Raw genomic sequence first — 461373 nt, 5'->3', positions numbered from 1 at the left:
CCGCGGCACGATCGACGGCGCGGCGGTCTACCCGCGGGAAGTGGTCAAGGCCGCGCTGGCACACAATGCCGCGGCGGTGATCCTGGCGCACAACCATCCATCGGGTGTCGCCGAGCCGAGCCCGGCGGATCGGGACATCACCCGACGCCTGGCCGACGCGCTGGGACTGGTCGATATCCGTGTGCTGGACCACGTCATCCTCGCCCGCGAAGCGACGACCAGCCTCGCCGAGCGAGGAATGATGTAAAATACACAAAACGCTATCGTAATGATTGTTTAATTTTTTATTGACAATTTAGCCGCGGCTTCATAATGTCTCCGGCGATCGGATCCCCCTATCTGATTGTTAAGTTTGGAGAAAGAAATGAAAAAAGCCGCATTTATCCTGGGCGCCACGATGCTCCCCGCCGCCTCTGCCATGGCGGCGCCGAGTTTTCTGACGTCCACGACACAAACCGATGGCCCGGGTTACACATATCTTCAGGGTGATTACATCCCGACCGGCCACCTCGCCGGCGCCGGGCACGACTTCAATGGCTTCGGCTTCCGGGGCTCCTACCAGCTGCCGTCCCACATAATCGTCCAGGGCGGCTACGACCGTCTGGACGTCGATCACAGCGGCGAGGACGTGAACCGCGCGTTCTTCGGCGTGGGTGCCCAGGGCTTCTACGACTACGGCAGCCGCAAGGGCACGGGTATTGGCTACTACGGCACCGTGAACTACGAGCGCCTGGGTCTTTACAACACCGTCGGCACCCGGGACGTCACCGGCACGGGCTTCGGCCTCACGGCCGGGCTGCGCTGGATGGTCGCCCCGCAGGTCGAGATCAATCCGCACGCCACTTATGTCGACTACGGCGAACTGTCCGTTGACGGCGTGGACTACGGCAAGCCGGACGGCTTCAAGTATGGCGTGCAACTGGTCGGTTACCTCGACCCGGATCAGCATTACGCCCTGACCGCGGGTTACGATCGTTCGGACCTGAACATCGGCTCGAACAACCAGGACTTCCACAACGAAGTCAATGTTGGCGTGCGCTACACCTTCTAGGTTGTAGACTGCACGCTCGGCCGCCGCATCCGCCTGCGACGGTCCGGAACACCCCGCCTCGCGGGGTGTTTCCGTTGCCCGGAAAAAAACTGCGCGGCGGCGGTTGTACGCCGATGCGTTAAATGCTTAAATACGCGGCTCGCCGACGCCGACTTGCGCGCGACCAGGAGATCAAGCATGTCCCAGATTTGTCAGGTAACCGGCAAAAAGCCGATTACCGGTTACAACGTTTCGCACGCCCACAACAAGACCAAGCGGCGCTTTGTGCCCAATCTGCACTGGCACCGTTTCTGGGTTGAGGCCGAACAACGCTATGTGCGTCTTCGGGTTTCATCCAAGGGCATGCGTATCATCGACCGTCAAGGCATCGAAAGCGTGCTTGCCGATCTGCGTAAGCGCGGGGAGAAGGTTTAGGAACCTCTGATTCATTCGTACGCGGTCGCGCCGGCTTTGCGCGCGCGTCTGGCGAGGAATGAGGAGAGAGGTTTACTTTACAGTAAATGAACGACGAATGACGCTGCTCAGACGCGCGCGCAAAGCCGGCCCGAAGGGTCTGGCCCGAGCCGCCCGCCTGCAGCGTTGCCCGTCTCGACCGTGGGTCCTGCCACGGCGCTTCGCCGGGCGCCTCACAGACGAACGGCTCGAGACTCAGACGCGATCCGTGTACGAATAAATCAGAGGTTCCATAATGCGCGAAAAAATTCGCATGGTCTCGACCGCGGACACCGGGTTCTTCTACACCACGTACAAGAACAAGCGGAACAGTCCCGACAAGCTCGAGATGAAGAAGTACGACCCGAAGGCGCGCAAGCACGTGGTCTTCAAGGAAGCCAAGATCAAGTAACCGCATCGCGATTGCTTGCAGGAAAAGCCGGCCTCGCGCCGGCTTTTTCGTGTCCGGCCCCAGCCTTTTCCGTGACGTAACAGCCCGCCGGCCCGGCCTTTGGTTAGACTGGCGATCTTTGAGCCATGGCCTGTGGGTGTGCCGGCTCGCTGCTTGGCGAGGAGACATGGAAAGCGATTGGCTGTTGTCGGCGCAGGGGTTGGCGCGCGATTACGGCGGCCGGCGCGTGGTCGCCGATATTGAACTGAGGCTCGCCGCGGGCGACGTGCTGGGTGTACTCGGGCCCAACGGCGCCGGCAAGACCACGATCCTGCGCATGCTTGCGGGCACGCTCGCACCCAGCGCGGGCCGCGTGGCGATTGCCGGCGCGGACCTGGCGGACAACCCGCGCGCGGCCAAGCGACATCTCGGCTATCTGCCCGAACGGCCGCCCGTCTACCCCGAGCTTACGGTCGACGAATATCTGCGCTTTGCGGCCCGGCTGCATGGCCTCCCGCGCGCGCGGCGCGCGGCAGCGATCGAGGCCGCCAAGATCGATTGCGGCCTGACCGATGTCGGCCGCCGGCTCATCGGCGCACTGTCGAAGGGCTATGCCCAGCGCGTAGGCCTGGCCCAGGCGATCGTGCATCGCCCGGATGTGCTCATCCTCGATGAGCCGACCGCCGGGCTGGACCCGTCTCAGCTGATCGGCGTGCGCGCGTTGATCGGCCGCTTGAGCCGCGAACACAGCGTCATCATTTCCAGCCATATCCTGGGCGAGATCCAGGCCGTGGCGTCGCACATCGTGATCGTCGACCGCGGCCGGCTGGCATTGTCGGCCAGCCGCGCAGAGCTGGCCGCCGATGCGAGCTGGCTGGAAATCGGCCTCGCGCACGGCCCGGACGCCGCCACCCTGGCCGCCCTTCCGGATGTGGCCGACGTGCGCGAAGCCGGCAATGGCCGCTGGCTGATCCGCCCAACCGACGGCCACGATATCCGCGTCGCCCTGGCCGAACACGCGGTGGCCCACGGTTGGGGCCTGCAGATGCTGGCCGCCCGGCCGACCAGCCTGGAGGAACGCTTCATGCGCGTGATCAGTGCCGGCGACGACACCGGCAGGGCCGCGTCATGAGCGGCGCGCTCGCGATCGCGCGGCTGGAGGCGACGCGGCTGTTCGCCTCGCCGCTGGCCTGGGCGTTGCTCGGCTTCACCCAGTTGCTGGCCGGCGTGTTGTTCGTGATGTCGCTGACCGATATCTCGCTCAACCCGCAACATCTCGATGCCTACGACGGCGTCTCCGAAATGGTCGGTGCCGGCCTGTTTCGCTTTACCACCCTCATTATGTTGCTGGTGGTGCCGCTGCTGACGATGCGGGCGTTCGCCGAGGAACGAAAGAACGGCACGCTGGAACTGCTGCTGGCCGCGCCGGCCTCCGCCACCGAGCTGGTGCTGGGCAAGTTCGCCGGCATGATGGGCTATCTCACGCTGAGCGCGCTCCTGGTCGGCACGCTGCCCGCCACATTGATCCTGTTCACGCCGCTGGACTGGGGCGTGATCGCCGCCGGCCTGCTCGGCCTCTGGCTGGTGATGGGCGCGTTCGCCGCGCTCGGTCTGTTCACCTCGGCGCTGACTCGCGAACCCACATTGGCCGCCGTGATCAGCCTGGCGGCCCTCATGCTGCTGTGGCTGATTTATGCCGTGGCCAGTATCGATTGGCATCCGAGCGTGTTCGGCGCCACGCTCGATATCGGCAGACTCGCTGGCGGTATTTCGCCCATCGGCCACGACGACACCTTGTTGCACGGCCTCGTTTCCTCGGCCGACGTGCTGTACTTCGCGATCTTCATCGTCGCCTTCCTGGCCTTGACCATCGTGCGTCTCGACGCCGAACGACGCTGAGACGCCGGGCATGCGCGCAAGCACCTACCTGACCATGCTTCTGATCGCGCTGGTGGCTGTGGCCGCGGGCTGGCTGGCCCAGCGCTATGCCGTCACCACCGACTGGACCGCCGGCAATCGCAACAGCCTGACCTCGGCCAGCCAGCGCGTGATCGGCGCGCTCGACGACGGCCCGATCGATTTCAGCGCGTATATCTACCCCGGACCACAACGCCACGATGTGCGCCAGCAACTGGCCCGCTATACCCGGGCGTCGCCCCGCATCCACCTGCACTTCGCCGACCCGGCCCGGCATCCGACGACCGTGCGCAGGCTCGGCATCGGCCAGGACGGCGCCGTGGTCGTGCGGTACCACGGCCGGCAACAGACACTCACCGATTATTCGGAAGCCAGCGTGACCCATGCGTTGCAGCGGCTGTCGCCGGGCGGCACGAAGTGGATCGTGTTCCTGACCGGCCACGGCGAGCGCGACCCGGACGCGAAAACCACCGCCGGCTATTCCAAACTGGCCGCCGCGCTCGACAACCAGGGCCTCAAGGTCCGGCAGGTGAATCTGGTCAAGGCCGGCGCCATTCCGGACAACACCGCGGTACTGGTGATCGCCTCGCCGCAACACGACCTGCTACCGGGCGAGATCAACATGATCCGCGCCTACGTCAAGCGGGGCGGCAACCTGCTTTGGGCGGACGACCCGGGGCCACGCTACGGTCTGACGCCGCTGGCCCAGGATCTCGGCATCCACTGGCTCGACGGCACACTCGTCTATCCGGACTTCCGCAAGCTCGGCACCGGCAGCCCGGCGATGGCGCTGGTCGCCAACTACCCGGACACGCCGATCACCGCGAACCTGAAGCAGATCACCGTTTTCGCCTTCGCTGGCGCGCTGTCGCCGCTGGCGAACTCGTCCTGGCACTCGCAGGCATTTCTGCGCTCGCCGGCCCGAAGCTGGCTCGAGACCGGCTCACTCGACCGCGGCAGCATCAGTTTCCAGCCCGATCATGGCGATCGCGCGGGACCACTGACCTTCGGCCTGGCACTGAGCCGGCCGCAACCCGGCGCGCCGAACCAGCCCGCGCGCGACCCGGATCAACAACGCGCAGTCGTCGTCGCCGACAGCGATTTCATGGACAACGGGCACTTGCCTGACCTGGGTAATCGCACGCTGGCACTCGCCATCTTCCAATGGCTGGCCGGCCGTGACGCCCAGATCGCCGTCGACGTGCCCAAGGCGCCGGGCGCGCATCTGCAGATGGCGCCGGCGCGGCTTTCCACGTTCTGGTGGGTGTTCGTGGTCGGCCTGCCGGGTACGTTGTTCGGGTTCGGTGTGGCGCGCTGGTGGTGGCGGCGACGCCGATGAGGAGACGCCTCGCCCTGATCGCGATTCTGCTGCTGGTGCTGGCGGGCCTCGCCGCCACGTTGTGGTGGTCCTACCGGGCGCCGCCCGGCCCGCGCACGACCCAGCCCCCGCGCATCAGCACACTCGCGCCGACCCGGGTCGCCCGCATCCGCGTCCGCCACGGCAGCGACCTGATCATGCTCCAGCGCGATGGCCCGCAGGCCCCCTGGCATCTCACCGCGCCGGTCGACGCCCCGGTCGACCGGCTGCATCTACAGGCCGTGCTGTCATTGCTCGGCCGGCATGCCCGGCATCGCTATGCGCCCGATGCCATCGACCCGGCAACCACCGGCCTGAAGAACCCGGCGCTGGTGGTGCAGTTCAACCGGCAGACACCGATCGATATCGGCGGACGCGGCCCGAGCCCGGGCAGCCGCTATGTCCGCACGCCGCACGATCTGCTGATCGCCGCCCTGCCGGATCTGTCCGGTCTGCAATGGGGCTGGACGCACTGGATCTCGCCGGCGTTGGTGCCGCCACATCGACAACTCAAGAAACTGGTGTTGCCGCATTTCACGCTGGATCGCGACACGCATGGCGACTGGCACGCCCAACCGGCCGGTCAGCGCAGCGCGGCGGCCGTCGCGGCGACGCGGCAGGCCTGGCAGCGCGCCCGGGCGCTGACCGTCGTGCCGGCCAACCAAAGCCGCCAGCGCCTGGCGCGCGTCACGCTCGTGTTCGAACACAGCCCGCCGCGCCATCTCGACATCATCGAACGCGCCCCCAACCTGATCCTGCGCGATCCGGCACTCGGCGTGGACTATCACCTGGCCGGCAATCGCATCGGCCCGCTGCTCGAGATCCGGCATCCCGGACTTTGACGTCTCGGCGGCATTGATCGACGACGATTTTTATCCGCAGCCTCAAAGGAACCGTTCGCCTACCCGATCAACCACGCCCGTCGTCTCGAACCGAACCGCACTTGTACTGCGCGCATCGACGGGTCGACAAGCAGGCAATCGCCTGCTCTTGCGCGCGGCTCATGCCAGAATATCGGCATGCCCGAACTCCCCGAAGTCGAAACCACCCGCGCGGGCGTGGAACCGCATGTGGCCGGCCAACGTGTGCGCACGGTGATCGTCCGCCAGCCGCAGTTGCGCTGGCCGGTGTCGGCGGCGCTGGCGTGCGACCTGCCCGGCCAGATGATTCACGGCGTTCGTCGCCGCGCCAAATACCTGTTGTTCGCCGCCGATACCGGGCATGTCTGCCTGCATCTCGGCATGTCCGGCCGACTGCGGGTGGTGCCGGCCGATACGCCGGTGCAAACGCACGATCATGTCGATATCGTGCTCGAAAACGATACGACACTGCGCTTCAACGATGCCCGCCGCTTCGGCTCCCTGTTCTGGCTCACGGGCGATCCGCAGGCGTTCCCGCTGCTGGCACGGCTCGGCCCCGAGCCGTTGTCGGACGATTTCGACGGCGCCTGGCTGAAGACGCGCTCGTCCGGCCGGCGGACCGCGGTCAAGGCTTTCATCATGGATGCCACGGTGGTGGTCGGCGTCGGCAATATCTATGCCTCGGAAGCGCTGCACGCGGCCGGCATTCATCCACGCCGCGCGGCCGGACGCATCAGCGCATCGCGCTACGAGGCACTCGCCGTCGCCATCAAACGCGTGCTCGGCGAGGCGATCGCGGTGGGCGGCACGACGCTGCGCGATTACATCGGCGTGGATGGCGATACCGGCTATTTTCAGCTGTCACTGGCCGCTTACGGCCGCGAAGGCCGGCCCTGTCCGCGCGGCTGCGGGCCCATCCGGCGCGAGGTGATCGGCCAGCGCAGCACCTTCTTCTGTCCTATCTGCCAGACCTGAGTCGCATCCTCTCGATTCCAGGTCGCGAAGGCAGGTGACAGGTCAGCGAGACACGGACTAGTCTAGTTGATCGATAATCGACGTATCACCGCTCGCTAATGCGCTATACAGGACTGGTTGCGGCCTTCGTGGCGACCGGCGTTTTCGCCGGCCTGACCTTCGTGGCACCGCGCTATTTCGCGTGGTTCTTCATCGTATCGGGCCTGCTTCTCGCCATCGGCCTGCACGATCTCCTGCAGGCCCAACACACACTGCTGCGCAACTATCCGCTGCTCGCGCATTTTCGCTGGTTCTTCGAATCGATCCGGCCCGAGATCCGTCAGTATCTGATCGAATCCGACACCGAGGCCACCCCGTTTTCCCGCGAGGCACGCAGCCAGGTCTATGCCCGAGCCAAAGGCGCCAACGACGCCGATCCGTTCGGTACCGAACTCGACGTCTACGCCGAAGGTCACGAGTGGCTGGCACATTCCATAGCGGCGCGTGCGCCGGCCGAGACGCCGCCGCGCGTGCATATCGGCGGCCCGGACTGCAGCCGTCCCTACGCCGCCTCGACGCTCAATATTTCCGCGATGAGCTTTGGCTCGCTTTCAGCCAACGCCATTCGCGCGCTCAACAAGGGCGCAGCGCTCGGCGGCTTCGCCCACGACACCGGGGAAGGCTCGATCTCGCGCCATCACAAGGAATTCGGCGGCGATCTGATCTGGGAACTGGGCAGCGGTTATTTCGGCTGCCGAGCCCGTGATGGCGCCTTCGATCGCGCTCAGTTCGTCGATCGCGCCAGCGACGACCAGGTCAAGATGGTCGAGATCAAGCTGTCGCAGGGCGCCAAGCCCGGCCACGGCGGCGTGCTGCCGGGCCGCAAAGTCACCCAGGAGATCGCCGAGGCACGTGGCGTACCGGTCGGTCAGACCTGCAACTCGCCGCCCTATCACACGGCGTTCTCCACCCCGATCGAGATGATGGAATTCATCGCCGATCTGCGCGAGGGCTGCGGCGGTAAACCGGTCGGCTTCAAGCTGTGCATCGGCCACGGCTGGCAGTTCATGAGTCTGGCCAAGGCCATGCTCAAGACCGGTATCACGCCGGATTTCATCGTCGTCGACGGCGCCGAGGGCGGCACCGGCGCGGCGCCACTGGAACTGGTCGACAGCGTCGGCACGCCGCTGCGCGAGGGCCTGGTCTGGGCGCATAACACGCTGGTGGGCGCCGGCCTGCGCGAGCGCATCAAGATCGGGGCCTCCGGCAAGATCACGTCGGGCTTTCGCATGGCGTCCAACATGGCGCTGGGCGCGGACTGGTGCAATTCGGCGCGCGGCTTCATGTTCGCGGTCGGCTGCGTGCAATCCGAGTCCTGTCATACCGACCGCTGTCCGACCGGCGTGGCCACGCAGAACCCCTGGCGCCAACGCGCGGTGGTCGTGCCGGAGAAAGCCGAGCGCGTCTATCATTTTCACAAGGCCACAGTGGCGGCGATGCAGGAAGTGGTGGCCACGGTCGGGCTCGATCATCCGGCCCAACTTGCGCCGGAGCATCTGTGCCGGCGCACGCGCGATTCCGAGATTCAGAGCGCCGATCAGGTGTATCGTTTCCTCAAGACGGGTGAACTGCTCGTGGCGCCGGCCACTCGCGGGCGCTATGAAACCGCCTGGGCGCGGGCCCAGGCCGAGAGCTTCCTGCCCCGTAGCCACGCCGCCTGATCGCCGCCACCGGCGAAGGAGTTGTATCAATGGCCTGGTTCCGATCGCACCGCCGCGACGATCCGCAAACCGGCGCGCCCGATACGCCCGACGCGCTGCGCGCCTACGCCGGCCAGTATTCCGAGACGCGCTTCTGGACCAAGATGTCGCGGGTATTCAAACGCGCCGGCTACGAGCTGCTGGAAAAAGCGCTCTGGCTGCACTATGCCGCCCAACGACCGGATACACCGGGCTGGGCCAGGGCGACGGCCTACGGCGCGCTCGCTTATTTCATCCTGCCGTTCGACGCCATTCCCGACTGGCTGGTCGGCTATGGCTTCACCGACGATCTCGGGGCGCTCACGCTCGCCGTGGCCACCATCTCGCAATATATCGACGCCGGCGTGCGGCGCCGGGCCACGGCCAAGCTCGACGACTGGTTCGGGCGACCGAGCCATCGCCGCTCCATGCACACGGTGGAATGAGCGCCGCCCACGATTTGCGCGGCCGGCGGGCGCTGGTCACCGGCGCGTCCTCGGGCGTCGGCGAAGCCGTGGCGAGACAACTCGCGGCGGCCGGCGCGCGCGTGGTGGTCGCCGCACGCCGTGCCGATCGCCTGCAGCACGTTGCCGATGAGATTGGCGCCATCGCCTGCCCCGCGGATGTGGCCACGCCGGGCGCTTGCGTCGAGTTGGTTGAAAGCGCGGTTGCCGCGCTCGGCGGGCTGGATGTCCTGATCAACAATGCCGGCGCCCATCATCGCGGCGATTTCGCCGACCAGAGCGCGGCTCATCTGGCCACGATGGTGGATGTGAATCTGCGCGCGCCGGTGGTGCTGTCGCGCGCTGCCCTGCCCCATCTGCGCGCCGCCGCGCGCGGCGCGATCGTCAACGTCGGCTCGGTAGCCGGGCGCATGCCGGTGCCCGGCAGTGCCACCTATTCGGCGACCAAGGCCGGCCTGCGAACGCTGACCTATGCGCTGGCCGAGGAATGCCGCGGCACGCGCGTGTGCGTGTCGGTGGTCTCGCCCGGGCCGATCGCGACCGATTTCATTCTCGCCGACATTGACGCCGTCACCGACCTGACGTTCTCACAACCCATGAGCACGCCCGAACAGATCGCCGACCTGGTGCTCGACTGCATCGCCGACGGACGCGTGGAACGCACCCGCCCCACCTCGACCCGCATCATGACCACCCTCGGCAGCCTGTTTCCAGCCCTGCCGCGCGCGCTGCGCCCGGTGCTGGCGGCCAAGGGCCGACGCGCCAAGGCACGCTACCGACGCGGCGGCTGATCGCGGCTTGCGCCCGTATCGCTCCGGGCCCAAAGTGGCCAGGCCACTCGAACCGTTGCCAAGGAAACCGCAGCCATGGGCATTATTGCCTGGATCATATTCGGCCTGATCGCCGGCGCCATCGCGAAACTGATCATGCCCGGCGACGACCCCGGCGGCATCATCGTCACCATCGTCATCGGTATCGTCGGCGCGGTGATCGGCGGCTTCATCGGCGGCATACTCGGCTTCGGCGGCGTGACCGGATTCAATATCGGCAGTTTCATCATCGCCATTCTCGGGGCGGTCATTCTGCTACTCCTGTATCGGCTGGTCGCCCGGCGTTAGTCGCGGATACAGGGCGTCGGCCGTGCATGCGAAAGGCTGCCTTGTTCGGCGCCACACTCGCGCATCAGGCGCTTGTCATGGCTGAACGAGATACCACCCGACCCGGCCAATCCGCCGACCCGACCGATATCGCCCCCGTCCTGCTTTTCGCCCGGTACGGCCCGCTCAAGTCGCGCGCCGTACCGCCGATGTATTACGTGGCATCGAACATATTGCATCGGCAAGGCGAAGGGGAGATGAATGGCTACAACCCAATGGGATCTCGCGATCAACCCAGTCTCTGACGAGGCTGACCGCGGCACACCACACACCGAGGGCGAACCCACGGTCGCCCGCGGTTGGCCGCTCAAGTACAAGATTGGCATTGCGCTGATTTTTCTGCTCTTGCTGGCCATCGGCATCGTGGCAATATTCGGCCACAACGTGCGCTCGGAAATCTATTCCTCCCGAAAGGCGGGTTTGCGTAACACCGTGACCATGGCCGAAACCATGATCGCCGGTTTCGAAAAACGCGCCGCCAATGGCGAAATGAGCGAAAAGCAGGCCAAGCAGCGGGCGATCCAGGCCCTGTCGAACATGCGCTTTGGCGCCAACCACAAAGACTATGTTTTCGTCTTCGACTCCGACGACAACATCATCTGGCACCCGCGCCACAAGGCTGGCCAGAACATGGGCGACTATAAGGACGTCAACGGCGTTCACGTCTACCGCCAGCTCAGCGACGCCGCCAGCAAGAACGGCGCAGGCTACGTCTACTATTCATCGCAACGCAGCAAAACCGGGCCGGAATTGCCGAAGCTGAGCTATGTCACGCAATTCAAGCCCTGGGGCTGGGATATCGCGGCCGGGGTCTACATCGATGATCTGCACGCGACATTCGTGAGCGAATTGATCCGTTACAGCGCCACGCTCGGCGGCTTCACCCTGATTATCATGCTGATTTTCATCGTCATCGCCCGCAACATTTATCGCGAACTGGGCGGTGAGACCTACGAGGCACGCCGCCAGCTCGATCGCATGGCGACCGGCGACCTCAGTCAATCCACCGAGATCGCCAAGCGCCACGCCAACAGCCTCATGGCCAGCATGGAAGCCATGCGCCGCGACCTGGCCGCCATGATCGCGCGCATTCGCCAGGGCAGCGAATCTATAGACAGTGCGGCCGGCGAGATCGCCGATGGCAACGCCGACCTGTCGACGCGGACCCAGCAGCAAGCCGCGTCGCTGGAGGAAACCGCGGCGAGCATGGAAGAGCTCACCTCTACCGTATCCAACAACGCCGATCACGCCAGCAACGCCAGCGAGCTCGCCACCAAGAGCAGCCATGCACTGGAAGACAGCCGGCGCCTGATCGGCGAAGTGGTCAACACAATGAGCGAGATCCGGCAGGGCGCCGACGAAATCTCGCAGATCACCACACTGATCGACGACATCGCCTTCCAGACCAACCTACTGGCGCTCAACGCCTCGGTCGAGGCGGCACGTGCCGGCGAGCACGGTCGCGGCTTCGCCGTCGTGGCCAGCGAAGTTCGCAAGCTGGCCCACCGCTCCGCCGATGCCGCCAAGAACATCTCCGGCCTGGTCGAGCGCTCGGTATCCTGCGCTCATACGGGGGCCGAGCGTGTCGATCAGGCGAGCTCCTCCATGGATACGCTGGGCGAACACGTCGAGCAGACGCGCACGCTCATGTCCGAGATCTCGACCGCATCGACCGAGCAATCGCGCGGCATCGAGCAGGTCAATCAGGCCGTCACCCAGATGGACGAGGTGACCCAGCAGAACGCGGCCCTCGTGGAACAGGCCTCGGCCGCCTCGCAGTCGCTCAAGGATCAGGCCGGCGAACTGCGACAGACGGTGGATCGATTCCGCGTCGCGGACGCGGCATTCACGACCGCGTAAGCGCAGGCGCGGCCGGCCACATTGTCTGCCGGCCGCGCCCTCGCGCGGTTGCGCCCCTACCCGGCCCAGGCCACGACACGAAAGCGCCGCCGCTCCGGCACCGCAGCCGGAGCGGCGTGCCGGGCAAGTACAGCCCGGTCTGCGCGGCACAGGTCTGCTAGACTCGCCGGGCTCGCTCAGAGCGCCGTTTTTACCGCGATTAGGGCCATGAAACACGAAACCGACAACCTGCGTATCAAAGGCATTCAGGAATTGATCTCGCCCGAGGCCTTGCTGGCCGAGCTGCCTGTCTCGGAGGCTGCTTCCAACACGGTCTTCGAGGCCCGATCCGGGGTTCAGAAGATCCTCGCCGGCGAGGACGACCGCCTGGTGGTCGTGGTCGGCCCCTGCTCGATTCATGATGTGGACGCCGCCCTCGAATACGCCGAGAAACTCAAACAAGCCCGCTCGAAGTACGCGGGCGAGCTGCTGATCGTCATGCGCGTCTATTTCGAGAAACCGCGCACGACCGTCGGCTGGAAGGGTCTGATCAACGACCCGGATCTGGATGATTCGTTCAAGATCAACAAGGGCGTGCGTCTGGCCCGTAACCTGCTCTCGCAGCTGGCCGACCAGGGCATACCCGCCGGCGTGGAATTTCTCGACCTGATTACGCCGCAATATCTGGCGGATCTGGTGTCCTGGGGCGCAATCGGCGCACGGACCACCGAATCGCAGGGGCACCGCGAGCTGGCCTCGGGGCTGTCCTGCCCGGTCGGCTTCAAGAACGGCACCGGCGGCTCGATCAAGATTGCGGTCGACGCCGTGGGCGCGGCCGGTCACCCGCATCACTTCCTGTCACTGACCAAGGAAGGCCGGTCGGCGATCTTTGCCACCGCTGGCAACGCCGACAGTCACCTGATTCTGCGTGGCGGCAATAACGGGCCGAACTACGATGCGGACTCGGTGGCCGGCGCCGTGGCCCAGCTCGGCCAGGCCGACCTGCCCGCCCGCGTGATGATCGATTTTTCGCACGCAAACAGTCGCAAACAGCACAAAAAGCAGCTTGAGGTCGGCGACGACGTATCGGGCCAGATTGCCGCCGGCAGCCGGGCGATCTTCGGCGTAATGATCGAATCGCATCTGCGGGAAGGCAACCAGAAACTGGTGCCGGGCGTGAAACCGGACTACGGCGTATCGATCACCGATGCCTGTCTCGGCTGGGAAGATACGCAGACGCTGCTCGAGGAACTGGCACACGCAGTGGCCGAGCGGCGCGGCCTGCGCAACGGCGACGACGACTACTGAGCGGCCGCTATGCGCACCAATAAAAAACCGCCGAAAGGCGGTTTTTTTTTACCAGTAGGGGCCGGGCAGAATGGCGGCCAGCAACCGCGCGCGAATGTCGGGCTTTTCCGGTTGGGCGTTGCGCCCGGCGTAACCGCGCGAAGCCCGGGACGACGGGAACATGTGAAAGGCCTTGTGCAGCACAAAGTCGTTGAGCTTCGGCCACACGGCATAGCTGACCTGGGCGGTGGTACCCAGCGGCGAGGCGATGCTCTTGGGCCGATCGATGACGGCGGCCACGATCATGTTGGCGGCCTGTTCGGGCGTGAGCGCCGGGACATAGTCGTAAAGCTTGGTCGGCGCAATCATGGGGGTGCGCACCAGCGGCATGTAGATCGTGGTCAGGTCGATGTTGCGCGAGGCCACCTCGGGCGATAGACAGCGCGAGAAGGCATCCAGGGCGGCCTTGGAGGCCACATAAGCCGAGAACCGCGGCGCGTTCGTCAGCACGCCAATCGACGAGATATTGATGATATGCCCCGCCCGGCGCTTGGCCATCGAGGGCAGCAGATTGAAGATCATCCGGATCGCGCCGAAATAGTTGAGCTGCATGGTGCGTTCGTAATCGTGGAAGCGTCCCAACGACTCGAACACCGCACGCCGGATCGAGTGGCCGGCGTTGTTGATGAGAATATCCACGTGCCGATGATCGCGCAGGATCGTGGCCGTGCATTCGTCGATCGCCTCCAGACGCGACAGATCGCAGGAATAGGCGAAGGCCCGCCCACCCATGCGCTCGACAATGGCCCGGGTCTCTTCGAGCTTGTCCGGATTACGCGCGATCATGCACACGGTTGCACCGGCCCGCGCCATCTTCTTCGCAGTCATGAAGCCGATGCCGCTGGACGCCCCGGTGATCACCACCACTCGGCCCGAAACACGCCGCACCAGCGTGGCCGGCACCTCGACGTCGCAGTCGATATGCATCTCCCAGTAGCGCCAGAGCGTCTCGGCGTAATCCGGCAGTTTCGGACATCGGATCCCGCTGCCGGCCAGCGCCGCGCGCGTATTGGCATCATCGAAAATCGCGCGGTTGTTGATGTAGCCCAGGATCGACAACGGCACGCCCAGGGTCTTTGAAAGACGCTTTTCGAGCCAGCCGGCCAAGGGCAGACGCCCGGCGAGTTGCTTGACCTGGCGTTCGGTGGCCGCCGACCACTGCTGGCTGGGCAGGTTGTGGATGACATCGGGGCCGTGTGCGGCGCGCACGAAAGTCTTCAGCATCGCACCGGCCGTCGGCGGATCGGGCTGGATCAGGAAATAGGCCTTGCCATGGCCCGAGCGCTTGTGGGCGATGTGCGCCATGGCCTCGGCCACGTAATCCACCGGGACCACCGGCATCAGGCCGCCCTCGATGCCCAGCAGCGGCAGCCATTTCGGCAAGCGGTCGCGCAGCGCCTTGATCGCCGGGAAAAAATAGTATGGCCCGTCGACCTTGTCGATCTGACCGGTCCTGGAATCGCCGACCACCATGCCCGGCCGATACACCTTCCACGGCACCTGCGCGTGCTCGCGCACGATCGCCTCGGACTGGAACTTGGTACGGTAGTAAGGGTGCTCCAGCTGCTGGCCGACATCGAACATGTCGTCGCTGAACACGCCTTCATAGTCGGCACCGGCGATCGCCACCGAAGACATGTGATGGAACACCGGCTTGCGGCGGCTCTCGTTGGCCAAAGCATGGGCCAGCGCCACCATGTTGGCCGTACCGCCGCTATTGACGCGATCGGCCTGGGCATCGCTCATGTTCATGTCGTACACCGCGGCCAGATGAAAAACATGATCGATGGTGCCGGCCAGCTCGGCGCGCGCGGCCGCATTGACCACGCCCTCCCGCGTGATGTCGCCCCAGACCGGAATCAGGCGCTCCGAATCGGCGCCCAGCGCCTCGCGCAGGGCCTCCATTTTCCCCGCGCTGGCCCGACGCATGAGCACGTAGACGGTCGCCGAGCGACGCGCCAACAGGCGCGCCACCAGAAACCGTCCGATAAAGCCGGTCGCACCGGTGACCAGATATTTCATCAATTATCGCTCTCTGTTTGGAACCGGTGCCCTGCTCATCTGGCACACTACGTTAGGCTAAGCGAGCGGCCACGCCAATACCTGCCGACACCCGCCCCCATCTGACAGAATAGTTCCCCCCATGCCCGAATCGGTGACACTATGAGCGAGACTATCTTCGGCAAGATCATCAACCGCGAGATCGAAGCCGACATCGTGTTCGAGGACGATCAGTGTCTGGCCTTTCGCGACGTTAACCCCCAGGCGCCGCTCCACGTACTCGTGATCCCCAAAAAGCCGATCGCGATGCTGGCTCATGCCGAGGCGGAAGACGGCGAACTGCTCGGCCACCTGATGCTTGTGGCGCGCCGCGTGGCACGCGACGAAGGCTACGGGGACGCCTTCAGGCTGGTGATGAATAACGGCGAAGCAGCGGGCCAGACCGTGTTCCACATGCATCTGCACGTACTGGGCGGACGCGGCTTCCAGTGGCCGCCGGGCTGATCGCCCGCCCCACAGCAGACTTGTTTTTTTTCTGTTTAGCTTTATTGTCATATTGGTAACTTCGTCGCGGGCGTCCCGCCCGGAGACGACGCCGGGATCCCGCTCACGAGCCCCGTCCCGGCAGCCTCTCTTTCCCCGAGCACGAACAGTCAATGAGCACGACCGCAAAATCTGCTACTCATGCCGATGCGCTCGGCCCGCGCGGCCACGGCCGCGCCGCGGCCGAGGATATCGAAGACGTCCAGGGCCGGGCCGACCCCCGCAACCTGGCCATCAACAAAGTGGGTATCTGCGATATCCGGCATCCGGTGTCGATCGCCCAGCGTGTTGGCGGCCATCAGTCCACGGTTGCCACATTCGGCATGTACGTGAATCTGCCCCATGAGTTCAAGGGCACGCACATGTCGCGCTTCGTGGAGATCCTCAACGCCCACGAACACCAGATCACGCTCGAATCGTTCAAGACCATGCTCGGCGAGATGACCGAGCGGCTTGAGTCCGACAACGGCCACATCGAGATGACCTTCCCGTACTTCGTCGACAAGTACGCACCGATCACGGGCGAAAAGGGGGTCATGGACTACGAAGTCACCTTCATCGGCGATCGGGTCGACGGGCACACCGACATGCATGTCGAGGTCAAGGTGCCGGTCACCACGCTTTGTCCCTGCTCGAAGGATATCTCCGACTATGGCGCCCACAACCAGCGATCGCTGGTGACGATCCGCGTCAAGGCGAATGCCTTTTTCTGGGCCGAGGAGCTGATCGACATCGCGGAATCCGAAGGCTCCTGTGAATTGTTCGGCATCCTGAAGCGCATCGACGAGAAGGCGGTAACTGAGCGGGCCTACGAAAATCCGAAGTTCGTCGAGGATGTGGTTCGCGATATCGCCACGCGGCTGAACGACGACGATCGTTTCCGCAGTTATCGGGTGGAGTCGGAGAACTTCGAATCCATCCACAACCACTCGGCTTACGCGATGATCGAACGCGACAAGGACCTGCCCGCAAGCTGACTGCCTCCGGTCGATTCGAAGTCCGGTTGACATCGGCAAACGCATCCCGCGCACTCGCCGCGGGAGCCCTGCTCAAGTGGCCGAGACAACCGACTTCTCATGCAGCCACAACCATTCGGCTTACGCGATGATCGAACGCGACAAGGACCTGCCCGCAAGCTGACTGCCTCCGATCGATTCGAAGTCCGGTTGACATCGGCAAACGCATCCCGCGGCACTCGCCGCGGGAGCCCTGCTCTGACGTCGCTGAGTCGGCCGACTTCTCGTCCAGCCACAACCATTCCGCCTATGCGATGATCGAGCGGGATATGGACCAGCGCGCAAGCTGAGCGCCTGCGTTGGATTCGAAGCCCGGTTGACATCGGCAAGCGCATGCGACCGCGGCCTGTGCCGGGATCGGGCGCTGCAGCACGCGCCGCGAGCAACCGGCGGGTCCGTTTCACGAGCCCGCCGGCCGTTCACGGAACGGTGCCGTTGCCGGCTCAGGTCGCGGTCGGCGGCGACGTGGGCTTGCGGGTCGTACGCCGGGACTTGGCCGCTCCGGCATCCGCCTCGGCGGAACGCTTCGCCGGGCGCTTGCGTGCGGCCCCGGGAGACCGTTTGCCCTGCTCGCTCGACGGCTCCGCCGAGCCGGCCAATTGCGCGGTGATCTGCTGATAGCCGCCGCTGGCGACCTCGGTCAGTTCCGAACGGGTTCGGTCAAGAAGCTTCAGCGTGGCGCGATAGGCCGCGACCATCTGCTTGCGCCCGGCCGGCACATAGCGCCCGGGTCTTTGCGCGACCTTGCGCAGGCCGTCCCGCCGGGCGCGCCGAAACGCCGCCTGGGCGGAGGTATAGATATTCTTGGCCGCGCCGATTTCAGTATTGGCGACCGAGCGGCTGTTGTGCGTGACGACGGCCATGGCCTCGCGCTGAGTATCGCGCCAGGCCCGGCGGACGCCGCGATAAGCCTGGCCGGCCCATTCAACACGCTGATGCAAATTCGATGCGATGTCCTGGATGATCATGATCGGCCCTCCGGCGATCTGTGGGCGTACAGCCCGATTGAGTCGTTCCACGCATGTTGCAGCGCAACATCAATGAATCTAGGGGCCGGTCCTGGCGCAGTCAATGGAGGGGGACGCTTTACGCACACCTTGTTGCTGGATATATTTACAGCATGACAAAGCTCACACCCAAGCAGCAACGTGTGTTCGATTTCATTCGAGCCACCCTCAAGCGTACCGGCGCCCCGCCCACACGGGCGGAGATTGCCGACGCGCTCGGCTTCGCGTCGGCCAATGCCGCGCAGGCGCATCTGCAGACACTGGCGCGCAAGGGGGTGATCGAACTCGGCTCACGGCGCAGTCGCGGGATTCGCCTGGTGGAGGCGGCCAACGACAACGCCGACGATGAACCGTCCGAGAGCAGCGATACCCTGGCGGTTATTGGCCGGGTAGCTGCGGGGGCGCCCGTGCTCGCCGTGGAAAACGTGGAGCGCCGCGTGAGTATCTCGCCCGGCCTGTTCTCGGCGCCGGCGGATTACCTGTTGACCGTGCGCGGCGACAGCATGATTGGCGCCGGTATTCTCGACGGCGATCTGCTCGGGGTGAAAACCGGCGGCGAGATCCGCAACGGTCAGATCGGCGTATTCCGGATCGACGACGAAGTTACGGTGAAGCGCTTCCAGCGCGACGGTAACCATGTACGCCTGCAGGCGGAGAACCCGGCGTACGCCGATATCCAGGTCGACCCCGAGCGCGATGGCTTCGCCCTGGAAGGGCTTGCCGTCGGCATCGTGCGCTCGGTCTGATCGCCGCTCCCCGGACCGCGCGTCGCCGTCGACACATAGCGGCCGCAGCGGTAGGCCTGATCGCAACGCCGGCCGCCGGCAGGTCGACAGCCATGTGAACAGAGGCGACGCCTTCGCCGCCTCTGCCGCTGCGTCGCCGCGATCAGCTGCCCTTGTGCTTGAGCGGCACCATCACGGCCTCGGCACGCTCGTTCTTCTGGCGGCCCGAGGCCGTGTCGTTCGACGCCACTGGATGGGTCGCCCCCATGCCCCGTGCCCCGATCCGATGCGGGTCGACACCCGCCTGGACCAGCAGCTGGGCAACATCACGCGCACGGGCATCGGACAGGCCTTGATGATAAGCCTGAACCTTCTGCTTATGGCTCGGATGCTGTTGCTTCAGCTTCGGATTGGAATTGACGAACGCCTGCAGCCGATTGGCGGGCGGCTCGCTGTTGTCAGTAAAGCCGAAGATCGCCACACCGAGCTTCGGATGTGCCTTGGCGAGCTTGGCAAGCCGGCCGATGACCGGATGCGACGCCTCGGTCAGACGGGCGGTACCGCTCTGGAAATGCAGGCTGCCCAGCATGTCGGGAACCACGCGCTTGCCGGCGAGATCCTGTGTGCTGACGCTACCTGAAGACGCTGTCGCCTGCTGCTGCTGCCGTTGCTGCGCCTGCAACTGATGGAGCTGCTTCAGCCCGACCTCGCGCTGCGCCGTATATTGCGCGATCTGGGCCAGACGCTGCGCCCGGTGCGCTTCATTGGCCACCTTGGCCAGGGCATCATCGCTACGCTTTTTCTTGTTCGCGATCGCCTGCCAATCGTTCTTTGCCTGCGTCAACGACTTTTGCGCCTGGGTCAGCGACTGGCTATCGAAATGTTTGACCTGCTGCTGGGCCTCGGCACTCTGGACGGCACTTTCGGCGTCGGACAGGGGCCCGAAGGTCGGCGTTCCGGCGTGGGGGCTGCGATGAATGGCATCATGCCAGGCGGCATTCTGAGCCTTGACCCCGGTCAGTGAGGGCGACGGGGGCACCGGACTGGATTCGAACACCGCACAACCGGCGAACAGCGGCAAAACCGCAGTCAGCCCACCCATTACGATCAGACGCTTCATCGCATTCCCCCTAGCATACCGTGGCCCGGCATAGCGCCCTGGCCGAGCGGCGCGCCCGGGCGTGCAGGCTGCTGGCCGCCCTTCGTGCTGTTGCCGCCGATGCGGCCGGGGCCCGGCGCCCCAATGCTGCCGTTGCGGTTGTAGCCGTTGTTTTCGCTGCCGTTGCCGTTGCCGTTGCCGTTGCCGCTGCCGTTGCTGCTGCTGTTGCCCTGCAACTGACTGATCTGGTTCTGGACCGCGCCGGCCTGGGTCTTGACCAGCGCCGCGCGCGCGTCGAGGCGCGCCTGCTGGACCAGGGTCTGGACACGATCGTGCTCGGCCGGTGTCAGCGAACGATCTTTCTTGGCCGCCTTGAACAGGATGTCGCGGGCAACCGTAATGCGCCGCCGCGCACTGTCCACAATGCGCGGCGCGAATTGATCGGCATGCACGGATACCGCCTTGTTCAAAGCCTGCGTGGCCGGGTCCAGCAGGCTCTGGTCGGGCATATGGATGTGGGGGTGCGCGGCACGCTGGCTCGCGCAGCCGGCGCCCGCGGCCGATGCCGCAATTGCAGCACCCGCAATCAGGTGGCGGAACCACCGATGATGACTGGCCGACATTCGGGATCTCCCTGTTCGCTTCGGCGCGTGGCCTTGAGCCACGGACATTCAAGGGCGGGATTCTAGCAGCGTGGCCGCCAGATACTAAAAACGCGCCGGCATGCACCGCGCTCAGGCGGCACTCAAGCCCTGTCGCGCGGCGGCCAGCGCCCTCGGCCGGCCGACATCGATCCAGCGCCCGCGGTGATGCTCACCGCCGGCACGATCGGCCTCGATCGCTTCGCGAAGCACGGTCGATAGCGGAAAACACGTCTCGCTGCGCCGGCCGAACCAGTGGGGCGCAAAGACGCCGACCCCGGCGTAGGTCAGTCGCGGCGCCGCATCGACTACATGCTCGCCGCGCAGGCCGAAATCGCCACGGGCATGGTGTGCCGGATTATCAACCAGCACCAGATGCGCTTCGGCGCCTGCGCGTTGCGACGCCAACGCGCCGTAGTCGATGTCGCTGAATACATCCGAGCTGATCACGAGGAACGGGGCCGGTCCGAGCAGCGGCAGTGCATTGGCGATACCGCCGCCGGTATCCAGCGCCCCGGGCTGTTCGAGGCTGTAGGTGATGCGCAAGCCATAGCGGCGCCCGTCACCCAGCGCATGCTGGATCTGTGCGGCGCGATACGCGACGTTAATCACGACCTCGCCGAGCCCCGCCGCGGCAAGCGCGCGCAGATGATGCCCGATCAAGGGCTGGCCGCCCACGTCGATCAGCGGCTTGGGCACGCGATCGGTCAACGGTCGGAGCCGTTCACCGCGGCCGGCGGCCAGAATCATGGCTTTCATCGCACTCTCGCTTCAATGAACGGGCCCAGCGGCGCCAGCTCGTCGAAGCCGGCGACCACGGGACGCAGATAATCGCGGAACCGGTCCAGGTCATCAGCATAGCGTGGCTTGCCATCACGCCGCGCAATACGCACGAACAGGCCAAGGATCTTGAGATGGCGCTGGGCGCCGGTCAGGGCAATGTCTTCACGAAAGCTCGCCCAGTCCGCGGCCACCGGCAGGCCGCGCCCGATCGCGCCGTCCCAGTAGTGCCGGATCCAGCCGTCCACACGCGCGGCCGGCCAACTGACGAACGCATCGCGGAACAGGCTGGCGACGTCATAGGCGGCGGGGCCGTAGCGCGCATCCTGAAAATCGATCACGCCGGGCAGAGGCTGGCAGGCCATCAGGTTGCGCGGCATGTAGTCGCGATGGACGTAGACCGGGGGTTGGGTCGCCAGTCGATCGAGAATGAAATCAAAGGCGCCGTCGATTGCCCGGTCGTCACGGGCGCTCAGCTCGTGGCCCAGTTCGCCGGCGATGTACCACTGCTTGAACAGCGCCATCTCGCGCGCGAATGTGGCCCGGTCGTAGTCCGGCAGCACACCCGGCCGGCTGGCCCCCTGCCAGTCGAGCAACGCACCGACGGCGGCGCCGAACAGGGCATCGGCATTGTCGTCGTCGAGCACCGACAGATAGGTCCGATCGCCGAGGTCGCTCAGGCACATGAACCCGAGCGCTGCGTCATGATGAAGAACCTGCGGCGCGTTGAGTCCCGCCTCGTGCAGCAGGCGGGCCACGGCCACAAACGCGGCCACGTTCTCGTATTCCGGTGGCGCATCCACCGCGATCCAGCTCCGGCCACCCCGCCGGGCGCGGAAATAACGCCGACGGCTGGCATCGGCCGATACGGTTTCCCATGCCAACGGGCCGCCGATGCGTGCGACGAGCCATGCCACGAGCTGATCGTAGCGTCGATCCACGGCCGAATTCATGCGCGCGCTGTCCCGGCTTGCGTTGCGAGGGCGCGCCGCGGTGCGCATAATCGCAGACCGAAGGGGCATTGCTTGCGAATACAATGATTTCGGCCGGCCCGCGGGGCGCTTGATGGCGTCGCGGCATGAGCCGGTGCTAATTGGTGTGACATCCCGCCGTGATTCATTTCAAATTGCATTGCGCGACACGCGCCGGGGTGCTGGGCTGGGCGCTGTCCGGCGCGTTGATCTATACCCCGGCGGTACTGGCGGCCGCCGGCACGAATACGCAGAGCTGCCCGATCGCCCCGCCGCCGCTGAGTCTACCGGCTGCGGGGAATGCGTCCACACTCGTGGCCGATCAGGCCAACATGGCCCATGACATCGCAACCGCCCAGGGCCACGTGCATCTTGAACGCAACAGGCAGACGCTGGAAGCCCCCTACATCCGCTACAACCGCAAGACGTCGGAAGCAACCGCGCATGGGGGCCTGAAATATCTGCGCGACGGGCTGTACTTAACCGCCAACAAGGGCAACATCAACATCGACCGGCGTACCGGCGAATTCGACGGCACGCATTATTCGGTGCTCGATTCGGGCGCACGCGGCAAAGCCGCCCGCGTCAACTCGCTCGGCGATAACCGTTACCGGCTACACGACGCCGACTACAGTACCTGCCCCGGCCCGACCAAGGCCTGGCTGCTGTCGGCCCGCCGTATCGATATCGATCGTCAGAGCGGACGCGGGGTGGCCCATAACGCCATCATGAAGATCTACGGCGTGCCGGTGTTGTACACGCCGTATCTGAATTTCCCGATCGACAATCAACGCCATACGGGCTTCCTGGCGCCGACGTTCGGCACCGCCAGCCGTACCGGCTTCGAGCTGGCCACGCCGTACTACATTAATCTGGCACCCAACTACGACGCGACGTTGACGCCACGCGTGATGAGCAAACGCGGCTTTCAGCTCGGCGCCCAGTTCCGCTATCTGAAGCCACACCAGAAAGGCGAATTCGATGGCCAGGTGCTGCCGTACGACAGCAAGTACGGCGCGGAACGGGATCTCGAACACTTCGAGCATACCGGTCAGATCACCCCACATATCGGCATCCAGGCCAAGTACAACCGGGTTTCCGATCGCTACTATTTCCGGGATCTGTCGAACACCCTCGAGGATACGTCCACGTATCAGCTCGATCGCAGCTTCGAGCTCACGGCGGTCCAGCCCGGGATGAAATTCTCCTTGCTGGCACAGGATTTTCAGACCCTGCGCAATCATTTCAATGGCCTCGGCGGGCGCTTCGACCCGCGTCCGTACCGGCGCATGCCCCAGGCCACGCTCAATCTGCTGACGCCCACGGCGCCGTTTCAGGCCGGTCTCGACGCCCAGTTCACCGATTTCCGCCGCGACCAAAGCATCGACGCCTACCGTACCGACCTGCGCCCACGCCTAGTCTGGGGCGTGGATCATGGCGGCTGGTTCGCCAACAGCGAAGCCGCCTATCGGCTTACGCACTACGACCTGAGCAATTTGCAGTACGCGGCCAGTGACCGCTACGTCCAACCCACCCAAAACACCATCAACCGCGAAATTCCCAGCTTCAAGGCCGACGCCGGCCTGCGCTTTTCGCGCACGCTCGACAACGGCTGGATCCAGACCCTCAAGCCGCGCATGCAGTATCTGCTGGTCGGCTATGAGAACCAGTCGAATATCCCGATCTTCGACTCGAGCAGCGCCACGCTCAACTACGACCAGTTGTTCGCGGACAATCGCTACACTGGCATCGACCGCATCGGCGATGCCAACCAGGTCACCGTCGGGGTGAGCTCGCATCTGGTGTCCCCGAATACGGGGCGCACCGTGGCGCGGTTCGATCTCGGCCGGGTCACCAGTTTTCGCAACCTGCGAGTGGGACTGCCCAACAGCGGGACCACCGGCTATAACAAGCACGGCTCCGATTATGTCGCCGGCGGCCTGTTCTCGCCGTCCGACATGTTCACCACGCGGGCCACCCTCAGCTACGACGCGCATGCGGCGGAAATCGATCGCGCCATCGCGACCGCCACGATCGGCCATCGCGACAGTTATCAACTCGACCTCGGCTATCGCTACTATCGCAACTACCGCCCGGCGCGCACCGTCACGCGCCTGCCCTATGACCGTCACGGCAGCCGCGTGTATGCGACCACGCTCATTCCCGGGCAGTTCGAGACCCTGTCGCAGGCGGCCATCGGCATTCGCGCGCCGCTGGGCTCACGGCTCGATGTGATCGGCCGATGGAACTATTCGTTTAAGCGCCATCAAAACATCGAGACCCTCGCAGGACTGGAGTATCGCCCGTCCTGCTGTTACGCGGTGCGGTTGGCGTGGCGCCACTATGTGGACTACAACAGCCACCAGAACAGCACCATCATGTTCCAGTTCGTGCTGCGCGGCCTGGGCCGCTTCGGCAAAAGCGTGTCGTCGTTCGTGCAGCACGACATGTTCAGCGCCACGCCGCAAACGCGCTCGACCGGCACCTTTGATACGATCCGTTCGCCATGAAATATCCCTCCCTACTACGCCCGGTCATCGGGTGTCTCATCTTCGTCCTCGCGCTACCGCTCGCCAGCGCCCAGCAACTGGGGGCAGGCGGCGGGCTCGACAGCTTCTCGCTCGGCGGGATGTCGAGCCAGAACCAGAAGCCGCAGTCGCTGGACAAGATCGTCGCCGTGGTCAACAACGACGTCATCCTCAAGAGCGAGCTGGATGCCGCGGTCGCCCAGGTCAAGCAGCAGAACGCCGCCCAGATCGGCCAGATGCCGCGCAACGTGCTGCGCTCCCAGGTGCTTGATCAACTCATCATGCGCCAGCTGCAGATCCAGAAAGCCAATCAGGATGGCATCAAGGTCTCCAAGGCCGAGCTGCAACAGGGGCTGTCGCGAATCGCCCAGCGCAACAACATGAATCTGCAGCAGTTCACCCAGGCGGTCCAACAGAGCGGCATGAGCATGTCCGATGTGCGCCAGCACGTGCGCGAAGAGATCAAGATCTCCAAGGTTCGCCAGAAGGAGGTCATGGGCAAGGTGTCGGTATCCGATCAGGACGTCGACCGTTATCTGCAGAACCAGTCCCTGCGCTTTTCGCGCAACCACCAGTACCATCTGCGCCAGATCAAACTGGACGTGACCACCGGTTCGGATTCCACCTCCGCGGGCGTGGTTCGCGACCGGCTGACCACCCTGCGCAAGCAGATCACGTCGGGCAAGACGAGCTTCGCCGACGCCGCGCGTTCGGTCTCTCAGGGTCCGAATGCAGCCAATGGCGGCGATATGGGCTGGGTCTCGGGCGCCAAGCTGCCGGACAGTTTCGACAGCGCGCTGGCCGGCCTGAAACCCGGCCAGGTCAGCCCGGTATTCCGCGGACCGGACGGGCTGTATCTACTCAAGCTCGAAAACGAGCGTGGCGGCAAGAACAACTCGTCCGACAACCATCAGAAAAAGGTCATGGTGACCGAGGCGCATATCCGCCACATCATCCTGAAACCCAACGAGATCCGCAGCGATGCGCGGACCCGCAAGCTGGCCCAGCAAATTCGCCAACGTCTGCTTGCCGGCGCCGACTTCGCCGCGCTCGCCCGCAAGTATTCGGACGACTCGAGCACCGCTCGCCAGGGCGGCGATGTGGGCTGGATCCCGCTCAACCGCCTGTCTCCGGATACGCGGCGACACATCGAGAACCTCCACAAGGGCGAGATCAGCCATATCTTCCAGACCCACGACGGCTACGAAATCATCAAGCTGATCGCCCGTCGTCAGCGCGACGAAACGCAGGAAGCCAAGCGCAACAAGGCACGCGAGGCGCTCGGGCGCAAGCGCGCCCGGGAAAAGGGCAAGTTGTGGCTGCGCAAGCTGCGCGACGAGGCTTACGTCGATATCCGGATGCCGAACTACCAGCCCACCCCCGGCACGCCCGGCTCGTAACCGCTGGTGGCGCGCCTGTCTCGTGTTTTGCTGACGCCCGGCGAACCCGCCGGCATTGGCCCCGATCTGGCGGTACGCATCGCCCAGCGTGCCCACGCCGCCGAAATCGTGGCGGTCGCCGACCCTGAACTGCTGCGTCAGCGCGCCGATCAGCTGGGCCTGGCGTTGCAAATCAAGCGAGTCGACTATGCAGCGGCGCCATCGCCGCAGCGGGCCGGCGAACTGACCGTGGACCCGCTTGATCTGGCACGCCCGGCCGAGGCCGGGCGGCTCGATCCGGACAACGCGCCCTACGTGCTCGCCACACTCGACCGCGCGGTGGCGCGGTGTCGCGACGGCGCAGCGGACGCGCTGGTCACCGGCCCGGTGCACAAGGCGGTGATCAATCAGGCCGGCTTCGCTTTCACGGGGCATACCGGCTATCTCGCCGCGCGTTGCCACAGCGCGGCGCCGGTGATGATGCTGACCACCGACGACGGCAGCCTGCGCGTCGCCCTGGCCACGGTACACATCCCGCTTTCGGCCGTACCCGGCGCCATCAACGGCGCCGATCTCGCGCATACCCTGGACACGCTTCACGCCGGGCTGGGCCAACGTTTCGGCATGGCCCGGCCGCGCATAAGGGTCGCCGGACTCAACCCGCATGCCGGCGAGAACGGCTATCTCGGCCGCGAGGAAATCGACATCATCGCGCCGGCGATCGAGGCCGCTCGCAGCCGGGGCATCGACGCCGTGGGCCCGCTTCCCGCGGATACACTGTTCACCCGGGACCAGCTGGCCCAGGCCGATGTCGTATTGGCCATGTACCACGACCAGGGCCTGCCGGTGATCAAGCATCTCGGTTTCTCGCGCACCGTCAATGTGAGCCTGGGCCTGCCGATCGTGCGCACCTCGGTCGACCACGGCACGGCACTGGAACTCGCCGGCACCGACCGCGTGGACACCGGCAGCCTCGAGGCGGCGCTGAAGATCGCGGCGCAGATGGTGGCGAGCGATCATGGCGCGTAAACGCTTCGGCCAGCATTTCCTGCATGAACGCGGGGTGATCGATCGCATTCTCGCCGCCGTCAACGCCAATGCCGACGACCGCATGGTCGAGATCGGCCCCGGCGAAGGCGCGCTGACCGAACCGTTGCTGGATCGGCTGGATCAGCTCTCGGTGATCGAGATCGATCGCGACCTGATCGCCCGTTGGGCGGACCGCGCGGCCCAGCGCAAAGGGCTGGAAGTGATCGCCGGCGACGCGCTCGGAATCGACTACGGTGCGCTCGCCGAGCGCCGCGCGGGACCGTTGCGGCTGGTCGGCAACCTGCCCTACAACATCTCCTCGCCCCTGCTGTTCGCCCTACTGACAAGCACCGCCAAGATCACCGACATGCACTTCATGCTGCAAAAGGAAGTCGTGGATCGCATGGTGGCGGCGCCGGGAAGCCGCGATTATGGGCGTCTTTCGGTGGCCATCGCGGCACGCGCCGAGGCAAGCCTGCTGTTCGACGTCGGCCCGGGCGCGTTTCGTCCGCCGCCCCGGGTGATGTCCTCGGTGGTTCGCCTGGTCCCGCGACCGCCGGACTTCGTCATCGACGATACCCGCATGTTCGATCGCATCGTGACCGCGGCATTCGGACAACGCCGCAAGACGCTGCGCAATGGGCTCAAGCGGTTTCTCGACGCCGAGACCATCGCCGCCTGCGATGTCGATCCCAGCGAGCGCGCGGAACAGTTGGCGGCGGCCGACTTCGCCCGCCTGGCCAACGCCGCCGCCCGGGCGACCGACGTCGGCTGAGGCCGAGCCCGCCCCCGCGCGGCGGGCCGGGGCCGAACACCTAGAGCGGGGCCAACTCCGAACGGCTCATCAGGCGCCCGAAAGCGCGCGGCGGCAGCGGTTGATGCACGCTGTCCATCGCGCCGTCGTCGGGCAGGACAAAGCGCGTCCCGTCGGCAACCGCGTCCGCCGACGATTCATCGTGTCCGCCGGACATCAGGCGATACCAGAGCTGGCCGTCACGCGTGCGCTGCTCGGCGACCGCCCAGCGCACGGGCAGCATCGTCTCGCCCGCCCCGGGCATGCGCTCGACACAGAACACCAGGTCGCCCGCGGCCGGCTCGTATCGCGATAGCGTCTCGGCCCAGATCTGCTCGGCGCCCTCGAACCCGAGCAGTGTCTCCGGAAGCAGAAGCACCACCGGCACATGCGGCAATTCGAGGGTGCGCCAGTTCGCCTGCAGGGTGACCAGCCGCCGCATCAACCACTGTACGAATGTCCGGCACGCCTCGGGTTCGTCCGGGCCCTCGACCATCACCTCATCGAGCGTGCGCGGCCGGGCATCGGCGTTGTCGGCGGGCACGAGTCGCACCGCCGCCCCGGCGAGCAGGCCATCCATGGCGCCGCGCCAGACCGGTTGAAAACGAAGCAGGTACGGGCCGAATGCCGACGATGCGCGGGGCGCCGACGGCGTACGCTCGGCCGACGCCGCGCCGGCCGGGGCCGCGGGCGCCACAACCTGCGCCGGATCGTCAACGGCCGCGGGCGTCGACTCCGGCGCGGGCTTGTCGTCATTCCGGGACGGCGCCGGCTTGGGGGCCGGGGCCTGCGTCGGCGTCCGCCCCCGAGAACCGATCGGCTCAAACCCGGGCGCCGGGCTCGCCCCGGTCGCTGGCCGCGGCGGCTCGCCGCGCCGCGCGGGTAGCGCGCGACGCAGCCGTTCGCGCCAAGCCGATGCCTGCGCCGACTTCGGCCGCGAGCGGCGCCCGGATGCCGCTCCCTTGGCGGCGAGGCGGGGCGGCGCCTGCCTGTGGGCACGGCGCTCGCGCTCGAACAGCACCAGGCCCAGGGCCGACAGCAGCAACGTCGCCCAGAATGGCGGCCCGGCGATGATCGCCACACGCCACCACGGCACACCCGCGTGCAGTTGTGCGCCGTCGAGTACCGATCGATACGTATCCGCGCACAGCGTGCGATACATCCAGGCACGCCAGGCCCGCACCGTTGCACTTGAAGCCCAGCCGGCGAACCAGTGCGACCACGCGCCATCGGAGGCGACGAGCCGGTGCGCGCGGTCGCGTACCGTGAGAAAAGCCATGTCCGAGGCGTCGGTGGTGACCAGACGGTGAACGACGGCCTGGGGGCTGCCGTTCGCCCGGGCACCCAGAGTCGGCGCGAGTTCGGTCGTGGCCTGCCGGATGGCGCCGTCGAGTGCCGCGTTGCGCGCGCCGATACCGAGATAGATCGCACCGATCACACCGAGCACCGCCACGATCAACCCGCCCCACCGACGGTTGTTCGTATTCCGGGCCGTGTTCATCTAAACGCAGACCCTCCGATATATGGCAAACAGCGGCGAGCGGATATGGCAAACTGACGACTTTTCGATCGCGGTGTCGTTTCGCCCTGTCCCGGGCCGCCTAAGGGCGTAGGCGCGGACGCACGCCGGCCGAGTGCTACGGAGTCTGCCTTCATGTCGCTTATCGATCCCTTGCGACGCGGCGCGATCCGCGTTCGACCGGCGCTCGACGCGCCGGCGGTCGCGCGTTTCGGCAATCGATCTCGCCACGTTGTGCCCCCTGAGAATAATAGTCGCAGTCGCAGGCGGTTACGGCAACCGTGAGACCCGCGATCCGGCGCCTCGCCCCAGCGCTCGCCACCGCTGTTCCGGGCACCGTCGTGTTCGTCATCGCTGTCTGGCTGTTCGCGCGCCACATGCAGCTCGGCGCGATCACGGCCGACTGGGGCTGGCTTTTTCGTGCCGGACAGGCGATCTGGGCGAACGGCCTGCCGCATCACGATCTGTTTTCCTGGACTTTCCCGGATCGCCACTGGGTGCTCTATCAATGGCTGTTCGAGGCCATCGCCGCCCCCATGTACAGCGTATTGGGGATAACCGGCAGCGTGTTCGCCGTCGGCCTGCTGGGCCTGGCGACCTATGCGCTCATCCCGGCCTGCGCGCTGCGCCGCCATGGTCTCCATCCATTCTGGCCAATGCTGATCGGTGCACTGGTCCTGCTGCCGGTCAGTACGAATCTGGGGCTGCGACCGATGCTCGCCAGCAACCTTGCTCTGCTGGCGCAATATCTCGTGATCCAGCGCCTGCGCGCCGGCGACGCGCACAGACTGGCGACGTCGGCGTGGATCGCGGCGATCTATGCGCTGTGGTCGAATATGCATCTGGGATTCACCCTCGGCCTGCTCTCGATCACTTTGTTCGCCGCCGGTGATCTATGGACCCGGGCCCGCGACCCGATTGCGGCCACGGCCTCGCCGCCGAGCTACGCCCTGCTGTTTATCGTGGCCGTCCTGGCCAGCGGACTGAATCCCTACGGCTGGACGCTGTACGGCTATATCGTGAATCTGTCGCTCGAAACCCGGATGAACGCACACATCCACGAACTCATGCCGCCACGCCTGGACAATGTCTACATGCAGGCGGGCGCAGCGCTCGTACTGGCGTTCGCGGCTCTCACACTCGTGTTTCGCCGTGTGCTGAGTGCGGCCGAGGTCATGCACGTGGCCGTATTCACCGCACTCGCATGCACCGCAATGCGTTTCGTGGTCTGGGCCGGCCTGTTCTATGTCCTGATTGCGCCGCGACTGTTCGCCCACGCCGGGGCCCGGCTGTCGCCGAGCCGGCTGCGTGCGGCGCTGGCGCCGCTGGGTACACCGCTCGCACGACGCGCGACGGTGGCCGGACTGCCGCTTCTGGGCGCGGCGGTGATCACCCTTGGTGCGCCCGCCACTGCGGGCCCGGCTCATCTGGCCGGTTGCGCGCCACTGCAAGCCTCCCTGCGTTATCTGGATCAGCACTACCCGGCGAACACCCACTGGTTCTCGAGCGAAATCGCCGGCAGCTGCGCGCGCTTCTATACCCCCGGCCGCCGCGTTTTCATCGATACGCGTTTCGACATGTATCCGGAGGCATTCGTGCTGCATTGGTTCCGCGCCTATCAATACCGCGAACACTGGCGCGCGCTGTTCCGTCACTGGGGCATTCGCGTGGTCCTGCTCCCCCGCGGCGCTCCGCTCGTCGATACGCTGCGCCATGACAAGCGCTGGCAGGTCGTGCACGCAGACCCCGGCGCGCTGATTTTCGCCGCCCGCGGTGGCACAGCGCCCGCGCGATCGGCAGACTGAGCCGACCATTTCGCGACCCCGGACCTCGTGAGCATCTACGCCATTGGCGATATTCATGGCGCCGCGGACCTTCTCGACAAGCTGCTGGACCGACTGGCCGCGCGCGGCCCGATCGAGCGCCTGTGGTTCGTCGGCGACCTGGTTAACCGCGGCCCCGATTCGGCCGGCGTGATCCGGCGCGTCAAAGCGCTTGGCGATACCGCCATCACGGTACTCGGAAACCACGATCTCAGCCTGTTGAGCCTGGCCGTGCGCGCGGACGCCGCGCAGCGTGCGCCGGACAGCCTGAAACCGCTGCTTGCGGCTGCCGACCGCCAACCGCTGCTCGACTGGCTCCGCCACCGCCCGCTGATGCACCACGATGCCGATCTCGGCTGGACCATGGTGCATGCCGGGCTGCCGCCGGGCTGGCCCGTTGCCGAGGGACTGGCACGCGCGCGCGAGTTGGAGGCCGCTTTGCGCGCGCCCGACCATGCGGCGTTTCTCGGCCAGCTTTTCGGCAATACGCCGGAGCGCTGGCATTCCGGCCTGCGCGGCGTACCACGGCTGCGCTTCATCGCCAACGCGCTCACGCGTCTACGCTTCGTGGGGCCGAACCGGCGCCTCGACATGGACTACAAGAAGACCCTGGCCGGCGCGCCGCCGGAACTGACACCGTGGTTCGCAGTCCCCGGGCGAGTCAGCGCGGGCCAGCGCATCGTGTTTGGTCACTGGTCTGCCCTTGAGCGCGTCGCATGGCCGGAATACAACGTCTGGGGCATCGATACCGGCGCGGCCTGGGGCGGCACGCTGAGCGCGCTCGACCTGACACGCCCGACCCCGGAATTGATTCAGGTCGCCGCCCGGGACTGAAACCGTTCGCCCCACGATCGGCCATGGGCGGGCCCGCGCTCGCCCACGGCCGGTCGGGCCGTGGGCGGTCCGCCGCCTTTTCCGGACAAGGTCACATCGAGACAGGCCGGCAGTGACGGGCACCCGGGCCGTTCCATACGGCCGGTCACGACTCGAGAAGATAGGTATAACCGGCCAGCCCCGCCTCCAGCAGCGCCTCGCATTCGGCGCGCTGGCGCGGCGCCAGCCCGGCCGCCGTCAGCTTGCGGCGATAGGCCCGGCGCAACGCCTCGGGCTCGAAGTGCACGTAGGTCAACAATTCGTCGGTGCGATCGCCGTGCTGGGCGTCGCCCAGTTGCCAGTTCCCGTCGTGGATCTCCACATCGACGACGTCAGTGTCGCCGAACAGATTGTGCATGTCGCCCAGGTTCTCCTGGTAGGCCCCGACCATGAAGATACCGATCCGATAGACCTCGTCGTCGCGCAGCGCATGCAGCGGCAGCGTGGTGTCGAGCCCGTTGTCGTCGACATAGCGGTCGAGCCGGCCGTCCGAGTCGCAGGTCAGATCGCACAGCCGCGCGTTCTGGTCCGGCGCTTCGTCGAGCCGGGCCAGCGGCATTACGGGGAAAATCTGATCCAGTGCCCAGACATCGGGCACCGACTGGAACACCGAGAAATTCACGAAATACTTGGTCGCGAGTTTTTCGCGCGCCGCGGTGACCGCCGCGCGATCGTCGGCGTCTTCGGGGACCCGCGCGGCGAGCGCACGATACACCGCCGCCGCCTCGCGCTCGGCCTCGGCGCGCTCGGCCAGCCCGAGTTCACCGGCGACAAAGCGCGCCTGCACGTCGGCCAGATGCGCCGCCACCCGATCGAGCTGGGCCGAGGCCGACAGGGTGTCGTCGAGCGCCGCCGGCGCCACGTTCACGCTGGTTTCGCTGTCGATGACCTGGGTCAGCAGTACCGCATGATGGGCGGTGAGCGCGCGGCCCGATTCGCTGATGATGTTCGGCGCCGGCAGGTCGAATCGCTCGGCCACACGGGCCAACGCGCCGACCACGACTTCGGCGTAGTCGGGCACGCCGTAGTTCATCGAACAGAACGAACGCGCCCCGCGGCCTTCGTAGTCCACCGCCAGCCCGCCGCCGACGTCGACCGTATCGACCGGCGCGCCCAGGGCGCGCAGGCTGCGGTACAGATGCGCGGTCTCGTCCATGGCCCGGGCGAGCGCGGCATGATCGGCGACCTGCGAACCGACATGCACATGCAGCATGGATACACAGTCGAGAATGCCCAGTTCGCGCATCCGGGCCACGGCCGCGACCACCTGATCGGCGGTCAGGCCGAACTTGGATTTCTCGCCGCCGGTGTTCTGCCAGTGGCCCGCCGCGACGCTGGCCAGGCGAACCCGCAGGCCCAGCCGCGGCCGCAGGCCGAGCGCATCGGCCAGCTCGGCGATCGGCGCCAGTTCCGAGGGTTTCTCGACCACGATGTAAACGCGGTGGCCCAGCTGCTGCCCGGCCAGCGCCAGGCGCAGGAAGGAACGATCCTTGTAGCCATTGCATACGATGGTCGAACCGGGGCGGGCCAGCGCGAGCACGGCCATCAACTCGGGCTTGCTGCCGGCTTCGAGCCCGGCGCGGTCGCCGCCGGCCGTCACCAGATGCTCGACCACCGACCGCTGCTGGTTGACCTTGACCGGATACACCACGGTATACCGCCCGGCATAGTCATGCGCCGCGCGAGCGGCGTCGAAGGCATCGGCCAACCGGTTGAGCCGGTCGCCCAGGATATCGGTAAAGCGCACCAGCACCGGCAGGCGCAGGCCGGCGTCCCGGATCTCGTCCGCCAGGGCATCGAGATCGACCCCGGGCATGTCGGCGGCCGGCCGGACTTCGGCATGCCCGGCCTCGTTGATGCCGAAATAACCATCGCCCCAGGTGGCGACACGATACAGGCGGCGCGCATCGTCGAGCGTCCAGTCACGGGCTTCGGCGGCGGCTTCTCGGGCGGATACGGACATCATCTATACTGCGAACTCATCCAGTGGAATCGAGCCGCCGACGGCGGCGAAGGAGCATACCGCGCCATGGTAGCGGACGAATCGTGGTTCACCGAGGCCAGCGACGAACTCGGCGTCGGGTTTTCGTTGAAAATTCGAAACAAACTGCATGAAGAAACCTCGGACTACCAGACCATCGCGGTCTACGAGACGGAGACCTTCGGCCGGCTGCTGACGATCGACGGTCTGGTGATGCTCACCGACCGCGACAATTTCGTCTATCACGAAATGATCACGCACCCGGCGATCTTCGCCCACGGCAATGCCCGGCGCGTGGTGATCATCGGCGGCGGCGACTGCGGCACGTTGCGCGAAGTGCTCAAGCACGACAGCGTCGAATCGGTCACGCAGATCGATATCGACGAGCGGGTCACCCGCGTGGCCGAGCAGTACTTCCCCGCACTGGTCGAATCGAACGACGACCCGAGAGCGACGCTCGCCTTCGAGGACGGCGTGGCCTGGATGGCAGCCGCCGGCGATGCATCGGTGGATCTGATCATCATCGACAGTACCGACCCCATCGGCCCGGCCGAGGGCCTGTTCAACCAGGCCTTCTACCAGCAATGCCATCGCGTGCTCGCCCCGCACGGCCTGCTGGTTCAGCAGAGCGAGTCGCCGCTGGCGCACGCCGAGTTGATCCGCGACATGCACGGCGGCCTGCGCCGCGCCGGCTTCGCGGCCACACACCTGCTGAGTTTTCCGCAGCCGAGCTACCCCACCGGCTGGTGGTCGGCCACGCTCGCCGCCCGCGACGACCTGGCACTGGCCGCGCCCACGGCCGAGCCGGCCTTTGACACGGCGTACTACACGCTGGCGATGCACCACGCCGCCTTCGCCCAGCCCGCCTTCATACAGCGGGTGCTGGCCGGCGACGATTGATCCGGATCAGTCGTCGCCGCGCATGACGGCGGCGAAGGCGTCCGAGTCATAGAAATCGGCGAGCTGGGCGCGCACCCAGGTCTCGAGCAGACCGGTTTCAGCCAGACCGTCGATGATATCCGGTGCCAGTGCGGCCACCTCGCCGGCCAGCACCTCGCGCTCGAGACCGACATGACGCATCAGCTCGGCGAGCGTGTCGTCACCGTGGCGTGCGAAAAACATCTGCACGCCCTGGTCGATCATCACGCCGAGGTATTCGGTCTCGCGCAGCGAGCGCCAGACCTGCAGGCCGTAGTCGACCAGCCGTTGCAGTTCGTCCGAATCGATGGCGTCGGCGATCGACAATGGCTTGTCGGCCGCCGCCCGCCATATTTCATCGGCCAGCGCCCGCAGACGATCGCCATCCAGCGATTCCAGCAGGTAGGTCTCGGTACGTGCGAGCGTGCGCGCGGTATTGGCCTCGATATAGGCCTTCACCCGGCTTTCGACCTGTGCCTCCAGTCCCGGCATGCGCCGGCTGACCGCGCTCGAAGAGCCCTTGACCAGCCGTGATACGCCCGGAATCGAACGGATCGCCCCGGAATCGGAAAAAATATAGTCCTTGATGCCCTGATACAGAATGTCGGACGCCAGCGCAGTGTATACCGGGCTTTTCAACAGCCGCTGTACGAGCCGCGCCCGCAGGGTTTCGAGCTCCACCGCCAGGGTCACGCCCTCGTCAAACAGCGATTGATCGATCACATCGCGCACACGCGTGTCGCGATTGACGTCCAGTCGTACCAGGTCATCGGCAATACCCCCGATGACGCCCCCCAGCTGATCCGGCAGGTCGAGATCCAGTACCAGGCGCTCGGCGGCACCGCCCATGGTGTCGCAATCGACCAGTTCGGTGAGCGTGGTGCGCTCGGCCCAGTCCCAGAACGTGTCGACCAGACCGGCCAGGCGCTGCCGACCGCGCTCCCCGCGCCAGGCCGATAGTTCATGGGCGACGTGGGCCTGGAAAAGCCGGTCGGCGAGATCGGAACGGGCGTGTTCGGCCATGGCATGGGCATTGGAAGGCGAAGTCCCGAGCTTAAAGATTATGCCCGGCGACCGCGAATGCTTGCGCCCGCCGGAGCGCGCCTGGGTAATTGCCCGGATGGTGTGGTCAACGCGCGCTGTTAGCGTGTTTCATGCGTTTTGCAACCAAGAGTTCGTCATGAACGATGATCAGTTCGAAGGCCAGTGGGATCGCATCAAGGGTGCCGTACGCGAGCACTGGGGCCGCTTGACCGATGACGATATAGAACAGGTTCGCGGCAAGCGCGAGAACCTGCTCGGCAAGATCCAGGAGAAGTACGGCGATACCAAGCAGGCCGCCGAGGAAAAACTCAGGGAATTCGAACGCAAGTTCTAAAAGGTCGGTTGCCACCGACAAAGCGAGGTTTCATGGCCAAGCAATGGATTCTGGTCGCCGATGCAGCCGCCGCACGGTTGTTTTCGCGTCAAGGAATCGGCGCCCTGTCCCGCGTGGACGCGTTCTATCACGACGAGAGTCGCAAACACGAAGGCGATCTGCGCACCGGCGGCAAGGGCGAAATCGAGGATTCGGCGGCGCACGGGCGCCACCAGGCCGATCCGCAAACCCGAACCAGCGAAAAGCACGAAGACATGTTTGCCAAGGAAGTCGTGGCCCGACTCAAGTCGGGATTCAACGACAACGCTTTCGATGAACTCGTGCTGGTCGCCGCGCCCCACTTCCTGGGCCGGCTGCGCGAGCATCTGGACAGCCCGCTGTCGCAATGCGTGGCGGCCAGCATCGACAAGGACTGGACCCGCCAGAACGATGCCGAGATCGAGAAACATCTGGATTCGCAACTCGGTTGAACGCCGTCTCAAAAAAGACGAAATTCTCACCACGCGGTTCATGTTTCATACATGATGGCACGCGATACTCAGGACTATGCGGAAGCGTCGGCGAGAATGCGCGAACATCGAATCGAGTACTTTCGCTCGACCGGCTTGACGCAGCGCGACAACAAGGAGTTGAGTCATGCTCGGATGGGCTGTCGTATTTTTCATCATCGCCATCATCGCGGCGGTTTTCGGTTTCGGCGGGATTGCCGCGGGTGCGGCGTCGATCGCCAAGATCCTGTTCTTCATCTTTATCGTGCTGTTCGTGCTCGCCCTCATATCCAATGCGGTGCGAGGCCGCGGGCCGCGATTGTAGCGCCGTGAAAAAAAGCCGCTGATTGTTGATCAGCGGCTTTTCTTGTTCGCATTCGAGGTTCGGATACAACCGGTCGAGCCCGGACGGCTCATGGCTCGGACGCGGTTTCCTGCAGCGCGGCTGCGGCCAGCCAGATGCGCACCAGATGCGCCAGCGAATCCGCCTGCAACTTCTGCATGATGTGGACGCGATGCGTTTCCACCGTGCGCGCGCTGATGCCGAGATCGGCCGCTACCTGCTTGTTTGCCTGGCCGTCGACAATACCGCTGAGCACCTGCTTTTCGCGCGGTGTCAGGGTATCGATCAGCGCCGCCCGCTGCCGCGCTTCGCGCTGGAGACGTTCATTCGTGTCGCTCGCGCGCGAAAGCTCGTACAGTTGCTTGAGCAGGTAATCGGGGTCGAAGGGCTTTTCAAGGAAATCGACCGCGCCGAGGCGCATCGCTTCGACGGCATGTTCGATATCCCCATAAGCGCTCATCATGACGATATCGAGCGGGCTTTGCCGCGCGATCAATTCCTTCTGCAGCGCGATGCCGTCCATATCCTGCAGGCGCAGGTCAATCAGCGCACACCCCGTCACCGAATCGCAGCGCTCCAGAAAAGCCGAAGCGCTGGGATAGCAAAACGCCGGATATTCGGCGCCCCGCACCAGCGTTTTCATTGACTCCCGAACGCCGGGGTCATCGTCTACGATATGAACAGCAAAATCATTACGCATAGCGTCTCCTGGCTACCCGGCCTCTATCTCGCGCGCGCCGCCAAGGCGACCATACGCAACGCCCATATATTATGGTCGCGGGGGGTGTTTCGCCACCGCTAACCGATCGGTCCCATGTCACGTACTCGACACGCCAGCGCCCGGCCCAGGGACCTTGCCACGGCGCATCCACAGATCGCGTCACCGTGCTCGGGTCTGGCGCGACGCGACACGCCCCGCTTGCGCGAACTCGCCGAGCATAGCCGGGAAGTATTCTGGATGACCAATCCGCCCGGCGACGAACCGATTTATACGCGTATGAGCACATCTGGGGACAACCGTGTGCCGGTCTCCACGAAGACCCGGGAAAACGACTGGTCCGGGTTCATGCAAGCGATCGCGAACGGGTACGCAAGACGTTCAAGCGCGACGCGGCACACGGGCCATACCATGAGAGCTTCCGTATCGATCGACCGGACGGCGAAATCCGCTGAATTCGTGATCGTGCTTTTCCGGCACGCGGTAGCGCCGGCGCAGCCTGGCGGCTGGCCGGGTTCGCCACCGATCTGACCGAAGCGGTCGACACCCGGGATCGGATGAACGCGCTGCAGAGCCGGATCGCGATGCGCGAACGCAGCCGCGTGTTCACCACCACCAAGTGCAGCGGCCCCGGCCCGGGATTGAGCGTCCGCCGCTGACTGACGCGCAGTCACGGCGGCGATCCCTGTCTCGTCAGTCATGGCCGCGATGACGGCGAGCCGACCTGTTTCGTGCTGCGACGGCCGCGGCGGCCCGCTCAACGCGGCGGATGCAACAGTCGCATGATCACGGCGAAGCCCAGGCCGTAGGCCGCATTGGCCGCCAGCACCACGCCGATCGCGTTCATCGCATAACCGGTCAGGGACACGCCGAACAGCGCGCCGCCCAGCCAGGGCGTGATCGCTGCGGCGCCGCCGGTCAGCAGCACGCCACCCAGAATGATCGCGCCCACGTAATAGCCCGCCGCCTCGGCACGGCGTACGAGCGACCAGACCACCAGACCCCACAGCGCGCCCCAGAGCGCCAGCCATGCCACGACCGGTATGCCGGTCCCCAGCAGATCCTGCGGGCTCCAGCTCGTGGTGTTCGCAATCGACAGGCGATCGAACAGCCAGAGCAACCCCTGATTGAAACCGAGCATGGCAATAAGCCCGGCAACAAACGCCTTGATGAACGCAAACATGACCTTTCTCCTGACGATCGATGAGCCCCGGGGGCTGACGAAGGCCGGAATTGTACTGGTCGCGCTCAGTCGCGCGAAGATGTCCGCGCCGTATCCGCGGTCTGCTCGAACAGTCGCCGCCGTGCCGCCTCGCTTTTCGGCTGGCCGCCCCGCCACTGCTTGCCGAGATCCACACCGCGCTGGACCGCGGGGCGTTGCTTGATGCGCTGGCGCCAGGCCGCGACCCGCGGAAATTCGTCCAGCGGCTGCCCCATGGCCCTGGCGATCAACACCCACGGCCAGTTGATGATATCGGCGATGGTGTAAGTCTCGCCGACCAGGTAATCGCGATCGGCCAACCGCCGCTCCAGCACGCCGAGACAGCGATGATACTCATTGCGATAGCGTGTCTCGGAATACGCATGTTCGCCGGGTGCGTAGTTGACATAATGGCTCATCTGCCCGCCCATGGGACCGAGATTGCCGACCTGCCAGAACAGCCATTCGTCGATCTGGGTGCGAAGGCGCGCATCCGGCGGGTACAACGCGCCGGCCTTTTTCGCCAGATAGCGCGCGATCGCGCCCGATTCGAACACCGACACCGCGGCCTCGCCGTAGTCGGGCGGCGGGGCGTGATCGACGATGGCCGGCATGCGGTTATTCGGCGATATCGCCAGAAACTCGGGGTCAAACTGATCCCCCGCATTGATATCTACCGCCATGCTCCGGTACGCGAGGCCCAGTTCCTCGAGCAGGATCGATATCTTCCAGCCGTTGGGCGTGGGCCAGTAATAGAAATCGATCATCCGGCGTTGCCTTGCGTATCGGCGACAGCCACCGCCCCACTGTCGATCAGGGCCGCGATCGCGGCGGCGTCGTAACCGGCATCCGCAAGCACCGATCGGGTATCGGCGGCCAGCCGTGGGGCGCCGCGCATGGGCATCTCACCGGCTGCGGAAAAACGCGCCGCCGGCCGGGCCTGACGCAGGCGCCCGGCGATTGCGTGATCGGTTTCCAGTACGCTGCCGTTGGCCCGGATCTGTGGATGATCGACCAGATCCGAACGCGTGAGCACCGGCGCACAGGGCACGCCGTATTCCGTCAGCCGCTCGAGCCAGTGTTCCGCACTGGCTTGACGCAGTCGCTCCTGGGTCAGCGCCAGCCGGGCATCGATGTTGTCCTGACGATCCGCTGGCGTCGCGAAACGCGGATCGTCGCGCCAATGCGGGGTTTCCAGGGCCTCGGTGAGCGCCTGCCACTGGGCGTCGGTCTGCACCGCGACACTGATGTAACCCGTGGTGGTCTGGTAAATCAGATCGATGAAACTGGCGGCCTGCGACTGGTCTATGTCGGCGCCGACGAACGTCTGGCTGTTCATGTCGGAATGCCAGAGAAAATCGATCACGGCGTCGAGCATCGACAACTGTATGTGCTGCCCGCCACCGCCGTTGGCCCGCGCGAGCAAGGCAGCCGTGATCGCCTGGGCGGCGACATAACCGGTGAGCTTGTCGGGCAGGATCGTGCGTACCAGGCGCGGCCGCGCCACGTCCGAGCCGCCCTGAATGCTGGCCAGCCCCGACAGCGCCTGCACCAGCGGATCATAGACCGGCTTGGCCGCATACGGCCCGTCCGCGCCGAAACCGCTGATCGATACGTAGATGATATCCGGCGCCACCTCGCGGATAGCCGCTTCACCGATGCCGATGCGCTCGGCCACGCCCGGCCGGAAATTCTGCACGAACACATCGGATGTCGCGGCAATACGTTTGAGCACGGCCAGACCCTCGGAATGCTTCAGATCCAGCGCGAGCGAACGCTTGTTGCGATTGTTGTTCAAAAAGCTGGCCGACATGCCCGCCCGACGATTCGAGGCCAGGCGGGTGTAATCGCCCACCCCGGGGCGCTCGACCTTGATCACGTCGGCCCCCTGGTCGGCCAGTTGCATGGTGGCCAGCGGGCCGGAAATCATGGCCGTCATATCGCAGACGCGATATCCGTTCAAAGGCTGTTTCATGGGTCGCAGTCTAGAGCCTATTGCATTTTCACGCGACGCCGGAGGGCGCGCCTGGGCTATCCACACGGTGGTCAGCCGACGAGCCGGCCGAAAACCAGCGGCGCTGTCGGCGGTTTTGTTCGGCGCCAACGCGGCGCACTATCGGCAGTGAAATCCAAGCCATTTTTCCGGCATGACCGCTTCCGACAAAATCTGTCTGATCACGGGCGCGGCCCAGGGCATCGGCCGTGCGATCGCACGACGCCTGATAACCGACGGCCATATCGTGTGGTGTCTGGACCGCGATCCAGCGGCGCTCGACGACCTGCGCGCCGCCCTGGGAAACCAGGCGCACGCGAATAATGTATTCACGACCGTCACGGATGTCGCCTGCGAAGCCGATATACAAGCCACCACGGCCGCAATCCGGGACCGGCACGGCCGGCTCGATCTGGTGGTCAACAATGCCGGCATCGCAGCGCCGTTCAACGGCCCGGTGGAACAGCTGGCGCTGGCCGACTGGCAGCGCGTCATCGACGTCAACCTGACCGGCGTCTTCCTGGTGACCAAGCATACCGTCCCGCTGCTGCGCGGGCAGCCGAACGCCGCCATCGTCAACATGGCCTCCAGCCGCGCCTATCAGTCGGAACCGCAGACCGAGGCCTATGCCGCCGCCAAGGGCGGCATCGAAGCCCTGACCCACGCGCTGGCGATGAGCCTGGGCCCGGCGATCCGGGTCAACGCCGTCGCGCCCGGCTGGATCGATGTGCGCGGCGAACAGGCCGGCGCCGATGTCCCGCCCGCATTGCGCGCGGTGGATCACGCCCAACATCCGACCGGCCGTGTCGGTATCGGCGCGGACATCGCCGGCGTGGTGGCGTTTCTGGCCGGCCCCGACGCCGCCTTCATCACCGGCCAGACGCTGATCGCCGACGGTGGCATGACGCGAAAGATGATCTACGCACATTGACCCGGCAGCTGTATGCCGACGGCGATGCACGCCGAAAAAAAAGCCGCCGCTGGCTTCCAGCGGCGGCTCATGGCGCGTGGCAACCGGATCAGGCCGCCGGCGCTGGCTGCTTCTGCGGGCCACCGCCGCCGGTCCCGCTGCCGCGGGCATACTGGGCCTTCGAACCCGGTAATGGCCGGGCGGCGGTCTCCGGGATGAGGAGTATGGGAATGAGCGCGATGGCGGCCGCGGTCATCAGATAGAACGCCGGCACCGACTTGTCGCCGGTGACACCGATCAACCACTGGATGACATACGGCGCCGTGCCGCCGAACAACGCGGTCGAAATGTTGTAGGCGATCGCGAACCCGCCGTAGCGCACGTTGGTGGGGAAGATCGCCGGCAACGTGGCCGGCATGGTCCCGGCCAATGAGACCGTCAGCAGCCCGAGAATCACCAGACCGGCGACGATGCCCCACACCTCGGTCGTCTGCAGCATGGCGAACGCCGGATACGACAACAGAATGAAGCCGGTGCAAGCACCGACCAGTACCGGCTTGCGCCCGACCCGGTCCGACAGCGCGCCGAACAGGTAGATCACACACATCATGCCCACCATGGTGGCCACCAGCAGCAGGGTGGACTCGATCGAACCGATATCGAGCTCCGATGTGAGATAGGAAGGCAGATAGGTCAGAATCGCGTAGTAGGCGACGTTGAGAATCAGCACGAGCCCCATGCAGAGCATGAGCTGACGCAGATGGTTGGAAACCACTTCGCCCAGCGAGCCCTTGGCTTCGCCCTTCTCCTTGACCGCCTCGAACGCGGGACTGTCCTCGAGCTTGAGCCGCAGATACAAGCCGAACAGGCCCAGCGGGGCGGCGAACAGGAACGGGATGCGCCAGCCCCAGCTGTGGAAGGCGGCGTCGCCCATGATCATATGCGTGCCCAGCACCAGCAGCGCCCCGAAGATATAGCCACCCAGGGTGCCGAATTCCAGGAAACTCGCCAGGAAGCCGCGATTCCTATCGGGCGAATACTCACAGATGAACGTCGCGGCCCCGCCGTATTCGCCACCGGTGGAAAACCCCTGCACCAGGCGGGCGAGAACGAGGAAGATGGGCGCCCAGATGCCGATGGCCTGGAAACTCGGCAGCACGCCGATGGCGAAGGTGCCGATCGACATCAGGATGATAGTCGTCGCCAGGACAGCGGAGCGCCCTATCTTGTCGCCCAGCGGGCCGAAGAACAGGCCGCCCAGCGGGCGAACCATGAACGCCACGGCAAACCCCGCGAACGCAGCGAGCAAAGCCGCCGAGTCGCTATGCGAAGGAAAGAAAACGCTGCCGATGGTGGCCGCCATATAGGAATAGACACTGAAATCGAACCATTCCAGCGCGTTGCCCATGGCGGCCGCCACAACCGCCCGTTGTACGTCGTCACTGTCGACAGAAAAACTGTCGTCGCTCGTGTCGCTCATTGTTGTCGGGAAAGCCCGTGTTATCGAGTCGTCTTTCGAAACTAGCAGTATCCCGGAAGCTCGACAAATACGGAATTCGGCGAATTGCAGCGCGTTGCCGGCCTGTTCCGCCGCCCGCGGAGCGACCACGATCTTGTCTTATGATGGTGTGCCCCTTAGATTCATTGGTCACGTCGAAACCGCAAAGGAGAAATCAATGCCCGTACGCAAGGCCAATGCCCAGTGGCAGGGTGATCTGAAGTCCGGCAAAGGCAATATGGCGCTGGGAAGCGGTGCCTTTGAAGGGCAATTCTCATACACGACCCGCTTCGAGGACGGCACCGGCACCAATCCGGAGGAGTTACTGGGAGCGGCCCATGCGGGCTGTTTTTCGATGCAGTTTTCCGCCATGCTCGCCGCCGACGGGCATACGCCCGATTCGATCCGGACCGAGGCCAAGGTGCACTTCTCGCTCGACGACACGCCCACGATTACGCAGATCGATCTGATCTGCCACGGCAAGGTCCCGGGCCTCGACGAAGAGACGTTCCGCCAGACTGCCAACAAAGCCAAGGATGCCTGTCCGGTGTCGCGCCTGTTCAAGGGCGCCGAGATCACGCTCACGGCCGCTCTGGACGGCTGATCGCGTCAGTCGAAAGCATGACCACGAGCCGGGCTTCAGGCCCGGCTTTTTCACGGACCACGGGCCATCCATCGAGCGTCGGACAATCAATTGCGCTGCCGGCATTGTATTTTTGTCGATCGTCGCAACGTTCGAAGGCTCATAAACAAAGCACGCAATTACCAAGAGGCCAACATGCAAGCGCAGCGCGACAACGTCGTCAGTATCCATTACGTCCTGCGCGATACCGAGGGCGAAATCATTGATCAGTCGGGCGAAGGGCAGCCGCTCGCCTATCTGCACGGTCACGAGAACATCGTGCCGGGCCTGGAGAAGGCCATCGAAGGCTGCGCCGAGGGCGAGGAAGTGCGTGCCACGGTCGAGCCCGAGGAAGGCTATGGCCCCTATCGCGACGAGCTGGTTCAGAAAGTGAACCGCGAAGCGTTTCAGGGCGTGGACGAACTCGCCCCGGGCATGAGTTTCCGCGCCGAGTCGGATGCCGGCCCGATGATCGTCACGATCAAGGATGTGGACGGCGACGAGGTCACGGTTGACGGCAACCACGTACTCGCCGGCCAGACGCTGGATTTCACGGTCAACGTCGCCGAGATCCGCCCGGCGACCGACACCGAGCTCGAACACGGGCACGTGCACGACGAAAACCACGCCCACGAATAACCGGCGTGCGGTGGCATCCACACGGATTCGAATCAGGAGGCAGTCATGCGTGACGCGGTTCTGCTGATCACGGGCGGGTCCACCGGCATCGGGGCGGCAACCGCTCGCGCGGCCGTGGCGGAAGGCTGGCGCGTGGCACTCGCCGCGCGTACCGCCGCCACGCTGGACAGCCTGGTCGACGAACTGGGCGGGCAAGCCATCGCCATCACCTGCGACGTCACCGACAAGGCTTCGCAGCAAGCGATGGTGAACACGACACTCGATCGTTTCGGGCGCATCGACGCCGTGTTTGCCAACGCCGGCATTGGCGGCAAACCGGGCGGTTTCACCGGCGCCGACAGCGACGTCTGGAAGGACATGATCCTGACCAACGTCTACGGCGTCGGCCTGACCATCCAGTGTACCGCGCAAGCCCTCAAGGCCAGCCGCGGGCATCTGCTGATCACGGGCTCGGCGGCCGGCCGGGTGACCATCCCCGGGTCAATGTACAGCGCGACCAAATGGGCGGTCTCTGCGATCGGCTATGGCGTTCGCGAGGAGTTGCGAGGCACTGGGGTGCGTACCACGCTGATCGAACCGGGCATGGTCGATACCCCGTTCTTCGATGATCGCCCCGAACACGCCCTGAGCGATCGCGACATCGCCGCCTCGGTGATGTACGCGCTCTCGCAGCCGGCCCACGTGGATGTCAACGAAATCCTGGTTCGCCCGACGCCGCCAATCGACGACGACTGACGCGCGCACCGGACGCAGGCCGCTATGCAAAGCCGTCTTTTTCCAAGACGGCTTTTTTTATGGGCGCGATAACGCTACGGCATCACGAGCAGATAACCCGCGACCCAGCCCTTCATACCGCCGGCCGTGCGCACGTAACGCCAACCGTTGTGCTCCTCCACCAGTTTCACGCGGTCGCCGCGATGCAACTGACCGATCACGCGGCTGCCGCGTCTTGCCTTGGCGCGCACGTTGATCGCGTCCACGCCCACCGTGGCATGGGTTGCCGTTGATGCCGCGGCCGGAGACGGTTTCGTGGCCGCCGCCGGCTCGGTTGCCTTTGTCTTCGGTGCCGGTTGGGACGCCGACTCCGGTTTCGGTTTCGGTTTAGACACCGGTTTCGGCTCGGGTTTCGGTTTCGCGATTTTCGCGATCAGCGAACCGGACGAGTCGGACTTCGCCGCGGGCGGCGTCGCGGGCGGCGTCGCGGCCGCCGAGCCGCCGGCCTCGGGTTTCGCACGACCGCCGCCGGTGCCGGTGCCCGCCGTTTTCGGCAGTGCCTGATCCACCGGTGCGTGTTGGTGTTGCGTCGCGACCTCCGGTGTTGGCGGAACCGATGGCTTCCGGTCCGGCGCGGTCTTCGGCGCGACCTCTTTGCCAGCCGTCGACCGCGCCGGCTGCTGGCGGTGGTCGACGACGAGGCTTTCGCCGCTGGCGGCAAGCCGGGGCGGCTTCGCCTCGGGCCGGGTGGATCCCGCAGGCGCTTTGTTCGCGGCCGTTTCGCCGGCCTGGCCCGCCGCGCTCGCTACGCGATCGGACGCGGCGGTATCCGATGCGGCCGGCGTTGTGGTGTGGGTCGTGGCGTCGACCGCGCCGCCTGCATTGGCGGTGTCCGGCGCGGGGGCCGCGTTACCGGCGATCGCTCCCTGGCTGCCCGACAGCAGGAAATTGGCGACCCAGCCCAGCGTGTCGTCGTCGGGCAGCAGAATCTGCGTCCAGTCGTTGCGGCGTGAGAGCACGACGGCGACCGTACCGCGGTCGGCATGCCCCACGACCGACGAGTTGCGATCGGGTTGATCGCGCACATTCACATGATCGGCATTGACGTGGACATGCGGCAGACCGGCGATGATTCGCGGCAGATTATCGATCGCCGCCCGGTTGCCGCCGGCGGCCGCACGCGCCGCCCATAACGCAGCCTTGCCCGTATTCTGCGGCAGACCCTGCCCCTTCATGTAGAGCACGGCCAGATTGTTCTGGGATGCGGCCTGGCCGTCATCGGCGCCGCGCCGGAACCAGTGCGCTGCCTTGGCCGGGTCACGCGGCACGCCCTTGCCCGCCTCATACATGATGCCGAGATTGTGTTCGGCGCGAGCATAATGCTGGGCGGCGGCCTTTTCGTACCAGTGCCGCGCCTTGGCATAGTCGCGCTTGACGCCGTAGCCGCGGTCGTAGAGCACGCCCATGTTGTACTGCGCACTGGCATCGCCGTTTTGGGCCAACGGCCGGTTCTGATCCAGAATCTGCTGCGCGCGATCCGCGCTCGGCACATCACGCCCGGCCGCCCAGACCACGCCGGGGACCGCCGCGAGCGTCGCAGCAATGACAATAGCAAACCGGGTATCGGCCCTCACGCGCATGCAGGGATCCTCGGAACAGCAGCAACAGGCCCGGCTACACTACCCGCGCCGCGCCGCAAACGCGACCCCGCCGCCGGCTTCGGGGCCGGCCGTCAGCGTGCCGAAGAACGAGCGCCGTAGCGCGCGATAAAGGTGGCCACGGCTTCGTCGATCGCGGGATCGCGTTCCGCGCGGGGCGGCGGATGCCCGAGCAATATCCGGAGATGGAGATCGCCGCGCAGCAGACTCAGGAACTGCTCGGCCGCACGCCGCGTATCGCAGTCGATCAGCAGGCCCTCGCGTCGTGCCCGTTCGAGATAACAGGTCACGCTGGTCAACGTCTGGCCCGGCGCGCTGTCGTAGTAGATCTGACCGAGTTCGGGAAACCGGGTCGACTCGGCAATCACCATGCGCAACAGGCCGACGATCTCGGGGGACATCAACGCGTCCAGAAATGCCCGCCCGATGTGGGTGAGCGCCGTATCCAGCGCACGGTGCTCGACAAGATCCTCGCCAATGGCCATGCGCACCACCAACCGTCGGCATTCACGCCGCGCCGTGGCGGCGAACAACGCTTCCTTGCTGTCGTAATGGGCATAGATCGTGGCCTTGGACACGCCGGCAGCGGCCGCGAGCGCATCCATGTTGGTCGCGCCGAAGCCGCGTTCGACGAAGAGTCGGCGCGCAGCGTCGAGCACCTGTTCGGCTTTCTTGGATGGGTTCTTGCAAGCAGACACGGCGTCCACGGACAGTCGATTGGAACGAGCGGCACAGGGCGGTATGTGTATTTGACACCCATACCGCCAGCGACTAAATTAACGCACCTGAACTGAACCGTACAGTTCAATCTGAACTCCCACCGGATCGGGTCCCATGCGAACCGCATTTTCCACACGCCCCCGGGCGCAGCAGCCTGCGCTGGCGGCCGCGTTCATGTTGCTCACGCTGGTCGCCGGCTGCACCGTCGGCCCGGATTACCAGCCGCCGGCCAAGCCCGCGGACAACGCCTACAACATCAACAGCGCGACCCGCGGCGACAGCACGGCCAAGGCGTCCCACGCACGCGAGCCGATCCCGAAGCAGGCATTCGAGCGGGCCCGCAAGGTCCGGTCCGACTGGTACAAGGTATTCGGCTCGGACAAGCTCGATGCGCTGATCGGCCGCGCGATCAAGCACAGCCCGACCCTGGCCGCCGGCCGAGCCCGCATCCGGGCCGCCCGCGAAGTGGTCAAGGAAAACCGGGGGGCGTTGTATCCCCAGATCGGTGTCAACGGCGGCTATTCACGCAATCGCGTGACCGGCGCCCAGTTCGGCATCACGCAATCGTCGTTCACCAATGTGTTCAACCTGTATCAGGCGCAGGCGACGGCGAGCTACGACCTCGACCTGTTCGGCAAGACCCGGCGCATGATCGAAGCCAGCAACGCCCAGCTGAACGAACAGCAGTATCGGGTGATCGATACCTACGTCACGCTGATCAACAACGTCGTGGCGACCGCGATTACCGAGGCCGGTCTCAATGCCGCGATCCAGACCACCCGCGATATCGCGAAAAGCCAGGCAAACGCACTGGCTATCGTGCGCAAGCAGATCAAGTACGGCGCGGCCATCGATGCCGACGCGACCCAGATCAAGACCCAGCTCGCCCGCACACGTGCCTCGCTCGAACCCCTGCGCAAGCAGAAGACGTTGGCGGTCAACCGGCTGGCCGTTCTGGTCGGCAGCAATCCCGGCGACTTCAGCGATCCCGGCTTCACGCTCGACCAGCTGCGCCTGCCGCGCAAGCTGCCGGTGAGCGTGCCGGGACAACTGGTCGATCAACGACCCGACATCCTGGCCGCGGCTGCCGCGGTACACGCGGCCAGCGCGCAGATCGGCGTGGCCACGGCGAATCTGCTGCCCGACATCCGCATCAGCGGTTCCTACAGCCGCTCGGCGCTGACGCCGTCGGATCTGGGCGACCCCGCCTTCGCCCTGTACTCGCTGGGCGCTTCACTGAGCGCGCCGCTGTTCGAGGGCGGCCGGCTGCACGCCGCCAAGCGCCAGGCACAGGATCTATTCGTGGCCGCGCTTTCCGACTACCGCGCGACCACGCTGTCGGCTTTCGGCGAAGTGGCCAACAGCCTGCGTTCGATCGAAGCGGATGCGCGCACCCTGGAAGCACAACGCAGCGCGCTCAAGGCGGCCCGGAACAACCTGAAGACCGTACGCGCGCAACTCGACAACGGGGCTGCGGATTACGTGAATCTGTATACCGCCCAGGCGCAGTATCAGAGTGCGAAACTCGACTACACCAAAGCGCGTGTGACCCGTTACCGTGACACCGCCGACCTGTTCCGGGCGCTGGGCGGTGGCTGGTCGCAGCACGGCGATTCGCCGATGGCGGCCGGCGCCGGTACCGGCGCCGGCCAAACCGCTGCCAACGCCCACGTGGACTCGTGATGGCCGAAGACAACAGCAACGCCTCGCCGGAGACCGAAACCTCGGGCAGGTCTTACCGCCGCAAATGGTATCTGCTGGGCCTGGCCGCGATCTTTGTGATCGCGGCCGTGGCCTATGCCATTTACTACTTCACGGTCGCCCAGTTCTACGCCGAGACCGACGACGCCTACGTACACGGCAATCGGGTGCAGCTGACGCCCCAGGTCCGCGGCACGGTCACGTCGATCACCGCCGACGACACCGATCTCGTGAAAGCCGGTCAGACGCTGGTCCGGCTCGATCCCACCGATGCCCGCAACGCGCTCGACCAGGCCGAAGCCCGGCTCGCCAATACTGTGCGTTCGGTGCACCAGCTCTATGCCCGGGTCGCCGAACAGCAGTCGATCATCGCGCAACGCCGGAGCACGCTCACCCAGGCCAAGCGTGACTACCAGCGCGACCGCAAGCTGGTCCACGCCCACGGCGTGACCCGCCAGGCCTTCGAGCGCTCACGCGCGACCTATCACGAGGATCGCGCCGCCCTGGCCGCGGCCCGGCACAAGTTGTCCGAACTCAAGGCGCAGACGGACGGCACCACGGTCCGCGACCATCCGCGCGTGAAGCAGGCCGAAAGCGCACTGCGCAGTGCTTATCTCAACCTGCAACGCACCAAGATCCCGGCGCCGGTCACCGGCCATGTCGCCCAGCGCCAGGTCCAGGTCGGCCAGCGTGTCGATCCGTCCAAACCCATGCTGTCGATCGTGCCCAACGACCAGATCTGGGTCGATGCCAACTTCAAGGAAACCGAGCTCGCCTCGATGCGCATCGGCCAGCCGGCCGCGGTGGTGTCCGATTTCTATGGCAGCAACGTGACCTATCACGGGCATGTCGCCGGCATCAGCGCCGGCACGGGCTCGGCGTTCGAACTGCTGCCGCCGCAGAATGCCACCGGCAACTGGATCAAGATCGTACGCCGCGTGCCGGTACGCATCGTACTCGACAATAACCATCACCAGCTCGACAAGCACCCGCTGCGCCTTGGCCTGTCGATGAATGTAACGGTCGATCTGCACGACACCAGCGGGCCACGGCTGGCGAAAAAAGCGCCAAGCCAACCGCGTTACCACACCGATGTCTACCAGCAGCGGCTCGCCGGTGCCAACCGGCTGATCCAGCGTATCGTGGCGGCCAATGACGGCGCAGGGTCGGGCCACAACGCCGGCACGAGCGACGCCAGCGGCTCATGAGCGAGAGCGCCGGGGCGGCTCGTGCCGTCGACGCGCCGCTGCCGACCGGCGCACTGGTGATGGTCACCCTGAGCCTCGCGCTCGCGGTGTTCATGAACGTGCTGGATGTGTCGATCGCCAATGTGTCGATCCCGACCATCGCCGGCAATCTGGCGGTATCGTCGAGCCAGGGCACGTGGGTGATCACGTCGTTCGCCGTGGCCAACGCGATTGCCGTGCCGGTATCCGGCTGGCTCGCCAAACGCGTCGGCGAGGTCAAGTTGTTCGTGATTTGCACGGCGCTGTTCACGGCCACCTCCCTGGCCTGCGGTATGGCGCCGAGTTTCTATTTCCTGCTCGCCATGCGGGCCGCCCAGGGCCTGGTCGCCGGCCCGATGATCCCGTTGTCGCAGAGTCTGCTGCTATCCAATTATCCGCCGGAAAAGCGCGGGTTCGCCAACGGCATCTGGGGTATGACCGCCGTGGTCGGGCCGGTCGCCGGCCCCATCCTCGGCGGCTGGATCACCGATAACATCAGCTGGTCGTGGATCTTCTACATCAACGTGCCGGTGGGCATTTTCTCTGCGCTGGTCACCTGGGTCGTGCTGCGTGAGCGCGAGACGGCCACCGCCCGTCTGCCGCTGGACATGATCGGGCTGGTGCTGCTGACCATCGGCGTCGGCGCGCTCCAGATCATGCTCGACAAGGGCAACGAGGACGCCTGGTTCCAATCGACGTTCATCACCACCCTGGCGATCGTGGCGGTCGTGTTCCTGTCGTTCTGGATCGTCTGGGAACTGACCGACGACAATCCCGTGGTCGACCTGCGACTGTTCGCGCGGCGCAACTTTACCGTAGCGACACTCGGCGTCACGTTCGGGTTCATGACGTATTTCGCGGGCGTGGTCCTGCTGCCGCTGTGGCTGCAGAACGTCCAGGGCTACACCCCCACCTGGGCCGGTATCACCACGGCCTCGCTCGGACTGCTCGGCGCCGTGTTTTCGCCGATCGTGGGCCGGCTGACCGACAAGATCGATCTCCGGCTGATCGTGACCTTCGGCATGCTGCTGTTCGCGCTGCTGTCGTTCGTCAAGGCCGACGCGAACACCGACATCAGCTTCGAACGCCTGTTTCTGACCCGCCTGCCCTGGGGCATCGGCCTGGCCTGCTTTTTCATTCCCTTGATCACCCTGTCGCTGACCGGCCTGCCGCGCGACAAGATTGCCAGCGCCTCCGGGCTGTTCAATTTCATGCGCCTGATCGCGCTGGCCATCGGCACATCGTTGTCGCAAACGATCTGGGACTGGCGCGAGGCATTTCACGATCACGTGCTGTCGGCCCATACCGCGGTCGCCGACCCGGCCACCGAGCACTGGCTGGCCCAGGCCCGCGCGGCCGGTCTCACGCAGGAGCAGGCCTACAGTGCAATGGCGGGCGTGATCAAGCAGCAATCGTTCATGATCGGTCTCAACGAGATGTACACCCTGGCGGGCTGGGTATTCCTCGGCCTCACCGTGCTGATCTGGTTCTCCCGTCCCTACGCAAAATAGCGCCGGCGCGGAATCCGTCGAATCCATCCGGTATGTTATTTTATAACAATCGCTGAAACCGGTTTTCATCGCGCGGTGCGTGATTCGTCGCTTTTGACCCCGTCATCCGAGCCCGGCCTGCGCGCCATGTCGGCGCTGTGCCTGTGCGCGGCGGCGGGCTGGCTCGCGCTGGTGGTTGCCGGCAGCCGGGACGGCTTGTGGGTCCTGGTGACACTCACCCTGTTCAGCGCTGTCGCGTTTCTTGCCGGCGCTGTCATCAGCGCAATCCCGCATGATCCGCGCTTGATCTCGCGCATCGATGCCGCCGCCGCGGGGGCCATGCTCGCCTCCGCACTCGTGCTGCTGATCCCGCATGCACTGAGTGACCATGCCGCCACCGGCAGCGCCGGTCTGGCGATCGGTCTGGCCGTAGGCATGGCGCTCCATGTCACCAGCGGCGGCCGCGACGGTCGCGCCATGCTCGGGGCTCTCACCCTGCATTCGGTCTGCGGCGGCATCGTTCTGGGGGCACTTTATACGCTCATGCCGGCACACGGCTGGGGGGTCGGACTGGCCATTCTCGCCCACAAGGCGCCGGCTGGCTACGTGCTCGCGCGGCGCCTGGCTGCCCGGCCGGGGCACCGGATATTAGTCGTACTCCCCGCCTTGGGGACTGGACTCGGCGCGCTTTGTGTTGCAATCATGCCTGTTGGGGTGGCGCTGCCGGCCGGTTTGATATTCGGCGCGGCGGCCGGGTTGTTCCTGTTTGTCGCGCTGGCGTTTTTTGTATCGAGCGCAAAAATCGGCGCGCTCGACGCCGGGGACTGGCGCGCATTCGTCATGGGTGGCATGTCTATTGCCTTCGCGGCGTGGGTGGCGTCACACGGCATCTAGACCGTTTGCGCGATCAAAAGGCGGGAAGGACGGCAGGAAACTTTTCCGGCGCGGGCCGGTCTCAGGATTTTGTTTTTTTGAAATTACAAGCAGCGGGATCGGCCAGCCAGCGTGTCGAGTTCGGTGCAGAGGGTTGGGAATGAAACACAAGCGCGTGTTACGTACCGGCGCGGCCGGTGCGCTCGGTGTCACTTTATGTGTTTGCGGCGCTGCCCAGGCGGCACCCGGCAAACCGGAAGCCACCGTGATTCGCGCTTCGAACAAGCAGAGCAGCGACCTCCGGATCCAGCCCCTGGCCGCGGATCAGATGCAGGCCGCCAAGGCGCTGGGACTGACCACGACCCCGCAGATCACGCCCTGGCAGCAGATTAAGGTCCGCTCCGGAGACACGTTGTCGGGCGTATTCGCACGGGCCGGGCTCGGCGCATCGCAGTGGCGACAATTGCTCGATCTGGGGCCATCGACTGACGCGTTGCGTCACATCCACCCCGGGGACACGCTGGAAATCCGCAAGACGCCCACCGGCAAGCTCGGCGAACTGCGTTACCGACTCAATTCGATCAAGACGCTGCATGTGAATCGCGCGGGTGCCGCGTTGCAGGCCAGGATCGAAAAACGCGCGACACAGACGCGCGAGATCACCGCGACCGGCACGGTCGGCAAGTCATTGTCACATTCGATGGCCGCGGATGGCGTGCCGGCCCGTGTGGCGAACCAGATGGCCCGCATCTACCGCTACCGCCACAACCTGCGTCATTTGCACCCGGGCGATAAGTTCTCGGTGGTCTACCGCGCCACCTACAGCGGGGGCCGTCAGATTGCTACCGGCCCGGTGCTGGCCGCGAGCATCACGACCCATCAACACAACTACAAAGCCTTTCGCGCCAAGGATGGAAACGGCAGCGTCGGCTACTTCGACACCGCCGGTGTTTCCTACAAGCCGGCCTTCACGCGCAAGCCGGTCGCCTACACGCGTATCAGCAGTCCGTTCAACCTCCACCGATTGAATCCGGTCACGCACAAGGTCCGCCCGCACAAGGGCGTGGACATGGCGGCGCCGATCGGTACGCCGATTCATGCGGCCGCCGAAGGCAGGGTGAAATACGCCGGCTGGATGCATGGCTATGGCCGTATCGTCGAACTCACCAACTTCGACGGCTACAGCACGCGCTATGCGCACATGCACAAGATTCGGTCGAAATTGCACGTGGGCGAGCACGTGACCAAGGGCGAAGTGATCGGTTACGTCGGCGAATCCGGCGAAGCTACCGGCCCGCATCTGCATTTCGAGATCCGAAAGAACGGCGTGGCGTACAACCCGATGACCATCAAACTGCCCACGGGACACTCGTTGCCGCAGAGCAAACTGGCGGCCTATACCCGCAAGATCCAGCCGCTCATCGCCAAGCTCTCGCCGGCCCCGACCACCCTGCTGGCCAAGACCGCCTCGACCCCGGACCACGGCAACAGCTGTAACCGGGCCGTGTCGCTCAACGCCACGCTGGCGCTCGATCCAGTGGGTGCCGCGCGGCGACACAGTCTCAGCAACATCTTCTGCGTGGTGCACCACCACCACCATCAGCCGACCAACGCCTGACGCGTTGCGGCGCGGCGGGCGCCGTACGCCGGCATAAGGTTCGCCGTCGTGCCTTGCCGGGCACGAACCGGCGTTACGGGGCACGCAGCCGGATGCCTTGGCGGCGCATGACCGGGACAACATCATCCAGCGCCCGGCATGATCAAACGGCGCCATCCGCCCCGGATTTCCCGCCAACGGCGATCAATGCCCGGGTATGAGCCGCCGTTGCACGCCCACACCACGGCTCGCATCAGCCCGGCCGGCCATCCAGTCCCGCCTTGTGCGCGGCACTCCCGACACGACAAAGGCCGCACGACGGATCGGGCGGCCTTCATCTATCGGCAGCATCCGCGGGCGCATGCCGTGTTTCGATCAATGGCGCCAGTCGCGGTCGTCCCAGCCACGGTGACGACCGTGGTCATGGTCATCATAGTCATGGCGGCGATCGTGACCGTAGTAGCCGCGCCGATCGTAATGAACATCGCGGCGGCGACCCCAGTCGCGGCCACGATAATGATCATCGGCGTGGCCGTCGTGTTGGCCCGCCAGGATGGCCCCGCCGGCGCCGCCCAGCCCGCCGCCGATCACGGCCCCGGTCTGACCGCCCATGGCGCCGCCCACTGCGGCCCCGATCGCGCCGCCGAGGCCGCCGCCCAACACCTCATTGAAAGTGTTGTTGTCGGCCAGGGCCGCCGAGCTGCCGCCGGCCATCGCGAGAGCGACGACCCAAGGAATAATCTTCGTGCTGCGCATGCTGGTCACCGGTCGTTGTGAGACTTGAGCAGAGCATAAGTCGACCCGTTTAACCAAGCCTGAACGGACTGAACACACTGACTCGGAATCCGTTCAGCCCCGGTTGCCGCCAGAGATTCCAGACTCATCGGCCGATTCTCACAAGCTTTCGACCGAAGACCCCATGGACCTCATTCGTATTCTGTTATCGATTCTGCTGCCACCGGTTGGCGTGTTCCTGCAGGTCGGCATCGGCCTTCAGTTCTGGATCAACATCGTGCTGACACTCCTCGGCTATATCCCGGGCGTGGTACACGCGGTCTATATCATTGCCACGCGCGACTGACAGGGACGACCTTCGGCGCCATGTTACCGAGGGCCCTATGAAACCGACGAGCTCACCCCCATCGTGTTCGGCATACGCTCACGAATCCACAGCTTGTCATGTCCATCGATCTTTCCGTGCTCGATCTGGTTCCCGTGCCGAGCGGTACGGCGGCGTCCGCGGCCGTCCGCGACAGCATCAACCTGGCGCGATTGGCCGAGGCCCGTGGCTACAAGCGCTACTGGATCTCCGAACATCACAGCATGCCGACGATAGCGAGCTCCTCACCGGAGGTGCTGCTATCACGCATTGGCGCGCTCACCGAACACATTCGCATCGGCTCGGGGGGCATCATGCTGCCCAACCATGCCCCCATGCGGGTCGCCGAGCATTTCCGCACCCTGGAAGCACTTTATCCCGGGCGAGTCGATCTCGGCCTGGGGCGCGCGCCCGGCTCGGATATGCGCGCCAACCGCGCCTTGCACGCCGGCTCCGGGGAGCACTTTGCCGACATGCTCGATGAAATGCTCTCGCTGGCCCATGATCGCTATGCCGCGAATCACCCTTATGCCGGCGTCAGGATCGTGCCCGAGGATGCGCCCATGCCGCCGATCTGGATTCTGGGCTCGTCGGGCGCGAGCGCGGAATTGGCTGGGGCCGGCGGCTACGGCTACAGCTTCGCCAGCCATTTCAGCCCGGCTCCGGCGGAACCGGCACTCGAACGATATCGCTATGCATTCGAACCGTCGTCGCAATTTCCATCGCCCCACACCATTCTCGGGGTGTCGGTGATTTGCGCCGCCACCGACGAAGAGGCCGAGGCGCTGGCGGCCACTGTCGATCTGATGTGGCTGCGTCTGCGCAAGGGACAGTTCCTGCCGCTGCCCTCGCCCGAAGAGGCGCGTGCCTATTCCTACAGCGACATCGAGCGCAACGCGGTCAAGGAAAACCGCGCGCGCCACATCATCGGTTCGCCCGAAACGGTGGCCCGACAATTGCAGGATCTCAGTCAACGCACGGGCGCGAGCGAGTTGATGATCGTGTCCAACATCCACGATGCCGGTGCGCGGCTACGCTCCTACGAACTGGTTGCCGAGGCCATGTCGACTGGTGCGAGCAACTGAGATTTGCCGGGCGGCGACAGAGAAAGATGACGCCGCCCGGTTGGACAGCGCACAATACCGGCGCATGTACATTGAGGATGAGTTCGCCATGACCGCCCAATCCGCGCCCGCAGACGCCGAATTCCCGGCGCTCGACGAACAGTTATGCTTTGCGTTGTATACCGCGACGCATCGAATAACACGAGCCTACCGCCCCCTGCTTGAGCCGCTGGGGCTCACCTACGTCCAGTATCTGGTGATGCTGGTGCTCTGGGAATCCGCGCCGCGCTCGGTCGGGGAGCTGGGTCATTCGTTGTATCTGGACAGCGGCACGCTCACTCCCCTGCTCAAGCGGATGGAAAAATCCGGACTGGTCACGCGCCAGCGCGACAACAACGATGAGCGGCGCGTGCTCATTTATCTGACCGACCAGGGGCTGGAGCTGAAGTCGCAGGCGCACCATATCCAGGCGGATATGCTCTGCCGCATGGAACTTACGCGCGCGGAGTCGCGCCAACTCCAGGCCCAGGTGATGGAACTCATCGATAACCTGGAAAAGAATTAATCGGTTCGAGGGCCTGTTGCCGTTTGCGCGGCGCCGGCGGCCGAAACGATTCAGGCTTTGGCAACACAACGCGCGCCGTGGCGGCAGAGGCCGTGCCCGGGACCACATGGTTTGCATCGCAATCCATGTGGTCTAGACATAGCGGGCCATCGCAAGCCGCGGGTAGCCGACAGCCTCAAGCGTTTCCGCCGCGGCAAGCCACGGCGTGTGGCGATACTTGTGCGGCAGTGTCTCGAGTTCCGGCACCCACCGCCCCACATACTCGGCTTCGCTATCGTACTGCAGGGCCTGTGCCAGCACATCGAACCCCTTGTCGCGCTTGTCGGTGCCCACGCCGGCGATATTCGCCCAGTTGCCCCAGTTGCTGGCGACGTCATAGTCGATCAGCTGGGCCTCGAACCAGGCCGCGCCCCAGCGCCAGTCCTGACCCAGGTCGCGCGCCAGGTAGCTGGCCGCATTCTGACGACCGCGATTGGACATGTACCCGGTCGCCGCCAGTTCGCGCATATTGGCGTCCACGAACGGCATGCCGGTGTACCCGGCCTTCCAGGCTTCCAGCACGGGGGCATCCACGGCCGCCGGGCGATCGTGCCGGTCTAGCAGACCGCTGCGCGCGAACAGCCGCGCGCCGTGGCGTGCGAGCACCCAGTGGAAAAACTCGCGCCAACGCAGTTCGAGCAACAGCCAGTACGTCGATTCGTTGGCGACCACATCGGATTCGAAGCGTGACAGCTCGTCGGCGACTCGCCGCACCGATAGACAGCCGCTGGCCAGCCAGGGCGACAGTTTGGACGAGAAATCCGCCCCCATGAGCTGGTTGCGGGTGTGCTTGTAGTGCGTGACCGCTCGCGATTGCCAGAGGTAGTGCGACAGCTGTGCGCGTCCGGCCGTCTCCCCGCCGACAAAGCGTGTTGCAAGGCCGGACCAGGTGGCCGGATCGAACCGTTCGATACCCGATAGGTCCACGGCCTCGATTCCGACCCCATCGCTCGGCGGCTCGATCGGGCGGGCCGGCCGCGCACCACGCTCGATACGGCGCCGGAAACGCGTGAACACGCGGGGCATGTCATCGAGATCGAACGGAAGATCGCCGCGCGCATGCAGTGTATTGGGCCGGGTTTCGTGCAGGGCCACACTGCACCGTGCCAGCGCACAGCGCACCCGGCGCACCTGGCCGGCCTCCTCGGGCGCACTCTCGGCGGCGGTCCAGACCGATGCCACGCCGTTGGCTTGCGCCAGCCGCACGATCACCGTCTCCGGCTCGCCCGCCAGCACCAGCAGCTCCACGCCACGGGGCTCGAGGCCGGCGCGCAGCGAGGCTAGCGCCTGGGCGATGAAGCTGCGGCGATGCGCGCCAACCCTGGGCGCGCCGTATTTGCTCGCGGCTGCAAGACGGGCATCGACGCAATAGACCGCGACGACCGCGCCGGCCTGTACCGCCGCCGTAAGCGCGGGATTGTCGTCCACCCGAAGATCGTTCTTGAACCAGCAGATCGCGCGGCTCATCCGGCCACCCCACGACTTACCGTCGGCCCGGGATGGGCCGAACGGCACGCCTTGCTGCAGTATTTCACTCGCGGCCAGTCCCGTGCCCATTTTTTGCGCCAGGCGAAAGCCCGACCACAGTGGGCGCACCGCTTCGCGGGCAAATCAGCCTTCTTGCGCATCCGTGGCATGAATACGGGATCCGAACCACACTTAGACTAGATCTCTACGCAGGAGGCTCCGGGTCGGATGCAGGGTATGGCGCGCGCCGCATGATGTCCTCGCCGTGGCTACGGCGCCCGGTCTCGACGAAATCGAGACGGGCATACAACCGGCGCGCAGCTTCGTTGTCAGGCCGAAGGCTGATGAGCACGGTGGCATCCGCATGTTCGGCCCCGATTTCAGCGAGCAGCCGCTCCAGTCCGGCCCGGCCGTACCCGTAGCCCTGCCAGTCGGCATCAATCATGAAACGCGGAATATTGAACGCGTTCTCGGCGGCGACGTATTCATACATGGCAAACCCGACCACTGTTTGCCCGGCGATGATCGCGCGCGGACGGCAGGTGGGTTCTACGTAGGCCTCGGCCAATGAATACAGATTGGACGCAAGATAGTCGGCCTGTTCCGCCTCGACGCGCAGCGCGATCACCGCCTGCCAATTGGCCCGCGTGACCGGCGCTAGCGTGACGCTCAGCCGGGTCGGAGGCGTTTCGTCCGCATGGGCACTCATTTCATGTCCGCGAAGGCCGTACGATGGAACTCGGCGATCTCAGCGACCTCGGCCACGCCCGGTTCGCGCAGCGGCGATGGTGACGCGCCCGCCATCACCTCGAGCGTGGTGCGCGTACAGCGGGCCAGGGTTTCCGGGTTGTAGCCGCCTTCCAGCGCCATCACCAACCGGCCGTCACAGTAGGTATCGGCCAGCGACTGAACGATGCCGGTCAACGCGCTGAACCCATCGAAGGTCATGGTCAGGCACATTTCATTGATATGCGCATCCATGCCAGCCGAGACCATCACCAGATCCGGCTTGAACCACTCGGCCGCCGGCACGAGGATGTCTTCGAATGCGCGGATCATGGCGAGGTCGCCCGCGTCGCCGGGCAACGGCACGTTGACCGTCGTGCCCTCGCCAAGCCCCTCGCCCACGTTGTCCATAGGCCCGGTACCGGGATAGAACGGGGCCGCGCGATGCGTGTCGAAGAACAACACGTTCGGATCGGCAGCAAAGATATCCTGGGTCCCGTTGCCGTGGTGGGCGTCCCAATCGATGATCAGGACACGCTCGGCTTCCCAGTGCGCCTGCGCATGGGCGGCGCCGACCGCGATGTTGTTGAACAGACAAAAACCGCGCGCCCGTACCGCATTGGCATGATGCCCGGGCGGGCGCGATACCACGAACGCCGAACCGGTGCGCTTTTCGAACACCGCATCGACCGCCGCCACCACCGAACCCGCCGCGACTTCCGCCGCCTCCAGGCTGCCGGCGGAAACCGCCGTGGTATCGACATCGAGCCACGCCTGCTTGCCCCGGAGCTCATGCAGGCTTTCCACGTACGACGTGGTATGCACGCGCTGGAGTTGCTCCATCGTGGCCACCCGACCCGTCTCGAACCGGACCCCGGGCACCGGCTCGGCGTGCAGCAGATCGTTGATCGCCGTCACGCGTCCCGGATGCTCGGGATAGCTCCACTTGGCCTCCATGCCCAGGCCTTCGAGGATATGGCGTACCCGGCTGTTCATCCGCCCCGGCAGGAACGGCTCTTGGGCCTCCGGGCGGTGCAGCAGCACACGTTCGTCGTAGAACACGGTTACGTCTCGGTCACCGATCACGCTTGTCCCTCCAGTGCGGACCGACACGCAGCATAGCGCCGTGACGCGGCCGACGCGATACCGGGGTCGGCACGCAGACCAATCTCATCCGCGCGCGGCGGCCTCGCGCTCGCGCATGGCGATCAGGGTCCGCAGCGTATGCAGGCGCGGCACCGCCACGCCGAGCGCCTCGGCCCGGGCCACGACATTACCGAGAATGGCATCGACCTCCAGCGCCCGCCCGGCCCGATAATCCAGCGCCATGCTGTTGCGATAGGCCGGCATCCGCCGTGTGGCCTCGATATTGCGATCAACCGCGTCTGCCGGTAGCGGATGGCCGTCGGCGGCGGCCACGGCCATCACCTCGGTCATCGCAGCCCGGGCCAGCGTCTCGCCGCCGGGCGTTTCCAGCAGCGTCACCGTATCAGCGCCGTCCGCCAGCACGGAAATCGGGTTGAACGGTGTGTTCCACAAACTCTTGGCCCAGCGCTCGCGCACGATCGAGGCGCTGCACTTCACATCGATGCCACCGGCCTCGAACCAGGCAGCCAGATCGCGTGCTTCGGCGCTCACGCCGCTCGGCCAGGCGCCGAGGGTGAGCCGGCCATACGCTTGGTGCTCGATCTCGCCCGGCGCGCGGCGGCTGACCGCGACGAAGGCCAGCGCGCTGACCAGCGGATGACCGGGCAACGCCGCCGCCACCGGCGGTTCGATATCCAGCCCATTCTCGATCAGGGCGATGGCCGATTGCGGGCCGAGCCAGGGCGCGATCAGCGCGGCCCGGTCGACCTCCGGCAATACTTTGACGCAACAGATCACGACATCGGCACCCGGGGTGGCGGCGTCGGCGATGTGATGGACCGCGGCCGGCCGGTATGACAAGTCGCCCATCGGACTGTCGATGCTGAAGCCGCGCGCGCGCACGATATCGACATGCGAACGCAGCACCACTTCCACGCGCGCCCCGGCGCGCTGCAGTATCGCGCCGTAGAACGCACCGATGGCGCCCGCGCCGACGATCACGATGCGCGGCACCGGCGGGCTCATCCGGCCCCCCGAGCCGCCGGCGCCGGGCGCGCTCGCAGCGTCCACTCGCGGCCGACGCCCACGGCCGCCAGACGCGCCTCGTCGCAACGCTCCCGCTTGAGCGGCATGGCCGAGACATAATCCGCGCGCAGGGCCGCGGCATCGGAATGCGCGTGATCGACCGATTCGAGCCCGCGCTCGAACGCCATCCAGCGATAGGACTGGCCGCGTGAATCGCGCTGCTCGACGAGCCGCGGCGCGGCCATGCTGCCGCCGACCTGACGCGTGAAACGCAGCCCGTTCACTGCGTCCGGATCGCACATCGGGAAATTGATGTTCCAGGCACAGCCATGTTCCTGCCGCGCCGCCCAGAGCGCGGCGACGACCGCCCGGCCCCAGGTTTCGGTCACGCTGAAGTCAAAGGCCGCCCGATCGGTGAAAGCCTGACTGAGCGCGATCGCCGGCAAGTCGAAATGCGCGGCGGCCACGGCCGCCCCCACGGTGCCGGAATACATCACCGAATCGGACAGGTTGTGGCCCCAGTTCACGCCCGAGAGCACCAGATCCGGGCGTTGACCGCCCATCAACTCGGTACCGAGCGCGACCATCACGCAATCGGCCGGCGTGCCGGTCACCGAGTGCCGACGGGGCCCATGATCGCGAACCCGCAGCGGATGGTGCATGGACAGCGCCTGCGCCATGCCGCTCTGATCGGTGGCCGGCGCGAACACCCAGACTTCATCGGCCAGCGTCGCCGCCAGCCGCTCGGCGACCGCCAGGCCGGGGGCGTCGATGCCGTCGTCGTTGGTCACTACGATGCGTTCGAGTTTCATCGAAGCCTGTCTCCACCTCGCAAAGGGCGACCAGCTTAGCGCACCCGCATTGCAACGCGGGTGCCAACCGGTCGAACACCGCGCCACAGCGACCCTCACCGACTTGCCGAATGCCGCCCCGGCGGTGTACATACGGCACAGTATCTTCATCGTTTTGGCGAAAGTCCCATGACCCGACCCGATCTGCAGAGCGGCCATGTCCGTGCCAGCGTCGACGACCACGTGCTGCGCGTCACCCTCGATCGCGCCGACAAGCGCAATGCGCTGACGCGCGCCATGTATGCCGATCTGGGCACCGCCATCGCGGCCGCAGTGGACGACCCCGAAGTACACGTCATCGTGCTCGCCGGCGAAGGCCCGATGTTCTGTGCCGGCAACGATATCGCCGACTTCGCCAACGCGGATCCAGCGTCCGGCGATGCCGGCACCGACGGACCGGCGCTGCGCTTCATCCGCCGCATGGCCGAATGCGACAAGCCGATCGTAGTCGCCGTCCAGGGCCAGGCCACCGGCATCGGCACCACGCTGTTGCTGCATGCCGATCTGGTCATCGCCGCGGACGATGCGCGTTTCTACACGGCCTTCATCGATCTCGGCCTGGTGCCGGAGGCCGGCTCGAGCCGATTGCTGCCGGCACTGGTCGGGCGCCAGAACGCTGCTCGCTTGCTGCTCGCCGGCGACACGCTCAGCGCCGAGGAAGCGCAGCACATGGGCCTGATCGCGTATCGCGTGCCGGCCGCCCAGCTGGCCGACCGTACCCACGAACTGGCCGCACGTCTGGCCGCGAAACCGCCCGGGGCGATGAGCGCTAGCAAGCGCCTGCTGCGCGAAGGCATGAATACGGCCGACACCGTGGCCCAGATCGAGCGCGAGGCCGAAATTTTCGGACAGCGACTCGCCAGCAGCGAAGTCCGCGAGATCATGAACGCATTCCTGAACCGCAAGAAGCGCTGAAACGAGGCCGCCCGGACTCGTTGACGGCGTCACGCGCCCTTTACCTTGCGGCCAGCCTGAACGCTGCCCGCAGTCATTCAGTCTGAGCCCATGAAAACGCCGCCACCTCACGGTGGCGGCGGCTCAGGGCCAATCCTTCTACCTATCAGAAGTCATAGCTCAGCCTACCGTAGACGGTACGGCCGAGACCGCTGGCATAACGGGCGTCATACCCGGAATTGCCCGCATAGGTCTGCACCGAGAACGGCGGGTTCTTGTCGAACACGTTATCCGAGCCCAGCGTGATCTGGACACCGTCGTGGAACGAGTAGGAGCCATAGGTATCCCAGGTAATAAAGGGATGCACCTGCCGATCCCCGCCTGAATCCCGGTAGCCACTCTCGTAGTGGTTGACGACCGCCAGCGCCCAAGGGCCCTTGCTCCAGCCCAGCGTAATGTTGTGCTTCCAGCGGAACTCGACCTGGTCGTTGGCATAACGTCCCACGTTCGATATGAATTTCCCGCCCGGCACCACCTGCTGCTCGAAGTAATTCGTATACGTGCCGGTCAAGGCCAGCGTGTAATCGCCGGTGTCGGTCGGAAGATTGAACTTCAGATCGACGTCCTCACCACTGGTGGTGATCGCGCCCAGATTCTGGTTGAGGTCGCTTATGTAGTTGATCGGCCCGCCAGACCCGTTCCGGTGGAACTCATTCGCGTACTTGCTGTAGTGGCTGAAGATGTAGTCGTCTGGCGGCACGGAAATCAGGTTCGTGATCCGGATATGCCAGAAGTCTGCGGACAGGGACACATATTTGATCGGCTGCAGAACGAAGCCGGCACCCCAGCTTTGCGATGTCTCCGGCTGGAGATTCTTGTTGCCGCCGATCTGCTCGTTGAACTGCTGATTACAGCTGACCGAAGCGTTGGCGCCTGCAATGGGCGTGCCGCCCGGACAACGCAACGGATCGTTGAGCCCGCCTGAGGAATTAGTGACGGACGGCGGCTGATAGAGATCATACAGCGTGGGCGCATGAAACCCCTCGGCATAGTGCGCGCGCAGCACCAGCATCTTGAACGGCTGGTAACGAAGCGAGACCTTGGGGTTGGTCGTTGTACCGACATCGCTGTAGTTGTCGAAGCGCGCCTGGGCGTCGAGCGACAGATTTTTCAGCAGCGGAATGTTCAATTCACCGAACACGCTTTCCACGTCTCGTTTCTTATTGATCTGCGTGGCCTCGATACCCTCGCTGGTCGCCCGCTCTGCCACGGACCCGTTGACGTACTCGCTCAACGTCTCGTGCCGATACTGGGCGCCCAGCGCGAGCGCGGCCTGGCCGGCGCCGAACCAGTTACCCAACTCATGATCGACCTTGCCATCCCAGATATAGGCACGGGTACGATACTGGTCGAGCTCCCCGGTCGTTTCCAGACTTCGAAGTTTTGCCAACTGGGCAGGCGTCGGATTGCTGGTGAACGGATTGAAGGAGCCGTCGTTGACCGCGGTCTGAAAGGAATTGGCGCCATAGGCCTGATTGAAGAACCCGCTGACGAGATTCTGCGTGGTGGTGCTCTGGTCGAAATTAAGCGCCGTGTCGTAATGGAAGCCACCCAGGAAACGGCCCGTGAAGGCCATGACCGCGCGCTGACTCTGGTTGACGTTGCGGGCGATACGCGGACCCAGCGGAACAGCGCGATAGCGCAGTTGCGCCGGCTGCGTGGGATCGAAGCTGCCGGCACCTTCAGCCGCGGTCGTCGGCAGCGGCACCACGCCGTTGCCCGGGTAATACGGGCTCGAGGGACTGATCGCGACCGAGGAGCCGAAGTTGCCGACGGTGGGCGACGGCGCCGACAGGGTGTAATTGGTATTGCGCGTCCACAGATAGCTCAACGAAACCTTGTTGTTGTCGTTGATCTTGTACGCGCCGCGCAGATAGGCCGAGGGCTCGTTCGACCGGTCTACAACGTTCGCCCCGAGCGCGGTGTAGTTCTCGCGGCAGGACACGCTATCGCCGATGCTGACTTCGCCATGCACGTTACAACCCGGTGCCGTCGGATTGTAGTTGGGGTTGGCGACATATTGACCGGGGTAGGTGAACGACGAGACGGCATCGATGCGCGGATCGAGTGGGGTCACAAAACTGCGATCATTGGCATTGACGGCCTGCTGACGCCGGTATTCCAGCGTACCCATGATGTTCCAGCCGTCCTTATCGAGATCGCCCTTGCCAAAGGTCGCGCTCAGCGTTGTTCCATTCCCGCCACCGCTACGAGTCGGCAGCGTTTCCTGCAGGCTGACGTCGCCGCCCTGAAGATTCTTCTTGGTGATGAAGTTGATCACGCCGCCGACCGCGTCGGTGCCGTACAAGGCCGACGCGCCACTGCGCAGCACTTCCACACGGTCGATGGCCGCAAACGGAATGCTGTTGAGATCCGTCCCGGAACCGTTGCCGAACAAACCGTTGACCGCCAGACGACGCCCGTTCAGCAGGATCAGGGTCTTGTTCGGACCCAGGCCGCGCAAATCGGCGAAAGACGCGCCGCCCGTGTTCTGTGCGCCGGTACCAAAACCCGGGCCGGAAGAACTATCATTACCCGCCAACTGCTGTAACAGCTGGGGCGTGGATGTAATACCCTGCTTGCGCAGATCAGACGCCTTGTAAACCGTGACCGGGAGAGAAGTCGCGGCGTCGGTACGCGCGATCGCGGTACCGGTTACCGCCACATTGCCCAGATTGGTAGTCGGCGCAGAAACCGCCGCCGAGCTTGAGGACGCAGAAGCCGACGCTGCTGCGGGGGCCGCTGCTGCAGGCGCCGCCGGCGCCACCCCACTGGCGCTGGCGCCAGCATCACCGCTCGCTGCAGCAGGCGCAACATAGCCATTGTCGCCACTACTCGAAGATGAGCCAGTCGTCTGCGCAAGGGCGGCACCGACCGGCGACAACGCAAGCAGACAGGCACAAATCGATGCTTTGGACGTATTTTTCCAGTTCGTTACGCCTGATACATATTCATCAGTACGCACCCAAGGCTTTTCAGCCTCAGAAGCTGACGCTTCGGTCATGATCGATCCCCAATAACGGTCGGACATTTACAATTTTCGAAAAGAGCGAAGCCCTCTTCCTCCCTTCCAGCCACGGCCCCGCTCCCTTTTTCGATCAACGGCCTACAAAAAACCAAAATCAATAGCCGAGGCCGGAACGGATGCGCCCGGCATCCGCGTAAAACGCGATAGCGCAAGCTGGGACACGTTCAATGCAAGATCAGGGCCATCATCTACGCGATGGCCAGATTGCGAATGGCAATCGCGTAAAAAACCTTTCCTGATAAAGTTTCGCCGTGTCTGCAAAGTACGGCGCAGGCGAGCAGGTCCATTGAAATGCCGGCACCCACGAGCACACGGCTGCACGGCCGAAGGGCAACGTGCCGGTTGTGATGCACGGCGCGCAGACATCGGATATATCGCATCGGTCGCCCATGACCGGGCGACGCGAATCAGCAGTAGATTGCGCCGCTACCCGAGCTGCCAATTCACGCGAGTTGAATAGCGGCGGGGGGCGCAATGCCGCGGATCGCCCGCTCTTCGTCCGGCTGATCACCACAATCGCCCGGCGTCCATCTCGCACGAGTGCTGCAGGCAGCCGCGCAAGTGGTGAGTGCGCCGCGTTCACCCCGGGTCTTCCGGACCCGCGGGTCACAAGCTGCGGATCAGATGTCGTCGCTTCGGAGCCTGACTAAAAACAGGCCGGCATCACCGCATTGACTGACAAGCGTGCGATAACGCACGCGTCGCAGGGGTTACGGGTTTGCTGGAACCAACGCTTACGCAGACCCACGGTTTGAATACCGAGCGCGCGCGGCATCGGCGATGCGACCATCAGGCGTCGTTCTGCGTCCGGCCAGCCGGGCCTGTACCCTACGAGCCCGCCCGAACGCGCTGAACGTAGTCGTCCAGCGCCTTGGTCACCCGGCGGCGCCAGACCAGCGCTTGCTGGGCGCCCAGCGGGTCGGCCATGTCGTAGCTGTCGGCGGGCACGGTATGACGGACCGCGGCAATCTGCGCGGCGCGATATTTCCGGTACGACGGATTACACTGCGCCTGTGCCCGCAGCGCGGCTTCGTGAGAGGTCAGATCACGCTGGTCGATGAAGGGCCGGACCGCGTTGCTCGCGCATGTCCAGTAATCGTTGTAGGCATCCTGAATCGGCGAAGACGGCTGCGAAGCGCAGCCGGCGAGCCCGGTCAGCATCGACGCTACCACCAGCGTTCGGCGCCACATGGCCTTCTCCGTTAAAGCAAAAACCGGATCGACGTCACTATACCGCGCGCCCGGCGCCGCGGCGGCGCCGAGTTGGTCACATGCCGCGCAGCTCGGCTTCATCATAGGATCGCGAGTCCCTGGCGCCTGTCTATTGCGTCTGTCGTCGCCTGGCCGAATCGAGCCTCTGCCTGCAAGCCATGCTGACTGCAGCAGGCTGTGCGCACCATCCTGCATCGGCGATCTGCCGAGCGCATTATCAAGGCACGCTGCCCTGCGCAGCGCTTCATTCACGCGCCCTTGGCCGCAGCCCAGGCCCGTTGCCGCGCGACACGATGCCGCGTTGCGGTCGCGATGCGTCGACAACCCTATCCAGCAACGCAATGCCGGATAGCGTAAATCCAGTCCGGCGGGCCGGGCGGACCGCTACGGCCCGCCGGCTCACGCGGCCTTCGATCGCCGCCCCGAAGGCGGCATCCGACAATCACTCAGAACGTGGCCCAGTCCGACTCCGATTCTGCCCCGGCCGCTGCTGCAACGGGCGCGGGCGCGGCGGATGCCGTCGTCGGCGAGGCGCGCCGTGCGGGCGCTCTTTCGACCGCCGACTCCTTCGCGGCGGCAGCCTCGGCGCCCCTATCGGCGGCCGGGCGACGCTCGGCCGCGGGCGCGGCGGGCTGCTTCGCGCTAGCCGTCTGCGCTGACCCGCCGGCGAGCCGGAAGAAACCCACCTCGGCGATCAACTCGCGCGCCCGCTCGCTCAGGGACCGGCTTGCCGCCGCCGATTCCTCAACCAGTGCCGCATTCTGTTGCGTCATGCCGTCCATCTGGGTGACCGCCTGGTTGACCTGCTCGATACCGCCCGTCTGTTCCTTGCTCGCGGCCGCGATCTCGGCGACGACGTCGCTGACCTGATTGATACTGCCCGTGATCTGGTTCAGCGTTTCACCGGAAAGCCCGACGTCGCGCGAGCCATCCGCCACTTTCGCCACGCTTTCGGCAACCAGCGCATTGATCTCCTTGGCCGCCGTGGCGCTGCGCGTCGCCAGATTGCGCACTTCCGAGGCCACCACCGCAAAACCGCGCCCCTGCTCGCCCGCGCGCGCCGCCTCCACCGAGGCATTGAGCGCCAGCAGATTGGTCTGGAAGGCAATATCGTCGATCAAGCTGATGTTCTCGGCGATTCGGCGGCTGACCGCATCGATCGCCTGCATCGACTCGACCGCCCGGCCGACCACGTCGGTGCCGGAATGTGCCTGGTCACGCACCGTCCGCGCCAGCTGATCGGCCTGGGCCGCATTGTCGGCATTCTGGCGCACGGTCGCGGTCATTTGTTCCATGGACGCCGCGGTTTCCTCGAGACTGGCGGACTGCTGCTGGGTTCGCGTGCTGAGCTCCTCATTGCCCGACGCGATTTCGCCGACCCCGCCCGAAACCGACTCGGCATGACCGCGCACGCGCTGCACCACGCGGGCCAGACGCTCACGCATCGCTTCGATGGCACCGATCATCGCGCCGAACTCGTCGCGGTAGGGGTTGTGAATGGCCACGCCGAGATCGCCGTCGGCGATCGCTTCGACGAAACCTCGGGCGGCATTGAGCGGGCGCATGATCATGCGCGCCAGCCAGATCATGGCAATCAGCGTGACCAACAATACCGCGCCACCGAAGCCCGCCATGCCCAGCCGGGCCAGATGCGCCACACGTTGTTCCTGCACGAAAGCCGCCGCAGCCGTCTTGTTCTCGAAGCCGGACAAGGTATCGAGTTGGTCATTGATCTGCGCGAGCGGTTGCCGCAACGATGTGCCATAGAACATGGCCGCGCCGAGTATGCCCTGGTCCTGGATGGTCCCGGCAAAACGCCCCAACGCGTCATCGATGCCGGCCAGCGTGGTCTGGGCTTTCTTTGCAGCCTTCGCCTCGTCGCCGCTGCCGGCCAGTGTTGGATAATATTGTCCCCAGGCGGTCTTCACCTGTTTGCGTACCCGGGCGATCTCGTCCGGCAGATTGTGCACATTGGCCGACTGCGCCGAGGAATTGAGCGCGACCTTGATGTCGCTTTTGAGGTCCGACAGCAGGGCCTGGGTACGGGCAATGGCCGTACTGGCGACCATATTGCTACGATAGATTTCGGTAGTGGCTTTATCCACCGTGGTAATCGACCACAGGGACACCGCGACCAGCACGGCGACCAGGACGAAGGTCAGCCCCAGACCCAGTCCGATCTTGGCTCGTACGCTCTTTCGGACATTCAGCATGCTGTGTTCCCCCCGCCTCGCTGCCGCTCGCCGATACCGGCGCTCGTTCTGCGCTTTCTATCGGCCGCGCGGGCTGAAACTTGAGCGCGCCGGCCTGGCCACGCGCCCGAGCACGCAGTTGCCCGCGACGGCCAAACCTGCTCTCATGCATGGCGCGAGGGACAATGCGGGCGGTTTCGACGCCGGGGCCGGTTCGATCGAATCATGTCCACGAGGTCCGACCTGATGCCCTATCGTTATGGCGTTTCGCGCGCTGTCCCCCTACTGGCGCTGTTGTTTGCCAGCGGTTGTGTCCCGGTGGCGCATCCGTCCCGCGTCACCGTATCCTCACTGGTGGGCCTGCAGACCGCAATCGACAATGCCCCGGCGGGCGAAACCATCATTCTCGCGCCCGGCGTTTATCGCCAGGCCCGGGCGATCCGGATTCGGGGCAAGCACCACCTCACCATCAGCGGCGCCACCCGCGACTATGCCGACACGGTCATCCGCGGGCCGGGCATCGACGATCCGAGCCTGCAGTCGAACGTCCGGCTGAACAACGCCGACGACATCACGCTGGAAAACCTGACGCTGCGCGACAGCTACGACCACGGCGTACAGATCAACAACGATTCCGATCGCTTCACCGCGGACAACCTGCGCACGCTCGACAACGGCGAATCCGGTTTCAAGATCACCAGCCCCACCCATGCCAGCGGCCCGGCCGCCTATTCCGATAACGGCACGATCGAGAATTGCTGGATCGGCTTCACCACGACCGGGCGTCGCAGCGTGGTCGAAGGCGTGGATATCGTGGCCGGCAATGGCTGGCATCTGCTCGGCAACCATTTCGTCAACATTCGTCGCGCCGACGGCGGCCCGGCGTACGCCGCGTTTGCCAAGGGCAACGCACACAAGACGGTATTCGCGGACAACGAGGTCGAGCACAGTTTCATCGGCCTGTCCTTCGGTGGCGGTGGCACCGACGACGCGTATTTCCGCAATGCCGACACGCGATACGAGACCCGGGGCGGTGTGATCCGGGACAACGTCATTCACGATACCGACGACGCCGGCATCTATCTCAACAAGGCCCACCATTTCCTGGTTCAGGGCAATACAGTGCTGCGCAACGGCCCCGGCACCGGCGCCATCGAATCCCGCTTTCCCGGAAGTAGCGGCGTCATCCGCGACAACCGGGTGAGCGGCCCGATCAAGACACGCGATGGCGGCACCGCCAGAACGGAACACAACCGGCAGGTGCCCGCCGATACCGCCGCACCGCATCCCAACGGGGTTTCCGACGAATAGCCGGCCGCGCGCTCGGTGGCCATCTTGAGTCCGCCGGGTGAATCGACCGCCTGGCGCACGGTACCGCGTTCGGCCCTGGTCGTGGCGACCAGGGCTGGAGCACAGGACGCGCCTATGCCATCGATCCAGGCGCGCCCGCCATCCCGTGGGCCGGCGGAACGAGTGCGCCGACGATCGGGCAAGCCATGTGCCGGCGCACGCGTGGCGGCAGACTCAGCCAGAATGTCCGGGTTACCGCCATGGCGTGACGGCCGTCATTGCCGACGCCGGGCGCGCCCATGCGCAGCACCAGTGCCGGCCGGGCCCGGTGGTCCGAATGATTTTGCGTTGCGCGATGAATAGCGAGCGGCGAACGCGCTGAAATATCGCCCGCCCGCGGGCACGGTCGCACGGCCAGTCGCGCGTAGCGGGCGTACTCGGAGCGCGCCGGAAACATTTCGTGCTCGAAGTCGGCACCGGATTCCCATTGGCTGCCCGGCACCACCTCGAACGCCCCCGTATCGGGCGCGCTATCCACGCAAGCGACGTCAAACGCCAATGACGTCAGGCGACGTTCGCGCCGCGTCGCGCGCGGGCTCGGACAATCGCGGTGCCAGGGCTGATCCGCGCTGCCCGACGAACGGTGATCGAGCCCCACGGCCATGATCCGGTAATCCGGACCCAACACCGCCGCCGACACCGCGCGCACCCACGGATGGTCGACCAGCGCCACGAACCCGCGCAGCACCTCCGGATGGATTTCTGCATAACCGCGCTGCGCGCCGCCGACACCGCCGTGCGCGCAGGCGTATGGCGCCGCGGCACCGGCGGCATCGATATCGGCCGCGAGTTCGGCCGCCCAAACACGTCCCAGCGCCTGCTTGTGTTCAAGCACGCCATCGCGATATAGCGCAGCGGCGACGGCATCCACCGCCGACATCGGGGCGCCGCGCCTATTCGAAAATGCTGTATCGACCATGTTTTCCAATGCTTTGTTTTATATTCTTTCCAATTTTTGCAACGTTGCAAATTCATCTTGCAATAGTATGCCCTAAAATTATCGATCATCGTGTTTGGGAGAAACGATTGAGCCGAATCACTTTGCGGGACGTGGCCGCCCAGGCCAACGTCTCGGTTCGCACCGTGTCCAATGTGGTCAACGACTTTCCCCACGTCGCAGCCGCCACGCGCCAGCGCGTGCAGGCCACGATCGCCGAGCTCGGCTACCGGCCGAACATTGCGGCACGCCAGCTCAGGCAGGGGCAGCGCCTGGTGATCAGCCTGGTGCTTCCGGAAATCGACTCCCCTTACTTTGCTGAAATCGCCGCGTATTTTGTGCGCTCGGCCGAACAACGCGACTGGACCGTGCACATCGAGCAGAGCGACGGCGAACTGGCCCGCGAGCGCGCGATGCTGGCCGGGACGCACGGACCCGGCGCCGACGGCATCGTATTCAGTCCATGGGCGATGAGCGCGGATGAAATCGAGCGCGGCCCTTCCGCGCCACCGGTCGTCATGCTCGGCGAGCGCCCCGGATTCGGGCTGCTCGATCGCGTCGTGGTGGACAATGTGGCCGCGGCGCGCGAGGCCACGGCCCATCTGCTGGCCGGCGGCCGGCGCCGCGTGGCAGCGATCGGCATCCAGCCGCACCTGGCGAACCAGACCGGGCGTCTACGTGCCGAGGGCTATCGCCAGGCGCTGACGGCAGCCGGCCTGACCCCGGATCCCGCGCTCGAGATGTCGGTCGAGCGACTCCATCATCCGGACGGCGCCCGGGCCATGCAGCAACTGCTTGCCAACGCCCCGGATGTGGATGCCGTGTTCTGCTTCACCGACCAGCTCGCGCTCGGTGCGATGCATACCCTGGCCGCCAGCGGGCGCTCGGTGCCAGGGGATGTCGCGGTGGTCGGCTTCGACAACATCGAGGCCGGGCGCTACAGCGTGCCGGCACTGTCGACCATCGCACCGGACAAGCCGCGCCTGGTGGCACTGGTGCTGGACTGCCTGGGCGATCGACTGGCCGATCATACGCTGCCCGCCCGCGAGCGTCGGGTGCCGCATCATCTGGAAATCCGGCAAAGCTCGGCCGCTTGAACGGCGCGACCGGGAGGCCGCGCGTCACGGCCGGGCCGCCCAGGCCCGTTCAAATCGATCGCCTACGCTTGCGCCTGGGTTACGGCGGCGACCACGCGGTCCCGGCCGGCGCGCTTGGCCTCGTAGACCGCGCGATCGGCGTCGGCGATGAGCCGGTCGAGATCAGCCGGCTGTTCCGCGCGATGAGTCGCGATACCGATGCTCACGGTGGACGTAATATGCTGGCCGCATGCGTTCATGCCACAGGGCGCCGCTCGGACCGCCTGCCGCATGCGTTCGGCCACCGCCACCGCCCGATCTGTATCGGTGTCCGAAAGCAGCACCACGAACTCCTCGCCGCCATAGCGCGCGATCAAGTCAACATCGCGCAGCACCTGGCGCAGCCGCACCACGACGTGGGTGAGCACCTGGTCGCCGAGTGCATGGCCATAGGCGTCGTTGATGGCCTTGAAGCGATCGATATCGATGAACAACAGGCTGGCCGTCCCGCCGCGTTCGTTCTGGCGGCTCAGTCGCACAGTCGCCTCGGCCATGAAGTGACGCCGGTTCGCCACCCGCGTCAGGCCATCGGTCACCGCCTGGACCTCGACCTGTTCGCGATAGCGAAACACCGTCCAGTACAGATACTCGAACATCAACAAAATGAGCATTACCGGCCCGATCACCAGGCCGACGTACGCCGCGTACACCCACCAATCAAGATCGGCCGAAACGCCGCAAGCACCGAGAACCGGCGGGAAGACCGCGATCAGCACTAGAACGGCCACGGAAAACGCCAGCGGCTGCACGAGGGTCAGAAACGGCATGAAAATAAAGAAGTAGAGGAAGCCGCCCATGCCGAAGGACGCGCCCTGATGGAGGACGCCGAGAATATGAACGAATGTCGCCTCGACGCCCAGCGGGCCCAGCATGGCGAGCACCCGTGCCATGGGCGCATGCACATTGCGCCAGCTTGCCAGCGCCCACAGCAGAACCAGGGCCGATTCCAGACACCGCAGCCAGATTACGCGCGGCGCATTCACCGGGTCGATCGCGAAGTCCCAGGCGATGGTCGTGATCATAAACAGCGCCGTGACGAGCAGCGTGCCGCGGGTGAATTCGGTAAAGTCGGCACGCTTGGCCGCCAGGTAGGTCGCGCCATGCGTCGTCGTCGCAAAAATGCGTGCGCTCTGAATCAGCTCGCCCCAACGCACGTCGTGTAAGGCCACGTCTACCCCCGTGTTCATCACTATGGCCCGTGCGTATCCGGGGCACCGGACCCTTAGCCCGAGTATACGCACGCACGGTTACAACGATAACCGCCGCGGGACGCGCGGCACGGGACAAGCGCGGCGTCTCAAGGTAGGCTTGGCCGCTTCGTTTCCAGGTTCTGCATCCCGATGGCCCATCCGAGCACCGCGCACCCCGCCTTCGATGCCCTGCTGTTCGACATGGACGGCACCGTTCTAACCTCGATCGCCGCCGCCGAGCGTGTCTGGACCCAATGGGCCAACCGCCACGGACTGGATGTCGCCGCCTTTTTGCCCACCATTCACGGCAAGCGGGCGATCGACAGCGTACGCGACAGCGGCCTGACGGATATCGACCCACAGGCCGAGGCCGAAGCCATACTCGAGGCCGAAATCGCGGATGTGGCGGGGATCGAGCCCATCACCGGCGCGGCCGACTTCCTGGGCGGGCTGCCGCGCGACCGCTGGGCGATCGTCACCTCGGCGTCGCGCCGCCTGGCCGAGCGCCGTATCGAGGCCGCCGGCCTGCCGCAACCCGATACCCTGGTCGCCGGCGACGACGTGACCCGCGGCAAGCCGGCCCCGGACGCCTTCCGACTTGGCGCCGAGCGTCTGGGCGTGAGCGCTGACCGTTGCCTGATCTTCGAGGACGCCATCGCCGGCGTGCAGGCCGCCGAAGCCGTCGGCGCCGCGGTAGTGGTGATTACGGCACTGCATTCGGCAGCGCGGGATACCGGGCATCCGAGCATCCTTGATTACCGCGGCGTGTCGTCGCAGGTGCAGAGCGACGGCCGGCTGCGCATCCATCTACCGTAGGCGCCGCACATGCCGGTACGTTGGATATTTGAAGGAGCCACTCGACTATGACGAAATTTAGAGCGCATCTGTTGTCGGATAAGGATAAATCCGAATGGCGCCCGTTGTTCGATGGCTACGCAGCCTTCTATAAGACGGATATGACTGATGCTATCGCTGACAGTGTTTGGGGATGGCTGCGCGATCCAGAGCACGTCCTGGAAGGTCTGCTGGTTCGGAACTCGGATGAGCGCGCGGTCGGGCTACTCCATTTCCGTTCTTGCCCGCGCCCTCTAAGTGGCCGCGACATGGGGTTTGCCGATGATATGTTTGTTTTACCCGAGGCAAGAGGCAGCGGTGCGGCAGACGCATTATTCGACCGACTCGGGTCGATAGCGGCCGAGCGTGATTGGCCTGTCGTACGTTGGGTTACACAGTATTACAACGAACGCGGGCGAGGGCTTTATGACCGCTATACGTCCGGTCCCAGCGACTTCATCATGTACCAGTGGGATCTGCGACCGAGGGGATAAGGAATCTATAGATTCGCTGCAGTTGACCGCCCGGCCTGGCCAGCTATCTGCGCATCGACCCAGCCAACGGCGTGATCGAGGTCGGGCATCTGCATTTCACCCACCGGCTGCGGCGCACGCCGGCCGCGACCAACGCCATCATGATGCGGCGAGCATTCGAACGCGGTTATTGCCGTTACGAACGGGAATACGGTGCCTGCATGCCCGTCAAGGCGCACTGACGAGCCGGCGGGATTCCAGTTCGAAGGCGTGTTACGCCGAGCGGTCGTCTACAACGGTCGCAGCCGCAATACCGCCTGGTTCTCGATCATCGATGGCGAATGGCCGGCGATCGCGGACCAAGAGTCCGTCCACGACCCACATTTTGCGGCCCGTGGTCTGATTCACTGGTTCCACCGAACGCGTCATTATTGAATCTTACGCCGGGACCAGTCGTCGTACAGACTGGCTGCGTCAATCCCATCGCTTGATGTCATGTCCGCCACTATCAATCGCCACGGCCAACCGATCGGCCCCGCCCTGCCCGACTGGCAGCCGCCAGCGGCGCCGTCGCGCGAGGCCATGATCGGGCGTTTTTGTCGTCTCGAAGCCCTGTCGCTGGCGCAGCACGCCGACGCCCTCTACGCCCGGATTGCCGAGGACGACGACCCCGCCGGCTGGACCTATCTGGGCTATGGGCCGTTCACCTGCATCGCCGACTATCGCGACTGGGTGGCTCGGATGGCTGCCGGCAACGACCCTTTATTCTTCGCGATCATCGATATCCAAAGCGAACGACCGGTCGGCGTCGCGAGCTATTTGCGCATCGACCCGGCCAACGGCATGATCGAGGTCGGGCATCTGCATTTCACCCACCGGCTGCGACGCACCCCGGCCGCCACCGAGGCGATGGCGTTGATGATGCGGCGGGCCTTCGAGCTCGGCTACCGCCGCTACGAATGGAAGTGCGATGCCCTGAACGCGCCGTCCCGGCGTGCGGCCGAGCGGCTCGGATTTCAGTTCGAGGGTGTCTTCCGGCAAGCCGTGGTTTACAACGGCCGCAGCCGCGATACCGCCTGGTTTTCGATCATCGATCGCGAATGGCCGGCCATCGACGCCGCACTCACGGCCTGGCTGGCACCCGATAACTTCGATGGCCGAGGGCGTCAGCACCAACCGTTGTCGATATTCATGCCGGCGCCCGCCGGCAAAGCGGCCACCTGAATATTCCGGCCCGCGCCGGTTCATGCGGCGTGCAGACAGGCGCGCTCAACATCACGAGACATCCCCCGATGCGGAGTAGCGATGTTGGCGCGTCGTTTTATCCTTGCCACGCTTGTCGCGCTGCTCGCGGGCTGCGCTCGTGGGCCCAGCCACAATGCCCTGCAGGCCGCGATCCAGAGCAACGCCCGTGCCGATCTGTCGCAGATGGATTCGCTTGCCAGTGCGCTTGGCGGTGACGCCGCCGTCCACCTGCTGCGCGCCCTCGGTTCACCCGATCCGAAGCAGGTACAGGTGAAACATGTCACCGTGCTGAAACAGCAGCGGCTGGACGACGGCGACTACGACATGCGCGTGCGCTACGACCTAGTTGTGATCTTTCAGTAGGTTGTTCATCCGAGCCGACCGCCCTGAAACTGATGGGTGTCGAATCCTTCAAGCTTCAGGAGTGACCCGGATGAACACCCACAAGAATGCGCGTTTGACCGTTCATGGTCGAGACCTGTTGGTCCGTCGAATCCTTCAACATGGTCAGCGCCCGGTCGAAGCGGCGCAGGCCATGGGCGTGAGCGCGCGGACCGCTTACAAGTGGCTGGCCCGATATCGCGAGCACGGTCAGTCCGGCTTGTATGAACGCAGTTCGCGACCGGCTCGTTGCCCCCATCGGCTATCCGAGGCAACCCGGCAGCGGATCGTGGCCTTGCGGCGTGAGCGGCGTATCTATCGCGCGATCAGTCGCGAACTGGGCGTGCCCGTGACCACGATCGCACGCGTGCTTCAGCGAGCCGGCCTGAACCGACTGTCCGCGCTGGATCCCGCGCCGCCGGTCAAGCGCTATACCCGCGAGGCACCCGGCGATCTGCTGCATCTCGATATCAAGAAGCTCGGCCGCTTCGAGCGCCCCGGTCACCGCGTGACCGGCAATCGACAAGCCGGACGTTCACGCGGCGCAGGCTGGGACCATGTCCACGTGGCCATCGACGATCACAGCCGCGTCAGTCACGCGACAATCTGGCCGGATGAAACGGGACCGAGTGCCGTTCGCGCCCTGATAGCCGCTTTGCGCTATTACCGGCACCTGGGCGTACGATTCGACCGCGTGCTGACCGATAACGGCGGCTGTTACAAGTCGGCTGTCTTCGCCAAGGCCTGTCGGCGACTCGGGCTCAAACACAAGAGGACACGGCCCTACCGGCCGCGCACCAACGGCAAAGCCGAGCGGCTGATCCAGACCGCGCTGCACGAATGGGCCTATGCTCGCGCCTATGACAATGCCGATCAGCGTGCCGCCCATCTGCCCCACTGGCTGCATGACTATAACTGGCATCGCCCCCATGCCAGTCTCGACTATCACACACCCATCAGCACCCTCGGCCTGAACAACCTGGTGGCTTTACACACCTAGTCACACCCAACGGCAGTGATACCGTCACCCGCGATCTGCTGCTCGAGCACAGCGACGACGGCCACTGGCGCGCCATCCCGCACGATCGCGACGACGCCTGACCGGGCACGACGACGGCCCGGGCGGCGCGCCTTCGAGGTCCGGCATGTCCGGAGCGTACCGGCCCCGGGCGGACGTTCGGCTTCAGTCGTGAGCGTCGAGCGTCAGCCGCCCCGGACGCGCATCGAGCGCGCCCAACCGGCCGCGCAGCAAGTCGGGGAAACGTTTGTACCAGGTCGCATTCAACGGTGAGGGGTGCGGCAGCGGATGGATGGTGAAGGTCTGGGAGGCGCCTGTTGCCGTCGCCAAATCCACGTCGATGGACGACTCGAAACGATCCTCGCGCTGCCAGAAGGCCTCGATACGCCGGCGCTGGTCCTTCGGCTGACCGATGCCGAACCAGAGAAAGGCCTCGCGCCCGAGCGTGATCAGCGAACGCCCCTGCCACTGCTCGATCAGCAACGTGTTCATCAGCGGCTGGAAGCGGCGCTTGACCTTCATCGACCAGGCCTTGTTGCCCACCGGCTTGTACGGCACCGTGTTGATCCAGAAAAACAACCGCCCCAGTTCCCGTGACGCCTCGAAATCCGGCATGTCTTTGGCGTACAGATGCCGGTAGATCGTCTTGCGCACGAGTTGGCCGCCGGCGCCGATGAAGGGCTCGCCGTGCTTGATCTCGTCTCGCCCCGGGTCGCGGCCGAAAAAACCGATCCGGGCATCGGCCCGGCCAAGCCCGATGATGGGCTCCAGCGGGTCCTTGTCGAACCGGGCGTAGGCCTCGGTATCGATACCTTGAGTGTCGGCGGCGAGTTCGCGAAACGCCTGGCGCTGTGACTGTTTCATCGCACTATTTCGGTACATTGACGCGCCGCAGGGCACACAAGGCGCGCACTATATCAGGCCACGGTTTCTGCGGCCTTCGTCGTCCCTGGCCCGGTCTGCGGCGTGCGGCCCGGCCGCACACGAACACTCGATGAATCACGCATCGCGGCGGGTACGAGGCGGATATTCAGCAGGCCGTCCGCCCGTCCCAATCGGTGATCGCCGGCGCCGCACCGGCCCGCGTCACCCGGTCGCGCCCTGCCGACTTGCTGGCATACAACGCCTGGTCCGCCCGGGCGATTGCGTCGTCCAGTGTTTCCCCGGGCGCCAGCGTGGTAACACCGAGCGAGACGGTACAGGCCACGTCCGTGTGCTCCGATGTCAACGGCTGGCCGACCACAGCCCGGCGTACGCGTTCGGCGAAGTGGAACGCCGCGTCGGCGTCGGTGTTCGGCAACAGAAAGAGAAATTCCTCGCCGCCCCAGCGGGCCACGGTGTCCGAGGCGCGGCAACACGCCAGAAACAGCGCGCTGACGTGAACCAGCATCTGGTCGCCGACGTCGTGCCCGAGCCCGTCGTTGATCTGCTTGAAATGATCGATGTCGACGAGCGCCAGTGACAACGGCGTGTCGTCGCGCCGGGCGCGGGCCATCTCGCCATCGGCGAGTGCGATCAGCTGGCGTCGGTTGAACAAACCGGTCAGCGCGTCGCACATGGCATGCTCGCGCAGACGCCCTTCGGTGCGACGCACCAGCAGATAATAGAAACGCGCGGTGTAACTCGCCATCGTGAAGAAGATGAATATATTAAAGACATTCACCAGCACCAGCGCCGTGTTATCGATCGGCGCGAGCGGGCCGAGCTCGCTGGAGGCCGCATGCAACCCGAGATAGGTCAGAAACAGGGTGCCCAGGGGCACGCCGACCCGGGGCCAGTCGCCGCTGACCATGATCGCCGGGATGAACATCAACAGGTAGTAATTGAAGCCGGCCTCCCAGCCGACCCACAGGGTGCCGATCACGGCATGGCCGACCACCTCCAGCCAGATCAGTGCCAGCGCCACACGATTCCGGCGCCAGACCAGCAGGCGATTGGCCGCGGCATAGAGACCGACGCTCAGCACGTTCAGCCACGCCAGTAACGGCGAGCCGGCCCACAGAAAGAAGCCGAAGAACACGATATCGACGCCGGCCGCCAGAATCGTGACCCGCCGCGTCATCATCCAGAACGCCGCATGCGCCGTGGTCCGACGCGCGTCCGTTGCCAGGCTCATCCCCGTTTTCCCCCCGTCAGCCAGCCACAGGTCCGATTGCCACACCGTGCAAGGCTGCAGGCCGTGGCGACGACGTGTTACGCCCAGCTTACAACAGCGCCCGGCGAATCCCTATCCGGCGGGCGGGCGGCTCAGACGGCCGGCCGCAGCCCCGCCGCCGGGCCCGGCATTTCGCCGGCGATGAAACGCGGCTCCAGCGGTCGCTGCACCGAGCGCACGGTATGAATCCGGTCGATCTGCGCCCGCAGCGTTTCCGGCGAGCGGTCGCCGGAAACCGTCAAATCCACATGCAAGCCCTCGGCATCGTGTTCGGCATGCAGGTACTCGACCACGAACCCGCGGCGACGCACAACCTGCAGCAGGCGCTCCAGGCCGGCCGGCTCGAAATCCAGACGGCAGGTGAAGCGATGAAACTCGGCACTATGGGTACAGCACATGGCTCAGGCCTCGGCGATCGACCGCCTGGCAGCGGTCAGCGGTTGGGGTGACAACGATGCGGCGTGCAGCATCTCGCGGTTGGAGCGGCCGGGCGCGACGGTCGGCCACACGTTGTCCGCGCGGTCGATCGCGACGTGCAACAAGGCCGCACCGGGGGTGGCGAACAGGGTCCGCAGGCCGGATTCGATCTCGCCCCAGCAGGTCACCCGATGCGTCGGGATATCGAAGGCGGCCACGAGCGCGGCGAAGTCGGGATTGTCGTCCAGATCGATCTGGCTTTCGCGGTTGGCATAGAACAGCTCCTGCTGCTGGCGCACCAGACCCAGGCAGGCATTGTCGGCGAGCACAATCTTCACCGGCAGACGATGCCGGCGGATCGTGGCCAACTCCTGGACGTTCATCATGAACGAGCCATCGCCGGCGACGTTGATGACCGTGCGCGCTGGATGCGCGAACTGGGCGCCGATCGCCGCCGGCAGGCCATAGCCCATCGTGCCCAGGCCGCCGCTGCTCAGATGATTGCGCGGCGCATCGAAGACGAAATGCTGGGCCACCCACATCTGATGCTGACCCACATCACAGGCGACGATGGCGTCGGCGGGGGCGGCAGCCGACAGCGCCCGCACGAACGCCGGGCCCGCGACCGGCGCCGCCGGATCGACGGGCCTCGTGGCCTTGAAACCATCTCGTGCGCGCCAATCCCGGCACTGGCGCCGCCAGGCCGCGATCGCCAGCGGGCGCTCGGCCAACACCGCGGCCAGATCCGACAGCGTGGGGGTGAGTTCGCCGCGCAGGGCAAACTCGGCGCCGCGCCGCTTGTTCAGTTCGGCGGCGTCGATATCGAGATGGATCAGCCGTGCATTCGGCGCAAAACCGTCCAGGCGCCCGGTGGCCCGGTCGTCGAGCCGCGCGCCCACCACCAACAGCAGATCGCAGGCATCGACCGCCTGATTGGCCGCCTTCGAACCATGCATGCCGAGCATGCCCAGATCCTCGGCGGACGCGCGTCCGGCGTTGCCGATGCCGTTGAGGCTGTGCACATGCGGCAGGCCCGAGGCCGCCACAAAATCCCGGAATGCCGCCTCGGCGCCGCCGCGGCTCACGCCGCCACCGCTGTAGAGCAACGGCCGCCGCGCCCGGCGCAACAGATCGAGGATGGCCGCGAGTTCCGCGTGCGCCGGGCCACGGGCCGGCGCACGCCGGGGCTCGGCCGCTGCAATGCGCGCCGCGACTGTCACCTCACCCTGTAGCACATCCTTCGGGATATCGATCCAGACCGGCCCCGGCCGGCCGCTCGCCGCCAGCCGCAGCGCCTGGTCGATGGCCGGGCCGACGTCTTCGGGCCGGGTCACGAGCGCACTGTGCTTGACGATATCCAGCGTCATGCCGAGCACGTCGACTTCCTGGAAGGCATCCGTGCCGATCAGGGTCGAGGGCGTTTGCCCGGTGATCACCACCATCGGCACCGAATCGCGGTGCGCGTTGGCGACGCCGGTGATCAGGTTGGTCGCGCCCGGGCCCGAGGTGGCAATGGCCACGCCGACCCGGCCGCTGGATCGGGCATAGCCATCGGCGGCGAGCGCGCAACCCTGTTCGTGCCGGCACAGCACGTGGGTGACCCCGGCGCTATCCACCAGCGCGTCGTACAGCGGCATGATGCAACCGCCGGGGTAACCGAACACGGTATCGATGCCGTGCGCCTCGAAGATTTCCAGGATTTGTTGTGCTGCGTTCATCGCCTGTCTTCCATTGATCGTCTTGCCGGTCGACCGGCCAAAAAAAACCCCCGGAACCTTGCGGTGCCGGGGGCTTCGGAGTGCTGGGTGATCGGATGTCGGTCTATGTCATCGCCTCACGCACGCCAAAACCCCCGGTGGATACGAGTACCACCAGGGCGCCTACGATGCGTACGTTGATGAGATTGAACAGCATGGCTGTGCGGTCGAGCCAACATCCGGTAACAACGGAGTTAGAAGCTACGGCGCCGCCACTCGGCTGTCAACGCCGCTGCGGCGTGTTGCCGTTTCACCGCGGCTCGCGCCGGCGCCCATCTTGTCGCAGCCCCCAGCAGGCGCCGCCGTTTCGGGCCGTTGCGGCCTTTCAGCCCCGGCGCCAGGGGGCAAACCACGCCAGCCCGGCTTCCGTGTCATCGCGCGGGGTATATTCACAGCCGATCCAGCCGGCATAACCTGCCGCGTCGAGCCGCTCGAACAACCACGGGTAGTTGAGTTCGCCGTCGTCGGGTTCGTGCCGCTCGGGCACGCCCGCGATCTGGATATGGCCGATGCGATCCCGGCCGGCCCGGAACGTGTCCCAGACATCGCCGTCCATGATCTGGGCATGATAGAAATCCATCTGCACCGCCACGTTCGTCGCCCCGAGCTCATGCACGATCGCATGCGCGGCCGCCTGCCGGCTCAGGAAGTACGCCGGCATGTCGCGCGTGTTGATCGGCTCGATGAGCGCGGTGATGCCGTACTCGGCAAACCGGCGCGCCGCATGCGCGAGATTGTCGAGAAACGTCTCGTGCATGGCATCGAAATCCGCCGGCGCGGCCATGTTGCCGGCCATGACGTGCACCCGCGGGCAGTGCAGCCGCTCGGCATGAATCAGAGCGTCTTCGATCCCCGCTCGAAACTCGGCCTGGCGCCCGGGCAATGCAGCAAGGCCGCGCTCCCCGGCCTGCCAATCCCCCGGCGGGGCATTGAACAGCACCAGATCGAGATCGTGCGCAGCGAGCTGGCGGGCGATCTCGTCGGCGTCGTGGGCATAGGGAAACAGAAACTCCACAGCCGCGAAACCCGCTCGCGCGGCGCGCTGAAAGCGCGCAATGAAGTCGACTTCGTTGAACATGAGGCTGAGATTGGCAGCGAAACGCGGCATATCGAACGCCCTTTCAGGATGACGGCCCGGCACGCGCAGCAACGCGCTCGCCGACACGCCGACCGTTGTCCAGACAATCGCCCACGGCGATGCCGTCGCGCCAGTTGCCAGCGAGCGATAGCCCGGGGTGACGGGCCAGAGCGGCGTCGACGGCAGCCAGGCGGTCGAGGTGGCCGATCTCATACTGTGGAATCGCCTGCGGCCAACGCACGACGCGCTGCCAGACGGGCGCACCGCGGATCCCCAGCAGATCGCTCAGATCGGCGATGGCCTGGCCAATATGCGTGGCATCGTCCTCGTCCGTGATCCCGGGCGAACGGCGCCCGCCCAGAAACACGCTGAGCAGATGGTGCCCTGCGGGCGCACGGTTCGGGAACAACGACGATGGGAACAACACGCCCAGCGTCTGGCGTTGTTCGACATGCGGGATCAACAGCCCGAAACCGTCGAGCGGATGCGCGATATCGGCGCGCCGAAATCCGAGCGATACGATATTCACCGGCGGATAGACGATAGCCGCCAACGGCCCGGCCAGCGCCGGGTCCAGCGGCGCCAGCAGACGCGCGGCGACATACGCGGGAACCGCCAACACGAGCTCGGGCGCCCGCCAGCGGCGGCCGGCATCATCCTCGGCCACCCAGTATGCCCCTTCGCGCGCGACGCGCTGGATCCGGCAATTGCAGGCCAGAGTGGCATTGGGACGCGTGGCGATAACCTCGGCCAATCGATCGGCGAGCCGTTGCAGCCCCTGCGGGAAACTCAGCAACTTGCCGCGCCATTCACGCGGCATCGACGCCGGCTCGCGGTTCGAGGTCAACAGCCGTGACAACCCGCCGCGAATCAACGAGCCGTGCGCGCGCTCGAGTTCGACCAGCCGCGGCATGGCGGCCGCGGCCGACAAGCGTTGCGGGTCGCCCGCGTAGACGCCCGACACGAACGGATCGACCAGACGCTCGAGCACCTGGGTTCCCAGCCGGCGGGTCACGAACGTCGCCAGGCTTTCGTCATCCGAGGGGCCGCGCCCGACGAACGGCTCACGCAGCAGACTGCCCCAGCCGCGCCAGCCGATCAGTGGGTTGCCCGGCGCGTTCCAGATCCGCGTCGGCAGCGCCACCGGCTGTCCGTCGAGTGCGACGAAGCGCTTGCGACTATTCGGGTTCGCGGGCTGGGCCTCGCCCAGCAGCGACAGCTCGCGGACCAGGGCATACAGCGGCGGCTTCATGATCACGGTGTTCGGACCGTGCTCGATCTGCCATTCGCCCATGCGCTCGCTGCGCAGGGCACCGCCGACCCGGTCCGAGGCTTCCAGCAGCGCGACCTGTCGACCGGCCTTGGCCAACGACCACGCCGCTGCCAGTCCGGTGGCGCCACCGCCGACCACCAGCACGTCTCGGTCAAAGGCCTCGGGCATAACGCCTCACGTTCGGAAAATCAGGCTTTAGTATAAGCATCCGAGCGGCAGGTGTTACGGCAGATGACCGGGACATTCCAGCCATCCAGCCCGGCGCTCCCATCCGTTGCCGGGTTGACCCACATCAAGCCCGCGGCATCCGCGCGCGGCGAAACTGGAACCCCGGACCGTTGGAACCGTCGCTATGCAACAGACCCTGCTCGTACCGCTCGATCTCAATCAGGCGTCCACTTTCAAGAGCATCTTCGCTGCCGTGGAACGCATCGCGGACTCGAAGCCGGCTCACGTCATCCTACTGACCGTCATTCCCGAAATCACGGCCGGCGTGCTGCCGTTCGTCGGCCTCGACGAACTGAACGATATCGGCAGTCTCGCCTACGACCAGCTCGAGCACGTGGCCCGGAAATGGCTCGGTGAGGCCGTGACACCGGAAATCGAGGTCCGCATCGGCCCCATCGCGCGTACGATCGTGCAGCGCGCCGACCATTTCAATGCCGACATGATCATCATGGCCTCACACAACCCCGTCCATTGGGACGTGCTGCTCGGCAGCACGGCGGCCCAGGTGGTCCGGCACAGTGATCGTTCGGTCCTGGTCGTCCGGCAACACACGGCAACCGAGCCGGACGCGGTCGACCCGGTCAGCCGCGATGCGCTTTGCCTCTGAGCCGTCGCAGGGTTACCGCCCGGGAACCGGTCGCGATCGCGTTTCCAAGCATCGCGCCAGGATCGCCGCGCCCCGACGCGACACGGCACCTACGGCCAGGTCAGCCCTGTTATTTTTTCGACGGCAATGGGCGCATCGCCTGTGACCAGGGCGGGCGCTGCCATTCCGGATGCTGTTTCCATTCCACCTTCAACGCACGAAACCAGCGTCTGACCGCCGCGACCGACGGCAGCAGCGGCGTGTGGCACAGCTCGAAATGTATGCCGCTGATGGGGTCGTCGAAAAAAACCGCATAGTAACCGGGCGTGTAGGCCGAATACTCGGCGGGCGGATCGGTAACCTCGACGCGGTTGTGCAACAGGAAATCCTCGTGGAAAGCGTCCACTTCGCGCCGGTTTCTCGCCCAGAGGGCGACGTGATGAATCCCCGGCGAGTGATTCCTTGAGCTCAACGGGGCCCCGCCCGAGGCTGGCTGGATCCCGATATAGCTGTGGAAGAACGGAAAACGGGCCATGTAATACGTGGACCGATAACCGATATCCAGCGTCCAGAAGCTGCGATAGCCGAGCCAGCCGAACATTCGGTCGAAGAATGCAATCGATTCCTCATAGCGAAGAACCGAGAACTCGACGTGATGTACACCCTTCCATCTCATGACAAGCCCCATCTGGATCGAACCGCGCCGGCCCACACGCTCGTGCGGCGCATCCTGAGGCTGCTACAGCCAACGCGAGCACGGCCCCTGCGGCCCTGCCGGCAATCCCGATCTAACGCGCGGGGCGCGCGGAGCCGGCAAGGCCCATCATGTCGAGCCTTGCCGGCCCCGACGCCGTACCGATCGATCAGATAAAACGCTTCTGTTCGGTCTTCGCCGCCTTGGCGGCGCGTTTCTCCTTCAGGGTCCGCGTCGGTTTCTTCTTGTCCAGCTTCTTTCGATCCATTCCCTTGCTCATGACACACGCTCCTGCCTGTTCATTCTGGTAATGGCAAATGCCTTGTCGTCGATGCTGCCCGGGTGCACCCGGCGCCTCCAAGGCCCGCCGGGCCGTCTTCTCGAACGCGGCCCGTGGCCGTCGGATGCGCAACTCGCAATCGTGGGCGCCACCGCCTGCAGCTCGTGTTGAGTGTATGCCAATTCGCGAGCGGGCGAACGAAATAGTTGCGGCTTGCAGTCGCCACCGTCACACGACACCGCGAGGCCCGCCCACGCAAAAAAGCGCGGCAACCCAAGGCCTGCATCCGATGCACATCGTATGGCGCGGTTATTTCATCTTTTTAGCGACGACCTCGACCCGTCTACTGCCGCATCGGCGCAACGATTTCACGGCCGGTCGCATCCGAAACAGTTGCGTGTGTCGATCTAACATCTGAGCGGCTGTTTGGCCGCCGTATGCTCAGGAGAGCGATTGATGAACACAATAGCCAGAAGAATCGGCACTGCGGTTGTTTCCACCCTGCTCGGTTGCAGCATCTTCGCCTTCGGTGCGGGCGTTGCAACGGCCAGTGGCATGCAAAACCAGGCGCCCATGGTGGGCGGCGCGCCGATGTATGCATCGAAGACCATCGTACAAAACGCATCACAGGCTGCGACTCTGACCACCCTCGTTGCCGCGGTCAAGGCCGCCGGCCTGGCCGGCACGCTGTCGGGGCCGGGCCCGTTCACCGTATTCGCGCCCACCAACTCAGCCTTCGACGCCTTGCCCGACGGCACTGTTGCGACCCTGCTCAAACCTGCCAACAAGGCCCAGCTGCAAAAAATACTCACGTACCACGTGATCAGCGGTGACTATGATTCGACGTCGCTGATGCACATGATCGCCGCCAACGGCGACCAGGCGATGCTGGAAATGAAAACCGTGGAAGGCGAGCCGCTCACCTTCAGCATGCAAAACGGCAACCTCACGGTGACCGACGCCCAGGGCAATACGGCGACCGTCACCCAGGCCGATGTGACCCAGTCGAACGGCGTGGTTCACGTCATCAACAAGGTGCTGATGCCGTAGCGCCCAATCCCATTAGGGCGACACAAAACACAGGTCACGGGGCTCAGAGCCGACGTGGCCTGTGCCGTTTTCGCCGCCCGGGCGGCCACCGTCCAACACCGGCACCACGGATTTGACGACCGCATGCATAGCCAACCTTTACATTCTCCACTGATTGCTTTCTACGGACAGCCGGCGTAATTTCGAACCACGCTCGACCGGGAGACGTTTCATGCGTCGCGACTCAGCCGCCAGCGAGATCGATCCCCCGCCCGCCGCTTATGTGTTGCCGGACGGCCCGAAGGCCCCTTTCCTGCTGCGAATGCTGCGGGCTCGGTTCGATCGCAGCCAGTCGATGTCGCTCGATCAGCGCCGCGCCCAGTACGGGCCGGATTTCACGCTCAAGCTGCCGTTGTTCGGCCAATGTCTAGTCATCAGCGAACCGGGCGAAGTGCGCCAGATCTTCAAGGCCGATCCAGCCGATCTCGGCAATATGGAACCCAATCTCGGTCGCGTCATGGGCTCGGGCTCGCTATTCGCCCGCTCCGGCGAATCGCATCGCGCGCAGCGCAAGCTGCTCACCCCGGCCTTCCACGGCAGTCGTCTGGCCGAATATCGCGTCTTGATGGCCGAGGAAGCGCGCGCCGGCATGGCCGCCTGGCCGGCCGGCCAACCCATGGCCAGCCTGCCGGCCATGAACGCGATCACGCTCAACATCATCCTGCGCACGGTCTTCGGGGCCGAAGGCGAGGATCTGAACACCTTGCGGGGCCTGCTGCCGCGCATGGTCAAGCTCGGCTCTGTCCTGGCGGCCACACCGATTCCCGAATGGGACCTGTTCGGCCTCGCCCCCTGGGGCCGCTTCAACCGCATGCGTGCCGAGTACGACGCCATCGTCGGCCGGCTGATCGAGCGTGCGCGAGCCGATCCGGACATCGCGGCGCGCCACGATATTCTCGCCATGCTCATCGGGGCACGCTACGACGACGGCACGCCGATGAGCAACGGCGAGATTGCCGACGAACTCATTACCCTGCTCACCGCTGGCCACGAGACCACCGCCACAACGCTCGCCTGGGCTGTCGAACGACTGCGTCGTCATCCCGCGTTCATGGCGAAACTGGTCACGGCCGTCGACGACGGCGACGACGCGCTTTTGAACGCCTTCATCAACGAAGTGCAGCGCACGCGTCCGGTGATCGCGATGACCTTCCGCAAGGTGCTCGCCGACGGCTACGCCATCGGTCGCTGGCGCGTGCCGCGCGGCATGCACATCATGATCGGCATTTCACTGGTCCAGACCGACCCGCGCCTGTTCGACGCGCCGCACCGCTTCCGCCCCGAGCGCTTTATCGACCAACGCCCCGATCCCTACGAACTGATCCCGTTCGGCGGTGGGGCGCGCCGGTGCATCGGCGCCGCATTCGCACACATGGAACTGCGGATCGTGCTTCGTACCCTGTTGACCGAGCACATCATCAGCCCAACCGACCAACGCAGATCGTACGCTATCCGCGCCGCCCCGCATGAAACGGCCGAAGCCCGACAAGCCGGGCGCGCGCACGCCCCGGCGCCCCGACTCGAACACCACCGCGCCACGCGCGCCGTGCGATCATGTCGCATGAACGACTTCACCGAACTCGCCCTGCGCCAGGAGCTGATCGACAGCGCCTCGGCCCGCGGATTTGCCCGCCCGACCCCGATCCAGGCCCAGACATTGCCCGCCATCCTCGATGGCGCCGACGTGCTGGGACAGGCCGACACCGGAAGCGGCAAGACCGCCGCGTTCGGATTCGGACTGCTCAACAAGCTGGTTGTCGACCTGGCTCGAACCCAGGCGCTCGTGCTGTGCCCGACGCGCGAACTGGCGGACCAGGTCAGCCAGGCATTGCGTCAATTCGCGGCCGCCATACCGAACGTCAAACTGATGACGCTATGCGGCGGCGCCCCCATGCGCGCCCAGGTCAATTCGCTCGGCCAGCCGCCGCATATCGTCGTCGGCACGCCCGGGCGCGTGCTGGCGCACCTGCGGCGCGAGAGCCTGGACACGAGTGCCTTGCAGACCCTGGTGCTCGATGAAGCCGATCGCATGCTCGACATGGGCTTCATCGCGGATATCGAGGCCATCGTCGGCTACTTGCCCGGCCAGCGGCAGACCCTGCTCTTCTCGGCGACCTGGCCCGAGGCCATACGCGACATCTCGAGCCGACTGCAGCGCAACCCGAAGCAGATCACCGCGACCCGCGGCGAGAGCCCGCCGCTACGCATCGCCCAGGTCTTCCATCTTGTCGATGATGCCGACAAGCTGACCGCCCTGGAACGGGTTCTGGCCGATTCCAAGCGGCGCCAGAAGACATTCTCTCAGGCCCTGGTGTTCTGCAACCGGCGCGCCGATGTCGATCGCGTCTGTGCGCATCTGAACAAGCGCGGGGTTTCGGCGCTGGCGTTGCACGGCGACCGCGAACAGCGCGAGCGCGACGAAGTGCTGCTGCGTTTCGCCAATCAGAGTTGTGCCGTGCTGGTCGCGACCGATGTGGCCGCACGCGGCCTGGATATTGCATCGCTGCCATTGGTGGTGAGTGTGGACCTGGCCCGCGATATCGATACCCACACGCATCGTATCGGCCGCACCGGCCGGGCCGGCGAATCGGGGCGGGCGGTGTCGTTCTGCACGCCGCGCGAACGCGAGCGCGCCGAGCGCATCGCCGTCGCCGCCGGCATTCGGCTGAACTGGTCGCGCTGGCCCGACAACGACGGCTCGGCCCGTGCCGAGCCGCCGATGACCACATTGGTCATCCAGGGCGGCCGGCGCGACAAACTGCGCCCGGGCGATATTCTCGGCGCGCTGACCGGCGAAGGCGGGTTGAACGGCGACGAAGTCGGCAAGATCGAGATCACGCCCATGCGCGCCTACGTCGCCGTCGCACGATCCCGAGCCAAGCCCGCGCGTGACCGGCTGCGGCAATCCGGAATCAAGGGCCGCCGCTTTCGCGTGGGCGTGCTGGGCGATTGACCGGCGCGATCACAAACTTGGCAGCTCTCCTCCGGATCGGACCTGCGGCAGTCATTCTGCTGCGGGAGACCGTGCCTTATCGGGCATACGGCGGCAACTACCAGACGCCCGGAGCACCCGCTCGGTTACTTTCCGCCAGAGAGTAACGCGGCCGCGTCGGGATCGATGCGCCCCGGTTCGTGCTCAGTTCAACCCGAGGATTTCCCGGTTGCGTTCGTCGCTCGCCTGGTCGTCGCCGGCGAAATCGTCGAATGTGGTGGTGGCCGGGCTGATCATGTGGTCGCGTATGAAACGCGCACCTTCGGCGGCGCCCTGTTCCGAGTCCTTTATGCAGCACTCCCATTCCAACACCGCCCAGCCGTCGAAGCCGTACTGGGTCAATTTGCTGAAAATGCTTCGAAAGTCGACTTGTCCGTCACCCAGCGAACGGAACCGGCCGGGGCGGTCTACCCAGCGCTGATAGCCGCCGTAGACGCCGCTGCGCGGACTCGGACGAAATTCGGCGTCCTTGACGTGGAACATGCCGATACGCTCGTGATAGCAGTCGATGAAGCCCGTGTAATCCATTTGCTGCAGCAGGAAATGACTGGGGTCGTAAAGTATCTGCGCCCGGGGATGACCATCGACCTTGTCGAGAAAACGCTCGAACGTTACGCCGTCGTGCAGATCCTCGGTCGGATGGATTTCGAAACATAAGTCCACCCCCTCGGCATCACACACGTCCAGTATCGGGCGCCAGCGCCGCGCGAGCTCGGTGAAGGCCTCGTCGACGAGTGCTTCGGGTTGTTGCGGAAAGGGATAAAAGAACGGCCACAGCAAGCCGCCGGAGAAGGTCGCCAGTTTGCTCAGGCCGAGACGGCGGCTGGCTTTGGCCGTCAACTCGAGCTGCCTCGTGGCCCAACGCGTTCGGGCCTCGGCATCGCCATGCACATGGGCGGGCGCGATGCTGTCGAACAGCGCATCGCCCCCTGCCGGCACGGCGACAAGCTGGCCCTGGAGGTGCGTGGACAGCTCGGTGATGGTCACCCCCGCGGCTTCGCACTGGCCCTTCAGTTCGTCGCAATAAGTCTGGCTGGTGGCCGCCTTTTCCAGATCGATACAGCGCTCGTCGCCGCTGGGGACCTGGATTCCTTCATAGCCGTGGGACGCCGCCCAACGGGCGATGCGGCCCAGCGCATCGAACGGCGACCGGGCCGCGAGGAACTGAGCGAGAAAAATGCCGGGCCCTTTCATTCCCGAATAGTTTTCATGTGCCATGATCGTCGGTCCTCCGACTGGATGTTTTTAGACGTGGCGGAGCGCGGTCCACTGGCTGCCCTGGCTGTGGCTGGTCAAGGCCGCCTCGATAAAGGCCATGCCCCGCCGGCCCTCGACGCCGCCAAGCAAACCTGGCACTTCACGCCGGCCTGCCCTGATCGCAGAGGCAAAGTCCGCGTAGAGGTTGGCCATGGCCTCGAGATAACCTTCCGGATGGCCGCCGGGCAGACGGATTCTCTCGCGTGCGGCCGGGTACAGGCCGGGCTGGTCGAGCCCCGAGCGATAAAAAAGCGCCGGCTCGCCACGGCGCCGGTACAGCAGTGTCGATGGCGCCATTTGCCGCCATTCGAGCGCCCCTAGATCGCCATAAACTCTTATTTTCAGTGCATTCTCTTCACCGGTGCAGATTTGGCTCGCAATCAGCGTCCCGGTCGCTCCCTGTTCGGTGCGCAGGAGTATGTCGCCGTCGTCATCGAGCGAGCGCTGCGCCCCATACGTACCGAGTGCTGCGCATACTTCGGCAATGCGATGACCGGTGATGAATTCGGCCAGGCTGAACGCATGGGTGCCGATATCGGCCAGGCAGCCACTTTTGCCGGCGGTCGAGGGTTGGGTCCGCCAGACCGCCTGCTTGACCCCCCGGGCTTCGGGCTCATCGGCCAGCCAGCCTTGTGGATATTCAACATGTATCTTGCGTACCGCGCCGATCCGGCCATCGGCGACCAGCGCCCGGGCCTGATGCACCATCGGATAGCCGTTGTAGGTATAGGTCAGCGCATAGACCCGGTCGCTGGTCTCAAGCAGCCTGCCCAGCGCCATGGTTTCGTCCAGACTGACCCCGGCCGGCTTTTCGCACATCACATGAAATCCCATTTGGATGGCGGCACTTGCAATCGGCACGTGCAGGTTGTTCGGGGTCGCGATCACGATGGCAGCGGCACGCTGGTCGGCGGGCAACTCCGCCTCCCGCCCCAGCATCGTCTGCCAGGTGTCGTACACACGCGAGGCCGGCAGGCCCAGCGCCGCGCCGGAACGGCGATTGTTGTCGGGGTCCCGACTCAGGGCGCCGCAGCAAAGCGTGAAATGATGGTCGAGCATGGCCGCGCGACAATGGGCCTTTCCAATGAAGGCGCCCTCACCGCCGCCGACCATGCCGAAGTGGATGGGTGTGTCGGATTCGGTCTCCATAGATCACTCCTTTGGCGGGGTCTGACAGACAAACCGTTCTTTATCTTTTCTTCGCGACTTCGCCCGGGTCCGGCCGAGACACTGACAGCCGCTTTTCGGAAGTCGCGTCGAACAGGCGAACATCCTCGCGTGCGACATAAAGCATGACGTCCTCGCCGCGCTCCACGGTCGGGCGGCCCGCCTGCGCGATGACGAGCGTTTCCGGTCCGGCGGTGGCGTTGACATAGGTCATGCTGCCGGTCGACTCCACGGTGTCGACCGTTGCCGGCAAGCCAATGCAGTTCGGCCGTTCCACGAACGAGATTTGCTCGGGCCGCAGCCCCACGAGCACATCGCGACCGGCCTCCACATCGGCCGCCACCGGCAATGTCTGCCGGCGATCCAGGCGCACGCTCAGGCCACCGGGACCGCTGACCGCGGCAATGAAGTTCATCGCCGGCGAGCCAATGAAGCTGCCGACGAAGCGGTTGACCGGCCGGTCGTAAAGCTCCAGCGGCCGGCCCTGTTGCTCGATGCAGCCGCTGCGTAGCACCACGATATGATCGGCCATAGTCATCGCCTCGACCTGGTCGTGCGTCACATAGATCGAGGTCGCACCGAGCCGCTCATGCAGTTTCCGGATCTCGCCACGCATACGGACGCGGAGCGCGGCATCGAGATTGGACAACGGTTCATCGAACAGAAATACCTTGGGATCGCGCACGATCGCCCTGCCCATGGCGACGCGCTGGCGCTGGCCGCCGGAAAGCGCCCGGGGCATGCGGCCAAGAAGAGCTTCGAGGCCCAGTGTACCGGCCGCCTCGCGCGTCGCCGCCTCGATTCGGCTCTTTTCCATCCGTTTGATGCGCATGGAAAAATTCATATTCTTTTCGACTGTCATGTGCGGATAAAGGGCATAGGACTGAAACACCATCGCCACGTCGCGCTGTCGCGGCGGGCTATGGGTGACGTCGTCGCCGGCAATGCGAACCGCGCCAGACGATGCCTTCTCCAGACCCGCGATGGTGCGCAGCAGGGTCGACTTGCCGCATCCGGAGGGCCCCACCAGCGCCACGAAGGCACCCTTCGGCACCGCGAGCTCGATGTCATGGAGCGCATGAAAATCGCCGAAATGCTTGTTGAGCTTGTCGATTTCGATCTGTTGCATGACCGGACTCACTTCAGCGCGCCAGCGGTCAAGCCGCTGACGATGCGCCGCTGCAGAAGAATGAAGATGATGAGAATGGGCGTTACATAGATGGCCGCGTAGGTCATGATGTCGGACCAGTCGCTGCCGTTGGGGCCCATGAAACTCATCAGCCCGACCGTCGCCGTCTCGTACTGGTCCTTCGAAATCAGCGAGCGGGCGTAGACGTATTCGCCGAAGGACTGCAAAAACACCAGAACCGAGGTCACCAGAATGCCGTTGCGCGCCAGCGGTAGATTGATCCGGACAAAGGCGCCGACACGCGAGGTGCCATCGACCAGTGAGGCATCCTCGAGCGCGCGCGGCACCTGCAGGAAGGTGGCGCGGCAGAGCACGATGTAGAGCGGCAGCATCTTGGCGGACTGGGCGAGGATTACCGACAGCCGCGGCCACTCGAGCAAGCCAGCCAGATTGAAGGCCACGAACAGGGGTGTGACCATCAGCGACGACGGCAGCACTTGCATCATCAGAATCGAGAATAGCGCGATGTCGATCCAGATATTGCGATAGCGTGCCAGCACATAGGCGCAACCCGTGCCGAGCAGCGCCACCAGTGCCGTCACCCCGCCCCCGACGAGCAACGAGTTGAGAAGATAATGCCCCATCCGGGTTTGTTCCCAGACCGATACAACGTGGAGATGCGGCACCTTGGGCCAGAAGTCCGGCGGGTTCTTGAAGATTTCCGCGCCGCTCTTCAGCGCCGTGACATACATCCAGTAAAGCGGAAAGAGATAGATCGCGGCAAAGGCGAGACCGACGACGAGCAGGACATAGCGCTTCATACGTTCGCCCTCACGCAACGTGCTCATGACGCGTCGAGCGCGTGTAAATCAAGGCCACACCGATGACGACCAAAATCATCAGCACGGATACCACGCTGCCCTGCGACAAATTGTAGGTCTGGAATGAAAGCTGCCAGGACCAGTACTGCGCGACGTTCGAGGCATTCGACGGCCCGCCCTGCGTCAGGGCCGCGATCAGGTCGAACTGTTGCAGGGTAAAGATAATGCCAAGCGCTGTGACGGCACCGATCTGCGCGCGCATCAGCGGCAGGGTGATCGAGCAAAACCGCCGCAAGGCGCCGGCGCCATCAAGTTTGGCGGCCTCGTAGATATCGTCCGGAATCGCCGCAAGCCCCACCGACAGAAGAATAATGTTGAAGGGAATGCCGAGCCAGATATTGGCAATGACGATGGAATAAAGGGCGTAGTTGGGGTTGGATAGCCAGTAAATGGGGTCGTCGATCAAGCCGAGCGACGTCATGAGGTAGTTCAGAACGCCGAAATCCCCAGCGAGAATCCATTTCCAGACCGCGCCGACGACGAGCGCCGGCATGATCCAGCCGGCCAGGAACAGCCCCCGCAGATATTGCGCCCCGGGAAAGTCCTGCCGAAAGTACAGTGCCAGCCCGAAACCGATCGAAAGCTGGAAAACGATCGATAGCACTACGAATTTGACCGTGTTCCAGAAAATCGGCAAGGCCAGCGGGTCACTCAGTACGGCTTCATAGTTCTTGAGGCCGACAAACGGCCGGTCGAGCGAGGCGAGGTTAAACAGATCCACAGACTGCAACGACATGATTACGTTGTAGACGATCGGAAACGCCGAAAAGACGAACAGATAGGCCACCGCGAATCCGACCAGCAGCGCGTCGAAGCCGCGCCCATCTCGTATTGATCCGAATAGGCTTTGCATCAGCACGCCCCCCGGGTCGCAGACGCATCGGCGCCGCAGAGCAGAGAAGGCGCGGGCCGACCTCCCCATTTCGCGCTCCGGCTATTATTTCCCGGTGACACTGTCAATCCTCTTCTGCGCCGCGGCGAGCGCCGCCTTGGCACTTTTCTGATGGGTCAGCGTCTGCTGCACGGCCGAGTAGATCGCCTGGGATATCCTGGACCATTCGGGGCTCGGACCGCGTACCCGAGCGTACTTCATGCTTTTCTTGAAAACGCGGAAACTCTTCGGCCATTTCGGGTTCTTCACCGCAACCCTGGAGGCCGGCAGGTAACCAAAGCGGTTCCATACCGTCGGCATCTGTTTGTAGGCGAATTCCAGGAACTTGAAGGCCGCCTCCGGGTGCTTGGTATTGGCGAGAATGACATTGTCGCCGCCACCGAGCGCCGAGGCGTGCTGGCCGTTTTTGGCCGGGATCGGCAGCATCGCGGCTCGGAAGTCGAAATGCGCGTTCTTCTGCATTCGCGGCAACTCCCACGGGCCGGAAATCGCCATCGCCGCGTTGCCGGCGACGAATGTCGCGGTGCTTTCCCACTGACTGTGAACCAGAGTGTCGGGCGAGGCGATCTTTTGGTCGATGAACTTCTTCCACAGATTGAGCGCACGCGCCGCACCGGGCGTGTCGATGCGATTCCAGTTGCCACCGGTCATCTGCACCCAGGGAAGGAACTGGAAGGTGCCTTCGCCATTCGCCTTGGCGCAGAACGTCAGTCCGTAGACGTTCTTCTTCGGATCGGTCAGTTTCCTGGCATCCTGATAGAGCGCTTTCCAAGTCTTCGGTGGCTTGTTCGGATTAAGCCCGTGTGCCTTGAACATATCGGCGTTGTAGTAAAGCACCAACGTGTTGGCGCCGCGTGGGATGCCGTAGATCGGCTCTTCTGCACTGACATGCGCTAGAGAGGGATGACTGCCGCCGACAAATCCGTTTCAATACAAGCTCCTACACAAATACAGAAGGGGTTTGTAGATGGCGGCAACCATCCCAAGTTGGATTGTTGGTCTGCGCGGGCAGTGCGTCAAGGGCGTGGCGTGGGACGAAGCTCGTGGCACGCTGGTGTTTCACTGCGACCGCGATCGCCGCTTCGTGCCGGTGGATCACCGGAGCGGCGCACGAGGCACCGTCAATCGACGGCTGCGTCGCGAGGTTCAGGATCTGCCGATCTGGGGCCGCTCAGTGACGCTCTCGATCGCGTACTGTCAGCTCAAGATCGGGGCGACGGATCGCCGTATGGAACGGCTGTCGTTCGTCGAGCCCGGCCATGGCTTCACACGCCGCTATGCGCGGTTTGTCAGCCAACTGGCTCGGCATATCAGCATCGCCGCCGTCGCGGCTTACACCGGCCTGGCGTGGCGTACGGTCAAGGCTATGGACGAACGGGCGTTGACGCGTGATCTGCCGGCTCTGGATCCTGGCGCACTGACCGGCCTGCGGCATCTGGGCGTCGACGAGGTCGCCCGCGCCAAGGGCCATGATTATCTGACCATCGTCTACGACCTCGAGTCCGGCGATCTGGTATGGGTCACCGAGGGCCGTCGCAAGGCCGGCCTGACGGCGTTTTTCGATCAGCTCGATGAGCCCGTTGCCCAGGGCATCGAGGCCGTAGCCATGGATATGTGGAAGCCCTTTGAACAGGCGGTGGCCGAGGCGTTGCCGAACGCCGCCATCGTCTTCGATCGCTTCCATGTCATGCAGCAGTATTCGAAGGTGATCGATACCGTCCGCCGAACCGAGTTCAAGCGGGCAACCCACGCCGACAAGCAGGTCTTGGTTGGCAGCCGTTATCTGCTGCTCAAAAACGCCGAACGCTTGAGCGATAGCCAGGCCGCGCGACTCGATCGGTTGCTCGCCGTCAATGGCCCGCTCAACGCAGTCTATGCCTTGAAAGAACAGCTCCAGCAACTGTGGCACGCCCCAGCGAGCTTCACCGTCATGGGCCAGCGCCTGGATGCCTGGTGTGCCTTGGCCGAGGCCACCGGGCTGGCCCCCATGAAACGCTTCGTGGCGATGCTACAGCGGCATCGCACCGGGATCTGCAACTACGCGGCCCACCCCATCACCACCGCCCGACTCGAAGGCGGCCACGTCGCGATCGGGTTGATCCGTAAACGCGCTCGCGGACTGCTCGATACCGAATACTTCAAACTCAAAATCCGGCAAAGCGCAACGCCCGAACCACCCCTTGGCCTGTACGCTCTGACCGGATGATTGGCTCAAACCATGTCACAAGAGCCCGTAGATCTTGCTTTTCCAGGTCACCGCCTTGAGCGGCCCCGGATAAATGTCACGGGTATCGATGACATTCGACTTCTTCACGTAGGGGGTGAGATTGAGAAGCAGGTGGCGCGAAGCGAACAGGGCCACGTCCGGATTGTCGACATAGGTGATATCGGGCCCCCCACCGGTCGCCATCGCGCGGGCGAGCTGGTGGACCATGTCGCTGAAATCGACCGTCTTGACGTGGATCTTGATGTTCGGATTCTGTTTTTCGAACGCCTTGGCGAGCACATAGTCGTATTGCCCGGGATGATCGATCGTCCAAACGGTTAACGTGATGGGGGACGCCTGCGCGGCGATCGACCAGACCAGTAGTGCCGAGCCGGCGATCAATAGGGAAAATCGTTTCGTTGTCATCTCCTCCTCCTTAATTTTCGACGCCCGGGCGCTCTCGCGGCGTTGCCCCGGGCGCCGTCCCGTCAGCCGGGATTTTCCAGGTAGTCGCCACCACGGCAGGACTTCAGGTAGTTCAGGCCGGCGACCTGGCCGGTCATTTCCAGGGCATCGCGATACACGGGGTCATGCCAGCCCTCGATGTCGATCGATCCGGTCCAGCCGGCCAGCCGCAACTCTGAAATGACGTCCGTCCAGTTCGTATCACCGAAGCCGGGGGTCCGCATGAACACGCACGGCTCCTTGCCCAAGACACCGTGCTCGCGAATCACATCCCAGCGGATCGTGGCGTCCTTGCCATGCACGTGGAAGAATTTCGACGCCCATTTGCGAATCTGCGGCAGTGGGTCGATGAGATAGACCATCTGGTGGCAGGGCTCCCATTCGAGCCCGATGTTGTCGGCCGGTAGCAGGTCGAACATCAGCTCCCAGGCATCGGGGTTGTGGGCGATGTTCCAGTCGCCACGGACCCAGTTGCCGTCCATCGCACAGTTCTCGAAGGCGATCCGCACGCCGTTGTCGGCCGCCCGCTTGGCCAGGTCCGACCACACCGCCTTGTAGCGCGGCAGGCTGGCCTCGATCGGCTGGTCGCGCAGGCGCCCGGTAAAGCCGGCGATGGTGGTGGCGCCGAAGTGATGCGCGTTGTCGATCAGCGCCTGCCAGCCCTTGAGCGTCTCGGTATCGATTTCGGTCCGCTCGAGCGGGTTGCCGAACATGCCCAGCGTCGACATGGTCACGTCGGCGTCGCCGATCGCCTCCTGCAGCTCGCCCGCCAGACGCGGCAGATCCTTGTTCATCACCTGCCAGAAAAACGGCTCGATACTCTCGAAGCCGTACGGCAAGATGTCGCGGACATAGCCGGCGGGGTCCTCGGCGTTCGCCTTGATCATGGTTCCGATGCGGATATCCTTGGCCGGGTCGCTCACAGCTGGGCTCCTTGTTTCAGGTCGTGATGTCGATGCGTTGCCCGGTCTCAGCGCTCTCCATCGCGGAAAGCACCATGGCCAGGCTTTTGATGTTCTCGTGGGCAACGGTTTCCGGCGCGGGCCCGCCGTTGACCGCGTCGATGAAGTCCCGAAGGACGCCGAGGTGGCCGTCGACCCGTCCGCCGCGCTCGGCCAAGGGGGCCAGCGGCGGCACGTCGACCGCCGTGACGGACGAGAACAAGCCGGGCCCGGCCCCGTTTTCCAGAACCTCGGCGCAAAGCGAGTCCGCACCGTCCCAGACCACGGAGCCGCGCGTGCCAACGATGCGCCAGCCCCCTTCCCAACTCGTTGCCAGCCCGTTGGCACACCAGCTGCCCCGATAGGTGAAGACCGCGCCCGCGGCGAGACGGAAGATCGCCGCCGCCGAGGCGCCGCTGGCATACCAGGAATTGCTCGGCTCCCACTCCTCGGCATAGACGGCGACCGCGTCGTCGCCGGCGAGGTAGCGGCCGGCATCCAGAGTATGGATGGCCATGTCGAGCAGCAGAACGTGGGGCATTTCCTCGCGAAAGCCGCCGAAGTGCGGGCCCAGAAAGAAATCGGCGTGCAGACTCGTCACCTCGCCGATCGCCCCCCTTTCGATAAAGGCCCGCAGACGACGGACCGGCTCGATGTAACGGCGGTTCTGGACGACGGCGTGCAAACGCTGGGCCGCGTCGGCCCGGGTCAGAAGGTCGCGCGCCTCGGCAAGCGTCGGCGCCAACGGCTTTTCGGAAAGCACATCGCAGCCGGCGGCCAGCGCCTTGCTGACGACCTGATGACGCGCCGACGGCACCACCACATCGAAAACAAGATCGGGCCCGGTCTGGGCGAGAACGGCATCGAGATCGTCCCCGACGACCACCGCATCGAGCCCGAATTCCCCGGCCCGCCGGCGGGCCTGCCGCTGATCGATATCGACCAGACCGACGATGGCAAGGCCGTCGATTTCGGCGGCGGCCTGCAGCCAGGCCCGGCTCATCGAGCCACAGCCCACGAGGACGGCTCGCATCATGCTCTCCTCCCGTTTACGGCCGGAAACCATTGGAAGTGTCGTCTGTTTATTTGGCTCGTAAACGTTTACGATAAAAATATAACAAGATTATTCCTGTCAACACTTTTTTCTGGATAATCTGGATGGAGACCGCGAACGTACCGTCAGAAAGAAGACAACAGACCGCAGACTTACCGAGAAAAAAAAGGATATAAATATTGAATATCAAGATGTTGGCAAAAGAACTCGGCATCTCAATCGGCACCGTTTCGCGGGCCCTCAATGGCCGGCCCGACGTCAATGCCGAAACGCGCGAACGGGTGCTGAAAGCCGCCGATCGGCTCGGCTACGCGCCAAACCAGTCGGGGCGTAGCCTCAGACAGGGCACCACCAACGCCATCGGTTTCATGATCCAGACCGGCCGCGAGGCCATGGGGGAAAGCGACAGCTTCTTCATGCCGCTGTTCAACAGCGTGCAGACCGTTCTCGAAGAGCAAGGCATGGACCTGATCGTGCTCACCTGCAGCACGCATCAGGACCCGGAGGCCTATTTGCGACGGGTGGTTTCGCGACATATCGTCGACGGACTCATCCTGTCGGCCACGCTGCGCGTGGACCCTCGCATCACGCTGCTTGAGAAGCGCAATATCCCCTTTGTCACGCTCGGCCGCAGCGAGAGCGGTCGCGACCATCCCTGGATCGACCTCGATTTCGAACACTTCGCCCGGTCCAGCGTCGCGCGGCTGGCCGAGCTGGGGCACCGGCGCATTGCCATCGCGGCACCGGCGAGCGACCTCAATCTGGGCTTCGTTTTCGTCGACACCTATCGACAGGCGCTTGCCGAGCATGGCCTGGCGTTCGACCCCCGTCTGGTGCTCCGCGGCATTCCGACCGAGGAAGGCGGCCTTGAAATCGGCAAGGCTTTTCTGGCCCTCGAGGCGCGGCCCGACGCGATCATCCTAGTCAACGAAGTGCTCGCCCTCGGTTTCTACCGCGTCCTTCAGGACGCCGGGCTCATGCCCGGTCGCGATGTCGCCGTCATTGGTTTCAAGGAAAGCCCGCAGACTCGCTTCCTGACCCCCTCGCTGACCGCTTTCCGGATGTCTCTTCACGAGCTCGGCACCGAACTGGCGCGGACGCTGCTCGCGACCATGCCGGCATACATGAACGCCTTCCCCGACCAGCCCCGGCAGCGGCTCTGGCCAATGCAGATGGTTCACGGTGAAAGCGAGGGCAAGGCACGGCGATGAGTCGTATCAGGGAATACCGCGAATGGCATGGAAAAGCGCCGAAATAGTAAGATAAACTTGTGTCACAGAACACTGATATGTGATTACATCGCAAACATCTGTGCCAAAAGACTGTTTTGGCGCTGGCTTTGGCCGATTCCAGGGGCATCATGAATTTCGATGCCATCCATATGGTCCGAAATACAACGGCCCGAATATGACGCGCGATGACAGCGAAGCCGAGTACAGTCGCTGAATAGCCATATAACGCCAGTTTGGCTCGCGCTGCAGATGGCGAAACTATCGGATGAGTCAGCACTTACGAAACCGGCTCTACGAAACCCCGTGGCAATCAGGTTTCAGCTTTCTGGATGCCAGCTTCAAGGGACACCCCTTCGGAAAGCACACTCATAACGCATTCGCTATCGGTGTCATGACCGCGGGGGTCGGCGGCTACAGCAGCAAGGGCGCATCCTTTGTATTCCCGTCCCATACGCTGTCATTGATGAACCCGGAGCAGTCCCATGATGGGTATGCGCTCCAGGGCCGGCTTGAGTACAAGATGCTCTATATCACGGAGCAGGCCCTGGGGCGCCTGCTGCCAAGACGACCACGAAAAGGCTTCGATACAACGGATCCGCGCGACGATGATCAACGCGTCGAACGCGCGTTCACGTCACTCGCGAAGCGGCTGGAACACCCGGCTCATCACGGATGGGAGCTGGCATTCGATGGCGAGCTGATCGATACGCTCGACTGGCTATTTGTGCGTTACGGCCGTGAGCGGCCAGTCCGTGCCGGCCAGGAACCCGAGGCCGTGCGCCGGGTCCGCGAGTACCTGGACGCCATGTCGGTACTGGATGCCGATGATCGAATGACCGGCCTGGATCGAGTCGTCACACTCGAATCTCTCGGGGCCATGGTTAACCTGCACCCGCACTATCTTCTCAACGCATTTCGACGTGTCATGGGTGTTCCGCCCTACCAATATTTTGTGCAGCGCCGCGTTGAAAGGGGTCGCGAACTCCTTCGGCGCGGCTATACCTCGACGGAGGTCGCGTTTCGGCTCGGCTTTTATGACCAGGCGCACTGGATCAGAAGTTTCAAACGGATTCTGGGCGTGACGCCGCGTCGCGTGATATTCCAACGGTAGTCCATAGGCGACCCAACGGCGCGCCCGGCGCTTTTGCATCAAGATCGTACAATTTCCGATGTCGAAGCCAGTGTAGTTTCATCTCGATCACTGCCCACATGACGGCGCATTTCGAGATATGGCCACCGACCCCGGTACGATTAACAACACTAGGATAGGGCGAACACCGCATGCCGCCGCTAGATCGGGTTCGCCAGCGGTCATCAGCGCGGTCCGGAAAGGGGCCGGCGTGAGACTGAACGCCTCGCCTCGGTTTCGAGTCGCGCGTATCAGCAGCATCAGCCGCTACAGCAACAATACGGGGCATGAATTCGAGGCCGGAATGCGGCCTGAGAGCTATTCCGCAGCCGGCGCCCGCCGGGAGCTCTTCGTTGCGTACAGCGGCGACATACGGGACTGCGAACTGTGAGTGTCGCGATAGCTCAGCCCAGTGCCGCCGTGACGACGCTATCGATGGCGGGCTTTGCCTTGGCAACATCGGCGTCGCCGGGCCCGGTCAACGTCATCTGCGCGATGTCCGGCGCGCGCTACGGCCCCGTCAGAAGCCTGCGTTACGTGTTCGGCGCAACATTTGGATTCGTAGCGCAGTTGATCCTCGCGGGAGTGGGGCTTGCCGGCATCGTGGGCAACAACCCGCTCATTTCGAAAACACTCACTGCGGTCGGTAGTGTCTACATGCTGTATCTGGCTTACCAGATTGCCCGATCGGCCGGCGAAATCGAAAGCAAACGGATTGAGCGAGTTCCAGGCCTCGCCGCTGGCGCGCTCGCGCAATGGGCGAACCCTAAGGCGTGGATTGTGTCCGTTTCCGGGATATCGATTTATGTTGCGACCAAGCAAGCCTACATACCTTGGCTTCTGGTGTTTTCGGCACTTTTCCTATGTATCTGCGCTGTGTCGCTCTGGACCTGGACCATGCTGGGAAATGCGCTGTCCCGGCGTACCGGCAACGTCCGAATTCTGAACCGTGCGATGGCAGTCTTGCTGGGCATATCGGTGATTATGCTCGTTCAGGAAACCTTCGGCTTGCAATAGAATAACGCCGACGTGTTGAATACAGCGTAGTGTGGGGCTGTTGTATGTCAACGCATTTCGGAAGACGCATAGGATCGCGATCATTGACGGCATCCGCCGTGGCGGCGATGCCGATGATCGCCGTGTCGGCGCATCGTGTGGGCACCCAGCCGAGCCTGCGTAGTCTGGCAGCTTCTGAGCTGTCCGAGGATAGCGATTGGAAGCCAACAGCCCTTCGATCTGACGTGAGCGTAGAACTTTTCGCCGTATTTTTCATAGCCGCTCTGGCATTAGCATTCAGCCCGGGGCCTGGAATGCTGTATGTGCTTTCACGTGCGATCGAGGGAGGAACCGCCCCTGGGGTTGCATCAACACTGGGCACAGCGCTAGGCGGGTTGATTCATGTCGTTGCTGCCGCAATGGGGCTTTCAGCACTGCTTGCGGTATTTCCATTGTCGTTTGTTCTAATTAAATACGTCGGCGCCGTATTTCTCGCTTACCTCGGCGTTCGAATGCTGATTTCCGCCAACCGAACGGGGCGGGGCGTGGATGGAACGGACGAAAAGCCCAGGGTAGTCAAAGTCCGCACGGCATTCAGACAGGGGATCATCACTGAAATACTCAACCCTAAAGTTGCGCTATTCTTCTTAACCTTTATTCCACAGTTTATTAGCCGAAATTCCGAAAACGTTATCCCGCAATTCCTGCTTCTCGGAACTTTGGTTGTTTTTTTAAACACTATTCCGGACTTCATTATCTCTTTTTATGCGGCGCGGATAGCGAATCGATGGAACTCCGGTCGTCGATACCGAGTAGGACAACGACTCGTTTCCGGTCTTATTCTCGTGCTTCTGGCCTGTTTCCTGGCAATGCCCACTTACCACGGCTAGGTGGCGAACCTTTTAAAAAACCGGTGACACGATCAGGAGGGGAACATGGGCCGGGCTCAACGGCGAGGCCATTGAACCGAGCCGCCATAACCATACCCGCCCTGTCGCCACGCATCGAGGCATCTTCCCCTCATGCAAAAATCACCAAGATAAAGATCGCTGCAACCATCACTTGTTGTTTCGTTCCATCTCGAAGCCCCCTCGGAATCAGAGCATGCCTCATCGGATGTGCCATAGCGGCGCGCCCGGCCGTGGCCGATTCCGGATCACCGCCGTGAGTTGATTTCGGTCAAGTGCCCGGCGTCATCGACGGGCCAATATCGTTGCCATGCCGTCATCAGGCGTCCGGTTCGGCCGGATGCCAACCGCATGCCGTATTCGATAGTCGCGTGATCAAGAGGACCGAGTCATGAAATTTCAGAAGGCCATTCAAACAGCCCCCTGGCTCAGCGGATTGGTACTGGCCGCCGCACTGTCTTCGGCCGCCCTGGCCCAGAACGGGATGATGGGGCGCAACGGCACCGCGCCGCAGGCTTCAAGCGAGACGCAAACGCCGGCACAGGCGCCGCCGTATGGTTATGGCCCGGGCATGATGTACGGCTATGGTCCGGGTGCGAGCTCTGGCTACGGGCCGATGATGATGTGGAACGGTGCCGGGCCGGACGGGATGCGCGGGCCCGGCATGATGCCGGGCTACGGCTACGGGATGATGTATGGCCACGGTCCCGGCATGATGTCCGGTGACGGCTATGGCCCCGGCATGATGTATGACTACGGCGGGATGCCGGGCTCGACACTGAATCTCAGTGCCCAGCAGCGTCAGTCACTGGGCAAGCTCTGGCGCACCGAGGCGAGCCAGCAAGGCCAGATCCGGGGGCAGCTTTTCCAATACATGGAACAGATGCGCAACCTGATGGCAAACTCGAACCCCGATCCGAAAGCGGTCGGTCAGGTCTACGACCATATCGCCACCACCCGGCGCCAGTTGCTGGTCAACAGCCTTCAGATGCGCAAGAAATTCGAAAATATACTGACGCCGGAACAGCGCAAACGCTGGCGCCAGGATCGGCCCTGGTGTGCCGGTGGCTGGCAACACAATGGCGACGACTGACGGCGCATTAGCGCAAGGGCAAGGGCCGGCTACCACACGCGATGGCTCGGGGCGGCAGCGGCCGGACCAACCGGCCAGCCGCGGGCCGGCGACAACTGAGCGGCCACTCGCGTGAATGCCGGGGTCGCCGGCCCGCTTACGGCGAGCGCGCCCGGGGAACCCCGGCTGTCATGGCCCGGCTATCGCGTCCAGTCCCGGGCGCAGCATGCGGCTTCTGGACTCATGCACAAAGTTCAGTCAGGGGCTTGACGACGCGATAGCTCGCGCACTTGAAGCCAGCGGTGCCTTGATTGTGCTTCTTGTTTGCACTCGTTCGCGTGCATTGGCGGACCCATTGCCCTAGTGTCCTGTCTCGCAAGTAACCTTACACTGCGCGCGGCCGTCACCGCGTCTGGCGGCGTTGCGAAACCAAGCCGTATGATCCGATACGACTGGGTTTCGCGCCTTGCCAGCCACGCCGACGGCTCACGCTCGTTTGATAAGAAACTTACGAGACAGGACACTAGCTTATTCAGCCCGCTGGGTGTGGTGCGGAATCAAGTGCGGCTTTGCCTGGGTGTCATTGGCGCGGCAGACAGGCTCAGTCGCGAATCAGCTCATCCGGTGTGCGTGCCAGCAGTTGTGCGATCAGTGGATTCTGGAAATACCGCTTCACACTGATGGCATAGAAGTTTTCGTGCACGTTGGGTAGCTGCCCGTATTCCACCAACGTGCCGTCTGCGATCTCGTCGCGCACGACCACGGGCGGCATGATCGATACGGCCGCCGAATCGCGTGCCATCAGACGCAGCATGGCCATGTCGTCCACTTCGGCGAGAATATGCGGGCGCAACCCCCAGTGTTCGCAGTACATATCCACCGCGGTGCGTATCTCGCTGTGCTCGCCGGGCAGCAGGATCCGGGCGTCGGCCAGGTCATCCGGCAAACGAAACGGGGTATCGCGCGGCCGCCCGAGTACGCTCACCGCCTGTCGGGCGATACGCCGGCTGCGCCAGGGCGTTTCCGCAGTGCTGGGAAGCGTCGTGTTGGATAGCACCAGGTCCAGCCGATGCGTGCTGAGCTGCCCGAGCAGATCATCGAGCCGGCCGGACTGCAGGACCAGCGAGATATCGTTTCGGCCCATCAACGGCGCAATGAAGCCCTCCTGGAAGTTTCGCGATAACGTGGCCATGGCCCCGATACGCACGACCTGCCGTGCGGCACCACGCCCCTCGCGCAGGGTGGCCAGCAGTTCCTCGCCGCGGTTGAAGATCGGTTCGGCGTAATCCAGCGCCACCCGGCCCGACTCGGTGAGTTCCAGCCGCCGGCCGACACGCTTGAACAGAGGCTGCCCCAGCGACGCTTCAAGCTTCTTGATCTGGGTGGACAGCGCCGACTGCGACAGATGCAGGCGGGCCGCCGTCTCCGTGAGGTTGCCCTGCTTGGCCACACGCCAGAAATAATACAGGTGATGGTAGTTCAACTGCGCCATCGTTCTATAATACAGAACGAAACATATATAAATAAGTATTTTTATTGAACGTAGAGCCGCTCTAACCTAGCCGGGTTCCCGACCGGACCTGCCGATATGTACGCCATCGACACCACCGCGACTGCTCTTTTCGCCCTCAGCGTGCCCGTGACCTATCTCTGGGCCGCCATTGCATCGGGAGACCGGCGCGGCCCGGTTTTCGCCCGCTGGCCGGCCACGCTGGTCTATGCGCGCTGCGCGATCGGTTTCACCATCGCGCTCGCATTGCTATACCTCGTCACGGCAAAGTCGCCGACGTTGAGCGCACGCCTGCCCTGGCCGCACCCCACAAGCTTCGCGCCGAGCGTGCGCGTCGACCCGGTCACGCTGGCCATGCTGGCGCTGATCAGCTTCATCGGCCTGGTCATTCTCACCTTCTCCCGCCAATATCTGGCTGGCGACCCCAACGCGGACGATCCGGAACAGCATGTTTACCGGCGCTGGTTCTGCGCCACGCTGGCGAGCATCTCGACCCTGGTGGTGGCCAATCAGTTGCTCCTGCTCGGCGTGGCCTGGGTCGCCACCAGTCTTTGCCTGCATCAGCTTCTGATCTATTACCATCAGCGCCCCCAGGCGCTGCTGGCCGCCCACAAGAAGTTTCTCATCAGCCGGGTCGCGGATGCGTTCATTCTTGTGGGGCTGATTCTGGTGGGCATGCACTACGGCAGCTTCCAGATGGACCGGGTGTTCGCCCGGGTCGAGCCGACCGCTTTTACACCGACATTGACCCTCGCCACCGCCCTGATCGCCTGTGCGGCGATCCTCAAGTGCGCCCAGCTGCCCTTTCACGGCTGGTTGATTCAGGTGATGGAGGCGCCCACGCCTGTATCGGCGCTGTTGCATGCCGGCATCGTCAACATGGGCGGATTTCTGATGATCCGTCTCGCGCCGCTGATGGCACATGCGGGCCTGGCCCAGGCGTTGCTGGTGATCGCAGGCACCACCACCGCCGTGGTCACCGCCCTGATCATGACGACCCGTGTGAGCGTCAAGGTCATGCTGGCCTGGTCCACCTGCGCCCAGATGGGTTTCATGCTCATGGAGTGCGGGCTCGGGCTGTATAACCTGGCCATGCTGCATCTGCTGGCGCATTCGTTCTACAAGGCGCATTGCTTTCTCACGGCCGGCGAGATGGTGGCGACATCGACCCGCCGCTCGTGCACGCCGGCCAGCGCCAAACCATCTGGCGCCCGCTGGCTTTTCATCGCCGGCATTGCGGGGGGCGTGATCTTCGGACTGTTTGCGATCCCGAGCCTCGGGCGCGGCCATCCGGCCGTTTTCGCGGTGCTCGTGCTGGCGATTGCCTCGTTGATCGGCGAAGGCGCCAACTCGCGCGAAATGGCCTGGCGCACGGGCGCCGGTGCGCTGGCCGTGACCGGTCTGTATCTGCTGTGGTCTTTCTTGTCCACATTCTGGGCGCCGCCGACGACCACGGCGCCTTCGATGGCCAGCGAAGTCGGCATCACCCTGGCGTTCGGCGCGCTGTTCATCCTGCGCGCGATGCTGACCACAGCCGGCGGCGCGCGCCGCCTTGCCTGGCTGCAGCCCCATGTATACGGCGGTTTCTATCTGGATCAATTATTCACACGGCTGACGCTCGTGATCTGGCCGCCGCGGCTTCCCGCGCGCGCACCGCTTGCCACGACGCCCCCATCCCCGACTCGGAGCACGGCGCATGAGTAACGTTTCAACCCCGGAGCCCACCGCAACGCGCCACCTATCGACCGCGCCTTCAGCCGAGGTCGTCGACGAGGCCATCGCCGGTGCCTGCGCCCGGATCGCCCCGACCTGGCCGCTCGATCAGTCGGTCGCCGTCAACCCCTGGTGGGGATTGCGCGGGCTGCCGATCCAGCAGGCCGCGGCCCAGGTCGCGGCACGCGGTGGTGCCCGGGCTCTGCCGGGGCGGGCCTACTTACGCGATCAATGGATGAGCGGCCGCATCGCTCGTGCCGATTTGGAAGCCGCTTGTCGCGAAGCCGATTCGGCGCTCACGGCGGAAACGCTGGTCGCTCATCTCGAGCAGCCCACCTGTACCGCCCGCATCGCGCTGGTGGCCGATCAACTGGACCAGACCCGTGATCTCGCCCACCGCACCGCCTGGAACGAAGAGATCGTGCACCAGATCAGTCAATTGTGCGCGTCGGCATTCGATCGCGGTCAGGGCGACTGGCCGGGTAGGCCAACCGGCGGGCTCTATGCCGCCTGGCATCACAACGTCATGCACGACCGCGGCATGGCGATTCTGATGGGCGAGCCCGGTCTTCAAAAACGCTTTAAAGACCTGCCGGACAGCCCGGACGCCCTGATCCATGCCGCGCTCACCGCCATGTCGGTCCCGCTCGATCACGCCGAAACTTATCTGCACGCACTGCTGCTGAGCGTGAACGGCTGGGCGTCCTGGTGTGCCTATCTGTGCTGGCAGGCCAACCTGGCCGGGCGCGAAGACACGACACTGCGGGATCTGCTCGCGATGCGCCTGGCCTGGGACTGGGTGCTGTATCAATGGGTCGCCGACGACGCCGCGCGCGGCGCCTGGCGGCAGGCGCTGACCCAGGCGGAACGGATCGAAGCCGAACACATCAGCGACCAGCAACTCGACTGGATCTGGCTCCGTGCCCTCGAACTGGGTTATCAAAGGCCGCTGATCGGCGACCTGACCGGCGGGCCCACCCCGACCTCAGTACCGTCAACACCGGTGGTGCAGGCCGCGTTTTGTATCGATGTGCGATCGGAAGTCTTTCGCCGCGCACTGGAAGCCGTCAGCCCCGAGGTCGACACGCTCGGCTTTGCCGGTTTTTTCGGCCTCCCGATCGCCTACCAGCCCCCCGGATCGGCCGTATCGCAAGCGCAACTCCCCGGGCTGCTCGCCCCCAGCCTGACGGTGACGCTGGAAAGCCGGAACGGCCACGACGACACCTGCCGGCGCGACGCAGACGCGAGCACGCGGCTGCGCGCCAGCGAGACCAGCCGTCGCTTTCGCTGGGGCAGCACGTCGACGTTTTCGTATGTCGAGTCCACCGGGCTGCTCTACGCTTTGAAATTGCTCAAGGACGGGCTTTTGCACAAGTCGCCCGGACATGCAGCAGACGCGGCGCAGGCCGCGGGCGCGGCCCCGCTCAAGCCCCGGCTGACCGACCACGGCAACGCCTTGTCCGTCGCCCGTAAAATCGAGCTGGCCGCCGGGATTCTGCGCGGCATGTCGTTGACGCAAGGCTTCGCCCCGATCGTGATGCTGGTCGGGCACGCCAGCCAGACCCGCAACAATCCACAGCAATCCGCCCTCGACTGCGGGGCGTGCGGCGGTCATTCGGGCGAGATCAACGCACGCGTCGTCGCCGGACTCCTGAACGAGCCGGACGTACGGCGGGGCCTGCGCGATCACGGCATCGACGTGCCGGCCGCGACACGCTTCGTCGCCGCACTGCACAACACGACCACCGATGAGGTCACCCTGTTCGATCTTGAGGACCTGAGCCGGGAGCAGGCCGACCACGTAGCTCGGCTGCGGACCTGGCTGGACGACGCCCGCACTCGCGCAAACGCCGAGCGGGCGCCCTGGCTGGAGTCCGGCCCATCGGCCCCGGGCGCCCAGCGCGAGCGTCTGGGCCAGCGCGCCCATGATTGGTCGCAGGTCCGCCCGGAATGGGGGCTGGCCCGCAACGCCAGCCTGATCGTGGCGCCGCGCCAGCGCACGCGGGGGCTGAATCTCGCCGGTCGCGCCTTTTTGCACGAATACGACGCCGCGCAGGACGCGAACCACGAGATTCTCGAGTCGATCATGACCGCGCCGATGATCGTCGCGCACTGGATCAATTTCCAGTACTACGCCTCAACCGTGGACAACCGCGTTTACGGCAGCGGCAACAAGGCGCTGCACAATGTCGCCGGCGGTCACATCGGTTTATTCGAAGGCAACGGGGGCGACCTGCGTATCGGCCTGTCGCTGCAGTCGCTGTGGGACGGAACGCGTTGGGTGCACGAGCCGCTGCGGCTCAGCGTGTTCATCCAGGCATCCGCCGACGCCATTGCCGACATCATCGCCAAACACGAAAGCATTCGACAGCTGGTCCACCACGAGTGGCTGTTCGTCTATCAAATCGGCCCGGGCAGCGAAGCCGTGCAGCGCTATCGAGCCGACGGCTGGACACCCATCGATGGCGACACCCATCGAGCCCGGGCGAGCTGAGCCGATCGCCCGGCCGGCTCGCGCGTCAAGGACGAGATAGTTTTCGTTTCAATTGGTCATATCCGCAACGCGTGTCGCTGGCCTAAACTCGAAGCCCTCGGCCACCGGCTTATAGCACAAGCGACAACGCCGGGCGCCGCGATTCACGAAACCGAGGGAGCCTTCGCATGAAACCCGAAACCATCGCCCTGCACGGCGGCTACACGCCGGACGAACAGCATGCCGTGGCCGTGCCGCTGCATCAGACCACATCCTATGCGTTCGACGATGCCCAGCACGCCGCCGATCTGTTCGATCTGAAAGTGCCCGGCAACATCTACAGCCGCATCATGAACCCGACCTGCGGCGTGCTCGAGCAGCGCATCGCCGCCCTGGAAGGCGGTGTCGGCGCGCTGGCCATGGCCTCCGGAATGGCCGCGATCACGGCGGCGATCCAGACCATTGCCGAAGCCGGCGACAACATCGTCTCGATCAGCGAACTCTACGGCGGCACCTACAATCTGTTCGCGCACACGCTGCCGCGCCAGGGCATGAGCGTGCGCTTCGCCGACAAGGACGATCTCGACGCCATGGCCGCGCTCATCGACGACCGCACCAAGGCCATCTACTGCGAGTCGATCGGCAACCCCTCCGGCAACATCGCCGATGTCGCTCGCCTGGCCGAAATCGCCCACGCCCACGGCGTGCCGCTGATCGTCGACAACACGGTCCCCTCGCCCACGCTGCTGCGCCCCATCGAACACGGCGCGGATATCGTCGTGCATTCGGCCACCAAGTACATCGGCGGCCACGGCACCACCATCGGCGGGCTCATCGTCGACTCCGGACGCTTCCCCTGGCTGGAACACGCCGAGCGTTTCCCGCTGCTCACCACGCCGGACCCGTCCTATCATGGCATCAACTACGCCAGGGATGCCGGCGAGGCCGCGTTCATCACCCGCGCGCGGGTGGTGCCGCTGCGCAACATGGGCGGCGCGATGAGCCCGTTCAACGCCTGGATGTTCCTGCAGGGGCTCGAAACGCTCGCCCTGCGCATGGAACGGGTCTGCGAGAACACCCAGCGCATTGCCGAATACCTCGCAGCCCACGACCGCATCACCTGGGTCAACTACGCCGGCCTGCCCGGCCACCGCGACTACCCCCTCGCGCAGCGCTACATGAACGGCCGGGCCTCGGGCATTCTCTCCTTCGGTATCGAGGGCGGGCTGGATGCCGGCGTACGGTTCTACAACGCGCTCGAGTTATTCATCCGGCTGGTGAATATCGGCGATGCCAAGAGCTGTGCGGCCATGCCCGCGGCCACCACCCACAGCCAGCTCAACGAAGCCGAACTGGAAAGCGCGGGCGTCACCCCCGACATGGTGCGGCTGTCCGTCGGCATCGAACACATCGACGATCTGATCGCCGATCTGGCGCAGGCGCTCGCGGTCACCGCCTGACGAGCGCCGCGGGCGCAGACCCGACCACCACCGGCCCCGCCTCACGGCGGGGCTGTCGATATCGGGGCCGCCGCTGAGCGCGCGTGTGGTTCTGGCCCCAGTTGCCATTTTCCCCGTAATCGATCAGATGATCGGCGCCGATCCCGCAGGCGCTCCAGCTTGTCGTTGCGCGAGGAGGCGGCGATCACGGTCGCGCCGCAGCGCTTGGCGAACTGAAGCGCAAAGACGAAGACCCCGCCGGGGCCCTCCTGGACGAGTACGGTCTCGCCCGACTGCAGGCACAAGCCTGCGCCGAAACGGCCCGTTTGATCCATATCAAAAGACAAGGCGGGCCCCACGCTTATGCTATCTGCGGAGTTGCCACGACTTGCCCGGGGCCAGCGGCACGGTCACACGCTAGGCACCGACCGGGCCAGTCACCGATGATCGCGAGGACTGTTGGCGCGTCATGGAACCCAATTACGCCGAGAGCACTGCGTCAACGCCCACCGGCCCAGCACCGGTCGAACGCGGTAAATCGTACTCCCGACCCTATTTCGGCCACCGCCATACGCCGAAAACCATCATCGGCGGCACGATCGGCAACATCATGGAGTGGTACGACTTCGCGCTCTATGGTTTTTTCGCGCCCGTGCTCTCGGGGCTGTTCTTTCCGTCCGACAGCCACCTGGGCTCGCTCATCGCCACCTTCGGCGTGTTCGCCGTCGGTTTTTTCATGCGCCCACTCGGCGGCGTGGTGTTCGGCTATATTGGCGACCGCTACGGCCGCGCCAAGGTGTTGCGGCTCTCGATCATCACCATGGGGCTCGCCACTTTTCTGCTGGGAGCGTTGCCCACGACCCATCAGATTGGATTCTGGGCGGCAGTACTGCTGATCGCGGTCCGTCTGCTCCAGGGGTTATCCGTGGGTGGCGAGTTCAGCGGATCGGTGACCTATATGGTGGAGACATCACCGTTGCATAAGCGCGGCCTGTCCGGGAGCTGGGCCAACTTCGGCAGTCTCGTGGGGACGTTGGTCGGCTCCGGGCTGGCCGCCGGAGTCAGCACCCTTTTGCCGTCGGATCTGCTGCATGCCTGGGGCTGGCGCATACCGTTCCTGCTCGGCGGCGTGTTCGGCGGCGCGGCGTATCTGTATGTGCGCAAGCTCGGCGGTACGCCGCACATGGCGCATCATGAAAAACAGCATGCCGACGATTCCCCGCTGCACGAGGCCCTCACCCAGAACCGGCGCGAGACAATCCTGGCCATCATCTTCGCGTCGGGCTACGGGGTCGCCTTCTATATTCCGCTGGTCTATCTGCCCACGTTCGCCAGCGAGATCGGCTCGGTGAGCGACGGCACCGCGCTGACCATCAACTCGATCGGCATTGCGCTGGCCATGCCGATCATCCCGCTGTGCGGCTGGCTATCCGACCATGTGATTCGCCGTCGCTCGCTGCTAATCCTCGCCTTTCTGGCCATGGCCGCCGCGGGTGGGGTCCTGGTTGGGTTCGCCGCGGGCGGCTGGGTCAATCTCATCATCTGCCAGTTTCTGCTGGCACTGCTCATCGCCATACCGCTCGGCTCGGCACCGGCCATGCTGGTAGAACTGTTCCCGGTACGGGACCGTCTCACCGGCTATTCGCTGGCCTATAATCTGGGCCTCGGCGTGGCTGGCGGCACAGCCCCCATGATCGCCACCTGGCTGATTTCGTTCACCGGTTTCGACGCCGCGCCCGGGGCGTATCTGGCCCTTGCCGCGCTGGTATCGGCCGGCGCCTTGTGGTTCATGCAAGACCGCAGCCGCGAGCCGTTGCGCTGATCGGCGACTTTTTTGCCCCGGGACGCCGGACACGCCGTAATGGCAGGGCCATGACCGCCCCTGAATCATGTGCCGAATGCAACTATGCATAACGAGGATTCCCGGATCCATTCGAACCGACCCGCGCAGCAATCCATGGCCAGCCCGCACCGACGGCTGCACGGCGACCGGGCAGGCCGCCAGCAAGCCGCTGGACTCTGCCTGTCGCCCGGCCGAACCCTTCACATCCGCGCCAACGCCTCGAAGCCGCCCGAGGCGACACATTCAGATGTCGAGGCAGATCTTGCCAATGTGCTGGTTGGTTTCCTGATAGCGGAACGCATCCGCCAGTTCATTCAGCGGGAACCGCTGGTCGATGACCGGATGAATATCGTTGGCCTCGATCGCCCGGACCATGTCCTGCTGTTGACGCCGGTTGCCGACCAGCACGCCCTGAAGACGGATCTGCTTGGCCAGCATCGGCATGAGCGAGACTTCGCCGGTCACGCCGGTTAGCACGCCGATGACGGCAATATGGCCGCCGACGCGAACGGCGTTCATCGATTGCTCCAGCGTATCCGGCCCGCCGACTTCGATCACATGATCGACCCCGCGGCCGCCGCTGAGCGCGCGTGCGGTCTGGCCCCAGTTACTGTCTTCCTTGTAATTGATCAGATGATCGGCGCCCAGGTCCCGCAGACGTTCCAGCTTGTCGTTGCGCGAAGAGGTCGCGATCACGGTGGCGCCGCAGCGCTTCGCGAACTGGAGCGCAAAGATCGAAACCCCGCCGGTACCCTGGATGAGTACGGTCTCGCCCGGCTGCAGCGCCCCGTCTTCCATCAACGCCCGCCAGGCGGTCAGGCCGGCCGTGGTCAAGGTCGAGGCTTCGGCTGCCGTGTAGTTGGCCGGGGCATGCGTGAATGCGTTGGCCGACCGGGTCACGCGCTCGCGGGCGTAACCGTCGATACCGTCTCCGGGCACCTGATCGAAGCCTTCGACCTCGGCCTCGCCATCCAGCCACGTCGGGAAAAAAGTGCTGACCACAGAGTCGCCCACGGCGAACTCGGTCACGCCGGCCCCAACGGCTTCCACGTCGCCGGCGCCATCGGCCATGGGAATCCGGTCTTCCGGCACGCCGCCCCACAGACCAGTCACCACGGCATAGTCATGGAAATTCAGTGAGTTCGCCTTCAGCCGAACGGTGATCTCACCGGGCCCCGGGTCCGGCGCATCGCGCTGCTCACGACGCACCCGGTCGTAACCACTGCCCGCACCGACGACAATCGCTTGATTCGACATATCCGACTCCTTTTCGATTCGTTATTTCGCGAATTAACGAAATATTGGAGCGCAAAGATATCAGACGACGCGGGTCATGTCGTCCAGCAGCGTTGTGATCGCGGCCTCATTCCGGCGGTAATAAGTCCATTTGCCGATACGCGTGGCGCACACGAGTTCAGCACGCTGCAGAATCGCCAGATGGGTCGAGGCCGTGGAGGGCGACAGCCCTGCCTTTTGCTGAATATGGCTGACGCAGACGCCAATGCCGACCGGGTCGCCATGAGCCTGAGCCGGGAAATGCGCTTCCGGCGCCCGGAGCCAGGCCATGATCTGCAGCCTCGTCTCGCTGGCCAATGCCTTCAGTTGATGCACCATCATCAGGCCAACGATAACGTTTTGCGGCCAGGCTGTCGCCGCAGCCAACACCCGTCCCGCGCCCTGCGGCGTTGCGGGCATTCGCCGTATTCCCGGATACGGCCCATCACCGCGCCTCGCCCGGCCGGAATAATCGTTACAAATCCACGACCTGAACCGACGTGGCCGGACACCGGCGTCACGGACACTGCCTGCCGGTGCGCGCTGCATCGTGGCCGACCTCTTCATCGCGATGGCCGGTCGCGGCGCCGCAGCGGCCGGTCGCAAGAGCCCGGCCGCTGCGATCGATGCCGGCCGCGCCCGCGGGCCCGGGCAGAGCGCGTTTTCGAGTCCGGAGCCGGGCACGCTATGGCAGCGCGTCGAGATTCGTGTGTAGAATACACCTATGAGCAGCAGAGCATGTTGCAACGCGTCAAGACCACGCTGGCAGCGGTCTGTTGCCAGTGCGCACCGTCGCATGCGCCGCACGCTGCGCTGGCTGTTGTTCGGGCTGCCACCGCTTCTCGGCCTGAGCCCGCTGGCATTGGCCCAACGCCCGCACGGCCCGGTCACCTGGACCTTCTCTTTCCAGGACGACAAACTATTTCTTTCCGATAATCAGTACACGGGCGGCGGCGGCGTGAGCATGCATTCGGCCATCGCGAGCCGGCTGAGCCAGACCCATGGCACCCCGGCCTTTGGCAAGTCGCTGGCGCGATGGGTGCTGCCGACAGGCCCGCAGCTGGGCTATCGCGAGAGCTGGACGCTCGGGCAGGTCCAGGACACCCCTACCCATCTCGGCACGCACCGGCTGATCACCAACGACTTCCCGTACATGGGCCTGCTCGGCTGGGGCAACACCTTCATCGCATTCAACGATCGCAATCTGTACGGGGCGGAGCTGATGCTCGGGCTGGTCGGGCCATTGGCTGGGGGCAAGCAGGTGCAAACCGCCATCCACAGCATCATGAGCACGCCGCCGCATGGCTGGAACAACCAGCTCGACAACGAGCCGGTGATCAATCTGTACTACACGTTCCAGCACAAGATCTGGCGTGCGCCGCATTTCGATATCGCATCGAGCCTGGATGCCGCGCTCGGCAATTATTTCACCTACGGCCAGACCGGGCTGATCGCCCGCATCGGGCAATTGCCGCCCGGTTTCGCCACCCTGCCCGACCCGCTCGGGCGCGGTGTCAACTACGATGCCACCCAGACACCGACGGATCGCGGCTATTTTTATGCCACCGTCGCCGTGCGCGGTACCGGCGTGGGACGTTCGATGGAACGCCAGGGCAATCTCATTCGCAACGACAATCCCTGGACCCAACGGAACACGCTGCACATGAGGCCGTTCGTGGCCCAGTTGATCGCGGGCGTCAACTATGTGCGCCCGCGCTGGGGCGTGCATTTCGACATGTGGATGACGACCAATACAGTGGATACGGACAACCTGCCGCCGGCCAGCGATGCCCACAACAACTTCGGCGCCGTCTGGTTCGATTACCGTTTCAACTGATGTGGCGCGATGCCGGTTCATCTCGCGCCATGACCAAACGAGGGCGATCAATGCACGTGTATCGACTCGATTCAATACGCCGCCGCGGCGGCAACGCGGGGCCGGCATGAAACCACAGCAGCCCCTCGGTCACCGCCTGCGCCGGCTCGCGCTGATAACCGCGCTGACCGTCAGCCTGGCGGGTTGCATGTTCGCCAGCCGGGTGCCGCCGGCGTTCGGCAGCTCGCAGGCGCATACGCGACTGCCGCAGGGGACACTGCCGCGACCGGCTCATGTCGTAATCGTCATCGAAGAAAACAAGGCCTATTCCCAGATTCTGGGCAATCCCCAGGCGCCGTTTCTGAATCGGCTTGCCGCCTCCGGCGCCACGCTCACCCATGCCTACGGCGTCACCCATCCGAGCGAGCCCAATTACCTCGCACTGTTCTCTGGCACCACCCAGGACGTGCTGCTGGATAGCTGTCCGCACCGGTTCACCAGCCGCAACCTGGCCACCACACTGCGTGATGCCGGGTTGAGCTTCGCCACCTATGCCCAGTCCATGCCGAAGACGGGGTACACCGGCTGCCGCCACGGGCTTTATGCACGCAAACACAACCCGGCCGTCAACTGGCAGGGAGTTAACGTACACGCCGCCCAGAACCGCCCGTTTCGGGATTTTCCGTCTGACTTCAACAAGCTGCCCACGGTGTCGTTCGTCATCCCCGACCTCGACCACGACATGCACAGCGCCAGCATCGCCCAGGGCGACCGCTGGCTGAAGCGGCATCTGGGCGGCTACGTCCAGTGGGCACGGCATCACAACAGCCTGCTGATCGTGACTTGGGACGAGGACAACTATCTTCATCACAACCATATTCCGGTGATCATCGCCGGCGCGCATGTGCGCAAGGGACAAGTCAAGCGTCCGGTCAACCACTACAGCATGCTGCGTACACTGGAAGCGATGTATGGCCTCCCGCTATTGGGGCGGAGTGCGCAGGCCGTACCGATCATCAGCCCCTGGCAATCGTCCGGCGGCAGCGCATCGTCATGACCGCGCATGACGGCCAGGCCGCTGATTCGAGCCCTGTCCGTGTCCTGTGATGTCAGTTCACGTCACGGATTTCCAGCGATTGTGCGTGCCGGGCCAGGCACGGTGAATGGCCGCCACAGGGCACCCGGGGCACGGAGCGGCCCGGCTTCAGGCCCCCGACCGATGCCATCCGCAGCCGCATCCGTCGTTTTTTTAAGTGCGCCGCCGGCTGACATAGGCCCAACGGGCCAGACCCTCCCGAGCAGTTGGCCGAACCTCGACAGCGCGCCCCGCCACCTGACCCCGTACATCCGGCCCGGTACGTCGAACACCGCGTTTTCGCAGATAATTAATAGTTGTGCGCTATCGGGTTATCCCATATCGTCGTCCGACGTTTTTGATTCATTAAACGCGGGACTGTGACTGTGGCTGGCCCGCCAACGACTCGGCATCGTGCAGCGGGATCTGACGAGCCACGAACCCGGCGTTCCTTAAACTCGTGGTTCCCGCATTCTGATTTCATGGAGGCGCGTACATGCGCGACACCAAGCCGACATTCGAAACCGTCCGGCTGATCGATCTCGAAAACATGGCGCCGGAGGACCGCGACACGCTCGATTTCGGCGTGATCGGTCTTCGCCCGGATACCTGCGCCGATGTCTACAATGCCACCGAGGCTCGCATGTCCGGTGTCGACCCCGCTCATGTGCTGGGTGTGCCGTTTTTTTCCACCATCGGCCAATGCATGAACAATTTCCTGGTCGCCCAGCGTTTCGAGGACGAGGCCGACCTCGACGAGATCGTACCGTTCGTGCTGACCCTGCGCATGCGCCCCACCCGCGTGCGACTGCGACTGCTGCAGGCCCACGATGTAGTGCGACGCTATATTCTTGTCGAGCGCTGATCGGAGGCCGGTGGCCATGGCGGATGAAGATGATCTTCTAAGCTTCATGTATGCATGCCCCTTCGGGCTGATCGAGCTCGATGAACGGGGCGACATCGGGTTGATCAATCCGCATGCGATGATGCATCTGCTGCCACTGGCCGGAGCGCAGGGCGTCGAGAACTTCTTCGCCGCAATGGAAAAATTCGCGCCGGAACTGCGCAACTTTGCCGACGGTTTCGCCGAGCCCCACGGCACGATCTGCGACGGACACCGGGTCGTCGTGGATCTGGGCCAGAAAAGCCGGGACGGGCGCCCCACGGTTCTGGCCTGCTCGCTGGTCAAGCGCGGGCCGAACCAGTTGATCGCGACCTTGAGCGACATCAGCGAACAGGTGACCCAGGAACAACGGATGCGTCAGGCCGATACCTGGTTCTCTGCCTTGATCGACGAGGTCAACGATCATGCGCTGCTGACGGTCGCGGGCGACGGCACGGTGCTTTCAGCCAACCCCTCCTTCGTCCGGCAGACTGGCTATGCCGCCGAACAAGTCGTCGGCCAATGCGTGGATACGTTTCTGTCCGAAACCGACGACGAAGCGCAGATTCCGTTCTCCATAGCCGACCAACTTGCGCTTGCCAGTCGCGATGGCTGGCATCTGTTCGAAGGGTGGGAAAAACGGGCCAATGGCGAACGCTACTGGTGCCAGCGCCTGCTGGTGGCGCGGGCCGAACAAGACGACGACGACGCCCCCACCTTCTCGATGGTGCTGCGGGACGTGCCCGAACCGGCAAAAAAAACCAACGACCTGATCGAACTTCTGACACGGGATTATCTGACCGGTGCGGTCAACCGGATGCAGTTCCAGAAGGTGTTGAAGCTCGAACACACGCGATGCCTGACACGCCGACGGCCGTTATCGCTGATTATCCTCGACCTGGACGATTTCAAGTCGCTGAACGACATGCACGGCCATCCGGCCGGGGACACCGCGCTTAAACAGGTGGCGCAAATCGGTGCCGACTGCACGCCGGCGAGGGCAGTCTTCGCGCGCCTGAGCGGAGAAGAATTCGCCCTGCTGGCGCCCGAATACCCGTTGAGTGCAGCAATCGAGCTGGCCGAAACACTGCGTCGCAAAATCGCCGAACGCCAGATCGCGGTGCCCCGTGGCCAGGTCAACGTCACCGCCAGTCTGGGCTGCTCGGAAATGCGCGAAACCGACGGCTCCACCGACGATCTGATCGCAATCGCCGATCGCCGTCTGTACGAGGCGAAAAACGCCGGGCGCAATCGTGTCGCCCCCGCGCCGGCGTGACCCGGAGCGACTTGCCACGGGCAGCCATCCGTCGGATCACCGCCGCCGTGATCGCCGGCGAACTCCAGCGCCTGCGCGGCGAAGACATCGGCCAGCGCACGACCAACGCCTATGCCCCGCATGAAACGGCCACCCCGCTGGCCCTGGACTCTCTGGAAAGAATGGGCGTAGCCGCCGCGCTCAGCGAAGTTTTCACGCTGGACGATGTGGCGTTCGCCCCGGAGACGACGGCCACGGTGGCCGAATGGGCCGACCGCATCGCGGCCCAGCGGATCCAACGGCTGACGGTTCATACCTCCGGCTCGACCGGCGTGCCGCAGAGCCATTCGCATGCCACAGCCGACCTGCTCGAAGAAGCCCACGAGTTCGCCCACCGGTTTGCCGAAACGCAGCGGGTCATCGCGCTGGTTCCGGCGACCCATCTCTACGGGCTCGTGTGGACCGCCCTGCTGCCGGCGGTGCTCGATGTGCCGGTTGTCGATGGCACCGTGCCCGGCATGCCGGCGCCGAGAGCGGGCGATCTGGTGGTGGGCGTTCCCGATCACTGGGCCGCGCTGGCACGCCTGCGCCAACAGTGGCCCGATCATGTCACCGGGATCAGTTCCGGCGGGCCGCTTGCCAACGCGCTGGGCGAAGCCGTGCTCGCCACCGGGCTGGCGCGCCTGGTCGATGTCTATGGCAGTTCGGAAACCAGCGCGATCGGCCTGCGCGAGATCCCCGGTATCGAATACACCCTGCTACCGCGCTGGCGGCTCGCGCCCCATGCGCCATCGACGCTCATCGATCGCGCCGGCCGGACCACGCGTCTGCCCGACCAAATCCGGCCCAGCGGCGCACGTCAAATCGAGCTCATGGGCCGCCGGGACCATGCGGTGCAGGTCGGCGGAGTAAACGTCTATCCCGACCGTATCGCCGCCGTGCTCACCGAATGCGACGGCGTGGCCGAGGCAGCGGTGCGGCTGGGCGACAACGGCCGCCTGAAGGCGTTCATTGTCCCGGTCGACGACCAAGACCAAGCCGACCTCGAACACCGACTGCGCCCGTTCGTGGCCAGCCGCCTGCCGCCCGCCGAACGCCCCACGCGCTTTCGCTTCGGCCCTACCCTGCCGCAAAACCCGATGGGAAAGCCCGCGGACTGGGATTGACAGCCTGTTGGGATAGCCTCCAAGGCCCCTCAAGGCGTCAACTCGCTCACCTTCAACCGCGCCGATAAGTCCGCTGCATCCAGCTTGTATAGCGCGTCGATCAACAAGGGCTTGAGCGTGCCCGGGCCGCCGGCGTGGGCGGCCGCCATCTCGCCGGCCACCGCGAAATGCGCCAGGCCCGCCAGCGCGGCCTCGAACGGATCATCCGCCACGGCCAGGAAACAGGCCAGCACCGACGACAGCATGCAGCCCGACCCGATCATCCGGCCCATCATGGGATCGCCGTTGTGCAGACGAACGACCCGGGCGCCGTCGGTGATCAGATCGCGCTCGCCGGTCACGGCCACCACGCAGCCGTACTGCCGTGCGATCCGCCGCGCCGCGTCGATTGCGTCATCCACGGCATGCCGGCTGTCCCCGGCGCGCCCGCTCGTACCGGTGCGCGCCAGCGCCAGCGTTTCGCTGGCGTTGGACTTGATCACGGTCGGGCCGAGGGTCAGCAGCTTGTGGATGGCCTCAGTCCGGTAGTCGGAAAGCCCGACGGCCACCGGGTCGAGCACCCACGGCCGGCCGCGCCGCGTGACCGTGCGCACGGCGGTATCGGCGGCTTCGAGCCATGCCGGGTCCGGCGTGCCGACGTTGACGGTCAGCGCGTCCGCCACGGCGGCGATCTCGGCCACCTCGGCCGGCGCATGCAATGTCATCTGCACCCCGCCAACGGCGGCGATGGCATCGGCCGCGTCGTTCTGCACCACCAGGTTCGTGATATTGTGCACAAGCGGCGCGGCCTGCTTTAGCGCGGCTGCAACACGGGCATACCGGGCAGCAATATCGTTCGCGTTCGTGGGATTCATCGGCGTGTTCGCGTCGGTGTGTCGTGTCGCATCGGGTCTTGCGTGAGGAGGCACGCATGCCGTATCCAGTCAATGCCAAGTGGATCGATGACCTGGTCGGCTGGAACGGTGCCAGCGAGCGCATCCGCGCCCGCCTGTTGGAGGTATTTTGTTCCGGCATCCGCATGCGCAGCCTGGTGGGCAACCTCGCCACCCTGCTGGTCATCGGCACCTTCATCATAACGAAAACACCGACGCCGGCCCATGTCGCCTGGCTGGCAATGACCGCGGCCGGCGGCTTCCTCCCGCGCGCCTACGCCGCCCGGCTGCGCGCCAAAGACCAATTCGACGAGGCCCCCGAACGCAAAGCGCTCTGCTTTATGGCAATCAGCTTCGTCTACGGGCTGGTCTGGGGCGCCGGCCCCCTGTTGTTGCTTCCCCATCTGCCCGGCGAGGCCGCCGGCGTACTGCTGGTGATGGTCGTGCTCGGCACGATCATGGGGCCATATGCCGCGATCCCCGGCATTCTGTATGCCCGCCTGGTGGCCACGGCGTCGCTCACGCTCGTGGCCCTGGCCTGGAACCTGGGCCTTGCCGTCGCGCTGATCGGCGGCGTCATCACCTTCTGGCTCGGCCTGCGTACGGATGTCTGGCGCGGTTACCATCGCGCATTGCGCGACCAGCTCGAATCGCACGCGATGCTCGCGTCACGCCAGGCACGGCTGGAACAGGCGAATCAGGAAAAAGACGCCATCAACCGCTCCCTGACGCGGATGGCCGAAACCGACCCACTCACCGGCACCGGCAATCGACGCCGCTTTCTCGCCTGGCTGAAAGCCGCGCATGCACCGCTGGCGCTCATTGTGTTCGATGTCGATCGCTTCAAGGAGATCAACGACAGCCTCGGCCACCACGGCGGCGACCTGCTACTGCAAGCGCTGGTGCGTATCGTGGACGAGAGCCTGGGCAACACCGGCCGGCTGGCCCGCATGGGCGGCGACGAATTCGCCATCCTGCTGCCCGGCGCCGACTCGAACGCCGCCATCGCGACCGCCGAATACATCCGTGAACGCATCGCCTGGCGGCCACTCGATCTCGACGGCACCACCGTCCGTATCACGATCTCGCTCGGCGTGGCGGTCGTCGATACGCCGGATGCTCCGATCGATATCGCCCCGCTGCTAGCCGAAGCCGACACCGCGCTCTACGCTGCCAAGCGACAAGGCCGAAACCGCACCGCCCATACCGGGACCGCAGGCGCCAAACCGCGGGACGAACAAAGCCTCGGCGTGTAAAGCCAGGTATACGCCCTGAAAATCGAGGTACGACAATGACCCTTCCCGACAAACCGGTTGCCCTGATCACTGGCGCGGGCAGTGCCGACGGCATTGGCTTCGCCATCGCCCGCGAACTGGGGCAGGCCGGGATGCCCGTACTCATCTGCGCTACAAGCAAACGCATTTTCGACCGCGTGGAAGAACTACGCCAATCGGGAATCTCGGCGCATGGGTTTGTGGCTGACCTCACGGTAGAGGCCGAGGTCCATCGACTCTACGCCGAAGCCGAGGCCCAGCATGGTCGGATTGACGTTCTTGTGAACAATGCCGGGATGTCCCAATTGGGAAGTCCGGAGCCCTTCTCGGAAATCGTCAACACAACGCTCAACGACTGGATGTTGTCTCTCAACAGGAATCTGACAACGGCCTTTCTGATGACGCGCGACGTTCTGCCCGGGATGACGAAACGTGGATATGGGCGAATCATCAACATCTCTTCCACCACCGGCACGACAGGGGCCAACGCGGGCGAAGCGCCCTACGCCGCAGCCAAAGCCGGCATGACAGGCATGACCCAAAGCCTTGCGCTCGAGGCCGCCAGATCCGGCGTCACCGCCAATTGCGTGGCGCCCGGATGGATTGAAACCGCTTCCAGCACAGAGGAAGAAATATTGGCGGGCGACCGCTCACCCGTCGGACGCGCAGGCCGTCCCGCGGAAGTTGCGGCCGCCGTCGCCTTTCTCGCGTCGGCAAGCGCCAGCTACATCACGGGCACCACCATCATTGTCGATGGCGGCAATGCGATTGTTGAAAACCTGCATACACCCCTCAAGCCTTGACGGGCTCGAGCACAAAACTCCCCCCTGCCCACGAACCTGGCCCCATTTTCTCCTGATCCCGTGGCGCGCGACTCAGAGCGCGTACGTCTGGCTTTGTCCGAGTTCGAGCCAAATAGCATGATAAGTATGGCGTCTTGTGCCGTGCACGACACAGTAGCTCGAGACTCCATTTGATCCCCGTTTGCAATGGGGTTAATCGGATGATCTTGCTGATCTTGCGGAGCGCGATCTGGCCCCACGCGTTCCACAACTCGCACATCACGACACCTGACCTGGCACCCGACTCCTTCATGCCTCTGTTCATGCGCGGCTGATTTGTGCGATTTGACAATGAAATGAATCCCTGTTCAATTTTTCATTCCAGCATTGAACTGGAATTCAATTCTTCACTTTGTCGCTAGCCAGGAAAGAATAAAATGATGGTGAACGAGCAATTCGAAATGGGCCGAAAGGCACTCAGGGCGCAGGCATTCAGTCAACTCGTCGGCGCCGAACTCATCGCTTTTGATTCCGGCCACGTCACGCTTGAAATCCCGATTCGAGACGCTCTGCTTCAGCAGAACGGATTCGTGCATGGTGGCGTGCTCAGCTATGCTGCCGATAACGCCCTGACTTTCGTCGGCGGCTCAGTGCTCGGCCCTAACGTGCTCACCTCCGAGTACAAGATCAATTACCTCAAGCCGGGTATCGGTGATCGGCTGGTTGCGTACGGCAGCGTCGTCTACGCCGGGAAGCGACAAGCGGTTTGCCGCTGCGATGTCTATGTCATCGCTGAAGACAAGGCGGACGCGCTGTGTGCGACCGCGCAAGGCACGATTGTCACGTTCGAGTCTGGCGGCGCCGATACGCAAGCCCACTAGCGGTGTGTTTAGGCGTACAACGCGAAACTCGACCGCCGCCCCGGCATGCCAAGGCTGAGTCGGGCGCTCGCAACGCCAGCACCTTCGGCGGTCGGCTACCGCGCTACGTTGGGTTCCCGCCGTGTCGAAAGCCTGTGTCGGTTTTACTTGGTAGTGGCGTGGCCATCATGGTCAGCGCCGCGCCCCCGACAGCAGCCGGATAAGCTTGATCAGAAAGGCTTCTATTGTATTTGACTGCGGGGCTCGTTCTCTTGGAGGTCAAATCTCGTCGTCGGTATTTCGGGCCCGAGCGACTGGCCTGACGGCCCGCGGCCGTGCTCAGTAGCCAGCAGGCGTTCAAGCGAAAGGCGCAATGCCGGATCGCATAGGAACCGGTTGCGGACCCGGGGCGGGTCCTGTGTGAAGTCAGTCATGATCCGACCCCATCCCGAGGGTATGCTGGCGCGCGTTTGGCTCGGGCATCGGACCGAGCGCGTTCGTGCAGTAGCTGATGATCGTGTGTATCAACCGATCCGCGTCGCCGACCTCGGGTGGCGCACTCAGCGGCCCGATCAGGGCCTCCACGACGCCCCCGACCATGGCGGCCGCGACAACATCCTCGTCTTGGTCGATGATCTCACCGTTATCGATCCCCTCTCGTATGAGGGCCGCAAAGATGCGCCGATATGGCGCCCGAAAGCGCAGGCGGTCCTGTTCGATTTCGGTCTCCACAGGCTCGGCGAGCAACGCCCAGGCCAATTGGCGTGCAGCCAGCGCGCGATACGCGAACGTTTCAATAACATAGCCGATGCGCTCGCGCGCACTACCCGGTTGGCGGGCCGCGGCTTCGCAGGCTTCGATTTCTTGTTCGGTCGCGCTGCGGAAGACTTCATCGAACAACACGGCCTTGGAGTCGAAGTAGTTATAGATCAGGCCGGTCGATACACCAGCGCGTTTCGCGACCGCAGGCACACTGACAGCCCTGTAGCCCGCTTCGGCTACGAGGCTGCGTGCGGCAACGAGAATCTGCGCACGGCGCTCAGCGAGTCGCGATTCCATCTTTTTCGTTCGACGATATGGCATGCCGAAATAGTGAATCATCGTTCAAATCTTATTGCAATGGACGCTCGACGCGCTCTAACCTGTACTCGAAACACGGGCGTCGAGATATTCACGGTCACAGACCGAGCCTTGCAACGGGCCGATCATCAAATCCCGGCGATGGCCCGACCGGCTCCATGCCGAGAACACCACTTCAAACCGCTGTCGATACCCATGCCACAACCTGATCCAGCAAGCGTATTCAGAAGAGTCGGGGATCGCATTGAGCCCACCGGGCTGGCGCGCGGCCCTTGGCACCCGAACGCCCAGCATGGCGGGGCCCCGGCCGGGCTGCTCGCACAGATCGCGACCGAGGCGGTCAACGATGACACCTTTGTGCTACAGCGTTTGACGCTCGACATCCGCAAGCCAGTCCCGATCGAGCCTTTGACGGTTACGTGCGCGCGTGACAGGGGCCGCTCGACACAACGTGTTCGGCTCGAACTGATTCATGACGGGCAGCCGCTTTGCGTGGCCCATGTTCTTTTCGGCCGGTCGGATGCGATAGGCGATTGGCAAGCGGATGCGCCGACGGTGCGGCTCACGCCGGTAGCGGATTCAACCCCTGACGACGTACACATCCCCGGCACCGACCCCGGTGCCGAGACGTTTCATTATCGTGCGCTGGAATCACGCCTGGCGGCCGGTAGCGTTGAGGACCAAGGGCCGGCAGCGGCCTGGTTTCGGTTTCGCTATCCGCTGATTGGAGATAATGAGCCCGCGATGTCCGCACAAGCGGTGGCCATCGCGGATCTCGGCAACGGTATCAGCTGGTCCGTCCCTCTCGAGGATTATTCCTTCGCAAGCACCGACCTCACCGTCAACCTCTGGCGTCGACCCGCGACGGCGTGGATCGGCGTCGATAGCGGTACGCATATCTCGGCACTTGGCCACGGTTGCACGTTAAGTGACCTCTATGACGAAGACGGCCGAATTGGCGTGGCCTCACAGACGCTCCTGATACGTAAACGCTGACATGGCGCGGACCACACAAGGGCGCCTGTAGCCCTACCCGATCTATACTCATCGCTTGGTCTAGCGCAAAGCTGAAAGTAAATTAGCGGGCTCTTCTGCACTGATATGCGCTAGAAAAGGATGACCACCGCCGACGAATCCTTTTCAATACAAGGCCCTACACAAATACAGAAAGGGTTTGCAGATGGCGACAACCATCCCAAGCTGGCTTGTTGGTCTGCGCAGACAGTGCGTCAAGGGAGTGGCGTGGGACGAAGCGCGTGACACGCTGGTGTTTCACTGCGACCGAGATCGCCGATTCGTGCCGGTGGAGCGGCGCGCGGGGCACCGTCAACCGACGGCTGCGTCGCGAGGTTCAGGATCTGCCGATCTGGGGCCGCATCGGCGCGACGGATTGCCGTATGGAACGGCTGTTATTCGTCGAGCCCGGCCATGGCGTCACACGCCGCTATGCGCGATTCATCAGCCAGCTGGCCCAGCAATGAGCATCGCCGCACTCGCACGCTACACCGGCCTGGCGCACGGTCAAGGCCATGGATGAGCGGGCGTTGCAACGTGACCTGCCCGCGCTGGATCCGGGCGCGCTGACAGCCTGCGGCACCTGGGCGTCTACGAGGTCGCCCGCGCCAAGGGCCACGATTATCTGACGATCGTCTACGACCTGGATTCCGGCGGTCTGGTGTGGGTCACCGAAGGTCGGTCGAAGGCCGGCCTGATGGCGTGCTTCGATGCGCTGGATGAGCCCGTGGCCCACGGCATCGAGGCCGTCGCCATGGACATGTGGGCACCGTTCGAAGCCGCCGTACAGAAGGCGCTGCCGCACGCCGCCGTCGTCGTCGTCGTCGTCTTCGACCGCTTCCACGTAGTGCAGCAGTATTCGGCAGCTGTGGCACACGCCAGCGAACATCACCGTCATGGGCCAACGCCTGGATCAATGGTGCGAACTGGCCAACGCCACGGGCCTGGCGCCCATGAAACGCTTCGTCGCCATGCTGCAGCGGCATCGCACCGGCCTCTGCAACTACGCGGCGCACCCCATCACCACCGCGCGTCTGGAGGGCGGTCACGTCGCCATCGGCCTGATCCGAAAACGCGCTCGCGGATTGCTCGATACTGAGTACTTCAAACTCAAAATCCGGCAGAGCGCCGTGCTCAAGCCTCCCCTTGGCCTGTACGTACGCTCTGGCTGGATGATTGACGCAAACGATGTCACAAGGGCCAATCAGCGTCCGCGCCGACACCGATACCACCATGCGCCTGAAGGCAGAAGAAGTTAGGACGGGGTGAGGTCTTGTTTTATGCGCAAGACCTGCGCGTCGCCAGCATGCGAACACTCGCGCACCTGATCCACACCAGCGCGAAGCCAGGGGAGCCACTCGATCCGAAAATGCCGATTGCCGGACTCGAAATTCAATAGGGTATCTTCGCCTTTTGTCTGGGCCGCCAAGCGGATAAAGAAGCAACCCGTAATCACGTTGACACTATATTTTGTAGATTGTATAAAATATACATGCGAACCAAGGCCCGAACCTGCCATGGGGCAAGAGAGCGTTCATGAACGAGATACATGTGATTGACTCCCACACCGGCGGAGAACCAACCCGCTTGGTGATGGACGGCTTTCCGGCCCTATCCGCCCCCACGATGGCGGAACGCGTCGACGAACTGCGAACCAAGTTCGACGCTTGGCGCCAAGCCTGCTTACTCGAACCACGTGGCCACGATGTTCTCGTCGGTGCGCTCTACTGCGAGCCGGTTTCGCCCGACGCCACGTGCGGCGTGATCTTTTTCAATAACACGGGCTATCTCGGCATGTGCGGCCACGGCACGATCGGTTTGGTGGCATCGCTTCACCATTTGGGTCGTATCGTGCCCGGGATGCATTCGATCGACACGCCCGTCGGCCCCGTAAAAGCCCTATTGCACGACGATGGCGCCGTTACCGTCCGCAACGTGCCCGCGTATCGATATCGTCAAGATGTCGAGCTCGATGTCCCCGGCCACGGCCGCCTACGTGGCGATATCGCGTGGGGCGGAAACTGGTTTTTCCTTGTCGAGGAACACGGCCAGGAACTGTGTTTCGAGCGCGTCGATGCGCTCACGGATTTTACCTGGGCCATTCGACAGGCGCTCGATGCGCAGTCCATCACGGGCAAGAACGGCGCACTCATCGACCACATCGAGCTCTTTGCCGCGGATGACGAGGCCGACAGTCGTAACTTCGTGCTCTGTCCGGGCAAGGCCTACGACCGCTCGCCCTGCGGTACAGGAACGAGTGCCAAGCTCGCATGCTTGGCCGCCGACGGCAAGCTCGCCCCCGATACGCCCTGGATACAGGCTGGTATCACGGGCAGTCAGTTCGAAGGTTATTACCAACGCGAAGCGGACCGGGTCAGACCATGGATCAAGGGTCGGGCCTACCTAACGGCCGATGCCACACTGCTCATAGACGACACCGACCCATTCGCCTGGGGAATTGTGGCGCGCTAACCGAGCCAGCTCGGATCGAGCCATCCGAGGCCAACCCATTCACAGAACGCCAAGAGCCTACACCTATGAAAGATAATATCTTCACCGGCTGCATCCCTGCCCTGATGACGCCTTGCCAGCCCGATCGAACGCCCAATTACGAGGCACTCATGGGCAAGGGTCGAGAGCTGATCGATCTAGGCATGAGTGCCGTCGTCTATTGCGGGTCCATGGGGGACTGGCCTTTGCTCAGCGAAGCCCAGCGCCAGGAAGGGGTCGCCCGACTCGTTCAGGCGGGCGTGCCCACGATCGTGGGCACCGGTGCTGTCAACTCCGCCGAAGCCGTGTCGCATGCCCGGCATGCCGCTCAAATCGGCGCAAGCGGCTTAATGGTGATTCCCCGTGTGCTGTCCCGGGGCAATTCGCCAACGGCACAAAAAGCGCATTTTTCTGCAATCCTGAACGCGGCCCCCAACTTGCCGGCCGTTATCTACAACAGCCCTTACTACGGCTTTGCCACGCGTGCGGATCTATTCTTCGAGCTGCGCCGCGAACACGCCAACCTGATCGGCTTCAAGGAGTTCGGTGGCGGCGCCGACTTAAGATATGCGGCCGAGCACATTACCTCCGCCGATGACGACATCACACTGATGGTCGGCGTCGACACGCAGGTTTTTCACGGCTTCGTCAATTGCCAGGCGACGGGCGCAATCACCGGTATCGGCAATGCCCTGCCCCGCGAGATACTTCAGCTCGTCGCGTTGAGCAAAAAAGCAGCCCAAGGCGACCCCGAGGCACGTATCAGGGCCCAGGAACTGGAATCCGCGCTCGCGGTGTTGTCCTCGTTCGATGAGGGGGCCGACCTGGTTCTTTACTACAAGCATCTGATGGTACTCAACGGCGAATCCGCCTACACCCTGCATTTCAACGAAACGGATGCCTTGAACACGGCGCAGCGCCGCTATATCGAGGCTCAGTACGCACTCTTCCAGCAATGGTATGCCGAGTGGCCCGGCAATCCTGCAAACGCCTGATATCCAAAATTTTCAGAAGCCCCAAACCCGAACACCTGTTCGGAAATGCTCTTCTCAAATATCGGGAGATGAAATTCATGCGTTTGACTGGCGAAATGCTCATTGGACAAAAGCGTGTGAAAGGCAGCGGCCCGGCTATTCAGGCAATCGACCCGAAGCACAATCAACCGCTCGATACGCTTTGGCACGCCAGCAGCGCCGAAGACCTCGACAGGGCTTGCGCCCTTGCGCAGGCGGCCGCCGACGATTTCCGGGACACGGCGCCGGCCGATCGGGCCACTTTCCTGGAAGTCATCGCCGATGAAATCGAAGGCCTTGGCAATCAACTGGTGACTCGCGCCACGGCCGAATCGGGCTTACCAGAGGCTCGTATCCGCGGCGAATGCGACCGCACCTGTGGCCAGCTACGCATGTTCGCTCGCGTAGTGCGCAAGGGCGAGTGGCTCGATGTTCGGGTTGATCCGGCGCTACCCGAGCGAGAACCGATGCCGCGCGCGGACTTGCGCCAACGCAAGATCGCGCTGGGCCCGGTGGCCGTGTTCGGCGCCAGTAACTTCCCTCTCGCCTTTTCGGTCGCCGGGGGCGATACCGCATCGGCCCTGGCGGCCGGCTGCCCGGTCATTGTCAAGGTACACAACGCGCACCCCGGAACCAGCGAACTCGTAGGTCGGGCCATCCAGACCGCCGTCGATCACTGCAACCTGCCCGAGGGCGTGTTTTCGCTGCTCTACGATAGCGACACGGCAATCGGCCATGCATTGGTGATGGATCCGCGTATCGCCGCCGTCGGCTTCACCGGATCGCGGCGAGGTGGATTGGCGCTGTGGCAGGCCGCACAGTCACGTCCGGTGCCGATCCCTGTCTATGCGGAGATGAGCTCGATCAATCCGGTGTTCGCACTGCCGTCCGCTGTGGAAACCCGCGGCGCCGATTTGGGCGAGACGTTTGTTGCGTCGCTCAGTATGGGCGCCGGTCAGTTCTGTACCAACCCGGGGCTTGTCATCGCCCTGGAAGGCCCCGGACTCGATGCCTTTATCGGCGCAGCGCAAGCAGCAATCGGGCGCAGCGATGCACAGACCATGCTCACGCCCGGAATTTCCGACGCGTATCGTCAAAGCGTCAGCGCGCTTGCCAATCACGAGCGCGTGACAGAGATTGCCCGAGGCCAGACCGGCATCGGGCCAAACGACTGTCAGAGCGGCCTGTTTACCACCACCGCCGGCGACTTTCTCGCCGACGAGACACTTCAGAACGAAATTTTCGGGGCATCATCACTGATCGTCGCGTGCGCCGATATCGACGAAATGCATCGTGTGGCAAGACGGCTGGAAGGCCAGCTGACCGTGACGCTCCAATTGGAAGATCGGGACATCCCGTTGGCGCAGTCCCTCATGCCGATACTCGAAGACAAGGCCGGGCGCATCCTGGCCAACGGCTGGCCCACCGGGGTCGAAGTGTGCGATGCCATGGTGCACGGCGGCCCGTTTCCGGCGACCACTGACGCTCGCACCACATCGGTTGGCACGGCGGCGATCGTTCGATTTCTACGACCGGTCTGTTACCAGAATCTCCCGAACGAGCTGCTGCCTCGTGCCTTACGGCACGACAACCCGGAAGCACATCCACGCCTGGTCGACGGCCAGTACCAAGCCTGACGCGCCTGTCGAGCCCGGCCGATATCCCGGTCGGGTTCCAAGCGGTGCAACGCACGCATGGCGTCTGGATTTTTTATTGCATAAAATATCCAAAATAACCTTAGAAGAGATTGCCGCTTGAGCCGCTTCAAGACCCGTGCCCAACATGTCGCCGATGATTTGCGCGAACGGATTCTCGGCGGCGAATTCAAGGGCGGCACGCAATTGCGCCAGGATGCGCTGGCTCGGGATTACGAAGTCAGTCGCATCCCGGTACGAGAAGCGCTGCTGACTCTGGAAGCCGAGGGGCTGGTCGCCTTCCACCCCCATCGCGGCGCCTTCACGACCGAGCTTTCCACAACCACGATTCGTGAACTCTTTGATCTTCGAGTCATGCTGGAATGCTATGTCTTCAAGCATTCGATCCCGCGCATGGCCGCCGAGGATTTTGCTCGCGCCGAGCAAATCCTCGATGAGTATGACGCCGCTCTGGACTCCGGTAGTCGTATCGGTACTTGGAGTGAATACAACTGGGCCTTTCATCGCACGCTGTATCAGTCCGCGGATCTACCGGAATCGATGACGATCATCTCGCAGCTGAACACCAAGGCAGATCGCTATATCCGTATGCAGCTGCTATACACCAAAGAAATCGATAAGGCCGAAAGAGAACATCGCGGCCTGATCGAGCTGGCACGTCAGGGCAGAATCGACGAATCGGCTACCGCCTTGGAGGCCCATATCCGCGAGGCCTGCGAAAGCATTGTCGCCGTACTAGACAACTCCGTCCTGACCGCCTAGTGCAGCAACGTCTTCGCAAGCGCTGGCTCCCCGCGTTACCGCGGTGCGCCTTTAGGGGGACGACTGCACCGGCATGAATCGCCCGGGCCGCCGCTCTCGGCTTGCAAACGTAGACACACGCCGCCCTTCAACCTCCGAAGTCGCGCCGTCTTTCACCAATTAACTGGCTCCACCTCCGACTTAAGTCGATGTCGACAACTTAGCACAGCTTTCGCATTATATATTTTATACAATCTACGATTTGCAGCAGATGGCGAGCACAAACCAATCAGCGAGAGACGCGAACAAGCCCGCGCCTGCTTTCGATCTGACCGTCGTTGGCGCCGGTATTATCGGTGTTACCTGCGCGCTGGACCTGCAACGCGCCGGCTATCGCGTGCTGGTGCTGGATTCCCAAGCCCCCGGCCATGGCGCTTCATATGGTAACGCCGGCCACATGGCGACCGAGCAAGTCTTTCCGGTCGCTGACGCCTCAATCCTTGTGCAGCTCCCCAAGTTGCTGATGGATGCCACCGGGCCGTTGCGTGTGGATTGGCGTTATCTACCCAAGGCAATGCCATGGTTTCTCAAAGCGCTCTTGAATCTGCGCGCTGCCCCTTTTGAAAACAGCGTCAACGGCCTGCGCGCTCTGAATCAGAATAGCCTGCCCGCCTGGCATCGCCTGCTGGCATCAACCGGCGATAGCGCGCTTCTGCGCGACAACGGCTCCGTTCTCGTATTCGAAAAAGAACACTCGCGCGCCGCCATCCAGGCGCTGCAGGCTCGAATGCAGGCAAACGATGTGCCGGTGGATTTTTGGGAGCCCGACACATTGGCACGTCAGGCACCCGCGCTGTCGGACCAACTTCGTGGTGCGCTGTTTTTTCCTGCCACCGGGCACTGTGTCAATCCCATGCAACTGGTCGATGCCCTCGTGACCGCCGCACGACGTGAAGGCGTTGAATTCGTCCGCGAAAACGTGCGATCAGGACACGTTACCGCTTCCGGCGTGGCACTCCACACCGATCAGCGGACTCTCACGGCCCGAAAGGCACTTGTGGCCTGTGGCGCGCACTCCGCGCCACTGGTCAAGGCGCTAACGGGCGTACGGGTGCCGTTGGATACCGAGCGCGGTTATCACCTGATGCTGCCTCATGAAACGGGTCGACTGCCCTTCTCCGTTACTTCTTTCGAACGTCGTTTCATCATGACCCCGATGAACGAGGGCCTTCGTCTGGCCGGGACTGTCGAATTCGCCGGCCTGACCCGACCGCCGAACATGGCCAGGGCCTGGCAACTGGAAACCCTCAGCCACCGGCTATTCCGACAACCGCTCGACGCCACAGACGCGACACCCTGGATGGGCTTTCGGCCGTCGCTGCCGGACTCGTTGCCGATCATCGATCACGCCATGGATGGGCGGGTACTGCTGGCTTTCGGCCATCATCACCTGGGGCTGACCCAAGCGGCCTTGACGGCGGAAATGATCACCTCGTTGGCCGCCAGCAATCGATCGTCAACGCCGGGGGCCGGAGGCGGCGCTCTACCCGACTTCGCGCCTTATCGTCTGGCGCGTTTCGCGTAAGCCATCTTTCTACCATCTGTCGCCAACACGCGACTCAGGAGGAATCCAATGACGGCATCCGCCCAAGGACAATTCAAAAGACAAATTTCCGCGATCGATCTGATTCTGGTCGGGGTTGGCTCGATCATCGGCTCCGGTTGGCTGTTCGCCGCCGGCAAGGTGGCGGCGGTCGCCGGGCCAGCCGGGTCACTGTCATGGGTGATTGGCGGCTTCGCCTTGCTACTGCTCGGACTGGTTTATGCGGAACTGGGGGCAGCGCTGCCGCAAGCCGGTGGCCTGGTACGTTACCCCTATTACACGCACGGTCCGCTTGTCAGCGGCATGGTGTCGTTCATTACTGTGATCGCATTCTCCAGCCTCATTGCCATCGAGGTCCTGGCCGTTCGCCAATACGCATCGGGGTGGTGGCCCGCCTTGACTCAAGCCGGCAGCGATTCACCCACCGTACTCGGCTGGTTCATTCAGCTCCTGTTATTCGTCGTCTTCTTCCTGCTGAATTACTGGAGTATCGGCGTTTTCGCAAAATCCAACACGATCATCACCTGGTTTAAATTCATCGTGCCGACGCTGGTGATCGTGTGCCTGCTAAGCCAACTCAAAGGCGCCAATTTCGATGTACGCGGCTTCGCGCCCAACGGAGTAAGCGGTATAACCTCAGCAGTGGCGACCGGCGGCGTCATGTTCGCTTATCTCGGCTTGACGCCGCTCATGGCATTGGCCGGCGAAGTCCGCCGGCCGCAGCGTAACCTGCCACTGGCACTGATCGGCACAACAGTGGCTTCGACGATAATCTATATTTTGCTTCAGTTTGCTTTCGTGGGCGGTGTCCCCACCCACATCGTTGCCAACGATGGGTGGTCCAAAGTCGGCCAAGTTTTTAATCTTCCGTACTACGACATCGCCATATCGCTCGGTTTCGTTTGGCTGGCCGTATTGGTAACCGTGGATGCCGTCATCTCGCCCGGCGGTACCGGTAATATCTACATGTCAACCACGCCACGGGTGATCTACGGCTGGTCGAGTACCGGGACGTTCTTCCAGTTTTTCGGCAAAGTGGATAAACGCACGGGCATCCCTCGACCGGCGCTATGGCTGACATTCTTCTTGTCGATCTTTTGGACACTGCCTTTCCCATCGTGGGATGCGCTGATCAGCGTGGTCTCTTCAGCGCTGATCTTCAGCTACGCCCTGGCCCCGATTTCAGCTCACGCTCTACGCCTGAGCAATCCTGACATGCACCGCCCGTTCTTCCTGAAAGGGCTCGGCGTCGTCAGCCCATTGGCATTCGTCATCGCTTCGCTGATTCTGTATTGGGCGGGCTGGCAGACCATTTCATGGCTACTGGGCGTCCAGGTTTTGGTCTTTATCGTTTATCTGGTCTTCGGCAAGCATCTTGCCGCAACACGTACCGGTTTCGCCGAACAGCTGCGGTCATCGCTCTGGTTGGTCTTCTATTACGTTCTCATAATGGTCATTTCGGCATTGGGCAGTTTTGGCGGCTCACACACGCTGGCCAGCCCGTGGGATCAAGTCGCGATCGCCATAGTGGCGCTTATCACCTACTACTGGGCCGTTTACTGGGCCCGCCTGCCACATGCTTCACTGCCCGAATATTCGGCACAAGAAATGACATGACATGTCGCGAAGCAATCGCCTCGGAACGATACCGGGGCGTTGCTCCGATAGCTGCCACTCGTCCACGCATTGCGTGAGCCGCACTGAACACGCCGAGGCCTTTCAACGGCCTCGGCGAATTCGCCTGTCAGAACTTATGCCGGCGCGGGTATGATCGTAAAACGCTTCGCCATGAATGTGGTTAACCGCCCAGGCATTACGGATTCGCCAACAAGCGAAATGGAGCGACACCGGGCCGCCACCAAACTGCTTACGACATTCGCGCAGCGGGCTGATCTCGAGCTCTTGGCATCGTCCGGCCCGGCCGTTCGAAAACACGCGCTCGCCGATTGACCAAAGCGATCGATCGGGACCGAGATGCACTGCAACCTATTGTATTAAATTTTTTTTATTTCACCCCGCACCCCGCGCCCGTTACGCGCAAGACACCACCAATCCAAATTCGGGGATTGCGTTCGGCCGGCGGGCGTACACACAGGCGGCTACTGGCACGCCGGCCGGACCACTGGCACGCTCTGAAGGTCACCCACTTCGAGCCCTGCCGGAACGAACCATGGAAGACATATTGATTGATGCCGGAACATTGGCCGGCTGGCTGGCTGAGGGTCGCGATATCGTCGTGCTCGATGCGCGGGCACGCCTGCAGGATGCCGAGGCCGGGAGAGCGCTCTGGCAGGAAGGCCACGTGCCGGGCGCACGTCATGCCGACATGGACCGCGAATTGTCCGCGCCACCCTCCACGCAAGGCGGCCGCCATCCACTGCCGAGCCACGCGCGGTTTGCCGAGCAACTGCGGGCCTGGGGCATTACGCCGCAGTGCCACGTCGTGGCCTACGACGACATGGGCGGTGCGCTCGCGGCGGCACGCGCCTGGTGGATGCTGGTCTGGGCCGGGCACCCGTCGGTGCATGTACTCGATGGTGGCTGGCCCGCATGGTGCGACGGTGGCTACCCCGTCGAAAGCGCATGGCCCGAACCGAACCCCAGCGACTGGCAGCCGGCTTTCGACGACGACCTGATCGCCACGGCCGAGGACGTCGCGCGCGGCGACGCCCTGCTGCTGGACGCCCGGCCCGGCGAGCGCTTTCGCGGCGAGCACGAGCCGATCGACCCCGCCGCCGGCCATATCCCCGGCGCCCGGAATATACCGGCCGGATCGCTGGTGGACGCCCACGCCCGCTTCCTCTCGTCGGCCGAACTGGCGCAGGCACTGCCGCAAGGCGAGGCCGTCATCAGCTACTGCGGCTCGGGCATCAGCGCCTGCCAGATTATCCTGGCCTGTGCGGTGCTGGGCCGGCCATTGCCGCGTCTATACCCGGGCTCGTGGAGCGCCTGGAGCAGCGACCCGTCACGGCCGGTGGCTACGGGCGCATAAATAAACCGTGGTTTTCGGCACTGGGCGCCACGGCATCGGGTCTTGCCCCATGCGCGATGTGGCGTTTCAAGTACTGACCGCAACGTGCATTGCCGACGGGCCCAGCACCGATGCCGACCCCGTCCGGGCATCGCCGCGGGGCCGGCGTTCAGGGCCGGCCGGAATGCTCTGGCGGCGCGATCGCCGACCCTGCCCGGCGTCGGCGGCTGCTTTGACGGGTCAGCTTGATTGCGCCAGCAAAAACCCCTTGCGCGATGCGTTCACGGCCATCTGCGCCAACTGATGCAGCTTCGGATAGTTCTTCGGGGTGACGATAAACCGGGTCAGTTGCAGCCGACGCGTGACATCCAACGTACCGTTGGCGTAGTGATAGCTCACATGGTAGCGGCCGAACGGCGCCTTGAAGGTTTCGTTCTCGGGAAGACCGACCGGATGCATCCCCGCGGGCAGGTGCAAGTGCACCACGTCTACTATCGTCCCGGGCTTGAGAACGCTCGGATAATGGCGCGTCTTCTGGCCGATGAAAGACGACATTTCGCGGGCTATCCGGCCGGGGTTCGGCAAGACCAGCGCCATGCGTTGTCCCGGCATGACGGCATCGTTATTGCGCCAATGCATCCGCAGGCTCAGCGGTCGATTCAGGTTGTATCGATGCGAGATATCCGTGATCTTGATGGTTCCGGTGTGCCCGCTACCGTAGTAACTGGTTTGCACAGCATTCTGCAGATGGGCGCCGCTCTTGTCGCCGAGCAAATTCTTGCGCAAGGCGATGCCGCCCCAGCCCGAAGCGGTGACCCGGCTGTCACTGCGGATCACGCCCGCCGTGTTTAACGTCATGTTCTGCACTTCGCGGTATTCCACGTCACCGCGCGCGGGTGCCGGGGTGTGCGTCAAGGTGTCGGCGGGGCCGGCGAGCAGCACCGGCCGCCCGGCGTCCTTCAGCGGCAGTGCCTTGATCCCCGCATAGCGCTCGCTGGTATCGAGATACAGATGATATTTCGGGACGTACACCAACACATGGTTAAAGGCAAACGCATCGGCGCCGGGATACGTGACGAAGCGATGCGCGGTCGAAATCAGGGCCGGCTCGGCCTTGATACCCTCGGCCTGCAGCAGGCTGCATAACAGATTGGCGCTGGCATTACTGTCGCCCATACCGCGCGCCAGCGTACTGGCCGCCGACGGTGGTTGGTAGCCGGCTTCGTGGTAATCGACGTTCACGACCTGGACGTGTTTTTGCAGCCAGCGGTAGATATGTGACACGGCCTGTTTGCCGTGCGCGCCGTTCGCCGCCCGGGTCGCGGTCTGGCGAATGGCCGGCGTCAACTGCCGCGATTTCGCGGTCAAACGGTCGTAGGCCTGGGCCACGTCCTTCCAATCGGCCGCCGTGCCGATCACAACCATGGGCGCATACTGGGTCAGCGCGGCGGTGTCCTCCGGCGGAAAATCGACATGCGACCAGCTCGACGCGGCACTCAACGTAGTCGTCCCGTTGTCGTGGCGCCTGTGCTTGGACCATGTCCCCCGGGCGTGAATATGAAGCGCCATCGACTTCGGTGCGGTCACGCTCACGCTGGCCGACTTGACCGGCACGTTGGGGGCGAGTTTGGCCGCCACCGCATAAACGCCCGGAAGATAGGCGTGCTTGAAATGCTCCACATATTTCAAATGAATGGTCGCCCCGGGCGCGACACTCGGAAACACGACGTTCTTGATCGTGCCGTCGCTGAGAAAAGGGGCATGCAGGGCGCTGGGCGTGGATTGGGTGAAAATCGCCGAGGAAGCAACGTTGATGTGCTTGCCGCCGGCGGTCTGGGTATAGGCCTTGAGGATTTTCACCGCAGCGAAATTGGCCGGATAGCTGATCTGCATCTGCGAGACATGCTCGACGCCCGACAGAGTCAAGGGCTGTATGACTCGCGAGACGGTCTTCGTGTAGCTGCCGTCCTTGGCAATCTTCAACGCCACGTGCTGCTTGATGATCTTGTAGTTGACCTGCGGCGACGTCGCGTTGCCGGACGGAGGCTGGGGCTGGGGCTGCGCCTGAACCCGGGCCTGGGCCGCCAGCGGCGCCAGGCCCGCCAGGGCAATCGCGGCGACGAATGCAATCTTGCGCGTATTCATGACGAACCCTTGCTGTGACTGAAGACCAGGGGCGTGTTCAGGTCACGCAGGTCGCTACGTAACAGGGAACGCAACTTGGCATACTGTGCCGGCTCGTACAGGACGTGGGCGAGACGCAGCTTGTAGTTGGCCTGCACTTTGTTGCCCTTGGCGTGCACGGTAAAACTGAAATTACCCGCCGCATTGTGGATGTGCGCGGCCGACGGCAGATACGTGGCCGTGTAGCCCGCAGGCAGGGTCAGCGTCGTATGCCAATCGATTTCGCCGATGTAGGTGCTCACGCTGTGCGTTCTTTTATTCGGCCCGGCCACGGCAGCCAGGGCGCTGACCGGATCGTTGGTCCCACCCATGTCCGGCACCAGATAAGGCCCGGCCTGCAGCGACACCGTCAGGGTCTTGCCGGGAGTCGCATAGGCCGGCGTCTTCCAGTGGGCGCTGACATGGAACGGCTTGTCGAGAACATGCGGATTGCTGTGCTGGAAACTTCCTTTCCCGCCGCCGCCGTTTTTCAACAGGGCATTCATCAAGCGGCCATAGGCCCCTGGCGGTATTTCCGAGAAAATCATGCGGTTGTACCAGGCCCACCAGCCGTAGGTGGTCATGTGTGCCTTACCGCTGAGCGTGCCATCGGGGCCGAGCTGCAACTGGGCGTTGTAGACCAGCTTGTTGTGGTCGGGCTGCCCGCCTGGGGTATGCATCACTCGCGGATGCGGCCCGGCGACCACCACCGTCTTGTCGCGCTCACCGATGGCCAGCTGGCCGGGCGTCTCGGTTTCCCCGGTCGCATCCAGAAACAAGTGATACTTGGGCAGGTAATCGATGGCGTGGTTGAAATCCGGGCCGGGTAGCGGGGTCAGGTTGAAAGTATTGTTCCAGTTGATCATCACCGGATAGGCGGTAATACCGCGCGCGGCCAGCAGGGCTTCGAGCAGCGTGGAGTGCGCCTTGCAGTCGCCATAGCCGGTCTTCAGCGTCTTGTTGGCCGAAATCGGGACATACCCGCCCACGCCCAGCTCCAGGCCAACGTAGCGGATATGGGCCGAATCCCAAGCGTAGAGCGCTTTCACGGCTGCCCAGCCGTGCAACTTGCCCGCGACCTTGTCGGCGACCTTCTTGACCCGCGGCGTCACCTTGGCTTTCGACTTGGCCCGTGCCCAATAGGCTTGGCCCACCGACGCCCAGCTTGGAAAGCTGGTCACCTCGAACAACGGACTGTAGTCGTGCGCGCTGACGGTAGCCGGCGCCGGAAAGTGCGCATGATGCGTCGCCAGCGTCGCCTTGAAGGTCTCCGTGCCGCCCTGGGTGTGATGCGACATGCGCCAACCGCCGCGCTGGGCCGCTTTCAGATGCATGGAGGCCGGCGCATGCACGACAATCTTCTGGTTGCGGACCGACCGCCGCTCGTCGACGCCCCACTCGCCGAAGTACTGCTTGGGGAAATACGGCTTGGTCTGCGTCTGCAGTGTCTCGATATGCAGCTTGTCGCCCTTGCCGAAATTCGGCAGCACCACGTTCAGCACCTTGGCGTGGCTGAACATCGGTGCGCCCTGGGCCGCCTGCACCGGCCGCACGAAGATATCCGACTTCGGAACCGAGACGTGCTTGCCCTGCGCGGTCTCGATCCAGGCCGACACGACCTTCAGCTTCGACAGCTTGCTGGAGAACTTCTGCTGATACGGGTTGACCGAGCGCGCGCCGCTGCGTGTCAGGGCCTCGATCACCTGGCTATCCCGCTCGGTGAACTGGCCGTTAGCCTTCACATGCACATTGGCCGTAAAACTGAGTTGCCGGATGGCCGCCCCGCTCTGGGATTCGGCCGCACGCGCCACACCGCCTCCAAGCGTCAGCAAGAGAACGAAAATGCAGGCCGACAGCGCCTGCAGCGGTTTTCCATCATCGGCGATCATGGGCATTCAGATCGGATCCCTGTTTTAAACTCGGCAGCGGGCAAAGCAGGCCACCGCAAACCACGTTCGGCGCGCATCGTCCCTGATGTCGCTATGACCGTTCTACCAGACCGACGTTCATTCCAGGTTACGACCGGTTACGGCCGGCCGCACCCGCCCAGGGCCAGCGAGGCGTTTTACACGGCGTTCGAACCGGCCATCTGACCTGCATGATGTGTGACCTATCGCCTGAACACGACGCTGGGATAGCGTGCCGTCTTCAGGGGTCGCGTCGCCGACAGACACAATGCGGCTGTCCGGCCGCGCGACCAGCATCGCTGGGGACCCAATTCACCGCGACTCGGGTGGGATTATTCTTGCGGCGTGACCGCCTCACCGGCGTTGGCCAGGGCTGATTCGATAGTCTTGTTGAGTTCCTGATAACTCGGAGCACCGACAAACTCGGTGCGGTTGACCATCACCGTCGGCGTGGCTTGAATCTTCACGGCCTGGCCGGCCTGACGCTCGGCCTTGAGCGCGGGCAGCGTCTTGTTCGCCTTCATGCAGGCCTTAAGCTTCTGCCTGTTCAGGCCGATTTTGGCGCCGATATCAACAAACTGCGAGGTCGGGTCGGCCGCCTGCGCCCACTGCGACTGGGTTTGGTAGAGCCGATCGTGATACCGCCAGAACTCGTGCTGTTGCGCGGCGCAGCGCGCGGCGCCTGCCGCCGCCTGAGTGTGAGAATGCATGGACAGCGGGGAATCAAAGAAGATGAAACGGACATTGCCGGTCTTGATATATCGCTTACGGATACGTTCTGCGATCGGCTCGAAGTGGCCGCAGGCCGGGCATTGATAGCCGGCGAATTCACGTACGGTCACCGCCGCTTTCGGGTTACCGACCGATTCGCCGTAGACGTCGTACGCGTTGCGCAGCTGCTTCATCGTCTGCGGACTGATCTCGCTGATACCGGCGCGCGCTGGATACGCGGCACGCGAATTACCGCGGTAGCTCAGAAGCAGCATGACGGCGATAATCAGAACGAAAAGGGCTATGACGGGGAAAAAGAAGACGCCGTAAAGGCTGCTCTGCTTCGTTTCATCTTGCTGACTCATCCGCTTTTTCCTCACGCGGTCCGGGCCGAAACAATCCATTCAGGGTAGCTCGAACCCCAAGGCGATTCGTAACCAACGCCTGTTGCCGTTTCCTGCGAGCGCCGCGTTGGAGACCGCAAATCGTGTCCGGAAAGACTCGCAACGCCGCCGGCGCGAGGCGCGCCATCCCTACAAGCCCTCGGACCATCAAGCCCGTGTCATGGGGTGACTTTGGCCGGCCGGGCGGCTACCGTCGGCGCGCGAATCGGGCTGTCGATCACGGTGCTGTCCACGCGCCATGGGACGCGCCCTTGCGTACCCTCGACACAGGTCGCGCCGAGCAGTGGGCATTGATTGCTCGCACGTCGGATCGCAGCGATATTGGCCTGCAAGGCCGCTTTGAGCACGCACAGCACAACGCCTGCCCCTGGCTATGGCGCAATGCGTCAAATAAAGACCTCAACCGTTTACGCTATCGAGCAGTCGGATGTCTCCGCTGGAAGAAATATCACACCGCGCAGGATACCGCGCCGAACAACTTGGCTTAGCGGCATTCGGGTCGGTTTGTGCTATTCGGGTCAGGGATTGCGGGCACCGGTGTCTGTCTGGTTCTCTGTGTCGGCCGCAGGGCTTTCAGCCTCTTCGTCGAACGATCTCAGTGGCTCGCCATCCGCGTCCTGAAGCTGGTAATCGTACGCGGCCTGGAGACCCGTCTCATCCTCCACCTGTTCTTCGGGCTCATGGTCGATGTAGCGCGGGTAAAGTGGCGACAACATCGCCACCAGAATGCCCAGTGCCGAGAATACGGCGAACGTATGGGCATAACCGATTTTATTCACCAGCGTGCCGACAACGGGCGAGCCCGTCGCCTGTCCCAGCGAGACGGCCATGAATGGGAGTACCGGCCCCATGGACAGTCGGCCGGGCAACAGGCGGATGCCCGTCATGAGATAGAGCCCCGTGAGACTCATATAGGCCAGGCCGAAGACCAGCGCGGAAAACACCGTGATGTCCAGCTGACCGGGGCTGGCGGCGAGCAATGCCAGGCTCGCCGCCAGCATCATCAACATCAGCGCCTGTGTGATCGGCGGGTTGTTGCGATCGGCGAGATCGGCCACCACGGCACCGCCGAGGCCGGCGATACCCACCGCGAGCCATAGCCAGCCGGTGGCATCCGAGGCCAGTCCGCCAAGCGTGACCACCAGATCGGGCGCAAAGATCCAGTATGCGGAAGACACCACCCCCATCGCGAATGCAAACAGTGATAGCCGCGCGAGACGTCGCCATTGCAAGCCGCTGATCGGCGGCGGCGGTGCGGCGTTCGAAGGCATGACCCGCGACACCGAGGGGATGAACAACCACGCCGCAATCACCCCGATGCCGGCCAGAACGGCAAAGGAGATGTACGCCGCACGCCACGCACTGGCCAGGAACAGAACGGTCGGCACGGCAAGGATCACGCCAATACTGGTGCCTGCATTCATGACCGAGCTCACGCGCCCGTGCAACGAGCGGTCCACCAATACCTGCATGGCGGCGGTGAGCGCCGGCATCATCAGCCCCGTACAGATGCCGCAAGAAAACACACCGACGCCGAGCGGCAGGGCCGCGCTGGCCTGACTAATCAACCCCAGACCACCCAGACCGAAAAGACCGGACAGTACCGCGATGTTGCGGGCACCCAAGCGATCGGTGGCCACCGGCGCAACCAGCGTCGCCAGTACGAAACTGACGAGGGGCAACGCACCGATGATGCCGATCACCGAAGGGGTCAGCCCCAGATCGGCGCGGATTGGCGGCACGAACAGCCCGAAGGCAAAGCGCGCCAGCCCATAGCTGATGGCGATCAGCGAGGCCCCCAGCAGCGCAAACCCTGTGCCCGAACGAGAGTTCATATCGCCTCCGTCGCATACGCCGTGAATAATCGAGGACCATTGCGGCGTCAGACTGAATCCCCACCCCGCGACGACCTCAAATTTATCCGTTGGCCTCGCGACATCCGACCTCTGCTGGCCGCACTGTCATTAGATGGTGAGCCCACCCAGCGCTACCGAGCAACCGGAACGGGCCCCGCGTTACCGCATATCGGCCTCCAATCACGCTGCAACCGCCTAAATTGTCAACGGCTTAACATCCGGATACTTGCTCGAAGCTCAACGCCAATACATGCCTGTCCATCGACTTCAATCAGCGTTTTTTCACCCAAGCCGCGGGATTCGACGCTGTCGCCGAACACAGTTCGACATCCAGCTTGTGTCGGTATCGAAGAAATGCGGCATGGAAATCGCGGTCTTTCGCTGTGAGTGCGTGCGCCATCAAACGCAGGACGCAAGATCTGCCCCGTACGCTCATGGCCTTAATTAATCAGCGCTGATACGGCATCGCTTAATCCGTCCAGACACCGCGCTGGCCACCCGCTCAGCCGCCACGGCTTCACGACCTGTCGTGGACAAGCCATTCATCACGCCTTTCGCCATCCACGGCCAATGCATGCCGGCCAAAGAATAGCGTCCGGCCTGTCGCCTGGCCGACGCAGGCCCCATTTGACAGAAGGAATGGTGCAGACCGTTTCCGCTCCTGCCTCGCAACGAACTTGCAATTCCGGTACAGCCAGAGCCTGAAGCTGCAGCCCACTGACCCGCCACTTGGCGGCAACGCCACGCCTGTTCACCGCGGATAACCATGCTAAAGGTCAGCGTCCGCCCGAATCCCGCCACGATCGACAAATAAAGTGGTTATGCCGCGCCAATTCAGGGCGAGTCGAACGACCAGGCGTTCGGCATGGCCAGCGTATTCTAAATTACCAGATGAGTTTGCCGACGGAGCTGCGGGGCAAAACACCCCAAATCGCGCGCGACTAAAGCATAAGCCGCCGGTGACCGCGATTACACCCGCGCTTTGCTATCGTCGTTGTAAGAAATGGGTAATCTGCGGACATCCGGTTTTGTTCCCCGGCTCGTGCGCCTTCGAGCTGGCCGGCAGCACGTAACGTCGGCTAGCGCACTCGCCTGAGTCGATCACCGTGCTCGACAGCCAGGCCACTTGCCGGGTTCGGCGGTTCCTTCACGTTCGAGGCCCACTTCGGCGGCGAACGGGGTGCCGCCCATGCATACACGGCAATGGGAACAGCTTTGAATCCGATACTCACATAAATAACACCGGTGCGAGAGGAGCAGACATGTCAGACGATTTCGATTTTGTTGTCGTGGGCGGTGGATCCGCCGGCGCGATCATAGCCGCACGTTTATCCGAGGACCCCACCTGTCGGGTCGCGCTACTGGAAGCCGGTGAGCGGCCGCCGGCCGAAGAGCTGGTACCAGCGGCCTGTGCGGCGCTGCAACTGAACCCGGAAACCGACTGGATGTACACGGCGGACGCCGGCCAGTGCGGTCTCGGCCTGAAGGACGGCCGCATGATGATGCCGCGAGGCAAGATGCTCGGGGGCTCATCGGGCATCAATTACATGGCCTATGTTCGCGGCCATCCCGGGGATTTCGACGCGTGGGCACAAGGCGGTGCCAATGGCTGGAGCTACGACGAGGTATTGCCCTATTTCAAGAAGACGGAAGGGCTCGCGCCGAGCGACGAAATACCGATCGACAAGGCGGCACACAACACTGAAGGGCCCCTCGGGGTATCCGTGCGCTCGCCCGTGATCCCGGGGGCACGTGAATTCGTCGACGCCTGCGACGCCGCGGGTATCCCCTGGGGCGACTACAACGGACGGGATCGCGGCGGCCCGGCGGGTGTCGCCTCACTGTTCCAGACCACAACGCACAGCGGCAAACGCTCCAGCACGTTCCATGCCTTTCTCGAGGGCAAGCCCGAACAGCGGGATAACCTTACGATCATCACGGGTGCACACGTCACACGGGTACTTCTGGATCGCGCCGCGGGACAATCCGTCGCAACAGGTGTCGAGTACCGCACAGCCAGCGGCGACATCCGGACGGTCTCGGCGGCACGGGAAGTGGTACTGAGCGGCGGTGCCATCGGATCGCCGCATCTACTGCTTTTGTCCGGCATCGGGCCGCGAGCAGAGCTGGAAGCCGTCGGCGTCGAATGCCATGTCGATTCACCGCATGTGGGCAAGCATCTCAAGGACCACGTCCACGTCGGCCTGTTCTTCCCCGCGCCCGGCGTCGGGGTGCCCATGAGCGAGGTCGGGATGTCCCTGGGCCCCGATGCACTGCGCGCGCCTGCAGGGCCGCTGCCGGCGGATCCCGCGGACGACGCGCATATGCCGGAGGAACTCAAGGCGCTGAAACAGGAGGCGGAGCGGCGTTTTAACCAATGGGCCAGCCAGGGGGAGAGCCTGATTTCTTCGTCCCTCTACGATGCGGGCGCGTGGTTTTCGACCCAACTGGGCGATCAAAACACCCACGATGTACAGATCGGGTTTCTGGCCTGCGGCTACAACCACGATCTGTGGCGTGGCTGTTTTCGGGTGGATCCGGACCAGTACTTCGACGACCCGTCCAAACGACTGGCGGCCGATGCCGAAAGCATCATCGTGCTCGCGAATCCGGTTCAGCCGCACAGCGAGGGCGAGATCGTGCTCCAGAGCACCCGCGCTACCGATCATCCCGCCATCCGCATGAACTACTTCGACGACCCGCACGACATGAAGGTCATGGTCGCCGTCATGCGCAAGGCCCTGGATGTGGTCGCCCACTGGCCCGGGGATCGGCGCATAGGCCCTGTGCTCATCCCGCCCTTCCTGGCCGACAAGCATGGCCATGCCGAAGGCGACGAGCCGAGCGATGAACTGCTGGAAGACCTTGCACGCCACTACGCATTCACGGTCTACCATCCCACCACAACCTGCCGGATCGGCAGCGTTGTCGATCCACAGCTACGCGTGATGGGCGTTCAGAACCTGCGCGTGGCCGACGCCAGCGTCATGCCGAACGTGGTAAGCGGCAATACAAACGCGGCCACGATGATGATTGGCGAAAAGGCTGCAGAAATGATCGCCGCCGCGCACGGCGTGAAGATCGCCGAGTTCGTCGGTGAACCCGCCCAGGCCCCTCGTGACGAGGGTGTAGCCCAAGCGGACGCTTGAACGACAGGGGACCTTGCGGCCCGGCAGCGACCCTGCCTCGCCGCAAGGTTCGGGCGTGCAAGTCGTTCCGCCACACGACTTGGCTTCTGCGGCTCATGCAGTCGATGCCGCGGCGCGCTTTTCCCGCAGAGCCTCCGTGCGCTCATTCAGGCGCCAGTCTTGTAACCGCCACGACCTGTCCCGCACGCACGGGATGGACAACCCAGCCCTGCCGGTTCGTAAAAGGACGGTCAGCCCGCCCGGTGCATCGATATTCTTGCCGCGCTGATGCCGATTGCCGCCAAGCCGATGCCAACACCTATCCATAGCGCCAGATGCACCGGCGCGATCGTCATGGCAACCGCTCGCGGTGCCAGCTGCTCGGCGGCACGTGCCAGCACAATCGCGACAAACGCCGCGCCGAGGGACTGACCGAAGGTCCGCGCGCTGGCCAGAATACCCGAGGCGCTGCCGCTACGTTCGCGGGGGACGCTGCCGAGCAGCTCGTGATTGTTCGGTGCCTGGAAGAAGCCGTAGCCCAGGCCGCAGAGCGCGGTGCGCCAGACAATATCCGCGACGCTCGCCGTCGGGCCCAGCAATGCCAGCGACACCATCCCCAGCGTGAACACCACCAGACCGGCGGTCGAGATCGGCGTCGGATTGAAACGATCCGACAAGCGTCCGGCTATCGGCCCGGCAGCAATCACGATCATCGGCCAGGGCGAGAACAACAGGGCCGACATCAAAGGGCTATAACCCTGGATGCTCTGGAACAAAAACGGCAGCGCAATAAAAGTGATGCCCTGGGCCGTGAACGCGGTAAAAGACGTCATGGCCGCCATGGAGAAACGGCGGGACCGGAAGATATCCAGGGGCAATAACGGATGCGCTACCCGGCGTTGCCAGACAATGAACAACACCCCCGCAACCACACTCAGTGTGAACAGGGGCGCCGCCCAGGCGCTGGCGCCCTGGCCGGAGAGCCCATCCACCGCGAGCACTAGCGCGCCGAGGGATATCGACGAGAGCACGGCGCCGGCGATATCGAAACGGCCGCCCCGGCCGCCTTCTCTCGGCAGCGCGTGGCGCGCGATCAGATAACTGATCACCCCTAGCGGGACGTTAATCGCGAACAGCCAGGGCCAGCCCAGCACGGCCAGAATACCGCCGCCGATCGAGGGTCCGGCAGCCATTCCCGAGGCAACAACCAGCGCGCTCAAGCCGATCGCGGAGCCCAGCAACCGCTTGGGAAAAATAGTGCGATACAGCGCCGGGCCGACGCTCAAGGTCGCGGCCGCGCCGAACCCCTGCAGGCCGCGCAGGGCGATCAGCGGCACCATGGCATCGCACAATGCACAGCCGAGCGACGCCAGGGTGAACACCACCAGGCCGAACAGATACACGCCTCGATAGCCGATGACATCACCCAGCGCGGCAAAGCTGATCAAGCCCATGGCGCTGATCAGGCGAAAAGCGTTGGCGACCCAGATCGTGGTCGAAGCCGACGCATGCAGCTCGTCGGCAATGGTCGGCAGAGCGATATTGACGATGGAACCGTCGAGAACGGCCATCAGCGTGCCGATGATCAGCACCAGAACAGCCAGCCGGCGCTCGGCACCCGGCAGCCCGTCGTCGCCGGGTTGGTCGGAAAAAAGACGGCTCACGGAAAGATAGCTTCCGGCATAGGCTTCAATCCAGGCAGAGGGTCAGGCGCTTTATGGCGGCCTATGGTACAAGCTAATTCGCTCACGACTGGGCCTTCCCGCGATCAGATCACGGGCCGCCACGAATCCGGGAGATATTGGGCGCCAGGTGGCGCCGGCACGGACACCGGGCAGGCGGCTATCCGATCAGCCGTCGGCCACCCCGGCGAACCGCTTGCCTTTGCAAGCAGGATAACGTGAGCAGCCCCGAAAGCGGCGCCCGGACTGACGAGCTGGCGTTAGGTCTCGTGTAGTGCGTCAATCAATTGGTTTAACTTCAAAATGCGATAAGTTATATTTTCTGTTTTTTGTGAGACGTAGCAAGGTGTGAGCCTAATCGGGCTCTGATTGCCTATGCCGTGCGCCCCGAGCAAGATGGCAAAGTCACTCGCATCATCTCAGCGCGATGTGCCATGAACGAAAGCAATACCAACAAACCCGACCTTAGCGACCGGGGACTAAGGCGGTTGGCTGCAATGTCTGACGACGATATCGATACCTCGGATATCGCCGAGACGAAAGATTGGAGCCATGCTGAGCGCGGTAAGTTTTATCGTCCAGAGTCGGCGAATCATGTGCCTCTGTATTTAGATGGAGAAGTAACGGCGTTTCTTAAGGAACGTGCGGCCGCACTTGGTATCTCGCCCAGCGATCTGGCAAACGAGATGCTCAAGAGGAATATTGAGTTGATTCGGTCTGTTGCGTTGGATTGACTCGTATTTTATGGACGTCACAAGACCTGCCCCCTCCCGGACGCAATCCGGCCTTCCGCATGCATGAGCCGTTCGTGGCATTCTGCAATGGTTCACAAGACCAACCCCTCAGGCTGATGCCCACGCGCCGCGCATGGTCCAGAACCGAACTGCTCGCCGCAGGGTGGCTGTACTGCCGCCTGCCCTTCGGCCGGTTTCATCATCGTAACCCTGAGGTGATTCGGTTGGCCGAGGCGATCGGCCGCACGCCATCGGCGGTTGCCATGAAGCTATGCAATCTCGCCAGCCTGGATCCGGCCATCACCAGCGCCGGACGATCCGGACTACAAGGCGCTTCCGCTGCTGACCGCGCGATTTGGCAGGAGATGCATTCCGACTGGCCCGCGTTTGCGCTGGCGGCAAAAGAAGCCGCCCAGGCTTTGAGTTACGAAGCGGAAAACGACGAGCAAGAGCCCGAGGCCGCCAGTGACTACACGGGCCACGAACGCTCGGTCACGCGGGCTCAGCGAGTGGGCCAGAGCCTGTTCCGAGACGCGGTACTCACCGCCTACAACGCGCGTTGCTGTATTACCGGCCTCGCAATACCTAAGCTGTTGGTGGCCAGCCATATCGTGCCCTGGCGCGAGGCGCCCGGCCAACGACTCAACCCAGCCAACGGACTTTGCCTATCGTCGCTGCACGACCGTGCATTCGATATCGGCCTGATCACGATTCGCGCGGATTGGACCATCGCGGTATCGCCGACGGTCGAGCACGCAGCCGGCGATTTCTGGTATCAGGCCGTGGCCGCATATGAAGGCCGCGAAATTTCGCGGCCCGAGAGATTCTCGCCGAGCCTCGATTTCCTCGCGCGTCACCGAGCGGAAGTTTTTTTGCAATAGCGCCGAGTCCGGCAACACTGGGTTCGCCGCCCGTATACGCCTTATTGCCTGGCCGCCCACATCGCCAGCCGATGTTGGATCGCTTTCTGCGACACCTGCTCTTCCGGCAAAGGCTGAATAACGCCGTCGTGCACCAGCAATCGGTAGATGTATTCCAACTTATCGGTCGCAGAATCGGTGGGCTCGAATTCAACGACGCCGCGCTCCTCGCCGTACGCCACGCCTAACGCGAGTGCTTTCTTGACGAGTTCCTTTTCGTTCTTGAGCTTTCTCATACCTTGCTCTTTGCGTTGATGTATCGACGATACGCCACGTACGTCGCTGTGTGGCACCGCCGTATTTAATAGACCGACTTGTTGTCGTGGTGGTCGCCGAATTCCCGCTGCCGATTTCGGCCTACCACCGCCGCACCGCCTGCTCCACCCATGCTGAGTACCGATCGTCTAGGGCGCGGGTTCCGGCATGTCGGCACTGGCATTATGCCCATCAATGCCTAGCTCTCGAACCGCTTGATAATACGGCTGATCCGCGAATAATGCAGCCCGAAATGCTGGCCGATCTCCTGCATGGTGTAGCCACCCGAGGCATAGGCAGCGGCGATCGCGGCATCACGCGAGCCGGCCTCCTTTTCATAGTCGCCAATCGGGCGCGCCCGACCGGCACGCTGGGCCCTCGGCACCTCGTCCAGTCGCCGATTCGAATCCTGGATGCGGGCGCGCATGGCGTCAACGAACGACTCGTCCCCCAAAAACACCTGATTCGCCAATGCATCCCAAGGCGGCGGCACGCCACGCCCTTCACTGATAAAGCGGCGATACGCCAGCTGCGCCTCGCGCACCTGCGTGCCGAATGCCGACAGAACCCATTCCGTGGTCAGCCATTCCGGGATGGGCTCGCGGCCGGCAGTCGCTCGGTAACTGCTCCAGGGCCAGTCGCCGGCGCTTCGCACCATGTCGGCGCGGACGGGATTCAAGACGATATAGCGCGCCACTTCCAGAAGATACGACTCCTTCTGCACCAATATCGCCTTATAGCGGCCTTGGAACAGATGCCCGACCCGACGATGGCGACGATTGCTGTACTGGGTATATACCCCGTTGAGCTGGCGCATGCCCTGGGCGAGATTGCCGTCCGGCGTTTCGATCAGCAGATGATAGTGATTGCTCATCAAGCAATAAGCGTGAACCAGCCAGTTGAAGCGCCGCGCTACGCTCGCCAGCACGTTCAAGAAGGCGACGCGATCCTCGTCGTCCTCGTAAATAGCTTCCCGGCGATCACCACGCGAGGTGACGTGATAGAGCGCGCCGGCGAACTCGAGTCTTAAGGGTCTGGCCATGGGGTACTAACCACTCGCTCGGCAAAGGGGAAGACCTGTCTGTACAAGCCGCCCCCTTATCAGTGCTCGACCTGTCTATGCTCAAGGTCTTTCCTGCATCTCTGATCAAGTTGATACGCGATTCGCTTCACGCCCGCGCGATCGAGCGGCTGCGATGTAGGATTTCGCACCAAGCTTTTCGCTTCGCGCGGATTAAATACACGGATCGGCTGCTTATTTGACCCCTTCAATCTGTTGACCTGCCAACCAGGGATCGCGATGGCAGGAGTCGCTACCGTCGGTTCACCCGTTGCTTTGGTCAGCCAATCGCTTAACCACTTGGCCTGTCGCTTTGCCTGATCGAGGCACCGACGATCTCGCCACCCCGCGAAGTCAAGAGCTTTGCCATCGAAGGTCGCGGTGTAATCGTTTTGCGCGTCTTCGGAACGTTTTTGCTTAGAGCGCGTTTTAGTCTCGACGGCAAACACACCTGTAGGCCCCACAATTACGTGATCAATGTTGAATCGTTCGCAGGGAAGATCGTGAAAAACTTCGAAACCGTCTGTCATGAGCTTATTGAGTTCTTCAGCGGTCGCGACTTCGCCTTCCCAACCAAGCCTCAAGGCCTGCAACTCATTAAACAAGCCACGTAATCTAATGCCCGCCCATACCGACGTGCCAATGGTCGCGACAACGGCTAGGGCAACTAAGAAGCTTGAAACCGACTTACCGCTAAAATATGGCATACCAAATGCAGAAGCGAAGGCAATAAACCCGACCGTCGGGCCAAGTGCCATGGAGTACACGGCATCCATTGCTAAATATCGGCGCTTTTCTGAAAGGGCGTGACCGGGCGGGCGAAGCATACCCCGCGTCACCGGATGGCGGCGGCCGGTTCGCCTCGAACGAAACTCATCCCATCGAATCTGCGCCGCCAAAATAATAAACGGTGGCGATATGATAGCGAGTGCAAAAAACACCACACCAAGTTGGATGAGCATTTATCCCCCGACCCTGATCCCCTCTAATCGAATTAAACCCCGAGCTGAACGCAAAAAGCAAGACCTGACCCCATCGGTTCGCATCAGTTCCGGGTATCTGACCCCGAAGCTGAGACCTGACCCCGAAGCTGTGCACGCTCATTTTCACCGTCCCTTATCATCCTAAACTCAATATAATGAATTTAATTACATACGCCCCGGTTAGGAAACGCTCCGTTATTGCGGAACAAATAAAACGAAACACTTTCGGAATATTAGAGCTCTTGGCTTACTGGACCCCACCTCTTCCCATTCTTGCAGCCTTACCTTACTTATTTGGAAAAAACATAGGCACATTGGCCTTTTGCGTTTTTTCTATTTTCTTTGCTTATGGACTGACGCTGAATATGTTAGCGAAGCGTTTAGAAGGAGAAGCAAAACACGGGGCACTGATTTGGGTACTACTTCTTATTTTTACCGGGCTGGTTACCATACTTTGCTTTTTTCTACAGCAAAAATTTTCCGTACTTATATGCTCGAACCAGAACCTAGGGTTTTACGAATCTCGGGCTCGAGCGACATTATTACAGATTTTAGGAGCGTCGCTAGATAACTGCAAAATAGAAAACCGGCTCGGCTCATGGGTCGATATAGCAAATCGCTGCTTAGGATGGTCCCAAGCCGCAGTTGTTAATGGCCATCTAAACTGACCCAGTGCTGGCCAACGCTTTTGACCCACCCTTCGGGGTGGCAGCGATGCCACCGTCCACCTACCGTTCGGGCAAACGAGACGCCGGAGCGGACTGATCAAGGACTGGGTTATGATTCATAAAATCAAGGCGCTATACGACGGCGGGCAAGGGCTGTCGATCCGGGCCATCGGCCAGGAGCTGGGCGTGTCGCGCAACACCGTGCGCAAATATCTCCGCGCCGACGAGGCCACGATCGAGGCGGCACAGTCGGACCGAGGCCGTCACAAGAAGCTCGATGCGCACCGGCCCTACATCGCCTGGCTGTTGCGGACCTATCCGCGGCTGAGCAGCGTCAAGATCGCCCGCAAGCTACGAGACAAGGTGGGCGAGCTGGACGTCTCCGATCGCAGTCTGCGGCGCTATGTCGGGCAGATGAAGACGACCCTCAACACCGTGCAGACGCGCTACTACGCGCCGGTGCTGGACACGGTGCCCGGCGTGCAGTGCCAGGTCGATCCCGGCGAGCTGCGCCAGGTGATGATCGGCGGCCAGCCGCGGCCTGTGTACTTCGTCGTGTTCGTGCTGTCCTACTCCCGCCTGGCTTACGTCGGCGTGCGCTTCCAGCCGCTGGACACGGCCGACTTCATCGCCTTGCACGACGAAGCGTTCCGTTATTTCGGCGGTTGCCCGGCAGAATGCGTGTACGACCAGACCAAGCTGGTCGTACTCCACGAGCAGTTCCGGGAACTCGACGTGAACCCGGCGTTTCACGCCTATGCCACGACGGCGGGTTTTCGCATCGAGGCCTGTCGGGGCTATGACCCGGAAAGCAAGGGCAAGGTCGAGGCCGGAGTGAAGTACGTCAAGCAGGATGCCCTGTATGGCGATACCTTCGCCGACGAAGCCGACCTGCGCGGCCATCTGCAACAGTGGCTCGATACCGTCGCCAACGTGCGCCTTCATGGCACCACGGGCCAGCCGCCCCGGGCCCGGTTCGAAGCCGAGGAGCAGGCGCACTTGCGCCCCTATCTGACGCCGGCTTGCGTCGGGCGCGATGCTGCAGGGCCGGCCCACCGCCAGGTCGACAAGACGGGCCTGATCTCGTGGTGCGCCAACAAGTACTCGGTGCCCATGGCCTACCAACGCGGGCGGGTCGGCGTGACCGAAGCCGGCGCCGACCTGCAGATCGTCGATCTCGACAGCGGCGACGTCGTGGCCACCCATGCCGTGTGCCACGGCAAGGGCCGCGTCCAGCGCAACACCGATCATTACCGCGATCACGCCGCGCAGACCGCCGATCTCGAGGCCCGGATCCGCGCGCGCCTCGGCGCCGACCTGGGTCAACGCCTGTGTGACCGCCTGCGGGCGACCATGCCGCGGCACACCCGGGATCAACTGGCCGGCGCGGCGCGCCTGCTCGAGGCCGCGCCCGATCTGGATCTCAGTCAACTCGAGACGTGGGTCGAACGCGACGGCTTGACCGCCGGCCGGCTCAAGCAACGCCTGGACGCCGCGCGTTGCGCCGAACAACGCGGCCGAGATCCCGGGGCGAACGCGCCGGCCGCCGTTCACGCCGCGCCCCTGGATCTGACCGCCTACGCCCGACTGGGCCACCCCAGCGGCCAGCCGGAGGTGACCCATGGGAACGCTTGAGCTCACCACCGGGCGTTACCGCAGCCTGCGTCTGGGCGCCATCGCCGACGATCTGACCGACTTGCTCCGCCAGGCCGAGGCCAACGAGGTCTCGTACCTTATGTTCGCCGACATGCTGGCCGAGCACGAGCGTGCAAGCCGCGAGGCCCGGCGCATCGAGCTTAACCGACGCCAGGCGCGGTTCCCGGCCGATAAACGGCTGGAGGCGTTCGATTACCGCCATCAGACCACGATCACCAAGCGCCAGGTCAAGGCCTTGCTCGACTTCGCCTTCCTCGATAACCGCGAGAATCTGGTGTTCATCGGCCCGCCGGGCGTGGGCAAGACGCACCTGGCCATCGGCATCGGCCAGCACGCGGTCGAGGCGGGCTACAAGGTGCGCTTCAAGAACGCGTTGGATCTGGTCGAGGAACTGGAGCTGGCCGAGATGAAAGGCGAACTGAAGAAAAAGCTGACGCAACTGGCCAAGGTCGATGCCCTGGTGATCGACGAGCTCGGCTATCTGCCCATGAGCAGGGCGGCGCGCTATGCGCTGTTTCAGCTGATCAACCGGTTCTACGAGTACCGCTCGCTGATCGTGACCACCAACAAGGACTTCACCCAATGGGGCGAGTTCTTCCACGACGACAATGTGGCGGTGCCGATCATCGACCGGATCATCCATCACTCGCATCTCTACATGCTCGGAGGCGAGAGCTATCGGCTGAAGCAGAAAACGCTCAGCTGACCTTCACGGGTGGGTCATTTTTGTTGGCCAAAAGTGGGTCAGTTCTGTTGGCCATTGACAGCAGTCTTCGTGGCCCTAGTATTCGCTCGAATAAGTAACTTCAACGCCGCAAATAAGGCGGAGAAAAAGCATACTAATAATTAAACCAATCCATCCTAGTTTTAATGAATATCACCTAGCATGGTTAATAGTATTTAGGAGATACTCTATGGTCCTAGAATAAGGCGACTCAAGACGGTTCAAGCTGCCGGCAGCGGCGCAAATCAAACAATCTGACATGACAAGCTGCCGAGAGCCGCGACAACCTTCGCCCACTCACTCACAGCCTGGACGCAGAATTGCGGCTGCTTCGAGTAAGAATAATTCGTTAAGAGCCAAAAACTCAGCGGCATCCTCCGGACTCGGGCCATCAATCGTGGACTGGGAACAGTGCATTCTAGGATTTCGGTATGTCCCAAACACCGCTTCGAACAACTTAGCTCGAGCGACATGCTCCGCATCCGGCAATTCGTCGCTCCAATAAAGGGTCGAACGATCGCCTTGAAATGCTGTAGAGAAAAGTTTCGCGCCTGTTTTTTCTTTCTCGCCTATCCGAGCTTTGACACATTGCTCCAACCGCCGATAGCCCTCAATTAAGGCTCCATCCGGATCGTCACTGAATCGGAGTGCTAAATCTCGGATTCGCTCATCTACACCTGCTAGCGAAAAATATGCGGGAAATAGCCTAGAGAACTCGATGGGAAATTCTTCGTAATCGCCTTGGATCGATAATATATAGTCGTAAATCCGGGCCGGTCTAACAGGATGGGCACTTTCAATCCAAGAAACATCCTCGTACTTTAACGCGCAATGCTCAAAACGCATCATTATTTCGCTTGATACTTCGACCTCTTCAATATCGATGCCAAAGAACTCGAAGAGCCTAAATGCGGAAACCAAACCACGAGGCCCCTCGCCTGAATACCCGGAACGAAAACCTACGGCTATGGCAATTTGCTCGGATTCGTTGACGTTTAATAGGAAACCGTGGTGGTCCGCCTGAGTAATTAAATAAGCGAACCGGACTTTATTACTATAGTGAAACAATCGAGCAAGCGCCTTCAAACACGATTGCGTTGAGCCGGAGCTTCCGTGATATTCGATGCTCGCAAGCTCCTCTACATTTACTCTCAAAGCAGCCAATCCCTTTATATCTTTACAAAACGAACGGATTCACCTGCTTTATGCACAGCGGAATACCAAACCTGAAAGCAGATACGTATTATTCACAAATGGATAATTGCGCCGACTATTATGGAGATAAGCGCAACCAAACAGGCGAGCGAGAAGGACAGCGGCACCTTATCGCGCCAAAAAGTGAATTGCTTTTGCTCATCGATCCATTCGATCTGGTGCTGCCAGAAGAATTTATAGTGGGCATACCAGTCGCTGAATAAGATTTGCTTCGACTGGTTCGAGCTAGTCACCTCATCTCGGAGGTCATCCAAGCGCTGGCGGTAGGCTGCGAGATCTTCGTTATCAACCGTTGCCTGCACGTCCCGGTAGAGGTCTCTCAACTGATAAAACAAAACTGTGAGCCGCTCTCCCTCTTCACCGTAGGCGACCTTGTCGTGATCGTACTGCGTGACATAGAGGCTCGCGATGCCAAGCAGCACGAGGGCCGCGGCCACCCACTTGCTGTTTAGCGGGTCATAGATGAGCGCGAAGACTCCGACAGCGAGCGATATGAAACCGATAAGGCCGGGAGCTTTTTGCACAATGTCGTGCGTAGCGAAATTTTTCTTCGCGCCGATCCCAACGTTGTAGCCCGTCTCGGCGATGCTGCGGAGAAGACCCTCCTTAGTCATCGTAGTCTTCTTGATTTGCGCTGATGGGCACGTGAATGCGATCGGTCGCGACAACCACGCCATCAACAAGGGCGTAGCACTCAACCACGTGGTCGCCCTTGAACTTCGTATGCTCGACCGTCGACTTGTACCCATCGTCAGCGACGATTTGCCCACGAATGCAATTCCGATCGATTGCCTCCTGCCCCCGGTTGAGCACCTTCCAGAACAGACCGTAGGGACCGATGATATCCGTTTCGACCACTGAGAAGGTAAGTTTCTTGCGGGGCATCAAAAGGGCACGGTTGCTCAACATCTCCCTGAGTGACGCGGGTCGAAAACCGCTCTGCTCCACCTGGCAGTCGATGCGGATGTTGTTCCGTATGTCGATGGTGGCGAACACGTCGCCGGGGAACTCCTCCGTCATGCGAACGCCGTGGCCCGCGCGATCCGCGAGCGCTGCCTTCTGCACCTTCTCGGCGGCGGGGAACAGCCGACCATATACGGCGCGCCACTTGTCATTCCGGTTGTTGTTGCCCTCTGCCTCAATGGCCTTGAGGCAGAGCTCGTGCGCCTTCTTCGCCTTGCGCTGGAAATTCTTCTTTACTTTCACACGCTGGCCACTGCCCAGCGCTGCGAAGTAGTCCTGTTTAGGCAATTCCTTGAGGTAAGCGAAAAAATCGCGGCTCATGTAGTCGTAGTAGAGATAGCTCCTTTCGTCATAGTCGCCGCTCGATTTAAGAAAGTTGTGAACCAGTGTGTCGATCAAGAGCCCACCGATCCCGACGCCGTGCTTGTTTTTCCAAGCGCGTGCCATCTTACAAAGCCTTCGAAGATTCTTGTTCTTCTGAGTGTCGAACTCAGAGATCGCCCGAATTTCTTCCCGCGGCTTGGTAATTTTCCAAGCGCCGCCGTTGTACGTATCGGGGTACTTGAAGCTGCCGTCTTCCTGTTCAAATACGGGCTGTGCCTCTACCCGGAAATTTGAATAGAGCGCCTGTACAACTAGCCTATCTATCTTGACAGTGGTGCTGGGATATCGAGCACGAATGGCGGCGGCGGCATCGGAAAGCAATTTGGATTGGCCACCGTCCTTATATTGACCCCATTTGCACTTCGGCATGATATAGAGCATGTCGAGATCCGAGATGCCCTTGATGGCGGTATAACGCCCATATGAGCCGACTTGCAGCGTATTCGCGGTTTTGGATTCAGTGTCACGAAATGTTTTGTTGAGCGCGCTGGTAATCTCCCCATACCGATCCGAAATCGTTTGAGCGTTGTCGACTGCAAGATTGCCGAGAAACTGCTTGAACGTGTCCGCGATACTCAAGGCCTCACCCCGCTCGCTCTTTCCAAAAATACAGGGATATCAGTTCGACCATCCAAAGAAAGTTTGTTTATCTCGGATCGCTTACTCAGAAAACTAAGCCCCAAAATATAAAGCGGGCCGAAGCCCGCTTTTAAATCACAAAATCAATCCCAGCTAAGCGCCCCACCCGTCTGATACTCAATAACCCGGGTCTCAAAGAAGTTCTTCTCCTTATTCAGATCCATCATCTCGCTCATCCACGGGAACGGATTTTCCGCGCCGGGATACAGCTCGGCCAGGCCGATCTGGGAGCAACGCCGATTGGCGATGAACTTCATGTACTCGTCGAACATACTGGCGTTCAAGCCGAGCACACCACGCGGCATGGTGTCGTGGGCGGATTCGATTTCGAGGTGCATGGCCTCGTCGATCATGGTGCGGGCTTCTTCCTGGAAGGCCTCGGACCAGAGGTGCGGGTTTTCGATCTTGATCTGGTTGATGACGTCGATGCCGAAGTTCAGGTGCATGGACTCGTCGCGCATGATGTATTGCACCTGCTCGGCGGTGCCCGTCATCTTGTTGCGGCGACCGAAGGACAGGAACTGCACGAAGCCGGCATAGAACCAGATGCCTTCGAACACGCAGTAGAAGGCGATGAGGTCGCGCAGGAACTTCTGGTCGTTCTCGGGGGTGCCGGTCTTGAAGTTCGGATCGGACAGGCTTTGGGTGTACTGCAGGGCCCAGGCGGCCTTGTTGTGCACGCTGGGCAGTTCGCGGTACATGTTGAAGATCTCGCCCTCGTCGAGGTTGAGGCTTTCCACGATGTACTGGAAGCAGTGGCCGTGCACGGCTTCCTCGAACGCCTGGCGCAGCAGGTACTGGCGGCACTCGGGGTTGGTGAGATGCCGGAAGATGCCCAGCACGATGTTGTTGGCCACCAGCGACTCGGAAGACGAGAAGAAGCCGAAGCCGCGCTTGAGGATCAGGCGTTCGTCGTCGGTCAGGCCGTTCGGGTCGTTCCAGGTGGCGATGTCCGCCGCCATGTTCACTTCCTGCGGCATCCAGTGGTTGGCGCAGGCGTTGAGGTATTTGTCCCAGGCCCAGGTGTATTTGAAGGGCACGAGCTGGTTGACGTCGGCGCGGCAGTTGATGATCTGCTTTTCGTCGACGGACACGCGGTTGCCGCCGAGCTCGACCTGTTCCAGGCCGGTCACGCCGTCGGCATGGCCCGGCTGCGGGGCTTTGGTTTCACGCTCAAGCGCGAACGGATCCGGGCTGGCGCCGGCCGGGTTCGGGTTGGACGTGGAACCGGCCTTGTGCGCGTCGCGGTTCGGAATACCCTGGCGCGGGGTGTCTTCGAAGTCGAGCATGGTGTGTTCCTGGTTGCTTTGCTTCGTTAAAAAACGTTGTTCTGTTTCAGGCGATCAGCGCGGGCGAGAAAAACGTCCGCAAATGAACGCGAAGCACGCAAATAACAAGAACGGCTTGTCGCTTTGTCTTTCATCTGCGTGAATCTGCGTTGATCTGCGGACGCATGTCTTTGCCTTTGCCCTGGCTTTACTGGCAGGCCTCGCAATCCGGGTCGTCGATGGCACAGGCCATGGGCGCGGTGGGTGCAGCGGCCGGGGCTGGCGCGGTACTCGTCGCCGAGGCGCGCGCACTCCCGTTGCCATGGGCCGAAATCCCGCCGCCGTTGGCTGCCGAGCCACCGTTCGCGGCACCGGAGCCACCATGGCCGCCACCGGAACCCTTGCCCGCGTTGGCCACCGCGTTCAGCCGGTGATCGCTGATGGTGGATTTCTCGGTGTGCGTGGCACCCATGGTGCGCAGGTAGTAGGTGGTCTTCAGACCCTTCTTCCACGCCAGCTTGTACAGCTCGTCGAGCTTGCGGCCCGACGGCTCGGCCATGTAGAGGTTCAGGCTCTGGGCCTGATCCAGCCACTTCTGGCGACGCGAGCCGGATTCGACCAGCCAGCGCGGGTCGATCTCGAAGGCGCATTTGTAGAGCACCTTGAGCTCGTCCGGGATACGGTCGATCGCCTGCACGGAGCCATCGTAGTACTTCAGGTCGTTGGCCATCACCGCGTCCCACAGGCCGAGGCTCTTGAGGTCTTCGACCAGGTACGGGTTGGCCACGGTGAACTCGCCCGACAGGTTCGATTTGACGTACAGGTTCTGGTACGTCGGCTCGATCGACTGGGAGACCCCCGTGATGTTGGCGATGGTCGCCGTCGGGGCGATGGCCATGCAGTTGGAGTTGCGCATGCCGACCTGCTGGATGCGGGTGCGCAGGGTTTCCCAATCCAGCGTCTGGCTCTCGTCCTGGTCCAGATACTCTTCACCGCGGTTCTCGCGCAGCAGCTGGATGGAATCGATCGGCAGGATGCCCTGATCCCACAGGCTGCCCTTGAACGAGCTGTAGGCGCCGCGCTCTTCGGCCAGGTTGGTGGAAGCCTGGATGGCGTAGTAGCTGATCTGCTCCATGGAGCGATCGGCGAACTCGACGGCCTCTTCCGACTCGTACGGCAGCTTGAGCTTGTACAGCGCGTCCTGGAAGCCCATCAGGCCCATGCCGACCGGGCGATGCCGCAGGTTGGAATCGCGCGCGGTCTTGACGCTGTAGTAGTTGTACTCGATGACGTTGTCGAGCATGCGCATCGCAGTGTTGATGGTGCGCTCGAGCTTCTCGGTGTTCAGCTGACCGTTTTCGATATGCTGCGGCAGGTTCACCGAACCCAGGTTGCAGACCGCGATCTCCTTGCCCGGCGAGGTGTTGAGCGTGATCTCGGTGCACAGGTTGGAGCTGTGTACCACGCCCTTGTGCTGCTGCGGGGATCTAAGGTTGCACGGGTCCTTGAAGGTGAACCACGGGTGGCCCGTTTCGAACAGCATGGACAGCATCTTGCGCCACAGGGTGACGGCCGGAAGCGTCTTGGTGTTGGTGATCTCGCCGGCCTCGGCCTTGGCTTCATAGCCGGCGTAGGCCTGCTCGAACGCCTTGCCGGTCAGATCGTGCAGCTCGGGCACGTCGTCGGGCGAGAACAGCGTCCAGTTCTCGTCGTTCAGCACACGCTTGACGAACAGGTCCGGGATCCAGTTCGCGGTGTTCATGTCGTGGCAGCGGCGGCGATCGTCGCCGGTGTTCTTGCGCAGGTCGAGGAATTCCTCGATGTCCTTGTGCCAGGTTTCCAGATAGGCACAGACCGCACCCTTCCGTTTTCCGCCCTGATTCACTGCTACGGCCGTGTCGTTGACCACCTTCAGGAACGGCACCACGCCCTGGCTCTTGCCGTTGGTGCCCTTGATGTGGGCGCCCATGGCGCGGACGTTGGTCCAGTCGTTGCCCAGGCCGCCGGCGAATTTGGACAGCAGCGCGTTGTCCTGCACCGCTTCGTAGATGCCGTGCAGATCGTCGTCGACCGACGTCAGGTAGCAGGAGGACAGCTGCGGGCGCAGCGTGCCGGAGTTGAACAGCGTCGGCGTGGACGACATGAAGTCGAAGCTCGACAGCAGCTTGTAGAACTCGATCGCTTTTTCTTCGCGCTCGATCTCGTTGATCGCCAGGCCCATGGCCACGCGCATGAAAAACGCCTGCGGCAGCTCGAAGCGCTTGGAATCGTAATGGATGAAGTAGCGGTCGTAGAGCGTCTGCAGGCCGAGATAGGTGAACTCGAGATCGCGATCGGCAATCAGCGCGTTGCCGAGCATGTCCAGGTCGTACTCGCCCAGACGCGGGTCGAGCAGTTCGTGATGCACGCCGCGGGCAATGAAATCCTTGAAATAGGCGGTATAGCCTTCGCGCATCTCGGCGTGGGTGGCATACACCACCTCGCCTTCGGCCAGGAAGGTCAGCGCTTCGTGGCGCAGCTTGTCCATCAGCAGGCGCGCGGCCACCGAGCCGTAGTTGGGCTCGGCTTCCAGGCGCTGACGCGCGGACAAAATCAGCGCGGTGGACAGCTCGTCTTCGGTGATGCCGTCGTAGGCGTTTTTCAGCGTATCGGCCAGCACGGTGTCGGCGGTGACGCCGTCGATGCCTTCGCAGGCCTCAGTGATCACGCGCGTCAGGCGGTCGCGATCGAGTTCGGCGGTGGCCCCGTTGTTGAAGGTGACCTGGATCTCGCGGTCAGCGGCCGGGGCGTCGGTCGCGCCCGTTTCGGCCTGCTTGGCCGCACGCTCGCGGGCGCGCTCCTCGCGATAGAGCACGTAGGAACGCGCCACCTTGTGCTCGCCGAAGCGCATCAGCGCCAGCTCGACGTAGTCCTGGATGTCCTCGATGTGCACCGCGCCGCCGCCAGGCAGGCTGCGGGTCACCCCCTGGACCACCTGTTCGGTGATGTCCTTGACGGTCTGGCGGATGCGCGAGGAGGCCGCGCCCTGCTGGCCTTCCACGTCGATGAACGCCTTGGTCACGGCGAGCTCGATCTTGGAGGCATCGAACGGCGTAACCTTGCCGTTGCGCCGAATCACTTTGTAAGCGCCGGGCTTGGTGGCCTCGATGGCCGCGCCGTAGCTCTGCCCGCCCGCGGTCTCGCCGTGCTGCTGGCGCGCTTCGCCGCGCTCGGAAATCTCTGCCTGTGCCATGTCGTCTCCGCGCTGGTTGGCTGCGTTGCGCCGCAACGCGCCGTGAAAGAGTCTTGCCCTCGACGCGGTGGACAGCCGGAAACCGCGTCGTTGGACAAACAAGATACCCCACTAGATACTGTGGTCAAGAACCCGTTTTGGGGCCTCAAATCACTACATGTTGTGTGACCGCGGTGAACAAGCCGTGCACAACGCTGTGGATAAATCGTGGGATAAATGCCGCGATGCGCCGGTAGACAAGGCTTTGCCGCGCTGGTTAACGATTCGCCGACACGCCCCGCCCTCGGCGCGGCCTTGTGTCTTCACGGCCCGGCGAACGCCCGGCCCGCGCCAAGCACTGAAAGCCGTCATGCCAAGGGATACCTTCACCGCCAAGCGCTTGCGACTGTCGGAAAAGATGACGATTGTTTTTGTTGTGATCGCAGCCGTTTTCGATAGCTTCGGCCAAATTCCGCGCGGCCTTGCGCCGCCCGTAATGACGACGACACCGAGACAGGCGACAATACCGGCATGGACGTGATTGTTATTCGCCACGGCATTGCCTTGGATCGCGACGAAGCCCACAGCATGGGATTGTCCGACGATGAGCGCCCGCTCACCGCGCACGGCGAGCGGCGCACGCGCGCAGCCGCCGCCGGCCTGCGCGCGGCGCTGGCCGACATGCCCATCGACGACATCCTGACCAGCCCGTTGCTGCGCGCGCGCCAGACCGCCGAGATCCTGGCCGGCTATCTGGACGACCCGCCGGTGGACGAGGCCGAGGTGCTCGCCCCGCCGGTGGATATGGAAGCGCTGGACGACTGGCTGCACACCCATTTCGGCGAGCACCGCGTGATGCTGGTGGGCCACGAGCCGGATCTGGCGACCTGGGTATCCTGGAGCCTGACGCGCCGGCGCGACCGGCTGCTGGCCTTCAAGAAAGCCGGCGCAGCCTTGCTGGAATTCCCCGGCGCGCCCGACGGCGGCACCGGCACCCTGCGCTGGTTGTTGACGGCGAAACAGCTGCGCGCCCTAGGCTAACAAGCCGATTCAACACCCTATCCCGGCGCTTTTTCGCGCCATGCGGGGTCGCGCCGATTGGGGTTGCCGCCCTACACGGCCACCCCGAACAGCAGACCCGCGACCGAGGTCACGCCCATCGCGATCGCGCCCCAGAGCGTCACCCGCGCCACCGACTTGAGCATGGGCGCGCCGCCGGCCCGGGCCGACAATGCGCCCAGCACCATCAAGGCCAGCAGCACGCTGATCGAGACGGCCGGCAGAACCGCCGCGCGGCTGACAACAAGCACCACGATCAATGGCACCGCGGCGCCCACGACAAACGACGCCGCCGATGCCAGCGCCGCCTGCAGCGGGCGCGCCGCGGTATTGTCCGACAGACCCAGTTCGTCGCGAGCATGCGCGCCCAGCGCATCATGGGCCATCAGCGCGCTGGCGACCTGCGCGGCCAGTGGCTCGTCGAGACCGCGTTCGATGTAGATGCCCTTGAGCTCGGCGTGCTCGGCCTCCGGATGCGCTTCGATCTCGCGCTGCTCCATCTCCAGGTCGGCGCGCTCGGTGTCGGACTGCGAACTGACCGAGACATATTCGCCGGCCGCCATCGACAACGCGCCGGCCACCAGCCCGGCGATGCCGGCCAGCATTACGCTCTTGGCATCCGCCTGGCCGGCGGCCACGCCGAGCACCAGACTGGACACCGACACGATGCCGTCGTTCGCGCCGAGTACCGAGGCGCGCAGCCACCCCAGCCGATGACTGTTGTGATGTTCATGGTGCCGCTGGTAGCGATGACTCATCATGTTCCCTCTCGTGCGCCGGGTTCCAAACAGCAAGCCGGGGTGCGGCTCGCCCAACAGGCCGGCGTTTTAACACAGCTTTTTTACCGGTGTTTGAGCCGTTCTGATTCTCGTTAACAGTCCGCCCCGGGCGCCTGCAAAACCGCAAAGCCGGACCGGCGCTCGCTGGTGCGCCGAAGCGAGCACACGCAATCGCTTGGGGCCAGCATCTCGGTTTTGTTCGCGGCCGAATGATAGGATCACGGCCATTGCAAGGCCGGTCGAACCGGACATATGACCACGACCGTACAAGGCCACCCGCGCGCCCCGACCGATTACGACTGGCTCGTCATCGGCGGCGGCCCGCACGGCCGCTTCATCGCCGCCTCGATCGCCCAGGCCGCGCCCGCGGCCCGGCTCGCCGTGGTCGATCCGATGCCGGCGATGGCCGCCTGGCGGGCCCGGGCCGCGGCCTGTGGTATGCGCTACCTGCGCTCTTCCAACGCGCATCATCTCGGCGCGCGGGCCGACAGCCTGCGGCGTTTCGCCGCCGCGCGTGGCTACGACGAAGCCCACGCACTCGGCTACTACCGCCGCCCGTTACTGGCCCTGTTCGACGCCCACGCCCGGGCCGAACTGGGCACACCGCGGCATATACCGCGCCGCGCGCGGCGCCTGAGCCGAGAACACGGGACCTGGCGTGTCGAACTCGACGACGACGCCCCGACGGCCCGACGCGTCGTGCTGGCGACCGGCCCGAACCGCCCTTATCGTCCGGCCGGGCTCGAAGCGGCCGAACATGTCTTCGATTGGCATTTCGCGCTCGGCGCCCCCGGCCGCGCCACGGTAATCGTGGGCGGCGGTATCACCGGCGCCCAGCTCGCCCTGCGGGCCATCGGCGCCGGGCATCGCGTGTGCTGGCTCACGCGCCAGCCGCCGGTGCGCGCGGATTTCGATTCCGACCCGTGCTATGCCGGCCCGCGCTGCCTGGCACCGTTCGCCGACGCCTCGTGGGCCGAGCGCACGGCACTGCTCGCCCAGGCACGGCAACCCGGCACGCTGCCGCCGGATATTTACAGCGCCATCACATCGGCGCTGGCCAGCGGCGCGCTCGCCTGGCGACGGGGCGAACCGGCACGGCTGTGCGCAGCCGGCGTGGTGCTGGCCGACGGCCGTCGCATCGACGCCGAGCGCGTGATCCTGGCCACCGGCTTTGGCAATCGGCCCGATGCCGACAGCGTACTGGGCCGGGCGATCGCGGATTTCGATCTGGCCACCGACGCTGCCGGCCATCTGCATCTGGATCGCGAGCTGGCAGCCGCGCCCGGCCTGCACGTCGCCGGGCGCCCGGCCAGCCTGCAGCTCGGGCCGATGGCCGGCAATATCAAGGGCGCGCGCCTGGCCGGGCGCGTTCTGGCCACGCTGGCAGGGCGCACGACGAGCCCCGCCCCGATGGCGGCAGCCGCCGTTTCCTGAGCGCTTATCCCGGAGAATATTTGTGTCTGATGCCCTGACCGCCTTCGTCCAACACTACGGTCTGCTGGCCGTCTTCGTGTTGAGCGCGCTGGAATCCGCCTGTATCCCGATCCCGAGCGAACTCGTGGTGCCGGCGGCGGGATTTCTCGCATTTCAGGGCGCGCTGTCGCTGTGGGGCGTGGTCGCGGCGGCCACCCTCGGCAACGTGGCCGGCAGCTGGATCGCCTATGTCGTGGGCCGTCGGGGCGGCCGGCCGCTGATCCGGCGCTACGGCCGCTATATATGGCTCAACGAACGACATTTGGAGCGCGCTGAAGCGTGGTTCGCGCACTACGGTGAGGTCACGGTGTTCGTGACCCGCCTGCTGCCGGCCTTCCGGACCTTCATCTCGCTGCCGGCCGGTATCGGCGAGATGCCGCTGGGCCGCTTCCTGCTGTATTCCCTGCTCGGCTCATTGCCGTGGAATCTGGCGCTGGCCGTGGCCGGCTACGAATTCGGCGCGCACTGGGGCGCGATCGAGCATTATCTCAAGCCGTTGTCTTATCTGTGCGCGGCCGCCTTCCTGATCGTCGTTGTCTGGTTCTGGCTTGGGGCGCGGCGCGCCCGGCGGTAGATCAAACCCCGGGCGGCAGGCGCCGCTTCGAGCCGGCACTGGCGGGCGCGCCATCCACCCGATCACGGTGCACCCGGCACGGCGGCGCGGCGATCAGTCCAGCAGCGCCGGGGCTTCCTTGATGTAATCGCGGCGCTTTTGCGTAGCCTCGCCGGTGAGCACGAAACCCTGCAGCCGACCGTCGCCGTCGACAAAGCGCCCTTCCACCGCCGTGCCGTCGCGCTCGATCTGCCACTCGCCGTGCGGGTTGACCGGCGGGTAGACGATCACCGGGCAGACGTGGGTCTTGATGATGATCGGCAGCGTCGGGTACTTGACCTGGCCGGGCTCGTCATCCGCGCCCGCGGCCAACGTCTTGCCCAGCGTGCGCGCGCATTGCATGAGCGGGGCCACGTAAGGCCGCCAGTGGCCGTCGACCTCGGCACAGTCGCCGAGCGCGTAGATATCGGGATCCGAGGTCACCAGCGTACGATCCACCACGATGCCGCGGTCGACCTCAAGTCCGGCCGCCTCGGCCAGCGCGGTGCCGGCCCTGAGGCCGACCGCCGAGAGCACGACATCGGCATTGATCTGCGAGTCGTTGTCGAGCACGACATGGTAGCGATCGTCGTCCCCCTGATGCACGCCGGTGGCCGCGTGCCCCAGATGCCAATCGACCCCGGCGTGGGCCAGTGCGCTCTTGACCGCCTCGCCCGCGGCTTCCGGCACGAGCTGGGCGAGCGGCCAGCCGGCCGGATCGGCCACCGAGACCTTGTAACCGTACTGGATCAGGTCGTTGGCAAACTCGCAGCCAATCAACCCGGCGCCGAGAATCACCACGTGCGAACCCGCCTCGAGATTATCGCGAAACGCGCGATAATCCATCAGGTTGTTGACCTTGTGGACACGGTCCGCGGCATCGCCGGCCAGGTTCAGCACGATCGGATCGGCGCCCCAGGCCAGCACCAGCCTGGAATAACCCAACGTGTCGCTGGCCAGTTGCACCTGATGCGCCTCGCGGTCGATGGCCTCGACCTGTTCGTGCGTGCGCACGGTGGCATCGAGCATCGCGGCCATTTCCTCGGCCGTCTTCTGCACCAGTTCGTCGGCCCCCTTGTCCTTGGCATGGGCCTCGGAGATATCGGGCTTGTAGTAGCTCGCGCCATCGTCGCGGGTGATGAGAATCACCGGCGTGGCGGTGTCGTGCTTGCGGAATTCCCGGGCCACGCTGTAGCCGGCCAGTCCGGTGCCGATGATGATGATCGGGTCCATGCGCTCGTGCCTCTTTGACGTTCAGGGCCGGCGCGCCCCGCCAGGCGCCGGGCGCCCGGTGGGGCCAACGGCCCGTGGAATCGCGAGTGTCGTCGGTGCCGCGGGCCGGCGCGCAACGCTCACGCGACGCATCGCGCGATGCGTTAGTCGACTTCCATCATTTCGAAGTCGTCCTTGGGCGCACCGCAATCGGGGCAGGTCCAGTCGTCGGGGATGTCTTCCCACTTGGTGCCGGGCGCGATTCCCTCGTCCGGAATCCCCTCGGCTTCGTCGTATTCGAACCCGCAGACGATGCATTGCCACTTCTTCATTGCTCGCTCTCGCTAGACCATGTTGATCAAAAAACGGGCGCTGCCGGGAGGCAGCGCCCTTTGAAACTACGCTCAAGGCTACCAAAACACCGCCGCGGCGGCGATGAAGGCCGTCGTCACGGCGACGTCAGCGGCGGCGGATACCGCGCCAGGAGCCGGTCGCGATGGCGCGGATCGAGATTGGCCCGCCGAATGTCGCCACCATAATGATTGGCCACGCGCGGATCCATGACGCGATACCAGAGCCACGGCACATAGGCGAGCACGATCATGCCGGCATACCCCGTGGGCAGCTCCGGGGCCTCGTCGAAATGCCGCAGCGACTGATAGCGCCGGGTCGGATGGGCGTGATGATCGGAATGCCGTTGCAAATGGAACAGGAAGATGTTGGTCACGATGTGGTCGTTGTTCCAGGAATGCTCCGGCCGGCAGCGCTGGTAGCGCCCGTTGGCGTCTTTCTGACGCAGCAGGCCGTAGTGCTCGCAGTAGTTGACGGCCTCCAGCAGCGAGGCGCCGAGCACGGCCTGCACGATCAGAAACGGCAACAGCTGAATGCCGAATGCCGCCACCATCCCGATCCAGAGCACGGCCGTCATGCCCCAGGACTGCAGCACTTCGTTGCGCGGCGACCACGTCGAAAGCCCCTTGCGCGCCAGCCGGCGCTTCTCGATATGCCAGGCCGAACGCGCACTACCGAGCACGGTGCGCGGCAGGAAGCGCCAGAACGATTCGCCCATGCGTGCGCTGGCCGGGTCCTCCGGTGTGGCTACGCGGCTGTGGTGGCCGAAGTTGTGCTCGACATAAAAATGGCCATAGGCCACCGGCGCGAGTGCAATCTTGGCCAGCCAGCTCTCGATCACCGTGTTTTTGTGTCCGAGTTCATGGGCCGTGTTGATGGAAATGCCCGACAGCATGCCGATGGTCGAGACGAACCCCAGCCACTGCCCGATGGTGAGCGGTTGCGTACCCACGATGGCGCACACACCGACGAACAGCACCAGCTGCACCAGCACGTAGATATAGGTCGAGTAACGATAGAACGGATCGTCTTCGAGCGCGGCCAGCACGCGCTCGGGCGGATTGCTACTGTCCTTGCCGATGGTGAAATCGAGCAACGGCACGATGCCGTACACCGTGATGGGTCCGGCAAACATCAGTACCGTCAAACCACTCAGCCAACCCGCCAGCGTGGCCGCGGCCACCAGCATGACGATGCCGAACCCCATCGGCCACAGCCAGCGTTTTTTGTCGTAGGCCCGAGCTTCGGCAAGACTGATCGGTGCATCGCTCATGACGCGCCTCCTGGGGCCTTTTGTACGGCGCACGATGCCGGCACGCCCCGTCGTATCAGACAAAGCGCCGGCTCGACAGCCATGCCGGCGAACCGAACGCCACTCATCGCTGTATTATTTACATTATACGATGTAATTTATGACGCCGAGGTCACCGGGTCAACTCGCCGCACCCCGCGGCCGACCCCATCGACGAGCGCGGCCATGTTCGACAGTTGTCGAGCAGACGGGTACAAAAACATGAAAGCGGCGCCATCGCGCCGGGAGGAGCCTATGAACAGCGCGGCGCAGCCAAACCCGACTGCCGATACCGTAGACGACAGCATGGCCGATACCGATGCCGGACGTATCCATCGGCTGTTCGAAGCACAACAAGCCAAGGCGCTGGTGCTGCGGACATCCAACGCGGCCGAGCGTATCGCTAAGCTCGCGCGCCTGCGCGCGTTGATGTTCGCAAGGCGCGAGGCGATCCACGCTGCCTGCCATGCGGATTTCGCCAAGCCGGCCGCCGAGGTGGAAGTCACCGAGATCCTGCCGGTGGTGGCCGAAGCGCATCACGCGATGCAAAAGCTCAAGTCCTGGATGCGGCCGAAGCGCAAGCGCCCCACCCTGCTCATGTTCGGCACCCGGGCCGAAGTGCGCACCGAGCCGCGCGGCGTATGCCTGATCATCTCGCCCTGGAACTACCCGATCAATCTGTCGCTCGGCCCGCTGGTCTCGGCGATCGCCGCCGGCAATACGGTCATCCTCAAGCCCTCCGAAATGACACCGCACTGCGCGGCTTTTCTGGCCGAGTTCCTGGCCGAACTGTTCGACGAAGATGAAGTCGCGGTCGTGCAGGGCGCGGTCGAGACGTCGCAGCGGCTGCTGGAACTGCCGTTCGACCATATCTTTTTCACCGGCTCGCCAGCGGTCGGCCGCATCGTGATGGGCGCGGCGGCCAAGCATCTGACCTCGGTCACGCTCGAGCTGGGCGGCAAGTCGCCGGTCATCGTCGACCGCTCGGCCAAGCTCAAGACCGCCGCCACGACGCTGGTCTGGGGCAAGTTCGCCAACAATGGCCAAACCTGCATCGCGCCGGACTATGTTTACGTGCACGAGGCCATCCGCAACGATTTCATCGCCGCCTGCCGCGACGCACTGGATTCGCTCTACGGCGCGCGTGAAAAGCTGGCCGACAACGGCGACTATTGCCGCATCGTCAACGACAAACACTACGAGCGCGTGCGCGGCCTGCTCGACGACGCCATCGAACGCGGCGCCGAGCTGCCGGTGGGCACGGTGCCGGCCAACGACGATCGTTTCCTGGCCCCCACCCTGCTCACACAGGTGGACGAAAATGCCCGCATCATGCAGGAAGAGATCTTCGGCCCGCTGCTGCCGATTCTCACCTACACCGATATCGAACAGCCCATCGCGGCCATCAACGCGCGGCCGAAGCCATTGGCGCTGTATATCTACGCCACCGACAACTACGTCATCGAAACAGTGCTGTCGCGCACCAGTGCCGGCGGCTCCTGCGTGAACCAGGCGATGATGCATTTCCTGCACGGCCAACTGCCCTTCGGCGGCGTGAACAACTCCGGCATCGGCAACAGCCACGGCCACTACGGCTACCGGGCTTTTTCGCACGAACGCAGCGTGCTGCGCGACCGCTTCTCGCTGGCGTTTCTGTTCCGGCCGCCCTACAACGCCTTCACCCGCTGGTTCATTCGGTTTGCGGTGCGGTGGTTGACCTAAGGTGTCGGCCAGAAGCCACGCTCTGGGCACGCGCTGACTGAATTAGCGGAGCATAATCGGACGGGCGCGCGTGGCCGTGTCGGCTTACGGCCTGCGGCCCAAGCCGACCTACAACGACGGCCGGGCGGGGACCCAATACGGCCCGGGCCCGCCAAGCCGAGCGGGGATTGCCTGTATTCCTGCCCGTCTGAGGCGACGGAGACGCGCAGCGGCGACGGGTGTCCGGCGCATTGCGCCGGTGCGGCAAGCTGTTTGAGGGCCGCCAAAGCGGCCCGAGTTTTTGCCGCATACCGTCGCCGCGAGCATCGGAGTGGACCGGCAAAGCCGGCGCCGATGCGGGTGTCGTTTTCTTTGGTTACTTTCGTTTGGACAAGCAAACGAAAGTGACTCGCACATCAGTGCGAAACCGGGAATCAACCAACCCCAATATCCAAACTCAGCCCCGAGATCCAGACTTACAACCGCGAATCGCAAGGCCGCTACTCGGACGCAAATTGATGCGTCGCACATCAGCGCGAAACCAGCCTCTAACAAGCCTCGCAGATCAAATCCATACACCACAACGGGCGCGTGCGCGCCGCCGTCTCGCACCGCGCCCCCATCTGTAAATGACAACGAAATGCCCCTCAGCCGGCCACAACGCACGACCCCTGCGTTAAGCTGACCGGCGACATCCCCCACTGACATCGTCGCCATGACCGCACCGCAACGCTTTGCCGCCGCACTCGAAAAGGAACAGCCGCTGCAGATCGTGGGCGCGATCAATGCCTACGCGGCCATGCTCGCCGCGCATTCCGGCTTCAACGCGGTCTATCTATCCGGGGGCGGCGTGGCCAACTGGTCGTACGGCCTGCCGGATCTGGGCATGACCACGATGAACGACGTGCTCGAGGATGTGCGCCGGATCACCTATGCGACCGACACGCCGCTGCTGGTCGACGTCGATACCGGCTGGGGCAGCGCGTTCAACATCGCGCGCTCGATCAAGCTCATGGAAGGTGCCGGTGCGGCGGCCGTGCATATCGAGGACCAGGTCGCCGCCAAGCGCTGCGGCCACCGGCCGGGTAAGGAAATCGTCTCGCAGGACGAAATGGTCGATCGCGTCAAGGCCGCGGTGGACGCCCGCGACGAGATGAAGATCATGGCGCGTACCGATGCGCTCGCCGTGGAAGGCCTGGATGCCGCGGTCGAACGCGCCGCGGCCTGCGTGGAGGCCGGCGCCGACTATATCTTCGCCGAGGCGATGACGGATCTGGCGATGTATGCGCGCTTTACCGCGCTGGGCGTGCCGGTACTGGCCAACATCACCGAATTCGGCGCCACCGAACTCTACACCACCGATCAACTGGCGACTCAGGGCGTGGCGATGGTCCTGTACCCGCTCTCGGCCTCGCGCGCGATGGCCAATGCCGCCCTCGATGTATATCGCACGATTCGCGAACACGGCACCCAGAAGCCGGCGCTGCACACCATGCAGACCCGTGACGAGCTCTACGAACATCTCGGCTACCACGCTTTCGAGGACAAGCTCGACGCACTGTTCGGTCAGTCGCACGATTCCCAGTAACAAGGAGATCCTGGTGAAAAAAGGCGGTATCGCGGCGATCGTCGTCATCGCGATCATCGGTGCGGCGATTTACGGCACGGGCGCGTTGCGACATGCCCCGGCGCCAAACCAGCCCTCGCCCGGCCAGGCCCCGGCGTCATCGACGTCCTCGCCGGCCGGAAACGCGTCAGGCAACGGCGCAGCGAACAAGCCGACACCGAATGAAAAAGCCGCGGCCGCGACGCAAAAGCCGGCCGAATCGCCCGCCGAGCGCTACTGCGCCAGCGACCACGACAAGGCCGACATCCAGGCGATCAAACAGGCAGGCGGCCTGGTCCAGATCTTTCAGCACGAGGGCGCGCTGGCCGATGCCTATGGTTGCGCCAAGGCCTATCTCAAGCATGGCGGCAAGGTGAATGCGGTCGATCCGCGCGCCGATTCGAAGCATCTCACGCCGTTGCTGTTCGCCATCAAACGCAACGATCCCAAGATGGTTCATTTCATGCTCAACCACGGCGCCAATCCGCATCAGCGCGGCGGGCCGCATCACATCAAACCGTACGGCTATGCCGTGTTCGAGGCGTTGCATAATCAAAGCACCAACTACAACGCCGTGATCAATATTCTGGATTCGGCGCTGGGCAACCAGCCGGCATCGTCCAGCGGTTCCTGATCGGCAAGTGCGGCGTGCGATGAAGCGAGCCCCGGCGTAATACGGATGCGAGCCGTGCCCGTTCTGCGCTAGTTTTGTCGGCGTGTTTCGAGCCGCCACTGTCCTCATCATGCCTCTGGTCCCCATTGTGTTCGCCGTTGCGCCGGATCCGCGTACGGGCTGCCCCGCGCGATGAGCGGTAGCGCGCGGCCCAATGGCCAATCAACGCCCGACCTGCACATCGAGGACGACGAGGATCGCCGCTGCGCGCGCTTGACCGGGTCCTGGCGGCTGTTCACCGCCAGCGACCACCGGCAGCGGCTGGTCGAGACGCTCAATGCCCTGGATTCGCCCCAGGACATGGCCTGGGATCTGAGCGAGATCAGCGCGCTGGACAGCGCCGGCGCCTGGCTGCTCTGGCAGGCCTGGGGCAAGCGCGAACCGGCCGAACTCACATGCCGCGAGCCGCACCGGCAGCGCTTCGAGCGGCTGGCCGACGAGCCCGAGATGCCGCCGCGCGAAAGTCGTCTGTCGCTGCTCGATCTGCTCGATCGTCTCGGCGGCGATCTGATCGCCATCGGCCGGCATGTGGGCGGCATGATTGCCCTGCTGTTCGGCGTAATGGCCGATATCGCCACCATTTCCGTGCGCTGGCGCCTGATCCCGGCGCGCGAGATTAGCGCGGCGATCTACCGTTCCGGGGTGTCGTCCGTCGTGCTGCTGGGGGTGACCGGCTATGTGATCGGCGTGGTGATGAGCCTGCAGATCGGCGTCACGCTGTCGAGCTTCGGCGCCAACGAGCGCATCATCGGGCTGATGGGCCTGGCCGTGCTGCGCGAGCTCGGTCCGGTCATTGCCGCCATCATCCAGGCCGGCCGTGCCGGTTCGTCGATCACCGCCGGTATCGCCGGCATGCATCTGACCGAAGAACTCGACGCGCTCAAGACGTTCGGCAGCTCCCCGCGGCTGCGCCTGGTCACCTCGCGCGTGATCGCCATGATGATCACCATGCCGCTGCTCGTCGTCTGGACCGACGGCGCCGAGATCATGGGCGGCGCCACCACGGCGCAGTTCGATCTGGGCGTGCCGTTTGCACTGTTCATCGCCCGTCTGCCGGAGTCGGTACAGATGTACAACTTCTGGCTCGGGCTTGGCAAAGGCGCGCTGTTCGGGCTGATCATCGCCCTCGTCGGCAGCTATTTCGGGCTCACCGCTAGCGCCAATACGGATAGTCTGAGCTCCCAGACCACCCGCTCGGTGGTGGTCGGCCTGGCGCTGATTTTGATCATCGACGCCCTGAGCGGCGCCATTCTTGCCAAGCTGGGCCTGATATGACGGCCGATCGGCAGGCACAGTCACAGCCCGCGGTCGAGGTGAACGGCCTGGGGGCGAAGATCGGTAAGCGCTGGATTCTGCGCGGGCTGGATCTCCGCGTGGAGCAGGGCGAGACGCTGGCCGTGATCGGGGGCAGCGGCAGCGGCAAGTCGCTGACGCTGCGACATCTGATCGGCCTCAACGAGCCCGACGAAGGCCGGGTCGACGTGCTGGGCGTCCCCCTCTGGCACCTGAATCAGTCACGCATGCGCCAGCTTTCCCGCCACTGGGGCGTGCTGTTCCAGCAGGGGGCGCTGTTCAGCTCGTTGCCGGTGTTCGCCAACATCGCGTTCCCGATGCGGGAGCTGCGCCGCGACGGACTGCACATGCCCGAGTCGATGATCACCGACCTGGTCAGCCTCAAGCTGGCGGCCGTGGGCCTCGATCCCGACGTCGGCAACCAGATGCCCGACGCCCTCTCCGGCGGCATGATCAAACGTGTGGCCCTGGCCCGGGCGCTCGCACTCGACCCCGAGCTGTTGTTCCTCGATGAGCCCACCGCCGGCCTGGACCCGGCCTCGTCGACCGATTTCCATCAGCTGTACAAACATCTGCACAAGGATATGGGCCTGTCCGGGCTGATCGTCACCCACGATCGGTCGACGCTGGCCTCCGTAGCCGACCGGGTGGCGATTCTGGACGAGGGCCGTATCCTGACCGTGGGCACGCTGGACGAGGTGCGTCGCGTTTCGCATCCGTTCATCGAACGTTTTTTTGCCGACGACAATGCCGTCGGGGCAGCCGAGAGCTGATATGGAATACCGTTCGCATATCGTCGCCGCCGTCATTTTCATCCTGGTTTTCGGGGGCGGCGCGGTGGGCTTCTTCTTATGGCTGTCCACCGGTGGCAATGCACACCGCACGATCGTGATCGAGACCACCCAGTCGGCGGGCGGCGTCAGCGCCCAATCGCCGGTCAAGTTCAAAGGGCTCAAGGTCGGGCACATCGAAAGCGTGGGTTTCGATCCACACGACGCCAACAAGGTCCGCATCGTGTTCAAGGTGCGCGACTCGGTGCCGCTGACGCAGTCCAGCTACGGTCAACTCGCCACCCAGGGCCTCACCGGGATGTCCACGCTGACGTTGCACACACCCAACCCCTCGGCGCCGGCGTTGTCCGGCAATCCGCCCCATATGCCGTTGCACAAGGGGCTGCTGGGCCGGCTCAAGAGCCGGGGTCAGGCCGATCTGAAGAAGGTCACCCAAATCCTCGACCAGGTCCAGAATCTGACCGGCGGCAAGAACGCCAAACACATCAGCCAGACCCTGGCCCAGCTCAATCAGGCGACACGCCAGCTCACCGAGGCCGAAAAGAGTCTCCAGCCGACGCTGGCCCAGTTGCCGAAACTGACCCAGCAACTGCGGCATACGGTCGACAGCGTCGACCAACTGACCCACAAGGCGATCCCGGCGATCCAGAAAGCGGGCAAGGCGGCGAAATCGGCCCGGAACGTCGGCCAGTCGAGCCAGGACGTGATGCGTAACCTGAACAATCAGGTGCTGCCGCACATCGATGCGCTCACACGCCAGATGCAGGACACGGCGCGCCAGATCCAGAAGCTCGGCGCCGAACTGTCGTCCAAGCCCCAGAGCGTACTCACCGGCCCACCGGCACGTCGCCCCGGGCCGGGCGAACCCGGTTTCCATGCCGCCGGCGGCCAATGAGGAACTTCGACATGACGCCATGCCCCCGTTTTTTCCAACGCCTGGCCATGCTCGCGCTCGTCGTGATGGCTGCCAGCGCCATGTTCGGCCTGACCGGCTGCAGCGTACTCAGTGGCGGCGACCACTATCCGACGCGCTATACCCTGGACGCCGGCTCGTCGGAACCGACAAGCGCCAGCACGCCATCGACCGGGTATACGCTGGACCTGCGCCCGGTCAGCGCACCGGACTGGCTGAATTCCAAACGCATGCTGTACCGGCTGGACTACGCCAACAACGCCAAGCTTGCCGCCTATACCCGCTCCGCGTGGGCCGACACACCGGCCCGGCTGGTGGGTGACAATCTGAGGGATGCGCTATCGGCGTCCGGGCTGTTCCCGGCCGTGCTCGCCAACGCTTCCGGCCAGGCCGATCTCGCGCTGCAACTCGAACTGACGGATTTCTCGCAGCACTTCTCGTCGCGCACGGCCAGCCAGGGCCGGATCAGCGCTACCGCCACGCTGCTGCGTGCCGACAACGGCGCAGTGATCGCGCAGAAGCGCTTCCAGACCACCGCACCGGCGTCGAATGCGAACGCCGTCGGCGGCGTAGCTGCGTTGGCGAAAGCCGATACACAGCTGGATCGCGATATTCGCCAGTGGCTCGCGCATACGCTGGCCCACTGCGGCAAAACCTGCCCGCCGCCGGGCCAACACTGACCCGGCCAACTCAGGCCGCGCGCGCCACGCCGAGTTCATCATGGCGATGCATCCGGTGCCGCCGCATACCCAGGTTCAGCGGCCGATCAGGCGGTCGCGCGCTTCGGCGTACTTGGCCGCCGTATTGGCGATCACGTCGGCCGGCAGACGCGGCCCCGGCGCCGTCTTGTCCCAGTCCAGCGTTTCCAGATAGTCGCGCACGTACTGTTTGTCGAAACTGGGCGGGCTCATGCCGGTGGCGTATTGGTCGGCCGGCCAGAAGCGCGAGGAATCGGGGGTGAGCACTTCGTCGATGAGCACGAGCTGATCATTCTGATCGACGCCGAATTCGAACTTGGTGTCGGCAATGATGATGCCGCGCTCGGCCGCGTAGTCGGCCGCCGAGCGATAGAGGCCGGTCGCGACATCGCGCACCTCGGCCGCGCGCTCGGGGCCAATGATCTCGGCGGTACGCTCGAAGGAGATGGTTTCGTCGTGATCGCCGGCCGCGGCCTTGGTCGCCGGGGTGAATATGGGCTCGGCCAGTTTCTCGGCCTGAGCCAGGCCCTCGGGCAGCGCGATGCCGGAGATCGCGCCGGTGGCCTGGTAATCCTTCCAGCCCGAGCCGATCACGTAACCGCGGACGACCGCTTCGATCGGCAGCGCGTCGAGCCGCCGCACGAGCATCGCCCGGCCTGCGACCTGCGCGATTTCGGCGTCGTCGAGAATCCGCTCGAGCGGCATGTCGACACGCTGGTCGGCCACCGTGCCGGCGAAGCGATCGAACCAGAAATGGGTCAGCTCGGTGAGCACCGCGCCCTTGCCCGGAATCGGATCGGGCAACACCACATCGAAGGCCGACAACCGGTCGGTGGCCACGATCAACAGATAATCGACACCGACTGCGTAGACATCGCGCACCTTGCCGCGCATGAGCAGCGGCAGGCTGTGCAGTTCGGATTCAAAAAGCGTTTCGGGCATGACGATCGATGGCTGGGCTGCACGGACGCGTAGTTTAACAGCCGCGTCGCGCGCCCGAGGCGCCCGCTACAGCAACCCGTAGCTGCCGCCGGTGGCGATCGCGATGATCAGCAGCCCGAGCCACAGACTGGCGGTGGCGAACAGGCGCAACTGATTCATGGCCCGGCCGGCATCGGCCAGCGCGCCGGCCGCCAGCGCCGCCCGCACCCGTTTCCAGGGCGCGAAGAACATATGCGCATACAGCGCGATCATGATCCAGGCCAGCGCCTGCATTACGTTAATATAGGCCGGCACCACGGCGATGCCGCCGAGCAGCCCCGTCATCGCATAGCCGGTGACCAACAGCGTGAAGATCGCGATCCAGACCCACAGAAAGAAACGGCCGAGCGCGATCGACAACAATGGCAACCGCTCGCCCAGCGGCACCGACGAGGCCGCCGGCCGCAGCACACCAACCAGAAAGAACAACCCGCCCACCCAGATGGTGGCGGCCAGCGAATGCAACGCGATGAGATAGGCCATTCGGATTCCTTGTTCGGCATGCGCCCGGCACGCGCGCCATGGGCGGCATCATACGGAGCGCAGGGGATAGGAAGGCGCCGCGGTCTTGACGCGGGAGCCGCCATAACAGAGCGTACCGAAGCCAGCAGGTGCAATCCACGGTTATCAAGCGGGCCTATTGTCATGAGTCGATCCCCTTTCACCCCCCTGATCGCGCCGTCGATCCTGTCCGCCGACATGGCCGCACTCGGTGACGAATGCGAAGCCGTCATCGCCGCCGGCGCCGACTGGATCCACTTCGACGTGATGGACAACCATTACGTGCCAAATCTGACCTTCGGCCCGCCGGTGTGTGCGGCGCTGGCCAAGCGCCTGGCGCGCTCGCATCCGGATGTGCCGATCGACGTGCACCTGATGTGCGAGCCGGTGGACGACCTGATCCGGGGTTTCGCCGACGCCGGGGCCGCCTCGATCACTTTCCACCCCGAGGCCACGCGCCACGTCGATCGCAGCCTCGCACTCGCGCGCGATCTCGGCTGCAAGACCGGGCTGGTGTTCAACCCGGCCACCTCACTGGAATGGCTGAAATACGTACTCGACAAGATCGACATCATCCAGATCATGTCAGTGAACCCCGGTTTCGGCGGCCAATCGTTCATTCATGAGTCGCTGGGCAAGATCGCCGAGGCGCGCGATATCATCGACACGGTGGTCGCCGGCACCGATCGCGAGATCCGCATCGAGGTCGATGGCGGCGTGAAGGTGGATAACATCGCCAACATCGCCGAGGCCGGCGCCGATACCTTCGTCGCCGGCTCGGCCATCTTCGGTCAGGACGATTACGCCCGCGTCATCGGCCAGATGAAGCAGGCGATCGGCCAAGGACAGTAAGCGAGGCAACCGCCTGGCTTTCGATCTGGGCGTAGAGGCCGTTTGCCTGCAAGCCGCGAGACGAGGACACACGCTTTGAAAGACAACAAAGGCCGCGCCCGCACTTCGATCGGTCGACGCCGGTCTGGCGCCATGAGCCGTGAAGATCAACGCATCCGCGTCGCTTGGTTCTACTACATCGAAGGGTTGACCCAGAACGAAGTGGCCAAGCGGGTCGGGTTGAGCCGGCCGCTGGTCAACCAGATTCTGGCAACCTGCCGGGCCGAGGGCCTGATCCAGATCCGGCTGGACTCGGATATCAGCAACTGCACACGGCTTGCCGGGCAGCTGATCTCCAAATTCGGCCTCCTGGACGCGGTGGTCACGCCCGCGCCTGCCCACCCCGAAAATCTCGCCCGCACGATCGGTCTGCAAGCGGGTTTCTATCTGAGCGATCAGCTCAATCACGACCTGCAGATCGCGATTGGCTGGGGCGAGACGTTATGGCACAGCCTCAAGGGCGTTGAGCGTCAAAACCTTCGTAATTCATCGATTGCCTCGATGCTGGGCGGACTCACGCGCTACGCCGAAATCAGCGCCTACGAAACCGCGACACGCCTGGCGGATATGCTGTCCGCCCATTGTTATTACATGGCGGCGCCGGTTTATACCGATGACGCCAAGACGCGCGATCTGTTCGTGAATCAGCTCGTGCTGCAGGAAGTGTTCTCACGCGTGCGGTCCGCCGATATTGCGCTCTGCAGCGTCGGTCAGATGGATATGCAAGCCACGCTGCATCGCCTGGAATTGGTCAGCGAAGACGATCTGGCCGATCTGAAGGCCCATCGCGCGGTGGGTGATCTGCTCGGGCACTATCTCGATGCCGATGGCAACGTCGTCGATTGTGACCTGAATTCGCGCGTGGTGGCCGCCCACCCCGCCGATCTGCGCGATATCGAACGTGTGGTGCTGGCGTCGGGAGGCAAAGCCAAGACCGAAATCATCAGCGCGGTGTTGCGGGCACAATATGCGAACGTATTGGTCACCGATGAGGCGACCGCCGAGCTGCTGTGCCAGGCGTGAAAGGCATCGAATCACAGTCTTCGCCGGCACCCATCGGCCGCGTTGCGCACCCGACCGATGCCACATGGTTTTCACTGCATGTACTCGCGCCGGAATTATCGCCATATTGACACGCCCTAAGAAACTTCATTTACTATTGATAAACAAAATAACAAAAGAATAACCCAGGCATCGTTTCACGCGGGCGCAAGTGACGCGCCCAGGCCCGAGGTGCCGACTGAGGAGTAACGCCATCATGCGATATGACCTGACCTCGATGGGGTTTATCACCTTCGATTGCCTGGGTCGGCCGGTATCGGCGTTGCCGCCCGGCGGCGGCACCTACTTTATCGACGAGATCACCCTGGCCGTATCGGGCGCGGCCGGAAGCGCGGTCATCGCAGCCAGCCGCTACGGCTTGAAGACGCTGGCCGTGGGTGGGGTCGGCAACGATCTGATGGGCGACTGGGTACTTCAGCGACTGGCGCATTTCGGCGTCGATACCGCCACCATGCAGCGCTGCCCCGACGTCTGCACCTCCTCTTCGATCGTCACTACGCGTCCCAACGGCGAGCGCCCGGCGCTGCACATGAAAGGGGCCACCGCCCATTTCGAAGTCACCGCGGCCATGCGCGACCAGGTCCTGGATTGCCGGGTGCTGCTGCTCGGCGGGGTCGGCCTCATGGATCGCATGGACGGTGCGCCGAATGTCGCCCTGCTCAAGGAAGCCAAACGTCGCGGCTGCATCACCCTGCTGGACGTATTTGCGAGCCGGCCCGAGGATCTGGATCTGATCGAGGGGCTGATGCCCTACACGGATTATTTTCTGCCATCGATCGAGGAAGCGGCCGCCCTGTCGGGCAAGCAACAGCACAAAGAGATCGCTGCGTTTTTCCTGGATCGCGGCGTCGGCTGCGTGACGCTGACGATGGGCGCGGAAGGCGCCTATTATCACCATGCCGACGGCACGAGCTTCCATCAGCCGCCATTCGGAGTCGAGGTGGTGTGCACCTGTGGTTGCGGCGATGTATTCAACGCCGGTTTTGCTACCGGCCTCTGCCACGGTCTCGACCCCCAGGACACGGTCCGTTTTGCGCAGGCGACGTCGGCCCTCAACGCCACCGGCCTGGGCTCTCAGGCCGGCGTCCGATCGTACGAGCACACGCTCAAGATCATGAGCAACTGGCCGCTGCAGAAGCCGCATGGCAACGCCGCCTCGGCGCTGGAGACATAACCCGCGCCAACCGTCGCCCGAGCGTTAGGGGCCGTTGCCGATGACAGCGAGGGCTACCGCCGCACTTACAACAGCAACGACCAATGCCGACTGCGCTCGGCCAGATCGGCCAGAAAACGCGCGCCGTCGACACCGTCCGCGACCCGATGATCGACCGACAACGTGGCCGAAACCACCATCTTAGGCTTCCATTCGCCATTCGCCCACTCCGGCACGGTACGACGCCGGCCCAAGGCGATGATCGCGGACTGCGGCGCGTTGATAATGGCGTTGAAACGGTCGATGCCGAACATGCCGAGATTGGATACGGTGAACGTGCCGCCGGTCATCTCGTCGCCAGCCAACTCACGAGCCACGGCCCGCCGGGTTAGCCCGCGATAGCGTTCAGCGAATGTCTTGAACGCTATCCGGCCAGCATCGCGAATCACAGGAACGAGCAACCCATCCTTGCCGGCAACCGCCACGCCCAGGTGAACCTGATGCTGGAGTTCGAGCCGATCGGCGCCGATCAGTCGGCCGTTGAGCCGGGGGTGGTCGGCCAGCGTGCGCGCGATGGCAAAACAGAGCAGGCAACCGAGGCTCGGCTTGTGCTCGATTCTCGCCGCCAGCTCGGTGCGCAAGTCGAGCAGCGCATCGATCTCCAGCTCCCGCTCGAGATAGAAATGCGGGATATCGCGGAAGCTGCGCTGGGTGCGGTCGCCGGTCAGCTGCTGGACGCGGCTTAGCGCCACGATTTCGCCCGCGGCGGAGGCCTCCGATGCGCGCTCGCGAACCGACGTATCGGCGGGCCGGCCCGCGAGGGCGCGAACATCCGCCTGGTACACCACGCCGTTCGGGCCACTGCCCGCCACATCGCGGATATCCAGGCCCTGAGCGGCCGCCTCGCGTCGTGCAGCCGGCGAGGCCAGACCACGTGCTGCGCCGCCATTCTTCGGTGCGGACTCGGGCGCCGGCTCGCGGTCGGCGGCGTCCGAATCGCCCATCGGCTCGACGCGCGAGTCTGCATCTACAGACACCGGCGCCTCGACCGATACGGGCAGCTCGGCCTTATCGGCCGCCACATCCGGCAACGCCGGTGCCGGCTCGTCTTCCGACACGATCCAGGCCAGCGGCTCGCCCACGGCAATCACATCGCCCGCTTTGCCGCGCAAGTGGCGGATGATGCCGGCGACCTCGGCCTCCAGATCGTGGTTGGTCTTGTCGGTTTCGATCGTCAGGATCGGATCGCCCTTAGCGACATGGTCGCCCTCGGCCACCAGCCATTCGACCACGGTAACCTCGGCCAGATCCATGCCGATATGCGGCACTTCGACCAGCACGGCCATCAGACGTACCGTCCCGGGTCGTTGGCCAGAACCTGGGTCACGGCCTCGACGATGCGCTCCGGCGATGGCCGGATCGAGGCTTCGAGACGCTTGTTGTAGGGGATAGGCGTATCCGCGCAGGCCACGCGCGCGGGCGCCCGGTCCAGGGCGTAGAACGCCGGGCCCTCGGTGACTCGCGTGACCAGTTCGCCGCCCCAACCGCCGGTGCGGACATCTTCCTCGACCACCACCAGACGGCCGGTCTTGCGCACCGATTCGCAGACTCGATCACTGTCCATAGGCGCCAGGCTCAGCAGATTGATCACCTCGGCGTCGATGTTCTGCCCGGCGAGCGTTTCGGCCGCCTCGAGGGCGTAGTTGTGCATCAGGCCCGCGGCGACCAGGGTTACGTCGCCGCCTTCGCGGGTACAGCGTGCCCGACCGATTTCATAGGTTTCCGGCTGATCCGGCAGGCTGCCCTTGGTGTTGTAGAGCAGTTTGTGTTCATAGAACAGTACCGGATTGGGATCGGCCATGGCGGCGCGGAACAGCCCCTGCGCATCCGCCGGGGTGGACGGCATCACCACCCTCAGACCGGGCACGTGCACGAACCAGGCTTCCAGCGATTGGCTGTGCTGGGCCGCCGCGCCGGTGCCCGCCCCGCCCGGCGTACGCAATACCAGCGGTACCGACGCCGCCCCGCCGAACATGTAGCGCAGTTTCGCGGCCTGATTCACCAACTGGTCCATGCAGTGGGTGATGAAATCCGAGAACTGGATCTCGACGATCGGCCGCATGCCCATGACCGCCGCGCCTATGGCCAGACCGGTAAAGCCGGCTTCGGACAATGGCGTGTCGAGCACGCGCTCGGGGCCGAACTCCTCGACCAGCCCGCGGCTCACACCGAAGGCCCCGCCGTAGACGCCGACATCCTCACCGAGCAGAAACGCTTCATCGTCGGCGGCGAGCGTTTCCCGCAGCACCGTCGTCATCGCTTCGCGGAACGTGACATCATCAGGCATAGACATCCTCCAGCGCGCTCGACAACTCGGGCTCGGGATCGCGCTCGGCGCGGCCGAACGCCTGCTCGACCTGGTCCGCGGCGGCCTCCACCAGGGCCTGGCTGCGCTCGTCGTCCAGCAGACCGCGCTCGGTCAGCGTTCGGATATAGCGTTCGATAGGATCGTTGGCGCGCCACTCGGCGATTTCCTCGCGCGTGCGATAGCGATTGGCATCGCTTTTGGAATGGCCGAGATAGCGATAGGTGATGGTCTCGATCAGGGCCGGCCCGGCGCCGCGACAGCCGTTCATCAAGCGCGCGCCCGCCGTGTACACCGCTTCCAGGTCCATGCCGTCCACGGCTTCGGCCGGCATGCCGTAGCTGGCCGCACGGTTCGCGATACTGCCGCCGGCGGTGGCCTTTTCAGCCGAAAGCGACATGGCGTAGTGATTGTTCTCGCACACGAACAGCACCGGCAGTTGCCACACCGAAGCCAGATTCAGTGTTTCGTTGAAAATGCCTTCCTGGACCGCGCCGTCGCCGAAAAAACAGACCGCAACATGATCCTGGGCCCGCTGTTTGAAGGCGAACGCCGCCCCGCAGGCGATGCCCATGCTGCCGCCCACGATGCCATTGGCCCCGAGCATGCCGGCCTGGACGTCGGCGATATGCATGCTGCCGCCCTTGCCGCCGCAGTAGCCGGTGGCCTTGCCCAACAGCTCCGCCGCCATCCGATACGGATCCAGACCGAATGCGATGGCATGACCGTGCCCTCGGTGCGTGCCGGTGATCACGTCGCCATCGTGGCGATGACATAGCGTGCCCACGGCACAGGCTTCCTGCCCGACACAGAAATGCGCCGTCCCGTGCATGGCCCCCTTGGCATACAGCTTGTCCACTTTCTCGTCGAAGGCACGAATCAGCTGCATCTGCTCCAGCAGCGCGAGCTGACGCTCGGCGGACAAATCCGACAGCGTGGATGCGGCCGTCGATGCAGACGTTTTATTCCGGGTCGCCATGGTCAAAAATCCTGCCGTCAGTTCGCGATGGGTTCGAGCAGTTCGTCCTGCTCGTGCCGGAGACGCACGATCGGCTGATCGGCGTCGGGCGTGCAGTTGGCATAGGTCAGATATTCGTCGGCCTTGATCGACTGCGTCACCCGGGCGCCTTCACATAGGCCCAGCGGAATCGCGCGGTGCTCCCGGGCATCCGCGGCCGACAGAATCGTACCGAAGTAGGCGTAGCCACCAATCGCATCCAGCGTCTCGCCCGGCTGCAGATCGCGCTTGGCCACCGCGGTGGCTTCGGCGTAGCGCCGGGGCAGCGGTTGCATGGCCGCTTTGCGGTAGAGCACGGCTTCGGCCGCCGACAGCGGCACTTCGAGGCTGGTGAGGTGATAGGGCCGATGGAACAGGTGATACCAGCCCTTGCCCACATGCAGATCCTCCAGGCGCTCACGAATCCGGGGATGGCGTGTTTCGACGATCACGAACACGCCGGGCGCCACGCCGCGGCCGACCGAGAAATCCACCACGCCCCGGCGCGACAGCAGACCGCCGTCCTCGCGCGGGCACAGCAGGCCGGGCAACTCGGCCAGCCCGGCATCGACACCGTGCATGCCGGGCACGTCTGGCACGAGTCCGGTGGCATTGGCCAGCGCGGCCATCTCGATCATGGTCTTGGAGCCGTCGACGAATTCGACGAGCATGCGCGGATTCATGTTGCGGCGCGCCGCCTCTTCTTCGTAATCCCGAGGTACAGCGTATCGATCGAACTTGTTGTTCTTCCCCTTGCCCGCCGCGACGATCGGATAGCCCAGGGTCTGTACGAAGCGCACCAGCTCCATCGTGGCACTGGGTTCATCGCCGGCGCCGAGTGTATAGACCACCCCGGCTTCATCGGCTCGGCGCCGCAACAGCGGGCCGATGGTGACGTCGGTTTCCACGTTCATGAGAACCAGATGCTTACCGTGATCGAACGCGTCGATGGCAAGGCGCGCCCCGAATGACGGCGATCCCGTGGCATCGATGAGCACATCGATCGCTTCGCAATCGCATACGTCGAGATGATTCGAAGTCAGCGCAATGCCACCGGCGGCAATGATTTTCGGCACCGTGGCCGTATCGTCGGCTTCGCGCCCGACGCCGTCGGCCAATCCCGCGACCGCGATCGCCTTGCGTGCCGCGGCCAGCTCCAATTCGACGATCGCGCCGATACGAACGCCGGGCATCAGACTCACCTGGGTAACGATATCCGTACCCATTTCGCCGGTGCCGACCAAGCCGATGGTGACGGGCTTGCCTTCACGCTCCCGACGCTCCAGGTCAGCCAGAAGACTATGGCTGTCACTCATTGAGGTGCTCCAGTAGACCCACCGGTCATATACCGGTCGGAACCGATGATGCCGCTCGCACTATGGCGCCGTGATCGTTCGGTCTCGATCGGCGACCGCGATGATTCTTTCAGCCAATTCGTTTTATCTTTTGATATATGAATTATCATAAGTATCTTCGCCGTATTTTCCCCTGTCAACTTCTTTTCAGCAATCGCCTCGCGTTTTCTTGTTGATCATGTGAAGGACAGAAACCTGAAATACGGGACGTTGCCGGCATGGACGGCGGCACGGTGGCGGTCGGTACGGCGCTTAATTTTTCAATGCGCCCATGGTCAGCCCCCGGGACAGGTGGCGCTGGATGAGCAGCGTCAGAATGAACATCGGCACAAACGTGACCAGCGCAACGACGGCAATATCGTTGTAGATGATCCCTTTCGACCCACCGGTGAACATGGCCAGGCCCACCGATAACGTCTGCGCGCGATCTGTATACGAAATCAGCAGCGTGAACAGGAATTCGTTGACGGCGAATATGAGCGCCAGAATGGAGGCGGTGACCACACCGGAGATCGACAATGGCAGCGTGACCCGCATCAGAATGCCGATCGAACGGGCTCCGTCGACGCGCGCCGCCTCTTCGATCTCGCGCGGCACCTCGATCATGTAGCTGCGAATGACCCAGGTCACGATGGATAGATTGATCGCGGCGTAGATCAGCATCAGCGCCGCGGGATTGTCCAGCAGATGCAAATTCTTGAATAGAATGTATATGGGCAGAGCCACGGCTGCCGGGACGATCATGCGCGTACTCAGGATATAGAACCCGATCTGATCGCGGCCTCGATACTGGAAGCGCGCGAGGCTGTAAGCCGCCGGGATCGCCAGCAGGAGATCGATCAATACACTGCCGATAGCGGCAATGAATGTGTTGCGCAGATACGCCCACATCGGCCAGTTGTCGAAAGTGTCCCGCCAGGCATCGAGTGTGAAATGCGGCCAGTAGATCGGCGGGTTGACCATGGTTTCCGTGCGCCCACGCAGGCTGATCGTCACCAGCCAGACAATCGGCAGCAAGCAGAAAAACGCCCAGCACGCCAGCAGCAGATAGCGGCCGATACGGCTCGAATGCTGTGCCATACGACGAGATGAAGCCATCGCCTACTCCATTGCCGGTCGGAAGTAACGACTCACGGCATACTGCGCGACGCCGATCGTGACAATCAGCACCAACACCGACGCGGCGGCGGCGGTGCCGGCATCAAACTGGTTGAAGCCGACCCGATAGATGAAATAACTCACAGTTTCGGTATTGCCGGCCGGTGCCCCCTGTGTCATCACATAGACCTTGGTGAACATCGTCACGGCGTCGATGCCGCGCAGCACGAGCGCGATCGCGATGATCGGCCGAAGCAACGGCAGACTGACCTGCCAGAACACCTGCCAGCTGCGCGCGCCGTCCACTTTCGCGGCCTCTTCCAGATCGCTGTTTTGTGCCTGGAGCGCGCCGACGAAGATTAGAAACAGAAACGGCGTCCATTCCCATACGTCCGCCACGACCAACGACAGCCGTGCCAGAGCGGGGTTGCCCACCCAGTTCAATGCATCGGGCAATACCCCCGTATGCCCCATCAGATCGTTGACCACGCTGGCCCCGGGCACGAACAGAAGCTTCCACATAAACGACACGGCCGACGGCATGAACAGCATCGGGGCGAGGAATATCATCCGCCATCCCTTGACCCATGGGTCGCGGTAAACCAATGCCGCGAGCCCGAGTGCGAGAACGAACTCGGCCAGCACCGACGAACCCGAAATGATGACCGTATTGACGACACTGGCGAGAAAATCGCCGTCCCTGAACAGGGACGCATAGTTGCCGAGGCCGACGAACGTATCCATGCCCGGCATAGTGAAAGACGATTGATAGAAACTCTTGTAGAGCGCGTAGATGAACGGGTAGAGCGTAATGCCGAGCAGATACGCCACGGCCGGAGCGACCAGCGCATAAGGCAGCCAGCGTGGATCGTGCCCGCGCCGCCGAGCAGCGGCGCGGGCCGACTTGACCGAAGCCGTCGATGCCGGTACGGAAGACATCCCTAGACCGGCGCTTGCTTGCCGCGGCCCAACCACATCCGATCGTGTATCACGCTGTAATCGACCGGCGGCTTGGCGCCATGGAATCCCTTGCGCCGCAGAATTTCCTCCCAACGTTTGGACGCCGTCTGCAAGGCCTCCTTCGGCTTGGCGTCGCCGGCAATGGCTTTGTTCAACTCCAGACCCAGCGCGGTTTCAAGCTGATACATGCCCGGGATACGGGGCTCGGCCCAGGCGTAGGGCAGCGACTCGCCCCAGATCTTGGCCGGCGGCATGATCTTCTGGAAATTCTCGTTATTGATCACCGACATGAAACCGGGCGCCACACCGTTCGCGGCAGCGCCGTTCATGGCCTGCAGCGATGCCGTGGTAAAGAATGCAAGCATCACGAACGCGGCCTCCGGATTGCGGGCGTTGGCCGCGATGGAGGCGGTGGACCCGGCCAGATTCGGCGGCGCAAACCGCGCATCGGCACCGGTTCCGCGCGGCTCGTACAAGGCGACAGGCTCGTCGCCGGCAATCCGCGATTGGTCGGGGCGCGTGGCCTGGTTGGCCTGATCCTGCCACGCCATGTTCATGGCCAACTGGCCGCCGAGCCAGGCCGCGCGATCGTCCGCCCAGCCCCAGTTCTCTATGCCCTGCGGCGCATATTTCTTCAGTTCGATAAGGATCTCGACCGCCTTGACTCCGGCATCGCTGACAATCTGCGGCTTCCAGTCGGAATCCAGTAGATCGAGGCCATACTGGGCCGCGATGTGCTCCCAAGTGTAGGTACTCCAGAACCCGCGGCCGCCCATGTAGCCGATGCCATTCATGTGGGCGCCGGGTTTGTTGAGGGTCTTGGCAAAATGCACCACGTCGTCCCAGGTCTTGACCGTATCCTTGGGCGACGCCGAATGACCGACGTATTGCTTGAACTGCTTGTTCCGCACCATGAACATCTTGAAGTCGCAATCGTACGGAATGCCGAACACCCCCTTGTCGGAATACAGCGCGTAGTTCTGCCAGTATGTATCGGCGAAATCCTCGTACGGCAGTTTGTATTTGTCGACGTAGTCGTCCAGTGCATGCAGGAACCCCGGCGCGCTGAAGTCACCCAGCCAGGGAGAGAAATACTCCAGCGCATCGAACCGGGCCGAACCGGAAACGAAAGCGGATACCGCCTTGGTATAGAACGACGCGTCCGGAATCGAGATAACCTCGACGTTGATGCCGGACAATTGCTGGAAAGGTTTCAACGTCGACTGGACCGAGTCCGCGTCCGCGGCGCCTACGGCGAAACGCACACTCTGACCGGCAAACTGCGAACGAATCGATTCCCAGTCGGCCGTCCGGATCCAGTCTTTTTTCGGGTCCCAAAGCACTGCATCGGGAGCCAGCCCGAACTGATCAAGGTATTTTTTCGGCACGTAATTGCCGGGTTTGATGGTGTCCAGGATCTTGTCCGGATCGGGCATCGTGTCGGCAAACGCGTATTTCGGGAGCACCAACGGCGCCAGCGCCACCGCCCCCATGCCCGCAAGGCCGCCCTGTACAAAACGACGCCGGGTCCACATGCCCGCTTTTCTTACGCTTTTCATCGCTTTCTCCTTCTCTTAGAGGGTCTACTCAGGCCTGGCCTGAACGCAGATGTGACGTGAGCAGCCGTTGCATCAGTCGGGTCGGAAGCGCATGTCGGTTCCGACCGAGGCCAGCTCGCCGTTTGGCTGCATTGAGCGGATCGAGTCGGCTTGGTTTCGTGATACGGCGGCATTGGCATTGAGACGCTTGCCGGACTCTTTATCGAATACATGCAGCCGCCCTTCCAGCAGACTGAGCTCAATGGATTCCTTGACCCTAAGCGTTTGATCACGCGGCAATTCCGCAATCAGCGGATAGCCGTCGACCACGAATCGGATATCGGTGGTCGAGCCCATCTGCTCGACCAGTTCGATCGTGCCCTGCACCGTGCCCATGACGGACTGCGCATCGACTGGCGACGGCTTTAGGTGTTCGGGCCGGAATCCGATCGTCACTTCGCGACTGTCGAGCGACGCCAGCCGTTGCTGCAAAGAAGGCTCGATCTGGAAATCGAATCCGGGCCCATGAATCCGCGTCGCGTCGTCGCCGACTTCGGCCGACAGGAAGTTCATGGGCGGGTTACCGATGAATCCGGCGACATAGCTGTTCACCGGTTCGTCGTAGAGCGCCAGGGGCGTGGCGACCTGCTGGATCACACCACCGTTCATGACCACGATGCGATCGCCCATGGTCATCGCCTCGACCTGGTCGTGGGTTACATAGAAGGTGGTCACACCGATGCGTCGGTGCAGCTTGGCGATCTCCGCGCGCATGCTCACCCGCAGCTTGGCATCCAGATTGGACAACGGCTCGTCCATGAGGAAAACCTCGGGCTCGCGGACGATGGCCCGGCCCAGCGCAACGCGCTGGCGCTGTCCGCCGGACAGCTCCCGTGGTTTGCGCGCCAACAAGGGTTCGATGTCCAGCGTCTGCGCGGCGGCCCGGACTCGCCGCTCGATTTCCGTCTTCGGAAAACGCCGCAATTTGAGGGCGAATGCGAGGTTGTCGAATACATTGCGATGGGGATAGAGCGCATAGCTCTGGAAAACCATGGCAATTTCGCGATCCTGAACCGGGACGTCCTGCATTGGGCGACCGTCGAAACTCAGCGTCCCGCTGTCCATATCCTCGAGACCGGCGATCATGCGCAGCGTGGTGGACTTGCCGCAGCCGGACGGGCCGACCAATACCACGAACTCCCCCTCGCACGATTCGAGATTGAAGTCCTGCACGGCTGGCGTGCTGCCGAAGTACTTGCAGACATTTTCGAGCTTGACCACTGCCATGAACGAACCTCGAACAGCTATCGATCCGGTCTCTGCGCGGCTTACGCTCAAGCCACTCGGCGGCTTTTGAATTCAATCGATCCGATGTCGATCACACTCGAACGCAAGAGTCTTTTTCCGTCTCCCGGTTGCAGACTGCGCTTGGCCGGCTGTAACGGCATGCGCCCCCTGCATCCGTGTTCTGTATCTCAATCACTCCCATCAGGCCAGGGCTCGGTACGGATCCAGGCTATACCTCGGCTTTGCCGATGTTTACAGGGCGATCAAAACATTGATTAGGGCCCCACCATTGAGCCGCTTTTTTCATTTGATATTCCATCTGACTTTAGTATTACCCGTGTCGATGCAAGGATCGCCGGAGCGCGGCTCCCCGACACCGGACCTCCGTTGAGAGCCAACCCGGCATACCCACGACACGCGGATGATTCGTTACCAGGACCCCGCACGCCGCTGTTCCGCCATCGGGATTTGGCAAGCCGGGAAATTTCAGTCAGCATTAGGGCCTGTTGCCGTTTCGTGCGAGCGCCTCGTCTTGCCGCAAAACAGCGCTTGGCGCGGACTCGCACGAAACGGCAACAGGCCCTAGCAAATAACGACGGCTATGGCGTCGGTACCCGAGATGACCGCGAAGATGACTTCAAATCGATCGAAACAAGCCGTAAACCGCGCCTTCGACGCGGCCTGGCGATGGCGGGTGCAGCGCTGGCGGGGTTGATGCCCCAAGCCCCTCGCGGTGTGCGTTGTCGCGCCGCCTGTTTGTCAATATCCGATCGATTGATGCGCCATGTCCGATTCCGTCTCCTACGAGGCTTCGCTACTCGCCCGGCGTGAACCGCTGGTGGTCGAGGCGCTGGCCGATCTCGACACGCCGCTGTCGACTTACCTGAAAGTCGCCGATGCGCCCTATTCCTTCCTGCTGGAATCCGTGCAGGGCGGCGAGCGCTGGGGCCGTTATTCCATCATCGGCCTGCCGGCCACCGAGCGTATTCGCGTGCGCGGCAAAACGCTCGTGCACGAAACCGACGACGGCGTCATCGAGACACTCGAGACCGCCGATCCGCTGGCCTGGATCCAGGCGTTCAACGATGCCCGCCCGCTGCCGCGGTTGCCCGAACTGCCGCGCCTGACCGGCGGTCTGGTCGGCTATTTCGGCTACGACACGATCCGCTATATCGAGCCGCGCCTGGCCGGCGGCGGGCAGGGCAAGGACGATCCGCTGGATCTGCCCGATATTCTGTTGCTGGTGGCCGAGGAGTTGGTCATCTTCGACAACCTCTCGGGCAAGCTCTATGTCGTGGCTCACTATCTGGAAGGCGATGCCGGGGACCGGGCCCGGGTCGAGGCCCGGATCGAGGCCATTCTGGACGCGCTGGATGCGCCCCTGCCGCAGGCGGCGGCACGTACCGGCACCGACCACCCGGCGATCGATCCCGGGATCGACCCGGCAATTGATAATGGCCGTTTCGTTTCCGGCCTGACCCAGGCCGGCTACGAGGACGCGGTGCGCCGGATTCGCGAATACACCCGGGCGGGCGACGTGATGCAGGTGGTGCCCAGCCAGCGCCTGTCGGCGCCCTTCAACGCCGAACCGATGTCGCTGTATCGGGCGCTGCGCAGCCTGAATCCGTCGCCGTACATGTTCTATTTCAACTTCGACGACCACCACGTCGTGGGCGCGTCGCCGGAAATTCTGGTGCGCGCGATGGACGGCGAGGTCACGGTCCGCCCGATCGCCGGCACCCGCAAACGCGGCTTGACGCCGGCCGAGGACGAAGCGCTGGCCGAGGAATTGCTGGAAGATCCGAAAGAGATCGCCGAGCACTTGATGCTGATCGATCTGGGCCGCAACGATGTCGGCCGGGTGGCGACGCCGGGCACCGTCAAGCTGACCGAGCGCATGGCGATCGAGCGTTATTCGCATGTCATGCATATCGTGTCGAACGTCACCGGCAAGCTCAGAGACGATCTGACGCCGATGGATGCGCTGCGGGCGGCGTTCCCGGCCGGCACCCTGTCCGGCGCCCCCAAGATCCGGGCGATGGAGATCATCGACGAGATCGAGCCGGTCAAACGCGGCGTCTACGGCGGCGCGGTCGGCTATCTGGCGGGCAATGGCAGCATGGATCTGGCGATCGCGATCCGCACCGCGGTGATCAAGAACGGCGAGATCCATGTCCAGGCCGGCGGGGGCATCGTCGCCGACTCGCAGCCCACCACGGAGTGGGAAGAGACGATGAACAAGGCCCGCGCCGTCATGAAGGCCGCGGCCCTCGCCGAGCAGGGGCTGGGTGCGCGGCGCCGTGTTGGCCACAAGGGGGAGCACTCGTCATGATCCTGATGCTCGACAACTACGATTCGTTCACCTACAACCTCGTGCAGTATCTCGGCGAACTCGACGCCGAAGTGCATGTGGTGCGCAACGACGAAATCACGGTCGAGGAGATCGAGCGCATGGCGCCGGCCGGCGTGGTGGTCTCGCCCGGCCCCTGCGGGCCGGAAGAGGCGGGCGTGTCGATCGAACTGATCCAGCGCATGGCCCATCGCCTGCCGATCTTCGGCGTATGTCTCGGTCATCAGGCGCTGGGCCGGGCGTTCGGCGCGACGGTCACGCGTGCCCGCGAGGTCATGCACGGCAAGACCTCCATCATCCGCCACACCGGGCGTGGCGTGTTCGAGAATCTGGCGGATCGGTTGACCGCGACCCGCTATCACTCGTTGATCGTGGCCCGCGACGGCCTGCCGGCCGATTTCGAGATCACCGCCTGGACCGAAACCGCCGACGGCGAGATGGACGAAATCATGGGGCTCATTCATACCCCCACCGGCGCCGAGGGCGTGCAGTTTCATCCCGAATCCATCCTCTCGGATCACGGCCACGCGATGCTGCACACCTTCCTCAAGCGCTGCGGCGAGTTGAAGGCCGACCCGGCATGATCGACGCGCCCCTGCTCGACGATATCGCACGCGGCCGGGATCTGGCGCCCGAGCGCATGGCCGCGGCCATGCGCTCGATCATGACCGGCGGCGCCACCCCGGCCCAGATCGGCGCGTTCCTCATGGGCCTGCGCATGAAAGGCGAATCCATCGATGAGATCGCCGCCGCCGCGGCCGTCATGCGTGAACTGGCCACCGATGTACCGGTCGAGCCCGACATCGCCGAAACGCTGGTCGACACCTGCGGCACCGGCGGCGACGGCTCGGGATTGTTCAATGTCTCCACCGCGGCGGCGTTCGTGGCCGCCGCCGCCGGCGGCCATATCGCCAAGCACGGCAACCGCTCGGTTTCCAGCAAGTCCGGCAGCGCCGATCTGCTGGAAGCCGCCGGCCTGAACCTGGAGACCACGGCCGACGAAGTCGCCGCCTGCATTCGTGAACTCGGCGTCGGCTTCATGTTCGCCCCAGCCCATCACGGCGCGATGAAACACGCCGTGGGCGTACGCCGCGAACTCGGTATCCGCACGCTGTTCAATCTGCTCGGGCCGCTGACCAACCCCGCCGGCGCGCGCAACCAGATCATGGGCGTGTTCAACGGCCATCTGTGCGAGCCGCTGGCCCAGGTGCTCGGCAAGCTCGGCAGCCGGCATGTGATGATCGTGCATGGCGAGGACGGCCTCGACGAACTGTCGATCAACGCGCCGACCAAGGTCGCCGAGCTGCGCGACGGCGACGTCGTCAGCTACAAGATCGCACCGGAGGATGTCGGCCTGGAGCGCGGCTCGCTCGATACGCTGCGCGTGACCGGCGCGGCCGAATCCCTGGCGGTGATCGAAAAAGCGTTCGCCGGCCAGTTCGACCTGGCGGCCGATATCATTGCCTTCAATGCCGGCGCGGCGCTTTACGTCGGCGACCAATCGCCGAATCTGGCGGCCGGCGTGGCATTGGCGCGCGAGACCATCGCCAGCGGGGCCGCAGCACGACGTATGGCGGAAGTCGCCGCCTGGACCCGGGCACGCGCGGCGAGCGCCTGATCGCGGCCCGATCGCGTTAGGCTATGCCCGGGCCGGCGCCGAGCCGCCGCCCCCTCGTTTTCTTACCAACCTGCGGCGCGGCCATGAGCATTCAGACCACCGACACCATCCTCGACCGTATCCTGGCGCGAAAGCGCGAAGAAATCGCCGCGTACGTCGCCGCCACGGACCCGGCCGCCCTGGCGGACGCCGTGGCCGCCGCCGAGGCGCCGCGCGGCTTCGCCGCGGCACTGGAGGGCAAACGCCCGCGTTCGGTGATCGCCGAGATCAAGAAAGCCTCGCCCAGCAAGGGGCTGATTCGCGAGGATTTCGATGTCGCCTGGCTGGCACAGCGATACGCGGCGGGCGGCGCGGCCTGTCTTTCGGTGCTCACCGACCGCGATTATTTCCAGGGCGACGACGCCTTCCTGCGCATCGCGCGCGACGCCTGCGATCTGCCGGTACTGCGCAAGGACTTCATGATCGATCCGGTGCAGATCGACCAGTCCCGCGCGCTCGGCGCCGACTGCATCCTGCTGATCGCCGCTGCGTTGTCCACCGACCTGATGGCCGAGCTGGCCGCACGGGCCTTCGAACTGGGCATGGACGTGCTCGCCGAAGTCCACGATGCCGAGGAACTCGACCGCGTCCTGACCCTGCCCGGGCACACCATCCTCGGCATCAACAATCGCGACCTGCATACCTTCGACACCAGCCTCGACGTTAGCCTGGCGCTGCGTGAGCGTATCGTCGGCGACCGCCTCCTCGTCAGCGAAAGCGGCATCTTCACGCCCGAAGACCGCATGCGGCTGGCCGATGCCGGCTTCGATGCACTGCTGGTCGGCGAGTCCTTCATGCGCCAGCCCGACCCCGGCGCCGCGGTTGCCCGCTTGATCGCCTGATCGCCCGACCCGGCAGGCGCCGCAGCCGCGGGATCGCTTCGCCGACCTGCCGAAAAAGGTCGGACCCACGCGCCTCTTTTATTTTTGCGCGGACGCCTTACATCATGAAGCAGGCACGACGACAAGCGCGACTCGATGAAAGCGACCCTGAACTGGAAAGACGGCCTGGAATTCGACGGCCGGGCCGATAGCGACCACCACGTCACGATCGACGGCCCGCCCGACCTCGGCGGCAAGAACGCCGGTTTCCGGCCGATGGAGATGATGCTGCTGTCGGTGGGCGGCTGCAGCGCGATGGACGTGATGCATATCCTGAAGAAATCGCGCCAGGACGTGACCGATTGCCGGATCGAGGTCGACGGCACGCGGGCCGAAACCGAGCCCAAGGTGTTCACCGACATCCACGTCCAGTTCATCGTCAGCGGCCGCAACCTGAGCGACAAGCACGTGGCCCGGGCGGTCGAGCTGTCCGCCGAGAAATACTGCTCGGCCTCGATCATGCTGGCCCAGGCCGTCAACATGACCCACGGCTACACCATCCACGAAGCCGAGTGAGCGCGCCCGCCGCACGCTTGACGCGGCCTGCATACGCCGGATACTGCGCCTCCGACCATCGCTTTTGCGAACGCCATGGATAAACTTCGCCTGCACGGCTTCAACAATCTGACGAAGTCGCTTTCGTTCAATATCTACGATATCTGCTATGCCCGCACACGCGAGCAGAAGCAGGCCTATATCGCTTATATCGACGAGGTGTTCAACGCCGATCGGCTGACCCAGATCCTCACCGAGGTGTCGAACATCATCGGCGCGCAGATCCTGAATGTCGCCCGCCAGGACTACGAGCCCGAAGGCGCGAGCGTGACCATCCTGATCGCCGAGGAGTATGCCTACGAGGGCCCGATGTCGGAGGCCGTGGTAGGCCATCTCGACAAGAGCCACATCACCGTGCATACCTATCCGGAGTTCCATCCGGACGACGGCATCTCGACCTTTCGCGCCGACATCGATGTATCCACCTGCGGGCTGATCTCGCCGCTCAAGGCGCTGGATCATCTGATTCGCAGCTTCGAATCGGACGTGGTCACGCTCGATTACCGGGTCCGCGGCTTCACGCGCGACGTCGACGGCGCCAAGCATTTCATCGATCACACGATTCATTCGATCCAGGACTACATCGCGCCCGACATCCGCGAGCGTTACCAGATGGTCGACGTCAACGTCCTGTCCGAGCGCATCTTTCATACCAAGATGCGGCTGACCGAGTTCGATCTCGACAACTATCTGTTTGCCGAGAACGCCGCCGATCTACCCGCCGAGGAAGCCGAGGATCTCGGCCAGCGCATCGCCGGCGAGATCACCGATATCTTCTATGGCCGCAATCTCGGCTGATGGACATTCGCGCCGAGGAGTTCGCGACTGAATTCGCTCGCCACCCGCTGGCCCGTGCCTATGGACTGGCCGGCAGCGAGCCGTTGCAGGTGGTCGAGGCGGCCGACGCGGTGCGCCGGCGTGCCCGCGACGAAGGTTTCGACGAGCGCGATGTCCTGCACGCCGAGCCCGGCTTCGATTGGGCGCAGCTGGCCACGGCCGGGGCCAATCAATCGCTGTTCGCCGCCCGGCGCATCGTCGAACTGCATCTGACCGACAAGGGCCCCGGCAAACCCGGCTCGGCCGCAATCGCGGATTTCCTCAAGCAGGATGCGCCCGATACGCTGCTGCTGATCGTCGCCCCCGGCCTGGCGGCGTCGGCCCGCAAGAGCGCCTGGTACAAGGCGGTGGCCAAGGCCGGCGTGGTCAGCTATGCATGGCCATTGCCGGCGTCTCGCATGGTCGCGTGGATCGAGCGCCGGGCCGGTACGCACGATCTCGCCCTCACGCGCGAAGCTGCCCAGCTTCTGGCGACCCAGAATGAAGGCAACCTGCTGGCCGCGGCGCAGGAGATCGATCGGCTGGCGCTGTTGTACCCCGACACCACGGTCGATCACGCCGAGGTCGCCGCGGCGGCCAGCGATCACGCCCGCTTCGATATCTTCGACCTGCCGGCCAAGGCGCTCGACGGCGATGCGGCCGGCGCGGTCAAGAGCCTGTACCGGCTGCGCGCCGAGGGCGTGGATGCCGTGCCGATCACCTGGGCGCTGGTCAACGATCTGCGCACCCTGTACCAGGCGGCACTGGCGGCCCGGGCCAACCGGCTCGACGCTTTCATGAACAAGATCTTCATGCCGGTGCCCCGCAAGCGCCAGATTTCCAGGGCCGCGCGGGCCGCCGATCCGGCCCATCTGGCGCGTTTGCTGCGCCAGGCCGCCCGGGCCGATGCCATCAACAAGGGGGCGGCGCCGGGCCGGGCCTGGGATGAACTGATAACATTGACTATTGCACTCTCGGGTCGAACCCCGGGCGCGCAGACTTCACAACCTTCATTTGACACGACACGATCGCCATGAGCGCGAACCTACGCGAACCCGGCGGCGAGGCCTCCTCCCGCGTGACCCGTCAGATCCGCAGCCTGGGCGAATCCGCCCGGCGCGCCGCCCGGCGCATGGCCGCGGCCGAGCCGGGCGAGAAAAACGCCGCCCTGTTCGCCATTGCCGAAGCCCTGACGGCACAGCAGGACGCGATTCTCGCGGCCAACGCCCGCGATATCCGCGACGCCCGCGGCAAACTCGACGACGCAGCGATCGAACGCCTGCAGCTCAGCCCCGCGCGCATCGAGCGCATGGCCGAGGGCGTGCATCAGGTGGCGGCGCTGGCGGATCCGATCGGCAGCCTGACCGACCTCAACTTCCGACCGTCCGGCATCCAGGTCGGGCGCATGCGCGTGCCGCTGGGCGTGATCGGCATCATCTACGAATCGCGCCCGAACGTGACCGCGGATGCGGCCGCCCTGTGCCTGAAATCGGGTAACGCGGCCATCCTGCGGGGCGGCTCGGAGTCGGCGCATTCCAATCAGGCCATCGCCGCGGCGGTGGCGCGCGGGTTGAGCGACGCCGGCCTGCCGCGCGAGGCCGTCCAGGTGGTCGAGACCACCGATCGCGAGGCGGTCGCCGCCATGCTCGCCATGCCGGAGTTCATCGATGTCATCGTGCCCCGGGGCGGCAAGGGCCTGATCGAGTTCGTGGCCAATCACGCGAAGATGCCGGTAATCAAGCATCTGGACGGTGTCTGCCACGTCTATATCGACGATTCGGCGGATCGCGACAAGGCGATCGCCATCGCGGTTAATGCCAAGACCCAGCGCTACGGCACCTGCAACACGATGGAAACGCTGCTGGTGGCCGAGTCCGTGGCGCGCTCGATTCTGGAACCGCTGGCCCACGACCTGCGCCAGGCCGGCGTGATGCTGCGCGGCTGCGAGGCCACGCGCAAGCTCCTCGGCCCCGACATCCAGCCCGCCACCGACGACGACTGGGCCGCCGAGTATCTGGCGCCCACGCTGGCCGTGCGCATCGTGCCCGACATGGACGCCGCGATTGATCATATCGAGCGCTGGGGCTCGCACCACACCGACGCCATCGTGACCGAGAACCTCACCCGCGCACGGGCGTTCATTCGCGCGGTGGATTCGGCATCGGTCATGGTTAACGCCTCGACCCGCTTCGCCGACGGCTTCGAATACGGTCTGGGTGCGGAGATCGGCATTTCCACCGACAAGCTGCATGCGCGCGGCCCGGTCGGACTGGAGGGCCTGACGTCCCAGAAATACGTGGTCTTCGGCGACGGCCATGTCCGCTAGACAGGTTGCGATGGACAACATCCAGGGCCCGATCGGTATTCTCGGCGGCACCTTCGATCCCGTACATAATGGCCATCTGCGCCTGGCCATGGAACTGGCCACGGATCTCAAGCTGGCCCAGGTGCGCCTGATCCCGAACGGCCGGCCGCCGCATCGCGAGCAGCCCGGGGCGACGCCGGGCCAGCGCGCCAAATGGATCCGCGTGGCCACCGCCAACGAGCCGCGGCTGACGCTGGACGACCGCGAACTGATGCGCAAGGGCGCGTCCTATACGGTCGATACCCTGGCCTCGCTGCGCGCGGATTTTCCGCACAACCCGCTGTGCCTGATCATGGGCCGCGACGTGTTCGCCAAACTGCCGAGCTGGCATGAATGGCGCAAGCTGTTCGACTACGCCCATATCGTGCTGATCGAGCGCCCCGGGCTGTCGGCCGAATACGCGCCGGAGGCCACGGCGGAACTCGAGGCCCGCTCGAGCGACAATGTCGAAGACCTGCACAACAGCCTCGCCGGCGTGATCTACAACTACGCGCCGCCGCCGCTGGCGATCTCCGCCAGCCGCATCCGCGCGCTGATCGCCTCGGGCGCCAGCCCGCGCTACCTCTTGCCGGCGGCGATTCTCGACGACATTATGGAATCTCGTATCTATCACTCGTCCACGGGCGAGGCCAAGGAATAATGGCAGCAAACAACACGCCGACCGAAGCACTCCACGCCGCCGCCACCGCGGCGCCTACTGACAATACCCTGCGCCTGGCGCTCGATGCCGTCGAGGAGCTCAAGGGCGAATCGGTCAAGGTACTGGATATCGCCGCGCTGACCACGATGGCGGAGCATATGGTGATCTGCACCGGCCGCTCCGGCCGCCACGTCAAGCGCATCGGCGAGACCGTGATTGCCCACGCCAAAAAGGCCGGGCTTGCGCCGCGCGTGGAAGGACTCGAACAGTCCGAATGGGTGCTGATCGATCTCAACGGCGTGCTGGTACACATCATGCAGCCCGTGACCCGTGCCTACTATCAGATCGAAAAACTCTGGGACGTGGATATCGCTGACCCGGACGCGACCAGCGCCACGCACTGATCGCCGGCGTGCCCGGGTTGCCTCCGAGCACCGCCCGTTGGCACGGCGACGGCCGGACCGAGTACGCGCCGTGTCCCGACGCTCGCATGCCGAGCTAAGGCCGTCATGCGCATTCGGCTGATCGCCGTGGGCCGGCGCATGCCCAAATGGGTGGCCATGGCGTACGAGGATTACGCCCGGCGGCTGCCGCGCGAATGCCGCCTGGAACTGGTGGAGATCCCGCTGTCCAAACGCCACGAGGGCGGCGATACCGCGCGCGCGATCGCCGCCGAGGACCAGCGCATGGCGAAGGCGATCGGCCGCGATACCGAAGTCGTTGCGCTCACTGTCGACGGCAAGCCGTGGTCGACCGAGGGCCTGGCCTCGGACCTCAAAACCTGGATGGGCGACGGCCGCGACCGCGCGCTGCTGGTCGGCGGCCCCGACGGGCTGGGCCCGGCCTCGCTGGCCGCGGCCGACAGCCGGCGCTCGTTATCCGACCTGACCCTGCCACACCCGCTGGTTCGCGTGATCGTGGCGGAACAGTTGTTTCGGGCCCACAGCATTCTGGTCGGCCACCCCTACCACCGCGCCTGATTGCGGGCCGGTTGCCGGCGCATCCGGCGCAGCGGCTACGATCATTGTTGAGTTGCGGGGTTACGAGCATCGTGACGACAATCGAGCCATGAAACGTTCGATATCTATCACGCAATACGTCGGCGACGCGCGCCGCGGTCGGGCCTCATGAGCAGCCCCGAGCCGCTGGCCGAAGCCGATACCCTGCGCGTCGAGATCCTGGTCAACGCCGGCCCGGGCGAGACACGCGCTGCGCAGATCGAGCGCGGCGTACTGCAGGACATCCACATCCAGCGCGATGCCACCGCGAGCGCGGTCAGCAATATCTACCTCGGCGTGGTCCAGCGCGTACTGGCCGGGATGCAGGCGGCGTTCGTCGATATCGGTCTGGAGCGCGCCGCCTTCCTGCAGATCTCGGACATGGTGCGCCATGACGCCGGCCAGGGCGACGACGCACCGCGCATCGAACAGCGTCTTCACGCCGGTGATCGCATCCTGGTCCAGGTCAGCCGCGATGCCATGGGCACCAAGGGCGCACGCCTGACCACCGATCTGGCGATTCCGTCGCGGTTCCTGGTCTATATGCCGCACACGCCGCGCGTCGGCGTATCGGCCCGAATCGAGAGCGAAACCGAACGCACGCGCCTGTTCGATGCCGTGACCGATCTCAAGCGCGAACTCGAACTGCCCGGCGGCTTCATCGTGCGCACCGTGGCCGATGGCGCACCGATCGCCGCACTCGCTGCCGATATGCGGTTCCTGGCCACGGTATGGGCCGACATTCAAGAGCAGGCGCGGCATGTGCCCGGCGAGACCCTGGTCTACGGCGACCTGCCGCTGGCGATCCGCATGCTGCGCGACCTGCTCACGCCCGATGTCTCGGCCGTGATTATCGACGATGCCCGGGCCTGGCAGGAGATGATCGCGTTCACCCGGCGCTTCGCGCCCGAATTCACCGACCGCGTGCTGCTGTACGAGGATGACACCCCGCTATTCGCCCAGTACGGCATCGAAGAGGCCATCCAGCGCGCGCTGCAGCCCAAGGTGCCGCTCAAGTCGGGCGGTTTCCTGATCATCGAGCAGACCGAGGCCATGGTCACGGTGGATGTGAACACCGGCGGCTTCGTGGGCACCCGCAGTCTCGAGCAGACCGTGCTGCGCACGAACCTGGAAGCCGCCCAGACCACCGCGCGTCAGCTGCGCCTGCGCAATCTCGGCGGCATCATCGTGATCGACTTCATCGACATGGTCGATCCGGATCACAAGCAGCAGGTGCTCACCCAGTTGGCCGATGCGCTGGCGGCCGATCCGGCCAAGACCTCCGTTGGCCAGATTTCCAATCTCGGGCTGGTGGAAGTTACCCGCAAACGCACCCGCGAATCGCTCGAGCATCTGTTGTGCGCGCCCTGCGAGGCCTGTGGCGGCCGCGGTTATGTCAAGACGGCTGAGACCATCACCTTCGAGCTGTTCCGCGAAATCGCGCGCCGGGCGCGGCGACGGCCGCATGCGGATGCCGAATTGCTGATCCTGGCGCCGCCGGACACGATCGATCAATTGCTCGACAGCCAGGCGGCGGCCTTCCGCCAGGTCTGCGCCGATGGCGGCGTGACGGTCCGCCTGCAGGCCGAATCGCTCTATGGGCCGGAACAATTCGATGTAGTCGTAATGTAAGCTGAGTCGATGACCGCCTGCGACGCGCCGCAAACCGTTCGGCGTGCCGGCATGACACGGCTCGCCGAGCTGTCCATGACCGGCCCTGACCACGACCCATCCGCACATGACGTCGGCCCCGACGAATCGCCGGTGCCATGGCGTCGATGAGCCGCGCGCCACGCCCGAAACGCCGCCGCGGCTGGATCAAGCGCAGCCTGATCATCCTTTTGGCGAGCACCGTCGTAATGGCGGGCCTTCTGGTCGGCGGCGTGCGGTTGCTCGATCATTTCGCACCGCAGTATCGCCAGGCGCTTGCCGAGCGCATCGGGCAACGCATCCATGCCGATATCTCGGTCTCCGGACTCGAAATCGGCTGGGGCTGGCATGGCCCGATCCTCTATCTCGACGATCCACGCGTCACCCGGCCCGGCGCGGAGCAACCCGCGCTCACGGCCGATCGACTCGGACTGGAATTCTCGCTGGCCGACCTGATCGCGGGGTCGCGCCTGCCGGATGGCCTGATCGTCGATGCCCCGCACGCCACGCTGGTGCGCAACGGCACGGGGTTTACGCTCGCGCACTGGGGCCCGTCCGGCGGCACCGGCATCGACTGGTCGAAGCTGGCCGCGGTCCGCCGCCAGATTGCGCATGTGCACATCCGGGGCGGCCGGCTGACGGTTGTTTCGGACCGCCTGCCCGGCGGGCGCATGCAATGGTCGAATGTCCGCATTGCGCTCGACGATCATCGCGATCACAGGCTCAAGGTCTCGGCCTCGGCCGACGGGCCGGCCTGGTGGCCGTCACTCAATGCCAGCGCCACGATCGAGGGGCCGCTGCAGCGTCCCGACCGCGCCGGGTTTTCGCTCTACAGCGACAACATCCGCCCCCTGGCCCTCGCCCGTGCCGGCCGGACGAAGATCATCTCCCACCTGCGCGGCGGCCGCTTGTCATTCGACGTGCACGGCCATTGGCGAAACGATCGTCTGGCCGATACCCGGATCACGCTGGCCAGTGAGGCGCTGGCGCGCGCCGGCGACGATCATCCATTGGTCCCCGCTTTCAATGCCATATTCAAGGCCACGAGCGATCCCGGCGCACATCGCATCGACCTCAAGCTGGCGCAGCTGACCGGCGGGCCGAAGCAATCCGGCGATCTCGACGCCAGCGCCCATTTCAATACCCGCAGTCATGCCGTGAGCGTCAACGCGCGCCATCTGCCCGAAGCCCTGGCGTTGCGCATGGCCCGCCTGGCCGAACCGCGCCTGCGCGATGCCGCCGTCGACGGCGCGATCGATACGCTCGCGCTTCATTGGCAACCCGGGCAGCCGCTGGCGGCGCAAGTCGGTTTCCACGGCCTGACGGTCGACGATCCGAAAATCGCCTTCGGGCCGATCGCCGGCCGCTATCGTCAGCAGGGGGATCAGCACACGCTGATCTTCGACGGCGCCGGCGGGACGCTGTCGGCCGCGCGCTACATCAAGGGCAACGTCGACATCACCGGGCTCGGTGGCCGGCTGCGATGGCAGCCATCCGATCGGGGCGGCTGGTCGATCGATCTCGACAAGCTGCGTCTGGCCAGCCGCCAGGCCCATGTCGTGACCTCGGGGCACGTCCATCTGCCGAAGCAGGGGGCGCCGGTGGCGGATATCACCGCCGACGTGGTCGCCCCCCACATTGCCCGCCTGCTGGCGCATATACCGCAGGGCAAGAATCTGCCCAACCCGCGTCTGCGTGACTGGCTGCCCAAAGCCATTCTCGCCGGCTCGCTCGATCACGGTCATGTCGCGGTCAAGGGGCCCATGGATCGTTTTCCGTTCGCCCAGGGGAAAAACGGCAACGGCTTCCACATGACCCTGGTCGGTCAGGGTGCGACGGTGCGCTACAAGCCGGAATGGCCGAAGGTCACGGATGCCGGCGGCAAGCTCTCCCTGGACGGCGACCAGCTCACGCTCAAGCTCGCGGGTGCGAAGATGCTGGGCATGTCCATCGATGGGGCCCAGGCCCACGTCGACAACGTACGCGAGCCGGTAATGCACCTCACCGGCAAGGCCCAAGGCGCGCCCGCCACGAAACTGATGTCGTTTATATCGGCCTCGCCGCTGCACCGGAAGTTCGGCAAGCTGGTGAAAGCCATCGAAGTCAGCGGACCGACGGATGTCGGCGTCAAGCTGCGCATCCCGCTCAAGCCGGGCCTGGGCCATATCAAGGTCGATGGCACCATCGACGCCAGGGGCGATACGCTACGACAGCACACACTGCCGGGCCCGATCACCGGCATTCAGGGCCAACTGGCCTTCAGCGGCCACGGCGTGAAAGCGTCCGGATTGACCGGGCAGATGATGGGCGTACCGATCTCGGCGGACATCGCCGGCGGCACCGACGGCGGCGAGCGGATCACCGCCCGCGCCCAGCCGAGCCTGCCGGCGGATCGCAAGGCATTGGCGCATTATCTGCCCGAAGCCTGGTTGATCTACGGCAAAGGCCAGACCCCCATGACGGTGGCCTTCACGGTCCATCACGATGGCCGGATCAGCCCGATCCGGGTCAACAGCGATCTCACCGGCATGGCGATCCGGCTGCCCGCGCCGTTGCACAAGCCGGCCGCGAGCGCGGCACCGCTGGCGGTCACGATCGATCCCGACAGCGGCCACATCGATGCCCATTACGACCATCGCCTGCACCTCGCCGTCGACCTGAACGCCCATGGCCGGCCAGAGCGCATCCAGGCCCTGATAGGCCACACCGATATCAAGCCGCCGGATGCCAACGGCCTGTGGATCGGCGGTCATGCGGCGCAGGTCGATGCCCTGGGCTGGTTCTATGTCGTACGCCACGTGCTCTACGGTGCGCCGGCCGATATTCCGGGCGCGCCGGCCGCCCATGCGGCCGCACACAACCCCAAACCGAAGACCGGCCCCCCGGCATCGACCCTGGCGTTCCTCGGCGGCGATCTGACCATCGGCCGGCTGAGTTTCGGCGATCGCTACATCGCCAAGCCCCATGTCCGTGCCCAGCCGATGAAGGACACGACCGGCTGGCGCGTGGATTTCGAAGGCGATGACAGCCAGGGCCAGATCACCTGGATGTCGCCGTCCGGCCAGGCCGCGCGTATCGCCGGCAATCTCAAGCGCGTGGCGCTGCATACCCAAAAGGCCCAGCCGAGCTCGTCGGGTAATGCCGGCAACAGCGATTCGCCCGTGCTCTGGCCCGGCCTGGCGCCCACCGATCTACCGGCCATGAAGCTGTTCATACAGAACTTCGTGGTCGACGGCACATCCTTCGGTCAAGCCCATGTGGATGCCGCCGGCACCGCCGACGGCTGGCGCCTGGATCGTTTCCAGCTCGCGAACGGCGCCCTCACCGGCCAGGCCAACGCTCACTGGCAGCAGGACAGCGGCGTCAGTCAGGCCAGCGCGCATGCGGATTTCGACGGCCACGGCCTGTCGCGGCTGCTACGCACCTTCGGCTATGTCTCGCCCATTCGCGCCAAGCGCGCGCGCATCAAGAGCGATCTGGCGATCAAGCCCAATCCGAACGGGCTCGATCTGCGGTATCTGAAAGGCAACGTCCACCTGGCGCTGGATCACGGCACACTGCTGACCGTGGATCCCGGACCGGGGCGCCTGCTCGGCCTGTTGAATCTCTATGTGCTGCCCCGACGCCTGCGGCTGGATTTCCGCGACGTGGTCGACAAAGGCATGGCCTTCGACAAGGTGCGCGCCGATTTCAATATCCACCAGGGCCAGGCCTACAGCAAGAACGCGCGCATCCTCACGCCGTCGGTCAAGATCGGTATCACCGGCCGCGTTGGCCTGGCCACACGCGATTACGACGAGTACGTCACCATCACCCCGAAGGTGGGCAGCGGGGTGGCGATCGCGAGCGCGGTGCTGGGCGGCCCTATCGTCGGCGCGGCCGTGTTCGCGGTGCAGCAACTGCTCAAGAAGCCGATCCAGCATTTCTCGTCGGTGGGCTACCACCTCAAGGGCAGCTGGGAGAATCCCCAGATCGTCAACCCGCAGGCCAACGACAACAAGGCCCATACCCCATCCGACGCGGCCAAGCCCGGCGCCTCCCCAACGCCGGGGAAGTAGTGATCCAATCGTGGCTTCGGCGTATCCTCGGCCCACGAACATGGAATCAAGGACAACCCCGGCATGAGCGACACCCGAGCTGCGCTTGAGACCGTGCGCGTGGCCGCCATCCAGATGAACTCGCGCGGCGAGGTCGACCCCAACCTCGCGCGCGCCGGCGACCTGCTGCGCGATGCGGCGCGGCGCGGCGCCCGGCTGGCCGTGCTGCCCGAAAACTTCGCCTTGATGGGCGCGCACGAAACCGACAAGCTGCGCGAGGCCGAGCCCGATGGCGACGGCCCGATCCAGGATTTTCTGGCCCGGACCGCGGCCGAGACCGGCCTCTGGATCGCCGCCGGCACCCTGCCGATCGCCAGCCCCGAGCCCGACCGCGTCTACCCGGCGCTGTGTGTCTACGACGATACCGGCACGCGCGTGGCGCGCTACGACAAGATCCATCTGTTCGATGTCGGCATGCCCGATTCGGCCGAGGCGTATCGCGAATCGGCGACCTTCATGGCGGGCGCGAATGCGCCGATGGTGATCGACTCGCCGTTCGGCCGCATCGGGCTGTCGATCTGCTACGACCTGCGCTTTCCCGAACTCTACCGGGCGCTGGCCGCCGACGGCGCCGAAATCATCGTCGCCCCGTCGGCGTTCACGCATACCACCGGCACCGCGCACTGGCACCTGCTCACCCGCGCTCGGGCGGTGGAAAATCTCGCCACCATGATTGCGCCCAACCAGGCCGGGCATCACGCCAGCGGTCGGCGCACCTACGGCCACAGCCTGATCTGCGACCCGTGGGGCCAGGTCCAGGCCGAAGCGCGATCCGAGGCCAACGAAGTGGTCATCGCGGATATCGATCGCAGCCGCGCCGCGCGCCTGCGCGAGGGCTTTCCCTGCCTGTCGCATCGCCGGCTGGCGTAGGCTCGGTTGCGGTTTGGCAAACGCAGGCGACGGGGCCCGGCCTCGACTCGCCTGTACCACGCTTGTAATGCAAGGAGTTCTCATGGCTCGACAGATTCAATTCAAGCAAACCGGCGGCCCCGAGGTACTCGAGCTGGTGGAAACCGAGATTCGCGCGCCCGGCCCCGGCGAGGTTCGGGTGAAAAACCATGCCATCGGCGTGAACTTCATCGATATCTATTTCCGCACCGGGCTGTACCCGGGCGAACTGCCGAGCGCGATGGGCACCGAGGGCGCCGGCGTGATCGAGGCGGTCGGCGAGGGCGCCGAGGACTTCTTCGCCGAAGGTGACCGCGTCGCCTACGTGCTCGGCCCCAAGGGCGCCTATGCGGATGCGATCACGTTGTCGACCGATCACGTCGTCACGTTGCCCGATACGATCGATTTCGAGACGGCGGCCGCCTCGCTGCTCAAGGGCCTGACCGTGCAGTATCTGCTGCGCCAGACCTACGCCGTGGCCGAGGACGACACCCTCCTGTTCCACGCCGCGGCAGGCGGCGTCGGCCTGATCGCCTGCCAGTGGGCGAAGGCACTCGGCGCGCACGTAATCGGGACCGTCTCCTCCGACGAGAAATCCGATATGGCCCGCGACCACGGCGCCTGGATGACCATCGACTACACCCGCGAATCGGTGCCCGAACGCGTGCTGGAGCTCACCGACGGCGCCGGCGTGCCGGTGGTCTACGACTCGGTCGGCCGCGACACCTGGCACGATTCGCTCAAATGCCTGAAAAAACGCGGTCTGATGGTCTCGTTCGGCAACGCCTCGGGCCCGGTCGAGGGAGTGGACCTGGTCGAACTCAACCGCGGCGGCTCGCTGTTCGTCACCCGGCCCAGCCTGGGCGATTATGCCGACACGCCGGAACGCTTCGAGATGATGTGCGCCGACCTGTTCGAGGTCCTCGAATCGGGCGACGTGACGGTGCATATCGGCCAGCGCTACAGCCTGGAAGAAGCCGGCGCCGCCCAGCAGGCGATCGCCGAGCGCAAGACCACCGGCTCGACGATCCTGTTGCCGTGATCGTTGGCATAAGGCCTCGGCGGGCGTCGCGGAACACCTCGTCGCTCGCCGGGGTCGCGCCTGGCGCGAAAAAACGCCACACCCACCGTATAAATCGAGCGGCCTGCTGTTAACCTGAGCGCATGCAAAACACTCTCGATCTCGCCAGCGACGCCCTGCTCGGGCGCGCCAATATCAACGCGCATCAACTCGAAACCACCTTGTCCGGGCTGATGGTGCCGGGTGTGGACTATGCCGATCTGTATTTCCAGATTCTGAAAAGCGAGAACTGGATGCTGGAGGACAGCGTGGTCCGCAGCGCCGGCGCTTCGACCGCCCAGGGTGTGGGCGTACGGGCACTGGCCGGTGAGCAGACCGGTTTCGCCTATGCCGACGAACTGGCTTTTCCGGCACTCGCCCAGGCGTCGCAGGCCGCGGCCGCGATTGCCCGCGACGGCAAGACGGCACGCATGAATGCGCTGACGCGACGCGACACCGGCCCGGCCGTGCGCTACCGGCCGATCGACCCGGCGGCCACGCTGGATGCCGAGGCCAAGGTCGCGCTGCTGCATCATGCCGACAAGGTCGCGCGCGATGCCGATGCCCGCGTGGTCCGCGTGACGGTGTCGCTGGCGGGCTCATCGGACACCATGCTGGTGGCCGCCTCCGACGGCACGCTGGCCGGCGATGTGCGGCCGATGGTGCGGCTGAACATCTCGGTGCAGGTCGAGGAGAACGGCGTGCGCGAATCGGCGGCCGCCGGCGGCGGCGGGCGTCTGGGATACGACATCTACACCGGCCCCGACGATCTCGTGGCCGAATACGCCCGCGAGGCGGTACGCCGTGCCCTGGTCCGGCTCAAGGCAGAAGCCGCGCCCGCCGGCGCCATGCCGGTGGTGATGAGCGCGGGCTGGTCCGGCGTGCTGTTGCACGAAGCGGTCGGCCACGGACTGGAGGGCGATTTCAATCGCCGCGGAGCCTCCAACTATTCGGGCAAGATCGGGCAGAAGGTCGCCTCCGAGCTGTGCACGGTGGTCGACGACGGCACGCTCGACGGCCGGCGCGGCAGCCTGACAATCGACGACGAAGGCACGCCGGCGGCCGCCAACACGCTGATCGAGAACGGCGTTCTGGTCGGCTACATGCAGGACAAACACAACGCGCGCCTGATGGACACGCCCGCCACCGGCAACGCCCGGCGCGAGTCGTATGCCCATACCGTCATGCCGCGCATGACCAATACCTACCTGCGCGGTGGCGACACCGATCCGGCCGACATCATCGCCTCGGTCGAGTCCGGCATCTATGCGGCGCATTTCTCCGGCGGCTCGGTCGACATTACTTCCGGCAACTTCGTGTTCTCCTGCGACGAGGCCTACCGGATCGACAACGGCAAACTCGGCGCACCGCTCAAGGGCGCCACGCTGATCGGCAACGGCCCGGAGGTGCTGGGCCGCATCTCGATGCTGGGCAACGACTGGGCGCTGGATACCGGGGTCGGCGTATGCGGCAAGAACGGCCAGAGCGTACCGGTCGGCGTCGGCCAGCCCACGCTCAAGGTCGATTCCATCACCGTCGGCGGCACCGAAGGCGCCGCCTGATTACGGCAGAACGCCCATGACCGGCAAACGCCCCCGCCGGCGGCGCGACCGCCCGGCCCGCGCCGAACGCGATGCCCACCTTCGGGTGATCGGCGGCACCTGGCGCAGCCGTGTGCTGCCGGTCGCGGACCGGCCCGGCCTGCGCCCCACGCCAAACCGGGTCCGCGAAACGCTGTTCAATTGGCTGGCGCCGATGCTCGCCGGGGCGCGCTGCATCGATCTGTTCGCCGGCACCGGCGCGCTCGGCATCGAGGCCCTGTCGCGCGGCGCGGCGCGCGCGGTGTTCGTCGACAACGACCGACAGGCCGCCACGGCGATCGAGGCCGCGCTGGAAATGCTGGGCGCAACCGATCGCGGGCGCGTGCTCGTCGCCGACGGCACGCACGCCGTGGATCGTCTGGCCGGCGAGCGCGCGGATATCGTGTTCGTCGATCCACCGTTCGAGGCCGAACTGCACGCCGCAGCACTGGCCGGCCTGTCCGGCCTGATCGACCACCGCGCACGGGTTTATGTCGAATATCCGGCCCACGACGAGGCAGCCATCAGCGAACGGCTGGCCGCGGACTACGAAATCCTGCGCCAGTCGCGTTCGGCCGGCGTGGGCTATTGTCTTGCGCGCCTTCGCCCGGCGGGCGAACATGGCTCGCCATGAGCCAGGCCAAATATGTGCGTGCCGCCTATACCGGCACATTCGATCCCATCACCAACGGCCATGCCGACGTGATCCGGCGCGCGGCCGGCATGTTCAGCGAGCTGATCGTGGCGGTGGCGAGCAATTCATCCAAGAAATCGATCTTCGACCACGCCGAACGGGTCGAGCTCGCGCAGCTGGTTCTGGCCGACGTGGACAACGTGACCGTGTTGTCGGCCAGCGGCCTGATCGTCGATTTCGCCCGCAAGCACGGTGTCGATGTGCTGGTGCGCGGCGTCCGCGGCGTGGGCGATTACGAATACGAAAAACAGATGGCGGTGATGAACCGGCATCTGGCGCCCGAAATCGACACCGTGCTGCTCGCGCCCTCGCCCGAATACGCGCACATCTCGTCGACACTGGTACGCGAGATCGCCTTTCTGGACGGGCGTATCACCGGGCTGGTGCCGAGTGTCGTGGCCGATCGCCTGCACGCCAAGACCAACGGCGGGCCGACCTGAAAAAGCCGCCCACCCGCGCCGGGGTCGACGGCCGTCAGCACGCTGAACGATAGCGCTACGGCGACATCGTCTGGTCGTCCGGCGGCGGGTTGCCCGACAGCGCGTACTGCTCGGTGATGTCCACCGTCGCCAGTTCGGAGGTATCGGCCGGCTGGAACACGAGCACCTGGATCACGCGATCCGGATAGCTGAAGTAAACCCGCGTCGTACTGGCATCGCCCGAAATGCTGGTATCAGTGTGCACGGCCGGGTGCCGGCCCTGGTTGGGCGCGTCGGAGAAGGCCTGGATCATGTGCTGGACCGCAGCCTTGCCATCGGCACTCCGAAACGAGCCGAGGTTGCGCGTTACACGCACCAGCCGCCCGTGGGCGAAGGTGATCGAACCCACCGCCTTGGGCTGTTGCGCTTGGCCATTCTTGCCCAGTGGCACCGCCTTGGGATACAGGAAGTAATGCCCGTTCTGGCTGGCCGGCGAGACGTTGAACTGCGAGCGCGCCTCGCCCATGGCCCGGGTCTTGTCGGCACCGAGCCGGAGCGTCGTGCCGCCGATGTCCACGCTCTGCGCGTGCGACGCGGCAAACGCGGCCGGCGTCGCGATCGCGATCATCAAGGCCAGCGCCCAGGGTGCGGTCTTTTTCAGTCGATCCGGATTCATTTTGGCTTCTCCTTGTCCCTGAAAACCAACAATAAAGACCGTCTTGATTATGTACGACACTCAGTTGGCTGACTAAGCAAGCGCATTTTGTCCGCAAATGCACGCGAATGAGCGCAAATAAGAAGGAAAATTAAGGCGCTGTCGCTTCAGGTTCGCGAGCAATCGCACTGTCAAGACTTTGGCTGAACTTTGTACGAAATCAAGAAGACTGTCGCAATGTCGTCTCCAACGATATGACTTTAAAAGGGGGCGAAAATGTCGAAAAATTTATGGTAGTCCGTTGCGAAAATTTTTCCGTACGGCCCCTGCAGTTCGCCCAGGGGCTGTTGCCGTTACTGCATATTGATGCGCAATTTATATGCGCATATAGTGTAAGCATCTCTCCGCGAGAGGTCCGATGCCGTGCGAGCTGCTGAAACTGCCAAATCCACCCGAAGGCCTACGAATCTATCGCTTGATAGTGCACTCCTGAAGGAAGCGAAAGCCTTGGGAATCAACGTTTCACGGTCCGCAGAGGCCGGGATCTCGGAAGCGGTGAAGAAACATAAGCAACAGCAGTGGCTGAAAGAAAATACCGCTGCACTGGCAAGCTCTAACGCTTATGTCGAAGCCAATGGCCTACCTCTAATCCGGCACCGTCAGTTCTGATGGCCCGTTTCGACATCTTCCAGAACGAAGGCGGTTCTGGCTATTTGCTGGATGTTCAGTCGGATCTGCTCAGTAGCTTGAACACCCGCATTGTTGTGCCCCTGTTGCCCAAGTCTGCGGCGCCATCTCCTGCCGAACGACTGAACCCCATATTTAAGGTTGGGGGCCAGGAGGTGCTCATGGCAACTCAGTTCATGGCCGCCGTGCCAGAAAACGAGTTGCGTGTCGGCATTGGCAGCCTTGCTGAACAGCAGAATGATATCTCAGCAGCGTTGGACATGCTGTTCTTGGGCTTTTGATGCAAAGCGCCATGCTTTTCAGCGGTATAACGCAGTCGCCCAACGAAAAAGATAGGTCGCGCCGCCGGTAATCATGTGGAGCGACGGGTGTATAGCGGTCGCTGATATGGCACGGCACCGGAAAGGTTGCAGCTCTTATTAATCCGGCATCAAAACCGCTGACTTCATCAGCTGTTTTCAACGCCTTGAAAAATAAAAGCCGGCGCCTGTCAGTCTTTTATTTTCAAAGGCTTCGCGGCCAATGGCCGCAGCAAGCATGCGGCCGCATACTCGCGCTATTAACCCGAAAAATCATCTGTTTTTGTGCCGGGTTAATAACGCGCATTGTTGTACCGACACGAAGACCCGCAACTCACTGATCCGACTATAGATAAATCTGGACAGGCTTTGTTGTTGGTTTTCATCCTGGCGCCGGGCGGTCATGGGCCGGTGCCGGCACCGGCCCATGAAATCGACGCTATGCCGCGCCCTTGGACACGGCCAGCAGCATCTGGTTCATCCGGCGCACGAAGGAGGCCGGATCGTCCAGCTCGCCGCCCTCGGCCAGCACGGCCTGCTCGAACAGCATCTGGGAGAAGGAATTGAATTCGTCCTCGCCCTGCTCCTCGGCCAGCTTGTCGACCAGCGGATGGGTCGGGTTGATCTCCAGATGCGGCGCCGAGCTGGGCATGCTCTGGCCGGCTTCCTTGAGAATGCGCTCCAAATGCGCCGACATGCCGTGCTCGTCGGCTACCAGACAGGCCGGTGAATCGGTCAGCCGATGGGTGACGCGGACTTCGTTGACCCGATCGCCGAGCGCTTCCTTGATGCGCTCGACCAGATCCTTGGATTCTTCCTCGAGCTTCTTCTGCTGCTCTTTTTCTTCCTCGGATTCGGCTTCGCCGAGATCGAGCGCGCCCTTGGCGACCGAGGAGAATTCCTTGCCCTCGTACTCGGTCAGGTGTGCCATGACCCACTCGTCGACGCGGTCGGTGAGCAGCAGCACCTCGATATCCTTCTTCTTGAAGATCTCGAGATGCGGGCTGTGCTTGGCCTCGGCCAGCGTATCCGCGGTGATGTAGTAGATCTTCTCCTGGCCCGGCTGCATGCGCGCGATATATTCATCCAGCGATACACCGGGATCGGCCGTCTCGTCCTTCGTGGTCTTGAAACGCAGCAGCTTGGCGATCCGAGCTTGGTTCTCGTAGTCCTCGACGACGCCTTCCTTGAACACCGTGCCGAACTCGTTGCAGAAGGTCTTGAATTTTTCCGGATCGTCCTCGTCGCGGGCCATGGACTCGATCAGGCCCAGCACCTTCTTCACCGAGCCGGCGCGGATCTTGTCCAGCAGCCGGTTGGACTGCAGGATCTCGCGCGAGACGTTCAGCGGCAGATCGTTGGAATCGATCACGCCCTTCACGAAGCGCAGATAGCGCGGCATGAGCTTGTCGGCGTCGTCCATGATGAACACGCGCTGCACATAGAGCTTCACGCCGTGCGCCTTGCCGTTCGGGTCGAACAGGTCGAACGGGGCGCGCTTCGGGATGAACAGCAGGTTGGTATATTCTTGGCTGCCTTCGACCTTGTTGTGGGTCCAGGTCAGCGGCTCCTCGAAGTCGTTGCTGGTGTGCTTGTAGAACTCGACGTAGTCCTCGTCGGACAGGTTCGCCTTGGGCTCCGCCCACAGCGGCGCACCGCGATTGACCTGCTCCCAGCCGGCTTCCTTGCCTTCCTTCTCGTCCTCTTCCGAAAGCTGCTCGCGCATCTTGATGGGGAAGGCGATATGGTCGGAATAAGTCTTGACCAGATGGCGCATGCGGTACGGCTCGAGGAATTCCTCCTCGTCCTCGCGCAGATGCAGCGTGACGGTGGTGCCGCGCTGGTTTTTTTCGATTTCTTCCAGCGTGTACTCGCCGCCGCCATCGGAAATCCAGCGCACGCCGGTGGACTCGCCGCCGCGCCGGGTGTCGACCACGACCTGGTCGGCCACGATGAAGGCCGAATAGAAACCCACGCCGAACTGGCCGATGAGCTTGGCATCCTTCTTCTCGTCGCCGGAGAGCGAGTCGAGAAACGCGCGGGTGCCGGACTTGGCGATCGTGCCGATGCGTTCCATGACCTGGTCGCGCGTCATGCCGATGCCGTTGTCCGAGATCGAGACCGTGCGGGCGTCCTTGTCCTGCTCGATCCAGATCTGCAGGTCGGAATCGCCTTCGAACAGCGAGTCGTCCTTCAGGCCCTCGAAGCGCAGCGTATCCAGTGCATCCGAGGCATTGGAAATCAACTCGCGGGCGAAGACTTCCTTGTTCGAATACATCGAATGGATCATCAGCTTGAGCAGCTGCTTCACCTCGGCCTGAAAGCCGTGCTTCTCGGCGTTGGCCCCGGCCTGCGCGGCCCCCTGTGTGTTCGTGTTGTCGTCGCTCATGGCGTGTTCAATCAGTGGTTGATGCCAAATGGGTGCGGCAGCGCCGCCTGCATGCCTTGAATGTGGCCCGCGGGGCGGGTTTTCAAGCGTGGCTCGTGCCCGCTGTGGCGAACGGGGCTTTCATGGCATCCTTGGCAGCCAGCACGCCAATGCCGGATGGAAGGGAGAGGCCGATGGGCCGAACGCGAGTAGCCGTGATCTGCGGGGGCGCCTCGGCCGAGCACGAGGTGTCGCTGCAATCGGCGCGCAATATCGTCGCGGCGCTCGATCGCGAGCGCTTCGAGGTGTTCGTCATCGGCATCGACAAGGCCGGCGTCTGGCATGCCGCCGATCCGGCCGATTTCGTGTACCACCCGGACGATCCGAAGCGTATCGCGCTCAAGGCCGACGCCGCGGCACTCGCCATCGTGCCCGGCCGCGAATCCGGCCAGATCGTGAACGCCGACAGCGGCGAGATCGCGCTGGAAATCGACGTGGCCTTTCCCATCGTGCACGGGCCGACCGGCGAGGACGGTACCCTGCAGGGCCTGCTGCGGGCCGCCAACATCGCCTGTGTCGGCGCCGGCGTGCTCGGCTCGGCCGCGGCCATGGACAAGGACATCGCCAAGCGGCTGCTGCGCGACGCCGGGCTGGCGATCGCGCCGTTCGAGGTGGTGACCGCCGCGGACCGGCCGCTGGATCATGCCGCGCTGACCGCGCGTCTGGGCAGCCCGCTGTTCGTGAAACCGGCCAATCTGGGCTCATCGGTCGGCGTGAGCCGGGCCACCAATGCCGGGGAGTTGGCCGCGGCGATCGATCTCGCGCTGCGCTTCGATCACAAGGTGCTGATCGAGTCGGCGGTGACCGGGCGCGAGATCGAGTGCGCCGTACTCGGCAATAGCGAGCCCCAGGCGAGCACGGTCGGCGAGGTGGTAGTCGCCGACGGCGGTTTCTATGCCTACGACACCAAGTACGTGAACGACACCGCGCAGGTCGTGATCCCGGCCGAACTCGATGCCGACAGCATCGAGGCCGTGCGCCGCGTGGCCCTGGCCGCCTACCGCGCGCTGGACTGCCGCGGGCTGGCGCGGGTGGATGTGTTCGTCACTCCCGAGGGCCATGTGGTGGTCAATGAAATCAACACGCTGCCCGGCTTCACCCGAATTTCCATGTATCCGAAACTCTGGGCCGAATCCGGCATCGCCTATCCCGCGCTGGTCGCGCGGCTGGTAGATCTGGCGCGGGAACAACACGCGGCAGACCGGGCTCTGGCGACCTCGATGTAGCGGGGCTTGCACCGTGCGCATCAGCTCCGGATGATGCGCGATCCATTCACCAGCCGATGCGCCCATGGCCTACTCCGACGACACGCCGATGAACACGCTGCTGGCCGGCATGGCGTCGGTCGATGCCGAGGCCTGCCATGAATTCGCGCGGCGCCAGCATGTGGCCGGTCACGGCGCCGACCTGGCCACCGCGGCCGCGCTCGTGCACGAACTGGCCTTCGCCGCCCAGCTCGAACGGCCGGCCGAACTGATGGCCTGGAAATACCCGGAAACCTTCGCCCCGGTGAACGAGACCCTGCTGGCCGATCTGCTACAGGCGGCTTCCGAAGACGACCGTGACACCGCCCGGCAGCTGATCGCGGACCAGTCATTCGCCGATATCACCGCGTTGTCGAGCATCGCGAGCTATCTCGGCCAATCCGTCGAACAGCTGCGGCGCTTCGGCACAACGCGTACGAACCCGCAGCAATCGCTGTTCTGAAAACGCGGCCTGGGCGACGCGGCCTTTAAGCCGCGCCCGAAGGCAGCACACCGGCCTGCTGCGGCAAACAGGCCTGGCCCACCAGCATTAACGTGGCTATTACAGCTAGGTGGTTAGACTCGCGTTCCAACACGTGGTTCCCGTGCCGGTGACGGCGCGCCTTGCTCTGATGATCCAGCCTTGCGTCAAAGGCCCGGGCCGCCCCGGGGCTCGCCCAATCCGCCTTGCTCTGGCGATCGTGCCGGTGATTCTGGTGTCGGCCTGCGCGACTTACCACGCCAAGCCATTACCCGATAGCCCCGATCTGGCGGACGCGCCGCCCGCGCTGCAGGTCCCGGCCAAGCAACTCACGGTGCCCGGGCTGCAGCCGCATGCGGTCAACCCGGCCAAGGGTCTGGACATGACCGACGTGGTCCTCCTGGCGGTGCTCGACAATCCCAATCTCAAGGCCAAGCGGGCGCAAGCCGGGGTGGCGCAGGCACAGCTGTTAAAGGCCGGGCTGCTGCCCAACCCGCAGCTGAGCGCGAACTTCATCCATCCGACGGGCGGGCCGCCGCCGCTTTACAACGGCTACAGCCTCGGGCTGATGGCGGACCTGACCAGCCTGATCACCCGGCACGCGTCGCGCGCTGCCGCGCGCTCGAATCGGGCCAAGGTCAACCTGAACATCCTCTGGCAGGAATGGCAGGTCGCGCAGAAAGCACGCCAGCTGTTCATCCAGGCGCGCGCGCAGGCGCGGCTTGCCGATCTGCTGGAAACCCAGCACCGGCTCAACAAGCAGCACTATCAACGCGACCGCAAGGCCCTGAAACAGGGCAATGCCACGCTGTCGACCACGTCCGCCGATCTGGTCACCCTGGTCAACGCCAACGGCCAGTTGCGCCAACTCGAGCGCCAGCGCAACCAGACCTGGCACGCGCTGGATGCCCTGCTCGGCGTCAAGCCGGGCGTCGAGCCGCGGTTGACCGGCGCCATCAATATCCATCCCTTATCCAGGGCCGACTTTCAGTCCGCGCTGGCGAAGCTGCCCGAGCGCCGGCCGGATCTGCTCGCGCTGCGCGCCGGCTATCACAGCCAGGAAGCCAAGGTGCGCAAGGCCATTCTCAAGCAGTTTCCGGCGCTGTCGATCGGGCCGACCAACGGCAGCGATACCAGTCAGGTCAAGACCGTGGGCGCGGGCATCAACCTGACGCTGCCGCTGTTCAACCACAACCAGGGCCAGATCGCGATCGCCCGCGCAACACGCGCGTCACTGCGCCAGAGCTACCAGGCGCGCCTGGATCAGGCCGCCAACCAGGCGCACAAACTGTGGCGCGAGGTGCGGATTCGCAGCCGGCAACTGCATCAGCTGCAAGCCCATCTGCCGCTGCTCAAACAAACCACCACCGCCGCCCAACGCAGCTTCGCCGAGGGCAACATGAGCGCGGGCACCTATATCAATCTGCGCACGAGTCTGCTTTCGAAGCAGATCGAGGCGATCCGGCTCAAGAGTTCCCTGCAGCAGGCCCAGGCCAATCTGGAAACGCTGCTCGGCATGCCGCTGGACACGCCCGCCGCCAACCAAGCTGCTGGAAAAAGTTAAACGATGCGACTAACGATCGGAATTGCGCTTTTGTGCGTGTCGACGGCGCTGTTCGCCGCCACGCAGCCCAGCGTCAAAGTGCAGACAGCCCGGCTCAAGACCCATGCCATGGACCACACCATCACCGCGTTTGGCGTGGTGCGGCCCGATCCCGAAGCGCAGACCACGCGCGATGCCACCTATACCGCGTTCGTACGCAAGCTCGATGTCAACCTCGGCCAACCGGTTAAAAAAGGCGATCCGCTGCTGACGCTGCGCACGGCCCCCTCGGCGCGCTCGAATTACCTGACGGCCAAAGCCAATGTCCGCTTTGCGCGCCAGGCCCTGGCCCGCCAGAAAAAACTGCTCAAGCAACATCTGGCGACCCACGCCAACGTCGATTCGGCCGGGCAGAAACTGGCCCAGGCGAAGGCTGCTTTCGCGGCACAGAAAGCGCTGGGCACGGGGCAGCAGACGCGTGTCGTGACCGCGCCCTTCAGCGGCATCGTCAGCAAGCTGCCCATCAACCCGGGCAATCAGGTCAAGTCCGGCACCCTGTTGTTCCAGCTCGCGCGCCGCGATCGGCTGCGGGTGGCCCTGGGTATCGAGCCGGACGAAGTCAAGCAAATCAAACCCGGGATGTCGGTCCAGGTGATTCCTTTGTTCGGCAATGGCAAGGGCGTCGCCAGCCAGATCAGCGTAGTCAATGCCGTGGTCGACCCCAACACGCGCCTGGTCAACGCCATCGCGCCGTTGCGCGGCGCACAGGCGCAGCCGTTTCTGCCCGGGATGCGGGTCAAGGGCCGGCTCAAGTTATCCACGCATCATCCGCTGGCCGTGCCGCGCTCGGCGGTATTGCACGACAAGCAGGGCGATTATGTGTTCGTCGTGCACCATGGCAAGGCGAAGCGGATCAATGTCCACAAGGGGCTCGAGCAGGATGGGCTGGTCGCGATCAAACCCACGAACAGCCAACTGAAGGTCGGCATGCCCATCGTGGTTCAGGGTAACTACGAATTATCGGACGGCATGGCGGTCCGTCAGGGCTCATGAGTTTCGCGAGCTGGGTACAGAATCACACGCGCTCGATTCTGTTCCTGCTGGTACTGCTCGCCCTGGGCGGCGCCTTTAGCTACGGCAAACTCGCCGTCGGCCTGTTCCCCCAGGTTTCGTTCCCACGGGTACGCGTATCCCTGAACGCTGGCGTGCGCCCGGCACATGAAATGATGCTGCAGGTCACGCGGCCGGTTGAGCAGGCCGTGCGCTCGGTACCCGGCGTGCGTTCGGTTCGCTCGACGACCAGTCGCGGCTCGACCGATATCGAGATCAATTTCGACTGGGGCCACGACATGAAGAATGCCGTGCTCCAGGTGGATTCGGTCATCGGCCAGATGATGTCCAGCCTGCCACAGGGCACAACCTATACCGCCCACCGGCGCTACCCGGCGAACTACGGGCCAGTGGTGGCCTACAGCCTGACCTCCAAGAAACTCAGCCAGGTCCAACTGCGTGACCTGGCCAGATACAAGCTCGTGCCCTACCTGTCCAGCGTGACCGGGGTCGCCAAGGTCACGGTGCAGGGCGGGGCAAAGGCCGAATACCGGGTAAGCGTCAACCCCGCACGGCTCAAGGCCGTGGGATTATCGATGGCCGCCGTGACCAAGGCGGTCTCGGCCTCCAATGTGCTGACCGCCGTCGGCCGAATCCAGGATCATTACAAGCTGTATCTGGAAGTCTCCGACACGCGCTTTAAAAGCCTCCAGGAGATTCGCCACACCATTCTCAAAAGCGGTGATAACGGACAGGTCCAACTCGAGGACGTGGCCAATGTCAAGCTGGCCACCGCGCCCAAGTACACACGGGTCACGGCCAACGGCCAGCAAGCGGTGCTGCTCAACGTCTATCAGCAGCCGTCCGCCAGCGTCATCAATCTATCCAACAACCTGAAAAGCCGGCTGGCTGAATTCCAGCCGCAGATGCCCAAGGGCGTGCAGCTGAATCAGTGGTATAACCAATCGGTTCTGGTGCAGCTATCCAAGTCGAGCGTGGTAAGCGCCATTTTCATCGGCGTCGGGCTGGCCGCGCTGGTCCTGCTGGTGTTCCTGCGCAGCTGGAAGATCACGCTGGTCGCGGTCGTCGCGGTCCCTGCCGTCCTGGCGGTGAGCATGCTGTTGCTCTATGTCTTTGGCATGACGCTGAACATGATGACGCTCGGCGGCATGGCGGCGGCCGTCGGCCTCATCATCGACGATATCATCGTGATGGTCGAGCAGATCGTGCGCCGGGTCCAGGACACCGGCGAACACGGCATCGAAAGAGTGCTGGCGGCCGCACGCGAGTTCACGCCGCCGCAAGTGGGCTCGTCAGCCTCAACTATCATCATCTTCCTGCCGCTGACCTTTCTCAGCGGGGTCACGGGGGCCTTTTTCAAGGCGCTGTCGCTGACCATGGCGAGCGCACTGTTCATCTCGTTTCTCGTGGCCTGGCTGGTGGTACCGCTACTGGCCAACTTCATGCTGGGGCCCAAGGATACCGAACGCGAGAAAGTCGGCCGTATTACCCGCTACGTCAATCGTGGCTACACCAAGCTGATGGTCCGGGTGCTACGGCGCCCGGCGTGGCTACTGGTGGGTCTCGTGCCATTGCTGATCGTGGCCTATGTGGCATTCGGCAGCGTGGGATCGGGCTTTATCCCGCAAATGGACCAGGGCGGCTTTGTCCTCGACTATCGTTCGCCACCGGGTACCTCGTTACAGGAAACCAATCGGTTGCTGAAACAGGTGGCCGGGATCCTGAAAAACAACCCCTATGTCAGCAACTGGTCGCGGCGCACGGGCTACCAGCTGGGCGGCGGCATCACCGCGCCCGACACCGGCGACTTCTTCGTGCGCTTGAAGCCGTTGCCGCGCCCGTCGACATCGGCGGTCATGAACCATATCCGTCAGCAGGTTCAGAACAAGGTGCCCAGCCTGGACATCGATGTCTCGCAGCTCATCGAGGATGAAATCGGCGATCTGACCTCGGTGCCGCAGCCCATTGCCATCCGCCTGTTCGGCGACAACGTCCAGGATCTGCGGCATGTGGCCAAAAAGGTCGCCCATGCGATCAGCGGCGTGAACGGTATCGTCAGTGTGAAGAACGGCGTGGTGATCGCCGGCGACAGCCTCGATATTCACGTAAAGCGCGTGAAGGCCGCGATTCAGGGCCTGTCGCCGCAAGCCATCACCCAGCAGTTACAGGCCTATCTGGGCGGCGTGGTCACCACGCAAGTGCGCAAGGGCGTGAAATTTATCGGCGTGCGCGTCTGGGTACCGAAAAAATTGCGCAACAATATCGATGCCGTGCGCAATATGCGGCTACAGGCGCCCGACGGGCATCTGGTGCCGCTGTCGCGGGTAGCGGATGTCAAGATCGTATCCGGCCAGCCCGAGCTGACACGCTATAACCTGCAGTCGGATGTGATGGTGACCGCCCGCATCAGCGGTCGCTCGCTGGGCGCGGCGGCGGCCAGCGTCAAGCAAGTCCTGCAGAAACCAGGGCTGATTCCCAAAAACGATTATTACCAGCTCAGTGGCCTGTACAAGCAGCAGCAGCAATCGTTCGCCGGCCTGATTCGGGTGTTCATTGCCGCGGTCGCGCTGGTGTTTTTCCTGCTGCTGTTTCTCTACGAACGGTTCCGGGCCGCGCTGGCCATTCTCGTGCAGCCATTGCTCGCGGCCAGTGCCGTGTTCATCGGTTTGTGGATGACGGGCGTGCAGCTCAATATCACCGCCATGATGGGCATGACGATGATCATCGGCATCGTCACCGAGATCGCGATCTTCTATTTCTCCGAACTGCGGCTGATCGAGGCCGTGGGCGGCTCTAAACAACCACTGGCGCAAAACCTGATTCGCGCCGGGCGTAACCGGATACGGCCCATCGTGATGAGCGCACTGGCGTTCGCGCTCGCGCTCTTGCCCCTGGCGCTCGGCATTGGCCGCGGCTCGGCCATGCTGCAACCACTGGCGATCGCCATCATCACCGGGCTGATGATCCAGATGCCGCTGGTGCTGGTCTTGATGCCCGTGATCTACAAGCTGATGAGACCCCGCACGCGATGACGCCTGCACACGCCGGGGCGTGACCTTGGGCATCGCCATGCGCACCGTTATCGCGCTGTATCGGCGAAACCAAAACGGCCCGTCTCCCGCTTAACGCAGAAGACGGGCCGTAGCGACCGCATCGCGGCCGCGGGGCATCGGCTCGTCGGGCAGTCAGGTCACCCGCCCATGGCGGCCCGCGTCATTCCATCGTGAGCACGACCCGAAAGCGGGCGTCGTTGTTGATCATGCGCTGGTAGGCCGCATTCACGTCCGACAACGGATAGGTCTCGATGCGCGTCTTGATGTCGCGCAGGGCGGAGAAGCTCAGCGTGTCTTCCGAGTCGTGCGGGGCGCCGCTCGGGTGGCCGGCTACGCTGCGGCGCGCCATCAACAACTGAAACGGCGAGACTTCGATCGGCTCGGGCGACGCGCCGAGCACCAGCAGCTGACCGTCGACGCCCAGGCCGTCGATCACCGAACTCATCAGTTTCGGATTGGGCGCGGTGGCCACGATTACACGGGCGCCGCCGAGATTCTGCAGCGCCTCGACCGCATCCTCGGCCTCGGTATCGACATAGGTGTCGGCGCCGAGTTCCAGTGCCAGATCCTTCTTGTCGCTGCCGCGCGACAGCGCCACGGTATGAAAGCCCATGGCATGGGCATACTGCAGCGCCAGATGGCCGAGCCCGCCGATGCCCTGGATGGCCACCACGTCGCCCGGCTTTGCGCCGGTGTGGCGCATGCCGTTGTAGGTGGTCACGCCGGCGCACAACAACGGCGCCGCCTCCACCGACGACAGGGCCTCGGGAATGGCGACCAGCGCCTCCGCCGGCGCGATCATGTATTCGGCATAGCCGCCGTCGTAGGAAATGCCACAGATCTGCTGGTTCGCGCAGGTCACGAAATCGCCCGACCGACAGGAGTCGCAGGCGAAACAATGGCCGCCGTGCCAGCCGACACCCACGCGCTGGCCGGCCTGCCAATGGTCGATATCCTCGCCCAGCGCATCGATGGTGCCGATGACTTCATGGCCGGGCACGCGCGGGTATTGCAGCCCGGGAAATCCGCCGTCGACGACGAAGGCATCGGAATGACAGATACCACAGGCGGCGATCTTGATGCGTACCTGCGACGGGCCGGGTTCGGCGACCGAACGGGTCACCAGTTCGAACTCGCCGCCCGCGCGGCTGATCTGGGCAACTTGCATTTGGGACATGGGAATTAGCCTGGTCAACGAAAATCAGACCCCGAATCTAACACCTCCCCGGCGCTGGTTGCCGCATTACCGGACGCCGGATCACGCCCGAGACGGTATCGGCCGACACCCCGACGCGAGGCCGTACGAGACGACTAAGTTCGAGCTAAGTCTCGCTCCCCACAATCGAGGCCACGCAATACGGCGGCGGTGCCGTCAATGGGAATGCCTGCCGCGTGCCGGGCGACATGGCCATCGCAGGGCCGCAGACGAGCGGCGGCGCCGAAGACAGCGAACGCAACGATTGAACCCCAACCCAGGTGAGCCACACCATGACTTACGCCGCACAAAAATCGACGACTTACTGGAACAAGGTGCCGCAGGTCACCCTGGTTTTCTGGCTGATCAAGATGATGTCGACCACCGTAGGCGAAACGGCCGCGGATTTCGTCAACGTGCGGTTGCACCTCGGGCTGTCCGGCACATCGGTGGTTACCGGCCTGCTGCTGGCGGGACTGCTGGCGCTGCAGATGCGCAGTCGGCGCTATGTTCCGGCACGCTACTGGTCGACGGTGGTCGTGATCAGCGTGTTCGGCACCCTGGTCACCGACAATCTGACCGACCGCCTGGGCGTGCCGCTGTATGCCTCATCGCTGCTGTTTGCGTTCGCGCTCGCCGCGACCTTTGCGCTGTGGTATGCCTGCGAGAGGACATTGTCCATACACTGCATCAATACCCGGCGTCGCGAAAGCTTCTACTGGACGGCGATCCTCATGACGTTTGCCCTGGGCACGGCCGTGGGCGACTGGGTCGCCGAGGGGCTGGGCCTGGGTTTCGCCAGCACCGGCCTGCTCTTCGGTGGCCTGATCGGGGTGTCCGCCCTGGCCTACTACGGCGCCGCCGCCAATGGCATCGTCTGCTTCTGGGTCGCCTACATCCTCACCCGACCGCTGGGCGCGGCCTGTGGCGACGGCCTGTCGCAGCCGCTGGCCAACGGCGGCCTCGGGCTGGGTACGACCCTGACGAGCGGGGTGTTTCTGACCATGATATGCGCGCTGGTGACCTATCTTTCGGTCACCGGACACGACCGGATCGATTCCGCCGGACAGGCGCCCGAGCGCGCCTGAACCCCACCCGGGGCCGGCGGACATCGGCCCCGGGATGAGGCGCGCGCCGGCGACCGAGGCGGCACGGCGAGCCATCGCCAAGCGCAGAAACGGACAGCCCGGCTCGATACCGTCGTGGCAGCGGCACAAGCAGGCTCCGCACGACTACTGATGTAGCCACATCGTGCAAATTGGTAGCGTGATACATCTGGACCTTCAGATCACGAGCGCGATTTAATGTCCGACTATCAGGCACTCATGCACGAAGCCGCCTACATCGGCGGTGAATGGCGTCAGGCCGGGCCCGACGAGAAAAATCCCGTCCGCGACCCGGCCAACGGCGAACTGCTCGGCCACGTGCCGGCGCTGGACGCCGAACAGATGGACTCGGCGATCGATGCCGCGGCAACCGCCTTCGAGGCGTGGCGCCACACCGCCCCACTGACCCGCGCCGATCGTCTTCATGCCTGGTACCAGGGCATGCAGGACAACCGTGAGGCGCTGGCGCGGCTGATGACCCTCGAACAGGGCAAACCGATTAACGAGGCCCGCGGCGAAGTCGATTATGCCGCGAGTTTCTTCCGCTGGTTCGCCGAAGAAGCCCGCCGCATCCGCGGCAAGACCATCCCCGCCGAGGACCCGACCAAGGCGATCGGAACGGTCGAGGAGCCGGTCGGCGTGGCCGCCGTCATCACGCCGTGGAACTTCCCGCTGGCGATGATCACGCGCAAGGTCGGCGCTGCGCTCGCCGCCGGCTGCACTACGCTGGTCAACCCCGCCACCGAGACCGCCTTCTGCGCGCTCGCGTTGGCCGATCTGGCCGAAAAGGCCGGGCTCAGCAACGGCGAATTCAATGTCGTGCCCGGCTCGGGCAAACAATTCGGCGAGCGCGTCTGCGCGGATGATCGCGTTCGTGCGTTGTCGTTCACCGGTTCGACCGCGGTCGGCCGCAAGCTGATCGAGCAGAGCGCGGCCACGGTCAAGAAGAACGCCATGGAACTCGGCGGCAACGCGCCCTTCATCGTCTGCGAGGACGCCGATCTCGAGACCGCCGTCGAGGGCGCCATCGCCGCCAAGTTCCAGACCACCGGCCAGGATTGCGTGGCCGCCAACCGCATCTTCGTGCATCGCTCGATGTATGACGACTTCGTTGATCGCTTCGTTGCGAAGATGAACGCCATGCCGGTCGGCCACGGTCTCGACGAGAACACCGAGATCGGCCCGCTCATCCACGCCGATGCCGTCGAAAAAGCCCAATCGCTGGTCGACGACGCCCGCGAGCGCGGCGCCCGCATTATCGGGCGCGATCAGTCCGACGCCCCGGGCGAGAATTTCTTCATGCCCACCGTGGTCGCCGATTTCACCTCGGCCATGCGCGTGGCCGCCGAGGAGCAATTCGCCCCGGTGGCACCGATCGCACCGTTCGACACCGACGACGAGGCCCTGGCCGCCGCCAACGACACCATCTATGGCCTGGCCTCGTACGTGTTCACGCCCAGCGACGCCCGCATCCGCAAGTATCTGCGCGGGCTGGAGTACGGCATGGTCGGCATCAACACCATGGACATCACCGGGCCGCACGTGCCGTTCGGCGGCGTCAAGCAATCCGGCCTCGGCCGCGAAGGTGGCCATGTCGGCATCAACGAGTATCTCGAGACGAAATACTACTGCCTGGGCAACCTGCCCGAAGTCTGAAAGAGGCAACGATCGCCATGAGCATGGACATCATCAATCGCCTGGAATCGGAAGTCCGCGGCTACGTGCGCTCGTTTCCGACCGAGTTCAAAACCGCCCGCGGCAACCGTATGACCGACGTCGACGGCCGCGAATACCTGGATTTCTTCTCCGGCGCCGGCGCGCTGAACTACGGCCACAACGATCCCGATATGGAAGCCGCCCTGCTCGACTACATCAAGTCCGGCGGCATCAACCACGGGCTGGACATGGCCACCGCGGCCAAGACCCGGTTCATGGAGACCTTCGAGGACATCATTCTCAAACCACGCAAGCTGGACTACAAACTGCAATTCCCCGGCCCGACCGGCACCAACGCGGTGGAAGCCGCGCTCAAGCTGGCGCGTAAATACACCGGCCGCTCGGGCATGATCCATTTCACCCACAGCTTCCACGGCATGACCCTGGGCTCGACCTCGGTGACCAGCAACGCCGCCATCCGCAATAGCGCCGGCGTGGGCCTGTCGGATACCACCACCGCGGCCTTCGACGGTTATTATCGCGACGGTCGCGACACGATCGCCGATCTGGAAGCACTGCTGTCGGATTCGTTCTCCGGCGTCGACAAGCCGGCGGCGGTGATCGTGGAAACCGTGCAGGGCGAGGGCGGCATCTATGCGGCCGGCTTCGACTGGCTGCGCGAGGTGGCCCGGGTCTGTCGCGAGCACGATTTATTATTCATCGTCGACGACATCCAGGCCGGCTACGGCCGTACCGGCCCGTTCTTTTCGTTCGAACCGGCCGAGATCCAGCCCGATATCGTGACCCTCGCGAAATCGATTTCGGGCATGGGCTCGCCGATGTCGCTGGTGCTCATGCGCCCGGAAATCGATGTCTGGGACCCGGGCGAGCACACCGGCACCTTCCGCGGCAACAACCATGCATTCGTCACCGGCGCCGCCGCGCTCGAGAAGTTCTGGCGCGACGACCAACTCACCCGGCACGTTACCGAGCAGGGCGAACGCATCCGTGCTCGGCTGCAGGAAATCATCGACAAGCACGACGGTTTCGATGGTGAAGTCCGCGGCCGCGGTTTCTTCATCGGCCTGGACTGCGCGGTGCCGGACCACGGCAACGCCGTAACCAAGCAATGCTTCGAGCGCGGGCTGATCATGGAAACCACCGGCCCGGGCGATCGCGTGATCAAGGTCATGCCGCCGCTCATCAGCACCGCCGAGGATATCGACGAAGGCCTGGCCATCATCGACGACGCCATCGGGGCGGCCCTGGCGGCCTGACGGTCACAGGCGACCGACCCTACGCCGTCGGGCCCGTCATCGCATCCGCTAAACTGATGCGATGACGGGCCCGAACTGTATCGGCATCGACGGCTGCCCTGCCGGATGGGTCGCCGCCACCCCGGACGGCGTGTTTCTCCGGCCGCGGCTATACGATCTGCTGCAAACGCTGGGCGTCGTCGCCGAGCGCGATATCGTGGCCATCGACATGCCGATCGGCCTGGCCGCCGCCGGCAAGCGAGCATGCGACATCGAAGCCCGCCGTCTTCTGGGCGCCGCTCGCGGCAACAGCGTGTTCCCGACCGCCACCCGGGGCGCGGTTTACGCAACGACCGCCGGGCTCGCTTTGCGCGACGCGCATGCCAGGGCCAGCCGTATCAACATCGACAACGACGCGGGTGGCGTATCGGCCCAGGCGTTCAACCTGTTCGGCAAGATTCGCGAAGTGGATGCGTTGCTTGCCGATCAGCCGGCGTTGCGCACGAGCGTCCACGAAGTGCATCCCGAACTCGCCTTTGCCTGCTGGAACGCCGATACGGGCGGCCCGCTGCGGCCCATGCCCCACCCGAAGAAATCCGGCCTCGGCGCCTACGATCGTTTGCAACGCGTGTTCACACGCTACAGCCGTGCGCACTTCGAACACTTCAGACAGAAACACCGTGTCGGCCACGCCGCCGATGACGACATCGCCGACGCCTATGCCGCGCTGTTCTCGGCCGAACGCATCGCCGCCGGCATCCACCGGAGCGTGCCCGAACATCCGCCCACGGACGAACACGGCCTGCCGATGCGGATTTGCTATTAGGGGACGATTACCGTTTGCGACGAAACCGAGTGCAGCGCACTTACCGGCGCCGACGGCGGCGATCATCACGCGATGACTGCCGATACGCTCGCAAGTATGGTCGAATAGGTCCGCTCAACCTCGCCAACTGAATTTCATGACAGCATTCGAAATCCGCCGCTCCGCGATCCACTCGTCGTCCCCAGTCGCCGGAGACCGCCCATGATCGTGGTCGCCGGCAGTGCCAACATCGATCTGGTCGCCCGTGTCGCGCATCATCCCGAGCCGGGCGAGACGCTGATCGCCTCCGGCTATGCCGTGCATCAGGGCGGCAAGGGCGCGAATCAGGCCGTGGCCGCCGCGCGGCTGGGCGCGCCGGTGCGTTTTCTTGGTGCGGCCGGCGATGACGATTTCGGCGATCGGATCGTGGCCGATCTGGCCGCCGAGGGCATTGACGCCGACGGCGTGCAGCGCTTTCCCGGCAGCAGCGGTATGGCTCTGATCACCGTCAACGAGGCCGGCGAGAACCGGATCGTGGTGGTGCCCGGGGCCAACGGCGAACTCGACGGCTCGCGCGACATGGCCGGCGCCATGGGCGGCGCGAACGTGCTCCTTGTGCAACTCGAAACGCCGACCGCGTTCGTTAATGCGGCGCTGAGCGCCGGTCGGGCGGCCGGCGCCGAAGTGATCCTGAATGCCGCGCCCGCCGCTCCGCTCAAGGCTTTCGAGATGACCGCCGTGGACTGGCTGATGGTCAACGCCGGGGAGGCCGCTTTTCTGCTTGGCGAGCGCGAAGGCGCGAGCCGCGACCAGACCGTCGATCAGGCCGCGCGCCTTGCCCGGCAGTACGATATCGGCGTGATCGCCACCCTCGGCGCGGACGGCGCACTCTGGATCGGCCGCGATGGCAGCCGTGGCCATGTCCCCGGCCGGCCGTGCACGGTGGTCGATACCACCGGCGCCGGCGACACCTTCGCCGGGGCGTTCGCCGCCGCGCGGCTGGAAGGCCAGTCGGTCGAGGATGCAATCCGCATGGCGGGCGTCGCCGCCTCGCTGTCGGTGACGGCCGCCGGCGCACGGGCCGGCATGCCGGATCGCGCCGCCGTGCGCGCTGCCATGGGCGACTAAAAGCGTTCTCCAGAGGCATTTTGTCCGCAGATCGACGCAGATTCACGCAGATGGAAGACGGAGCCTGTTTGCGCTGGTTTTATACTGTACTCGGGCAGGTTATTAACCCGGCACAAAAATAGATGATTTTTCGGGTTAATAGCGCGAGTATGCGACCGCATGCTCGCCGCGGCCATCGGCCGCGAAGCCTTTGAAAATAAAAGACGGACAGGCGCCGGCTTTTATTTTTGAAGGCGTTGAAAACAGCTGATGAAGTCAGCTGTTCTGATGCCGGATTAATAATAACCGGACGGCTCTGTATTGCATCCCGTTACGCAGCGACGGAGAGGCGCAATGGCGACGGGTGTCCGGCGCACGGCGCCGGGGCGGCCAGCCTGTCTGAGCGTCGCCAAAGCCACGTGAGTTCTGGCCGCATCCCGTCGGCATTGTGCGTCGGAGTGAACCGGCGTAGCCGGCGCTGTGTCGGGTGCCCTTCTTTCGGTTACCTTTCTTGGGCAAGCAAGAAAGGTGACTCGCGCATCAGCGCGAAACCCCGGCCAGTCAAAGGCTTCCAGAGCAACAACGCACTGAACGATCTCGCATTTCATTGCCTGCTGAGATTTGAATCACGGCTCACGAAAAGATGCTCTAGCCGCTCAGATCTGCGGCCTCGTCGAGAATAGCTTCGAAAGCCGCCGTATCGTGGGCGAAGCGGCCGAGGAACAGCCCGTCGACCGCCGTGCCAAGTTCGGTCAGCGTGCCCGGTGCGGCACTGCCGCCATAGACCACCGGCACATCGCTCTGGCCGGTCCGCTCGAACAGGCCGGCCTTGATGCCGCGGGTGACTTCGGCCACGTGCGCGGCGCTGGCCGCTTCGGTTTGCCCGATCGCCCACACCGGCTCGTAGGCGATGACCATCGGCGTCGGCCGAGTCAACTCGGCCAGCGCGGCGGCTAGCTGGTTGGTGCAGCAGTCGATCGCCTGATCGACCGGCCTGGCCTCGGACTCACCGATACACAGCCACGGCGTGAGGCCATTGCGTACCGCCGCGACCACCTTCTTCGCCACGATGGCGTCTGTCTCGCCGAACACACGACGGCGTTCGGCATGCCCGATCTCGGCGTAGGTACAGCCCATATCGGCCAGATCTGCGCCGCTGACCGCGCCCGTGTAGGCGCCGCGGTCCGCCCAGAACAGATCCTGGGCGCCAAAGGCTACGGGCGAGCCGGCGCAGGCCGTCATGGAGCGTTCCATGGCCGGAAGGGAGGGAAAGACGATCAGTTCGACCGCGCTCGAGCGGACCGCCGGATGCCGGTTGGCAATCGCGGCGGCGGCCGCGCACCACTCACGTGTACGCGACCGGTCGAGATACATCTTGAAGCTGACGCCGATATGCATTGCAGTTCAATGGTTGTGCAAACCGGCGCTCATTGTCGCCTACTCGACGGGGCTGGCGTCGCCGGTTTCCTCGTATTGCTTGATCACGGCCACTTTCTTCGCCGACGAGGAGTTCTCGTCGAAACGATAGGTCAGCCATTCGCGGGCCAGCTTACGGGCCAGCTCCAGCCCGATCACGCGCTCGCCGAAGCACAGCACCTGGGCGTTGTTGGACAGCACGCCGCGCTCGACCGAGTAGCCATCGTGCGCGGTGACCGCGCGGATGCCGGGCACCTTGTTGGCCGAAATCGCCACGCCGAGCCCGGTACCGCAGATCAGCAACGCCCGGTCGGCCTCGCCCGCGGCGATCTTCTGGGCCGCGGCGATGGCGATGGTCGGGTACGGCGTCTTGGCCGCCTCGGCAACGCCCATGTCCTCGACCGAGGACACGGTGTCGCTGGCCTGCATGTCAGCCTTGATCGCTTCCTTGTAGCGATAGCCGGCCTCGTCGGAACCGATGATGATTCGGAGTTTGTCGCTCATGCTGCGTCCTCATGCAGGGATTCGAGGGTGTCGGCGACGGCGGCGACGATCATCGCGAACGAAATCGCACCCGGATCGGGGTGGCCCACGCTCTTGTCGCTATGGTTTTTGGCCCGGCCCTTCTTCGGCGCCAGGTCGGCGGTCGCTTCGGCGGCGTGCTGCGAGGTCTCGGCGGCACCGCGCCAGGCTTCGCGCAGATGGGTGCCGGAGCGCACTTGTTCGGCCAGCGTGTCGGCGAACGGCTTCATCGAGTCGAGCATGGTCTTGTCGCCCATCTCGGCGCCGCCGAGCCGCATGATCGCGTCGGTGGCGTCAACCACGCCGGCGGCCACCGCGGGCGCGGCCACGCGGTCGTCATCGCCGATGCGCGCGCCCACACTGCGCAGGCCGAGGCCCCACAGCGCGCCGGAGGTGCCCCCGGCCTCGTTGGCCCAGGCATCGCCGGCCCGCATCAGGACAGTGCCGGCGCCGCAACCTTTTTCAACCGCGCGCCGCGCGGCGGCCAGCGCGGCGCGGGCGCCGGTATCCATGCCGATGCCGTGATCGCCGTCGCCGGAAATGGCATCGAGCTGGCCCAGGCCCTCGGCCTCGGCCTCGATCCGGGCCTGGATGGCCTCGATCACGGCCAGCATGCCGGCCGCATCCGATTTGGAATCGGCGCTGGCCGGCGGGGTTTCCTCTTCATGGGCGGCGGCCAGGTCGGCCTCGTCGCGCAGCTCGCCTTCCAGCGCTACGCCACCGCGGCAGTACGCCGGCGTGGTGGCCGGTGCCGTCCAGGCTTTCTCCAGCGCCTCGTCGAGCCAGAACAGCGTGAGCGACACGCCGGCCATCTCGAAACTGGTGACCAGCTCGCCGACTTCGGGCTGCACGAGTGTCAGGCCGGCATCCTCCAGCCGCTCCGAAACACGTTTGTACAGCACGAACAGTTCTTCGTACTTGACCGAGCCCAGGCCGTTGAGCATTACGCCCACACGCGGCGAGCCAGCCCGGGCGACGCCGCCCGGGCGCTCGTCGAGCAGGCGGTCGACCAGCATGTCGGCCAGGTCCGACGCGCTCGGCATATCGACTTCCTCGATGCCCTGCTCGCCGTGGATGCCCATGCCCACGCCCATGCGCCCTTCGGGCACCGTGAACAGGGGCTGTTTGGCACCGGGCAATGTGCACCCGGAAAACGCCACCCCGAACGACCGGGTACGATCGTTGGCATGGCTTGCGAATTGGTAGACCTCGTCCAGCGACTTGCCCTCGGCGGCAGCCAGTGCGGCGGCGCGGAACACGGTCAGATCACCGGCAATGCCGCGACGTTCGCTGGCCTTGTCGGCGGGGCCGCTGCAGATGTCGTCGGTGACGGCGAAGCAGCGACAGGCAATACCTTCCGCCTTCAGGCGTTCCTCGGCGATGCCGAAGTTGAGCACGTCGCCGGCATAATTGCCGAACGACAGCAGCACGCCCGAATCGGAGGCCGCGGCCTTGGCCACGGAATAAATCTGTTGCGCCGACGGCGAGGCAAAGACGTTGCCCATGGCCGCGCCGTGCGCCAGCCCCTGGCCCACCAGCCCGGCGAATGCCGGATAGTGGCCGGAGCCGCCGCCGATGACCACGGCGACCTGCCCGGGCGGGGTTCGCGTGGCACGCACCACACCGCCGGGCACGCGGCGCACCAGGGCTCGGTTGGCGGCCACGAAACCGTCGATGCTTTCGTCGACGAAGTCGGCGGGCTGATTCACCAGATAAGTCATCAGTGTCTCCTTATCGAAAACGCGCGAGCCATTACGGCCCGCGCGTTCATTGCAGCCGTTACCCCCAAGGGGTTGATTACTGCATGCTCTTCAGGGTAAACGGCGCCACATAGTTGCCGATGTTCTTCTTGGTGATCAGGATGCAGTCGAACAACTGCTTCTCATGATCCACGCCGGTGCTGCCGGTCTTGATGTAGTGATTGGCTTCGTCGACCGCCTTTTTGGAAAACACGGCCACCGGCTGTAGCACGGTGTAAGCCATTTCACCCTTCTTGATGGCGTCGATGGCCGCGGGCGAACCATCGAAGCCGCCGACCGTGACCTGGCTGAGCTTGCCGGCCTGCTTGAGCGCAGCGATCGCGCCCAGTGCCATTTCATCGTTACCACTGATCAGGCCGGTGATGTTGGGATGCGACTGCAGCATGCCCTGCATCTTGTCGTGGCCCTGGGTACGGTCCCAGTTGGCGACCTGCGAGGCCACTTCCTTCAGGCCCGGATACTGGGAGAGCACAGTGCGATAGCCATTGGACCGCGTCGCCGCGTTATTGTCCGACGGCGCACCCTTGAGTTCGACGTACTTGGCGTGCGTACCGACGGCCTTGACCCATTGCTGGGCACCCAGGGCGGCACCCTGTGCATTGTTCGATACCAGCTGTGCCTTGGCCAGACCCTTCTGGTCGATCTCGGCATTCACAAGGAACACCGGAATATGCGCTTGAACCGCTTTCTTGACCGAACCGATCGAGCCCTTGGCGTTGGCCGGATCGAGAATGATGGCTGCCGAGTGGTTGGTGATCGCGGTGTCCACCTCGTTACGTTCGGTATTGGTGTCACCGTGATGGGCCACCACATTCGCCTTGTAGCCCAGCTTGCGGGCTTCCTTCGCCGCCACCTGACCTTCCGTCTGCCAGTAAGGATTCGATGGATCGTTGACGATGATCGTCATCAGCTTGCCGTTGCCATTACCCGAGTCTGCGGCCGAAGCCGTGGATATCCCGGCACAGGTGGCGAATGCGAATAGAACACTCGCCGCCAGCATTGTCATTTTCATGCGTTGCATGCTTATCTCCTTGTGTAGTGATTATTCCCGCCGTTCAACCAGCGGTTTTGTCAGGGACGTTCTGTGCCTACGATTCGCCCGTCGACGTCCCCAACGACGAGGCCGGATTCACCGGGTTGTGTTGACTCGCGGCCGCCGCCGGCGTGCCGCCGCCATCGGCGGATGCGGAGGTGCGGGGTTTGCGCCGGGCCTTGTATTCGATCGAATTCAGGAGCACCGCAAACACGATCACCACCCCGGTAAAGACCATCTGCCAGTAATTGGACACGCCCACGATGACCAGGCCATCCGACAGGAACCCGATCACGAAAGCGCCCAGGAGCGTGCCGCGGATATTGCCGACACCGCCGGCCAGCGCAGCACCGCCGATCACCACCGTGGCGATCGCGGTCAGTTCATACGTGGTACCTGCGGTCGGGCCGGCCGAGGTCAGCTCCGATGTCAGTACGAGACCGGCGATGGCCGCACAGATCCCCGACATGACGAACACCAACACCGTAACCCGGTTGGTGGGCACGCCCGACAGGCGCGCCGCGCGTGCATTCCCGCCTGTCGCATAAAGCCAGCGACCGAAGGCCGTTCGATTGAGCACCACGATGAGTACAATCGCCACGGCGATCATGATCAATATGCCGACCGGCACCTGCAGTATTGTGTTGAACCCGAGCCAGTCGAGGCCGGTATTGCCCAGCGACGCCTTGCCGCCGAGATTGTTGTAGGTCAGGCCGCCGGTCATCAGGAGCGCCACCCCGCGTACCGCATAGAGCGATCCCAGCGTGGCCACAAATGACGGCACCCTGAAATAGGCCACCAGTACGCCGTTGATCAGGCCGACCAGTGCGCCGACCGCACACACCAGGACCACCACGACCCAGATCGCGGGATATAGCGTGACCCCGCCGATATCGACGCCGTGGATGAAGAAACCGGCCATCACGCCGCACAGGCCCAGCGTCGAGCCGACCGACAGGTCGATGCCGCCGGTGAGAATCACCAGCAACATGCCCATGCCCAGCAGACCGAAGATGGCCACATGGGAGGTCATGGTCAGCAGGTTGTTGAAGGTGAAGTAGTTCGGCGAAAGGTAGGAAAAGACCGCGATGATCGCGATCAGACCGAAAAAAGCACGTCCTTCAAGGAGCAAGCCGATGGGATCGAAGCCGCCCGCAAACAGCCCGCCCTTGTCCTTCGTCATGGTTTGACCGCGTTTATCGCTCATGATTCTGAATTCCTGATCCGTGGTGCTCAGGCGGCGACGGATTCGCCGGAGGCCGCCATGATTTGTTCCTTGGAGACGTCTGGACCGAACTCAGCCACGATACGGCCGCGCGCCATGACGAGAATGCGATGGGCGATGGACAGACACTCGTTGACTTCGGACGTCGAAAACACGATCGCCGCGCCCTGTTGTGCCCGCTCGGACAGCAGCCGAAAGACCTCGGCTTTGGCGCCGACGTCGATGCCGCGACTCGGCTCATCCAGCAGGATGACGCTGGGTTGCGTGATCAGCATCTTGCCGATCACCACTTTCTGCTGATTGCCGCCGGACAAGGAGCCGATCATGGCCTCCGGCCCGTCGGTCTTGACCGTGACATCGTGAATCGCCGCATCGACCAGGCGTTTTTCGGTGCGCGGCGACAGCAGCATATTGCGCACGAAGGCACCAATACTGGCCAACGACAGATTCCGCCCGACCGTCATGGTCTGCACCAGACCGTCGCGCTGACGGTCCTCGGGCACCAGACAGAGCCCGGCACCGATACGCTGCGCGATCGACAAACCGGAAACATCACGGCCACCGAGCAAGACGCGACCGTCGCTGATCGGGCTGCCACCGGCGAGGGCTTCCAGCAATTCGGTGCGACCGGCGCCCATCAGGCCATAAATACAAACGATCTCGCCGGCGCGTACGTCCAGCGAAAGATGATCGACCGCCAGACGGCCACTCGCCGTGGCATCCGAGACCGAAACGTCTTCGATTGACAGGGCGACATCGCCGAAACCGTAGCCGGTCGGCGGAGACCCCAGGTCGAAGTTTTCGCCCACCATCTTGCGCACGATCCAGGGCAGATCGATGTCCGCGCGTTGGGCGTGGGCCGTCATCGAGCCGTCGCGCAGCACCACCGCATAGTCGGTGATCTCCAGCGCCTCTTCGAGATGGTGCGAGATGTAGACCAGCGCCACCCCCTTGGCCGTCAAATCCCGAATGACCTTGAACAGCACCTCGACCTCGGTGGCCGACAGCGCCGAGGTGGGTTCGTCCATGATCAGTATGCGCGAATTCACGGACAACGCGCGCGCAATCTCGACGATCTGCTGCTGACCGACGCGCAGCTCACCGACCAACGTCAGTGGATCGATGTCCTCCTCGAGCTCAGCCATCAGCGCCGCCGCCTGGCGCGCCTCTTCGGCGTAGTCGACGCCGCGGTTACCGCGCAGCTCGCGGCCCATGAAGATGTTGTCGCGCACCGACATATTGGGCGCGAGCGACAGTTCCTGGTGGATGATGGAAATACCGCGGTCGCGCGCATCCACGGTCGAAGCGAATGTGACCGGCTCGCCGTCGAGAATGATGCGGCCTTCGCTCGGCTGCTCGACGCCTGACAGGATCTTCATCAGCGTCGACTTGCCTGCGCCGTTCTCACCGAACAGCGTCGTCACCGTACCGGGATAGATATCGAAATCGACCCCCTTGAGGGCACGCACACCGCCGTAGCGCTTGTGCACGTCGCGTGCCGACAGAATGGCCTTGCCGTGCTTCTGCGAGATGGCTTGATCGCTCATGACCCGACCTTGAGTTTGACTGGCGTGACCAGCCAGTTGTGCGGATTGATCAACTGAAACGCGCCGACCACGTGGACCGTCTTGCCCGTCAGATGATCGCGATCAAGCCCGGACAACACCTGCTTCTTCATGGCGTTATTGATGCCGGCCGCCGCGTTCTGATACTGGATCTGGTTTTCGAAGTCGCCGAATCTGATCCCGCCGGCGCCGTCACGCAGGGTCGTTCCAATGATGGCCGGCCCGGTCTGCAGACGAATGGTCAGATCCTGCGGCAGCCCCGGGACCTTGATATTGAACACACCCTCGTCGCCCTTGCCGACCACGCCGGAAAACTTCACCGACATGATGGGCCCGATATCGTTGGGTACGCCGTACTTCTTGACCGCGGCGCTCTTGTCTTGGGCCAACGCCGCTGCCAGCTGCGTTGCCGGTGCCGCGCGCTCGCTGATCTTGGTGCGTACCTTGGGAAACTCCTTTTTGCCGTAGGCCGCCTGCGAGAACTGCTTCGGCCCGGCGGGGCCCTCGCCCTGTCGCACGACCTTGGTATCCAGCCCCATGGCAATCAGCACGCCCAGGCCCACAACAATCAGGACAATCTTGCGCCCGCTCCAAACCTTTCGGGACGCTAGACCGCTCGTGGCTGTACTCATGCAGAATCTCCATAATCAATGCGTTGTGCACTGCCGGACGCGCACTTGCTGGGCGCAGACCGCCACGCGACCGACGCCCTGCCGCCGCCCATGACCCGCAGGCCGGACTCGGCGGTATAACGGCTATCAGAGCGTGTGCGGGGGTGCGTTTTCACGTTGGTCTTGGGGGGTGCCGCGGTCTGAATCGGCATCCCGCACGGCCGTTTGCTGGTTGCGCACGCCTGTCTGCGGCCAGCAAGCAGAACAAGCCAGCGCTGCCGACATCCGCCGGCGCTGTCGCGCCCGGCGGACGTGTGAATTCGCGCCCGGCCATAAACACCTGATCGAACCCGCTTGCGCCTAGTGATGTGGGTCCAGCGCCACCTTCATCGATTTCTCGCCGCGCTCCATCACTTCCAGTGCCTCGTGGAACTTCGACATCGGATAGGTGTGGGTGACCACGCCGCGCATGTCGAGCTTGCGGGTGGCGATGAAGTCGATCGCACGCGGATAGGTATACGGGCCGAGATGCGAGCCGAGCACGTCCAGTTCCTTGCGGTCGCTGATGATCGACCAGTCGAGGGTGACCTCGGAGCCGAACACCGAGAATTCCACGAAGCGGCCCAGCTTGCGCAGCATGTGGATGCCCTGGTTCACCGCCTTGTGATAACCGGTGGCCTCGATGTAGATATCGCAACCGTAGCCGTCGGTGATCGACTTGATCTTCTCGATCACGTCTTCCTCGGCCGGGTTCCATACTTCATGCGCACCCAGTTGCTTGGCGAACGCGGCACGCTCGGGCTTGAGATCCAGCACGATGAGTTTCTTCGGGTTGGACAGCGCGACCTGGCCGATGATGCCCAGCCCCAGCGTCCCCGCGCCGGCGACCACCACGACGTCGTCAGCGGTCACCTGGGCGCGGTCGGCGGCATGCAGCGAGCAGGCCAGCGGCTCGACCAGCACGGCCTCCTCGGCCGGCACATGATCGGGTACCTGGTGCACGATGCCTTCCTTGGTGAAGATCATGTACTGGGCAAAAGCGCCCTGCACGTTGTTCTGGAAGCCGTACAGATCGTGCTTTTCGCACATCCAGTACTGGCCCCGGTTGCAGTAGCGGCAGTCCCAGCAGGGCACGATCTGCTCGGAGATCACGCGATCGCCGATCTTGACGTTCTTGGCCTCGCCCGCGCCCTCGCCGAGGGCGACCACGCGGCAGACGAACTCGTGCCCCGGAATCATCGGCGGCTTGACGTAGCGTGGCTGGGTGTCATCGCCCCAGAACGAGGGCGCGCCGTGATAGACCTTCACATCCGACATGCAGATGCCGACCAGTTCCACCCGGCACAGAATCTCGCCCGGGCCGGGGGTGGGCACCTCGACTTCCTCGAGCCGGTAGTCCCCCGGCGCGTAACAGACGACAGCCTGCATGGTCTTGGGAATGTCGCCCGCCTGGGCGGCGTCTTCGGGACGATCGATAACATCAGACATGACGGCTGACTCCTCAATATGACTTTCGCGCCGCGGGGCACGCCATCGCCGGTTTTCATCCGCTGCGCCGGGACGCCATCGGCGCCCGCCGCGGCCCACTTGCCTGTCGCAAGTGCCCGGGTTCCGGCTTTCGTGAATGAACATATGATCATTCACAGTTCATTTGTTTATCCGTGATCGATCATATTGCGCCCATATCGGCCGGTCAACGCGAAAACCCTGTTTATGACCCTAGACTTTGGTCGATAAGACCTAGGTCTTAAATCTCTGTATAAACTTAAATATAGCGGCGTCATACCCCGTCATGCTATTGGACAAACCGGCGTGCCGCCGTAGGATGAATGTCTAGTGCATATGTACACTGATCGAACATATGATCGCATTGGCTTCGACACAGATCGTTCGAACGTACGAGCCGAGGCAGACGAGGTGAAAGACAAAATCCATGTCCCCCGATGAACTGACCGAGCTGGCCAAGCTCTACCACATCGACGGCTGGACCCAGGAAGAGCTGGCCAGCCGATTCGAGATCTCCCGCGTGAAGGTGGGGCGTCTGCTCAAGCGTGCGGTCGCCGAGGGCATCGTGGAGATCCGCGTGCGTCTGCAGCATCCGCCGAACACCACCGCGGCGCTGGAAAAAGCGCTGAAGGAACGCTTCGACATCCGGCGAGCGATCATCTCCGTCGATCACAAGGATCCGGAGCGCCAGCGCGAGCTGCTGGCCGGCCTGGTCGCGCGCTATCTCGATCAGTCCCTGACCGAAACCAGCGTGGTCGCGGTCGGCATGGGACGCAACGTGAGCGCGGTACCGGAGCAGGTGGTCTCGAACCAGCGCCGGCACTGCAGTTTTGTCTGCGCTATCGGCGGCTCCTACCGCGGTGGCGAAGCCATGAATTCGGACCAGATCTGTCGGCACATGGCGATGCGCTTCGGCGGCGAGAGCGTCACCCTCTATGCCCCGGCCATCGTCGCCGACCCCCAGATCCGGGATGCGCTACTGGCCAATGACACGGTGCGCCAGTCGCTTAACAAGGCTCAGCATGCGGACGTGGCGGTGGTCGGCGTCGGCGATATTCTCGAAGACAGCAACATGGTCCGCATGGGCTGGTTCACCAACGAGGAGATCTCCACACTGCGCCAGCTCGGCGTGGTCGGCGACATCATGGGCTACGACTTCATCGACATCGACGGCAATCTGGCCGAAACGCCACTGATCGGCCGCGTGATCGGGCTCACCATCGAACACCTGCACGATATTCCGGACGTGATCGCCATGGCCAGCGAGCCAACCAAGGTGACCGGCATCCTCGGCGCGCTGCGCACCGGCGCGATCGACACCCTGGCCACCACGCAATCGATCGCCCAGACCGTGCTCAATCTCGCCCAGGCGACCGACAGTGTGGCCGCCCGGAGCAGCGCGACCTCCTGAGCACGCCGCGCCGCACGCCGGTGTTCAGGCGCCGATGAGCTGATCGACGATCCGAAAACCGGCAATCCAGGTACCGGCGGCCGAACCGATGGTCGACAACAAGAACACGAGCAACACGCGGGAAACACGGTTGCGCCACCAGCCGCGCACCGTAGTGACGTCCGATTTCAGCGTCGAGAAATCGCCGACCCGCGGTTTGCGTATCCATAGCTCCACCGCAGCGGTCACCATGCCGGCGCCGATGGTGGGATTGAGCGAGGTCAGCGGCGATGCCACGAATCCCGCCACGACGGTCAACGGATGCGCCAGCGCCAGCGCGGCACCCACGGCGCACAGCACGCCGTGGATCAGAAACCATTCCGCGACCAGATGCCAGCCCAGATTCGGGCTATGGGCGAAGCCGAGCCCGAAACCGGCCAGCACCAGCGCCACAATCACCCAGGGAATCCATTTCACCCAGCGCGCGCCGGCCGGCACGGTATCGAGCGTGGCCACGCGCTCGGCCGGCGCCGCCATGCCGCGTTCGAGATAGTTGGCCAGACCCTTCAGGTGGCCGGCGCCGACCACCACCAGCGTGGTGCCGGGGGTATCGGCCTGCATCAACAGCCGGGCGGCCATGTACTGATCGCGCTCGTCGATCAGCGCGGCGTGCATGTGTTCGGACTGCTCCGCGAACTCGTTGAAGGTCGCTTCGAGCATGTCGCCTTCCTTGAGCTGCTCGATGTCCTCCTCCTTGATCTTGTTCGACGAGACCAGGCTTGCCGCCAACCCCATGAGCACCGACGCGCGCTGCCACCAGGGGATGCCGCGATAGACCCGCTTGAGCGTGATGCCGATATTGCGGTCGACCAGCGTCAGCGGGGTATCCGCCGCTTCGGCGGCGGTGATCGCAGCCCGCATCTCCGCACCGGGCTCGATGCCGAACTGGTCGGCCAGCCGCTGCTGGTAGGCGCCAAGCGCCAGATTGGCCGCCACCATGCCGGCCTGGCCGCTCTTGATTACCGCGAACAGATCCATATCCGCCATTTCGGACTGGCGGGTCAGCGCGGCATGGCGCGCGTCGCAGAGTTCGATCGCCACCCGGTCGTAGTCGCCGCTCTCGATCTCGGCGCGCACCTCGTCCGCACTCGCTTTCGACACATGGGCGGTGCCCAGCAGCACGAAACGGCGCTCGCCACGGGTGACGATGCGGCGGGGCCCGGCCTCGGTTGCGGGCGATGTCGGACTCGACGACTCGGACATAAACGCGATCCAGCAGCAAAAACAGGCGGGCGCCCCGCATCAGGCGCCCGATTGTCGCCGCTGCGGCGCTCAGCGTCCACGCTCGACGGCCACCGGGGCCCCGGACAACGGTTCGACCCGATTCGCACAGGCGTCGCGGGCCCGGGGGAGCGGGCCAGACTCATTCAATCGTCGTCGCTGGTAATGAGCTTGTAGGCAACCCAGCCGAGGAAACCGAAGAACGGCACCATGGCCGCCGCAAAGATGAAGATCCCGATCATGATTCACCCTCCCGAATCCGGGCGCGGTTCGACGCGCCACTGAAACATTGTCGCCGGCGTCGTCATTCAGCGACCGGCTTCTTGGCCAGCTTGCGCTGTAGCGTGCGCCGGTGCATGCCCAGCGCCCGTGCGGTGGCCGAGACGTTGCCGTCGTGTTCGGCCAGTACATGCTGAATATGCTCCCATTCGAGCCGGCGTAGCGAGGTCGGAGTGCCCGGCGGATCGACCGGATCGTCGGTGACGCCGTCCTGCGCCAGCGCCGCGAGGATCTGGCGCGCGGTGGCGGGCTTCGGCAGGTAGTTGAACGCGCCGCGCTTGATCGCCTCGATCGCGGTGGCGATGCTGGCATAGCCGGTGAGCATGAGGATGCGCAGGTTGGCATCGGCGGCCAGCAAGGGCTCGATCAAGGCCAGCCCGCTGCGCTCGCCGAGCCGCAGATCCACGATGGCGGCATCGAAATGGCCCGGCGTGACCGCCGACAGCGCCGCAGCCGGCGTATCGGCAGCGGTGGCGACGTGCCCGAGCCGCTCCAGCGCACGGGCGAGCGTGCGCGTGAACACAACATCGTCATCCACGATCAGCAACCTCATGCCGCGTCTCCTGTCGCGTCGTCCGGCGTCAGCGGCTCGAGCGGCAGCCGCACCCGTGTACGCGTGCCGCCGTACGACGAGGCCGAAAAATCCAGCGTGGCATCCAGACGGGCCAGACTCGCGCGCGCCAGCGTCAGCCCCAGGCCCATACCACGCGACGGGCGCGCGTTCTTGTCGGCAACGGTTTCAAGACCGGCGCCCGGGTCGTCGATGATCAACTCGAGCAGCCGCTGCTCGCAACGCCATGTCAGCCACAGGCGCTGATCCCCCGCCGCAATCGCCGCATCGGCGGCATTGTCGAGCAGATTCGCGAGCGCCTGGGTCAGTGCCGGATCGTTGCGGATGGGCACCGCCGTCAGCGCAGTGCGCCCGGTCTCGGCCAGATCGATCTCCGGCCGGCGCATTTGCCAGTCCGCGACCAGATGCTCGGCATAGGTGGATAGCGGCGTAACCGACTGCGCTCGCGGATCCCGGGCCACGATCAAGCGCCGCAGTTCGGCCGCGCACAGCGCGGTCTGGCTGCGGATGATGGCGATATCCTCATGCACGTCGGGCGGCAGATCCGGATGCTCGGAGACCGATTCGGCCGCGACCGCGATCGTCGACAGCGGCGTATTCAATGCATGGGCCGCGCCGGCCGCCACGGTGGCCACGGAGACAACGGCGTCGTCGCGCATCAGCCGCTCGCGTTGCCCCGCCAGCTCGCGTTCGCGCGCCCGCAGCACCGCCGCCAGCACCAACAGGAAACCGCAAAGCAACGCCGCGGCCAGCAGAAAATTGATCCACATGCCGATGACGTGGCGCTCGAAGCCGACCATGGCTTCCGGGTCGTGGATTCGTGCCAGATAACGCAACAGCAGCGCCGTATAGGCCGCCACCGCGAGCAGCGTCACCGCGATCGCATCGCGAATCGACAGAATCGTCGCGGCCAGCGCCACCGGCACCAGAAACAGCGAAACAAACGGATTGGTCGCCCCGCCGAGCCCCCAGAACAGCGTGAACAGGGCCAGCGTGTCGATCACCAGATGGGCGACCAATTCGAGCGCGGACGGGGACGGGGACGGGGACGCGGCGTAGCGCAGGCGCCAGACCACGACGAGATTGAACGCCAGCAGCAGCACGGGCAAGGCCCACAGTGCCGGCGGCAATGTACGCCCGGCCACCGCCATGAGCAGCAATGCCAGGCCGACCAGCGCCACCGCCAGATAGCGCAGCCCGGCCAGCACCCGCATCACCGTAGCGGGCTCGAGCGAAAACACATGGGCAGGCAGCGTAGGTTTCATGGCCCCTCCAGCCCGGGAATGCGCACTACCCTACCGCTTGCACGCCAGCGCGCGCGAGGCGGATCTCGCGCGCCCGTTCCAGCGCCATTCAGAACGCCACATGCACCGTCGCGTGCGCATTGCGCCCGGCCCCGGGCAGACGCGCGCCCAACGGCACCGCGCTGTCGGCCACGCGATTGAAGCCGCCCATGAAATCGCGATAGCCCCGGTTGAACAGATTATCCACGCCGACTTCCACCCACAGAAGCGGGCTGGCCTGATAGCGGGCGGTGATGTCGGTCACTGCATAGCCGCCGGTTTCGGGATCGCCCAGCCGGGCGTCGCGATGCGAATCGGCGATGTGATGCGGGGCGAAGACATAGCGCTCGGACAGGGACAAGCGCCAGTCGGCGCGCTGGTAGGCCAGCCGTGCACGCATGTTGGCCGGCGCGATGCGATACAGATTGTCGCCCGTGTCGGTGCGCCGGCCCCGGGTGTAGCCGGCCCCGCCGGACAGCGTCCAGGCATTATCCAGCTTGTAGGCGGCGGCAAGATCGGCGCCGTAGATCTCGGCCCCGACGTTGGCGTACTGCAACGGCGTCGGATCGCCGTTGACGGTCGACACCATGACCACGTCCCTATTGCCCCCGGCATACGGCACGCCGGTGATGTAATCGTGGATGCGGTGGTAATAGACCTCGGGCGAGAACGTCAGCCGGCTACCGATGAAACTCAGGCCGAGATCGGCCATGTAGGCGACCTCGGGCGAAAGACGGGTATTGCCGATGGTATTGTTGCCGTCCGCCGAGCCCGCCGTGGCTTCCAGCGGGATATAGGCATAGCGCTCGGTGTAATACGGCGAGCGTGTCTTGCGTGCCAGGCCGAGCCGGGCCTGCCAGCGCTGGCCGATATCGCGCGACAGCTTGGCCACCACATCCACGTTGTTGTCGGTGTGATCGCGATCGCTGGCGGCGAAATCGGCCGCCAGGCGCTGCGCCGGCATCGGCAGCGAGGGCGCCACGCCGCCCGGCCCGGCCGCGGTATGCACGATCGTGTCGCGCACGCCGAGCTCGCCGTGCCACGGCCCGCGGATCGGCCCCGCCCATTGTCCGAACAGGCTGTAGGTGTCGCGGCGGATGTCGTCGAAGGCATTCACGCCGAACGCAGCCATTTTCGGATTGCCGACAAAAGCATCGTACTGGACCCAACTGCCGTCGAAGCCGGTCTTGAAGCTGCCACCGGCCAAGGGATGGGCGGCGTGCAGCTTGGCCGCATAGCGCTGACTGCGGGCTCGGATGTAGCGCGGATCGGGCGCATCGCCGTTGAGCGGCGAGAAGTCCGGCGCCGGGCGCAGGATGTAATTGTCCATCTCGTGCTCGACGTGGTTGAAGTCGAGCTGGGCGGTGACCTGCGTCCGCCCGATATCCGCGGTCTGCTTCAATTCGGCCAGCGTGCTACGGAAGTAATGAATATCCATCGGCAGATCCGGATTGCCGGTGTCGCCGGTGCGCTGCGCGCGCACGAAGCCGGATGTTTCGCCCCAGGCCTCGCGATGGCCGAAGTCGAGCCCGTACTGCTTGCGATCGTAGGACGAGGCCCGGAGTCTGCCCTGGGGCGTACGCAGCTTGGCGCCCTGGTCGGTCACCGCAGTCAGGCCGATACGGTTGCTGTCGTTGGCCAGGCTGGCCTGGCCGGACAGGCTGTAGCCGTCGTCGACCGATTGCGCGGTCGCTTCGCCCCAGCCGTGCAGTTCGTAGCTATCGCCGCCGGCGTAGCGACTTTGGCGGGTTCTGGCATCGACCGATGTGCCGATCGTATCGATGCTGTCCGCCACCGAGGGAATCCCGCGTGTCACCGACAGCGACTCGACCAGCGCGGCCGGCGCATAGTGCAACGGCGGATCCATCCAGTTCGGCCCGCCCGAGGCCACGCTCATGCCGTCGATACGGGTCTGATTACGATAACCCGTCAAACCGCGGAACTGGACCTGGCCCGAGATGCCGCCGTTGTCCACCAGCGCGCCACCGGGCACCTCGTTCATCGCCGCCGCGGTATCGACGGTCGACGGCGCCAGCGGTGGCTGCACGTGATCGGCCCGGCTGATCAGGCCACGCACCGCAAGCGGCGCCAGCTTCGTGGTCGGCGCACTCGCCGCCGGGGCGGCAACGATGTCCGGCTCGGGGGCCGCAGTCTGTGCCGACACAGGCGCCGCCGCGCCCAGAAAAACACCGCCCCATACCGTCACCGAATAACGTCGCATGCCATGCCCCCGACTACTTGCGGAATCGGCGGCAAAACTAGCCGGGCACACGGCACGCGCCCATGCGACATATCGTCGCGGCGCCCGATCTCTTGACGGTTGGCTGTGGCGTTCTTACAACCTTCGGATGCAGATCGGCATCATCGGCGACATCCACGGCGCTTGGGACGACATCGACACCGCGTTCTTCAACGCCGCCGGATACGACGCCCTTCTATTCGTGGGCGATTTCGCCCGCGTGGTGAACGGCCGGGCCGTGGCGCGTCAGCTGGCGCGGCTGACGGTGCCAGCATGGGCCATCCCGGGCAACCACGACGCGACCACTCTGGCGCAGTTGCTCGCCGAGATCCGGGGCCGCCCCTGGGCCACACGCTGGACCGCACTCGGTATGCGCCGCCGTGTCGCCCGGCTCGCCCGCGAGCTGGGCCCGGTCACGCTTGGCGGTTACAGCCTGCATTCGCTGGCGCCCGATCTCGGCCTGTTGATCGCGCGCCCTCATGCCATGGGCGGCAACCGATTGTATTTCCGGCCTTACCTGAAAAGCGCATTCGGCGTGTCCCGCTTCGCCGACAGCCGCGACCGACTGTGCGCGCTCATCGACGCCGCACCGCGCGATCTGGTCGTGCTGGCCCACAACGGCCCGGCCGGGCTCGGGGCAGATCCTACCGACCCATTCGGCTGCGATTTCGATCCCGGATTGGGCGATTTCGGCGATCCCGATCTGCGCGATGCGCTCGTGCATGCCCGTGCCACCGGTCATCGCGTGCATGCCGTCGTCGCCGGCCACATGCACCATCGCAGCAAGCACAGCGGGGCCTGGCGCCGCACCTGGGCGCACCACCACGACACGCTCTACCTCAATGCCGCACGCGTGCCTCGCATCGAGGACAACGGCCGCCGGCGCCATCATGTCCAGCTGACCCTCGATGCCTGCGGAGTCCGGGCCGCAACGGTCTGGGTCGACGACACGGCCCGGGTCATCGAGCACCTGCCCCTGGTCATCACGAACTGACAAGCAATGGCCCGGGCCCGTGAGGCTCAGACCGCGAACTGCTCGATGCCCGCGGCCTCGTGGGTTGTTTGCGCCGCGCGCCCAGCCGGTGCGGCTTCGCCGCGCGCCTCGCCTTCACTCAGGCGAAAGGACGCCAACAGCGCATTGAGTTGCGCGGCCTGGTCACGCATCTGCTCGGCCGCGGCGCTGGTCTGCTCCACCATGGCCGCATTCTGCTGGGTGGCATTGTCGAGCTCGGTCACCGCGGTGTTCACCTGACCCAGGCCCTGGTTCTGTTCGCGGGCACTGTCACTGATCTGGCCGATGACTTCGGTCACCCGCTCAACGCTGGCCACGATCTCGTTCATCGTCGAGCCTGTGGTCTGCACGATTTCCGCGCCGGATTGGCTACGGCTCACGGCCGTCTCGATCTGCTTGCGGATATCCCCAGCGGCATTGCTGGCGCGGCTGGCCAGCGCGCGCACTTCCTGCGCCACCACGGCAAATCCGCGCCCGTGCTCGCCTGCCCGGGCTGCCTCGACCGACGCATTGAGCGCCAGGAGATTGGTCTGAAAGGCGATATCGTCGATCAGCGTGGTGATCGCCGAGATCTCGGAGGCCGAGCCGCCGATCTCTGCCATGGTCTTTTCCATGTCACGCATGGCGTCGGCGCCGCGGCGGGCGATCTCCATGGTCGACTTGGCGAGCGTATTACCCTGATCCGCCGCCTCCGACGTGTTGCCGACCGTTGCGGTGATCTGCTCCATGGCGGCCGACGTTTCCTGCAGATTGGCCGCCGATTGCTCGGTGCGGGAGGCCAGCGCATGGCTGCCCTGGGCGATCTCGCCCGACGTGGTATGCACGCTGCGCGTGCTTTCCCGGACCGAGCCGAGGGTGCGGTCGATACGTGCGATGAAGCGGTTGAAATGCCCCGCCAGATCGCCGATTTCATCCGACCGCGTGACGGCGATACGGGCCGTCAGGTCGCCGTCGCCGTCGGTGATTTCCTTGATACGGGCAGTCACACGACGAATCGCCCGCGACATCATCAACGGCCCGATAATCGCGATCAGCGTCGCTACGCCCGCCACAAGCAACGAAAATATGCCGGCCAGCAGTTGTTCGCGCCCCACCTGGGCGAATGTCTGGGCCTGGAGCGTCTTGATCTTGGCCTGGATCGCTTCACCGCCCGCGTTGTAGAGCGAGCGCAGATCCTGGAACGCCTGGTCTGAAACGCCGTTGAGCTGCGTTATCGCCGCCGCACGATCGCCTTTATCGTAGAGGTCGAAGATCTTCTGCGACGTCGACTTCCAGTGATCGTAGCGCTGCTGAAAGCCATCGACCGACGCCAGAACGCCGGGGTGCCCGGCCATCGTCTTCATGAATTTTTCCATGCGATCGTAGGCCTGTTGCGCGTTTTCGCGGTAATCCGACAGCGCGCCTTGGGCGTCCTTGGAATCCGGCGCGAGATTCAGATAACTCAATTCGGCTACCCGCGCCTGATACAGATCGCGATCGGCATTCAGCACGAGGCTCGTGGCTTGGCTGAATGGCCCGCTGAACTGGGCGATACGCACCTTGAGCGAATGCGCCAACGCGACGCTGATCGCGTATACGACCAACAGCGACAAGGCGACGCCTACAAAGATGACGGCATACTTGATGCTGATCCTGTTGAGACTGTTCTTCATGAAGATTTCCCGGCCCGGCGGGCCACCGTGATGGATGCGCTTCTCGGGCGCGCCGCAAAGAAAATCGCGCGACAACGGAGCTGGAAAAGCTATCGGCCAAGCGCGATGACTTCTTTAAATTGCCTGCGCTCTACAGCGGTTTTCCCGGGCTTATTCCGGCAGCGACAGTCGACAAAAACACGCTGCGCATCGGGCGACGAGCCTGCACCAGACATTAAAATCACCAATAAAAATGAAAATACCCATTTTTTATTGGATTTCAGCATCTTTTAATCAGCGCATATCATCACGAGCGCGGCTGTCCGCGGCGGCATGTTTCACGGCCAGCCCGGCTCGGCCGAACTGTCTTATGGGGCGGGCCGCGGCGCCGGATAGCGCAAGGGCCAAGCGCGCGCCGAAATCGAGCGCGCAATGCGGCCCGCACCGCTGCGGGCGGCGGCCACGGCTCAGTCGTTGCGCCGCTGCTCGTCGACCGCCAGATGGCGCAGCGGCAGCGTCATCACCACAATCAGCACGCCGACCGCGACATAGCTCGGCCCGTAGCCGACCCAGCGGCCGCACATGAGCCCCAGAATCGGGCCGAGCGCACCGCCCAGATCGGACGACCACTGATACACCGACAGCGCCCGGCCGTGGATGCGCGCCGGCGCGACATCGCCCAGCAGCGTGAGCATGGGAATGGTCAGACCGCCCGCGCCGGCGCCGATAAGCAACAGACCGATGATCGCCAGCGTCAGATTCGTGGCCAGGCCCAGAATAACGAAACCGCTCGCCACGCCCGCCATGGCCGGCAGCAATAACCGGGTCCGTGAGGTCGAGCGATCGAGATAGCGCCCGCAGGCCAGCGACGATGACGCCCGCGCGCCCATCAGCACCGCCATCAACAACCCGGCACTGCCCTGGGCACCCAGACCAAACAGCAGCAAATGCCGGGCATCGACGGCCAGGGCCACGGTGGCCAGCAACACACCGGACACGGCGAAGAACAACAACGCGTTGGCGGCGAAGATGATGCGCAGCGTGCCCAGCGACAGCACCTCGCTCCAGGCCGCCCAGCGCGATGCGCCGGTCGCGCGGGCCGAGCGCCGACGCTCGGCCTGATCCGGCATGACGCAGGCCGCGCCGGCGGCCGCGGCCAGGCTGAGGCCAGTGGCGACCAGAAACGCGGCATTATCCGACACCAAATCGGCCACCAGCCCGCCGATGACGAGCCCGCCGGGAAACCCCAGGCTGATCGCCGTACGCACGCGCGCGGTCATGCCACCGCGGGAGGCGTCTTCGCTGATCGACATGATCGCCGCCAGCACGCCTACCAGCAGCAGCGACGAGCCCAGCCCCCAGATGATGCGGCCGAGCAGAAACCACAGCGCCGGACGGTCAGCCGACAGCGCAATCGCGTAGGCACCGCTGCCGATGGTCTCCAGTAACAGACCGGCAGCCACCGGCCAACGGGCGCCAAAGCGATCCAGCAACGAGCCGGTGGCCGGATTGAACAGCAGCCGTGCAATCCGGTTGGCCGACAGAATCAGGCCGATCATCGCCCCGCTGATGCGGAGCTGTACGCCCACCATCGGCAGGATCGGAAACACCACGCCGCCGCCCACACCGCCAGTGAAGGCGATCGCCGCGATCGCCCAGCTGCGCTGCGTGCGCGTCATCCGCGAACCGGCTGGGCCTCGGGCGCGTATCGGGCCGCTCGCCGCGCGATGGCGGCGCAGGCAATGAGCTGGATCTGATGAAAGATCATCAGTGGCAGCACAATCGCCCCGAGCGCGCCGGACGCGAACAGCACCTTGGCGATCGGGATGCCGCTGGCCAGCGATTTCTTGGAGCCACAGAACAACAGCACCAGGGCGTCTTCACGCGTGAAAAACGCCCGCCCGACACCCCAGGTGACCGCCAGCACGATCGCCAGCAGCGCGGCGTCGGCCAGAAACAGCCAGGCCAGCGCGATCGGCGGGATCTGGTGCCACAGCCCCTGCACCACCGAAGCCGAGAACGCGCCGTACACCACCAGCACGATCGAGCCCTGGTCGACGAACTTAACCACCTTCGGGTGCGCCTTCACCCAGCCGCCGATCCAGCGGCGCGCGAACTGGCCCGCCGCGAACGGCACCACAATCTCGCCCACGATATGCACGACCGCCGACAACGAACCGCCGGCATGGCCGGCCTGGGACAGAAACACCCCGGCCAGCGCCGGGGTCAGGAACACACCCAGAAGATTGGATGCGCTCGCGCTGCAGACCGCGGCCGATACGTTGCCGCCGGCGATCGAAGTAAAGGCGATCGACGACTGCACGGTCGAGGGCAGCAGACAGACGAACAGCACGCCGGCGGCCAGCCCGGGCGTGAGCAGATCGGATAACAGGGGATGGGCCGCCAGACCGATAACCGGGAACAGCACGAAGGTGGCGGCCAGCACACACAGGTGCAGGCGCCAGTTGGAGGCCCCGGCGACAACGGCCTCACGCGAGAGCTTGGCGCCGTGCAGAAAGAACAACAGCGCGATCGCCAATGTGGTGGCGTGCTCGTAAATGGCCGCCGCCCCGCCGCGGATCGGCAGGAACGTGGCGAGCAGAATCGCCCCGATCAACGCGAGGATGAAGTTGTCGGGCAGGAAGCGCGGTCGTGTCATCGCGCTATTCTAGGGCCTGTTGCCGTTTCGTACGAGTCCGCGCCAAGCGCTGTTTTGTGGCAAGACGAGGCGTAGTGCGCGCCGTGCAGTCACTCTGCACAAGCGGGCTACAACGCTGGATTGCCGTCGTGTCGTCAATCGTTGGGCGCTTGTCCCGAAGAGTTGGGCCGCCCATAAAAAATTTACTAGGGGCGCCCGGCGGCGTTGCGAGTCTGGGTCGTGGCACGCCACGATCGGCGACTCGCGCCTTGCCGGACACGATTTGCGGTCTCCAACGCGGCGCTCGTACGAAACGGCAACAGACCCTTGTGTCTTGCCGAAGCTGACTGATTAGCTACCAGTCAGCGGTGCTTGGTCGGGTGAGCATCCACAGACCCTGAAGCTTATAGCTTGCGCGTTAGATCATGCCCCCGACCGATTTTTCATCTCGCAAACGTGAATGGGTTCCAAGTCCCCGCGGGCGCGGTGAGACTGCACGAACAAGGAGAAGGCACGAGATGGCCGTCTACATCGGCATTGACGTCAGTAAACGCAAATTCGACTGTGCTTGGCTGCGGGATCCTGATCGGGTCAAGGTCAAGACCAAGGTCTTTGGCAACGACACCGCGGGGCACGCGGCTGTATTGGACTGGCTGGCGCAGCAGACCGGCACGCCGGCCGATCAAATCCACATCATCATGGAAGCGACCGGGATTTATCACGAAGCCTTGGCTCAGGCGCTTTATGAGGCCGGTCTGGGCGTGTCCGTGATGAACCCCGCGCAGGTCCGGGAGTTTGCCAAAAGCCTGGGAGTGCGCGGCAAGAACGACCGGAAAGACAGCGTCGTTCTGGCCCGCTATGGGGCGGCTCGTCGCCCGCGGCTGTGGCAACCCGAACCTGCGGCGGTGCGTGGACTCAAAGCGCGTCTCGCCCGTCTTGAGGCGCTCGATAAGGATATTCAACGCGAGCGCAATCGCCGGGAAAAGGCCGAGGTCGTTCAGGCCGAAGAGATCATCGCGTCGATCGATACGGTGCTCGACGCGCTACGGGCCGAACGCGATCGGTTGACGCGCGATATTGACGATCATATCGATCGCCATCCCGCGCTGAAAAAAGATCGCGCTTTATTAGAGTCGGTGCCCGGCATTGGCCCCACCGTATCGCGGCGCCTGCTGGCCACACTGCGAAGCCGCGACTTCACCAGTGCCCGCCAAGCCGCGGCCTTCATCGGCGTCATCCCGGTGCCGTGGGATTCGGGGAGTTCGGTCCATGGGCCGCCGCGTCTATCCAAGGCCGGTAATCCTAAACTGCGACAACTGCTCTATATGGCCGCCATCGTCAGCACCAAACACAACCCGGATATCGCGGCCCAGTATCAACGCTTAACAGCACGCGGTAAAAGCGATATGAGCGCCCTCGGCGGCGCCATGCGCAAGCTCGTCCATCTCGCGTATGGCGTGCTTAAGCACCAGACGCCCTATCAACCCCAAGGCGCTACATGAGCCCCTTGGTGCGGAGGCGGCAAGATGGTATCTAACCCCGGCGCGCGGGCTGTGCCGAGAAAAGCCCCGCTCGACTGCATGCGAACGGGGCCGGAGCCACTCGGCGCGATCGACCGACGCTACTTGAAGGCGCGCGCGTACTGCACCGGCGGCACCAGATTATCGTCGCCGTGCAGCTCGGTCGCCGCGCGCAGCGGGAAGTACGGATCGCGCAGCATTTCGCGCGCCAGCAGCACGCAGTCGGCCTGGCCGGAATGCACAATGTGTTCGGCCTGCACCGGGTCGGTGATCATGCCGACCGCGCCGGTCGCCAGGCCGGTCTCGCGTCGCACGCGGGCCGCGAATTCGGTCTGGTAGCCGGGGCCGACCGGAATATTGGCGGCCGGCGTATTGCCGCCGCCGGAGCAATCGAGCACGTCCACGCCCTCGGCCTTGAGCCATGCGGCCAACTGCATGGTCTGCTCGATGTCCCAGCCGCCGTCTTCCCAGTCGCTGGCCGACACCCGATAGAACAGCGGTTTGTCGGCGGGCCAGACGGCGCGTACAGCGCGCACTACTGCCAGCGGGAAACGGCAGCGATTCTCCAGACTGCCGCCATAGTCGTCGGGGCGCTCGTTGGATAGCGGCGAAACGAACTCGTGCAATAGATAACCGTGCGCGCCGTGGATTTCGATCATGTCCATGCCGGCGGCGTCGGCGCGTTTGGCCGCGGCCACGAATGCATCGATCAGTGCGGTCATTTCATCGCTGCTCAGGGCATGCGGCGTCGGCGCATTATCGGAGAACGGAACCGCGCTCGGCGCCACTGTCTGCCACGCCCCTTCCGCGGCGGTCAGCGCCCGGCCACCGTCGATCCACGGCGCGGTGCAGGACGCCTTGCGCCCGGCGTGGGCGAGCTGCACGCCGGCCGCCGCCCCCTGCGCACGGATGAAATCGGCGTTGCGCTTGAACTCGCCGATATGCGCGTCGCTCCAGATCCCGAGATCGCCCGGCGTAATCCGGCCTTCCGGTGTCACCGCCGTGGCTTCCATCATCACCAGCCCGGCACCGCCGACCGCGCGACTGCCGAGATGCACGAAATGCCAGTCGTTCGGATAGCCATCCTCGGCCGAGTACTGGCACATCGGCGACACGAAGATCCGGTTGCGGAAAGTCACGTCGCCAATGGTCCAGGGCTTGAATAGATCGGGCATGCGGCACTCCTGTGGGCGCGACGTATTGCGCGCGTGAATATAGATACCCGCTAGATCGGTGCATCATGCACAGCTTCAAGAGACCGGGCGTGCAATTCTGACTATCGCGACGATTTTTGCCGGGCCGGTGCGGCGTCGGCGGCCGGAATTCGAGCCGTTTCGCACTGACCGCGCAGCTGCGACGCTGTCCGGAATCGCAACCGGCAAAACAAGCGTCGGCGCTTGTGGCCCGCCGCCGCATGCGGCCCCGGCGCTACCCCCGAGACCCCTCCGCGCGGGGCACGGCCCCTGGCAACAGACCCCGATAACGCGCGCCCCTGCGTACTGCTTCGGATAGCGTCCGGGCACCGGGGCTGCTATAAGCGAAAGCGAGCTTACGCCAAACCACGCCATGACTCGTCGACTGAACACAGCGCTGCTCGGCGCGCCACTGCTGATGCTGGTTGTGCCCGGGGCGGCCGCGGCAGCGTGCAAGACGGCCGGCCTCGATCTGCCGCCGCATTTCTGCGCCACGGTTTTCGCAAAGAACGCGCGCCAGCCGCGCCATATCGCGGTGGCGGCCAACGGCACGGTCTACGCCAACGTCAATCACGGTGACGGCAAACACGACCTCCTCGCGCTCATCGATAGCAACAGCGACGGCGTGGCCGACAAACGCCAACTGTTCGGCCGCGGCGGCGCTACCGGGCTGACCCTCCATGATGGCTGGCTGTATGCCGCCTCGGCGACGGGCGTGCGTCGCTATCGACTGGGCCGGGGCGCGATTCCCGACGGCGAGGGCCAGCGCATCGTTACCGGCCTGCCCGATCAGAAGGCCCACAGTGCACGCGGGCTCGCCGTGGACGATACCAACCATCTGTATGTGGCCATCGGCGCGCCATCGAATGCCTGCCAGAAAGACGATCGTCAGCCAGGCTCACCCGGCCAGGACCCCTGCCCGCTGCTCGAAAAACAAGGCGGCATCTGGCGTTTCGCCGCCGACAAGCCCAAGCAAAAATTCAGCGCCAAGGCACGCTATGCCACCGGTATCCGCAATCTGTTCGCGCTGACCTGGGATCGGGCGCGGCACCGCCTGGTCGGCGCCCAGATGGGCCGCGATCAGCTCTCGGCCCTATGGCCGAAGAAATTCTCGACCGAGCAGAACGTGCGGCTCCCGGCGGAGGTTCTGCTCGACATCAAGCAGGGCGATAACTTCGGCTGGCCGTACTGCTATTACGATGGTAAAGCGCATGCGCGCCGCCTGAACCCGGAATACGGCGGCGATGGACACAAGATCGGCCGTTGTGCCGACTATACCGACCCGATCGCGGCCTACCCGGCGCATTGGGCCCCGATGGATGTGGTCTTCTATCAGGCCAAGGCCTTCCCCAAGGCTTATCGCGGCGGCGCGTTCATCGCCTTTCACGGCTCCTGGGATCGCTCACCCGAGCCGCAACAGGGCTTTCGGGTGATCTACCAGCCGTTCGACGGCGACAAGCCGGGCAAACCCTATCGCACCTTCGCCGGCCCGACCGGCTTTACCGGCGAAAAGATCGTGCGCTCGCCGGGCAACGCCGCCCATCGCCCGGCCGGGCTCGCGGTCGGGCCGAAGGGCGCACTCTATGTCAGTGACGATCAGGGCAGCACGATCTACCGGATCACTTACAACGTGCACGACTAGCGATTCGGCCGCTCAGGCCGCGGCGCGGCCCGCGCCTTCGCCCGCCCGCCACATCGGCGCGGACTCGTATTCACCGGGCCGGAACAGCCACAGACGCATGCGGTATTCCCAGTTGAAGCCGGGATACAGCGTTGTGTTCTTTCCGGAATCGGTGAGATACCAGCTGTTGCATCCGGAGGTCCATGAGGTGTGCTGCATGCGCTTCTGGATACCGCGATTGAAGCGGTCCTGCACCGATTTCTTCACCATCAGCCATTTCAGATCGTGGCGCGCCATATGCCCGATCGCCTTGGCGATGTATTCCATCTGCATTTCGGTGAAGGCGAGCACCGAGGTATGGCTCGGCCCGGTGTTCGGGCCCATCAGGAAGAACAGATTGGGGAAACCGGACACGGTGACGCCCTTGTAGGCTTCGGCACCGTCGGCCCAGGCCGCGTTCAGGTCGAGCCCGCCCAGCCCCTTGACCGGGAATGGCGCCGCCCGCGACGGCACCTTGAAGCCGGTCGCGCAGACGATGGCGTCGACCGCGATCTCGCGCCCGTCCTTCGTAATGAGGCTGTTTTCGGTGATCCGGGCCGGGCCGTCGGGAATCAGTTCGGCATTGTCGGCCTGGATCGCCGGATACCAGTCATTGGAAATCAGAATACGCTTGCAGCCGATCGCATAGTCCGGGGTGACGGTCTGGCGCAGGGCCTTGTCGGCCACTTGCTTGCGGATATGGCTCTTGGCCATCTGCTCCGCCTTTTTCTTGAAGAACTTGCGATCGGAAATGATGAACGGCGCGAACAGTTCGCTCATCCAGTAGATGCGATAACGGCGCTTGGCCAGCTTGTAGAACGAATCGCGGTATTCGGCCTGTTCCTTTTCCGGAATCGGCCGGTCGGGCTTGGGCATGATCCAGCTCGGCGTGCGCTGGAATACGGTCATGTGGCCGGCGGTTTTCTGGATCTCCGGCACCACCTGGATGGCCGAGGCGCCCGAACCGATCACGGCCACGCGCTTGCCGGCCAGATCGTAGTCGTCGTCCCACTGGGCGGTGTGCATGAGCTTGCCCTGGAACCGTTCCAGCCCCTCGATCTTGGGATAGGCCGGGTCGGACAGCGCGCCCACCGCCGAGATCACGACGCGTGCCGTCAGTTCCTCGCCCGAGTCGGTGATCGCATGCCAGATGCCGGCGTCTTCATCGAAGCGGGCCTCGCGGATCGCCGTGTTGAAGCGGACGTGGCGATACAAGTCGTATTTCGCGGCCACCCGCTTGATGTAATCGAAGATCTCCGGCTGCTGGCCGAAGGCGCGCGACCAGTTCGGATTCTGCTCGAACGAGAACGAATACAGATGCGAGGCGACATCGCACGCCGCGCCCGGATAATGGTTGTCGCGCCAGGTACCGCCGACCTCGTCCGCGCGCTCGAGGAGGGTGAAGTTCTCGATCCCGGCTTCCTTGAGCTGGATCGCCATGCCCAGGCCCGAGAAGCCGGCGCCGACGATGGCGATATCCATGTCGGTATCGATCCGGCGCGAAGCCAGCGGATTGAGTCGGGCAAGCAGGCGGGTCGCGGCCATGGCGGCCTCCATCGGACGAGTGGCATGAGTGCGGCGCGGCGCGCGCGCGTTCTGACGGGAACATAGCAACGCCCGCCAATTCTGACAAGACGACATGTCAGAATTGGCGGCTCGATGACCAGTGTTGGCGGGAGCGATCACGCCGCCTGGCACGCTTTCCTCGACGAACCGGACACGTTATCGTATCGATAACCATTCGCATTTACGCGGCAGCATCGCAGGCGGCATGTACGCGCGTTTCTTTCCCCACCGGCTCGAATTCGCAGCGAATACGCTCTGTCGCGATGCCGTGCCCGCGGGCGGGCCGGTCATCGCGGGTCGGGCCCTGGTTTGCGGCGCAGCGCTGGATACGGTGCTGCGCCCGTTTGCCGAAGCGCGCGCGATGACCGATCGGCGGGCCGCGGCCAGCGAGTGGTCGAAGTTCTTCTTTGCACGACTGATCATCCCCGTGGTGGTGGTTCAGTGCGCCACCGGCCGCCGGCTCGATCTCGACCCGGCCCGCTGGCGCGTGTCTTGTCGCGAAGACGGCACGATCGCGCACTTCATCTTCGATCACGACCCACTCGGCGCGCCCGCGCCGGGCGACATGAGCGCCCTGATCGACGCCGTCATGACGCCGCTGGCGTCGGCGCTGGCCGCCGATTGCCGGCTGTCGCCCCGCGTGTTCAGCGCCAATGGCGCGGTGTACTACGCGTGGGTGCTCGACCAGCTCACCGAACAACATCGGACCGAACCCGGCGGGCTGGCACCGGCACGCACACTGCTGGATTCGCCCGCGCGGCCCGACGGCGGCCCCAACCCGTTTCATGCCGCATTCAAACCGCTGGCAGCGGGTGCCCACGACGGCGAGGGTGCACCGACCCGCGAATGTCGGCGGCTGTGCTGTGTGCGCGACCTGGATCCATCGCTGCCCCTGTGCGCCAACTGCCCTCGCGCCATCAGTTATCCAGAGGCCGGCGAAGCGAAAGCCGCGCGTACTCTGAAGCAGCCGGGCCGAGCGCCCGGCCACGCCTGAGCCCCGCCCATGGACCTGATTCGCCTGATTGTTCGGGATTACCGCCTGCCCTTTGCCGGCGTACTGCTCGCCAGCCTGGCCCACGCCGCCCTCGGCGTCGGCGTGCTCGCCTACATCAACCAGCGTTTGATCGCGCATCAGGCCGCGACTCTGTCGGCCCTGCCGCAATTCTTCGGCTTGATTGCCGCCCTGCTCGTGATGGCGCTCGTCGCCCAGCTCGGCCTGACCACGCTCGGCCATCATTTCGTCTTCGATCTGCGCTCGCGCCTGGTCAAACGCATTCTCGATACCGATATCGCGCGCCAGGAGGCGATCGGCAGTGCGGCGCTCATCGCCAGCCTGTCGGCGGATATCCGCAACGTCACCATTGCCTTCGTGCGCCTGCCCGAGCTGGTCCAGGGGCTGGTGCTGACCGCGGCGTGCACAGCCTATCTCGGCTGGTTGTCGCTACCGCTGCTGGTCGTCACCGTAATCTGGATCACGGTGACGATGGCCATCGGCAACGGGCTGATCCGGCGCGTCTATGCGCACCTGGCCGAAGTCCGCGAAGCCGAGGACGCGCTGTATCGCGACTACGAGACGGTCATCCACGGCCGCAAGGAACTGGCCCTCAACCGCTCGCGGGCGCGCGATCTGTACAGCCACCGCTATACGCCCGATGCCCGGCGCTACCGACGCCACATCATTCGTGCCGACACCTTTCATCTATCGGCCAGCAACGGGGCCAACATCATGATGCTGGGCGCGATCGGCCTGGTGTTCTTCCTGGCCAATGCGCTCGACTGGGCCAATCCCGCCACCGCCGCGACCTACGCGCTCACCCTGTTGTTCCTGCGTACGCCCATGATCGGCGCGGTGGGCGCATTGCCGACCCTGCTCAATGCCCAGGTCGCGTTCAACAAACTGGCTGCGCTGGATCTCGCCGAGCATCGGCCCGAATTCGAAAGCCGCCGGCCGGACACCGCGTGGCAGCGTATCCGGGTCGAGCACGCCATCTTCGTCCATGCCAACGGCTTCACGATCGGCCCGATCGATTTCACGCTCGAACGCGGGGAACTGGTTTTCATCATCGGCGGCAACGGCTCCGGCAAGACCACCTTCGCCCGGCTGTTGTCCGGGCTGTATACGCCGGCCGGCGGCCGGATCGCCATCGACGACCATCCCGTCGACGCCGACCGGACACGCCTGCGTTCGTTGTTCTCGGCGGTGTTCACTGATTTCCATCTGTTCGAGCGGCTGCTCGGCGCCGATGGCGATGACGCCGACGAGGCTTTCATTCGCCACTGGTGCCAACGCCTGCAGCTCGACGGCAAGCTCTCCCGCGACGGTGCCCGGCTGCTCGATACCCAATTGTCGCAGGGCCAGCGCAAGCGCCTGGCCCTGCTCACCGCCCTGGCCGAACAGCGCGACATCCTGCTGCTGGATGAATGGGCCGCCGATCAGGACCCGGTGTTCCGGCGCGTGTTCTACCACGAGCTGCTGCCGGCCTTGCGCGAGATCGGCCACACGATCGTGGCAATCAGCCACGACGACAGCTATTTCGGCGCCGCGGACCGACTGCTCGAGATGCGCGACGGCCGGCTGATCGAGTTGACCGGCGGCGAGCGCGATGCCGCCAGCCGCGATGCCGTGGCCCGACTCGGCCGCCAGGCACGGCGCGCATGAGCGACAACCCGTTCGCCCGGCCCGGGGCCGCCGCGCGCTATGCCGCCGGGCGGCCGGATTTCCATGCCACCGTGATCGAACGCGCGCGTCGGCACGTGGCGCCGACGGGCCGGCTGGCGCGGGCGCTTGATATCGCCTGCGGCACCGGCCAGTCGACCCGGGCACTGCGCGCGATCGCCGACACCGCGATCAGGCTCGATGCGTCCACGGCCATGCTGCGTGAAGCCGACGATACCGCCGGCGCGCATTATGTCGCGGCCGCGGCCGAAGCCCTGCCCTTCGCGGCCGACAGCTTCGATCTCGTTAGCGTGGCGCTTGCCCTGCACTGGTTCGACCGCCGGCGTTTCCTCGCCGCAGTCGGGCGCGTCCTGCGGCCGGGCGGCTGGCTGATCGTCTACGATTGCGGCTTTCGCGGCGAAATGATCGGCCAGCGCCGTTTTCGCGACTGGGCACAGGCTTATTACGCCCGCTATCCAGGTCCGCCCCGCGCCGGTGGCGGCATTAGCGTCAAACAGGCCGCCCGCGCCGGGCTGGTCGTGCACCATGACGAAACCCATGCCACCGATATCGTCATGACCCGCGATGCCTTCGTGGCCTATCTGACGAGCCAGAGCAACGCCATCGCCGCGGCCGATCGCGCCGGCGGCGCGTTCGCGGCGATCGAACAATGGATCCGTGATTCGGTCGATCATTTCTTCGCCGATGGCCCGCAGACCCTGCGTTTCGGCGGCACAATCGAGTATTTGCGCAAGCGCGACTGAAACCCGTCATCAGATCCGCCGTAGCCGCCACATGAAATAGCTGCCACCGATCAGCGTGGCCACCAGCCCGGCCGGAATCTCCACCGGGAACAGGATCTCCCGGCCCACCCAGTCGGCCGCGATCATCAACAGGGCGCCGAAGACCATCGCCCCCGCCATATGCGTTCGCGCTCGGGCCAGGCCTGCCATGCGGGCCAGATGCGGCGCCAGCAGGCCAACGAACGACAGCGGGCCGACCACCAGCGTGGCCGCGGCGGTCAGCACCGCCACCAGCCCCAGCAGCACCAGCCGGCTGACGGTGACGTTGATCCCCAGCGCGCGCGCGACCGACGCGCCGAGCGGCAGCAGATCGAGCCAGCGCGCCAGCGGCCAGGCCAGCGCGACGAGCACCAGGCCGACCGCCGAAATCAGTCCCGCCGTGCCCATGTCGACGTAATAGGTCGAGCCGGAGATCCAGGCCAGCATCGACTGGCTGCGCGGATCGTTGCCGGCGAGCACGATGCGCTGGATCGCATCGAAGGCGAACATTACCGCAATGCCGGTCAGCAAAAGCTGTTCCGGCTCGAAGCCCGCGCGGGCGTTGATCGCGATCAGCAGGGCCAGCGTCGCCAGCGCGCCGAGCGTGCCGGCCCCGAGCAGGGCCAGCGTGCCCGCAGCCGGCGCGAACCAGATCAATGCCAGCAGGCCCATGCCGGTGCCGGCGCTCACGCCGAGCACCTCGGGACTCGCCATGGGATTGCCCGACACGCGCTGGATGATCGTACCCGCCAGAGCCAGCAGCATGCCGGCCATGCCGGCCGCGAGCACGCGCGGCGCGCGCCAGGCGCCGGTTTCCGACCAGGGCAGCGCGAATGGCGCATTCCAACCATGCAGGCCGCGCCCGGCCAGCAGCGCGATGACTGCCATCGCGGCCAGGGCGATCGCGCGCAGCCCGATCAAGCGCCACGGCGCCGCTCGCCGCGGGGCCGGGGGCGCGACGCTCGGGCGGGGCGCGCTGCGGCCGGCCGACAGGCGCGGCACCAGCCATAGCAGCAGGGGCGCACCCAGCGCCGCGGTGGTGGCCCCGGTGGGGATCAGCGATGCGTTGCTGCCGGCAATGAGCTGCAGCAACAGATCGGTGGCGGCCAACAGCAGCGCGCCGAAGACCGGTGCCCAGAACAGGCGTGCCCCCAGCGTCCGCGCCCCGACCAGGCGCACGATCGCCGGCGCGGCCAGCCCCACGAAACCGATCACGCCCAGCGCCGATACAATGCTGGCGGTGATGAACACGGCGAGCCCGAGGCTGGCCAGACGCAGCCATGGCAACGAAACGCCGAGATTGCGGGCATTCACCTCGTCGAGATCGAGCACCGCGAGCGCCCGCACGAGCACACCGGCGCCCGCCGCCGCCAGCGCCAGCCGCGGCGCGAGATGCAACGCATCCTGCCAGTTGTTCTGGGCCAGCGAGCCCGCCCCCCAGATCATCAGCCCATGCAGTTTGTCCTGGTTGAACAAAATGAGCGCGAGGGAAACCGCGCCGAGATACAGGTTGACCACCAGCCCGGCCAGTACCAGCACCGCGGGCGCGAGCCCGCGCCGCCAGGCCAGCGCGAACACCAGCGCCACCGCCAGCGCGCCCCCCACGAACGCGATCGCAGCGCGGCCGTAGGTCAGCAACCCCGGCGCGAACAGCGTCGCCACCAGCAGCAGTACCTGGGCCCCGCTGGCCACGCCCAGCGTGGTCGGCGCCGCCAGCGGATTGCGCAGCGTCTGCTGCATGAGCACGCCGGCCAGCGCCAGCCCTGCGCCACCGATCAGCGCCACCGTCAATCGCGGCAGCCAGCTGTCGTGCACCAGAATCTGGGTAATGTCGTCGGGATTCGGATGCACGAATCCGCCCGCCCAGTCGCTGCCGGCCACCGCGTGCAGCGCGGCCATGGCCGGGCCGGCCACGATCAGGGCCGCGCCCCCGCACAGACGAGCCGGGGTCATCGTCAGCACTTTCATGACGCCGCGTCTTGCGCTTGCGGCCAGCCCGGCCCCGTCGCCGATGCCGCGCGCAACGCGGCGGACACCCGCCGTGCGAAGCGGCTCGCCGACGGCAGCCCACCGAAACTCCAGACGCCCGGGATATACACCACAGGCGCATTGCGCACCACGGGCAGACGCTGCCAGAGCCGGCTGGCGGCGATCTTGTCGGCCACCCCGACCGGAACCGGGCCCACCACCACGACCCGGCCGGTCTGGATGGCGGCCAGACGCGACAACGGCACCTCGGCCACGCCCCAGCGGGTGGTTGCGCCCCGCCAGGCGTTGGCCAGCCCCATGCGCTGCATCGTCGCCTGGATCAGGCTGCGCTGGCCGAACACCCGCACGTGCCGGGCATCCGAGAACTGGACCACCAGCAGCGGCGCGGTAGCGGCGGGCAGGCGTGCGGCCGCCTGGTGGATGTGCTGCTCGGTGCGCCGGATCAGGGCCCGTGCGGCATCCGGCCGATGCGCGATTCGCCCCAGTTTTTTCACCGCGGCCAGCGTGTTGTGCCACACGTCGCCGGGCCGGAAGTACACATCCACGGTGCTCACCGGCGCCACCTGTTCGAGCTTCGATTCGATCGCGGCATACAACTTCGTGATGAGAACCCGGTCCGGGTCGAGCTGCGCCAACAGTTCGAGATTGGGCTGCCCGCGCAGGCCCAGGTTGCGCGTGGCCGGGGGCAGGGCCGGGGCGCCCACCCAGGTGGCGTACCCGGCGGTCTGGCCCACCGCGATCGGCGGCACGCCCATGGCGGTCAGATTCTGGGCGATGCCCCAGTCGAGGGTCGCCAGTCGCGGCGCGGCGCTCGCGTCAGCCGCGGTGGCGGTCGTCGCCATGCCGATGGCGAACAGGCCAGCGAGCGCAAGGCGCGCGCCCACCGCCGCCATCCGCCGGACGCCGGACAGCCCGGACCTCACTGAACGACGGCGATCGGGTGGTGGTCGGTCGGATGGGGCATCACGCGCATGCGGATGCCGTAGATGGCCTCGAGCGTGGCGTCGTTCATGAGCTCGGCCGGCGCGCCCTGGGCCAGCAGGCGGCCGTCGCGCAGGGCCACCAGCTGATCGCAATAGCGCGAGACCATGTTCACGTCATGCAGCACGATGATCACGCCGACGCCCAGATCGCGGCAGAGTCTGCGGATCAGCGACAGCGTGTCGACCTGATGCGCGATATCCAGCGCCGACAGCGGCTCGTCCAGCAACAGGAAACGACTGCCCTGGGCCAGCAGCATGGCCAGCCACACCCGCTGGCGCTCGCCGCCCGACAGGGTATCGACCATGCGATCGGCGAATTCGGCGGTATCGGTCATGGCCATGGCGCGCTCGATCTGGGCCTGGTCGTTCGGCGACAGGCGGCCCAGCAAGCCGTGCCACGGATAGCGTCCGAAGGCGACCAGCTCGCGCACCGTGAGGCTCGCCGCGCTCGGCAGCTGCTGCGGCAGATAAGCCACGTTGCGGGCGAATTCGCGCTGGCCCCAGCTATCGACGGCGCGGCCGTTAAGGCATATCTCGCCGCAGCTGGCGCACTGCTGGCGCGCCAGCAGCTTGAGCAGCGTCGACTTGCCGGAGCCATTGTGCCCGATCAGTCCATAGACCCGGCCCTCGTCGAAGCGCAGGCCCGATGCCTCCAACAGGCAGCGCCCTCCGACCTCGAACCGGCAGGAATTGACTTCGAACATCGGCTTCTCCGACTACGCGCTTGGCCCGCGTCGTGATTGGACGGCCGGAGAATAATCTAAATACGAATGATTATCAATGACGCGTATTGCATCGTAACGGTCACCGCGCGCACGATATCGCTTATACTGTAAATGGTTCTCAGTTAAACTACGTCCGTGCAGCTCACCGAACTCGCCAAGAATCGCCCGGCGCGCGTGGCCGCCATTCGCGACGCGCGCGGCGATGACCCGATCGCACAACGCTTGCGCGATCTGGGTTTCATCCCCGGCGAGCCGGTGCTGATCGTGGCGCGCGCGCCTTTTGGTGGCGACCCCCTGCTGGTGCGCATCGGCGGTACCCGCTTTGCACTACGCCGCATCGAGGCCGCCCGTATCACCGTCGAGCCCGACTCTCCATGACTACCGCCGTCGCCCGCATCGCCATGGTCGGCAACCCCAACTGTGGCAAAACCGCCCTGTTCAACCGTCTGACCGGTAGCCGGCAGAAGGTGGCCAACTACGCCGGCGTCACGGTGGAGCGCAAGAGCGGACGCATGACCACCGAAGCCGGCCGCGAATTCGATGTGCTGGATCTGCCCGGCGCCTACAGCCTCGCGGCGGCCAGCCCCGACGAGGCGATCACGGCGTCGATCTGCGCCGGCACGCATGCCAGCGAGGCCGCACCCGATGTGATCGTGTGCGTGGCCGACGCGACCAACCTGCGGCTGCATCTGCGTTTCGTGCTGGAAGTCGCGCGCCTCGGCCGGCCCATGATCGTGGCCTTGAACATGATGGACGCGGCCCGCCGGCGCGGCATCGAGATCGATACCGAGCGCCTGGCCGCCGAACTGGGAGTGCCGGTGATCGAGACCGTGGCCGTGCATCGCGAGGGCGCGGCCGCCCTGATCGCGCATCTGGACGGCGCACCGCCCGCCCCGCCGGCGCCGCGCATCGAGCATGCCGATATCCACACCGCCGCGCGCGTGTTGATGGATGCCACGGTTCGGCTGGCCCGGAGCGGGCCCACGATCGAGGACCGGATCGATGCCTGGACGCTGCATCCGGTGGCCGGCCCCGCCATCCTCGGGATATTGATGTTCCTGATCTTCCAGGCCGTGTTCTCGTGGGCCACCCCCCTCATGGATGCGATCGATGCGGGCGTGACCGGCATCGGCGGCGCTGTGGCGAGCCTGTTACCGGCCCATTCGGCTCTGCACAGCCTGGTCGCCGACGGCATCGTGGCCGGCGTCGGCGGTGTCCTGGTGTTCCTGCCGCAGATCCTGATCCTGTTTCTGTTCATCCTCATGCTCGAGGAATCCGGCTATCTGCCGCGGGCCGCTTTTCTGCTGGACCGGCTGATGTTCAAGGTGGGGCTGACCGGCCGCGCCTTCATCCCGCTGCTGTCGAGCTTTGCCTGTGCCATCCCCGGCATCATGGCCACACGCAGCATGGCCGACTCGCGCGACCGGCTGGCCACGATTCTGGTCGCGCCGTTGATGACCTGTTCGGCCCGCCTGCCGGTCTACACGCTGCTGATCGCGGCCTTCATCCCGCATCGCAGCGTGCTCGGCCTGTTCAACCTGCAGGGCATCGTGCTGTTCGGCCTGTACGTGTTCGGCATCGTCGGCGCGATGGTCGTGGCGTTTGTGATGAAGCATGTCCGGCGCGACAGCTCGGACCATGCGCTGCTGATGGAACTGCCTGCCTACCGAATGCCCAACCCGCGGGATGTCGCGCTCGGCCTGTGGCAGCGCGCGCGGATCTTTCTCAAGCGGGTCGGCGGCATCATCTTCACGGTGACCGTGCTGCTGTGGTTCCTGGCCAGTTTCCCGCAGCCGCCGGCCGGCGCGACCGGCCCGGCAATCGAATACAGTGTGGTCGGGTTCATCGGCCATTACCTGCACTACCTGCTCGCGCCGCTCGGCTTCAACTGGCAGATCTGTGTGGCGCTGGTGCCCGGCATGGCCGCCCGTGAGGTCGCGGTCTCGGCGCTGGGCACGGTGTATTCGATGTCGGGCAACACCGCCGGCATCAGCCATCAGCTCGGCGCGCTGATCGGCCAGCAGTGGTCGCTGGCCACGGCGTTATCGCTTCTGGCGTGGTATGTGTTCGCCCCGCAATGCATTTCGACGCTGGCCGTGATGCGGCGCGAAACCAATTCCTGGCGTGTGGTGTTCATTGCCCTGGGCTATCTGTTCGGCCTTGCGTATCTGGCGTCGCTGGCGACCTATCAGATCGCGGTGGCCCTGGGCGGTGGCCTATGAGTGCGTTCGCGATCATTCAGGCGCTGCTGCTGGCGCTGGTGGGCGGCTTCTGTTTGCTGCAGGTCGCCCACCGGTTCGCGCCCCGGGCCACCCATCGGCTGCGCATGATCGCGGCCTACCATGTGGCGCCAAAGCCGGACGCCGCCGGCTGGCGGCAGGCGATCGCCCGCCGCCTGACGCCGGGCCTCCGGGCGCAAAGCAGTGGCTGCGACACCGGCGGCTGCACTGCCTGCAGTGGCTGTGATCTCAAGGCCCGCCTGACACGCTCGGAACGCTAATCAACCCCAGGCGACCGGTATGGCACCGTGGGGGTAGACTGGACCTCCGGATGCTGCGCCGGGCCGCGAGGCCTGGGCGGACCTTGATTCCGGCCCCTCACGACACCAATTATGCGCAATCGGAACCAATTGGAGATTGCGACATGATCGATCATCACGAAGCGCGTGCGGCACAGCAGGACGGCGCCGCCCTCATCGATGTGCGCGAGCGGGACGAATGGGAGTCCGGTCATGTCGCCGGGGCGCTGTTTTATCCGGTCACGCGGATATCGAGCGACCCCGACGTGGATGTGGACCCGGATACGCCGATTGTGACCTACTGCAAGGCCGGCGCCCGCGCCGAACGGGCTGCCGACGTGCTTCGTGCGGCCGGCTACACTGATGTGCGCGCGATGCGGGGCGGTTTCGCCGACTGGGCTGCCGCAGGATACCCGACGGAATAGGCTCGCCCGGCCCAGGCGTTGACGTCGCACGCGTTCACCCGGATATTGTGCGACTCTAACGGGTCGAACCTACTGCGCTCGGGCGGCCCGATTCTCGCCGGCGGCCGATCGTGTGACCGACCGCTCCACCCGTTCATGCGCAAAGCGAGGTCCGATGCCTGCTGTCATTGACGCCATCGAATACATGCTGCCGGCGCGCACGGAATCGATCGAGGAGATCGCCGCGCGCTTCCCTAACTGGCCGCTGGAACGTATCGCCGAAAAAACCGGGATTCGTGCCCGGCACGTGGCCAGCGAGGACGAGTGTGCCTCGGATTTCGGCGTGGTGGCCGCCGAGCGCCTGTTCGACAAGACCGGGATCGACCGCGCCGAGGTCGACTACCTGATTTTCACCACCCAGACGCCGGACTATCTGGCGCCGACCACAGCCTGTCTGGTCCAGCAACGTCTGGGGCTCAGTCAACACATCGGAGCACTCGACATCAACCTGGGCTGTTCGGGTTATATCTATGCGCTGGGCGTGGCCAAGGCGTTGATCGAGTCGGGACAGGCGAAACGGCTGTTGCTGATCACCGCCGATACCTACAGCAAGTTCGTGCATCCGGGCGACAAGAGCGTGCGCGCACTGTTCGGCGACGCGGCGGCCGCCACCCTGCTCTCCGACCGTGCGGCCGAGGGCAATCCCAAGATCGGGCCCTTCGTCTATGGCACCGATGGCTCGGGCGCCAACGATCTGATCGTGCCGACCAGCGCCATGCGCCGCCGCGCCGCGCATAATCCGGCCGAGGAATACACCGACCGCCACGGCAACGTGCGCTCCGACCACAACATCTTCATGAACGGCCGTGCGGTGGTCGAATTCACACTGCGCGAAGTGCCCAGGGCCGTCCACGAGACCTGCGAGAAAGCGGGGATTACGCTGGATGACGTCGATGCGGTCGTACCGCATCAGGCCAGCGCCATGGTGCTCGACGGCATCCGCTCACGGCTTAAGCTGCCGAAAGAGAAATTCGTGGTCTGCATGGAGGACATCGGCAACACGGTCTCCTGCAGCGTGCCGATCGCCTTGAAACGCGCGGTGCTGTCCGGCCAGATTGGCTCGGGTGCGCTGGTCCTGCTGGTCGGCTTCGGTGTCGGGCTGTCCTGGGGCGCCACACTCGTGCGGCTGCCATCGGATTTTCTGCTGAGCGAACAGGACTGAGCGCCGGGCGTTTTTCCATCGGCCCAGGCCGGCCTCGCTGCCGGCTTGGGGATGCGTCAGTCGAAATGGAAGGTCGCCGATAGCTTGAAGGTGCGCGGGTCGCCCTGAGTGAGATAGTTCGTGCTCGCGATACGACGCACCGAGGACCAATAATCGCTATTGGCGACATTCTTGACGTTCGCTCGCCAGACAACCTGCCGCCCCTCGTCGCCCCATGGCATGTTGTAGCGCAGACCGAGATCCACGCGCGTCCACGCATCGACCTTGAGATCGTTGGCCTGATCGGCATACTGCGACCCGGTTCGGATCACGCGGGCATTGGCGTGCCAGTGCGGCGCGCTCGGCAATTGCCATTCGCCGGACAGCGCCAGGCGATAATTCGGCACACCGACCGCATCGTTACCGTTGAACCGATCGCCCGGGGTCTGCGTGAGTTCCGGGTCCACATAGGTCGCGCTGGCCAATAGCTTGAGGCGCCGGGTCGGCTGGCCGTGAATATTGAGTTCGAGCCCACGATTCCGCTGCTCGCCGAAGTAACCGTACTGCCGGGTGTTCGGATCGAGATAAGCGTTGGGCTTTTTGATCTCGTAGGCCGCCAGACTGCCGCCGATCCGCCCGAAATCCAGCTTGGCGCCGACTTCGTTCTGCCTGGCATGCACAATACCCAGCGTCTGACCCGGGTTCTGGGCCGTGGCCGGGGCGGTATCGCCCGGCTGCAGGGCCTCGATATGGTTGGCATACAACGACAGCCAGGCGGTCGGCTTGTAAACCACCCCGTAGACCGGCGAGACGCGATGCCCCGTGATCGGCTCACCGCTGACCTGACCGGCGTCGTTGTAGTCGTAGTTCCGGATCGACAGGCTTTGGTAACGCGCGCCGACGGTGACCCGCACCCGATCATCGAAAAAACCGGCCGTATCGGACAGGGCCCAGCCATTGGCATGCGTGCGACTGATAACGTTCGGATCGCTTAGGTCGCCCGCACTGCCGGTGGTCGGCAAACTGTCGATAGTGGCTGGCTGGTAGAGATTAGTATCGACACTGCCCGAGTAGCTGTAGGCGCTGTCGGCACGCTGGTAATAGCCCGAATACCCCAAATTCACGTCGTGGCGGATCGGGCCGGTATCGAAATGGCCACGAACGTCGGCCTGGCCGGTATAGGCCTGCGACTCGCGTACGACCGTCAGGCGCGACACGGTCGCGTCGCCGACCCGGTAGCCCGTGCTGTCGGGGCGGCTGAGGATCGGCTGGCCGTAGTCTCCGGACTCGTCGCTGTGGTTGCCGCCGAAGGCCGCGTAGGCTGTCCAGTGATCGCTGATATCGAACGCACCGCTGAGCATGCCGAACTCGGACTTCAACGCCGTGTTGGCGAATTCGGGCCAATAGTTCGTCTCGGCATCCGGCGCGGCGGGAATCGACGTGGCGTCGCCGACCCGCACGGTCGAACGGCCATGGTTAATGTGCTGGCGCTGATAGCCGAAATCGAGTGCGACATGACCGCGGTCACCCCGGTAATCCAGTGCGACCGCGGCGGAGGTATCGTGGGCGTTCTCGTCGTTGATGGCGGTATCGCCGCTCTCGTGCTGGACGTTCAGCCGCGCGCCGTACTGGTCTTTGCGGCCGTACCGGCGCCCGACGTCCGGCGACTGCTCGAACTGCTGATCGGAGGCATAACCCAACCGCAGACGCGTGACCGGCTGATCGGTCGCCCGTTTGGGCTCGAGATTGACCGCGCCGCCGACACCCGAGCCCCGGGGCCGACACCGTTGGCGAAGGCATTGGCCCCCTTGAAGAGTTCGACCCGATTGACGTAGTTCGTCTGCACGATCTGGCGTGGCAGCACGCCGTACAGGCCGCCGAACGAGACATCGTCACCATCGAAGTTGAAACCGCGAATCTGGAAGGTCTGGGCGAAGTTGCCGAAGCCGTTCGAACTCTGCACCGCGGCATCATTCTCCAGTACGCCGGCAAGCGTACCGTCCTGCTGATTATCGATCAGTTGCGAGGTGAAGCTGACGACCGAGAACGGCACATTGGCCGCCTCCTTTTCCCCCAACACCCCGATACGGCCGCCCGTGGCGATCTGGCCGCCGGCATAGGCCGGCGGGACACGATCGCCGCCGGCAACCTGACCTTGCACATGGACCGTGCCGAGCTGCGTCGTCGGACCGCTCGCTACGGTGCTCGCCGCGGCACTTGCCGGCGCGCCGGGTTCAACCGGTGCGGGCGGGGCAGGCGTGTTCGCGCGATTGTTGGGGTCCGCGTTCGACAGCGCGGCCCAGGCAGGCAGCCAAGCCACTCCCAAACAGACGCCGAAAATCGTCCCTATCCGTCGAAAACGCCCGACGGATGTGCCGACGCTGCCCCGTGCCTCGCTCATTCCCTGTCCTCGTCATGTCGGCTGGAAACACCGGCCGATCGGCATACCCGGGCCTGGGGCCGGTGCCAGTCAAACTCGAGGCGGAACTGTAATGATAATCGTTCTCATTTGCAAAAAGCGTGCGAAGCACATGCCCTGCCCGGGGCCGAAAAAAGCGCCGGCCGTTGTGCACGGGCCGGCGCCGGTCATGCGTGGCGGCGCTGGCGGCTTACTTCAGGGCTTCGAGCGCCGCGCGTGCGCCGTGCTCATGTAGCCGTGCCAGGGTTTGCGTATAGGCCGCAACGAAGCGTTCGTCGTCGATCAGATCGCCGAACAATTCGCGGTTTTCGATGAACGCGGTCGGGTTGTCGCGATTGTGCTGCGCGATGGCCTTGAGTTCATCGGCCAGGCGATCGACGATCTCGATCGGCTCGCCGGCCTCGTCGATGCCCTCGGCATAACGCGCCCAGCTCGCCACGACAGCGGCGGAACGCTTGATCTCACCGCCTGCAGCGAGCTGTTCGCGAATCACCGGCAGCAGCCATTTCGGGATGCGATCCGACGACTCGGCGCACAGCCGGGCCAGCGTGTCGCGAATCTCGGGGTTGGAAAAGCGCTCGATGAGCGTGCGCTTGTAGTCTTCGAGATCCACGCCCGGCACCGGCGAGAGCGTCGGCTGACCCTCGCGGGTCATGTAGTCCATCAGGAAATCGGCGAACAGCGGGTCCTGGCAGACCTCATGCGCATAACGATAGCCGGCCAGATAGCCGAAATAGGTCAGCGCCTGGTGGCTGGCGTTGAGCAGGCGCAGCTTCATCAGCTCATAGGGCATGACGTCGTCGACGATCTGCACCCCCACGTCTTCATAGGGCGGGCGCCCCAGGTTGAAGTGGTCTTCCAGCACCCACTGCGTGAACGGCTCGCAGACCACGGGCCAGCCGTCCTCGATGCCGAATCGCTCGCGCACCTCGGCCCGGTCGGCATCGGTGGTAACCGGGGTGATACGATCGACCATCGAGTTCGGGAAATGCACGTGGCGGGCGATCCAGGCGCCGAGTTCGGCGTCCTTGGCCTCAGCATAAGCGGTGAACATCTTCTTGGCGACGTCGCCATTGCCCTGGATGTTGTCGCAGGACATCAGCGTGAACGGCGTGATGCCGCGCTCGCGCCGGCGGCGCAGGGCTTCGGTGACGAGGCCGAAGGTGGTCTTTGGCGTGGCGCCGTCCGTCAGATCGTGCTTGACATCCGGATTGTCGAAATTGAATTCGCCGGTCACGTGATGGAAGTTGTAGCCGCCTTCAGTGACGGTCAGCGAGACAATGCGCGTGGTCTCGGCGGCCATGGTCTCGATCACGGCCTCGGGATCGTCGGGCGCGAACTTGTAATCCACGATCGAACCGATGATACGCGGCTCGTAGGTACCGTCGGCATGCTTCAGGACCAATGTGTACAGCCCGTCCTGGGCGGCCATGACATCGGCCATCTTCTTGTCGCCGGCCAGTACGCCGACGCCGCAGATGCCCCAGTCCAGCGCCTTGCCCTCGTTCATCAGCGCATCGAGATACATCGCCTGATGCGCGCGGTGGAAACCACCGACGCCAAAATGCACGATGCCGGTGGCGACCTGGCTGCGGTCATAGTGCGGCTTGGGTATGGAGGCGTCGATCGCGGCGAGCGTGGCGTTGTTCAATACAGACATGACAGTCTCCCGGTGCGGCGCACCCTCCCCCGCTGGCGCGCCGGCTCCGTAGTCGTTTGGATTAATGGCCTTCGGCAACACCGGAATCGATGCCGATCAACGCGGCCTCGGATTCCGGATCGAACAGGTACAACTTGTCGGCCGCGCAGGTGAGCGTGACCTCGTCGCCCATGGCCACCTGCTGGTGCGGTTCGATCTGGGCAGTGAGCGTGCTCTCGCCCACCTTCACCTGGATCATGGTGAGCGAACCCAGTGGCTCGACTACTTCGACGCTGCCGGACAACCGGCATTGCGACGTATCGGCGGTGGCGAGATGCAGATGTTCCGGTCGGATGCCAACGCGCACGCGGGAGCGATCGCCAGCGGCGTCGCCACGAGCGTCGTCGAGTGTGAACTCGAAGCCGTTGCCGGTAGCCCGGTTCTCAGCAATCTCGGCATCGAGGAAATTCATCGACGGCGTGCCGATGAAACCGGCCACGAACTCGTTCGACGGGCGCTGGTAGAGATTGTTGGGGCTGTCGATCTGCTGGACGATGCCGTCCTTCATCACTGCGATGCGCTGGCCCATGGTCATGGCTTCGACCTGGTCATGGGTGACGTAGAAGGTGGTGACCCCCAGCTTACGGTGCAGTTTGACGATCTCGGCGCGCATGTCGACGCGCAGCTTGGCGTCGAGGTTGGACAACGGCTCGTCCATCAAAAACACCTGCGGCTGGCGCACGATGGCCCGCCCCAGCGCCACACGCTGGCGCTGGCCGCCGGACAGTGCTCGGGGTTTGCGATCCAGCAGGGGCTCGATGCCGAGCACGGCGGCGGCTTCATCCACCCGTTTCTTGATGTCGGCCTTGTCGTATTTCTTGAGCTTGAGGGAGAAGGCCATGTTGTCGCGCACGGTCATGTGCGGATACAGGGCATAGCTCTGGAACACCATGGCGATGTCGCGATCCTTGGGCGCCACGCCGGTGACATCGCGATCGCCGATCTTGATTTCGCCTTCGGTGTGCTCCTCCAGCCCGGCGATCATGCGCATGGTCGTGGTCTTGCCACAGCCCGATGGGCCGACCAGCACCACGAATTCGCCGTCTTCGGTGACGAGGTTGAAGTCCTTCACCGCCAGGTCGTCCGAGCCCGGATAGCGCTTGCCGACGTTGTTGAGTTCTACGACTGCCATTGCCTTATTCCTTGATCCAATGCATCAAACGCCGGGCGGTCCACACGGCTGCAACGTCCGAGCGCGCACTGCTGAGCGCTTCGCGGCCCTGGCATTTCCACCCAGCATTCTGGCTCGCCAGAGCTGTGCGCCGTTCCGACCGGCGTTGCACCCAGCTATTTCACCGCCCCGAATGTCAAACCTCGCACCAATTGCCGCTGCGTGAACCAACCGGCGATCAGGATCGGCAGGACCGACAAGGTCGATGCCGCCGCCATGTTGGCCCAGAACTGGCCGCGCGCGCTCTTGAACCCGGCCACAAACACGGCCAGCGTCGCGCCGTGCACATTGGTGAGATTGATTGCCCAGAACGCCTCATTCCATGCCAGCACGATGGCCAGCAGCGCGGTGGACGTGATACCCGGCATCGTCAGCGGGACTACGATTCGAACAATCTTGCCCAAAAGAGAGGCTCCGTCGATCTCCGCGGCCTCCAGGATCTCACCCGGCACATCCCTGAAATAGGTGTACAGCAGCCAGACCACGATCGGCAGATTCATCGCAGCGTAGATGAACAACAGGCCCAGGGCGCTGTCGAGCAGATGGAGATTCTTGTAGACGAGATAGATCGGCACCAGAACGCCAACCGCTGGCAACATCTTGGTGGACAGCATCCATAGCAGCGTGAAATCGGTGCGCTTGGAACGCCGGAACGCCATCGAATAAGCGGCAGGCACACCCAGTACAATGCAGAGCAACGTGGAGCCCACAGCCGCGTAGACTGAATTCAGCGCGTAGTGCAGATAGTTACTATCGACCACCGCGTTGACATAGCCCGCCAGCGTGGGCGAAAAGATGAACGCAGGATGCCGCGATCCGGCCAGCGAGTTCGTCTTGAACGAGGTCAGGATCAACCAGAATATTGGAAAGAACATCAGGATACTGACCAGATACGCCAGCACGTTCACACCAATGCGCCCGGGCCATGACATCCGATTCATATCATGCCTCCTCTTGTATGTTCGCGTTGATCATCCGCACAAGGAAGATCGCCACGATATTGGCGAGAATCACCGCAAAGATGGCCCCCGCCGAAGCGGCGCCAATGTCATAGGACGAAAACGCCTGCAGATAGATGTAATAGGGCAGATTGGTCGTGGCGGTACCCGGCCCGCCCGAGGTTGTTACATAGATCTGGCCGAAGATGACCAGAAAGAAAATGCTTTCCAGCATCACGACCGCGTAAAGGGGGCGTCCCAGCAGCGGCAGAACGATATACCGGAACGTCTTCCAGGCGCCCGCACCGTCAAGGCTCGCGGCCTCCTTGAGATCCTCGGGAACTCCGGACAGGCTCGCCAGCAGCACCAGCATGGCAAACGGCGTCCACTCCCAGGTCACGATACCGACCACCGACGCCATCGGAAACTTGGCCAGAAAATCAACCGGAACCAGTCCCAGGCCCCGCCAAAGGGCCGCCAACAGACCGAAGGAGGGATTCATCATCAGGTCCTTCCAGATCAGGCCGGTCACCACCGGCATGATGAAGAACGGCGAGGCCGCAAAGGTCCGGATGATGTTTCTGCCGACCACGTTTTCGTTGTTGTAGAGAACGGCAAAAATCAGCCCGAGCACCACGGTCAGAATAAGCGCGGCCGCCACCAGAATCAGTGTGTTGATAAACGCCGCCAGAAAATCAGGGTCCGCGACAACGTGCGCGTAATTGGATAAACCGGCAAAGCCCCTGAGGTACGGCTGAATCAGGTTGTACTTGCGGAACGAATAATAGATGGTCATCCCCAACGGGACGATCATCCAGACAAACAGGTAGACAACCGCCGGCCCGATCAGCAAAAAGGGCGTCAGGCCGGACCTGGATGGCTTGAACCACCGTTTCACGATATGCCCTCCATCGTCGTTTCCTTCGATTCAGTGTTCAAGTCGCAAGCCGCCGCGCCCAACCGCAGCTCACACCAGCCACCGCCGCAGCGATCGGCAGGTGCCGCCCCCGTCCCGGCGCTGGACCGCAAACTCGTCAGATCAACCCGGCTTTCGGTCTGAATCGGTAATGGCAGCGAGCCGACCCGCGACCCGCTGCCATCATTATTGTTAAACGTGATCAACGCTGATCACGCGCCGACCTCTACTGATTTTTGTAGTAGCCGGCCTGCTGCATGACACCGTGCACATACTTCTGCGACTTTTGCAGCGCCTGGTCGACCGACATCTGACCCGCCAGCACGGCCGCCACATTCTGACCCACCTGGTGCCCCAGAGCCTGGAACTGGGGGATCGCGACGAACTGAACCCCGGTATAAGGCACGGGTTTCAGCGTCGGATGGTTCGGATCGGCCTGGTTGATCGCCTTCTTCGTCAACTGTGCATAGGCGCTGGCCGCCTTCTGGTAGTGCGGGTTTTTATAGGTGGAATAGCGTGTGCCCGGCGGAATGTTCACCCAACCGGCTTTGTGGCCCACGAGCTGGATATACGCCTTGGACGTGGCCCATTCCACGAATTTGCGTGCCGCTTTGCCATGCTGGGTGTCTTTGGGAATCGCCAGTGCCCAACTCCACAGCCAATGCGAACCATGCTTGGTCTTGGCGACCGGCGCCCAGGCAAAGCCCACCTTGTTGGCCACCTTGGAGTTGTCCGGATCGGAGATATAGCCGGCGCCCGAGGTAGCGTCCACCCACATGGCACAGTGGCCGTTGGCAAACAGGTTCTCCACCTCGACGAAGCCGTTGGACGTCGAGCCGCTCGGCCCGTAGTTGTTTAACAGATTGACGTAGGTGCTCAGGGCGTTGTGCCAGCCACTGGATGTCAGTTCCGGCTGCCACTTGTTGTTGAACCAGCGGCCACCAAAGGTGTTCACCATGGTGTCGAACAACGCCATGTTCTCGCCCCAGCCGGGCATGCCGCGCAGGCAGATGCCATTGACGCCGTTGGCCGGATCGTTGAGCTTCTTGGCGAACGACCCTATCTGTTTCCAGGTCGGATGCTCGGGCATCGAGAGACCGGCCTTCTTGAACAGATCCTTGCGGTAATACGTGAACGACGACTCCGCATAGAATGGCAAGGCATAAAGATGGCCGTTGTAGGACAGCGCCTTGCGCACCGGCTTGATCAGATCGGACTCGTGGTACGACTTCGGCAGGTTGTTGAACGGCTCGATCCAACCGTTTTTGGCCCAGATCGGCGTGTTGAGGGCGCCGAGGGTCACGATGTCGTACGAACCGGCCTGGGTCGAGATGTCTACGGTCACCTTTCGCCGCAGCTCGTTCTCCGGCATGACATCCCAATTGACCTTGATATTGGGATATTTCTTCTCGAACTCTGGTGTGAGCTTCTGCATCTCCACCATTTGTGGATTGTTCACGGTTGCGATTGTGATCTGAGTCGCGGCCTGCGCCGCAGTCATGCCACCGACGCCGAGCATAAGTCCGGCGACTAGAAACTTGCTTTTCATGATGGAGCATCTCCTCGTTGTCGTGCCATCACGGGCAGGCACGCGGATCCTTAGTTGCAGCGGCCGACCATCGGCCGCTGCAATTCTTTTCTCATAATGAAAAAAAACTCGCCAAGCGCGCAATTCGCCTTTGATCGAATATGCCGAATGACTATGGCCGGTTGTTAGCGATGAAGGCGTGACGCGCTTCGGGGTCGACTTCTCTCGAGCACGCAGCGCGGGCGCGGTCCGGGATATCTGTCGGACCCGCGCCGGCCGGCGGCCGGGGAAGGGCCCGGCAAATCACCAACCTGTGCCAGCCTGCGATAACGCCCGTCTGCGGATCGCAGCGCTCCAGAGGCCCTTGCTCGCCGCCTGGCTGCTCATTACCCGCCAAATATGAATGCAACAGGGGCGTGACCAACAAGCTCAGAGCGCACAGTAGCTACAAGGCCATTAGCGATCAAAAGTCGAGTCAGCTGCTTCGACGTCGCGCAGTAGACAGTTCGATGGGTGTTCGCCTTTGCATCCCCTCGGCTTCGAAGCTGGGTGCGATAGCCGACACATGATCAAGGCGAGATGATGCGGTCATCTTGCCCGGTTGACAGTTTCCAGACCAGAGTCACCAGCAGGTATAACCGGCATCCACGTCGACGATCGATCCGGTCATCAGACTCGACGCGTCCGAGGCAAGGAACAGGATCGCACTGGCGACCTCCTCGGGTCGGCCCATACGCCCCATCGGCGTGTTGGCAAGCCATAGCGGAATGCGTTCTCGGTTGGCCTCCACCGCCAGCACCATGGGCGTTTCGATGTAACTCGGCGCGACCGCGTTGACGCGCACGCCATGCTGTGCCCATTCGGCTGCCATCGAACGCGTAATATGGTGAACGGCTGCCTTCGATACGTTATAGGGCGTCTGCGGCTGGGGGCGGTTGCAGATCGTACCCGACATGGATCCGAGATTGACGATCGCACCGCGTCCGGCCCGAATCATGTGGCGGCCGAACGCGCGCGAGCACCAGAACAACCCGTTGACGTTGACGTTCATCACCTGCAGCCACTCTTCATCGGTCACGTCTTCCGAGGCCACGCCGCTGTGCCCGATGGCTGCATTATTGACCAGAATCGTGGCGGGATCACCGGCAGCGGCCAGTTCGGCCGCGATCGCCTCCATCCGAGCCGAGTCAGCGATGTCACCTGGGCGCCAGTCGATATCGTGGCCCTGCGCGCGCAAAGCCAGGGCGTCTGACGCATCGGCTTCGGAACGTTCGATGACAATCACGCGTGCTCCGGCTTCAGCCAGCGCCTGGCTACAGGCCTGCCCGATCGCTCCCCCGCCGCCGGTGACGACGGCGCGTGCGCCATGAAGCTTGAAACGTTGTGCGTAGGTCATTAGATGTCGAAGTTCGTTGGCAGGATCACCACGTCTCTAACGGTGACATTACGGGGGCGGGTGAGCATGAACATCAGGGCCTCCGCGATCTCGGCCGGCTCCATGATACTGCCGGATTCCACGGCCTTGCGTAGATTCTCCTCGGGCCAGTCGGCAAGCAGCGCACTGTTCACCGGGCCCGGCGAGACCGATCCGACACGCACACCGTGCTTGTTCGCCTGGCGTCTCACGGTCTGAACAAAGCTGGTTATAGCCCACTTCGACGCGGAATAAACAGACTCCCAGGGCACGGGATAGTGCCCGGCAACCGAACTGGTGACCAGAATATCGCCCGCCCCCTGCTCGATCATGTGCGGGAGCACGTCATGCACATTCTTCATAACAGTGGAGACATTCAGACTGATCATCCGATCGATGGCGGCGTTATCCGCGTCAACCAGGTCGCCGCCAATATAGGAGCCCGCGTTAGCGTGGAAGATATCGAGCCCACCCGCAGCCTCGAGGATCTTCGGCAGCAGCGTCGCGCAATCCTGCGGATCGAGCAGGTCAATGGTCAGTGGGATCGCATTCTCACCGTACTGCTCACGTATCGCGTTCGTTGCGGCTTCATCGCGATCGACGAGTACCACACGCGCCCCTGCGGCAAGCATGGCTTGTGCACTGGCCCGCCCAATCCCCGAGCCGGCCCCGGTGACCGCCGCCACTTTGCCCGCCAGTTCCTCCGCCATGTTGGTTCCCCGTGATTTGTTGAAAATCTCGCGATGCGAGAATTAGTTCTTTTTCGATCGGGACGCACCGTGCCACATCAATCAGCGTGGCACGCTCGCCAATACGGCGCCATTGTCCGCTCGATGTAGGACACCATGACCGCCATCGGGTCGAGCGGCTCACCTGCGAATTCGATCGCGCCCGGCAGATGTTGCGAAAACAGCGGCCTCGGCACGGCACGGCCCGACAGGGCGTCGATCAGCCGATCGACCGCAGCGCGAGCCTCGGGCATCGCCCAGTAATAGCGAATACGGTCCGAAAGCGAATAATGACGAAGCATCCGCTGCTCGGCGGCACTGCCATCGTAGTGACGAGTCCAGTCGCCGGGTTTGTCCTGCATCAAACGCTCGAGCGCGGTATACAGCGGGCGCTCGCCGTAATCGGGGAGCAGGTCGCTGGCGATCAGATCCAGACCGTAGAGCGCTTCACGCAACACGAAAGTCAACTCCGGCCCTACCTTGAGAATCGCAAAACCGTCCGCGACCAGTTCGGCCAGCCGCGGGCCGCCCTGGTAGTCGGTGGAATGCGCCTCGAAGACCAGGCCCGGCTCCTGATCGAGTACACGAATCAGATTAACTGCCTGGTGCCGGTCATAGAGAACGACATTGCGATTGCCGAACTCCACACCCGGCTGAACAACCAGACCGATCACCCGTTCAAACGCAGCTGCCAGACCCTTCGACTCGAATGCCCGCCGATGCACTTCGATTGTGCGGCGCGCCGCATCGGGCGCCGTAGGCTCGACGGAGGCCAACGCATGATCAGCGCCGCCCGGCGGCGGCACTTCGGTGCCGATGATATAGACCGGCGCCTGCCCCCCGGCGTCACGCGCCGTGGCCTCGGCCACGATCGCCAGGCGGGTGGCGCGCTCTACCGTGGTTTCATCATCCAGGGCGCTCGGCTCGCCCGCGCAGCCCATCGATGCATCCAGATGAATCTTGCGGAAACCGGCGGCGACGTAGGCCGCAATCATCGATTCCGCTTCGGCCATTGCCTCGGCAGCGGGCTGATCGCGCCATGGGTTCGGCCCGAGATGATCACCGCCGAGTACTACCTGCTCGCTGGGACACCCCTCTTCGCGGGCGATCTTCGTGACCAGCTCTGCGAAATCCGCGGGCTTCATGCCGGTGTAGCCGCCCCGATGATTGACCTGATTGCAGGTGGCTTCGATAAGTACCGTGCTGTCATTGCGGCGCCCGTGCCGCAGCGCGGCGCGCAGCACAATCGGATGGGCCGAACAGATCGAGGTTATGCCGCGGGATAGGCCATCGCGGCGATATCGCGCCAGTTGATTGAGTTGGACATGCATCAGTCAGACCTCGTCGGCGTATTCCGAATGAATTCGTCAAGCTCCGCTCGCGTGGCTGCTCCCTCCATCGGCCCGCGGAAGGTCACGTTTCGGGCACCCGCAGCATTGGCGTAGCGCAAGGCGTCGGCGGCGCTCATCCCCAGACGTCGGCAAGCCACATACGCGCCGCCGAAACAATCACCCGCCCCTGTTGGGTCCAGTTCCTCGACCATGAACGCCGGCGCATCGACCCGCGCGCCATCGCTCGCGAAAAAACTCGCGCCTCCGGCGCCGCGCTTAAGCACCACTTCGCCGACACCGCCTTCGAAAAGCGTGTTCATGGCCTCGTCTTCGCCCTCAACACCGGCCGCCCGCTCAAGCTCATCGCCCGAGGGCAACAGCAGGTCCGATATTGCGATCAGGCGATCGAAGCGCGCCGCCGTCTCACCATCGACCGCCAGCTCCTTGCGCAGGTTGGGATCCAGCGAAATGCTGCCGCCGCGTTCGACGATAAGGGCAGCGGCGCGCTCGATAATCTCCCAGGCCCCCGGCATTGCCAGCACCGTGCCCATGACATGCAGATGGCCGGCACGCGCCACCAACGCCTCCACCGCTTTTGTCCAGCCAATTCGCGCAGCCGCCGAGTGGGCGATGTTGTAGACGAAATCACGGGAGCCATCCATTCGATAACGCACGAACGCGGTGCCGGTCGGGTATTCAGCGTCCACGGAAATCGCCGACACATCGGCCCCGTCGCGCTGCAGGCGAGCAGTGTTGAGTCGTCCGAAATCGTCATCGCCCACCGCTCCGATCATACCGGCGGCCCCACCGATTCGAGCGCACTGCGCGATGAAGATAGCCGGTGCGCCGCTGGCAAACGGCCCAATCATATCCAGACGCTCGAGAAATCCTTGCCCCGGCGTTTTCGCCATGATCTCCACGAGAATTTCGCCGATCGACACGGTGGGCCCCAGCGCGTCGGGCGCCAATATGGACTTATCCGTCCTAGCGATCTGATTCATTAGCGACTGCCAGACTCCAGACCAACGATGTCGCGGCATTTGAGGATTCGCCGCCGGGTGACAGCGCCCCGTTTTCTGATCTTCTCGAACCGGCACCCACTTCCGGTAGGCATTCGAGAACGCGCCCTCACTCAGGCACGATCCGCAATAAAGCGATCGAGTTCGGCTCGAGTGGAGGTGCCTTCCATAGCGCCCTGCCGGGACACCGCACTCGCCCCCGCGGCATTGGCATAGACCAGCGCATCGGCCGCCGCCATGCCCTGGCTGCGCAGTGTGCAGAACGTCGCGCCGAAGGAATCGCCGGCGCCGGTGGGGTCGACTTCCTCGACCTTGAAGCCAGGGAGTTCGCGCATACCGCTGTCGTCGTAATAACGACAGCCCTCGCCGCCGCGCTTGAGCACGACCTCGCCGACACCGAGCTCGAAGGCACGCGCCACGGCGTCATCCTCGGCCGCGCGTTCCACGAGCACGTTCAACTCGCTGTCGCTGGGCAGCAGAATGTCGGTCGACGACAGCAGGCCGGTCAGCGCCTCGCGCACACCGGGCCTGTCGAGCATTTCCTTGCGCACGTTGGGATCGAACGAAATCCGGCCGCCGCCAGCCTTGACCTGATCGATCGCGGTCCGGGCGAGCGCGATCATGTGTTCGGAGAACAACGCCGTACCGGCGACATGAAACAGCTTGCAGCCCTTGAGCACCGGACTGAACTGGGATTCGGCGATCTTCGCACAGGCGCCGTTGGCGATATTGAAGATGAAATCCCGCGAGCCGTCGTCGTAATAAGTCACGAAGGCACTCGCCGTGGTCTCGTCCGCCAGCGTGGCGATCGACGACGTATCCACGCCGTCGGCCTTCAGGCGTTCGACGAGCATGCGCCCGAAGGCGTCATCCCCCACCGCACTGACCAGGGCCGCGGTCGAGCCCAGCTTGGCCGCCTGGTCAATGAAGATGGCCGGCGCGCCGCCGGGATAAGGGCCGGCGAATTGCCCGGCCTCGCCGAGGCTCTGATTCATCCGGGTGGCCATGAATTCGGCGAGCACCTCGCCGAAGGTCACGATATCGGTCATGGGCAAATGCGGTCCGTGGCTGGGGAGGCGCTCAGGCTAGCGATGGGCTGCGTTCCGCGCGACAGCGCGCGCGGAACGCCGAGGTTCTTTACAGAATCGACTGCCCCGTCGCCTTCCAGTCGGAGACGAACTTCTCGAGACCGTTGTCGGTCAGCGGATGCTTGAACATCTGGTGCAGCACAGCCGGCGGCACGGTGACCACGTCGGCGCCGGCCAGCGCGGCCTGCACCACGTGCTGGGCGCCGCGCACCGAGGCGGCCAGGACCTGGGTATTGATGTGGTCGTAGCTGCTGTAGATCGCGTTGATGTCACGAATCAGCTGCATGCCTTCCTGACCGATGTCGTCCAGACGGCCGATGAACGGCGATACATAAGTCGCGCCGATCTTGGCGGCCAACAAGGCCTGGGCGGCAGAGAAACACAACGTGACATTGATTTCCTGACCGCTATCGACCAGGTGCTTGCCGACCTTGAGGCCGGCCGGGGTCAGCGGCACTTTCACACAGACGTTGTCCGCGATGGTGGCGAGCTTCTCGCCCTCCTTCATCATCGTCTCGTAGTCGGTGGCGGCCACTTCCGCACTCACCGGACCGTCGATGATCTTGCAGATTTCGGTGATGGTCTCGATGAAGTCCTTGCCCGCCTTGTTGATCAGGCTGGGGTTGGTGGTCACGCCATCGAGCATGCCCATGTCGGCAAGTTCGCGGATTTCGTCCACGTTGGCGGTATCGACGAAGAATTTCATGGTGGATCCTTTGCTGATTTATCGAGCCGAGGGGCGCACGGAGCATGTGCGCCTAGTGTATGGTTTCGGCCAGAATAACCGGTTTGGGCCTGGGCCTTCAGCATAACGCCATCATCGCCCGTGCCAAATATGGCAAGTTAACGCAAACCCGTGCACGAGGAGAATGCCCCAATGGTCGGCGACGCGCGCAAACTTTTCATTGGTCTCGATATTGGCACCAGCAGTGCAAAGGGCGTGCTGGTCGACGAGGCCGGCCGGGTCATCGCCCGTGCCTCGGGCGACTATCCCCTGCTCGTGCCACGGCCGGGCTGGACCGAGCAGGATCCGCAATCGTGGTGGGCCGCGGCCGAAACCGTGCTGCAGCGACTGGTTGCCGACGCCGATAAGCCGATTGCAGCGATCGGGCTGACCGGCCAGATGCACGGCGCGGTCTTTCTGGACGCCGCAGGCGAGGTCATCCGCCCGGCCATTCTGTGGAACGATCAACGCACGGGGGCGGCCTGCGAGACGATCGAGCGCGACGTCGGCAGCGAGAAGTTGCGGCGCATCACCGGCAATCCGGCGCTGACCGGCTTTCAGGCGCCCAAGATCCTGTGGCTGCGCGATAACGAGCCCGAACATTACGCGCGGCTGGCCCATGTGCTCCTGCCCAAGGACTATATCCGCTATCGGCTGTCCGGCGCGTTCGCGACCGATGTCTCCGACGCCGCCGGCACCCTGCTGCTGGATCTGCAGGCGCGCGATTGGTCCGATGAGGTGCTGACCGCGCTCGACATCCCACGCGCGTGGTTGCCGCAAGTCTTTGAAAGCCCCGAGGTGACAGCCGAGGTTTCAGCGACTGGCGCGAATACGACCGGACTGGCCGCCGGCACGCCGATCGTCGCCGGGGCCGGCGACAACGCGGCGGCGGCGGTGGGCGGTGGCATCGTCAAGACCGGGGTGGCCTTCGTATCGGTCGGCACCTCGGGCGTGGTCTTCGCGCATAGCGAATCGGCGACACCGGACACCAGCGGCGAGCTGCATTGCTTCTGTCACGCGGTGCCGGGCGCCTATCACCTGATGGGCGTCTCGCTGGCCTCGGGCGGCAGCCTGCAGTGGTTCGCCGACCGTATCGCCAGCGACGAAGCCGCGGTCGCCCAGCGCCTGGGGCGCAATCTGCATGAGTTGCTCGCAGCCGAAGCCGATACCGCCCCCCCGGGCGCGGACGACCTGTATTTCCTGCCCTATCTCGCCGGTGAGCGCACACCGCACATGGACCCGAACGCGCGCGGCGCCTGGATCGGCCTGACGCTGTCGCACGACCGGCGGCACATGGTGCGCGCCATCCTGGAAGGCGTGGCGTTCTCCCTGCGCGACTCCCTGGTTCGCATCGAGGCCCAGGGCGTGATGCCCGACAAGCTCATTCTCGGCGGCGGCGGCGCGCATAGCGACGTCTGGCGCCGTATTCTCGCCGCCGTGCTGAACAAGCCCGTCGCGGTCCAGCAGGACCAGGAAGGCCCGGCCTACGGCGCCACCGTACTGGCGGCCGTTGGCGCGGGCGTACACGCGAATGTGGATGCAGCGGTCGCCGCCATGGTTTCGGCGCCCGAGCACTTCGAAGCGCCCGATGCCGAACTGGTCGCGGAATACGCGCCGCGCTACGCGCGCTTTACCCGCCTGTATCCGGCGCTACGCGATATCGACTGAGGCCGAAGGTCGCACACGATCGGCCTATCGGACGAACGGGCTGGAAAACGTCCTGGATTCGCAAAATATTCAGCGCGCCGACGAACACGGCGCGTCAACAGGGCCCGCTTGCCGACGGCGGCGTATCGCGCGGCCCAAGCAAGCGAGCCCGAGCTGTTCTGGCCGTCCACCTTGCGTCAATGCCTCATCGCTTTGACACCGGGCGCTCGTAGCGCGCGGCAAGCCTGCGCGAGCCACCCGCATTGCAGGCCGATGACCGCCATATCGAACGTACCTGTACGTATGTCAGCCACGTCGCAGGCGGCGCGCCCGGCATACTGACTGGCGCGCGAGACAACGGCCGGCCACTCGAAGGCCGACCATATCGCGGATCAGCCGCCGCCCATCATCGTACGCATTTCGAGGCTGTACATCAGCCAGAGTGTGCCGCCGACCAGAATCGCCAAAATCACGATACAGAACGCGCCCGATCCGGCGTTCCAGGCATGCTCCTCGGAGAAATCCAGGTGCAGGAAGAAATACATATGCACCAGGATCTGGACCACGGCCGCGGCCGCAATGAGAATCAGCGTGGCACCCGCTGACAGCCAACCGAAAGCCACCGCGCCGAAGGGAATGGCCGTGAGGATCAACGCAAGGACGAAACCGGTCAGATAGGTCTTGAGATTCAGACCGCCGAGTCGAATGTCATGGCTGGACGTGCTCATTGCATGAACCCCGAAAGATAGACCGTCGAGAACACCGCGATCCACACGATGTCCAGGAAATGCCAGAAAAGCGCCAGACGCAACAAGCGCGAAGCCACCGGCGCCGTTACCCCCTTGATTGCCACCTGCCCGATCATGACCGCGATCCAGATCAGGCCGAAGGTCACGTGCGTACCGTGCGTACCGACCAGCGTGAAGAACGCCGACAGGAAGGCGCTGCTCCATGGGCCGGCCCCTTCCGCGACCAGTCCCAGGAACTCGCGCACTTCGAGCCCCACGAACAGGGCGCCGAATACGAAGGTAATCAGCAACCACAGCAATACCTGCGACTTGCGCCGGGCGTGCACGGACAGCAGCGCCATACCAAAGGTGATGCTGGAAAACAGCAGCGCCATCGTCTCGAAGAAGACATCGCGCAACTCGAACAGATCGCGACCCGAGGGACCGCCGTTGTAGTGATCGGATACGGTCACGAACATCGTGAACAGCATCGAGAAGATGATCACGTCGCTCATGAGATACACCCAGAACCCGAAGTTCACCAAGGTGTTCGGGCTGGATGCCGCTTGAACGTCGTTGGCGCCGGCGGCATGACTCGTCATAGTTGTTCCAAATCGCTCACGAAAATCTGAAAAGACAGGGCTGCGGCGCGGCCCTAGGCGACGCCGGCTTCCTGCAACTTGCGATAGCGCTCATTCTCGACGCGCTCCACCTCGGCGGCCGGGATGATGAAGCCGACGTCATCCTGGCAACCGCGAATAATCACGGTCGCCAGCATGCCCAGCGCCGAGGCGATGCCCATCCACCAGATATGCCAGATCAGCCCGAAGCCGAGGAAGAACGACAACGCACCGATAAGGAAGCCGGCCACGGTGTTCTTGGGCATGTGGATATCGTTGTACTGCGCCGGCCGCTTGTAGGCCTGACCGGCCTCCTTCATGGCGGTGAACGCATCACGCCCTTCCACGCGGGGAATCACCGCGAAGTTGTATTCCGGCGGCGGCGAGGACAGCGACCATTCCAGCGTCCGCCCGTTCCAGGGGTCGCCAGTCACGTCACGCAGCTGTTCGCGATTAAGCACACTCACGATCAACTGAATGACCATGCTGACCACACCGAACAGCACGACCAGGGCCCCGATGGCGGCCACGATGAGAAATGGCTGCCAGGCCGGGTCGTCGTAGGTGACCATTCGGCGCGGCATACCCATCAGGCCCAGCACATACAACGGCATGAAGGCGAGATAGAAGCCGATGGTCCAGCCCCAGAAGGAACGCCGGCCCCATTTTTCGTCCAGCCGGAAGCCGAAGGCCTTCGGGAACCAGTAGTGGTAACCGGCGAACAGACCGAACAGCATTCCCGGGATCAGCACGTTATGAAAGTGCGCCACCAGGAACAGGCTGTTATGCATCTTGAAGTCGATACCGGGGATGGCCAGCATCACACCCGTCATGCCGCCGATAGTGAAGGTGATGATGAAACTCAACGTCCACAGGATCGGCAGGTTGAACGAGATCCGCCCGCGGAACATCGTGAACAGCCAGTTGTAGATCTTCACCCCGGTGGGCACGCCGATGACCATGGTCGCGATCGCGAAGATGGAGTTGCGCGTAGCGTCCTGGCCCATGGTGAAGAAGTGATGCACCCAGACGGTGAACGACAGCAGCGCGATCACGATGGTCGCCCCGACCAGCGATTTGTAGCCGAACACACGTTTGTTGGAGTAGGTCGCGACTACTTCCGAGAACACCCCGAAGGCCGGCAGAACCAGAATGTAAACCTCCGGATGACCCCACACCCAGAACATATTCACGTACATCATCTGGTTGCCGCCGCCGCCCGACGTGAAGAAATGCGTGCCGACGTAGCGATCCAGCGTGAGTAGCGCCAGCACCACGGTCAGTGCCGGGAAGGCCAGCACCATCAGGATATTGGTGCAGAGCGTGGTCCAGGTGAAGATCGGCATGCGCATGAACGTCATGCCCGGCGCACGCTCCTTGATGATAGTGACGAAAAAATTGATGCCGGTCAGAGTGGTACCGATACCCGAGATCTGCAATGCCCAGATCCAGTAGTCCACGCCGACGCTCGGGCTGGCCGACAACTCCGAATATGGCGCGTACCCGGTCCAGCCCGCCTCAGAAAACTGACCGATCGCCAGCGATGCCATCACCAGCAGGCCAGCAGAGGCAGTGAGCCACAGGCTGATCGAATTGACATACGGAAAGGCCACATCGCGCGCACCAATCTGCGTCGGTACCGCGATATTCATCAGGCCGATCAGGAACGGCATGCCCACGAAGAAGATCATCATGGTGCCGTGGCCGGTGAACAGCTCCGCGAAGTGCCCGGCTGGCAGATAACCGGACATGCCGGGGCCGGCGAAGGCCTGCTGGGCGCGCATCATCAACGCGTCGACGAAGCCGCGGAGCAAGAAGACGAAGGCGATGATGATGTACATCACGCCGATCTTCTTGTGGTCGACCGAAGTCAGCCACTCCTTGTAGAGATACTTCCACTGACCGAAATAGGTGATGCCGGCGATGACCGACAGCCCGACCACCGCCATGAGGATGTCGGCACTGAAGATGATCGCGTTGTCGTAGGGGATCGCGTGGATCGTGAGCTTGCCAAAAATATCCATGGTGTTATCTCGCGGGTATCGCCAGGCCGGCGCGCACTACTCGTGTGCCGCCGTCGGCTTGAGCTCAGCCTTCATGTCCGGCTTCATCCCCGGGCTCTTCGCCGGGTGGAACTGGCCGATGACATCGGCGAACAGCCCGGACGAAACCGGCGCAAAGTAGATCGGATCCTTGACCACGCTGGGCTGCGCGAACTGCTTGAACGTGCTCATATCCAGCGGTTTTCCCTGGGAACGGACCTTAGCCAGCCATTGCTTGTAGTTCTGTTCGGTCATGGCCCGGGCGACGAAGCGGTTCTTGGCGAAACCGTGGCCGTTGTACTGGTAGTTGCCGCCGGCGAAGTCGCCGGTCTTGTGCGACATCAGATGCAGCTGGGTCTTCATGCCCGACATGGCGAAGATTTGCGTGCCCATGCGCTGGATCATGAACGCATTCATCACCGAGTTGGATGTCAGCCGGATGTTGAGCGGCACATCCTTCGGGAATGCGAACTCGTTGACCGCGGCCACATGCTGGTCGGGATAGATGAACAACCACTTCCAGTCCGTAGCCACGGCCTCGATCGTGATCGGCTTGGCGTCCGACTGGATGGCCTTGTACGGATCGAGATTGTGGGTGGAGATCCAGGTCATCACCGACAGAATGATGAGGATCACCACCGGGCCGCCCCAGACGAAGACCTCGATCAACCAGGAATGGTCCCAGTCGGGCGAATATCTGGAATCGGTATTGGATTTGCGATAACGCCAGGCGATGCCGAACGTGAGCGCCACGATCGGAATCAGCACGAACATCATCAGCACGAGCGTGAAGAGCGTGATGTCGCGTTCGGTCTGGCCAACCGGGCCAACCGGCATCATGGTGCTCAGGCTTGTACCACAACCGCTGATCAGCAAAAGCAGAGCGGCGGCGGATACCCCCGAGGAAAAGCGAAAAATCTTACCTAGCATTGCGTTATATGCCTTGGAGTCGAACCGGATCGGGCACTCACGGGCCAGGCCCGCAGCCAAATCACGTATAGACGGCTTGGCCGGAACCCCATACCGACCATGACTCTGGCGCGGGCTGGTCAATGCAGCCCACGTTTAGGCGAAAAATACATCCACCCGCCCACGCGGTCAATCTTAAACTAAAGTATTATTCAGAACGGGTTGCGTCACTTTAAACCGCAAACGACGCGAAACATAAACCTTTAGAAACATATGCTTTTCGAATCGGGCCGGCGGATCCGACGACCGCAAAGTCGACCCATCGCCCCAAAAAAAATTTATCGCGCAATCGAGGTACGCTGGGGCCGGCGGCAGCATTTCATCGACCTTGTCCGGCGTATCCGTGTCGGCATAGCCGGCCGCCTGTGCCCTTTCGTTTTCATCCGAGTCCTTTTGATGCCGTTCGACGTGTCGCCGATCCGATTCCTGTTGTTGTCGCTGCTGGTGGCGCTCGCCTGCGTGGCGACGCCGGCCGCCGCCCAGGGCCTGGGCCGGCTCGGACTCGGGCACGAGCCCCAGACCCAATCCCAGGACAAGCCCGACGCCAAGCAGCTGAACGCCTCGCTCGACAACATCATCAGCACGCTGGAAAACGACAATAAGCGGGCCGCGCTGGTCAAGCAGCTCAAGCAGCTGCGCGCCTCGACCCGGGCTGCGGCAAAGCACGAGAACCCGATCGCCGGTGTCCATGGCGGCCTGCTCGGCGCCCTTTCGGATTCCATCAGCAATCTCAGCAAACAGGCCCGGGGCGAGTCGCCCCTGGATATCTGGCGACGCAACGCACGCAAGGCCGCGACGAACGCCCGTGAGCTGTTCGTCGGCGTACGCCGACGGGCCCTGGTCAGCAACATCGCCGAAATTGTATTCGGCCTGTCCATGCTCACGAGCGCCCTGGTGGTCATGACCCTCGCCGGACGCAGCCTGTTCGTGCGCCGCGGCTGGCCGATCAAGCTGCCGCCGGAGCCGCGGCCCTGGATGCTGCTGGCCCACTTCTGTCGCCGGGTAACGCCCTGGGTCGTCACGTTCGCGGCACTGTTGGCGGTCATCCGTTTGGTCCAGCCCGCGGCGCCGGCCAGCGCCACGTTACTTGTCATAGCCTACGTCGGCCTGTGCGGGCGCTTGCTTTCGACCGTCTTCGATGTCGTCATCGCCCTGTTCACCCGCGGCCATCGTCGCGTGGCCGTGTCGATCCTGCACGACAAGGCCCTGGGCCCGCTGTTTTTCATCGGCGCCCTGGTGGCCTTCGGCGATGCGGTCAACAGTGCCCGCCTTTCGGACCTGCTGGGCGCCAGCCTCGCGGACTGGCTATCCGTGGTGGCCAACATGCTCGCGGGGTTGTTCAGCGGCGCCCTGATCCTGCGCATCCGCCGCCCGGTGGAACACCTGATTCGCAACCGATCGCTGGCCAACCGACGTGATCGCGGCGGTTTGCGGGAGCTGGTGTCGATCAGCGCCCAGCTCTGGCACGTACCCGCCCTGCTGCTGATCACCGCATCGCTTGCCGCTATTTTTCTCACCGGCGGGCAGGCACACGCGGCTTTTGCGCGCGCCATGATCTGCACGGTTCTACTGGTGCTGACCCTGGTAACCACCGGCATCATCCGACGCCAGCACGAGCGGGCCGCGCGGCGACCGCGCAAGCCTCCCTATGCCGGGCGGTTCCGCAATTTCGGCTTCACGCTGGCACATGGCATTGCCTGGCTGGTCTTCGCCGAATTGTCGGTCCGGGTGTGGGGTTTCTCGTTGTTCGGCATCGGCGAACACGGGGCGGTTAGCGGCAAGATCGGTCGGGCCCTGCTGGGGGTAGGACTGACGATCGTGCTCGCCTGGCTGATCTGGATCGTGGTCGACACCGCGATCCATCGTGCGCTGCATGGCCGTGGTGCGCACGGCCGCCGACGTAATACCAATCGTGCGCAAACCATCACACCGATGATCCGCAACCTGGCGTTGTTCGTGATCATCATCGTGGCCGGCATCATCGGGCTGGCCAACCTGGGCGTGAATGTCACACCGCTACTCGCCGGTGCCGGTGTAATCGGCATCGCGCTCGGCTTCGGCGCCCAGAGCCTGGTGGCCGATCTGATCACCGGTATCTTCATCCTGATCGAGGATTCACTGGCGGTCGGCGATTTCGTCGAAATCAACGGGTTCATGGGCACGGTGGAGGGGCTGAATCTACGCGCCGTACGCCTGCGCGATCTCGATGGCGTCGTGCACATCACGACGTTCTCCCACATCGACGCGATTCACAACATGTCGCGCCAGTTCGGCATCGCTCTGATCAAAATCCGCATTCCGCACGACCTGCGCATCGACGACGCCATCGAGTTGATGCGGCGCACGGCGTCCGACCTGCATCGCGACCCGTTCATGCGTGGGCTGATCCGTTCGCATCTGGAGATGCAGGGCATCCACGAGTTCGATAACGGCTGCCCGATCCTGCGCATGCGCCTGCGCACGGCGCCGGAGTATCAGTGGGACGTCTCGCGTGCCTTCAACCTCGCGTTGAAACGCCGGATGGAGAGCGAATACATCAACCTTGGCGCGCCGCGCATGAGCGTTTCCATGGAAGCCGGCGGCGGCGCACGCTATGACAAGCGCGCCAAGACCAGCGCAGACGACTCTACCGCCACCGTGGACTGGCCGATGGACAACCAGGCCTCGCCATCGCCCGACCCGGGTTGACACCTCGGTTGCGGGCCGCGGCGCGCCCAACGGGCCAAAAGACAGGGCCCGAAGGCCCCGTCCCTGACCGCGGCGGTCGAAGTCACCGCGGGTCCCAACACCCGGTCCAGACCGGGGCTTGTTGCCGCCTCATGCGAGACGGCAACAGGCCCTAGCCAAACTGGTTCATGGTGTTGTGCGCCCCTCCCGCCTTGAGCGCGTTCTCGCGGGAGAAGAACTCCTTGTGATCGTCGCCGATGTTGGAACCAGCCATATCCTGATGCCTGACGGTCGCAATGCCATCGCGGATCTCGACCCGCTGCACATCGCGCACGTAAGCCAACATGCCGTCGTCGCCGAAATAATGACGGGCCAGCTGATCGGTGGACAAAGCCGTCGTGTGATAGGTCGGCAGCGTGATCAGGTGATGGAACACACCGGCGTGCCGCGCGGCATCGCGCTGGAAGTTCCGGGTCCACTCGTCGGCCACCCGGGCCAGCTCGGTGCCATCGTACTCGGCGGCCATCAACTGGGCGCGATCGTAGGCCGACACATCCCTGCCTTCATCGGCCCATGCGTCATAGACCTGCTGACGGAAGTTCAGCGTCCAGTTGAACGACGGGCTGTTGTTGTAGACCAGCTTGGCGTCGGGCACTTCTTCGCGAATACGATTCACCATGCCGCCGATGTGGTCCACATTCGGCGTGGAGGTCTCGATCCAGAGCAGGTCGGCACCGTTTTTCAGGCTGGTGATGCAATCCAGCACCACGCGGTCCTCGCCGCTGCCCTTCTTGAACTCGAACAGACCCGAAGCCAGACGCTTGAGGCGCACCAGCTTGCCGTTCTGCTTGATCACCACATCGGATGCGTTGATCTCGGACGGGTCGGTGATCTCCTCGCCGGCGAGATAACTGTTGTACTGATCGCCCAGATCGCCCGGCGCCTGCGACACCGCGATCTGCTGGGTCAGGCCCGCACCCAGCGAGTCCGTGCGCGCGACGATCACGCCGTCGTCCACACCGAGCTCCAGGAACGCGTAGCGCACGGCGTTGATCTTGGCCAGGAACGCCGCATGCGGCACCGTCACCTTGCCGTCCTGATGACCACACTGCTTGACGTCCGAGACCTGATTCTCGATCTGGATCGCACAGGCCCCGGCCTCGATCATCTTCTTGGCCAGCAGATAGGTCGCCTCCTCGTTGCCGAAACCGGCGTCGATGTCGGCGATGATCGGGATGACATGGGTTTCGAAGTTGTCGATCCGGCTCTGGGCCTTCTTCGCCGCCACCTCATCGCCGGCCTCGCGGGCGGCTTCGAGTTCGCGGAAATAATGGTTGAGCTCCCAGGCATCCGCCTGCTTCAGGAAGGTATACAGCTCCTCGATCAGCGCCGGCACCGCGGTTTTTTCGTGCATCGACTGGTCCGGCAGCGGGCCGAATTCACTGCGCAGCGCGGCCACCATCCAGCCGGACAGGTACAGATACTTGCCCTTCAGACTGCCGAAATGCTTCTTGATCGAGATCGCTTTCTGTTGGCCGACGAATCCATGCCAGCAGCCGAGCGACTGCGTGTAGCAGGCCGGGTCGGCATCATAGGCAGCCATGTCCTCGCGCATGATTTTCGCCGTGTAGCGCGCGATATCGAGCCCGGTATGAAAGCGGTTCTGCGCACGCAGACGCGCAGCATGCTCGGGATTGATGGCACGCCATGGCTCGCCGAAGCGCTCCCGCAGCGACGAGATATCGCTGATGTCGTTTCTATAGTCGGACATGATCAGACTTCCTCTTGAAAACCAGCATCGAAAAACGGCCGATATTCCGGAAATAATTCTTTTCCCGTAGCCGATGAAGCTCAGTCTAGAGGGCCGCTCTTAATATGAATAGAAAATGAAATCTATTCCCAACATTCACGACATGAATAGTAACTCGCCGCTCAGGTACCCGATATCCGGCCACCATGCCTCACGGCCGGCTCGATCCCCCGTTCGGACTGGGGCCCGTGGGCCGCTTCCTGCGACGCAGCGTCGCGGCCGCAACCGGGTCCGATACGCGTCTGCTGCATTGACTGCGGGCGGGCGCGGCGGCTATTTCCTGCCATCCCGCGTTGCCCGCGCCTGCGGCGCCGGCGTTATAACGCCCGGCGCGCCGGGCCCGGAAAACGATTGAGCGGTGGCGGGCAACCCGCGGGGCGGCGGCGCATGCAACGGACAACAAAGCCGATGCGCTACAACCCCAGCGCGGCCTCGGGGCTTACGTAGTCGTAGCCGTGGCGCTCGGCCACCGGGGCACACGTCACCTGCCCGGCGTGCACGTTCAGCCCGCGCCGCAGATGCTCGTCGTCGGCCATTGCGTTGTTCAGGCCCTGATCCGCGAGCGCGACGACATGGCTCAGGGTGGCGTGATTGAGCGCGAATGCCGACGTACGCGGCACCGCGCCCGGCATGTTGGCCACGCAGTAGTGCACCACGCCGTCGACAATATACGTGGGCTCGGCGTGGGTGGTCGGCCTGGAGGTCTCGAAGCAACCGCCCTGATCGATGGCGACATCCACCAGCACCGCCCCCGGCTGCATACGCGACACCCATTCAGCACTGACCAGCTTGGGGGTTTCCGCGCCCGCCACCAGGACCGCACCGATCACGGCATCCGCCGCGAGCACCTCGGTCTCGGTGCCGGCCGCCGTCGCATATACGGTGCGCAACGACGGCCCGAACCGGGCAGCCAGACGCCGCAACACGTTGACGTCGCGATCGAGCACGACCACATCGGCGCCCAGCCCCAGCGCCATCGTGATCGCGTTCTCACCGACCACGCCACCGCCGATCACCACCACGCGCGCCGGCGACACCCCCGGCACGCCCCCCATCAGCACCCCGCGCCCGCCGCTGATCTTCTCCAGGCCTTGGGCTGCAGCCTGCGCGGCCAACCGGCCGGCCACCTCCGACATCGGCGCCAGCAACGGCAAACCGCCGTGGTCGTCGGTGATCGTCTCGTACGCCACGCAACTCGCGCCGGAGGCGACCAGATCGGCGGTTTGCGCGGCGTCGGGCGCGAGATGCAGATAGGTGAATAGCAGTTGGCCCGGGCGCAGGCGCTTGCGCTCCTCGGGTTGCGGCTCCTTGACCTTGACGATCATGTCGGCCGCCTTGAACACCGCCACCGCATCGTCGGCGATACGCGCCCCGGCCTGTGCGTACTCGCTGTCCTCACAACCGATACCCAGCCCGGCCGTCGTTTCCACGAGCACGTCGTGGCCGCGCTTGACCAGTTCACGCACGCTGTCCGGCGTCAGGCCGACGCGATATTCGTGATCCTTGATTTCCCTGGGTACGCCGATGTGCATGGCTCGCTCCTGTGTGGTTGGGTGCCAATGCGCGTGCCCTTATGATAACCGGCCCTGTCGCCGTGGGCCGGCCGCCACCGGCACGAACGATGCCAGCGGCCACGTTGACCGGCTCTCATTTTGTGATCACAATTCACCCGCCGTCATTTTCCCGGATCGCTCATGTCTTCACTCCGCCCCCGGATCGGCGTGCCCGTCGACTGCAAACTCATCGGCACCGACCCCAGCCACGTCGTGGGCGAGAAGTATCTCGCCGCGGTCGCCCATGCGGCCAATGCCATCCCGCTGGTGCTGCCCGCGCGGGCGGCCGGCGCCGAACAGGCGTCGCTCGAGACCCAAATCAGCGCCGATGACCAGCTCGTCGATCTCGACGGTCTGTTCCTGACCGGCAGCCCGTCGAATATGGAACCCTGGCGCTATGGCAGCGACGCCCCGGGCGTGGGCCCGTTCGATCCCCAACGCGACGCCAATAACCTGGCGCTGCTCGGCGCGGCGATGGCGCGTGACATGCCGGTATTCGCCGTCTGCCGCGGCTTCCAGGAACTCAACGTGGCCTGCGGCGGCACGCTCTACACCGCCGTGCAGGACGTGCCGGGGCTGTCGGATCACCGCGACGATCACGAGGCGCCGCGCGAGCGCCGCTATGCGCCGGCACATTCGGTGGAACTGGTCAGCGATGGCTGGATGTCCGGGCTGCTCGACACGCAGGAGATCTCGGTCAACTCCCTGCACAGCCAAGGCATAGACGGTCTCGGCACCGCGCTGCGCGCCGAGGGGCGCGCGCCCGACGGCCTGGTGGAAGCGGTGCGCCATCGCGACCTGCGTTTCATCGTCGGCGTGCAATGGCATCCGGAATGGCGTTACGGCGACAACCCGGTATCGATGGCGCTGTTCCATGCCTTCGGCGAAGCCTGCCGCGTCTTTCGCCAGCAGCGGCTAACCGGCGACTGACTACGGCCGGCGCGGCAACATCGGCGAGCCACCGCAGGGCCGCGCGGAGGCTTTGTCCCGTCTATTACGCCTGCGGCTAATCACGACCTACAGGGCTGCGATCACGCGTCGTTGTTTGTCTGGGCGGTCGGCTCGGGACCGGCTTTGGGGCCGGTATCAACGAGACAGATGGGGTCTGCGTTCCCGCCGGATTACGCCTACGGCTAATCCGACCTACAGGGCTTGCGGTTACGCGTCGTTGCTTGCTTGGGCGAGGGCTCGCGGGGCAGCGCGCAGCGGCCCGGCTCGTTCGGCGCGGGCACGCCTGCCACGGGCACGGTCCGACCCATTTCGGAGATACGCCGGGAATCGACGCGCGGCATGTCAGCCGGCGGCTTCCAGATTGCGCCAATCCGCCTCGGTCAGCGAGCCGAGACCTTCGCGCACATCGGCCTCGATGGCGAAGCGCAGGGCCTGCGCGTCGCGGGCGGCCACGGCACGCAGCGCCTCGACGTGTCGGTCCACGATGTAATCGCTGCCGATGTGATGAATCGCCAGACGCAGGAAGGGCGAGAATTGCAGCCATACCGATTCGATCAATGGCATGACCGCCGAGGCATCGCCCGCGTCGTAGAGCGAGAAGTGGAACGCGCGGTGGCGTTGCAGATAAGCGCGAATATCGCCAGCATTGATCGCGGCATCCACCTCGGCATCGAGCTCCCAGAGTCGTTCCAGATGCGCGGCGTCGATCAGCGGCATGGCGCGCTCGGCGGCAAAAGCCTCCAGATTCGCGCGCACCGCGCATAAATCCTGCAATTTCGCCGGGGTCATGCGCGGCACGCTGATGCGCCGATTGCCATGCGCCTCCAGCGCGCGCTCGGCCACCAATCGGCGCAGCGCCTCGCGCACCGGCGTGGGACTGGTGCCGAGCATCTGCGCGACCCCCCGCAGCGTGACACTGCGCCCGGGCACGAATTGCCCCGTCAACACAGCTTCCTTGAGCTGGAGGTAAACCCACTCCTGACGCGTGATGCCGCCGTCGGCGAGCGCCACCGGTGCGATTTGCGTGTCGTCGACGGATGCCTGGGAGGATGCCAAACGGATACCCAATTGACGCGATCAATGACTGAACTCTAGCAGAGCGATGAACAGACCGTTGCAGCCGCGCCCGCCGGTTGCTAATTTGTGATCACATTTTCAACGCAGCTACGCCCATGCCGCATACCGACTTGCCGGCCGACGCCCGCGCCGTGATCGACGCGATGCCAGAGCTGGAATTCATCGAAGCCTATATCGTCGATATCAACGGCATCGCGCGCGGCAAGCGACTACCCGCCGCGAGCCTTGCGCGCGTGTACAGCAAGGGACTCAACCTGCCGGTATCGACACCGCTGCTCGATATCTGGGGTCATGAGGTCGAGGACACCGGCCTGGCGATCGCCTCGGGCGACGCCGATCGGCCTTGCCTGCCGGTCGAGGGCAGCCTGCGGCCCATGCCCTGGAGCACCCGGGGCGCGGCGCAGATGTTGCTGATGATGCACGAGCCCGACGGCAGCCGCTTTGCCGGCGATCCGCGTGCGATTCTCGCCACCGTGGTCGACCGTCTGGCCGCCCGCGGCCTGACGCCCGTGGTGGCGACCGAACTCGAATTCCGTCTGTTCGAGGCCGAACCGGACGCCACCGGCCGGCCGGTGCCGGCGCAGCTGTCGACCCGGCCGGGCCGGCGCTCGCAGCTCTACGGCATCGAGGAACTGGACAATCTCGACGACTTGTTCGGCGACATCGAAGCCGCCTGCGTGGCCCAGGGTCTGCCCATGGACACGCTGATCTCGGAACAGGGCGAGGCCCAGTACGAAATCAACCTCGAGCATGTCGGCGACGCCCTGCTGGCCGCCGACCAGACCATTCTGCTCAAGCGTACGATCAAGGCCTGCGCACGCCGCCACGGACTGGCCGCGAGCTTCATGGCGAAGCCGTTCGGCGATTCCTCCGGCAATGGCATGCACGCACACATCAGCCTGCTGGATCGCAACGGCGACAATATTTTCGCCGACAATCACAGTGACAACGGGGCGCTGATGCAATGCGTGGCCGGCCTGCTCGAGACCATGGCCGAATCCACGGCCATTTTCGCCCCGCACGACAATTCCTTTCGCCGGTTCCAGGCGGCCAGCCATGCGCCACTCGCGCCAGCCTGGGGCGTGGACAATCGCACCACCGCCATCCGCCTGCCGCTGGCCGAGCCGGCGGCCGCACGCATCGAACATCGCGTGGCCGGCGCGGATGCCAATCCGTATCTCGTGCTGGCGACCGTGCTGGGCGGCATGGAACACGGCATGGCCCGGCAGCTCGTGCCACCGCCGGAGACCGTGGGCGACGCCTACAGCCAGCACGAGGCGTCGCTGCCCGATGCCTGGGGCACTGCCATCGAAGCGTTCGAGGAATCGAGCTTCATTGCCGAATACCTCGGCGCCGATTACCAGCGCTGGTACGCCGCGGCCAAGCGCCAGGAACGCGAGTGCCTGCGCGCCATCGTGCCGGCCGCCGAGTACGACGCCTACCTGCGTACCGTCTAGCTTTTCGCCCCTACGCGATTCGAGACCGATCCCATGAGCCGAAACCCCAACAAGCAGCGTTTTCCGGCGCCCCATGCGCCCTCGTACTACGTCGCCACCGCGAATGCGGCACCGGAACGCCCGCCCTTGGCGGGCGCCGTGGATACGCAGGTGTGCGTCGTCGGCGCCGGTTTCTCCGGGCTGGCCACGGCGGTGTCGCTGGCCGAACGTGGCTACGACGTGGTGGTGCTGGAAGCCAATCATGTGGGCTGGGGGGCATCCGGTCGCAACGGCGGCCAGATGGTCAATGGCTATTCGCGCGATCTCGACGTGGTCGAGAGTCGCTACGGTGCCGACGCGGCCAAAGCGCTCGGCGCCATGGCCTTCGAGGGCGCCGCCATCATCCGCGAACGCGTGGCGCGCTACGCTATCGACTGTGATCTGCGCGATGGCGGCGTGTTCGCCGCACTCAACAACAAGCAGCTCGACGAACTCAAGACCCGGGTGGCGAGCTGGCAATCCCACGGCCACGACGAATTGCAGATGCTCGACGAACGCAGCATTCGCGAGCACAGCAACACCGATCTCTACATCGGCGGCCTGCTCGACAAGCGCGGCGGCCACCTGCATCCGCTGAATCTCGCCCTCGGCGAAGCCGCCGCGCTGGAATCCCTCGGCGGCGTCATCTACGAACGCTCGCCGGTCACCCGGGTGCAGTCCGGCACGAAACCGACGGTACACACCCCCGGCGGCCAGGTGCGCGCCGACACGGTGGTCGTTTGCGGCAATGCCTATCTGGGCAAGGCCGTGCCGCGACTGCGCGACCGGGTGATGCCGGTGGCCACGCAGGTCATGGCCACGGAGCCCCTGGGCGCCGAAACCGCCCATCGCCTGATGCCGGCCGGGAGTTGCGTCGAAGACTGCAACTACATGCTCGACTACTACCGCATGAGCGCCGACCACCGGCTCCTGTTCGGCGGCGGCACGGTCTATGGCGGCACCACCCCGGCGGACATCGAGGCCAAGCTGCGCCCGCATCTCGCGCGGACCTTCCCCGAGTTGTCCGACGTGCGCATCGACTATGCGTGGTCCGGCAATTTTGCGCTCACGCTCACGCGCATCCCGCACATGGGTGAACTGGAAGACAACGTCTACTTCAGCCACGGCTATTCCGGCCACGGCGTGACCACCACCCATCTGGCCGGCCGACTGCTGGCCGAAGCGATCGCCGGCGAACGCGAGCGCTTCGATGCCTTTGCCGCACTGCGCAATTATCCGTTCCCCGGCGGGCGCCTGTTCCGTGTTCCGCTGTCGGTTCTCGGCTCCTGGTATTACCAGACACGGGAAAAAATGGGCCTGTAGGCCAACGCAGCCCGAATCAGACCCACCCGCGACGGCAGGCGCGGCCTCGATCGGCATGGCGCCTGTCGGCTTACGGCCCCGAAGCCGATAGCGCCCCCTGCCCCTGTAGGTGGATTAGCCGAAGGCGTAATCCGACAGACCGGGCCCCAACCCACGACGGGAAAGCCCCGGCTTCAGGCGACGTACCGCCGGACTGTCGGCTTACGGCCTGCGGCCTAAGCCGACCTACGAAAGCTGAAGCTAGCAGCTCCCCCTGCCCCTGTAGGTCGGATTAGCCGAAGGCGTAATCCGACAGACCGGCCCAACCCACGACGGGAAAGCTCCGGCTTCAGGCGACGTACCACCGGACTGTCGGCTTACGGCCTGCGGCCCCATTGGGTCGGATTAGCTGCAGGCGTCGTCCGACGGATCCGGCCCGTACACCACGCGCATTGCGGCACCGTCAGCTGCTCGGCAGCACCTCGGTCTGCGTACGGGGAGCCACCCCGGGGTCGAGCAGGATCTCGATCCGCGTGCCCACGCCCAGCTCGCTGGCGGCATGAATCGACCAGCCCTGGCGGTCGCAGATCCGTGATACCAGATAAAGCCCGATGCCCAAGCCGGGGCTGTCGGCCGTGCGGTACTGGCGCTCGAAGATATGGGTGAGCGCGCCCGCGGGCAGGCCGCAGCCGGTATCGGTAACGCAGATACGCTCGGGCGTGACTTCGACCGTCAGCCACCCGTCCTCGGTATGCCGCACGGCATTGTCGATCAGATTGTGCAACACGCTGTAGATTACGCCCTCGGGCAACGAAAGCGGGGTCGAACGCGCCACCACCGACAGTTCGATGCGATTGGCGGCCATGGCGTCGCGTTGATAGACCAGGACATCGTCCAGCACCACCGCGGCATCGCTGAGCGTTTCGTTCTCGCGTGGCTGATCGCGGGCGAGAAACAGTAGCGCGGTGACCAGTCGCTGCATGCGCTCGCAGGCATGCCGCACCCGCTCGACCCGATTGCGCGCGCGCTGGTCGAGTTCGGGCATGTCGCCCAGCAGCTCGCTGGCATTGAGCGCGACCGCCAGCGGTGTGCGCAGTTCGTGACTGGCATCCTCGGTGAACGCTTTCTCACGCGCGATCGCTGCATCGAAACGCCCGATCAGCTCGTCGAAACTTTCGGCGATGTCGCGCATGTCGCGATCGCCGTAGTCGGCCGCGATCGGAGGGTTCGACGACCCCGGCTGATAGGTCGACAAGCGCTCGGCGAGTCGGCGCACGGGGCGCAGGATCAGATAAGAAAAGCCGATACCGATCAGCAGGGCGAGCACGATGACCACACTGAGCGTGGCCCAGCCCAGCGTCGCCAGCCGCTCCTCGAACTCCTTCACATCCTGCACCTTGACCATCATATAGATGGACGTATCGCCGACGTCACGGCGCGCCGTGTAGTACTGGCGATCGTGATAACTCACCACGGCATACTGGTTATTGCCCATGTGCCGAAGCACCGGTGGCAAGGTCGGGTCGTGTGCCGGCGCGTGGCTGACATAAACCCAGCCGGTCTGGCCGCGCCGGCCGCTGATGGGCACGCCGTGCTTGTAGTCCAGGACGAGGCTGGCCAGTTCCCGGTCGAGAGTATCGAACTGCAGTTCGTCCTGGAGAATGCCGACAAAGGCGTAGATCGCGAGCGCAAAGCCGATACAGGCGGTGAACGCGATCGACAGCATGCCGATCAGTACCCGCGTGCGAAGCCCGAGCGCCGCGGACAGGGTCCGGCGCCAACGGCGAATCACGTGGTTTCGAGAAGACGGTAGCCGACGCCATGCACGGTGTGGATCACCGGCTGTTCCGCAGTGGCTTCCAGCAACTCGCGCAACCGATGCACATGGCCGCGCAGGGCGGCATCCGACTCGGGCGGCTCGCCGTTCCAGATCTCGGCTTCGAAATCGGCGCGCGAAACCAGTCCGGGCGAGGCGCGCATGAGCATCTCCAGCATGGCGAAACCAATGGGCGTGAGATCGATCGGCTGATCGCGATAGCGCACCACATGGCTGTTCGCGTCCAGGCTGAGCGCCCCTACCGCCAGCGGCCCGGCGCCGACCGGCCGGTGACGCCGCACGATCGCGCACAGCCGCAGGTACATCTCGCGCAGCGAGAATGGCTTGACCAGGTAATCATCGGTCCCGGCCTCGAAACCCTCGATGCGGTCCTCGACCGTGTCGCGCGCGGTGAGCATCAGAATGGGCGTCGTGATGCCCTGCTCCTCGCGCAGCCGCCGGCACAGGGAAATGCCGTCCAGGCGCGGCAAACGCAGATCGAGAATCAAGGCGTCATACGCTTCGGTCGTACACAGCTGCAAGCCGATCCGCCCATCGCTGGCGTAATCCGGCTCATCGCCCTGTTCTTCGAGATACTCGCCCAGATTGGCGGCGAGCGTGGGGTCGTCTTCGACGATCAATACGCGCATCCGTGTCTCACATCCTCCATCGGGTGCCGTCGTGCGTCGACGCTACAACGGGATCAGGGGCCCGCGGTATCAGTCCCGGCCCGGAGCGTCTTTGACCACGACCAGCGACTCAAAGTTTTACGACCTGAAGAATGAATCCACGCCGGTCAATCCGTAATGGTGCCGCAACGCGTGATTCTCGTCACTACGATACGACACCTGCACCCGATCCAGCGCCGCGCGCCTGTTGCGCGTACATGGGCGTCGGAACAGTCGTGTCTGTGCTTGCAGTCGTCGTGGCACTCAATGTGCAGCCGACCCCAAAACGAATCGCTGGCGAGGATTTTCCCGGCAAGAAACAGCAGGCCACCCGGCTGGCGCACAGCGGCGATCCGGCGCACGGGCGCCCACCGAGTTCACCCTGAACGCGCTCGATGCGACCGGATGGATCACGCTCGGCGATCGTCTGTCGCACCCGGTCGCGCATGTCCGGGTCATTGTCGATGGCCACGAAACGCACGCCGGGCGGGTAGGCCGAATGGCCAACCGACGCCCGGGTGGTCGCCGCCGAACAGCGGAGATCATAGACCCGACAGTCACCGGCCGACAGCAGCGAGTCCGCCCGTTCGGTCTGTATGCGCTGGATTTCGTCGCAGAACGGCCCAGGGCGCGCGCCCCGTCGTTGAATACGCCGGCCATTTACGCATGGAACGCGAAATCGGATGACCGCCGTTCCTGATCGAAAACCTGATCGGTCGCATCCATCAGATCAGTCCCGATTCGGCCTGGGCCAGGACGATAGCGGTCAACTTGCCGACCGAACCGCCGTTATGACGTCATCAGTCGCCCACGGCATTGCCCGGCGACCTCACCGGATATCGGACGCCCGTGACACGACTCAAAGCTCTCGATTCAACACTTTACGCAAGACAGCTCATCTTTGACCGTGAACTCGACCCGGTCGGCGAAGAACTGCTCTATCGCGAGCGCCCCGCCCCCAATCGCGCGCCGTCGCACTTCGATCCGGATCGCGCCACCAGCCGGGTACTCGTGAACGCTTTCATGTGTGATCCGCGCCCCACGTTCAGCACAGCCCAACCGGCGTTCGTGAATTTCTCGGCGACGACCCTGGCACGCGAATTACCGTTCCCGACCGATCGACTCGTGGTGGAAGTACTCGAATCCGTCAAACCGGACCCCACGGTTCGGCGGCGGCTCGAGCGCTTGAAACAACAAGGCTTCCGGATCGCTCTCGACGATTATGTTCGACACGATGCAGGGCATCCGCTGCTCGACCATGCCGATATCGTCAAACTTGAATATCCGGCATTCAAAGCGGTCGATATCCGGCCGGTCGTCGCCCGGCTCAGGGAGCGTAATCCCACCCTGATCGTACTGGTCGAAAAGCTCGAGACCCGCCGCGACCTGGAACGGGCCCGGGCCGCGGGCAGCGACCTGTTCCAGGGCTATATCCTGCACCGCCCCGAACTCGTGTACGCGCCCAAGGCGCAAGTCACGCCGGCGGACCTGCGCCGCCTGCGCGCCGCGATCGCAGCCGGCGACCACGCTAGGCTCGCCGCGCAACTGGACCACCATCCGGCGCTGGCCTGCTATCTGGGCCGTCTGGTCGCACATCACCGACACGCGCCGGCCCGGCGCCCGATCGACGCGCGCCAGATCGTCGAAATCATCCAACCGGCGGGGCTCGAAGCCATGCTGGACATCATAGAGGCCGCCCGGCCACGGCAGTGGCTCGGATGCGCCGCCGAGGCTATGCACATCGGGCGCGAAGCACTCGACGCCCAGCCCGCCGCGTCGCGGCCAGAGGCCGGCGCGCTTGCCGCGCCGTAATCGCCGGCTTTGGCGCCCCGAACCGCCGGCCGTGCTGCGGCGCTGGGCTGCATCAACGATAGGTGGGCAAGGCCTTGCGCAAGCGCGCTACGGCCTGACTATGCAGCTGGCACACCCGCGATTCCGTCACGCCAAGCACGGCACCAATCTCCTTGAGATTGAGATCCTCCTGGTAATACAAGCCCAGCAGCATCCGCTCGCGCTCGGGCAGATCGTCGATGGCGGCCATCAGATCCTCGCGCCGGGCGTCGGCAAACGTGGCCAGAAACGGATCGCCGCCGGTCTCGACCGACTCCGCCAGCCGGCTGGGTTCCGACTCATCGGTACCTTGCTCCTGATAACTGAGGATCAGGCCGTTGTTCACGTCGTTGAGCAATGCGTGATAGTCGTCGAGGGAGATATCCAGCTCCTCGGCGATCTCGCGCTCGCGCGGCGGGCGCCCGTGCCGATGCTCAAGGCGTTCGATCGCCGCGGAAAGTTCACGCGCCCCGCGGCGCACACTGCGGGGCAACCAGTCGCGGCTGCGCAGTTCGTCGATCATGGCGCCCCGCACGCGCTGCGAGGCATAGGTCGCGAAGCTCGCGCCCTGACCGGTCTGGTAGCGATCGAGAGCATCCAGCAACCCCACCATCCCGGCCTGAATCAGGTCGTCGAGCTCGACGCTCGGCGGCAGACGCACCTGCAGCGCCAGTGCTTGCCGGCGGATCAACGGCAGGTAGCTTTCCACGGTCTGCGAGCGGTCGAGTTGGCCGGAGGCGGTATACATAAGGCGTGCGTCGACGAGCGCGGGCGGGTTCGCCCGAACATTAACAAGAGTCCCCAATACCGAGTCTGCGCCAGCCACGACGCCGCGGATGGGCTGAATAAACCGCGTTTTCGTCGACTAATCGTGGGATCGGAACGCGGGCCGTGCCCCACCCCGCACCTCGCCCCCACGGCCCGGGCCGGCCCGGGCCTAAAGTTCCGGCGCAAGCCGACGATAAAACATCAGCGGCGGGCAACAACGGCCGCAACAACGGGTCAAGACCCCGTCACTACCACCACGCATTGAGAGGAATCTCGACATGACATTCACCGTCAACACCAACGTTCTGTCCCTCACCGCGCAGAACAATCTGCGGCAGTCGCAGGACAAGCTCAACACCGCGATCGAGCGTCTGTCCTCGGGCAGCAAGATCAACTCGGCCAAGGACGACGCCGCCGGCCAGGCCATCGCCAACCGCATGACCAGCCAGATCAACGGCCTGAACCAGGCGTCCTCGAACGCCAACGACGGCATCTCGCTGGCGCAGACCACCGAAGGCGCCCTTAATCAGGTCAACGATAACCTGCAGCGCATCCGCTCGCTGACCGTCCAGGCCCAGAACGGCACGAACTCCAAGTCTGACCTGAGCTCGATCCAGGACGAAATCAACCAGCGCATGGACGAGATCAACCGTATCTCCAAACAGACCTCGTTCAACGGCACTAACGTCCTGGATGGCACCAAGAAGAGTATATCGATTCAGGTCGGCGCGAACGACAACCAGTCGATTTCTATCAATCTGCAGCAGACCGATACGGCTTCTTTGGGGCTTGGCGGCTTTAATGTCAATGGCAGTGGCGGCATTCAGGTTACTGCTAATACAAGCGCATTGAACACCTCGACTCCGACTCAGTCATTGGTTTCTTACAGTGACGCGAGTGGCGCCAAGCAATATGCCATTAAAAATGTTAACAGCGGCACCACAACTTACCTCGCAGCGAAGATTGATTCCACGAATGGCGACGTCACTGCCGGCAGCACCGATATCACGTCAGCTGTAAAAAATGGTTCGAATATTGCTGCTGTCGCCAATAACGCTCAGGTCGAGAGCAACCAAACAACACTGAATACGGCTGCCATTACCAGCAACGGCGGCACATTGCAGTCTTATCAGGATAGCAACGGCAGCACGCAATATGTCGTCAAGACCTCCGCCGGCGGCTACCTGAATGCAAACATCGATGCCAAGACCGGTGTCGTTAGTGCCGGCACCAACGATGTATCGACTCAGGTACAGAGCGTTATTGCCAATAATGGCAGCAGCGCCGTATCTAACGTTACCGCCACCGCTATCAGTGCTAAATCGGCGACCAGTGATCCTTTGGCTCAGCTCGATAACGCCCTCAATAAAATCGACAGCTTCCGTAGTGGCCTCGGCGCCGTACAAAACCGTCTGGATTCGGCCATCAACAACATCAGTTCGACCTCGACGAATCTGAGTTCGGCACGTTCCCGCATTGAAGACACGAACTACGCCAGCGAAGTGTCGTCGATGTCCAAGGCCCAGATCCTTCAGCAGGCGGGCACCTCGGTGTTGGCCCAGGCCAACAAGTCCAGCCAAGGCGTGCTGTCCCTGCTGCAGTAACCCTTCGAAGCTATCCAAGCAGGAAGGAAGGAAGGAAGGGCACCGCATAGCGGTGCCCTTTTATTTGCAGCCGACCATCAACATGCCGTCAGCCGCCAGGTGTCCAGCCCCGCCAATAACGCTACAAATAGCTGCATTTCCGGTCGGTTTTCTCGGCACTGACTGTAACGCCGCTCACGCATACTCGGCTTGGCAATGCAGATTTCACAAGTCAACGCGCCTCCAAACCGGTGTTGCGACAGACCGCACCATCGTGTCAGCGAAACTAAGGCATGTTGACCGCCCGAGAGACATCTATGGCCGCAGGAAAATCCACACGCTCGCCCAAAAACAGCTCGGCGCCACTTAGCGTCGCCCAGGCAAAAAAAAACACACGACGCCGCCCAGGTGACGACGGCGCGTGGCACACCTTGGGCCTGGCTTTGCTACGACGACAACGTCTTGACGATGCTCGCGCAGCCTTTGAGCGCGCTCTGGAGCTAAGGCCACGATGCTCGGATCATCACGCACGGCTCGGGCACATTTTATATCTTAAGCAAGAGAACGATGCAGCCTTGACGCATCTCGACCTCGCCCAGCAACACGACCCGGATTGCGTGTTGGCGCTGACCATACGGACACGCATCCACCTGGATCGAAACCAAGCGCCACAAGCTCTGGAGTGCATTCAGTGCGCAACCGACTCCGCTTCGAACAATACGGAGGTACAAGCGCTACTGGCGCAAGCTTTACACCAAAATGACAAATATGGTGAGGCGATCGAAAACCTTAAACGTCTGATCGAGCGCGAGCCGAGTAATTATCACCACTGGAACAATATCGGCAACGCGTATCGCGACCTTGCGCTTATCGATGACGCAAACCGCTGCTATCAACAGGCGGCCGAACTCAATCCTGCGGACCCCGCGCCATTTTCCAACTGGATCACTGGCCTGCACTATGATCCTCGGGCTAATCGCGATGAAATCAGTCGGATTGCGCTGGATTGGCAACACCGCTTTGCGCCGGCCCACCCGCCAGCGCGCCCCACTCCCGCCGACCGAAGGCCCGACAGGCAACTTCGCATCGGCATGATCTCGGATGGCTTTCGACAACATCCCGTCGGCAAGATGATCATTCGGTGTCTGGAGCATCTGAAGGTCGTAGAATTCGAGTTTTTTGCATACACCTCGAACGACACGCGCGACCCACTGACGGCGCGGATCGAGGGCATGTCTGCTCAGTGGCTGCCGATACAACACCTGCCAGACGATGCTCTGGCGCAGCGCATCCGCGACGACAACATCGATATCCTTTTCGATCTATCCGGCCACAACAGCGGCTCGCGTATGCAAGCCATCGCTTTAGAGCCGGCGCCGTTGATCGTCAAGTGGGTCGGCGGCTTGATCAACACCACTGGCGTGACCGCGATCGATTATCTTCTCAGCGACACGATTCAGACGCCAGCTGGAGAGGATGCTTTCTATTCAGAAAAGCTCATCCGAATGCCAAATGACTATATTGTATTCGACCCCCCAGCTTACACCCCAAAAATCAGAGATTTGCCGGCCTCGGTCAACGGTTACGTCACCTTCGGCTGCTTCAACAACCCAACCAAGCTCAACGAAGTCACGCTTGGCGAATGGGCGAAAATACTGCAAGCGAAGTCCGACTCTAAACTCATGCTCAAGGGTCGAGCTTATGTCCATCCAGAATTCCGCGACCAAGTTTATGCCTCGTTCGAAGCAAACGGTATCGGACGCGAGCGACTCATACTCGAAGGGCCGGGTGACAACGGCGAGATGCTCGAAGCCTATAACCGCGTGGATATCGCACTCGACCCGTGGCCTTATTCCGGCGGCCTCACGACGTGCGAAAGCTTCCTGATGGGCGTGCCGGTCGTCACCCTCCCCGGGCCGACCTTCGCTGGCCGGCACAGCGCCACCCATTTGATCAACGCCGGCATGCCGGAACTGGTGGTAACCAGCTGGGACGACTACCGGGCACGCGTGATCGAACTCGCCGAAGATCTGGACAATCTCGCCACCATCCGGCGCCTGTTGCGCGATGTCCTGCTGCGATCGCCGGTCTGTGATGGCGAGCAGTTCGCACGGCATTTTACAACGGCGATGCGTGCGATCTGGCAGCGTTACTGTCGCGAGCAAGCTCCAGCGCCTCTGACGATCGATCTAGAGGGTAAGGCATGGTTTGCAGACCAAGCTGATGCCGAGATACTTCAGCACCCAACATCAGAAACAGACGACAGCTTCGAATGGCAATTCGACGGCAAGATAATTGCCGTCGACAGCGGCGCCCGAAGCATCAATGTACAAGCAACGCTCGACATGCTGGCCCAGGGGGCACTTGAGTTAGTCCTATTCGACCCTGCAAGCAAAGCTCGCAACAAACCCGCAATCCAGCGGGAGTCGGTTCACTATTATCCGAACATCGGGTTGGGCGATGGTCGCACCGGTAATCTCCATGCTTGTATTGACCCCGAGCTCACTTCGTCACTCCAGCCGCTGATCAGAGAAGATGCAAATGAAAACGACGCTCAGGTAATTGCCAAGCTACCACTGAATACGATCGCCCTCGACGATATCGACGGCCTTCCTCGCGTGGACTGGCTAACACTAGACGAACTCAACGACAGCAAGGCTATTCTAGATCACGGCAGACATGCTCTGGCGAGCACATTGATAATCCAAGTGCGTGTGACATTCCAACCAACCCACGCAAACCAGCCAAATTTTGGCGATCTACAGAGCTGGGCCACTCGAAACGGATTCCGCTTCTTTCGCTTCGTCGACCCGCTGCATCGCAGCTATCTCCCCGAGCCTTTCGCAGAAGCGAGGCAGCATCACACTTCGGAACTGGTATCAGCCAACGCCCTGCTGTTGCCGACACAACCGAGATTGAAAACGCTGAGCGACAACCAGCGCGTAAAGCTTGCTTTCCTCCTCCACCACGTCTACGAAATATATGACCTCGCGTACTGGCTGTTATCGGAAACTGGGGCCGCCTTGGCGGATCACTACTGGCAAGACCTGCACAAAAACGCTTCCGAAATTACCCGTTTTGAAGGACAGTCATGTCATTCCGCCCACTCCAACGGCATTGGCGATGAGTCTATATCCCGAGAAATTGACCAGCTATTGAACTAGAGGCTGTATACGATGCTTCCAATACAAAACATGAAGCCCATGGAGAAAGGCGACCGTCGTGTAGGACAGCGTGCCGGCGAAAGCGAGTTTCTCGCAATTCTTAGAACGGCCAAGAAAAAAGAATTGAACGCGTTGGCCAAGCTCTTGATGCCTATCATGGCGGACTTGGAACTCAGGCAACCACGAATATGGGGTGACCGCAGCCGCCTGCACATGGAGGCTGCTACGGTTCCAATTAACGATTTGCTCGTAAACACGCGGTCGGGACACGTCACGATCAAACAGGACTGCTTCTTCGGCCATCGCTGCATGCTCCTGACGGGTACTCATGATTATAAAAAGACGGGCATGAACCGGCTGAACGCAGTACCGGATAGCGGACGAGATATCGTCCTGGAACGAGGCGTTTGGCTCGGCTCAGGAGTCACGGTGCTCGGCCCGGCACACATTGGAGAAAACGCCGTCGTCGCAGCAGGCAGCCTAGTCACTAAAGATGTCGCGGCCAATACGATTGTTGCGGGACGCCCAGCCAAGCCTATTCAAAAAACTGACGGCACAAAACTGTGATCTCTACAAAAAAAAATCTGATATTTACAGTGACGCACGGCCGCACCGGTACGACAATGCTGGCCGAGGTATTAAAACTATTCGATCACATCCATAGTGAGCACGAACCAGAACCGAACTACGCCAGCATCTTTCCAGATATAAAACAGGACCCACGCTTTGCGATCGATTTTCTAAAAAAAAAGATTAAAAAAATAAACGAGAGCAAAGCAAAGCACTACGCTGAGACCAGCAACGTCTTCGGGAAAGGGTTCCTAATCCCGTTGGCTCGCATGGGAATCTGCCCGAATCTAATCTTCCTGAATAGGAATTTTAGAGACACGGCAAAAAGTCTTTATGTTCGGGGCAGTTATCCGGCACGAACGCCGATGGGACAGCATTATTCCTCGGACCCTTCTGCCCCGGGGTCGCTACCGATCTTTGACGTTGATAGCCTGACGAACTATCAGCTTTGCTACTGGGGCGTTCTAGATTCTTATCACCGGCAATTGTACGCGCAGAAAATATGCACGGATCTCGGCAAACAGTATGTCTGGACCTCACCTGGAGAGCTTCAGGATTTTGACACCACGATGGCCATAGGCAAGCATCTTGGGTTGACGATCTCGGAGCCTGAAAGAGCGAGAGAACAACACAAACGGGTTACAGCGCTTCACCATAATCCGAACAGAGGCGGAAATAACGAGGAACCCGAAATCGACTACGGCCTCGAAGAAACGGAAGTTATCGACCGCGTTGCTTTTTTCGACCCCTTGTTTATCGATATGGTTAGGGGGTGCGTATTTTTCGACAGCCGGCTATCGGGGAAGGTGAGCTAAACCCGGCGCCAAGCTAATAGACTACTCATGCATGGCAGAGGAAAAGGAGAGAGAGAGGGCAAGTCTACTCACGAGTTACGGAGGCGAGGAAGGGTGCGAAGCCGTCGGCTGCCAGGCGCGACAGCCTATACATCGTGTTTCTGCTTCACCCGCGCTGCCATGTCATTACGGGATTCAACGCTTTCACCACTGTGCGCGCTTGCGTCTATTGCCTCTCTCAGCGCCGACAACTGATTCTCTTGACGCTCGCGCAATCGAAGCGCTGACCGCATGACCTAGCTTTTCGAACGATAACAACCGACGCGATCAGGCGTCCGACGAATTCGTCCCACTGCGGACCATCGTCACGCGCGTTGTTCGGGCCATGAACCATCCCCAACTGCGTGATTGATTCACACAGAGCGGCGAATTTCAGGCACTGCGAAAAAGCTTACGAAGCCTGGGTCAAGCTGACGCGCACACTCTGCGCCGAACTGCGAGCGAGGCGGGTCGCATACAAATCGCGTCGTCCACGGCCGCGGCGGTCTAGTCACGCGGCATTACAAAAGACCCGGCGGCGAGCAGGTGGGCGCGCGGCGCACCCATTCGTGCCCGGGCACTGACGAATGGATATGCCCCTGTTTGCTACCGTCTGGGCGTCAGTTGCATCACACCTGCATATTCATGATGTCCTTGTAGGCGTTCACCACGCGATTACGCACCTGGATGCCCATATTGGTGGCCACGTCCGCCTTGGCCATGTCGACCATGACGTTGTTCAGGCCCACGCCGGGCGCGCCGCTTTCATAGGCCTTGCCGGCGTTCATGGCGTCGGTCTTGAGCGCATCGATCCGGTCGATCGAATGGGTCAGCGCCTCGGCGAAGCTCGGCGTCGGGGCCGCACTCGCCTTGTTGTCGGCGCCCGAGCCCGCCTGTTGGGCTGCCGCCTGCATTTGCTGTAACAGCGGCCCCATGCCGCCTGCGTTGATCGTCATACGTCCCCCTTGCATGCCATTTCGCGAGGCCGGACACATAGATCGCCAGCCTCTCAACGCGCGAGGCTAGCGCAGCACTGCCGTTCGCCATTGGATCAAATAGCGCACGAATCGCGGGCTATTCAACGCTTAGAAATCTGACGTCTGCGGAATAATCGGGCCCCGGCGCTGCTGCGACACCGTTCGCTTGCCGCCACTGCAATGTGGCACTACGGCGCCACGAGGGAATTCAAGCGGTCGCACCTGCCAGGCAGGTCCGCGCCACGGGGGGACATGGATGAGCAGCGCCGAAGCCCAAGCTTCGACGAACGGCGGTCTGGCCGATATTATGGCCCGTCTGCGCGCGTCACCGCGTCTTGCGCTGATCCTCGGCGTGGCGGCTGCGGTCGCGGTCCTCGTGGCGTTGCTGCTGTGGACGCGTTCGCCCGACTATGCCGTGCTGTATTCCGGCCTGGCCAACCGCGACGGCGGCCAGATCGTCGCGCGGCTCGATCAGATGCAGGTGCCCTACAAGCTCACCGGCGGCGGCAGCACGATCATGGTGCCGCGCTCGCAGGTTGACCGCATACGGCTGAAGATGGCCAGCGACGGGCTGCCCAAGGGCAGCGGCGCCGGCTTCGAGCTGATGGATAACGAGCCGTTCGGCATCAGCGAGTTCGCGGAAAAAGTGAACTACCAGCGCGCGCTGGCCGGCGAGCTGGAACGCTCGATCGAGACCATCAACGAAGTCTCGAGCGCCCGCGTCCAGCTGGCCATGCCCAAATCCAGCGTATTCGTGCGCGAGCAGAAAAAGCCGAAGGCCTCGGTGGTACTGGATCTGTATTCCGGGCGCGCGCTGGCCAAGGGCCAGGTTAATGCCATCCAGAATCTGGTGGCGAGTGCGGTCCCCGGCCTGCCGGTGGATGCGGTGACCGTCGTCGATGGTCGCGGCCACCTGTTATCGAAAAGCGATAACGCAGACGGCGTCGACGGCACCCGGCTGGCCTATACGTCACGGGTCGAAAAGACGTATCAGCAGCGCATCCAGAACCTGCTGGCGCCGATCGTCGGAGCCGACAACGTGCGCACTCAGGTGGTGGCCGATCTCGATTTCGCCAAGCGCGAGCACACCAGCGAGAACTACGGCCCCAACAACGGCAACAAGCCGGCCGCAATTCGCAGCCGCGAGACCAGCCAGAAGGTCGACAAGAACGCAAAGCAGGGCGGCGTGCCGGGCGCGCTGAGCAATCAGCCGACACCGAACCCGCCCTCGCCCATCAACAACCCGAAAAAGTCGGGCGGCAGGAAGGGCGCCGGCAATCGGACGAATGCGAACAGTGGCAACGGCAATAACAGTTCGTCGCTGCAGAGCAACGGTGCGCTGGGTCTCGACAACTCTGGGCGTATTTCGACCGCCAAGAGCGATACCACCAACTACGAGCTCAACCACACCATCGCCCATGTCACCGACCCGATTGGGCAGGTGCAGCGCGTGTCGGTGGCAGTCGTGATCAATCAGAACGCGGTGGGCAGCACCGCGGGCAGCGGCAAGAAGCCACCCAAGGGCCTGTCGAAGCAACAGATGGACCAGATTCGCAGCCTGGTCCGCGGCGCGGTCGGCTATTCGGCGAATCGCGGCGACTCGGTGGAAGTCCTGCAGATGCCGTTCTCGGCCGCGCCCGCCAAACCGGTCGCGACCGCGCCGGCATGGTGGCAAAACCCCACCCTGCAGGCCATGGCGATCAAGGCTCTGAAGTATCTGGTTCTGGCCATCGTCGCCTGGCTGCTGTGGCGCCGCCTGGTCCGCCCGCTGGCCGAGCGCAGCGGGTTGTTCGGCGAAGTCGCCGCGCCGCGCCGCGGTAATGCCGGCGCGCCGGCGGCCGCCACAGGTGAGTCCGAAGCGGATGACGACGGAGCCGAGCAGGCGCTGCGCACCCAGCGGCGCCGTCGTCACCACGACGCCATCCGCAATGCCCAGGAAGCCGCGCGCGAAGACCCACGCATGGTGGCCATGATCGTCAAGGACTGGATGAAAGAAGATGGCTAGCGCGAGTACCAGCAAAAGCGGACTCGACCGTAGCGCCATCCTGATGATGGCGCTGGACGACGATACCGCGGCCGAAGTCTTCAAGCACCTGTCCAGCCGCGACGCGCAACAGCTCGGCATGCGCATGGCCGCGCTGAGCAATGTCTCGTCGGAGAAGATCGAGGAGGTCCTGAGCGAGTTCAACGACGAGCTGGACCAGTACGGCGCCATCAACATCAACTCCAGCGACCACATCCGCTCGGTGCTGGTGAAGGCGATGGGCGAGGAGCGCGCGGCCAGCCTGCTCGAGGACATCTTCGAGAGCAACGAAGGCTCGGGGATCGATGCGCTCAACCTGATGGAGGCCAACGTGGTGGCCGAGATGATCCGCGACGAGCATCCGCAGATCATCGCGACCATCATCGTGCACCTGGAACGCAACCAGGCCGCCGACGTCCTGCTGTGCTTCGAGGACCGGCTGCGCAACGACGTCATCCTGCGCGTGGCGACATTCTCCGGCGTGCAGCCGGCCGCGCTGGCCGAGCTGACCGAGGTTCTCGGCAGTCTGCTGGACGGCCAGAACCTCAAACGCAGCAAGATGGGGGGCGTGTCCACCGCCGCCGAGATCCTCAACCTGCTCAACTCCGCACATGAGGAAGCGGCGCTGGCGAGTGTGCGCGAGCATGACGAGAATCTGGCCCAGCGCATCATCGACGAAATGTTCGTGTTCGAGGATCTGGTCAAGGCGGAAAACCGCACCATGCAGCGTATTCTCACCGAGGTCGACAACGACACCCTGGCGATTGCGCTCAAGGGCACCGACGAAGCCCTGTTCTCCCGCTTCACCTCCAACATGGCAACGCGGGCCGCGGATCTGCTGCGCGAGGATATGGAAATGCGCGGCCCCGTGCGGTTGTCGCAAGTGGAGGCCGAACGCAAGCGCATTCTGGATATCGTGCGCCGCCTGGCCGATTCCGGCGAAATCACCCTGACCGGCGACGACGATGAATATGTCTAGTGCCTCGCGCGGCCGCCATTGGCAGCCCTGGCGAATGACGCCGCTGGAGCGCCGCGTCGCGCCACGCGAGCACGACCGCACGCAGTCCGAGGCGACGCAGGGCGAGGGCTCGACGGAGACGCCGCCCCGGCGTCGCCGCGAAGATCAGATCAGCATGACGCTGTTCGAACTGGCCAAGGAAGAAGCCGAGAACAAGGGCTACGAGGCCGGGCACGCCAAGGGCTATGCCGCGGGCTATGCCGAGGGAGAAGCCAAGATTCGCGCCGAACTCCAGGCCCGGGTGGATGCCGAGATTGCCGAGCGTCTGGCGCCGATCGAACGACTGATCACGCAATTCGGCCAGGCCACGGCCGCACTCGACGAACGCATCGGCCACCAGCTCGTCGAGCTGGCGATCGAGACCGGGCGACAACTGGCCGGGCGCGCGCTCGAGATCCAGCCCGAGCACATTCTCGACGACATCCAGGAACTGCTGGAGAACCACCCCGGGCTGACCGGATCGCCGACGCTGTATGTGGCCGCCGACGATCTGGCCCGCATCGAACATCATCTGGGCCAGAGCCTGGCCGGCGCCGGCTGGCGGCTGCGCGCCGATGTGTCGCTGGCGCCCGGTGATTGCCGCATCGAGGACGACGAGCGCGAAATCGACAGTACACACGCCGACCGCTGGGCGCGCCTGCTCCAGGCGGTTGGCCACGAGCAGCACTGATGGACGTCTCGGCCGACGATCGGCTGGCCGGCTGGAATGAACGCCTGGCCACCATGCGCCAACGCGTGGCCGCCACCCCGCGGGTACGCGAACGCGGCAAGCTCGTGCGCGCCAGCGGACTGGTGCTGGAAGTTGTCGGACTGCGCCTGCCGCTGGGCGCGCACTGCTGGATCGAACAGATCAGCGGGCGCGAACACGCCGAGGCCGAGGTGGTGGGTTTCTCCGGCCGGTCCCTGCTGCTCATGCCGTTCGTGGAAACCACCGGACTGATTGCCGGCGCCCGCGTCTGGCCAGTGCTCGGCCCGCCCGGCGCGGCGCCGGGGGCGGCGAAATCCGTGCCAGTGGGCCCGGCCCTGCTCGGGCGGGTGCTCGACGCACGCGGCCGGCCGCTGGACGGCGCCCCGATCCCCGCAGAGGCCGACCATGCCGGCCTGATCGCGCCGTCCATCAACCCGCTCAAACGCGCCCCGATCAGCCAGGTACTGGATACCGGCATCCGGGCGATCAACGCCCTGCTCACGGTCGGTCGCGGCCAGCGTCTCGGCCTGTTTGCGGGCTCCGGCGTCGGCAAGAGCGTGCTGCTGGGCATGATGGCGCGCTTTACGGCGGCCGACGTGATCGTGGTGGGCCTGATCGGCGAACGAGGCCGCGAGGTCAAGGACTTCATCGACAATATCCTGGGCGATGCCGGACTGGCCCGCGCGGTGGTCGTCGCGGCCCCGGCCGATACCTCACCGCTATTGCGCCTGCAGGGCGCGGACTACGCCACCCGGATCGCCGAGGATTTCCGCGATCGCGGGTTCAACGTTCTGCTGATCATGGACTCGCTTACGCGCTACGCCATGGCCCAGCGCGAAATCGCACTGGCCATCGGCGAACCGCCGGCCACCAAGGGGTATCCGCCGTCGGTTTTCGCTCGCCTGCCGACGCTGGTCGAGCGCGCCGGTAACGCCGCGGCCGGCGGCGGCTCGATCACCGCCTTCTATACGGTACTGACCGAAGGCGACGACCAGCAGGACCCGATCGCCGACGCCGCACGCGCCATTCTGGACGGGCATTTCGTGCTCTCGCGTCACCTGGCCGAAGCCGGCCACTACCCGGCGATCGATATCGAAGCGTCAATAAGCCGCGCAATGACGGCGCTTATCGACGAAACGCAGCTTGCGCGCGTGCAGTATTTTAAACGCATGTTCTCGCGCTATGAGCGCAGCCGGGATCTGATCGCCGTGGGGGCCTACCAGGCCGGCAGCGATCCGACCCTGGATACGGCCATCGCGTTGCATCCGCGCATGGAAGAGTTTCTGCAGCAGGGCATGGGCGAACGCAGCAACCACGGCGACGCCACAGCCTGGCTGGCCGATCTCGTTACCGGCACCGACGCGTCGTCATGAATCAATCCTCGCTCAACGCTCTGATCGAACTGGCCACCGAAAAACGCGACGCTGCGGCGGCCGAACTGGGCGCGCTGCATGGCGAGCGGGCGCAGAGCCAGGCGCAGCTCGAAGCGCTGATCGCCTACCGTGCCGAATACGGCGAACGGCTGGCGCGCGCGATGGCCAACGGGCTGTCGATGCACCGCCTGGACAACGACCAGCGATTTCTGGCCGCGCTCGACGAGGCCATCGGGCAGCAGGAACGCATCGTGGCCCATAGCGAACATCGGCTCGCGGATGGCAAGAGCCAGTGGCAGGACCGCCAGCGTCGGTTGAAATCCTTCGACGCGCTGGAAGAACGCCGCCGTGCCGAAGCGGCACGGCGTGACGCGCGGCGCGAGCAACAAGACAATGACGAAGCCGCCGGGCGCGCAGCGCGCCGGGCGAACGGCTGATCGAATCCAGCGGGGGGAACCATGGCAATCGATCCGGGGACAGTGACTGCGGCCACGCATAGCGCCGCGCCGAAGGCCGCGACAACGGCCAAAGCATCCGGCGGTGGCGATAGCGATTTCTCGCGCACGCTGGCGACGTCGCGTGCGGCACGCGATCACAACCAACAGACACAACACAGCGGCCACGCCGCGCCGCATGACGATGCCGCGCACCCGAGCGACGCGCGCGCAAACGGGCCGCAGCACGATGCAAAGCAGGCTGCCGGCACGACGACCGCCGCCGGCGACAAGGCAAAAGGGCGCGACGCGGCAACACACGACACCGGACCGACCTCGGCCGACAAGCACGAACACATTACCCGCCAGCGCCTGAGCGCCAGCTCTTTGCTGGCAGCCCAAACAAGCGCTCCGAAAAAGGCGGCAGACAAGACACAGCCCCCGGTCGCTTCGGCGGGTGGCCGGCCGGCCAGCACTCGGCCGGAGACCACGGCGGCGCAGGCGCAGACCGCCGCCGCGACACGCGCTGAGACGAAAACCGCCGCGCTCGACAACCACAAGCGCCGGTCATCGGGCCCAGGGAATGCGGCGAGCGACCACAAAACCCATGGCAAAACCCATGACAAGGCCCATCATCAGTCGAAGAAAACCGACTCGCCCGGCCCGATCGCGGCCCTGATCCAGGCGCCATTGATCACCACACAGACGATCAAGCCCGGCCGGGCGGCCCAGGGATCGGTTGGCGATGCGGCGAGCGGCCGGCCCTCGGTCGCGGCTTCGTTGCACGCCTCCTGGCAGCAGCTGTACGCCCGTCTCGAGGGCCATGGCGCGTCGCACGGGCAATCGAACAATCCGTCCGGAAGCCAGGCCGGCGGCGACAGCCCGGCCCAGTTACTGGCCGCGCTGACCGCGAACGACCAGACCGGCGCCTCGGCGACCGGCAGTCCCGACGGCGGCCCGCGTCCGGGCCTTCTGCATGCCGCCGGCAGCAACGCAAGCCAGGGCGCGAACGGCATCGCGCTGGCGGGTGTCGCCGGGCAGGGTCTGCAGTCCGCGGCAGCCCCGCAGACGGCCGCCGCCCATACCGGCACCGCGGCCACCACGGCCAGCCTCAACGCGCCGATCGCCAGCGATGACTGGAACCAGGCCCTCGGCCAGCACACCCTGCGCCTGGCGGGCGCCGGTGGCCAGCAGCAGGCCCAGATCCAGCTGCACCCGCGCGAGTTGGGCCAGATCAATATCTCGGTCACGGTCAACAGCCATAATCAGGCGCAGTTGCATTTCGCGGCGGCGCACGCGCATGTCCGCGAAGCGGTCGAGGCCGCGCTCCCGCAGCTGCGCCAAGCGCTGACGGCCGGCGGCCTGTCGCTCGGTCAGGCCTCGGTCGGCGATCAGAACAGCCAGGCGGCATTCGCCGGCGGCGACGGCCGATCCGACTCGCGCGGCGGCAAGCCCGGCCAGCAGACCGCGGCCATCGGCGACATTTCCGCCGACACCGCGCTCGACGCCGGCGCACAGAGCATTCCGTTACGCGATTTGCACCGTCCCGGTGGCATCGACATCTTTGCTTGAGCGCCCATCGGCCGATATAGCGATATGGCCCTTAACGTTGCTTGATACATGACGCACATCCGTTCCTTTCCCTCTCCCCAACGCCAGCATGGCGCGGCCCGGAGCCTTTTGCTGGTGGGCATTGCGGTGCTGGTCGCCCTGCTTGCGGCCGGCGGCGGCGCCGCGTTCTATTTCATGCACGGTCACGCCGGCAGCGCCGAGGCCGCCGAGCCGGCGCCGCCGCCCAAGCCCACTTTCGTCAAGGTCGACCCGATGACGGTGAATCTGGCCGGCGACTCGCGCGTGCTCTATATCGGTTTGTCGCTCAACGTCGCCAGCCAGGACACGGCGGATACGCTGACCGCGCACATGCCCGAGGTGCGCAACCGCATGCTGATCACACTCAGCGATCAGTCGGCCGACAAGCTCACCACTGCCGAGGGCAAGCGCGCCATTGCCAAGACGCTGCGTGACACGCTGCGCAAGCCCTATACCAAGGGCGGCAAGCCGGTGGCCATCAATGACGTCCTGTTCACCGATTTCATCGTTCAGTAGCCATGGCCGACGACGACATGCTCTCGCAGGCCGAGATCGACTCGCTGCTCAAGGGAGTGAGCGGCGAGGACGAGTCGGCCGGCGACGAAAAAACCGCCACGGGCAAGCGTATTCGCGCGTTCGACCCGGCCACCCAGCAACGGGTGGTCCGCGGTCGTCTGCATACGCTCGATATCATCAACGAACGCTTCGCGCGCGATTTCCGCATGTCGCTGTTCAACCTGATCCGGCGCAGCGCCGACATCACGGTGGACTCGGTCAAGATCCAGGCCTACAGCGAATTCACCCGCAACCTGCCGGTGCCCGCCAACATCAATCTCTTCGCCATGAAGCCGTTGCGCGGCAACGCGCTGATGGTGTTCCCGCCGAACATGGTGTTTCTGGTCGTCGACAGTCTGTTCGGCGGCGACGGCCGGTTTCTCACCCGGTCCGAAGGGCGGGAATTCACCCATACCGAGCAACGCATCATCGGCCGTCTGCTCAAGCTCGCCATGGAGAGCTACGACCAGGGCTGGCGCAATGTCTATCCGCTGGACATGGAATTCCAGCGCGCGGAAATGCAGGTGCGTTTCGCCAACATCACGACCTCGCCGAACGAACTGGTGGTCAATACGACATTCCATCTTGAGGTCGGCGCCTTCGGGGCGGACTTCAACATCTGTATTCCCTACGCGATGATCGAACCGATCCGCGAGATCCTCACCAATGCGGCCATGCAGAAAGCCGATCCGGAGGAGCAGCGCGCCCGGGCCCAGCGCATGGCCGGTGAGATCAAGCACAGTCACGTGCCGCTGACCGCGGATTTCACCACGATCCAATCCACCATCGGCCGGTTGAGCCGGCTCGCTGTGGGTGACGTGTTGCCGATCGATCTGCCCGACGAAATCACCGCCCGCGTCGACGACGTGCCGGTATTCGCTGCTGCCTATGGCCGCCTCAACGACCGCAAGGCGCTGCGTGTGACGCGCATGATCGACCACGCTTCGACGGATACGTCCCAGGACATCTAGCCATGACCGACTCCCCCAAAGATCACGACACCGACGCGGACCAGACCGGGACCGACGACGCCTGGGCCGAGGCTCTCGCCGAGCAGGCCGCGGCCGAACAAGACGCCGGGACCGAACCCGCGCAATCGGCCGATGACAGCGCGAGCGCCGCCTGGGCTGAGGCGATGGCCGAACAGCAACAGGAGACGCAGGAAAAGGAGCAGCACGAACGGGCCGAGACGGAAAAATCCGCGTCCCGGGCGCAGGCCAGCCGTGCGAGCGATAGCGCGCGTAACGCCGATGAGGCCGTGTTCAAGCCGCTGGCCGACGAATCCAGCCCGGCCTCGCCGCGCGATCTCGATATGATCATGGAGATCCCGGTGACACTGTCGGTCGAGCTCGGCTCGACCCGGTTGTCGATCCGCGAGCTGCTGGATCTGGCCCAGGGTTCCATCGTCGAACTCGATGGCCTGGCCGGCGAGCCGATGGACATTCTCATCAACGGGTATCTGGTCGCCCAGGGTGAGGTGGTGGTGGTCGAGGACAAGTACGGCATCCGCATCACTGAGATCGTCGACCGCGCCGAGCGCATCGGCAAACTGAATCGATGAGCGATACGGGTCGCCATACCCAGCCGGGCGCGCATCCGGCGGGCGGCATCACGCCGTCATGGTTTGATCAGCCGGGGGCCGCCGGCAAGGCAAGCGGCCCGGCGACGACCCACACCACCACCGATGCGAGCGCAGCGCCCGCCGGCAGCGGCAACCTGCCGGCGAACCTGATCGGGCGAACCTCGATCGCCCTGATCGGCGTGATCGCTGTGATCCTGGTCTGCGCCTGGGTACTCAAGCGGCTCGGCTTCCAGCGCGACCGCGCCAGCCAGTCATTGCCGATCGTCGCCTCGCGCAGTCTCGGCCAGCGCGAGCGCGTTGTGGTGGTGGAAGTCGAGGGCGAGTGGCTCGTCCTGGGCGTGACTCCGCACCACATCACGGCGCTGCACCGCCGCCCGGCGCCAGCGGAACCGGCCACCGCGGCGACAGCCGATGAGCCGGGATCGCGCGCCCGCCCGACCTTCGGCCAGGCCCTGGCGGAAAACCTGGCCCGTGTCACCGGCCGGAGCCGCCGGTGAGGCGAAACCCGGCCCTGCGCCTGCTTGTTCTCGTCGCCGGCCTGTTGCTGACCGGGGTCGCGGCCGCCCAGACCGGCGGCGGTGCCGGCCTGCCCGGCGTAATCAGCCATCCCTTGAGCAGCGGCGGCACCGAATGGAACGTGTCGGTCCAGACGCTGGTGCTGTTCACCGCGCTGGCGTTCCTGCCGGCCGTGCTGCTGCTGATGACCGGCTTCACCCGGATCATCATTGTGCTCAGCCTGCTGCGCAGCGCGCTCGGCACGCCCACGGCGCCGCCCAATCAGGTGTTGCTCGGCCTGGCGCTGTTTCTGACCTTTTTCGTGATGTCGCCGGTCTTTCACCAAGTCTACAACGTGGCCTACCAGCCGTTGGCGAATAACAACATCACATTCCAACAGGCACTCAAACGCGGCGCCGGCCCCATGCGCGACTTCATGCTGCGCCAGACACGCGAGCCGGATATCGCCATGTTTGCCAAACTGGGCAAGGTCGGCCCGATTCAGACGCCCCAGGACACGCCCATGCGGGTGTTGTTGCCGGCCTTCGTGACCAGCGAACTCAAGACCGCCTTCCAGATCGGCTTCACTATATTCATTCCGTTTCTGGTGATTGATCTGGTGGTGGCCAGTGTGCTGATGTCGCTGGGCATGATGATGGTGCCGCCGGCAACGATCTCGCTGCCGTTCAAGCTGATGCTGTTCGTTCTGGTCGACGGCTGGACGCTGTTGATCGGCTCGCTGGCCCGAAGCTTCCATTGAGCGCGACCGGGAAGACGACATGACGCCGCAAACCGTAATGAATCTGGCCTACCACGGCATGAAGCTGACGCTGATGCTCGCCGCCCCGATGCTCGGCACCGCCCTGCTCGTCGGCCTGCTGATCAGCCTGTTTCAGGCCGCCACCCAGATCAACGAGATGACCCTGTCGTTCATCCCCAAGATCCTGGCGGTATTCGTGGTCGTGATCATCGCCGGGCCGTGGCTGATCGGCGAGATCACCGATTTCACCCGGCATCTGTTCCTCAACATCCCGAATCTGGTCCAGTAACCGGATCAGCCGGCGATGATCGATTTCACCAGCGGTCAGCTCACCGGTTGGGTCATGCTCGTGTTCTGGCCGTTCGTGCGTCTGCTCGCCTTCGTCGCCACAGCGCCGGTGTTCGGCGAGAACATGGTGCCGCGCCGGGTGAAAATCGCGCTGGCCGGCCTGCTCGCGTTCGTCATCGCGCCCACGCTCGGCCCGCCGCCGGACGTGCCGCCGGTGTCAGTCGCCGGCGCCTGGCTGATCATCGAGCAGGTGATGATCGGTGCCGCCCTGGGTCTGGTGATGCGGCTCGCCTTCGGCGTGGTCCAGTCCACGGGCGAATTCATCGGCATGCAGATGGGACTGGGCTTCGCCTCCTTCTACTCGGCCGCAATCGGCGCCAACACGATGGTGCTCGGCCAGCTCCTCAATACGTTTGCGATGCTGCTTTTCCTGGCCTTGAACGGCCATCTCGTACTGATCGACATTCTGACCCGCAGCTTCACCCTGCTGCCGATCGGCGCGGGCGAAATAGACGGCAACGGCTGGATGCTGGCGGCCCGCACCGGCGCGATCATATTCACCGCGGGCATCAGCCTCGCGCTGCCGCTGATCGCGACGCTGCTGACCATCAACATGGCCATGGGCATCCTCAATCGGGCGTCGCCGCAGCTGTCCATCTTCTCCATCGGCTTTCCGATGACGCTGATGACCGGGCTAATCGTGCTGACCTTCCTCATGCCCGACCTGGGCGGCTTGTTGCATCGCCTGTTCGATACGCTGTTCGAGCGCATGCTCGCCGTCACCGCCGCGCTGGCCGGCACACCGACCGGCTAGGGCCTCTTCGCACCGTGGCGGGATCCCATCAACGATGTCCGTGCCCGTGCCCGTGCGCGGCCAAGCGCGCCCGGGGCTGTCTATGGCAGGATCTTTGCCCGGACGGACCGGCGGCTATTCGCTCGTGAGCCGCGCCCCTTGTTGTCGGGGCTAAAGATCCACCCCTCAAACTACAAAAGGAGACTTCTATTATGTACAAAGTTCAGTCAAAGGCTTTGAACGACGCCATCGCTTGTGTAGCTGAAGCCGCACTGCCTTGATGGCACGCCTCATTTGCGCTCATTCGCGTGCATTGGCGGACAAAAATCCAGCTGCGTGTCGTACATAAATGTTGAAGTTGATGTAGCCCGGCTGCCATCGGGAGCGCAAGGAACCGCAGGTTCCGTCAAGCCGCTTTGAGCGGCTCACAAATCCAAAGCTCCCGGCTTTGCCGGGAGATGATTACTTGAACAAAGACATCTTCTGCACGCTGGAGAATGTCTGCTGGGCCGCCTGTAGCGCCACCTTGGCCAGCGAGAAATCGGAGATCGCGGACACCATATTCACATCCCTGAGCTTCGAGATGTCTTGCTTGTCGGTCACGCTCTGGGTATCGCCCATGTTGTCGAGATGATCGAGCGCATTGAGCTTCGTGCCCAGATTCGAACGCACGGACAATACGTTGTCGAGCGAATTGTCGACCTGCCGATTGGCCCGGTTGATGGTGTTGGTCAGCTTGGCCTGGGCCGACGCGCTGTCCACCGGCTGACGCAGGGTTGTGACCGTGTTGGCAAGCGCATTCAGAATGTTGTTGTCCAAGCTGGCGCCCTTGGCGAAGATGTAGCTGTCGCCGTTGGCGGGATCGCCCTTGATCTTGGTCTGCAGCGCGCTGCCCAGCGCGATCGTCTGGCCGGACGTGTAGGTCGCGTTCGATACCACGTTATTGCCCGTGGTCTGGTCGAAGACGCTGTAGGTCGCGCTGCTGCCGCTGCCGGAAAAACTCAGTTTAAACGTGTCGCCGTAGTCACCGGCATTGGGCGCGACCACGTCCAGCGACTGATAGGTCGTACTGCCGGCATTGTTGTTGCCGGCTGTCGCCACGTATTTCGCATTGGCCGTGGTGGCGTCAAAGACCGCCGAGCCCGGATCGTTGACCGTCATGCTGCGCGAACCATCAACCTGTAGTTTGCGTTGGCCGGCATCGCCGGTATAGGCCAGATTGCCGCTGCTCAGGGTAAAGGGCGTGGCGTTGGAACTGAAGCCCGCGAAGATGTAGTTGCCGTTGCCGTCCTTGCTATTGGCCGCAGACAGCATCTGCTGGTAGACACCGTCCAGCCGGTTGGCCAGGGAATCGCGGTCCGCATTGCTCAGGGTCCCGTTGGCCGCCTGCACCAGCGCCTGCTTGGCCGAATCCAGTGCATGGGTGACCTGGTTGAGCTGATTCTCCTCAGTGGAAAGCTGCGTCTCGGCCGTCGACCGGGTACTGGCGTACTGATCTTTGATCTGGCTGGCCTGCTGCATGTCAAGCAGCCGGGCGGCGCCCCGCGGGTCGTCCGACGGCTTGTTGATGCGCTTGCCCGTGGACAGCTGTTCGCCAATGTTCGACACACGCGTCTGTTGATCGAGGATCGACTGCGTGCCCTGGGCATAAATCGTGTTGGTACTCAAACGCATATCGATACTCCGGTGCTAGTTACCGAGCCCCAGCACCGTGTTGAACACGGTGGAGGCGGTCTTGATGACACGGGCGTTAGCCTGATACATCTGCTGGTAATACATGAGGTTGACGCTCTCTTCGTCGAGGTTCACGCCGGATACCGATTGCTGCGCCTGACTGAGTTCGTTAGTCAGCGCACTTTCGGAATCGGAATTGACCTGTAACGACTGCGCCTTGTTGCCGATATCGCCGACCAGCTGTGAGTAGTTGTCGGAAAAGCTGCGGTTGCCTTCAACCGTCTTGGCCTGTTGCAGCGCGGCCAGCGCGTTGGCGTTGGTGTTGTCACCCGGGCCACCGGCACCGGCACCGGAACCCGAGGCGCCGGCGGCGGCCAGCTTGGCCGGATCGGAGATCGCGACCGATAATGCCGAGGCCGCATTGTCGAGCGGGCGCACGGTGAACGCGTCGCCGTTGTTCGGCGTGCCCGACACCGCGACATCCAACCCGCCGAAGGACAGCGTATTCGAGCCGCTGTTGAAGCTGGCACTCAGCGCGGAACCGTCGCTGGCTCGGGTCACCTGGTAAGCCCCGCCCACATAGGCCACATGATAGTTGTCGGCGGTTACCGCGTCAGTCTGGTCTGCGGCGAAGGTCGCCGATGATACCGTGGCGTTGCCGGTGTTGTTCGCGTCCGCGTACACCTTCGGCTGGCTGGGGCTGGTGGTGAACAGCGCCTTGCCGGCGTTACCGTTGAGATCCGTACCCTTTTTGTGTTGCGCGTTGACGGCCGCGGCCAGATCGTGCGCGGTCTGATTGAGCTTGTCCTGGGCCGGCGCGAGCGAATCGGAGGCAAACGACAGTAAGCCGCCGATCTCGCCGCCGGGCACGCGCTGGTTCGGAATCTCCCGCGTGCTGCCATCGGCACTCACTGAGCCCAGGCGCTGCTGCGTCGGGTCGGCCGCCGAGGCGACCGTGGTCAGCTTGTGGCTGCCGGTGGCATCGACCAGCGACTGGCCGCCGACGGTCAGGTTATAGCTGCCGTTGTCGTTCTTGGTGACAGCGACGTTGATCAGCTTGGACGTCTTCGCCACCAACTCGTCGCGCTGGTCTAGCAGTTTGTTCGGCGGCTGGCCGGTGCGGGCCTGGGTGACCGTAATCTGTTTATTCAGTGCCGCGATCTGTGAGGCGTTGTTGTTCACCTCCTTGACCGCGCTCGAGACCTGCTTTTTAACCGCATCGCCCATATTCGACAACGTCGAGGCGAACGAACGAAACTGGCTCGCCATATCCTTGGCACTGCCGAGCACGGCATTGCGGGCCGACGAGTCCTGCGGCGAGCCGGCAAGCGTCGATAGGCTGTCAAAGAAACCCTGTATGCGCGGCGCCAGCCCCGCAGTGCTGTCCGACAAAAGATTGTCGATCTGCGAAATCTGGTCGAGATGACTGGACGTGGCCGATGCCGTCGACTGGGCCGAATTGAGCTGCGTGGTGAGGAACTGCGCGTATTGACGCTGCACCCCGGTGACGGTCACGCCGCCGCCGTGATTCGAGCCCGCCACCTCCGCCAGCTGGGTCTTGCGCCGGGTATAACCCGGCGTATTGACGTTGCTGATGTTGTTGCTGGTGGCGTTCAGGCCCGCCTGGGCCGCACCCAGGCCGGACAGGCCGATTCCGAACAGATTGGACATGACGGCGGTTTCCCCGTTGTCGGCTCGCGATCGATAACCGTTATATGACGTTCAACGGCCGGCGGCAGCGAAACTTGAGCCCTGCCAGCCCTATTTATGCGGCCCCGCGGGGCCGCCCTGCAGCTATACCAGCGGCCCGCGATCCGACGACATGTCAACCACGGCGCCGCCGTTACCGGCGAACAGCCCGCCGCGGGGACTTTCCGGAATCGACTTCATCACAGAGACCAGCTTGGCGGCATAATGCGGGTCGGTCGCATAGCCGCCATTCTGCAATGCCTGGGCTGCCGCCTCCGGCGTCGTGGCCTGGCGCGCGGCGGCGTAGCGTGGCGACGAATCGATCAGTCGCGCGTAGTCCGAGAACGCCTGGTGATACGAGTTGTAGACACGAAAGCCCGCTTGCGTCGCCTGACGGGTGCCACGGGCGTATTCATGGGTCGCCGCGTCCGTGGACGCCCCGTTCCAGCCCTCGGACTTGATATTGAAAACGTTGAAGCTCCGGGCGCCGCCGTCGGTCGTGATCTCGTGTCGCCCCCAACCGGTCTCGAGCGCCGCCTGGGCCAGAATCAATCGCGGCGGCAACCCGGTACGATGCGCGGCCATCGCGGCCGGCGCGGCAAACCGAGCGAGAAAATCGCGCACGTGGGCCGACGTGGCACCGTCGGTCGCCGCCGGCGCGTTGCCGAACGACAATAACGGCGCACCAGTCGCGGCGGCAGTGTCAGCCACCGGCCCGGTAGCATCGGGTGCCGACGGACCTGCCGCCTGGGCGCTGGCCTGGGTGCTGGCTTGGGCCGCGGCGCGGCGCTGGGCCTCGATCGAGGCCAACGACTCCGATGGCGCCAGCGCCCGGGGCGTGGCCTTGGTTATATGCGGCGCTGCGGCCGCCGCCTGGCTCGTGACCGTCGAATGCGCGCCGGCCGTGTGTCCGATGAGTTGCTTGTCCAGCATCTTGGCCAGGCCCATGCCGCGCTGCGCCAGGGTCTGCGACCACTGGGCGTCCATCATGTCCTGATACTGTTTGTCGGCGGGCGAATCACCCAACAGATGCGACTTCGGGATCGCCTTGCGCATACTCGAGAGCATCTGCTTGATGAACAGAGCCTCGAATTGCTTCGCCGCCGCGTGCACGCCGCCGTCCGACTTCTTCGAGGCGGTGTACTTGAGCTTGTTGATCGCGGAAACGTCGTAGGCGAACGCACCGCTGGTGGCATCGGCAGTCATCAGATGACCTCCAGGTCGGCGTTGAGCGCACCGGCCGCCTTCAGGGCTTCCAGAATGGCCATCAGATCGACCGGGGTGGCGCCGAGCCGGTTCAGAGCGTCGATGACCTGCTGCAGCGATGTGCTCCGCGGCACGTAGTTGAGCGACCCGTCGCCCTGCTGGATATTGATGTTTGCATTGGGCACCACCGCGGTCTTGCCTCCCGACAACGGGTTCGGCTGCGACACGATCGGCTTGGACTGGATAGTCACCGAAAGACTGCCATGGGCGACCGCCGCCGGGTCCAGTGTGACCTGCCCGTTCATCACCACCGAGCCGGTGCGGGAATTGATGATTACACGCGGCTCCGGCGTGCCGGGCTGAACCTGGATGTTCTGAATCGCCGCCATGAAGGCGACGGTCGAGCCAATGTTCGAGGGTACCGCGATCGATATCAGGCGCGGATTCTTGGCGGTGGCGATCGAGCGTCCGAAGCGGTTGTTGACGGCCTGCATCGCGCGGGTGGCGGTGGCGAAATCGGCGTGCTTCAACTCCAGGTCGATGGTGCCGTGCGTGGTCAGCTTGGAATCGACGGCACGCTCGACCACCGCGCCCTCGGGGATGCGGCCAGCCGCGGTCTGGTTGACCTGTACGCTGGAACCGGCCGCCTTGACGCTCAAGCCCGGAGCCAGCACGCTGCCCTGAGCCAGCGCATAGATCTTGCCATTGGCGCCCTTGAGCGGCGTCATCAACAGGGTGCCGCCGGTCAGTGAATTCGCGTTACCCAACGAGGACACGGTCACATCGATATTCTGCCCGGTGGCGGCAAATGCCGGCAGATCCGCGGTGACCATGACGGCAGCCACGTTCTTCAATTGCATGTTGGTACCACTGGCCACGGTGACGCCGAGCTGGGTGAGCATGTTGCGTACGGCCTGGCCGGTGAACGGCGTCTGCGTGGTCTGGTCGCCCGTGTTGTTCAAGCCGACGACCAGCCCATAGCCCACCAGCGGATTCGAGCGAACGCCGTCGAAGGTGGCGATGTCGCCCAGGCGCTGTGCGCTCGCCGGAAGACTGGCACCGAGCACCGTCAGTATCGTGGCCAGCGCAAACAGGCCGCCACGGATGAAGCCCCCTTTCATCACAATCCCCACGCCTAAAGTGGCGAAATATTGAGCAAAACGCGCTGCAGCCAGCCCATATGCTCGGCCTCGTTGATGTAACCATCGCCGTAGTATTCCAGGCGCGCATCGGCGACCTGGGTCGAGGTGATCGTGCTGTTGGCATCGAGCATGCGCGGGTTGACTACGCCCGAGAACAGGACGTACTCCGTGCCCTGGTTGATCCCGATACGCTTCTCGCCAGCCACCTTGAGATTGCCGTTGGGCAACACCTTCATCACGGTCACCGTGATCTTGCCGGTGAACGTGTTCGATGCATTGGCGTTCCCCGACCCCTGGAAATCATTGGAGCCCGACAGCTTGGTTTTCTGCTTGGTCAGCCAAGCCCCCAGGGCTGCGGGAACCGACGTCGGGTCGAACCCGATCGACCCCTTGCGACTGGCCTTGGCGGCCGAGGATTTCGTGGCCGACAGATTCTCGTTGAGCACAACGGTGAGAATGTCGCCGACCTGGCGCGGACGTCGATCCTCGAACAATGGCTTGTTGTAGGACGATTCAAAGATCGAGCCGTTGCTCGCCTGTTCTGGCGGCGGCTGCGGCTGGGCCGTGGTCGGCCCGGTGACGATGTTGTGCCGCGGCAGCTGCGCGCACCCGCCCAGCACCACGATCAGCAAAGCCCCCAGAGCCGCGCGACCCATGACCGCGCGACCCGGACTCCATTTTTGCAGCCGGCTGCCCACGCTGGATCAGAGCTGCGACAGACGCTGCAGCATCTGGTCCGAGGTCTGGACGGCCTTGGAATTGATCTCGTAGGCCCGCTGCGTGGCGATCATATTCACCATTTCCTCGACCACGTTGACGTTCGAGTTTTCGACGTATTTCTGGCGCAACAGGCCGGCGCCGTTCACGCCCGGCGGATTATCGTTGCGCGGACCGGAGGACGTGGTTTCCTTGTAGAGGTTGTTGCCAATGCTCTGCAGGCCGGCCGGGTTGATGAAAGTCGACAACTGCATCTGACCGATCTGGTTGGATCCCGTGCCGCCCGGCTGTGTCACCGATACGGTGCCGTCCTGGGCGATCGTGATCGACAGCGCATTTTGCGGGATGGTGATCCCCGGCTGCACCGTAAAGCCGGAAGCCGTCACCAGCTGGCCGTTCTGATCGAGCTGAAAACTGCCGTCTCGCGTGTATGCAGTGCTGCCATCGGGCATCTGTACGGCGAAAAAGCCCTTGCCCTCAATCGCCACATCCTTCGAGTTACCGGTTTGTTCCAGGCTGCCCTGGGTATGCAGGCGTTCGTTGGCAACGGCCTGTACACCGGAGCCGATCTGTAGCCCGGAGGGCAGATTGGTCTGTACCGAGGACGACGCGCCGGGCTGACGCACATCCTGATAAAGCAGATCCTGGAACACCGGCCGCGACCGCTTGAAGCCGTTCGTCGACACGTTGGCCAGATTATTGGAGATCGTGTCGAGCTTGGTCTGCTGACTTTCCAGACCGGTCTTCGCGATCCAGAGTGATCGGATCATGAGTTTTCCCCTCGTTGACGGTCGCCGCTCATGCGGCGCGACCGCGATTCGTTGCCTGGTATCGAATCACCAATACCGCGGCGCATTCGGCGAAGCGGCGCCCGGCTCGAAAGCGACACCTAAAAACGCGATGAATGGGGCTGACGCGCCGCGCACTAGCTCACATCCAACAACTTGTTGGCGGACTGCGCATCCCGGTCGGCCGAGGACAGCATCTTCATCTGCATGTCGAACTGGCGCGCGTCGCTGATCATGCCGACCATCGACTCGGTGGCCGAGACATTGCTGCCTTCCAGCGAACCCGACTCCACGCGCACCGTCCTGTCCGGCTGCAGCGGGCCGGCCGTGCCGCCGTTGGGCGATGCGGCCCGGAACAGCCCGTCGCCGCCGCGCTTCATGCCGTTATCCGGCGCCCCGACCAGCTTGAGCTGGCCGACCTGCGAGATCGTATTCGGTTGCTGCCCACCGCCCAGGGCGGAGATGGTGCCATCGTCGGCGATGGTGACCGTGGCATTGAGCGGCAACACGATCGGCTGGCCGTTTTTCGACAACACCGGGTGCCCGCCGCTGCGTAGGAGGCCGGTTGAATCGAGCTGCAGATTGCCGTCCCGGGTATAGGCCTCGCTGCCATCGCCGGCCTGTACCGCCAACCAGCCCGGCCCATTGACCGCCACGTCCAGGTTCCGGCCAGTATGCTCGATCGGGCCCTGCGACAGGTCCGCCCCGGGCGTGGTCTCTGCGGTAATCGCACGCGTGGGCAGCCCCGCGCCATTAACCGGGACCGCCCGATAGGCCGATATGGCCGCCTTGAACCCGGTGGTCGAGGCGTTTGCCAGATTATTGGCCACCACCGACTGGCGATCCAGAATCTGGCTTGCGCCGGACAATGCCGTATAGATCAATCGATCCATGGTGACGTCCTATACCGAGCCGCCGATCAGCCCAGCTGGACCGCAGTCTGCAGAATCTGGCTCTGCGCCTTGATGGTCTGCGCGTTGGCTTGGTAATCGCGCTGCGAAACAATCATGTTGACCAGCTGCTTCGACAGATCGACGTTGGAAGCCTCCAGCGTGCCGCCGCGCAGCGTGCCGAACTGGCCAGTGCCAGCCGTGCCCAGCGCGGGCTGGCCCGAACTTGCGGTCTCGGTCCAGGCGTTACCGGAGACCGGTTGCAGCCCGTTCTCGTTGCGGAAACTGGCCAAGGCAATCTGGGCCAGATTCATCGACTGGCCGTTGTCGTAGCTGCCGGTGACCATGCCATTGTTCTGGATCTTGATGCCCGTCAGCGCGCCCGAGGCATAGCCGTCCTGGGACGGGTTGCCGGCGGCGAACGACTGCGCCGTCTGCGTCGAACCCGCAAAATCGAACGTGAAGCTCATCGGCGACGAGCCATTCTGGGAATCGAGCGAATACGCCACTTGCGAATTACTGAGGCTGCTGGCCTTGGTGCCGCTGGTCGGCGTCGCACTGGCGAGATTGCCGGAGGAGTCGAAACTCAGCTGGGTCGCCGGCACACTCTGGGTATACGACACGGTACCGCCGGTGTAGGCGCCGCTGCTGCCGGTCGCGCCGGTCACATGCGCCGTGTAGTTATTCCCGGACGAGTCCGTATACGTGTACGTGCCGTTGCCATCCTGCGTCGGCGTATTGCCGGCGGCATTGGTAAAGCTCGACAGATTCATCGCAAAGCTGCTGCCCCCCGGCGGCGTCTGGCCGACCGAAGTCGCCACGTTGGCCGCCTGCCCGAGCGGCATCTGGCCGTTGACCTGCCACTGATTCGAGCCGGTCTTGGTGAAGTACATATTCACGCTGTGCGCGTTGCCGAGCGAGTCATAAACCGTGTTCGGCGTCGACCAGTCGTAGGTATTGGCGTTGGTGGGGTCGAAGGCGGCGCCCGACTTCACGGGGGAACTGGCGTCGAGCGCGGCCGACAGCGAGGCCTGCGTGGTCGCACGCGCGTTCAGCCCCTGCGTGGGCAGCTGGATCACCTGCGGATTGCCGCCGGCGTTGACCGAAGACGCTGTGTTCGGGTTATTGAAATTGGAGACGTTGTAACCGGTCAGCAACGCGCCGCTGCTGTTCGCCAGGTTGCCGTTCTTGGTCTGCTGGAACTGACCGTCGCGTGAATATTCGGTGGTGCCGTTGTGCGCCAGACGGAAGAAGCCGCCGCCGTCGATCGCCACGTCGAGATTGCGGCCGGTGTTCGTCAGCGAGCCGGCGGAGAAATCCTGCGCCGTACCGGCGACCGACACACCCAGACCGGTACGCGCGTTGGCGTAGATATCCGCGAACTGCGTGCTGGAAGACTTGTAGCCTGTGGTCTGTGAATTGGCGATGTTATTGCCAATGTTGCTCAGATCAGCCGATGCGGCCTGAAGACCGCTGACACCCTGCGTGAATCCCATTTCTCCACCCCTCGTAGTTTGGCTCGGACCGCTTCAGTATCGAGCGCGCCCGCGGTTTTCAATGACGCGAATAACGATCGTTTCGGACCGCTTTTCGCGCCGGATTCATAAAATCTGATAGACGTTGCTGAGGCCGACCAGGCCGCCCGGACCGAGATCGAGCTGCGGCCCGGACGCGCCCGAGACCACGCCGTCGACGTAGCCGGTGTCCAGCGCCCGCGCCTTGACGGCGCTGCCGTCGCTGCCGGTGGCCGATATGTTGACCGTGTATTTGCCCGGATCGACCTTGGCGCCGCTGGCATTCTTGCCGTCCCATTTAAACGACTGCACGCCCGCCGCCTGGTTGGCGTATTCGGATTTGTGCACGACGTTGCCGGCCGCGTCGGTGATGGTGATGCTCATCTTCTTGGCGTCGGAGGGCAGGTCCACGCCGAAGGCGGTCGCCGTGCCGTCGGCACCCACCTTCACCTCGTTGCCTGGCACCAGGACGTTGTGGCCGATCAGGGAACTCGCCTGCAGTTGCTGCGAGGTGTCGATCTGGCCGGTGATCTTGCCGAGCGTGTCATTGAGGTTGTTGATCCCGGTGACCGTGTTGATCTGGGCGATCTGTGACGTCACCTGCGAGTTGTCGGTCGGATTCATCGGATCCTGGTTCTTCATCTGCGCCACCAGAAGCGTCAGGAACCGATTGCTCAAATCCTGGCTGCCGGTCGACGCGGACGATCCGCCCGACGCAGTCGCAGTCGAGCCGGCGCTCGCCGCTGCCGCTGCCGCCTTCGAGCTCGCGTTGGCATACATGGATGTCAGGGGACTGGTTGCCATGGTCTCGACCTCTTATTGACCCAGCTTGAGTGTGCTGAGCGCCAGATTCTTGCCCGTGTTGAGCACGTTGACGTTGGCTTCATAGGAACGCGACGCCGAGATCATGTTGACCATCTCGTCGGTCGGGTTGACGTTGGGCATCTTGACGTAGCCCTTGTCGTCGGCCAGCGGACTATCCGGGCGATACTCCTTGCGGAACGGCGCCGGGTTGTCGGTCACGCCGGATACGGCCACACCGCCGATCTCCGATCCCGGGGCGGCCGCGACCTGAAACTGCACTTCCTTGCCGCGATAAGGCTGGCCGTCCGGCCCGGCCACGCTGTCAGCGTTGGCCATGTTGCTGGCGGCGACGTTCATGCGCTCGGACTGCGCGGTCAGCGCCGATCCGGCAATGCCGAAAATACTGTTGACTGCCATGTGCTCCCCCTACGATTGGCTGATGCGATCAGCTCGGCGCCATCGCCGACTTCAGACCCTTGATCTGACCGCCGAGAATCTGCAGATCGGCCCGGTAATGCAGCGAGTTGTCCATGAACTGGACGCGCTCGGCGTTCATGTCGACCGTGTTGCCATCCAGGCTCGGCTGGGTCGGGTTGCGATACGCCAGATCGACACCGCCGACGGTCGAAGTCGACGGCCCCTGCCCGGCGATATGCCCGGGCTCGGTGGTCGCCAGCGCCAACCCGCCCTGGCTCTGCGCCTGCATCTGCTGGCCGTCGACCGCATCATGCAGCGCCGCGGCGAAATCGAAATCGCGTGCCTTGTAGCCCGGCGTGTCGCTGTTGGCGATATTCGAGGCCAGAACCTTCTGACGCTCGGCGCGCAGATTCAGCGCCTGACTATAGAAATTCAGCGACTCGGTGAGTCGGTCGATCATCGCGTGCCCCTCATGCCTACGACGGGAGCCACTTTAAGCGCTCGCGCTGCTCGCCAATTGCGCGAAAAGCCCCCCGCTTTGTGCGCTAATCCGGCAATAGCCCCCCGGGCGCGACACCCTAGACTCGTCGCATGTCAATGAATCCAGTAATGGCTCGCGCGCGCGTCATCGCCCTTTCGCTGGCGGTGATCGTGCTGGGCGGGCCACTCGCCGCACAGGCGGGCGACGATCCGCTCGCCGCGCAGGTCCGCAATTTTCTACGCGCGGAGAACGCGGGCGTCGGCGATCACATCAGCGTGACAGTGAACACGCCCACCGCGCGCATGCCGGCCTGCCATGATCCGCAGCCGTTCCTGCCCGGTCAGGCATCGCGCACGACCGGCCGGATCACCGTAGGTGTGCGCTGCCCCGGCGATTCACCCGCGACACGCTACCTGCAGGCCGATGTGCGTGTGTACGGCCACTATTTCGTCGCCAGCCACGACATCGATTCCGGCGAGACCCTGACCGCGGGCGACCTGACGTCGCGCGAAGGCGACATCACGCGCGATCGCGACCGGCTGCCCGACAGCGAACAGGCGATCATCGGCCAGCAGGCGCGGCGCCGCATCGCCGAGTCCCAGACCATCGTGTCGAACATGCTCGAGGCCCCCGATGTCATCTCTCGCGGCGACAGTGTTAAAGTCGTTTCCAAAGGGCCGGGTTTCTCGATCAGCACGCACGGCAAGGCACTCGGCAATGCCGCCGCGGGTGGCAATGTTCGCGTGCGCACAGCCAACGGCACGATCGTATCCGGCACGCCGGACGGGCCGGGCGTGGTGATCGTGTCGCCGTAGGGGCCAGCGCGTCGCACTTCTAAAGTCGTGTTGCGAGCAGCCGTTATAATCCACAGCCACACGCCGACTGGCCTTGCCACCGAGGAAAATGCCGTGCCCATAGACCCGACACGTCAAAAGAGCATCAATCGCGTCAACACCGGCCAGAGTGCCGAATCCACCTCGGGCGCCCGACGCCCGGAGGGCGCACGCAGCGATGCGTCGGCCGCAAGCGCCGGATCGACCCACCTGAGCAAGCTCGATACGAGCAACCCCAGCCACGACATCAGCACCGCGCGCGTCGCCGAGATCCGCCAGGGCATCGCCGACGGTACGCTGACCTTCGACACCGGGCGCATCGCCGACGGCATTATCGCCAGTGCGCGCGAGCTCACGGGCCACAACTAGATCGCCAAGGACACGCCATGAGCCTTGCCGCCGAGTACGCCGCGCATCTCGCCCGCCAGGACGAAGCCGTACAGGCCTTTGTGGACCTGCTTCAGCGTGAACGCGACGCGCTGGCCGCGCAACCGGTTGCCTATCCCGCGCTCGCGCAGCTCACCGAAGCCAAGAGCCAGCAGGCCGAGGCGCTGGAATCGCTCGAGCGCGCGCGACGCGAGCTCGCCGATGCCGCGCGCGCCGACTCGGGCGTCACGGATGCCGAACTGGCCGCCCAACTCGGTTGCGGCGAGCTTTGGGCACGCATGAGCGCGCGCGTCGCCCAGGCGCGCAACCAGAACGCCATCAACGGCGTGGCCATCAACACCCGCCTCGATCATACCGAGGCCCGGCTGGACTTCCTCCGGCGCCATGCCTCCGGCTCACTGTATGCGGCCAACGGCCGTCGCAGTCCGTCGACCGGCGGCGGTCGCCTGCGCGGCGACGCCTGACAGGCGCCGCCGGGCGCCCATTGTCCCATCGCCGGGCCGGGCGCTATTCGAAATCCACCACCAGTTGGACGCGCCCCGCACGCATGACCGGGATCACAGGGCCGGTGCCCGGGGTTTCCAGAATGAGATGAAACGGCGTCGCCACGGGCAGGCCCGCGAACGCGTCGGACTGACCGCGCGCACTCGAGGCATCCACGCACCGTCCGGCCGCGCAAAGCCGGCCCTGCATGCGCGGATCGCCCAGCCGATCATAGCCATAACGCCAATGAACACGCCGTATCCCGCGCCCCGCCGTCGGCGTGGTCGCGCGCGGCGCCAGCGTCGGCGATACATAACGCTGTCCGCAATGGACGATGGCGGGCAGGTTCGCCTGTGCGACCCAGGACCCCGCAGCGATGACCGGCCACGCCGGGGCGAGCAGCGCGGCGCCGACGGCCAGCACGCAGGCCGTTCGATTCATCCGCCCTGCCCGATCACCTGCGATACCCGCAGCTGGCGGTCGTCGGGAATTTCGCTTTGCGACAAAACCACCAGGGAATCGATGCTGCGACGCAGGAAGCGCGCGAGCAGCGGACGCAACTCGTGCTTGACCACCAGCACCGGCGCAAGCCCGCGATCGGCCTGCCCGCGCGCGGCCTGGTCGGCCTGGTCGATCAACGTCTGGGCGAGCCCCGGCTCCATGCCGCCGCCATTGGCCAACGCCTGGGTCAGCATCTGTTCGAGCCGGCCGTCGAGCGCGATCACGTCGATCTGCCTGTCTGAGCCGAACCAGGATTCGACGATGGCTGCGCCGAGCGCCACGCGTACCGCGGCGGTCAGCTCGTCGCTGTCGGTGGTGTGTGCGCCGTGCACGGCCAGCGTGTCGAGAATCCGGCGCATGTCCCGGATCGAGACCTGTTCGGACAACAGATTACCCAGGATCGCAGTGAGCGTGGCCAGGCTGATCGGCTTGGGCACGACTTCGTCGACCAGATCCGGATAGTCCTTCTTCACACGCTCGAGCAACTGGCTCACCTCGGAGCGACCGAGCATGTCGGCGGCGTGGGTACTCAACAGATGATTGATATGCGTGGCGATCACGGTCGCGGCGTCGACCACCGTGTAGCCCTGCGCTTCGGCCTGATCGCGCTTGTTCGCCTCGATCCAGGTGGCCGGCAGGCCGAACGCCGGATCGCGCCCGGCCCGGCCTTCCAGTTCGCCGACCGCGCCGCCGGGGTCGATCGCAAGGAACTGGCCGACGAACGCCTCGCCGCGCCCGATTTCGACGTCGTTCAGCGTCACCCGGTAATCATGCGGGGCGAATTCGAGATTGTCGCGAATATGCACCACCGGCGGCAGGAAACCCACCTCGCCGGCGAACTTCTTGCGCACGCCCTTGATTCGACGCAACAGCTCACCGTCCTGTGCGGCATCCACCAGGCCGATCAGCCGATAGCCAACCTCGAGGCCGAGCGGATCGACCAACTGAACGTCATCCCAGCTGGCTTCCTGGGCCTCGGAACTGACCGCCGCCACCGGCGCCGTGCTCGCCGCTTCCGCCGCGCGCGCGTTTTCCTCGCGATGCAGCCACCAGCCCAGCCCGCCGAGCATGCTGGTAAACAACAGAAACACCATGTTCGGCATGCCGGGCACCAGTCCCAGCAAACCCAGCACGCCCGCCGCCAGGAATAGCACCTTGGGATTGTTGAACAACTGACCGATCAGCTGCTGGCCGACATCCTGCTCGCTGGCGACGCGCGACACGGTCACGCCGGCCGCGGTGGAGATGACCAGTGCCGGCACCTGGGCGACCAGGCCGTCACCGATGGTCAGGATGGTATAGGTCTTGGCCGCACCGGACACACTCATGCCGTGCTGGGCGATACCGACGATCAGCCCGCCGATCAGATTGATGCCCATGATCATGATGCCGGCGACGGCGTCGCCACGCACGAACTTGCTGGCGCCGTCCATCGAGCCATAGAAATCCGCCTCCATGGCGGTTTCCTCACGGCGGGCCTTGGCCGTTTCCTCGTTGATCAGACCGGCATTGAGATCGGCGTCGATCGCCATCTGCTTGCCGGGCAAGGCGTCGAGCGTAAAACGTGCGCCAACCTCGGCGATACGACCGGCGCCCTTGGTGATCACCATGAAGTTGATCACGATCAGAATCAGGAACACGATCAGGCCGACCGCGAGATTGCCGCCCACGAGGAATTCGCCGAACGACTCGATCACCTGTCCGGCCGCGCCCGGGCCTTCATGGCCGTTCATCAGCACCACACGCGTGGAGGCCACATTGAGCGAAAGCCGCAGCAATGTGGCGAACAGCAGCACCGCCGGGAAGGCGGCGAAATCCAGCGGCTTGGTGGTGAACATGGACACCAGCAGCACCATCACCGACAGCGCGATGTTGAACGTGAACAGCACGTCCAGCACGAATGGCGGCAGCGGCAGGATCATCATGGCCATGATCATGATGATCAGCAGCGGCCCGGCCAGCATCTTGTAATAGCCGGGCTGATCGAGGCCAGTGCGGCCGAGCCAGGCAGTGAGCGTGTTCATGATGTCGAGTCCTGTCCCGCGGGCACCGCCAACTCGGGCGGCACGTCGATATCGCGCGGCGTTTCGGGTGCCGGAGCGCCGTCGCGGCGCGCCCGGTCGAGCTGATAGACCCAGGCAAGCACTTCGGCGACCGCCGTGTACAACGCCGCCGGTATTTCGGTGTTCAGGTCGGCGTGGCGATACAGCGCCCGCGCCAGCGGCGGCGCGGCCAGCCGCGGAATACGGTGTTCGGCCGCCAGGTCACGAATACGGGCGGCGACTTCGTCGGCCCCCTTGGCCACCACCCGCGGCGCGCCCATCTGCTCGCCGTCGTAGGCCAGCGCGACGGCGTAATGGCTGGGGTTGGTCACGACCACATCGGCCTCGGGCACGGCGGCCATCATGCGGCTGCGCGCCATGCGTTGCTGCTGCTCGCGCACGCGGGCCTTGATCTGCGGATCGCCCTCGTTCTCCTTGTGCTCGTCCTTGATTTCCTTGAGGCTCATGCGAAGCTTCTTGTGGTGGCTCCAGATCTGGAACGGCACGTCGATCGCCACCACCACCACGAACACCAGCACCATCAGCGCACAGCAGAAAATTACCAGGCGCAGGGCGTGCATGATGGCGGTCCCCGGATCCTGACCCGCCAGACCGATCAGTTCGCCGAGGTGGGCATAGATGAAGCCGGCAGCGACCGAGCCGATCAGCACCGACTTGGCGATCGCCTTGCCCAGTTCCGCGGCGGCATTGGACGAGAACACCCGCCCCAGCCCCTTGACCGGATTGAGCCGGTTGACATCGACCTTGATCGACTTGGCCGAAATCATCCAGCCGCCGAGCAGATTCGGAGCCACCAGGGCCATCACCAGCAGCACCCCGAGCAGTGGCGCGATCCCGCGGGCAATCGTGAACAGCTGCCCGACGACTTGCGACATCATGCGCGCCTGCTCGTGGGCGACACCGGGGCCGAAAGTAAACCCGGTCCGCCCGACCGTAAGCACCGCCTGGACGAACCAGCCGGACGTCAGCCACAAACCGGCGATGCCGGTGGCCAGCAACAGGAACGTGGTGAGCTCGCGCGAACGCGCAACCTGACCTTCCTCGCGCGCCTTGTCCAGGCGTTGCGGGGTCGGGTCTTCTGTTTTTTCCTCGTCGCTGTCTTCGGCCATCGCCCGGCGCCCCCAACACCCGCGCGTGCGGCGTTTCGTTCGAGCGTTTCAAACGAATCGGCCCCACAACCACGCGGCGATTATGCGGGGCTAACCGCAGTGGCCAGGCGGCGAAATGCGCGCGCTAATGCGCGCTTATCGGCCGATACGGCCGCGCTCGAGCCGGACGGCTCTTGCAAGGCACCGCCCGCCGGCCCGGGTTCAGAACCCGAGTTCTTCGAGCAGATCGTCGACTTGCGCCTGATCGGTGACCACATCGGCTTTACCGTCGGCCTTGATCTGTGGCCCGTTGAGCAGGCCGTCATCGGCCTCGGATTCGCGACGGCCGCGGTATTCGGCGGCCTCGGGCATGTGCTCGACCAGCACCTCGACCAGCTGGCTTTCGATGCGTCGAATTACCCCGATCAGCTTGCCGACCACCTGACCGGTCAGGTCCTGGAAATCCTGCGCCATCATGATTTCGTGCAGCTGGGCGTTGGTAACTCGCGTCTGCTCGGGCAGCTCGCGCAGGTAGCCGCGCGTGTCGGCGACCAGCTCGCGGGCGTCGGCCAGGTCGATCGGGGCATCGAACCAGGTGTCCCAGCGCGCCGACAGCGCGTTCGCGTTCTCGGCCAGCTGCTCCTGGACCGGCTGCGCGACCTCGATCGCCGACAGCGCGCGCTCGGCAGCGGCTTCGGTCGTCTCGGCGATGTAGCTCAACCGGTCGCGGGCATCCGGGATCGCCTCGGCGGCTTTCTCGACCTCCTTGTCCAGACCCAGCTCGCGCATGCTGTCGTGCAGCGCACGCGTGAGATGGCCGATGCGGTCGATGAGTTCGCCGTTTTGATCCCCGGCAGCGGCCGGATTCGGACTTTGCTTGTGACTCATGGCTCCCCCCTTGGCGCCGTCAGCGTATCGTGCGCAGATGTTACAGGCCGTGCTTTTCGAAGATCTTGTTCATCTTCTCTTCCAGCGTGGCCGCCGTGAACGGCTTGACCACATAGCCGCTGGCGCCGGCCTGGGCCGCCGCAACGATGTTCTCTTTCTTCGCTTCCGCGGTAACCATCAGCACGGGCAGGTCCTTGAGCCCATCATCGGCGCGAATCTTCTTGAGCATATCCAGACCGTTGAGATTGGGCATGTTCCAGTCCGAGATCACGAACTGGATGTGTCCGCCCGCGAGCTTGCCGAGCGCCTCGTTGCCGTCCTCGGCCTCTTCGATGTTGTGGTAGCCCAGTTCCTTGAGCAGATTGCGCACGATGCGGCGCATGGTCGAGAAATCGTCGACCACCAGAAATTGCAGATCGGCAGCAGCCATGAATGTATCTCCTTCTAATAAGCGGTTGTTCGAGCGCGACGGCTTTAGATACGGACGGCGCCGCCGGCTTCGGCGACCCGCGCCAGGGCCTTCGCGCCGATTTCGTCGAGCGGTAATTCGTAGGTGGCACCGCCCCGGGCCACGGCCTCGGCCGGCATGCCGTAAACCACCGATGTGGCCTGATCCTGGGCGATAGTGGTGGCCCCGGCTTCGCGCATGGCCACCATGCCATCGGCGCCATCCGCGCCCATGCCGGTCAGCAGCACACCCACGGCATTGGCTCCGGCGTACCGCGCCACCGAGTGGAACAGCACATCCACCGAAGGGCGATGACGGTTGACCGGCCCACTCGGGTCGAGCTCGATCGTGTAGTTGGCGCCACTGCGGGCCAGTTTCATGTGCGTCTCGCCGCCGGGGGCGATATACACATGCCCGGGCAACACACGCTGACCGTGGCTGGCTTCCGCCACGGCCAGGGCGCACAGCGAATCCAGTCGGTGCGCGAACGACGCCGTGAACCCGGCCGGCATGTGCTGGGTGACCAGAATGGCCGGCGCATTCGCCGGCATCGGCTCCAGCAGCCGGCGCAGCGCCTCCGTGCCGCCGGTCGAGGCACCCACGGCGATCAGCTTTTCACTGGATATGGCGGGCGTCGTCAATCGCGCGGGAGGCGCCGCAGTGGTCGAACGCGCGGCCGGCCGCGATCGGGCCGCCGCGCGCAGCTTGTACACCAGGTCCGCGGCCGCGCTGGCCAGGCCGTCGCGAATGTTGACCTTCGGCTTGGCGACGAAATCGACTGCGCCCAGCTCGAGTGCCTGCAGCGTGATCTGCGATCCCCGTTCGGTGAGCGACGACACCATCACCACCGGCATCGGCCGCAGCCGCATGAGTTTTTCCAGGAAATCCAGCCCGTCCATGCGCGGCATCTCGACATCGAGCGTGAGCACATCGGGATTATGGCGTTTGATCAACTCGCGCGCGGCATAGGGATCGGGCGCGGTCGCAACCATCTCCATGCCGGGGGCTTCGTCGACGATGGCGGTGAGCAGCTGGCGCATCAGCGCCGAATCGTCGACCGCCAGGACCTTGATCGGTGCATTCATGCGGAGCTCCCGGCCACGACCGGAGCGGCGGCCTCGGCGACGCGGCGCTCACGCTCGGCCAGCGCCGACTCGACCACCCGCAGGCGGCGCACACGCGCCCGGCCGGTGCCGGCCGCATACTGGACCTGGCGCGGCCAGCCGCCGCCGAGATCCTCCGCGAGGATGGGAATACGGGCACGAGCCAGGTAGTCGCGCACGAAATCGGCATTGGCATCGCCGATGCGGGCCGTGCGCATGTCGGCCAGCACGTTGGCACCACCAAAGACCTTGGCCTCGAGTCTTTCGCGCCGCGCCCCATGGGCCAGCAAAGCGTCGATCAGCCGGTTCATGGCATAGCCGCCGTAAACCATGCTGCGAATTCGGGCACTCTCGGCGCCGTCCAGATCCGGCAGCATGAAGTGGTTCATGCCCGCCACGCCCGCGGCTGCATCGCGCAGGCAGGCGGCCACGCAAGAACCCAGCACAGTCGTGAGCACGAACGGTTGGTCCGTGACGTAGAACTCCTTCGGCAACAACTTGATATGTACTTCGCCATGCACGTCGACATAGCGACGGCTGGCGAATGCCGGATCCGCACGGCACGCTTCGGCGCCCGCACTCATCGCCGGCCCCCGCGAAGCTGGTAGACCGTCTGACTGCGCAGTACGAACGGATTGTCGAAGTAGCTGAAGTTCTCGGAATGGCCGGCGAACAGGAGCCCGTCTGGCTTGATCAGCTCGGCGAAGTGCTGCAGCACTCGCTGCTGCGTGGGTTTGTCGAAATAGATCATGAGATTACGGCAGAAGATGGCGTCGAACGGCCCTTCGACCGGCCACTGCGCGGCAGCCAGATTGAGCGGCGCGAAGCGCACGCGGGAGCGCAGTCGCGGCGCAACGCGCGCCAGCCCGGCGCGCACACCCGTACCGCGCAGGAAGAACCGTTTACGTCGTTCCTCGCTGAGTTTTTCCACCGTGGCCAACGGATAGATCCCGGCACGGGCATCGGCCAGCGCGCGCGTGTCGATATCGGTCGCGAGGATCTCGGCCCGCTCGGCTGCCGGGCCGAGCGCTTCGTCGAGGGTGATCGCAATCGACCAGGGTTCTTCACCGGTAGAGGCGGCACAGCACCAGACCGAGATCGGCCCCGAACGGCGCGCGACGTGCTCGGCCAGCAACGGGAAATGATGCGCCTCGCGGAAAAACGATGTCAGGTTGGTGGTCAGCGCATTGGTGAAGTGTTCCCACTCCGGGTGCGCCGGATCGGCCTCCAGCGGATCGAGATAGGCGGAGAAATGCCGCACCCCGGCCAGGCGCACGCGCTTGGCAAGCCGACTGTAAGCCATCTCGCGCTTGCGGTCGGATAGCGCGATGCCCGCCCGCTCGCCGATCATGCGCCGAAGGCGTGTGAAATCGGCCTCGGTGAAGATCAGGTCGCGCATGGGCGCTTCCGGGGCCGCGGGTTCGCGGGGTTGTTCGATGACGTCGGACACTCTCGGGGGGATCTCCCAATGGCGGCGGCCGGGGCCGCCTATGCGGTCGCCGCGTCGAGCGTGTCGACCAGCGCCATCTCGCGGCTGGTCATCATCGCCTCGACATCGATCAGGATCAGCATGCGTTCCTCGATGCTGGCCAGTCCCTGCAGGTAGGCCGTGTTCATCTGACCGCCGAATTCCGGCGCCGGCTTGATCTGTTCGGCCGACAGGCCGATCACATCGGAGACGGAATCGACGACGATGCCGACCACGCGCTCGCCGATATTGAGCACGATCACCACCGTATGTTCGGTGTAGTCGGCTTCCCCGAGCGCGAATTTGATACGCAGGTCCACAATCGGCACGATCTCGCCACGCAGGTTGGTCACCCCCTTGATGAAGTCGGGGACGTTGGCGATGCGGGTCACATTGGAATAACCGCGGATTTCCTGCACCTTGAGGATATCGACGGCGTATTCCTCACCGCCCAGGGTGAAAACCAGCACTTCGCGCTGATCGGTTTCGGTCACGGCAATCGTTTCACTCATGGCTGACGCTCTCTGCGGGCACGTTGTTGTCGGCGGGCGACTGCGACGACGAACGGGCCGGACGCGGCGCGCCGGCCATTCGCGACAGGGCCGTGGCATCAAGAATCAGCGCCACGCTGCCATCGCCCAGGATAGTGGCCGCCGAGATGCCGGCGACCTTGCGGAAATGGGTTTCGAGGTTCTTCACCACGACCTGCTGCTCGCCGATCAGCTCGTCCACGAACAGACCGAAACGTCGGGATTCGCTGGACACCACGACGACGATGCCGCGATCGAGCCGGGTCTGCGCGCCTTCGACGTCGAACGCCCGATGCAGCGCCACCAGGGGGAGATATTCGCCGCGAACCTCGATCACATGATGACCTGCGGTGACCGTGCGCACGGCGGATTCGTCGATGCGCATGGATTCGAGAATGGCACCGAGCGCGAGGATGAACACCTCGTCGCCCACGCGGACGGCCATGCCGTCCATGATCGCCAGTGTCAGCGGCAGGATCACCCGCACCGTGGTGCCCACGCCCTGCTGCGAACGCAGATCGACGTGCCCGCCGAGCTGGGCGATGTTGCGCTTGACGACATCCATGCCAACGCCGCGGCCGGAGACATCGCTGACTTGCTCGGCGGTCGAGAAACCGGCCGCGAAGATCAGCTGCCACACCTCTTCGTCGGGCATGTCGTCGCTCACGGCCAGGCCGTTGCTGCGCGCCTTGGCCAGGATACGCTCGCGCGACAGCCCGGCACCGTCGTCACCGATTTCGATGACGACGTTGCCGCCCTGATGACGGGCCGACAGGGTCAACTGCCCGGCCGCGGGCTTGCCCGCGGCCTCGCGGGTCGCCGCATCCTCGATGCCATGATCGAGGCTGTTGCGCACCAGATGCGTCATCGGGTCCATGATCCGTTCGATCAGGCCCTTGTCGAGTTCGGTCGCGCCACCGCGTGTTTCCAGATTCACGTCCTTGCCGAGCTTGGCGCTCAGGTCGCGGACCAGACGTGGGAAGCGATTGAAGGCGAAGTCCATCGGCACCATGCGCACCGACATCACCGATTCCTGAAGGTCGCGCGCATTGCGTGCGAGCTGCCCCATGCCTTCCGACAGCCCCTCGCCGTGCTCGCGGTCGAGTTCGCCGACCGCGCGTTCGAGCATGGACTGGGTGATCACCAGCTCACCGACCAGGTTGATGATCTGATCGATCTTGTCCGTGGGCACGCGGACCGACGTCGACTCCGACCCGGATCGCTCGCGCGGCCGCTCACCGGACGCGGCCTGTGCTGCGGGCGCAGGCTTCGACGGCGTGGGTTTCGACGGCGACACACCGGCCGCTGTCTGGTCTGTCTTGTCGGTTGACGGGCCTTCACCCGGGCTCGCCTCAGGCTTCGACTCGGCCGCCGCGGGCGCATCGGCGGTCAACGATTCGACGTGAATCTGATTGGCATCGAGCTGGAACGCCAGCACCGCGGCGATATCCTCGGCCGGCTGGTCGCTGACCAGATCGAGGCTCAGCCTTTCGCCGTCCGCATGTTGCGCGACGATTTCCCCGAACAGGCCGACTTCCTCGACCAGGCCGGGCCGATCTTCCGGCGTCACGCCGTCCAGGATAACGCGCAGCCGCGCGCCGTCGCCGGCCGCCTGCGCTGGCCCGGCCGGCTCGATCCGAATCTGATCCTCGTCCACGATGAAGCAGAGTACGGCCGAAATATCGGCGGTGGCAGCCGATGTGGTCAGCTCAAGCGTGAGCGCCTCGGCCTCATCGCGACGATCGGTCACGGCGCCGAACAACGCCAATTCCTCGGCCAGGGCGTCCGCATCGCCGGCACCGATGCCGGTGACGCGGATGCTCAGGCAGCGCTCGCCCGTATCGACCTGCGCAGAATCCGCCGGGGCGCCGGTTCCCGGCTCGGCCGAGATCGGAGACGGGGACGCGCCCTCCGCCAGTTGCTGCAGCACACGGCAAATGCGATCGGCGGCCTCGGCATCCGGGGATTGACCTTCACGATAAGACTCGACCTGACCTTTGAGCACGTCACCTGCCTCCAACAGAATATCCACCGCCGCCCGATCCAGCGTGAGTTCGCCGTTGCGGGCCCGGTCGAGCAGGTTTTCCATGCGATGCGTGGTGTCCTGCAATGCCTCGAAGCCGAACGTGCCGGCCCCGCCCTTGATCGAATGCGCCGCGCGGAAGATGGCATCCAGATGATCGCGGTCCGGCGCGTCGGTATCCAGCTCGATGAGCAGACGCTCCATGTCCTCGAGCAGCTCGCCCGCCTCTTCGAAGAAGGTGTCGTAGAAATCGCTGACGTCCATACGGTTTATTCTTTGGTCGCGCTGTGCGGGGTCCGGCAATTGCGTCCGGCTACCCTGAAATATCGTTCGGAACGCGCGGAACTTTAGGCGTGACCCAGCCCAATATGACTCCCAGCTGCATATCCGCCGGCGCCACCTTGCCCGCGCTGCCCTGTGGCGGGCGAATCGGCACGGTACGGGTTTCGACGCTGCGGCCGGACGCCTCGATGCGGCGCTGGGCCCGATCGTTGAGCAGCAGAATGCTGATCCGCCGGTTGAGGGGGGAACCCGGCTTGTTGCCCTCGACATCGTCGGTATCGGCCGCACCGATCACACGCAGCAACTTGGTCGGCGCCATGCCGCCGGCTACCAGCGCTCGGCGGGCGGCGTTGGCCCGATCCGCCGACAGTTCCCAGTTGCTGTAAGCGCTCGGCCCGCTCGCATAGGCCAGATCGTCGGTATGCCCGGTCAGCGTGATTTTGTTGTCGACTGTCGACAGGGTCGGCGCGATACGCTCGAGTAGCTGCTTGATGTCGGGCTCGAGCCGGGCACTGCCCAGCTTGAACATCGGCCGGCGCTTGGAATCGAAGATCTGGATCCGCAGGCCGTCCGGCACCATCTCAATCTTGAGTTGAGAGGACATGCGATTGAGCTTGGGGTCCTGCTCGATCTGGGCCTGGAGCCGCGCCCGCAGGCGGTCTAGCCGTCGATTATCGGCATGATAGTTGGTCGCGCGTGGCGTGGTGCGCGCCACCTCGCCATCGGAATGCACCGGATTGTCGCCGCCACCGGGAATCGCGCTGTTGCTGGCCGAGGCTTTATCACCACCCACCAGCGCCACCTTGAGCGGCGTGCGAAAATATTTACTCACGCTCTTCATCTGTGGTGAGCTCAGCCCCGACAGCAGCCACATGACCAGGAAAAACGCCATCAGCGCGGTCATGAAATCAGCGTAGGCGATCTTCCAGGTGCCGTGCGGCACATGGCGCTGATGGCGCTTGCGCCGAATGACAATCGGTCGACGGGCGCTATCGTCACTCACGGGTTCTGCCGCGCGCCCTCGGCACGGACTTCACGCACATGATTCTCCAGCTCGGAGAATGCCGGCCGCTCGGCCGAGAACAGTGCCTTGCGACCGAACTCGATGGCGAGCGGCGGCGGGTAACCGTTGAGGTGCGCCAGCAGCGTGACCTTGACCGTCTGCAGCACCTTCACCACGTCATCGATCTGGGTTCGCACGCGCGCCGCCAGCGGCGAGACGAAACCGTAGGCGAGCAGAATACCGAGAAAAGTCCCCACCATGGCGTGCGCGATCAACGGGCCGATGCCGGATGGCGACAACGATGCCGCGCCCAACGCATGCACTACGCCCATCACCGCAGCCACAATGCCGAAAGCCGGTAACGAATCGCCCATCGCCGACAAACCATGGGCCGGCACCTCGGCTTCCTGCTGGAAGGTCTCGATCTCGTGATCCATGAGGGCCTCGATCTCGAAGGCATCCATGTTGCCGCTAATCATCAGCCGCATGTAATCGGCGATGAAGTTGATGATCAACGGATCGGCCAACAGGGTTGGATAGTTGGCGAACAATTCACTGCTCGCCGGATCCTCGATATCGGCCTCGAGCGCCATCATGCCCTGCTGGCGCGCCTTGGCCATAAGCAGATACAACAGGGTCATCAGATCGAGACAGACGGCTTTGCTGTAGCGATGCCCGCGCAACAGCTTGGGAAAAACGCGGATCATGGCGGACACCCCCTTGCCATTGGTCGACGCCAGGAACGCCCCAATGCCGGCGCCGAAAATGATCATGAACTCGGCCGGCTGAAACAGGACACCCATATAGCCGCCGCCCAGGAGATACCCGCCCAGCACAGAGACAATGACAACGATATAGCCGGCTACGACAAGCACTTGGCGACCCCTCGCGATCGGGCATGATCACGTTTGACGACTGTTTAGGCGTAGAGCCCTTAACGGCGGCCCGGGCGAGAACTTGAACGCGGCAAGCCTGCCACGAAACCGCCAGTAGGCGATGCGGACAAAGACCGACGCCGGCCTCGCGAGAAGCTCACAAGCGAGGGCGGCCTCGCGCGGCGCCAGCCAAGGGCCGTGGCTCGCCGCGGCGGCAACCTCATGGACGATTCCACCCGCCGCCGCAATGCGCCCCGGTAGCCGGGACCGCGACGCTGCCTGCATCCTCGGCCTCGCCCCGAAACAAGCCGGCGGGTTTACCCAGCTAGTGCATCAGTCGGGCCGCCGCTTTACTGCGCGCCTTCTTGCGTGTCTTGCCGGCCCGGGACGGCGGCTGGCAGATCCCGCAGACAAAATCCTGATCGAGACTGAGCGCATGATTGACGAAACTACCGTGGCAACGCTGGCAGGTCGACAACCTCATCATGTCGCTTTCGAAGAAACGCACCAGCATCCAGGCCCGGGTCAGGCCGAGCACCGGCTTGCCGTCGTCGCCAAGCGGCACCTGATCCAGATACAGCCGATATGCGCTTACGACGGACTGCATCCGGTCGCGGTCGGGATGGCCCGACAGCGACAAATAGATGTTGTAGAACAGCGACGAATGAATGTTCGGCAACCAGGTCACGTACCAGTCGGTCGAGAACGGCAGCATGCCCTTGGGCGGCGATTCGCCGTGAATCTCCTTGTACAGATTGATCAACCGGCGCCGGCTGATATCGGTTTCGGTCTGCAGCACCTGCAGCCGCGCACCCAGTTTGATCATCTCGATCGCGAGACTGATCTGGCGTCCCTCGTCGATGACGCTTTTTTCGGTCATGTGGTCCCCCCCCGGGACTTGCACCAAACACGGACGGGCCCGACCACGGGCCGGCCCGATCAACCCTGGCCGTCGGCCTTCCGCGTTTCCTGTGACGTCTCGCCGTCGTCGTTGCGATCCGCGGCGCGCCGCGGAGCCTGGCGACGCCCCCCGGCTTCGGCACGGCGCTCGTCCTGGCGCCGCTCGACGCCGCCCGGCGGCCCTTGATCGTGACTACGCCGCTCGCCCTGGCGCCGCTCGCCCTGTCGCCGATCGTTGGCGGCGCGGCGCTCGTTGCTGCCGAGCAGGATCGCGGCGTGCACCTGGCGCATGCTGTCGTCGCCGGTGGCCCGGATGAGCGAATGCAACTGGTCGGCATCATGCAGTGAGAAATGACAGAGCAGCTGATTGCAACGGGCCAGGCGCGCCAGCTCCGACACGGGTATGCGACTGAGCAGATCCGCCATTTCGTCGTCGATCTTGAGACGAAACATGGCGGCTTCGCGATCCGTGTTGATCAAGCGCTGCATGAGCAACAGGTAGGACAGATTGACTTCGCGGATATCGTCGAGCAGATGATCGGTTTGCAATTGGCACCTCGTGCTTCGGCATTGCTCCCCCCTATCGCAATCGACAGGTAGGCAAGCCCCCCCCCTTTAAGTGTGACGGGATAACCGATGTCTGTGTCAGGAAGGTTACGCGCCGTTCACTTTGCGCGTACGAGAGCGACAGCGAAAGCATACCCCGTTCACGCATAATCAAGTTATGGCAAACAACAAAGCAAGGTCAAAACCGTTCGTCAGAAAATTCGACAAGAAATGCTTTTTTACGATTAGCCTGCCGTACTGTTCGCGAGCGCCGCTTGTTCCAGTTCGTACACCCATGCCAGCAGTTCCGCGACTGCGACATACAGCGATGGCGGGATATGCGCATCCAGATCGACCTGCGCCAAAAGGCGAACGAGATCGGGCTCGGCGTGCACCTGCAGGCCATGCTCGCGGGCACGGACAATGATGGCATCCGCGATGTCCCCATAGCCCTTGGCGACCACCCGCGGGGCCGCCTCGTGGCTGTCGTAACGCAGCGCCACGGCGTGCCGGCGCTCATCGCCATCGTCCGCCGGAGGGCCTGAGCGCTCTCGGCTCATGCGCCCGGCTCGGTTACGAGGCGAACGGATGGGGCGCCGAATCCGGCCTGGCGCAGACGCCGGCGCAACCTCGCCATATCGGCGGCCATCAGCCGGCGCCCGGCGCCATCCTCGGCCCAGGCCGCCACGCTGATATGATCCCCCGCCACCTGCAATCTTGCCTCGACGGCGCCGAGCCCGGGCAGATCCAGCGACAGCGCCGTAGTGACGGGCAAGCTACCCTCCGGCTCACCCGCCGCCGGGCCGTCGGACTCCGGCTCGATCGACCATCGCATGGGTGCCCCGGCCCAAGCCTCGCCCTGCCATTGAAACACCCCCCCGGCCAGTAGTTCGATTTGCTGACGAACCAGCGTGGCCAGCCGTGGATCGATCGACGCCGCGTTCGCGTTGGCTTGCGGGCTTTCGGGGGCCGGCGCGCCTTGGGGATCGGCCTGCGCGGTCGTGCTCTGCTGGCTCGAGCCTGCCCCCGGCCGCGCCTGGGACTCCGCCTCCAGGCGTGCCCGGGGAAACCGCCCCCGCACCCAGGCAGCAAGATGCGACTCGTAGAACAGGCCGCTACTCGTGACCTGCTGGGCCAGCAGGGCGGCCAGATCCGAAGGTCTTGGCGCACCGGCCGCCAGCGGTTGCGCCCGCGTGACCGGCAACGGCTCGTGGCCGATCGTCACCTCGCCCAGCAATCGCGCGAGCGCGCCGCCGCCACGCGACAGATGCAGTTGTGCAGACGGTTGACGACCGCCACCGCTGGCGATCGCGCGGGCGATATCGCGTGCACTGGGCTTTTCAGCGTCGGGGGCATGACTGCGGGCGCGCGGGGCGGACGCGCCGCGCACCGAGGCGGCACTGCTGTCGCGTCCCGGATAGGCTATGGCGCCCCGTGGCGCCAGCGGCGACATGTCGCCACTGACCGGGCGCAGGGCCGATAGCGGACCATGCGCCGCACGCGCGCCGATGCGGGCCACATCCCCGGCCCGCCCCGACACCTGGGGCAGCAGGGTATCCAGAATCGGCGTGATGGTGCCCAAGTGACGGCCCGGCTATGCCCGCCCCTGCGTCTCGTAGGCGCGCGCCGCGTTCCAGCGTTGCCGCGAATCGGCCATATCCCGGCTAAGCTCGGACATACGACGATCCAGGCATTCGCGGACCTCGGCCTCGGCAATACGGATCTCGCCGATCAGATCGATTTTCCGGTCATTGGCGCCGGCCGAGAGCGTCACCTTGTGCTCGGCGTCTGCCAACGCTTCCATGGCCCCGACGTAGGCGGCCTGAAGTTCGAGAAGGCGATCCCAGTCGCCGGCGCGCGCATAGTGCTGCATCATCCGGCTGTAGTCGCGAATCATCTCATAGCGATCAAGGATATCGCCGTCATGGCCCACTCCCGTGGTCACTCGCTGCGCCATATCATGATCCTCAGCCGATCTGCTTCCAGGCGGAGGCGATATCGTCCAGCAGGCGCTCGACCTCGGCGATCGCCTCCCCGTCACCCCGGAGATTAGCCTGCATCAAGCGGCGAATCATGTAGTCGTAAAGTGCGTCGAGCCGTTCGGCCAGCTCCCCGCCGCGCTCCATGTCGAGCGCGTCGCGCAGCCCCCGTTCGATGATATCGATCGCCCTGGACAATGCCAGGCCGCGCGCCGGCACATCGCCGGCGGCCAGCGCGAACCCGGCCTTGCGCAGCGCAGCCTGGGCACCGTCGAACAGCATCACGATCAACTGATGCGGCGACGCGCTCATCGCGCCACTGGTCAGGCCGACGTTGGCGTACGCCTGCGCGGATTTTTGCGTATTCATGGACAGCCACTCTTGCGGGTCGGTAGCAGCCGCTCAGATCAGCCCTTCGATGACGAAGACGACGGGTTGAGCTGGGACAACTGGGTGGTCAGATAAGATTTAGTAGAATTCAGGCTCGACATCAGCGAATCGAGCTGGACGAACTGTTGTTGATAACGCGCGACCGTCGCATCGATGGTCTTCTGCATGTCAGTCATGCTTTTTTTCACGTCGTCGATGCTGTTCTGTACGCCCTTGCTGGCACTGCTGAGCAGGCCATTTTTATCGGTCATGTTGCCGATCGCAGTGGAGAGCATGCCGGCCACCCCGTCGGTCGTCGCCGTCTTGCTCGGATCGCCCGAGAACAGCTGGGCCACGCCGTGCGGGTCGCTGGCAAGGGCCGTGTCGAGCTTGTTCTCGTTATCGATCTTGAGCGTGCCGTCGGTCTGCAGCGAAATGCCGAGATCGCTGAGCGTCGACAGGCTACCACCGCTTACCGGCGTATTGAGCACCTTGTTGACCTGCGACTCCACCGACCGGACGGTGGAATCACCCAGCAACACACCATTGTTCGACGGACTCGATCCGTTGAAGGCGGTCAGCGAGCTGACCTTGCCCTGGTAGCTGTTGTAGGCCGACACGAAATTCTTGATTGCGCCCTTGATGGTGTTGTTGTCGCGCGTGGTGGTGACCTGATCGGGACTGGTCGTGGTCGCGTTGAGGTTGAGCGTCACGCCCTGAATAGCGTCATTCACCGTGTTGCTGCTACGGCTGATGGCAATACCGTTAACCGATAACTTGGCGTCCTGTGCCGCGACCGTTTGCGTCATGACGTTGCCGGTCGAGTTGCTGCTGTTATAGCTGAGCAGATTCGCCAATGGCGTGCCGCTCGCCCCGCTCGCATCCGTGGCCGAGACCGTGATCTGGTTGGCCGTACCGCTGGCGTCGGACGACAGCACCAAACGATACGGCGTGGCGCTGCCATCGTTGATGATCGAAGCGGAAACGCCGGCATTGGCGTTATTGATGGCATCGCGGATATCCGCCAGCGAACTCTTGCCGTTCGCAAGATCGATCTTGACCGGGCTGTTGCTGCCGGTGGTGATGGAAATCGTACCGCCGGCGCCGATGTTGGCGGTCTTGTCGGCGACCGGCGACGCCACCAGCGACTGCGCCTGGGCCAACTGCGAGACCGACACATTGTAACTGCCGGGCACTGCGCTCGTACTGCTGCTGGCCGTGACCGCGCTGCCGGCCACATCGACCTTGGTCGAATTATAAAGACTCGGGTCGTTGAGCTTGTCGGCCGCGCCCTGAAGATTCTTGACCGCACTCGTCAGCGTGCCGTACGCCGACAGCTGCGACTTATAGCTGGCCTCCCGCGTTTGCAGCGGTTGCAGACGGGTCTGCTCGGAGGACTTGAGACCGTCCAGCAGGGAGCTCAGATTGAGGCCCGAACCTACGCCCAGCGAGGAAAGCGTCGGAGTATAAGAACTTGAGGACATGGTCAGCGACTCCTTGTCGGCATCGGCGATACTGCCGGCACCATCCACGTGTTGTTGGCTGTATCGGCGCCCCGGGGTCGAACTTTAGGGCGAGGAAACCATGTTCCGGAGCCTGGCTCAGGAACCGTCCGAGGACAAATGGCGCCCCCCGGTTTCCGGCTTTTGCCCGGGCGGACACCGGGTGCCCGCGCTGGACAGGGTGGTGCCGTGCGCGCCGCGGCAGACGTGATGCCCGGCGGGCCTGCCGTCGTAGCCCGGCAGGCGATAGCCATCGGGCCGATAATTGCTCGGCCAGTGCTCGAGCTCCGGCCGGACATCGATCCCGATCTGCGGATAGTAGGGCAAATACGGGGCCCCGCGGGCCGGACCACCCGAGGCCGGCCCATGCCGCAGGTCGCGACCGGCGTGGCGCGGCGGCGACGACTCGCCGGCGCTGGCGGTCAACGCCCACGCTGCCAGTGCCAGTCCGCAGACCAGGCGAGGCAGCCAGCGACACTTTGCATGCTTTCCATCCATCACCGCACCTATCGACTGATTCGCCGCAGACTTGAAACCGGGGTGTTCAATTATCGTCCCGGTCGGGCGTGTCCTTGCGCCGCGCACGCCAGCGCGCCATCGATTCGCGGCGCCGCGCAGTGGTGGACGGCGCAAACAGCCCGGAAACCCCGCGTCCGACCGTTCGATTCAGCCCGCGCAGCCGCCGGTAGATGCCCTCGCCCGCGGGCCAGCCCAGCCGGCCGGCGAGCGAGCGATGTGCGCTTTCCACGCCGTGCGCGCCGGTCTCGACCGCGCGCTCCACCTCACGCTGACGCCGCCGGAAACGCCCGCGCGCGGCTTCGAGTGCCAGCGCCTCCCCATGCAACCCGCGCAGACGCCGCAGGCCGGACTCGGCCCGATCAAGACGCCGCTCAACCTGTCCGCTGCGCCAGGCCAGGGCCGACAGCACAACCGCAAGCCCGAGCAGTAGAACAAGGACGAGGACAATCATGGCCGTTCAGGCGCCGCTCGGATGAAACACGCTGACCTCGGCCGCCACTGCCCGCTCGTCGAGGACCTGTTTCACCTGGGCGGCGGCCTCGGCGTAGACACGCCGCCGGATCAGACGCGGCGCGACGCCGGCGAGCGCGCCTGCCCAGCGCGAGCGTTCGCGCGCCAGGGCCATCGGCGCGGTCAGCTCGATCACGATGCGGCTGCCGCCGATCTCGGCCATGAGGCTGTCGAATTCGCGATCCTCGATCTCCAGATCGCGGCCCAGCCGCGCGATCTCGGCCTCGAGTGCCGCCACCCGTTGCCGGATCCGCTCGAGCCGCATGGCCATGAAACCCACAACGCCCAACGTGGCGAGCACCAGGGCGAAAAGCCAGAACATGTTCTTCACCCGACCTTGTCAATGCACGCTGTCAGTGTGCGTCGCGCCCCGTAAAGTCGCAACACCGGGGCCGCGCCGGTTGCGCCCGCCCGCCCCGCTGTCGTATCAAACGGCGACAGGGCCTAAACTCGACCACAGAGTCTGTTGAGGAATCACGCATGGCCGACCCAGCGGATGCACTGTCCGGGCGCCGTATCGGCGTTCCCGAATCGCGCCAGCTCGATCTGTTCGCCGATATGCTCGAGCGCCGCGGCGCAACGATCATGCGCTGTCCGCTGGTCGATATCCGCGACGCGCCCGACCCGGCGCCGATCCGGGCCTGGATCGACGATGTGATCGAGCACGGGCTGGACGACATGATCTGGCTGACCGGCGAAGGCGTCCGCCGGCTGCGCGCGTTTACCGCCGATGATCGCCCGGCGCGCCGCCAGCGCTTCTGGCAGGCGCTGGCCGCGGCGCGCACCATCACCCGCGGGCCCAAGCCAGTGCGCGAACTCAAGGCCGATGGCATCGCTGTGGATCTGCCCGCCACCGCGCCCACCACGGCCGGGGTGATCGATACGTTGTCCGATCAGGATCTCGCCGGCCACCGCGTCGGCGTCCAACGCTACGGCACCGACCCGAACATGCCGCTGATGCAGGCCCTGGCCGCGCACGACGCCATCGCCTTACCCGTGGCGCCCTATGTCTATGCCGACCAGGCCGACAACGCCGCGGTGGCAACATTCATCGCGGCCATCGTGGCCGGCGAGCTCGACGCCGTGGCCTTCACCAGCTCGCCGCAGGTCCGGCGCCTGTTCAAGGTGGCCAGGCGCGACATGCGGGAGACCGAACTGGCCGCGGCACTCGCGCGCTGCGGCGTCGCCGCGGTCGGCCCGCTGGTCGCCGAGACGCTAACCGCGCATGGCGTCGCCGTCGATCTGATGCCCGAATCCAACTATTTCATGAAACCGCTGGTGCGCCGGCTCGAAGCCTATTTCGCACAGCGCCGCACACCAACCGCGTAAATACGACCCAGGAGTATCCATGGCGCGTTCCGTATCCGCCCTGTCATTGGCCACGGCGCTGACCGCGCTCGCGGTCCTGCCCTTCGCTGCCGGCGTGTATTACGCCTTCGCCCATGACGGCGGGCAGGCCGCCCCGGCATTGCACTGGCTGCTGGCGTATCTCGCGACTATCGTGTCGTTCACCGGCGGCGTGCAATGGGGCCGCATGCTGGCCGCCAAGCAGGCACCGGCACAGGACATGGTGATGGCGGTGGTGCCCGCGCTGATCGCCTGGCCGGCCCTGCTGATCAGCCAGCCGTGGCCGTTCTTCATGCTACTGGCGGCGCTTGTGATCGCCTGGCTGGCGGATGAAAACGGCGCCCGCCAAGGCTGGCAGGGACGTGGCTTCTTGCAGCTTCGCCGTCTCATCACGCTGATCGTGGCCGCCTGCATGGTGGCGATCGGCTGGCGCGTGCTGCGTGGCTGACGTCCGGCCACTCGCGCTTGCCGTCGAGGATATCGACGGCGACGACGGCGGCATGTTTCGCATCCTGCGTGTGGATGCCGCCGCCGAACGCCACGGCGCGCCCGTGGTACTGGTCCACGGCATGTTCACCGATCGCCGCTTCTGGCTATCGGCGCGCGAGGTGGGTCTGGCCGCCTATCTCGCCCGGACCGGCCATCCGGTCACGATGGTCCAGCGGCGCGGGCTATCCGATTCGCCACACTGTACCCGGCGTTGCGGGCTGGTCGAGCATCTGACCCACGATCTGCCGGTAGTCGCGCGCCGTATCGCCCGCACCCACGACCGCCCGGCGTTCTGGGTCGGGCATTCCTTCGGCGGCGTGCTGGCCGCCCGGGCGATCGCCACCCGGCTGCCGGCCGAGACCGTCGGCGGCCTGGTGCTGCTCGCCAGCCAGTACCACATTGGCAAACGAATGCTCGACCGGCCGGGCAATCTGGCGACGAAGACCATCGCCCGCATACTCGGCCATCTGCCGGCCCGCGCCGCCGGCCTCGGCCCGGTAGACGAACCCGCCGCCGCCGTATTCGATGCCTGCGACTGGGTCGAGCGCCGGCACGGCGCCGGGTTCGACGCCGAACTGGCGCGCATTCACGCCCCGGTCCTGGCCATGAGCGGCGCGGCCGACCGGGTCGATCCGAGCGCCGGCTGCCGTCGCTTCATCGAACCGATGGCGAGCCCCGACAAGACGTTTCAAGTCGCTGGCCGCCGGCACGGCTTCGAGGTCGATTACGATCACCCGGGCATCGTCGTGGCCAAACCGGCCCGGGGCGAGATCTGGCCCCGGATCGCGGCCTGGCTTACCGAACATGGCGGGTGATGAAGGGCGAGCCGCAGGGTCCGGACCATCCGGCACGGCGAAACACGGTCGCGTGCGGCCGGACATTGCCGTCAATCGCTTGTTTTATCTGCCGCAGCCGGAACCAGCCCAGTCATCGGGCAGCTCGAGTTCCAGCATATAGGAGCCCAGGCACTTGCCGTGCGCATCGAGGGCCAGCGAGCGGGTGACCCCGCCGGCCAGCACGCCGTGCAGCACGAAATTGAATGCCCGGATCGTGGGCAGGTCGTAGCGCTCGACCCGTTCCGGCGCCAGCGACGCGAAATGCCGCGCCAGGCGCTCGACCGTCAACTGCGCGTGCAGGCGCGCATAGCCGGCCGCGTCGAAGGCGATCACCGAGATATTGGAAATATTGCCCTTGTCACCCGTTCGGGCATGGGCCAGTTCGCGCACCTTCATCAGACCTCCAGGCAATGCACAGCCGGTGATACGGCGCTGCGCGCGAGTAGCGTCGAGGCCACCGCAATGACTTCGCGCACAGACTTTTGCGATCCGCCGCCACCCGCCGGGCCGTTGGTGTAGAGCGCCTCGATCTCGTTGCCGATACAGGCCGCGGCTTGCGCCGAGGCTGTCCGGCCCGCGACACGTGCGCGCACCTCGGGGGGATATTGGTCCGCTTGTCCTTCGAACAGGGCATTCAGGCCGATGAGTTCCGCACGGATCTCGTCGCAGGCCACGCCGGTCAGCGCCAACCGTTCGCGCACGATATCCAGCGCCAGCCGACCGCGCTCGACCGCGCCGGCGCCACCGTAGGAAATCTGCCCCTCGCCGATGAAGCCGTCGCGGTACCCGATCGAGACCTTGAGCCTCTCGGGCCGGGCCCGCCCGCCGGCACCGACCACCCGAACCCGGTCGGGCCCGTCCGGTTCGAGACGGACCTGCGAGAAATCGGCGATCACATCCGGCGTCAGGTAACGGGCCGGATCGTGGATCTCGTAGAGCAACTGCTCGCTGCACGTTGCCGGGGTCACGCAGCCGCCGGAGCCGGCGACCTTGGTGATCACCGCCGAGCCGTCGGCGTCGACCTCGGCCAGCGGATAACCCAGCCGGGCCAGTCCGGCGACGTCCTTGTAGCCGGGATCCGCGAAATAGCCGCCCGTGATCTGGCCCGCGCACTCGAGCAGATGGCCGACGACGGTCGCCTGGCCCATGCGCCGCCAGTCGTCGGTCGGCCAACCGAATTCGTGCACGATCGGCGCGGCAAACAGTGCCGGATCGGCCACGCGCCCAGTGATGATCACATCCGCTTCGGCCCGGAGCGCTTCGATGATCGGCGCCATGCCGAGATAGGCGTTGGCCGAAATGATGCGATCGCCCAGGCTCGATGCCGGGGCGCCGGTTTCCATCAGTTCGAATTCATCGTCCCGAACGCGAGCCAGGACGTCGTCGCCGGCGATGTAGGCGATCTTGAGCCCGGACAGGCCCAGTTCACGGGCAATCTCGCGGGTGCGGCGCGCGGCGGCCGCCGGGTTGGCCGCGCCCATGTTGGTAATCACGGTGATGCCGCGCCGATGGCAGACGGGCAACACGGCCCGGAAGCGCGCGTCGAGCAACGGGTCGTAGCCGGCGTCGGGATCGGTCAGGCGCGCGAGTTGGGCCAGCGCGATGGTGCGCTCGGCCAGGCATTCGAAGCCGAGATAGCGGATATCGCCGTGCTCGGCGAGTTCCACCGCGGGATCGATACGGTCGCCGGAATAACCGGCGCCGGAACCGATACGAATCGAGGTCATGATGGGCTCTGCGATGCGCGCATCAGATGCCGAACACGCCGGTGACCACGCAGGTCAGCGTCATCAGCACGGAAATGCCGAACAATACGGGAATGGTAAAGCGTTGGTGATCGGCCAGTTCGATACCGACCAGGCCGACCAGCAGGAACGTAGCCGGCGTGAGCGGACTGACCGGAAACCCGGTCGTCATCTGGCCCATGAGCGCCGCCTGGGCCATCTCGACCTTGGGCACGCCGAGGCTCGCCCCGGCATTGGCCAGGACCGGCAGTACGCCGAAATAGAACGAGTCCGGGTCGAACAACAGACTCAGCGGCATCGCCAGAATACCGAGAATGAAGGGAAAGTGATGCGCCGTCCCGGCCGGTACGTGGCCGGCCACGAAATCCGCCATGGCCTTGAGCATGCCGCTTTGGCCCATGATGCCGGTGAACACGCCGGCCGCGAGCAGGATACTGGCCATCATCAGAGCGGCGCGGGCGTGGGCGTCCACGCGGGCGCGCTGTTCGGCCACGCTCGGGTAATTGACCACCAGCGCGACCACGGTACCGAGCATGAAACAGAGCACTGGCGGCAGCACGCCGGCGATCATGCTGCCGAGCACCAGCACCACCAGCACGGCATTGATCCAGAAGCGCCGCGGCCGGCGCAGGGCGCGCTCGTCTTCGCTGAGATCGTGGGTGTGGAATTCGCCGCCACCGGCCGCCGCGGCCCCGGTCAGCCCCAGCCGCCGTTCCTCCTTCTTGCCGAACCACCAGGCGATCGCGAACACCGCCAGCAGGCCGACCACCTGTGCCGGGATGATCGGCAGATAAATCTCCGAGATCGGCAGGTTGAGCGAGGCCGCGGCCCGCAACGTCGGCCCGCCCCAGGGCAGCGCATTGGCCACGCCCGCGGAGGCGGCGACCACGCAGGCAAGGATGCGCTTGTCCATGTCGAGCCGTTCGTAGAGCCGCAGCATCGGCGGAATGGTCACCAGAAACGTCACCGCCCCGGAGCCGTCCAGATGCACCATCGCCGCGAGCACGGCCGAGCCGAGCACGATGCGCGACGGCTTGAGGCCGACCACACGCAGGATTCGGTCGATGATCGGGTCGAGCAGCCCGGCGTCCTTGACGATGCCGAAGAACAGGATCGCGAACACGAACATGCCGACCACCGGCGCGATGTTCTTGATGCCGGCGAGCGCGAATGCGCCGGTCTGTAGCCCGAAGCCGCCGATCAGCGCCGCGGCGACGGGCACGGCAATCAACGCCACCATCGCCGACAACTTCCGGCTCATGATGGTGTAGAGCAACACGAGAATGGTCAGCAGACCCAGCAGTGCAAGCATTTTGGCAATCTCCTCCGTGCGGCCCTTCGCGGGCCGGGCCCGTGTTTATTGTGGTGAGGCCATCGCGATTCGCGCGGGAATGGCCGGCTACGGGCTTGTGTGACCATGGTGGAGTACGCGGCGCCTGACCAGCTGCTTTATTTTATGAGCCCATCCAAACCGTTTATGGGCGAGCCGATGTTCGCGTTCCGCCAGCTCCGGGCCTTCGTCGCCGTTGCCGAATGCGGCAGCTTCACGCGGGCGGCCGAGCAGTTGCACCTGTCCCAGCCCGCCCTGTCGGCCTCGATCCGAAAACTCGAAAGCCTGCTCGGGCTTTCGCTGTTTGCCCGCGATACACGCTGCGTGACCCTGACCCTGGCCGGGCGCCATTTCCTCGATCACGCCCGGCATATTCTGGAAGGCATGGAACAGGCGCTGGCAGACGCCCGCGATATGGCCCATCTCCGCCGTGGCCTGGTTCGGGTCGCCGCTCTGCCCTCGATCGCCTCGTCACATCTGCCGCGGATCGCGCGCGTGTTTTCGTCGCGCCATCCCGAGATCGATCTCGACATCCGGGACGGGCTGGCCGGCAGCATCCAGCGCGGGGTGGCCGCCGGCGAGGTCGATATTGCGCTGAGCTCGCGCCCGCGGGACGACCAGACCCTGGGATTCACCCGGCTCTGGCAGGACCAGTTGATCGCGGTCACGCCCACTGCCGGCGTGGCGCGTGCGCGCGACTGGCGCCAGGCGGTTCGCAAGCGGCCCTACATCGCACTCACTGCGGATACCAGTATCCGCCCGCTGGCCGATCGCGCGCTGAGCGACGCCGGCATCGCCGCGACACCGGCCTGGGAAGTCTCGCGCATGAGCAGCGCCATCGCGATGGTGCGCGAACAGCTCGGCTATACCCTGCTGCCCGCCTGCTGCATCGAAGTCTTCAACCTGGGCACGGAGATCAGCAACTGGCGCATCGACGGCGCCGCCCGCGATCTGGGGTTGTTGTGGCGCCGGCCATTGCAGCAGAGCCCGGCGCTGGATGCCTTCATGGCCCTGCTGCGCGAACACACGCCCGCCTGCGGCGAAGCGCTGGAACGGCCGGTCATTTGAGCACCGCAATCACACCGCCCAGACGCCAGCCCGCGCCATTGCTGCCCGCGGCCAGCCCCGGCGGCCCCGCGGGCATGTGAGCCGTTACGCGCTCAGGCGCCGATCAGGCTCTGCCCACACACCCGCAGCACGTTGCCCGACACGCCGCCGGCGCCGGGGGTACACAGGAAGGTGATGGCTTCGGCCACGTCACCGGGCGTGCCGCCCTGACCGAGCGAGGCGAGCCGGCGGCCGGCCTCGCGCACGCCGAACGGCATTTCGGCGGTCATGCGGGTTTCGATGAAGCCGGGGGCGACCGCGTTGACGGTCACCCCGCGCTCGCGCTGGGCATCGGCCCGGCGCTCGACGAAGCCGATCAGACCGGCCTTGGTCGCGCCGTAGTTGGTCTGGCCGCGGTTGCCGGCGATGCCGCCGATCGAGCACAGGCAGACCACGCGGCCGTGTTCGTTCATGATCTTCTCGTCCATGAGCACGGCGTCGACCGCGAGGATCGCCTGCAGATTAATCGCCAGCACCATGTCCCAGTAGTGCTCGGGCATGTTGGCCAGCGTCTTGTCGCGGGTCACACCGGCGTTGTGGATGACGATGTCCACACCGTCGAATTTTTCCTTGAAGAAATCGGCGATCTGGCGCGGCGCGTTGTCGTCGGTGATGTCGAGAGCCAGCGCGGTGCCGCCGAACTCGGCCACCGTTTGCTCCAGCGTATCCTTGTCCTGCGGAATATCCAGACACACCACGTGGGCGCCTTCGGCGGCCAGCCGGGCCGCCGTGGCCGCACCGATGCCGCGGGCGCCGCCGGTGACCAGCGCCGTCTTGCCGGCCAGCGCCTGGGTTTGCGGCGGCTCGGCGGGCACGATGCCGCCGGCACTGACGGTCAGCGCCTGACCATCCACGAAGGCGCTGTGATCCGAAAGGAAGAACCGCAGCGGCGTCGCGATGCGCGGTTCGGCGCCGGGTTCCACGTACAACAGGTTCACCGTGGAGCCGAACTTGCCGATCTCCTTGGCGAACGAGCGCGTGAAGCCTTCCACCGCGCGCGCCGCCGCGGCCGCCGCGACCGTTCCCATCGACTCGGGGCGACCGGTGAGTACCACCACGCGCGCGTTTTGGGTCAGCTTGCGGGCGACCGGATGAAAGAATGCGTACAGCGCCTTCAAATCGGCGGCGCCGCTCATGTTCGTGGCATCGAAGACCTGCGCGTCATACACGTCTTGCTCGCCGGGCTGCGGCTTGTCGCCGGTATCGACGCGTGCGCCGGTACCGGCGAGCACGGCACGCACCGTCTCACGGGCACTCGCGTCGGGCGCGGCACCGAACAGCACGCGCTGGCCGTCGAGGAATCGCGCCTGATATGCGCCCTCGGCGCGCGCCAACGCCACTGGCGTCGGAATACCCAGCGCCGCCATGAACTTGCGCAGCGTCGGCTTCGAGGCTGCGTTGACCAGATAGTCGCTCATCGAGAAATCGTCCTGTCGTTCCGTTCGGGCCGGCCGCGCCACGATTGATCTTGGCCCGGCCGGCTCTCCAATGTAGTCCTCAAATCGCGCCTAACCCAGCGCAATAGCGCTTCATCGAAGCGTTTTTCCATATCGGACATTGTCATTTCCTGGTGGGTTGGTACGGCGGCGCCCGGGCTCGCCCAGCCGCGGCGCCAGCCATTCCCGGATGGCCACATACACATCCGCATGATGAATCAGCGCGAAATGCGTCATGCCGTAGAACACGCAGCCTTCGACGTCCGCCTTCCGCAGCGCGCGCGGATGATCGAAGGCACTGTCGACCGGCACCAGCAGATCGCCGAGCACGCGGCCGACCGGGTCTTCGTCGGAACGCCCGAGCGAGGCCGCGACCAGGAAGCAGCCGGGCGGGCCGGCCTGCGAGCGGCTTGCCGGCGGCAGGCCATGACGCAGATTCTTGACCCCGGCGCTGCGGACATCGCCGATGGCATGAAAAGCACGCGTATAGCGCGACCACGTCAGACCGCGGTTGAGCGATTCGCCAAGCCGCTCGAGGGGGGCGCCGCGATGCGGCGAGCCCAGACAGATCAAATCGGCCAGCAGGTCAGGCCAGCGATGGCCTGCGGCGCGCCCGGCTTCGAGTGCTGCGCGCAACACCAGACCGCCCATGCTGTGGCCGACGGCGGTCAGGCGCTCGAGCGGCGCGGGCCAGACCGCGACCAGGCGTTCGAGGCGCGCGGCCAATTCGGCGCCGTTGCGGGCGATATCGCGGCCGGAGTTGTAGCGCAGCCGAAGCGCCGCATAGCCATGGTCGGCGGCCAGGCGCTCACCGAAATCCGGATTCGCGCCGTGGCGCCATTGGCGATCGTTCATGCCAAGCCCGTGCACCAGCAGCACGAGCCGGCGGCGATTCGCCATCTCGCCGAGACCGCGCGGGTCGTCGTTGGCAAGCGTCCGCCCGGTCGCGTCGACAAAAGCCATCGGCAGCGCCAATTCGTTGCCACGCGCGGCCAGATGATCGCCCACCGCGCCGTTAAGCGCGCTACGCAGGGCCAACAGCGCGCCGCCGGTGTCGGTATCGTCCGGCATGACGCCTCGCGTCAAGCCGGCGAGGCCGCGCGCGGTGGCGAAGCTGGCGCGACCGATGCCGCGCACGCCGGCATAGGCGATGCCGCTGATCGCGCGCTCGGGCCATGCCACCGGGTTCACGGCGGCACCGGTGTCGGCGATCGTGCGATGCACATTCTCGACCAGATCCACGGTGCCGACATAGACATCGGCCGCCGCGGCCACACCCCCGCGCAGCCAGACGCCGTATCCCGTGGTGGTGTGGCGCGGCCTATTCATGCCCGCAACCCGCCGCAATGATGATTGAGCACGCCCAGACTGCGCATGAAGGTGACCAGATGCCCGCCGAGAATCGCCTTGCCCGTAGTCATCAGGGCTGCCGATAGGCCACGCGCCGGATCGGCCCAGCCGAGAATGTTCATGAAACCGAGATGGCCATAAGCCGAACCGCACATCGGGCCATACAGGCCGAGCGGGTTCATGCCGAGCATGAGCCCTTCGCTGTAGCGCATGGGAATTTTCAGCGTGCGATCCAGTGTCGGGTTCGACGCCGGCCGGATGGCACGAGCCAGCGTGGCAGCCTCGAACAGGCGCTGGCCCTGGTAGACGCCGCCATCCAGCAGCATCTGATAGAAGCGCGACAACTCCTCGGCGGTTGCATACAGGTTGCCCGACGGAATGACCGCGTCCATGAAGAAATCGCGATTGGAGACATCCACCACGTCCTCGAACGGCAGCGACAGCGCCTCCTCGGCCCAGCGCGATACCGGCCAGCGCACGGGCTGACCCGCAACATGGTTCTCGGCCACGCGCGAACGCGAACGGCCATCCAGACCGTAGGTAAAGTAGCGCATGCCGAGCGGCTTGCGCAGCTTGGCATCGAGATAATCGGTGACCGGGGCATCGGTCACGCGGCGGATGATCTCGCCGAGAATGAAGCCGCCGGTAAAGGCGTGGTATGCCAGCCGCCGCCCGCCGGCCTCGGCCGGCGTCGCGCAGATGCGCTCGATGCACGCGTTCCAGTCCGTGAGCACCTCAGGGCCGCGATCGTCGGCGGCAAAGCGCGGGAAACCGCCCTGATGGGCAAGCACCTGGGCAATCGTGGTACGCGACTTGCCCTGCGCGGCAAAGGCCGGCAGATAATGCGCCACCGGCCGGTCCAGATCGATGCCGCCCTCTTCGGCCAGTTTGTGCGTCAGCAGGGCGATCACGGCCTTGCTGGCCGAGAACAGGCACACCGGGGTATCCGGCTGGGCGATGCGCGCATCCGGCGCCAGCGGGCGCTCGGGCCCCAGCCCCCGCGCATAGCCGATCGAGCGATTGAGCACGATCCGCCCGTGTCGGCGCAGACAGAAAATAACCGCCGGATAGATCCGGGTGGCGAACATATCGCCAAGCATGGCCGCGGCGATCGACTCCACGGCTGACTCGCTCAGGCCGGCCTCGGCCGGTGCGACTTCGGCCATCCGGTCGATACGGACGAGATCGGCCGGATCACCCGCCAGGGCCATCCGGCGAGTACCAGGTAACGTAATATTCATGACACCTTGCGCCACGCGGATGCCTCGGCCTCGGCGCGCCGCGCTTCCTCGGAATGCGGGTTGAACAGATACTCCTTGGAGAAATCGTCGGTCAGCAGCACGTCATAACGCCGCTTGTCGTATTCCCGAATCTGGTCGGCCTGCTGCGCGTCGAGACGACCCTGGGCGACGGCATCCTGAAGTTGCGCTTCAACGGTCGCGCCCGCGATCTCGCCGTGTTTGACGCCGCGCAGGAAATCGCCATAGAACGGGTCGACTTCCCGGAGCTTGTCGTAGGCGGCCATCAGCCGGCCGGTCGGGTCATTCTCGCCGTGGCCGACGTATATGTCGTAGCTCATGCGTTTGCCGAAAGCCGAATCGAGTGTCATGGCCGACATCATGTCGCAAAGCCGGCCGTTCAGGGTATCGCTCGGTCCGGAAAAACGACGGCCGGTCGGCAACGCCACCACCGAAAGCAGCGGCCGCAGCGCGGCAATCGGATAATTACGCACGAAATCGTGGAACGCGCTCTCGATGGCATGCAGGTGATATTCCAGCGCCCAGGTGGCGTGCACGCTGTCTTCCTCGGTGCCGCCATGCGCCTCGAAGCCCTTGAGCGTGGCCGAGGCCATGTACAGATGCGACAGTACGTCGCCCAGACGCGCCGAGGTCGATTCCCTGAGCTTGAGCGCGCCGCCCAGGCTGCCCATGGCGACATCGGCCGAGAACGCCAGTGCGGCCGAAAAACGCTCCAGATGCCGATAATAGCCGCTCATCGCGTTGTCTACCGGCGCCTTCGCGAGGCGCGCGCCGGTCAGGCCCAGCGTGAACGCCCGCACCATGCGGTTGATCGAATAACCGATGTGCGAGAACAGCAACCGGTCGAACGTGCGCAGGCCGGCCTTGAAGTCCGGATTGTGCGCCGCCTCCATCTCCGACAGCACGTAGGGATGGCAGCGGATCGCGCCCTGGCCGAAGATCATCAGGCTGCGCGTCATCACGTTGGCGCCTTCGACCGTTATCGCCACCGGCAGCGCCTGGTAGGCCGCCGCCAGATAGTTGCGCGGGCCCATGATGATGCCGCGCCCGGAATGGATGTCCATGGCGTGGTTGATGACCGTGCGCATCATCTCGGTCGAGTGATACTTGATCATCGCCGTGACTACGCTCGGTGTGCAGTAGTCCACGCCGGAAGCGGTGAGATTGCGGACGTTTTCCAGGATATAGGCATAGCCGCCGATCACGCCCAGGCCTTCGCGCACACCCTCGAAGTTGCCGATTTCGGTGCCGAACTGACGCCGGATGCGGGCATAGGCCGAGGTGATGCCGTACATGCCCTTGCCGGTGGCGGTCGACAGTGCCGGCAGCGAAATGCCGCGCCCGGCCGACAGGCATTCCACCAGCATGCGCCAGCCCCTACCGGCCTGTTCAGGGCCGCCGATGATCGCATCGATCGGCACGAACACGTCCTGGCCGCGAATCGGGCCATTCATGAACACCGCCCCCGGATAATGCCGGCGGCCGATCTCGACCCCCGGCGTATCGGTAGGCAGCAGCGCGCAGGTAATGCCGTAGTCGACCCTGTCCGGATCGCCCAGCAGACCATCCGGATCCTTGAGCTTGAAGGCCAGTCCCATGACGGTCGCCACCGGCGCCAGCGTGATGTAGCGCTTATTGAAGGTCAGGCTCAACCCGAGCACGTCCTCGCCGTCGATCGTACGCTTTGTGACGATGCCGGTATCCGGCATCTGGGTGGCGTCCGAGCCGACCTCCACACCGGTCAGCGCAAAACACGGCAGCTCGCGACCGCTGGCCAGGCCCGGCAGCCATTGTTCCTGTTGCGCTTTCGTGCCGTAGTGCACCAGCAGCTCCCCGGGGCCGAGCGAGTTCGGCACCATGACCGTGACCGCGGCCGTCAGCGAACGCGTGGCGATCTTGGCCACCACACAGGATTGCGCGTAAGCCGAAAAGCCCAATCCGCCGTGCGCCCTGGGAATGAGCATCGCAAAGAAGCGGTTGTTGCGTATATAGTCCCAGACAGGGTCGGGCAGATCCTTGAGTTCGAAATTGACCTCCCAGTCGTCGATCATTGCGCAGAGTTGTTCGGTTTCGTTGCCGAGAAACGCCTGCTCGGCCTCGGTGAGCTTCGTGAGTTTGAGGTCGAGCAACTGGTTCCAGTCCGGCCGGCCGCGGAATAGCTCGCCTTCCCACCAGACCTGGCCGGCTTCGATGGCTTCTTTTTCGGTGGCCCCCATTTCCGGAAGGATGCGCCGGAAAACACCATAGAGCGGCCGGCTCATCAGGGCGCGGCGTAGTGGTATCAGGTTGAACGCGATCGCCGGGATGGCGAACAACACCGCGGCGATACCCAGCCCGGTGAGGCCATAGAAGCCCAGCGCCCAATACGCTGCCAACACGCCAGCCGTGATAAGCGTAAAGATGGCCAAGGATATGCCGCGATACCACAGGGCCCAATACAAACCGATGAGAATCAGCGCCGTGACCAGTCCGAACATGGCGACCTCGCCAAAACAGGAAAACCGAAGGGCTTGCATGCCTTATACAGGCAAATATTTTGTCGAAAGCCCTTTTCAAAAAGACAGATTTTCAGATAATACCAACCGAATCAATGCCGTCAAGCAGGCCCACCCGTGACCGACTCCGCCCGAACAAGCACGACCTCGAACCGCGGCCCCAAGCGCGGGTATCGCGGCCTGTCCGCCGAAGAACTGCGCCGGCAACGCCACCAACGGCTGATTGCCGCCGGCACCGCGCTGTTCGGCGAACGCGGCTATGCTGCGACGCCGATCGAGGCGGTCTGCAGCCAGGCGAAAGTCTCGACACGCCATTTCTACGAACAGTTCGGTGGGCGGGAATCCATCCTGCACGCGGTGTACGACGCGCTAGTCGCGGAAATGGAGACCATCATTCGCGCGTCGCTGACCAGCGGGCGCGACACCCTCACCCAACGGGTGGCCGATACCATCGAATCGGCGATTCATTACCTGCTGGTCGATCCCAGACGCGGGCGCATCATCTGCATCGAAGCGGTGGGCGTATCCGAGGCGATGGAGAAAAAACGCCGGGAGACGACGCACGCGCTGGCCGACATCATCCAGCGCTACGCTGAACTGATGGCCGAATCCGGCATGCTCCCAGAGCGCAACTACCGCCTGCCGGGGGTGGCACTCGTGGGCATGTTCAACGAGCTGGTCGCCGAGTGGCTGACCGAGGACACCGGGCTGAGCGCCGCCGAGATGGCACGCGAAGCCAAGATCCTGTTCCGGGCCATGATCTTCGGCGCTCAGCACTATGAAGCCACGGACCGGCCCGACGACGCGCCGTCGGCCGAACAAGCGCCCGGCTGACAGCACCGGCTACAAGGACAATTCGCCCGCGTTCAATTGCTCGCGGGTCGCCATATCCAGGGGGCGATAGGCATCGCGCCCGGGCGTGAGCATATAGACGGTATCGCCGGATGCCGGCGCATAGCCGTCCTTCTTGAGGTCCACCTTGCGGTACTTCAGGGTGCCGGTGACATCGGCCTCGGGCTTGAAGCGGGCGAACACCGGCACGGCGTAGGCCGGCAGTTCGGCATGCAAATGGGCCGCCAGGCCGGACCAGTCGAAACGCTCGGGATCGCCCTCGGGGGTGATTGCAACCATGCCGGCCCGGCCATCGGCGCCGGGAATTTCCACGCCGTAGACCACCGATTCCGCCACCCCGCCGAAGGCATTGACCGCATTCTCGACCTGCGTGGTCGCCACGTTCTCGCCCTTCCAGCGAAAGGTATCGCCCAGACGGTCGACGAAGGCGATATGCCGCATGCCCTGGCGTCGGACCAGATCGCCGGTATCGAAATAGCAGTCACCGGCCTTGAACACGCCCCGGTGCAGCTTCTTCTCGCCGGCAGCATCGTCGGTGTATCCCTCGAAAGGGGCGAAATCGGTGACCTTGTTCAATAACAGCCCGACCTCGCCCCGGCCGACCTCGCGCATGCGCCCGTTGTCGTCAATCACGGGTTGTTCCGTGTCGGCATCGTAGGCCACGACCGCGAACGGCAACGGGCAGAAGCCGGCCGTACGATCCATGTTGAAACCGTTGACGAAGACCAGGTTGCCCTCGCTGGCGCCGTAGAACTCGCAGATCCGTTCGATCCCGAAACGGGCCTTGAAGTCGTCCCAGATGTCGGGGCGCAACCCATTGCCGATCACCGCACGCACCCGATGATCGCGATCGCCGGTGCCGTCATCGGCCGCAAGCAAATAGCGACACAGCTCGCCGATGTAGGAAAACACCGTCGCGCGGCTCGCCCGGATATCGTCCCAGAACCGCGACACCGAGAACTTGCGCGCCAGACAGAACGTCGCGCCGGCGCACAACACCGAGGCCCAGGACACGGTCAGGGCGTTGTTGTGATACAGCGGCAGGGCGCAATACAGGCGATCCTCGGCCGTCAGCCGCAGGCCGAGCAGGCCCAGCCCGGCGCCGCCACGCAGCCAGCGCCGATGGCTCATGCGCGAGGCCTTGGGCAGTCCGGTGGTGCCCGAGGTGAAGATATAGAAACAGGTGGCGGTACTGGCGACCTCGACCGAGGCGTCGAGATTGCCGCCGGATTCGCCGGCCGCCGCGGCCGTCATATCGGTTGCGCCATCGATGGCCGCATCGCCCCGGCCTTGCGGCAACTGCCAGACCCGGGACAGGCCCGTCAGCCGCGCATCGCCCCGCACCTCGGCAAACGCCGAGGCCAACTCGGTGTCGACCACGATCGCGCTTGGCTTGACCGTGGCCAGGCTGTGGGCCAACACATCGCCACGCTGTTTGGTGTTGCACATCGCCGCCGCCGCACCGAGCTTGGCAGCGGCGGCGACCAGCATGAGGGTTTCCGGACGGTTGTCGACCAGCAGGGCCAGCACATCGTCCGCCCCGATGCCGGCCGCCGCGAGCACACGCGCCAACCGATTGGCGGCGGCATTGAACTCGGCATAAGTCCATTCGCGCCCCTCGAACGCCAGGGCCGGGTGCTGCGGGCGGTGCGCCGCATGGGCCTCGATCAGGGTGGCGATGGTCAGCCGATCACGAAACCGCGAGCGCACCAGCATGCCAATGCCACGCGCCACCGCCCCCAGATTTTCGAACTGATCCCGCGTGGGCTTGACGACATCCCAGGCAGTGACGATCGAGCGTTGACTGTCGCTCATGCAGCACTTCCTCCGACTCGGCGCTGTTTCACAGCACCTAACCGAAAATTATTATTTTCCGTAACCTGCGACAGTGTGTCCGCGATCGCGGCCGTCGTCCAGGCATGCGTGGATCGCCGGGCCCGTGGATTGCATTCTAGTACCGGCCCTGCTGTATCAGCCCCTCGGCCGCGGGCCGGCAGTCGCGCCACAGCGCACGCCCGTAGTCGCTCAGGCTGACCGAGGCACGCAGGGTCCGCGGGTACAGGCGCAGGCTCGCGCGCACATGCTCGCGCATCTCGCGTAGCTGAGTGTCGGCCATGAGCAGCTCATATTCGGGCTCGAGCGTGTCTTGTTCGGGCCCAGCCTGCAAAAGACCTAGCGCGAGTAGTTGGGTCATGTACTGCGGCACGTATTCACGCAGCAGTACACCGGCCTCGCGCCCGAGCGAGCTGGCGTTCGATAGCACGGTGATGCTGACCGGCCCGGCCGGCAGGCGGCTGGCCCCCAGATGACACAGCGGCGCGACCCGGCGTTCGGCGAGCACATCGAGCATGGCGACCTGGTCGGGCACCAACTGCGACAGCGTCTGGCGATAGAGGGCATCGAGTGCGGCATCCGGATCGATGCCGCGCGAACGGCGCACCAGGTCGGCCAGGATTTCGGCGGCGCTCGCAGGCCGGTCTGCCTCGCGCGGCGGGCGCGACGAATCGCCCAGCTCGTCCAGCCGTTGCTTGAGTTCGATCAGCGCCCAGGTCTCGGCGTCCGCCATCCGCCGCACCGCGGATCCGGCCACCGGCCAGTCTTCGGCATCGCGAATCACGCCCATCAGGCGATCGAGCGCACGGGGCCCCCGTTTTTTCGGCAAGCGACTCGCGGCCATGGGCCTCACACCGGTTGCGCGGGGCGCGGCCGCCCCCTGACTATGGAGACAGGGTCGGCGCCCCGGCCACAACTTGCAAGCCCACCCGCGATCACCCCAGGGCAGCGAAATGCTGTTCGAACACGCGGGAGAACACGAAGATCAGCTGGATCCAGCCCGCGGCGAACCCCAGCGCGGCGCCGACCGCGATCAAAATCCACTCGTCCTCCTCGAAGGCCGGGCGCAGCATCGACTCGAACTGTTCGGGCGTGAGCGACTGCAGCCGCGTGACCAGGGTCTCGCGCACCGCCATGCGCCGCTGGGCATAGCCGGTCAGGCGCTCGAGGATGGCCGGCATGCGCGCGACGACTTCGCCCTCGGCATCGGCCCGTAGCCGCCGGTACTCGCGCGCACCCAGTGTCCAGTGCATCAGCGGTCGCGCAAAATGCATGGTGTCGTCGATGGCGGCTCCCACTTCGTGCCGGACGATGGCCATGAGCTTGTCGGCGTAGGGGCCCGTCATGATCTCGTCGAGGATATGGTGCGGCGTGATCACGTGATCGGCCACCAGCCCGCCATAATCGGCCGCCACCTGTTTCTGGCGCCGGAAGAACAGCCCCTGGATGCGCCAGGGCCCCAGATCGAACCCGCGCTTGGGATGGAAGATCATCTTGAGCGCCAGCCAATTGGTCGCCCAGCCCACGAGCAAACCGAACAAGGGCAGCACCCACCAGGCCGGAAAGAAGATCCACAGCACCATCTGGACCAGCCCGAAGGCGAAGCCGAAATAGGCCCCGGAGCGACCGATGAAGATGAATTCATCGCGCCCGACCTGCTTGAACACCCGGTTGAGCAGCGTCTTCTCGCGCACCAGGATGCGCGTGATCATGCCCTTGAGGTCGAACAGATAACGGATGTTGGCGCGCACCTCCAGCATCACCCCGGCCACCACCCGCGGCGCGGCCGCGCGCAGCCGATAGTGAATCGCGCGGCGCAGCGCATCCGGCGCAGCCGGCCAGAGCACGGGATAATGCCGGTGCATCACGGTCTCGATGACGTCATCGACCATGGCCAGCAGCGGCCCCTCGATCTCGGTGGCCACTTCACGCGGATCGAGCCGGCCGAACATCTCGGCCTCGGTGATCAACGACCGGGTGATGGTATCGACCGCGATGCCGGTCATTTTCGAAGCCCTGCGCGGCACGATGCCCTGCCAGCCGAGCCAGGGCCGGGCCACGCCCATGAACTCGATCGGATGGAACATCATGCGGATCGCGACCACATTGGTGACGTAGCCGACCAGCGCGCTGATCACCGGCAGCGACAGATATCGCCAGGTATCGGCGCTCAGATGCAACCAGTCGGCGGTCATGCGCGGCTCATTGTCAAAATCCTGCCGGAAGCGGGGTTACAGCCCTGCCGGAAACCGGCCCGGCGAGCATAGCAGCCCCGGAGGGAACGTCCGTCAGTCGTCGTTGGCCGGATCGGCGCGCAGGTTGTCGATCAGCGCCCGGGTCTGGGCGCGGGCGGCATCGACGAAGCGGTGCATGTCGGCCAGACGCGCCTGGGCACCCTCGCGGTTGTCGTCGATTTCGGCCTGGGCCGTGGACAATGACTCGCTGAGTACGCCCATGCGCTCGATATAGCCTTCCAGCACGCGCAGATAATGGCGTGGCGCGAGCTGATAGTAGTCCTGGCGATCCCCCGGCACGGCGGTGGCCTCGAGCACGCCCAGATCGCGCAGCATGCGGGCATTGGTCGAGATACTCGCCCGTGACACCCGCAGCTCACGCGCCAGCGCCGACAGGCTGGTCGGGCCGCCATGCACGATGAAATACCCGAGAATACGACCTGCGATCCGCGGCATGCCGTCGCCCTGGGCGGATAGGCCCATGCGTTCGATAAAGGCCGAGATCGCGCGTTCGTCATCCGACATCCGGGCAAGATTATGGACCGCCCGCCCATGCGTCAATTGATGGACGCCGCGCCCCTGCCCACGACCGGATGCGCGTCGCGGCCGTTTTCGCCATGTCGTGCCCCCGAATCACCACGCCATGGCGGCCGCCCTGGTGCCCCTCATCGGAGTGTCGTGGCGGCCGCGGACTCGCCGCGGCCACGGCGGAGGGCTACACTGCCCCGGCGCTTTTACGGCTTCATCATAGCGAGGACCGCCGACCATGGCCGAGGCCCGACCCATCGCCGCCGTCATCTACGACTGCGACGGCACGCTTGTCGACAGCGAACTGCTCAACGCCCGCTGCATGGTGGACATGATCACGGCCGACCACGGCATCCATCTGGATGCGGTCGCGGTGGAAGCCGAGTTCCGCGGCGGCAAGTTTGCCGACATGTGCGACACCCTGGCGGCCCGCCACGGCATCGACCTCGGCGCGGACTTCACCACGCGCTACCGCGCCTACGCCAGCGGCGTGTTCGAACGCGAACTGCAGGCGATTCCGGGGGTTCACGCGGCCATCGAAGCGATCGGCAGCCCACGCTGTGTGGCCTCGTCCGGGCCTCCGGGCAAGCTGGCCACGGCGCTGCGCGTGACCGGGCTGGCCGACTATTTCGGTGACCTGGTGTTTTCGGCCTACGACATCGAAGCCTGGAAACCCGAACCCGATCTGTTCCTGCACGCGGCGCACGCCCTGGGCGTCGCCCCGGAACACTGTGCGGTGATCGAGGATAGCGACCCCGGGGTCGAGGCCGCGCGCCGCGCCGGCATGCGCGTGTTCGGCTACGATCATCGCCGCACGATCGGCGATCATCCGGATGCCGATCTGGTGCGCTTCACCGATTTCGGCGAACTGCCGCGCCTGCTCGGTCGCTATTAACCCGGCACAAAAATAGATGATTTTTCGGGTTAATAGCGCGAGTATGCGACCGCATGCTCGCCGCGGCCATTGGCCGCGAAGCCTTTGAAAATAAAAGACGGACAGGCGCCGGCTTTTATTTTTGAAGGCGTTGAAAACAGCTGATGAAGTCAGCTGTTTTGATGCCGGATTAATAATCAGTTCGCGCCGAACTGCCAGTAGTCGATCTGTCGGCGCATGCAGAACACCGGCAATTCAGCTTCTTCCACCGCCCGGATCAGTTTGTCCGTCTCGCCGCCGTCGAGCACGAACATCAACTCCTGGGGCTCGTCGGTGGCCTCGAAGAAATGCGCGGAATGCACATGCCCGTTCGCGCCAACACCCTCGATATCGTCGCGCCGGGTCATGCGCGTGATGCCCTGCGAGCGCGCCAGGCTCGCAATCGAATCGAGCACCGGCTCGCCGTTGTGCCGACGCGAGCGCGGTGCGATGAAAATCAGTTCGAATCCTTTCATGACGTCGCTCCGGTGAGATGACGCAGGCCGGCAAACGTGGCCATGCCCAGCCCGGTCATGATCAAAGAGCCGACCACGTGGACCGCGATTCCGGCGAAGGCCCACAACAGCCGCCCGTCCTGAATCTGGGTGAATATTTCCGCGGAAAAAGTGGAAAAGGTCGTCAGCGCGCCCAGAAAGCCGGTGACGATCATCAGCCGCCAGAACGATGACAGCTCGGGAATCGCGGTGAAGGTCGCGATCGCCAGACCGATCAGAAACGCACCCAGCAGATTGGCCACCAGCGTGCCCGGAGGCAGCGTGGGCAGATAGCTGTTGAGGCCGAGCCCGATGGCCCAGCGCAGGTTCGCGCCGATCGCCGCGCCCAGGGCGATGGCAAGCATGGAATGAATCAACGGCATGGACTTGTCTTCGGCATACTCGGCTCCGCTTTCCGATTCCCGAGTCTGACCCTGCGGATGCGGCGCCTGCGGGTCGTAGGTCGTCTCGCTGTACGAATCGTTGCTCGTATCGGTCACGCGGCAGACTTGTGCGCTGTGTGCATGCCGTATTCTCGCCCGCCTAGGCCGGCGATGCCAACGTACTGCCGGGCGCGGACTCACGCCCGCCGGCCTCCGGCATCAGACACGGCGCCTGAAACAGCCGGCCGTGATACGCGCCGGCCAGCGTACGCGCGCTCACCAACAGCCAGAACAGCGCCAGCAGCCCGACGAAAAAGACGCCCAGCACGGTATACATCGCCAGCCCGGTTTCGGTTCCCAGATCCAGCGTGGCCACCGCATACACCCCCAGCGGAAAGGTGAAACCCCACCAGCCCATGTTGAACGGCAATCCGCCGCGCAGATGATGGATCGTCGCCAGCATGGCGATCACCCACCACCACAGGCCATAGCCCCAGAGAATCGCCGCGCCGATCACACCCGCGCCATGGGCGACCTGGGCGAGTGCGGCGCCGGCGCTGCCGGCGAGTCCATGCCCCGCCGCCGCACCCAGCGTGAGCAACCCGAGCGCGCCGGTGCCCAGCGGACCCAGCGCCAGCCAGCTGGTGACCGCCATGTCGGGCCCCGGCAACCGGTGCAGCACCAATCGCAGAAACAGGATCACCAGAATACCCATCGCCGGCAGCACCGACGTCGCCCACAGGCCATAGCCGATGAACAGCATCGTTCGCGCCTCGGCGGTCGCGCCGAGATGCGGAATGATCAGCCCGGCCGAGCCGGCGGTCACCTCGGCCGCGACGATCGGCAACAGCCAGACGCCGGTCATGCGTTCCAGCGCATGGTCCTGGCGCGTGAACATCAAAAACGGCACGAACCAGGCGCAGGCCAGCGCCATGGCGGCATCCAGCCACCACAGATCGGCGGCGATACGCACCGCGATGCCGCCCCAGTGCGCGATGCCGAACGCCAGAAAGCCATTCACGATCGTGATCAGCCCCATCGGGATCGCGCCGAGAAACATGCACATGGTGCCGTGGCTGAAGATGCGCCGTGCCTGGTCGAAATACAGCACCCAGCGCGCGCCGTAGAGAATCGAACACAGCGCGAACAGCCCCATGTTGAACCACCACAGCCCCTCGGCGAGCGCGGCGAGCCACGGCAGGTGCCCGGGCAGCATGTCGAGCGCCAGCGCCAGGATGCCGGTGCCCATGGTGGCGGTGAACCAGTTGGGCGTGAACTGACGCACGACCTCGCCGGGCCGCGCCAGTTGGTTCAGGGGCCGAGAAAGGGACATGGGTGGATGCGTCGGCGAATGGATGCACGAATCATGCGCCGCGCGGCGCGTCGATAAAATCGAATTTTTATTGACTATCCGTTCGGTTTTACCAAACTATCCACGGATGCCGATTCGCTTCACCCTACGCCAGCTCGAAATCTTCGCCGCGGTCATGCACGCCGGCCAGGTGCGTGCGGCGGCCAGTACCCTGCATCTGAGCCAGGCCGCGGTCAGCCAGGCGCTGCGCGAACTGGCCGAAGCGCTGGACGTTACATTGTTCGAACGTCGCGGCCGCACGATTGTCGCCACGCCCACTGCGCATCGACTGCTGGCGCTCACCGAGGCCACGCGCGCCGAACTCGCCACGCTCGCGGTTCGGCTGCATGGCGATCCGGGCGCCGCCCTGAGCGGCCCAGTCCACATCGCTGCCTCGAGCACCATCGCCCGCTATCTGTTGCCGGGGCCCATCGCCCGGCTGACGCGGGCCAACCCGGCCCTGCGCGTCACCTTGCGTTCCGGCAACAGTGCGGCAGCCGAGGCGCGTGTCGCCGACGGCGAAGCCGACCTCGGCTTCATCGAAGGCCCTGCGCAGCGCGCGGATGTGTGGGCGTCGCATTGGCGCACTGACCGTCTGCAGATCATTGGCCCACCGAGCGCGCCAGCGCGCATCGAAGCCGACGATCTGGGCGACTGGCCCTGGGTGATGCGTGAAGCCGGGTCGGGCACGCGCATCGTATTCGAACAGAGCCTGGGATTGGCCGGGCTGGCCCGCCCCGGCGCGGCGCTGGTGGTGGACGACAGCGGGGCCCAGGTGCGGGCCGTGGCCGCGGGCGCCGGCCTGGCGTGCGTCAGCGCCGCGGCTGCCGCGTCCGCCCTCGCGGCCGGCGATATCCGTTTCGTCGCGCTGGGCGATCATGTTTTCGCCCGGCCGCTGTGGTCGATACAACGCGCCAATGCCAGGCCCACGCCCCTGATCGCGCGGCTGATCGAGGCCCTGAGCGACTGATTCGGGTCAGCTGCTGTTCAACCGCTTCCATTAGGGTCGACAGCGTATCAATTAACACCTCGTAAAGAATGAGAGGGACAAGCATGACCATTAAAACCACCGCCATCACGGGTCTGACCGCACTCACACTGGCCGCGAGCACCGGCGCGGCCCTGGCCGACAGCAATACATCGAATACGGACAACCAGGGCATGGCCTCTGCCCAGGCCCAGGCCCAGGGCATGTATTCCGCCAATCGCCTGCTCGATGCGCCGGTCTATGCCAAGGGCAACGACAAAGACGCCATCGGTGAAGTGGATGATGTGCTGCTCGGTAACAACATGCAGATCCAGGACTTCGTGATCGAAACCAAGGGCAAGTTCGGCGTGCTCGGCGGCAAGAGCTATGTCGTCGCACCCAGTCAGCTGACGGTACGGACCCAAACGACCGGCAAGGCAACCAAGCCCGACTACCGCGTCGAACTCAACATGACGCGCAATGGTCTGGGCAATGAACCGGTTTACAGCGACTCCTGGTGGACCAACGCCCAGAACCAGGCCGGTCAGGCCTGGCAGGCGACCAAGAACGCGACCTCCAGCGCCTGGACCAAGGTGGAAAACACCACGTCGAATATCGTCAACGGCAGCAAGAACGAGGCCGACAAGGCGGCCGGCGCTACCAGCAACGCCGCGCACAAGGCCGGCAACAAGATGTCGAATGCGGCCGACAAGGCCGGCGACAAGGCCTCGAATGCCGCCAACGACGCCGCGAACAAGGTCGACAACGCGACCGGCAACAACTGATAACACGCCAAAGCACGTCACGGACGCTTACCGTCCGCACCGAGGGGCCGTTCGCGGCCCCTTTTTCATGCACGGCAGGACGTAGCTGACCGCCGGGAGCGCCGCAGGCTAGAATAACGCTCGATCCGGTAACCCCAAGTCGAAGGAGCGGCGGATGAGTCCGCAGAACAACAACAATCAGAGCAGTCTGTTCGGCGTTCTGTTTTTCCCGGTACTCGCGGTGGGGGTGCTGATCATCGTCGCGATCCTGGTGATGAGTTATACCGGCAACAAGCGGACGGCCCCCTCGCCGAACAGCAACATCCGCCAGCTCAGCGCATCCACTATGAATACGCTGCGCCACCAATACGACAAGCTGGGCGAATCCATCGGCAACCCGAACGCCCCGGTCACGATCCGCGAGTTCGGCGACTATCAGTGCCCGGCCTGCGGCAACTTCGAGCCCACGGCAGAGCGTATTCGCAAGAAATACGTCGATCCGGGCAAGGTGCGCTTCATCTTCTTCGACTTCCCGCTGGCCATGCATCAACACGCCCAGGCCGCGGCGATCGCCGCCCGCTGCGCCGCGCGCCAGGACAAGTTCTGGCCGTATCACGACCGGCTGTATCACACCCAGTCGAAGTGGGCCGAGCAATCCAACCCAAGCTCGATGTTTCTGGATCTGGGGGTGGAGGTCGGGCTCGATACCGACAAGCTCAAAGCCTGTATGAAGAACAATACCCCGCTGCCCACAATCAACAAGGAGCGCGACGCCGGCAAGTTGGTCAAGCTGCGCGCCACGCCGACCGTACTGGTCGGCAACACCGAGTTCATCGGCGGGCCCAGCTACGACAAGCTCAAGAATGCGATCGACGATGCGCTGTCGGCGGCAGGCGCCGACGGCGGCTCGCAGGGTAGCGCCGGGCAATAGCCCGGTCGCACCACCGGGCCTTATGGCTCGGGTCGGGCCTCGATCTCGGCCAGCGTGGCTTCGATCACGGCGCGGGCCTCGGCATCGCGTTCTTCGCTGCCGCGGCTCTTGGCGACGGCGCGAAACCAGCGCGCCAGGCGTTTCTGGCGATCCGAATCGAGCCGGTGCACGATGGCGCCGGCCTTGCGGCGGGCGCCGTCGGCCGCGCCCGCCGCCAGTTCACCGACATCGCGCGCAGCATGGGTGCGCTCGATGATGGCCCGATACCGGATCAGCACCGAATCCAGCAGAATCCACGCAAAGTTGGGGTTCTTGGGCGGGCCGAGCGTAATCCGCCGTCCGCCGCCCACCAGCGCGCCCGGCCGGCCGAGCGAGACATTGAGCGTGGGCAGCGCATCGCCCTTGAAATAAGCCAGCGCACCGCCCACACCGCCACCAATCAGCGTGCCCAACCCGAGTGTATGGCCGAGCGTGCCCGCGTCCACGGAAACACCGGCGCCGGCGCCCACCGCCACGCCGGCGAAGGTGAGCTGGCGTCGGGTCAGCCCGAAACGGCGCCAGGTTTCATCGTGCGCCAGATCCAGCCCCTCGCCGACCGGCGCCGCGGCGGTGGCCGCCCGCGTATGCCGATGGCGGTACAAATCCAGCAACGCATTCGCGGCATCACGCTCCAACTCGGCGATACGAGCGTAGTAGCGCCGTCCCGCCTCGGCGATGGCGGCGCGCCGGGCTGCCTCGGGCAACTCGCCGTCGGCGTAATCGGCCTGCTCTCGCAGCGTGAGCGCTGCGCGTAGAAACGCCTGAATACGCTCCGCCGCCTCTTCGCGTCGTTGTTGCCACTCGGCATCGAGCAGCGCGATGGTGGCATTCAGATGATCGTGGTCGCGCTCATCGATGCGATTGAGCGCGGCCAGCAGTTCGCGGCGGGCGGTAAAACGCGCGGCAAACGCATCGAAGGTTCGCACCAGGTTGAACGACTTGCCGAGTTCGGTCCGCCAGGCCTCGGCATGGCGCCCGGGCCGGACCTCGGTCTCGCGATGATGCGGGTTGAGCACCGCCAGCCGCGGCCCGGCTGACAGACGCAGGATCTCGATCTCGGCGATGAAGGCATCGTGTAGCCGCACGTCCGGGTCCACGACATAGAGCACGCCGGCGCCCTCGATCAGCGGCGCCAGCAGTCGGCATTCGTCGACGAATTCGTTCGAGTCGCGATAACGATCGACGAAGGCGGCCAGCGTTTCCGGCCCGGGACCACGCGCCGGATCGGCCGCCAGCGCCCGGATCGCGCGCAGCGCCTCGATCGGCTGCTGGAACCCCGGCGTGTCGATGAAACGCAGCCGCTCGATACCGTCCAGCACCAGCGACAGGCGCTGACAGCGCGTGGTCTCGCCCGGCTCGGCCGAAATCCGGATGATCGCATCGTCGTCTTCCTCGAGCAGAGTGGCGAGCACGGCCGATTTGCCCATGTTGACCTTGCCGACCACGGCGAAGGTCGGCACCCCGGGCGATACCCAGACGGGCCCGGCTTCGCGATCCGGATTACGCGGCAGGATCATAGGCCGTGATTTCGGTGGCGGGATCGCGCAGGCCGTCGACGAACGCGGTCCAGCGGGCCATATTCCCGGCCTCGGGCGCGCCGGGCGTGCCGTCGTCGTCGGCCACGATCACCCAGGTGATCGGCGTGGCCCGGCCGGCGGTCGCGCGCACGCGCGCCTGCAGGCGTTCGGCCGAGCGCGGCGACAACGCCCAGTCGGGCGCCACCAGAACGACATGGCCGGGCGAGTGGGCCAAAGCACGGTCGGCGGCCTCTTCGGCATCGGCATCGAGTACGCTCACGCGCTGCGTGGCTTGCGGGTTCAGCCGCAGGCGGCGCAGAAGAAACCCACGAATCGCCCCGCCGTCGATATCGTGGCCACCGACATCGAGCACGAGCGCGCCATCGGCGCTCGATTCGGCCACCGCGCCGCGGGTAACACCGGCCAGCGCACGCCACAGCGCACGATGCCGCGGGGCCTGAAAATCAAGCCGCGCCAGCGCCCACCGTTCGCGCGCGGCAAACAGTGCGATCAGCAACAAACGCGGCAATGTGCCCCAAACCAGCACGGTCATCACCAGGAAGCGCCACCAGGCGCCCGCCACCGCACCGCCCGGCGGTTGCTGGCCGGCCGTGCCGGACAACCGGCTGGCGCGCACGTCGCTGTCGCCGGGCACCGCCGCGGGCCAGATTCCGGCCCAGGGCGCAGCCAGCGTGCTCACCGCGCTGTTCATCAGCCCGGTGTTGTTCGGCGTGGCTTCCCAGTAAAAGCGCACGTCGAAGATCATCAGACTGATCAGGAACGCACACACCACGCCCAGCGAAAAGCCGAGCCCGCCCCATTGCAGCAAGCGCCCGGCGCGCGCGGTGGCCGCCCGGCGCGCGGCGCGCGAATCGGTGAACGCCTGCGCCCAGCGGGCCAGATCGCGATCGCCGGCCAATCGGGCTAGGGCCGGACGCCGGAGCACTCGGATCAACCACGGCGCGCCAGCGTTGCGGCCGATCAAACGCGCCAGCGAGAACAGCACGAAGCCGGCCCATGGCAACGCCACGGTCAGGCCAAGGAAGATCACCACATGCACACGCTGGCCATTGCCGAGACACAACCCCCAGGCCAGCATGGCGCCGGCCAGCGCGAACCCGCCCAATAGCAGCCAGCCCAGTACGTCGATCAGGCGCGACCAGGCCCAGCTTGGCCAAATGCGGTCCGGCGCCCGGTCACGACAATGCATCAGCCACAGCCGGAGACCCAAGGCGCGACGGCGATCGTCCGGCAGCCCGGCCAGTTGCGGGCGAATATCGCGCGCGAAGATCAGTCGCTCGCGCTCATCCACCCGCTCGCCGCCGGCCAACAGGGCCTCGAAGTCGAGCAAATCGGCGAGTTGCCAGCGCGCGCCGGACCATCGGGAAGGGTTCATGCCCTCATTCTAGGGCTTATGGCAATGAAACGAGGCTATCGCTAACCGTTCCGACACAGAAAACCACCCTCGACAGCCCATCGACGTGGGCGCGCGATGTTATTCTCAATCGTATGTCGACGCTCACCACCGACACGCTCAACCGGCCGCTGCGCGATCTGCGTATTTCACTGACCGATCGCTGCAACTTCCGCTGCACCTACTGCATGCCGCGCGAACAGTTCGGCGCCGAGCATCTGTTCCTGCCCAAGCGCGAGCTGCTCGATTTCGACGAAATCGAACGGCTTGCCCGTATCGCCGCCGGGCTCGGCGTGACCAAACTGCGCCTGACCGGCGGCGAACCGTTACTGCGCCGCGATCTCGACGTGCTCGTCGGCCGCCTGGCCGCGATCGACGGCATCGACGATATCTGCCTGACCACCAATGGTTCGCTGCTCACCGCCGAGCGCGCCCGGGCCCTGAAGGCCGCCGGCGTCAACCGCGTCACGCTCAGTCTCGACGCGATCGACGACGAACGCTTCAAGGCGATCAACGATGTGGGTTTTCCGGCCTCGAAAGTGCTCGCCGCCGTGGACAACGCCATCGCCGCCGGACTCACACCGGTCAAGGTGAATTGCGTGGTCCAGCGCGGCGTCAACGAGGATCAGATTCTGCCGATGGCCGAAGCCTTCCGGCACAGCGGCGTGGTGCTGCGCTTCATCGAATACATGGACGTGGGCACCTCGAACGGCTGGCGCATGGACGACGTGGTGCCCGCCCGCGAGATCCTCGAGACCATTCGCAGACGATACGCCCTCACGCGTCAGCCAGCCCGCCAGCCGGGCGAAACGGCCAACCGCTGGCACTACGACGACGGCGCTGGCGAGATCGGCCTCATCGCGTCGGTCTCCATGCCATTCTGCGGCGGCTGCAGCCGCGCGCGCCTGTCCGCTATCGGCGAGCTCTATACCTGCCTGTTCGGCGTGCACGGCCACGATCTGCGCACGCCGCTGCGCGCCGGCGCCAGCGACGCCGAGATCGCCGCCCAGCTGGCGGGCATCTGGCACGCCCGCGACGATCGTTATTCCGAACAGCGCGGCGAGGAAACCTCCCGGCGGCGCGACGGCGATGCCGATGACCGGGTCGAGATGTCCTATATCGGCGGCTGAGCCGCCGGCACGATCTCGAGCACGCGGGCCACGCCCGACGCCTCGACCACGAAGCGCACGTCGACATCGCGCAACGCCACACCATAGACGCGATCCCCATCGGCGCGCCGGTACGCCGGGCGCGGGTCCTGGGCCAGCACCTGCTCGATCAGCGCCCGGAGCGGGCCGGCATCCGCCCGCGCGGCCACGCGCTGTTCGGCCGCGGCCTCCCAATGCACGGCGAGCGACGGCGGCGCGGTTGGCGCGAGATCGGCGCGCGCCGCGACCCGCGCATCCGCCCAGGGCAGATACGGCTTGATATCCACAACCGGCGTGCCGGCCACCAGATCGTGCCCGCCAATCAGCAGGTGAACCCGCGCCGGCCGCATTCCAGTCATGCCGGGCAACGCCCACGGCGCCGGCGAGGCACGCGATGCGATAGCCACATCGAGCAGGCGCACCACCGAAAGCCCCAGCCGGTTGGGCCGGTGCGTGCTGCGCGTGGCGAACACGCCGACCCGGGCGTTGCCGCCCAGCCGCGGCGGCCGTACGCGGGGGCGCCAGGTTGCCGGGCTGCGATCGAACACAAAACTCAGCCACAGATGACTGTAGGCCGCGATGCCCTCGATGGCGAGCGGATCGTCGTAGGGCGCAACCAGACTCACCACGCCCCGCGCCGCCTCGACCAACCCCGGCTGGCGGGGTACGCCGAACTTGTCGGGGTAGTCGCTGGCGACCACGCCGACGGGCGTCAGTGACAGTGGAAGGCTTTCGTCCATACGGGTATCGGGTCGATCGGGCACGTGCCGGCAGTCTAGGGCCTGTTGCCGTTTCGTGCGCGCGCCGCGTTGGAGACCGCAAATCCGTCGAGACAAGGCGCGCGTCGCCGGTCGTGGCGTGCCACGAGCAAGACGCGCAACGCCGTATCGGCGCCCTGATTGATTTTATGGGCGGCCCAACCCGAAGGGACAACAGACCCTGGCGCCACGCTCGCCGGCGCCGGGGCGGCGCGCTACCATTTCCAATCGTTTAGTCCATGAAGCGCACCGGCCGTGACACCTGCCATCCAGATCCTCGAAGCCGCGGGCATCGCCCACGAGGTCCGGCGCTACGATGCCAGCAGGGCCGCGGGCGAGTACGGCATCGATGCCTCCCATCAACTGGGGCTGTCGCCGCAGGAAGTTTTCAAGACGCTGGTCGCCGAGACCGGCACGCACGCGTTCGTGGTCGCCATCGTGCCCGTCTCGGGCCGGCTGAATCTGAAGAAACTCGCCGCCACCATGAACACGAAAAAGACCTTTATGGCCGAGCCGGCAACTGTCGAGAAGATGACCGGTTACGTGCTGGGCGGGGTCAGCCCGCTCGGGCAGAAGAAACGGCTGGCCACCGTCATCGACAGCTCGGCACTGCGATTGGAACAGATGCATGTCAGCGCCGGCCGGCGCGGGCTGGAAATCAGTCTCAGCCCGGGCGATCTGGCGGCACTCACCGACGGGCAATTCGCCGATATCACGGACTAGTCGTCTCGTGCCGCGCCGCCAGCAACATGTAGAAGGCCGGCACCACGAATAGGGTAAACAGCGTGCCGATGGCCAGGCCGGTGGATATCACCAGCCCCATGTTGAACCGGCCGGCAGCCCCCGCGCCCGTGGCAATCACCAGCGGCACCACGCCCAGCACCATGGCGGCGGTGGTCATCAGGATCGGCCGCAGACGCACACCGGCCGCCTGCTCGATGGCCTCGCGCTTGGACAGGCCGGCGCGCTGCAGATCGTTGGCGAACTGGACGATCAGGATGCCGTGCTTGCTGATCAGTCCCATCAACGTCACCAGGCCGACCTCGGTATAGATGTTGAGACTGGTGAACAGATTGACGAAGATCAGGGCGCCGAACAGGGCCAGCGGCACCGAAACCAGGATCACGGCCGGGTCGCGCAGGCTATTGAACTGGGCCGCCAGCACCAGGAACACGATGATGGTGGCCAACAGAAGCGTATTGACGAAACCGCCGGATTCCTGCTCGAACTGTCGTGACGCGCCCGAATAATCGACATGGTAATCGCCGCCGGGCGCGACGTCGTGGACCGCGGTACGCAGAAAGGCCAGCGCGGCCCCCTGCGACATGCCCGATACGCCGGAGATGGTCGCCGAGTTGAGTTGCTGGAACCGGTTGAGCGACTGCGGCACCACCTCCGGCTTCAGCGTGGCCACGGTTGCTGCCGGGATCAACGCGCCGTCCGGCACGCCAAGATAGTAATCCAGCACCTGATCGGGGTTCAGCCGATCGGCCTGCCGCACCTGCGGAATCACCTTGTAGGATCGCCCGGCGATCGAGAAGTAGTTGACGTAGCCGCCGCCGAGCGCGGCCGACAGCGACGCGCCGACGTCCTTCTGGGTCAGGCCGAGGGCGGTGATCAGATCGCGGTCGAACACGATCGTGCTCTGCGGCTTGTCCAGCTTGAGGTTGGAATCGATGTAATAGAACTTGCCGCTGGCCTGGGCCTTTTTCTTGACCGCCTGGGCCACCTCGTAGAGATTCCGGAATGGCTCGGTGGTGGTGATCACCAGCTGGATCGGCAACCCCGAGGCACCCGGCAACGCCGGAAACTGGAATGCCGCCACCCGCGCACCGGCGATATCGTTCCACTTCTGCTGCAGCACCGTCTGCAGAACATGGGCGTTGCGGCTGCGCTGGTCCCAGGGTTTGAACAGCACGCCGCCGATGCCCTGATTGATCGTCGGCGTGCCGGTGATCTGGAACATCTGATCGTACTCCGGAAGGCTGCGGGCCTTGTCGAACATCTGGTGGGCGTAGACATCCATCTGCTGCGCGGTCGCGTTGGGCGCGCCCACGATCTGGCCGATCACCACCCCCTGATCCTCTTCCGGCGCCAGTTCCGAGCTCGCCGTCATGCCGAGCGCGATGGTGGCCAGAAACAGCAGGCCCCCCATCACCGCGAGCACCACCCAGGTATCCAGCGCGCCGTGCAGCGCGCGCTGGTAGCGCTCGCTCACGCGCTCGAACTGGCGATCGATGAAGGCCGGCAAGCGGCCGGGGTTCGCGCTGGCGCGAAAAAAACGCGAACACATCATCGGCGACAGCGTCAGCGCGATCACCGCCGATACCGTCACCGCACCCGCCAGGGTGAAGGCGAACTCGGTGAACAGCGCGCCGGTCAGGCCTTTCTGAAAACCGATCGGGGCATAGACCGCGATCAGTACCACGGTCATCGCCAGAATCGGGCCGCCCAGCTCGCGGGCGGCCAGCAGCGCGGCCTGGCGCGGCGTCTTGCCCTCGTCCTTCATGTGGCGATCGACGTTCTCGACCACGATGATGGCATCGTCGACCACCAGCCCGATGGCCAGCACCAGCGCCAGCAGCGTGAGCAGATTGATGGAGTAACCCAGCACCAGCATCATGAAGAAGGTGCCGACCATCGACAGCGGCATGGCCACCAGCGGAATGACCACCGCGCGCAGGCTGCCGAGGAACAGGAAGATCACCGCGGTGACGATCAGCAGCGCCTCCACCAGCGTCTTGATCACCTCGTGGATCGAGGTGTTCACGAACGCGGTGGCGTCATACACGATCGCGCCGGTCATGCTGTTGGGCAGCTGGCGCTGCAGGCCCGGAAACGCCTCGCGTACCCGCCGGGCGACGTCCAGAATGTTGGCGTCGGGCGCGACCTTGATACCGATGAACACCGAACTCTTGCCGCCGAAGGCTACGTTGGCGTCGTAGTTCTCGGAGCCCAGCGTGACGTGGGCCACATCCTGCAGGCGCACGATGGCGCCGTTGTGCTGCTTGATGGCGAGCTGCCTGAACTCGTCGACCGTGTGCAGGTCGCTGTCGGTGGTCAGATCCACCGTCACGGCCTGCCCCTTGGTCGAGCCGATCGCGGCCAGGTAATTGTTCGCCGCCAGCGCGGCATGCACGTCGCTGGCCGTCACCCCGTGGGCGGCCATGCGCGCCGGGTCCAGCCATGCGCGCAAGGCGAACTGGCGCGCGCCAAGGAGCTCGGCGGTCTGTACCCCGGCGATGGAATCCAGCTTGGGCTTGACCACGCGCGCCAGATAATCGGTGATGTTGTTGGTGGGCAACTCGTCGCTGTAGAAGCCCATGTACATCGCGTCGATGGTCTCGCCGGTCTGCACCGTCAGCACCGGCTGCTGCGCCGCCGGCGGCAGCTTGTTGCGTACCGAATTGACCTGGGTGTTGATCTCGCTGAGCGCACGGTTGGCGTCGTAATTCAGGCGCAGCGTGGCGGTGATGGTGGAAACACCGGACACGCTGCTCGACGACAGATAGTCGATGCCCTGGGCCTGGGCGATCGCCTGCTCCAGCGGCTGGGTCACGAAACCGGCCATGGTTTGCGCGTCGGCGCCGTAATAAGCGGTGGTCACCGTGACCGTGGCATTTTCCGTTTTCGGATACTGACGCACCGTGAGGCCGGTGACCGCCCGCAAACCGAGCACCAGGATCAGCGTACTGACCACAATCGCCAGCACCGGCCGATTGACGAAAAGATCGGTGAACTTCATGGCGCCGCCCGCACCGGGAGCGCGCTCGTGCGACGGTCGCGCGGGCGGCCGGGCCGCCCGTCCGCTTTGTGGCTGGTTTGCGTGGCGCGACTATGTCCGGGGGCGCTGCGCCACGTGTTGCGGCAATGCCGTTGCGGCATGGGCCGCGCACAAAATATCGCCACGCTAATGTTCCTGCGGCGTCGGATGCGCGGCGTCCGCCGGCTGCACGTTGTTGTCGATCGTGATCGGCGCGCCGTTGCTCAGTTTGATCTGGCCGCTGGTAACCACGGTCGCCCCGGCGGCGAGGCCCTTGACGATCGCGACCTGGTCGCCGCGGGTTTCGCCGGTGGTGACCAGCGTCTGCTGGACGGTGGCGGGCAGCGGCTGCCCCTGCTCGTTATTCCCCTTGGACGGCTGGACGACAAACACCATGTCGCCGTACGGGTTGTAGACGATGGCCGCTTGCGGCAGCGTCAGATAGCGCTGCCTGCGACCGGCATCGACACGAATGTTGGCGAACATGCCCGGCAACAGGGCGCCATCGGCGTTGGGCACGATAGCTTCAACCTGCACGTTGCGGGTGTCCGTATCCACTTTCGGATTGATGGCGGTGACCCGCCCGTCGAAACGCCGGGAATCGTAGGCATCCACCGCCAGATGGATGGTCTGGCCGATCTGCAGCCGGCCGATCGCGCGTTGCGGCACACTGAAATCCGCATAAAGCGAGTCGATCTGCTGCAGCGTCACGATCGCGGTACCGGCATTGAGATAGTCACCGGGGCTGACCGTGATGATGCCCGCGCGCCCGGCAAACGGCGCGCGTAGCTGCTTCTTGGAAACCAGTGCCTTCTGCCCGGCGACGGCCGCCTGCTTGCCCTTCAGGTCGGCCGCCGCACTGTCGTAGTCGGCCGTGCTGATGGCGTGCGAGGCCCGCTGCTGGTCGGCGCGACGATAATTCAGCCGCGACAGTCGAGCGGCGGCTTCGAGCTGTGCCAGCTGGGCGCGATCGTCGGCGTCATTCAGCTGCAAGAGCAGTTCGCCCTTGTTGACGTGCTGGCCGGATCGGACGTGGATCCGGTTGACCAGGCCCGGCACGTCCAGCGCCAGATCGGCGCCGCGCACCGCGCGCAGGCTGCCCACGGCGTGCAACGCCGGTTGCCAGGCCTGATAGCGGGCCACTGCGGTGCTCACCGTTGCCGGCGCCGGCTTGGGCAGGCTGGCGATCTTGCGCATGACCAGCCCAACCTTCGCGCCGACGATCAAAGCCACCAGCAAGAGTACGCCCACGACCATCACGATCATGCGCTTGACCAGGCTGGGGCCACGCCCGGCGGTATCCGGCATGCGCGGCGCGCCTTGCGAGTCCGACGGGGAACGTTGTGAGCGCATGGGCGAGGCTCAGGTGCCGACCGTGGGCCGCAGCCACGGCGAGACCGGCAGGCCGATCCTGTCCTGCGCGCCGGAATAGCCGGGCGAATCGAGCCGGCACCGGGCCCGACCCAGGGCACCGCAACCGACCCGGGTACGGATGACAACGCGCGAAAGAGCCATCAGATCGAACTCCAATCGGCGCTTCGGACGGCCGCAAGCGCTAGGCAAACGAGACAGGCCTCGGCCGGGCCGGGCAGCGCATCCGTTCTGCTACGATCGGGAACTAAAGCACGGTATCAACGCGCCGGCAACGACTTTCGTCCAATAACACGAATGACCTGCACGATCGGCGGCACGTGCGATCCCGGCGTGCCGGCCGTGCCACCTGACGGTTGTTGACCCGCGCGCGTCGGGCGACAAACTTCAGCCCGGGCGCCAGCGAGCGCCGCGCCGCGATGTTTCCGGCCGCAGGCGCAACGCCCGCGGCGGGTCAGCCTCGAACGCCGCTCACCCTCTGCGCCGACATCGACCGGGCACCGCGAAACCGATCCATGAAATCGGCCAACTGTTCGACGGCTTCCAGTGTCACCGCGTTGTACAGCGACGCCCGCAGACCGCCGATGGCGCGATGGCCTTTCAGCCCGGAAAGGCCGGCGGCCTCGGCTTCGGCAAGAAAACGCTGCTCCAGCGTCTCGTCCGGCAGGTTGAATGCGACATTCATGATAGAGCGGTCGCGCTCGGCCGCCCACCCCCGGTAGAACCCGTCGCTTTCATCCAGCACGCTGTAGAGCCGCGCCGCCTTTTGTCGATTGATGGCGTCCATCGCCTCCAGGCCGCCGATGTCGTGCATCAGCCAGCGGGTGACCAACAACACGACGTAGATCGCGAACACCGGCGGCGTGTTGAGAACGGAGTGGGCGCGGACGTGGCAACGATAATCGAGGAAATCGGGCAAACCCTGTGGCGCGTCCTGAATCAGATCGTCCCGCACCACGACCACGGTGACCCCGGCGGGGCCCACGTTCTTCTGCGCATGGGCATAGATCAGGCCAAACCGCTCGGCTTCGACCGGGCGCGACAGGAAGTCCGACGACATGTCGCAGACCCGGAGCACGTTGTCGTGCCCGAGCACGCGATGAAATTGCAGCCCTTCCACGGTTTCGTTGGAAACGTAGTGCAGATAGGGCGCCGTATCGCTGAGCGCAAGCGTATCGTCGCTGGGCAGGTGACGGAAGCCGTCCGCCTCGCCGCTCCAGGCCACCCGGATCGGGCCCTCACGGCGCGCTGCAGGCAGGACCTTGCCGCTCCAGTAACCGGTATGCAGGTAATCGGCCGGCGCGCCGTCGGGCGGCAGCAGGGTCATGGGCACCATGGTGAATTGCTGCGTCGCCCCGCCCTGCAACAACAGCACGTGATAATTCTCGCCCACGCCGAGCAGCGTACGGATATTGTGTTCCAGCTCGTCGACCACGGCCGCGAACCAGTCGGACCGATGGCTGATCCCCAATACCGAAAGGCCGACCTCCGGCACCTCGACGATCGCCTGTTGCACCTCGCGCAGCACGCTTTCCGGCAAGGCGCCGGGGCCACCGGAGAAATTCAGGGCGTTTCGCGCATTCATGTCGTTTCGTCCATCAATCGGGCGTCTGCCTCTTCGACGCGCTGCAGCAGCAGATCGCGCAGCGCATGCTTGACCTTGGCCATATGCGTTTGCTTGTGCGGGAACAGCTCGGCGGAGTCCATGGCATGTACCACCATGGCGTTGCCGATTTCGAAGACCAACAGTTCCCCGTCGCGCGTCTGGCCGCAGTCGATGCAGACATAGTCCAGCCCCGAACGCTGGTGGATCGCATCCAGCGCCGCGCGATGACGGCTGGCAAATGCGTCGAACGACGCCATCCAGGCCGCTTCTCTGGCGCGCTTGCCGGCATCGTCGTACATGCCGGCGTTGAGGTAATGGATCATCCAGTCGTCCGAGACCGCCATATGACCGGCGAAGGGTTCGCCATCGACGAGCACGACGCGGTACTTGCGATACCAACCATCCGAGTCGGTGTAGTCGATGAAGGGGGAAATCAGGAACTGTTCGTCCTCGACGTCCGCAAGATAGGCCGCCAGTGCGTCCCGGTCGGCCAACCGGGCGAGACCGTGGCCGCCATGGGAATCGCGCGGGCGCAGGATCAACGGGAAATCGATGCCCTCGCATACGGACGTCATCGCGCTTTCGCCGCCCGCGATGTCTTCCAGCTCGCCACGCGTGATCGACAATGTCGGTGGCATCGCCAGCCCGGGGACGCCTTGTAGCAATCGGCTCGCCCGCTCACGCTCGGTATTGGCGATGGCCTCGGGCGTGTTGAGCACGGCCCGCGGCCAGTCGGCCACCACGGGTTTGATCGCCTCCAGGCTCGGGCGATTGTCGTCGGAGTCGCTCATCGCCACCATCGCCAGATCGTGTTCCGGCAACGGCGTCTTTTCCGTGGCATCGGATGGCATGACGAAGTAGTACTCGAGATCGATGTCGCTATCCTCGAGCAGACAATCCAGCGGCATGTTGGCGGCCAGGTCGCCGGGCGCCATCAGCAGCAACACACGCAGGCGCGCCGGCTGTCGAGCAGCCGCCAGATGAAAACGGCGCTGCATCGCCAGCGCCTGCGCCTGAATATTGAGACCGAGCCCGCGTTGCCCCATACACAGCATGAGTGTGGCCAGGTTCATCCAGAGGATGGCGTTCTCGGGCTCGGCTTCGGCGCGGGCGATCCATTCACGGGCGAGCGGCTGCATATCGTCCCCGTTGAGGCTATGGCGCAAAAAAGGAGCGAGCCCGAGAAACTCGGCTGCAGCATGGTCGAAACAAGACATCAGGCGAAAACACCTCGGGTATTTAAGGGCAGGCCTATGACCATGGATGACACAGGCCCTCGTGCATCCAGGCGATTCGGACGCAACGCCATCGCAGCAGCGGCCTTCACAACGACCCCATCATACGGTGGCCTCCGGGCGTCGAAATGCCGAATACGCAGCAAAAATGATCGCTTCCAACGGATTTCGGATTGGCTGCGGCCAGCCGGGAGCCCCGCCCTGGATTACGGCCGGACATGATGCCGGCGAGACCGGCGCACGGTCGCGGATTTTCCGTAGTCGCCGCCAAAGTACGCCAACTTGCCCGGCGTGCCGCCGAATCGGCCGATCAGATCGAGGTGTTGATCGCTGAATCGGTGCACCACATGGCCTCCGGTGCATCTCTGGTCGAGAATGCCCGCGATGTGTCGACGCGCATCGCCGAGGCCATTCGGGAGTTCGCCCGCCTGGTCAGCGAAATAGCAAAGGCGAGCGAACAATCGGAGGCAGGGCGCCGAGGAAATCAGCTCGTCCCTGGAGCAACGGGACGACACCAGCCAGCGCAACGGCGGACTGGTTCAGGCGCTGGAGCGCACCGTGTCGGGGCTGCAGAGCGAGGCCGAGGCGCTGACCACGGCGGTCAAATTGTTTCGCACCACCGAACAAGAGCATCAATCCACCGAGGACGCGCGGGAAACATCGGTGCCGGGCGCGACCGCGCCCGAGAAGGACGAGCAGGGCCGGCCCCGTCTTCTGCCGGCGTAGCGGCGCAAGCCGTGGAATAACGAGTCGCTCTGTCGTCAATACTATCGCTCGGGCGCGTGCTGCCGACGCTGCGCCCGATGCAGAGCCACGCGATAAACGAACACTCACCCTGCCCCTTCTAGGGTCTGTTGCCGTTTCGTACGAGCGCCGCGTTGGAGACCGCAAAACGTGTCCGGCAAGGCGCGAGTCGCCGCATCGTGGCGTGCCACGATCAAGACTTGCAACGCCGCAGGGCGCCCCTAGTAAATTTTTTATGGGCGGCCCAACCCTTCGGGACAAGCGCCCAACGATTGACGACACGACGGCAATCCAGCGTTGGTGCTCTCTCGTAGAACGACTACGCCACGTTCGCTACGCCTCGTCTTGCCGCCCCCAAGTAATTTTTCAGGAAGCGCTTGGCGCGGACTCGGACGAAACGGCAACAGACCCTTGTGTCTTGCCGAAGCTGACTGATTAGCTACCAGTCAGCGGTGCTCGGTCGGGTGAGCATCCACAGACCCTGAAGCTTATAGCTTGCGCGTTAGATCATGCGCCCGACCGATTTTTCATCTCGCAAACGTGAATGGGTTCCAAGTCCCCGCTGGCGCGGTGAGACTGCACGAACAAGGAGAAGGCACGAGATGACCGTCTACATCGGCATTGACGTCAGTAAACGCAAATTCGACTGTGCTTGGCTGCGGGATCCTGATCGGGTCAAGGTCAAGACCAAGGTCTTTGGCAACGACACCGCGGGGCACGCAGCTGTATTGGACTGGCTGGCGCAGCAGACCGGCACGCCGGCCGATCAAATCCACATCATCATGGAAGCGACCGGGATTTATCACGAAGCCTTGGCTCAGGCGCTTTATGAGGCCGGTTTGGGCGTGTCCGTGATGAACCCCGCGCAGGTCCGGGAGTTTGCCAAAAGCCTGGGAGTGCGCGGCAAGAACGACCGGAAAGACAGCGTCGTTCTGGCCCGCTATGGGGCGGCTCGTCGCCCGCGGCTGTGGCAGCCCGAACCTGCGGCGGTGCGTGGACTCAAAGCGCGTCTCGCCCGTCTTGAGGCGCTCGATAAGGATATTCAACGCGAGCGCAATCGCCGGGAAAAGGCCGAGGTCGTTCAGGCCGAAGAGATCATCGCGTCGATCGATACGGTGCTCGACGCGCTACGGGCCGAACGCGATCGGTTGACGCGCGATATTGACGATCATATCGATCGCCATCCCGCGCTGAAAAAAGATCGCGCTTTATTAGAGTCGGTGCCCGGCATTGGCCCCACCGTATCGCGGCGCCTGCTGGCCACACTGCGAAGCCGCGACTTCACCAGTGCCCGCCAAGCCGCGGCCTTCATCGGCGTCATCCCGGTGCCGTGGGATTCGGGGAGTTCGGTCCATGGACCGCCGCGTCTATCCAAGGCCGGTAATCCTAAACTGCGACAACTGCTCTATATGGCCGCCATCGTCAGCACCAAACACAACCCGGATATCGCGGCCCAGTATCAACGCTTAACAGCACGCGGTAAAAGCGATATGAGCGCCCTCGGCGGCGCCATGCGCAAGCTCGTCCATCTCGCGTATGGCGTGCTTAAGCACCAGACGCCCTATCAACCCCAAGGCGCTACATGAGCCCCTTGGTGCGGAGACGGCAAGATGGTATCTAATCACGCAGCCGTTCGAGGGCGCGTCGCACACTCTGCCCGTGGCGGGCGATGTTCGACCAGGGGCAATCGCGCTGCGCCAGGCGCCGGAAGATGTTGCCAACATGGAAGCGCCGCGGGCCGATGTCCGCATCGGCAAGCTCGTCCCATTCCAGCGGGGTGGCGATGGGCGCGCCCGGCCTGGGCCGGACCGAATACGGGGCCACGGCGGTCTGGTTCACCGCGTTGCGGCGGGTGTCGAGATACAACCGCCCGCCGCGCTTGTTCTTGGCGTGCGCCGTAGTGAATTCCTCCGGATGGGCATCGGCTACACGCTCGGCAATGCCTTGCGCGAACTCGCGCACCGTATCGAAACCCGCATGGCGGTCAAGCGGGACCGCCACATGCAGTCCGGAGGAGCCCGAGGTCATCACGAACGAGGTGAGGTCCACCGCTTCCAGCGCATCGCGCACGGCGCGCGCCGCGGCGATGACGGGCGCGAAATCGCCGCCTTCGCCGCCATGACCCGGCGGATCGAGATCGAAGATGAGCCGATCCGGATGCTCGGGACGGTCGTAGCGGCTCAGCGTCACATGGAAGGCGATCGCGCCCTGGCCGACCAGATAGGCCAACGCGTCGGCCGAGTTGATGAGCGGCTGAACCAGCTCGCCATCTTCCTTGGCGACCGTCACGTGTTCCAGCCAGTCAGGATAATGGTCCTGGACCGCTTTCTGGATGAAATGGGTGCCTTCGATGCCGTCGGGAAAACGATTGAGCGTCACCGGCCGGTCCTTCACATACGGCAGCATGACCGGCGCGATCCGGCGGTAATAATTGGCCAGATCCCCCTTCGTGATCCCGGCGTCGGGAAAGAACATCTTGTCGATATGGTCGATTTGCACGCTCACGTTCCGCTCACTTCCCGGACCACTTCATGCGGGTCCTTGTCATCGCGTTCGCCCAGATAGGCGGGATGGCGCAGCCTGCCGTCGCAGGTCCATTCGGTGAATTCGATCTCGGCCACGCGTTCGGGCTGCACCCAGTGGATGCCGCACTCGTCCGGCGGATCGGCAAACGGCGGCGTCTCGCGCTCACTGGCCGAAAGCACGCGATGCAGACGTCGCAGCTCGGCATCGGAAAAACCGGTACCGACGCGGCCGGCATAGCGCAGTTCGCCGGATTCGTAGTAGCCCATCAGCAGGGCGCCCAGCCCGATGCGCTCGCCCTCGGGCTCCGTGTACCCGCCGATGACCAGCTCCTGGCCGGCCTGGCACTTGAGCTTGAGCCAGCGCTTCGAGCGGCCACAGCGATAGCAACTATCGGCCTGCTTGGCGACGATACCTTCCCAGCCCTTGCGCCGGGCCTCGGCCAGCAATGTCTCGCCGTCGCCGTTGCGATGCGCGGTGAAATACAGACGGCCGGAATAATCGAGGATGTCACGGAGCAGGGCTTTACGCTGGCGCAACGGCACGCGGCGGATGTCGTAATCCTCGATCCAGGGCGAATCGAATACATAAAAATGGATGGCGATACCTGACGCGCGCGCCTCGGCCGGGTCGGCAATACCCGCCCGCTGCTGGAGCCGGGAAAAACTGGTCACATCGCCATCGAAAGCCACCACCTCGCCGTCGAGCACGAAACGCCGGCATGGCTGGGCGGCGAACAGATCGAGCAACTCGGGAAAATGATCATTGCGGAGCTGGCCGTTGCGCGTATACAACTCGACGTGTTCGCCGTCGCGAAACACCAGCAGGCGAATGCCGTCGAGCTTGCGCTCGTAGATCCAGCTTTCGTCCGAGAACGGCCGGTCGTGCAGCGTGGCCAGCATCGGCTCGAAGGTCCGCGGCATCGGCGCCTTCTGGGCCTTGGCCCAATCGTCGCCGTTGATACGGCCTTCCAGGCAAGCCTTGTTCATGACGACTCACCCGCCGCGGCCGCGATCTGCCCGGTCGTACGCGCGCTGAGCGCCGAATAATCCTCGGTCGACACCGGATTACGACGCGCATCGGCGTCTTCGTCGTCGATCTTCACCAGCAGCCACTGGCGCTTGTTGCCTTCCGTACGGAAATGCGTGAGTGCGTATCCGCCGCTGAGCTTACTGCCATGCAGGTTCACCGTGAGATGGCCATCGGCCCAGCACGCCGACAGCGATTTCTCCGCGTGGCCCGTGTCATCGCGCTTGGCATTGTCGTACGGCCCGATGTCCCAGACCATGACCGTGCCGCCACCGTATTCGCCTTCCGGAATCACGCCCTCGAAATCGGCGTAATCCAGCGGGTGATCCTCGGTCTCGATCGCCAGGCGTTTTTCGCGCGGGTCGGTCGACGGCCCCTTGGGCACGGCCCAGGACTTGAGCACGCCGTCAATCTCCAGGCGAAAATCGTAGTGCAGCGTCGACGCCGAATGCTTTTGCACGACGAAGATCGGCGGCTGGTCATCCGGCCGCGGGTTGCCCTGGCCCGAAGGCTCGGGCGTCACATCGGCACGTCGTTTGTCGCGATAGGTCTTGAGCGGATCCCGAGCCATGGCCGTCTCCGCGCGGGTGTTTCTGCGTTATAACTGATCCCCGCGCGGCGCGTCATCCGCACTTACCCCTAACCGCGCACGGCGGCTCGCCAAGCCCTTAAACTGGCTCATTTATCGACGAAGATGAGTATTTGTCATGCCACACGACTTCTACATGCAGGCTGCTCTGGACGAAGCCCAGCGCGGGCGCAATGAAGGCGGCGTGCCCATCGGCTGCGTCCTGGTGAAAAACGGCGAGATCGTTGGCGCCGGTCACAACCGCCGGGTGCAGAAATCCAGCGCCATCCTGCACGGCGAGATGGACGCGCTGGAAGCCACCGGCCGCCAACCCGGCGCCTGGTACAAGGACGTCACCCTCTACACCACGCTCTCGCCGTGTGCCATGTGCTCCGGCGCGATCCTGCTCTATGGCATCCCGCGGGTCGTGATCGGCGAAAACACCTCGTTCATGGGCGAAGAAGCCCATCTGGCCGAGCGCGGCGTCGAACTCACCGTGCTCGACGATGCCGCCTGCAAACAACTCATGGCCGATTTCATGCGCGACTCGCCGGAACTCTGGAACGAGGATATCGGGACGTAGCGACGAGCAGAGGGACAAGTTGGAACCGGCTGTCGTGAATATCGGCGTACGACCCGACGCGGCCATTCGTCTTTGCCCCGGCGTAACGCGCAATCGCCCGCATTCCGCTCGATTCGAGTGGGCCGGCCGCGTGTCACGACCGCTTCAAAGCGATCTGTAGATCGACAAGCAGGCGCATCGCCTGTCGCAATCACGAAATCAAGACCGGCCACGTTGCGAACAGCGTAACTCGGCATGCCCTTTGAGCAGACTGCTCACATCCGGAGACCGGCGCGCACGAAACAGATAAAGCCAACAGCGCCCTAATCTTCCCGCTTGTTTGCCCTCATTCGCGCGCATTGGCTGACAACATGCCCTGACTTATTCGGCCCGCTGCGTGTCGGGCATGATCAAGTGCGGCAGTTTGGCGTATCCCTTCTACGGCGCCTGTGATCCCGGCCGGGAGGCGCGCCGCACCCCCGCTCGCCTACCAATCGCACAACCGGCATTCCACCGCGCTAGCGAATCAGGCCGGTACTGGGGCCACGAACATCAGCCCGAGAGTTAAAGGAATGGCGTTATCGGTCGATAGGGCGCTTGAAGACCGAACAGCGACGAATATCTACTAATCCTCGCATCGTGACCCCGCCCCATTCGATACCTCCCGACACGAATACACTCTCGGGCACTCATCAAAAATCATATGTCAACAACTATGTTCGACGGCACTCGCTACTATCCGAGTACACGACTTGAGGCCACGCACCTGCCCGGTCGCTTACCGCCTTTCGATTAGCCACGAAGCCACCGCAAGGACTTGCAAAGTCTTTTCGCTTTTGCGAGAAGACTTCATCCGGCAACCGGGACGACAAATGAACGCGACGTCTAAAGCAACGTATATACTGAATTTCTCACGCGAGATAAAGCAAGGCGCTCTTTACAAGAGCAATCCAGATATTGCATTCGCGAACAATGGCCAAGATGTTGGCAGCAATTCACGTAACAAGGCAGAAAAACCGAGCGCTGTCGTTAATATCTCCCAGGAATCCAAAGCGTTATCAAAAACATCATCAATCCCAACCGGGCCTGCTGATAATAGCTCCAGTACCGGCTTCAGCGCCTTTATACATGACTTCAACCAACAGATCCTGGAAAACGGAAAGAAGGCTCAGGTACTCCAGCAAACGCCTGGCGGTGATAGTGCGCAGCGAAACGCCGTTGCGGGCAAGGCGGCCAATTACCTTCTTTCCGAATATTACGGCATCAAGGGACTGAATGCCGATAACTCTTCTTCCGACAACCCGTTCGCGCAACTGAGCAGGAAGGATTTATCCAATGTAGCATTTGACAAATCCAACAAATTCACGCCTGCGGAACGGGTGCTTGCGTTTATGCAAATATCCGAGAAGGATGCGAAATTCCAGAACAAGTATTTTGATCTGGCCAGCAACACGTCCCAGGCGGGAAGCGCGGAAGGTAGAAATTATCTAGCGCGCGAGATGGATGCGCGCCTGGCCTCCGGCATGTCTGATGCGGAAAAACAATGGCGCGGATGGGATAATTCAGATATCAAGCCGCCGGAGCACGCGCCCGCCGGTCCAAGGCCCAATTATGACGGCGGCCTGGGAGGCAGTCGTGATTCCGTTTTCGCTGTCGCAAAGAACGATAGCGCAAGCGCACAACTCATCAGCGTACCCGCGGGCGAAATTACTCAAAATAAGAGCAATAACGTCTGGTTGGAAAAGGTGGTTCATATGCTCGATACAAGCGCAGCGGCTGGCTAGAGACGCTCTGTCGGCCGGTAGGCGAACATCCCGAATGTGGCGATCAGCGCCGTCGCCGCAACCAGTGTCGTTAGGGCCACGGGCAAGGTGACCAGGCCAGCCAATCCCCCGATTAACGGCGGGCCGATCACGAAACCGGCGTAACCGGCCGACGCAGCGCGCGAGATACCGGCGGCTTCGGAGCGGGCGACACGACCGGCGCTACCGAAAGTGATCGGCACCACGTTGCTCATCCCGATACCGACGAGGGCAAAACAGATCAAGGCCGAGGCAAGGGTTGGTATCGCCAACACGACGGCCAGGCCGATGGCCGCCAGAGTGGCACCAGCGACACCAACCCGGCGGCGACCGTATCGCGCCACGATCGGGTCGCCACCCAGTCGTCCGATCGACATCCCGACCGAAAACGCCACATAGCCAACGGCGAACCCACCCGATACGCCGGCCAGAGCGCCCTTGAGGTAGATACTGCTCCAGTTGGCCAGCGCGCCTTCAGTAAATAGCGCCAGAAAGGCAATGGCGCAAAGCAACGGCAGCAGGATTGTTCGCAGCCGCCGCGTGCTTGCTGTCGTTTCTGCCGGCGCACTTGTCGAAATTGGCTTCGCGGTTTGATGGCCGCCCAGAGCCAGCAACAGGGCGGGCAGCGCTATCACGGCGGTAGCAGGCAAGACGACGACGGGCCCGTAGCCATGCGCGGCCAGAATACCGGCCAAACCGGCCCCCACAGCACCACCGATACTCCATGCGGCGTGGAAGGAGGACATAAGCGGGCGTTGCGCTCGGTTTTCGAGCATGCTGGCACGAGCGTTCATGGCCACATCCAGCGCACCGTGGGCCATACCGAAGGCGGCCAGGGCCACGATCAGACTCGCAATACCCACGACAAAGCCGAGTGCTGCAAGTGCGAGAGCGAACGCCACGCCAATGCCCGCACAGAGATAGTTGACCGGATACCGCGCCGCCGCCTTGCCACTGATCTGCATGGCGCCCAACGCAGCGACGGCAAAGACCAACAGTGCGACGCCAATCATGAAATCGGACAGGCCGTTGTCTGCTTGAACGCTGGCAATCTGAACCGACCACGCGCCCATGCCAAAGCCATTGGCCAGGAAGGTCGAAGTGCCGCATACCCGTTGTACTGCCAGATCTTCCAACCGGCTTGCCTCGCATGCGTCGTCAAGCCTTTAATTCTTGCGCTTCGTCTGAATCACGAAGCCAGGCTTGCAGGGCCGCCAGTCCTTGATAACGATGCGACACGATCGACAAGCCGCGGGCCGCGGCAATGTTGCTCGGGCTATCATCGACAAACCGAGCCACCGCCCCCGGGTGCCGCCGAGCAACCGACGAAAACGCCTTGTCAAATGCCGCGATCTCCGGCTTTGCCACGCCCATCTCGCACGACATGAAGCGCTGCTCGAACAGCTCGGCGAGCCAGCCATGGCGCGCATCGAGAAACGTGAATAACGGGTCGGGAATGTTGCTTAACAGATAGAGTGGCGTATCGCATCGACGCAGCTCGTACAACATCCGCACCATGCTCGGGTCGACGTTGGACCAACTTTCGTTGTCGAGGGCCGTGAGTTGCTCGACCTTGCCTTGGTTGAACGACAACCCGAGGCTTGCGCCCACCGCGCTCCAGTACGCACCGGGTGAACAGCCGCGGTCGTAGTTCGGCCGTTCCTGCCAATAAGCCGCACTGAACCCGGTTGAGTCGGTCCCCGCGAGTTCGGCCAGCCTGTCCTGGTCCGGCGACCGCTGCTTTCGTATCAGCACGCCAAACAAGTCGAAGACAATGGGAGACGGATAAGCCAAGCGAGGTTCCTTGATTTTGCGTTATTCTGCATTACATTGCGTGTTATTGCGCTATAGTGCAATCGCGCGACCGACCCGGAGATACGTTGAGCCATGTTGAAAGCCACCCGCCAAAGCGCTCTGTTAACCCAACTCAAGGCCGAAGGCAGTATCGGGGCCGCGGCGGCGGCTGAATCTTTGGGGGTGTCAGAAGACACCGTCCGACGCGATCTGCGGGCGCTTGAAGCCGCAGGCCAGCTGCAACGTGTCCATGGCGGCGCCGTCCCCCGGGCTGCTAAACCCGCCCACTACGCGCAGCGTTCGCAAGCCCGGCAGCCCGACAAAACAACGATCGCCCAGCGAGCCGCCGCTCTTGCCCGCGATGGGCAATTGCTATTCCTGGATGGCGGCAGCACAGCGCTGAATGTCGCCCGCCACCTGGCACCCGACTTGAACGCCACGGTCGTGACCAATGCGCCGCCCGTCGCTGCCCTTCTCATCGACCATCCACACATTGCTGTGCATTTGGCCGGCGGTGCGCTCAATAAGGAACTCGGCGTCACATTGGGCTCGGAGACCACCCGCTTTCTGAGCGCGTTTAGGGCCGATATGAGCTTTATCGGTGTCTGCGCGCTGGATCCAGACGCCGGATTGACCATTCCCGGGCCGGATGAGCTGGCGACCAAACGGCTGATGATCGACCAGTCCGCGCTGGTCGTCGCGTTGGCCGACGCCGGCAAGCTGGGAAAAGCCTTCCCTTATGTCGTTGCCGCAGCCGACACGGTCACCGACCTGGTAACGGACGCGAACACGCCCGAAGAGCAGCTCGCGGCTTATCGGCGTCTCGGAATAACGATTCACCGATAATCGCCGCACCTGGGACAACAACCTAGCCCGACCGAGTGGACGCCCCATTCTTCCGGCAGAATACCTTCGCCCATCGGCAAAGCCGCGACTGAGACACGCTCGCGCATCACATCGAAAAGTGTCGGCGAAAAATGCTGGGGTCGGCCGGAGGAACAGCATGAGAAAACACATGAAAACGATTGGTCTTCTCGGTGGCACTGCCTGGGGCCTGTTGCCGTTTCGTACGAGCGCCGCGTTGGAGACCGCAAATCGTGTCCGGCAAGGCGCGAGTCGCCGCGTCGTGGCGTGCCACGACCCAGACTCGTAACGCCGCAGGGCGCGATTTGCGGCCCAACCCGAAGGGACAAGCGCTGTTTTGCGGCAATCCAGCGTTGTAGCTCTCTCACGTAGAACAACTACGCCACGTTCGCTACGCCTCGTCTTGCCGCAAAACAGCGCTTGGCGCGGACTCGAACGAAACGGCAACAGGCCCCAGCCCTCGACAATCGAATATTACCGCTATCTCAACCAACTCGCTCAGCGTGAATTCGGTGACACGCATTCCGCACGATTGCTGCTCAAGAGTATCGACTACGCCCCGATCATGCGCTGCTACGGCAATGATTGGGCTCGCGTGTTGCGATTATTCGAGCCGGAATTGGCCGAGTTATTCGCGATGCGCCCGGATTGCGTGGTCGTGTGCTGCAACACGCTTCATCGAGCCATCGACGAACTGTCCGACCGGTGGCCGGCTCATATTCCAATCATCCATATCGTGGATGAAACAGCGCGCGTGGCCCTGGATCGCGGCTACAGCCGGGTTCTCTTGCTGGGCACCCAGTTCACTATGGAAAATGGCTACTACGCCGGACGTCTCCAAAGCGCGGGGCTGGAAGTCGAGATCCCGGCGCTGGGCGATCGCCAGCATATCCAAAGCATTCAGTCGGCGATTGCCGCGGGTAAGGAACCCGGCGATGCGCCCGAATACTTTCGAAGTCTTGCGGCGCGCCATTCCCATTGCGACGCAGCCGTGCTGGCCTGCACCGAGTTGCCCATGGCAACCGACGCACGCACCAGCCCCCTGCCTTTACTCGACCCTCTGACAATACAGTGCGACGCCGCGTTTCGATTCGCTTGATATCCCCTCTACACCACGCTCCCGCCGGGCGCGATGTGCCCGGCACGATCCTGCGCTACGGCATGCCGCTGTTGGTATCCTGTGCTATCAAGCACGTCCGGCTGCACACGGCGTCGAACGCACCGTGCTCAACGATGCGGCCTGTAAACAACTCATGGCCAATTTAATGCGCGACTCGCCGGAACTCTAGAGCGAGGAGAGCGGATGAAACGGTTGGAACCGGCTGTCATGAATGCGGGCTTGCGGCCCAAAGCGGTCATTCATCTCTGCGTCGGCGAGACGCGCACTCGCTCCCATTTCGCTCTATTCGTGCTGACCACCGGCGAGCCAAGTGAACCACCCCGGGGTTACCGATTACTCGCGGGTTGTGCACTGTTAAAGTCCTGAATCGCTTTCCACGTATCCCGTTGCTACGTTCGGCTGAGGGTCCACTCAATAGTTGTGAGGGGCACTCGCACGCTGCCCCGGCCACGCCCCGGTTTGAAATTTGCAATCTGGCATCTGCAAAGCCGCGGGTGTAGGTTAAAGACAGTCCGCGGTAGTGGCCTGAGCCGCCGGCTCTAATCGTCAGCGGACACTTGAGTCACGTCCTATTTCGGCGACGAAAAGCGGCCGATTGCCGGCAGACGCTGTCCCAGCGTCAACTCAAGCAAATACAAACAAGGGGGTCATCGTGGCAGGAAAACTAAGAAAGGATGCCGGCCTTATGGGCCTTTTATTTGCCGGCGTGGGTGGCATGATTGGCTCGGGCTGGCTGCTCGGGCCGCTCAACGCAGCACGCGACGCCGGACCGCTCAGTATCGGTTCATGGGCGATCGCAGCCCTGGTCATCATGCTGCTGGCACTGGTCTATGCCGAGCTTGCACCCATGTTCCCGCGCAGCGGCGGTGTGGTGCATATCAGTCATGTGAGCCACGGTGTACAACTCGGCCACTTCTGGACATGGATTCTGTTTCTGGCCTACGTGACGATTCCTCCGGTTGAGGCCATGGCGGTCGTCAACTACGCCAACAACTACATTCCCGGGCTCGTCCACACGAGCGGGCTGCTGACGGGTTTCGGCTTTCTGACCTCGGTCGTGCTCCTGGCGATCATGGTGGGCTTCAACTTCCTGGCAATCCGGCTGGTGCTGGCGATCAACACAGTGGCAACCTGGTTCAAGCTGCTCACGCCGATCGGCACCATCTTCATCTTCCTGTTCCTGGCGCACCATAGCGCAAACCTGTCCGCCACATCGCTGAATGTCGCGACGTCGGGCGTTGTTCATCACGTCAACAGCACCGGGATGTTCACCGCTATTTCGAGCGCGGGCGTGTTCTTTGCCTTGTTCGGGTTTCGTCAGGCCATCGACCTGGCGGGGGAAACAGATAATCCCGGCCGTAATCTGCCGATCGCCGTGCTCGGTACGATCATCATCGGTGCGGCGGTATTCATTCTGCTGCAGTATGCGTTCGTCACCGCTATTCCACACGATATCCTGGCGAAAAACGGCTGGGGTGGGCTGACCTTCACCGGGATTTCCGGGCCGTTTGCCGGACTCGCGGTTATCCTGGGCGCGTCCTGGTGGGCAACGATTCTTTATGCGGATGCGATTGTCTCGCCCGGCGTTTGCGGCTTCATCTGGTCAACCAGCGGCTCGCGCATCATCATGGCCGGCGGCGAAAGCGAGACCATGCCCCGGGCCGTCGCCTGGGTGAACGATAACGGCACCCCATGGATGGCGTTGATCGTGGTTTACATCATCGGGGTGCTGTTCTTTCTGCCGTTACCCTCCTGGCAGAAGATGGTGTCGTATGCGTCGGCAGCGACCGTTCTGTCATACGGCATCGGACCGATTGTGCTGCTCAAGATGCGTCAGGCCCTGCCGGAGAGTGAACTGCGCTCGTTCCGGCTTCCCGCGCCCTATATCATGGCGCCGCTTGCGTTCATCGCCGCTAATTTCGTGGTGTTCTGGGCAGGCTTTGCGACCGACAACTTCATGTTCCTGCTACTGCTCGGTGTGTTCATCGTGTTCGCGATCTACTTCACCGTGTTCAAGAAAGGCGAGACCGGCGGTATCAACTGGCAATCGCTCGGCTGGCTGTTCCCGTATTTCGGCGGCATGTATCTGCTTAGCTATCTGGGCCCCAAGAGCATGGGCGGCATCGGCTTACTGGGCGTATACGTTGATATGGCAATTATCGTGGTATTCAGCATCGCAATAATGTGGCTGGCGCTGAAGGTCTCGGTTTCCCCGGAGAGTGCGCTCGCCTATTACGAGAATGAAGTGCTGGCTGATCAGCCTGCCGGATGAAGGGCCCGGGTGAACCTGAACCACCCCGCGATACGTTGCGCCATGTTGAAAACCACTCGCCAAAGCGCTCTGTTAACGCAAGGCAGAAGGCAGCATCGGGGCGGCGGAGGCGGCTGAATATTTAGGGGTGTCGGAAGAGGCCGTCCGACACGATCTGCGGGAGCGGGCCAGATCATCAGCCGCGTGTCGGCGTGACCCGGCCGGCGAGCAGCGGCACCAGACAAAACAGGAGCACCAGCAGCCAGAATGCCATCCGAAGATCGAGCAGTTGGGCGATAAAACCAATGGTGGCCGGACCTACCAGCACACCGGCATAGCCGGCAGTCGTGATCGCCGAGATCGCCAGACCGGCAGGCATGGCCGCCTGCGCACCGGCTCGGCGGAAGAACACCGGCACAATATTCGCAGCTCCCAGGCCCACGAGCAGAAACCCCAGGAGCGCCACCGGTACGACCGGCGCGATCAACAGCACGGCAAAGCCGACCACCACGATCAGACCGCCCCAGCGAACCATGACGCGATCCCCGAGCCGAGCCGTGGCGCGATCCCCGACGAGCCGGCCGGCGGTCATCGCGATCGAGAACACCACGTAGCCGAGTCCGCTCTGCGCCGGCTGCAGCAAGTCCGTGTTCACGAGCAGAAGCCCGCCCCAGTCCAGCACCGCGCCTTCGGCCAAAAAGCCGATCATCGCGAGCCCGGCCAGAATCAGAACGATCCCCCGCGGCATCGCGAACAACGGCTCGTCCGCGTAACCATGTCGGCCGCGCAGCAGACGAGAAGAGGCGTGCAGCATGGCCACCACGATCAGCACCGCGCCAAACAACGTCGCCGGCAGCGGCCCGAGCCCCAGACTCAGGAGTCCGGTCATCAGCAGCGCCCCGACGAAGCCGCCTATGCTGAACAAGGCATGGAAGCCCGACATCAGCGGCTTGCCTGCGCCTTTCTCGACTTCGACCGCGTGAATGTTCATGGCGACATCGATGGCGCCAAGCGACGCGCCGAAAAAAACAGGCTGACGCCCAGACCAACGCCTGAATCGACAAACGAAAGCCACGGCAGAAAAATCGCGAGCCCCAGGCCACCGGCGATGATCACCGGCCGGCTGCCGAGGCGCGAACTGATCACGCCCGTCAACGGCATGGCCAGAACGGAACCGATGCCCAGACACAGCAGCAACAGACCGAGCGTGCCCTCGTCCACGCCCAAGCGTTGCCGCGCATACGGCACCAGGGGCGCCCAGCAGGCAATTCCGAAACCCGCGACAAAAAACGCCAGCCGGGTCGCGCTTCTTGTTTCTGCACGGTTGGTCAATACGGTCAACCCGTTTTTGCCGAAATTGGCGGCTGGGACGACGTTCCTGCCGCCCGAACGATGTCTAGCCCGGCGGCGGCGAGATTCGAGCAGATCGCGCCCTCGGCATCGGACTCGACGACAACAGTGTCGATCGCCTTAAGAGACGCGACACGGAACGGCGCGGTCGTCTCGAGTTTGTCGCTGGTGGCCAGCACGACGACGTAATTCGCGCTCGCAAGCAATTGCTGCTTGAACGCCATATCTGTTGGATCGAAAACACAAACGCCGTGGCTGCACGACACCGCACAGGCGCCGAGAAGGAGACGATCAAAATGGATGTGTTGAACCTGAACGAGCGCCTCGGGCCCGGTACAGGCCCCGAGGTTCGGATCCACTACCCCGCCGATGGCGATCAGCCGGATATCGTTGCGATCCGCGAGCGCTGCGACAATGGCTGCCGAATTGGATATCACCGTCAAATTCGAGGAGGCGGGCAATATCTCCGCCAGCGCCAGATTCGTCGAGCTATTATCGAGGAACAAACATTCGCCATCCGCGATCAGCCCAACCACAGCCTCGGCGAGCTGTCGCTTGCGGTGCCGATCGCGTGCCATGCGATCGCTCATGGCGCCGCTGGCCGGCGACACCGGCAACGCGCCCCCGTATACACGCCGACACTCGCCGGCCGCAGCCAGCGCGCGCAGGTCGCGCCGGATCGCGTCATCCGAAACGCTGAACTCCGACGCCAGCTCGGTTACGGCCACACGTGACCCCGCGGCCAGACGTTGACCTATGAGTTCGCGGCGCGATTGCGGAATATCTGTTGGCATGCGACAAGCATATCGTGCATCTTCATGCAAAACAACACGCACAATCGTGCATGATGCAGTCCGAGCCGCCCGCCGCACCGGGCAAAAGATCGCGTTCAGGCGACCCCGGATCGCGATTGTTCATGCGCCTCTTTTTTCTTGATGTCGGCCGCAGCGCATACGCGCTCGCCTGCCGAGCCCATGGCATAGCCGTGGTCCGGCATGGTGATGTCGGAGCCGGCATCGCCGAAGGCGACTGCGTGGCGCCGAGCGTGCTCGACGATCCGGGCGGCATCACCCTCATGACCCGGCTCATGCGCGATGCACCCGCGCTTTGCAACGAGGATATCGGGATCTGAACGCACCGCGCGGTGGCACCCGCTCAATGCCACGGCCGGCTCCACCACCAGCGCGGCGGCCAGCCGGCAAGGCGCGGCGGCACGATCGGCTCCCACGGGTCGGGCACGGCGGGCGGCGGATGGTCGGCAGACATGCCGACCGCCTTGAGCGCCTGCAGCCGGGCGATGCGCTCGCGCGTTTCCGGGTGGGTGCGCAGAAGCGACCATAGGCCCCCGCGGCGGCCCGGCCACAACACCCGCGTCCAGCCGCCTTGGCGCCATTCCATCCGCGCCAGGGCGCTGGCAAGGGCATCCGGGTCGCCGGTCAGGCGGGCCGCGTCCAGGTCGGCATCGAACTCGCGGGTGCGCGACAGGGCCAACTGGGCGAGCGTGCTCGACAACGGCGCAAAGACCAGCAACAGGATCGCGAACCCGTTGATCGCGACCGCGCCCAGCAACAGCAGCGGCAGATTGACCAGCACCAGCAACTGGCCGAGCCAGGACAGAAACGCCGTCATGCGGCTGAACAGGTCCGCCAGCCCCATCACCCAAAGGTCGTTGTGGGCGACATGACTGATTTCGTGGGCCAGCACGCCGACAATCTCGCGGCCGTCGAGCGTGTTGACCAAGCCGGCCGTGACCACGAGGGCAGCGTCGCCGCGCGTGCCGACGGTGAAGGCGTTGATCGCCATGCTCGGCAGATAGTAGAGCCGTGGCGGCGCCGGCAAACCCGCCCGTTCGGCCAGTACCGCGACCCAGCGGTGCAGGCCCGGCGCCTGTGCCGGCGTGATCGCGCGCGCGCCGGACAAGCGGATCACCAGCGCCGGTGACAATGCCGGCATGAACAATGCCCCGCCCACACCCGCGGCCAGCAGCATGACCAGTCCAGACCGCCCCCACAGCACCCCGCCCAGCAGGGCCAGAAAACCGCCCATGATGGCGAGCAGCAGCACCGACTGCACGCGGTTGCGCCAGTTGTGTCGCTGCCATTTCCGGCGGTCGATACGCGTCGAATAGGTCATTCATCCCACCCCGCTGCCAAGGCAAAGGGTCCGACACTGTGGCGCCGCGGACGCCCGGGATTATTGATAGGGGCGGTCGGCCGTGTTTACCAGTCCTGCCGAAGCACGCTGCGGCGGCGCGCCGCCCAGTCGTCCAGCACGGCTTCCAGCGCCCCGGACCCAGGCCCGGCGAGGACATGGTTGGCGGCAGCACGTACGCGCTCGCCTGCCGCGCCCATGGCATAGCCGTGGCCGGCATGGGCCAGCATGGTGATGTCGGAATCGGCATCGCCGAAGGCGGCTACCCGCCCGAGTTCGACGCCAAGGTAGTCACAGAGCACGCACAAGGCATGGCCCTTGGTCGCGGTGGCGAGATGAATGTCGTGGCACTCGGTGCCGCTCCACGAAATCACCAGTTCCGGCCGGGCGGCGACCGCAGCGCGTACCCCGGCCAGGCCATCGTGCACGCCATCGCACATGATCTTGAGCGCCGGATCCGGCATGGACCGAGCATCCACACGTTCGGCGCGCAGATCGGGCGTGACGTCGGCGCCCGCGGCTTCGCGCACGATGCGATATTCGTCGCCGTAGGCGTGCCAGCGATCCGGGCCGTAGGCATGGATACAGCCGCCGACATCAACGAACTGGGCCAACGCGGCGATGAGTACGTCGTCGGGGGTGAAGGTTTCGGCGGCGATGGGGGTGCCGTCAGCGGCGGTGACCCGCGTACCGTTGAAGGAGATCAGCGGCATCTCGAAGCCGATGGCGGCGGCGATCTCGGCCAGCGACGAGTGCTGGCGCGAGCTCGCCAACGCCACCCCGATGCCGGCCTCACGCAGCCCGTGCAAGGCATCGATCGTGCGCTCCGAAAGCGGGTTGCGGGCATCCATCAGCGTGCCGTCGATATCGAATACAGCCAGGTCGATGACCGGTGCCATTACGGGGTCGGGCATGGTTTGCACCTCGGGCAAGGGTATGCGCGTATCGCCTGAGCTCACACCTGGCCGCCACAGCAGCCGCAGGCCGCGGAGGACGGGGGACGACGCCAGCGCTTCGGGTGGTCGACTGCAGCGAGCTGTCGGCCTTAGTCAGGCGGGTCGCTTCTCCAACAGCGTCCATAATCCACCCAGCAACAATAACGTGCCGCCACCCGCATTGAAGCGCGTCCGCGTGGCGGACGAAGCGAAGAGCCCGCGAGCGGATCGAGCAAATAGCGCATAGAGTGCCGCGTTGACTATTGCCAGGGCAACGAAAGTGATGGCCAGTATCCAAAGTTGCTCGCCAACTGCCGAGTCTGGCCTCACGAACTGAGGAAGGAAGACGACGAAAAATACGATACCTTTGGGGTTTGACGCAGTCGCCAAATAAGTATTAAGAAAGAGTTTCCTTTGCGACTTGATTACGGGCGCCGCCACTTCCTCAGATGGAATTTTTGCGAATAAAGTCCGAATTCCGAGGTATACGAGATAGAGGCCACCAGCGAACTTGACAACGGTAAACCAGAAAGCCGACGTAGCGAGAAGCGCGCCCAGCCCAAGAATCGACGCGGTCAAGGCCGTGGCATCCCCCAAACCTACCGCAGCGATGAGCGGCAGGTTTGCGCGTCGACCATGCGCCATCGAATAGCTGATGACGGTGAGAATAGTCGGGCCGGGAATAGCCAGTAGAACCGATGAAGCGGCCACGAATGCGAGCCAAAGGCTGATAGACATCTCCTGACTCCCCTCCGGAGCTAACAACACGCAATGTAGCGCGCCGGGGGCGCCGTTCGCTATTGCCAGAGCGCCGCGGCCGCCGCGCCGAGATCGAGCGTGGCAGCGCCGGCTGCTTGCCCGCGGGCATCGCGCGCACCGTCCGGGGTATCGGTGATCGATTCGAAGCAGGCCATGACGGCGGGGGTGAGAAAGCGGCTGTTCGCGCCGTAGACGTGGGCGTCGCCGAGCGCGGCCTGCTGGGTGACGTAATAGCGCAACGGCGAGATGAGCGAGAGTTCGTTCTTCGCACGCGTCATGGCGACATAGAGCAGGCGGCGCTCTTCTTCCAGGCTGGCCTCGGTTTTGGTGGAGAATTCGTTGGGGAATGTGCCGTCGGCCACATGCAGCACATGCACGGCATCCCATTCCTGGCCCTTGGCGCTGTGCACGGTGGAGAGGATGAGATAGTCCTCGTCGGCCAGCGCGTCGTCATTGTGATCGCCGGTGGCCCGCGGCGGGTCGAGCGTGAGCTCGGTGAGAAAGTCCGGCGCACGGACATAGCGCGCGCCGATGCGGGCCAGGTCGTCGATATCGCCGGCACGGGCAGTATTCGGCGCCTCGAAGCGATTGTCGAGCTGGGTCTTGTACCAGGTGGCCGCCGGCGCCAGCGCGCCCGGCCAGGCGTTGTCGCCGGCCAGTGCGGCGACGGTCTCGATCATCGCCCGCCAGGCGGCGCGATCGGCGCGGGCCGGGCGGAAATCGGCCAATGCCGCGATCCGGTCGCCCGCGGCTTCCAGCGCTGCGAACGCCTGGCGCGCGGTGCCCGGTCCCACGCCCGGCACGATCTGCATGGTGCGCCAGCCCGCGATTTCGTGGCGCGGGTTGTCAGCCCAGCGCAGCATGCCGAGAAAGTCCTTGACGTGGGCGGCCTCGAGGAATTTGAGCCCGCCGTATTTGCGAAACGGCACGTTGCGCCGGATCAACTCGATCTCGAGTTCGTTGGCGTGATGGCCGTTGCGGAACAGCACCGCCTGGCGCTTGAGATCGACACCGGTCTCGCGGCGGGCCAGCACCGCATCGACCACCCAGCGGGCCTCGGCGGTGGTGTCCATGACGGTCACATGGCGCGGCTTCACACCGCCACCCCGGGTGGCGGTGAGCTGCTTGGCATAGGCGCGCCTGGCCTCGCCCATCAGTGTATTGGCCGCGTCGAGAATCGCCTGGGTCGAACGATAGTTGGCCTCGAGCGTGACGACCTGCGTGCCGCAGTACGTCTTGGGAAAATCGAGGATATTGTCGACCTCGGCGGCGCGGAAGCCGTAGATCGCCTGGGCGTCGTCGCCGACCACGGTCAGCCCCCGCCCGCTGGGCTTCATCGCCTGCAGGATGGCCGCCTGCAGGCCGTTGGTGTCCTGATATTCGTCGACCAGCACATGATCGAAGCGGGCGCCGATTTCGTCGGCCAGCGCGCCGTTTTGCATCACCAGATACCAGTAGAGCAGCAGGTCGTCGTAGTCGAGCGTGGCGCGGGCCTGCTTGCGCGCGGTGTAGTCGGCGAACAGCCGCTTCAGGTCGTCGTGGTGCTCGGCGCACCAGGGAAACCAGCCGTCCAGCACCTCGGCCAGCGGCGCCTGCCGATTCACGGCGGCCGAATAGATCGCCAGACAGGTGTCCTTGCGCGGAAAACGCTTGCCGTTGCCCCCGGGCCGCGCGGCCAGATTGGCATCGTGACGGGCCACGTCGAGCAGGTCGGCCGCATCGGCGCGGTCGAGAATCGAGAACGCCTCGTCGATGCCGAGCCGCGGCGCGTACTCGCGCAGCAGCCGGGCGCCGACGCCGTGGAAAGTGCCCGCCCACGGCAGGCGCACGCCCTGGCCGCGGCGCCCGCGGGCCGCCATCGCCGATTCGCAGATCGCATGCGCACGGCGCGTCATCTCGTCGGCCGCCCGCCGCGAGAATGTGAGCAGCAGAATGCGCCGCGGATCGACACCCGCCAGCACCAGATGCGCCACCCGATGGGACAGTGTCTGCGTCTTGCCGCTGCCCGCCCCGGCCAGAATCAGCAGCGGGTCGGCATCCCAGCCGTTCGGCGCGGCCATGCCGAAGCCGGCGGCCGCGCGCTGGGCGGGGTTGAGCCCGGCGAGATGATCGGCGGCGGTGGCCGGCGCGCTGGATTCGATGACGGTCGCACTCATGGCAACACACTGCCACGGGCGGTGGGTCAGATCGTGACCCACCGCCGGCTCATTTGGCCTCGGCGATACGCTGGCGGATCAGCTCGGCGAGATGCGCGTACTTGCGATCGAAGTGATGGCCGCCCGGCAGCCCGAGCACATCGAAGCCGGCCGCCGCCAGCGCGCCGCAACTCGCGTGCGGATCGTCGACGCCGTACAAACAGCTCGTCCGCTCGGGCGGCAACCGTCGCGCCTCGGGCATGATGGCCCGGCCTTCGGGCCCGAGACCGATCCACCACAACAGGTGATAGCCGAAGGTGATGTGCCGGGCGAGCCCGAGGAGCACGATATGCGCCACCTGCGCCCGGGTCGCGGGCGGCAGGCGGTTGTAGACAAACGGCATGACATCGGCCCCGCGCGAATAGCCGATCAACACCACGCGGCGCCGATGCCAGCGCGCGCGGTAGGTTTCGATCACGCGATCCAGATCGGCGGCGGCATCGTCCGGCGCGTGCGCATGCCAGTAGTAGCGCAGCGAATCCCAGCCGACGACACCGTAACCGGCACGCGCCAGCGCGTGGCCGACCGACTTGTCGAGCCCAGCCCAGCCACCATCGCCGGAGAGCATGACGACGAGCGTATCGGCGGCGGCCGAACCGGTATTCGACGATCCGCGCTCCGGCGGCGGATACACCACCAACGGCAGATCGGTCACCGCCTCGGGCAGCGGCGCACCGCCCGGGTGAAACACGCAGCCGGGTGCGCCGGCCAGAATCGCCACCAAACCGGCGCACCAGGCCAGCCGTTCCAGAAAAAATCGCATATCCGTATGAACCACGTCTCGGCAGGGCATCGACGAACGGTTAGACTACCGTGGGCTGCTGAAGCGGCTTCGATGCAATGCAAAGGATAAGCCATGTTCGAATCGATTGAGCGCGTCCCCGGTGACGCCATCCTCGGCCTGATCCAGCAGTTCAAGGACGACCCCAATCCCAACAAGGTGGATCTGGGTGTGGGCGTCTATCGCGACGAACACGGCAATACGCCGATTCTGCGCGCGGTTAAGGATGCCGAGAAAAAGCTCATCGACAGCGAACAGACCAAGGCCTACATCGGCTCGCACGGCGATCCGCAGTACGGTGAGTACATCCTGCAGACCGTGCTCGGCGCCGACAGCAAGGTGCTGGCTGACAACCGCGCGAGCGCGACCCAGTCGCCGGGCGGTACCGGCGCACTGCGCCTGGCCGCGGATTTCCTCGTCTCGCAGCTGCCCGGCAAGGCGATCTGGCTGCCGAACCCGACCTGGCCGAACCACCTCGGTGTGTTCGAGGCCGCGCGGCTGGAGATCAAGCGTTATCCCTATGTCGACGACGACGACCAGTTCGACTTCGACGCCATGCTCGCCAAGCTGAAGTCGATCCCCAAGGGCGATATCGTGCTGCTGCATGCCTGCTGCCATAACCCGACCGGCTTCGATCCGAGTCAGGACCAGTGGCACCAGATTCTCGAGGTCGTGCAGAACCGCGAGCTGCTGCCGCTGGTCGATTTCGCCTATCAGGGTTTTGGCGACGGGCTCGACGCCGACGCCTATGGCGTGCGCCTGCTGGCCGAGAATCTCGACGAGATGGTGATCACCCAGTCCTGCTCCAAGAACTTCGGCATCTACCGCGAGCGCACCGGCTGCTTCATCGCCATCGCCAAGAACGAGGAGGACATGCAGGACGTCCGCTCGCAGCTGGCGACCACGGCGCGCGAGAACTATTCCAACCCGCCGGCGCACGGCAGCGCGATCGTGGCGACGATCATGGGTTCGGCCGAGCTGACCGCCGCCTGGCACCGCGAACTCGACGAAATGCGCGACCGCATCAACGCGGTGCGCCGCAAGCTGGTGGAAGGCCTCGAGCCGCACGGCCTGGCGGATCATTTCTCGTTCGTCACCGACCAGCGCGGCATGTTCTCGTACACCGGCCTGAACAAGGATCAGGTCGACGCGCTGCGTGAGAAATACAGCATCTACATGGTCGCCTCGGGCCGGGCCAACGTGGCCGGCCTGAACGACGACAACATCGAGTACGTCTGCAAGGCCATCGCCGACGTCGTCGGCGGCAAGCAATAGCCCGCCACACATCGAGCGCGGGCCCGCCAACCTTCCCCGGCGGGCCGCGCTCGCTGCGCTCAACCCGTTTCGTCGTCTCCGACGTCGGCGGCGGCCCGGTCGTGTGCCGACCGGGACCGTGGCAACACCAGATTCAGCATCACGCCCAGCACCCCGGCCAGGGCGATACCCTCCAGCGAGAAACGACCGAACGAAAAATGCAGCCCGCCGATGCCACAGATCAGGATCAGGCCGACGATCGCCATGTTGCGGGACTCGGTCAGATCTTCGCCCGACTGCACCAGGCTGTTCATGCCCACCACCACGATGGCGCCGAACAGCAGCACGATGATCCCGCCCATCACCGGTGTGGGAATGCTGGCCAGGAATGCGCCCAGCTTGCCGATGAATGAGAAGGCCACGGCAAAGCCGGCGGCCCAGGTCATCAGCGCCGGATTGGTGGCGCCGGTGAGCGTCACGGCGCCGGTGACTTCCGAATAGGTGGTGTTCGGCGGCCCGCCGAAACAGGCCGCCAGCGAGGTCGCCAGGCCGTCGCCCAGCATGGTCCGATGGATGCCCGGATCGACCAGATAATCGCGCCCGGTCACCGAACGAATCGCGATGATGTCGCCGAAGTGCTCGATCGCCGGCGCGATCGCTACCGGCAACATGAACAGCACCGCCTGCCAGTTGAAGGTGGGCGCGACGAAATCCGGCATGGTGAACCACGGCGCATTCGTCACGGTGGACAGATCCACCAGACCCAGACAAAGGCTGGCGATATAGCCGGATACGACACCGATGATGATCGGCAACAACGCGACAAAGCCACGGCCGAGCAGCGAAACCGTCAATGTCGCCAGCAGCGAGACCCCGGCGACGATCATCGCGGGCGTGCTGGCCACCAGCGTCTGGTCGCCGGTGCCGTTATGGCCGGTGGCCAGGTTCACCGCAACGGGCGCCAGCACCAGCCCGATCACCATGATCACCGGCCCGGTCACCACCGGTGGCAGAATACGCTCGATCAATCCGACACCGCGCCAGGCGATCAACGCCGACAACAGCAGATACACCATGCCGGCGGCCATTAACCCGCCGAGGGTGGCCGGAATGCCCCAGGCCTGGACGCCGTAGATGATCGGCGCGATGAAGGCGAACGACGAGGCCAGGAACACTGGCACGCGGCCCCTGGTGACGATCTGGAACACCAGCGTGCCCAGGCCGGCGGTGAACAGCGCCACGTTCGGGTCGAGCCCGGTGAGCAGGGGCACCAGCACCAGCGAACCGAAGGCCACGCACAGCATCTGCGCACCCAGCAGGCCATCGCGAAGTCGAAACGCATAATCCTGCGCGCGGGCTGTGTGGGCGATCTGCGTCATGGTGTCCCCGTTGGTTGTTGCGGTGCGGCATCTACTTGGTGCCGTACATGCGATCGCCGGCATCGCCCAGGCCCGGGCGAATATAGCCGTGATCGTCCAGGCGCTCGTCGATGGCGGCCGTATAGATCGGCACGTCCGGATGCTCGGCGCGCAGTGCCGCCACGCCTTCGGGGGCCGCCAGCAAGCACAGGAACTTGATGTTCGTCGCGCCCAGTTTCTTCAGGTGGCTGATGGCCGCACCGGCCGAGTTGCCGGTTGCCAGCATCGGATCGACCACGATCACGCGGCGACCGGCGATGTCATCCGGCATCTTGCAGTAGTATTCGACCGCTTCCAGGGTCTCGGGATCGCGGAACATACCGATATGCCCGACCCGCGCCGAAGGCAACAGCTCGACCATGCCTTCCAGCAGGCCGTTGCCCGCGCGCAGGATCGACACGAAGCACAGCTTCTTGCCGGCCAGAACCGGCGCGTCCATTGCCTCGAGCGGGGTTTCGATGCGCTCGGTAGTCAACTCCAGATCGCGGGTGATCTCGTAGGTCAGCAGATGCGCGATCTCGCGCAAAAGCGACCGGAATTTCTGGGTCGAGGCGGTTGCACGCCGCATCAATGTGAGCTTGTGCTTGATCAGCGGATGATCGACGACGGTGACGCACTCGTCCATGGTTCTCCCCAAGAGCCGGTTCAGGATGTGCCGGCGGCCGCGGCGCCAGCGTCGATATGCTACTACGGCCGCCGGAAGACCCCCAGCCCGGGCGGTCACGCCGACCGCGCGAACGCCTCGGCTTCCAGTCGCAGCCACTCGCAAAACCGATGCGCCAGGGGCGGCGGCGAACCGGTAGCCGGCCGTACCAGCCAGTAATCGAACGGCGACGGCATGGCGTAGCGATCACCAAACGGGGCGACCAACACGCCGCTGGCCAGACGATCGGCCACCACCGTACGCGTGGCCAGCGCCACGCCGCGCCCGGCAATCGCTTGATCCGAAGCCAGACTGAACAGCGAGTAGCTCTGATGAACCGGCGCCGCGCGCTGGTTCCGGCCCGAAACGAATAGCGAGCCGGCTGCGACCGTTCTGCCAGGTCGGCTCGATCAGCGATTGGCTGGCCTCGATCGCCACTTCGGCGTCGCCGGCATCGAAGCTGGCCAGCCGCGGCATCAGCCAGTATTGAACGAACGACGGTGGCGCACTGACCGACAGCGCCTCGCCGTCATCGTGTCGGACCTGTGCCATAGCCGCTGCCAGCCCCTCAAGATGAACCTCGACCCGTTCGGCCAAGGCGCGCCCGGCGGCGCTCAGCTGCACCCCATGCGCCCGGCGCTGGAATATTAATCCGGCACCAAAACAGCTGACTTCATCAGCTGTTTTCACAGCCTTCAAAAATAAAAGCCGGCGCCTGTCCGTCTTTTATTTTTAAAGGCTTCGCGGCCAATGGCCGCGGCGAGCATGCGGTCGCATACTCGCGCTATTAACCCGAAAAATCATCTATTTTTGTGCCGGGTTAATAATGCACACCCCCGTTTGCCTTCCAGCCGCTTGACCTGCCGGCTAACCGCACCGGCGGTCACGCTCAGTTGTTCGGCCGCATGCTTGAAGCTCTCATGGCGCGCCGCTATCGCAAAGGCACGTAAGGCGTTCAAAGGCAGACGTTCGATCATGAAGTGAGTTTTTCTAAGCCTCGCACCTCATAATAATCGCTTGCCGCGGCTACCACCCGGTGCTTCACTGGCGCCCGACCCCACCGGAGCCCGTCATGAGCCATCAACCCGAGCGCGCAGCGACCGCGGCGAAGGCCCCGCAGGCGATCCGGCGACCGCTGGATGCGCGGGCCGTCGGGCTCATGATTGGGTTCTGCCTGGTCATCGGCCTACAGCAGGTCGCGATCAAATCTGTCGCGGACGTCATCAGCCCGCTGGCCCAGATCGGTATTCGATCGCTGATCGCCGTGCTCGTGATCGCGGCCATCGCGCGCTTTCGCGGCATTGCGCTCTGGGTGCCGGAGCAATTCGGCCCCGGGCTGGTGATCGGCGTGGGCTATACGCTGGAATTCGCGTTCGTGGCACTCGGCCTGAACTACACCTACGCGTCGCACATGTCGGTATTTCTGTATACCGCGCCGGTATTCGCCGCGATCGGGCTGCATCTGTTCGTCGCCGGCGAGCAGCTTGGGCCGCGCCATTGGGCGGGTGTCGTCATCGCCTTCGCCGGGCTCGTCATCGCGCTGGCACCCAGCGCGCACGTCTCGTCCCGCGTGTTGCTCGGCGACGGGCTGGGTGTGGCGGCCGGTGCCTCCTGGGCCGGCACCACCATCGCGCTGCGCAGCAGTTCTTTATCGGAGGCCCCGCCGCTGCGCACCATCGCCTACCAGCTCGTGGTGGCCAGCGTCTTGTTGCTGCCGACGGCCGCCGCGCTCGGCGATCTCGACTCGATCCACATGACTGCACTGGCCTGGGCCAGTCTGTCGTTCCAATCGGTGATCGTTTCGGTCGCAGCACTGCTGGTCTGGTTCTGGCTGCTGCGCCGCTACCTGGCCTCCCGGCTCGGGGTGTTCGCTTTTCTCTCGCCCATTTTCGGCGTCGGCTTCGGCGTGATACTGATGGGCGACCCGATTTCGCTGAACTTCGCCTTCGGCGGGCTGGCGATTCTGGCCGGACTGCTGCTGGTGAACTCCCGCGGGCGCCGCCGGATCATGCCGCGCAACCCCGCCTGAGCCGAGCCAACCACACCATGACCTGCACACTCGAAGGCCGCTGTTTCTGCGCACGGTGCGCTACCGTGTGACCGGTGCCGTGAACGGCGCGTCTTCGCCGCAGAACGGCCGGGCTGGGCCGGGCTCGACCACGAACTACCGGCCATTCCGGCTTTGCCGACTCGTTACCGGGGAGCGAATGAACGCGATTCGCGCCCCGGTAACCGGGCTCGTTTTTGATCTGCGTAACTCTGCGTTGATCTGCGGATAAATGCCTTGGGAAAACAGAAAAACGCGCTAGCGTTCGACCGCCAGCACCAGCTTGCCGAAGTTCTCGCCGGTGAACAGCTTGAGCAGCGTCTCGGGAAAGGTTTCGAAGCCTTCGACGATATCCTCGCGATGCTTGAGATCGCCAGCCGACAGCCAGCCCGCCATCTCGCGCGCCGCCTCCGGATAGCGATCGGCGAAATCAAACACGATGAATCCTTCCATACGCGCCCGGTTGACGAGCAGCGACAGATAATTCTTCGGCGCATAGGTGGTGTCGCCGGCCTCGCCAGTGACGTTGTATTGCGAGATCGCGCCGCAGATGGCGACCCGCGCCCGCCAGCGCAAATTGGCAAGGGCGGCATCCAGGATCTCGCCGCCGACGTTGTCGAAATACAGATCGATGCCGTCCGGGCATTCCCGCCGCACTGCGTCGTTGATTTCCTCGGCCTTGTAGTCGATGACGGCGTCGAAGCCGAGCTCGTCGACGACGTAGGCACACTTCTGCGGCCCGCCGGCAATACCCACGACCCGCGAAGCACCCTTCTTCTTCGCGATCTGGCCGACCAGGGCGCCCACCGCGCCGGAGGCGGCCGACACCAGCACGACATCGCTCGCGGCGAGCTGGCCGACCTCGAGCGTGCCGAAATAGGCGGTCATGCCCGGCATGCCAAGCGCGCCGAGATACACCGGCAGATCGGCCAGCGAGGTATCGACCTTACGCAGTTCGTCGCCCGGGAAGATCGCATGGGTCTGTACCCCCAGGTTGCCGATCACCTTGTCGCCGGCGACGAAGCCGGGATGCCTGGAATCGATCACCGTGCCGGCGGCCCCGGCGCGCATGACCTCGCCAATGCCCACCGGTTTGATATAGGACTTACCAGCGTTCATCCAGCCGCGCATGGCCGGATCGAGCGAGATATATTCGACCGCGATCCGAACCTCGCCGTCGCGGGCCTCGCGCAAGGTTTCGGTGGTCAGATCAAAATCAGCCCGCTCGGGCAGGCCCTTCGGGCGACGGGCCAGGCGGAATTGACGATTATCGATGGCGTCGGTCATGAAAACTCTTGAGGGGACTTCGATATGTCGACGTTAGGCGCTGTGCATCCGCCTGACAAGGGCCGTGAGCGGGCGACGCCGCCAAGCCCGCCCCGGCGCGCATGCGTCCGCACGGGAACCCGGCAAAATAGCGGCCAGCGCAAGGCAATGCCCTTATCCAGGCGCGAGCGAAGTATCCCGCCCGGATGTCGCCCCCGGCCGGATCAAGAACAACAGAACCGCGATCACCGCCCCGATTGCATCCGAAGTCCAGCCCGGGAAGATCAGCGCCAGCGCGCCGACCAGCGCGACCAGCCGGAACAGCGGATTGAGCGGCGCCCGCAGATAGCCCTCGACCGCCACCGCCAGCAACAGCACGCCAAGCGCGCCCGTGGCCGCGACCACGATGACATCCCACCAGGACGCATCGATCATGAGCATGCTGTGCGCGAACACGAACATATAGGGCACTACGAAGCCGGCGATGGCGAGCTTCATCGCCTGTACACCGGTCGCGTTTGGCGAGCCACCGGAAATACCGGCCCCCGCGTAGGCGGCGAGCGCGACCGGCGGCGTGAGATTGGCGAAGATCCCGAAATAGAATACGAACATGTGCGCGACGAAGATCGCCGTGTCGTTCGAACCGGCCAGCTCGCGGAACAATGGCAGGTTGAGCAGGATCGGGGCCGCCATGGTCGAAGTGATGATGTAGCAGGGAATGCTCGGCAGGCCCATGCCCAGCACGATGGACGCGCCCATGGTCAGCGCCAGCGTAACCAGAAGGCGCACCATCTCGGACGGGATCGCCTGCCCCATCGAGACCACCCAGTCGGCCGCATCCAGGGCGATGCCGGTGAGTGTGGCGATACCGACAATGATGCCGACCGCGCCGCAAGCAATCGCCACCGGGATGGCATTGCGTACGCCCTCGACCATCGCGTCACGGCAATCGGCGATATCCATCACTTCCGACTGCTCGACCGGCAGCCGCGAGCGAATGAGGTTGATCGCGATCGGCAAGCCAATCACGCCGAACAGCCAGAGCCGGCTCGACGCCAGTTCCGGCATGGCGCGACCGTCGACGAGCGCCAGCCACTGCGGCTGCAACACCAGCGCCACCAAAATCGCGGTGATGCCGATCACCAACCGCGGCGTGCCGCAGATCAGCACGGTCGCCGCGATCGACCAGAAGGCGGCGAAGAACGGCGCCCGGCCGTCGAAGATCATCCACAACAGGATCACCATCGGCAGCAGCAGATGCCCGCGCATGGCCAGCACCTGGCGCAGCGGCGTGAGCTCGGAGCGGGGAATGCCGGACAGCCCGTTGCGGGTCGCCCGCAGATGCACCTGGAACAGAATGCCGAGGTAATACAGCAGCGCGGGAATGATGCCGGCCAGCATCACCTGGGTGTAGGGCACCGACAGTACTTCGGCCATGATGAACGCCGCCGCGCCCATGATCGGCGGCAGGATCTGGCCGCCGACGCTGGCCGCGGCCTCGACCGCGCCGGCGAAATTGGCCTTGTAGCCAGTACGCTTCATCAGCGGAATAGTGAAGGCGCCAGTGGTGACAACGTTGGCAATGGCCGAGCCGTTGATCGAGCCCAGAAAACCGCTGGCCACCACCGCCACCTTCGCCGGCCCACCCCGGCTCGGCCCGGCGATGGCCAGCGCCAGGTCGTTGAACAGCTGGCCGAGCCCGGATTTGACCAGGAACGCACCGAACAGAATGAACAGGATGATGTAGCTGGCCGAGACCGCGATCGCGGTGCCAAGCAAGCCCTCGGTGATATAAACCAGATGCGAGACCACCTGCCGGCAGGTCGCCATCACGATCGGCTCGGAGAGCACCGAATACAGCGACAACTTGGCGTAGAAGCCGTAGAACAGAAAGATCGTGGCCAGGATCGGCAGGCCCCAGCCGGTCACGCGGCGAGCGGCGTCAATGACCAGACCGATCGCAACCAGCCCGACGACCATATCGACGTCGTTGATACGGCCGGCGGTCTCGATCACCCGATGCGAAACGCCGATCATGTAGATGCCGATCGCGAACGAGGCCAGTGCCAGAATCACATCGACCCACGGCACGCGGTCGCGTGCGCTGGACCGCATGAGCGGAAACAGGATGAAGGTCAGCCCGAGCAGGGTGTACAGATGGATCGAGCGCTGCACGACATCCACCAGCGGCCCGGCGAACGACGTGTACAGATGAAACAGGGCCAGGGCCACGCAGACAGTGGCGATGCCGATCATCCACGTCCGCGGCAGCCCGTCGCGCACGGTCGACTCGCGATCGTATTTTTCCAGCGTCTCGCGCGTGCCGTGGGGCTCGGTGGCCAGGGCGGCCGATTCGTTCGTACTCATATCAGGCTCGGGTTGTATCCGTGGCCGGGCCGCGCCAGATTGTGGCCAGGCGCGACCAGGCCACGGCGATCAGCGGCGCACGCATGATGGTGAATACCAGGATGGGCTCGGCGCCGTTGTACGACAGCCGGTGCCAGGCGCCGCCACCGTAGCGGAAACGATAGCGCTCGGCAGCGGCCGCCTGCACCGTGAGCGGATCGACATCGCGATCGATGCCCGACATCACCACCCAGCCGTGGTCGAGCCGCGTATGCCGCCCGGCGTGGGCCGGCACTCCGGCGCCAAACGTCTTGAAGCGGGTGGCCGCGATATCGATGGCGCCGTCGCCGGTCACGCGAAAACATTCGATCCAGTCTTCAAGCTCCACCGAATGCATCCAGCGCAGCGCGAACCGCGTGCCGGACGCGCCCGGATAGACCGCGATCACACGGCTACCGTGGCGAATCTCCAGCCAGGCGCGCGGCCAGCCGAGCCACAGACCCGCACCGATCGCGACCAACAGCCCGACACCGACGACCAGCAGCCGCCAGCGCCGCCCTGCCGGCGGCAACTAGGATTTACCGGCGTCGCTTGCGCCGCCGCTGCTGCTGCCGTCCGAGCCCGATCCGCCCTGATTCAGCGTGTCGTAGAACGCCTTGGCGCCCGGATGCACCGGCAACACCAGATTCTGGTTCATCTTGTTGCGATCGAACTGCTTGAGTGCCGCGACCGAAACGCTATCGGAGCCGAGATAGTCGTAGAAGCGCTGGGCCAGATCCCTGGCGACCGCCTTGTCCATCGACGCCGGCACGATCAGCAGATTGCGGATCGAGACCGTGTGCACGTCGTTGGCCAGATCGTATTCGTTCTTCTTGTGCGCCGGGATATCGTAGTTTTCGTAGTACGGATACTCCTGCAGCAGTTTCTTCGCAGTGGCGCCGTCGACGTTGACGAAATGCACCTTGGTGTTCTGCATCAGGCCGGTGATCGACGAATTCGGCACGCCCGAGGTGAAAAACGCCGCGTCCAGATTGCCGTTGCTCATGTCGGTGACCGAGTCGGCATAGCCAGTGTGCGAGACACGTGCCAGATCGTCGTATTTCAGCCCGGCGGATTCCAGCACCTTCTTGGCACTGGCCTCCACACCCGAGCCGACCTTGCCCACGCCGACCCGCTTGCCCTTCAGGTCGGCCACGCTGTGGATGTTCGAGCCGTCGAGCGCGACGATCTGCACGACATTCGGATACAGGCCCGCGAGCGCGTCGATCTTGGCCGGCCGTCCCTTGAACTGGTTATTGCCCTTGAGCGCGTCGTAGGCCACGTCGCTCATCACGATGGCGATCTGGTTGGTGCCATCCATGATGTTGTTGATGTTCTGCACCGAAGCGCCGGTGGAGACCACCTGTACGTTGCCGATCCGATCACTCTTCTCGAACACGCCCTTGAGCGCGCCGCCGATCGGGTAATACGTACCCGAGGTGCCGCCCGTGCCGAAGATCAGGTTCACCGATTGCCCGGCGTTATCGGATGCGCTTCCGCTGGCGGCCTGATCCTGATCGTTGCTCGACTGGCCGCAGCCGGCGAGCGCCATCACTGCCGCCAGTGCGCTGGCGACCCAGAAATTTCGGCTGGTCATGTATTTCCCCCAATATCGATTGTGTCACCGCGGCCCCCAACGGCCGCGAATTAGCGGCAGAGCGTTATGCCCCGGGCCGCCGCCGTCAATTGGGCATAAGTCGACCTCGCCAGTCGATGCCGCCTACGCCGGGCCCAGACGATGGACGCCGCTGTAACAGTTGAAGCGTTCGCCGCGCAGAAAACCAACCAGCGTGGTCGAAAACCGACGGGCCAGCTCCACCGCGAAGCTGCTCGGTGCCGAGATTGCGCAGACGACCGGAATACCGGCCGCGATCGCCTTCTGTAACAGTTCGAAGCTCGCCCGGCCGGACAGCATGAGCGCTTGCTGATCCAGCGGCAACTCGTCCTCGAGCAGCGCCCGACCGATCAGCTTGTCGAGGGCGTTGTGGCGGCCGACATCCTCGCGCAGCGCAATCAGATCGCCACCGGCGGCAAACAGCGCGGCTGCATGCAGGCCGCCGGTGGTTTCGAACACGCCCTGCTCGGCGCGCATCCGGTCGGGCAACCCCAACAACCAGCCGGGCTCGATGCGTAACGCAGCGCCCGTGGCCGGATCGCCCCGGCGCGGCTCCGGCGCGCGGAAACTCGGCTTGCCGCAGACGCCGCAGGCGCTGGTCGCCAGCGTATTGCGCTCGATGCGGTCGAGGCGCGCGCGGGCCGCCGGCTTGAGCATGGCGCGAATCACGTCGGGCTCATCCGGGCTGTGGCGCAGATAGACGATATCGTCGACCGTTTGCACCACGCCTTCGCCATGCAACAGGCCGGCGGCCAGTTCGCGATCGTGGCCGGGCGTGCGCATGGTGATGAGCGGCTCCGCACCGGCCACATGAATTTCCAGCGCGCGCTCGACCGCCAGTGTGTCGTCGATCGTGCGCCAGCCACCATCACGGTAACTGGCGATTTCCACCCGCTCGCGGGCCGAGGTGGCTGCCGCCCGGGGATCGGGCGAATCAGGGATGTTGGATCGGCGCATGGGCACTTGGTGTGGCCGATGTGAATGCTGCCATCATAAAGCCTGGGCTCACCTTCCGGTGCGCTCGGCGTGGCGCGCGGCTGTATCCGGGCCGGATCGAAATCTATACTGGCGCCCCGCCGGCCGCCCCACGGCCTTTCACTCCTGCGCCACCGGCTGTTGCCCATGAATATTGCGGCGATTTTCATCCATACACTGGACGTCACGCTGCCGGTATTCGCGCTGGTTTTCGTGGGCATCGGCATGCGCCGGGTCGGCTGGATCGACGATCGCTTCGTCTCGGCCGCGTCGAAGATCGTGTTCAAGGGCAGCATGCCGGCGCTGATCTTCGTCTCGATCGTGGGCGCAAATCTCGGCGACGCGATTCGCCCGGGGATGATCGCCTACTTCGGCCTGGCCACGGTCGCCAGCTTTGTACTGATCTGGCTGTGGGCAATCTGGCGCGTGCCCGAGATTCAGCGCGGCGTCTATGTACAGGGCGCCTTTCGCGGCAACTGCGGCATCGTGGGCCTGGCGCTGGCGCAAAACATGTACGGCGATTTCGGCCTGTCCGCGGGCAGCGTTCTCGTCGGCGAGGTGATTCTGATCTACAACATCCTCGCCGTGATCGTGCTGACCTGGTACCAGCCGAGCGAAAGCGCGGACTGGCGCTCGATCACGCGCGGCGTGGCCACCAACCCGCTCATTCTGGCAACCCTGGCCTCGGTGGCCGTCGCCACCAGCGGCATGCCGATGCCGAAGTGGGTGATGACCACCGGCGAATATTTCGCCCAACTCACGTTGCCGCTGGCCCTGATCTGCATCGGTGGCGCCCTGTCGGTTCGCGCGCTCTACGAGGCACGCGGCATCGCGTTCTCGGCCAGTGCGATCAAGATGACGATTCTGCCCGGGGCGGCTGTGCTTGGCGGCTGGCTGCTGGGTTATCCGCCGCGCGAACTGGGGCTGATGTTTGTCTACTTCGCCTGCCCGACCGCGGCCGCCAGCTTCATCATGGTCGAGGCCATGGGCGGCGATGCGCGCCTGGCCGCCAATATCGTGGCCCTGACCACGCTGGCCGCCAGCCTGACCATGACCGCCGGCGTGTTCGTGCTGCGGGTGGCCGGGATCATCTAGGGTCTGTTGCCGTTTCGTACGAGCGCCGCGTTGGAGACCGCAAATCGTGTCCGGCAAGGCGCGAGTCGCCGCATCGTGGCGTGCCACGATCAAGACTTGCAACGCCGCCGGGCGCGATTTGCGGCCCAACCCTTCGGGACAAGCGCTGTTTTGCGGCAATCCAGCGTTGTAGCTCTCTTGCGTAGAACGACTACGCCACGTTCGCTACGCCTCGTCTTGCCGCAAAACAGCGCTTGGCGCGGACTCGGACGAAACGGCAACAGACCCTAGAGCATTTTCCGCTTTTATCGATCCGCGGCGCGCCGGCAGCGATACGCCAACGTGATTATGTACGACACGCAGCTGGCTGAATCAGCAAAAGCATTTGTCTGCAAATGAGCGCAAATAAGAAGGAAGATCAAGGCACCGCTGGCGTCAGGCTCAGCTGCGCGAACAATCGCGTCGTCAAGCCTTTGACTGAACTTTACACATCATCAAGTACACCAATGAACGCGAATCGACGCCGGCAGAAAACGCATCGTATCTGCGCTCATCTGCGGACAAATGCTTTGGGAAAATAGAAAAGGGTCCAGGGCCTAACCCTTCGAATCGCTGCCGTCGCCGTTTTGCTGCTTGCCGGTATCGTTGCGTTGACGACGGCTTTCGGCCGAGAACGCCTTGGCGCCCTCGATCACCGGCGCCAGCGTGCGCCAGAGGTCCTCATCGCGTAGCAGTTTGAACACGCCGGTCACGCCCGGCGGGTCATAGGGCGATTGGTGCTCGCCCGTCGCGGTTTCATCGATCCGGTCCAGGCCGGCATGCATGGCATTGAACATGCGCTCCAGCTGGTCGGGGTCAACCTTACCCAACTGCTTGGCCAGCACCAGCAGATTACGCATGCCGGCCTGGCCGTGCTCAGTATTGAGGCCGTCGAGCGCGATCATCGAGACTTCTGGCATCGCGCCCACGAAATCCTTCAGCCAACGCATCAGGCCGGATTCATAGAGCTGATCCAGCAGGTCATTGATTTCGGCGATGCGGCCCTCGAATTTCTCAAGTTCGTCGGCCGTTTCCGGACGCAGCCGTTTGGCTTGTTCCGGGCGATAGTGAATCTGTTCTGCCATCGGGAAAATCCTGTCGAGTCACGGCCGCGATGCATCGCGGCCGTGGCGTGAATTCAAGGCCTGCTACAAACCGCTGCCGGTCGGGCGCATCTTGGGCGGGCGCTTGTAGTCGTCGCGCTCCCATTTCTGGTTGACCTGAACGCCGCTGGTGGGATGCCGCTTCTTGTTGCGCTGATTGTTCGGCTTGAGCGGCGCCCGCCCATGGTCCTCAAGCACCTGCATGTTCACCGCCAGCTCCTTATAGGCCGGGGTGTCGGTATCCTTGTCGGCCTCGAAGCTGGTGAGCACGTTGATCGCCTCGATATTCTTCTTGCCGTGCATGGGCATGTACATTTGCTTGCCCTGCACGCGGTCGGTCACCTCGACGGCGACCTTGATCGCCCCGCGCCGCGACTTGAGCCGGACCACGGCGCCACTTTCCAGCCCGCGCTCTTCGGCCAGTTCCGGCGAGACCTCGACGAAACCGTGCGGGATCTTGTAGATGATGCCGTCGGTCTCGTCGGTCATGTTGCCTTCGTGGAAATGCTCCAGCAGGCGTCCATTGTTCAAGTGCAGATCGTATTCGTCGTCGACCTGGTCGGTCGGTTCAGTCCAACTCACCGGATGGAATTTCGCCTGGCCGTTATCGAAATGGAATTTGAGTTCCGGATAAAGATCCGGCATATCGGTGCCGTCGGCGGCGACCGGCCACTGCAACGAGTTGAAGCCGGCCAGCCGATCGTAATGAACGCCGGCGAACATGGGCGCCAGACCGGCGGCCTCGTGCATGATCTGGCTCGGATGGGTGTAGCCCCAGTCGTGGCCGAGATACTTGGCCAGCTCGGTGAGAATCAGCCAGTCGGGTTTTGAATCGCCCAGCGGCGGAAAGACCTGGTAGATGCGCTGGATCCGCCGCTCGGTGTTGGTGAAGGTGCCCTCCTTTTCCACCGAGGGGCCGGCCGGCAGCACGACATCGGCAAACTCGCAGGTACGCGAGAAGAACATGTCCTGCACGACGAAGAATTCGAGCTTCTCGAAAGCGGCCTGCACATTGAGCGCGTCGGAATCGACGATGCTCATGTCCTCGCCCACGACGTACAGCGATTTCAGATCGCCGTCGTGGATGTTGTGCACCATCTCGTGGTTGTTCAGCCCCTTGTTCGTCGACAGCTCGACGCCCCAGGCTTTTTCGTAGCGCTGGCGTACGGCGTCGTCGGAGACGAACTCGTAGCCCGGGAAACGATCCGGCATGTTGCCGAAGTCGGAGGCGCCCTGGACGTTGTTGTGCCCGCGCATCGGATAGCCGCCCGAGCCGAAGCGGCCCATGTTACCGGTCACCAGCAACAGATTGCACAGTGCGGTCGCGGTATCCGAGCCCATGGAATGCTGGGTCACGCCCATCGCCCAGACGCCGCAGATGGTATCAGCCTCGACGATCATGTCGGCCGTCTTCTGCAGCGTCTCGCGGCTGATGCCGCAGCGCTCGATGGCGAACTCGAAGGTGAAATCTTCCAGCGAGGCCTTGAAGTCATCGAAGTGGTCGACGTGCTCTCGGATGTATGCCTCGGCGTGGTAGCCGTTGTCGATCAAGTACTTCGAGATCGCATTCATCCAGATCATGTCGGTGGCCGGCGCCGGCTCGAGATGCAGATCGGCGCGCTGGGCCAACTCGTTCTTGCGCAGATCGGCAACGATATGCTTCTGGCCGTGCAGCTTGGCCGCCCGCTTGAAGCGGGTCGCGATCACGGGGTGGCTCTCGGCCGTGTTCGCGCCGACGATCAGCAACAGGTCGGCCGCCTCCATGTCGGCGATGGAACCGGTATCGGCACCGTAGCCAACCGTGCGCCACAGCCCCTCCGTGGCCGGTGCCTGGCAATAGCGCGAGCAGTTATCGATGTTGTTCGTGCCCATGACGGCGCGCGCGAGCTTCTGCATCAGGTAGCCTTCCTCATTGGTGCACTTCGAGGAAGCGATATAGGCCAGCGCGTCCGGCCCGTGCGCATCGCGAATTTCATTGAAACGGCGCGCAATAAGCGCGTAAGCCTCGTCCCATTCCGCTTCACGGAAGGCGCCATTCTCGCGAATGAGCGGCTTGGTCAGGCGTTGCTCGCTGTTGATGTGGCCCCAGCCGAACTTGCCCTTGATGCAGGTGGATATCTGGTTGGCGGGTGCTTCGTGCACGGGCTGGACCTTGAGCAGCTCGCGCTCGCGCGTCCACATCTCGAACGAACAACCCACGCCGCAATAGGTGCAGACGGTCTTGGTGCGTTTGAGCTCGGTTTCACGCATGGCCGCATCGACCTCGGACACGGCGAAGATCGGGCCGAACCCGGTCGTATGTTCAGCCGTCTTGACGACGTCGATCGCGGCGCGGCCCAGCTTGCGATAGCCATCGCGATTCTGCGGCGACAGCGCGGTCATCGGCCCGACCTTGCCGATGGCCGTCTTTTCCATCAACGCATTGCAAGGGCATACCGTGACGCAATGACCACAGGACACGCAGGACGAGTCCTCGATCGCAACGTCCTCGTCCCAGATCACGCGGGGCCGTTCGCGCGACCAGTCGATCGACAGCGTCTCGTTGACCTGCAGGTTCTGGCAGGCCTCGACGCAACGGCCGCACAGGATGCACTGATCCGGATCGTAGATATAGAACGGGTTGGAGTAATCCTTGTCGTAGGGCTTGCCGCGGTATTCGTAGTGCTGGCCCGGCACGTGCATGTCGCGCACGGTGTTGTGCACCGCGCAATCGCCGTTATTGTTGTCGCAGACCGAGCAATACAGATCGTGATTGGAGGTCACCCGGTTGATGGCTTCCAGTCGCGCGGATTCGGCTTCGTCCACGTTCAGGCCGATCTCCATGCCCGGCTTGACCGTGACCGCGCAGCCGCGAACCAGGTTGCCGTCGACCTCGACCATGCAGGTATCGCAGGTCTGAATCGGCCCCAGGCTGGGGTGATAGCACAGATGGGGCATGTACACGCCCGCCGCATCGAGCGCTTCGGGCAGCGGCTGCCCGGAACGGACGGTCACGGATTGACCGTCCACGGTGATATCGAAGAATTGGCTTTGCTGGTCCAAGTCGGCTCCTGTTCGCGAACACGAGACGAAGCAGAGCCTTACGTATCCGGCATCGGTCACCCATCATGCGGCCTCTTGACCGATGCGCATGGGTTCCGTTTCCGAACTAACTCATCCGGTCAGGAGGGCGACCGCCTTGCTCAGGGTTTCGAAGAACCCCCAGGCGGCGGGAACGCCCACCAGCGCCCAGAGCGCCGCAATCTGCCAGACCGGTGTCGTGCTCTCCGCGTTCGCGATTGATGATGGTGACGACATCGAGTATCCCTCTTCAAAGCATAAACGTGCAATCGGCACTTATCCGTACTTTTGCGATCAACCCGGATCGGCCGCCATCTCAGGCCGGTAGTGGTGGCGCTGGGCTACCGGGCGCACGAGCAGGTTGCAGACCAGCCCGGCCAGCAGGAGAGCAACCATGATGTATAGCGTCGTGGTGTAGGCATCGGCCGGAGCAACGCCGGCTTCGATGCGGCCTTCACGCAGATAGTTGAGCAGAACCGGCCCGGCGATGCCGGCAGCGGCCCAGGCCGTAAGCAGTCGTCCGTGGATGGCACCGACGTGCATCGTGCCGAAAATATCCCGCAGATAGGCTGGCACGGTGGCAAACCCGCCGCCGTACATGCTCACGATGATGCAGCAGGCCAGGACGAACAGGATGATTCCCCCGCCGGCCGCGATCGATGGCACGAGCGCATACAGCGCCATGCCCAGCACGAAGAAGATGGCATAGGTGGCCTTGCGGCCGATCAGATCCGAAATCGAGGCCCAGATGAAACGTCCGCCCATGTTGAAGATCGACAGCACGCCCACGAAGCCGGCCGCCGCGGCCGCCGAGGTACCCACCATCTCCTGGGCCATCGGCGAGGCCTGCTCCAGCAGCGCGATGCCTGCGGTGACGTTGAGAAACAGCACCAGCCAGAGCAGGTAGAACTGCGGCGTCTTCATGGCCTGATTCACGTGCACGTGGGAGCGCGTAATCATCGCGGAATTGCGATGGCTCGTGTCCGGGTCATAGCCGGCAGGCTGCCAGTCTTCGGCGGGGGTGCGGACGATCAGCGCGCCGATTATCATGAACAGGAAATAGATCAGGCCCATGGCCACGAAGGTCGCGCCCACGCCGACCGAGGTTTCGTTGGAGAAATGCGCCATGAGCAGCGTGGCCAGCGGCGAACCGATCATCGCGCCACCGCCGAAGCCCATGATCGCCAGCCCGGTGGCCAACCCGGGCCGGTCGGGGAACCACTTGATCAGCGTGGAAACCGGCGAGATGTAACCGATCCCGAGGCCGATGCCGCCGATCACGCCGTAGCCGAGATAAACCAGCACGATCTGGTGCCACCAGACCCCGAAGGCACTGACGATGAAACCGCCACCGAAACAGGCCGCCGCCAGGGCCATGGCCTTACGCGGCCCGACCCGCTCGAGCCATTGTCCACCGAAGGCCGCGGCCAGACCGAGTGCCGCGATGGCCAGAGAGAATATCCAGGCCAGCGTGGGCTGGTTCCAGTCCCCCGGAGCGGATTCCGTGACGCCAATGACGCGGGTCAGCGGCAGCTTGAAGACCGAAAACGCATAGACCTGCCCGATGCACAGATGGATGCATAGCGCGGCGGGCGGCACCATCCAGCGATTGAAACCGGGCTTGGCGACCGTGCGCGACTTATCCAGAAAACCGGCCATTTGTTTCTCCCCCATGGTTCTTGGCCATTTCATGGTTCTTTGATGGCTTGGCTTCAAATTAGCAGGATTGGCCGGTGACGGCCCGCTTGTACGACAAAAGTCTAGAGGACCAATGGGTTGCACAAGCGCCGAATAGCGTAGCGCGGCCCCAAAAATCAACGATCAAGCGCCGGCACGACGGGACGGCCTGCCCCCACTCCTGCAGAGCCCGGACCGACAGCGCGCTCGAAACGATGGCGGCGCGATCATTTTCCGAAATCGATCATTCTCGACGTCGAGCACCGCGGTCCGGCGGATCGACCGCCGCACAATGAGCTCATCCGCTTTCCGCTACGCCGATTCGGGCACGTATTTTCAAATGACCGGCATTGCGGCGTGCTCTATGACCAGATCGTCTGCGCGAACGGCTCGACGGTCACGGCGGCTCCGGCCGGCACGTCGCCACACTCGGCAGGCAGCACGATGAAGGCATCGGCTCGGCTCATCGAGCGCATCACACCCGAGCCCTGATGGTCGATGGGCACGACCTGCGGCGGGTCGGTCTCGAAATCCATCCGGGCGCGCAGGAAATTCTCTCGGCCCGGCCGTTTGCTCAAATCGGCTGCCGTTTCCAGCGTGAACCGGATCGGCGCCGCCGGCCTGCCGCCGGCCAGACGCACCAGCGCCGGGCGGACGAGCTGAATGAAGGTGACGGCCGCGGATACGGGATTGCCCGGCAGGCCGAAAAAACAGGCGTTGCCAACGGTACCGAACGCGAGCGGCTTGCCCGGCTTGATCGCGACCCGCCAGAAATCGATGGCACCCTTGTCACGCAGCACATCGACCACGTGATCGGCGGTGCCGACGGACACGCCACCGCTGGTGATCAGCGCATCGCATCCAGCGGCTTCATCAAAGGCGGCGGCAAGCGCAGACGGCGAGTCTTCGATCGCGCCTAGATCCACGCCCTCGATACCTAGCGCTTCGAGCTGGGCGGCCAGGCCATAGCGGTTGCTGTCATAGATCTCGCCGGGTGCCAGCGGCCCATCGATTGGCCGCAGTTCATCACCGGTCGAGAAAAAGGCCACCTGCAAACGACGGAACACCTCAACCTCGGCGACCCCGACCGACGCCAGCAGGGCGATATCGACCGGTCGCAGGAAATGACCGGCAACCAGCACATCATCGCCCCGGGCGATGTCCTCGCCGGCCGGCCGGATGTTGTCACCGGCCTGGGCCGGTTTGTCGATCGTCACGATCCACGGGTCGTCTTCGGTGGTGTTCTCCTGCATCACCACCGTGTCGACACCTTCAGGCACGACCGCGCCGGTCATGATGCGTACGCATTCGCCCGCGCCGAGCCGGCCGGTGAACGGATGCCCCGCCAGCGACTGGCCCGCGACTCGCAGCCGGATACCGGCCTGCGCGACGTCGTCCGCCGCGTAGCCGTAACCGTCCATCGATGAATTGTGCGCGCTCGGCACGTTCACGTCCGAGGTCACCGTCCGGCCGAGCACGCGGTGCAGCGCCTGCGGCAGCGGCACCCGCTCAGTTGCGTCGATCGGCGTGATGCGCTCGTCGATACGCCACCGGGCCTCGGCCAGCGGCATGGCAGCCGTGGGCGGCGCTGCGGGCGGTATGAATTGTCCCGACGGTTCGGACATTGCGGCCCCGTTACTTGTCAATCAAAAATAATCGGCCGATGACGCTACCGGCAGTCGGCCTCATTGTAGAAGACTCCGGGCTCGCTCGGGGCCGGGCTCGCTCAGCTTGGCATATCGCGGCACACCGTCGATAACAGCCATACCGAAGGGCACGCGGCCCGACCGAACCGACGAATAAGACCGCTCCCTGCCGCAACCCTGCGACCATCAGGGCGACCATCGCGTTGCGTGGCGGCAGCGCCCGATCGCGGCGCTTGGTTCGACTGACAGAGACATGCCCGGCGCCAGCGGCATATCCGCCCTGCCGAATGCGCAGCGGACACGCCGCTACCATTGATGTGACGCTTGCTTCGGCTCCGGCGGAACGCTGGAATCCGCGCCCCGCGGCGGTTTCGGCGCGCGCGAAAACGTGCGCTTATGCCGGGCGTTGCACTTCGCTCCGGAGCCCAGCGACCGCCTCCCGTACCAGCGGATGCAGGTCGTCGCCTGCATAATTGATCAACTGGGCACGGATGCGGGGCTCCCAGAATTTGCGGATGTGGGTCTGTATCTCCTGTATCGCGCGCTCTTCCGGGTAGACCTCGAAGTAGGCCGCGATCTGGTTGGCGCGATGCACCATCTTTCGGTCTTCCATTGCCTTACCTCCAGCGACCGCGGCTATTTGCCGCCAATATCGACGCCTTCGGCGACGGTTTCGGACGATCGCACAGGCTTTTGTTCATCGTCGCCGATCCGCTGCTGACGTTCGCGGGTCTCGATATACCGCTTCTGCCACTCGGACATCGTATGCGACGGCGTGACTTCGACGGCCGTGACCTTGTATTCGGGGCATTCGGTGGCCCAGTCGGAATGCTCGGTGGTCACGACGTTAGCCGCCGTTTCCGGAAAGTGGAAGGTTGTATACACCACGCCCGGCGTCATGCGCTCGCTGACTTTCGCGCGCAGCGTCGTCTCGCCCATGCGCGAGGCCACTGCCACGAGCGTGCCGTCCTTGATGCCGCGAACTTCGGCATCGGCCGGATGGACCTCAAGCACGTCCTGGCCGTGCCAGCGACCGTTGGCGGTCCGACGGGTCTGGGCGCCGACGTTGTACTGCGACAGGATCCGACCGGTCGTCAGCAGCAGCGGGAACTTGCGGTTGGCCCGCTCGTCGGTCGGCACGAACGGGGTCAGCATGAACTTGCCCTTGCCCCGTACGAAGGTATCAACGTGCATGACCGGCGTGCCTTGCGGATGATCTTCGTTACAGGGCCACTGCACGCTGCCCAGCGCATCGATCTTGTCGAAGGATACGCCAGCGAAGGTGGGCGTGGTCCGGGCGATCTCGTCCATGATCTCGCTGGCGTGCGCGTAGTTCATGGGATAGCCCAGCGCCCGGGCGAGCATCTGGGTGATCTCCCAGTCGGCATAGCCGGCCGGCGCGGTCTGGATCTTGCGCACCCGGTTGATCCGCCGCTCGGCGTTGGTGAACGTCCCGTCCTTTTCCAGGAACGTCGAGCCCGGCAGGAAGACATGGGCGTAGCTGGCGGTCTCGTTCAGGAAAATGTCCTGCACGATCACGCACTCCATCGCCTCCAGGCCGGCCGCGATGTGCTTGATGTTGGGATCCGACTGGAGGATGTCCTCGCCCTGGATGTAGATCGCCTTGAAGGTGCCCTCGATGGCGGCGTCGATCATGTTGGGAATACGCAGCCCCGGCTCGGGGTCGAGATCGACGTTCCATTCCTTCTGATAGTTCTCGCGCACCTCGGTCATCGACAGATGGCGATAGCCCGGGTACTCGTGCGGGAACGAGCCCATGTCGCAGGCGCCCTGGACATTGTTCTGGCCGCGCATCGGATTCAGGCCCACGCCCGGACGGCCGATGTTGCCGGTGGCCATGCACAGGTTCGCCATGCCCATGACCATGGTCGAGCCCTGGCTGTGCTCGGTCACGCCCAAGCCGTAGTAGATCCCGGCATTACCGCCGGTAGCATACAGCCGCGCGGCAGCACGCACGGATGCGGCCGGCACGCCGGTGTACTGCTCGGTGGCCTCCGGGCTGTTCTCGGGCCGGAGAATGAACTCGCGCCAGCCTTCGTATTCATCGAGATCGCAGCGTTCCTCGACGAAGGGGCGGTTTTCCAGCCCCTCCTCGAGGATGGTGTGGGCCATGGCGTTGACCAGCGCGACGTTGGTGCCGGGCCGGAGCTGCAGGTGATAGTCGGCCTGGATGTGCGGCGAGCGCACCAGATCGATCGCCCGGGGATCGGCCACGATCAGCTTCGCGCCGGCGCGCAGCCGCCGTTTCATCTGCGAGGCGAAAACCGGATGGGCATCGGTCGGGTTGGAGCCGATCACCAGCACCACGTCGCAGTGCTCGATCGAGTCGAAATCCTGGGTGCCGGCTGAGGTGCCGAAAGTGGTGCTCATGCCGTAGCCGGTCGGCGAATGACAGACGCGCGCACAAGTATCGACGTTGTTGGTGCCGAACACCGCGCGTGCGGTCTTCTGCATCAGATAGGTTTCTTCATTGGTGCAGCGCGACGAGGTGATCGCGCCGAGCGCGGCCCGGCCGTACTGATCCCGGATGCCGTTGATGCGGTCGACCGCGAAGTCGATCGCCTCTTCCCAGCCGACTTCGCGCCAGGGATCCGTGATCTTGTCGCGAATCATGGGCGAGGTAATGCGGTCGGGATGGTGCGTATAGCCCCAGGCGAAACGTCCCTTCACGCAGGAGTGGCCGTGGTTGGCCTTGCCTTCCTTGGCCGGCACCATCCGGATGACGTCGTCGCCCTTCATCTCGGCATTGAACGAGCAGCCTACGCCACAATAGGCACAGGTGGTCTTCTCCACGCGATCGGGCATGCCCTGCTCGACCACGTCCTTTTCGATCAAGGCCTCGGTCGGACAGGCCTGAATACAGGCGCCGCAGGACACACACTCCGACGACAGAAAGTCATCGCTATCGGTGCCCGCGCTGATCATCGAGGCAAAACCACGGCCGTCCACGGTCAGCGCGAACGTGCCCTGAACTTCGTCGCAGGCACGCACACAGCGCGAGCAGACGATGCAGCGCGTGGCATCGAAATCGAAGTAGGGATTGGACGTGTCGATCACCGCATCCTGGTGATTGCGCGGGTCCTTCGCGTAGCGGTTTTCGGTCACGCCCAGATCGCGCGCCAGCTCAAGCAGTTCGTCGTCGCCGCTGCCGTCCTGCTCACCGGCCACCCGGCTGGCGCCGGGATGATCCGACATGTAAAGCTCGACCACGCCACGCCGCAGCTGATTCAGCTTGTCGGAGGTGGTACGGACCTGCATGCCTTCGGCCACCTGGGTCGTGCAGGAGGCCGGGTAGCCCTTGCGGCCCTCGATTTCGACCAGACACAGACGACACGAACCGTAAGGTTCGAGATTATCCGAAGCACAGAGCTTGGGCACGCCGATGCCGGATTCGAGCGCGGCGCGCATGACCGAGGTCCCCTCAGGCACGGTGATCGACTGACCGTCGATCTCGAGTGTGACCTGAGTGTCCGATTCTCGCTTCGGCGTGCCGAAATCGACGGGATTAAGCGATGCCATGACGACCTCCTGGTGTCCGGCTATTGAACTTCGGCGGGCTCGCGCGCGCCGAAGTCCTCGGGAAAGTGGTTGAGGGCAGACAACACCGGGTACGGCGCCATCCCGCCGTGGGCGCAGAGAGATCCGTTGATCATGGTGTCGCAGAGTTCGCGCAGCAGGTCGAGATTGGTCTCGCGCTCGTCATCGGCGATGATGCGGTCGATCACCTCCTGAGCCCGGACCGAGCCAACCCGGCAGGGCGTGCACTTGCCGCAGGACTCCAGATCGCAGAATTCCATCGCGAATCGGGCCTGCTGGGCCATGTCGACCGTATCGTCGAAAACCACCATGCCGCCGTGACCGATCATGCTGTTCTTTTCGGCCATCTCCTCGTAACCGAGCGATGTGTCGAAACCGGCCGATGGCAGATAGGCGCCCAGCGGGCCGCCCACCTGAACCGCACGAACCGGACGGCCGCTCGCCGAACCGCCCCCGAGCGTGTTGATCACGTGATCCACCGTGGCTCCGAACGGCAGTTCGTAGAGCCCCGGACGCGCGACGTTGCCGCACAGCTGGATCGTGAGGGTGCCGCGGGACTTGTTGATACCGAAACCGTGATAGCTCGGCGCACCGTGGGCCATGATCGCGGGCACGGTGGACAGCGTGATGACGTTGTTGATCACGGTCGGCTGGCCGAGAAATCCCTTGACCGCCGGCAGCGGTGGCTTGAAGCGCACCATGCCACGTTTGCCTTCCAGGGATTCGAGCAGCGAGGTTTCCTCGCCGCAGATATAGGCGCCGGCGCCCATGCGGAGCTCAACGTCGAAGGCCCGGCCGGAACCCAGCACATCCTCGCCGAGCATGCCGTTGTCACGGGCGACCTCGATCGCTCGTTTCAATGTTCGCTCGGCGTCCGGATACTCGGAACGCAGATAGATGTAACCGCGGGTGGCGCCGACTGCGGCTGCCGAAATCGCCATGCCTTCGAGCAGCGTCAGCGGATCGCCCTCCATGATCATGCGATCCGCAAAGGTCCCGGAATCTCCTTCGTCGGCGTTGCAGACGATATATTTCGGTGTTTCCGGCGTATCGTGGACGGTCTGCCACTTGATTCCGGTCGGAAAACCCGCGCCGCCGCGACCGCGCAACCCGGATTCCTTGACCGCATCCACGATCGCCTGCCCGGTGTTTTCGAGCGCGGCACGCAGCCCGGCCGAGCCGCCGTGGGCCACGAAGTCGTCCCAGTCGGTCGGATCGATCACGCCGCAGCGTGCAAAGGTCACGCGGCGCTGCCCCTGGCTACGGAGCAGCGTATCGATATCATCGACATAACGCGGGTGCTCGGTCATCCGGCCGTTTTCGACGGCCTCGACCACGGAGGCAACCTCGTTGGCTGCGATCGGCCCGAAACCCAGACGATGGCCGTTCTGCTCGACCTCGATCAACGGCTCGAGCCAATACAGCCCACGAGAGCCGGTGCGTACGATCGTGGCCTCCGGCGCGGCATGTTCGAGCGCCACGGCTGTTTCAGCGGCACCGATCGATACGGCAGCGCTGTCCTTGGAAATATAGTATTTCATGAAGGGGCTCCGCTGTCGGCGGCCACAAGTGCGCTGACACGCTCGGCATCCATCCGCCCGAGCGTGCGGCCATCGAGCTGAACGGACGGCGCGCAGGCACAGTTACCGAGGCAGTAGACGGCCTCGACCCCGACCTCCCCGCTGCCGTTCGCAGCAGCCTCGGTGGCCGCTGCCCAGACATCACGCCCGCCGACAGCCTGACAGGCTTCGGCCCGACAGACCTTGAGCGTATGCGTGGCATGCGGCGCTCGATGGAAGTCGTGATAAAAGGTGACCACGCCGAACACTTCGGCCCGCGACAGGTTGAGCTCGTCGGCCACGGTATCGATCGCGGTGTCAGATACATACCCGATGCTGGCCTGAATATCATGCAGAATGGGTATCAAAGGACCTTCATCGTCGCCATGCGCTGCACAAATCATTCGTACAGCGGCATCCGCGTCGTCCCGTTCCTTGGCCATCGCTAAAAATCCTAGTCTTAATAAAGACGACAATCGTGGGGCAACTTGATTGTGTGTATTAAAACTTTATCGCGCGACTGACGGTCGACCAAATACGCCCTTTGGATTAGGCACCACGCCACAGCACTTGATTCCCGGCTGCGCGCGCCACACGCAATGGCCTTTGCCCCCTGGGACGGCCAACTTCCCCGTTGGGAGGGCAAGTATCAATCGGGTATTTGTTGAAAGCGCGCAATCGCGAAGCTCACACCGGCCCACAAACGCATCGCCCGTGGGTCCTGCATCACAGCCGTTCGGCGAGCGTCCGGGCGTCTTCGTCACTGTTGATGTTGGCGAAACGTTCCTCCGAAGCCCAGTCGACGATGACGCGGTCGGTATTTTCCTGCCAGTCCGCCACCCGGCGTACGCCCGAGAACAGAGCCGCCTGGACATCGTCGAGCATAGAACGCCGCATCAGGGCGTGCAGTGGATGCAGGCGTTCCGGCGTACGCGCGATCGCAATATCGGTATCCGGCTTCATCGCGGCGGCCAGCCGTTCCGCCATGTCCAGCGGCATCATAGGCGTGTCGACCGGCACGATCAGCACATAGGGTGTCGCCGCCGCCTTGAGTACGGTTGCGATGCCGGCCAAGGGCCCGCGGTGATCGTCGCTGTCATCAGCGTGCACGGTATAACCGAGCTTCCGATACCGGGACAGTGACCGATTGGCACTGATCACGATCCGGGCCGCCTGCGGCCGGACACGCTGGATCGTGCGTTCGATCAGCGACTGACCGGCCAAGCTGTACCAACCCTTGTCGATGCCTCCCAGGCGACGGCCTTCGCCGCCGGCCAGGATGCCCGCGGTAATCTGTTCGGGAGCAATCTTCATGGCGTTATTCTGTCGATCCCGCCGGGTTCGGGCAATGCTCGTCTCCTGCGTTAGAACTTTTTCTAACGCGAGCGTTCCAAACGTCAGCAGGTCCCCGGCGGCGACAGCGAGGCTTCAGACGCGATGCGATGTTTTGCGATCGGACTTCTAGCCTCCAGTCTGCTCACCTTCGTCACCGGAGCCCAGGCCAGCGGTCTGGGCGCGCGGATGGAGCGGGCCATGGCCGCGCCGCCGCCCGAGAGCACCTCGCGCACCCGACGTGTCGGGCGCGACGACATGGCGAGCGGGTTGAAGTGCATTTTGACCGACGGCGCCAGCGCGGCGGCCCTCGAACTCGGCGCGCCGGGTGGCTTCGGCCCACATCGGCCCCTCGGTCGTTTGCCGGCCATGCACGGCCCGGCGGGTCAGGATATCCGTGTCGCCCACATCGCAAGCGCCGCCGAAAATACCGCGAGCCAGGCCGGCCCTGTTTTACGCGAAGCGATCAACGCACTCCACATCCCCGATCCTCAGGTACTGCTCGAGCATGGCGCCCCGGCCGCCACCACATTTCTCGCCGATCACGCCAGCCAGTACCTGCGCTGCGCATTGGCGCCTATCGCGGCCCGCGCCTATGCCATGGTGACACGCGCCCCTTGGCGCCAGATCGAGTCGAAGACAAGCGCGCCGAATTCCCTGCTGGCCGATCACATCGCGAGCCAAACGGTCGACGCGCTGCTCGATGCGATGGCACGGCAGGAATATCTTATCCGCCGCGGCCCGGCGGCCCATGCCGGCCCGCAACAGGCGCGCATTTTCGGCTAACCGACCTAGCGCGGATCTTGAGACGGGCCCTTGTGCCCTGCCGGCGCCGGCCGAGGCGCTGCCCGTCAGCGGCGCTAACTCGCCATCCGCACACGACGCGGCGCCAGGCGCTCGAGGAACGCCTGTTGATCGGCGAGGATGCGACGATTGGCCAGAATGAGCCATTCCGCCAGATTAGGCTCGTACGGCAACGCCAACAACTTCATGCCGGCCTGCTCCGGTGTTCGGTCGTCCTTGTAGCGGTTGCACGGCTCACAGGTGGAGACGACGTTGCACCATGCATGTTCGCCGCCTTTCGACCTCGGGACCACATGTTCGATCTGCATCTGGGCAAAGCTCAATTGCGTGCCGCAGTATAGGCACAGCCCGCCATCGCGGTGGAACAATTCACGGCGCGTCAGCGTCGGCACCAGGTTACGCGTGAACCGGTGCGAACGATCGCGTACCGCGATGATGGAATCGATGGCGATTTCGCTGCGCGCCCCCGTTTCGCGCGATCGCCCGCCCCGCAAAACAATCTTCTCGCTACCGGCTTCCCAGGCGATCTTGTCCGTGAAATACAGGCTTACGGCTTCGCGCCAATCCACCCACTCCACGGGTAGACCGCCGGCATCGAGTTTCAGAATGCGTGGTATCACCAACACGAAGTGCGACCTCCTTTCGCCGCAACCGGCCACTCCGGGCGGACATCGCTTGTCAACACTTCTTTCTTGTACCGGAAAGATCGTGACCCGCGCAATCATGCGCGCGGCACGCTCATGACCGGTGGGCGTAACAGCGGGCGCTGGGCAAGGAGACGAGAGATGGGCTGCGCGCAGGCCACCTGCATAAAAAAAGCCCCGACGCGTGAGCGACGGGGCTTTTTATTTGGAGCCTGGCGGTGACCTACTCTCACATGGGGAGACCCCACACTACCATCGGCGCTGAGCGGTTTCACTTCCGAGTTCGGAATGGGTTCGGGTGGTTCCCACTCGCTATGGCCGCCAGGCAAACTGGAACAATCGGGTTTGTAATCGAACACTGCTTTGGCTCGGCGCAAAAGCGCTTGAGCGTTATATGACCAAGCCTCACGGGCGATTAGTACCAGTAAGCTGAATACGTTGCCGCACTTACACACCTGGCCTATCAACGTCCTCGTCTCGGACGACCCTTAAGAGCTCTCAAGGAGCTAGCGAGATCTCATCTTGAGGTGGGCTTCGCGCTTAGATGCTTTCAGCGCTTATCCCTTCCGTACGTAGCTACCCGGCAATGCCACGGGCGTGACAACCGGAACACCAGAGGTACGTCCAACCCGGTCCTCTCGTACTAAGGTCAGATCCTCTCAAATCTCGAACGCCTACGGCAGATAGGGACCGAACTGTCTCACGACGTTCTAAACCCAGCTCGCGTACCACTTTAAATGGCGAACAGCCATACCCTTGGGACCTGCTTCAGCCCCAGGATGTGATGAGCCGACATCGAGGTGCCAAACTCCTCCGTCGATGTGGACTCTTGGGAGGAATCAGCCTGTTATCCCCGGCGTACCTTTTATCCGTTGAGCGATGGCCCTTCCATACAGAACCACCGGATCACTAAGACCTACTTTCGTACCTGCTCGACCCGTCGGTCTCACAGTCAAGCACCCTTTTGCCTTTACACTCGTTGCACGATTTCCGACCGTGCTGAGGGTACCTTTGCACTCCTCCGTTACTCTTTAGGAGGAGACCGCCCCAGTCAAACTACCTACCATACACTGTCCCTGATCCCGATAAGGGACCCAGGTTAGAACCTCGAACATTTCAGGGCGGTATTTCAAGGGTGGCTCCACGCCGGCTAGCGCCAACGCTTCATCGCCTCCCGCCTATCCTACACAAAAATATTCAAGATCCAGTGCAAAGCTGTAGTAAAGGTGCACGGGGTCTTTCCGTCTTGCCGCAGGAACACTGCATCTTCACAGCAATTTCGATTTCACTGAGTCTCGGGTGGAGACAGTGTGGCCATCGTTACGCCATTCGTGCAGGTCGGAACTTACCCGACAAGGAATTTCGCTACCTTAGGACCGTTATAGTTACGGCCGCCGTTTACCGGGGCTTCAATCAAGAGCTTCGCCGAAGCTAACCCCATCATTTAACCTTCCGGCACCGGGCAGGCGTCACACCCTATACATCCACTTACGTGTTAGCAGAGTGCTGTGTTTTTAGTAAACAGTCGCAGCCACCTGGTCTCTGCGGCCCCTTTCAGCTCAGACCGCAAGGGCCTTCACCTAACAGGGGCGTACCTTCTCCCGAAGTTACGGTACCATTTTGCCGAATTCCTTCACCCGAGTTGTCTCATACGCCTTAGGATTCTCACCTTATCCACCTGTGTCGGTTTGGGGTACGGTCTGCTTAACCTGAAGCTTAGAGGTTTTTCCTGGAAGCGTGGTATCAACTGCTTCGCGCCCTTGGGCACTCGTCATCGCTTCTCGACATTAGCCTTCCGGATTTGCCTGGAAGACCTGCCTACAAGCTTAAACCGGGATAACCATCACCCGGCCAGCCTAACCTTCTTCGTCACCCCATCGCAGTTAAGCGAGGTACGGGAATATTAACCCGTTTCCCATCGACTACGCCTTTCGGCCTCGCCTTAGGAGCCGACTCACCCTGCGCCGAATAGCGTTGCGCAGGAAACCTTGGATTTTCGGCGGGCAGGTTTTTCACCTGCCTTATCGTTACTCACGTCAGCATTCGCACTTCCGATACCTCCAGCAAACCTCACGGTTCACCTTCACGGCCTACGGAACGCTCCTCTACCACTTACAATAAATTGCAAGTCCGCAGCTTCGGTGCATGGCTTTAGCCCCGTTATATCTTCCGCGCGGGCCGACTAGATCAGTGAGCTATTACGCTTTCTTTAAAGGATGGCTGCTTCTAAGCCAACCTCCTGACTGTCTGTGCCTTCCCACATCGTTTGCCACTTAGCCATGACTTGGGGACCTTAGCTGGCGGTCTGGGTTGTTTCCCTTTCCACTACGGAAGTTAGCTCTCGCAGTGTGTCTCCCGTGCTTAAACTTGCCGGTATTCGGAGTTTGCCTCGGTTTGGTAATCTCTTATGAGACCCCTAGCCGAAACAGTGCTCTACCCCCGGCAGTCATACACGAGGCGCTACCTAAATAGCTTTCGAGGAGAACCAGCTATCTCCGGGCTTGATTAGCCTTTCACTCCTATCCACAGTTCATCCCCTAATTTTTCAACATTAGTGGGTTCGGGCCTTCAGTCGGTGTTACCCGACCTTCACCCTGACCATGGATAGATCGCCCGGTTTCGGGTCTACTCCCAGCAACTCGTCGCCCTATTAAGACTCGGTTTCCCTACGCTTCCCCTATCCGGTTAAGCTTGCTACTGAGAAGTAAGTCGCTGACCCATTATACAAAAGGTACGCCATCACCCGTCCGAAGACAGGCTCTGACTGCTTGTACGCACACGGTTTCAGGTTCTATTTCACTCCCCTCACCGGGGTTCTTTTCGCCTTTCCCTCACGGTACTGGTTCACTATCGGTCGACAGAGAGTATTTAGCCTTGGAGGATGGTCCCCCCATGTTCAAACAGAGTTTCTCGTGCTCCGTCCTACTCGATTTCACTTCGAACGCTCTTTCGTGTACGGGGCTTTCACCCTCTATGGCGTGCCTTTCCTGGACACTTCCACTAGAACAATCGAAGCTTAAGGGCTGGTCCCGTTTCGCTCGCCGCTACTCAGGGAATCTCAATTGATTTCTGTTCCTTCGGGTACTTAGATGTTTCAGTTCCCCGAGTTTGCCTCCCATGGCTATGTATTCACCATGGGATACTTGCCTCTCAGCAAGTGGGTTTCCCCATTCGGAAATCTCCGGGTCAAAGTCTGTTTGCCGACTCACCGAAGCTTATCGCAGGCTGCTACGTCCTTCATCGCCTTCTGTCGCCAAGGCATCCACCGTGTGCGCTTGGTCACTTGGTCATATAACCTCAAGCGCTTCCGCGCTTAAAGTCTATGAGCAACTCATATATTCTTCGCTAAAAGAATACAGTGTTCGATTACAATCCGATTGTTAAAGAGCGGTGATCGAAATCACAACAAACGATCCCTCGTTTGTTCTGATCTCGAATGGTGGAGCTGAGCGGGTTCGAACCGCTGACCCCCTGCTTGCAAAGCAGGTGCTCTCCCAGCTGAGCTACAGCCCCGAGGTCGACACGCCTGAAAACTGGTGGGTCTGGGAAGATTTGAACTTCCGACCTCACCCTTATCAGGGGTGCGCTCTGACCAACTGAGCTACAGACCCAAAGCTATCGCGGCAACGCCGCCATGACTGACCGCTAACGTGTAAGTGACTTGTGTGGGCACTCCCATGGGACAACGTAAAGCCGTTCTCTAAAGGAGGTGATCCAGCCGCAGGTTCCCCTACGGCTACCTTGTTACGACTTCACCCCAGTCATCGACCACACCGTGGTGACCGTCCTCTCCGAAGAGTTAGACTAGCCACTTCTGGTGCAGCCGACTTCCATGGTGTGACGGGCGGTGTGTACAAGGCCCGGGAACGTATTCACCGCAGCATTGCTGATCTGCGATTACTAGCGATTCCGACTTCATGTAGTCGAGTTGCAGACTACAATCCGGACTGGGACAAGCTTTATGGGATTGGCACCCCTTCGCAGGTTCGCAACCCTTTGTACTTGCCATTGTAGCACGTGTGTAGCCCTGCCCATAAGGGCCATGATGACTTGACGTCATCCCCACCTTCCTCCGGTTTGTCACCGGCAGTCTCCTTAGAGTGCCCAACTTAATGCTGGCAACTAAGGATAGGGGTTGCGCTCGTTGCGGGACTTAACCCAACATCTCACGACACGAGCTGACGACAGCCATGCAGCACCTGTCACTGCGCTCCCGAAGGCACCCCTTCGTCTCCAAAGGGTTCGCAGGATGTCAAGGGCAGGTAAGGTTCTTCGCGTTGCATCGAATTAAACCACATGCTCCACCGCTTGTGCGGGCCCCCGTCAATTCCTTTGAGTTTCAACCTTGCGGCCGTACTCCCCAGGCGGAGAACTTAACGCGTTAGCTGCGACACTGGTCGACTATGTCAACCAACGTCTAGTTCTCATCGTTTACGGCGTGGACTACCAGGGTATCTAATCCTGTTTGCTACCCACGCTTTCGAGCCTCAGCGTCAATATTGGCCCAGAAGACTGCCTTCGCCATTGGTGTTCCTCCACATATCTACGCATTTCACCGCTACACGTGGAATTCCGTCTTCCTCTACCATATTCTAGTCACGCAGTTTCGAGTGCAATTCCAAGGTTGAGCCCTGGGCTTTCACACCCGACACACGCGACCGCCTGCACTCGCTTTACGCCCAGTAATTCCGATTAACGCTCGCACCCTCCGTATTACCGCGGCTGCTGGCACGGAGTTAGCCGGTGCTTATTCTGCAGGTACCGTCAATACGCTCGGTGTATTAAACCGGCGCTTTTCTTTCCTGCTTAAAGTGCTTTACAACCCTAGGGCCTTCTTCACACACGCGGCATGGCTGGATCAGGCTTGCGCCCATTGTCCAATATTCCCCACTGCTGCCTCCCGTAGGAGTCCGGGCCGTGTCTCAGTCCCGGTGTGGCTGATCATCCTCTCAGACCAGCTACTGATCGTCGCCTTGGTAGGCCGTTACCCCACCAACTAGCTAATCAGACGTAGACTCATCTTTTAGCGCGAGGGTAGAAGAGCCCCGCTTTGCTCCGTAGAGATTATGCAGTATTAGCCTGAGTTTCCCCAGGTTGTCCTCCACTAAAAGGCAGATATCTACGCTTTACTCACCCGTCCGCCGCTCGTCAGCAAGGTGCAAGCACCTCCTGCTACCGCTCGACTTGCATGTGTTAGGCCTGCCGCCAGCGTTCAATCTGAGCCAGGATCAAACTCTCCAGTTTAATTACTTCTCAACTGGTGCACGATTGATCCAATCGTGCGAGTCATCCCAAGCTTTATGCTTTGGATGCTCTATAGGGCTTGGCTTAACGCCACCCCACAGGAGCACCCACACAAGTCACTTACAAGTTGTTAAAGATCTGCCATCTGCTCCGATCAAGCGATTCGCTTAATCGGTGCCTGAAGCGTTGCAAGAGCGCGTATTCTACGCCGTTCCAACACCCTGTCAACTCCTTTTTCGAATCATTCGAAATCGTCGTTGACCGACTTTCAGCACCGCCCCAAGGCGGCCTTCCAGTCTGCAACAAATCAACCGAATCAAGCAAATGCTTTTTTCTTCGATTCGCTGCCCCAGCCTGCCGATCCACCTTCTAAAAGACGTCCCGGAAAACTGGCCCGCTTCGCGTTCAACCCCGGCGCCGTGGCACCGTCCAAAAGGCTTGCTGCGTTGCGAGAGGGCGCATTCTAGACCTTCGTCGATAAGTGTCAACAAGTTTTCTGAAATAATTCTGCAACAGGCGCAAAACGCCCGTCATACCGAGCTCTTGCCGCGTGGCCTCAACAGGCCTCAAGGCGCACGCGCGCAATTCGACGCTTGCCGACCTGGAGCAGACAGGTCTGGCCGGCATGCAGCGTGTGCCGGGCATTCTTGACCGGTTCGCCGTCCAGCCGGACGGCGCCCTGCTTGATCAGGCGCATGCCCTCGCCGTTGCTCTGGGTCAGCCCCGCCGCGACCAACAGCGCCGCCATCTGCAGCCCGCCGCCGTCGACGCTCACCGGGGTCACCGGCAGGTCTTCGGGCACGACTCCTTGCTGAAAACGCGACACAAATGCCTCATGGGCATCTGCCGCCGCGGCATCGCCGTGGAAGCGGGCCACGATCTCGCCGGCAAGCTTGTACTTGTAATCGCGCGGATTCGCCCCGGCGTCGACCTCGCGCCGATAACGAGCGATGGTGTCGGCCGGCTCGAACGACAATAGCTCGAAGTAGCGCCACATCAGCTCGTCGGATATCGACATCAGCTTGCCGTACTGCTCGTTCGGCGCTTCGTCGATTGCCACATAGTTGCCGAGCGACTTGGACATCTTGTTCACGCCGTCCAACCCTTCGAGCAGCGGCATGGTCAGAACGGCCTGCGGCTTCTGGCCGTAGATCTGCTGTAGATGCCGCCCCATCAGCAGATTGAACTTCTGGTCCGTGCCACCGAGTTCGAGATCGGCCTCGAGCGCCACTGAATCGTACCCCTGCAACAGCGGATACAGGAATTCGTGAATGGCGATGGGCTGGTTGGACTGATAACGCTTGTGGAAATCGTCGCGCTCGAGCATTCGAGCCACGGTGTGCTTGGCGGCCAGCTTGATCATGTCCGCGCCGGAGAATGCGTTCAGCCAGCTCGAGTTGAACACGACGCGGGTGCGATCCGGGTCGAGAATTCGATAGATCTGGGCCTCGTAAGTGCGCGCGTTGGCCGCGACCTCGGCCTCGGTGAGCGGCTTGCGGGTGACATTCTTTCCCGTGGGATCGCCGATCATGCCGGTGAAGTCGCCGATCAGGAAGACCACGTCATGACCCATGTCCTGGAACCAGCGCAGCTTGTTGAGCAAAACCGTATGCCCGAGATGCAGATCCGGCGCTGTTGGATCGAAGCCGGCCTTGATCACCAGCCGCTCACCGCTGGCGCTCGCCTTCTCAAACCGCTCCCGGAATTCGGCTTCCGGAATGATCTCATCCGCCCCGCGCACGATCTCGGCCCAGTCTTGACTCGTCAACGCCTGCTCCATCTATCTGGTCTCGGTTGCGCGCCAAGTCTAGGGCCTGTCGCCATTTCATGCGAGACCGCACCGGCGCCCCTCGAACCGCACGCCGAGACGCCGCGGGCACGGTCGCACCCCGGCACGGGCAAACGGCAACGCGCGGTACGCTCGATTGTCGCTTCCCGGGCCCGTCGCCCCGCCGGCGCCGGCCCTGGATACGATCGCGGATCACACGCCGACGAGCGTGACATGCGCGGAGTTGCTAAGCCCCGGTGATTGTGCTCTTTTATGACCAATTCGGCGGTGTGACTGCGGGGCCGCAGCGCACGTCGGCAGCACGCTCGGATCAGCGCAACGACGGGAAGCCATGGGCAAGTTTGTCGATCGGGATTATCTGTGGCTGCGCGAAACACCGCAGAAATCGCCGCGTTGGCGGCCCTGGGCGCCGGTCGCCCTGGTGCCGGTGGCAGCCGCCCTGGCCTGGTATCTCACCACCCCGACAGACGCTCCGCCGGCTGACGAGGCCACGGCACCGACGGTGGCACGCGTCCACGTGCAGCCAGTCGAGCCGGCCCATGCGATGCCGGTCAATTTCAGCCGGGCCTTTGATACGGCCCGGGCGCGGCCGCCGGCACGGTCGGTCCAGCTGGCATTCGCGCCCGCCGCCTCGCTGACCCATGGCCCGAATCAGCCGAACGACGCCAAGCCCGACTGGCAACGCGTCACCATCGCCAGCGGCGACACCCTGTCGCTGGCCTTCGCCCGGCACGGGCTGTCGTACATGGATTCACTGCGCATCGCGCACATGCCGCATCTGGGGCACTACTTCACGCGCGGCCTGCAGGCCGGCGACGTGCTCGAGGTGAAGGCCGACGACACCGGCCGTGTCCAGGCAATCCGCTACACGGTCGATGCGTTGCACCATCTCAGCGTGCGTCGCAGCGATGACGGCTTCACCGCGACCCTGGCCGAGCGGTCGGCCGAACACCGACAAACATCGGTCAGCGGCGCGATTCGTCACAGCTTCTATCGGGATGCGCTCGCTGCGGGTCTGACCGACCGGCAGGCCGCCAGCCTGCATGACATCTTTGCACGGGATGTGGATTTCGCCCGCGATATTCAGCCGGGTGACCGCTTCATCGCTGTGTACGACACGCTTTACGACAAGCAAAAGCAGATCGGGACGGGACCCATCGCCGCCGCAGCCCTGATCAACAACGGGCAGGTCATCCGCGCCGTGCGCTACACCGACGACAACGGCCACAGCGAGTACTACCGCCCCAACGGGCGGCCCATGCGCCCGGCATTCGTAAGGGCACCCGTGCAGTACACCCGTATCAGCTCGCCGTTCAATCTCAACCGCATGCATCCGATCCTGCATCGCATCCGCCGCCACGAGGGCACCGATTACGCCGCCCCCGAAGGCGCGCCCATTCATGCCACCGGTGACGGTCGGATCATCTTCCGCGGCCGGCGCGGCGGTTACGGCAACGTGGTGATCATCCGCCACAACCGGCACATCACCATGCGATTCGCGCATATGTCGCGCTTTGCCCGCGGCCTGCACGTCGGCAGCCGGGTGCGGGAAGGCCAGACCATCGGCTATGTCGGCATGACCGGGCTCGCCACCGGCCCGCACGTACACTACGAATTCCGGGTCGACGGCAGACCGCGCAACCCACAAACCGTCCCCCTGCCCGGCGCGCCGCCGCTACAGGGCCATCAACTGGCCGCCTTCAAGGCCCGGGACGCCGCTCTCATCGCAAAACTCGACGACATGACCGATAACGCCCGGGTCCACATGGCCTCAGCCGCGGATTCGCCTTGATGAGCGGCCCTGACTGCTATGTCGGGCTGATGTCCGGCACCAGCGTGGACGCGGTCGACGCGGTCGTGGCCCGCTTCGCCGGCCCGTCCGATCGCCCGGAAATGCTGACCACACATAGCGAAGCGCCGCCGCAGGGCCTGCGCGAGCAACTGTTGACCCTGTCCGACGCCGATCGGCGCGTGAGCCTGCTCGAATTCGGGCGTCTCGATCAGGCGGTCGGACACTGGTTCGCCAGCGCCGCGAACGCGGCCATCGCCAAGGCCGGTTTAACAGCGTCGCAGATCGCCGCGATCGGCAGCCACGGCCAGACCATCTGGCACGCGCCGGACACCGAACCGGCCTTCAGCCTGCAGATCGGCGCTGCCCCGCGTATCGCTGCAGACACGGGCTGTGCCGTCGTTTCCGATTTCCGCAACGCCGATATCGCGCTCGGGGGCCAGGGCGCGCCGCTGGTCTGCGCGTTCCATCGCGCCCTGTTCGCCGCCCCCGATGCCAACCGGGTGGCGGTGAATATCGGCGGCATCGCCAACATCACCCTGCTGCCTAGCGACGCCCACGCCGATCCGACGGCGATCCGCGGCTTCGATACCGGTCCGGGCAATGGCCTCATGGACGCCTGGATCCAGCGTCACCGCGGCCACAGTCACGACGCCGACGGCGCCTGGGCGGCATCGGGGCGCGTCGACGACGAACTGCTGGCGCACCTGCTGGGCGATGACTATTTTCATCGTGAACCGCCCAAGAGCACCGGGCGCGAGTACTTCGGGCTCGACTGGCTGGATCGGCGTGTGGCCACGCTCGGGCGCACACCCACACCGGCGGATGTACAGGCCACCCTGTGCGAACTGACGGCCATCACCGTCGCAGACGCCGTGGACCGGTTCGGCCCGGGCAAGGAGACGCTGTACCTGTGCGGCGGCGGGGTGCACAACCGATATCTGGTGGCACGCATCGCCGCGCTGGCCGCCCCGCGCCCGGTCGAAACCACGGCACAACTGGGCCTTGATCCTGACTGGATCGAGGCCCTCGCATTCGCCTGGCTGGCGCGTCAGCGCCTGCTCGGCCGGCCCGGCAATGCTCCGGGCGTGACCGGAGCAAGCGGGCTGGCGGTGCTGGGCGGCTGGCACGCTGCACCGCCGGCCGCGCCACGGATATAGCCCGACCCTCGTGGCCGGGTCCGCGGCGAAGACGTTCCCGCAGCCGCGGGGCGTGATGGCATCGGGACTGGGATCACGAACTGCGCCGCGCATCCGCGCGGGGCTTGCTCGCGCAAGCCTGAGGGATTTTTATCTCCCCCCATTCGCCTGCGGCGAATCGCCCCCTCAAGGGGGCGAAGGCGCGCAGGTCGGGTTTATACCCCGAACGAGTTGCCGCAGCCGCAGGTGGTTGTAGCGTTCGGATTACGGATCACGAACTGCGCCGCGCATCCGCGCGGGGCTTGCTCGCGCAAGCCTGAGGGATTTTTATCTCCCCCATTCGCCTGCGGCGAATCGCCCCCTCAAGGGGGCGAAGGCGCGCAGGTCGGGTTTATACCCCGAACGAGTTGCCGCAGCCGCAGGTGGTTGTAGCGTTCGGATTACGGATCACGAACTGCGCCGCGCATCCGCGCGGGGCTTGCTCGCGCAAGCCTGAGGGATTTTTATCTCCCCCATTCGCCTGCGGCGAATCGCCCCCTCAAGGGGGCGAAGGCGCGCAGGTCGGGTTTATACCCCGAACGAGTTGCCGCAGCCGCAGGTGGTTGTAGCGTTCGGATTGCGGATCACGAACTGCGCGCCTTCGATCCCATCCGAAAAATCGATTTCGGCGCCCATCAGGTAGAGCACGCTCATCGGGTCGACCAGCAGCGTCACGCCCTGTTTCTCGATCAGCGTATCGCCTTCCTCGATGTTGTCGTCGAAGGTGAAACCATACTGGAAGCCCGAACAACCGCCGCCGGAGACGAACACCCGCAGCTTGAGGGCATCGTTGTCCTCGTCTTCCAGCAGCTCCTTCACCTTGAGGGCGGCCGCGTCAGTGAAGACCAGCGCCGCCTGGTCGGCATCCTGATCGATGGTTTCAGTGGCAGTACTCATAAGCGTTGTCCGTGTCGAACCCGCGATAACTATCATACGACATCAGTGCGATGCGCGGGTTTTCAAGAGATGGCAGAAAAATTTAAGGGACGGGCGCGGTCGCGGTGAGCCCCCGCGTTTCGGGCGCGCCGATCATGAGATTGAAGCACTGCACCGCCTGTCCGGCCGCGCCCTTGACCAGATTGTCGAGAGTCGAGAGCACCACCGCCTGATCGCCTTCGAGCGGGCGATGCACAGCGATGCGGCACATGTTGGTCGCGCGCACATGGCGTGTTTCGGGCGTGCCGCCAGCGGCCAGCACGTCGATGAACGGCTCGTCCGCGTAGGCCTGTTCATACAGCGCCTGCAAATCCACCTCACCGGCCAGGGTCGCATACAGTGTCGCATGGATGCCACGCACCATCGGCACCAGATGCGGAACGAAGGTCAACCCCACGTCGCGCTGCGCCAGCTCACCGAGAAACTGTCGAATCTCCGGCAGATGCCGGTGGCCCGACACGCCATAGGCCTTGAATGAATCGGTGGCCTCGGCAAACAGGAAACCCGGGGCGAGCTTCATGCCAGCGCCGGAGACACCGGTCTTGGCGTCTGCGATCAGCCGGTCGGGGTCCACGATGCCGGCATCCAGCAACGGCTTGAACCCCAGCAGGACCGCGGTCGGATAACAGCCCGGGCAGGCGACCAGATCGGCCGCGGCGATCGCCTCGCGCCGGCCGAGTTCGGGCAGGCCATAAACCGCGCGCTCGATCAGCTCAGGGGCAACATGCTCGGTGTGGTACCACTGCGCCCAGAGTGCGGCGTCGCGCAGGCGGAAATCGGCGGACAGATCGATAACGCGCACGCCGGCCGCGAGCAGCCGCGGAACGTCGTGCATGGCCGCGGCGTGTGGCGTGGCGAAGAACACGACATCGCATTCGTCGAGTGGGCCGGAATCCGGGGTCGCAAAGGCGAGGTCGACCACGCCGCGCAGCTGAGGGTAGGCCTCGGCTACCGGGGTGCCGGCCGCGCTGCGCGAGGTCACGGTCACGATCTCGGCGTCGGGATGGGCCGACAACAGCCGCAGCAGCTCGGCCCCGGCATAACCCGTGCCGCCCACCAGACCTATTTTCTGCCTGCCTGCCATGACGCGATCGCTGTCACCGTGAAAAGTGTAGCCGCATACTACACCCGCAATTCGACGAACCCCAGCCGGGGAGATCGCCAAACCCGTATGCCGCCCAGGTCCCGACTCTCGCATTGGCGCCGGCAAGCCCGGCAGGTCTGGTCCCGCCGCACCGAGCGCTGGCGCAGCCAGCTTGCCGACATCGAAAACACACCGGGACTGGGCTTGCTTTGCCTGATGGGCGCCGCGACCGGGGGCCTGGCGGGCTCGGCGATCCTCGTGCTCTACGGACTGATTCAGGTCCTGCAATGGCCACTGTTCGCGGCCTTCGGCGACCACCAGTCCACGTTCGTGGCATCCGGTCTCGCCTTCCGTCTGACGGCGCCGATTCTCGGCGCACTCGCGCTCGGCCTGCTGGTCGAATGGCGCCGCAAACCGCTCGAGAACGGCATCGTGCACGTGATTGAGCGGCTGATGTATTACCAGGGCCTGCTGCCGCTGCGCGCGGCGCTGGTCGATCTGGCCGCCTCGGCAATCTCCATCGCCACCGGCCAGTCGGTCGGCCGCGAAGGCACGGCGGTGCATGCAGGCGCGTTCACCGGCAGCTGGCTGGCCCGGCGGCTGTCGTTGCCCAATAACAGCGTGCGCACCCTGGTCGGCTGCGGCACGGCCGCCGGTATTGCCGCGTCGTTCAATACCCCGCTGGCGGCCGTAATCTTCGCCATGGAAGTGGTGATGATGGAATACACCATCGCCGGTTTCGCGCCGATCATCCTGGCGGCGGTAACAGGTTCCCTGGTGACATTGAACCTGCCTAACGTACACCCCGGCCTGATCAGCGCCGCCGAGCATTTCCATGCCGCCGAGCTGCCCGCCATGACGGCGATGGGGCTGGCGCTGGGTGCGCTGGGCGGCGGCTTCACCCGCCTGGTCGGTCAGATCGTGCCGCACCTCGCCAAGGTGCGCATCAGCCTGCGCATGGCATCGGCCGGCCTGGTCACGGGCATTCTCGCCACTGTCTTTCCACAGATCATGGGCCTGGGCTTCGACACCGTGAACCGCGCGCTGGACGGCGACTACGGCGCCACCCTATCGCTCGGCATTGGCCTGGCCAAGCTGGTGGCCACGCTGTTCGCCGTCGCCACGGCGATTCCGGGCGGCGTCATCCTGCCGATGTTCGTCTGCGGCGCCGCGCTCGGCAGCGCGTTTGGCACCGCCGCCGCCGGTGTGCTGCCGATCCCGATCAGCGGCCCCGGGCTGTACGCCCTGCTCGGCATCGGCGCGATGATGGCCGCGGTGCTGCAGGCGCCGCTGTCTGCGCTGGTGGCGGTGCTGGAACTGTCCGGGCAGACCGACATGGTGCTGCCGGGCATGCTGGTGATCATTGCCGCGCTGGTCGTCTCGCGCCGGATCGCGGTGTCGGACTCCATATTCCGACTGTTGCTGCGCCGCCGCGGACTGGACTATCGCAACGACCCGGTGTCGCAGTACCTGCGCCGTGCCAGTGTGCTGAATACCATGAACCGACGCTTCCGTGTGCTCGATGCGAAGACCACACGAGGCGCGGTCGCCGACGCGCTCGAGACCGGCATCGACTGGCTGCTGATCCGGCCGTCCGAGGGCCGCGCCCAGCTCATGCGCCCCGACGCGCTCCAACGCATGCTGGCCGAGGACGATGGCGACGCGGACCGCGAAATCGATCTCATGAATATCCCGGCCCGCCGCGCCGATGCCTATCCGATCGACGTCCGCGCGACGCTTCAAGAGGCCTACGATCAGTTCGAATCGACCGAAGCCGAGGCTCTGGTGGTGCAACGCGCGAGCGCGCTCAGCGACCGCCGGCCGACGCCCTACGGCATTCTCACGCCGGATGCGGTGGCCGCGACCTACCGCCGCTGACCGCGACGCGGGGTCGCGGCCGAACCATCGGCGACCAACGGCCGATACAATGGCCCGATCGCCCGAGCCACCCACACGCTGCAGGAGTTACCGCATGCTTTTTCTATGGATCAAGGCCTTCCACGTCACTTTCATGGTGGCCTGGCTCGCCGGGCTGCTCTGTCTGCCCTGGCTGTTCGCCGCGCACGCCGAGGCGCGGGGCAC

General features: G+C 64.3%; 408 protein-coding genes, 2 tRNA genes, 3 rRNA genes and 11 pseudogenes (2 of these 424 running past the window's edge). 202 read left to right on the top strand and 222 right to left on the bottom strand.

What is annotated here, in order from left to right:
• From radC to SALB1_RS10300, 15 genes are all read left to right on the top strand, one after another.
• On the top strand, positions 1–247 hold the end of the coding sequence (gene radC, locus SALB1_RS10375; RefSeq protein WP_109993800.1) for a DNA repair protein RadC. 428 nt of this gene lie to the left of the window's left edge; only the last 247 of its 675 coding nucleotides appear in the window; the start codon falls outside the window, past its left edge; it ends in the stop codon at positions 245–247.
• A 117-nt stretch (positions 248–364) separates the two neighbouring features.
• On the top strand, positions 365–1051 hold the full coding sequence (locus tag SALB1_RS10370; RefSeq protein ID WP_109993799.1) for an outer membrane beta-barrel protein: 687 nt from the start codon (positions 365–367) through the stop codon (positions 1049–1051).
• A gap of 177 nt (positions 1052–1228) precedes the next feature.
• Positions 1229–1465 carry a 50S ribosomal protein L28 gene (rpmB, locus tag SALB1_RS10365; protein ID WP_109993798.1) on the top strand — a complete coding sequence of 79 codons (237 nt, stop codon included), beginning with the start codon at positions 1229–1231 and terminating at the stop codon, positions 1463–1465.
• 274 nt (positions 1466–1739) lie between these two features.
• Entirely contained in the window at positions 1740–1895 is a 156-nt protein-coding gene (gene rpmG, locus SALB1_RS10360) for a 50S ribosomal protein L33 (RefSeq protein ID WP_109993797.1), read from the top strand.
• 166 nt (positions 1896–2061) lie between these two features.
• Positions 2062–3006: an ABC transporter ATP-binding protein gene (locus SALB1_RS10355; protein WP_109993796.1), complete on the top strand. Its 945-nt coding sequence runs from the start codon at positions 2062–2064 to the stop codon at positions 3004–3006.
• Positions 3003–3773, top strand: a complete 771-nt coding sequence (locus SALB1_RS10350; protein ID WP_109993795.1) for an ABC transporter permease — start codon at positions 3003–3005, stop codon at positions 3771–3773. The genes SALB1_RS10355 and SALB1_RS10350 overlap by 4 nt, the downstream gene beginning before the upstream one ends.
• A gap of 10 nt (positions 3774–3783) precedes the next feature.
• On the top strand, positions 3784–5130 hold the full coding sequence (locus SALB1_RS10345; protein WP_109993794.1) for a GldG family protein: 1347 nt from the start codon (positions 3784–3786) through the stop codon (positions 5128–5130).
• Positions 5127–5990, top strand: coding sequence for a hypothetical protein (locus SALB1_RS10340; protein ID WP_145961298.1), 864 nt, complete (start codon positions 5127–5129; stop codon positions 5988–5990). The genes SALB1_RS10345 and SALB1_RS10340 overlap by 4 nt, the downstream gene beginning before the upstream one ends.
• A gap of 177 nt (positions 5991–6167) precedes the next feature.
• A complete protein-coding gene (gene mutM, locus SALB1_RS10335; RefSeq protein ID WP_109993792.1) occupies positions 6168–6983 on the top strand; it encodes a bifunctional DNA-formamidopyrimidine glycosylase/DNA-(apurinic or apyrimidinic site) lyase in 816 nt (271 codons plus the stop codon).
• Between the two features lie 98 nt (positions 6984–7081).
• Positions 7082–8683: an FMN-binding glutamate synthase family protein gene (locus tag SALB1_RS10330; protein ID WP_109993791.1), complete on the top strand. Its 1602-nt coding sequence runs from the start codon at positions 7082–7084 to the stop codon at positions 8681–8683.
• A 29-nt stretch (positions 8684–8712) separates the two neighbouring features.
• On the top strand, positions 8713–9147 hold the full coding sequence (locus SALB1_RS10325; RefSeq protein WP_109993790.1) for a YkvA family protein: 435 nt from the start codon (positions 8713–8715) through the stop codon (positions 9145–9147).
• The gene (locus SALB1_RS10320) at positions 9144–9956 is read left to right on the top strand and encodes an SDR family oxidoreductase (protein ID WP_109993789.1); all 813 of its coding nucleotides are present in this window, start codon (positions 9144–9146) and stop codon (positions 9954–9956) included. Before SALB1_RS10325 ends, SALB1_RS10320 begins: the two co-directional genes overlap by 4 nt.
• Positions 9957–10031: 75 nt before the next feature.
• On the top strand, positions 10032–10283 hold the full coding sequence (locus SALB1_RS10315) for a GlsB/YeaQ/YmgE family stress response membrane protein (RefSeq protein ID WP_109993788.1): 252 nt from the start codon (positions 10032–10034) through the stop codon (positions 10281–10283).
• A 240-nt stretch (positions 10284–10523) separates the two neighbouring features.
• Positions 10524–12182: a methyl-accepting chemotaxis protein gene (locus tag SALB1_RS10305; RefSeq protein ID WP_109993786.1), complete on the top strand. Its 1659-nt coding sequence runs from the start codon at positions 10524–10526 to the stop codon at positions 12180–12182.
• Between the two features lie 207 nt (positions 12183–12389).
• Positions 12390–13469, top strand: a complete 1080-nt coding sequence (locus tag SALB1_RS10300; RefSeq protein ID WP_109993785.1) for a 3-deoxy-7-phosphoheptulonate synthase — start codon at positions 12390–12392, stop codon at positions 13467–13469.
• Between the two features lie 48 nt (positions 13470–13517).
• Here SALB1_RS10300 and SALB1_RS10295 read toward each other — a convergent pair whose 3' ends face one another.
• The gene (locus SALB1_RS10295) at positions 13518–15530 is read right to left on the bottom strand and encodes an SDR family oxidoreductase (RefSeq protein ID WP_109993784.1); all 2013 of its coding nucleotides are present in this window, start codon (positions 15528–15530) and stop codon (positions 13518–13520) included.
• A gap of 141 nt (positions 15531–15671) precedes the next feature.
• Here SALB1_RS10295 and SALB1_RS10290 point away from each other — a divergent pair, with 141 nt between their 5' ends.
• The gene (locus tag SALB1_RS10290; protein ID WP_109993783.1) at positions 15672–16013 is read left to right on the top strand and encodes a histidine triad nucleotide-binding protein; all 342 of its coding nucleotides are present in this window, start codon (positions 15672–15674) and stop codon (positions 16011–16013) included.
• Between the two features lie 152 nt (positions 16014–16165).
• Complete coding sequence (gene folE2 / locus SALB1_RS10285) at positions 16166–17029, top strand: GTP cyclohydrolase FolE2 (RefSeq protein WP_109993782.1); 864 nt, start codon at positions 16166–16168, stop codon at positions 17027–17029.
• A 482-nt stretch (positions 17030–17511) separates the two neighbouring features.
• Here the strand turns inward: folE2 and SALB1_RS10280 are convergent, their stop codons facing one another.
• Entirely contained in the window at positions 17512–18036 is a 525-nt protein-coding gene (locus SALB1_RS10280) for a hypothetical protein (RefSeq protein WP_109993781.1), read from the bottom strand.
• Between the two features lie 152 nt (positions 18037–18188).
• Between SALB1_RS10280 and lexA the strand changes: the two genes are divergently transcribed.
• Positions 18189–18821, top strand: a complete 633-nt coding sequence (lexA, locus tag SALB1_RS10275; protein ID WP_109993780.1) for a transcriptional repressor LexA — start codon at positions 18189–18191, stop codon at positions 18819–18821.
• Positions 18822–18963: 142 nt separating this feature from the next.
• Here lexA and SALB1_RS10270 read toward each other — a convergent pair whose 3' ends face one another.
• The 4 genes from SALB1_RS10270 to SALB1_RS10255 all read right to left on the bottom strand — a co-directional run bounded on the left by SALB1_RS10270 (position 18964) and on the right by SALB1_RS10255 (position 22273).
• Positions 18964–19920: an OmpA family protein gene (locus SALB1_RS10270; protein WP_109993779.1), complete on the bottom strand. Its 957-nt coding sequence runs from the start codon at positions 19918–19920 to the stop codon at positions 18964–18966.
• A complete protein-coding gene (locus SALB1_RS10265) occupies positions 19917–20522 on the bottom strand; it encodes a DUF4398 domain-containing protein (protein WP_158590707.1) in 606 nt (201 codons plus the stop codon). The genes SALB1_RS10270 and SALB1_RS10265 overlap by 4 nt, the downstream gene beginning before the upstream one ends.
• Positions 20523–20633: 111 nt before the next feature.
• Positions 20634–21299: an N-acetylmuramate alpha-1-phosphate uridylyltransferase MurU gene (gene murU / locus SALB1_RS10260; RefSeq protein ID WP_109993777.1), complete on the bottom strand. Its 666-nt coding sequence runs from the start codon at positions 21297–21299 to the stop codon at positions 20634–20636.
• A complete protein-coding gene (locus SALB1_RS10255; protein WP_255414374.1) occupies positions 21296–22273 on the bottom strand; it encodes an aminoglycoside phosphotransferase family protein in 978 nt (325 codons plus the stop codon). Before SALB1_RS10255 ends, murU begins: the two co-directional genes overlap by 4 nt.
• 158 nt (positions 22274–22431) lie before the next feature.
• Here SALB1_RS10255 and SALB1_RS10250 point away from each other — a divergent pair, with 158 nt between their 5' ends.
• Genes SALB1_RS10250 through rsmA form a run of 4 tightly spaced genes read left to right on the top strand, consistent with a single transcriptional unit; the run spans position 22432 to position 28002 of the window.
• A complete protein-coding gene (locus SALB1_RS10250) occupies positions 22432–24801 on the top strand; it encodes an LPS-assembly protein LptD (protein WP_109993775.1) in 2370 nt (789 codons plus the stop codon).
• Positions 24798–26219, top strand: coding sequence for a peptidylprolyl isomerase (locus tag SALB1_RS10245; protein WP_109993774.1), 1422 nt, complete (start codon positions 24798–24800; stop codon positions 26217–26219). The genes SALB1_RS10250 and SALB1_RS10245 overlap by 4 nt, the downstream gene beginning before the upstream one ends.
• 6 nt (positions 26220–26225) lie before the next feature.
• The gene (pdxA, locus tag SALB1_RS10240) at positions 26226–27227 is read left to right on the top strand and encodes a 4-hydroxythreonine-4-phosphate dehydrogenase PdxA (RefSeq protein WP_109993773.1); all 1002 of its coding nucleotides are present in this window, start codon (positions 26226–26228) and stop codon (positions 27225–27227) included.
• Complete coding sequence (rsmA, locus tag SALB1_RS10235; protein WP_109993772.1) at positions 27217–28002, top strand: 16S rRNA (adenine(1518)-N(6)/adenine(1519)-N(6))-dimethyltransferase RsmA; 786 nt, start codon at positions 27217–27219, stop codon at positions 28000–28002. Before pdxA ends, rsmA begins: the two co-directional genes overlap by 11 nt.
• Positions 28003–28042: 40 nt before the next feature.
• Here rsmA and SALB1_RS10230 read toward each other — a convergent pair whose 3' ends face one another.
• On the bottom strand, positions 28043–29521 hold the full coding sequence (locus tag SALB1_RS10230; RefSeq protein WP_109993771.1) for a hypothetical protein: 1479 nt from the start codon (positions 29519–29521) through the stop codon (positions 28043–28045).
• Between the two features lie 359 nt (positions 29522–29880).
• On the opposite strand from SALB1_RS10230, the gene SALB1_RS10225 reads away from it, so the two are divergent.
• Entirely contained in the window at positions 29881–31344 is a 1464-nt protein-coding gene (locus SALB1_RS10225; protein WP_145961297.1) for a hypothetical protein, read from the top strand.
• A gap of 27 nt (positions 31345–31371) precedes the next feature.
• Positions 31372–32196 carry a symmetrical bis(5'-nucleosyl)-tetraphosphatase gene (locus SALB1_RS10220; protein ID WP_109993769.1) on the top strand — a complete coding sequence of 275 codons (825 nt, stop codon included), beginning with the start codon at positions 31372–31374 and terminating at the stop codon, positions 32194–32196.
• A 145-nt stretch (positions 32197–32341) separates the two neighbouring features.
• Here SALB1_RS10220 and speA read toward each other — a convergent pair whose 3' ends face one another.
• The gene (gene speA / locus SALB1_RS10215; RefSeq protein ID WP_199678766.1) at positions 32342–34201 is read right to left on the bottom strand and encodes a biosynthetic arginine decarboxylase; all 1860 of its coding nucleotides are present in this window, start codon (positions 34199–34201) and stop codon (positions 32342–32344) included.
• 63 nt (positions 34202–34264) lie between these two features.
• Between speA and speE the strand changes: the two genes are divergently transcribed.
• Positions 34265–35116, top strand: a complete 852-nt coding sequence (gene speE / locus SALB1_RS10210; RefSeq protein ID WP_109993768.1) for a polyamine aminopropyltransferase — start codon at positions 34265–34267, stop codon at positions 35114–35116.
• A 6-nt stretch (positions 35117–35122) separates the two neighbouring features.
• On the opposite strand, the gene SALB1_RS10205 is transcribed toward speE, so the two are convergent.
• Positions 35123–36157 (bottom strand): hypothetical protein, encoded by a 1035-nt coding sequence (locus SALB1_RS10205; protein WP_109993767.1) that lies wholly within the window; start codon positions 36155–36157, stop codon positions 35123–35125.
• Between the two features lie 157 nt (positions 36158–36314).
• Here SALB1_RS10205 and SALB1_RS10200 point away from each other — a divergent pair, with 157 nt between their 5' ends.
• From SALB1_RS10200 to SALB1_RS10190, 3 genes are all read left to right on the top strand, one after another.
• Positions 36315–36512: a CsbD family protein gene (locus SALB1_RS10200; protein WP_109993766.1), complete on the top strand. Its 198-nt coding sequence runs from the start codon at positions 36315–36317 to the stop codon at positions 36510–36512.
• 32 nt (positions 36513–36544) lie between these two features.
• Positions 36545–36982 carry a host attachment protein gene (locus tag SALB1_RS10195; protein ID WP_109993765.1) on the top strand — a complete coding sequence of 146 codons (438 nt, stop codon included), beginning with the start codon at positions 36545–36547 and terminating at the stop codon, positions 36980–36982.
• A 166-nt stretch (positions 36983–37148) separates the two neighbouring features.
• A complete protein-coding gene (locus tag SALB1_RS10190; protein ID WP_109993764.1) occupies positions 37149–37325 on the top strand; it encodes a DUF1328 domain-containing protein in 177 nt (58 codons plus the stop codon).
• 88 nt (positions 37326–37413) lie between these two features.
• On the opposite strand, the gene SALB1_RS10185 is transcribed toward SALB1_RS10190, so the two are convergent.
• The gene (locus SALB1_RS10185; protein WP_109993763.1) at positions 37414–38043 is read right to left on the bottom strand and encodes a response regulator; all 630 of its coding nucleotides are present in this window, start codon (positions 38041–38043) and stop codon (positions 37414–37416) included.
• Positions 38044–38294: 251 nt separating this feature from the next.
• Between SALB1_RS10185 and SALB1_RS10180 the strand changes: the two genes are divergently transcribed.
• The gene (locus SALB1_RS10180; protein ID WP_109995379.1) at positions 38295–38516 is read left to right on the top strand and encodes a PAS domain-containing protein; all 222 of its coding nucleotides are present in this window, start codon (positions 38295–38297) and stop codon (positions 38514–38516) included.
• Positions 38517–38818: 302 nt separating this feature from the next.
• On the opposite strand, the gene SALB1_RS10175 is transcribed toward SALB1_RS10180, so the two are convergent.
• The 3 genes from SALB1_RS10175 to SALB1_RS10165 all read right to left on the bottom strand — a co-directional run bounded on the left by SALB1_RS10175 (position 38819) and on the right by SALB1_RS10165 (position 41237).
• Positions 38819–39244 (bottom strand): hypothetical protein, encoded by a 426-nt coding sequence (locus SALB1_RS10175; protein WP_109993762.1) that lies wholly within the window; start codon positions 39242–39244, stop codon positions 38819–38821.
• A 65-nt stretch (positions 39245–39309) separates the two neighbouring features.
• On the bottom strand, positions 39310–40029 hold the full coding sequence (locus SALB1_RS10170; RefSeq protein WP_109993761.1) for a glutathione S-transferase family protein: 720 nt from the start codon (positions 40027–40029) through the stop codon (positions 39310–39312).
• Positions 40026–41237, bottom strand: a complete 1212-nt coding sequence (locus SALB1_RS10165) for a CaiB/BaiF CoA-transferase family protein (protein WP_109993760.1) — start codon at positions 41235–41237, stop codon at positions 40026–40028. Before SALB1_RS10165 ends, SALB1_RS10170 begins: the two co-directional genes overlap by 4 nt.
• A gap of 172 nt (positions 41238–41409) precedes the next feature.
• On the opposite strand from SALB1_RS10165, the gene SALB1_RS10160 reads away from it, so the two are divergent.
• Positions 41410–42186: an SDR family oxidoreductase gene (locus SALB1_RS10160; RefSeq protein WP_109993759.1), complete on the top strand. Its 777-nt coding sequence runs from the start codon at positions 41410–41412 to the stop codon at positions 42184–42186.
• Positions 42187–42274: 88 nt separating this feature from the next.
• Here the strand turns inward: SALB1_RS10160 and SALB1_RS10155 are convergent, their stop codons facing one another.
• Complete coding sequence (locus SALB1_RS10155) at positions 42275–43645, bottom strand: MFS transporter (RefSeq protein WP_109993758.1); 1371 nt, start codon at positions 43643–43645, stop codon at positions 42275–42277.
• Between the two features lie 196 nt (positions 43646–43841).
• On the opposite strand from SALB1_RS10155, the gene SALB1_RS10150 reads away from it, so the two are divergent.
• The 3 genes from SALB1_RS10150 (at position 43842) to SALB1_RS10140 (ending at position 45659) form a co-directional block, all read left to right on the top strand.
• Positions 43842–44267 (top strand): OsmC family protein, encoded by a 426-nt coding sequence (locus tag SALB1_RS10150; RefSeq protein WP_109993757.1) that lies wholly within the window; start codon positions 43842–43844, stop codon positions 44265–44267.
• A 174-nt stretch (positions 44268–44441) separates the two neighbouring features.
• On the top strand, positions 44442–44924 hold the full coding sequence (locus SALB1_RS10145) for a peptidylprolyl isomerase (protein WP_109993756.1): 483 nt from the start codon (positions 44442–44444) through the stop codon (positions 44922–44924).
• A 45-nt stretch (positions 44925–44969) separates the two neighbouring features.
• Complete coding sequence (locus tag SALB1_RS10140) at positions 44970–45659, top strand: SDR family oxidoreductase (protein ID WP_109993755.1); 690 nt, start codon at positions 44970–44972, stop codon at positions 45657–45659.
• 74 nt (positions 45660–45733) lie between these two features.
• Here SALB1_RS10140 and SALB1_RS10135 read toward each other — a convergent pair whose 3' ends face one another.
• On the bottom strand, positions 45734–47278 hold the full coding sequence (locus SALB1_RS10135; RefSeq protein ID WP_109993754.1) for an SH3 domain-containing protein: 1545 nt from the start codon (positions 47276–47278) through the stop codon (positions 45734–45736).
• A gap of 92 nt (positions 47279–47370) precedes the next feature.
• On the bottom strand, positions 47371–47994 hold the full coding sequence (locus tag SALB1_RS10130) for a TetR/AcrR family transcriptional regulator (RefSeq protein ID WP_147420763.1): 624 nt from the start codon (positions 47992–47994) through the stop codon (positions 47371–47373).
• 136 nt (positions 47995–48130) lie between these two features.
• On the opposite strand from SALB1_RS10130, the gene SALB1_RS10125 reads away from it, so the two are divergent.
• The 5 genes from SALB1_RS10125 to SALB1_RS10105 all read left to right on the top strand — a co-directional run bounded on the left by SALB1_RS10125 (position 48131) and on the right by SALB1_RS10105 (position 54924).
• Positions 48131–49699, top strand: coding sequence for an efflux transporter outer membrane subunit (locus SALB1_RS10125; RefSeq protein WP_109993752.1), 1569 nt, complete (start codon positions 48131–48133; stop codon positions 49697–49699).
• Entirely contained in the window at positions 49699–50925 is a 1227-nt protein-coding gene (locus SALB1_RS10120; protein WP_109993751.1) for an HlyD family efflux transporter periplasmic adaptor subunit, read from the top strand. The genes SALB1_RS10125 and SALB1_RS10120 overlap by 1 nt, the downstream gene beginning before the upstream one ends.
• The gene (locus tag SALB1_RS10115; protein WP_109993750.1) at positions 50922–52454 is read left to right on the top strand and encodes a DHA2 family efflux MFS transporter permease subunit; all 1533 of its coding nucleotides are present in this window, start codon (positions 50922–50924) and stop codon (positions 52452–52454) included. Before SALB1_RS10120 ends, SALB1_RS10115 begins: the two co-directional genes overlap by 4 nt.
• 93 nt (positions 52455–52547) lie before the next feature.
• Positions 52548–53327: a hypothetical protein gene (locus SALB1_RS10110; RefSeq protein ID WP_222843023.1), complete on the top strand. Its 780-nt coding sequence runs from the start codon at positions 52548–52550 to the stop codon at positions 53325–53327.
• Positions 53328–53466: 139 nt separating this feature from the next.
• Positions 53467–54924, top strand: a complete 1458-nt coding sequence (locus SALB1_RS10105; RefSeq protein WP_109993748.1) for a peptidoglycan DD-metalloendopeptidase family protein — start codon at positions 53467–53469, stop codon at positions 54922–54924.
• Between the two features lie 354 nt (positions 54925–55278).
• On the opposite strand, the gene SALB1_RS10100 is transcribed toward SALB1_RS10105, so the two are convergent.
• Entirely contained in the window at positions 55279–55659 is a 381-nt protein-coding gene (locus SALB1_RS10100) for a hypothetical protein (RefSeq protein WP_145961295.1), read from the bottom strand.
• Between the two features lie 163 nt (positions 55660–55822).
• On the opposite strand from SALB1_RS10100, the gene SALB1_RS10095 reads away from it, so the two are divergent.
• The 3 genes from SALB1_RS10095 (at position 55823) to SALB1_RS10085 (ending at position 57631) form a co-directional block, all read left to right on the top strand.
• Positions 55823–55984, top strand: coding sequence for a YqaE/Pmp3 family membrane protein (locus SALB1_RS10095; RefSeq protein WP_109993746.1), 162 nt, complete (start codon positions 55823–55825; stop codon positions 55982–55984).
• A gap of 98 nt (positions 55985–56082) precedes the next feature.
• Entirely contained in the window at positions 56083–57087 is a 1005-nt protein-coding gene (locus tag SALB1_RS10090) for an LLM class flavin-dependent oxidoreductase (protein ID WP_109993745.1), read from the top strand.
• Positions 57088–57175: 88 nt separating this feature from the next.
• Entirely contained in the window at positions 57176–57631 is a 456-nt protein-coding gene (locus tag SALB1_RS10085; protein WP_109995378.1) for a MarR family winged helix-turn-helix transcriptional regulator, read from the top strand.
• 132 nt (positions 57632–57763) lie between these two features.
• Here the strand turns inward: SALB1_RS10085 and SALB1_RS10080 are convergent, their stop codons facing one another.
• The 6 genes and pseudogenes from SALB1_RS10080 to surE all read right to left on the bottom strand — a co-directional run bounded on the left by SALB1_RS10080 (position 57764) and on the right by surE (position 62787).
• Positions 57764–59227, bottom strand: coding sequence for a DASH family cryptochrome (locus SALB1_RS10080; protein ID WP_109993744.1), 1464 nt, complete (start codon positions 59225–59227; stop codon positions 57764–57766).
• Positions 59228–59229: 2 nt separating this feature from the next.
• Positions 59230–59298: pseudogene (locus SALB1_RS19920) on the bottom strand (DUF2256 domain-containing protein); the annotation flags it as partial.
• 44 nt (positions 59299–59342) lie between these two features.
• The gene (locus tag SALB1_RS10070) at positions 59343–59846 is read right to left on the bottom strand and encodes a GNAT family N-acetyltransferase (RefSeq protein WP_109993743.1); all 504 of its coding nucleotides are present in this window, start codon (positions 59844–59846) and stop codon (positions 59343–59345) included.
• Positions 59843–60949, bottom strand: a complete 1107-nt coding sequence (locus tag SALB1_RS10065; RefSeq protein ID WP_199678765.1) for a histone deacetylase — start codon at positions 60947–60949, stop codon at positions 59843–59845. Before SALB1_RS10065 ends, SALB1_RS10070 begins: the two co-directional genes overlap by 4 nt.
• Positions 60950–61033: 84 nt before the next feature.
• Positions 61034–61975, bottom strand: coding sequence for a ketopantoate reductase family protein (locus tag SALB1_RS10060; RefSeq protein ID WP_109995375.1), 942 nt, complete (start codon positions 61973–61975; stop codon positions 61034–61036).
• Complete coding sequence (gene surE / locus SALB1_RS10055) at positions 61972–62787, bottom strand: 5'/3'-nucleotidase SurE (protein ID WP_109993742.1); 816 nt, start codon at positions 62785–62787, stop codon at positions 61972–61974. Before surE ends, SALB1_RS10060 begins: the two co-directional genes overlap by 4 nt.
• Before the next feature lie 168 nt (positions 62788–62955).
• Here surE and SALB1_RS10050 point away from each other — a divergent pair, with 168 nt between their 5' ends.
• Complete coding sequence (locus SALB1_RS10050; RefSeq protein WP_109993741.1) at positions 62956–63741, top strand: enoyl-CoA hydratase-related protein; 786 nt, start codon at positions 62956–62958, stop codon at positions 63739–63741.
• Positions 63742–63886: 145 nt separating this feature from the next.
• Here SALB1_RS10050 and SALB1_RS10045 read toward each other — a convergent pair whose 3' ends face one another.
• The 3 genes from SALB1_RS10045 to SALB1_RS10035 all read right to left on the bottom strand — a co-directional run bounded on the left by SALB1_RS10045 (position 63887) and on the right by SALB1_RS10035 (position 70233).
• Positions 63887–66811 carry a TonB-dependent receptor gene (locus SALB1_RS10045; protein ID WP_109993740.1) on the bottom strand — a complete coding sequence of 975 codons (2925 nt, stop codon included), beginning with the start codon at positions 66809–66811 and terminating at the stop codon, positions 63887–63889.
• Between the two features lie 825 nt (positions 66812–67636).
• The gene (locus SALB1_RS10040; protein ID WP_109993739.1) at positions 67637–67999 is read right to left on the bottom strand and encodes a hypothetical protein; all 363 of its coding nucleotides are present in this window, start codon (positions 67997–67999) and stop codon (positions 67637–67639) included.
• A gap of 467 nt (positions 68000–68466) precedes the next feature.
• On the bottom strand, positions 68467–70233 hold the full coding sequence (locus tag SALB1_RS10035) for a methyl-accepting chemotaxis protein (protein WP_109993738.1): 1767 nt from the start codon (positions 70231–70233) through the stop codon (positions 68467–68469).
• Positions 70234–70437: 204 nt separating this feature from the next.
• On the opposite strand from SALB1_RS10035, the gene SALB1_RS10030 reads away from it, so the two are divergent.
• The gene (locus tag SALB1_RS10030; RefSeq protein ID WP_109993737.1) at positions 70438–71523 is read left to right on the top strand and encodes a nitrous oxide reductase family maturation protein NosD; all 1086 of its coding nucleotides are present in this window, start codon (positions 70438–70440) and stop codon (positions 71521–71523) included.
• 112 nt (positions 71524–71635) lie between these two features.
• Here SALB1_RS10030 and SALB1_RS10025 read toward each other — a convergent pair whose 3' ends face one another.
• The gene (locus tag SALB1_RS10025; RefSeq protein ID WP_199678764.1) at positions 71636–72481 is read right to left on the bottom strand and encodes a phytanoyl-CoA dioxygenase family protein; all 846 of its coding nucleotides are present in this window, start codon (positions 72479–72481) and stop codon (positions 71636–71638) included.
• 107 nt (positions 72482–72588) lie between these two features.
• Here SALB1_RS10025 and SALB1_RS10020 point away from each other — a divergent pair, with 107 nt between their 5' ends.
• The gene (locus tag SALB1_RS10020) at positions 72589–73596 is read left to right on the top strand and encodes a LacI family DNA-binding transcriptional regulator (RefSeq protein WP_199678763.1); all 1008 of its coding nucleotides are present in this window, start codon (positions 72589–72591) and stop codon (positions 73594–73596) included.
• Between the two features lie 62 nt (positions 73597–73658).
• Here the strand turns inward: SALB1_RS10020 and SALB1_RS10015 are convergent, their stop codons facing one another.
• Positions 73659–74822 (bottom strand): GGDEF domain-containing protein, encoded by a 1164-nt coding sequence (locus tag SALB1_RS10015; protein WP_109993734.1) that lies wholly within the window; start codon positions 74820–74822, stop codon positions 73659–73661.
• A 153-nt stretch (positions 74823–74975) separates the two neighbouring features.
• Between SALB1_RS10015 and SALB1_RS10010 the strand changes: the two genes are divergently transcribed.
• The 6 genes from SALB1_RS10010 to SALB1_RS09990 all read left to right on the top strand — a co-directional run bounded on the left by SALB1_RS10010 (position 74976) and on the right by SALB1_RS09990 (position 78758).
• The gene (locus SALB1_RS10010; RefSeq protein WP_109993733.1) at positions 74976–75641 is read left to right on the top strand and encodes an HAD-IA family hydrolase; all 666 of its coding nucleotides are present in this window, start codon (positions 74976–74978) and stop codon (positions 75639–75641) included.
• Between the two features lie 47 nt (positions 75642–75688).
• Positions 75689–76153 (top strand): GNAT family N-acetyltransferase, encoded by a 465-nt coding sequence (locus tag SALB1_RS10005; protein ID WP_109993732.1) that lies wholly within the window; start codon positions 75689–75691, stop codon positions 76151–76153.
• A gap of 71 nt (positions 76154–76224) precedes the next feature.
• Positions 76225–76374 carry a hypothetical protein gene (locus tag SALB1_RS19045; protein WP_158590704.1) on the top strand — a complete coding sequence of 50 codons (150 nt, stop codon included), beginning with the start codon at positions 76225–76227 and terminating at the stop codon, positions 76372–76374.
• A 253-nt stretch (positions 76375–76627) separates the two neighbouring features.
• Positions 76628–77356 (top strand): GNAT family N-acetyltransferase, encoded by a 729-nt coding sequence (locus SALB1_RS10000; protein ID WP_109993731.1) that lies wholly within the window; start codon positions 76628–76630, stop codon positions 77354–77356.
• Positions 77357–77437: 81 nt separating this feature from the next.
• Positions 77438–77740, top strand: a complete 303-nt coding sequence (locus SALB1_RS09995) for a hypothetical protein (protein WP_109993730.1) — start codon at positions 77438–77440, stop codon at positions 77738–77740.
• Positions 77741–77810: 70 nt separating this feature from the next.
• Positions 77811–78758, top strand: a complete 948-nt coding sequence (locus SALB1_RS09990; protein ID WP_109993729.1) for an IS481 family transposase — start codon at positions 77811–77813, stop codon at positions 78756–78758.
• 183 nt (positions 78759–78941) lie between these two features.
• Here the strand turns inward: SALB1_RS09990 and SALB1_RS09985 are convergent, their stop codons facing one another.
• From SALB1_RS09985 to hemG, 6 genes are all read right to left on the bottom strand, one after another.
• Complete coding sequence (locus tag SALB1_RS09985) at positions 78942–79640, bottom strand: uracil-DNA glycosylase family protein (protein WP_109993728.1); 699 nt, start codon at positions 79638–79640, stop codon at positions 78942–78944.
• Between the two features lie 166 nt (positions 79641–79806).
• Positions 79807–80892, bottom strand: a complete 1086-nt coding sequence (locus tag SALB1_RS09980) for a GGDEF domain-containing protein (protein ID WP_109993727.1) — start codon at positions 80890–80892, stop codon at positions 79807–79809.
• A gap of 131 nt (positions 80893–81023) precedes the next feature.
• Positions 81024–81329 (bottom strand): ACT domain-containing protein, encoded by a 306-nt coding sequence (locus SALB1_RS09975; RefSeq protein ID WP_109993726.1) that lies wholly within the window; start codon positions 81327–81329, stop codon positions 81024–81026.
• Positions 81330–81332: 3 nt separating this feature from the next.
• Positions 81333–83066: an acetolactate synthase 2 catalytic subunit gene (ilvG, locus tag SALB1_RS09970; protein WP_109993725.1), complete on the bottom strand. Its 1734-nt coding sequence runs from the start codon at positions 83064–83066 to the stop codon at positions 81333–81335.
• Between the two features lie 364 nt (positions 83067–83430).
• Positions 83431–84213 (bottom strand): 2-oxo-tetronate isomerase, encoded by a 783-nt coding sequence (otnI, locus tag SALB1_RS09965; protein WP_109993724.1) that lies wholly within the window; start codon positions 84211–84213, stop codon positions 83431–83433.
• Between the two features lie 13 nt (positions 84214–84226).
• On the bottom strand, positions 84227–85624 hold the full coding sequence (hemG, locus tag SALB1_RS09960) for a protoporphyrinogen oxidase (protein ID WP_109993723.1): 1398 nt from the start codon (positions 85622–85624) through the stop codon (positions 84227–84229).
• A 184-nt stretch (positions 85625–85808) separates the two neighbouring features.
• Here hemG and SALB1_RS09955 point away from each other — a divergent pair, with 184 nt between their 5' ends.
• The gene (locus SALB1_RS09955; protein WP_109993722.1) at positions 85809–86291 is read left to right on the top strand and encodes a universal stress protein; all 483 of its coding nucleotides are present in this window, start codon (positions 85809–85811) and stop codon (positions 86289–86291) included.
• Positions 86292–86400: 109 nt separating this feature from the next.
• Here SALB1_RS09955 and SALB1_RS09950 read toward each other — a convergent pair whose 3' ends face one another.
• Positions 86401–86946, bottom strand: coding sequence for a VOC family protein (locus SALB1_RS09950; RefSeq protein WP_109993721.1), 546 nt, complete (start codon positions 86944–86946; stop codon positions 86401–86403).
• A gap of 187 nt (positions 86947–87133) precedes the next feature.
• Entirely contained in the window at positions 87134–87376 is a 243-nt protein-coding gene (locus SALB1_RS19915) for a hypothetical protein (protein WP_370453173.1), read from the bottom strand.
• 324 nt (positions 87377–87700) lie between these two features.
• Between SALB1_RS19915 and SALB1_RS09945 the strand changes: the two genes are divergently transcribed.
• The 3 genes and pseudogenes from SALB1_RS09945 to dbpA all read left to right on the top strand — a co-directional run bounded on the left by SALB1_RS09945 (position 87701) and on the right by dbpA (position 91286).
• Complete coding sequence (locus SALB1_RS09945) at positions 87701–88294, top strand: fasciclin domain-containing protein (RefSeq protein ID WP_109993720.1); 594 nt, start codon at positions 87701–87703, stop codon at positions 88292–88294.
• A gap of 211 nt (positions 88295–88505) precedes the next feature.
• Positions 88506–89744 (top strand): annotated as a pseudogene (locus tag SALB1_RS19910) (cytochrome P450); the annotation flags it as partial.
• Positions 89745–89894: 150 nt separating this feature from the next.
• Positions 89895–91286: an ATP-dependent RNA helicase DbpA gene (dbpA, locus tag SALB1_RS19905; protein WP_370453255.1), complete on the top strand. Its 1392-nt coding sequence runs from the start codon at positions 89895–89897 to the stop codon at positions 91284–91286.
• 183 nt (positions 91287–91469) lie between these two features.
• Here dbpA and SALB1_RS09935 read toward each other — a convergent pair whose 3' ends face one another.
• The 6 genes from SALB1_RS09935 to SALB1_RS09910 form a co-directional block, all read right to left on the bottom strand.
• Positions 91470–92543, bottom strand: coding sequence for a sugar phosphate isomerase/epimerase (locus tag SALB1_RS09935; protein WP_199678762.1), 1074 nt, complete (start codon positions 92541–92543; stop codon positions 91470–91472).
• A gap of 27 nt (positions 92544–92570) precedes the next feature.
• A complete protein-coding gene (locus SALB1_RS09930) occupies positions 92571–93731 on the bottom strand; it encodes a Gfo/Idh/MocA family protein (RefSeq protein WP_199678761.1) in 1161 nt (386 codons plus the stop codon).
• A 40-nt stretch (positions 93732–93771) separates the two neighbouring features.
• The gene (locus tag SALB1_RS09925) at positions 93772–94878 is read right to left on the bottom strand and encodes an ABC transporter ATP-binding protein (protein WP_109995373.1); all 1107 of its coding nucleotides are present in this window, start codon (positions 94876–94878) and stop codon (positions 93772–93774) included.
• Positions 94879–94886: 8 nt separating this feature from the next.
• Positions 94887–95726: a carbohydrate ABC transporter permease gene (locus tag SALB1_RS09920; RefSeq protein ID WP_179950656.1), complete on the bottom strand. Its 840-nt coding sequence runs from the start codon at positions 95724–95726 to the stop codon at positions 94887–94889.
• Positions 95710–96612: a carbohydrate ABC transporter permease gene (locus tag SALB1_RS09915; protein WP_109993717.1), complete on the bottom strand. Its 903-nt coding sequence runs from the start codon at positions 96610–96612 to the stop codon at positions 95710–95712. Before SALB1_RS09915 ends, SALB1_RS09920 begins: the two co-directional genes overlap by 17 nt.
• Positions 96613–96696: 84 nt before the next feature.
• Positions 96697–97521: an extracellular solute-binding protein gene (locus SALB1_RS09910; protein WP_109993716.1), complete on the bottom strand. Its 825-nt coding sequence runs from the start codon at positions 97519–97521 to the stop codon at positions 96697–96699.
• 97 nt (positions 97522–97618) lie between these two features.
• On the opposite strand from SALB1_RS09910, the gene SALB1_RS09905 reads away from it, so the two are divergent.
• Positions 97619–98857: an ISL3 family transposase gene (locus SALB1_RS09905; RefSeq protein ID WP_199678594.1), complete on the top strand. Its 1239-nt coding sequence runs from the start codon at positions 97619–97621 to the stop codon at positions 98855–98857.
• Positions 98858–98872: 15 nt separating this feature from the next.
• Here SALB1_RS09905 and SALB1_RS09900 read toward each other — a convergent pair whose 3' ends face one another.
• The 3 genes from SALB1_RS09900 to SALB1_RS09890 all read right to left on the bottom strand — a co-directional run bounded on the left by SALB1_RS09900 (position 98873) and on the right by SALB1_RS09890 (position 101299).
• Positions 98873–99283 carry an ABC transporter substrate-binding protein gene (locus SALB1_RS09900; RefSeq protein ID WP_109993715.1) on the bottom strand — a complete coding sequence of 137 codons (411 nt, stop codon included), beginning with the start codon at positions 99281–99283 and terminating at the stop codon, positions 98873–98875.
• 62 nt (positions 99284–99345) lie between these two features.
• Complete coding sequence (locus tag SALB1_RS09895) at positions 99346–100245, bottom strand: sugar phosphate isomerase/epimerase (RefSeq protein ID WP_109993714.1); 900 nt, start codon at positions 100243–100245, stop codon at positions 99346–99348.
• Positions 100246–100261: 16 nt separating this feature from the next.
• Complete coding sequence (locus tag SALB1_RS09890) at positions 100262–101299, bottom strand: Gfo/Idh/MocA family protein (RefSeq protein ID WP_109995371.1); 1038 nt, start codon at positions 101297–101299, stop codon at positions 100262–100264.
• A gap of 194 nt (positions 101300–101493) precedes the next feature.
• Between SALB1_RS09890 and SALB1_RS09885 the strand changes: the two genes are divergently transcribed.
• The 5 genes from SALB1_RS09885 to SALB1_RS09860 all read left to right on the top strand — a co-directional run bounded on the left by SALB1_RS09885 (position 101494) and on the right by SALB1_RS09860 (position 106675).
• Positions 101494–102528, top strand: coding sequence for a substrate-binding domain-containing protein (locus tag SALB1_RS09885; protein ID WP_109993713.1), 1035 nt, complete (start codon positions 101494–101496; stop codon positions 102526–102528).
• Positions 102529–102814: 286 nt separating this feature from the next.
• Positions 102815–103660 carry an AraC family transcriptional regulator gene (locus tag SALB1_RS09880; RefSeq protein ID WP_109993712.1) on the top strand — a complete coding sequence of 282 codons (846 nt, stop codon included), beginning with the start codon at positions 102815–102817 and terminating at the stop codon, positions 103658–103660.
• Positions 103661–104065: 405 nt separating this feature from the next.
• Entirely contained in the window at positions 104066–104695 is a 630-nt protein-coding gene (locus SALB1_RS09870) for a LysE family translocator (RefSeq protein ID WP_109993710.1), read from the top strand.
• Positions 104696–104778: 83 nt separating this feature from the next.
• Entirely contained in the window at positions 104779–105564 is a 786-nt protein-coding gene (locus SALB1_RS09865; protein WP_199678758.1) for a LysE family translocator, read from the top strand.
• Positions 105565–105973: 409 nt separating this feature from the next.
• Complete coding sequence (locus tag SALB1_RS09860; protein WP_109993709.1) at positions 105974–106675, top strand: Spy/CpxP family protein refolding chaperone; 702 nt, start codon at positions 105974–105976, stop codon at positions 106673–106675.
• Positions 106676–107255: 580 nt separating this feature from the next.
• On the opposite strand, the gene SALB1_RS09855 is transcribed toward SALB1_RS09860, so the two are convergent.
• Positions 107256–108146, bottom strand: a complete 891-nt coding sequence (locus SALB1_RS09855; protein WP_109993708.1) for a LysR family transcriptional regulator — start codon at positions 108144–108146, stop codon at positions 107256–107258.
• Between the two features lie 96 nt (positions 108147–108242).
• On the opposite strand from SALB1_RS09855, the gene SALB1_RS09850 reads away from it, so the two are divergent.
• The 3 genes from SALB1_RS09850 to SALB1_RS09840 all read left to right on the top strand — a co-directional run bounded on the left by SALB1_RS09850 (position 108243) and on the right by SALB1_RS09840 (position 113810).
• The gene (locus tag SALB1_RS09850) at positions 108243–109868 is read left to right on the top strand and encodes an NADH-quinone oxidoreductase subunit L (RefSeq protein WP_109993707.1); all 1626 of its coding nucleotides are present in this window, start codon (positions 108243–108245) and stop codon (positions 109866–109868) included.
• The gene (locus SALB1_RS09845; RefSeq protein WP_109993706.1) at positions 109861–112371 is read left to right on the top strand and encodes a YbcC family protein; all 2511 of its coding nucleotides are present in this window, start codon (positions 109861–109863) and stop codon (positions 112369–112371) included. The genes SALB1_RS09850 and SALB1_RS09845 overlap by 8 nt, the downstream gene beginning before the upstream one ends.
• A 167-nt stretch (positions 112372–112538) precedes the next feature.
• Positions 112539–113810 carry an O-acetylhomoserine aminocarboxypropyltransferase/cysteine synthase family protein gene (locus SALB1_RS09840; protein WP_109993705.1) on the top strand — a complete coding sequence of 424 codons (1272 nt, stop codon included), beginning with the start codon at positions 112539–112541 and terminating at the stop codon, positions 113808–113810.
• A gap of 54 nt (positions 113811–113864) precedes the next feature.
• Here the strand turns inward: SALB1_RS09840 and SALB1_RS19900 are convergent.
• A pseudogene (locus SALB1_RS19900) lies at positions 113865–114088 on the bottom strand (zinc-binding dehydrogenase); the annotation flags it as partial.
• 170 nt (positions 114089–114258) lie between these two features.
• On the opposite strand from SALB1_RS19900, the gene SALB1_RS09830 reads away from it, so the two are divergent.
• Positions 114259–115611, top strand: a complete 1353-nt coding sequence (locus SALB1_RS09830; protein ID WP_109993704.1) for an MFS transporter — start codon at positions 114259–114261, stop codon at positions 115609–115611.
• 264 nt (positions 115612–115875) lie between these two features.
• Here SALB1_RS09830 and SALB1_RS09825 read toward each other — a convergent pair whose 3' ends face one another.
• Positions 115876–116889 carry an NAD(P)-dependent alcohol dehydrogenase gene (locus SALB1_RS09825; RefSeq protein WP_109993703.1) on the bottom strand — a complete coding sequence of 338 codons (1014 nt, stop codon included), beginning with the start codon at positions 116887–116889 and terminating at the stop codon, positions 115876–115878.
• A gap of 60 nt (positions 116890–116949) precedes the next feature.
• Complete coding sequence (locus SALB1_RS09820; protein ID WP_109993702.1) at positions 116950–117249, bottom strand: ArsR family transcriptional regulator; 300 nt, start codon at positions 117247–117249, stop codon at positions 116950–116952.
• A 208-nt stretch (positions 117250–117457) separates the two neighbouring features.
• Between SALB1_RS09820 and SALB1_RS19040 the strand changes: the two genes are divergently transcribed.
• The 6 genes from SALB1_RS19040 (at position 117458) to SALB1_RS19705 (ending at position 123102) form a co-directional block, all read left to right on the top strand.
• On the top strand, positions 117458–117622 hold the full coding sequence (locus tag SALB1_RS19040; protein WP_158590702.1) for a hypothetical protein: 165 nt from the start codon (positions 117458–117460) through the stop codon (positions 117620–117622).
• 81 nt (positions 117623–117703) lie between these two features.
• The gene (locus SALB1_RS09815; protein WP_158590701.1) at positions 117704–118744 is read left to right on the top strand and encodes a lipid A deacylase LpxR family protein; all 1041 of its coding nucleotides are present in this window, start codon (positions 117704–117706) and stop codon (positions 118742–118744) included.
• Between the two features lie 106 nt (positions 118745–118850).
• Positions 118851–119780, top strand: coding sequence for an alkaline phosphatase family protein (locus SALB1_RS09810; RefSeq protein ID WP_199678756.1), 930 nt, complete (start codon positions 118851–118853; stop codon positions 119778–119780).
• Between the two features lie 514 nt (positions 119781–120294).
• Positions 120295–120663, top strand: a complete 369-nt coding sequence (locus SALB1_RS09805) for a phosphonate transporter (RefSeq protein ID WP_179950655.1) — start codon at positions 120295–120297, stop codon at positions 120661–120663.
• Positions 120664–120679: 16 nt separating this feature from the next.
• On the top strand, positions 120680–121957 hold the full coding sequence (locus SALB1_RS09800) for a sensor domain-containing diguanylate cyclase (RefSeq protein WP_109993700.1): 1278 nt from the start codon (positions 120680–120682) through the stop codon (positions 121955–121957).
• A complete protein-coding gene (locus SALB1_RS19705; protein WP_109993699.1) occupies positions 121954–123102 on the top strand; it encodes an AMP-binding protein in 1149 nt (382 codons plus the stop codon). Before SALB1_RS09800 ends, SALB1_RS19705 begins: the two co-directional genes overlap by 4 nt.
• Positions 123103–123131: 29 nt before the next feature.
• On the opposite strand, the gene thiM is transcribed toward SALB1_RS19705, so the two are convergent.
• Positions 123132–123956 carry a hydroxyethylthiazole kinase gene (gene thiM, locus SALB1_RS09790; RefSeq protein WP_109993698.1) on the bottom strand — a complete coding sequence of 275 codons (825 nt, stop codon included), beginning with the start codon at positions 123954–123956 and terminating at the stop codon, positions 123132–123134.
• Positions 123957–124012: 56 nt separating this feature from the next.
• Here thiM and SALB1_RS09785 point away from each other — a divergent pair, with 56 nt between their 5' ends.
• The 3 genes from SALB1_RS09785 (at position 124013) to SALB1_RS09775 (ending at position 126911) form a co-directional block, all read left to right on the top strand.
• On the top strand, positions 124013–125230 hold the full coding sequence (locus tag SALB1_RS09785; RefSeq protein WP_109993697.1) for a GGDEF domain-containing protein: 1218 nt from the start codon (positions 124013–124015) through the stop codon (positions 125228–125230).
• Positions 125231–125265: 35 nt separating this feature from the next.
• Positions 125266–126051, top strand: coding sequence for an SDR family NAD(P)-dependent oxidoreductase (locus tag SALB1_RS09780; protein WP_109993696.1), 786 nt, complete (start codon positions 125266–125268; stop codon positions 126049–126051).
• A 419-nt stretch (positions 126052–126470) separates the two neighbouring features.
• Positions 126471–126911: a PaaI family thioesterase gene (locus SALB1_RS09775; protein ID WP_255414371.1), complete on the top strand. Its 441-nt coding sequence runs from the start codon at positions 126471–126473 to the stop codon at positions 126909–126911.
• Positions 126912–127316: 405 nt separating this feature from the next.
• Here SALB1_RS09775 and SALB1_RS09770 read toward each other — a convergent pair whose 3' ends face one another.
• The gene (locus SALB1_RS09770) at positions 127317–127973 is read right to left on the bottom strand and encodes a TetR/AcrR family transcriptional regulator (RefSeq protein ID WP_109995367.1); all 657 of its coding nucleotides are present in this window, start codon (positions 127971–127973) and stop codon (positions 127317–127319) included.
• 108 nt (positions 127974–128081) lie between these two features.
• Here SALB1_RS09770 and SALB1_RS09765 point away from each other — a divergent pair, with 108 nt between their 5' ends.
• The 11 genes and pseudogenes from SALB1_RS09765 (at position 128082) to SALB1_RS09710 (ending at position 139478) form a co-directional block, all read left to right on the top strand.
• On the top strand, positions 128082–128966 hold the full coding sequence (locus SALB1_RS09765; RefSeq protein WP_179950654.1) for a thioesterase family protein: 885 nt from the start codon (positions 128082–128084) through the stop codon (positions 128964–128966).
• Positions 128967–129226: 260 nt separating this feature from the next.
• Positions 129227–129451, top strand: coding sequence for a hypothetical protein (locus tag SALB1_RS09760; protein WP_109993693.1), 225 nt, complete (start codon positions 129227–129229; stop codon positions 129449–129451).
• Positions 129452–129558: 107 nt separating this feature from the next.
• A pseudogene (locus SALB1_RS19895) lies at positions 129559–129804 on the top strand (transposase); the annotation flags it as partial.
• A 76-nt stretch (positions 129805–129880) separates the two neighbouring features.
• Entirely contained in the window at positions 129881–130243 is a 363-nt protein-coding gene (locus SALB1_RS09750; RefSeq protein WP_109993692.1) for a transposase, read from the top strand.
• 277 nt (positions 130244–130520) lie between these two features.
• Positions 130521–131456, top strand: a complete 936-nt coding sequence (locus tag SALB1_RS09740) for a 4-hydroxyproline epimerase (protein ID WP_109993690.1) — start codon at positions 130521–130523, stop codon at positions 131454–131456.
• A 65-nt stretch (positions 131457–131521) separates the two neighbouring features.
• Entirely contained in the window at positions 131522–132469 is a 948-nt protein-coding gene (locus SALB1_RS09735; RefSeq protein WP_109993689.1) for a dihydrodipicolinate synthase family protein, read from the top strand.
• 77 nt (positions 132470–132546) lie between these two features.
• Positions 132547–134124 (top strand): aldehyde dehydrogenase (NADP(+)), encoded by a 1578-nt coding sequence (locus tag SALB1_RS09730; RefSeq protein WP_109995366.1) that lies wholly within the window; start codon positions 132547–132549, stop codon positions 134122–134124.
• A gap of 117 nt (positions 134125–134241) precedes the next feature.
• Complete coding sequence (locus SALB1_RS09725) at positions 134242–134904, top strand: GntR family transcriptional regulator (protein WP_109993688.1); 663 nt, start codon at positions 134242–134244, stop codon at positions 134902–134904.
• A gap of 250 nt (positions 134905–135154) precedes the next feature.
• Entirely contained in the window at positions 135155–136468 is a 1314-nt protein-coding gene (locus SALB1_RS09720) for an FAD-binding oxidoreductase (RefSeq protein WP_109993687.1), read from the top strand.
• 48 nt (positions 136469–136516) lie between these two features.
• The gene (locus tag SALB1_RS09715; protein ID WP_109993686.1) at positions 136517–138103 is read left to right on the top strand and encodes an APC family permease; all 1587 of its coding nucleotides are present in this window, start codon (positions 136517–136519) and stop codon (positions 138101–138103) included.
• A 553-nt stretch (positions 138104–138656) separates the two neighbouring features.
• Positions 138657–139478, top strand: a complete 822-nt coding sequence (locus SALB1_RS09710) for a sulfurtransferase (protein WP_109993685.1) — start codon at positions 138657–138659, stop codon at positions 139476–139478.
• 219 nt (positions 139479–139697) lie between these two features.
• Here the strand turns inward: SALB1_RS09710 and SALB1_RS09705 are convergent, their stop codons facing one another.
• The 3 genes from SALB1_RS09705 to SALB1_RS09695 form a co-directional block, all read right to left on the bottom strand.
• Positions 139698–141602 (bottom strand): DUF3857 domain-containing protein, encoded by a 1905-nt coding sequence (locus SALB1_RS09705; RefSeq protein WP_109993684.1) that lies wholly within the window; start codon positions 141600–141602, stop codon positions 139698–139700.
• A complete protein-coding gene (locus SALB1_RS09700) occupies positions 141599–143515 on the bottom strand; it encodes a DUF3857 domain-containing protein (RefSeq protein ID WP_199678754.1) in 1917 nt (638 codons plus the stop codon). Before SALB1_RS09700 ends, SALB1_RS09705 begins: the two co-directional genes overlap by 4 nt.
• 344 nt (positions 143516–143859) lie before the next feature.
• The gene (locus SALB1_RS09695; protein ID WP_158590699.1) at positions 143860–144603 is read right to left on the bottom strand and encodes a thioredoxin domain-containing protein; all 744 of its coding nucleotides are present in this window, start codon (positions 144601–144603) and stop codon (positions 143860–143862) included.
• Between the two features lie 290 nt (positions 144604–144893).
• Between SALB1_RS09695 and SALB1_RS18760 the strand changes: the two genes are divergently transcribed.
• Positions 144894–145130, top strand: a complete 237-nt coding sequence (locus SALB1_RS18760; protein ID WP_145961293.1) for a hypothetical protein — start codon at positions 144894–144896, stop codon at positions 145128–145130.
• A 30-nt stretch (positions 145131–145160) separates the two neighbouring features.
• Here the strand turns inward: SALB1_RS18760 and SALB1_RS09685 are convergent, their stop codons facing one another.
• Positions 145161–146477: an MFS transporter gene (locus tag SALB1_RS09685; protein WP_109993680.1), complete on the bottom strand. Its 1317-nt coding sequence runs from the start codon at positions 146475–146477 to the stop codon at positions 145161–145163.
• A gap of 1283 nt (positions 146478–147760) precedes the next feature.
• On the opposite strand from SALB1_RS09685, the gene SALB1_RS09680 reads away from it, so the two are divergent.
• Positions 147761–149647, top strand: a complete 1887-nt coding sequence (locus SALB1_RS09680; protein ID WP_109993679.1) for a GMC family oxidoreductase — start codon at positions 147761–147763, stop codon at positions 149645–149647.
• Between the two features lie 230 nt (positions 149648–149877).
• Here SALB1_RS09680 and SALB1_RS09675 read toward each other — a convergent pair whose 3' ends face one another.
• Positions 149878–151290, bottom strand: coding sequence for an MFS transporter (locus SALB1_RS09675; protein ID WP_109993678.1), 1413 nt, complete (start codon positions 151288–151290; stop codon positions 149878–149880).
• Between the two features lie 452 nt (positions 151291–151742).
• Between SALB1_RS09675 and SALB1_RS09670 the strand changes: the two genes are divergently transcribed.
• Positions 151743–152042, top strand: coding sequence for a hypothetical protein (locus SALB1_RS09670; protein ID WP_255414369.1), 300 nt, complete (start codon positions 151743–151745; stop codon positions 152040–152042).
• Positions 152043–152101: 59 nt separating this feature from the next.
• Positions 152102–152923 (top strand): HNH endonuclease, encoded by an 822-nt coding sequence (locus SALB1_RS09665; protein ID WP_222843022.1) that lies wholly within the window; start codon positions 152102–152104, stop codon positions 152921–152923.
• A gap of 41 nt (positions 152924–152964) precedes the next feature.
• Here the strand turns inward: SALB1_RS09665 and SALB1_RS09660 are convergent, their stop codons facing one another.
• From SALB1_RS09660 to SALB1_RS09650, 3 genes are all read right to left on the bottom strand, one after another.
• Positions 152965–153198, bottom strand: coding sequence for a DUF5062 family protein (locus SALB1_RS09660; RefSeq protein WP_109993676.1), 234 nt, complete (start codon positions 153196–153198; stop codon positions 152965–152967).
• A 218-nt stretch (positions 153199–153416) separates the two neighbouring features.
• Entirely contained in the window at positions 153417–154259 is an 843-nt protein-coding gene (locus SALB1_RS09655; RefSeq protein ID WP_109993675.1) for a transposase, read from the bottom strand.
• A 59-nt stretch (positions 154260–154318) separates the two neighbouring features.
• Positions 154319–155239, bottom strand: a complete 921-nt coding sequence (locus SALB1_RS09650) for a nuclease-related domain-containing protein (RefSeq protein WP_109993674.1) — start codon at positions 155237–155239, stop codon at positions 154319–154321.
• A gap of 800 nt (positions 155240–156039) precedes the next feature.
• Here SALB1_RS09650 and istA point away from each other — a divergent pair.
• Both istA and istB read left to right on the top strand, forming a co-directional pair.
• Entirely contained in the window at positions 156040–157563 is a 1524-nt protein-coding gene (istA, locus tag SALB1_RS09645) for an IS21 family transposase (RefSeq protein WP_109992456.1), read from the top strand.
• On the top strand, positions 157550–158290 hold the full coding sequence (istB, locus tag SALB1_RS09640; RefSeq protein ID WP_109992457.1) for an IS21-like element helper ATPase IstB: 741 nt from the start codon (positions 157550–157552) through the stop codon (positions 158288–158290). The genes istA and istB overlap by 14 nt, the downstream gene beginning before the upstream one ends.
• A 315-nt stretch (positions 158291–158605) precedes the next feature.
• Here the strand turns inward: istB and SALB1_RS09635 are convergent, their stop codons facing one another.
• The 5 genes and pseudogenes from SALB1_RS09635 to SALB1_RS09615 all read right to left on the bottom strand — a co-directional run bounded on the left by SALB1_RS09635 (position 158606) and on the right by SALB1_RS09615 (position 166009).
• On the bottom strand, positions 158606–159463 hold the full coding sequence (locus SALB1_RS09635; protein ID WP_145961292.1) for a TIGR02391 family protein: 858 nt from the start codon (positions 159461–159463) through the stop codon (positions 158606–158608).
• A gap of 92 nt (positions 159464–159555) precedes the next feature.
• Positions 159556–160137, bottom strand: coding sequence for an SLATT domain-containing protein (locus SALB1_RS09630; RefSeq protein WP_109993672.1), 582 nt, complete (start codon positions 160135–160137; stop codon positions 159556–159558).
• The gene (locus SALB1_RS09625) at positions 160130–161449 is read right to left on the bottom strand and encodes a nucleotidyltransferase (RefSeq protein WP_109993671.1); all 1320 of its coding nucleotides are present in this window, start codon (positions 161447–161449) and stop codon (positions 160130–160132) included. The genes SALB1_RS09630 and SALB1_RS09625 overlap by 8 nt, the downstream gene beginning before the upstream one ends.
• Before the next feature lie 143 nt (positions 161450–161592).
• Positions 161593–162705: pseudogene (locus SALB1_RS09620) on the bottom strand (ribonucleotide-diphosphate reductase subunit beta); the annotation flags it as partial.
• 280 nt (positions 162706–162985) lie between these two features.
• On the bottom strand, positions 162986–166009 hold the full coding sequence (locus SALB1_RS09615) for a ribonucleoside-diphosphate reductase subunit alpha (protein ID WP_109993669.1): 3024 nt from the start codon (positions 166007–166009) through the stop codon (positions 162986–162988).
• Positions 166010–166193: 184 nt separating this feature from the next.
• Here SALB1_RS09615 and SALB1_RS18755 point away from each other — a divergent pair, with 184 nt between their 5' ends.
• Positions 166194–166529, top strand: a complete 336-nt coding sequence (locus SALB1_RS18755; protein ID WP_145961291.1) for a hypothetical protein — start codon at positions 166194–166196, stop codon at positions 166527–166529.
• Positions 166520–167029, top strand: coding sequence for a phosphohistidine phosphatase SixA (gene sixA, locus SALB1_RS09610; RefSeq protein ID WP_109993668.1), 510 nt, complete (start codon positions 166520–166522; stop codon positions 167027–167029). The genes SALB1_RS18755 and sixA overlap by 10 nt, the downstream gene beginning before the upstream one ends.
• A 71-nt stretch (positions 167030–167100) precedes the next feature.
• Here the strand turns inward: sixA and SALB1_RS09605 are convergent, their stop codons facing one another.
• Positions 167101–167808, bottom strand: a complete 708-nt coding sequence (locus SALB1_RS09605; RefSeq protein ID WP_199678752.1) for a VIT family protein — start codon at positions 167806–167808, stop codon at positions 167101–167103.
• A 270-nt stretch (positions 167809–168078) separates the two neighbouring features.
• Here SALB1_RS09605 and SALB1_RS19195 point away from each other — a divergent pair, with 270 nt between their 5' ends.
• Positions 168079–169260, top strand: coding sequence for an FAD/NAD(P)-binding protein (locus SALB1_RS19195; protein WP_109993667.1), 1182 nt, complete (start codon positions 168079–168081; stop codon positions 169258–169260).
• A gap of 22 nt (positions 169261–169282) precedes the next feature.
• Positions 169283–169873 (top strand): DedA family protein, encoded by a 591-nt coding sequence (locus SALB1_RS09595; RefSeq protein WP_199678751.1) that lies wholly within the window; start codon positions 169283–169285, stop codon positions 169871–169873.
• A gap of 93 nt (positions 169874–169966) precedes the next feature.
• Here the strand turns inward: SALB1_RS09595 and SALB1_RS09590 are convergent, their stop codons facing one another.
• From SALB1_RS09590 to SALB1_RS09580, 3 genes are all read right to left on the bottom strand, one after another.
• Entirely contained in the window at positions 169967–171124 is a 1158-nt protein-coding gene (locus SALB1_RS09590) for an NAD(P)/FAD-dependent oxidoreductase (protein ID WP_109993665.1), read from the bottom strand.
• 143 nt (positions 171125–171267) lie between these two features.
• On the bottom strand, positions 171268–171435 hold the full coding sequence (gene rubA, locus SALB1_RS09585) for a rubredoxin RubA (protein WP_109993664.1): 168 nt from the start codon (positions 171433–171435) through the stop codon (positions 171268–171270).
• A gap of 116 nt (positions 171436–171551) precedes the next feature.
• Positions 171552–172727, bottom strand: coding sequence for an alkane 1-monooxygenase (locus SALB1_RS09580; RefSeq protein ID WP_109993663.1), 1176 nt, complete (start codon positions 172725–172727; stop codon positions 171552–171554).
• Positions 172728–172808: 81 nt separating this feature from the next.
• On the opposite strand from SALB1_RS09580, the gene SALB1_RS09575 reads away from it, so the two are divergent.
• From SALB1_RS09575 to SALB1_RS09540, 7 genes are all read left to right on the top strand, one after another.
• Entirely contained in the window at positions 172809–174467 is a 1659-nt protein-coding gene (locus SALB1_RS09575) for an aldehyde dehydrogenase family protein (RefSeq protein ID WP_255414368.1), read from the top strand.
• 694 nt (positions 174468–175161) lie between these two features.
• Positions 175162–176034 carry a methylisocitrate lyase gene (prpB, locus tag SALB1_RS09565; RefSeq protein WP_109993660.1) on the top strand — a complete coding sequence of 291 codons (873 nt, stop codon included), beginning with the start codon at positions 175162–175164 and terminating at the stop codon, positions 176032–176034.
• Between the two features lie 13 nt (positions 176035–176047).
• The gene (locus SALB1_RS09560; protein WP_109993659.1) at positions 176048–176686 is read left to right on the top strand and encodes an ankyrin repeat domain-containing protein; all 639 of its coding nucleotides are present in this window, start codon (positions 176048–176050) and stop codon (positions 176684–176686) included.
• Between the two features lie 171 nt (positions 176687–176857).
• Complete coding sequence (locus SALB1_RS09555) at positions 176858–178000, top strand: ABC transporter permease (RefSeq protein WP_109993658.1); 1143 nt, start codon at positions 176858–176860, stop codon at positions 177998–178000.
• Complete coding sequence (locus tag SALB1_RS09550; protein WP_109993657.1) at positions 177997–178791, top strand: ABC transporter ATP-binding protein; 795 nt, start codon at positions 177997–177999, stop codon at positions 178789–178791. The genes SALB1_RS09555 and SALB1_RS09550 overlap by 4 nt, the downstream gene beginning before the upstream one ends.
• A 1-nt stretch (position 178792) precedes the next feature.
• Entirely contained in the window at positions 178793–179704 is a 912-nt protein-coding gene (locus tag SALB1_RS09545; protein WP_158590698.1) for an MlaD family protein, read from the top strand.
• Between the two features lie 11 nt (positions 179705–179715).
• Positions 179716–180402 carry an ABC-type transport auxiliary lipoprotein family protein gene (locus SALB1_RS09540; RefSeq protein WP_158590697.1) on the top strand — a complete coding sequence of 229 codons (687 nt, stop codon included), beginning with the start codon at positions 179716–179718 and terminating at the stop codon, positions 180400–180402.
• 75 nt (positions 180403–180477) lie between these two features.
• Here SALB1_RS09540 and SALB1_RS09535 read toward each other — a convergent pair whose 3' ends face one another.
• Positions 180478–181362 carry a phosphoribosylaminoimidazolesuccinocarboxamide synthase gene (locus SALB1_RS09535; protein ID WP_109993654.1) on the bottom strand — a complete coding sequence of 295 codons (885 nt, stop codon included), beginning with the start codon at positions 181360–181362 and terminating at the stop codon, positions 180478–180480.
• A gap of 66 nt (positions 181363–181428) precedes the next feature.
• Positions 181429–181884 (bottom strand): CopD family protein, encoded by a 456-nt coding sequence (locus SALB1_RS09530; protein WP_158590696.1) that lies wholly within the window; start codon positions 181882–181884, stop codon positions 181429–181431.
• Positions 181885–182046: 162 nt separating this feature from the next.
• On the opposite strand from SALB1_RS09530, the gene rpe reads away from it, so the two are divergent.
• The 3 genes from rpe to SALB1_RS09515 all read left to right on the top strand — a co-directional run bounded on the left by rpe (position 182047) and on the right by SALB1_RS09515 (position 185029).
• The gene (gene rpe, locus SALB1_RS09525; protein WP_109993652.1) at positions 182047–182754 is read left to right on the top strand and encodes a ribulose-phosphate 3-epimerase; all 708 of its coding nucleotides are present in this window, start codon (positions 182047–182049) and stop codon (positions 182752–182754) included.
• Positions 182755–182886: 132 nt separating this feature from the next.
• Positions 182887–183816, top strand: a complete 930-nt coding sequence (locus SALB1_RS09520) for a sugar-binding transcriptional regulator (protein ID WP_109993651.1) — start codon at positions 182887–182889, stop codon at positions 183814–183816.
• 235 nt (positions 183817–184051) lie between these two features.
• Positions 184052–185029: a carbohydrate kinase family protein gene (locus SALB1_RS09515; RefSeq protein ID WP_109993650.1), complete on the top strand. Its 978-nt coding sequence runs from the start codon at positions 184052–184054 to the stop codon at positions 185027–185029.
• 65 nt (positions 185030–185094) lie between these two features.
• Here SALB1_RS09515 and SALB1_RS09510 read toward each other — a convergent pair whose 3' ends face one another.
• From SALB1_RS09510 to SALB1_RS09475, 8 genes are all read right to left on the bottom strand, one after another.
• Positions 185095–186354 carry a dihydrolipoamide acetyltransferase family protein gene (locus tag SALB1_RS09510; RefSeq protein WP_109993649.1) on the bottom strand — a complete coding sequence of 420 codons (1260 nt, stop codon included), beginning with the start codon at positions 186352–186354 and terminating at the stop codon, positions 185095–185097.
• Complete coding sequence (locus SALB1_RS09505; RefSeq protein ID WP_109993648.1) at positions 186354–187355, bottom strand: alpha-ketoacid dehydrogenase subunit beta; 1002 nt, start codon at positions 187353–187355, stop codon at positions 186354–186356. The genes SALB1_RS09510 and SALB1_RS09505 overlap by 1 nt, the downstream gene beginning before the upstream one ends.
• Positions 187348–188352, bottom strand: a complete 1005-nt coding sequence (locus SALB1_RS09500) for a thiamine pyrophosphate-dependent dehydrogenase E1 component subunit alpha (RefSeq protein ID WP_109993647.1) — start codon at positions 188350–188352, stop codon at positions 187348–187350. Before SALB1_RS09500 ends, SALB1_RS09505 begins: the two co-directional genes overlap by 8 nt.
• Before the next feature lie 17 nt (positions 188353–188369).
• Complete coding sequence (locus SALB1_RS09495; protein ID WP_109993646.1) at positions 188370–189686, bottom strand: NAD(P)H-dependent oxidoreductase; 1317 nt, start codon at positions 189684–189686, stop codon at positions 188370–188372.
• Between the two features lie 291 nt (positions 189687–189977).
• A complete protein-coding gene (locus SALB1_RS09490; protein ID WP_109993645.1) occupies positions 189978–190823 on the bottom strand; it encodes a carbohydrate ABC transporter permease in 846 nt (281 codons plus the stop codon).
• 3 nt (positions 190824–190826) lie between these two features.
• Positions 190827–191762, bottom strand: a complete 936-nt coding sequence (locus tag SALB1_RS09485; protein WP_109993644.1) for a carbohydrate ABC transporter permease — start codon at positions 191760–191762, stop codon at positions 190827–190829.
• A 2-nt stretch (positions 191763–191764) separates the two neighbouring features.
• Positions 191765–193342 (bottom strand): ABC transporter substrate-binding protein, encoded by a 1578-nt coding sequence (locus SALB1_RS09480; protein WP_109993643.1) that lies wholly within the window; start codon positions 193340–193342, stop codon positions 191765–191767.
• A gap of 72 nt (positions 193343–193414) precedes the next feature.
• Complete coding sequence (locus SALB1_RS09475) at positions 193415–194608, bottom strand: ABC transporter ATP-binding protein (protein ID WP_109993642.1); 1194 nt, start codon at positions 194606–194608, stop codon at positions 193415–193417.
• 784 nt (positions 194609–195392) lie between these two features.
• Here SALB1_RS09475 and trpE point away from each other — a divergent pair.
• The 18 genes from trpE to coaD all read left to right on the top strand — a co-directional run bounded on the left by trpE (position 195393) and on the right by coaD (position 215279).
• A complete protein-coding gene (trpE, locus tag SALB1_RS09470) occupies positions 195393–196940 on the top strand; it encodes an anthranilate synthase component I (RefSeq protein ID WP_109993641.1) in 1548 nt (515 codons plus the stop codon).
• The gene (locus tag SALB1_RS09465) at positions 196937–197542 is read left to right on the top strand and encodes an aminodeoxychorismate/anthranilate synthase component II (protein ID WP_109993640.1); all 606 of its coding nucleotides are present in this window, start codon (positions 196937–196939) and stop codon (positions 197540–197542) included. The genes trpE and SALB1_RS09465 overlap by 4 nt, the downstream gene beginning before the upstream one ends.
• Positions 197539–198576 carry an anthranilate phosphoribosyltransferase gene (gene trpD, locus SALB1_RS09460; RefSeq protein ID WP_109993639.1) on the top strand — a complete coding sequence of 346 codons (1038 nt, stop codon included), beginning with the start codon at positions 197539–197541 and terminating at the stop codon, positions 198574–198576. Before SALB1_RS09465 ends, trpD begins: the two co-directional genes overlap by 4 nt.
• 83 nt (positions 198577–198659) lie before the next feature.
• Positions 198660–199457: an indole-3-glycerol phosphate synthase TrpC gene (gene trpC, locus SALB1_RS09455; RefSeq protein WP_109993638.1), complete on the top strand. Its 798-nt coding sequence runs from the start codon at positions 198660–198662 to the stop codon at positions 199455–199457.
• A gap of 135 nt (positions 199458–199592) precedes the next feature.
• A complete protein-coding gene (locus SALB1_RS09450; protein WP_109993637.1) occupies positions 199593–200012 on the top strand; it encodes an OsmC family protein in 420 nt (139 codons plus the stop codon).
• Between the two features lie 75 nt (positions 200013–200087).
• A complete protein-coding gene (gene speD, locus SALB1_RS09445; RefSeq protein ID WP_109993636.1) occupies positions 200088–200849 on the top strand; it encodes an adenosylmethionine decarboxylase in 762 nt (253 codons plus the stop codon).
• Positions 200849–201904 carry a DNA polymerase III subunit delta gene (holA, locus tag SALB1_RS09440; protein WP_109993635.1) on the top strand — a complete coding sequence of 352 codons (1056 nt, stop codon included), beginning with the start codon at positions 200849–200851 and terminating at the stop codon, positions 201902–201904. The genes speD and holA overlap by 1 nt, the downstream gene beginning before the upstream one ends.
• Complete coding sequence (locus SALB1_RS09435) at positions 201901–203193, top strand: glutamate-5-semialdehyde dehydrogenase (protein ID WP_109993634.1); 1293 nt, start codon at positions 201901–201903, stop codon at positions 203191–203193. Before holA ends, SALB1_RS09435 begins: the two co-directional genes overlap by 4 nt.
• Positions 203183–203872 (top strand): nicotinate-nucleotide adenylyltransferase, encoded by a 690-nt coding sequence (gene nadD / locus SALB1_RS09430; protein WP_199678750.1) that lies wholly within the window; start codon positions 203183–203185, stop codon positions 203870–203872. The genes SALB1_RS09435 and nadD overlap by 11 nt, the downstream gene beginning before the upstream one ends.
• The gene (gene rsfS, locus SALB1_RS09425) at positions 203872–204276 is read left to right on the top strand and encodes a ribosome silencing factor (RefSeq protein WP_109993632.1); all 405 of its coding nucleotides are present in this window, start codon (positions 203872–203874) and stop codon (positions 204274–204276) included. The genes nadD and rsfS overlap by 1 nt, the downstream gene beginning before the upstream one ends.
• 105 nt (positions 204277–204381) lie before the next feature.
• The gene (gene rlmH, locus SALB1_RS09420; protein WP_109993631.1) at positions 204382–204852 is read left to right on the top strand and encodes a 23S rRNA (pseudouridine(1915)-N(3))-methyltransferase RlmH; all 471 of its coding nucleotides are present in this window, start codon (positions 204382–204384) and stop codon (positions 204850–204852) included.
• A gap of 147 nt (positions 204853–204999) precedes the next feature.
• On the top strand, positions 205000–206502 hold the full coding sequence (locus SALB1_RS09415; protein ID WP_179950653.1) for an Rne/Rng family ribonuclease: 1503 nt from the start codon (positions 205000–205002) through the stop codon (positions 206500–206502).
• A 137-nt stretch (positions 206503–206639) separates the two neighbouring features.
• Positions 206640–210578, top strand: a complete 3939-nt coding sequence (locus SALB1_RS09410) for a YhdP family protein (protein ID WP_109993630.1) — start codon at positions 206640–206642, stop codon at positions 210576–210578.
• Between the two features lie 63 nt (positions 210579–210641).
• Positions 210642–211487, top strand: a complete 846-nt coding sequence (locus SALB1_RS09405) for a carbon-nitrogen hydrolase family protein (protein ID WP_109993629.1) — start codon at positions 210642–210644, stop codon at positions 211485–211487.
• Positions 211488–211569: 82 nt separating this feature from the next.
• Positions 211570–212547 carry a quinone oxidoreductase gene (locus SALB1_RS09400; RefSeq protein ID WP_109993628.1) on the top strand — a complete coding sequence of 326 codons (978 nt, stop codon included), beginning with the start codon at positions 211570–211572 and terminating at the stop codon, positions 212545–212547.
• Positions 212548–212669: 122 nt separating this feature from the next.
• Complete coding sequence (gene tldD, locus SALB1_RS09395) at positions 212670–214127, top strand: metalloprotease TldD (RefSeq protein WP_109993627.1); 1458 nt, start codon at positions 212670–212672, stop codon at positions 214125–214127.
• Positions 214128–214143: 16 nt separating this feature from the next.
• On the top strand, positions 214144–214779 hold the full coding sequence (gene rsmD / locus SALB1_RS09390) for a 16S rRNA (guanine(966)-N(2))-methyltransferase RsmD (RefSeq protein WP_109993626.1): 636 nt from the start codon (positions 214144–214146) through the stop codon (positions 214777–214779).
• Positions 214776–215279 (top strand): pantetheine-phosphate adenylyltransferase, encoded by a 504-nt coding sequence (coaD, locus tag SALB1_RS09385; RefSeq protein ID WP_109993625.1) that lies wholly within the window; start codon positions 214776–214778, stop codon positions 215277–215279. Before rsmD ends, coaD begins: the two co-directional genes overlap by 4 nt.
• Before the next feature lie 55 nt (positions 215280–215334).
• Here the strand turns inward: coaD and SALB1_RS09380 are convergent, their stop codons facing one another.
• Positions 215335–215934, bottom strand: a complete 600-nt coding sequence (locus tag SALB1_RS09380; RefSeq protein WP_109993624.1) for a hypothetical protein — start codon at positions 215932–215934, stop codon at positions 215335–215337.
• A 402-nt stretch (positions 215935–216336) separates the two neighbouring features.
• On the opposite strand from SALB1_RS09380, the gene SALB1_RS09375 reads away from it, so the two are divergent.
• Both SALB1_RS09375 and SALB1_RS09370 read left to right on the top strand, forming a co-directional pair.
• A complete protein-coding gene (locus SALB1_RS09375) occupies positions 216337–216582 on the top strand; it encodes a type II toxin-antitoxin system CcdA family antitoxin (RefSeq protein WP_109993623.1) in 246 nt (81 codons plus the stop codon).
• Entirely contained in the window at positions 216582–216881 is a 300-nt protein-coding gene (locus SALB1_RS09370) for a CcdB family protein (protein ID WP_109993622.1), read from the top strand. Before SALB1_RS09375 ends, SALB1_RS09370 begins: the two co-directional genes overlap by 1 nt.
• A 457-nt stretch (positions 216882–217338) precedes the next feature.
• Here SALB1_RS09370 and htpG read toward each other — a convergent pair whose 3' ends face one another.
• A complete protein-coding gene (htpG, locus tag SALB1_RS09365) occupies positions 217339–219288 on the bottom strand; it encodes a molecular chaperone HtpG (protein WP_109993621.1) in 1950 nt (649 codons plus the stop codon).
• Positions 219289–219461: 173 nt separating this feature from the next.
• Between htpG and ddlA the strand changes: the two genes are divergently transcribed.
• The 5 genes from ddlA to SALB1_RS09340 all read left to right on the top strand — a co-directional run bounded on the left by ddlA (position 219462) and on the right by SALB1_RS09340 (position 226698).
• The gene (gene ddlA / locus SALB1_RS09360; protein WP_109993620.1) at positions 219462–220553 is read left to right on the top strand and encodes a D-alanine--D-alanine ligase; all 1092 of its coding nucleotides are present in this window, start codon (positions 219462–219464) and stop codon (positions 220551–220553) included.
• A gap of 64 nt (positions 220554–220617) precedes the next feature.
• The gene (locus SALB1_RS09355; RefSeq protein ID WP_109993619.1) at positions 220618–221034 is read left to right on the top strand and encodes a hypothetical protein; all 417 of its coding nucleotides are present in this window, start codon (positions 220618–220620) and stop codon (positions 221032–221034) included.
• Between the two features lie 142 nt (positions 221035–221176).
• A complete protein-coding gene (locus SALB1_RS09350) occupies positions 221177–222616 on the top strand; it encodes a TolC family protein (RefSeq protein WP_145961289.1) in 1440 nt (479 codons plus the stop codon).
• 3 nt (positions 222617–222619) lie between these two features.
• Positions 222620–223648, top strand: coding sequence for an efflux RND transporter periplasmic adaptor subunit (locus SALB1_RS09345; RefSeq protein WP_109993617.1), 1029 nt, complete (start codon positions 222620–222622; stop codon positions 223646–223648).
• Positions 223645–226698 (top strand): efflux RND transporter permease subunit, encoded by a 3054-nt coding sequence (locus SALB1_RS09340; protein ID WP_109993616.1) that lies wholly within the window; start codon positions 223645–223647, stop codon positions 226696–226698. The genes SALB1_RS09345 and SALB1_RS09340 overlap by 4 nt, the downstream gene beginning before the upstream one ends.
• Before the next feature lie 181 nt (positions 226699–226879).
• Here SALB1_RS09340 and SALB1_RS09335 read toward each other — a convergent pair whose 3' ends face one another.
• On the bottom strand, positions 226880–227896 hold the full coding sequence (locus SALB1_RS09335) for an alcohol dehydrogenase (protein ID WP_109993615.1): 1017 nt from the start codon (positions 227894–227896) through the stop codon (positions 226880–226882).
• Between the two features lie 311 nt (positions 227897–228207).
• Here SALB1_RS09335 and SALB1_RS09330 point away from each other — a divergent pair, with 311 nt between their 5' ends.
• The 5 genes from SALB1_RS09330 to SALB1_RS09310 all read left to right on the top strand — a co-directional run bounded on the left by SALB1_RS09330 (position 228208) and on the right by SALB1_RS09310 (position 233865).
• Positions 228208–229002, top strand: a complete 795-nt coding sequence (locus SALB1_RS09330) for a hypothetical protein (protein WP_109993614.1) — start codon at positions 228208–228210, stop codon at positions 229000–229002.
• A 216-nt stretch (positions 229003–229218) separates the two neighbouring features.
• Entirely contained in the window at positions 229219–230676 is a 1458-nt protein-coding gene (locus SALB1_RS09325; protein ID WP_109993613.1) for an NAD-dependent succinate-semialdehyde dehydrogenase, read from the top strand.
• Between the two features lie 23 nt (positions 230677–230699).
• On the top strand, positions 230700–231953 hold the full coding sequence (ectB, locus tag SALB1_RS09320) for a diaminobutyrate--2-oxoglutarate transaminase (protein WP_109995362.1): 1254 nt from the start codon (positions 230700–230702) through the stop codon (positions 231951–231953).
• A 61-nt stretch (positions 231954–232014) separates the two neighbouring features.
• On the top strand, positions 232015–232758 hold the full coding sequence (locus SALB1_RS09315) for a DUF429 domain-containing protein (RefSeq protein ID WP_109993612.1): 744 nt from the start codon (positions 232015–232017) through the stop codon (positions 232756–232758).
• Between the two features lie 201 nt (positions 232759–232959).
• Positions 232960–233865: a ribokinase gene (locus SALB1_RS09310; protein ID WP_109993611.1), complete on the top strand. Its 906-nt coding sequence runs from the start codon at positions 232960–232962 to the stop codon at positions 233863–233865.
• A 627-nt stretch (positions 233866–234492) separates the two neighbouring features.
• Here SALB1_RS09310 and SALB1_RS09305 read toward each other — a convergent pair.
• From SALB1_RS09305 to SALB1_RS09270, 8 genes are all read right to left on the bottom strand, one after another.
• Positions 234493–235242 (bottom strand): triose-phosphate isomerase family protein, encoded by a 750-nt coding sequence (locus SALB1_RS09305; RefSeq protein WP_109993610.1) that lies wholly within the window; start codon positions 235240–235242, stop codon positions 234493–234495.
• Between the two features lie 39 nt (positions 235243–235281).
• Positions 235282–235764, bottom strand: coding sequence for a ribose-5-phosphate isomerase (locus SALB1_RS09300; RefSeq protein WP_109993609.1), 483 nt, complete (start codon positions 235762–235764; stop codon positions 235282–235284).
• A complete protein-coding gene (locus SALB1_RS09295) occupies positions 235761–237503 on the bottom strand; it encodes a dihydroxyacetone kinase family protein (RefSeq protein WP_109993608.1) in 1743 nt (580 codons plus the stop codon). The genes SALB1_RS09300 and SALB1_RS09295 overlap by 4 nt, the downstream gene beginning before the upstream one ends.
• 76 nt (positions 237504–237579) lie before the next feature.
• Positions 237580–238548, bottom strand: a complete 969-nt coding sequence (locus SALB1_RS09290; RefSeq protein ID WP_370453254.1) for a D-ribose ABC transporter substrate-binding protein — start codon at positions 238546–238548, stop codon at positions 237580–237582.
• Between the two features lie 82 nt (positions 238549–238630).
• A complete protein-coding gene (locus tag SALB1_RS09285; protein WP_199678749.1) occupies positions 238631–239782 on the bottom strand; it encodes an ABC transporter permease in 1152 nt (383 codons plus the stop codon).
• Between the two features lie 26 nt (positions 239783–239808).
• Entirely contained in the window at positions 239809–241347 is a 1539-nt protein-coding gene (locus SALB1_RS09280) for a sugar ABC transporter ATP-binding protein (RefSeq protein WP_109993605.1), read from the bottom strand.
• Complete coding sequence (locus SALB1_RS09275; RefSeq protein WP_109993604.1) at positions 241344–241997, bottom strand: DUF2291 family protein; 654 nt, start codon at positions 241995–241997, stop codon at positions 241344–241346. The genes SALB1_RS09280 and SALB1_RS09275 overlap by 4 nt, the downstream gene beginning before the upstream one ends.
• A 339-nt stretch (positions 241998–242336) precedes the next feature.
• Positions 242337–243464 (bottom strand): alcohol dehydrogenase catalytic domain-containing protein, encoded by a 1128-nt coding sequence (locus SALB1_RS09270; RefSeq protein WP_109993603.1) that lies wholly within the window; start codon positions 243462–243464, stop codon positions 242337–242339.
• Between the two features lie 445 nt (positions 243465–243909).
• On the opposite strand from SALB1_RS09270, the gene SALB1_RS09265 reads away from it, so the two are divergent.
• The gene (locus SALB1_RS09265) at positions 243910–244893 is read left to right on the top strand and encodes a sugar-binding transcriptional regulator (RefSeq protein ID WP_109993602.1); all 984 of its coding nucleotides are present in this window, start codon (positions 243910–243912) and stop codon (positions 244891–244893) included.
• A 24-nt stretch (positions 244894–244917) separates the two neighbouring features.
• Here the strand turns inward: SALB1_RS09265 and SALB1_RS09260 are convergent, their stop codons facing one another.
• The 4 genes from SALB1_RS09260 to SALB1_RS09245 form a co-directional block, all read right to left on the bottom strand.
• Positions 244918–246135 carry a TraB/GumN family protein gene (locus SALB1_RS09260; protein ID WP_109993601.1) on the bottom strand — a complete coding sequence of 406 codons (1218 nt, stop codon included), beginning with the start codon at positions 246133–246135 and terminating at the stop codon, positions 244918–244920.
• Between the two features lie 322 nt (positions 246136–246457).
• Entirely contained in the window at positions 246458–246985 is a 528-nt protein-coding gene (locus tag SALB1_RS09255) for a response regulator transcription factor (RefSeq protein WP_109993600.1), read from the bottom strand.
• Positions 246982–248268: an ATP-binding protein gene (locus tag SALB1_RS09250; RefSeq protein ID WP_109993599.1), complete on the bottom strand. Its 1287-nt coding sequence runs from the start codon at positions 248266–248268 to the stop codon at positions 246982–246984. Before SALB1_RS09250 ends, SALB1_RS09255 begins: the two co-directional genes overlap by 4 nt.
• A gap of 88 nt (positions 248269–248356) precedes the next feature.
• A complete protein-coding gene (locus SALB1_RS09245) occupies positions 248357–250507 on the bottom strand; it encodes a TonB-dependent siderophore receptor (RefSeq protein WP_109993598.1) in 2151 nt (716 codons plus the stop codon).
• 127 nt (positions 250508–250634) lie between these two features.
• Here SALB1_RS09245 and SALB1_RS09240 point away from each other — a divergent pair, with 127 nt between their 5' ends.
• Positions 250635–251519: a metallophosphoesterase gene (locus SALB1_RS09240; RefSeq protein ID WP_158590695.1), complete on the top strand. Its 885-nt coding sequence runs from the start codon at positions 250635–250637 to the stop codon at positions 251517–251519.
• A gap of 26 nt (positions 251520–251545) precedes the next feature.
• Here the strand turns inward: SALB1_RS09240 and SALB1_RS09235 are convergent, their stop codons facing one another.
• Positions 251546–253027, bottom strand: coding sequence for a methyl-accepting chemotaxis protein (locus tag SALB1_RS09235; protein WP_370453236.1), 1482 nt, complete (start codon positions 253025–253027; stop codon positions 251546–251548).
• A 12-nt stretch (positions 253028–253039) separates the two neighbouring features.
• Here SALB1_RS09235 and SALB1_RS19495 point away from each other — a divergent pair, with 12 nt between their 5' ends.
• Positions 253040–253462 (top strand): hypothetical protein, encoded by a 423-nt coding sequence (locus SALB1_RS19495; protein ID WP_255414571.1) that lies wholly within the window; start codon positions 253040–253042, stop codon positions 253460–253462.
• 173 nt (positions 253463–253635) lie between these two features.
• On the opposite strand, the gene SALB1_RS09230 is transcribed toward SALB1_RS19495, so the two are convergent.
• Together SALB1_RS09230 and SALB1_RS09225 are read right to left on the bottom strand one after the other, a co-directional pair.
• Positions 253636–254847: an MFS transporter gene (locus tag SALB1_RS09230; protein WP_109993596.1), complete on the bottom strand. Its 1212-nt coding sequence runs from the start codon at positions 254845–254847 to the stop codon at positions 253636–253638.
• A complete protein-coding gene (locus tag SALB1_RS09225; RefSeq protein WP_109993595.1) occupies positions 254844–255827 on the bottom strand; it encodes a bile acid:sodium symporter family protein in 984 nt (327 codons plus the stop codon). The genes SALB1_RS09230 and SALB1_RS09225 overlap by 4 nt, the downstream gene beginning before the upstream one ends.
• Before the next feature lie 497 nt (positions 255828–256324).
• Between SALB1_RS09225 and SALB1_RS09220 the strand changes: the two genes are divergently transcribed.
• On the top strand, positions 256325–257308 hold the full coding sequence (locus tag SALB1_RS09220; RefSeq protein WP_109993594.1) for an IS110 family transposase: 984 nt from the start codon (positions 256325–256327) through the stop codon (positions 257306–257308).
• A 119-nt stretch (positions 257309–257427) separates the two neighbouring features.
• Here the strand turns inward: SALB1_RS09220 and SALB1_RS09215 are convergent, their stop codons facing one another.
• Positions 257428–258501 carry an NADH:flavin oxidoreductase/NADH oxidase gene (locus tag SALB1_RS09215; protein WP_109993593.1) on the bottom strand — a complete coding sequence of 358 codons (1074 nt, stop codon included), beginning with the start codon at positions 258499–258501 and terminating at the stop codon, positions 257428–257430.
• Between the two features lie 391 nt (positions 258502–258892).
• Here SALB1_RS09215 and SALB1_RS09210 point away from each other — a divergent pair, with 391 nt between their 5' ends.
• The gene (locus tag SALB1_RS09210; RefSeq protein WP_109993592.1) at positions 258893–260161 is read left to right on the top strand and encodes a sorbosone dehydrogenase family protein; all 1269 of its coding nucleotides are present in this window, start codon (positions 258893–258895) and stop codon (positions 260159–260161) included.
• 12 nt (positions 260162–260173) lie between these two features.
• Here SALB1_RS09210 and SALB1_RS09205 read toward each other — a convergent pair whose 3' ends face one another.
• Positions 260174–261724: an NAD(P)/FAD-dependent oxidoreductase gene (locus tag SALB1_RS09205; protein ID WP_109995360.1), complete on the bottom strand. Its 1551-nt coding sequence runs from the start codon at positions 261722–261724 to the stop codon at positions 260174–260176.
• Between the two features lie 226 nt (positions 261725–261950).
• Between SALB1_RS09205 and fhuF the strand changes: the two genes are divergently transcribed.
• From fhuF to SALB1_RS09190, 3 genes are read left to right on the top strand one after another with little or no spacing between them, the layout of a single operon-like run.
• The gene (fhuF, locus tag SALB1_RS09200; protein WP_109993591.1) at positions 261951–262739 is read left to right on the top strand and encodes a siderophore-iron reductase FhuF; all 789 of its coding nucleotides are present in this window, start codon (positions 261951–261953) and stop codon (positions 262737–262739) included.
• Positions 262740–262748: 9 nt separating this feature from the next.
• Entirely contained in the window at positions 262749–264404 is a 1656-nt protein-coding gene (locus SALB1_RS09195) for a multidrug ABC transporter permease/ATP-binding protein (RefSeq protein WP_109993590.1), read from the top strand.
• Complete coding sequence (locus tag SALB1_RS09190) at positions 264401–265165, top strand: class I SAM-dependent methyltransferase (RefSeq protein ID WP_109993589.1); 765 nt, start codon at positions 264401–264403, stop codon at positions 265163–265165. The genes SALB1_RS09195 and SALB1_RS09190 overlap by 4 nt, the downstream gene beginning before the upstream one ends.
• Positions 265166–265174: 9 nt before the next feature.
• On the opposite strand, the gene fhuB is transcribed toward SALB1_RS09190, so the two are convergent.
• From fhuB to SALB1_RS09175, 3 genes are read right to left on the bottom strand one after another with little or no spacing between them, the layout of a single operon-like run.
• Positions 265175–267151 (bottom strand): Fe(3+)-hydroxamate ABC transporter permease FhuB, encoded by a 1977-nt coding sequence (gene fhuB / locus SALB1_RS09185; RefSeq protein ID WP_199678748.1) that lies wholly within the window; start codon positions 267149–267151, stop codon positions 265175–265177.
• Positions 267148–268065, bottom strand: coding sequence for an ABC transporter substrate-binding protein (locus tag SALB1_RS09180; protein ID WP_109993588.1), 918 nt, complete (start codon positions 268063–268065; stop codon positions 267148–267150). Before SALB1_RS09180 ends, fhuB begins: the two co-directional genes overlap by 4 nt.
• 26 nt (positions 268066–268091) lie before the next feature.
• Complete coding sequence (locus SALB1_RS09175) at positions 268092–268859, bottom strand: ATP-binding cassette domain-containing protein (RefSeq protein WP_109993587.1); 768 nt, start codon at positions 268857–268859, stop codon at positions 268092–268094.
• A 156-nt stretch (positions 268860–269015) separates the two neighbouring features.
• Here SALB1_RS09175 and SALB1_RS09170 point away from each other — a divergent pair, with 156 nt between their 5' ends.
• The 5 genes from SALB1_RS09170 (at position 269016) to SALB1_RS09150 (ending at position 273024) form a co-directional block, all read left to right on the top strand.
• Positions 269016–269258, top strand: coding sequence for a FeoA family protein (locus SALB1_RS09170; protein WP_109993586.1), 243 nt, complete (start codon positions 269016–269018; stop codon positions 269256–269258).
• Entirely contained in the window at positions 269255–271102 is a 1848-nt protein-coding gene (locus tag SALB1_RS09165) for a ferrous iron transporter B (protein WP_109993585.1), read from the top strand. The genes SALB1_RS09170 and SALB1_RS09165 overlap by 4 nt, the downstream gene beginning before the upstream one ends.
• On the top strand, positions 271099–271380 hold the full coding sequence (locus tag SALB1_RS09160) for a DUF6587 family protein (RefSeq protein WP_109993584.1): 282 nt from the start codon (positions 271099–271101) through the stop codon (positions 271378–271380). Before SALB1_RS09165 ends, SALB1_RS09160 begins: the two co-directional genes overlap by 4 nt.
• A gap of 143 nt (positions 271381–271523) precedes the next feature.
• Complete coding sequence (locus tag SALB1_RS09155) at positions 271524–271823, top strand: rhodanese-like domain-containing protein (protein WP_158590694.1); 300 nt, start codon at positions 271524–271526, stop codon at positions 271821–271823.
• A gap of 154 nt (positions 271824–271977) precedes the next feature.
• Positions 271978–273024, top strand: a complete 1047-nt coding sequence (locus SALB1_RS09150; RefSeq protein ID WP_109993582.1) for a 3-oxoacyl-ACP synthase III family protein — start codon at positions 271978–271980, stop codon at positions 273022–273024.
• 56 nt (positions 273025–273080) lie between these two features.
• Here SALB1_RS09150 and SALB1_RS09145 read toward each other — a convergent pair.
• From SALB1_RS09145 to fsa, 13 genes and pseudogenes are all read right to left on the bottom strand, one after another.
• A pseudogene (locus tag SALB1_RS09145) lies at positions 273081–274712 on the bottom strand (TonB-dependent receptor); the annotation flags it as partial.
• The gene (locus SALB1_RS19185; protein ID WP_199678746.1) at positions 274616–275404 is read right to left on the bottom strand and encodes a TonB-dependent receptor plug domain-containing protein; all 789 of its coding nucleotides are present in this window, start codon (positions 275402–275404) and stop codon (positions 274616–274618) included. The pseudogene SALB1_RS09145 and the gene SALB1_RS19185, both read right to left, overlap by 97 nt.
• A 208-nt stretch (positions 275405–275612) precedes the next feature.
• Positions 275613–277082: a mannitol dehydrogenase family protein gene (locus SALB1_RS09140; protein ID WP_109993581.1), complete on the bottom strand. Its 1470-nt coding sequence runs from the start codon at positions 277080–277082 to the stop codon at positions 275613–275615.
• A gap of 61 nt (positions 277083–277143) precedes the next feature.
• The gene (locus SALB1_RS09135; protein WP_109993580.1) at positions 277144–278253 is read right to left on the bottom strand and encodes an ABC transporter ATP-binding protein; all 1110 of its coding nucleotides are present in this window, start codon (positions 278251–278253) and stop codon (positions 277144–277146) included.
• Between the two features lie 155 nt (positions 278254–278408).
• Complete coding sequence (locus tag SALB1_RS09130; RefSeq protein ID WP_109993579.1) at positions 278409–279233, bottom strand: carbohydrate ABC transporter permease; 825 nt, start codon at positions 279231–279233, stop codon at positions 278409–278411.
• Position 279234: 1 nt separating this feature from the next.
• Positions 279235–280128, bottom strand: coding sequence for a carbohydrate ABC transporter permease (locus tag SALB1_RS09125; protein WP_199678745.1), 894 nt, complete (start codon positions 280126–280128; stop codon positions 279235–279237).
• 244 nt (positions 280129–280372) lie between these two features.
• On the bottom strand, positions 280373–281695 hold the full coding sequence (locus SALB1_RS09120) for a sugar ABC transporter substrate-binding protein (RefSeq protein WP_109993578.1): 1323 nt from the start codon (positions 281693–281695) through the stop codon (positions 280373–280375).
• A 601-nt stretch (positions 281696–282296) separates the two neighbouring features.
• Complete coding sequence (locus tag SALB1_RS09115) at positions 282297–283070, bottom strand: SDR family NAD(P)-dependent oxidoreductase (protein WP_109993577.1); 774 nt, start codon at positions 283068–283070, stop codon at positions 282297–282299.
• A complete protein-coding gene (locus SALB1_RS09110; RefSeq protein WP_109993576.1) occupies positions 283070–283798 on the bottom strand; it encodes an SDR family oxidoreductase in 729 nt (242 codons plus the stop codon). Before SALB1_RS09110 ends, SALB1_RS09115 begins: the two co-directional genes overlap by 1 nt.
• A 77-nt stretch (positions 283799–283875) precedes the next feature.
• Positions 283876–285147 carry a D-tagatose-bisphosphate aldolase, class II, non-catalytic subunit gene (locus tag SALB1_RS09105; RefSeq protein ID WP_109993575.1) on the bottom strand — a complete coding sequence of 424 codons (1272 nt, stop codon included), beginning with the start codon at positions 285145–285147 and terminating at the stop codon, positions 283876–283878.
• The gene (locus tag SALB1_RS09100; RefSeq protein WP_109993574.1) at positions 285147–286148 is read right to left on the bottom strand and encodes a sugar kinase; all 1002 of its coding nucleotides are present in this window, start codon (positions 286146–286148) and stop codon (positions 285147–285149) included. Before SALB1_RS09100 ends, SALB1_RS09105 begins: the two co-directional genes overlap by 1 nt.
• 131 nt (positions 286149–286279) lie before the next feature.
• On the bottom strand, positions 286280–287215 hold the full coding sequence (locus tag SALB1_RS09095; protein WP_109993573.1) for a sugar kinase: 936 nt from the start codon (positions 287213–287215) through the stop codon (positions 286280–286282).
• 88 nt (positions 287216–287303) lie between these two features.
• On the bottom strand, positions 287304–287960 hold the full coding sequence (gene fsa, locus SALB1_RS09090; protein ID WP_109993572.1) for a fructose-6-phosphate aldolase: 657 nt from the start codon (positions 287958–287960) through the stop codon (positions 287304–287306).
• 171 nt (positions 287961–288131) lie between these two features.
• Here fsa and xylB point away from each other — a divergent pair, with 171 nt between their 5' ends.
• Positions 288132–289646: a xylulokinase gene (xylB, locus tag SALB1_RS09085; RefSeq protein WP_109993571.1), complete on the top strand. Its 1515-nt coding sequence runs from the start codon at positions 288132–288134 to the stop codon at positions 289644–289646.
• A 371-nt stretch (positions 289647–290017) separates the two neighbouring features.
• Here xylB and cyoD read toward each other — a convergent pair whose 3' ends face one another.
• From cyoD to cyoA, 4 genes are read right to left on the bottom strand one after another with little or no spacing between them, the layout of a single operon-like run.
• Positions 290018–290353, bottom strand: a complete 336-nt coding sequence (gene cyoD, locus SALB1_RS09080; protein ID WP_109993570.1) for a cytochrome o ubiquinol oxidase subunit IV — start codon at positions 290351–290353, stop codon at positions 290018–290020.
• Positions 290350–290955: a cytochrome o ubiquinol oxidase subunit III gene (cyoC, locus tag SALB1_RS09075; RefSeq protein ID WP_109993569.1), complete on the bottom strand. Its 606-nt coding sequence runs from the start codon at positions 290953–290955 to the stop codon at positions 290350–290352. The genes cyoD and cyoC overlap by 4 nt, the downstream gene beginning before the upstream one ends.
• A gap of 53 nt (positions 290956–291008) precedes the next feature.
• A complete protein-coding gene (cyoB, locus tag SALB1_RS09070) occupies positions 291009–292991 on the bottom strand; it encodes a cytochrome o ubiquinol oxidase subunit I (RefSeq protein WP_109995357.1) in 1983 nt (660 codons plus the stop codon).
• A gap of 42 nt (positions 292992–293033) precedes the next feature.
• Positions 293034–293945: a ubiquinol oxidase subunit II gene (gene cyoA, locus SALB1_RS09065; protein WP_109993568.1), complete on the bottom strand. Its 912-nt coding sequence runs from the start codon at positions 293943–293945 to the stop codon at positions 293034–293036.
• Between the two features lie 435 nt (positions 293946–294380).
• Between cyoA and SALB1_RS09060 the strand changes: the two genes are divergently transcribed.
• On the top strand, positions 294381–296672 hold the full coding sequence (locus tag SALB1_RS09060; protein ID WP_158590693.1) for a mechanosensitive ion channel family protein: 2292 nt from the start codon (positions 294381–294383) through the stop codon (positions 296670–296672).
• Positions 296673–296823: 151 nt separating this feature from the next.
• On the opposite strand, the gene SALB1_RS09055 is transcribed toward SALB1_RS09060, so the two are convergent.
• Both SALB1_RS09055 and ald read right to left on the bottom strand, forming a co-directional pair.
• Positions 296824–298422 (bottom strand): isocitrate lyase, encoded by a 1599-nt coding sequence (locus tag SALB1_RS09055; protein ID WP_109993566.1) that lies wholly within the window; start codon positions 298420–298422, stop codon positions 296824–296826.
• A gap of 452 nt (positions 298423–298874) precedes the next feature.
• On the bottom strand, positions 298875–299993 hold the full coding sequence (gene ald, locus SALB1_RS09050) for an alanine dehydrogenase (RefSeq protein ID WP_109993565.1): 1119 nt from the start codon (positions 299991–299993) through the stop codon (positions 298875–298877).
• A gap of 162 nt (positions 299994–300155) precedes the next feature.
• On the opposite strand from ald, the gene SALB1_RS09045 reads away from it, so the two are divergent.
• The gene (locus SALB1_RS09045) at positions 300156–300944 is read left to right on the top strand and encodes a gamma-glutamyl-gamma-aminobutyrate hydrolase family protein (protein WP_109993564.1); all 789 of its coding nucleotides are present in this window, start codon (positions 300156–300158) and stop codon (positions 300942–300944) included.
• A 363-nt stretch (positions 300945–301307) separates the two neighbouring features.
• On the opposite strand, the gene SALB1_RS09040 is transcribed toward SALB1_RS09045, so the two are convergent.
• Positions 301308–302021 carry a GntR family transcriptional regulator gene (locus SALB1_RS09040; protein WP_199678744.1) on the bottom strand — a complete coding sequence of 238 codons (714 nt, stop codon included), beginning with the start codon at positions 302019–302021 and terminating at the stop codon, positions 301308–301310.
• 116 nt (positions 302022–302137) lie between these two features.
• Here SALB1_RS09040 and SALB1_RS09035 point away from each other — a divergent pair, with 116 nt between their 5' ends.
• Both SALB1_RS09035 and SALB1_RS09030 read left to right on the top strand, forming a co-directional pair.
• Positions 302138–303499, top strand: a complete 1362-nt coding sequence (locus tag SALB1_RS09035) for a glutamine synthetase family protein (RefSeq protein ID WP_109993563.1) — start codon at positions 302138–302140, stop codon at positions 303497–303499.
• Positions 303500–303532: 33 nt separating this feature from the next.
• Positions 303533–304840: an FAD-binding oxidoreductase gene (locus SALB1_RS09030; RefSeq protein ID WP_109993562.1), complete on the top strand. Its 1308-nt coding sequence runs from the start codon at positions 303533–303535 to the stop codon at positions 304838–304840.
• 442 nt (positions 304841–305282) lie between these two features.
• Here the strand turns inward: SALB1_RS09030 and SALB1_RS09025 are convergent, their stop codons facing one another.
• Positions 305283–306611 carry a HAMP domain-containing sensor histidine kinase gene (locus SALB1_RS09025; protein WP_109993561.1) on the bottom strand — a complete coding sequence of 443 codons (1329 nt, stop codon included), beginning with the start codon at positions 306609–306611 and terminating at the stop codon, positions 305283–305285.
• Positions 306608–307285 carry a response regulator transcription factor gene (locus SALB1_RS09020; protein ID WP_109993560.1) on the bottom strand — a complete coding sequence of 226 codons (678 nt, stop codon included), beginning with the start codon at positions 307283–307285 and terminating at the stop codon, positions 306608–306610. Before SALB1_RS09020 ends, SALB1_RS09025 begins: the two co-directional genes overlap by 4 nt.
• 867 nt (positions 307286–308152) lie before the next feature.
• On the opposite strand from SALB1_RS09020, the gene SALB1_RS09015 reads away from it, so the two are divergent.
• On the top strand, positions 308153–309115 hold the full coding sequence (locus SALB1_RS09015; RefSeq protein WP_109993559.1) for an EAL and HDOD domain-containing protein: 963 nt from the start codon (positions 308153–308155) through the stop codon (positions 309113–309115).
• Between the two features lie 52 nt (positions 309116–309167).
• Here the strand turns inward: SALB1_RS09015 and SALB1_RS09010 are convergent, their stop codons facing one another.
• Positions 309168–309881: an RNA polymerase sigma factor FliA gene (locus SALB1_RS09010; protein WP_109993558.1), complete on the bottom strand. Its 714-nt coding sequence runs from the start codon at positions 309879–309881 to the stop codon at positions 309168–309170.
• A gap of 298 nt (positions 309882–310179) precedes the next feature.
• Between SALB1_RS09010 and SALB1_RS09005 the strand changes: the two genes are divergently transcribed.
• From SALB1_RS09005 to SALB1_RS08990, 4 genes are all read left to right on the top strand, one after another.
• Complete coding sequence (locus SALB1_RS09005; RefSeq protein ID WP_109993557.1) at positions 310180–311505, top strand: FliC/FljB family flagellin; 1326 nt, start codon at positions 310180–310182, stop codon at positions 311503–311505.
• A gap of 296 nt (positions 311506–311801) precedes the next feature.
• Positions 311802–314648, top strand: coding sequence for a tetratricopeptide repeat protein (locus SALB1_RS09000; RefSeq protein WP_158590691.1), 2847 nt, complete (start codon positions 311802–311804; stop codon positions 314646–314648).
• 39 nt (positions 314649–314687) lie between these two features.
• Positions 314688–315215, top strand: coding sequence for an acyltransferase (locus SALB1_RS08995; RefSeq protein WP_199678743.1), 528 nt, complete (start codon positions 314688–314690; stop codon positions 315213–315215).
• Positions 315212–316033 carry a hypothetical protein gene (locus SALB1_RS08990; RefSeq protein WP_145961287.1) on the top strand — a complete coding sequence of 274 codons (822 nt, stop codon included), beginning with the start codon at positions 315212–315214 and terminating at the stop codon, positions 316031–316033. The genes SALB1_RS08995 and SALB1_RS08990 overlap by 4 nt, the downstream gene beginning before the upstream one ends.
• Before the next feature lie 125 nt (positions 316034–316158).
• On the opposite strand, the gene SALB1_RS19490 is transcribed toward SALB1_RS08990, so the two are convergent.
• Both SALB1_RS19490 and fliE read right to left on the bottom strand, forming a co-directional pair.
• Positions 316159–316305, bottom strand: coding sequence for a type II toxin-antitoxin system ParD family antitoxin (locus SALB1_RS19490; protein WP_255414540.1), 147 nt, complete (start codon positions 316303–316305; stop codon positions 316159–316161).
• 375 nt (positions 316306–316680) lie between these two features.
• A complete protein-coding gene (gene fliE / locus SALB1_RS08980; protein ID WP_109993553.1) occupies positions 316681–317007 on the bottom strand; it encodes a flagellar hook-basal body complex protein FliE in 327 nt (108 codons plus the stop codon).
• A 277-nt stretch (positions 317008–317284) separates the two neighbouring features.
• Here fliE and fliF point away from each other — a divergent pair, with 277 nt between their 5' ends.
• The 13 genes from fliF to fliR are packed head-to-tail and all read left to right on the top strand — an operon-like array spanning position 317285 to position 328648.
• On the top strand, positions 317285–319033 hold the full coding sequence (gene fliF, locus SALB1_RS08975) for a flagellar basal-body MS-ring/collar protein FliF (protein WP_109993552.1): 1749 nt from the start codon (positions 317285–317287) through the stop codon (positions 319031–319033).
• Complete coding sequence (gene fliG, locus SALB1_RS08970) at positions 319026–320030, top strand: flagellar motor switch protein FliG (RefSeq protein ID WP_109993551.1); 1005 nt, start codon at positions 319026–319028, stop codon at positions 320028–320030. Before fliF ends, fliG begins: the two co-directional genes overlap by 8 nt.
• Positions 320023–320739 (top strand): flagellar assembly protein FliH, encoded by a 717-nt coding sequence (locus SALB1_RS08965; protein ID WP_179950720.1) that lies wholly within the window; start codon positions 320023–320025, stop codon positions 320737–320739. The genes fliG and SALB1_RS08965 overlap by 8 nt, the downstream gene beginning before the upstream one ends.
• On the top strand, positions 320739–322130 hold the full coding sequence (gene fliI, locus SALB1_RS08960) for a flagellar protein export ATPase FliI (RefSeq protein WP_109993549.1): 1392 nt from the start codon (positions 320739–320741) through the stop codon (positions 322128–322130). Before SALB1_RS08965 ends, fliI begins: the two co-directional genes overlap by 1 nt.
• Complete coding sequence (gene fliJ / locus SALB1_RS08955; protein WP_109993548.1) at positions 322127–322567, top strand: flagellar export protein FliJ; 441 nt, start codon at positions 322127–322129, stop codon at positions 322565–322567. Before fliI ends, fliJ begins: the two co-directional genes overlap by 4 nt.
• Before the next feature lie 21 nt (positions 322568–322588).
• Entirely contained in the window at positions 322589–324136 is a 1548-nt protein-coding gene (locus tag SALB1_RS08950) for a flagellar hook-length control protein FliK (protein WP_109993547.1), read from the top strand.
• Positions 324137–324184: 48 nt separating this feature from the next.
• Positions 324185–324670, top strand: a complete 486-nt coding sequence (gene fliL, locus SALB1_RS08945) for a flagellar basal body-associated protein FliL (protein WP_109993546.1) — start codon at positions 324185–324187, stop codon at positions 324668–324670.
• A 2-nt stretch (positions 324671–324672) separates the two neighbouring features.
• A complete protein-coding gene (gene fliM, locus SALB1_RS08940) occupies positions 324673–325680 on the top strand; it encodes a flagellar motor switch protein FliM (protein ID WP_109993545.1) in 1008 nt (335 codons plus the stop codon).
• 2 nt (positions 325681–325682) lie between these two features.
• A complete protein-coding gene (gene fliN, locus SALB1_RS19890; protein WP_109993544.1) occupies positions 325683–326270 on the top strand; it encodes a flagellar motor switch protein FliN in 588 nt (195 codons plus the stop codon).
• The gene (gene fliO, locus SALB1_RS08930; RefSeq protein WP_109993543.1) at positions 326267–326788 is read left to right on the top strand and encodes a flagellar biosynthetic protein FliO; all 522 of its coding nucleotides are present in this window, start codon (positions 326267–326269) and stop codon (positions 326786–326788) included. Before fliN ends, fliO begins: the two co-directional genes overlap by 4 nt.
• Positions 326789–326829: 41 nt before the next feature.
• Positions 326830–327546 (top strand): flagellar type III secretion system pore protein FliP, encoded by a 717-nt coding sequence (gene fliP, locus SALB1_RS08925; RefSeq protein WP_370453253.1) that lies wholly within the window; start codon positions 326830–326832, stop codon positions 327544–327546.
• A 19-nt stretch (positions 327547–327565) separates the two neighbouring features.
• Positions 327566–327835: a flagellar biosynthesis protein FliQ gene (gene fliQ / locus SALB1_RS08920; RefSeq protein ID WP_109993541.1), complete on the top strand. Its 270-nt coding sequence runs from the start codon at positions 327566–327568 to the stop codon at positions 327833–327835.
• Positions 327836–327850: 15 nt separating this feature from the next.
• A complete protein-coding gene (fliR, locus tag SALB1_RS08915; protein ID WP_109993540.1) occupies positions 327851–328648 on the top strand; it encodes a flagellar biosynthetic protein FliR in 798 nt (265 codons plus the stop codon).
• A gap of 441 nt (positions 328649–329089) precedes the next feature.
• On the opposite strand, the gene flgL is transcribed toward fliR, so the two are convergent.
• The 11 genes from flgL to flgB form a co-directional block, all read right to left on the bottom strand.
• Positions 329090–330301: a flagellar hook-associated protein FlgL gene (flgL, locus tag SALB1_RS08910; protein ID WP_109993539.1), complete on the bottom strand. Its 1212-nt coding sequence runs from the start codon at positions 330299–330301 to the stop codon at positions 329090–329092.
• Positions 330302–330316: 15 nt separating this feature from the next.
• Complete coding sequence (gene flgK, locus SALB1_RS08905; protein ID WP_109993538.1) at positions 330317–331972, bottom strand: flagellar hook-associated protein FlgK; 1656 nt, start codon at positions 331970–331972, stop codon at positions 330317–330319.
• Positions 331973–332095: 123 nt separating this feature from the next.
• On the bottom strand, positions 332096–333196 hold the full coding sequence (gene flgJ, locus SALB1_RS08900) for a flagellar assembly peptidoglycan hydrolase FlgJ (RefSeq protein WP_109993537.1): 1101 nt from the start codon (positions 333194–333196) through the stop codon (positions 332096–332098).
• Complete coding sequence (locus SALB1_RS08895; RefSeq protein WP_109993536.1) at positions 333196–334317, bottom strand: flagellar basal body P-ring protein FlgI; 1122 nt, start codon at positions 334315–334317, stop codon at positions 333196–333198. The genes flgJ and SALB1_RS08895 overlap by 1 nt, the downstream gene beginning before the upstream one ends.
• 14 nt (positions 334318–334331) lie before the next feature.
• Positions 334332–334994 (bottom strand): flagellar basal body L-ring protein FlgH, encoded by a 663-nt coding sequence (locus SALB1_RS08890; RefSeq protein ID WP_109993535.1) that lies wholly within the window; start codon positions 334992–334994, stop codon positions 334332–334334.
• Between the two features lie 48 nt (positions 334995–335042).
• Complete coding sequence (gene flgG, locus SALB1_RS08885) at positions 335043–335825, bottom strand: flagellar basal-body rod protein FlgG (RefSeq protein WP_109993534.1); 783 nt, start codon at positions 335823–335825, stop codon at positions 335043–335045.
• Positions 335826–335980: 155 nt separating this feature from the next.
• On the bottom strand, positions 335981–336736 hold the full coding sequence (gene flgF, locus SALB1_RS08880; RefSeq protein WP_109993533.1) for a flagellar basal-body rod protein FlgF: 756 nt from the start codon (positions 336734–336736) through the stop codon (positions 335981–335983).
• Positions 336737–336762: 26 nt separating this feature from the next.
• Positions 336763–338229 (bottom strand): flagellar hook-basal body complex protein, encoded by a 1467-nt coding sequence (locus SALB1_RS08875; protein ID WP_109993532.1) that lies wholly within the window; start codon positions 338227–338229, stop codon positions 336763–336765.
• Between the two features lie 105 nt (positions 338230–338334).
• Entirely contained in the window at positions 338335–339051 is a 717-nt protein-coding gene (locus SALB1_RS08870; RefSeq protein ID WP_222843064.1) for a flagellar hook assembly protein FlgD, read from the bottom strand.
• Between the two features lie 12 nt (positions 339052–339063).
• Positions 339064–339468 (bottom strand): flagellar basal body rod protein FlgC, encoded by a 405-nt coding sequence (flgC, locus tag SALB1_RS08865; RefSeq protein WP_109993530.1) that lies wholly within the window; start codon positions 339466–339468, stop codon positions 339064–339066.
• Positions 339469–339496: 28 nt separating this feature from the next.
• On the bottom strand, positions 339497–339928 hold the full coding sequence (gene flgB / locus SALB1_RS08860) for a flagellar basal body rod protein FlgB (RefSeq protein ID WP_109993529.1): 432 nt from the start codon (positions 339926–339928) through the stop codon (positions 339497–339499).
• 149 nt (positions 339929–340077) lie between these two features.
• On the opposite strand from flgB, the gene flgA reads away from it, so the two are divergent.
• The 3 genes from flgA to SALB1_RS08845 all read left to right on the top strand — a co-directional run bounded on the left by flgA (position 340078) and on the right by SALB1_RS08845 (position 341633).
• Positions 340078–340764 (top strand): flagellar basal body P-ring formation chaperone FlgA, encoded by a 687-nt coding sequence (gene flgA, locus SALB1_RS08855; RefSeq protein WP_158590690.1) that lies wholly within the window; start codon positions 340078–340080, stop codon positions 340762–340764.
• 93 nt (positions 340765–340857) lie between these two features.
• The gene (gene flgM, locus SALB1_RS08850; RefSeq protein WP_109993527.1) at positions 340858–341151 is read left to right on the top strand and encodes a flagellar biosynthesis anti-sigma factor FlgM; all 294 of its coding nucleotides are present in this window, start codon (positions 340858–340860) and stop codon (positions 341149–341151) included.
• A gap of 17 nt (positions 341152–341168) precedes the next feature.
• A complete protein-coding gene (locus SALB1_RS08845) occupies positions 341169–341633 on the top strand; it encodes a flagella synthesis protein FlgN (protein ID WP_109993526.1) in 465 nt (154 codons plus the stop codon).
• A gap of 43 nt (positions 341634–341676) precedes the next feature.
• Here the strand turns inward: SALB1_RS08845 and SALB1_RS08840 are convergent, their stop codons facing one another.
• The 22 genes from SALB1_RS08840 to SALB1_RS08735 all read right to left on the bottom strand — a co-directional run bounded on the left by SALB1_RS08840 (position 341677) and on the right by SALB1_RS08735 (position 360571).
• On the bottom strand, positions 341677–342093 hold the full coding sequence (locus SALB1_RS08840) for a flagellar protein FlhE (protein WP_109993525.1): 417 nt from the start codon (positions 342091–342093) through the stop codon (positions 341677–341679).
• Entirely contained in the window at positions 342090–344177 is a 2088-nt protein-coding gene (gene flhA, locus SALB1_RS08835) for a flagellar biosynthesis protein FlhA (protein ID WP_109993524.1), read from the bottom strand. The genes SALB1_RS08840 and flhA overlap by 4 nt, the downstream gene beginning before the upstream one ends.
• Complete coding sequence (gene flhB / locus SALB1_RS08830; protein ID WP_109993523.1) at positions 344174–345325, bottom strand: flagellar biosynthesis protein FlhB; 1152 nt, start codon at positions 345323–345325, stop codon at positions 344174–344176. The genes flhA and flhB overlap by 4 nt, the downstream gene beginning before the upstream one ends.
• Positions 345326–345526: 201 nt before the next feature.
• Positions 345527–346192: a protein phosphatase CheZ gene (gene cheZ, locus SALB1_RS08825; protein WP_109993522.1), complete on the bottom strand. Its 666-nt coding sequence runs from the start codon at positions 346190–346192 to the stop codon at positions 345527–345529.
• A gap of 40 nt (positions 346193–346232) precedes the next feature.
• On the bottom strand, positions 346233–346622 hold the full coding sequence (gene cheY, locus SALB1_RS08820) for a chemotaxis response regulator CheY (protein WP_109993521.1): 390 nt from the start codon (positions 346620–346622) through the stop codon (positions 346233–346235).
• Between the two features lie 44 nt (positions 346623–346666).
• Complete coding sequence (locus SALB1_RS08815; RefSeq protein ID WP_109993520.1) at positions 346667–347725, bottom strand: chemotaxis response regulator protein-glutamate methylesterase; 1059 nt, start codon at positions 347723–347725, stop codon at positions 346667–346669.
• Positions 347722–348327, bottom strand: coding sequence for a chemoreceptor glutamine deamidase CheD (locus tag SALB1_RS08810; protein ID WP_109993519.1), 606 nt, complete (start codon positions 348325–348327; stop codon positions 347722–347724). The genes SALB1_RS08815 and SALB1_RS08810 overlap by 4 nt, the downstream gene beginning before the upstream one ends.
• Complete coding sequence (locus SALB1_RS08805) at positions 348324–349142, bottom strand: CheR family methyltransferase (protein ID WP_109993518.1); 819 nt, start codon at positions 349140–349142, stop codon at positions 348324–348326. The genes SALB1_RS08810 and SALB1_RS08805 overlap by 4 nt, the downstream gene beginning before the upstream one ends.
• A gap of 89 nt (positions 349143–349231) precedes the next feature.
• Positions 349232–349723 carry a chemotaxis protein CheW gene (locus SALB1_RS08800; protein WP_109993517.1) on the bottom strand — a complete coding sequence of 164 codons (492 nt, stop codon included), beginning with the start codon at positions 349721–349723 and terminating at the stop codon, positions 349232–349234.
• Entirely contained in the window at positions 349716–352028 is a 2313-nt protein-coding gene (locus SALB1_RS08795; RefSeq protein ID WP_109993516.1) for a chemotaxis protein CheW, read from the bottom strand. The genes SALB1_RS08800 and SALB1_RS08795 overlap by 8 nt, the downstream gene beginning before the upstream one ends.
• A 49-nt stretch (positions 352029–352077) precedes the next feature.
• On the bottom strand, positions 352078–353049 hold the full coding sequence (motB, locus tag SALB1_RS08790; protein WP_109993515.1) for a flagellar motor protein MotB: 972 nt from the start codon (positions 353047–353049) through the stop codon (positions 352078–352080).
• Positions 353046–353924: a flagellar motor stator protein MotA gene (gene motA, locus SALB1_RS08785; RefSeq protein WP_109993514.1), complete on the bottom strand. Its 879-nt coding sequence runs from the start codon at positions 353922–353924 to the stop codon at positions 353046–353048. Before motA ends, motB begins: the two co-directional genes overlap by 4 nt.
• Before the next feature lie 325 nt (positions 353925–354249).
• Entirely contained in the window at positions 354250–354804 is a 555-nt protein-coding gene (gene flhC / locus SALB1_RS08780) for a flagellar transcriptional regulator FlhC (protein WP_109993513.1), read from the bottom strand.
• Positions 354805–354863: 59 nt separating this feature from the next.
• A complete protein-coding gene (gene flhD / locus SALB1_RS08775; RefSeq protein ID WP_109993512.1) occupies positions 354864–355373 on the bottom strand; it encodes a flagellar transcriptional regulator FlhD in 510 nt (169 codons plus the stop codon).
• 242 nt (positions 355374–355615) lie between these two features.
• Positions 355616–355930, bottom strand: a complete 315-nt coding sequence (locus SALB1_RS08770) for an EscU/YscU/HrcU family type III secretion system export apparatus switch protein (RefSeq protein WP_109993511.1) — start codon at positions 355928–355930, stop codon at positions 355616–355618.
• Complete coding sequence (locus tag SALB1_RS08765) at positions 355927–356952, bottom strand: flagellar hook-length control protein FliK (RefSeq protein ID WP_109993510.1); 1026 nt, start codon at positions 356950–356952, stop codon at positions 355927–355929. The genes SALB1_RS08770 and SALB1_RS08765 overlap by 4 nt, the downstream gene beginning before the upstream one ends.
• 12 nt (positions 356953–356964) lie before the next feature.
• Positions 356965–357327 carry a flagellar protein FliT gene (locus SALB1_RS08760; protein WP_109993509.1) on the bottom strand — a complete coding sequence of 121 codons (363 nt, stop codon included), beginning with the start codon at positions 357325–357327 and terminating at the stop codon, positions 356965–356967.
• 10 nt (positions 357328–357337) lie between these two features.
• Entirely contained in the window at positions 357338–357718 is a 381-nt protein-coding gene (gene fliS, locus SALB1_RS08755) for a flagellar export chaperone FliS (protein ID WP_109993508.1), read from the bottom strand.
• Positions 357719–357756: 38 nt separating this feature from the next.
• Positions 357757–359202, bottom strand: a complete 1446-nt coding sequence (gene fliD / locus SALB1_RS08750) for a flagellar filament capping protein FliD (RefSeq protein ID WP_109995355.1) — start codon at positions 359200–359202, stop codon at positions 357757–357759.
• A 117-nt stretch (positions 359203–359319) separates the two neighbouring features.
• Positions 359320–359718 (bottom strand): hypothetical protein, encoded by a 399-nt coding sequence (locus tag SALB1_RS08745; RefSeq protein ID WP_109993507.1) that lies wholly within the window; start codon positions 359716–359718, stop codon positions 359320–359322.
• Between the two features lie 46 nt (positions 359719–359764).
• Positions 359765–360190: a hypothetical protein gene (locus SALB1_RS08740; RefSeq protein WP_109993506.1), complete on the bottom strand. Its 426-nt coding sequence runs from the start codon at positions 360188–360190 to the stop codon at positions 359765–359767.
• Between the two features lie 6 nt (positions 360191–360196).
• Entirely contained in the window at positions 360197–360571 is a 375-nt protein-coding gene (locus SALB1_RS08735) for a hypothetical protein (RefSeq protein WP_109993505.1), read from the bottom strand.
• Between the two features lie 158 nt (positions 360572–360729).
• On the opposite strand from SALB1_RS08735, the gene SALB1_RS08730 reads away from it, so the two are divergent.
• From SALB1_RS08730 to SALB1_RS08720, 3 genes are read left to right on the top strand one after another with little or no spacing between them, the layout of a single operon-like run.
• Positions 360730–361578, top strand: a complete 849-nt coding sequence (locus tag SALB1_RS08730; RefSeq protein WP_109993504.1) for a uroporphyrinogen-III synthase — start codon at positions 360730–360732, stop codon at positions 361576–361578.
• Between the two features lie 19 nt (positions 361579–361597).
• Positions 361598–362044, top strand: a complete 447-nt coding sequence (locus tag SALB1_RS08725; RefSeq protein ID WP_109993503.1) for a DUF3429 domain-containing protein — start codon at positions 361598–361600, stop codon at positions 362042–362044.
• Positions 362037–362900 carry an alpha/beta hydrolase gene (locus SALB1_RS08720; protein ID WP_109993502.1) on the top strand — a complete coding sequence of 288 codons (864 nt, stop codon included), beginning with the start codon at positions 362037–362039 and terminating at the stop codon, positions 362898–362900. The genes SALB1_RS08725 and SALB1_RS08720 overlap by 8 nt, the downstream gene beginning before the upstream one ends.
• An 84-nt stretch (positions 362901–362984) precedes the next feature.
• Here the strand turns inward: SALB1_RS08720 and SALB1_RS08715 are convergent, their stop codons facing one another.
• The 3 genes from SALB1_RS08715 to SALB1_RS08705 are packed head-to-tail and all read right to left on the bottom strand — an operon-like array spanning position 362985 to position 365978.
• Positions 362985–363317 (bottom strand): hypothetical protein, encoded by a 333-nt coding sequence (locus tag SALB1_RS08715; protein WP_109993501.1) that lies wholly within the window; start codon positions 363315–363317, stop codon positions 362985–362987.
• A complete protein-coding gene (locus SALB1_RS08710) occupies positions 363317–364648 on the bottom strand; it encodes an acyclic terpene utilization AtuA family protein (RefSeq protein ID WP_109993500.1) in 1332 nt (443 codons plus the stop codon). Before SALB1_RS08710 ends, SALB1_RS08715 begins: the two co-directional genes overlap by 1 nt.
• A 22-nt stretch (positions 364649–364670) precedes the next feature.
• Positions 364671–365978 (bottom strand): CitMHS family transporter, encoded by a 1308-nt coding sequence (locus SALB1_RS08705; RefSeq protein WP_109993499.1) that lies wholly within the window; start codon positions 365976–365978, stop codon positions 364671–364673.
• A 144-nt stretch (positions 365979–366122) separates the two neighbouring features.
• On the opposite strand from SALB1_RS08705, the gene SALB1_RS08700 reads away from it, so the two are divergent.
• Positions 366123–367064, top strand: a complete 942-nt coding sequence (locus SALB1_RS08700) for a LysR family transcriptional regulator (protein WP_199678742.1) — start codon at positions 366123–366125, stop codon at positions 367062–367064.
• Between the two features lie 92 nt (positions 367065–367156).
• Here SALB1_RS08700 and SALB1_RS08695 read toward each other — a convergent pair whose 3' ends face one another.
• The 4 genes from SALB1_RS08695 to SALB1_RS08680 form a co-directional block, all read right to left on the bottom strand.
• On the bottom strand, positions 367157–368521 hold the full coding sequence (locus SALB1_RS08695; RefSeq protein WP_109995353.1) for a 3-oxoacyl-ACP reductase: 1365 nt from the start codon (positions 368519–368521) through the stop codon (positions 367157–367159).
• A 111-nt stretch (positions 368522–368632) separates the two neighbouring features.
• Entirely contained in the window at positions 368633–369868 is a 1236-nt protein-coding gene (locus SALB1_RS08690; protein ID WP_109993498.1) for an alpha/beta hydrolase, read from the bottom strand.
• On the bottom strand, positions 369865–371100 hold the full coding sequence (locus tag SALB1_RS08685) for a serine hydrolase (protein WP_255414538.1): 1236 nt from the start codon (positions 371098–371100) through the stop codon (positions 369865–369867). The genes SALB1_RS08690 and SALB1_RS08685 overlap by 4 nt, the downstream gene beginning before the upstream one ends.
• 26 nt (positions 371101–371126) lie before the next feature.
• Positions 371127–373625: an acyl-CoA dehydrogenase gene (locus SALB1_RS08680; RefSeq protein WP_109995352.1), complete on the bottom strand. Its 2499-nt coding sequence runs from the start codon at positions 373623–373625 to the stop codon at positions 371127–371129.
• 135 nt (positions 373626–373760) lie between these two features.
• Between SALB1_RS08680 and SALB1_RS08675 the strand changes: the two genes are divergently transcribed.
• Positions 373761–374477 (top strand): TetR/AcrR family transcriptional regulator, encoded by a 717-nt coding sequence (locus SALB1_RS08675; protein ID WP_255414537.1) that lies wholly within the window; start codon positions 373761–373763, stop codon positions 374475–374477.
• 9 nt (positions 374478–374486) lie between these two features.
• Here SALB1_RS08675 and SALB1_RS08670 read toward each other — a convergent pair whose 3' ends face one another.
• The 4 genes from SALB1_RS08670 to SALB1_RS08655 form a co-directional block, all read right to left on the bottom strand.
• Positions 374487–376310, bottom strand: coding sequence for a long-chain-acyl-CoA synthetase (locus SALB1_RS08670; RefSeq protein WP_109993496.1), 1824 nt, complete (start codon positions 376308–376310; stop codon positions 374487–374489).
• 136 nt (positions 376311–376446) lie between these two features.
• Complete coding sequence (locus SALB1_RS08665; protein ID WP_145961286.1) at positions 376447–377172, bottom strand: hypothetical protein; 726 nt, start codon at positions 377170–377172, stop codon at positions 376447–376449.
• Between the two features lie 91 nt (positions 377173–377263).
• Positions 377264–378523 (bottom strand): DUF445 family protein, encoded by a 1260-nt coding sequence (locus tag SALB1_RS08660; RefSeq protein ID WP_109993494.1) that lies wholly within the window; start codon positions 378521–378523, stop codon positions 377264–377266.
• A 93-nt stretch (positions 378524–378616) separates the two neighbouring features.
• Positions 378617–379087 (bottom strand): GbsR/MarR family transcriptional regulator, encoded by a 471-nt coding sequence (locus SALB1_RS08655; protein ID WP_109993493.1) that lies wholly within the window; start codon positions 379085–379087, stop codon positions 378617–378619.
• A gap of 241 nt (positions 379088–379328) precedes the next feature.
• On the opposite strand from SALB1_RS08655, the gene SALB1_RS08650 reads away from it, so the two are divergent.
• Positions 379329–379985, top strand: coding sequence for an HAD-IA family hydrolase (locus SALB1_RS08650; RefSeq protein ID WP_109993492.1), 657 nt, complete (start codon positions 379329–379331; stop codon positions 379983–379985).
• 176 nt (positions 379986–380161) lie between these two features.
• Here SALB1_RS08650 and SALB1_RS08645 read toward each other — a convergent pair whose 3' ends face one another.
• The 3 genes from SALB1_RS08645 to SALB1_RS08635 form a co-directional block, all read right to left on the bottom strand.
• Positions 380162–380479, bottom strand: coding sequence for a DUF190 domain-containing protein (locus tag SALB1_RS08645; RefSeq protein ID WP_109993491.1), 318 nt, complete (start codon positions 380477–380479; stop codon positions 380162–380164).
• Entirely contained in the window at positions 380476–380874 is a 399-nt protein-coding gene (crcB, locus tag SALB1_RS08640) for a fluoride efflux transporter CrcB (RefSeq protein ID WP_109995350.1), read from the bottom strand. Before crcB ends, SALB1_RS08645 begins: the two co-directional genes overlap by 4 nt.
• Positions 380875–381040: 166 nt before the next feature.
• Positions 381041–382213 carry a TDT family transporter gene (locus SALB1_RS08635; protein WP_109993490.1) on the bottom strand — a complete coding sequence of 391 codons (1173 nt, stop codon included), beginning with the start codon at positions 382211–382213 and terminating at the stop codon, positions 381041–381043.
• 106 nt (positions 382214–382319) lie between these two features.
• Here SALB1_RS08635 and SALB1_RS08630 point away from each other — a divergent pair, with 106 nt between their 5' ends.
• The 3 genes from SALB1_RS08630 (at position 382320) to SALB1_RS08620 (ending at position 384893) form a co-directional block, all read left to right on the top strand.
• A complete protein-coding gene (locus SALB1_RS08630) occupies positions 382320–383201 on the top strand; it encodes a LysR substrate-binding domain-containing protein (protein ID WP_109993489.1) in 882 nt (293 codons plus the stop codon).
• An 83-nt stretch (positions 383202–383284) separates the two neighbouring features.
• Positions 383285–383983 carry a hypothetical protein gene (locus tag SALB1_RS08625; RefSeq protein ID WP_109993488.1) on the top strand — a complete coding sequence of 233 codons (699 nt, stop codon included), beginning with the start codon at positions 383285–383287 and terminating at the stop codon, positions 383981–383983.
• 154 nt (positions 383984–384137) lie between these two features.
• On the top strand, positions 384138–384893 hold the full coding sequence (locus SALB1_RS08620) for a thioredoxin domain-containing protein (protein ID WP_109993487.1): 756 nt from the start codon (positions 384138–384140) through the stop codon (positions 384891–384893).
• Positions 384894–384913: 20 nt separating this feature from the next.
• On the opposite strand, the gene SALB1_RS08615 is transcribed toward SALB1_RS08620, so the two are convergent.
• The gene (locus SALB1_RS08615) at positions 384914–386449 is read right to left on the bottom strand and encodes a DUF3482 domain-containing protein (protein WP_109993486.1); all 1536 of its coding nucleotides are present in this window, start codon (positions 386447–386449) and stop codon (positions 384914–384916) included.
• The gene (locus SALB1_RS08610) at positions 386433–387845 is read right to left on the bottom strand and encodes a DUF2868 domain-containing protein (RefSeq protein WP_109993485.1); all 1413 of its coding nucleotides are present in this window, start codon (positions 387843–387845) and stop codon (positions 386433–386435) included. The genes SALB1_RS08615 and SALB1_RS08610 overlap by 17 nt, the downstream gene beginning before the upstream one ends.
• A 113-nt stretch (positions 387846–387958) precedes the next feature.
• Between SALB1_RS08610 and moaA the strand changes: the two genes are divergently transcribed.
• Positions 387959–388993 (top strand): GTP 3',8-cyclase MoaA, encoded by a 1035-nt coding sequence (gene moaA / locus SALB1_RS08605; RefSeq protein WP_109993484.1) that lies wholly within the window; start codon positions 387959–387961, stop codon positions 388991–388993.
• Here moaA and tsaA read toward each other — a convergent pair.
• Complete coding sequence (gene tsaA, locus SALB1_RS08600) at positions 388978–389751, bottom strand: tRNA (N6-threonylcarbamoyladenosine(37)-N6)-methyltransferase TrmO (protein WP_109993483.1); 774 nt, start codon at positions 389749–389751, stop codon at positions 388978–388980. The two genes, moaA and tsaA, sit on opposite strands and share 16 nt — an antisense overlap.
• A 273-nt stretch (positions 389752–390024) precedes the next feature.
• Here tsaA and ybaK point away from each other — a divergent pair, with 273 nt between their 5' ends.
• Complete coding sequence (gene ybaK / locus SALB1_RS08595; protein ID WP_109993482.1) at positions 390025–390492, top strand: Cys-tRNA(Pro) deacylase; 468 nt, start codon at positions 390025–390027, stop codon at positions 390490–390492.
• Here ybaK and SALB1_RS08590 read toward each other — a convergent pair.
• From SALB1_RS08590 to SALB1_RS08575, 5 genes are all read right to left on the bottom strand, one after another.
• A complete protein-coding gene (locus SALB1_RS08590) occupies positions 390482–393514 on the bottom strand; it encodes an efflux RND transporter permease subunit (RefSeq protein ID WP_109993481.1) in 3033 nt (1010 codons plus the stop codon). The two genes, ybaK and SALB1_RS08590, sit on opposite strands and share 11 nt — an antisense overlap.
• Before the next feature lie 165 nt (positions 393515–393679).
• Complete coding sequence (locus SALB1_RS08585; RefSeq protein WP_199678741.1) at positions 393680–394840, bottom strand: efflux RND transporter periplasmic adaptor subunit; 1161 nt, start codon at positions 394838–394840, stop codon at positions 393680–393682.
• 54 nt (positions 394841–394894) lie between these two features.
• Positions 394895–395062 (bottom strand): hypothetical protein, encoded by a 168-nt coding sequence (locus SALB1_RS19030; protein ID WP_158590689.1) that lies wholly within the window; start codon positions 395060–395062, stop codon positions 394895–394897.
• Between the two features lie 295 nt (positions 395063–395357).
• Positions 395358–396488, bottom strand: a complete 1131-nt coding sequence (locus SALB1_RS08580; RefSeq protein WP_109993480.1) for a phosphoserine transaminase — start codon at positions 396486–396488, stop codon at positions 395358–395360.
• Positions 396485–397648 (bottom strand): RimK family alpha-L-glutamate ligase, encoded by a 1164-nt coding sequence (locus SALB1_RS08575; RefSeq protein ID WP_199678740.1) that lies wholly within the window; start codon positions 397646–397648, stop codon positions 396485–396487. The genes SALB1_RS08580 and SALB1_RS08575 overlap by 4 nt, the downstream gene beginning before the upstream one ends.
• A 314-nt stretch (positions 397649–397962) precedes the next feature.
• On the opposite strand from SALB1_RS08575, the pseudogene SALB1_RS19885 reads away from it, so the two are divergent.
• The 3 genes and pseudogenes from SALB1_RS19885 to SALB1_RS08565 all read left to right on the top strand — a co-directional run.
• Positions 397963–398202, top strand: a pseudogene (locus SALB1_RS19885) (methyl-accepting chemotaxis protein); the annotation flags it as partial.
• 100 nt (positions 398203–398302) lie between these two features.
• Entirely contained in the window at positions 398303–398470 is a 168-nt protein-coding gene (locus SALB1_RS19480; protein WP_255414535.1) for a hypothetical protein, read from the top strand.
• Between the two features lie 620 nt (positions 398471–399090).
• Positions 399091–400074, top strand: coding sequence for an IS110 family transposase (locus SALB1_RS08565; protein WP_109992323.1), 984 nt, complete (start codon positions 399091–399093; stop codon positions 400072–400074).
• A gap of 31 nt (positions 400075–400105) precedes the next feature.
• Here SALB1_RS08565 and ligD (SALB1_RS08560) read toward each other — a convergent pair whose 3' ends face one another.
• The 3 genes from ligD (SALB1_RS08560) to SALB1_RS08550 all read right to left on the bottom strand — a co-directional run bounded on the left by ligD (SALB1_RS08560) (position 400106) and on the right by SALB1_RS08550 (position 402611).
• Entirely contained in the window at positions 400106–400993 is an 888-nt protein-coding gene (ligD, locus tag SALB1_RS08560; RefSeq protein ID WP_109993477.1) for a non-homologous end-joining DNA ligase, read from the bottom strand.
• On the bottom strand, positions 400990–401934 hold the full coding sequence (ligD, locus tag SALB1_RS08555; RefSeq protein WP_179950731.1) for a non-homologous end-joining DNA ligase: 945 nt from the start codon (positions 401932–401934) through the stop codon (positions 400990–400992). The genes ligD (SALB1_RS08560) and ligD (SALB1_RS08555) overlap by 4 nt, the downstream gene beginning before the upstream one ends.
• 62 nt (positions 401935–401996) lie before the next feature.
• The gene (locus SALB1_RS08550) at positions 401997–402611 is read right to left on the bottom strand and encodes a DNA polymerase ligase N-terminal domain-containing protein (protein ID WP_109993475.1); all 615 of its coding nucleotides are present in this window, start codon (positions 402609–402611) and stop codon (positions 401997–401999) included.
• 136 nt (positions 402612–402747) lie between these two features.
• Between SALB1_RS08550 and SALB1_RS08545 the strand changes: the two genes are divergently transcribed.
• Complete coding sequence (locus tag SALB1_RS08545; RefSeq protein WP_109993474.1) at positions 402748–403191, top strand: nucleoside deaminase; 444 nt, start codon at positions 402748–402750, stop codon at positions 403189–403191.
• A gap of 851 nt (positions 403192–404042) precedes the next feature.
• Positions 404043–404954 (top strand): hypothetical protein, encoded by a 912-nt coding sequence (locus SALB1_RS08540; protein ID WP_109993473.1) that lies wholly within the window; start codon positions 404043–404045, stop codon positions 404952–404954.
• Here SALB1_RS08540 and SALB1_RS08535 read toward each other — a convergent pair.
• The gene (locus SALB1_RS08535; RefSeq protein WP_145961285.1) at positions 404951–406108 is read right to left on the bottom strand and encodes an MFS transporter; all 1158 of its coding nucleotides are present in this window, start codon (positions 406106–406108) and stop codon (positions 404951–404953) included. The genes SALB1_RS08540 and SALB1_RS08535 overlap by 4 nt on opposite strands.
• Before the next feature lie 22 nt (positions 406109–406130).
• Positions 406131–406766, bottom strand: a complete 636-nt coding sequence (locus SALB1_RS08530; protein WP_145961284.1) for an HAD family phosphatase — start codon at positions 406764–406766, stop codon at positions 406131–406133.
• Between the two features lie 93 nt (positions 406767–406859).
• On the opposite strand from SALB1_RS08530, the gene SALB1_RS08525 reads away from it, so the two are divergent.
• From SALB1_RS08525 to SALB1_RS08515, 3 genes are all read left to right on the top strand, one after another.
• Positions 406860–407612, top strand: coding sequence for a DeoR/GlpR family DNA-binding transcription regulator (locus SALB1_RS08525; RefSeq protein ID WP_109993470.1), 753 nt, complete (start codon positions 406860–406862; stop codon positions 407610–407612).
• 355 nt (positions 407613–407967) lie between these two features.
• Positions 407968–408729, top strand: a complete 762-nt coding sequence (locus SALB1_RS08520) for an aspartate/glutamate racemase family protein (protein WP_109993469.1) — start codon at positions 407968–407970, stop codon at positions 408727–408729.
• 616 nt (positions 408730–409345) lie between these two features.
• The gene (locus SALB1_RS08515; RefSeq protein ID WP_199678739.1) at positions 409346–411022 is read left to right on the top strand and encodes an APC family permease; all 1677 of its coding nucleotides are present in this window, start codon (positions 409346–409348) and stop codon (positions 411020–411022) included.
• Positions 411023–411197: 175 nt separating this feature from the next.
• Here the strand turns inward: SALB1_RS08515 and SALB1_RS08510 are convergent.
• The 3 genes and pseudogenes from SALB1_RS08510 to SALB1_RS19880 all read right to left on the bottom strand — a co-directional run.
• A pseudogene (locus tag SALB1_RS08510) lies at positions 411198–412342 on the bottom strand (MFS transporter).
• Positions 412339–412941: a DeoR/GlpR family DNA-binding transcription regulator gene (locus SALB1_RS08505; RefSeq protein ID WP_255414534.1), complete on the bottom strand. Its 603-nt coding sequence runs from the start codon at positions 412939–412941 to the stop codon at positions 412339–412341. The pseudogene SALB1_RS08510 and the gene SALB1_RS08505 overlap by 4 nt, the downstream one beginning before the upstream one ends.
• A 36-nt stretch (positions 412942–412977) precedes the next feature.
• Positions 412978–413145, bottom strand: a pseudogene (locus tag SALB1_RS19880) (DeoR family transcriptional regulator); the annotation flags it as partial.
• Here SALB1_RS19880 and SALB1_RS08500 point away from each other — a divergent pair.
• Positions 413139–413483, top strand: a complete 345-nt coding sequence (locus tag SALB1_RS08500) for a hypothetical protein (protein WP_222843080.1) — start codon at positions 413139–413141, stop codon at positions 413481–413483. The pseudogene SALB1_RS19880 and the gene SALB1_RS08500 sit on opposite strands and share 7 nt — an antisense overlap.
• 23 nt (positions 413484–413506) lie before the next feature.
• Here the strand turns inward: SALB1_RS08500 and SALB1_RS08495 are convergent, their stop codons facing one another.
• The 5 genes from SALB1_RS08495 to SALB1_RS08475 form a co-directional block, all read right to left on the bottom strand.
• A complete protein-coding gene (locus SALB1_RS08495; protein WP_109993465.1) occupies positions 413507–414484 on the bottom strand; it encodes a zinc metalloprotease HtpX in 978 nt (325 codons plus the stop codon).
• Positions 414485–414570: 86 nt separating this feature from the next.
• The gene (locus SALB1_RS08490) at positions 414571–415416 is read right to left on the bottom strand and encodes an HAD-IIB family hydrolase (protein WP_109993464.1); all 846 of its coding nucleotides are present in this window, start codon (positions 415414–415416) and stop codon (positions 414571–414573) included.
• Positions 415417–415551: 135 nt separating this feature from the next.
• Positions 415552–416175: a LysE family translocator gene (locus SALB1_RS08485; protein WP_109993463.1), complete on the bottom strand. Its 624-nt coding sequence runs from the start codon at positions 416173–416175 to the stop codon at positions 415552–415554.
• A 59-nt stretch (positions 416176–416234) separates the two neighbouring features.
• Entirely contained in the window at positions 416235–418352 is a 2118-nt protein-coding gene (locus tag SALB1_RS08480; protein WP_109993462.1) for an ATP-dependent helicase, read from the bottom strand.
• A 49-nt stretch (positions 418353–418401) separates the two neighbouring features.
• Positions 418402–419154, bottom strand: a complete 753-nt coding sequence (locus SALB1_RS08475) for an AcvB/VirJ family lysyl-phosphatidylglycerol hydrolase (RefSeq protein WP_158590686.1) — start codon at positions 419152–419154, stop codon at positions 418402–418404.
• A gap of 93 nt (positions 419155–419247) precedes the next feature.
• Between SALB1_RS08475 and SALB1_RS08470 the strand changes: the two genes are divergently transcribed.
• Positions 419248–420447 carry an amino acid aminotransferase gene (locus tag SALB1_RS08470; RefSeq protein ID WP_109993460.1) on the top strand — a complete coding sequence of 400 codons (1200 nt, stop codon included), beginning with the start codon at positions 419248–419250 and terminating at the stop codon, positions 420445–420447.
• 59 nt (positions 420448–420506) lie between these two features.
• Here SALB1_RS08470 and SALB1_RS08465 read toward each other — a convergent pair whose 3' ends face one another.
• From SALB1_RS08465 to SALB1_RS19875, 3 genes and pseudogenes are all read right to left on the bottom strand, one after another.
• Positions 420507–421805: a uracil-xanthine permease family protein gene (locus tag SALB1_RS08465; RefSeq protein ID WP_109993459.1), complete on the bottom strand. Its 1299-nt coding sequence runs from the start codon at positions 421803–421805 to the stop codon at positions 420507–420509.
• Positions 421806–421836: 31 nt separating this feature from the next.
• Entirely contained in the window at positions 421837–422469 is a 633-nt protein-coding gene (gene upp / locus SALB1_RS08460; RefSeq protein WP_109993458.1) for a uracil phosphoribosyltransferase, read from the bottom strand.
• 95 nt (positions 422470–422564) lie between these two features.
• Positions 422565–423464, bottom strand: a pseudogene (locus SALB1_RS19875) (LysR family transcriptional regulator).
• Positions 423465–423559: 95 nt separating this feature from the next.
• Here SALB1_RS19875 and SALB1_RS08440 point away from each other — a divergent pair.
• Positions 423560–424516, top strand: coding sequence for a DMT family transporter (locus tag SALB1_RS08440; RefSeq protein ID WP_109993454.1), 957 nt, complete (start codon positions 423560–423562; stop codon positions 424514–424516).
• A gap of 276 nt (positions 424517–424792) precedes the next feature.
• Here SALB1_RS08440 and SALB1_RS08435 read toward each other — a convergent pair whose 3' ends face one another.
• From SALB1_RS08435 to fdhD, 5 genes are all read right to left on the bottom strand, one after another.
• Positions 424793–425821: an NADP-dependent oxidoreductase gene (locus tag SALB1_RS08435; protein WP_109993453.1), complete on the bottom strand. Its 1029-nt coding sequence runs from the start codon at positions 425819–425821 to the stop codon at positions 424793–424795.
• Between the two features lie 153 nt (positions 425822–425974).
• Entirely contained in the window at positions 425975–428167 is a 2193-nt protein-coding gene (locus SALB1_RS08430) for a TRAP transporter permease (RefSeq protein ID WP_109993452.1), read from the bottom strand.
• Position 428168: 1 nt separating this feature from the next.
• On the bottom strand, positions 428169–428717 hold the full coding sequence (locus SALB1_RS08425) for a DUF1850 domain-containing protein (protein ID WP_255414532.1): 549 nt from the start codon (positions 428715–428717) through the stop codon (positions 428169–428171).
• Positions 428718–429782, bottom strand: coding sequence for a TAXI family TRAP transporter solute-binding subunit (locus tag SALB1_RS08420; protein ID WP_109993451.1), 1065 nt, complete (start codon positions 429780–429782; stop codon positions 428718–428720).
• A 123-nt stretch (positions 429783–429905) separates the two neighbouring features.
• Entirely contained in the window at positions 429906–430757 is an 852-nt protein-coding gene (gene fdhD / locus SALB1_RS08415; protein ID WP_109993450.1) for a formate dehydrogenase accessory sulfurtransferase FdhD, read from the bottom strand.
• Between the two features lie 165 nt (positions 430758–430922).
• On the opposite strand from fdhD, the gene SALB1_RS08410 reads away from it, so the two are divergent.
• A complete protein-coding gene (locus SALB1_RS08410) occupies positions 430923–431870 on the top strand; it encodes an AEC family transporter (protein ID WP_109993449.1) in 948 nt (315 codons plus the stop codon).
• Positions 431871–432445: 575 nt separating this feature from the next.
• Here the strand turns inward: SALB1_RS08410 and SALB1_RS08405 are convergent.
• The 10 genes from SALB1_RS08405 to mobA all read right to left on the bottom strand — a co-directional run bounded on the left by SALB1_RS08405 (position 432446) and on the right by mobA (position 445805).
• Complete coding sequence (locus SALB1_RS08405; RefSeq protein WP_109993448.1) at positions 432446–432973, bottom strand: DUF1641 domain-containing protein; 528 nt, start codon at positions 432971–432973, stop codon at positions 432446–432448.
• A 63-nt stretch (positions 432974–433036) separates the two neighbouring features.
• The gene (gene fdhF / locus SALB1_RS08400) at positions 433037–436033 is read right to left on the bottom strand and encodes a formate dehydrogenase subunit alpha (protein WP_109993447.1); all 2997 of its coding nucleotides are present in this window, start codon (positions 436031–436033) and stop codon (positions 433037–433039) included.
• A gap of 111 nt (positions 436034–436144) precedes the next feature.
• The gene (locus tag SALB1_RS19025) at positions 436145–436288 is read right to left on the bottom strand and encodes a hypothetical protein (protein WP_158590685.1); all 144 of its coding nucleotides are present in this window, start codon (positions 436286–436288) and stop codon (positions 436145–436147) included.
• A gap of 57 nt (positions 436289–436345) precedes the next feature.
• Positions 436346–437743: an OFA family MFS transporter gene (locus tag SALB1_RS08395; protein WP_255414531.1), complete on the bottom strand. Its 1398-nt coding sequence runs from the start codon at positions 437741–437743 to the stop codon at positions 436346–436348.
• Between the two features lie 347 nt (positions 437744–438090).
• Positions 438091–439353 carry a gephyrin-like molybdotransferase Glp gene (gene glp / locus SALB1_RS08390; RefSeq protein WP_255414530.1) on the bottom strand — a complete coding sequence of 421 codons (1263 nt, stop codon included), beginning with the start codon at positions 439351–439353 and terminating at the stop codon, positions 438091–438093.
• 415 nt (positions 439354–439768) lie between these two features.
• A complete protein-coding gene (locus tag SALB1_RS08385) occupies positions 439769–439987 on the bottom strand; it encodes a formate dehydrogenase subunit delta (protein ID WP_109993445.1) in 219 nt (72 codons plus the stop codon).
• A 23-nt stretch (positions 439988–440010) separates the two neighbouring features.
• A complete protein-coding gene (gene fdhF, locus SALB1_RS08380) occupies positions 440011–442914 on the bottom strand; it encodes a formate dehydrogenase subunit alpha (RefSeq protein ID WP_109993444.1) in 2904 nt (967 codons plus the stop codon).
• 20 nt (positions 442915–442934) lie between these two features.
• The gene (locus SALB1_RS08375; RefSeq protein ID WP_109993443.1) at positions 442935–444473 is read right to left on the bottom strand and encodes an NADH-ubiquinone oxidoreductase-F iron-sulfur binding region domain-containing protein; all 1539 of its coding nucleotides are present in this window, start codon (positions 444471–444473) and stop codon (positions 442935–442937) included.
• Positions 444470–444934, bottom strand: a complete 465-nt coding sequence (locus tag SALB1_RS08370; RefSeq protein WP_109993442.1) for an NAD(P)H-dependent oxidoreductase subunit E — start codon at positions 444932–444934, stop codon at positions 444470–444472. The genes SALB1_RS08375 and SALB1_RS08370 overlap by 4 nt, the downstream gene beginning before the upstream one ends.
• A gap of 283 nt (positions 444935–445217) precedes the next feature.
• Positions 445218–445805: a molybdenum cofactor guanylyltransferase MobA gene (mobA, locus tag SALB1_RS08365; protein WP_109993441.1), complete on the bottom strand. Its 588-nt coding sequence runs from the start codon at positions 445803–445805 to the stop codon at positions 445218–445220.
• A gap of 123 nt (positions 445806–445928) precedes the next feature.
• On the opposite strand from mobA, the gene SALB1_RS08360 reads away from it, so the two are divergent.
• Positions 445929–446609 (top strand): DUF4197 family protein, encoded by a 681-nt coding sequence (locus SALB1_RS08360; RefSeq protein ID WP_109993440.1) that lies wholly within the window; start codon positions 445929–445931, stop codon positions 446607–446609.
• Between the two features lie 74 nt (positions 446610–446683).
• Here SALB1_RS08360 and SALB1_RS08355 read toward each other — a convergent pair whose 3' ends face one another.
• The 6 genes from SALB1_RS08355 to SALB1_RS08330 all read right to left on the bottom strand — a co-directional run bounded on the left by SALB1_RS08355 (position 446684) and on the right by SALB1_RS08330 (position 452515).
• Entirely contained in the window at positions 446684–447352 is a 669-nt protein-coding gene (locus SALB1_RS08355; RefSeq protein ID WP_255414529.1) for an HNH endonuclease, read from the bottom strand.
• A 129-nt stretch (positions 447353–447481) separates the two neighbouring features.
• Positions 447482–447597, bottom strand: a 5S ribosomal RNA gene (gene rrf, locus SALB1_RS08350).
• Positions 447598–447665: 68 nt separating this feature from the next.
• Positions 447666–450560, bottom strand: a 23S ribosomal RNA gene (locus SALB1_RS08345).
• Positions 450561–450708: 148 nt separating this feature from the next.
• Positions 450709–450784 (bottom strand) — tRNA-Ala (locus SALB1_RS08340).
• A gap of 21 nt (positions 450785–450805) precedes the next feature.
• Positions 450806–450882: transfer RNA gene (locus SALB1_RS08335), tRNA-Ile, on the bottom strand.
• A gap of 91 nt (positions 450883–450973) precedes the next feature.
• A 16S ribosomal RNA gene (locus SALB1_RS08330) occupies positions 450974–452515 on the bottom strand.
• The 16S, 23S and 5S rRNA genes sit together here with 2 tRNA genes alongside, the layout of an rRNA operon.
• 257 nt (positions 452516–452772) lie before the next feature.
• Here SALB1_RS08330 and SALB1_RS18745 point away from each other — a divergent pair.
• Positions 452773–452982: a hypothetical protein gene (locus SALB1_RS18745; RefSeq protein WP_145961282.1), complete on the top strand. Its 210-nt coding sequence runs from the start codon at positions 452773–452775 to the stop codon at positions 452980–452982.
• Between the two features lie 89 nt (positions 452983–453071).
• Here the strand turns inward: SALB1_RS18745 and tyrS are convergent, their stop codons facing one another.
• Positions 453072–454295, bottom strand: coding sequence for a tyrosine--tRNA ligase (gene tyrS, locus SALB1_RS08325; RefSeq protein ID WP_109993439.1), 1224 nt, complete (start codon positions 454293–454295; stop codon positions 453072–453074).
• A 340-nt stretch (positions 454296–454635) separates the two neighbouring features.
• Between tyrS and SALB1_RS08320 the strand changes: the two genes are divergently transcribed.
• Positions 454636–456096, top strand: a complete 1461-nt coding sequence (locus tag SALB1_RS08320) for an OapA family protein (RefSeq protein ID WP_109993438.1) — start codon at positions 454636–454638, stop codon at positions 456094–456096.
• On the top strand, positions 456096–457253 hold the full coding sequence (locus tag SALB1_RS08315) for an anhydro-N-acetylmuramic acid kinase (RefSeq protein ID WP_109993437.1): 1158 nt from the start codon (positions 456096–456098) through the stop codon (positions 457251–457253). Before SALB1_RS08320 ends, SALB1_RS08315 begins: the two co-directional genes overlap by 1 nt.
• A gap of 370 nt (positions 457254–457623) precedes the next feature.
• Here SALB1_RS08315 and SALB1_RS19870 read toward each other — a convergent pair.
• The 3 genes and pseudogenes from SALB1_RS19870 to argC all read right to left on the bottom strand — a co-directional run.
• Positions 457624–457692, bottom strand: a pseudogene (locus tag SALB1_RS19870) (iron-sulfur cluster insertion protein ErpA); the annotation flags it as partial.
• A gap of 107 nt (positions 457693–457799) precedes the next feature.
• Positions 457800–458168, bottom strand: a complete 369-nt coding sequence (gene erpA, locus SALB1_RS08300; protein WP_109993436.1) for an iron-sulfur cluster insertion protein ErpA — start codon at positions 458166–458168, stop codon at positions 457800–457802.
• 82 nt (positions 458169–458250) lie between these two features.
• Positions 458251–459291 carry an N-acetyl-gamma-glutamyl-phosphate reductase gene (argC, locus tag SALB1_RS08295; protein WP_109993435.1) on the bottom strand — a complete coding sequence of 347 codons (1041 nt, stop codon included), beginning with the start codon at positions 459289–459291 and terminating at the stop codon, positions 458251–458253.
• Positions 459292–459378: 87 nt separating this feature from the next.
• Between argC and SALB1_RS08290 the strand changes: the two genes are divergently transcribed.
• Complete coding sequence (locus SALB1_RS08290; protein WP_158590684.1) at positions 459379–461169, top strand: chloride channel protein; 1791 nt, start codon at positions 459379–459381, stop codon at positions 461167–461169.
• 94 nt (positions 461170–461263) lie between these two features.
• Positions 461264–461373, top strand: the beginning of a protein-coding gene (locus SALB1_RS08285; RefSeq protein WP_109993433.1) for a CopD family protein. The gene runs 319 nt beyond the window's last position; 110 of the gene's 429 nt are visible here — the first part of the coding sequence; it begins with the start codon at positions 461264–461266; its stop codon lies off the right edge, out of view.

The sequence above is a fragment of the Salinisphaera sp. LB1 genome (genome assembly GCF_003177035.1).
GTDB lineage: Bacteria > Pseudomonadota > Gammaproteobacteria > Nevskiales > Salinisphaeraceae > Salinisphaera.
The sequence above is the reverse complement of the archived record's forward strand: the minus strand, read 5'-3'. Positions and strand labels throughout refer to the sequence as shown.

What these genes read in the sequence shown, in the direction of transcription:
- SALB1_RS08800 (WP_109993517.1), bottom strand. Translation starts at nt 349,723, where the DNA reads ATGAGTGAAACGATTGCCGTGACCGAAACCGATCAGCGCGAAGTGCTG.
- cyoA (WP_109993568.1), bottom strand. Translation starts at nt 293,945, where the DNA reads ATGCTAGGTAAGATTTTTCGCTTTTCCTCGGGGGTATCCGCCGCCGCT.
- prpB (WP_109993660.1), top strand. Translation starts at nt 175,162, where the DNA reads ATGACCGCACCGCAACGCTTTGCCGCCGCACTCGAAAAGGAACAGCCG.
- SALB1_RS10035 (WP_109993738.1), bottom strand. Translation starts at nt 70,233, where the DNA reads ATGCTGAATGTCCGAAAGAGCGTACGAGCCAAGATCGGACTGGGTCTG.
- otnI (WP_109993724.1), bottom strand. Translation starts at nt 84,213, where the DNA reads ATGCCGCGTTTCGCTGCCAATCTCAGCCTCATGTTCAACGAAGTCGAC.
- SALB1_RS10370 (WP_109993799.1), top strand. Translation starts at nt 365, where the DNA reads ATGAAAAAAGCCGCATTTATCCTGGGCGCCACGATGCTCCCCGCCGCC.
- dbpA (WP_370453255.1), top strand. Translation starts at nt 89,895, where the DNA reads ATGAACGACTTCACCGAACTCGCCCTGCGCCAGGAGCTGATCGACAGC.
- SALB1_RS09700 (WP_199678754.1), bottom strand. Translation starts at nt 143,515, where the DNA reads ATGCCCATGATCGCCGATGATGGAAAACCGCTGCAGGCGCTGTCGGCC.
- ddlA (WP_109993620.1), top strand. Translation starts at nt 219,462, where the DNA reads ATGGGCCGAACGCGAGTAGCCGTGATCTGCGGGGGCGCCTCGGCCGAG.
- fliR (WP_109993540.1), top strand. Translation starts at nt 327,851, where the DNA reads ATGATCGATTTCACCAGCGGTCAGCTCACCGGTTGGGTCATGCTCGTG.
- SALB1_RS09950 (WP_109993721.1), bottom strand. Translation starts at nt 86,946, where the DNA reads ATGAGATGGAAGGGTGTACATCACGTCGAGTTCTCGGTTCTTCGCTAT.
- ald (WP_109993565.1), bottom strand. Translation starts at nt 299,993, where the DNA reads ATGCACATCGGCGTACCCAGGGAAATCAAGGATCACGAATATCGCGTC.
- SALB1_RS10030 (WP_109993737.1), top strand. Translation starts at nt 70,438, where the DNA reads ATGTCCACGAGGTCCGACCTGATGCCCTATCGTTATGGCGTTTCGCGC.
- SALB1_RS09990 (WP_109993729.1), top strand. Translation starts at nt 77,811, where the DNA reads ATGAACACCCACAAGAATGCGCGTTTGACCGTTCATGGTCGAGACCTG.
- SALB1_RS09830 (WP_109993704.1), top strand. Translation starts at nt 114,259, where the DNA reads ATGGAACCCAATTACGCCGAGAGCACTGCGTCAACGCCCACCGGCCCA.
- SALB1_RS09295 (WP_109993608.1), bottom strand. Translation starts at nt 237,503, where the DNA reads ATGACTTATCTGGTGAATCAGCCCGCCGACTTCGTCGACGAAAGCATC.
- flgG (WP_109993534.1), bottom strand. Translation starts at nt 335,825, where the DNA reads ATGATCCGATCACTCTGGATCGCGAAGACCGGTCTGGAAAGTCAGCAG.
- SALB1_RS09355 (WP_109993619.1), top strand. Translation starts at nt 220,618, where the DNA reads ATGGCCTACTCCGACGACACGCCGATGAACACGCTGCTGGCCGGCATG.
- SALB1_RS08475 (WP_158590686.1), bottom strand. Translation starts at nt 419,154, where the DNA reads ATGCGATTTTTTCTGGAACGGCTGGCCTGGTGCGCCGGTTTGGTGGCG.
- SALB1_RS10070 (WP_109993743.1), bottom strand. Translation starts at nt 59,846, where the DNA reads ATGAGTGCCCATGCGGACGAAACGCCTCCGACCCGGCTGAGCGTCACG.
- cyoC (WP_109993569.1), bottom strand. Translation starts at nt 290,955, where the DNA reads ATGACGAGTCATGCCGCCGGCGCCAACGACGTTCAAGCGGCATCCAGC.
- rsfS (WP_109993632.1), top strand. Translation starts at nt 203,872, where the DNA reads ATGGCAGCAAACAACACGCCGACCGAAGCACTCCACGCCGCCGCCACC.
- SALB1_RS09805 (WP_179950655.1), top strand. Translation starts at nt 120,295, where the DNA reads ATGCGCGACACCAAGCCGACATTCGAAACCGTCCGGCTGATCGATCTC.
- fdhF (WP_109993444.1), bottom strand. Translation starts at nt 442,914, where the DNA reads ATGGCATCGCTTAATCCCGTCGATTTCGGCACGCCGAAGCGAGAATCG.
- SALB1_RS09615 (WP_109993669.1), bottom strand. Translation starts at nt 166,009, where the DNA reads ATGGCACAGGCAGAGATTTCCGAGCGCGGCGAAGCGCGCCAGCAGCAC.
- SALB1_RS08470 (WP_109993460.1), top strand. Translation starts at nt 419,248, where the DNA reads ATGTTCGAATCGATTGAGCGCGTCCCCGGTGACGCCATCCTCGGCCTG.
- fhuF (WP_109993591.1), top strand. Translation starts at nt 261,951, where the DNA reads ATGTACGCGCGTTTCTTTCCCCACCGGCTCGAATTCGCAGCGAATACG.
- SALB1_RS09450 (WP_109993637.1), top strand. Translation starts at nt 199,593, where the DNA reads ATGAAAGCGACCCTGAACTGGAAAGACGGCCTGGAATTCGACGGCCGG.
- fliF (WP_109993552.1), top strand. Translation starts at nt 317,285, where the DNA reads ATGAGCAGCGCCGAAGCCCAAGCTTCGACGAACGGCGGTCTGGCCGAT.
- SALB1_RS09380 (WP_109993624.1), bottom strand. Translation starts at nt 215,934, where the DNA reads ATGAATCCGGATCGACTGAAAAAGACCGCACCCTGGGCGCTGGCCTTG.
- SALB1_RS09120 (WP_109993578.1), bottom strand. Translation starts at nt 281,695, where the DNA reads ATGAAAAGCAAGTTTCTAGTCGCCGGACTTATGCTCGGCGTCGGTGGC.
- SALB1_RS10045 (WP_109993740.1), bottom strand. Translation starts at nt 66,811, where the DNA reads ATGTCCGACCGTTATTGGGGATCGATCATGACCGAAGCGTCAGCTTCT.
- erpA (WP_109993436.1), bottom strand. Translation starts at nt 458,168, where the DNA reads ATGAGTACTGCCACTGAAACCATCGATCAGGATGCCGACCAGGCGGCG.
- SALB1_RS08995 (WP_199678743.1), top strand. Translation starts at nt 314,688, where the DNA reads ATGGAGAAAGGCGACCGTCGTGTAGGACAGCGTGCCGGCGAAAGCGAG.
- SALB1_RS10245 (WP_109993774.1), top strand. Translation starts at nt 24,798, where the DNA reads ATGAAATATCCCTCCCTACTACGCCCGGTCATCGGGTGTCTCATCTTC.
- SALB1_RS10315 (WP_109993788.1), top strand. Translation starts at nt 10,032, where the DNA reads ATGGGCATTATTGCCTGGATCATATTCGGCCTGATCGCCGGCGCCATC.
- SALB1_RS09280 (WP_109993605.1), bottom strand. Translation starts at nt 241,347, where the DNA reads ATGAGCGATCAAGCCATCTCGCAGAAGCACGGCAAGGCCATTCTGTCG.
- SALB1_RS09915 (WP_109993717.1), bottom strand. Translation starts at nt 96,612, where the DNA reads ATGCAAAGCCTATTCGGATCAATACGAGATGGGCGCGGCTTCGACGCG.
- SALB1_RS09230 (WP_109993596.1), bottom strand. Translation starts at nt 254,847, where the DNA reads ATGACGCGCACGCAGCGCAGCTGGGCGATCGCGGCGATCGCCTTCACT.
- SALB1_RS09010 (WP_109993558.1), bottom strand. Translation starts at nt 309,881, where the DNA reads ATGTATACCGCCTCCGGCCAACTCGACCGCTCGCAGACCGTGGAAAGC.
- fliI (WP_109993549.1), top strand. Translation starts at nt 320,739, where the DNA reads ATGGACGTCTCGGCCGACGATCGGCTGGCCGGCTGGAATGAACGCCTG.
- SALB1_RS09335 (WP_109993615.1), bottom strand. Translation starts at nt 227,896, where the DNA reads ATGTCCCAAATGCAAGTTGCCCAGATCAGCCGCGCGGGCGGCGAGTTC.
- SALB1_RS08685 (WP_255414538.1), bottom strand. Translation starts at nt 371,100, where the DNA reads ATGGCCCTGGCGGGTGATCCGGCCGATCTCGTCCGTATCGACCGGATG.
- SALB1_RS09925 (WP_109995373.1), bottom strand. Translation starts at nt 94,878, where the DNA reads ATGCAACAGATCGAAATCGACAAGCTCAACAAGCATTTCGGCGATTTT.
- SALB1_RS10175 (WP_109993762.1), bottom strand. Translation starts at nt 39,244, where the DNA reads ATGTTTGCGTTCATCAAGGCGTTTGTTGCCGGGCTTATTGCCATGCTC.
- SALB1_RS08655 (WP_109993493.1), bottom strand. Translation starts at nt 379,087, where the DNA reads ATGTCGGATGACGAACGCGCGATCTCGGCCTTTATCGAACGCATGGGC.
- SALB1_RS10280 (WP_109993781.1), bottom strand. Translation starts at nt 18,036, where the DNA reads ATGATCATCCAGGACATCGCATCGAATTTGCATCAGCGTGTTGAATGG.
- SALB1_RS08740 (WP_109993506.1), bottom strand. Translation starts at nt 360,190, where the DNA reads ATGATTGTCCTCGTCCTTGTTCTACTGCTCGGGCTTGCGGTTGTGCTG.
- SALB1_RS10230 (WP_109993771.1), bottom strand. Translation starts at nt 29,521, where the DNA reads ATGAACACGGCCCGGAATACGAACAACCGTCGGTGGGGCGGGTTGATC.
- SALB1_RS08610 (WP_109993485.1), bottom strand. Translation starts at nt 387,845, where the DNA reads ATGAACCCTTCCCGATGGTCCGGCGCGCGCTGGCAACTCGCCGATTTG.
- fdhD (WP_109993450.1), bottom strand. Translation starts at nt 430,757, where the DNA reads ATGCGCCGATCCAACATCCCTGATTCGCCCGATCCCCGGGCGGCAGCC.
- SALB1_RS08420 (WP_109993451.1), bottom strand. Translation starts at nt 429,782, where the DNA reads ATGACCAGCCGAAATTTCTGGGTCGCCAGCGCACTGGCGGCAGTGATG.
- SALB1_RS09555 (WP_109993658.1), top strand. Translation starts at nt 176,858, where the DNA reads ATGAGCGGTAGCGCGCGGCCCAATGGCCAATCAACGCCCGACCTGCAC.
- SALB1_RS09250 (WP_109993599.1), bottom strand. Translation starts at nt 248,268, where the DNA reads ATGAAACCTACGCTGCCTGCCCATGTGTTTTCGCTCGAGCCCGCTACG.
- SALB1_RS09055 (WP_109993566.1), bottom strand. Translation starts at nt 298,422, where the DNA reads ATGTCCGACTATAGAAACGACATCAGCGATATCTCGTCGCTGCGGGAG.
- SALB1_RS08770 (WP_109993511.1), bottom strand. Translation starts at nt 355,930, where the DNA reads ATGAGCCGAGAGCGCTCAGGCCCTCCGGCGGACGATGGCGATGAGCGC.
- SALB1_RS08840 (WP_109993525.1), bottom strand. Translation starts at nt 342,093, where the DNA reads ATGAATCGAACGGCCTGCGTGCTGGCCGTCGGCGCCGCGCTGCTCGCC.
- SALB1_RS08705 (WP_109993499.1), bottom strand. Translation starts at nt 365,978, where the DNA reads ATGCTTGCACTGCTGGGTCTGCTGACCATTCTCGTGTTGCTCTACACC.
- istA (WP_109992456.1), top strand. Translation starts at nt 156,040, where the DNA reads ATGATTCATAAAATCAAGGCGCTATACGACGGCGGGCAAGGGCTGTCG.
- SALB1_RS09270 (WP_109993603.1), bottom strand. Translation starts at nt 243,464, where the DNA reads ATGTCTGATGTTATCGATCGTCCCGAAGACGCCGCCCAGGCGGGCGAC.
- SALB1_RS09035 (WP_109993563.1), top strand. Translation starts at nt 302,138, where the DNA reads ATGCCGCATACCGACTTGCCGGCCGACGCCCGCGCCGTGATCGACGCG.
- fliQ (WP_109993541.1), top strand. Translation starts at nt 327,566, where the DNA reads ATGACGCCGCAAACCGTAATGAATCTGGCCTACCACGGCATGAAGCTG.
- ligD (WP_179950731.1), bottom strand. Translation starts at nt 401,934, where the DNA reads ATGCCGCGGACCTTCGAGCCGATGCTGGCCACGCTGCACGACCGGCCG.
- tldD (WP_109993627.1), top strand. Translation starts at nt 212,670, where the DNA reads ATGCAAAACACTCTCGATCTCGCCAGCGACGCCCTGCTCGGGCGCGCC.
- SALB1_RS08440 (WP_109993454.1), top strand. Translation starts at nt 423,560, where the DNA reads ATGAGCCATCAACCCGAGCGCGCAGCGACCGCGGCGAAGGCCCCGCAG.
- SALB1_RS10295 (WP_109993784.1), bottom strand. Translation starts at nt 15,530, where the DNA reads ATGAAATATCTGGTCACCGGTGCGACCGGCTTTATCGGACGGTTTCTG.
- SALB1_RS09175 (WP_109993587.1), bottom strand. Translation starts at nt 268,859, where the DNA reads ATGTTCGAAGTCAATTCCTGCCGGTTCGAGGTCGGAGGGCGCTGCCTG.
- fhuB (WP_199678748.1), bottom strand. Translation starts at nt 267,151, where the DNA reads ATGAAAGTGCTGACGATGACCCCGGCTCGTCTGTGCGGGGGCGCGGCC.
- fliD (WP_109995355.1), bottom strand. Translation starts at nt 359,202, where the DNA reads ATGTCCTCAAGTTCTTATACTCCGACGCTTTCCTCGCTGGGCGTAGGT.
- SALB1_RS09695 (WP_158590699.1), bottom strand. Translation starts at nt 144,603, where the DNA reads ATGAGTCAGCAAGATGAAACGAAGCAGAGCAGCCTTTACGGCGTCTTC.
- SALB1_RS09140 (WP_109993581.1), bottom strand. Translation starts at nt 277,082, where the DNA reads ATGTCTGTATTGAACAACGCCACGCTCGCCGCGATCGACGCCTCCATA.
- SALB1_RS09205 (WP_109995360.1), bottom strand. Translation starts at nt 261,724, where the DNA reads ATGGCCGCGACCCGCCTGCTTGCCCGACTCAATCCGCTGGCTTCGCGC.
- argC (WP_109993435.1), bottom strand. Translation starts at nt 459,291, where the DNA reads ATGGCAGGCAGGCAGAAAATAGGTCTGGTGGGCGGCACGGGTTATGCC.
- SALB1_RS10330 (WP_109993791.1), top strand. Translation starts at nt 7,082, where the DNA reads ATGCGCTATACAGGACTGGTTGCGGCCTTCGTGGCGACCGGCGTTTTC.
- htpG (WP_109993621.1), bottom strand. Translation starts at nt 219,288, where the DNA reads ATGAGCGACGACAACACGAACACACAGGGGGCCGCGCAGGCCGGGGCC.
- SALB1_RS08730 (WP_109993504.1), top strand. Translation starts at nt 360,730, where the DNA reads ATGGCCGACCCAGCGGATGCACTGTCCGGGCGCCGTATCGGCGTTCCC.
- SALB1_RS09165 (WP_109993585.1), top strand. Translation starts at nt 269,255, where the DNA reads ATGACTACCGCCGTCGCCCGCATCGCCATGGTCGGCAACCCCAACTGT.
- speE (WP_109993768.1), top strand. Translation starts at nt 34,265, where the DNA reads ATGGTAGCGGACGAATCGTGGTTCACCGAGGCCAGCGACGAACTCGGC.
- SALB1_RS08635 (WP_109993490.1), bottom strand. Translation starts at nt 382,213, where the DNA reads ATGTCCCTTTCTCGGCCCCTGAACCAACTGGCGCGGCCCGGCGAGGTC.
- SALB1_RS08405 (WP_109993448.1), bottom strand. Translation starts at nt 432,973, where the DNA reads ATGGCAGAACAGATTCACTATCGCCCGGAACAAGCCAAACGGCTGCGT.
- SALB1_RS09405 (WP_109993629.1), top strand. Translation starts at nt 210,642, where the DNA reads ATGAGCGACACCCGAGCTGCGCTTGAGACCGTGCGCGTGGCCGCCATC.
- SALB1_RS08690 (WP_109993498.1), bottom strand. Translation starts at nt 369,868, where the DNA reads ATGAATAGGCCGCGCCACACCACCACGGGATACGGCGTCTGGCTGCGC.
- fliJ (WP_109993548.1), top strand. Translation starts at nt 322,127, where the DNA reads ATGAATCAATCCTCGCTCAACGCTCTGATCGAACTGGCCACCGAAAAA.
- SALB1_RS09510 (WP_109993649.1), bottom strand. Translation starts at nt 186,354, where the DNA reads ATGGCCGTGCTGGTCGAAGTGCCGCATATCGGCATGGATCTGGCCGAG.
- SALB1_RS09505 (WP_109993648.1), bottom strand. Translation starts at nt 187,355, where the DNA reads ATGCCTGATGATGTCACGTTCCGCGAAGCGATGACGACGGTGCTGCGG.
- SALB1_RS19025 (WP_158590685.1), bottom strand. Translation starts at nt 436,288, where the DNA reads ATGTCGTCACCATCATCAATCGCGAACGCGGAGAGCACGACACCGGTC.
- SALB1_RS09465 (WP_109993640.1), top strand. Translation starts at nt 196,937, where the DNA reads ATGATCCTGATGCTCGACAACTACGATTCGTTCACCTACAACCTCGTG.
- SALB1_RS08490 (WP_109993464.1), bottom strand. Translation starts at nt 415,416, where the DNA reads ATGCCCGACCCCGTAATGGCACCGGTCATCGACCTGGCTGTATTCGAT.
- SALB1_RS10205 (WP_109993767.1), bottom strand. Translation starts at nt 36,157, where the DNA reads ATGGCCGAACACGCCCGTTCCGATCTCGCCGACCGGCTTTTCCAGGCC.
- SALB1_RS08645 (WP_109993491.1), bottom strand. Translation starts at nt 380,479, where the DNA reads ATGAAAGGATTCGAACTGATTTTCATCGCACCGCGCTCGCGTCGGCAC.
- speA (WP_199678766.1), bottom strand. Translation starts at nt 34,201, where the DNA reads ATGATGTCCGTATCCGCCCGAGAAGCCGCCGCCGAAGCCCGTGACTGG.
- SALB1_RS08410 (WP_109993449.1), top strand. Translation starts at nt 430,923, where the DNA reads ATGAATATTGCGGCGATTTTCATCCATACACTGGACGTCACGCTGCCG.
- SALB1_RS09665 (WP_222843022.1), top strand. Translation starts at nt 152,102, where the DNA reads ATGCATGAGCCGTTCGTGGCATTCTGCAATGGTTCACAAGACCAACCC.
- SALB1_RS10060 (WP_109995375.1), bottom strand. Translation starts at nt 61,975, where the DNA reads ATGAGCCCGCCGGTGCCGCGCATCGTGATCGTCGGCGCGGGCGCCATC.
- SALB1_RS19195 (WP_109993667.1), top strand. Translation starts at nt 168,079, where the DNA reads ATGACCACGACCGTACAAGGCCACCCGCGCGCCCCGACCGATTACGAC.
- SALB1_RS08360 (WP_109993440.1), top strand. Translation starts at nt 445,929, where the DNA reads ATGCGATGTTTTGCGATCGGACTTCTAGCCTCCAGTCTGCTCACCTTC.
- SALB1_RS08845 (WP_109993526.1), top strand. Translation starts at nt 341,169, where the DNA reads ATGAGCCTTGCCGCCGAGTACGCCGCGCATCTCGCCCGCCAGGACGAA.
- SALB1_RS10040 (WP_109993739.1), bottom strand. Translation starts at nt 67,999, where the DNA reads ATGTGGCGCCGAACGCTGGTGGTAGCGTCGATGCTGACCGGGCTCGCC.
- SALB1_RS09340 (WP_109993616.1), top strand. Translation starts at nt 223,645, where the DNA reads ATGAGTTTCGCGAGCTGGGTACAGAATCACACGCGCTCGATTCTGTTC.
- moaA (WP_109993484.1), top strand. Translation starts at nt 387,959, where the DNA reads ATGTCGACGCTCACCACCGACACGCTCAACCGGCCGCTGCGCGATCTG.
- SALB1_RS08895 (WP_109993536.1), bottom strand. Translation starts at nt 334,317, where the DNA reads ATGAAAGGGGGCTTCATCCGTGGCGGCCTGTTTGCGCTGGCCACGATA.
- SALB1_RS09155 (WP_158590694.1), top strand. Translation starts at nt 271,524, where the DNA reads ATGATCGATCATCACGAAGCGCGTGCGGCACAGCAGGACGGCGCCGCC.
- SALB1_RS09945 (WP_109993720.1), top strand. Translation starts at nt 87,701, where the DNA reads ATGAACACAATAGCCAGAAGAATCGGCACTGCGGTTGTTTCCACCCTG.
- SALB1_RS09730 (WP_109995366.1), top strand. Translation starts at nt 132,547, where the DNA reads ATGCGTTTGACTGGCGAAATGCTCATTGGACAAAAGCGTGTGAAAGGC.
- SALB1_RS09060 (WP_158590693.1), top strand. Translation starts at nt 294,381, where the DNA reads ATGCCGTTCGACGTGTCGCCGATCCGATTCCTGTTGTTGTCGCTGCTG.
- holA (WP_109993635.1), top strand. Translation starts at nt 200,849, where the DNA reads ATGGACATTCGCGCCGAGGAGTTCGCGACTGAATTCGCTCGCCACCCG.
- SALB1_RS08695 (WP_109995353.1), bottom strand. Translation starts at nt 368,521, where the DNA reads ATGAGCGACTATCTGGTCAACGCAGCCTCGAAGCCGACGCTGCGCAAG.
- SALB1_RS09855 (WP_109993708.1), bottom strand. Translation starts at nt 108,146, where the DNA reads ATGGCGCAGTTGAACTACCATCACCTGTATTATTTCTGGCGTGTGGCC.
- SALB1_RS09300 (WP_109993609.1), bottom strand. Translation starts at nt 235,764, where the DNA reads ATGAGCGACAAACTCCGAATCATCATCGGTTCCGACGAGGCCGGCTAT.
- SALB1_RS08370 (WP_109993442.1), bottom strand. Translation starts at nt 444,934, where the DNA reads ATGGCCAAGGAACGGGACGACGCGGATGCCGCTGTACGAATGATTTGT.
- tsaA (WP_109993483.1), bottom strand. Translation starts at nt 389,751, where the DNA reads ATGGACGAAAGCCTTCCACTGTCACTGACGCCCGTCGGCGTGGTCGCC.
- SALB1_RS09800 (WP_109993700.1), top strand. Translation starts at nt 120,680, where the DNA reads ATGGCGGATGAAGATGATCTTCTAAGCTTCATGTATGCATGCCCCTTC.
- trpE (WP_109993641.1), top strand. Translation starts at nt 195,393, where the DNA reads ATGTCCGATTCCGTCTCCTACGAGGCTTCGCTACTCGCCCGGCGTGAA.
- SALB1_RS09315 (WP_109993612.1), top strand. Translation starts at nt 232,015, where the DNA reads ATGACGGGCCCGAACTGTATCGGCATCGACGGCTGCCCTGCCGGATGG.
- SALB1_RS08815 (WP_109993520.1), bottom strand. Translation starts at nt 347,725, where the DNA reads ATGAATGCACCGATCAAGGTCCTGGCGGTCGACGATTCGGCGCTGATG.
- SALB1_RS09880 (WP_109993712.1), top strand. Translation starts at nt 102,815, where the DNA reads ATGAGTCAGCACTTACGAAACCGGCTCTACGAAACCCCGTGGCAATCA.
- SALB1_RS08715 (WP_109993501.1), bottom strand. Translation starts at nt 363,317, where the DNA reads ATGAAGGTGCGCGAACTGGCCCATGCCCGAACGGGTGACAAGGGCAAT.
- SALB1_RS08385 (WP_109993445.1), bottom strand. Translation starts at nt 439,987, where the DNA reads ATGGAAGACCGAAAGATGGTGCATCGCGCCAACCAGATCGCGGCCTAC.
- flhB (WP_109993523.1), bottom strand. Translation starts at nt 345,325, where the DNA reads ATGGCCGAAGACAGCGACGAGGAAAAAACAGAAGACCCGACCCCGCAA.
- SALB1_RS10320 (WP_109993789.1), top strand. Translation starts at nt 9,144, where the DNA reads ATGAGCGCCGCCCACGATTTGCGCGGCCGGCGGGCGCTGGTCACCGGC.
- fliE (WP_109993553.1), bottom strand. Translation starts at nt 317,007, where the DNA reads ATGACGATCAACGCAGGCGGCATGGGGCCGCTGTTACAGCAAATGCAG.
- SALB1_RS08480 (WP_109993462.1), bottom strand. Translation starts at nt 418,352, where the DNA reads ATGAGTGCGACCGTCATCGAATCCAGCGCGCCGGCCACCGCCGCCGAT.
- SALB1_RS09655 (WP_109993675.1), bottom strand. Translation starts at nt 154,259, where the DNA reads ATGGCCAGACCCTTAAGACTCGAGTTCGCCGGCGCGCTCTATCACGTC.
- SALB1_RS10160 (WP_109993759.1), top strand. Translation starts at nt 41,410, where the DNA reads ATGACCGCTTCCGACAAAATCTGTCTGATCACGGGCGCGGCCCAGGGC.
- SALB1_RS09975 (WP_109993726.1), bottom strand. Translation starts at nt 81,329, where the DNA reads ATGTGCTGTACCCATAGTGCCGAGTTTCATCGCTTCACCTGCCGTCTG.
- SALB1_RS08495 (WP_109993465.1), bottom strand. Translation starts at nt 414,484, where the DNA reads ATGACCTATTCGACGCGTATCGACCGCCGGAAATGGCAGCGACACAAC.
- SALB1_RS09845 (WP_109993706.1), top strand. Translation starts at nt 109,861, where the DNA reads ATGAGTAACGTTTCAACCCCGGAGCCCACCGCAACGCGCCACCTATCG.
- SALB1_RS10000 (WP_109993731.1), top strand. Translation starts at nt 76,628, where the DNA reads ATGTCCGCCACTATCAATCGCCACGGCCAACCGATCGGCCCCGCCCTG.
- SALB1_RS10355 (WP_109993796.1), top strand. Translation starts at nt 2,062, where the DNA reads ATGGAAAGCGATTGGCTGTTGTCGGCGCAGGGGTTGGCGCGCGATTAC.
- SALB1_RS09985 (WP_109993728.1), bottom strand. Translation starts at nt 79,640, where the DNA reads ATGAAACAGTCACAGCGCCAGGCGTTTCGCGAACTCGCCGCCGACACT.
- hemG (WP_109993723.1), bottom strand. Translation starts at nt 85,624, where the DNA reads ATGCCCGAGGCCTTTGACCGAGACGTGCTGGTGGTCGGCGGTGGCGCC.
- SALB1_RS09275 (WP_109993604.1), bottom strand. Translation starts at nt 241,997, where the DNA reads ATGAGTACAGCCACGAGCGGTCTAGCGTCCCGAAAGGTTTGGAGCGGG.
- fliG (WP_109993551.1), top strand. Translation starts at nt 319,026, where the DNA reads ATGGCTAGCGCGAGTACCAGCAAAAGCGGACTCGACCGTAGCGCCATC.
- fliS (WP_109993508.1), bottom strand. Translation starts at nt 357,718, where the DNA reads ATGAATACGCAAAAATCCGCGCAGGCGTACGCCAACGTCGGCCTGACC.
- flgC (WP_109993530.1), bottom strand. Translation starts at nt 339,468, where the DNA reads ATGGCAGTCAACAGTATTTTCGGCATTGCCGGATCGGCGCTGACCGCG.
- SALB1_RS10325 (WP_109993790.1), top strand. Translation starts at nt 8,713, where the DNA reads ATGGCCTGGTTCCGATCGCACCGCCGCGACGATCCGCAAACCGGCGCG.
- SALB1_RS08575 (WP_199678740.1), bottom strand. Translation starts at nt 397,648, where the DNA reads ATGCAGCCGCTCGCCCGTGAATGGATCGCCCGCGCCGAAGCCGAGCCC.
- SALB1_RS10345 (WP_109993794.1), top strand. Translation starts at nt 3,784, where the DNA reads ATGCGCGCAAGCACCTACCTGACCATGCTTCTGATCGCGCTGGTGGCT.
- SALB1_RS08430 (WP_109993452.1), bottom strand. Translation starts at nt 428,167, where the DNA reads ATGAGTACGAACGAATCGGCCGCCCTGGCCACCGAGCCCCACGGCACG.
- SALB1_RS09740 (WP_109993690.1), top strand. Translation starts at nt 130,521, where the DNA reads ATGAACGAGATACATGTGATTGACTCCCACACCGGCGGAGAACCAACC.
- SALB1_RS09930 (WP_199678761.1), bottom strand. Translation starts at nt 93,731, where the DNA reads ATGGAGACCGAATCCGACACACCCATCCACTTCGGCATGGTCGGCGGC.
- SALB1_RS10350 (WP_109993795.1), top strand. Translation starts at nt 3,003, where the DNA reads ATGAGCGGCGCGCTCGCGATCGCGCGGCTGGAGGCGACGCGGCTGTTC.
- SALB1_RS09500 (WP_109993647.1), bottom strand. Translation starts at nt 188,352, where the DNA reads ATGGCGACCCGGAATAAAACGTCTGCATCGACGGCCGCATCCACGCTG.
- SALB1_RS09815 (WP_158590701.1), top strand. Translation starts at nt 117,704, where the DNA reads ATGCGCCGCACGCTGCGCTGGCTGTTGTTCGGGCTGCCACCGCTTCTC.
- SALB1_RS10025 (WP_199678764.1), bottom strand. Translation starts at nt 72,481, where the DNA reads ATGGTCGATACAGCATTTTCGAATAGGCGCGGCGCCCCGATGTCGGCG.
- SALB1_RS09005 (WP_109993557.1), top strand. Translation starts at nt 310,180, where the DNA reads ATGACATTCACCGTCAACACCAACGTTCTGTCCCTCACCGCGCAGAAC.
- SALB1_RS08615 (WP_109993486.1), bottom strand. Translation starts at nt 386,449, where the DNA reads ATGATCCTGCCGCGTAATCCGGATCGCGAAGCCGGGCCCGTCTGGGTA.
- rlmH (WP_109993631.1), top strand. Translation starts at nt 204,382, where the DNA reads ATGCGCATTCGGCTGATCGCCGTGGGCCGGCGCATGCCCAAATGGGTG.
- thiM (WP_109993698.1), bottom strand. Translation starts at nt 123,956, where the DNA reads ATGAATCCCACGAACGCGAACGATATTGCTGCCCGGTATGCCCGTGTT.
- SALB1_RS08965 (WP_179950720.1), top strand. Translation starts at nt 320,023, where the DNA reads ATGTCTAGTGCCTCGCGCGGCCGCCATTGGCAGCCCTGGCGAATGACG.
- SALB1_RS10125 (WP_109993752.1), top strand. Translation starts at nt 48,131, where the DNA reads ATGCGAACCGCATTTTCCACACGCCCCCGGGCGCAGCAGCCTGCGCTG.
- SALB1_RS08355 (WP_255414529.1), bottom strand. Translation starts at nt 447,352, where the DNA reads ATGATTGCGCGGGTCACGATCTTTCCGGTACAAGAAAGAAGTGTTGAC.
- SALB1_RS09670 (WP_255414369.1), top strand. Translation starts at nt 151,743, where the DNA reads ATGAACGAAAGCAATACCAACAAACCCGACCTTAGCGACCGGGGACTA.
- SALB1_RS10290 (WP_109993783.1), top strand. Translation starts at nt 15,672, where the DNA reads ATGAGCGAGACTATCTTCGGCAAGATCATCAACCGCGAGATCGAAGCC.
- SALB1_RS08290 (WP_158590684.1), top strand. Translation starts at nt 459,379, where the DNA reads ATGCCGCCCAGGTCCCGACTCTCGCATTGGCGCCGGCAAGCCCGGCAG.
- SALB1_RS09190 (WP_109993589.1), top strand. Translation starts at nt 264,401, where the DNA reads ATGAGCGACAACCCGTTCGCCCGGCCCGGGGCCGCCGCGCGCTATGCC.
- SALB1_RS09955 (WP_109993722.1), top strand. Translation starts at nt 85,809, where the DNA reads ATGCAACAGACCCTGCTCGTACCGCTCGATCTCAATCAGGCGTCCACT.
- SALB1_RS09400 (WP_109993628.1), top strand. Translation starts at nt 211,570, where the DNA reads ATGGCTCGACAGATTCAATTCAAGCAAACCGGCGGCCCCGAGGTACTC.
- SALB1_RS08485 (WP_109993463.1), bottom strand. Translation starts at nt 416,175, where the DNA reads ATGTCTATCAGCCTTTGGCTCGCATTCGTGGCCGCTTCATCGGTTCTA.
- SALB1_RS19490 (WP_255414540.1), bottom strand. Translation starts at nt 316,305, where the DNA reads ATGCGGTCAGCGCTTCGATTGCGCGAGCGTCAAGAGAATCAGTTGTCG.
- SALB1_RS08760 (WP_109993509.1), bottom strand. Translation starts at nt 357,327, where the DNA reads ATGGCGCAGCGAGTGACCACGGGAGTGGGCCATGACGGCGATATCCTT.
- SALB1_RS09590 (WP_109993665.1), bottom strand. Translation starts at nt 171,124, where the DNA reads ATGGACCCGATCATCATCATCGGCACCGGACTGGCCGGCTACAGCGTG.
- SALB1_RS08950 (WP_109993547.1), top strand. Translation starts at nt 322,589, where the DNA reads ATGGCAATCGATCCGGGGACAGTGACTGCGGCCACGCATAGCGCCGCG.
- SALB1_RS09490 (WP_109993645.1), bottom strand. Translation starts at nt 190,823, where the DNA reads ATGGCTTCATCTCGTCGTATGGCACAGCATTCGAGCCGTATCGGCCGC.
- SALB1_RS09535 (WP_109993654.1), bottom strand. Translation starts at nt 181,362, where the DNA reads ATGCCCGAAACGCTTTTTGAATCCGAACTGCACAGCCTGCCGCTGCTC.
- SALB1_RS10105 (WP_109993748.1), top strand. Translation starts at nt 53,467, where the DNA reads ATGAAACACAAGCGCGTGTTACGTACCGGCGCGGCCGGTGCGCTCGGT.
- SALB1_RS08670 (WP_109993496.1), bottom strand. Translation starts at nt 376,310, where the DNA reads ATGAGCGACAGTCAACGCTCGATCGTCACTGCCTGGGATGTCGTCAAG.
- SALB1_RS09550 (WP_109993657.1), top strand. Translation starts at nt 177,997, where the DNA reads ATGACGGCCGATCGGCAGGCACAGTCACAGCCCGCGGTCGAGGTGAAC.
- SALB1_RS09850 (WP_109993707.1), top strand. Translation starts at nt 108,243, where the DNA reads ATGTACGCCATCGACACCACCGCGACTGCTCTTTTCGCCCTCAGCGTG.
- SALB1_RS08735 (WP_109993505.1), bottom strand. Translation starts at nt 360,571, where the DNA reads ATGTTCTGGCTTTTCGCCCTGGTGCTCGCCACGTTGGGCGTTGTGGGT.
- SALB1_RS10015 (WP_109993734.1), bottom strand. Translation starts at nt 74,822, where the DNA reads ATGAACACGGGGGTAGACGTGGCCTTACACGACGTGCGTTGGGGCGAG.
- mutM (WP_109993792.1), top strand. Translation starts at nt 6,168, where the DNA reads ATGCCCGAACTCCCCGAAGTCGAAACCACCCGCGCGGGCGTGGAACCG.
- fliL (WP_109993546.1), top strand. Translation starts at nt 324,185, where the DNA reads ATGACGCACATCCGTTCCTTTCCCTCTCCCCAACGCCAGCATGGCGCG.
- SALB1_RS08805 (WP_109993518.1), bottom strand. Translation starts at nt 349,142, where the DNA reads ATGCGCGACCTGATCTTCACCGAGGCCGATTTCACACGCCTTCGGCGC.
- SALB1_RS09540 (WP_158590697.1), top strand. Translation starts at nt 179,716, where the DNA reads ATGACGCCATGCCCCCGTTTTTTCCAACGCCTGGCCATGCTCGCGCTC.
- SALB1_RS09150 (WP_109993582.1), top strand. Translation starts at nt 271,978, where the DNA reads ATGCCTGCTGTCATTGACGCCATCGAATACATGCTGCCGGCGCGCACG.
- SALB1_RS09110 (WP_109993576.1), bottom strand. Translation starts at nt 283,798, where the DNA reads ATGGCGGAGGAACTGGCGGGCAAAGTGGCGGCGGTCACCGGGGCCGGC.
- SALB1_RS08710 (WP_109993500.1), bottom strand. Translation starts at nt 364,648, where the DNA reads ATGACCTCGATTCGTATCGGTTCCGGCGCCGGTTATTCCGGCGACCGT.
- SALB1_RS08465 (WP_109993459.1), bottom strand. Translation starts at nt 421,805, where the DNA reads ATGACGCAGATCGCCCACACAGCCCGCGCGCAGGATTATGCGTTTCGA.
- SALB1_RS09825 (WP_109993703.1), bottom strand. Translation starts at nt 116,889, where the DNA reads ATGTCGAATCAAGCGATTGTCGTCGGTGCGGGCAGTGGTTACGACCGG.
- SALB1_RS09575 (WP_255414368.1), top strand. Translation starts at nt 172,809, where the DNA reads ATGCCGGCGAACCGAACGCCACTCATCGCTGTATTATTTACATTATAC.
- SALB1_RS09780 (WP_109993696.1), top strand. Translation starts at nt 125,266, where the DNA reads ATGACCCTTCCCGACAAACCGGTTGCCCTGATCACTGGCGCGGGCAGT.
- SALB1_RS10095 (WP_109993746.1), top strand. Translation starts at nt 55,823, where the DNA reads ATGGACCTCATTCGTATTCTGTTATCGATTCTGCTGCCACCGGTTGGC.
- SALB1_RS09630 (WP_109993672.1), bottom strand. Translation starts at nt 160,137, where the DNA reads ATGACTAAGGAGGGTCTTCTCCGCAGCATCGCCGAGACGGGCTACAAC.
- flgB (WP_109993529.1), bottom strand. Translation starts at nt 339,928, where the DNA reads ATGATCGACCGACTCACCGAGTCGCTGAATTTCTATAGTCAGGCGCTG.
- SALB1_RS09180 (WP_109993588.1), bottom strand. Translation starts at nt 268,065, where the DNA reads ATGGCGGCGGTGGGCGCGCGCCTTGCGCTCGCTGGCCTGTTCGCCATC.
- SALB1_RS09495 (WP_109993646.1), bottom strand. Translation starts at nt 189,686, where the DNA reads ATGAGTGACAGCCATAGTCTTCTGGCTGACCTGGAGCGTCGGGAGCGT.
- SALB1_RS10080 (WP_109993744.1), bottom strand. Translation starts at nt 59,227, where the DNA reads ATGGGCACGGGACTGGCCGCGAGTGAAATACTGCAGCAAGGCGTGCCG.
- rpe (WP_109993652.1), top strand. Translation starts at nt 182,047, where the DNA reads ATGAGTCGATCCCCTTTCACCCCCCTGATCGCGCCGTCGATCCTGTCC.
- SALB1_RS08435 (WP_109993453.1), bottom strand. Translation starts at nt 425,821, where the DNA reads ATGACCGACGCCATCGATAATCGTCAATTCCGCCTGGCCCGTCGCCCG.
- SALB1_RS09215 (WP_109993593.1), bottom strand. Translation starts at nt 258,501, where the DNA reads ATGCCCGATCTATTCAAGCCCTGGACCATTGGCGACGTGACTTTCCGC.
- SALB1_RS08545 (WP_109993474.1), top strand. Translation starts at nt 402,748, where the DNA reads ATGCCACACGACTTCTACATGCAGGCTGCTCTGGACGAAGCCCAGCGC.
- SALB1_RS09095 (WP_109993573.1), bottom strand. Translation starts at nt 287,215, where the DNA reads ATGACCGATATCGTGACCTTCGGCGAGGTGCTCGCCGAATTCATGGCC.
- upp (WP_109993458.1), bottom strand. Translation starts at nt 422,469, where the DNA reads ATGGACGAGTGCGTCACCGTCGTCGATCATCCGCTGATCAAGCACAAG.
- SALB1_RS09345 (WP_109993617.1), top strand. Translation starts at nt 222,620, where the DNA reads ATGCGACTAACGATCGGAATTGCGCTTTTGTGCGTGTCGACGGCGCTG.
- SALB1_RS08875 (WP_109993532.1), bottom strand. Translation starts at nt 338,229, where the DNA reads ATGGGATTCACGCAGGGTGTCAGCGGTCTTCAGGCCGCATCGGCTGAT.
- cheY (WP_109993521.1), bottom strand. Translation starts at nt 346,622, where the DNA reads ATGGCTGCTGCCGATCTGCAATTTCTGGTGGTCGACGATTTCTCGACC.
- sixA (WP_109993668.1), top strand. Translation starts at nt 166,520, where the DNA reads ATGGACGTGATTGTTATTCGCCACGGCATTGCCTTGGATCGCGACGAA.
- SALB1_RS09605 (WP_199678752.1), bottom strand. Translation starts at nt 167,808, where the DNA reads ATGATGAGTCATCGCTACCAGCGGCACCATGAACATCACAACAGTCAT.
- SALB1_RS09030 (WP_109993562.1), top strand. Translation starts at nt 303,533, where the DNA reads ATGAGCCGAAACCCCAACAAGCAGCGTTTTCCGGCGCCCCATGCGCCC.
- SALB1_RS09860 (WP_109993709.1), top strand. Translation starts at nt 105,974, where the DNA reads ATGAAATTTCAGAAGGCCATTCAAACAGCCCCCTGGCTCAGCGGATTG.
- SALB1_RS09685 (WP_109993680.1), bottom strand. Translation starts at nt 146,477, where the DNA reads ATGAACTCTCGTTCGGGCACAGGGTTTGCGCTGCTGGGGGCCTCGCTG.
- SALB1_RS09520 (WP_109993651.1), top strand. Translation starts at nt 182,887, where the DNA reads ATGAGCCGTGAAGATCAACGCATCCGCGTCGCTTGGTTCTACTACATC.
- SALB1_RS09650 (WP_109993674.1), bottom strand. Translation starts at nt 155,239, where the DNA reads ATGCTCATCCAACTTGGTGTGGTGTTTTTTGCACTCGCTATCATATCG.
- murU (WP_109993777.1), bottom strand. Translation starts at nt 21,299, where the DNA reads ATGAAAGCCATGATTCTGGCCGCCGGCCGCGGTGAACGGCTCCGACCG.
- SALB1_RS08795 (WP_109993516.1), bottom strand. Translation starts at nt 352,028, where the DNA reads ATGGACGTCAGCGATTTCTACGACACCTTCTTCGAAGAGGCGGGCGAG.
- SALB1_RS09115 (WP_109993577.1), bottom strand. Translation starts at nt 283,070, where the DNA reads ATGACCTACGCACAACGTTTCAAGCTTCATGGCGCACGCGCCGTCGTC.
- SALB1_RS08650 (WP_109993492.1), top strand. Translation starts at nt 379,329, where the DNA reads ATGGCCGAGGCCCGACCCATCGCCGCCGTCATCTACGACTGCGACGGC.
- SALB1_RS09135 (WP_109993580.1), bottom strand. Translation starts at nt 278,253, where the DNA reads ATGGCAGTCGTAGAACTCAACAACGTCGGCAAGCGCTATCCGGGCTCG.
- SALB1_RS09255 (WP_109993600.1), bottom strand. Translation starts at nt 246,985, where the DNA reads ATGAGGTTGCTGATCGTGGATGACGATGTTGTGTTCACGCGCACGCTC.
- flgK (WP_109993538.1), bottom strand. Translation starts at nt 331,972, where the DNA reads ATGTCCAATCTGTTCGGAATCGGCCTGTCCGGCCTGGGTGCGGCCCAG.
- SALB1_RS09515 (WP_109993650.1), top strand. Translation starts at nt 184,052, where the DNA reads ATGCGATATGACCTGACCTCGATGGGGTTTATCACCTTCGATTGCCTG.
- fsa (WP_109993572.1), bottom strand. Translation starts at nt 287,960, where the DNA reads ATGAAATTCTTCGTCGATACCGCCAACGTGGACGAAATCCGCGAACTT.
- SALB1_RS09160 (WP_109993584.1), top strand. Translation starts at nt 271,099, where the DNA reads ATGAGTGCGTTCGCGATCATTCAGGCGCTGCTGCTGGCGCTGGTGGGC.
- SALB1_RS09000 (WP_158590691.1), top strand. Translation starts at nt 311,802, where the DNA reads ATGGCCGCAGGAAAATCCACACGCTCGCCCAAAAACAGCTCGGCGCCA.
- SALB1_RS10165 (WP_109993760.1), bottom strand. Translation starts at nt 41,237, where the DNA reads ATGAAACAGCCTTTGAACGGATATCGCGTCTGCGATATGACGGCCATG.
- SALB1_RS10050 (WP_109993741.1), top strand. Translation starts at nt 62,956, where the DNA reads ATGACCCGACCCGATCTGCAGAGCGGCCATGTCCGTGCCAGCGTCGAC.
- SALB1_RS09045 (WP_109993564.1), top strand. Translation starts at nt 300,156, where the DNA reads ATGTCTTCACTCCGCCCCCGGATCGGCGTGCCCGTCGACTGCAAACTC.
- flgF (WP_109993533.1), bottom strand. Translation starts at nt 336,736, where the DNA reads ATGGATCGATTGATCTATACGGCATTGTCCGGCGCAAGCCAGATTCTG.
- SALB1_RS09435 (WP_109993634.1), top strand. Translation starts at nt 201,901, where the DNA reads ATGAGCGCGAACCTACGCGAACCCGGCGGCGAGGCCTCCTCCCGCGTG.
- SALB1_RS08585 (WP_199678741.1), bottom strand. Translation starts at nt 394,840, where the DNA reads ATGCCGGATACCGCCGGGCGTGGCCCCAGCCTGGTCAAGCGCATGATC.
- SALB1_RS09715 (WP_109993686.1), top strand. Translation starts at nt 136,517, where the DNA reads ATGACGGCATCCGCCCAAGGACAATTCAAAAGACAAATTTCCGCGATC.
- SALB1_RS09705 (WP_109993684.1), bottom strand. Translation starts at nt 141,602, where the DNA reads ATGAATACGCGCAAGATTGCATTCGTCGCCGCGATTGCCCTGGCGGGC.
- mobA (WP_109993441.1), bottom strand. Translation starts at nt 445,805, where the DNA reads ATGAAGATTGCTCCCGAACAGATTACCGCGGGCATCCTGGCCGGCGGC.
- SALB1_RS09980 (WP_109993727.1), bottom strand. Translation starts at nt 80,892, where the DNA reads ATGAGCCTGGCAACGGACGCGCGTCGGACCACGGCGCATGCGGCGTTC.
- SALB1_RS09195 (WP_109993590.1), top strand. Translation starts at nt 262,749, where the DNA reads ATGGACCTGATTCGCCTGATTGTTCGGGATTACCGCCTGCCCTTTGCC.
- xylB (WP_109993571.1), top strand. Translation starts at nt 288,132, where the DNA reads ATGGTCGGCGACGCGCGCAAACTTTTCATTGGTCTCGATATTGGCACC.
- nadD (WP_199678750.1), top strand. Translation starts at nt 203,183, where the DNA reads ATGTCCGCTAGACAGGTTGCGATGGACAACATCCAGGGCCCGATCGGT.
- SALB1_RS10100 (WP_145961295.1), bottom strand. Translation starts at nt 55,659, where the DNA reads ATGCGCAGCACGAAGATTATTCCTTGGGTCGTCGCTCTCGCGATGGCC.
- SALB1_RS08540 (WP_109993473.1), top strand. Translation starts at nt 404,043, where the DNA reads ATGAACGCGACGTCTAAAGCAACGTATATACTGAATTTCTCACGCGAG.
- SALB1_RS09285 (WP_199678749.1), bottom strand. Translation starts at nt 239,782, where the DNA reads ATGAGCGATAAACGCGGTCAAACCATGACGAAGGACAAGGGCGGGCTG.
- SALB1_RS10155 (WP_109993758.1), bottom strand. Translation starts at nt 43,645, where the DNA reads ATGAGCGACACGAGCGACGACAGTTTTTCTGTCGACAGTGACGACGTA.
- SALB1_RS09220 (WP_109993594.1), top strand. Translation starts at nt 256,325, where the DNA reads ATGGCCGTCTACATCGGCATTGACGTCAGTAAACGCAAATTCGACTGT.
- flgL (WP_109993539.1), bottom strand. Translation starts at nt 330,301, where the DNA reads ATGCGTTTGAGTACCAACACGATTTATGCCCAGGGCACGCAGTCGATC.
- SALB1_RS08660 (WP_109993494.1), bottom strand. Translation starts at nt 378,523, where the DNA reads ATGACCGCCGACTGGTTGCATCTGAGCGCCGATACCTGGCGATATCTG.
- SALB1_RS09210 (WP_109993592.1), top strand. Translation starts at nt 258,893, where the DNA reads ATGACTCGTCGACTGAACACAGCGCTGCTCGGCGCGCCACTGCTGATG.
- SALB1_RS08745 (WP_109993507.1), bottom strand. Translation starts at nt 359,718, where the DNA reads ATGGATGGAAAGCATGCAAAGTGTCGCTGGCTGCCTCGCCTGGTCTGC.
- ilvG (WP_109993725.1), bottom strand. Translation starts at nt 83,066, where the DNA reads ATGAACGCAGCACAACAAATCCTGGAAATCTTCGAGGCGCACGGCATC.
- SALB1_RS08315 (WP_109993437.1), top strand. Translation starts at nt 456,096, where the DNA reads ATGAGCGGCCCTGACTGCTATGTCGGGCTGATGTCCGGCACCAGCGTG.
- SALB1_RS09325 (WP_109993613.1), top strand. Translation starts at nt 229,219, where the DNA reads ATGTCCGACTATCAGGCACTCATGCACGAAGCCGCCTACATCGGCGGT.
- SALB1_RS10150 (WP_109993757.1), top strand. Translation starts at nt 43,842, where the DNA reads ATGCCCGTACGCAAGGCCAATGCCCAGTGGCAGGGTGATCTGAAGTCC.
- SALB1_RS10195 (WP_109993765.1), top strand. Translation starts at nt 36,545, where the DNA reads ATGGCCAAGCAATGGATTCTGGTCGCCGATGCAGCCGCCGCACGGTTG.
- flhC (WP_109993513.1), bottom strand. Translation starts at nt 354,804, where the DNA reads ATGACCGAAAAAAGCGTCATCGACGAGGGACGCCAGATCAGTCTCGCG.
- surE (WP_109993742.1), bottom strand. Translation starts at nt 62,787, where the DNA reads ATGAAACTCGAACGCATCGTAGTGACCAACGACGACGGCATCGACGCC.
- SALB1_RS09545 (WP_158590698.1), top strand. Translation starts at nt 178,793, where the DNA reads ATGGAATACCGTTCGCATATCGTCGCCGCCGTCATTTTCATCCTGGTT.
- SALB1_RS08590 (WP_109993481.1), bottom strand. Translation starts at nt 393,514, where the DNA reads ATGAAGTTCACCGATCTTTTCGTCAATCGGCCGGTGCTGGCGATTGTG.
- SALB1_RS09720 (WP_109993687.1), top strand. Translation starts at nt 135,155, where the DNA reads ATGGCGAGCACAAACCAATCAGCGAGAGACGCGAACAAGCCCGCGCCT.
- SALB1_RS10200 (WP_109993766.1), top strand. Translation starts at nt 36,315, where the DNA reads ATGAACGATGATCAGTTCGAAGGCCAGTGGGATCGCATCAAGGGTGCC.
- SALB1_RS09820 (WP_109993702.1), bottom strand. Translation starts at nt 117,249, where the DNA reads ATGATGGTGCATCAACTGAAGGCATTGGCCAGCGAGACGAGGCTGCAG.
- SALB1_RS10305 (WP_109993786.1), top strand. Translation starts at nt 10,524, where the DNA reads ATGGCTACAACCCAATGGGATCTCGCGATCAACCCAGTCTCTGACGAG.
- SALB1_RS08320 (WP_109993438.1), top strand. Translation starts at nt 454,636, where the DNA reads ATGGGCAAGTTTGTCGATCGGGATTATCTGTGGCTGCGCGAAACACCG.
- SALB1_RS10170 (WP_109993761.1), bottom strand. Translation starts at nt 40,029, where the DNA reads ATGATCGATTTCTATTACTGGCCCACGCCCAACGGCTGGAAGATATCG.
- rpmB (WP_109993798.1), top strand. Translation starts at nt 1,229, where the DNA reads ATGTCCCAGATTTGTCAGGTAACCGGCAAAAAGCCGATTACCGGTTAC.
- cyoD (WP_109993570.1), bottom strand. Translation starts at nt 290,353, where the DNA reads ATGAGCACGTCCAGCCATGACATTCGACTCGGCGGTCTGAATCTCAAG.
- SALB1_RS08890 (WP_109993535.1), bottom strand. Translation starts at nt 334,994, where the DNA reads ATGGGTCGCGCGGCTCTGGGGGCTTTGCTGATCGTGGTGCTGGGCGGG.
- SALB1_RS08625 (WP_109993488.1), top strand. Translation starts at nt 383,285, where the DNA reads ATGACCATTAAAACCACCGCCATCACGGGTCTGACCGCACTCACACTG.
- SALB1_RS08505 (WP_255414534.1), bottom strand. Translation starts at nt 412,941, where the DNA reads ATGAGCGATCGCATGGCACGCGATCGGCACCGCAAGCGACAGCTCGCC.
- SALB1_RS10190 (WP_109993764.1), top strand. Translation starts at nt 37,149, where the DNA reads ATGCTCGGATGGGCTGTCGTATTTTTCATCATCGCCATCATCGCGGCG.
- SALB1_RS09920 (WP_179950656.1), bottom strand. Translation starts at nt 95,726, where the DNA reads ATGAGCACGTTGCGTGAGGGCGAACGTATGAAGCGCTATGTCCTGCTC.
- SALB1_RS09900 (WP_109993715.1), bottom strand. Translation starts at nt 99,283, where the DNA reads ATGACAACGAAACGATTTTCCCTATTGATCGCCGGCTCGGCACTACTG.
- SALB1_RS08375 (WP_109993443.1), bottom strand. Translation starts at nt 444,473, where the DNA reads ATGAAATACTATATTTCCAAGGACAGCGCTGCCGTATCGATCGGTGCC.
- SALB1_RS08565 (WP_109992323.1), top strand. Translation starts at nt 399,091, where the DNA reads ATGACCGTCTACATCGGCATTGACGTCAGTAAACGCAAATTCGACTGT.
- SALB1_RS09410 (WP_109993630.1), top strand. Translation starts at nt 206,640, where the DNA reads ATGGCGTCGATGAGCCGCGCGCCACGCCCGAAACGCCGCCGCGGCTGG.
- fliN (WP_109993544.1), top strand. Translation starts at nt 325,683, where the DNA reads ATGACCGACTCCCCCAAAGATCACGACACCGACGCGGACCAGACCGGG.
- SALB1_RS19185 (WP_199678746.1), bottom strand. Translation starts at nt 275,404, where the DNA reads ATGAGCGAGGCACGGGGCAGCGTCGGCACATCCGTCGGGCGTTTTCGA.
- rsmD (WP_109993626.1), top strand. Translation starts at nt 214,144, where the DNA reads ATGACCGGCAAACGCCCCCGCCGGCGGCGCGACCGCCCGGCCCGCGCC.
- SALB1_RS09735 (WP_109993689.1), top strand. Translation starts at nt 131,522, where the DNA reads ATGAAAGATAATATCTTCACCGGCTGCATCCCTGCCCTGATGACGCCT.
- rsmA (WP_109993772.1), top strand. Translation starts at nt 27,217, where the DNA reads ATGGCGCGTAAACGCTTCGGCCAGCATTTCCTGCATGAACGCGGGGTG.
- SALB1_RS10270 (WP_109993779.1), bottom strand. Translation starts at nt 19,920, where the DNA reads ATGAAGCGTCTGATCGTAATGGGTGGGCTGACTGCGGTTTTGCCGCTG.
- SALB1_RS09785 (WP_109993697.1), top strand. Translation starts at nt 124,013, where the DNA reads ATGCCGTATCCAGTCAATGCCAAGTGGATCGATGACCTGGTCGGCTGG.
- SALB1_RS09260 (WP_109993601.1), bottom strand. Translation starts at nt 246,135, where the DNA reads ATGTCCGAGTCGTCGAGTCCGACATCGCCCGCAACCGAGGCCGGGCCC.
- SALB1_RS09310 (WP_109993611.1), top strand. Translation starts at nt 232,960, where the DNA reads ATGATCGTGGTCGCCGGCAGTGCCAACATCGATCTGGTCGCCCGTGTC.
- SALB1_RS09775 (WP_255414371.1), top strand. Translation starts at nt 126,471, where the DNA reads ATGGTGAACGAGCAATTCGAAATGGGCCGAAAGGCACTCAGGGCGCAG.
- ectB (WP_109995362.1), top strand. Translation starts at nt 230,700, where the DNA reads ATGGACATCATCAATCGCCTGGAATCGGAAGTCCGCGGCTACGTGCGC.
- SALB1_RS09680 (WP_109993679.1), top strand. Translation starts at nt 147,761, where the DNA reads ATGTCAGACGATTTCGATTTTGTTGTCGTGGGCGGTGGATCCGCCGGC.
- SALB1_RS10005 (WP_109993732.1), top strand. Translation starts at nt 75,689, where the DNA reads ATGACGAAATTTAGAGCGCATCTGTTGTCGGATAAGGATAAATCCGAA.
- SALB1_RS09370 (WP_109993622.1), top strand. Translation starts at nt 216,582, where the DNA reads ATGGCCCGTTTCGACATCTTCCAGAACGAAGGCGGTTCTGGCTATTTG.
- SALB1_RS09840 (WP_109993705.1), top strand. Translation starts at nt 112,539, where the DNA reads ATGAAACCCGAAACCATCGCCCTGCACGGCGGCTACACGCCGGACGAA.
- SALB1_RS09290 (WP_370453254.1), bottom strand. Translation starts at nt 238,548, where the DNA reads ATGACAATGCTGGCGGCGAGTGTTCTATTCGCATTCGCCACCTGTGCC.
- SALB1_RS08700 (WP_199678742.1), top strand. Translation starts at nt 366,123, where the DNA reads ATGAGCCCATCCAAACCGTTTATGGGCGAGCCGATGTTCGCGTTCCGC.
- SALB1_RS09810 (WP_199678756.1), top strand. Translation starts at nt 118,851, where the DNA reads ATGAAACCACAGCAGCCCCTCGGTCACCGCCTGCGCCGGCTCGCGCTG.
- SALB1_RS10090 (WP_109993745.1), top strand. Translation starts at nt 56,083, where the DNA reads ATGTCCATCGATCTTTCCGTGCTCGATCTGGTTCCCGTGCCGAGCGGT.
- rubA (WP_109993664.1), bottom strand. Translation starts at nt 171,435, where the DNA reads ATGAAGAAGTGGCAATGCATCGTCTGCGGGTTCGAATACGACGAAGCC.
- SALB1_RS09225 (WP_109993595.1), bottom strand. Translation starts at nt 255,827, where the DNA reads ATGACACGACCGCGCTTCCTGCCCGACAACTTCATCCTCGCGTTGATC.
- speD (WP_109993636.1), top strand. Translation starts at nt 200,088, where the DNA reads ATGGATAAACTTCGCCTGCACGGCTTCAACAATCTGACGAAGTCGCTT.
- SALB1_RS09485 (WP_109993644.1), bottom strand. Translation starts at nt 191,762, where the DNA reads ATGTCTTCCGTACCGGCATCGACGGCTTCGGTCAAGTCGGCCCGCGCC.
- SALB1_RS10085 (WP_109995378.1), top strand. Translation starts at nt 57,176, where the DNA reads ATGACCGCCCAATCCGCGCCCGCAGACGCCGAATTCCCGGCGCTCGAC.
- SALB1_RS09890 (WP_109995371.1), bottom strand. Translation starts at nt 101,299, where the DNA reads ATGATGCGAGCCGTCCTCGTGGGCTGTGGCTCGATGAGCCGGGCCTGG.
- SALB1_RS09480 (WP_109993643.1), bottom strand. Translation starts at nt 193,342, where the DNA reads ATGAAAAGCGTAAGAAAAGCGGGCATGTGGACCCGGCGTCGTTTTGTA.
- SALB1_RS10145 (WP_109993756.1), top strand. Translation starts at nt 44,442, where the DNA reads ATGCAAGCGCAGCGCGACAACGTCGTCAGTATCCATTACGTCCTGCGC.
- SALB1_RS09660 (WP_109993676.1), bottom strand. Translation starts at nt 153,198, where the DNA reads ATGAGAAAGCTCAAGAACGAAAAGGAACTCGTCAAGAAAGCACTCGCG.
- SALB1_RS10140 (WP_109993755.1), top strand. Translation starts at nt 44,970, where the DNA reads ATGCGTGACGCGGTTCTGCTGATCACGGGCGGGTCCACCGGCATCGGG.
- glp (WP_255414530.1), bottom strand. Translation starts at nt 439,353, where the DNA reads ATGTCCGAACCGTCGGGACAATTCATACCGCCCGCAGCGCCGCCCACG.
- SALB1_RS08870 (WP_222843064.1), bottom strand. Translation starts at nt 339,051, where the DNA reads ATGGCAACCAGTCCCCTGACATCCATGTATGCCAACGCGAGCTCGAAG.
- SALB1_RS09330 (WP_109993614.1), top strand. Translation starts at nt 228,208, where the DNA reads ATGACTTACGCCGCACAAAAATCGACGACTTACTGGAACAAGGTGCCG.
- SALB1_RS10010 (WP_109993733.1), top strand. Translation starts at nt 74,976, where the DNA reads ATGGCCCATCCGAGCACCGCGCACCCCGCCTTCGATGCCCTGCTGTTC.
- SALB1_RS09265 (WP_109993602.1), top strand. Translation starts at nt 243,910, where the DNA reads ATGTCCCCCGATGAACTGACCGAGCTGGCCAAGCTCTACCACATCGAC.
- cheZ (WP_109993522.1), bottom strand. Translation starts at nt 346,192, where the DNA reads ATGAGTCACAAGCAAAGTCCGAATCCGGCCGCTGCCGGGGATCAAAAC.
- SALB1_RS09530 (WP_158590696.1), bottom strand. Translation starts at nt 181,884, where the DNA reads ATGGCCTATCTCATCGCGTTGCATTCGCTGGCCGCCACCATCTGGGTG.
- SALB1_RS09475 (WP_109993642.1), bottom strand. Translation starts at nt 194,608, where the DNA reads ATGGCAGTGGTCAAGCTCGAAAATGTCTGCAAGTACTTCGGCAGCACG.
- SALB1_RS09130 (WP_109993579.1), bottom strand. Translation starts at nt 279,233, where the DNA reads ATGAATCGGATGTCATGGCCCGGGCGCATTGGTGTGAACGTGCTGGCG.
- SALB1_RS10115 (WP_109993750.1), top strand. Translation starts at nt 50,922, where the DNA reads ATGAGCGAGAGCGCCGGGGCGGCTCGTGCCGTCGACGCGCCGCTGCCG.
- SALB1_RS09415 (WP_179950653.1), top strand. Translation starts at nt 205,000, where the DNA reads ATGAGCAGCCCCGAGCCGCTGGCCGAAGCCGATACCCTGCGCGTCGAG.
- SALB1_RS09995 (WP_109993730.1), top strand. Translation starts at nt 77,438, where the DNA reads ATGTTGGCGCGTCGTTTTATCCTTGCCACGCTTGTCGCGCTGCTCGCG.
- SALB1_RS08525 (WP_109993470.1), top strand. Translation starts at nt 406,860, where the DNA reads ATGTTGAAAGCCACCCGCCAAAGCGCTCTGTTAACCCAACTCAAGGCC.
- SALB1_RS08550 (WP_109993475.1), bottom strand. Translation starts at nt 402,611, where the DNA reads ATGGCTCGGGATCCGCTCAAGACCTATCGCGACAAACGACGTGCCGAT.
- SALB1_RS10120 (WP_109993751.1), top strand. Translation starts at nt 49,699, where the DNA reads ATGGCCGAAGACAACAGCAACGCCTCGCCGGAGACCGAAACCTCGGGC.
- SALB1_RS10300 (WP_109993785.1), top strand. Translation starts at nt 12,390, where the DNA reads ATGAAACACGAAACCGACAACCTGCGTATCAAAGGCATTCAGGAATTG.
- SALB1_RS08810 (WP_109993519.1), bottom strand. Translation starts at nt 348,327, where the DNA reads ATGAGTGCGGGCGCCGAAGCGTGCCGTGCGGATCCGGCATTCGCCAGC.
- SALB1_RS09100 (WP_109993574.1), bottom strand. Translation starts at nt 286,148, where the DNA reads ATGAATCAGATCGCTAGGACGGATAAGTCCATATTGGCGCCCGACGCG.
- SALB1_RS09580 (WP_109993663.1), bottom strand. Translation starts at nt 172,727, where the DNA reads ATGAGCGATGCACCGATCAGTCTTGCCGAAGCTCGGGCCTACGACAAA.
- SALB1_RS09305 (WP_109993610.1), bottom strand. Translation starts at nt 235,242, where the DNA reads ATGCATATCGGCGTCAGCTTCAAGATGTATCTCGACCGGTCGCGTACA.
- flgJ (WP_109993537.1), bottom strand. Translation starts at nt 333,196, where the DNA reads ATGACTGCCGATGCCACCAGCGGTGCGTTCGCCTACGACGTTTCCGCG.
- istB (WP_109992457.1), top strand. Translation starts at nt 157,550, where the DNA reads ATGGGAACGCTTGAGCTCACCACCGGGCGTTACCGCAGCCTGCGTCTG.
- fliM (WP_109993545.1), top strand. Translation starts at nt 324,673, where the DNA reads ATGGCCGACGACGACATGCTCTCGCAGGCCGAGATCGACTCGCTGCTC.
- SALB1_RS09750 (WP_109993692.1), top strand. Translation starts at nt 129,881, where the DNA reads ATGGGCCAACGCCTGGATCAATGGTGCGAACTGGCCAACGCCACGGGC.
- SALB1_RS08725 (WP_109993503.1), top strand. Translation starts at nt 361,598, where the DNA reads ATGGCGCGTTCCGTATCCGCCCTGTCATTGGCCACGGCGCTGACCGCG.
- SALB1_RS09935 (WP_199678762.1), bottom strand. Translation starts at nt 92,543, where the DNA reads ATGGCACATGAAAACTATTCGGGAATGAAAGGGCCCGGCATTTTTCTC.
- SALB1_RS08620 (WP_109993487.1), top strand. Translation starts at nt 384,138, where the DNA reads ATGAGTCCGCAGAACAACAACAATCAGAGCAGTCTGTTCGGCGTTCTG.
- flgA (WP_158590690.1), top strand. Translation starts at nt 340,078, where the DNA reads ATGGCTCGCGCGCGCGTCATCGCCCTTTCGCTGGCGGTGATCGTGCTG.
- rpmG (WP_109993797.1), top strand. Translation starts at nt 1,740, where the DNA reads ATGCGCGAAAAAATTCGCATGGTCTCGACCGCGGACACCGGGTTCTTC.
- SALB1_RS09105 (WP_109993575.1), bottom strand. Translation starts at nt 285,147, where the DNA reads ATGCATGTCCAACTCAATCAACTGGCGCGATATCGCCGCGATGGCCTA.
- SALB1_RS10265 (WP_158590707.1), bottom strand. Translation starts at nt 20,522, where the DNA reads ATGTCGGCCAGTCATCATCGGTGGTTCCGCCACCTGATTGCGGGTGCT.
- SALB1_RS09240 (WP_158590695.1), top strand. Translation starts at nt 250,635, where the DNA reads ATGCAGATCGGCATCATCGGCGACATCCACGGCGCTTGGGACGACATC.
- SALB1_RS08630 (WP_109993489.1), top strand. Translation starts at nt 382,320, where the DNA reads ATGCCGATTCGCTTCACCCTACGCCAGCTCGAAATCTTCGCCGCGGTC.
- SALB1_RS09020 (WP_109993560.1), bottom strand. Translation starts at nt 307,285, where the DNA reads ATGCGCGTATTGATCGTCGAAGACGACCCCACGCTCGCCGCCAATCTG.
- SALB1_RS09710 (WP_109993685.1), top strand. Translation starts at nt 138,657, where the DNA reads ATGGAAGACATATTGATTGATGCCGGAACATTGGCCGGCTGGCTGGCT.
- SALB1_RS10340 (WP_145961298.1), top strand. Translation starts at nt 5,127, where the DNA reads ATGAGGAGACGCCTCGCCCTGATCGCGATTCTGCTGCTGGTGCTGGCG.
- folE2 (WP_109993782.1), top strand. Translation starts at nt 16,166, where the DNA reads ATGAGCACGACCGCAAAATCTGCTACTCATGCCGATGCGCTCGGCCCG.
- SALB1_RS10255 (WP_255414374.1), bottom strand. Translation starts at nt 22,273, where the DNA reads ATGAATTCGGCCGTGGATCGACGCTACGATCAGCTCGTGGCATGGCTC.
- SALB1_RS08665 (WP_145961286.1), bottom strand. Translation starts at nt 377,172, where the DNA reads ATGGCCGCGAGTCGCTTGCCGAAAAAACGGGGGCCCCGTGCGCTCGAT.
- SALB1_RS08395 (WP_255414531.1), bottom strand. Translation starts at nt 437,743, where the DNA reads ATGAAATGGCCAAGAACCATGGGGGAGAAACAAATGGCCGGTTTTCTG.
- coaD (WP_109993625.1), top strand. Translation starts at nt 214,776, where the DNA reads ATGAGCCAGGCCAAATATGTGCGTGCCGCCTATACCGGCACATTCGAT.
- tyrS (WP_109993439.1), bottom strand. Translation starts at nt 454,295, where the DNA reads ATGGAGCAGGCGTTGACGAGTCAAGACTGGGCCGAGATCGTGCGCGGG.
- SALB1_RS09245 (WP_109993598.1), bottom strand. Translation starts at nt 250,507, where the DNA reads ATGCGACGTTATTCGGTGACGGTATGGGGCGGTGTTTTTCTGGGCGCG.
- trpC (WP_109993638.1), top strand. Translation starts at nt 198,660, where the DNA reads ATGAGCATTCAGACCACCGACACCATCCTCGACCGTATCCTGGCGCGA.
- flhA (WP_109993524.1), bottom strand. Translation starts at nt 344,177, where the DNA reads ATGAACACGCTCACTGCCTGGCTCGGCCGCACTGGCCTCGATCAGCCC.
- SALB1_RS10185 (WP_109993763.1), bottom strand. Translation starts at nt 38,043, where the DNA reads ATGCGTAATGATTTTGCTGTTCATATCGTAGACGATGACCCCGGCGTT.
- trpD (WP_109993639.1), top strand. Translation starts at nt 197,539, where the DNA reads ATGATCGACGCGCCCCTGCTCGACGATATCGCACGCGGCCGGGATCTG.
- fliO (WP_109993543.1), top strand. Translation starts at nt 326,267, where the DNA reads ATGAGCGATACGGGTCGCCATACCCAGCCGGGCGCGCATCCGGCGGGC.
- SALB1_RS10135 (WP_109993754.1), bottom strand. Translation starts at nt 47,278, where the DNA reads ATGCGCGTGAGGGCCGATACCCGGTTTGCTATTGTCATTGCTGCGACG.
- SALB1_RS09770 (WP_109995367.1), bottom strand. Translation starts at nt 127,973, where the DNA reads ATGCCATATCGTCGAACGAAAAAGATGGAATCGCGACTCGCTGAGCGC.
- SALB1_RS08680 (WP_109995352.1), bottom strand. Translation starts at nt 373,625, where the DNA reads ATGTTCGGACTGGTCACGGCGCTGATTCTCATCGGTTTGTATTGGGCC.
- SALB1_RS08580 (WP_109993480.1), bottom strand. Translation starts at nt 396,488, where the DNA reads ATGAATGCGCGAAACGCCCTGAATTTCTCCGGTGGCCCCGGCGCCTTG.
- lexA (WP_109993780.1), top strand. Translation starts at nt 18,189, where the DNA reads ATGACAAAGCTCACACCCAAGCAGCAACGTGTGTTCGATTTCATTCGA.
- SALB1_RS09905 (WP_199678594.1), top strand. Translation starts at nt 97,619, where the DNA reads ATGGCGGCAACCATCCCAAGTTGGATTGTTGGTCTGCGCGGGCAGTGC.